The organism is Micromonospora sp. WMMD1082 (assembly GCF_029626175.1).
Classification (GTDB): Bacteria; Actinomycetota; Actinomycetes; order Mycobacteriales; family Micromonosporaceae; genus Micromonospora.
In genome coordinates this window covers 3,297,513-3,758,885 of sequence record NZ_JARUBM010000002.1, presented here as the reverse complement: position 1 = coordinate 3,758,885, position 461,373 = coordinate 3,297,513, and the positions used below count along the sequence as shown (strand labels likewise).

The 461,373-nt window shown below is 70.4% G+C and carries 426 protein-coding genes, 2 tRNA genes, 7 pseudogenes and 4 riboswitches (2 of these 439 running past the window's edge); of the genes and pseudogenes, 177 read left to right on the top strand and 258 right to left on the bottom strand.

Features of this window, described 5'->3' with window-relative positions; all coding sequences use genetic code 11:
- The 3 genes in view from O7615_RS17395 to O7615_RS17385 are tightly spaced (at most 47 nt apart) and all read right to left on the bottom strand, a layout consistent with a single transcriptional unit that may run on beyond the window.
- Positions 1-534 carry the 5' portion of a bifunctional 2-methylcitrate synthase/citrate synthase gene (locus tag O7615_RS17395; protein ID WP_278178724.1) on the bottom strand. 588 nt of this gene lie to the left of the window's left edge, so only the first 534 of its 1,122 coding nucleotides appear in the window; the start codon lies at positions 532-534; its stop codon lies beyond the left edge, outside the window.
- 47 nt (positions 535-581) lie between these two features.
- Positions 582-1,493, bottom strand: coding sequence for a methylisocitrate lyase (gene prpB / locus O7615_RS17390; protein ID WP_278178722.1), 912 nt, complete (start codon positions 1,491-1,493; stop codon positions 582-584).
- A complete protein-coding gene (locus O7615_RS17385) occupies positions 1,490-3,049 on the bottom strand; it encodes an MmgE/PrpD family protein (RefSeq protein ID WP_278178721.1) in 1,560 nt (519 codons plus the stop codon). The genes prpB and O7615_RS17385 overlap by 4 nt, the downstream gene beginning before the upstream one ends.
- A gap of 142 nt (positions 3,050-3,191) precedes the next feature.
- On the opposite strand from O7615_RS17385, the gene O7615_RS17380 reads away from it, so the two are divergent.
- A complete protein-coding gene (locus O7615_RS17380) occupies positions 3,192-4,601 on the top strand; it encodes a short-chain fatty acyl-CoA regulator family protein (RefSeq protein WP_278178720.1) in 1,410 nt (469 codons plus the stop codon).
- A 55-nt stretch (positions 4,602-4,656) separates the two neighbouring features.
- Here O7615_RS17380 and O7615_RS17375 read toward each other — a convergent pair whose 3' ends face one another.
- On the bottom strand, positions 4,657-5,301 hold the full coding sequence (locus O7615_RS17375) for a TetR/AcrR family transcriptional regulator (protein WP_278178719.1): 645 nt from the start codon (positions 5,299-5,301) through the stop codon (positions 4,657-4,659).
- Positions 5,302-5,384: 83 nt separating this feature from the next.
- Between O7615_RS17375 and O7615_RS17370 the strand changes: the two genes are divergently transcribed.
- The 8 genes from O7615_RS17370 (at position 5,385) to O7615_RS17335 (ending at position 13,271) form a co-directional block, all read left to right on the top strand.
- Entirely contained in the window at positions 5,385-6,134 is a 750-nt protein-coding gene (locus O7615_RS17370) for an enoyl-CoA hydratase/isomerase family protein (protein WP_278178718.1), read from the top strand.
- On the top strand, positions 6,124-7,554 hold the full coding sequence (locus O7615_RS17365; RefSeq protein ID WP_278178717.1) for an AMP-binding protein: 1,431 nt from the start codon (positions 6,124-6,126) through the stop codon (positions 7,552-7,554). Before O7615_RS17370 ends, O7615_RS17365 begins: the two co-directional genes overlap by 11 nt.
- Positions 7,551-7,955: a thioesterase family protein gene (locus O7615_RS17360; protein ID WP_278178716.1), complete on the top strand. Its 405-nt coding sequence runs from the start codon at positions 7,551-7,553 to the stop codon at positions 7,953-7,955. The genes O7615_RS17365 and O7615_RS17360 overlap by 4 nt, the downstream gene beginning before the upstream one ends.
- Positions 7,952-9,550 carry an amidohydrolase gene (locus O7615_RS17355; protein ID WP_278178714.1) on the top strand — a complete coding sequence of 533 codons (1,599 nt, stop codon included), beginning with the start codon at positions 7,952-7,954 and terminating at the stop codon, positions 9,548-9,550. Before O7615_RS17360 ends, O7615_RS17355 begins: the two co-directional genes overlap by 4 nt.
- Positions 9,541-10,206: a GNAT family N-acetyltransferase gene (locus tag O7615_RS17350; protein WP_278178713.1), complete on the top strand. Its 666-nt coding sequence runs from the start codon at positions 9,541-9,543 to the stop codon at positions 10,204-10,206. The genes O7615_RS17355 and O7615_RS17350 overlap by 10 nt, the downstream gene beginning before the upstream one ends.
- A 46-nt stretch (positions 10,207-10,252) precedes the next feature.
- Positions 10,253-10,471, top strand: a riboswitch (cobalamin riboswitch).
- Between the two features lie 125 nt (positions 10,472-10,596).
- Positions 10,597-11,913 carry a tRNA uracil 4-sulfurtransferase ThiI gene (gene thiI / locus O7615_RS17345; RefSeq protein WP_278178712.1) on the top strand — a complete coding sequence of 439 codons (1,317 nt, stop codon included), beginning with the start codon at positions 10,597-10,599 and terminating at the stop codon, positions 11,911-11,913.
- Positions 11,910-12,212 (top strand): hypothetical protein, encoded by a 303-nt coding sequence (locus tag O7615_RS17340; protein ID WP_278178710.1) that lies wholly within the window; start codon positions 11,910-11,912, stop codon positions 12,210-12,212. The genes thiI and O7615_RS17340 overlap by 4 nt, the downstream gene beginning before the upstream one ends.
- Positions 12,213-12,302: 90 nt before the next feature.
- On the top strand, positions 12,303-13,271 hold the full coding sequence (locus O7615_RS17335) for a MerR family transcriptional regulator (protein ID WP_278178708.1): 969 nt from the start codon (positions 12,303-12,305) through the stop codon (positions 13,269-13,271).
- A gap of 123 nt (positions 13,272-13,394) precedes the next feature.
- Here O7615_RS17335 and O7615_RS17330 read toward each other — a convergent pair whose 3' ends face one another.
- The 7 genes from O7615_RS17330 to O7615_RS17300 form a co-directional block, all read right to left on the bottom strand.
- The gene (locus O7615_RS17330; protein ID WP_278178707.1) at positions 13,395-14,306 is read right to left on the bottom strand and encodes an ECF transporter S component; all 912 of its coding nucleotides are present in this window, start codon (positions 14,304-14,306) and stop codon (positions 13,395-13,397) included.
- Positions 14,303-15,928 (bottom strand): ABC transporter ATP-binding protein, encoded by a 1,626-nt coding sequence (locus tag O7615_RS17325; protein WP_278178706.1) that lies wholly within the window; start codon positions 15,926-15,928, stop codon positions 14,303-14,305. The genes O7615_RS17330 and O7615_RS17325 overlap by 4 nt, the downstream gene beginning before the upstream one ends.
- Positions 15,925-17,178 (bottom strand): CbiQ family ECF transporter T component, encoded by a 1,254-nt coding sequence (locus O7615_RS17320; RefSeq protein WP_278178705.1) that lies wholly within the window; start codon positions 17,176-17,178, stop codon positions 15,925-15,927. The genes O7615_RS17325 and O7615_RS17320 overlap by 4 nt, the downstream gene beginning before the upstream one ends.
- Positions 17,171-18,115, bottom strand: a complete 945-nt coding sequence (locus tag O7615_RS17315) for a hypothetical protein (RefSeq protein ID WP_278178704.1) — start codon at positions 18,113-18,115, stop codon at positions 17,171-17,173. Before O7615_RS17315 ends, O7615_RS17320 begins: the two co-directional genes overlap by 8 nt.
- A complete protein-coding gene (locus tag O7615_RS17310) occupies positions 18,112-19,572 on the bottom strand; it encodes a prenyltransferase/squalene oxidase repeat-containing protein (RefSeq protein ID WP_278178703.1) in 1,461 nt (486 codons plus the stop codon). The genes O7615_RS17315 and O7615_RS17310 overlap by 4 nt, the downstream gene beginning before the upstream one ends.
- Before the next feature lie 146 nt (positions 19,573-19,718).
- A riboswitch (cobalamin riboswitch) is annotated at positions 19,719-19,788 on the bottom strand.
- A gap of 130 nt (positions 19,789-19,918) precedes the next feature.
- On the bottom strand, positions 19,919-20,407 hold the full coding sequence (locus tag O7615_RS17305) for a hypothetical protein (RefSeq protein WP_278178701.1): 489 nt from the start codon (positions 20,405-20,407) through the stop codon (positions 19,919-19,921).
- Between the two features lie 36 nt (positions 20,408-20,443).
- Positions 20,444-21,487: a peptidase gene (locus O7615_RS17300; protein WP_278178700.1), complete on the bottom strand. Its 1,044-nt coding sequence runs from the start codon at positions 21,485-21,487 to the stop codon at positions 20,444-20,446.
- Between the two features lie 98 nt (positions 21,488-21,585).
- Positions 21,586-21,721: riboswitch (cobalamin riboswitch) on the bottom strand.
- Positions 21,722-22,300: 579 nt separating this feature from the next.
- On the opposite strand from O7615_RS17300, the gene O7615_RS17295 reads away from it, so the two are divergent.
- Complete coding sequence (locus O7615_RS17295) at positions 22,301-22,705, top strand: hypothetical protein (RefSeq protein WP_278178698.1); 405 nt, start codon at positions 22,301-22,303, stop codon at positions 22,703-22,705.
- Between the two features lie 7 nt (positions 22,706-22,712).
- On the opposite strand, the pseudogene O7615_RS17290 reads toward O7615_RS17295, so the two are convergent.
- The 12 genes and pseudogenes from O7615_RS17290 to O7615_RS17235 all read right to left on the bottom strand — a co-directional run.
- A pseudogene (locus O7615_RS17290) lies at positions 22,713-23,407 on the bottom strand (transposase family protein); the annotation flags it as partial.
- Between the two features lie 203 nt (positions 23,408-23,610).
- On the bottom strand, positions 23,611-24,549 hold the full coding sequence (locus tag O7615_RS17285) for an anchored repeat-type ABC transporter permease subunit (RefSeq protein WP_278178696.1): 939 nt from the start codon (positions 24,547-24,549) through the stop codon (positions 23,611-23,613).
- Positions 24,549-25,292: an anchored repeat-type ABC transporter ATP-binding subunit gene (locus O7615_RS17280; RefSeq protein ID WP_278178695.1), complete on the bottom strand. Its 744-nt coding sequence runs from the start codon at positions 25,290-25,292 to the stop codon at positions 24,549-24,551. The genes O7615_RS17285 and O7615_RS17280 overlap by 1 nt, the downstream gene beginning before the upstream one ends.
- A complete protein-coding gene (locus O7615_RS17275; protein ID WP_278178694.1) occupies positions 25,289-26,281 on the bottom strand; it encodes a choice-of-anchor M domain-containing protein in 993 nt (330 codons plus the stop codon). The genes O7615_RS17280 and O7615_RS17275 overlap by 4 nt, the downstream gene beginning before the upstream one ends.
- Positions 26,281-27,864 (bottom strand): anchored repeat ABC transporter, substrate-binding protein, encoded by a 1,584-nt coding sequence (locus O7615_RS17270; RefSeq protein WP_278178693.1) that lies wholly within the window; start codon positions 27,862-27,864, stop codon positions 26,281-26,283. Before O7615_RS17270 ends, O7615_RS17275 begins: the two co-directional genes overlap by 1 nt.
- A gap of 38 nt (positions 27,865-27,902) precedes the next feature.
- Positions 27,903-29,441 carry a TIGR03773 family transporter-associated surface protein gene (locus O7615_RS17265; RefSeq protein WP_278182127.1) on the bottom strand — a complete coding sequence of 513 codons (1,539 nt, stop codon included), beginning with the start codon at positions 29,439-29,441 and terminating at the stop codon, positions 27,903-27,905.
- A 29-nt stretch (positions 29,442-29,470) separates the two neighbouring features.
- Entirely contained in the window at positions 29,471-30,685 is a 1,215-nt protein-coding gene (locus O7615_RS17260) for a DUF916 domain-containing protein (protein ID WP_278178692.1), read from the bottom strand.
- A gap of 131 nt (positions 30,686-30,816) precedes the next feature.
- Positions 30,817-32,289: a choice-of-anchor M domain-containing protein gene (locus O7615_RS17255; RefSeq protein ID WP_278178691.1), complete on the bottom strand. Its 1,473-nt coding sequence runs from the start codon at positions 32,287-32,289 to the stop codon at positions 30,817-30,819.
- Between the two features lie 112 nt (positions 32,290-32,401).
- Positions 32,402-32,707, bottom strand: coding sequence for a 30S ribosomal protein S14 (rpsN, locus tag O7615_RS17250; protein WP_278178689.1), 306 nt, complete (start codon positions 32,705-32,707; stop codon positions 32,402-32,404).
- Position 32,708: 1 nt separating this feature from the next.
- A complete protein-coding gene (gene rpmG / locus O7615_RS17245) occupies positions 32,709-32,876 on the bottom strand; it encodes a 50S ribosomal protein L33 (protein ID WP_278178688.1) in 168 nt (55 codons plus the stop codon).
- Positions 32,876-33,112 carry a 50S ribosomal protein L28 gene (rpmB, locus tag O7615_RS17240; RefSeq protein WP_278178686.1) on the bottom strand — a complete coding sequence of 79 codons (237 nt, stop codon included), beginning with the start codon at positions 33,110-33,112 and terminating at the stop codon, positions 32,876-32,878. The genes rpmG and rpmB overlap by 1 nt, the downstream gene beginning before the upstream one ends.
- A 75-nt stretch (positions 33,113-33,187) precedes the next feature.
- Entirely contained in the window at positions 33,188-33,673 is a 486-nt protein-coding gene (locus O7615_RS17235) for a winged helix-turn-helix domain-containing protein (protein ID WP_278178684.1), read from the bottom strand.
- 46 nt (positions 33,674-33,719) lie between these two features.
- Here O7615_RS17235 and O7615_RS17230 point away from each other — a divergent pair, with 46 nt between their 5' ends.
- The 4 genes from O7615_RS17230 to O7615_RS17215 are packed head-to-tail and all read left to right on the top strand — an operon-like array spanning position 33,720 to position 36,573.
- Positions 33,720-35,012, top strand: coding sequence for a GTP-binding protein (locus O7615_RS17230; protein WP_278178683.1), 1,293 nt, complete (start codon positions 33,720-33,722; stop codon positions 35,010-35,012).
- On the top strand, positions 35,009-35,272 hold the full coding sequence (locus O7615_RS17225) for a type B 50S ribosomal protein L31 (protein WP_278178682.1): 264 nt from the start codon (positions 35,009-35,011) through the stop codon (positions 35,270-35,272). The genes O7615_RS17230 and O7615_RS17225 overlap by 4 nt, the downstream gene beginning before the upstream one ends.
- The gene (locus O7615_RS17220; protein WP_278178681.1) at positions 35,269-36,132 is read left to right on the top strand and encodes a class I SAM-dependent methyltransferase; all 864 of its coding nucleotides are present in this window, start codon (positions 35,269-35,271) and stop codon (positions 36,130-36,132) included. The genes O7615_RS17225 and O7615_RS17220 overlap by 4 nt, the downstream gene beginning before the upstream one ends.
- Positions 36,133-36,138: 6 nt before the next feature.
- A complete protein-coding gene (locus O7615_RS17215; protein WP_278178680.1) occupies positions 36,139-36,573 on the top strand; it encodes a Fur family transcriptional regulator in 435 nt (144 codons plus the stop codon).
- Between the two features lie 32 nt (positions 36,574-36,605).
- Here O7615_RS17215 and O7615_RS17210 read toward each other — a convergent pair whose 3' ends face one another.
- The 4 genes and pseudogenes from O7615_RS17210 to aztA form a co-directional block, all read right to left on the bottom strand.
- Positions 36,606-37,013, bottom strand: a complete 408-nt coding sequence (locus O7615_RS17210; RefSeq protein ID WP_278178679.1) for a Fur family transcriptional regulator — start codon at positions 37,011-37,013, stop codon at positions 36,606-36,608.
- A 435-nt stretch (positions 37,014-37,448) separates the two neighbouring features.
- On the bottom strand, positions 37,449-38,174 hold the full coding sequence (locus tag O7615_RS17205) for a class I SAM-dependent methyltransferase (RefSeq protein WP_278178678.1): 726 nt from the start codon (positions 38,172-38,174) through the stop codon (positions 37,449-37,451).
- Positions 38,175-38,185: 11 nt separating this feature from the next.
- A pseudogene (locus O7615_RS17200) lies at positions 38,186-38,347 on the bottom strand (GTP-binding protein); the annotation flags it as partial.
- Between the two features lie 125 nt (positions 38,348-38,472).
- Positions 38,473-39,123: a zinc ABC transporter ATP-binding protein AztA gene (gene aztA, locus O7615_RS17195; RefSeq protein ID WP_278178677.1), complete on the bottom strand. Its 651-nt coding sequence runs from the start codon at positions 39,121-39,123 to the stop codon at positions 38,473-38,475.
- 11 nt (positions 39,124-39,134) lie between these two features.
- Here aztA and aztB point away from each other — a divergent pair, with 11 nt between their 5' ends.
- The 4 genes from aztB (at position 39,135) to aztD (ending at position 43,414) form a co-directional block, all read left to right on the top strand.
- Positions 39,135-40,052, top strand: coding sequence for a zinc ABC transporter permease AztB (aztB, locus tag O7615_RS17190; RefSeq protein WP_278178676.1), 918 nt, complete (start codon positions 39,135-39,137; stop codon positions 40,050-40,052).
- Entirely contained in the window at positions 40,049-41,242 is a 1,194-nt protein-coding gene (locus O7615_RS17185; protein WP_278178675.1) for a hypothetical protein, read from the top strand. The genes aztB and O7615_RS17185 overlap by 4 nt, the downstream gene beginning before the upstream one ends.
- Positions 41,239-42,150: a zinc ABC transporter substrate-binding protein AztC gene (gene aztC, locus O7615_RS17180; RefSeq protein WP_278178674.1), complete on the top strand. Its 912-nt coding sequence runs from the start codon at positions 41,239-41,241 to the stop codon at positions 42,148-42,150. Before O7615_RS17185 ends, aztC begins: the two co-directional genes overlap by 4 nt.
- Positions 42,151-42,232: 82 nt before the next feature.
- Positions 42,233-43,414 carry a zinc metallochaperone AztD gene (gene aztD, locus O7615_RS17175; protein ID WP_278178673.1) on the top strand — a complete coding sequence of 394 codons (1,182 nt, stop codon included), beginning with the start codon at positions 42,233-42,235 and terminating at the stop codon, positions 43,412-43,414.
- 600 nt (positions 43,415-44,014) lie between these two features.
- Here the strand turns inward: aztD and O7615_RS17170 are convergent.
- Positions 44,015-47,713, bottom strand: a complete 3,699-nt coding sequence (locus O7615_RS17170) for a choice-of-anchor M domain-containing protein (RefSeq protein WP_278178672.1) — start codon at positions 47,711-47,713, stop codon at positions 44,015-44,017.
- A gap of 87 nt (positions 47,714-47,800) precedes the next feature.
- Positions 47,801-48,451 carry a hypothetical protein gene (locus O7615_RS17165; RefSeq protein WP_278178671.1) on the bottom strand — a complete coding sequence of 217 codons (651 nt, stop codon included), beginning with the start codon at positions 48,449-48,451 and terminating at the stop codon, positions 47,801-47,803.
- A 707-nt stretch (positions 48,452-49,158) separates the two neighbouring features.
- Between O7615_RS17165 and O7615_RS17160 the strand changes: the two are divergent.
- Positions 49,159-49,341: pseudogene (locus tag O7615_RS17160) on the top strand (IS5/IS1182 family transposase); the annotation flags it as partial.
- A gap of 89 nt (positions 49,342-49,430) precedes the next feature.
- Here the strand turns inward: O7615_RS17160 and O7615_RS17155 are convergent.
- A complete protein-coding gene (locus O7615_RS17155; protein ID WP_278178669.1) occupies positions 49,431-49,562 on the bottom strand; it encodes a hypothetical protein in 132 nt (43 codons plus the stop codon).
- 120 nt (positions 49,563-49,682) lie between these two features.
- Between O7615_RS17155 and O7615_RS17150 the strand changes: the two genes are divergently transcribed.
- From O7615_RS17150 to O7615_RS17105, 10 genes are all read left to right on the top strand, one after another.
- Positions 49,683-50,408: a class I SAM-dependent methyltransferase gene (locus O7615_RS17150; protein WP_278178668.1), complete on the top strand. Its 726-nt coding sequence runs from the start codon at positions 49,683-49,685 to the stop codon at positions 50,406-50,408.
- Between the two features lie 417 nt (positions 50,409-50,825).
- Positions 50,826-52,247 carry an MFS transporter gene (locus O7615_RS17145; RefSeq protein WP_278178667.1) on the top strand — a complete coding sequence of 474 codons (1,422 nt, stop codon included), beginning with the start codon at positions 50,826-50,828 and terminating at the stop codon, positions 52,245-52,247.
- Between the two features lie 264 nt (positions 52,248-52,511).
- Positions 52,512-53,576, top strand: a complete 1,065-nt coding sequence (locus O7615_RS17140; RefSeq protein WP_278178666.1) for an ornithine cyclodeaminase family protein — start codon at positions 52,512-52,514, stop codon at positions 53,574-53,576.
- 199 nt (positions 53,577-53,775) lie between these two features.
- Positions 53,776-55,041 (top strand): ATP-grasp domain-containing protein, encoded by a 1,266-nt coding sequence (locus O7615_RS17135; protein ID WP_278178665.1) that lies wholly within the window; start codon positions 53,776-53,778, stop codon positions 55,039-55,041.
- Positions 55,042-55,119: 78 nt separating this feature from the next.
- Complete coding sequence (locus O7615_RS17130; RefSeq protein WP_278178664.1) at positions 55,120-55,818, top strand: hypothetical protein; 699 nt, start codon at positions 55,120-55,122, stop codon at positions 55,816-55,818.
- Between the two features lie 116 nt (positions 55,819-55,934).
- Positions 55,935-57,062 (top strand): class I SAM-dependent methyltransferase, encoded by a 1,128-nt coding sequence (locus tag O7615_RS17125; protein ID WP_278178663.1) that lies wholly within the window; start codon positions 55,935-55,937, stop codon positions 57,060-57,062.
- Between the two features lie 23 nt (positions 57,063-57,085).
- Positions 57,086-65,704, top strand: coding sequence for a type I polyketide synthase (locus O7615_RS17120; protein WP_278178662.1), 8,619 nt, complete (start codon positions 57,086-57,088; stop codon positions 65,702-65,704).
- Positions 65,705-65,717: 13 nt separating this feature from the next.
- Positions 65,718-67,256 carry an ABC transporter substrate-binding protein gene (locus tag O7615_RS17115; protein ID WP_278178661.1) on the top strand — a complete coding sequence of 513 codons (1,539 nt, stop codon included), beginning with the start codon at positions 65,718-65,720 and terminating at the stop codon, positions 67,254-67,256.
- A 7-nt stretch (positions 67,257-67,263) separates the two neighbouring features.
- Positions 67,264-68,226 (top strand): ABC transporter permease, encoded by a 963-nt coding sequence (locus tag O7615_RS17110; protein ID WP_278178660.1) that lies wholly within the window; start codon positions 67,264-67,266, stop codon positions 68,224-68,226.
- Positions 68,223-70,523: an ATP-binding cassette domain-containing protein gene (locus O7615_RS17105; protein ID WP_278178659.1), complete on the top strand. Its 2,301-nt coding sequence runs from the start codon at positions 68,223-68,225 to the stop codon at positions 70,521-70,523. Before O7615_RS17110 ends, O7615_RS17105 begins: the two co-directional genes overlap by 4 nt.
- A gap of 46 nt (positions 70,524-70,569) precedes the next feature.
- Here the strand turns inward: O7615_RS17105 and O7615_RS17100 are convergent, their stop codons facing one another.
- Positions 70,570-71,514, bottom strand: a complete 945-nt coding sequence (locus tag O7615_RS17100) for an NAD(P)/FAD-dependent oxidoreductase (RefSeq protein WP_278178658.1) — start codon at positions 71,512-71,514, stop codon at positions 70,570-70,572.
- A gap of 619 nt (positions 71,515-72,133) precedes the next feature.
- Here O7615_RS17100 and O7615_RS17095 point away from each other — a divergent pair.
- Positions 72,134-77,878: a non-ribosomal peptide synthetase gene (locus tag O7615_RS17095; RefSeq protein WP_278178657.1), complete on the top strand. Its 5,745-nt coding sequence runs from the start codon at positions 72,134-72,136 to the stop codon at positions 77,876-77,878.
- Between the two features lie 41 nt (positions 77,879-77,919).
- Here the strand turns inward: O7615_RS17095 and O7615_RS17090 are convergent, their stop codons facing one another.
- Positions 77,920-79,653, bottom strand: a complete 1,734-nt coding sequence (locus O7615_RS17090) for a bifunctional NAD(P)/FAD-dependent oxidoreductase/class I SAM-dependent methyltransferase (protein ID WP_278178656.1) — start codon at positions 79,651-79,653, stop codon at positions 77,920-77,922.
- Between O7615_RS17090 and O7615_RS17085 the strand changes: the two genes are divergently transcribed.
- On the top strand, positions 79,616-80,173 hold the full coding sequence (locus O7615_RS17085) for an XRE family transcriptional regulator (RefSeq protein ID WP_278178655.1): 558 nt from the start codon (positions 79,616-79,618) through the stop codon (positions 80,171-80,173). The two genes, O7615_RS17090 and O7615_RS17085, sit on opposite strands and share 38 nt — an antisense overlap.
- A gap of 257 nt (positions 80,174-80,430) precedes the next feature.
- Here O7615_RS17085 and O7615_RS17080 read toward each other — a convergent pair whose 3' ends face one another.
- From O7615_RS17080 to rpmF, 6 genes are all read right to left on the bottom strand, one after another.
- A complete protein-coding gene (locus tag O7615_RS17080) occupies positions 80,431-81,294 on the bottom strand; it encodes a class I SAM-dependent methyltransferase (protein WP_278178654.1) in 864 nt (287 codons plus the stop codon).
- 293 nt (positions 81,295-81,587) lie between these two features.
- Positions 81,588-83,330: an ABC transporter ATP-binding protein gene (locus O7615_RS17075; RefSeq protein WP_278178653.1), complete on the bottom strand. Its 1,743-nt coding sequence runs from the start codon at positions 83,328-83,330 to the stop codon at positions 81,588-81,590.
- Complete coding sequence (locus O7615_RS17070) at positions 83,327-85,141, bottom strand: ABC transporter ATP-binding protein (RefSeq protein WP_278178652.1); 1,815 nt, start codon at positions 85,139-85,141, stop codon at positions 83,327-83,329. The genes O7615_RS17075 and O7615_RS17070 overlap by 4 nt, the downstream gene beginning before the upstream one ends.
- A gap of 231 nt (positions 85,142-85,372) precedes the next feature.
- Positions 85,373-85,840 (bottom strand): hypothetical protein, encoded by a 468-nt coding sequence (locus O7615_RS17065; protein WP_278178651.1) that lies wholly within the window; start codon positions 85,838-85,840, stop codon positions 85,373-85,375.
- 86 nt (positions 85,841-85,926) lie between these two features.
- Positions 85,927-87,153, bottom strand: a complete 1,227-nt coding sequence (locus O7615_RS17060) for a GTP-binding protein (protein WP_278178650.1) — start codon at positions 87,151-87,153, stop codon at positions 85,927-85,929.
- Entirely contained in the window at positions 87,150-87,329 is a 180-nt protein-coding gene (gene rpmF / locus O7615_RS17055) for a 50S ribosomal protein L32 (RefSeq protein ID WP_278178649.1), read from the bottom strand. Before rpmF ends, O7615_RS17060 begins: the two co-directional genes overlap by 4 nt.
- Positions 87,330-87,617: 288 nt before the next feature.
- On the opposite strand from rpmF, the gene O7615_RS17050 reads away from it, so the two are divergent.
- The 6 genes from O7615_RS17050 to O7615_RS17025 all read left to right on the top strand — a co-directional run bounded on the left by O7615_RS17050 (position 87,618) and on the right by O7615_RS17025 (position 93,956).
- Complete coding sequence (locus O7615_RS17050) at positions 87,618-88,070, top strand: hypothetical protein (RefSeq protein ID WP_278178648.1); 453 nt, start codon at positions 87,618-87,620, stop codon at positions 88,068-88,070.
- 253 nt (positions 88,071-88,323) lie between these two features.
- A complete protein-coding gene (locus tag O7615_RS17045) occupies positions 88,324-89,160 on the top strand; it encodes a class I SAM-dependent methyltransferase (RefSeq protein WP_278178647.1) in 837 nt (278 codons plus the stop codon).
- 680 nt (positions 89,161-89,840) lie between these two features.
- Positions 89,841-90,863 (top strand): iron ABC transporter permease, encoded by a 1,023-nt coding sequence (locus tag O7615_RS17040; RefSeq protein ID WP_278178646.1) that lies wholly within the window; start codon positions 89,841-89,843, stop codon positions 90,861-90,863.
- Between the two features lie 2 nt (positions 90,864-90,865).
- Positions 90,866-91,684 (top strand): ABC transporter ATP-binding protein, encoded by an 819-nt coding sequence (locus O7615_RS17035; protein WP_278178645.1) that lies wholly within the window; start codon positions 90,866-90,868, stop codon positions 91,682-91,684.
- On the top strand, positions 91,681-92,682 hold the full coding sequence (locus O7615_RS17030) for an ABC transporter substrate-binding protein (RefSeq protein WP_278178643.1): 1,002 nt from the start codon (positions 91,681-91,683) through the stop codon (positions 92,680-92,682). Before O7615_RS17035 ends, O7615_RS17030 begins: the two co-directional genes overlap by 4 nt.
- A 5-nt stretch (positions 92,683-92,687) precedes the next feature.
- Positions 92,688-93,956, top strand: a complete 1,269-nt coding sequence (locus O7615_RS17025; RefSeq protein WP_278178642.1) for an MFS transporter — start codon at positions 92,688-92,690, stop codon at positions 93,954-93,956.
- 249 nt (positions 93,957-94,205) lie between these two features.
- Here O7615_RS17025 and O7615_RS17020 read toward each other — a convergent pair whose 3' ends face one another.
- Genes O7615_RS17020 through O7615_RS17010 form a run of 3 tightly spaced genes read right to left on the bottom strand, consistent with a single transcriptional unit; the run spans position 94,206 to position 95,973 of the window.
- The gene (locus O7615_RS17020; RefSeq protein WP_278178641.1) at positions 94,206-94,535 is read right to left on the bottom strand and encodes a hypothetical protein; all 330 of its coding nucleotides are present in this window, start codon (positions 94,533-94,535) and stop codon (positions 94,206-94,208) included.
- On the bottom strand, positions 94,532-95,554 hold the full coding sequence (locus tag O7615_RS17015; RefSeq protein WP_278178640.1) for a site-specific integrase: 1,023 nt from the start codon (positions 95,552-95,554) through the stop codon (positions 94,532-94,534). Before O7615_RS17015 ends, O7615_RS17020 begins: the two co-directional genes overlap by 4 nt.
- Complete coding sequence (locus O7615_RS17010; protein WP_278178639.1) at positions 95,551-95,973, bottom strand: hypothetical protein; 423 nt, start codon at positions 95,971-95,973, stop codon at positions 95,551-95,553. The genes O7615_RS17015 and O7615_RS17010 overlap by 4 nt, the downstream gene beginning before the upstream one ends.
- Before the next feature lie 549 nt (positions 95,974-96,522).
- Here O7615_RS17010 and O7615_RS17005 point away from each other — a divergent pair.
- Both O7615_RS17005 and O7615_RS17000 read left to right on the top strand, forming a co-directional pair.
- Positions 96,523-96,798: a hypothetical protein gene (locus tag O7615_RS17005; RefSeq protein WP_278178638.1), complete on the top strand. Its 276-nt coding sequence runs from the start codon at positions 96,523-96,525 to the stop codon at positions 96,796-96,798.
- Entirely contained in the window at positions 96,795-97,145 is a 351-nt protein-coding gene (locus tag O7615_RS17000) for a hypothetical protein (RefSeq protein ID WP_278178637.1), read from the top strand. Before O7615_RS17005 ends, O7615_RS17000 begins: the two co-directional genes overlap by 4 nt.
- Before the next feature lie 325 nt (positions 97,146-97,470).
- On the opposite strand, the gene O7615_RS16995 is transcribed toward O7615_RS17000, so the two are convergent.
- Entirely contained in the window at positions 97,471-97,899 is a 429-nt protein-coding gene (locus O7615_RS16995; protein ID WP_278178636.1) for a VOC family protein, read from the bottom strand.
- 306 nt (positions 97,900-98,205) lie between these two features.
- Here O7615_RS16995 and O7615_RS16990 point away from each other — a divergent pair, with 306 nt between their 5' ends.
- Positions 98,206-99,087 (top strand): LysR family transcriptional regulator, encoded by an 882-nt coding sequence (locus O7615_RS16990; RefSeq protein ID WP_278178634.1) that lies wholly within the window; start codon positions 98,206-98,208, stop codon positions 99,085-99,087.
- Between the two features lie 11 nt (positions 99,088-99,098).
- Here O7615_RS16990 and O7615_RS16985 read toward each other — a convergent pair whose 3' ends face one another.
- The 11 genes from O7615_RS16985 to O7615_RS16935 are packed head-to-tail and all read right to left on the bottom strand — an operon-like array spanning position 99,099 to position 108,496.
- Entirely contained in the window at positions 99,099-100,667 is a 1,569-nt protein-coding gene (locus O7615_RS16985; protein WP_278178633.1) for an AMP-binding protein, read from the bottom strand.
- 31 nt (positions 100,668-100,698) lie between these two features.
- Entirely contained in the window at positions 100,699-101,223 is a 525-nt protein-coding gene (locus tag O7615_RS16980; protein ID WP_278178632.1) for a flavin reductase family protein, read from the bottom strand.
- Positions 101,220-102,077 carry a hypothetical protein gene (locus O7615_RS16975; RefSeq protein WP_278178630.1) on the bottom strand — a complete coding sequence of 286 codons (858 nt, stop codon included), beginning with the start codon at positions 102,075-102,077 and terminating at the stop codon, positions 101,220-101,222. The genes O7615_RS16980 and O7615_RS16975 overlap by 4 nt, the downstream gene beginning before the upstream one ends.
- Positions 102,074-102,679 carry a 4'-phosphopantetheinyl transferase superfamily protein gene (locus O7615_RS16970; protein ID WP_278178629.1) on the bottom strand — a complete coding sequence of 202 codons (606 nt, stop codon included), beginning with the start codon at positions 102,677-102,679 and terminating at the stop codon, positions 102,074-102,076. Before O7615_RS16970 ends, O7615_RS16975 begins: the two co-directional genes overlap by 4 nt.
- On the bottom strand, positions 102,676-103,791 hold the full coding sequence (locus O7615_RS16965) for an acyl-CoA dehydrogenase (RefSeq protein WP_278178628.1): 1,116 nt from the start codon (positions 103,789-103,791) through the stop codon (positions 102,676-102,678). The genes O7615_RS16970 and O7615_RS16965 overlap by 4 nt, the downstream gene beginning before the upstream one ends.
- Positions 103,791-104,048: a phosphopantetheine-binding protein gene (locus tag O7615_RS16960; RefSeq protein WP_278178627.1), complete on the bottom strand. Its 258-nt coding sequence runs from the start codon at positions 104,046-104,048 to the stop codon at positions 103,791-103,793. Before O7615_RS16960 ends, O7615_RS16965 begins: the two co-directional genes overlap by 1 nt.
- On the bottom strand, positions 104,045-104,905 hold the full coding sequence (locus O7615_RS16955; RefSeq protein ID WP_278178626.1) for a hypothetical protein: 861 nt from the start codon (positions 104,903-104,905) through the stop codon (positions 104,045-104,047). Before O7615_RS16955 ends, O7615_RS16960 begins: the two co-directional genes overlap by 4 nt.
- Positions 104,902-106,218 (bottom strand): TrpB-like pyridoxal phosphate-dependent enzyme, encoded by a 1,317-nt coding sequence (locus O7615_RS16950; RefSeq protein ID WP_278178625.1) that lies wholly within the window; start codon positions 106,216-106,218, stop codon positions 104,902-104,904. The genes O7615_RS16955 and O7615_RS16950 overlap by 4 nt, the downstream gene beginning before the upstream one ends.
- On the bottom strand, positions 106,215-106,496 hold the full coding sequence (locus O7615_RS16945; RefSeq protein ID WP_278178624.1) for an acyl carrier protein: 282 nt from the start codon (positions 106,494-106,496) through the stop codon (positions 106,215-106,217). Before O7615_RS16945 ends, O7615_RS16950 begins: the two co-directional genes overlap by 4 nt.
- A gap of 37 nt (positions 106,497-106,533) precedes the next feature.
- Positions 106,534-107,784: a glutamate-5-semialdehyde dehydrogenase gene (locus tag O7615_RS16940; protein WP_278178623.1), complete on the bottom strand. Its 1,251-nt coding sequence runs from the start codon at positions 107,782-107,784 to the stop codon at positions 106,534-106,536.
- Positions 107,777-108,496 (bottom strand): alpha/beta fold hydrolase, encoded by a 720-nt coding sequence (locus tag O7615_RS16935; RefSeq protein WP_278178622.1) that lies wholly within the window; start codon positions 108,494-108,496, stop codon positions 107,777-107,779. Before O7615_RS16935 ends, O7615_RS16940 begins: the two co-directional genes overlap by 8 nt.
- 345 nt (positions 108,497-108,841) lie before the next feature.
- Between O7615_RS16935 and O7615_RS16930 the strand changes: the two genes are divergently transcribed.
- The 9 genes from O7615_RS16930 to O7615_RS16890 all read left to right on the top strand — a co-directional run bounded on the left by O7615_RS16930 (position 108,842) and on the right by O7615_RS16890 (position 119,559).
- Complete coding sequence (locus O7615_RS16930) at positions 108,842-110,158, top strand: lysine 2,3-aminomutase (RefSeq protein ID WP_278178621.1); 1,317 nt, start codon at positions 108,842-108,844, stop codon at positions 110,156-110,158.
- The gene (locus O7615_RS16925; protein WP_278178620.1) at positions 110,155-111,405 is read left to right on the top strand and encodes a pyridoxal phosphate-dependent aminotransferase; all 1,251 of its coding nucleotides are present in this window, start codon (positions 110,155-110,157) and stop codon (positions 111,403-111,405) included. The genes O7615_RS16930 and O7615_RS16925 overlap by 4 nt, the downstream gene beginning before the upstream one ends.
- A gap of 23 nt (positions 111,406-111,428) precedes the next feature.
- Entirely contained in the window at positions 111,429-111,695 is a 267-nt protein-coding gene (locus O7615_RS16920; RefSeq protein ID WP_278178619.1) for a phosphopantetheine-binding protein, read from the top strand.
- Positions 111,692-112,870: an acyl-CoA dehydrogenase family protein gene (locus tag O7615_RS16915; protein ID WP_278178618.1), complete on the top strand. Its 1,179-nt coding sequence runs from the start codon at positions 111,692-111,694 to the stop codon at positions 112,868-112,870. Before O7615_RS16920 ends, O7615_RS16915 begins: the two co-directional genes overlap by 4 nt.
- A complete protein-coding gene (locus tag O7615_RS16910; protein ID WP_278178617.1) occupies positions 112,863-114,383 on the top strand; it encodes an amino acid adenylation domain-containing protein in 1,521 nt (506 codons plus the stop codon). Before O7615_RS16915 ends, O7615_RS16910 begins: the two co-directional genes overlap by 8 nt.
- The gene (locus tag O7615_RS16905) at positions 114,377-115,657 is read left to right on the top strand and encodes an aminotransferase class III-fold pyridoxal phosphate-dependent enzyme (RefSeq protein ID WP_278178616.1); all 1,281 of its coding nucleotides are present in this window, start codon (positions 114,377-114,379) and stop codon (positions 115,655-115,657) included. Before O7615_RS16910 ends, O7615_RS16905 begins: the two co-directional genes overlap by 7 nt.
- A complete protein-coding gene (locus tag O7615_RS16900; RefSeq protein WP_278178614.1) occupies positions 115,654-116,988 on the top strand; it encodes an ATP-grasp domain-containing protein in 1,335 nt (444 codons plus the stop codon). The genes O7615_RS16905 and O7615_RS16900 overlap by 4 nt, the downstream gene beginning before the upstream one ends.
- The gene (locus tag O7615_RS16895; RefSeq protein WP_278178613.1) at positions 116,981-118,234 is read left to right on the top strand and encodes an ATP-grasp domain-containing protein; all 1,254 of its coding nucleotides are present in this window, start codon (positions 116,981-116,983) and stop codon (positions 118,232-118,234) included. The genes O7615_RS16900 and O7615_RS16895 overlap by 8 nt, the downstream gene beginning before the upstream one ends.
- 71 nt (positions 118,235-118,305) lie before the next feature.
- Positions 118,306-119,559, top strand: a complete 1,254-nt coding sequence (locus O7615_RS16890; RefSeq protein WP_278178612.1) for an MFS transporter — start codon at positions 118,306-118,308, stop codon at positions 119,557-119,559.
- A 58-nt stretch (positions 119,560-119,617) separates the two neighbouring features.
- Here the strand turns inward: O7615_RS16890 and O7615_RS16885 are convergent, their stop codons facing one another.
- Positions 119,618-120,850, bottom strand: a complete 1,233-nt coding sequence (locus O7615_RS16885; protein WP_278178611.1) for an ATP-grasp domain-containing protein — start codon at positions 120,848-120,850, stop codon at positions 119,618-119,620.
- A gap of 612 nt (positions 120,851-121,462) precedes the next feature.
- On the opposite strand from O7615_RS16885, the gene O7615_RS16880 reads away from it, so the two are divergent.
- On the top strand, positions 121,463-122,320 hold the full coding sequence (locus O7615_RS16880; RefSeq protein ID WP_278178610.1) for an ISAs1 family transposase: 858 nt from the start codon (positions 121,463-121,465) through the stop codon (positions 122,318-122,320).
- A 394-nt stretch (positions 122,321-122,714) separates the two neighbouring features.
- Positions 122,715-122,972 (top strand): transposase domain-containing protein, encoded by a 258-nt coding sequence (locus tag O7615_RS16875; RefSeq protein WP_278182126.1) that lies wholly within the window; start codon positions 122,715-122,717, stop codon positions 122,970-122,972.
- Between the two features lie 73 nt (positions 122,973-123,045).
- On the opposite strand, the gene O7615_RS16870 is transcribed toward O7615_RS16875, so the two are convergent.
- Positions 123,046-123,732, bottom strand: coding sequence for a helix-turn-helix domain-containing protein (locus tag O7615_RS16870; RefSeq protein ID WP_278178609.1), 687 nt, complete (start codon positions 123,730-123,732; stop codon positions 123,046-123,048).
- A 412-nt stretch (positions 123,733-124,144) separates the two neighbouring features.
- Between O7615_RS16870 and O7615_RS16865 the strand changes: the two genes are divergently transcribed.
- Positions 124,145-124,942: an inositol monophosphatase family protein gene (locus O7615_RS16865; protein WP_278178608.1), complete on the top strand. Its 798-nt coding sequence runs from the start codon at positions 124,145-124,147 to the stop codon at positions 124,940-124,942.
- Positions 124,943-124,978: 36 nt separating this feature from the next.
- Here O7615_RS16865 and O7615_RS16860 read toward each other — a convergent pair whose 3' ends face one another.
- Complete coding sequence (locus O7615_RS16860) at positions 124,979-125,833, bottom strand: sulfotransferase domain-containing protein (RefSeq protein ID WP_278178607.1); 855 nt, start codon at positions 125,831-125,833, stop codon at positions 124,979-124,981.
- A gap of 374 nt (positions 125,834-126,207) precedes the next feature.
- On the opposite strand from O7615_RS16860, the gene O7615_RS16855 reads away from it, so the two are divergent.
- Genes O7615_RS16855 through O7615_RS16820 form a run of 8 tightly spaced genes read left to right on the top strand, consistent with a single transcriptional unit; the run spans position 126,208 to position 134,088 of the window.
- Positions 126,208-127,116: an isocitrate lyase/phosphoenolpyruvate mutase family protein gene (locus O7615_RS16855; RefSeq protein WP_278178606.1), complete on the top strand. Its 909-nt coding sequence runs from the start codon at positions 126,208-126,210 to the stop codon at positions 127,114-127,116.
- On the top strand, positions 127,113-128,213 hold the full coding sequence (gene aepY, locus O7615_RS16850; RefSeq protein WP_278178605.1) for a phosphonopyruvate decarboxylase: 1,101 nt from the start codon (positions 127,113-127,115) through the stop codon (positions 128,211-128,213). Before O7615_RS16855 ends, aepY begins: the two co-directional genes overlap by 4 nt.
- The gene (locus O7615_RS16845) at positions 128,210-129,328 is read left to right on the top strand and encodes a phosphonoacetaldehyde reductase (protein WP_278178604.1); all 1,119 of its coding nucleotides are present in this window, start codon (positions 128,210-128,212) and stop codon (positions 129,326-129,328) included. The genes aepY and O7615_RS16845 overlap by 4 nt, the downstream gene beginning before the upstream one ends.
- A gap of 46 nt (positions 129,329-129,374) precedes the next feature.
- Positions 129,375-130,106 (top strand): phosphocholine cytidylyltransferase family protein, encoded by a 732-nt coding sequence (locus O7615_RS16840; RefSeq protein WP_278178603.1) that lies wholly within the window; start codon positions 129,375-129,377, stop codon positions 130,104-130,106.
- Positions 130,103-131,938: an MFS transporter gene (locus O7615_RS16835; protein WP_278178602.1), complete on the top strand. Its 1,836-nt coding sequence runs from the start codon at positions 130,103-130,105 to the stop codon at positions 131,936-131,938. Before O7615_RS16840 ends, O7615_RS16835 begins: the two co-directional genes overlap by 4 nt.
- Positions 131,935-132,498: an adenylyl-sulfate kinase gene (locus tag O7615_RS16830; protein ID WP_278178601.1), complete on the top strand. Its 564-nt coding sequence runs from the start codon at positions 131,935-131,937 to the stop codon at positions 132,496-132,498. The genes O7615_RS16835 and O7615_RS16830 overlap by 4 nt, the downstream gene beginning before the upstream one ends.
- On the top strand, positions 132,495-133,271 hold the full coding sequence (locus O7615_RS16825; protein ID WP_278178600.1) for a class I SAM-dependent methyltransferase: 777 nt from the start codon (positions 132,495-132,497) through the stop codon (positions 133,269-133,271). Before O7615_RS16830 ends, O7615_RS16825 begins: the two co-directional genes overlap by 4 nt.
- A gap of 16 nt (positions 133,272-133,287) precedes the next feature.
- Positions 133,288-134,088: a TauD/TfdA family dioxygenase gene (locus O7615_RS16820; RefSeq protein ID WP_278178598.1), complete on the top strand. Its 801-nt coding sequence runs from the start codon at positions 133,288-133,290 to the stop codon at positions 134,086-134,088.
- A gap of 31 nt (positions 134,089-134,119) precedes the next feature.
- Here O7615_RS16820 and O7615_RS16815 read toward each other — a convergent pair whose 3' ends face one another.
- Complete coding sequence (locus O7615_RS16815) at positions 134,120-134,971, bottom strand: endonuclease/exonuclease/phosphatase family protein (protein WP_278178597.1); 852 nt, start codon at positions 134,969-134,971, stop codon at positions 134,120-134,122.
- 70 nt (positions 134,972-135,041) lie between these two features.
- Between O7615_RS16815 and O7615_RS16810 the strand changes: the two genes are divergently transcribed.
- The 3 genes from O7615_RS16810 to O7615_RS16800 all read left to right on the top strand — a co-directional run bounded on the left by O7615_RS16810 (position 135,042) and on the right by O7615_RS16800 (position 137,625).
- On the top strand, positions 135,042-135,164 hold the full coding sequence (locus O7615_RS16810) for a hypothetical protein (RefSeq protein WP_278178595.1): 123 nt from the start codon (positions 135,042-135,044) through the stop codon (positions 135,162-135,164).
- A 565-nt stretch (positions 135,165-135,729) separates the two neighbouring features.
- Positions 135,730-136,974: a SpoIIE family protein phosphatase gene (locus O7615_RS16805; protein WP_278178594.1), complete on the top strand. Its 1,245-nt coding sequence runs from the start codon at positions 135,730-135,732 to the stop codon at positions 136,972-136,974.
- A gap of 222 nt (positions 136,975-137,196) precedes the next feature.
- Positions 137,197-137,625: an ATP-binding protein gene (locus O7615_RS16800; protein WP_278178592.1), complete on the top strand. Its 429-nt coding sequence runs from the start codon at positions 137,197-137,199 to the stop codon at positions 137,623-137,625.
- 450 nt (positions 137,626-138,075) lie between these two features.
- On the opposite strand, the gene O7615_RS16795 is transcribed toward O7615_RS16800, so the two are convergent.
- Positions 138,076-138,795, bottom strand: coding sequence for a SigB/SigF/SigG family RNA polymerase sigma factor (locus O7615_RS16795; protein WP_278178591.1), 720 nt, complete (start codon positions 138,793-138,795; stop codon positions 138,076-138,078).
- 630 nt (positions 138,796-139,425) lie between these two features.
- Between O7615_RS16795 and O7615_RS16790 the strand changes: the two genes are divergently transcribed.
- A complete protein-coding gene (locus O7615_RS16790) occupies positions 139,426-140,067 on the top strand; it encodes a transposase (protein ID WP_347405089.1) in 642 nt (213 codons plus the stop codon).
- A gap of 70 nt (positions 140,068-140,137) precedes the next feature.
- A complete protein-coding gene (locus O7615_RS16785) occupies positions 140,138-140,920 on the top strand; it encodes a transposase family protein (protein WP_278182125.1) in 783 nt (260 codons plus the stop codon).
- Between the two features lie 145 nt (positions 140,921-141,065).
- On the opposite strand, the gene O7615_RS16780 is transcribed toward O7615_RS16785, so the two are convergent.
- Positions 141,066-141,590, bottom strand: coding sequence for a MarR family transcriptional regulator (locus tag O7615_RS16780; protein WP_278178589.1), 525 nt, complete (start codon positions 141,588-141,590; stop codon positions 141,066-141,068).
- 44 nt (positions 141,591-141,634) lie between these two features.
- Here O7615_RS16780 and O7615_RS16775 point away from each other — a divergent pair, with 44 nt between their 5' ends.
- From O7615_RS16775 to O7615_RS16760, 4 genes and pseudogenes are all read left to right on the top strand, one after another.
- Positions 141,635-142,795 carry an MFS transporter gene (locus O7615_RS16775; RefSeq protein ID WP_278178588.1) on the top strand — a complete coding sequence of 387 codons (1,161 nt, stop codon included), beginning with the start codon at positions 141,635-141,637 and terminating at the stop codon, positions 142,793-142,795.
- A gap of 267 nt (positions 142,796-143,062) precedes the next feature.
- Positions 143,063-143,287 (top strand): annotated as a pseudogene (locus tag O7615_RS16770) (hypothetical protein); the annotation flags it as partial.
- A 261-nt stretch (positions 143,288-143,548) separates the two neighbouring features.
- Complete coding sequence (locus O7615_RS16765) at positions 143,549-144,049, top strand: hypothetical protein (RefSeq protein ID WP_278178587.1); 501 nt, start codon at positions 143,549-143,551, stop codon at positions 144,047-144,049.
- An 87-nt stretch (positions 144,050-144,136) separates the two neighbouring features.
- A complete protein-coding gene (locus O7615_RS16760) occupies positions 144,137-144,937 on the top strand; it encodes a hypothetical protein (RefSeq protein ID WP_278178586.1) in 801 nt (266 codons plus the stop codon).
- A 176-nt stretch (positions 144,938-145,113) separates the two neighbouring features.
- On the opposite strand, the gene O7615_RS16755 is transcribed toward O7615_RS16760, so the two are convergent.
- From O7615_RS16755 to O7615_RS16710, 10 genes are all read right to left on the bottom strand, one after another.
- Positions 145,114-145,431: a hypothetical protein gene (locus tag O7615_RS16755; RefSeq protein ID WP_278178585.1), complete on the bottom strand. Its 318-nt coding sequence runs from the start codon at positions 145,429-145,431 to the stop codon at positions 145,114-145,116.
- 52 nt (positions 145,432-145,483) lie between these two features.
- Positions 145,484-146,038, bottom strand: coding sequence for a helicase associated domain-containing protein (locus tag O7615_RS16750; RefSeq protein WP_278178584.1), 555 nt, complete (start codon positions 146,036-146,038; stop codon positions 145,484-145,486).
- 24 nt (positions 146,039-146,062) lie between these two features.
- Positions 146,063-146,932, bottom strand: a complete 870-nt coding sequence (locus O7615_RS16745; RefSeq protein WP_278178583.1) for a hypothetical protein — start codon at positions 146,930-146,932, stop codon at positions 146,063-146,065.
- A gap of 304 nt (positions 146,933-147,236) precedes the next feature.
- Entirely contained in the window at positions 147,237-148,151 is a 915-nt protein-coding gene (locus O7615_RS16740) for a trypsin-like serine protease (RefSeq protein ID WP_278178582.1), read from the bottom strand.
- A 98-nt stretch (positions 148,152-148,249) separates the two neighbouring features.
- Entirely contained in the window at positions 148,250-148,390 is a 141-nt protein-coding gene (locus O7615_RS16735) for a hypothetical protein (protein WP_278178581.1), read from the bottom strand.
- Positions 148,391-148,534: 144 nt separating this feature from the next.
- Positions 148,535-149,419, bottom strand: a complete 885-nt coding sequence (locus O7615_RS16730; protein ID WP_278178580.1) for an endonuclease/exonuclease/phosphatase family protein — start codon at positions 149,417-149,419, stop codon at positions 148,535-148,537.
- A complete protein-coding gene (locus tag O7615_RS16725; protein ID WP_278178579.1) occupies positions 149,416-150,168 on the bottom strand; it encodes a tetratricopeptide repeat protein in 753 nt (250 codons plus the stop codon). Before O7615_RS16725 ends, O7615_RS16730 begins: the two co-directional genes overlap by 4 nt.
- A gap of 807 nt (positions 150,169-150,975) precedes the next feature.
- Complete coding sequence (locus tag O7615_RS16720; protein ID WP_278178578.1) at positions 150,976-151,647, bottom strand: hypothetical protein; 672 nt, start codon at positions 151,645-151,647, stop codon at positions 150,976-150,978.
- Positions 151,632-152,090: a hypothetical protein gene (locus O7615_RS16715; protein ID WP_278178577.1), complete on the bottom strand. Its 459-nt coding sequence runs from the start codon at positions 152,088-152,090 to the stop codon at positions 151,632-151,634. The genes O7615_RS16720 and O7615_RS16715 overlap by 16 nt, the downstream gene beginning before the upstream one ends.
- A 165-nt stretch (positions 152,091-152,255) precedes the next feature.
- Positions 152,256-153,053 (bottom strand): class I SAM-dependent methyltransferase, encoded by a 798-nt coding sequence (locus tag O7615_RS16710; RefSeq protein WP_278178576.1) that lies wholly within the window; start codon positions 153,051-153,053, stop codon positions 152,256-152,258.
- Between the two features lie 224 nt (positions 153,054-153,277).
- On the opposite strand from O7615_RS16710, the gene O7615_RS16705 reads away from it, so the two are divergent.
- Positions 153,278-154,474, top strand: coding sequence for an IS110 family transposase (locus O7615_RS16705; protein WP_210941659.1), 1,197 nt, complete (start codon positions 153,278-153,280; stop codon positions 154,472-154,474).
- A gap of 719 nt (positions 154,475-155,193) precedes the next feature.
- On the opposite strand, the gene O7615_RS16700 is transcribed toward O7615_RS16705, so the two are convergent.
- The 8 genes from O7615_RS16700 to O7615_RS16665 are packed head-to-tail and all read right to left on the bottom strand — an operon-like array spanning position 155,194 to position 163,135.
- Complete coding sequence (locus tag O7615_RS16700) at positions 155,194-155,922, bottom strand: ATP-binding cassette domain-containing protein (RefSeq protein WP_278178574.1); 729 nt, start codon at positions 155,920-155,922, stop codon at positions 155,194-155,196.
- Positions 155,906-156,706, bottom strand: coding sequence for an ATP-binding cassette domain-containing protein (locus O7615_RS16695; protein WP_278178572.1), 801 nt, complete (start codon positions 156,704-156,706; stop codon positions 155,906-155,908). Before O7615_RS16695 ends, O7615_RS16700 begins: the two co-directional genes overlap by 17 nt.
- Positions 156,703-157,746 carry a branched-chain amino acid ABC transporter permease gene (locus O7615_RS16690; protein ID WP_278178570.1) on the bottom strand — a complete coding sequence of 348 codons (1,044 nt, stop codon included), beginning with the start codon at positions 157,744-157,746 and terminating at the stop codon, positions 156,703-156,705. Before O7615_RS16690 ends, O7615_RS16695 begins: the two co-directional genes overlap by 4 nt.
- Positions 157,746-158,606, bottom strand: a complete 861-nt coding sequence (locus O7615_RS16685) for a branched-chain amino acid ABC transporter permease (RefSeq protein WP_278178569.1) — start codon at positions 158,604-158,606, stop codon at positions 157,746-157,748. The genes O7615_RS16690 and O7615_RS16685 overlap by 1 nt, the downstream gene beginning before the upstream one ends.
- A gap of 34 nt (positions 158,607-158,640) precedes the next feature.
- Complete coding sequence (locus tag O7615_RS16680) at positions 158,641-159,846, bottom strand: ABC transporter substrate-binding protein (protein ID WP_278178568.1); 1,206 nt, start codon at positions 159,844-159,846, stop codon at positions 158,641-158,643.
- A gap of 33 nt (positions 159,847-159,879) precedes the next feature.
- On the bottom strand, positions 159,880-160,467 hold the full coding sequence (locus O7615_RS16675; protein ID WP_278178567.1) for an ATP/GTP-binding protein: 588 nt from the start codon (positions 160,465-160,467) through the stop codon (positions 159,880-159,882).
- On the bottom strand, positions 160,464-160,877 hold the full coding sequence (locus O7615_RS16670) for a roadblock/LC7 domain-containing protein (RefSeq protein WP_278178565.1): 414 nt from the start codon (positions 160,875-160,877) through the stop codon (positions 160,464-160,466). Before O7615_RS16670 ends, O7615_RS16675 begins: the two co-directional genes overlap by 4 nt.
- The gene (locus O7615_RS16665; RefSeq protein WP_278178563.1) at positions 160,874-163,135 is read right to left on the bottom strand and encodes a nitrate- and nitrite sensing domain-containing protein; all 2,262 of its coding nucleotides are present in this window, start codon (positions 163,133-163,135) and stop codon (positions 160,874-160,876) included. Before O7615_RS16665 ends, O7615_RS16670 begins: the two co-directional genes overlap by 4 nt.
- Before the next feature lie 459 nt (positions 163,136-163,594).
- On the opposite strand from O7615_RS16665, the gene O7615_RS16660 reads away from it, so the two are divergent.
- The 5 genes from O7615_RS16660 (at position 163,595) to O7615_RS16640 (ending at position 167,850) form a co-directional block, all read left to right on the top strand.
- Positions 163,595-164,482, top strand: a complete 888-nt coding sequence (locus O7615_RS16660) for a helix-turn-helix transcriptional regulator (RefSeq protein ID WP_278178562.1) — start codon at positions 163,595-163,597, stop codon at positions 164,480-164,482.
- Positions 164,479-164,679: a DUF397 domain-containing protein gene (locus tag O7615_RS16655; protein WP_278178561.1), complete on the top strand. Its 201-nt coding sequence runs from the start codon at positions 164,479-164,481 to the stop codon at positions 164,677-164,679. The genes O7615_RS16660 and O7615_RS16655 overlap by 4 nt, the downstream gene beginning before the upstream one ends.
- A 311-nt stretch (positions 164,680-164,990) precedes the next feature.
- On the top strand, positions 164,991-166,595 hold the full coding sequence (locus O7615_RS16650; RefSeq protein ID WP_278178560.1) for a hypothetical protein: 1,605 nt from the start codon (positions 164,991-164,993) through the stop codon (positions 166,593-166,595).
- 2 nt (positions 166,596-166,597) lie between these two features.
- Complete coding sequence (locus O7615_RS16645; protein WP_278182124.1) at positions 166,598-167,179, top strand: flavin reductase family protein; 582 nt, start codon at positions 166,598-166,600, stop codon at positions 167,177-167,179.
- A gap of 35 nt (positions 167,180-167,214) precedes the next feature.
- Complete coding sequence (locus O7615_RS16640) at positions 167,215-167,850, top strand: HAD family phosphatase (protein WP_278178558.1); 636 nt, start codon at positions 167,215-167,217, stop codon at positions 167,848-167,850.
- A 196-nt stretch (positions 167,851-168,046) separates the two neighbouring features.
- On the opposite strand, the pseudogene O7615_RS16635 reads toward O7615_RS16640, so the two are convergent.
- From O7615_RS16635 to O7615_RS16590, 10 genes and pseudogenes are all read right to left on the bottom strand, one after another.
- Positions 168,047-169,584 (bottom strand): annotated as a pseudogene (locus O7615_RS16635) (IS1634 family transposase).
- A gap of 281 nt (positions 169,585-169,865) precedes the next feature.
- The gene (locus tag O7615_RS16630) at positions 169,866-170,849 is read right to left on the bottom strand and encodes an aminoglycoside phosphotransferase family protein (protein ID WP_278178557.1); all 984 of its coding nucleotides are present in this window, start codon (positions 170,847-170,849) and stop codon (positions 169,866-169,868) included.
- A gap of 62 nt (positions 170,850-170,911) precedes the next feature.
- Complete coding sequence (gene hisS / locus O7615_RS16625) at positions 170,912-172,204, bottom strand: histidine--tRNA ligase (protein ID WP_278178556.1); 1,293 nt, start codon at positions 172,202-172,204, stop codon at positions 170,912-170,914.
- A gap of 58 nt (positions 172,205-172,262) precedes the next feature.
- Positions 172,263-172,793 carry an ATP-binding protein gene (locus tag O7615_RS16620; protein ID WP_278178554.1) on the bottom strand — a complete coding sequence of 177 codons (531 nt, stop codon included), beginning with the start codon at positions 172,791-172,793 and terminating at the stop codon, positions 172,263-172,265.
- Positions 172,794-172,940: 147 nt separating this feature from the next.
- Positions 172,941-173,924 (bottom strand): Gfo/Idh/MocA family oxidoreductase, encoded by a 984-nt coding sequence (locus O7615_RS16615; RefSeq protein ID WP_278178553.1) that lies wholly within the window; start codon positions 173,922-173,924, stop codon positions 172,941-172,943.
- Entirely contained in the window at positions 173,921-175,306 is a 1,386-nt protein-coding gene (locus tag O7615_RS16610; RefSeq protein ID WP_278178552.1) for a radical SAM protein, read from the bottom strand. The genes O7615_RS16615 and O7615_RS16610 overlap by 4 nt, the downstream gene beginning before the upstream one ends.
- Positions 175,303-176,463: a radical SAM protein gene (locus tag O7615_RS16605; protein WP_278178551.1), complete on the bottom strand. Its 1,161-nt coding sequence runs from the start codon at positions 176,461-176,463 to the stop codon at positions 175,303-175,305. Before O7615_RS16605 ends, O7615_RS16610 begins: the two co-directional genes overlap by 4 nt.
- 4 nt (positions 176,464-176,467) lie before the next feature.
- The gene (locus O7615_RS16600) at positions 176,468-176,740 is read right to left on the bottom strand and encodes an HPr-rel-A system PqqD family peptide chaperone (protein ID WP_278178549.1); all 273 of its coding nucleotides are present in this window, start codon (positions 176,738-176,740) and stop codon (positions 176,468-176,470) included.
- A gap of 46 nt (positions 176,741-176,786) precedes the next feature.
- On the bottom strand, positions 176,787-177,413 hold the full coding sequence (locus tag O7615_RS16595; RefSeq protein ID WP_278178547.1) for a 2OG-Fe(II) oxygenase: 627 nt from the start codon (positions 177,411-177,413) through the stop codon (positions 176,787-176,789).
- A 960-nt stretch (positions 177,414-178,373) separates the two neighbouring features.
- Complete coding sequence (locus O7615_RS16590; RefSeq protein WP_278176367.1) at positions 178,374-179,618, bottom strand: IS256 family transposase; 1,245 nt, start codon at positions 179,616-179,618, stop codon at positions 178,374-178,376.
- A 491-nt stretch (positions 179,619-180,109) separates the two neighbouring features.
- On the opposite strand from O7615_RS16590, the gene O7615_RS16585 reads away from it, so the two are divergent.
- The 4 genes from O7615_RS16585 (at position 180,110) to O7615_RS16570 (ending at position 181,863) form a co-directional block, all read left to right on the top strand.
- Positions 180,110-180,964, top strand: a complete 855-nt coding sequence (locus O7615_RS16585; protein WP_278178546.1) for a helix-turn-helix transcriptional regulator — start codon at positions 180,110-180,112, stop codon at positions 180,962-180,964.
- Between the two features lie 21 nt (positions 180,965-180,985).
- On the top strand, positions 180,986-181,189 hold the full coding sequence (locus O7615_RS16580) for a DUF397 domain-containing protein (protein ID WP_278178545.1): 204 nt from the start codon (positions 180,986-180,988) through the stop codon (positions 181,187-181,189).
- Between the two features lie 43 nt (positions 181,190-181,232).
- Positions 181,233-181,562 (top strand): hypothetical protein, encoded by a 330-nt coding sequence (locus tag O7615_RS16575; protein ID WP_278178543.1) that lies wholly within the window; start codon positions 181,233-181,235, stop codon positions 181,560-181,562.
- Positions 181,563-181,677: 115 nt separating this feature from the next.
- Positions 181,678-181,863, top strand: coding sequence for a hypothetical protein (locus O7615_RS16570; protein WP_278178542.1), 186 nt, complete (start codon positions 181,678-181,680; stop codon positions 181,861-181,863).
- Between the two features lie 167 nt (positions 181,864-182,030).
- Here the strand turns inward: O7615_RS16570 and O7615_RS16565 are convergent, their stop codons facing one another.
- On the bottom strand, positions 182,031-182,612 hold the full coding sequence (locus O7615_RS16565) for a TetR/AcrR family transcriptional regulator (protein WP_278178540.1): 582 nt from the start codon (positions 182,610-182,612) through the stop codon (positions 182,031-182,033).
- A 67-nt stretch (positions 182,613-182,679) separates the two neighbouring features.
- Between O7615_RS16565 and O7615_RS16560 the strand changes: the two genes are divergently transcribed.
- Positions 182,680-183,717 (top strand): hypothetical protein, encoded by a 1,038-nt coding sequence (locus tag O7615_RS16560; protein ID WP_278178539.1) that lies wholly within the window; start codon positions 182,680-182,682, stop codon positions 183,715-183,717.
- Between the two features lie 144 nt (positions 183,718-183,861).
- Here O7615_RS16560 and O7615_RS16555 read toward each other — a convergent pair whose 3' ends face one another.
- The 5 genes from O7615_RS16555 to O7615_RS16535 form a co-directional block, all read right to left on the bottom strand.
- Complete coding sequence (locus tag O7615_RS16555) at positions 183,862-184,491, bottom strand: nucleotidyltransferase family protein (protein WP_278178538.1); 630 nt, start codon at positions 184,489-184,491, stop codon at positions 183,862-183,864.
- Positions 184,492-184,552: 61 nt separating this feature from the next.
- On the bottom strand, positions 184,553-184,852 hold the full coding sequence (locus O7615_RS16550) for a hypothetical protein (RefSeq protein WP_278178537.1): 300 nt from the start codon (positions 184,850-184,852) through the stop codon (positions 184,553-184,555).
- Positions 184,849-185,520: an AAA family ATPase gene (locus O7615_RS16545; RefSeq protein ID WP_278178536.1), complete on the bottom strand. Its 672-nt coding sequence runs from the start codon at positions 185,518-185,520 to the stop codon at positions 184,849-184,851. Before O7615_RS16545 ends, O7615_RS16550 begins: the two co-directional genes overlap by 4 nt.
- Positions 185,517-187,514 carry an ATP-binding cassette domain-containing protein gene (locus O7615_RS16540; protein WP_278178535.1) on the bottom strand — a complete coding sequence of 666 codons (1,998 nt, stop codon included), beginning with the start codon at positions 187,512-187,514 and terminating at the stop codon, positions 185,517-185,519. The genes O7615_RS16545 and O7615_RS16540 overlap by 4 nt, the downstream gene beginning before the upstream one ends.
- Before the next feature lie 119 nt (positions 187,515-187,633).
- A complete protein-coding gene (locus tag O7615_RS16535) occupies positions 187,634-188,107 on the bottom strand; it encodes an NUDIX hydrolase (RefSeq protein ID WP_278178534.1) in 474 nt (157 codons plus the stop codon).
- A 249-nt stretch (positions 188,108-188,356) separates the two neighbouring features.
- Between O7615_RS16535 and O7615_RS34335 the strand changes: the two are divergent.
- Together O7615_RS34335 and O7615_RS16525 are read left to right on the top strand one after the other, a co-directional pair.
- Positions 188,357-189,013 (top strand): annotated as a pseudogene (locus tag O7615_RS34335) (helix-turn-helix transcriptional regulator); the annotation flags it as partial.
- Between the two features lie 629 nt (positions 189,014-189,642).
- Complete coding sequence (locus O7615_RS16525) at positions 189,643-190,305, top strand: 2'-5' RNA ligase family protein (protein WP_278178532.1); 663 nt, start codon at positions 189,643-189,645, stop codon at positions 190,303-190,305.
- 248 nt (positions 190,306-190,553) lie between these two features.
- Here O7615_RS16525 and O7615_RS16520 read toward each other — a convergent pair whose 3' ends face one another.
- Positions 190,554-191,432, bottom strand: coding sequence for a phosphotransferase (locus O7615_RS16520; protein WP_278178531.1), 879 nt, complete (start codon positions 191,430-191,432; stop codon positions 190,554-190,556).
- Between the two features lie 481 nt (positions 191,433-191,913).
- Here O7615_RS16520 and O7615_RS16515 point away from each other — a divergent pair, with 481 nt between their 5' ends.
- The 5 genes from O7615_RS16515 to O7615_RS16495 all read left to right on the top strand — a co-directional run bounded on the left by O7615_RS16515 (position 191,914) and on the right by O7615_RS16495 (position 194,951).
- Positions 191,914-192,225, top strand: a complete 312-nt coding sequence (locus tag O7615_RS16515; RefSeq protein WP_278178530.1) for a hypothetical protein — start codon at positions 191,914-191,916, stop codon at positions 192,223-192,225.
- Positions 192,222-193,592: a caspase family protein gene (locus tag O7615_RS16510; protein ID WP_278178529.1), complete on the top strand. Its 1,371-nt coding sequence runs from the start codon at positions 192,222-192,224 to the stop codon at positions 193,590-193,592. The genes O7615_RS16515 and O7615_RS16510 overlap by 4 nt, the downstream gene beginning before the upstream one ends.
- 418 nt (positions 193,593-194,010) lie before the next feature.
- Complete coding sequence (locus O7615_RS16505) at positions 194,011-194,340, top strand: hypothetical protein (RefSeq protein WP_278178528.1); 330 nt, start codon at positions 194,011-194,013, stop codon at positions 194,338-194,340.
- 24 nt (positions 194,341-194,364) lie between these two features.
- Positions 194,365-194,589: a hypothetical protein gene (locus tag O7615_RS16500; RefSeq protein ID WP_278178527.1), complete on the top strand. Its 225-nt coding sequence runs from the start codon at positions 194,365-194,367 to the stop codon at positions 194,587-194,589.
- Positions 194,590-194,678: 89 nt separating this feature from the next.
- Positions 194,679-194,951, top strand: coding sequence for a hypothetical protein (locus O7615_RS16495; protein ID WP_278178526.1), 273 nt, complete (start codon positions 194,679-194,681; stop codon positions 194,949-194,951).
- A 135-nt stretch (positions 194,952-195,086) separates the two neighbouring features.
- On the opposite strand, the gene O7615_RS16490 is transcribed toward O7615_RS16495, so the two are convergent.
- Complete coding sequence (locus O7615_RS16490; RefSeq protein ID WP_278178525.1) at positions 195,087-195,650, bottom strand: hypothetical protein; 564 nt, start codon at positions 195,648-195,650, stop codon at positions 195,087-195,089.
- A 374-nt stretch (positions 195,651-196,024) separates the two neighbouring features.
- Between O7615_RS16490 and O7615_RS16485 the strand changes: the two genes are divergently transcribed.
- Positions 196,025-196,531, top strand: coding sequence for a hypothetical protein (locus O7615_RS16485; protein ID WP_278178524.1), 507 nt, complete (start codon positions 196,025-196,027; stop codon positions 196,529-196,531).
- A gap of 720 nt (positions 196,532-197,251) precedes the next feature.
- On the opposite strand, the gene O7615_RS16480 is transcribed toward O7615_RS16485, so the two are convergent.
- Positions 197,252-200,416 carry an NACHT domain-containing protein gene (locus tag O7615_RS16480; RefSeq protein ID WP_278178523.1) on the bottom strand — a complete coding sequence of 1,055 codons (3,165 nt, stop codon included), beginning with the start codon at positions 200,414-200,416 and terminating at the stop codon, positions 197,252-197,254.
- Positions 200,417-200,810: 394 nt separating this feature from the next.
- Between O7615_RS16480 and O7615_RS16475 the strand changes: the two genes are divergently transcribed.
- Positions 200,811-201,167, top strand: coding sequence for a hypothetical protein (locus O7615_RS16475; protein WP_278178521.1), 357 nt, complete (start codon positions 200,811-200,813; stop codon positions 201,165-201,167).
- On the opposite strand, the gene O7615_RS16470 is transcribed toward O7615_RS16475, so the two are convergent.
- Entirely contained in the window at positions 201,149-202,795 is a 1,647-nt protein-coding gene (locus O7615_RS16470) for an IS1634 family transposase (protein WP_278176203.1), read from the bottom strand. The two genes, O7615_RS16475 and O7615_RS16470, sit on opposite strands and share 19 nt — an antisense overlap.
- Before the next feature lie 244 nt (positions 202,796-203,039).
- Between O7615_RS16470 and O7615_RS16465 the strand changes: the two genes are divergently transcribed.
- Positions 203,040-203,546, top strand: a complete 507-nt coding sequence (locus O7615_RS16465; RefSeq protein ID WP_278178520.1) for a hypothetical protein — start codon at positions 203,040-203,042, stop codon at positions 203,544-203,546.
- Here O7615_RS16465 and O7615_RS16460 read toward each other — a convergent pair.
- Positions 203,527-206,172, bottom strand: coding sequence for an NACHT domain-containing protein (locus O7615_RS16460; protein ID WP_278178519.1), 2,646 nt, complete (start codon positions 206,170-206,172; stop codon positions 203,527-203,529). The two genes, O7615_RS16465 and O7615_RS16460, sit on opposite strands and share 20 nt — an antisense overlap.
- Positions 206,173-207,240: 1,068 nt before the next feature.
- On the opposite strand from O7615_RS16460, the pseudogene O7615_RS16455 reads away from it, so the two are divergent.
- Positions 207,241-208,156, top strand: a pseudogene (locus O7615_RS16455) (IS5 family transposase).
- Between the two features lie 206 nt (positions 208,157-208,362).
- On the opposite strand, the gene O7615_RS16450 reads toward O7615_RS16455, so the two are convergent.
- Positions 208,363-209,121 carry an SUMF1/EgtB/PvdO family nonheme iron enzyme gene (locus O7615_RS16450; RefSeq protein ID WP_278178518.1) on the bottom strand — a complete coding sequence of 253 codons (759 nt, stop codon included), beginning with the start codon at positions 209,119-209,121 and terminating at the stop codon, positions 208,363-208,365.
- A gap of 196 nt (positions 209,122-209,317) precedes the next feature.
- Between O7615_RS16450 and O7615_RS16445 the strand changes: the two genes are divergently transcribed.
- A complete protein-coding gene (locus O7615_RS16445; protein ID WP_278178517.1) occupies positions 209,318-209,818 on the top strand; it encodes a DUF4265 domain-containing protein in 501 nt (166 codons plus the stop codon).
- A gap of 386 nt (positions 209,819-210,204) precedes the next feature.
- Here O7615_RS16445 and O7615_RS16440 read toward each other — a convergent pair whose 3' ends face one another.
- The 3 genes from O7615_RS16440 to O7615_RS16430 form a co-directional block, all read right to left on the bottom strand.
- Complete coding sequence (locus O7615_RS16440) at positions 210,205-210,669, bottom strand: DIP1984 family protein (protein WP_278178516.1); 465 nt, start codon at positions 210,667-210,669, stop codon at positions 210,205-210,207.
- Positions 210,670-210,803: 134 nt separating this feature from the next.
- On the bottom strand, positions 210,804-211,364 hold the full coding sequence (locus tag O7615_RS16435; protein WP_278178515.1) for a hypothetical protein: 561 nt from the start codon (positions 211,362-211,364) through the stop codon (positions 210,804-210,806).
- Between the two features lie 118 nt (positions 211,365-211,482).
- The gene (locus O7615_RS16430) at positions 211,483-212,196 is read right to left on the bottom strand and encodes a hypothetical protein (RefSeq protein ID WP_278178514.1); all 714 of its coding nucleotides are present in this window, start codon (positions 212,194-212,196) and stop codon (positions 211,483-211,485) included.
- A gap of 142 nt (positions 212,197-212,338) precedes the next feature.
- On the opposite strand from O7615_RS16430, the gene O7615_RS16425 reads away from it, so the two are divergent.
- Together O7615_RS16425 and O7615_RS16420 are read left to right on the top strand one after the other, a co-directional pair.
- Entirely contained in the window at positions 212,339-212,659 is a 321-nt protein-coding gene (locus tag O7615_RS16425) for a hypothetical protein (RefSeq protein ID WP_278178513.1), read from the top strand.
- Between the two features lie 53 nt (positions 212,660-212,712).
- Positions 212,713-213,111, top strand: coding sequence for a CPCC family cysteine-rich protein (locus tag O7615_RS16420; RefSeq protein WP_347405088.1), 399 nt, complete (start codon positions 212,713-212,715; stop codon positions 213,109-213,111).
- A 418-nt stretch (positions 213,112-213,529) separates the two neighbouring features.
- On the opposite strand, the gene O7615_RS16415 is transcribed toward O7615_RS16420, so the two are convergent.
- The 5 genes from O7615_RS16415 to O7615_RS16395 all read right to left on the bottom strand — a co-directional run bounded on the left by O7615_RS16415 (position 213,530) and on the right by O7615_RS16395 (position 222,040).
- Positions 213,530-216,361: a hypothetical protein gene (locus tag O7615_RS16415; protein ID WP_278178512.1), complete on the bottom strand. Its 2,832-nt coding sequence runs from the start codon at positions 216,359-216,361 to the stop codon at positions 213,530-213,532.
- 277 nt (positions 216,362-216,638) lie between these two features.
- Entirely contained in the window at positions 216,639-218,804 is a 2,166-nt protein-coding gene (locus tag O7615_RS16410) for a hypothetical protein (RefSeq protein WP_278178511.1), read from the bottom strand.
- Positions 218,801-220,705, bottom strand: coding sequence for a hypothetical protein (locus O7615_RS16405; RefSeq protein ID WP_278178510.1), 1,905 nt, complete (start codon positions 220,703-220,705; stop codon positions 218,801-218,803). The genes O7615_RS16410 and O7615_RS16405 overlap by 4 nt, the downstream gene beginning before the upstream one ends.
- Before the next feature lie 102 nt (positions 220,706-220,807).
- Positions 220,808-221,371 carry a hypothetical protein gene (locus tag O7615_RS16400; protein ID WP_278178509.1) on the bottom strand — a complete coding sequence of 188 codons (564 nt, stop codon included), beginning with the start codon at positions 221,369-221,371 and terminating at the stop codon, positions 220,808-220,810.
- 237 nt (positions 221,372-221,608) lie between these two features.
- Positions 221,609-222,040 carry a site-specific integrase gene (locus O7615_RS16395; protein ID WP_278178508.1) on the bottom strand — a complete coding sequence of 144 codons (432 nt, stop codon included), beginning with the start codon at positions 222,038-222,040 and terminating at the stop codon, positions 221,609-221,611.
- Positions 222,041-222,176: 136 nt separating this feature from the next.
- On the opposite strand from O7615_RS16395, the gene O7615_RS16390 reads away from it, so the two are divergent.
- From O7615_RS16390 to O7615_RS16380, 3 genes are all read left to right on the top strand, one after another.
- Positions 222,177-222,710 carry an MFS transporter gene (locus O7615_RS16390; RefSeq protein WP_278178507.1) on the top strand — a complete coding sequence of 178 codons (534 nt, stop codon included), beginning with the start codon at positions 222,177-222,179 and terminating at the stop codon, positions 222,708-222,710.
- Positions 222,711-223,203: 493 nt separating this feature from the next.
- Positions 223,204-223,563, top strand: a complete 360-nt coding sequence (locus O7615_RS16385; RefSeq protein ID WP_278178506.1) for an Lsr2 family protein — start codon at positions 223,204-223,206, stop codon at positions 223,561-223,563.
- A 126-nt stretch (positions 223,564-223,689) separates the two neighbouring features.
- The gene (locus O7615_RS16380) at positions 223,690-223,911 is read left to right on the top strand and encodes a hypothetical protein (RefSeq protein WP_278178505.1); all 222 of its coding nucleotides are present in this window, start codon (positions 223,690-223,692) and stop codon (positions 223,909-223,911) included.
- A 260-nt stretch (positions 223,912-224,171) separates the two neighbouring features.
- Here O7615_RS16380 and O7615_RS16375 read toward each other — a convergent pair whose 3' ends face one another.
- The 4 genes from O7615_RS16375 to O7615_RS16360 form a co-directional block, all read right to left on the bottom strand.
- Positions 224,172-224,957: an HD domain-containing protein gene (locus tag O7615_RS16375; RefSeq protein WP_278178504.1), complete on the bottom strand. Its 786-nt coding sequence runs from the start codon at positions 224,955-224,957 to the stop codon at positions 224,172-224,174.
- On the bottom strand, positions 224,954-225,250 hold the full coding sequence (locus tag O7615_RS16370) for a hypothetical protein (protein ID WP_278178502.1): 297 nt from the start codon (positions 225,248-225,250) through the stop codon (positions 224,954-224,956). The genes O7615_RS16375 and O7615_RS16370 overlap by 4 nt, the downstream gene beginning before the upstream one ends.
- Positions 225,251-225,687: 437 nt before the next feature.
- Complete coding sequence (locus O7615_RS16365) at positions 225,688-226,359, bottom strand: DUF6308 family protein (protein ID WP_278178501.1); 672 nt, start codon at positions 226,357-226,359, stop codon at positions 225,688-225,690.
- A gap of 342 nt (positions 226,360-226,701) precedes the next feature.
- Positions 226,702-227,091 (bottom strand): hypothetical protein, encoded by a 390-nt coding sequence (locus O7615_RS16360; RefSeq protein ID WP_278178499.1) that lies wholly within the window; start codon positions 227,089-227,091, stop codon positions 226,702-226,704.
- Between the two features lie 690 nt (positions 227,092-227,781).
- Here O7615_RS16360 and O7615_RS16355 point away from each other — a divergent pair.
- The 13 genes from O7615_RS16355 (at position 227,782) to O7615_RS16295 (ending at position 239,046) form a co-directional block, all read left to right on the top strand.
- Positions 227,782-228,408, top strand: a complete 627-nt coding sequence (locus O7615_RS16355) for a hypothetical protein (RefSeq protein WP_278178498.1) — start codon at positions 227,782-227,784, stop codon at positions 228,406-228,408.
- On the top strand, positions 228,402-229,298 hold the full coding sequence (locus O7615_RS16350) for a hypothetical protein (protein WP_278178497.1): 897 nt from the start codon (positions 228,402-228,404) through the stop codon (positions 229,296-229,298). The genes O7615_RS16355 and O7615_RS16350 overlap by 7 nt, the downstream gene beginning before the upstream one ends.
- Before the next feature lie 162 nt (positions 229,299-229,460).
- A complete protein-coding gene (locus O7615_RS16345) occupies positions 229,461-230,120 on the top strand; it encodes an SAF domain-containing protein (protein WP_278178496.1) in 660 nt (219 codons plus the stop codon).
- Positions 230,121-230,125: 5 nt separating this feature from the next.
- Entirely contained in the window at positions 230,126-230,863 is a 738-nt protein-coding gene (locus O7615_RS16340; RefSeq protein WP_278178494.1) for a hypothetical protein, read from the top strand.
- Positions 230,860-232,155, top strand: coding sequence for an ATPase, T2SS/T4P/T4SS family (locus tag O7615_RS16335; RefSeq protein ID WP_278178493.1), 1,296 nt, complete (start codon positions 230,860-230,862; stop codon positions 232,153-232,155). Before O7615_RS16340 ends, O7615_RS16335 begins: the two co-directional genes overlap by 4 nt.
- Positions 232,152-233,003 carry a type II secretion system F family protein gene (locus tag O7615_RS16330; protein WP_278178492.1) on the top strand — a complete coding sequence of 284 codons (852 nt, stop codon included), beginning with the start codon at positions 232,152-232,154 and terminating at the stop codon, positions 233,001-233,003. The genes O7615_RS16335 and O7615_RS16330 overlap by 4 nt, the downstream gene beginning before the upstream one ends.
- The gene (locus O7615_RS16325) at positions 233,000-233,884 is read left to right on the top strand and encodes a type II secretion protein F (RefSeq protein WP_278178491.1); all 885 of its coding nucleotides are present in this window, start codon (positions 233,000-233,002) and stop codon (positions 233,882-233,884) included. Before O7615_RS16330 ends, O7615_RS16325 begins: the two co-directional genes overlap by 4 nt.
- 11 nt (positions 233,885-233,895) lie before the next feature.
- The gene (locus tag O7615_RS16320; RefSeq protein WP_278178490.1) at positions 233,896-234,093 is read left to right on the top strand and encodes a hypothetical protein; all 198 of its coding nucleotides are present in this window, start codon (positions 233,896-233,898) and stop codon (positions 234,091-234,093) included.
- Positions 234,093-234,500 (top strand): TadE family protein, encoded by a 408-nt coding sequence (locus O7615_RS16315; RefSeq protein ID WP_278178489.1) that lies wholly within the window; start codon positions 234,093-234,095, stop codon positions 234,498-234,500. The genes O7615_RS16320 and O7615_RS16315 overlap by 1 nt, the downstream gene beginning before the upstream one ends.
- Positions 234,501-234,531: 31 nt before the next feature.
- Positions 234,532-234,987, top strand: coding sequence for a TadE family protein (locus tag O7615_RS16310; RefSeq protein WP_278178488.1), 456 nt, complete (start codon positions 234,532-234,534; stop codon positions 234,985-234,987).
- 62 nt (positions 234,988-235,049) lie between these two features.
- Positions 235,050-235,406 carry a hypothetical protein gene (locus O7615_RS16305; protein ID WP_278178487.1) on the top strand — a complete coding sequence of 119 codons (357 nt, stop codon included), beginning with the start codon at positions 235,050-235,052 and terminating at the stop codon, positions 235,404-235,406.
- A 17-nt stretch (positions 235,407-235,423) separates the two neighbouring features.
- Positions 235,424-238,261 carry a BTAD domain-containing putative transcriptional regulator gene (locus O7615_RS16300; protein WP_278178486.1) on the top strand — a complete coding sequence of 946 codons (2,838 nt, stop codon included), beginning with the start codon at positions 235,424-235,426 and terminating at the stop codon, positions 238,259-238,261.
- Between the two features lie 41 nt (positions 238,262-238,302).
- On the top strand, positions 238,303-239,046 hold the full coding sequence (locus tag O7615_RS16295; protein ID WP_278178485.1) for an A24 family peptidase: 744 nt from the start codon (positions 238,303-238,305) through the stop codon (positions 239,044-239,046).
- 785 nt (positions 239,047-239,831) lie between these two features.
- Here O7615_RS16295 and O7615_RS16290 read toward each other — a convergent pair.
- The 4 genes from O7615_RS16290 to O7615_RS16275 form a co-directional block, all read right to left on the bottom strand.
- Positions 239,832-241,205 carry an SDR family NAD(P)-dependent oxidoreductase gene (locus tag O7615_RS16290; protein WP_278178484.1) on the bottom strand — a complete coding sequence of 458 codons (1,374 nt, stop codon included), beginning with the start codon at positions 241,203-241,205 and terminating at the stop codon, positions 239,832-239,834.
- A gap of 106 nt (positions 241,206-241,311) precedes the next feature.
- A tRNA-Glu gene (locus O7615_RS16285) sits at positions 241,312-241,384 on the bottom strand.
- Positions 241,385-241,619: 235 nt separating this feature from the next.
- Positions 241,620-242,213 (bottom strand): hypothetical protein, encoded by a 594-nt coding sequence (locus tag O7615_RS16280; RefSeq protein ID WP_278178483.1) that lies wholly within the window; start codon positions 242,211-242,213, stop codon positions 241,620-241,622.
- Positions 242,214-242,570: 357 nt separating this feature from the next.
- Positions 242,571-242,933 (bottom strand): hypothetical protein, encoded by a 363-nt coding sequence (locus tag O7615_RS16275; protein WP_278178482.1) that lies wholly within the window; start codon positions 242,931-242,933, stop codon positions 242,571-242,573.
- A gap of 307 nt (positions 242,934-243,240) precedes the next feature.
- Between O7615_RS16275 and O7615_RS16270 the strand changes: the two genes are divergently transcribed.
- The 3 genes from O7615_RS16270 (at position 243,241) to O7615_RS16260 (ending at position 245,459) form a co-directional block, all read left to right on the top strand.
- Positions 243,241-244,083 carry an ATP-binding cassette domain-containing protein gene (locus tag O7615_RS16270; RefSeq protein WP_347405087.1) on the top strand — a complete coding sequence of 281 codons (843 nt, stop codon included), beginning with the start codon at positions 243,241-243,243 and terminating at the stop codon, positions 244,081-244,083.
- Entirely contained in the window at positions 244,080-244,865 is a 786-nt protein-coding gene (locus O7615_RS16265) for a hypothetical protein (protein WP_278178481.1), read from the top strand. The genes O7615_RS16270 and O7615_RS16265 overlap by 4 nt, the downstream gene beginning before the upstream one ends.
- Positions 244,866-244,955: 90 nt before the next feature.
- A complete protein-coding gene (locus tag O7615_RS16260; RefSeq protein WP_278178480.1) occupies positions 244,956-245,459 on the top strand; it encodes a hypothetical protein in 504 nt (167 codons plus the stop codon).
- 250 nt (positions 245,460-245,709) lie between these two features.
- On the opposite strand, the gene O7615_RS16255 is transcribed toward O7615_RS16260, so the two are convergent.
- The 6 genes from O7615_RS16255 to O7615_RS16230 all read right to left on the bottom strand — a co-directional run bounded on the left by O7615_RS16255 (position 245,710) and on the right by O7615_RS16230 (position 249,840).
- The gene (locus O7615_RS16255; protein ID WP_278178479.1) at positions 245,710-245,874 is read right to left on the bottom strand and encodes a hypothetical protein; all 165 of its coding nucleotides are present in this window, start codon (positions 245,872-245,874) and stop codon (positions 245,710-245,712) included.
- Positions 245,875-245,956: 82 nt separating this feature from the next.
- Positions 245,957-247,057, bottom strand: coding sequence for an ArdC family protein (locus O7615_RS16250; RefSeq protein WP_278178477.1), 1,101 nt, complete (start codon positions 247,055-247,057; stop codon positions 245,957-245,959).
- 425 nt (positions 247,058-247,482) lie between these two features.
- Complete coding sequence (locus O7615_RS16245; RefSeq protein WP_278178476.1) at positions 247,483-247,956, bottom strand: hypothetical protein; 474 nt, start codon at positions 247,954-247,956, stop codon at positions 247,483-247,485.
- A 146-nt stretch (positions 247,957-248,102) separates the two neighbouring features.
- Positions 248,103-248,378, bottom strand: a complete 276-nt coding sequence (locus tag O7615_RS16240; protein WP_278178475.1) for a hypothetical protein — start codon at positions 248,376-248,378, stop codon at positions 248,103-248,105.
- Between the two features lie 79 nt (positions 248,379-248,457).
- The gene (locus tag O7615_RS16235; RefSeq protein WP_278178474.1) at positions 248,458-249,171 is read right to left on the bottom strand and encodes a hypothetical protein; all 714 of its coding nucleotides are present in this window, start codon (positions 249,169-249,171) and stop codon (positions 248,458-248,460) included.
- Positions 249,172-249,369: 198 nt separating this feature from the next.
- Positions 249,370-249,840, bottom strand: coding sequence for a hypothetical protein (locus O7615_RS16230; RefSeq protein WP_278178473.1), 471 nt, complete (start codon positions 249,838-249,840; stop codon positions 249,370-249,372).
- Between the two features lie 373 nt (positions 249,841-250,213).
- On the opposite strand from O7615_RS16230, the gene O7615_RS16225 reads away from it, so the two are divergent.
- Both O7615_RS16225 and O7615_RS16220 read left to right on the top strand, forming a co-directional pair.
- Positions 250,214-250,387, top strand: a complete 174-nt coding sequence (locus O7615_RS16225) for a hypothetical protein (RefSeq protein WP_278178472.1) — start codon at positions 250,214-250,216, stop codon at positions 250,385-250,387.
- A gap of 200 nt (positions 250,388-250,587) precedes the next feature.
- Positions 250,588-252,156: an ISL3 family transposase gene (locus O7615_RS16220; protein ID WP_278178471.1), complete on the top strand. Its 1,569-nt coding sequence runs from the start codon at positions 250,588-250,590 to the stop codon at positions 252,154-252,156.
- A 1,087-nt stretch (positions 252,157-253,243) separates the two neighbouring features.
- Here O7615_RS16220 and O7615_RS16215 read toward each other — a convergent pair.
- From O7615_RS16215 to O7615_RS16135, 17 genes are all read right to left on the bottom strand, one after another.
- Entirely contained in the window at positions 253,244-254,281 is a 1,038-nt protein-coding gene (locus O7615_RS16215; RefSeq protein WP_278178470.1) for an NlpC/P60 family protein, read from the bottom strand.
- Positions 254,282-254,432: 151 nt separating this feature from the next.
- Positions 254,433-255,518 (bottom strand): hypothetical protein, encoded by a 1,086-nt coding sequence (locus tag O7615_RS16210; RefSeq protein ID WP_278178469.1) that lies wholly within the window; start codon positions 255,516-255,518, stop codon positions 254,433-254,435.
- 140 nt (positions 255,519-255,658) lie between these two features.
- Positions 255,659-255,883, bottom strand: a complete 225-nt coding sequence (locus O7615_RS16205) for a hypothetical protein (RefSeq protein ID WP_278178468.1) — start codon at positions 255,881-255,883, stop codon at positions 255,659-255,661.
- 52 nt (positions 255,884-255,935) lie between these two features.
- The gene (locus O7615_RS16200) at positions 255,936-256,310 is read right to left on the bottom strand and encodes a hypothetical protein (protein ID WP_278178467.1); all 375 of its coding nucleotides are present in this window, start codon (positions 256,308-256,310) and stop codon (positions 255,936-255,938) included.
- A 2-nt stretch (positions 256,311-256,312) separates the two neighbouring features.
- Positions 256,313-257,029: a hypothetical protein gene (locus O7615_RS16195; RefSeq protein ID WP_278178466.1), complete on the bottom strand. Its 717-nt coding sequence runs from the start codon at positions 257,027-257,029 to the stop codon at positions 256,313-256,315.
- Positions 257,030-257,190: 161 nt separating this feature from the next.
- Complete coding sequence (locus O7615_RS16190; protein ID WP_278178465.1) at positions 257,191-257,427, bottom strand: hypothetical protein; 237 nt, start codon at positions 257,425-257,427, stop codon at positions 257,191-257,193.
- A 268-nt stretch (positions 257,428-257,695) separates the two neighbouring features.
- Positions 257,696-259,042 (bottom strand): hypothetical protein, encoded by a 1,347-nt coding sequence (locus O7615_RS16185; protein WP_278178464.1) that lies wholly within the window; start codon positions 259,040-259,042, stop codon positions 257,696-257,698.
- A 307-nt stretch (positions 259,043-259,349) separates the two neighbouring features.
- A complete protein-coding gene (locus O7615_RS16180) occupies positions 259,350-259,688 on the bottom strand; it encodes a hypothetical protein (RefSeq protein ID WP_278178463.1) in 339 nt (112 codons plus the stop codon).
- Positions 259,685-260,347 (bottom strand): GGDEF domain-containing protein, encoded by a 663-nt coding sequence (locus O7615_RS16175; protein WP_278178462.1) that lies wholly within the window; start codon positions 260,345-260,347, stop codon positions 259,685-259,687. Before O7615_RS16175 ends, O7615_RS16180 begins: the two co-directional genes overlap by 4 nt.
- 149 nt (positions 260,348-260,496) lie before the next feature.
- The gene (locus O7615_RS16170) at positions 260,497-261,504 is read right to left on the bottom strand and encodes a DUF4192 domain-containing protein (protein ID WP_278178461.1); all 1,008 of its coding nucleotides are present in this window, start codon (positions 261,502-261,504) and stop codon (positions 260,497-260,499) included.
- Between the two features lie 51 nt (positions 261,505-261,555).
- Positions 261,556-261,909, bottom strand: coding sequence for a hypothetical protein (locus tag O7615_RS16165; protein WP_278178460.1), 354 nt, complete (start codon positions 261,907-261,909; stop codon positions 261,556-261,558).
- Between the two features lie 206 nt (positions 261,910-262,115).
- Positions 262,116-262,847: a hypothetical protein gene (locus tag O7615_RS16160; protein ID WP_278178459.1), complete on the bottom strand. Its 732-nt coding sequence runs from the start codon at positions 262,845-262,847 to the stop codon at positions 262,116-262,118.
- A gap of 83 nt (positions 262,848-262,930) precedes the next feature.
- Positions 262,931-263,362: a hypothetical protein gene (locus O7615_RS16155; RefSeq protein ID WP_278178458.1), complete on the bottom strand. Its 432-nt coding sequence runs from the start codon at positions 263,360-263,362 to the stop codon at positions 262,931-262,933.
- Between the two features lie 151 nt (positions 263,363-263,513).
- Complete coding sequence (locus O7615_RS16150) at positions 263,514-263,939, bottom strand: hypothetical protein (RefSeq protein ID WP_278178457.1); 426 nt, start codon at positions 263,937-263,939, stop codon at positions 263,514-263,516.
- A gap of 237 nt (positions 263,940-264,176) precedes the next feature.
- Positions 264,177-264,677, bottom strand: coding sequence for a hypothetical protein (locus tag O7615_RS16145; protein WP_278178456.1), 501 nt, complete (start codon positions 264,675-264,677; stop codon positions 264,177-264,179).
- 96 nt (positions 264,678-264,773) lie between these two features.
- Entirely contained in the window at positions 264,774-265,562 is a 789-nt protein-coding gene (locus O7615_RS16140) for a GGDEF domain-containing protein (protein WP_278178454.1), read from the bottom strand.
- A 210-nt stretch (positions 265,563-265,772) separates the two neighbouring features.
- Positions 265,773-266,441, bottom strand: a complete 669-nt coding sequence (locus O7615_RS16135) for a hypothetical protein (protein WP_278178453.1) — start codon at positions 266,439-266,441, stop codon at positions 265,773-265,775.
- 1,093 nt (positions 266,442-267,534) lie between these two features.
- Between O7615_RS16135 and O7615_RS16130 the strand changes: the two genes are divergently transcribed.
- The 9 genes from O7615_RS16130 to O7615_RS16090 all read left to right on the top strand — a co-directional run bounded on the left by O7615_RS16130 (position 267,535) and on the right by O7615_RS16090 (position 272,584).
- Entirely contained in the window at positions 267,535-267,933 is a 399-nt protein-coding gene (locus tag O7615_RS16130; protein WP_278178452.1) for a hypothetical protein, read from the top strand.
- 19 nt (positions 267,934-267,952) lie between these two features.
- Positions 267,953-268,693: a hypothetical protein gene (locus O7615_RS16125; protein WP_278178450.1), complete on the top strand. Its 741-nt coding sequence runs from the start codon at positions 267,953-267,955 to the stop codon at positions 268,691-268,693.
- 444 nt (positions 268,694-269,137) lie between these two features.
- The gene (locus O7615_RS16120; protein WP_278182121.1) at positions 269,138-269,440 is read left to right on the top strand and encodes a glycosyltransferase; all 303 of its coding nucleotides are present in this window, start codon (positions 269,138-269,140) and stop codon (positions 269,438-269,440) included.
- Entirely contained in the window at positions 269,440-269,598 is a 159-nt protein-coding gene (locus tag O7615_RS16115; RefSeq protein ID WP_278178449.1) for a hypothetical protein, read from the top strand. Before O7615_RS16120 ends, O7615_RS16115 begins: the two co-directional genes overlap by 1 nt.
- Positions 269,599-269,922: 324 nt before the next feature.
- Positions 269,923-270,147 carry a hypothetical protein gene (locus O7615_RS16110; protein ID WP_278178448.1) on the top strand — a complete coding sequence of 75 codons (225 nt, stop codon included), beginning with the start codon at positions 269,923-269,925 and terminating at the stop codon, positions 270,145-270,147.
- Positions 270,148-270,185: 38 nt separating this feature from the next.
- Positions 270,186-271,124, top strand: coding sequence for a hypothetical protein (locus O7615_RS16105; protein ID WP_278178447.1), 939 nt, complete (start codon positions 270,186-270,188; stop codon positions 271,122-271,124).
- Positions 271,125-271,234: 110 nt separating this feature from the next.
- A complete protein-coding gene (locus tag O7615_RS16100) occupies positions 271,235-271,429 on the top strand; it encodes a hypothetical protein (RefSeq protein ID WP_278178445.1) in 195 nt (64 codons plus the stop codon).
- A 490-nt stretch (positions 271,430-271,919) separates the two neighbouring features.
- Complete coding sequence (locus O7615_RS16095; RefSeq protein WP_278178443.1) at positions 271,920-272,345, top strand: hypothetical protein; 426 nt, start codon at positions 271,920-271,922, stop codon at positions 272,343-272,345.
- A gap of 14 nt (positions 272,346-272,359) precedes the next feature.
- The gene (locus O7615_RS16090) at positions 272,360-272,584 is read left to right on the top strand and encodes a hypothetical protein (RefSeq protein WP_278178442.1); all 225 of its coding nucleotides are present in this window, start codon (positions 272,360-272,362) and stop codon (positions 272,582-272,584) included.
- Positions 272,585-272,602: 18 nt separating this feature from the next.
- Here O7615_RS16090 and O7615_RS16085 read toward each other — a convergent pair whose 3' ends face one another.
- The 9 genes from O7615_RS16085 to O7615_RS16045 form a co-directional block, all read right to left on the bottom strand.
- A complete protein-coding gene (locus tag O7615_RS16085) occupies positions 272,603-273,181 on the bottom strand; it encodes a hypothetical protein (RefSeq protein WP_278178441.1) in 579 nt (192 codons plus the stop codon).
- 25 nt (positions 273,182-273,206) lie between these two features.
- The gene (locus tag O7615_RS16080; RefSeq protein WP_278178440.1) at positions 273,207-274,142 is read right to left on the bottom strand and encodes a replication-relaxation family protein; all 936 of its coding nucleotides are present in this window, start codon (positions 274,140-274,142) and stop codon (positions 273,207-273,209) included.
- Between the two features lie 385 nt (positions 274,143-274,527).
- Entirely contained in the window at positions 274,528-277,083 is a 2,556-nt protein-coding gene (locus tag O7615_RS16075) for a DUF87 domain-containing protein (protein WP_278178439.1), read from the bottom strand.
- 63 nt (positions 277,084-277,146) lie between these two features.
- Positions 277,147-278,919 (bottom strand): DUF87 domain-containing protein, encoded by a 1,773-nt coding sequence (locus tag O7615_RS16070; protein WP_278178438.1) that lies wholly within the window; start codon positions 278,917-278,919, stop codon positions 277,147-277,149.
- A gap of 8 nt (positions 278,920-278,927) precedes the next feature.
- Positions 278,928-279,869 carry a PrgI family protein gene (locus tag O7615_RS16065; protein ID WP_278178437.1) on the bottom strand — a complete coding sequence of 314 codons (942 nt, stop codon included), beginning with the start codon at positions 279,867-279,869 and terminating at the stop codon, positions 278,928-278,930.
- Positions 279,859-280,080, bottom strand: coding sequence for a hypothetical protein (locus O7615_RS16060; RefSeq protein ID WP_278178436.1), 222 nt, complete (start codon positions 280,078-280,080; stop codon positions 279,859-279,861). The genes O7615_RS16065 and O7615_RS16060 overlap by 11 nt, the downstream gene beginning before the upstream one ends.
- A complete protein-coding gene (locus O7615_RS16055; RefSeq protein WP_278178435.1) occupies positions 280,080-281,342 on the bottom strand; it encodes a hypothetical protein in 1,263 nt (420 codons plus the stop codon). The genes O7615_RS16060 and O7615_RS16055 overlap by 1 nt, the downstream gene beginning before the upstream one ends.
- Position 281,343: 1 nt before the next feature.
- On the bottom strand, positions 281,344-281,682 hold the full coding sequence (locus tag O7615_RS16050) for a pilin (RefSeq protein ID WP_278178434.1): 339 nt from the start codon (positions 281,680-281,682) through the stop codon (positions 281,344-281,346).
- 125 nt (positions 281,683-281,807) lie between these two features.
- Positions 281,808-282,716: a hypothetical protein gene (locus O7615_RS16045; RefSeq protein ID WP_278178433.1), complete on the bottom strand. Its 909-nt coding sequence runs from the start codon at positions 282,714-282,716 to the stop codon at positions 281,808-281,810.
- Positions 282,717-282,949: 233 nt separating this feature from the next.
- On the opposite strand from O7615_RS16045, the gene O7615_RS16040 reads away from it, so the two are divergent.
- The 4 genes from O7615_RS16040 to O7615_RS16025 all read left to right on the top strand — a co-directional run bounded on the left by O7615_RS16040 (position 282,950) and on the right by O7615_RS16025 (position 286,013).
- Complete coding sequence (locus O7615_RS16040; RefSeq protein WP_278178432.1) at positions 282,950-283,318, top strand: hypothetical protein; 369 nt, start codon at positions 282,950-282,952, stop codon at positions 283,316-283,318.
- 235 nt (positions 283,319-283,553) lie between these two features.
- A complete protein-coding gene (locus tag O7615_RS16035; protein ID WP_278178430.1) occupies positions 283,554-284,273 on the top strand; it encodes a hypothetical protein in 720 nt (239 codons plus the stop codon).
- Between the two features lie 309 nt (positions 284,274-284,582).
- The gene (locus tag O7615_RS16030; RefSeq protein WP_278178429.1) at positions 284,583-284,792 is read left to right on the top strand and encodes a helix-turn-helix domain-containing protein; all 210 of its coding nucleotides are present in this window, start codon (positions 284,583-284,585) and stop codon (positions 284,790-284,792) included.
- Between the two features lie 3 nt (positions 284,793-284,795).
- Positions 284,796-286,013, top strand: a complete 1,218-nt coding sequence (locus O7615_RS16025; protein WP_278178428.1) for a site-specific integrase — start codon at positions 284,796-284,798, stop codon at positions 286,011-286,013.
- A gap of 138 nt (positions 286,014-286,151) precedes the next feature.
- On the opposite strand, the gene O7615_RS16020 is transcribed toward O7615_RS16025, so the two are convergent.
- A tRNA-Thr gene (locus O7615_RS16020) sits at positions 286,152-286,225 on the bottom strand.
- Between the two features lie 145 nt (positions 286,226-286,370).
- On the opposite strand from O7615_RS16020, the gene O7615_RS16015 reads away from it, so the two are divergent.
- On the top strand, positions 286,371-288,185 hold the full coding sequence (locus O7615_RS16015) for a metallophosphoesterase (RefSeq protein WP_278178427.1): 1,815 nt from the start codon (positions 286,371-286,373) through the stop codon (positions 288,183-288,185).
- Here O7615_RS16015 and ricT read toward each other — a convergent pair.
- The 6 genes from ricT to tmk all read right to left on the bottom strand — a co-directional run bounded on the left by ricT (position 288,182) and on the right by tmk (position 294,113).
- Positions 288,182-289,021, bottom strand: a complete 840-nt coding sequence (gene ricT / locus O7615_RS16010; protein ID WP_278178426.1) for a regulatory iron-sulfur-containing complex subunit RicT — start codon at positions 289,019-289,021, stop codon at positions 288,182-288,184. The two genes, O7615_RS16015 and ricT, sit on opposite strands and share 4 nt — an antisense overlap.
- A 284-nt stretch (positions 289,022-289,305) precedes the next feature.
- Positions 289,306-290,010, bottom strand: coding sequence for a hypothetical protein (locus O7615_RS16005; protein ID WP_278178425.1), 705 nt, complete (start codon positions 290,008-290,010; stop codon positions 289,306-289,308).
- A complete protein-coding gene (locus tag O7615_RS16000) occupies positions 290,010-290,315 on the bottom strand; it encodes a hypothetical protein (RefSeq protein ID WP_278178424.1) in 306 nt (101 codons plus the stop codon). The genes O7615_RS16005 and O7615_RS16000 overlap by 1 nt, the downstream gene beginning before the upstream one ends.
- Before the next feature lies 1 nt (position 290,316).
- A complete protein-coding gene (locus O7615_RS15995; RefSeq protein WP_278178423.1) occupies positions 290,317-290,646 on the bottom strand; it encodes a YbaB/EbfC family nucleoid-associated protein in 330 nt (109 codons plus the stop codon).
- Between the two features lie 156 nt (positions 290,647-290,802).
- Positions 290,803-292,017: a DNA polymerase III subunit delta' gene (locus tag O7615_RS15990; RefSeq protein ID WP_278178422.1), complete on the bottom strand. Its 1,215-nt coding sequence runs from the start codon at positions 292,015-292,017 to the stop codon at positions 290,803-290,805.
- Positions 292,017-294,113, bottom strand: coding sequence for a dTMP kinase (tmk, locus tag O7615_RS15985; protein WP_278182120.1), 2,097 nt, complete (start codon positions 294,111-294,113; stop codon positions 292,017-292,019). The genes O7615_RS15990 and tmk overlap by 1 nt, the downstream gene beginning before the upstream one ends.
- Positions 294,114-294,503: 390 nt before the next feature.
- On the opposite strand from tmk, the gene O7615_RS15980 reads away from it, so the two are divergent.
- Complete coding sequence (locus O7615_RS15980) at positions 294,504-295,712, top strand: amino acid deaminase/aldolase (protein WP_278178421.1); 1,209 nt, start codon at positions 294,504-294,506, stop codon at positions 295,710-295,712.
- Positions 295,713-295,806: 94 nt separating this feature from the next.
- Here O7615_RS15980 and O7615_RS15975 read toward each other — a convergent pair whose 3' ends face one another.
- Positions 295,807-296,457: a TetR family transcriptional regulator gene (locus tag O7615_RS15975; protein ID WP_278182119.1), complete on the bottom strand. Its 651-nt coding sequence runs from the start codon at positions 296,455-296,457 to the stop codon at positions 295,807-295,809.
- Between the two features lie 224 nt (positions 296,458-296,681).
- On the opposite strand from O7615_RS15975, the gene O7615_RS15970 reads away from it, so the two are divergent.
- Entirely contained in the window at positions 296,682-297,998 is a 1,317-nt protein-coding gene (locus tag O7615_RS15970; RefSeq protein WP_278178420.1) for a D-arabinono-1,4-lactone oxidase, read from the top strand.
- Between the two features lie 40 nt (positions 297,999-298,038).
- Here the strand turns inward: O7615_RS15970 and topA are convergent, their stop codons facing one another.
- The 6 genes from topA to O7615_RS15940 all read right to left on the bottom strand — a co-directional run bounded on the left by topA (position 298,039) and on the right by O7615_RS15940 (position 306,203).
- On the bottom strand, positions 298,039-300,834 hold the full coding sequence (topA, locus tag O7615_RS15965) for a type I DNA topoisomerase (RefSeq protein WP_278178418.1): 2,796 nt from the start codon (positions 300,832-300,834) through the stop codon (positions 298,039-298,041).
- Between the two features lie 356 nt (positions 300,835-301,190).
- Entirely contained in the window at positions 301,191-302,000 is an 810-nt protein-coding gene (locus O7615_RS15960; RefSeq protein ID WP_278178417.1) for a hypothetical protein, read from the bottom strand.
- Entirely contained in the window at positions 301,991-302,536 is a 546-nt protein-coding gene (locus O7615_RS15955; protein ID WP_278178416.1) for a hypothetical protein, read from the bottom strand. Before O7615_RS15955 ends, O7615_RS15960 begins: the two co-directional genes overlap by 10 nt.
- Positions 302,537-302,652: 116 nt before the next feature.
- Positions 302,653-305,031 carry a sodium-translocating pyrophosphatase gene (locus tag O7615_RS15950; RefSeq protein WP_278178414.1) on the bottom strand — a complete coding sequence of 793 codons (2,379 nt, stop codon included), beginning with the start codon at positions 305,029-305,031 and terminating at the stop codon, positions 302,653-302,655.
- A gap of 396 nt (positions 305,032-305,427) precedes the next feature.
- The gene (locus tag O7615_RS15945; protein ID WP_278178413.1) at positions 305,428-305,862 is read right to left on the bottom strand and encodes an ATP-binding protein; all 435 of its coding nucleotides are present in this window, start codon (positions 305,860-305,862) and stop codon (positions 305,428-305,430) included.
- On the bottom strand, positions 305,862-306,203 hold the full coding sequence (locus tag O7615_RS15940) for an STAS domain-containing protein (RefSeq protein ID WP_278178412.1): 342 nt from the start codon (positions 306,201-306,203) through the stop codon (positions 305,862-305,864). The genes O7615_RS15945 and O7615_RS15940 overlap by 1 nt, the downstream gene beginning before the upstream one ends.
- Positions 306,204-306,343: 140 nt before the next feature.
- Between O7615_RS15940 and O7615_RS15935 the strand changes: the two genes are divergently transcribed.
- The 3 genes from O7615_RS15935 (at position 306,344) to O7615_RS15925 (ending at position 309,913) form a co-directional block, all read left to right on the top strand.
- Positions 306,344-308,935, top strand: a complete 2,592-nt coding sequence (locus tag O7615_RS15935; protein WP_278178411.1) for a DEAD/DEAH box helicase — start codon at positions 306,344-306,346, stop codon at positions 308,933-308,935.
- A gap of 102 nt (positions 308,936-309,037) precedes the next feature.
- Positions 309,038-309,244: a hypothetical protein gene (locus O7615_RS15930; RefSeq protein ID WP_278178410.1), complete on the top strand. Its 207-nt coding sequence runs from the start codon at positions 309,038-309,040 to the stop codon at positions 309,242-309,244.
- A gap of 90 nt (positions 309,245-309,334) precedes the next feature.
- Positions 309,335-309,913, top strand: a complete 579-nt coding sequence (locus tag O7615_RS15925) for a hypothetical protein (protein WP_278178409.1) — start codon at positions 309,335-309,337, stop codon at positions 309,911-309,913.
- Positions 309,914-310,077: 164 nt separating this feature from the next.
- Here the strand turns inward: O7615_RS15925 and O7615_RS15920 are convergent, their stop codons facing one another.
- The 7 genes from O7615_RS15920 to ssd form a co-directional block, all read right to left on the bottom strand.
- Positions 310,078-310,449, bottom strand: coding sequence for an Rv3654c family TadE-like protein (locus tag O7615_RS15920; protein ID WP_278182118.1), 372 nt, complete (start codon positions 310,447-310,449; stop codon positions 310,078-310,080).
- A 143-nt stretch (positions 310,450-310,592) separates the two neighbouring features.
- Positions 310,593-310,961, bottom strand: a complete 369-nt coding sequence (locus O7615_RS15915) for a TadE family type IV pilus minor pilin (protein WP_278178408.1) — start codon at positions 310,959-310,961, stop codon at positions 310,593-310,595.
- Positions 310,958-311,086, bottom strand: coding sequence for a DUF4244 domain-containing protein (locus O7615_RS15910; RefSeq protein ID WP_205808979.1), 129 nt, complete (start codon positions 311,084-311,086; stop codon positions 310,958-310,960). Before O7615_RS15910 ends, O7615_RS15915 begins: the two co-directional genes overlap by 4 nt.
- Before the next feature lie 63 nt (positions 311,087-311,149).
- On the bottom strand, positions 311,150-311,713 hold the full coding sequence (locus O7615_RS15905; protein WP_278182117.1) for a type II secretion system F family protein: 564 nt from the start codon (positions 311,711-311,713) through the stop codon (positions 311,150-311,152).
- A gap of 281 nt (positions 311,714-311,994) precedes the next feature.
- A complete protein-coding gene (locus O7615_RS15900; protein ID WP_278178407.1) occupies positions 311,995-313,002 on the bottom strand; it encodes a hypothetical protein in 1,008 nt (335 codons plus the stop codon).
- A gap of 519 nt (positions 313,003-313,521) precedes the next feature.
- Positions 313,522-314,721, bottom strand: a complete 1,200-nt coding sequence (locus O7615_RS15895) for a TadA family conjugal transfer-associated ATPase (RefSeq protein WP_278178406.1) — start codon at positions 314,719-314,721, stop codon at positions 313,522-313,524.
- Positions 314,718-315,821, bottom strand: coding sequence for a septum site-determining protein Ssd (gene ssd, locus O7615_RS15890; RefSeq protein WP_278178405.1), 1,104 nt, complete (start codon positions 315,819-315,821; stop codon positions 314,718-314,720). The genes O7615_RS15895 and ssd overlap by 4 nt, the downstream gene beginning before the upstream one ends.
- 529 nt (positions 315,822-316,350) lie before the next feature.
- On the opposite strand from ssd, the gene O7615_RS15885 reads away from it, so the two are divergent.
- On the top strand, positions 316,351-317,055 hold the full coding sequence (locus tag O7615_RS15885) for a hypothetical protein (protein ID WP_278178404.1): 705 nt from the start codon (positions 316,351-316,353) through the stop codon (positions 317,053-317,055).
- A 376-nt stretch (positions 317,056-317,431) separates the two neighbouring features.
- Positions 317,432-318,238, top strand: a complete 807-nt coding sequence (locus O7615_RS15880) for an HAD-IB family hydrolase (protein WP_278178403.1) — start codon at positions 317,432-317,434, stop codon at positions 318,236-318,238.
- Positions 318,239-318,327: 89 nt separating this feature from the next.
- Here the strand turns inward: O7615_RS15880 and O7615_RS15875 are convergent, their stop codons facing one another.
- Positions 318,328-319,071, bottom strand: coding sequence for an oxidoreductase (locus tag O7615_RS15875; protein ID WP_278178402.1), 744 nt, complete (start codon positions 319,069-319,071; stop codon positions 318,328-318,330).
- A gap of 310 nt (positions 319,072-319,381) precedes the next feature.
- On the opposite strand from O7615_RS15875, the gene acs reads away from it, so the two are divergent.
- The 4 genes from acs to O7615_RS15855 all read left to right on the top strand — a co-directional run bounded on the left by acs (position 319,382) and on the right by O7615_RS15855 (position 325,643).
- Positions 319,382-321,376, top strand: a complete 1,995-nt coding sequence (acs, locus tag O7615_RS15870) for an acetate--CoA ligase (RefSeq protein ID WP_278178401.1) — start codon at positions 319,382-319,384, stop codon at positions 321,374-321,376.
- A 266-nt stretch (positions 321,377-321,642) separates the two neighbouring features.
- Positions 321,643-324,048 carry an immune inhibitor A domain-containing protein gene (locus O7615_RS15865; protein WP_278182116.1) on the top strand — a complete coding sequence of 802 codons (2,406 nt, stop codon included), beginning with the start codon at positions 321,643-321,645 and terminating at the stop codon, positions 324,046-324,048.
- A 101-nt stretch (positions 324,049-324,149) separates the two neighbouring features.
- Entirely contained in the window at positions 324,150-324,656 is a 507-nt protein-coding gene (locus O7615_RS15860) for a DUF5818 domain-containing protein (protein WP_278178400.1), read from the top strand.
- Positions 324,657-324,710: 54 nt separating this feature from the next.
- A complete protein-coding gene (locus O7615_RS15855) occupies positions 324,711-325,643 on the top strand; it encodes an alpha/beta hydrolase (RefSeq protein ID WP_278178399.1) in 933 nt (310 codons plus the stop codon).
- A gap of 15 nt (positions 325,644-325,658) precedes the next feature.
- On the opposite strand, the gene O7615_RS15850 is transcribed toward O7615_RS15855, so the two are convergent.
- Together O7615_RS15850 and O7615_RS15845 are read right to left on the bottom strand one after the other, a co-directional pair.
- Positions 325,659-326,024 (bottom strand): hypothetical protein, encoded by a 366-nt coding sequence (locus O7615_RS15850; RefSeq protein WP_278178398.1) that lies wholly within the window; start codon positions 326,022-326,024, stop codon positions 325,659-325,661.
- Positions 326,021-329,074, bottom strand: a complete 3,054-nt coding sequence (locus O7615_RS15845; protein ID WP_278178397.1) for an SseB family protein — start codon at positions 329,072-329,074, stop codon at positions 326,021-326,023. Before O7615_RS15845 ends, O7615_RS15850 begins: the two co-directional genes overlap by 4 nt.
- A 151-nt stretch (positions 329,075-329,225) precedes the next feature.
- Here O7615_RS15845 and mycP point away from each other — a divergent pair, with 151 nt between their 5' ends.
- Positions 329,226-330,440: a type VII secretion-associated serine protease mycosin gene (mycP, locus tag O7615_RS15840; protein ID WP_278178394.1), complete on the top strand. Its 1,215-nt coding sequence runs from the start codon at positions 329,226-329,228 to the stop codon at positions 330,438-330,440.
- Positions 330,441-330,513: 73 nt separating this feature from the next.
- Here mycP and O7615_RS15835 read toward each other — a convergent pair whose 3' ends face one another.
- Both O7615_RS15835 and O7615_RS15830 read right to left on the bottom strand, forming a co-directional pair.
- A complete protein-coding gene (locus O7615_RS15835; RefSeq protein WP_278178393.1) occupies positions 330,514-330,807 on the bottom strand; it encodes a WXG100 family type VII secretion target in 294 nt (97 codons plus the stop codon).
- Between the two features lie 25 nt (positions 330,808-330,832).
- A complete protein-coding gene (locus O7615_RS15830) occupies positions 330,833-331,153 on the bottom strand; it encodes a WXG100 family type VII secretion target (protein WP_278182115.1) in 321 nt (106 codons plus the stop codon).
- A gap of 260 nt (positions 331,154-331,413) precedes the next feature.
- On the opposite strand from O7615_RS15830, the gene O7615_RS15825 reads away from it, so the two are divergent.
- The 3 genes from O7615_RS15825 (at position 331,414) to rarD (ending at position 333,362) form a co-directional block, all read left to right on the top strand.
- Positions 331,414-331,800, top strand: coding sequence for a phage holin family protein (locus O7615_RS15825; protein WP_278178392.1), 387 nt, complete (start codon positions 331,414-331,416; stop codon positions 331,798-331,800).
- A gap of 132 nt (positions 331,801-331,932) precedes the next feature.
- Entirely contained in the window at positions 331,933-332,409 is a 477-nt protein-coding gene (locus O7615_RS15820; protein ID WP_278178391.1) for a GNAT family N-acetyltransferase, read from the top strand.
- 17 nt (positions 332,410-332,426) lie between these two features.
- Positions 332,427-333,362: an EamA family transporter RarD gene (rarD, locus tag O7615_RS15815; RefSeq protein ID WP_278178390.1), complete on the top strand. Its 936-nt coding sequence runs from the start codon at positions 332,427-332,429 to the stop codon at positions 333,360-333,362.
- Positions 333,363-333,411: 49 nt separating this feature from the next.
- On the opposite strand, the gene O7615_RS15810 is transcribed toward rarD, so the two are convergent.
- Both O7615_RS15810 and O7615_RS15805 read right to left on the bottom strand, forming a co-directional pair.
- Positions 333,412-334,104, bottom strand: coding sequence for a zf-HC2 domain-containing protein (locus O7615_RS15810; RefSeq protein ID WP_278178389.1), 693 nt, complete (start codon positions 334,102-334,104; stop codon positions 333,412-333,414).
- Complete coding sequence (locus tag O7615_RS15805) at positions 334,101-334,595, bottom strand: sigma-70 family RNA polymerase sigma factor (protein WP_278182114.1); 495 nt, start codon at positions 334,593-334,595, stop codon at positions 334,101-334,103. Before O7615_RS15805 ends, O7615_RS15810 begins: the two co-directional genes overlap by 4 nt.
- A 246-nt stretch (positions 334,596-334,841) precedes the next feature.
- On the opposite strand from O7615_RS15805, the gene O7615_RS15800 reads away from it, so the two are divergent.
- Positions 334,842-336,956 carry a PhoX family phosphatase gene (locus O7615_RS15800; protein WP_278178388.1) on the top strand — a complete coding sequence of 705 codons (2,115 nt, stop codon included), beginning with the start codon at positions 334,842-334,844 and terminating at the stop codon, positions 336,954-336,956.
- A gap of 92 nt (positions 336,957-337,048) precedes the next feature.
- Here the strand turns inward: O7615_RS15800 and O7615_RS15795 are convergent, their stop codons facing one another.
- The gene (locus tag O7615_RS15795) at positions 337,049-337,831 is read right to left on the bottom strand and encodes an IclR family transcriptional regulator C-terminal domain-containing protein (RefSeq protein ID WP_278178387.1); all 783 of its coding nucleotides are present in this window, start codon (positions 337,829-337,831) and stop codon (positions 337,049-337,051) included.
- A gap of 154 nt (positions 337,832-337,985) precedes the next feature.
- Between O7615_RS15795 and O7615_RS15790 the strand changes: the two genes are divergently transcribed.
- Entirely contained in the window at positions 337,986-339,206 is a 1,221-nt protein-coding gene (locus tag O7615_RS15790) for an MFS transporter (protein WP_278178386.1), read from the top strand.
- Positions 339,207-339,301: 95 nt separating this feature from the next.
- Here O7615_RS15790 and O7615_RS15785 read toward each other — a convergent pair whose 3' ends face one another.
- The 23 genes from O7615_RS15785 to O7615_RS15675 form a co-directional block, all read right to left on the bottom strand.
- Entirely contained in the window at positions 339,302-340,375 is a 1,074-nt protein-coding gene (locus O7615_RS15785) for a polyprenyl synthetase family protein (protein ID WP_278178385.1), read from the bottom strand.
- A 103-nt stretch (positions 340,376-340,478) separates the two neighbouring features.
- Positions 340,479-342,029, bottom strand: a complete 1,551-nt coding sequence (gene nuoN, locus O7615_RS15780; protein ID WP_278178384.1) for an NADH-quinone oxidoreductase subunit NuoN — start codon at positions 342,027-342,029, stop codon at positions 340,479-340,481.
- Between the two features lie 52 nt (positions 342,030-342,081).
- Positions 342,082-343,614 carry an NADH-quinone oxidoreductase subunit M gene (locus O7615_RS15775; protein ID WP_278178383.1) on the bottom strand — a complete coding sequence of 511 codons (1,533 nt, stop codon included), beginning with the start codon at positions 343,612-343,614 and terminating at the stop codon, positions 342,082-342,084.
- Between the two features lie 79 nt (positions 343,615-343,693).
- A complete protein-coding gene (nuoL, locus tag O7615_RS15770) occupies positions 343,694-345,652 on the bottom strand; it encodes an NADH-quinone oxidoreductase subunit L (RefSeq protein ID WP_278178382.1) in 1,959 nt (652 codons plus the stop codon).
- Between the two features lie 12 nt (positions 345,653-345,664).
- Entirely contained in the window at positions 345,665-345,982 is a 318-nt protein-coding gene (gene nuoK, locus O7615_RS15765; RefSeq protein WP_092381049.1) for an NADH-quinone oxidoreductase subunit NuoK, read from the bottom strand.
- Positions 345,979-346,749 (bottom strand): NADH-quinone oxidoreductase subunit J, encoded by a 771-nt coding sequence (locus O7615_RS15760; protein ID WP_278178379.1) that lies wholly within the window; start codon positions 346,747-346,749, stop codon positions 345,979-345,981. Before O7615_RS15760 ends, nuoK begins: the two co-directional genes overlap by 4 nt.
- Positions 346,746-347,387: an NADH-quinone oxidoreductase subunit NuoI gene (nuoI, locus tag O7615_RS15755; RefSeq protein WP_278178377.1), complete on the bottom strand. Its 642-nt coding sequence runs from the start codon at positions 347,385-347,387 to the stop codon at positions 346,746-346,748. Before nuoI ends, O7615_RS15760 begins: the two co-directional genes overlap by 4 nt.
- A gap of 1 nt (position 347,388) precedes the next feature.
- A complete protein-coding gene (nuoH, locus tag O7615_RS15750; protein ID WP_278178376.1) occupies positions 347,389-348,735 on the bottom strand; it encodes an NADH-quinone oxidoreductase subunit NuoH in 1,347 nt (448 codons plus the stop codon).
- A complete protein-coding gene (locus tag O7615_RS15745; protein ID WP_278178375.1) occupies positions 348,732-351,227 on the bottom strand; it encodes an NADH-quinone oxidoreductase subunit G in 2,496 nt (831 codons plus the stop codon). The genes nuoH and O7615_RS15745 overlap by 4 nt, the downstream gene beginning before the upstream one ends.
- Positions 351,228-351,285: 58 nt before the next feature.
- Positions 351,286-352,602: an NADH-quinone oxidoreductase subunit NuoF gene (gene nuoF, locus O7615_RS15740; protein ID WP_278178374.1), complete on the bottom strand. Its 1,317-nt coding sequence runs from the start codon at positions 352,600-352,602 to the stop codon at positions 351,286-351,288.
- Positions 352,599-353,639, bottom strand: a complete 1,041-nt coding sequence (nuoE, locus tag O7615_RS15735; RefSeq protein ID WP_278178373.1) for an NADH-quinone oxidoreductase subunit NuoE — start codon at positions 353,637-353,639, stop codon at positions 352,599-352,601. The genes nuoF and nuoE overlap by 4 nt, the downstream gene beginning before the upstream one ends.
- Complete coding sequence (locus tag O7615_RS15730) at positions 353,636-354,961, bottom strand: NADH-quinone oxidoreductase subunit D (RefSeq protein WP_278178372.1); 1,326 nt, start codon at positions 354,959-354,961, stop codon at positions 353,636-353,638. Before O7615_RS15730 ends, nuoE begins: the two co-directional genes overlap by 4 nt.
- Positions 354,962-355,016: 55 nt before the next feature.
- Positions 355,017-355,748 carry an NADH-quinone oxidoreductase subunit C gene (locus tag O7615_RS15725; protein ID WP_278178371.1) on the bottom strand — a complete coding sequence of 244 codons (732 nt, stop codon included), beginning with the start codon at positions 355,746-355,748 and terminating at the stop codon, positions 355,017-355,019.
- Positions 355,745-356,422 carry an NADH-quinone oxidoreductase subunit B gene (locus O7615_RS15720; protein ID WP_278178370.1) on the bottom strand — a complete coding sequence of 226 codons (678 nt, stop codon included), beginning with the start codon at positions 356,420-356,422 and terminating at the stop codon, positions 355,745-355,747. The genes O7615_RS15725 and O7615_RS15720 overlap by 4 nt, the downstream gene beginning before the upstream one ends.
- A 13-nt stretch (positions 356,423-356,435) precedes the next feature.
- The gene (locus O7615_RS15715) at positions 356,436-356,801 is read right to left on the bottom strand and encodes an NADH-quinone oxidoreductase subunit A (RefSeq protein WP_278178368.1); all 366 of its coding nucleotides are present in this window, start codon (positions 356,799-356,801) and stop codon (positions 356,436-356,438) included.
- A 108-nt stretch (positions 356,802-356,909) separates the two neighbouring features.
- Complete coding sequence (locus tag O7615_RS15710) at positions 356,910-358,184, bottom strand: geranylgeranyl reductase family protein (protein ID WP_278178367.1); 1,275 nt, start codon at positions 358,182-358,184, stop codon at positions 356,910-356,912.
- Positions 358,185-358,331: 147 nt separating this feature from the next.
- Positions 358,332-358,541 carry a hypothetical protein gene (locus O7615_RS15705; RefSeq protein WP_278178366.1) on the bottom strand — a complete coding sequence of 70 codons (210 nt, stop codon included), beginning with the start codon at positions 358,539-358,541 and terminating at the stop codon, positions 358,332-358,334.
- Between the two features lie 46 nt (positions 358,542-358,587).
- Positions 358,588-359,310, bottom strand: coding sequence for a demethylmenaquinone methyltransferase (locus tag O7615_RS15700; protein WP_278178365.1), 723 nt, complete (start codon positions 359,308-359,310; stop codon positions 358,588-358,590).
- A gap of 136 nt (positions 359,311-359,446) precedes the next feature.
- Positions 359,447-360,631, bottom strand: a complete 1,185-nt coding sequence (locus tag O7615_RS15695) for a hypothetical protein (protein WP_278178364.1) — start codon at positions 360,629-360,631, stop codon at positions 359,447-359,449.
- A 311-nt stretch (positions 360,632-360,942) separates the two neighbouring features.
- The gene (gene mqnC / locus O7615_RS15690; protein ID WP_278178363.1) at positions 360,943-362,133 is read right to left on the bottom strand and encodes a cyclic dehypoxanthinyl futalosine synthase; all 1,191 of its coding nucleotides are present in this window, start codon (positions 362,131-362,133) and stop codon (positions 360,943-360,945) included.
- Between the two features lie 320 nt (positions 362,134-362,453).
- Entirely contained in the window at positions 362,454-362,693 is a 240-nt protein-coding gene (locus O7615_RS15685; protein ID WP_278178362.1) for a hypothetical protein, read from the bottom strand.
- A 405-nt stretch (positions 362,694-363,098) separates the two neighbouring features.
- Positions 363,099-363,344: a DUF397 domain-containing protein gene (locus O7615_RS15680; protein WP_278182113.1), complete on the bottom strand. Its 246-nt coding sequence runs from the start codon at positions 363,342-363,344 to the stop codon at positions 363,099-363,101.
- A gap of 30 nt (positions 363,345-363,374) precedes the next feature.
- Positions 363,375-364,193, bottom strand: coding sequence for a helix-turn-helix transcriptional regulator (locus O7615_RS15675; protein WP_278178361.1), 819 nt, complete (start codon positions 364,191-364,193; stop codon positions 363,375-363,377).
- Positions 364,194-364,328: 135 nt separating this feature from the next.
- Between O7615_RS15675 and O7615_RS15670 the strand changes: the two genes are divergently transcribed.
- Positions 364,329-364,709, top strand: coding sequence for a hypothetical protein (locus tag O7615_RS15670; RefSeq protein ID WP_278178359.1), 381 nt, complete (start codon positions 364,329-364,331; stop codon positions 364,707-364,709).
- A 73-nt stretch (positions 364,710-364,782) separates the two neighbouring features.
- On the opposite strand, the gene paaE is transcribed toward O7615_RS15670, so the two are convergent.
- From paaE to paaA, 5 genes are read right to left on the bottom strand one after another with little or no spacing between them, the layout of a single operon-like run.
- Complete coding sequence (gene paaE, locus O7615_RS15665) at positions 364,783-365,910, bottom strand: 1,2-phenylacetyl-CoA epoxidase subunit PaaE (protein ID WP_278178358.1); 1,128 nt, start codon at positions 365,908-365,910, stop codon at positions 364,783-364,785.
- Complete coding sequence (gene paaD / locus O7615_RS15660) at positions 365,907-366,383, bottom strand: 1,2-phenylacetyl-CoA epoxidase subunit PaaD (RefSeq protein WP_278178357.1); 477 nt, start codon at positions 366,381-366,383, stop codon at positions 365,907-365,909. The genes paaE and paaD overlap by 4 nt, the downstream gene beginning before the upstream one ends.
- Before the next feature lie 4 nt (positions 366,384-366,387).
- Positions 366,388-367,113, bottom strand: coding sequence for a 1,2-phenylacetyl-CoA epoxidase subunit PaaC (gene paaC, locus O7615_RS15655; protein WP_278178356.1), 726 nt, complete (start codon positions 367,111-367,113; stop codon positions 366,388-366,390).
- A complete protein-coding gene (gene paaB / locus O7615_RS15650; RefSeq protein ID WP_278178355.1) occupies positions 367,110-367,397 on the bottom strand; it encodes a 1,2-phenylacetyl-CoA epoxidase subunit PaaB in 288 nt (95 codons plus the stop codon). The genes paaC and paaB overlap by 4 nt, the downstream gene beginning before the upstream one ends.
- On the bottom strand, positions 367,394-368,449 hold the full coding sequence (gene paaA / locus O7615_RS15645) for a 1,2-phenylacetyl-CoA epoxidase subunit PaaA (RefSeq protein WP_278178354.1): 1,056 nt from the start codon (positions 368,447-368,449) through the stop codon (positions 367,394-367,396). Before paaA ends, paaB begins: the two co-directional genes overlap by 4 nt.
- 361 nt (positions 368,450-368,810) lie before the next feature.
- Between paaA and O7615_RS15640 the strand changes: the two genes are divergently transcribed.
- Positions 368,811-369,788, top strand: a complete 978-nt coding sequence (locus tag O7615_RS15640) for a hypothetical protein (RefSeq protein ID WP_278178353.1) — start codon at positions 368,811-368,813, stop codon at positions 369,786-369,788.
- The gene (locus O7615_RS15635; RefSeq protein ID WP_278178352.1) at positions 369,788-370,723 is read left to right on the top strand and encodes a serine hydrolase; all 936 of its coding nucleotides are present in this window, start codon (positions 369,788-369,790) and stop codon (positions 370,721-370,723) included. Before O7615_RS15640 ends, O7615_RS15635 begins: the two co-directional genes overlap by 1 nt.
- Here the strand turns inward: O7615_RS15635 and O7615_RS15630 are convergent.
- The 3 genes from O7615_RS15630 to O7615_RS15620 are packed head-to-tail and all read right to left on the bottom strand — an operon-like array spanning position 370,720 to position 373,528.
- Positions 370,720-371,571, bottom strand: coding sequence for a menaquinone biosynthesis protein (locus O7615_RS15630; RefSeq protein ID WP_278178351.1), 852 nt, complete (start codon positions 371,569-371,571; stop codon positions 370,720-370,722). The genes O7615_RS15635 and O7615_RS15630 overlap by 4 nt on opposite strands.
- A 33-nt stretch (positions 371,572-371,604) precedes the next feature.
- Positions 371,605-372,900 (bottom strand): MFS transporter, encoded by a 1,296-nt coding sequence (locus O7615_RS15625; protein WP_278178350.1) that lies wholly within the window; start codon positions 372,898-372,900, stop codon positions 371,605-371,607.
- A gap of 46 nt (positions 372,901-372,946) precedes the next feature.
- Positions 372,947-373,528, bottom strand: coding sequence for a helix-turn-helix domain-containing protein (locus O7615_RS15620; protein WP_278178349.1), 582 nt, complete (start codon positions 373,526-373,528; stop codon positions 372,947-372,949).
- 225 nt (positions 373,529-373,753) lie between these two features.
- On the opposite strand from O7615_RS15620, the gene O7615_RS15615 reads away from it, so the two are divergent.
- Positions 373,754-375,796, top strand: coding sequence for an AAA family ATPase (locus tag O7615_RS15615; protein ID WP_278178347.1), 2,043 nt, complete (start codon positions 373,754-373,756; stop codon positions 375,794-375,796).
- 95 nt (positions 375,797-375,891) lie between these two features.
- Positions 375,892-376,656, top strand: coding sequence for a VOC family protein (locus O7615_RS15610; RefSeq protein WP_278178346.1), 765 nt, complete (start codon positions 375,892-375,894; stop codon positions 376,654-376,656).
- Here the strand turns inward: O7615_RS15610 and O7615_RS15605 are convergent.
- The 20 genes from O7615_RS15605 to mqnE form a co-directional block, all read right to left on the bottom strand.
- A complete protein-coding gene (locus O7615_RS15605) occupies positions 376,645-377,415 on the bottom strand; it encodes an ABC transporter ATP-binding protein (protein ID WP_278182112.1) in 771 nt (256 codons plus the stop codon). The two genes, O7615_RS15610 and O7615_RS15605, sit on opposite strands and share 12 nt — an antisense overlap.
- A gap of 14 nt (positions 377,416-377,429) precedes the next feature.
- Positions 377,430-378,524 carry an iron ABC transporter permease gene (locus tag O7615_RS15600; RefSeq protein ID WP_278178345.1) on the bottom strand — a complete coding sequence of 365 codons (1,095 nt, stop codon included), beginning with the start codon at positions 378,522-378,524 and terminating at the stop codon, positions 377,430-377,432.
- Between the two features lie 53 nt (positions 378,525-378,577).
- A complete protein-coding gene (locus O7615_RS15595) occupies positions 378,578-379,513 on the bottom strand; it encodes an ABC transporter substrate-binding protein (RefSeq protein ID WP_278178344.1) in 936 nt (311 codons plus the stop codon).
- A 110-nt stretch (positions 379,514-379,623) separates the two neighbouring features.
- Positions 379,624-379,684, bottom strand: a riboswitch (cobalamin riboswitch).
- A gap of 108 nt (positions 379,685-379,792) precedes the next feature.
- Entirely contained in the window at positions 379,793-381,673 is a 1,881-nt protein-coding gene (locus O7615_RS15590) for a M14 family zinc carboxypeptidase (RefSeq protein WP_278178342.1), read from the bottom strand.
- A 128-nt stretch (positions 381,674-381,801) separates the two neighbouring features.
- Entirely contained in the window at positions 381,802-382,173 is a 372-nt protein-coding gene (locus tag O7615_RS15585) for a DUF4229 domain-containing protein (RefSeq protein ID WP_278178340.1), read from the bottom strand.
- 89 nt (positions 382,174-382,262) lie between these two features.
- Positions 382,263-382,688, bottom strand: a complete 426-nt coding sequence (locus tag O7615_RS15580) for a hypothetical protein (protein WP_278178339.1) — start codon at positions 382,686-382,688, stop codon at positions 382,263-382,265.
- A gap of 35 nt (positions 382,689-382,723) precedes the next feature.
- Positions 382,724-383,173, bottom strand: a complete 450-nt coding sequence (locus tag O7615_RS15575) for a hypothetical protein (RefSeq protein ID WP_278178337.1) — start codon at positions 383,171-383,173, stop codon at positions 382,724-382,726.
- Positions 383,170-384,216 (bottom strand): DUF916 domain-containing protein, encoded by a 1,047-nt coding sequence (locus O7615_RS15570; RefSeq protein WP_278178336.1) that lies wholly within the window; start codon positions 384,214-384,216, stop codon positions 383,170-383,172. The genes O7615_RS15575 and O7615_RS15570 overlap by 4 nt, the downstream gene beginning before the upstream one ends.
- A 97-nt stretch (positions 384,217-384,313) precedes the next feature.
- Entirely contained in the window at positions 384,314-385,537 is a 1,224-nt protein-coding gene (locus O7615_RS15565; protein WP_278178333.1) for an Ig-like domain repeat protein, read from the bottom strand.
- A gap of 169 nt (positions 385,538-385,706) precedes the next feature.
- Positions 385,707-386,471 (bottom strand): phosphate ABC transporter ATP-binding protein PstB, encoded by a 765-nt coding sequence (gene pstB, locus O7615_RS15560; protein ID WP_278182111.1) that lies wholly within the window; start codon positions 386,469-386,471, stop codon positions 385,707-385,709.
- 183 nt (positions 386,472-386,654) lie between these two features.
- The gene (locus O7615_RS15555) at positions 386,655-387,635 is read right to left on the bottom strand and encodes a sortase (protein ID WP_278178332.1); all 981 of its coding nucleotides are present in this window, start codon (positions 387,633-387,635) and stop codon (positions 386,655-386,657) included.
- A gap of 80 nt (positions 387,636-387,715) precedes the next feature.
- On the bottom strand, positions 387,716-389,428 hold the full coding sequence (locus tag O7615_RS15550) for an Ig-like domain-containing protein (protein WP_278178331.1): 1,713 nt from the start codon (positions 389,426-389,428) through the stop codon (positions 387,716-387,718).
- A 110-nt stretch (positions 389,429-389,538) separates the two neighbouring features.
- The gene (locus O7615_RS15545; protein ID WP_278178330.1) at positions 389,539-390,708 is read right to left on the bottom strand and encodes a hypothetical protein; all 1,170 of its coding nucleotides are present in this window, start codon (positions 390,706-390,708) and stop codon (positions 389,539-389,541) included.
- A gap of 187 nt (positions 390,709-390,895) precedes the next feature.
- Positions 390,896-393,640, bottom strand: coding sequence for a hypothetical protein (locus O7615_RS15540; protein ID WP_278178329.1), 2,745 nt, complete (start codon positions 393,638-393,640; stop codon positions 390,896-390,898).
- Complete coding sequence (locus O7615_RS15535; RefSeq protein ID WP_278178328.1) at positions 393,637-395,400, bottom strand: phosphate ABC transporter substrate-binding protein PstS; 1,764 nt, start codon at positions 395,398-395,400, stop codon at positions 393,637-393,639. Before O7615_RS15535 ends, O7615_RS15540 begins: the two co-directional genes overlap by 4 nt.
- Positions 395,394-396,761 carry a phosphate ABC transporter permease PstA gene (gene pstA / locus O7615_RS15530; protein ID WP_278178327.1) on the bottom strand — a complete coding sequence of 456 codons (1,368 nt, stop codon included), beginning with the start codon at positions 396,759-396,761 and terminating at the stop codon, positions 395,394-395,396. Before pstA ends, O7615_RS15535 begins: the two co-directional genes overlap by 7 nt.
- A 10-nt stretch (positions 396,762-396,771) precedes the next feature.
- Positions 396,772-397,812, bottom strand: a complete 1,041-nt coding sequence (gene pstC, locus O7615_RS15525) for a phosphate ABC transporter permease subunit PstC (protein ID WP_278178326.1) — start codon at positions 397,810-397,812, stop codon at positions 396,772-396,774.
- 28 nt (positions 397,813-397,840) lie between these two features.
- A complete protein-coding gene (locus O7615_RS15520; RefSeq protein WP_278178324.1) occupies positions 397,841-398,308 on the bottom strand; it encodes a hypothetical protein in 468 nt (155 codons plus the stop codon).
- 196 nt (positions 398,309-398,504) lie between these two features.
- Complete coding sequence (locus tag O7615_RS15515; protein WP_278178323.1) at positions 398,505-399,269, bottom strand: hypothetical protein; 765 nt, start codon at positions 399,267-399,269, stop codon at positions 398,505-398,507.
- Between the two features lie 113 nt (positions 399,270-399,382).
- On the bottom strand, positions 399,383-400,552 hold the full coding sequence (gene mqnE / locus O7615_RS15510) for an aminofutalosine synthase MqnE (RefSeq protein ID WP_278178322.1): 1,170 nt from the start codon (positions 400,550-400,552) through the stop codon (positions 399,383-399,385).
- A 257-nt stretch (positions 400,553-400,809) separates the two neighbouring features.
- Here mqnE and O7615_RS15505 point away from each other — a divergent pair, with 257 nt between their 5' ends.
- From O7615_RS15505 to O7615_RS15490, 4 genes are all read left to right on the top strand, one after another.
- Positions 400,810-402,414, top strand: a complete 1,605-nt coding sequence (locus O7615_RS15505) for a C40 family peptidase (RefSeq protein ID WP_278178321.1) — start codon at positions 400,810-400,812, stop codon at positions 402,412-402,414.
- Between the two features lie 271 nt (positions 402,415-402,685).
- Positions 402,686-403,756, top strand: a complete 1,071-nt coding sequence (locus tag O7615_RS15500; protein ID WP_278178320.1) for a hypothetical protein — start codon at positions 402,686-402,688, stop codon at positions 403,754-403,756.
- Between the two features lie 221 nt (positions 403,757-403,977).
- Positions 403,978-405,459 carry a DEAD/DEAH box helicase gene (locus O7615_RS15495; RefSeq protein WP_278182110.1) on the top strand — a complete coding sequence of 494 codons (1,482 nt, stop codon included), beginning with the start codon at positions 403,978-403,980 and terminating at the stop codon, positions 405,457-405,459.
- A gap of 59 nt (positions 405,460-405,518) precedes the next feature.
- Positions 405,519-406,148, top strand: coding sequence for a putative glycolipid-binding domain-containing protein (locus O7615_RS15490; RefSeq protein WP_278178318.1), 630 nt, complete (start codon positions 405,519-405,521; stop codon positions 406,146-406,148).
- A 16-nt stretch (positions 406,149-406,164) separates the two neighbouring features.
- On the opposite strand, the gene O7615_RS15485 is transcribed toward O7615_RS15490, so the two are convergent.
- Together O7615_RS15485 and O7615_RS15480 are read right to left on the bottom strand one after the other, a co-directional pair.
- Positions 406,165-407,256 (bottom strand): PLP-dependent cysteine synthase family protein, encoded by a 1,092-nt coding sequence (locus O7615_RS15485; RefSeq protein ID WP_278178317.1) that lies wholly within the window; start codon positions 407,254-407,256, stop codon positions 406,165-406,167.
- Between the two features lie 45 nt (positions 407,257-407,301).
- Positions 407,302-407,760: an Lrp/AsnC family transcriptional regulator gene (locus tag O7615_RS15480; protein WP_278178316.1), complete on the bottom strand. Its 459-nt coding sequence runs from the start codon at positions 407,758-407,760 to the stop codon at positions 407,302-407,304.
- Between the two features lie 269 nt (positions 407,761-408,029).
- Here O7615_RS15480 and O7615_RS15475 point away from each other — a divergent pair, with 269 nt between their 5' ends.
- On the top strand, positions 408,030-408,296 hold the full coding sequence (locus O7615_RS15475) for a BldC family transcriptional regulator (RefSeq protein WP_278178315.1): 267 nt from the start codon (positions 408,030-408,032) through the stop codon (positions 408,294-408,296).
- A gap of 28 nt (positions 408,297-408,324) precedes the next feature.
- Here O7615_RS15475 and O7615_RS15470 read toward each other — a convergent pair whose 3' ends face one another.
- Positions 408,325-408,954 carry a UbiX family flavin prenyltransferase gene (locus tag O7615_RS15470; RefSeq protein ID WP_278178314.1) on the bottom strand — a complete coding sequence of 210 codons (630 nt, stop codon included), beginning with the start codon at positions 408,952-408,954 and terminating at the stop codon, positions 408,325-408,327.
- 213 nt (positions 408,955-409,167) lie between these two features.
- Between O7615_RS15470 and O7615_RS15465 the strand changes: the two genes are divergently transcribed.
- Positions 409,168-410,190, top strand: coding sequence for a terpene synthase (locus O7615_RS15465; RefSeq protein WP_278178313.1), 1,023 nt, complete (start codon positions 409,168-409,170; stop codon positions 410,188-410,190).
- On the opposite strand, the gene mqnP is transcribed toward O7615_RS15465, so the two are convergent.
- Together mqnP and O7615_RS15455 are read right to left on the bottom strand one after the other, a co-directional pair.
- Positions 410,165-411,082 (bottom strand): menaquinone biosynthesis prenyltransferase MqnP, encoded by a 918-nt coding sequence (mqnP, locus tag O7615_RS15460; RefSeq protein WP_278178312.1) that lies wholly within the window; start codon positions 411,080-411,082, stop codon positions 410,165-410,167. The genes O7615_RS15465 and mqnP overlap by 26 nt on opposite strands.
- Entirely contained in the window at positions 411,082-412,542 is a 1,461-nt protein-coding gene (locus tag O7615_RS15455; protein ID WP_278178311.1) for a menaquinone biosynthesis decarboxylase, read from the bottom strand. The genes mqnP and O7615_RS15455 overlap by 1 nt, the downstream gene beginning before the upstream one ends.
- A gap of 314 nt (positions 412,543-412,856) precedes the next feature.
- Here O7615_RS15455 and O7615_RS15450 point away from each other — a divergent pair, with 314 nt between their 5' ends.
- Positions 412,857-413,084: a hypothetical protein gene (locus O7615_RS15450; protein ID WP_278178309.1), complete on the top strand. Its 228-nt coding sequence runs from the start codon at positions 412,857-412,859 to the stop codon at positions 413,082-413,084.
- Here O7615_RS15450 and O7615_RS15445 read toward each other — a convergent pair.
- The 7 genes from O7615_RS15445 to hemL all read right to left on the bottom strand — a co-directional run bounded on the left by O7615_RS15445 (position 413,069) and on the right by hemL (position 420,881).
- Entirely contained in the window at positions 413,069-414,550 is a 1,482-nt protein-coding gene (locus O7615_RS15445; RefSeq protein WP_278178307.1) for an ATP-binding protein, read from the bottom strand. The genes O7615_RS15450 and O7615_RS15445 overlap by 16 nt on opposite strands.
- 65 nt (positions 414,551-414,615) lie before the next feature.
- Positions 414,616-415,659 (bottom strand): c-type cytochrome biogenesis protein CcsB, encoded by a 1,044-nt coding sequence (gene ccsB / locus O7615_RS15440; protein WP_278178306.1) that lies wholly within the window; start codon positions 415,657-415,659, stop codon positions 414,616-414,618.
- On the bottom strand, positions 415,659-417,308 hold the full coding sequence (locus O7615_RS15435) for a cytochrome c biogenesis protein ResB (RefSeq protein WP_278178305.1): 1,650 nt from the start codon (positions 417,306-417,308) through the stop codon (positions 415,659-415,661). Before O7615_RS15435 ends, ccsB begins: the two co-directional genes overlap by 1 nt.
- Positions 417,308-418,192, bottom strand: a complete 885-nt coding sequence (locus tag O7615_RS15430) for a cytochrome c biogenesis protein CcdA (protein WP_278178304.1) — start codon at positions 418,190-418,192, stop codon at positions 417,308-417,310. Before O7615_RS15430 ends, O7615_RS15435 begins: the two co-directional genes overlap by 1 nt.
- Positions 418,192-418,770 (bottom strand): TlpA disulfide reductase family protein, encoded by a 579-nt coding sequence (locus O7615_RS15425; RefSeq protein WP_278178303.1) that lies wholly within the window; start codon positions 418,768-418,770, stop codon positions 418,192-418,194. The genes O7615_RS15430 and O7615_RS15425 overlap by 1 nt, the downstream gene beginning before the upstream one ends.
- A 1-nt stretch (position 418,771) precedes the next feature.
- Positions 418,772-419,419: a histidine phosphatase family protein gene (locus tag O7615_RS15420; protein WP_278178302.1), complete on the bottom strand. Its 648-nt coding sequence runs from the start codon at positions 419,417-419,419 to the stop codon at positions 418,772-418,774.
- Positions 419,420-419,543: 124 nt separating this feature from the next.
- Positions 419,544-420,881, bottom strand: a complete 1,338-nt coding sequence (hemL, locus tag O7615_RS15415) for a glutamate-1-semialdehyde 2,1-aminomutase (protein ID WP_278178301.1) — start codon at positions 420,879-420,881, stop codon at positions 419,544-419,546.
- Positions 420,882-421,020: 139 nt separating this feature from the next.
- Here hemL and O7615_RS15410 point away from each other — a divergent pair, with 139 nt between their 5' ends.
- Positions 421,021-421,356 (top strand): STAS domain-containing protein, encoded by a 336-nt coding sequence (locus O7615_RS15410; RefSeq protein ID WP_278178300.1) that lies wholly within the window; start codon positions 421,021-421,023, stop codon positions 421,354-421,356.
- A gap of 126 nt (positions 421,357-421,482) precedes the next feature.
- Here the strand turns inward: O7615_RS15410 and O7615_RS15405 are convergent, their stop codons facing one another.
- Together O7615_RS15405 and O7615_RS15400 are read right to left on the bottom strand one after the other, a co-directional pair.
- Positions 421,483-422,043 (bottom strand): response regulator, encoded by a 561-nt coding sequence (locus O7615_RS15405; protein WP_278178299.1) that lies wholly within the window; start codon positions 422,041-422,043, stop codon positions 421,483-421,485.
- Positions 422,040-426,410, bottom strand: coding sequence for a HAMP domain-containing protein (locus O7615_RS15400; protein WP_278178298.1), 4,371 nt, complete (start codon positions 426,408-426,410; stop codon positions 422,040-422,042). The genes O7615_RS15405 and O7615_RS15400 overlap by 4 nt, the downstream gene beginning before the upstream one ends.
- 154 nt (positions 426,411-426,564) lie before the next feature.
- On the opposite strand from O7615_RS15400, the gene O7615_RS15395 reads away from it, so the two are divergent.
- A complete protein-coding gene (locus O7615_RS15395; protein ID WP_278178297.1) occupies positions 426,565-428,649 on the top strand; it encodes a SpoIIE family protein phosphatase in 2,085 nt (694 codons plus the stop codon).
- Between the two features lie 32 nt (positions 428,650-428,681).
- On the opposite strand, the gene O7615_RS15390 is transcribed toward O7615_RS15395, so the two are convergent.
- Positions 428,682-430,028 carry an FAD-binding oxidoreductase gene (locus tag O7615_RS15390; RefSeq protein ID WP_278178296.1) on the bottom strand — a complete coding sequence of 449 codons (1,347 nt, stop codon included), beginning with the start codon at positions 430,026-430,028 and terminating at the stop codon, positions 428,682-428,684.
- Between the two features lie 82 nt (positions 430,029-430,110).
- On the opposite strand from O7615_RS15390, the gene O7615_RS15385 reads away from it, so the two are divergent.
- Positions 430,111-432,207, top strand: coding sequence for a S9 family peptidase (locus tag O7615_RS15385; protein WP_278178295.1), 2,097 nt, complete (start codon positions 430,111-430,113; stop codon positions 432,205-432,207).
- Between the two features lie 73 nt (positions 432,208-432,280).
- Here O7615_RS15385 and O7615_RS15380 read toward each other — a convergent pair whose 3' ends face one another.
- The gene (locus tag O7615_RS15380; RefSeq protein ID WP_278178294.1) at positions 432,281-432,925 is read right to left on the bottom strand and encodes a DUF998 domain-containing protein; all 645 of its coding nucleotides are present in this window, start codon (positions 432,923-432,925) and stop codon (positions 432,281-432,283) included.
- 132 nt (positions 432,926-433,057) lie between these two features.
- Here O7615_RS15380 and O7615_RS15375 point away from each other — a divergent pair, with 132 nt between their 5' ends.
- Positions 433,058-434,347 carry a histidine kinase gene (locus tag O7615_RS15375; RefSeq protein WP_278178293.1) on the top strand — a complete coding sequence of 430 codons (1,290 nt, stop codon included), beginning with the start codon at positions 433,058-433,060 and terminating at the stop codon, positions 434,345-434,347.
- Positions 434,335-434,997 (top strand): response regulator transcription factor, encoded by a 663-nt coding sequence (locus O7615_RS15370; RefSeq protein WP_278178292.1) that lies wholly within the window; start codon positions 434,335-434,337, stop codon positions 434,995-434,997. The genes O7615_RS15375 and O7615_RS15370 overlap by 13 nt, the downstream gene beginning before the upstream one ends.
- Before the next feature lie 13 nt (positions 434,998-435,010).
- Here O7615_RS15370 and O7615_RS15365 read toward each other — a convergent pair whose 3' ends face one another.
- From O7615_RS15365 to O7615_RS15325, 9 genes are all read right to left on the bottom strand, one after another.
- Positions 435,011-436,534 carry an FtsX-like permease family protein gene (locus O7615_RS15365; RefSeq protein ID WP_278178291.1) on the bottom strand — a complete coding sequence of 508 codons (1,524 nt, stop codon included), beginning with the start codon at positions 436,532-436,534 and terminating at the stop codon, positions 435,011-435,013.
- Complete coding sequence (locus O7615_RS15360; RefSeq protein WP_278178290.1) at positions 436,531-437,232, bottom strand: ABC transporter ATP-binding protein; 702 nt, start codon at positions 437,230-437,232, stop codon at positions 436,531-436,533. The genes O7615_RS15365 and O7615_RS15360 overlap by 4 nt, the downstream gene beginning before the upstream one ends.
- Positions 437,229-437,765 carry a PadR family transcriptional regulator gene (locus tag O7615_RS15355; RefSeq protein WP_278178289.1) on the bottom strand — a complete coding sequence of 179 codons (537 nt, stop codon included), beginning with the start codon at positions 437,763-437,765 and terminating at the stop codon, positions 437,229-437,231. Before O7615_RS15355 ends, O7615_RS15360 begins: the two co-directional genes overlap by 4 nt.
- Before the next feature lie 63 nt (positions 437,766-437,828).
- Positions 437,829-439,364, bottom strand: a complete 1,536-nt coding sequence (locus tag O7615_RS15350; RefSeq protein WP_278178288.1) for a SpoIIE family protein phosphatase — start codon at positions 439,362-439,364, stop codon at positions 437,829-437,831.
- A 1-nt stretch (position 439,365) separates the two neighbouring features.
- Positions 439,366-440,694 carry a sensor histidine kinase gene (locus O7615_RS15345; protein WP_278182109.1) on the bottom strand — a complete coding sequence of 443 codons (1,329 nt, stop codon included), beginning with the start codon at positions 440,692-440,694 and terminating at the stop codon, positions 439,366-439,368.
- A 20-nt stretch (positions 440,695-440,714) separates the two neighbouring features.
- Entirely contained in the window at positions 440,715-441,728 is a 1,014-nt protein-coding gene (locus O7615_RS15340) for a SpoIIE family protein phosphatase (protein ID WP_278178287.1), read from the bottom strand.
- Positions 441,716-442,135 (bottom strand): ATP-binding protein, encoded by a 420-nt coding sequence (locus O7615_RS15335; protein WP_278178286.1) that lies wholly within the window; start codon positions 442,133-442,135, stop codon positions 441,716-441,718. The genes O7615_RS15340 and O7615_RS15335 overlap by 13 nt, the downstream gene beginning before the upstream one ends.
- Positions 442,132-442,545 carry an STAS domain-containing protein gene (locus O7615_RS15330; RefSeq protein ID WP_278178284.1) on the bottom strand — a complete coding sequence of 138 codons (414 nt, stop codon included), beginning with the start codon at positions 442,543-442,545 and terminating at the stop codon, positions 442,132-442,134. The genes O7615_RS15335 and O7615_RS15330 overlap by 4 nt, the downstream gene beginning before the upstream one ends.
- A complete protein-coding gene (locus O7615_RS15325) occupies positions 442,545-443,405 on the bottom strand; it encodes an STAS domain-containing protein (protein WP_278178282.1) in 861 nt (286 codons plus the stop codon). Before O7615_RS15325 ends, O7615_RS15330 begins: the two co-directional genes overlap by 1 nt.
- 164 nt (positions 443,406-443,569) lie before the next feature.
- Between O7615_RS15325 and O7615_RS15320 the strand changes: the two genes are divergently transcribed.
- Positions 443,570-443,926 carry an STAS domain-containing protein gene (locus tag O7615_RS15320; protein WP_278178281.1) on the top strand — a complete coding sequence of 119 codons (357 nt, stop codon included), beginning with the start codon at positions 443,570-443,572 and terminating at the stop codon, positions 443,924-443,926.
- A gap of 10 nt (positions 443,927-443,936) precedes the next feature.
- Here O7615_RS15320 and O7615_RS15315 read toward each other — a convergent pair whose 3' ends face one another.
- A complete protein-coding gene (locus O7615_RS15315; RefSeq protein WP_278178279.1) occupies positions 443,937-445,214 on the bottom strand; it encodes an MFS transporter in 1,278 nt (425 codons plus the stop codon).
- Positions 445,215-445,264: 50 nt separating this feature from the next.
- On the opposite strand from O7615_RS15315, the gene O7615_RS15310 reads away from it, so the two are divergent.
- The 4 genes from O7615_RS15310 (at position 445,265) to O7615_RS15295 (ending at position 447,213) form a co-directional block, all read left to right on the top strand.
- The gene (locus O7615_RS15310; RefSeq protein WP_278178277.1) at positions 445,265-445,948 is read left to right on the top strand and encodes an FCD domain-containing protein; all 684 of its coding nucleotides are present in this window, start codon (positions 445,265-445,267) and stop codon (positions 445,946-445,948) included.
- 39 nt (positions 445,949-445,987) lie between these two features.
- Positions 445,988-446,449 (top strand): large conductance mechanosensitive channel protein MscL, encoded by a 462-nt coding sequence (gene mscL / locus O7615_RS15305; RefSeq protein WP_278178275.1) that lies wholly within the window; start codon positions 445,988-445,990, stop codon positions 446,447-446,449.
- 81 nt (positions 446,450-446,530) lie between these two features.
- Positions 446,531-446,755, top strand: coding sequence for a hypothetical protein (locus tag O7615_RS15300; RefSeq protein WP_278178274.1), 225 nt, complete (start codon positions 446,531-446,533; stop codon positions 446,753-446,755).
- Between the two features lie 98 nt (positions 446,756-446,853).
- Positions 446,854-447,213, top strand: coding sequence for a hypothetical protein (locus O7615_RS15295; protein ID WP_278182108.1), 360 nt, complete (start codon positions 446,854-446,856; stop codon positions 447,211-447,213).
- 99 nt (positions 447,214-447,312) lie between these two features.
- On the opposite strand, the gene O7615_RS15290 is transcribed toward O7615_RS15295, so the two are convergent.
- On the bottom strand, positions 447,313-448,431 hold the full coding sequence (locus tag O7615_RS15290; protein ID WP_278178273.1) for a LuxR C-terminal-related transcriptional regulator: 1,119 nt from the start codon (positions 448,429-448,431) through the stop codon (positions 447,313-447,315).
- 63 nt (positions 448,432-448,494) lie between these two features.
- On the opposite strand from O7615_RS15290, the gene O7615_RS15285 reads away from it, so the two are divergent.
- The 5 genes from O7615_RS15285 (at position 448,495) to O7615_RS15265 (ending at position 452,432) form a co-directional block, all read left to right on the top strand.
- Positions 448,495-449,214, top strand: coding sequence for a protein phosphatase 2C domain-containing protein (locus tag O7615_RS15285; RefSeq protein ID WP_278178271.1), 720 nt, complete (start codon positions 448,495-448,497; stop codon positions 449,212-449,214).
- A 111-nt stretch (positions 449,215-449,325) separates the two neighbouring features.
- Positions 449,326-449,664, top strand: a complete 339-nt coding sequence (locus O7615_RS15280; protein WP_278178270.1) for a PadR family transcriptional regulator — start codon at positions 449,326-449,328, stop codon at positions 449,662-449,664.
- On the top strand, positions 449,661-450,479 hold the full coding sequence (locus O7615_RS15275) for an ATP-binding cassette domain-containing protein (RefSeq protein WP_278178268.1): 819 nt from the start codon (positions 449,661-449,663) through the stop codon (positions 450,477-450,479). The genes O7615_RS15280 and O7615_RS15275 overlap by 4 nt, the downstream gene beginning before the upstream one ends.
- Positions 450,476-451,168, top strand: coding sequence for an ABC transporter permease (locus O7615_RS15270; RefSeq protein WP_278178266.1), 693 nt, complete (start codon positions 450,476-450,478; stop codon positions 451,166-451,168). The genes O7615_RS15275 and O7615_RS15270 overlap by 4 nt, the downstream gene beginning before the upstream one ends.
- 49 nt (positions 451,169-451,217) lie before the next feature.
- Positions 451,218-452,432: a hypothetical protein gene (locus tag O7615_RS15265; protein ID WP_278178264.1), complete on the top strand. Its 1,215-nt coding sequence runs from the start codon at positions 451,218-451,220 to the stop codon at positions 452,430-452,432.
- A 108-nt stretch (positions 452,433-452,540) separates the two neighbouring features.
- On the opposite strand, the gene O7615_RS15260 is transcribed toward O7615_RS15265, so the two are convergent.
- Together O7615_RS15260 and O7615_RS15255 are read right to left on the bottom strand one after the other, a co-directional pair.
- Positions 452,541-453,623 carry an NAD-dependent epimerase/dehydratase family protein gene (locus O7615_RS15260; RefSeq protein ID WP_278182107.1) on the bottom strand — a complete coding sequence of 361 codons (1,083 nt, stop codon included), beginning with the start codon at positions 453,621-453,623 and terminating at the stop codon, positions 452,541-452,543.
- Positions 453,624-453,749: 126 nt separating this feature from the next.
- Complete coding sequence (locus tag O7615_RS15255) at positions 453,750-454,235, bottom strand: anthrone oxygenase family protein (protein WP_278178263.1); 486 nt, start codon at positions 454,233-454,235, stop codon at positions 453,750-453,752.
- A 381-nt stretch (positions 454,236-454,616) separates the two neighbouring features.
- Between O7615_RS15255 and lexA the strand changes: the two genes are divergently transcribed.
- Complete coding sequence (gene lexA, locus O7615_RS15250; protein ID WP_278178261.1) at positions 454,617-455,270, top strand: transcriptional repressor LexA; 654 nt, start codon at positions 454,617-454,619, stop codon at positions 455,268-455,270.
- A 440-nt stretch (positions 455,271-455,710) separates the two neighbouring features.
- On the opposite strand, the gene O7615_RS15245 is transcribed toward lexA, so the two are convergent.
- Positions 455,711-456,265 (bottom strand): hypothetical protein, encoded by a 555-nt coding sequence (locus O7615_RS15245; RefSeq protein WP_278178260.1) that lies wholly within the window; start codon positions 456,263-456,265, stop codon positions 455,711-455,713.
- 915 nt (positions 456,266-457,180) lie between these two features.
- Here O7615_RS15245 and O7615_RS15240 point away from each other — a divergent pair.
- Positions 457,181-458,236, top strand: coding sequence for a hypothetical protein (locus O7615_RS15240; protein ID WP_278178258.1), 1,056 nt, complete (start codon positions 457,181-457,183; stop codon positions 458,234-458,236).
- Between the two features lie 133 nt (positions 458,237-458,369).
- Here the strand turns inward: O7615_RS15240 and O7615_RS15235 are convergent, their stop codons facing one another.
- Complete coding sequence (locus O7615_RS15235; protein ID WP_278178257.1) at positions 458,370-459,863, bottom strand: hypothetical protein; 1,494 nt, start codon at positions 459,861-459,863, stop codon at positions 458,370-458,372.
- A gap of 928 nt (positions 459,864-460,791) precedes the next feature.
- Between O7615_RS15235 and O7615_RS15230 the strand changes: the two genes are divergently transcribed.
- Positions 460,792-461,169, top strand: a complete 378-nt coding sequence (locus O7615_RS15230; RefSeq protein ID WP_278178256.1) for a hypothetical protein — start codon at positions 460,792-460,794, stop codon at positions 461,167-461,169.
- Positions 461,166-461,373, top strand: partial view of a nucleoside 2-deoxyribosyltransferase domain-containing protein gene (locus O7615_RS15225; protein ID WP_278178254.1) — the beginning only. The gene runs 257 nt beyond the window's last position; 208 of the gene's 465 nt are visible here — the first part of the coding sequence; its start codon is at positions 461,166-461,168; the stop codon falls past the right edge of the window. Before O7615_RS15230 ends, O7615_RS15225 begins: the two co-directional genes overlap by 4 nt.

Below are 461,373 nucleotides of genomic sequence, written 5' to 3'. Positions count from 1 at the left end.
GGTCTCGAAGGCGCGCACCATGTCGGCCGATGGCACCTCGCCGAAGCACATCCGGAAGAAGGTCTCCGCGTAACCGAGGGTCGGGTCGGGCGGGATCGGGTCCTGCCCACGGCGACGACGCAGGTCGAGGGCGACGACGGTGGGCAGCTTGGCGAACAGCGACAGCGCCTTGGCGTAGTTGGCCGCCGGGTCGGACCGGTCCTCGGTCGGGTCCTGGGCGCCGAGGTAGGAAACCGCGGTGCGGAGCACGTCCATCGGGTGGCAGGTCTCGGGAAGCTTGCGCAACAGTTCCTGTCCGGTGCGGTCCAGTGACCGCTGGGCGGCCTCGGCGGCGCGGAAGTCGGCCAGTTGGGTGGCGTCGGGCAGGTCGCCGTGCCACAGCAGGTAGGCCACCTCCTCCCAGGTACGGGAGGCGGCCAGGTCCTGCACGGCGTAGCCGCCGTAGGTCAGCGAGTTGGTCTCGCTGATCACGGCGGAGATGGCGGTGGTGTCGACCACGACGCCGGCCAGGCCGCGATGGATGTTGGTGCTCACGGTGTCGTCCTCCGTGCTTCGGGGTGAGTCGTGGGCGTGCGCGAACGTCAGGCGTCGGGCGGCAGGGTGAACCCGGCGATGTCGGCGTCGAGGCGGCTGTACTCGTCGTAGTCGATGACCTCGTAGAGCCGGGAACGGGTCATCATCGCCCCGAGCAGTCCGGTGGCGGTGCCGTCGGCGGCGAGCCGGCGCAGGCCGGCCTCGACCGCGCCCATCGCCAGACGCAGTGTGGTGACGGGGTAGATGACCAGGTTGTAGCCGAGGTTGCGGAGCTGGTCGACGTCGAGGGTCGGGCCCTTGCCGAACTCTGTCATGTTGGCCAGCAGCGGCACGTCGACGGCGGACCGGAAGGCGGCGAACTCCGCTTCGTCGGCGAGCGCCTCCGGGAAGATCGCGTCCGCCCCGGCGTCGACGTACGCCTTCGCCCGCTCGATCGCACCGTCCAGGCCCTCGACACCCCGGGCGTCGGTCCGCGCCATGATCAGGTAGTCGGGGTCGCGGCGCGCGGCTACGGCGCCGCGCAGCCGGTGCACCATGTCCTGCGTCGGGATGAGCGCCTTGCCGTCGAGGTGTCCGCAGCGTTTCGGGTTGACCTGGTCCTCCAGGTGGCAGCCGGCCAGCCCGGCGTCCTCCAACCGCTGGATGGTGCGGGCCACGTTCAGTGGTTCACCGAAACCGGTGTCGGCGTCGACCAACGCCGGCAGATCGGTGCTCGCGGCGATATCCGCAGCCCAGCCGGTGACCTCGCTCAGCGTGGTCAACCCGATGTCCGGCAGCCCGGCGGCTGCGGACAACGCACCACCGGAGACGTACACCCCCTCGAACCCGGTCTGCTGGACCAGCCGAGCGGTCAGCGGATTGAACGCACCGGGCAGCCGAAGCAACTCGCCGCTGGCGAGACCGGCGCGCAGTGCCGCGCGTTTGGTGGTCACGCTGGTACGGGCGTAAAGGTAGGTCATCGGAAGATCCCTCCCGGCAGGGCGGCGTCGGCGCGCGCGATCGTCGTGTGGTCGACCGTGGGGAACAACGCCGGCAGTTCCCGTGGGGTGAGCTCGGCGAGGCGGGTGGCGGCGTCCAGGAACTCCTGCTGGGCGTCGGCGGAGACGACGCCGTCGGCGAGAGTGGTGAACTTACGCGCGTACGCCGGACGGTCGAAGGGCCGTGCACCGTCCGGGTGGGCGTCGGCCAGGGCGAGGGAGTCCTCCAGCACGGTGCCGTCGGTGAGGGTGATCACCAGTCGGCCACCGAACGCCTTCTCCGCCGGATCCGGGCTGTGGTAGCGGCGGGTCCACTCCGGGTCCTCGACCGTGGTGATCTTGCCCCACAGGGCGACGGTGTCGGGTCGGCCGGCTCGCTGCGGATCGTAGGAGCGGACGTGATGCCAGGCGCCGTCCTGCAACGCCACGGCCAGGATGTAGGGGATGGAGTGGTCCAGCGTCTCCCGGCTGGCGGTCGGGTCGTACTTCTGCGGGTCGTTGGCCCCGGAACCGATCACGTGGTGGGTGTGGTGGCTGGTGTGCAACACGACCGAACCGATCCGGTCCACGCCCGCGGCGGTGTCGATGCCGGGCAGCTTGTCCCGCATCGCGCGGGCGAGGTCGATCAGTGCCTGGGCCTGGTACTCGGCGGAGTGTTCCTTGGTGTAGGTGCGCAGGATGCCGCGCAGCGGCTCGCCGGGTGCCGGCAGCGGCACCGTGTACGCCGCATCGGGCCCGTCCAGCAGCCAGGCGATGACGCCGTCCTCACCCTCGTAGATGGGCGCCGGCGCACCCTCACCCCGCATCGCGCGGTCGACGGCCTCGATCGCCGCCTTACCGGCGAACGCGGGGGCGAACGCCTTCCACGAGGAGATCTCGCCCTTGCGGGACTGCCGGGTGGCCGTGGTGGTGTGCACGGCCTGGCCGATGGCCTGGTAGACCACCTCGGTGGGCAGGCGCAGCAGTGCGCCCAGGCCGCAGGCGGTCGCCGCGCTCAGGTGCGCCACGTGGTCGATCTTGTGCTTGTGCAGGCAGATGCCGGTCACCAGGGCCACGTGCACCTCGTAGGCGACCAGCAGGCCCCGCAGCAGGTCCGCGCCGCTGGCGCCGGTGTGCTGGGCGACCGCGAGCAGCGGCGGGATGTTGTCTCCCGGGTGGGAGTAGTCGGCCGCCAGGTAGGTGTCGTGGAAGTCCAGCTCACGTACGGCTGTGCCGTTGGCCCAGGCCGCCCACTCCGGCGACACCCGAACGGTGGGGTCAGCGCCGAAGATCGAGGCGCCGGGCGCCGCGGTGTGTGGTCGGGCCTGTGCGCGGGCCACCGACACCGGACGCCGCGACAGCGAGGCCATCGCCACCGCGGCGTTGTCGATCACCCGGTTGGCGACCATCGCCGCCGCGTCGGCGTCGAGGGGGGCACTCGCGGTGGCCAGTTCGGCCAACGCCCAGGCGAGTTGCCGGTCGCGGGGCAGTCGCTGCGCGCTGGGCGATACGCGTACGAGGTGATCGATCAACGGGGACTCCTCGGGCTCGGCGGTCACCCCGTCAGGCTCACGCGCCCGGATGGTCCACGTCGAGGCCCGGAAGATGCGTACTTTCCACCCCGGCACCAGCAGAACTGCAAATGTTGCAAACTTTGCAAGTGTTATATTCGCATCGAGTGTGGCGGGCGGGAGGCAGCGGGTGGCCAGCGGGAAGAAGCTCTACGCGCACGCCAAGCTGCGCCGGCTGCGCCGCGAGCACGGCCTCACCCAGGCCGACCTCGCCCGCCGCCTGGACATCTCCACCAGCTACCTGAACCAGATCGAGAACAACCAGCGCACCCTCACCGCCACGATCCTGTTGCGCCTAGCCCAGGTACTCGGCGTCGACCCGGAATACTTCGCCGACACCGACGCGGAGCGACTCAGCGCCGACGTGCGTACCGCCCTGGCCGACGAAGCCAGCGGCACGCCGGTCGACGCGACGGAGGTTCTCGAACTCGTCCGCGACTATCCGGCCGTCGCCCGCGCCCTGGTCGCCCTGCACCAGCGTTACCAGGACGCCGCCGGGCGCGTCGCTGCCCTCGCCGGGCCGACCGACGTCCCACCGGTGCTCGGTGAACCACACGACGCCGTACGGGACTTCTTCTACGCGCACTACAACCACTTCGATCCGCTGGACACCGCCGCCGAACTGCTCGCCAACCACCTGCGGCTGACGCCCGCCCGAACGGCCGAGGCGCTCAGCGAATACCTGCTCGATCAGCACGGCGTCCGGGTGGTCGTCACGGCTCCCCCCGCCACCGGCGAATCACGCCGGTTCGACCCGGCCAGCCGGGTGCTCTACCTGGCTGCCAACTACACCGACGGCCAACGCGCGTTCCAGCTGGCCACCCAGCTGGCGTTCCTCGAACACGGGCACCTGATCAGCGAACTGGCCGCCGATCTCGGGCCGCCGCCGGCCGCCGCCCTGGCGCGCATCGGCCTCGGCAACTACTACGCCGGCGCGCTGCTCATGCCCTACGGCGACTTCCACGCCCGGGCAGAGGAACTGCGCTACGACGTCGAACTGCTCGCCGGGCACTACGGCGTCAGCTTCGAGACCGCCTGCCACCGGCTCAGCACACTGCAACGGCCCACACTGCGTGGCGTACCGTTCTCCTTCCTACGCGTCGACCGCGCCGGCAACATCTCCAAACGGCAGTCCGCCACCGACTTCCACTTCTCCCGCCTCGGCGGCACCTGCCCACTGTGGATCATCTACGAGGCGTTCGCCGCGCCCGGGCGGATCCTCACCCAGGTCGCCGAGATGCCGGACGGCAAACGCTACTTCTGGCTGGCCCGTACCGTCACCCACGGCGGGCGCGGTCACCGCAGCCCGCGCAGCACCTTCGCCGTCGCCCTCGGCTGCGAACTCCGCCACGCCCACCGGCTCGTCTACAGCGACGGCCTCGCACTGGACGATCCCCGCACCGCCACCCCGATCGGCCTGGGCTGCCGCATCTGCGAACGCCGCGACTGCGCCCAACGCGCCCGGCCACCCGCCGCCGGCCGCCTGCTCATCGACGAGAACCGACGCACGGTGATCCCGTACGCGGTGGATCGCCGATAGCGAACGAGCCGGCCGCTCCAGCACCACAAACCGCGAAATCTCCCCCGGCGGCGCGCTATCCGGCGGGCTCCGGCCACAACTCGGCAACGAGCCGGTGCGCGTCCCGGGCGATGGCCATATCGAGGTCGGGGGCCGGCCCGGACACACCGAGCAGGTTGAGCGCCAGCTCGGCGTACCGCGCGGCCATCTCCTCGACGGCGAGCGACCCCTCCGGGTGATACCACCGGGCGACACCGCTGCACATCTCCAGCAGAGCCCGGCGCGCCACGTCCGGGGCCCGGAGGTGGAAGACACCGTCAGCCACACCAGCGGCGATCGCCGCCTGCCACAGCCGTTCGTAGCGGTCCCGCAACGCGATGATCTCGGCCCGCAGCGGCACGGAGAGGGCACGGAGTTCGTCGTCGACGACCCGGGTGTGCAACGGCCGGGCCGCGTGGGCCAGCACGTGGACATGGACCAGCCGGGTTACCCGCTCGACCGCACCGCCATCGACACCGACCCGGGTAGCCGCCTGCAGAAGCAGGTCCATGCTGGTCCGCATAATCTCGGCGAGCAGCTCTTCCTTCGTGCCCATGTAGTGGTAAAGCGTCGCGGTGGAAAGGCCGGCGCGTTGTGCGAGGTCGCGGATGCCGGTGCCGTGGAAGCCACGTTCGGCGAACAACTCCAGCGCGGCGGCTCGGACCCTGCGCCCCGCATCCATGCCCGCCCCCTTCTCGACGTGGGCAGACCCTACCGCACCCACTCCCGATCGACCGATCGATCGGTAGTGGTTAGAGTGGCGGTGTGGTGGTGGATTACGAGTACGCGGACCCGATCGCCCGGATCTGGCTGAACCGACCCGGTCGACTGAACGCGGTGGTGCCCGGGCTGGTTGACGGGATCCTGGCCACGCTGCATCGGGCCGAGGTGGATGGCGCGCGCACGGTTGTGCTCGCCGGGCGAGGCCGCGCCTTCTGCTCCGGTCACGACCTGAAGGAGCCACCGGACGGCGGAGACCTGTCGCAGGTCCGCGCACGGATCGACCGCATCCAGGAAGTGACCCGCCGGATCCGGGGGTACCCGGGCGCCGTCATCGCCGCCGTCCATGGCTACGCGCTCGGTGCCGGCTGCGAGTTCGCCCTCGCCTGCGACGTGGTCGTCGCCAGCGAGGACGCCGAGTTCGGATTCCCGGAGATCGGCGTCGGGCTCAGCGTGACCGGTGGGGTGTCCCGACTGCTGCCGCAGCTCGTCGGGCTGGCGAAGGCCCGCGAGCTGCTGCTGTTCGGCGAGCGGGTCAGCGCCACCGAGGCGCTGACCATCGGGTTGATCGGCCGGCTGGCGCCGGCCGGCGGGCACGAACGGCTCGCCGGCGAACTCGCCGCCGTCCTGGCGGGTCGGCCACCGATGGCGCTGCAACTGGCCCGACGCGCCCTTGACCTCGGCCTCGACGGGACGTTGGCGCAGGCGCTGACCGTCGAGGCCGACCACGCGCTGCTGACCACCTGCAGCGGAGAACACGCCGGTCCCCGTGCGGAGTTCGCGGATGGCCACTGAACCGCCTGGTGACCTGGTGGCGCTGATCCGCCGCGCCGCCCGGTGGTGGCCCGACCGGATCGCCTGGCGATTCGACCTGGCCCCCGCAGCCGTCACCTTCGCCGACGTGGAGAGGCTCACCGCCGGGTATGCCCAGGCACTACGCTCCCGCGGCGTCCGCGCCGGCGACCGGGTAGCGGTGATGCTGCCCAACGGACCGCAGTTTCCGCTGGTGTGGCTGGCGCTGGTGCGCCTCGGCGCGGCGATCGTTCCGATGAACGTCCGGTACCGCAGCGCTGATGCCGCGCACGTCCTGGCCGACTCCGCAGCGAGTACCGTCATCACCACCGGCCAGCACCGCCCGCTGTTCGAGGCTCTGCCCGACCCGCCGTCGGTCCAGCTCGTCGAGGCGCTGACCCCGGAAGACGGCTTCGCGCAGCAGCCGATCGATCCCGCCGCCCCGGTCAACGTGCAATACACCTCCGGTACGACGGGCCCGCCCAAGGGCTGCCTGCTGTCGCACCGGTACTGGCTGACCCTCGCGACCAGCCTGGTCGAGGAGTTCCCCCACCTCACCGACCAGGATGTGATGCTCACGGCGCAGCCGTTCAGCTACGTCGACCCGCAGTGGAACGTCGTGACCGCGCTGCTGGCCGGCGCCGAGTTGGTGATACTCGACGGCTTCCATCCGAGCCGGTTCTGGTCAGATGTCCGCCGCTACCGCACGACGTACTTCTACTGTCTGGGGGCGATGCCGACGCTGCTGCTGGCCATGCCCACGGGTCCCCGTGATCATGACCACCGGGTCCGTGTCGTGCAGTGCTCGGCGATCCCCCCGAACCGGCACGCGGAGTTGGAGCAGCGGTGGGGCGTGAAGTGGTACGAGGCGTTCGGCATGACCGAAACCGGAGCCGACATCCGGGTCGGTCCGCAGGAGCACGACGAACTTCGCGGTACGGGCTGTCTGGGTCGGCCGGCGACCCACCGGGAGGTCATGATCTCCGCCGACGGGGAGCTGCTGCTGCGCGGTCCCGGCATGTTCGACGGCTACCTCGGGCATCCACCACCGTGGCGAAACGGGTGGTTCCCCACCGGCGACCTGGCCCGCCTCGACGAGCACGGCAGGGTGTACCACGTCGGCCGGCTCAAGGACATGATCCGTCGTGGTGGGGAGAACATCGCCGCCGCCGAGGTGGAGCAGGTCCTGATGGACCACCCCCAAGTCCGGCTTGCCGCCGTCGTGGGCGTGCCCGATGACCTGCGCGGCGAGGAGGTCAAAGCCTATGTGGTGGGCACCGCCACCGTTGAGGAGTTGCGCGGGTGGTGCGGGCAGCGACTGGCCACGTTCAAGGTGCCGCGCTACTGGACGTTCTGCGACGACCTGCCCCGTACCCCGTCTGAGCGGGTTGCGAAGGCACAGCTCGACCGGAGCGCGCCATGACCTTCACCTTCGACAGTGACGTCTTCTTCGACGAGTTCGATCCGAACGGGCATCTGCACAACGCCCGTTTCCCAATCCACGTCGAGCGCGCGCAGTCGGCTCTGTTCGAACAGCTGGGCTTTACCGCCGATCGACCGGCAGAACGAGCCGCCGACCTCTGCTACGTCGTGCGGGAGCTGCACCTGGAGTTCCTCGCCCCGGTGACCGTGCCCGGCACCATGACGGTCGCCCTGACCGGCACCCGGCTCGGCACCACCAGCGCCGCCTACGCCTTCCGCTGCGGCACCGACCCGGTCTACGCCCACGGCCACCGGGTGATCGTGAAGGTGGATCCCGACACGAGACGGCCAGCACCGTGGAGTGACCGATTCCGCAGCGCCTTTCTGGGGACCCCGCGATGAGCGTGGCGGACCTCCTGCTCACCAACGCCCGCGTCATCACCGTCGACGGTCCGGACGCCACCGCGGTGGCGATCAGGGATGACCGGATCGTCGCTCTCGACGTGGTTCCCGCCCGACAGGTGATCGACCTGGCCGGGGCCACCGTGGTCCCCGGATTCCACGACGCGCACAACCACATGGCCTGGTACGGGCTCACCCTCGACGAGATCGACCTGCGGGTGCCCACCCTCCAGGCCCTGCTCGCCGCCGTCGCCGAACGCGCGGCGCACGCACCCGCCGGTACCTGGCTGATCGGCAGCGGCTACGACGAGAACAAGCTCGGCCGGCATCCGCACCGCGACGACCTGGACGCCGTCGCGGGCGAGCACCACGTGCTGCTCAAACACGTGTCCGGGCACATGTGCGTGGTCAACTCCCCGGTGCTGCACCGCCTCGGCCTGCACCAACGGGCGCGCGTGGTAACCGGCGGGAGCGTGGTCACCGACCGCGCGGGCAGACCCACCGGCCTGCTGCAGGAGCAGGCGCAGAACCTGGCCCACGAACTGGTCCTGCCCTACCCCATCGATGCGGTGACCACCGCCATCGACCGGGCCAGCCAACAGTTTCTGCGGGAGGGCATCACCAGCGTGGTCGAGGCCGGCATCGGCGGCGGCTGGATCGGTAAGAGTCCCATCGAGCTGGCCGCCTACCAGAACGCCCGGGAGCAGGGCCGGCTGCACGTACGGACCGAACTGATGGTCGCGGCCGACGCGCTGCATCCGCTCGCCGGTCACCCGGACGACGACATCAGCCTCGGTCTGGACCTCGGCATCCGTACCGGCTTCGGCGACGACAATCTGCGCCTGGGTCCGATGAAGATCTTCCTCGACGGCTCCCTGATCGGCCGCACCGCGGCCCTGACCCAGGCATACACCGACCTGCCCGGCCAGACCGGGTACCTCCAACAGGACGAGGCCCGGTTACGCGCGACCATCCTGGCCGCACATCGCAGCGGCTGGCGGATCGCCGCCCACGCCATCGGCGACGCGGCGATCGACCTCGCACTGGAGGCCTACGCCGAAGCTCAACGACAGCAGCACCGCCCGGACGTACGTCACCGCATCGAGCACTTCGGCGTGGCACGGCCGGACCAGCTACGCCGTGCCGCCGCCTTGGGGGTGGTGCCCGTACCCCAGGCGCGCTTCGTGACCGAGATCGGTGACGGGATGCGGCAGGCACTCGGAGCCGATCGGGTGCCCTGGGCCTACCGGCTGCGGTCTCTGCTCGACGCCGGGATGGTCCTGCCTGGCAGCTCCGACCGACCGGTGGTCACGGGCGCACCACTGCGCGGCATCCAGTCGATGGTCACCCGCCGTACCGCGTCAGGAGTACCGTTCGCAGCCGAGGAAGAGATCACGGTACGGCAGGCGCTGCGCGCCTACACCCTCGGTTCCGCGTACGCATCCCGCCAGGAACACCGCACCGGTTCCCTCACCGTCGGCAAGCTTGCCGACCTGACCGTACTCGGCGACGACCCTACGGCGGTCTCGCCCGATCGCATCGCGGACATCCCGGTGCTCCGTACGATGATCGGCGGCACGTTCCGATGGACCTGATCCCGGCCGACAGCCTCGACGGCGTCACCCTCGCAGACGTCGAGGCCCTCTACACCAGCAGCTTCCCGGACAGGTTGCGGGCACCGTTTCCCGACTTGCTCCGCGACGACGTGACCGTGGCGGTCATCAACGGCACACTGGCCGGGTTCGCCGTTTCCCGCGACCTCGCGCACACTCCGTGGGTGTTCCTGCGCTACTTCACCGTCGCGGCCCGCGGCCGTGGGCTCGGCACACAGCTGTGGCGACGGCTGTGCCGCAGGTGGGCTGCGCATGGCCGCAGCTGGGTGCTGCTGGACGTCGAGGATCCCGACGAGCCCGGAATCGACCACACCGACCAGACCCTGCGGCACCGGCGCGTCGCCTTCTACCGCCGACTGGGCGTCCAGGTGCTGCCGATTCGGGACTACGCGCCACCGCATCAGACGGCAGCGCATCCGCTGCGGCTGCTCGCTGCCGACACCCGCGCGGCGGCAACTGCGCCGCTGCACACTGCGCACCTTCGTGACGTCGTGCTCACCGTGTACCGGCACCGATACGGTCTGCCGGCAGACGATCCGATCGTGCACCGCACGTTGCGCTCCAGCGGTCTGCTCGACACTCCGCATCCTCAGCCGAACGGCGACATCGCAGACCGGGCCCGTCGAACCGGCCCGTGACGGCGATACCGTTCCAGTGGCGGTCGGTCCGCCCGGTCCGACACGATATCCTTGCCTCGCAGCCGGTCCGCGGTGGCATCCAGTCATGGCGGCGCAAGAGGGAACCCGGTGTGAGTCCGGGACTGCCCCGCAGCGGTGAGTGGGAACGACCGCCGTCGAAGACACTGGGCCCGATCCGGGTCTGGGAAGTGACGGCCAATAGGAACACCGGGTCCCCCGGTCACGCCCACGAGTCCGAAGACCTGCCCGCTGCCCACATGCACGAGGCATGTGGCGGACTCGGTGACCTTCGAGGGCGGGTCGACCATCAGCGTCAGCACGCTATCCGTGCTGCGCTCGATCGCGCCCCCTCCCCTGCCGAGTCCCTGCGGCTCGCAGAAGGAGACCACGGTGCATGCGTCATCGATCCGAGAACACACCCCGCCCGGCAACGGCCCGGCGACCAGCGCTAGCGGACAGCACTGTCTGCTGCTCAAGCACGGGGAGATGTTCCTCAAAGGCCGCAACCGGAAGCGATTCGAAGATCGCCTCGATGCGAACCTGCGCGACGCGCTACGCGACATCCCCGCTCCGGTGCGGATACGCACCAGACCCGGCGTCACCGTGGTGCGAGGAGCCGTCAACCAGCCACAGCTACTCGACCGGGTGCGACGCGTCATGGGCATCAGAAACATCCACCCCGCTATCGAAGTACCCGCGGAATGGGACGACGTCGCCAACGCCGCCGTCGCGCTCCTGCGACCGCTTCGGGTCACCGCCCCAGCACTTACCATCGCAGTTCGCGCACACCGGCGGGACAAGACGTTCCCGATGACCTCCAGCGAGATCGCGGGGACGCTCGGGCACCACCTCTGCCGCACCACCGGCGCCACCGTCGACCTCACCACACCAGATGTGCAACTCACGGTAGAGGTAGCCGAACGGCGCTGCTTCCTGTCGATCCGACGCCAGCGCGGGCAGGGCGGTCTGCCCGTCGGCACCAGCGGACGCGCACTCGTGCTGCTCTCCGGCGGCTACGACTCACCCGTCGCTGCCCACCGCGCCATGCGCCGTGGCCTGCGCTGCGACTTCGTGCACTTCACCGGCGCGCCCTACACCGGCCCGTCCTCCGCCTACAAGGCCTACGCGTTGGCTCGGGAACTCAACCGCTACCAGCCGCCGGGCCGACTGCACATCATTCCCATCGGCTCCGCGCAGAAGATGCTCGCCCTCGCCGGTACTGGCCGCTTCCGCACCATCGCCTACCGGCGACTCATGCTGCGGGTCGCCGACGCCCTGGCCAGCAACACGCCGGCACAGGCTCTCGTCACCGGCGACAGCCTCGGCCAGGTGGCCAGCCAGACGGTGACGAACCTCGCCACCGTCGACGAGGCGATTCGCAGGCCCGTGCTACGGCCGCTCATCGGCTGGGACAAGGAAGAGATCATCCAACAGGCCCGCACCATCGGCACTGCGGACATCTCCTGCCTACCCGACGAAGACTGCTGCCAACTTCTGGCCCCGATCTGGCCCGCCACCTCATCACACCCGGACGACCTGCGCCGGGCCGAATCCCGCCTCGACATGCAGTCCGTGGTCGAGAAGCTGATCGCCGACGACCACTGCGTACGCCCACAGCCGTACGGGCCCGCCGCCCATCCTCCGGGGATCCGGGCCACGCAGACGCCCGGCACCCCTGTTCCGCCCGACGAGCGGAGCACCCGATGAGCAAGCCCCTCCGACCCCGGCGCGCGACGATCGATGGCGAAGACCTCATCGTGCTGCCGGTGGCCGACTATGAACGTCTCGCCACCGCGCGACGGCAACTCGGGGCACGCGAAGCCCGATTCCGTGGCCTGACCGGCCAGGTCCGGGCCCTGACCAGCCTGCTCGCCGACATCCAGCAGATCCTTGTCGACACACCGGCCTGCTGCGAGACCCACCGCGATATCGACAGTCAGATCGGCGACCTGCTGCGCTCGCAGCGATTCCCACAACCGGCGCCCACCCCCGAACCGAAACGATGAGTCCGTCCACATCCATACCTGTCCGACCACCGAGACTGCCACTCCCGTCAGCTACGGGACCTGGTCAGTGACCATGTGGCGGGGGCGCAGGTGAACGACGACCAGCCTCGTCAGCCCACGCCGGCAACCGGCCGGCAGGACACCCCGGCGCCCCACGATCCTGACGTCCGGATCGAATCGGGACTACCCGCCGGGGCACTGGCCCGTCGGCTCGGTGTGGCACCCACCACCCTACGCTCCTGGCACCAGCGGTACGGGCTCGGACCTACCGGCCACCGAGCCGGCCAGCACCGCCGCTACACCCCACACGACGTAGCCATGCTCACGGTGATGGCCCAGCTGACCGCGCGTGGCCTGTCCGCCGCCGAAGCCGCCCACCGGGCCCGCCGGCAGACGACACTGCCACCGGCCGACCACCCTGCCGGCGACCCCCGCACCCAGGCCGCCGCCCGCGGTGTCGCCCGCGCCGCTCGCCGCCTGGACGTGCTCACCCTGCGCGAGACGTTGACAGCCGCGGTCACCACACACGGAGTGGTGCACACCTGGCACACCCTGGCCGGCCCCGCCTTCACACACATCAGCCGAGCCCGATACGGCGAGCCACGCAGAGCGCTCACCCGCCGCGTGCTTGCCCGCTGTCTGAGCGAGGTCTTCGCCGCCGTACCCCGGCCTCCCGCCGGGTCGCCGGTGCGGGTCCTGCTCGTCGCCGTCGACGACCGCCGCGACACCGTCGCCCTGGACGCCCTCGCCGCTGCGCTCGCCGAGGGCAAGATCGCCTCGATCTACCTGGGAGCCGGGCTACGCCCCGCGACGCTCACCGACGCGGTCGGCCGCAGCCGACCTGCCGCCGTCGTGGTGTGGAGTCACGCCCGGCATCCGCGCGCACCCGAGATACTCAGCACGCTCACCGGCATGCCGGGCTGGCGGCCCACCCTTGTGACCGCCGGGCAGGGTTGGCCACCGCAAGCCAACCCGCCCGCCGGGATAGTGGGTCCCTGCCTCAGCCTCGCCGACGCGGTGGCAGCCGTTGCCGGTCTGACCGGAAGCGGCGCGGGCTGAAAATCGGGAAAGGACGAGCGCATGACCGCGTTCGTCGTTCACCCCTATCGTCCGATCGACGAGCAGCAAGTTCTCGCCACGGGCCGCTCCGGTCTCCTGCCGCTGGCGTCCATCGCTGTGTCGCTATTGCGCGGGCGGCTTGGGCGGCGGGTTGGCGTCGATTGCCGCAGCCGGCTGGTCCCCGATCCGCGGGCCGGAATCGACATCCGGCGCGGGCGGGAGCGCGGCGGGCGCCGGTGTCGTGGCGAAGGTGACTGGTGCGTTGAACGCGGCCCGGCGGGCGGCGCGGCGGAGTGCGGCCAGGACGGCGGGTCCGACCAGGGTGATGGCGGCGGCGGTGGTGATGGCGCGGCCGGTGTCCCAGCCGAAGGTGGAGGTGATAGCGGTGAACAGGGCGAAGCGGTGCAGGTTCTCCAGGACTGGCGCGCCGGCGACGTAGGAGAGTTGGGTGTCCGCGCCGATACTGAACGGCCAGAACCAGAGGTTCATCAGCAGCCCGTAGCCGTAGGCGGCGACGGTGCCGTAGCCGGCCAGCATGGCGATCTCGGCCCGGCCGCGTGGCCGTGCGGGTAACAGGCCGGCGCCGAGGCCGACCCAGGCGGCGGCCAGCATCTGGAACGGCAGCCACGGCCCGACGCCGGCGGTGAGCAGGGCGGAGGCGAACAGCGAGGTGGCGCCGAGCAGGAATCCGAAGCCTGCTCCGAAGACCCGGCCGGCGAGGACGAGGAGGAAGAACACCGTTTCGATGCCGGCGGTGCCGGGGCCGAGCGGGCGTAGGGCGGCGTTGACGGCGGCCAGCACGCCGAGCATCGCCAGGGCCTTGCTGTCAATGCCACCGGAGCTGAGTTCGGCCAGTACGAGGGCCAGCAGGACCGGGAGTACGACGATGAAGACCAGTGGCGCCTCGGTGGTGCGGGCCATGGTCTCGGGTTGGGCGGGTACGAAGAACGGCCAGGTGAAGGTGGCCAGCGCGGCAGCGGAGGCGAGGATCAGGATGACGGCGGTGCGCGGGGCGACCCGCAGGGCGGTCGTCATCCCCGTGCCCCGAGGCGGTTCAGCGCGGCGGTGACCTGGTCCACGGTGAGCCAGGGTTGGGGGGCCAGGACCTTGGCGGCCTGGGGAGCGAAGGCGGGTGAGGCGAGCATGACCTCGGCGGCGGTGCCGTCGGCCACGATCTCACCCTGAGCCATCACGACGATCCGGTCGGCGAGGCCAGCGACGAGTTCGACGTCGTGGGTGGCGACCATGACCGCTCGGCCCTCGGTGGCCAAACGCTGGACGATGGCGGTGAACTGTCGTTTGGCGAGGTAGTCCAGCCCTCGGGTCGGCTCGTCGAGCAGGACGACCGGTGGGGCGGCGGTGAGCTGGACCGCGAGCGCGAGGGCCAGGCGTTGCCCTTCGGACAGGTCGCGTGGGTGCTGGTCGGCGGGCAGCCCCGGGGTGAGGTCGTCGAGCAGCGCCCGGCAGGTGCCGGCGGGGGCGTCGGCCTCGCGGTCGGCCTGCGTGCACTCGGCGTTGACCGTTTCGAGGTAGAGCAGGTCGGCCGGGGTTTGCGGAACCAGCCCCACCTGGCGGCGGGCACGGCCGGCGGGGAGTGTCTTCGGGTCGGTGGCACCGTCGGGGCCGGTGACCGTGCCGCCCTGTCGGGGTCCGCTGCCCTGCAGCGCCCAGAGCAGGCTGGATTTTCCGGAACCGTTGCGTCCCATCAGGGCGACGATCTGGCCTGGGTGCAGATCGAGGTCGACGCCGGCCACGGCGACGGTGCCCGGGTAGCGGACCACGACCCGGCGGGCGGTCAGCACCGGGGCGCCATCCGGGTGCGGCTTTACCGGGGGTGGCGCGGTGTCGGCGAGCCGCTGCCGGAGATCCGTCGCGTGGCGGCGGGCGTCGCGTACGGACAGGGGTAGGGGTATCCAGCCGGCGACCCGGCCCAGTTCCACCAGCGGTGGGGCGATGTCGACATCGGCGAGGACCGCGGCCGGTTGCCCGTCGATGACGGTGCCGTCGCCGGGCAGGTACAGCAGCCGGTCGGCGTACTGCACGACGCGTTCGAGGCGGTGTTCGGCCACGACGACGGTGACGCCGAGGTCGTGGACCAGGCGGGTGACGGCGGCCAGGACGTCCTCGGCGGCGGTGGGATCCAACGCGGAGGTCGGTTCGTCGAGGACGAGCACCTGCGGGTGGCTGGTGAGGACCGCGCCGATGGCGGCCCGCTGCTGCTGCCCGCCGGAGAGGGTCCGCAGCGGGCGGTCGCGCAGGTCGGCGATGCCGAGCAGGTCGAGGGTCTCCTCGACGCGTTTGCGCATGACCGCCGTGGGAAGGGCGAGTTGTTCCATGCCGTAGGCGAGTTCCTCTTCGACGGTGTCGGTGACGAAGCCGGCGAGGGGGTCCTGTCCGACGACACCGACGACGTCGGCGAGATCGCGTGGCGGGTGCTGGCGGGTGTCCCGTCCGTGCACGGTCACGGTGCCGTGCAGGGTGCCGCCGGTGAAGTGCGGTACCAGCCCGTTGATGGCCCGCAGCAGGGTCGACTTGCCGGCACCGGTGCGCCCGGCGACCAGGCACAGTTCTCCCTCCGGGATGTGCAGGCTCACGTCGCGCAGCATCGGTTCGCGGGTCTCGGCGTAGTGGACGGTGACACGGTCAAACTCGATCATGGCTGCACCTCCGGCTGCGTGGTGGCGCGGCTCGGCGCGCTGCGGGTCGAACCGTCCGGCGGCGGGGCGAGCGGCGGTCGCGGAGCGGAGTGCGCCGCGGATGTCGGCGGCGGTGCCAGCCAGGCCGGCGCCACGGCGGCCACCACGGCGAGCACCATCAGCGGGGTCAGCTCCGGCCAGGTGAGCGGGCTGACCGGCGGGTAGAGCCGCGCCGGGTCCACCGATCCGGCCGTCATCATCAGCGCCGCGGTGACCAGGCCGCAGCCGGCGACCGCGAGTTCCGCGACCCGCCAGCGGTCCGGCCGGTAACGGCTGCGCCGCACCTGACGGCCGGCCAGCAGCATCCCGACCACTGCCGTCGCCAGTCCGGCGAACAGCATCGGCAGGCCGAGGTAGCCGGGCGCGGTGCCGTCGAGCAACCCGTACGTGCCGACGCAGACGCCGACCAGGCCGGCGAGCACCAGTCCGCCGGTGAGTGCGCGCTGGCCGGCCGGGATCGCGGCGGTGCGGCCGTAGCCGCGCGAGTCCATCGCCGCCGCCAAGGCGAGCGATCGGTCCAGGGCGTCGGCCAGCACGGGCAGGGCGATGCCGCGTAGCGACCGCAGCCCGTGGCCGGTCGCGCCGCGCAGTCGCCGGGCCCGGCGTACCCGCAGCACGCTCTCGACCAGCTGCGGGGCGACCGACAGAGCGACCACCACCGCCGTGCTGACCGCGTACAGGGCACCGGGGACGGCCTTGAGGAGGCGCTTCGGGTTGGCCAGGGCGTTCGCGGCGCCGAGGCAGACGAGCATCGTCGCCAGGCGTAGTCCATCGTAGAACCCGCCGAGGAGTTGTTCGGCGGCGACCGGCCCGAACAGTCGGATGCCGGCCGTCCAGGCCGGCAGCGGTATCTCCGGCAGGTGCAGCAGGACGTGGTCGCCCTGTCCGCCGCCGAGGACGAACCGGAACACGACCCGCATGGCCACGATCACCGCGCCGAGTACCAGGTACATCCGGAACGCGAACGCCCAGGGGGCGTCGCCACGGCGGCGGACGACCACCAGCGCGGCGGCGGCGATGAGCATCGCCAGGGGCAACGGGTTCGTGGTGTAACTGGCCGCGGTCGCCAGACCGAGCGCCCACAGCCACCAGGCGCCCGGATGCAGTGCCCGGGGCAGCCGTCCGGCCGCCACCGTGGCGAGCGGGGTGGCTGGCGGTGCCGCCGGTGCCCGCGGGGGCACGCCGTTGCCGGTGGTGGCCTGGTCAGTCATCCGGTTCGGCGGTCCGCCGGCGACGTGCCGCGACGATCCCGCCGCCGGCGAGGGCGACCAGCAGGAGCAGTCCGGCCAGGGTGCCGAGCGGGAGTCCGCCGCTATCCCGGGTGGCGGTGACCTCGGTCGCCGGGAACGACTCCGTCGGCCCGGCCGATGACGCGGCGGCCGGGGCGCCGAGCGGTGGGGCAGTCTCCACCGGCCTTGACGCACCGGTCGGCGGGGCAGGTGGGCTACCGACCGGGGCCGAACCAGCTGGGTCGGCGGACGGCGGCACCGTCACGCCAGCCGGCGTGGTGGCAACCGGTGCGGCGGGTGCGCCGACAGTCGGTGGCCGGGAGGCCGGCGACGATGGACGGGGTGGGGGCGCCGGTGCCGAGGTGCGGGGCGGCGGTGCCGGCGCGGACGTCGGTGGCGGCGGGGCGGACGTACGGGGCGGCGGTGGCGCTGGCCGGTTCGGTGCCACCGCTGGCCGAGGTGCGTTGTCGGCACTGCGGTTGAGGGAGAACGACCAGCCTTCGAAGCTGCCCGCCGGTGGCTTGCGGTTGAGGACACCCCTGTCGCTGTACGCCCAGGTGCCGCCGTTGGGCGCGTGCCAGTACGACCAGTAGGCGCTGGCCGGTGGCGTGTCAACGCATTTCTCCGCGCTGGCCGTGGGTTTGCCCTCGATCCGGCAGATGAACCCCTCGCCCCAGCGCAGCGTGCCGGCGATCTGGAAGCCGGCGTTCTTCAGCGCCGCCAGGCCGGTGGCCTGGTCGCCGGGGGCGCATCGGACGACCGTGCCGCCGCCGAGTTCCTTGAAGTCCACGACGACGGTGACGCCGTTGGCGTCCGGGCAGTAGCCGGCGCTGCCAGCGGCGGCCGGTCCTGGTCCGACGAGAATCCCGGCGGCGGCGAGGACGAGCACGAGCACGCCCCGGGTAGCCCGGGCAATCATGTGGCTCGCCGCCGTCCGAGGAGCAGCAGTACCGCTCCCCCGCCGACGAGCAGCAGCGCGGTGAGCGCGTACGCGCCGATCGCCGCGCCGGTGGTCGGCAGGCGGCCCGGCCCGCCTGCGGCGGGGCTGGTGGCGGAGGGGGTGGGAGTCGGCGTCGTGGCGGTGGGCGAGGGCGGTGGGTCGCTTGGGGAGGCGCTCGGCGTCGGGCTGTCGGTGGGCGAGGCGGTCGGCGTGGGCGAGGCGGTCGGGGTCGGTGAGCCGGTGGGCGTGGCTGACCCGGTCGGCGTCGGCGACGCGGTGGTCGACGGGGTGGGTTCGCCCGAGGGTGGTGGGTCGAGGCCGATGCGGCCCAGCGGCACCTGGGCCAGCCCGAGCAGCGCCTGCGCGGTGGCGCGGCGCCACTGGTCCCGGAGGTGTTCGGCGATCCCCGTGCTGACCGCCTCGGTCAGCGCCTCGGTGTTGTACGCGATGGCGCCGGCGTCGGCCGCTGCGGCGCCCCCGTTGCCGGCGGTGAGCTGAAGCGCCGCCAGGGCCTCGGCGGCCCGTGCGGCCTCGGTGTCGCGGCCGGCCGCGGCGAGGGCCTGCCCGGCGAGGCCGGTGCTGTTGGAATTCGCGCCGCTGGTCGGCCCCGAACCGCCGAACGACCCATCGACGCTTTGTTGCGCCACCAACCAGTCGGCGCCGCGCCGGGCCGCGTCGTCCGCGCCGGTGGCGCCGCTTGCCAGCAGCGCTTGGACGGCCATCGCGGTCGAGTCGACGTCGAGCGTGGCGTTGGTCTGGGCATCGCAGGACGGCGATGGTGCCCCGTCGGCGTCGGGGTAGAGCCGGAAGCCGCCGGCGGTGCATTGCTGTCGGACGAGGAAGTCGACAGTCTCCTGCGGCACGCCGCCGCTGCGGGCCAGACCCAGCACCGCGAAGGACTGGTCGAAGGTGTTGCTGGGGTCCGGCCCCGTCGCCTCGCTGGTCCGGCTGGTGATCCGGCCGTGCTGGTGACCGGTGTCCGCCCCGGCGATCAGCGCCAGGGTCTCCGCGCGCAGGTCCCAGCCGCCGAAGTCGGTGGGATCCGCGTTGGCGGCGGAGGCGGCGTAGAGCAGTTTCGCGGTGGCACCACCGTCGGTAAAGCCCTCGATGCCCCAGTCGTCGTAGCTGTTGTAGGACCGCACGTGCGCGGCTATCTGCGCGGTCGCCGCCCGCTGGGTCGGTGCGGCCACGCCGGTGGCGGCGAGGGCGAGCAGGCCGTCGATGCTCAACCCCCAGTCCTGGGCAGCGAACGGCCCGGGCAGTGCGCCGTCGGCGTACTCGCCGGCGAGCCAGGACGCGGCGTCACGCGCGGCGGCGGCGTGGGCCGGGGAGGATGCGGCCGCCCCGCCGAGGGGTGTGGCGGCGACGAGGGCGAGCACCGTGGTGGTGGCGACGCCGAGACCGGCGCCGACGCGCCGGAGCGGGAACCTGGGCATGAGGGGTGCCTTTCGCAGAGCGGTCGGTGAAAGCTCCGAAAGGCACCGGTGACGGCATCCGCTCGCGTGACCGCGACGGCCGCCGACCCCGGATGTCCGGACTCCACCCTGTAAACCTCGACAGTGGAAGCCGCTCGTCCTGTCCGGGGCATTCCGGCTCGCGAGACACGTCTCGCTCACGGTTGCGGGTCAGCGCCGGCTTCTACCGACTTCCCCCCACACAGGACGTATCCAGTTGTTCACCCGACGCACCGGGTGTCGACACCGTACCGCCCGGTCGCCTCACGACACCAGCGCGGCGGTCGACACCCGGCACACATCACGGCTCACGCAGGTTACACGCAGGTCAGGGCGCGGTGATGCTGGGTGCCGCGCCAGCGCCGAAGGACCAGCCCTCGACCGTACCCGGCGCCGGGTTGTAGCTGGTCGCCCCCAACGTGCTGTACGTCCACGCGGCACCGCTGCCGGAGGCGTGCCAGTACGACCAGTACGCGCTGGCCGGTGGCGTGTTGATGCAGGGTTCCGTCGCGGCGGTCGGCTGTCCGTTGATCCGGCAGATGAAGGCCAACCCCCACCGTTGCGTACCGGTCACCGCGAAGCCGGCACCCTGCAGGGCAGCCAGCCCGGTCGCCGGGTCACCGGGAGCACACGCCACCTGGACACCCCCGCCGAGCGGGCCGTAGTCGACCACCACGGTGACCCCGGAGGTACCGGGGCACGCGGCAGCCTGCGCAGCCCGGGGAGACGGCTCGACAGCGATCAGCCCTACGGCGACGACGGCGGCCGCCACCAGGCCGGCGAGCCACCGGCGGACGGGATGCTGGACACGGGACATGGACACTCCTTCGGTGGGACGGATTCTTTCGGGTGGTCAGCGGCAGGGCAGGATGGGCGCGCCGGGAGTCGCGGTGGCGGCGGAAAGCCGGGCGTATCCGGTGCCGGTCAGGCCGAGGACGGCCTGGGCGGTGGCGCGGGTGGCGGTGTCCGGGTCGAAGGCGCCGCCGTCGAAGTCGACCGCGCCCCGGTCGGCCACCGGCGCGGCGCAACCGACCTGCAGACCGGCCAGGAAGACGCGGGCCCGCAACCAGGCCAGTGGCCTACCGCCGTCGCGCAGCGCCTGTGCCGCCAGCCCGGTGCTGTTGGCGTTCGCGATCCCGCCGGCGTTGGCGAACCCGCCGTCGACGTGCTGCACGGACACCAGCCAGCGCAGGCCCGCGGCGGCGTCGGCCCACCGGCCCGCGGCCCGCAACGCCTGCACCACGACGGCGGTGGCGTCCACATCGGAGACGCAGACCGGCTGCGCCGGCAGCAGCGGATAGCCGCCGTCCGGGCACCGGGTACCGGCCAGCCACCCGGCGGCGACCGCCGGTACGCCCTGGGCGGTGCGGTCCAGCGCGAGGAGCGCGAACGACTGGCTGAACGCGTTGCTGAAGTCGCCCCACGCTGACCGGTCAGTGAACCGGCCGCTGGGCGTCTGCAGCGACAGCAACCGGGCGACGAGATCCACACCGCCGACGTCGGTCGGGTCGCCACCGCGTACCGCCACGGCGAGGGCCAGCTTGGCGGTCGCACCCGCGTACGCCTCCGGGGCGCTGTCGCCGACATACCCGTCCCGGACCTCCGGTCGGCTGACCCAGGCCAGAGCCCGCGCCCCGAAGTCGTCGGCGACACCGGCAGCGGCGAACGCGAGAACCGCGTCGAGAGTCAGCCCCTGGTCCGGATACGCGACGCCGTCGAAGACGGCCTCGAAACGTTCCCCGTCGACCAACTGGCGAGCCAACCAGCCAGCAGCCGCGTCCGACCGAACCGCACCGACCTGAACGGGTGCGGCGATCGCCGGGGTGGTGAGAGTGAGAGCGGTGAGCACACCGCAGAACAGGGCGAGCAGGCGGTACCGGCTCAGGCGGACGACCATCGGAAGCGCCCTTTCCGGCCCGGCGGTCGTCAGAAACCCGGCCCACCCGGACGGGTACGACGGGCCGGCCTCCGACCCGTGGGCCACGACGGGTGAGAAGCAGGACTCGCGGGCACGGCAGGTATTCGGGCTCGCCACCAGGGATACCCCCGGCGGCCCACCGTTGCGGGCCAGCGCCGGACTTCGACCGGACTTCCCCCACACGCACACGCGGCTGTTCAGTTGTCGCGCCAGTCTCGTCCGCCTCCAGAGCCGCTGTCAATCCGCGACCGGACGCGTACAACATGCAAGGCGAACCAGACGTCCGGTCGCCTCGACCAAGGTCGTCCTGTTTTCCGAACCCGAAGCTGTGGCCCGGTCATGAACTCGACCGGCCCCGGCTGCCGTGAGCCGCGAGCGTGGCTGGATCCTCGGGTTCCTCGATTTTTGGTGGCCGCGACACTCAGGCCGAACCCGGGCGCCGAACGAACTCGCGGCCCTTCAGGCAATCTCCCGCGTGTTCCTCGGATCCGGCGCCGTCGAGCGCTGAAACCCCGGGATGCAGCCCAGCGTGCGAGCGTGGGCGCCGCCTCGGGCTCGGCGCACCGTGGGCAACGTGCACGAGATCGCCCAGCGGCAGGCAGCGCGTCCCGGACCGGGTGACGGCGGCCAACCTGAGGCGGCGCTACACCGGTGCCCACCGCGCCGGGTTCGGCCCGGCGTCCGGCCACTGGCCCACGTCAATGACGCTGTGCGACGAACTGAGGCTGAGACCAGCTCGTCCTTGGTGTGCGGCGCCGATAAGCGGATGCCACAAGGATGATCGTTGGAGTGATGTTTCATCACGATCAGTACGGTGTGGTGGTGACGGGCAACCGGGTCGTTAGCCAAGGTAAGCGCCTCGCGTGGGGTGCCGGGCTTCTCGTGCTGGGTGTGGTGCTGTACGGGCTGGCCCGGTCCTTGCATTCCAACGATGTGCTGGACGGGCTTGACAAGATCTTCGGCGTCGTCGGGGGCGCGGCCGGCTTCCTCGGGCTCGTCCTGACCGTCCGGGCGATACGGCCTGATGGTGGCCCTGCCGACACTCGTGGCGGGCGTGCGGAGCCAGCGGCGTTGGACGGGCTCGCCGCCGCGGTGGAGCAGGTGTGGCGCCCGGAGCTGCGCCGTCGCCGGCTCGCCAACCCGCACCCGTTGCCCGTCGCCTGGACCACGATCGGCCCGCTGATCGCCGATCACTGAGCCATTTTCATCCTGGGTAGCGATTGGTTTCGACGTCGTGCAGGACCAGGATGTCTTGGACGATCGCGGTGGCTCGGCGTGGGCAGCAGCGTAGCCTGACCAGGACTTTCCAGGTCTTGAGCGTGGCGATCGCGCGTTCGCCGCGGGCGCGGATCTTCGCGTGGGCCCGGTTCACGGCCTTCTGCCGGCGTGACAGCTTCGGCCGGAAGCGGCGCCGCTTGAACGGCGTGCGCACGCTGCCGTGGGCGCCCTGGTAGCCCTTGTCGGCGAAGGTCATCACGTCCGCGCTGGTCAGGGCCTCAAGGATGCCGTGATGGCGGGCGGCGGTCAGGTCGTGGGTCGAGCCGGGTAGTGCCGGTGATGCCCACACGAGCCGGCCGGAGGCGTCCGCGATGACCTGCACGTTCACACCGTGGCGTTTGTGCTTGCCGCTGTAGTAGGGCTTCTGCTCGGCGACCCGGTCGATGGGAATCAGCGTGCCGTCCAGGATCGCGTACGCCAACAGCCGGATGCGTCGCATCGCGGTGTCCAGGTCGTCGGCTGCCGCGCTGAGCAGGTTTATCACCTCTTGGACGTAGCGCCAGGCGGTGGCGACGCCGACCTCGAAGCCGGCCGCGAGTCGGGTGTATGTATCGCCGATAGCAGATGCGCCAGAGCGAGCAGCGCCTGCCGGCCCGGGTCGAGGCGCCGCCACCGGGATCGCCCGTGCCCACGGCGCGGCACCACCGGCACCGCCTCGAAGGGGATCCGCTCGTTGCCGGCGACGGTCGGTGCGCCGGACAGCCACCGGTCCAGCAGTTCTCCGGCATCCGGGAGTCCGGTGTGGAAGCGGTCCAGCCCGGTGCCAAACGCCTCCAGGTCCACCCGGGGGCCGCCCCGGCCGACATCGAGACGAACCCGACCGGCTACTGCATAGCCGGTGAGGAACCCTGCGGGTGAGCGAGGTCGGGCAGCGGCGAGGGTCGGGTGACATCATCGGGTTTCTGCGCATGGGGACGACGCCACCGTTTGGTCAACAGGCCGTGCCGGGGGGCGCACAGCCAGGCGGCGAGGAAGATGACGGTGGCGACCAGGACGATGGTGCCGCCGACGGGGGTGTCGTAGCTCCAGGACAGGTAAAGTCCGACGAGCGCCGAGGTGCCGCCGATCAGCGGGGCGAGCAGCATCATCACGCCGAGCCGGTCGGTGAGCAGGCGGGCCGCCGCGGCCGGAGTGATCAGCAGCGCGAGGACGAGGATGTTGCCGATAGTCTGCAACGAGATCACCACGGCCAGAGTGACCAGGACGTAGAGGGCGATGTCGAGCCAGAAGACCGGCAGCCCCATGGAGCGGGACATTTCCCGGTCCAGGCAGACGGAGACGAATTCCTTGTGTAGCGCAAGCACCAGCCCGAGGATGACCAGGCCGGTGCCGCCGACGACGTAGAGGTCCCGGTCGGGGATGCCGGTGATCGAGCCGAACAGGAACTGTTGCAGTGATCCGGCGTAGCCGGGGGCCTGCGAGATGATGACGATGCCGAGGGCGAAGGCGCCGACCAGGAAGACGCCGATGATCGAGTCTTCCTTGACGCGTCTGTTTTGCGCGAAGATCGCGATCAGCAGTGCGGTGGCGACGCCGGCGACGGCGCCGCCGAGGACCAGGCTGCTCTGCAGGACGAAGGCGATCGCGATGCCCGGGAAGACGGCGTGGGCCACGGCGTCGCCGATGAAGGCCATCCCTCGGAGGACGACGTAGCAGCCGACGACGCCGCAGACGATGCTGGACATGACCGCGATCGCCAGCGCCTTGGGCAGGAACGCGAGGTCGGGGTTGAGCAGGTCGGTGAGGAAGTCGGTGATTGACATCAGGTCGCCCTCACAAGTTTCAGCAATGGGGAGGTTTCGCTCACGCCGAAGGTCTTCGTCCACAGGTCGGCGTCCTGCAAGTCCGCCGGGTGCCCATCGGCGATGATCCGGCCGTTGAGCAGGACCAGACGGGTGCAGGTGTCCACCGCGGCGACGAGGTCGTGGGTGGTCATCAGCACCGCGTGCCCCTCGGCGGCCAGGCTGGTGAACAGCTGACCCAGCAGTTCCTGGGTGGGCATGTCGAGTCCGGTGAACGGTTCGTCGAGCAGCAGGATGCGCGGCGCGAGCGCGAGGGCCCGGGCGACCAGGACGCGTTGACGCTGTCCACCGGACAGCTCACCGACCGGTCGCCGGCGCAGGTTGGTGAGCTGTACGCGGTCAAGCGCGTCGCCGACGGCCCGCCAGTCGGGTACGCCGGGGCGCCGGAGCAGACCGATCCGGCCGGTCCGGCCGCTCATCACGGCCTGCTCCACAGAGATCGGGAAATCCCAGGTGAACTCGTGGCGTTGGGGAACGTAGCCGATGTCGGACCGGCCGGGACGCGTCGACCTGCCCTCCACCAGCACCTGACCGGCGCGGGTGCCGGTCAGTGCCAGGATCGCGCGCAGCAGGGTGGTCTTCCCCGCGCCGTTGGGTCCGAGCAGCCCGACCAGCTCGCCCCGATCCAGGCGCAGGCGGATGTCCCGCAGGACGGGCCGGCCACCGAGGTCCACGTCCAGACCGTCGATCTCCAGTGCTCTCACCGCTGACCCTCCGGTGACGCGATCGCGCGTTCCCGCTCGGCCCGCCGTCTGGCGCCGCGTCCGTGTAGCAGGAGAACGACCAGGCCGATGGCGAGCACGACGGCCGTTCCGGCCAGCGCCGTGATCAGGAGCGTCTGGGAACCACCGGCCCAATCATCGGCTTCGGTCGGGTCCTCGCTCGGCGGCACCTGGCTAGCGGGTGCGGGGACGTCCGCGGTGGCGGCGAAGGCCTCGTCGGCGCTGGCGGCATCCCCGACCGCGAAGCGCAGCGTACGGGTCGCCGAGACCTTTTCGCCATTGACCAGGTCGGCCGACACCTGCACCGCCACCAGGTAGACACCCGGTGCCGAGAAGACCCAGTTGGCGTGGGTGTGGGTGTTGACCTCGACCCAGAAGGGCTGGGCCGTCGATTCGGCGGACCGCCAGAGTGGCTGCGGTGGCGCGAAGTTGCCCGACTGAAGGTAGGTCGTGAGCGTCCCCGGACCGCGCACGCCGAGCAGGGTCAGGGTGGCGCCCCGGTCGATGGTCTGCATTACTCGGGGATCCTGGGTGTTCCAGCCCAGCCAGACGACATCCGGGTCCTGGACCTGCGGGACCACGTACGCCTGCTCACCGGCCTCAATGCCGAGGAAGGCGTACGCGGGGTCGTCCGGAACGGTCTGTTGCGCGGCGTCGGACACCCGCAGCAGTGTGTCGTCGGGGTCACGCCACACCGGTTGCGCCTGCGTGCCGTCGTGGATCAGCAGCGTCCACCGGTCGTCAACGTAGCGGGGGCCGATGTCGATGTGTCCGGCGGACAGCTCCACCCGGCCGGTGGCGAGGGGCTGGTCGGCCGCGATCGACTGGCTGAGGTCCGGCGCCGGTTGGGCTGCCCGCACCGGGGTTGGTGCCGTCGCCAGCACCAGCAGCGTCGCGAGCGCGCCTCGCAGGATGACTGTGGTCGCGCGGGTGCGGCGACGCGCCCGTCCTGCCGTCACTGGTTCCTCCATCACTTGTTCGTGGTCAGGCAGTCGCGCAGCGATTCGGCGTTGAACCGCATCATCTCCGCGTAGGTGGTGACGTCGCGGTCGAACGCGTCGCCGTAGATCGGGCATACCCGCAGGTCCTCCTCCCGGGCAACCTCGGTTAGCGTGGCGGACCGGGCCGCCAGGTTCGGCTCCAGGAACACGGCGGGAATCCGCAGGTTGCGGATCGTCTCGGTGAGCCGGCGGCGGTCGGCCAGGCTGGGCTCGGCGGCCGGATTGGGCGTGACGAAGCCAGAGATCTGCACCCCGTACGCCTGGCCCAGATAGCCGAACGCGTCGTGCGTGGTGACCAGGTGACGCCGCGACGGTGGGATCTGCGCGATGGTGTCCCGGACATAGGTGTCAAGCTCCTCCAGCTGCCGGGTGTAGACCGAAGCGTTCGTCCGGTAGTCGGCCGCGCCCCCGGGGTCCACTCCGATCAGGGTGTCCCGGATCAGCTGCACGTAGGCGATGGCATTGCGGACGTTCTGCCACAGATGCGGGTCGATCTCGCCGTGGACGTGCTTGCCGAGGACGGCCTGCGGCAGCTGGTAGACCTGGGTGCCGGGCCGGCCGAGGAACCGGAACCGCCGGTCGCCGGGCACCTCCAGCAGCGCCTTGTTCGGCACCTCGATGACGGTGCGCGCCGGGTCGTACACCCGTTGGGTGGCATCGCCGCCGCCCTCCGGGTCGGCGAACAGATAGAGCTGCCGCTGGTCGAGGTCCACGGTGAGGTCGGCGTGCCCGCCGTTGAGCACCTCCGGCATCCCCGGCAGCGAGTACGGGTCCACCCCGACGGCGAAGGTGAAGGTCTGCTCGCCCATGGGAAGGGGTGCTGTCTGCGGGTCGACGGCCAGCCGCGCCCGCATCTTCAGCTTGTAGATGCCCGGCTCGGTGAACGCCCAGCTCATGTGAGTGTGTGCGTCCGGCGGCAGCGTCGCGGTGTCGTCCCGGTAGCCGTTGGCGGGGTCGAACCCGTCGCCGGAGTCAACGTAGAACGACGGATTGCCAAACGATTCGGTCAGATACGCGAACATCCGACCCGGCCCGTCCGCGCCGGTCGCGCTGAGGAGCACCTCCGAGGACCGGTTCGCCCCCAGCGTCGCGCCGGTGCCGCGCACCCGCATGCCCAGCCAGATGGTGTCCAGCGACACGTCCTCGACCAGCGGGATGATCTCCGCCGCGTACTTCACCGCCCCCTCGGCCAGCGAGATGTTCGGTGCCCCCTCACGTAGGTTGGCGTCCAGCGCCTTGATGACGGCCTGCTCCTCGAGGAGCAGGTAGTTGCTGAACGCCACGTCGGCGTAGACGACGTCGCGGATGTCCCGCAGCGACGGCTCGTAGCTGTGCGGGTCGGCCCCGTCCGGCACCATTGAGGTGACGGTCACCCGGTCGCCGCCGACGTTACGCGCCAGATCCCGCAGGATCCCGGTAGTCGTGATCACCTGCAGACGATCGTCGTTCGCGCTCAAGGCCACCTCCGAGTGGCAGCCGCCGCCGGCGAGCAACGCGGCCAACAGCGGCAGCATCAACCGCCGTGACTTGATCCACGTGTCGGCAGGTGGCATGGACCGCGTTATGAGCGACGTCGCCCGAAGCACCGCCCTCACCTGTTCCCGAGGGCGACGCGACGGCGGGCCAGCAGCAACAGCACGGCTCCGACCGCTACCAGGACGACGCCGAGCAGTCCGGCCGTCAGCACCCAACCGGCGCCCGTACGCGGCAGCGGCCCACCGCCACCCTGATCTGAACCGTCGTCACCGTTGCCACCACCGTCGGAGCCGGGGCCGAAGCCGGCGTTTGGATCGGTGCTGTCGCCGACGGCGATCGTGAGCGTCTTCGTGTCAGTGACCGCCTTGCCGGCCGTGGTGGTGCCGCTCATCTGCACTGCGAGACGGTACAGACCGGGCTTGCTGAACGCCCAGTTGCCGTGTGTGTGGGTGTTGAGTGGGATGTCCAGCTTCTGCGGAAACGGCTTGGCGGAGTCGAACAGCACGTCGGCGTTGCCGAACGAGCCGGTCAGGAACAGGGCGAACTGGCCGGGCCCGTTGACCCCCTTCAGCGTCCACGTGACGCTGCCCTTGACGCCCGACACGACGGACGCGTGCTGGGTGTTCCAGCCCGGCCAGACCAGACCCGCCTGCTGGGTCTGCGGCAGCAGCCACACGGTGTCGCCCGGCTTGCCGAGGAAGTCGGCTCCGTCGGGCACCGTGATCTTCGCCTTGTCCTTGGCGTGCAGGACCACGTCGGCGGTCTCCCGCCAGACCGGAGGGCTGGTCCGGTCGTCCTTGATCCGGATTGTCCAGCTGTCCCCGGACAGGTTCGGGCCCATGTCGACGTGCCCGTCGGCGATTACCTGGCGTGCACCGGCGGCGGTTTTCACCGCCTTCGGCACGGCCGCCACCTTTGGCGCGGCAGCCGGCTTCGGCGCGGCGAATGCCTCGGCTGGCTCGGCGTGCGGTTGCGTCGCCCGCGCCTGCGGAGCGGGCAACGCCGCCTGCGCCGGCTCGATCGCCGGGACGCGGACCCGGTACGACGCCTCGGCGCGTACCGTCGCACCGGAGCGCAGAGCGGCCGAGCCGGTCAGGGTGAGCCGGTACTCTCCCGCCGCGTCGAAGGCCCAGACCACGCCGCCGGTACGCGTGCCCGCCGGCAGGTGCGTCGACCGCTGCACGCCGGCACCGCTGCCGAATAGCGGGGTCGCCGCGCCGAGGCCGGACAGGGTGTACGCGGTGAATGTCCCCGGCCCTTCGACCGAGTCCAGCGTCAAGGTCACCCGGTCGTCGTCGACGACGCCGGGGCGTATCCCCGTGGTGTCCAGGGACGGGAACCCGATGTCACCGGCGGACAGTGCCCACACGGCGTGGCCTGGCCGTCCGAGGAAGGCGAGGGTCGGTCCGGCCGGTACCCGGCCGGCCAGGCCGCCGTCCGGGCCGAGCACAACCTCGGCAGGATCGCGACCGGCCACGCCGCCGGCCACCTGCGCGGCGTCCCGGAAGCGCAGCGACATCGTGCCTCCGTCGAGCGCGACGGAAACCAGGTCGGCGCCGGCCGAGGTGGCGGCGGCCGGTTCCGCGGAGGCTGGCGTTGCCACGGGGGCCAATGCCAGCATGACGGCGGCGAGGCTCGCGGCGCCGGCGCGCATACTTCTCGTGCTCATTTGTCGCTCCAGAGTCACTTCTCGTCCTTCCCCGTGTCTTCTATGGTGGGATGCCGGTTGTCGTGGCCCGGACCGGGACGATCGGCGTCCGACATCGGATGGTCGTCGGGTGCTGCTCTGCCGGCGGTGGCCGAGGGCTGCCGGCCGGCGGCTACTGGGATGTCCTGGCCTGCCTGCGCGCGGCCCTCCTCCCTGGCGGCGGCCACCGCTCGCGCGAGCTGTGCCGCCCGGCGGCGGCGGGCCGCGATCAGTGCCCAGCCGACGAGCGCAAGCAGGATGAGCAGGGCCAGCTGGGGCCAGGGCACGGCCCAGACGGTGGCCTGCGCCGGCTCGCCTCGCGGTGGCGGGTCGAGGATCTGGTCGCCCACGGCGGCCGGTGTGACGGTCGCGTTCGCGGTCAGTCGGAACAGCGGCGGGACACCCGACATGCGTACGGTGGTGGTCAGCTCGCCGCCGGGCAGGATCTCCGGCAGGGCTGCCCCGTCTACGGACTGCCGGGCCAGGCCGAACGGTCCGGCCACGCCGAGCACGGGTTGCCCGGCGAGCCGTACGTTGCCGGTGTTGCGGACGGTGAACGTGGCGGTGACCGTGCCACCGGCCAGCGGGTTGACCGAGCCGGAATGCCGCACTCGCAGGTTCTCGACGGTCAGTGTCGGCTGTAGCTCACCGGCCACGCGCAGGTAGATGCGCGCGCCGACCCGGTGATCGACGGCGACCCGGTTACCCTGCGCATCGACGGCCGCGCCGGCCAGCGAGGCGACGATCCCTCCGGCGTGGTCCCCGGGCGTGGCGTTGCGCGGGACGGTAAGCGTGAACGGTATGTCCAGCCGGGACGTCGACGGGATGGTCACCGTGCGGCGCGGGAGGCGGACCCAGGAGCCCACGTCGGTGGGCTCCTGGTCAGCAGCCAGCAGGTCGAACCCGCCCTGCGTGGTGGTGACCGCATCGCTGGCGTAGAGGCTCAGAGTGAGCGGGCGTGTGGAGTGGTTCGTGACGCCGATGTAGTCAGTCAGGGTGGCACCTGGATCGAGCTTGTAGCTGAACGCCGGCCGGCCGTTCGGCCCGCGCGCGCTCGACGGCGCCACCCCCCACGTCGCGGCGGCGGACGGCGGTGCCGGCGACGGCTCTTGCTGCGCCGGCGGGGTGGGGGCGGCCAGCGCGGAGGCAGGTGGCGCGGGGACCACGCCGAGCAGGGCGATGCCGGCGGCGATGGTGGCGAGCAGGCGCATTGCGGGGACGGGTCCGTTCCTAAGGTACGAGGGGAGGTGCGGGGCGTGCGGTCGCGGCGAACGACACGCTCGCCCCGCGCGATCGTCCGGTGGCCAGGCTCAACGCCCGGCCACCGGACGGGTTGGCGCGATCAGATCGCGGTAAGGGTCAGGGTCGCGGTGTAGGTCCCTGCCGCCGTCTCGGTGGGCAGGCTCAGCCGCAGGCCTGCGCCCAGTTGCGCGGTACCCCGCCCGGCGCCGTCCGACGCCGATCCCAGCACTGCGCTGTTGCCGAGGCCGCCGCCGACCCCGACGACGTACGGAGCCACCTCCGGACCAGCAACCACGCCCTGCCCGTTTGCCTGAGCCAGGACACGCGGCGTCCAGCCGAGATAGCCGGCGCTGAACGTCGCTCCGTCCGGTCCGGCGAAGTCCGCCGGGATCTGCCCGGACGCGCTCCACCCTGGCTGGCCGGCACGGGTGTCGGTCACCGCGACCGGCCGGAGTTCGCCGGTGCTCTCCCACCGGTCACCGGCGGCGTTGAGCTGTGCGGGCGGCAGCACCACGGCCCGGTCGTCCGGGTTGACGCTGATCACCAGCGAGCCCTGCGTCTCGTCGATCGACGCGGTGATCGTCTGCGAGGTGCCCGGCTCCTGCGGTGGGAACGCCACCCACAGGGTCACCGGCTCACTGGTCGCGATGACCTGGTGGTCGTCGTCGTAGAGCTTGGCCAGGTACTCGCAGGCGTTCAGCTCCCGGGTCGCGGTGAACGAGTAGCTCGCGCCACCCTCACCAGGAACGACGCTCCAGTCCGCCGCGCCCGGGCACTTGCTGAACCAGTGGTAATGGTCCAGCTCGGTCTGCGGCGTCTGCACCGCGTTGAGCGTCACAGTGTCGTTGGGCTGGTACTCGTCGGCCATCCCGCTGACCGACAGGCTGACCTCGGGGCCGCCGCCGGACAACTCGCCCACCACGAACGAGTAGTCGACCGGCCCCGTGCTGAGCGTGGTGCCGTTGGCCAGCGTCGCGTCGGCCTGGAACTTCAGCGTGTAGCTGCCCAGCGCACTGAACGCCCAGTTCGAGTGCGCGTGCGTGTGCACCGGGACGTCGATCGCATCGGGAAGCCCGTCATCGGAGCGGAACTTGATGATCGGACCGCCGAATGAGTCCTGCGTGAACAGCGTGACGTTGCCCGGCCCCTGGACGTCGACCAGGCTCAGCCGCACCTTGTTCCCCTCGAACACCCCGGTCTTCAGGGTCGTGGTGTTCCAACCCGGCCAGAGCAGATCCGGGTCCTGGGTCATCGGCAGCAGCCAGATCTGGCTGCCCGCCGGCCCGAGGAACGCGAACCGGGGATCGTCCGGAACGGCCATCGCCGCCTCCGGCAGGACCTGGAACGTCACGTCCGCCGGGTCCCGGGCCACGGCCGGGCTGACCGTGTCGTCATGCACCTTCAGCGACAGCGTCCCGTCGCTGTAGTGCACGTCCACCGCATCGGTGTGTCCCTTGGACAGCACCACCTTCTCCGCCGCAGACGCGGCCGTGGGCGCCAGCACCGTGCCGGCGACCACCACCGCCCCGGCGACCAGGGCCGCGAAACCGCGAGCCCTCACCGTCGCATTCATGCCTCCCCTTTCCACGCCACGCGCACCTGCGCGCGGTGGTACATGTGGCCCCCTGAGCGGGCGGCAGCCGGCCAAGGCCGGTGGACCGCGCCCGACCGGTGCCGGACAACCGTCACCAGGACGCCTTGCGGATGCCTGGCAGCTCGCCGCGCAGCGCCATCTCCCGGAACCGGACCCGGGACAACCCGAAGCGGGTCAGCACGCCGCGTGGGCGGCCGTCGATCACATCCCGGTTGCGCAGCCGTACCCGGCTCGAGTCGCGAGGCAGGCGGGACAACCGGCGCACGGCGTCGTCGCGTACGGCCGGGTCGGTGTCCGGGTGAACGATCAGCCGCTTCAGCTCCGCCCGGCGGTCGGCATGCCGGGCGACCAGGTCCTCTCGACGGGCCTGCCGATTACTCAAGCTCTTGCGGGCCATGTCAGCGCGCCTCGCGGAACTCGACGTGCCGCCGCACGATCGGGTCGTACTTGCGTAGCACCAGTCGGTCCGGGTCGTTGCGGCGGTTCTTGCGGGTCACGTACGTGTAGCCGGTGCCGGCGCTGCTACGCAGCCGCACGATCGGACGGACATCGGTCTGGCGGGCCATCAGAGCCTCACTCCCCGGGCGCGCAGCTCGGCGACGACCCGCTCAATGCCCTTGCGGTCCACCGTCTTCAGCGCCTTCGCCGTCAGGGTCAGCCGCACCCAGCGCTGCTCCGACGGCAGCCAGTAGCGGTGGTTCTGCAGGTTGGGGTTCCACCGGCGGCGGGTGCGCCGGTGGGAGTGGGACACGGCGTTGCCGAAGCTCGGCTCCGCGCCGGTGACGTCACAGCGTCGGGACACGACTCACTCCTCCAGTTCAAGGTTGACAGTAACGAGAACCGTTTTCGTTTTTACATCAGCCGTTCGGACAAGCCCTCACCCGGGGTCGTCCACCACCTCGACCGACACGGCGGAGCCGAGCCGGTACCCGACCCCACGCACCGTGGAGATCACCGGCAGGTCGGCACCGAGCTTCACCCGTAAGCGCCGCACGTGGACATCGACGCTGCGGGCACCGGTGAAGGGATGCCCCCACACTCGATCGAGCAGCTGAGCACGGGTGAACACTCGCCGCGGATGGTCGGCGAGGTGTCGCAGCAGGTCGAACTCGCGTCGGGTGAGAGCAATCTCGCGACCGTCGCAGTAGACCGTGCGCGCGTGCGGGACGACTCGTAAAAGGTGCACGTCCCGCGCGGCAGGAGGCTCGACACCGCCATCGACCTGACGGGCGGCGATGCGACCCACCAGCCGCAGCAGGCGGGTCGCATCGGCGTCGAGCAGTCCCGCCGCACCCGGCAACCGGATGGTGACCACCACGCCACCGTCGTTTTCCACCGACACCCCCACCCGCCCGTCGCCCACCACATGCCTATAATGACAACCGTTTTCAGTTTGTGTCGAGAGGAAAGTGATGTCGACGTCACCGCTCGCACCCGCCGACCGCGGCGCTACGGCGGCCGACACCCGCCCGTCGTTGACCGTGCTCAGCGGCTTCTGGCCGTCCGCGACGTACGCCGTCGCCCGCACGCTGCTGGCGGCGGACCCGGCGCTACTGCTGGTCCGGCACGATCTCGCCGACCTGGCCGCAGGCACCGTGCACCGGATCGTCCGCGACGGTGCCGGCGTGCTCGAGGACGAGCGAATCACCTTGGCCCACGGCTGTGTCTCCTGCACGCTGCGGGAGGACGTGCTGCCCACCCTCGCTCGGCTGGCCCGTGCCCAGCCACACCGCGACCTGGTGCTGATGCTGCCCGAGGTGGTCGAACCCGAGGCGGTCGCCGCCGCCTGCGCCCATTGCCTCGTCAACGGCGCACCGATCACCGACCTGATCCGGGTCGACTCCTACGTCACCGTGGTCGACGCCGAGCACCTGCTCGACGGCCTGGCCAGCACTGACGACCTGAAGACTCTCGGCATCGCAGCCGCCGACAACGACGACCGGGCACTGGCCGACGTCGTCGTCCGGCAGATCGAGTACGCCGACACCCTCGTCCTGTGGGGCGAGTCCCGCGAGGGCGCGTACGACACCAGCCGTCTGTCGGTGCTGCTCGAACGGATGGCCCCGTGGACGACGCAGGTCCGCGTCCACGAAGACGTCGTTGACGCCAGTACGCTGACCAGGCAGCTTCGCCACACCCACCGGCACCGGCCCGAGACCCCCGGGATCTTCGCCCGCAGTCTGCAGGGCTACACCCTCGGCGCGCACGAGCCGGAGTCCGACTGCGGAGTTGTCTCCGCCGTCTTCCGTGCCCGCCGGCCATTCCACCCGCGGCGCCTGCACGACGTCCTCGAAGAGGTCAACGCCGAGATGATCCGCTCGCGCGGGCACTTCTGGCTGGCCAGCCAACCCGACACCGTCATCGCCTGGGAGTTCGCCGGCGGCGCCCTGGCCATGGGCTCCCTCGGACACTGGCTGGTGAGCTTGCCGGAGCAGAGGTGGGAGCATGTCGAGGACCAGCGCCGCCTCGCCGCCGCCCTCGACTGGGACCCCTACTACGGCGATCGGCACCAGCACCTGGTCTTCATCGGCCTTGACATCGACTCCGTCGACTTGCACCGCACCCTTGTCGGCTGCCTGCTCACCGATGCCGAACTCGCCGACGGCGAACAGACCTGGCGCACCTACGACGACCCGTTCGCCGGCTACTTCCCCCTCGGGGCGGAGGAACTGGCTGACACCGAAGGAGTACGACCCGCATGAAGCCGAACATCCACCCCGAGTACCGCCCCGTCGTCTACCGCGACAAGGGCGCCAACTTCGCCTTCCTCACCCGCTCCACCGCCACCAGCAGCCAGACCATCGAATGGACCGACGGCAACACCTACCCCGTCATCGACGTCCAGATTTCCTCGGCCAGCCACCCCTTCTGGACCGGCAAGCAGCGCCTGCTCGACACCGAAGGCCGGGTCGAGAAGTTCCGTAACAAGTACGCCCGCCGCGGATCCCAGCAACCCCGATGACCGAGGCACGCATCGACTGGGCGGCCCACGCGCCCCGCCTCGTCGACGCCGCCACGGCAGACCGGGCCTGGTACCACGCCGTCGCCCGCGAGCTGGTTGCCCCCGGCGACCGGCTCGCGGTCGACATCGGCTGCGGCGGCGCCGGCATGGCCCTCGCCCTGGCCCGGCACATGACCTGCGGCCGGATCCTCGCTGTCGACGCCGAACCGGCGATCGTGGAGGCGGCCCGAGCGCGGATTCGCACCGAGTGGGCCGACCCACGCATTCGCATCGACGTCGAGCTCGTCGACATCGCCGATACCGGCAGCCTGCGGCGAACGGTCTGCGGGCACGCAGACCTCGTGTGGGCCTCAGCCATGGTGCACCACCTCGGTGACCAGCAACGCGCCGTCGACGCCCTCGCCGCCCTGCTGGCTCGCGGCGGGCGGCTGGCGCTGGCCGAGGGTGGCCTTCCCGCCCGTCACCTGCCCTGGGACCTCGGAGTCGGCGACCCCGGGCTGGAGCTGCGCCTGCACACCGCCGAGGATCGCTGGTTCGCCCGCATACGCGCCGCGCTGCCCGGCAGCCGACCCATGCCGTACGGCTGGGACGAGGCACTGCGCCGTGCCGGCCTGGATCCGGCCACCACCGTGACCACCCTCTCCGAGCTACCCCCGCCGCTTCCGCCGCCCCAGCAGCGCGCTGTCGTGAACCGCCTCGCCAATCGCATCGGCCGGCTCCGCGACACCGGCCTGCTCACCCCCGCCGATCTGCACACCTGGGACCGACTCCTCGATCCGAGCGATCTTGTCTGGCTCGGCAACCGCCGCGACGTGTTCCTTCTCGAGGCGCGCAGTGTTCACGTCGGCCGGCGCGGTTGACCGGCCATGACTGAGACCGCACCTTCCGCCGACGCGCCCCTGCGGGCAACCGGCGTACGCACCACCCGGCAACGGCAGGCCATTCTCGCCGCGCTGACCGGCCGGACCCACCCGATGACCGCCCAGGCCGTGCACACCGCGCTAACCGGTGCCGGTCACCGGATCGGCCTCAGCACCGTGTACCGCGCGCTGCACCGGCTCGCCGAGGTCGGACTGCTGCACTCCTTCGAAGTGGGCGGCGAACGCGCCTACCGACGCTGCCCGGCCACCCCGCACCAACACCTGCTTTGCGACGACTGCGGCCTGATCACCGAGTGCCCGCCGCACCTAGTGGAAGCCTGGCTCACCGAACTACGTGCGACAACCGGCTTCATTCCGCACGCCGACCGGATCGACCTGCACGGGCACTGCGCCGACTGCACTGCGGTCCCGGCACCGTAGCTCCTGTACAACGGCTTGCCCTAAGCAGGCAGCTACCGGGTGACGCAGGCGGCGCAGGTGCCCATGATCTCCAGGGTGTGGTTGACGTCGGTGAACCCGTGCTGGCTGGCCATCCGGCGGGCCCACGTCTCGACGGCGGGACCGGTGATCTCGACAGTGCGGCCACAGTGCCGGCACACCAAATGGTGGTGGTGGGTACGGCTGCACCGCCGGAACAGTTGCTCACCGGTGGACAGGCGCAAGATGTCCACCTCACCCGCGTCGGCCAGTGCCTGCAGAGTGCGGTAGACGGTGGTGAGGCCCACCGCGGCTCCCCCCTCGCGCAGCTCCGCGTGCAGGCGCTGCGCGCTGCGGAACTCGTCCGAGCGGGCGAGCAGCTCGACCACTTCCGCCCGCTGTCGGGTGTTGCGGACGGCACCGGGGATCGGATTTGTCGGCATCGGCTGTCACCTCCCTCATCCTTGCTCTGCCGGGCCATGTATTCCGAGCACCGCGACGGTGATGCTAACCGACAAGGTCGCCATGCCGGTCGAGCATCGCGCCGACGCAGGTCAGCGGGGCGGCAGGTCGGCCTCTCGGATGAGGTCTAGCACAGCCTGCCGGTGGTGCGGTGTCCCGATCGGCCCCGATCAGCGCCAGCCGCCCGCCGCGCCGCGCCGCGCCGGTGAACAGGAGCAGAGCGAGCGCCCGATGGCAGGCACCGAGGCAGCCCGCCCGGATCAGGACCCGCGTTCCGGCTGTACCGCACCGCTTCGCGGAGGGCACCGACGTAGTCCGCCGAGCCTCCAGACCGCCCGGTCAGCTCCACTGGCGTAGCGCTTGGCAGCAATGGCCGTCGCAGTAGATGACGGTGAACCCAGGGGGTGCGCTGGCGCTCATCGGCCGCCCGGCGGGCGACGGAAAGCCATCAGGGCGTGGTCCGCCCGCCGGTGGAGCACCGTCGCGTCCGAAAAGCCGGCTCGCCAGGCGGCATCCCGGTGCCAGTCGACCGGCGCGGCGAACTCCGCGCAGGCGAGGCCTGCCAGGGCGGCTGCCCGCTCGCGCAGCAGCGGCGCCATCGCTGGCTCGCCGGCCAGTACGGTCCACCACGAGGTCCAGGGATCGGCCCCTGCGTCTGCCGGCGGCGCCGGCACCACGGACGGAGCGTCCCGCATCGCGTCAGCGACGAGTAGTAGCCCGCCTGGCCGCAGCAACTGCCGGGCCTCGGCGTACCAGTCGCGGACCCGGTCTTCGGGCAGATAGTGCACGGTCATCAGCGCCAGCACCACGTCGTACGGGCCACCAGCCGACCCGAGCCACTGTGCGGTACCGATATCAGCCCGGACCGTGCGCACGTGCGGCAACGCGGTGTCGGTCAACGCCAGCAAAGCCGGGTCGATGTCCAGCACGGTGACGTCGGCACCGGGCCACCGCCGCAGCATCGCCTCGGCGATGGTGCCCGGACCACCACCGACATCGAGCACCCGCTCCGGGGGCCGTCCGTGCACCTCCTCGACCGCGGCCAGGCAGGCGGCGAGGAGCTCGTCCCGTCCCGGCGGGTAGTACCGCATCACTGTCTCCCAGTCCCGCCGCCACCGGGCCACGTCAGCGGGAGCAAGCATGGTCGACATGTTCAGACCCGGACCGGCTCGGCGTGGTCGTGTTCGTGCAGGTCGCCCAGCTCCCACTCGGGGAACGGATCGGGCAGGGCTCGCCACGCCGGCTCCCCCGCGGCGACCTCCGAGTCGGTGAGCAGGCAGGCGGTCAGGGCGGCCCGCAGCCCGTCGCTGTCCAGACCTTCGTTTCGCCCCGATCGGGAGCCGTGGTAACCCAGGCGACGGTCCGGGCCGCGGCTGCTCCGTTGCCACGACACCAGTGATGGGCGGTAGACGGCCCGCCCCGGCGACCGGCCGCCCATGATCAGTGCTCCGCAGGGATGCCGGTGATGGAGTGTTCCACCGCACCCGCAAGTCGCACTGTGCGATCAGCGAGGGCCACATCGGCGGGATCGTGGCTGGCATAAACCACCGCCGCGCCGGCGCGGACCCGTTCGGCGAGCAGATCGCGCACGTGCCGCCGGCTCCCCACGTCGAGAGCGACCGTGGGTTCGTCCAGCACGTAGATGTCGGCGACTTGGACGAGAGCCTGGGCGATGAGAGCGCGCTGACGCTGCCCGCCGGACAGCTCACGCAGCCTCCGCCGGGCCAGGTGGGCGAGGTCGAGCCGTTCCATGATTGTGCTCACGGCGGCACGGTCGTCGCGGCTCAGGCGTCGGCGTGGCCGGAACCGGCCGATCTGCACGCACTCGGCGACGGTCAGCGGGAGGGCGTCAATGCCGCTAGTGCGCTGCGGAAGCAGCGCCAGCCGGCAGCCGGCCCGGCGACGGACGCTGCCCTCGGCCGGCTCCTCGACACCGGCCAGTAGGTGCAGCAGAGTGCTCTTGCCGGAGCCGTTCGCCCCGGTCACCGCGACCGTGGAGGCGGCCTCCACGCGCAGGTTCACGTCCCGCAGGACCGGGACGCCGGCGTACCGGAAGGCCACGTGCTCGACGGTCAGGATCTCGGCGCCCAACGCCCCCCCAAATGATATTGATTATCAGTTGCACTATAGTCAACCCGGTGGTGGCGTCACTCCTCGAACCGTTCACCGTGTCCTTCGTCGTCCGCTCACTGATCGGCGGCATCCTGCTGGCCGCGGTGTGCGCCCTGGTCGGCGTGTGGGTGATCGCCCGCGGCATGACCTTCCTCGGCGAGGCAATGAGCCACGGCATGCTGCCCGGTGTCGCCATCGCGTCGATCGTCGGCGGCAACCTCGTCGTCGGGGCCGCCGCCAGCGCGTTCGCCATGGCGGTCGGCGTCAACGCCCTGCGGCACAGCCGCGAGTTCGGGCGCGACACCAGCATCGGGCTGCTGTTCGTGGGGATGCTCTCGGTCGGGGTGATCGTCGTCTCGCACTCGCGGTCGTTCGCGACCGACCTGACCGCCTTCCTGTTCGGCGACGTACTGGCCATCCGGTGGACCGACCTGCTGCTGCTCGCCGCCGCGGTCGCCGCGGTCGCGGTGACCTCCGCCATCTGCTACCGACCGTTTCTGGCGCTCACCTTCGACCCGCGCAAGGCCCGGACCCTCGGCCTGCGCCCCGAGATCGCCAACGCCGCCATGCTGGCCCTCCTCACCATCACGATGGCGGTCGCCTTCAGCGTCGTCGGCACACTGCTCGCCTTCGGAATGCTGATCGCGCCCTCGGCTGCGGCGATGCTCGTCGCGCGCCGGCTCCCGGCGGTGATGCTCACCAGCTTCGGCATCGGCTCGGCCGCGACCGTGATCGGCCTGTGGATCTCCTGGTACGCGGCGACCGCCGCCGGCGCCACCATCGCCGCCGTCGCCGTACTGATGTTCTTCGGGATTCTCGGCGTGCGCCGGATCACGACCGCGGCGCGACGCCATCGGTCGTCGGCCCCCACACCCACCCCCATACCCCCACCGGAAGGACGTTTGTGATCACCAGCACTACCGGAAGGCTGCTCGGCGTGGCCGCCCTGGGCCTCACGCTCGCGATCTCCGCGTGCGGCTCGACCAAACAACAACCACAGAACGTCGAGGAGACGCCGCACGGCTACGTCGAGGGCGCCGAGGAACTGGCCGAGGCGCAATCGACCATCGCGTACGCGGCCCGCGGCGCCCAGTGGTTGCGCCTGCTCGACCTGGGCACCAGGTCGGAAAAGGAGATCGGGCTGTCGGTCGGCGCCGAACGGCTCACCGAGGACGGCCGCTTCGTCTACGTCGACGGCGGCGACCGCACCCTCGAGATCGTCGACGCCGGAGTGTGGACGGTCGACCATGTCGACCACGTCCACTACTACCGGGCACCCTCCCGGTCGGTTGGCACGCTCTCGCTCGACGCGCCGGTCCAGACGATCGCCGGCTTCGAGGCACACACCACGGTCGGCACCACCGACGGGAAGGTGACGGTCCTCGACCGACGCGAACTCGAGGCCGGCACGGTCGCCAAACTGGCCACGATCGAGTCGAACAGTTCCACGCCGCTGGCCGTACCGTACGCGGAGCAGCTCCTCGTCGCCGTGGGCGACGATCGCCAGCAGCCGGCCGACCGGATCGTCGCCATGGACGCAAAGGGCCAGCCGACCGGCAACTTCGAGGTGCCCTGCGCGGCGCCCCGCGGGTGGGCCGTCCTGCGGGGCGGCGCGGTCATCGCCTGTGAGGACAGTTTCGTACGGGTCAAGCTAGAGGGCGACAAGCTCACCGCCAAGACGCTGGCCTCCCCGCGCACGCCAGTCGCACCGGGCGGGTTCGGCTACCGCCCGCGCAGCAACGAGGCCGCGGTGGCCGACCGCGCCGGCATCTGGTCGGTGAACGCCGCCAAGGCCACCCTGCGGTACGTGCCGGCCACCGACCGCGAACTGGCGGCCGCCGCGTCACCGGCGGACGGCAGTACGGTGCTCGCCCTCGACGCGTCCGGCAGGCTGATCAGCTGCGACCTCGAGACCGGCAAGATCCTCGCTGAGAAGCCGCTGCGCGCCGGCAGCCTGACGCTGGACATCGACCGCGCCTACCTGGCCGACCCGCAGGCCCGGGTCATCCACGAGATCGACTACCGCGACGGACTGCGCACCGCCCGCACGCTGAAGGTCGCCGAACGACCAGATCTCACCGTGGAGGTCGGCCGATGAGAGCACGGAAGCTCTTCACGATGCTCATCGTCGGCGCCCTGCTGACCGGCAATACCGCCTGCACCTCGCGCGACGACTCTCGCATCGTGGTCACCACGAACATCCTCGGCAACGTCGTCAACGAGATCGTCGGCGACGACGCCGAGGTCAGCGTGCTGATGAAACCGAACGCCGATCCGCACTCGTTCGCCATCTCGGCCCGGGAGGCGCACACCATGCAGACGGCCGACCTAGTCGTCTACAACGGCCTGGGCCTCGAGGAGGGCGTCCTGCGCCACGTCGAGGCGGCGAAGGCCGAGGGCGTCCACACCGTCGAGGTGGGGGCCAGGATCGACTCGATGGAGTACCAGGCCGGCGACGCCGCCGGTCTGCCGGATCCGCACTTCTGGACGGATCCAGCACGGGTGGTCACGGCGGTGAGGCTGCTCGCCGACGAGATCATCGAGCACGTCGACGGGGTGGACGCCCGCACGGTGCGGGAGCGCGCGGACGCGTACGCGACGAAAGTCGGCGAGCTGGACGCGGACCTCGCGCGGCGGTTCGCCGCCATCCCGCCGGAGCGCCGCGTCCTGGTCACCAACCACCACGTGTTCGGCTATCTCGCCGATCGCTACGACTTTAAGGTCATCGGCGCGATCATCCCGAGCGGCACAACGCTCGCGTCGCCGAGTTCATCGGATCTCGCCTCGCTGGTCACCGCCATCCGGGCCCACCAGGTGCCGGCGATCTTCGTCGACACCTCACAGCCGGCCCGACTGGCCGAGGTGCTCGTCTCGGAGGCCGGCATCAGGGTGAAGGTGATCGCCCTGTACTCGGAGTCGCTCAGTGATGCCGACGGTGGCGCCCCCACCTACCTGGAGATGATGCGCTTCAACACCGAGGCGATCATCGGCGGCCTCTCCGGTTGAGACACGCCCCGTCGGGCCGGGAAGAAGCACCCCGTGTAGGGTTAATGGAAATGATTGTCAGTTGCAATTGAGGGAGAAGTTCGTGAGGCATCGTAGAATCAGCGGCGCGGCCGCCCTAGTGGCGGCCACGCTGGCGCTCGCCGCGTGCGCGTCCGACTCGGACGAGGGCAACGCACCGTCGGCCGGATCGTCCGCTGCGGCCTCGGTGAAGGAGCCGGTGGCAATCACCTACGACGGCGGCATCTACGTGCTCGACGGCGAAGCGCTGGAGGTGGCGCACAACGTCGCCCTACCCGGCTTCAACCGGCTCAACCCAGCCGGCAACGACACCAGCGTCTTCGTCTCCACCGAGTCCGGGTTCCAGGTCCTCGACGCGGCCGCCGGCCGGATGACCGACATCAGCTACCCGGGTGCCAAGCCCGGCCACGTCGTGCTGCACGGTAACCGCACCGTCCTGTTCACCGACGGCACCGGCGAGGTGAACAGCTTCGACCCGAAGACGCTCGTCGACGGCAAGCCCGAGGGACGCCAGTACAAGACCGCGCAGCCGCACCATGGCGTGGCCGTGGAACTCGCCGACGGCACCCTGGTGGTGACCCTCGGCACGGAGGAGTCGCGCCCGGGAGCGATCGCGCTGGACAAGGACGGCAAGGATATCGCCCACAGCGAGGAGTGCCCCGGCGTGCACGGCGAGGCGGTCGCCCAAGGCGAGGTCGTGGGCCTCGGTTGCAAGGACGGCGTACTGCTGTTCAAGAACGGCGCCTTCGTGAAGGTCAAGAGCGCGGGTGCGTACGGCGCCATCGCCACCCAGGCCGGCAGCGAGAAGTCTCCCGTCCTACTCGGCGACTACAAGGTCGAGCCGGACGCGGAGCGCGAGTTCCCCGAGCAGTTCGCACTCATCGACACGGCGGCCCAGAAGATCCAGGTCGTGCCGATGCCCGAGGGCGTCAGCTACAGCTTCCGCTCGCTGGCCCGTGGCCCACAGGGCGAGGGCCTGATCCTCGGCACCGACGGCAAGCTGCACGTGGTCGACCCCGCCTCCGGCAAGCTAGCCAACTCGTGGCCCGTGGTCGGCCCGTGGAAGGAGCCGATGCAGTGGCAGGAGCCGCGCCCAGCCCTGTTCGTCCGCGGTGACGACGCCTACATCACCGAGCCCGCCACCAAGAAGGTGCACCGGATCGACCTCAGCACCGGCAAGGTCGTCGGATCGGTGACGCTCGACGCGGTCCCGAACGAAATCAGCGGCACGCTGTCGGCGCACTGACGTCCCGGTCACCGGTGGTGGAGGCGAACCTCGTCTCCACCGCCGGTCGCATCCAACGAGAACGATCACGATCCTCCGCCTCGTCCGCAGCCGGCCCTCCCCGCGCTGCCGAGACACTCCGGTGGTGGACGGCCCCGCCACGGCGGCCGACCCATACAGACAGTCTGCTGCGCCGGGCCGTCTCCGGCTCGCGACGTTCGCCTTCAGTCCGGACGCTGCTCGGCGCCGTCCTGCTCACCGGCGTGAACCTCGCTCTCGGCGGTCGGCTCGACGCAGCCCCGAGCACCGTTCCCGCCGATGTGATCGGCTGGTGGGTCGCAGGGCCGGCGGTCGCAGTGCGTCGACGCACCGGACCTGATCGATCGGGACCTCGCTCCCGGCGGCCGGCCGGCTGGGCCATCGCCGACCACACGCGTACCGAACTGTTCTGGGCTCCCTGGCCGCCGCGCAGCCCACCAGTGGCAGCCTGAACGCGGCGATCTTGTGCACCGAACACGGGTCGCCCTGTCCGGATGAGATCACCTCGTTCTTGGTCTGGCGGATGCCGCAGTAGCCTGCGACATCCGCCAACGACTCGTCGTGGCCCGGCTCCGGGCCGGGTCAGATCGCGGTGAGGGTGAGGGTGGCGGCGTAGGTGCCGGGAGCGGTGTCCGTGGGCAGATCCAGCTGGAGAACGGCATCCAGACGGGCGGTTCCGCGGCCGGCGCCGGCCGGCGCCGATCCGAGGACACAGCCGGTCGTCAGGCCGGTGCCGCCGGAAAGGCTGCTCGGCACTGTAGGCCCCGGCGTGACCCCCTGTGCCGGGGCCTGCCCTAGGACGTTCGGCTCCCAGCCGAGGAATGCGCCACTGACCGAGCCGTTGCCGGAGGTAAAGTCGCTGACCTGGGCGGAGACGTTCCAGCCGGGTGCCGCGGCGCGGGTGTCGGTGACGGTGACCGGCCGCAGTCGACCGGTTGTCTGCCACCGGTCGCCCGAGGCCGCCAAGACGGCGTCCGGCAATACCACCTCACGGTCGTCGGGGTCGACGGTCACCACCAGCGCACCGTCCACCGGATCCAGGGCGACGACGATCTGCTGGCTGACGGCGGCTCCAATGACGACCGGCGGCGACGGTGGGGAGGATTTCGAGGGGCCGATCGCGTTGACCGCGATGACGGTGGCGGTGTAGGTGCCCGCGGCAAGACGGGTGAAGGTTGCCGCGGTTGCCCCGGTAACGTTCTGGACGAGCGGGGCGGCGCCGCCGTCGAGCCGGACGGTGTAGCCGGTGATGGGTGACCCACCGTCCGCCGGCGCGTTCCAGGTGACGGTGACGGTGTCGCCGCGTACGTCGGCGGCCGGGGCGGCCGGCGGCTGCGGCGCGGTGTGGCCCGGCCTGGTCGGGGTGCAGTGGGACGGATCGATGAGGCGCGGGTCCGTCTCTCCGACGGCGACCGCCAGGGTGAAGGCGTGCGCCTGTGCGGGCTCCCCGTTGCCCGCCGAGCGCGCGAAGTCGAGGCAGTAGACGCCTTCGGCGGTGAACGCCCAGTTGCCGTGCGCGTGGGTCGCCGGCGGGATCATGTGATGATCGGGGGTTCCGTCCGCGGCGTTGAAGATCTGGGTGAGCGGGCTGGTCCCGCCGCCGACGAAGAGGATGAAGTTGCCCGGGCCGCGCGCCCCGGTAAGCGTCCACCGAATCCCATCGGGATAGGCGGCCTGCTCGAGGTGCTCGGTCGACCAGCCCGGCCACAGCAATCCGGCCTGCTGGGTCTGCGAGACCTGCCAGACGGAGCTGCCGGCGGCCCCGAGGAAAGCATACCGTGGGTCATTCGGAACCGAGATCTTCGACTCCGGCAGCAGTTGCAGCACCACGTCGTCCGGGTCGTGCCAGTAGGCCGGCTCGCCCGCGGGCTTGTTGGCCAAGCCCTCCACAGTGGTGTCCTTCACCGTCGTGGTGAGTACGGCGTCACGACGAACCGAGGCGATGTCGACGTGCCCGTCGTTGAGGATCACCGCGCCGCTGTTCGTCCTGGACCAGTTCGGCACGTTCCACGGGGTCTCGGCCGGCGGGCCACCGGGGGCGGGCACCTCCTCCGGCTTGGTCGCGGCTGCGCCCTGTCCGCAGGTCAAGGTCAGGGTGTGCGCGTCGTGCCGGAACGCCGGGCCGGGGTAGTTTCCGGAGGAGTCCCGGGGCGCCATGGGATCCAGCGGACCGTCCACGACGAAGGTCAGCGTCTTTGTGTCAGAGACCGTACCGCCGCCATCCGGCAGGTCGGCCTGCCAGTTCAGCGTGACGCAGTATTTGCCGGGGCGGGAGAAGGACCAGGCCATCGCGCTGTTGACGGCGCCGCCGGCGGAGCCCGCCCACAGGGCGTAGGGGTCGCGGTCTCCGGTGGCGGTGTTGAACAGGTACGGTCCGCGTTGGGTCTCGCCCGCGGAGAGCGCGACGTCACCGGGACCGGCAAGGTCGGCGAGGGACCAGCGGACGTCGCCGGCGAGCTGATGCGGGAGCAGCCCGGTCAGATCCCATCGAATGGCCGGCAGCGACCATCCGTAGACCCCTGCGGCGAAACCTGGCACGTTGACCCCCGCAGCGGCCACCGCCGGACGGTGGAAGATCACGTCCTCGGGGTTCCGGGTGACCCCCCATCCAGCGGTGGCCGCGTCGTAAACCCGGAGCTGGGTGTCCAGACCGTTCTGGCCGAGGAAGCTCACCACGTTGGCGGTCCCGCCGTTCAGCACGAGCGCGTCGTGGCCGGGTACCGGAGCCGGGTTGCCGGGCGTAGGCTCGGGGTACGGCTGGGTCCGCCCGCACGGGGTGACCGTCGTGGCGTCAGTCGTGTCGCCGACGGCGATCGTGAGCTGCTCGGAGTCGGTCAGACGCCGCCCGTCTTCGGTCTCGGCCCGAAGGCTCATTGCCACGCAGTAGACGCCGGGTGCGGTGAAGGCCCAGTTGTAGTGCGCGTGCCGATGCTGCGGAACCCACTGCGCGGCGGGTAGACCGAGCCGGGTGCTGGCCTCGGGCAGATCCTGCCGGTCGATGGCCAGCTGCCCGCGCTGCGGCTCGCCCTGCCAGAGCGCGAACTCGCCAGGCGCGACGGTGCCGCCGGGACCGGTGACCGCGTCGACCCGCCACAGCAGACTGTTGGTCCCGAACGCGGATAGGGTATCCGACTCCGTGCTGAGCCCCGCCCAGGGCATGCCTGGCTCCTGGCCGAGCGGAAGATTCCAGTACGTGGTGCCGGGAGGCGCGATGAAACTCCAGTCGTTGTCGGAGGTGTAGGCCGCCGGTGTCGTCTTTCTCGCGATGTCCGCTGTGACCAGCACCAGGTCGTCGTACTCGATCCACGCCTGCCGCGACTCGCGGGGGACGTCGTACTTCGCCCGCAGGGACAGCCCGTCGCTGTCGACCTGGGCGGAGACGGCGTCGATGTGGCCTTCGCGGACCACCCAATCGGCGACACTGGGATCGGGGGATTCACTGGGGCTGGGGGATCCGGTCGGGCTGGGAGATCCGGTCGGGTTGCCCGGGTCGGTGGGTGCGGCGGAACCGCACTCGGCCCCGGCCGGTGTCGTGTCGCCGACGGCGAAACGGATCGGCATCGAACGCTCCGTCGTCTCGCCGTCGACCAGCGGCACCCGCGTGCTGAGCGTGAGGCAGTACATCCCGGCCGCGCCGAACCGAAATCGGGTGGGATGGGAGCTCCACGCCGTCAGCTCGGCCGGAACTGTCGCCTGCGGCGTCCCGTCCCGCTGGGTCCCCGTGCCGAAGCGGTACCCGATCGGGGCGTTCGTGTCCGGCGCAAACGGGAGCGTGGCCGTTGCGTAGTAGGCAAAGTCTCCCGGCCCGACGACGTCGGTCGCCGTGAACGAGAACTGGGCGTCCGCCGCGATGAGGTGGTCGTAGTAGTAGCCGTCCGGGGCGATCGTGCCCAGTGACAGCACGAGACCGTCGGATATGTCTTCGAAGGGTCCTCGGGTGGTGAAGCCGGTCGTACCCGCCTCACCCAGCCAGGCGTACGAGTCCCCGGCCGGCACGTCGGTGACCGAGCTCGAGGGGACACGGAAGGCCAGGCCGTCGGGGTTCACCGAGACGAATTCGAAGGCCTGCTCGTTCATCAGCCCGATCGCCATTGCTCCGGTCTCGTCGGGATACGCGGCGATCTGGTACATGCCCGCCGGCGTCTCGGACGGGATGGGATCGGACGCGGCGGCGAGTATCGGTAACGCGACGAGCCCGGCCAAGCCGACCGCGACCACGACTGTCAGCGCGGTGGCGTTGGCTGCGGGCCGGATCGGTCCGAAGCGAACGGTGGGGAACATGGCAACCTCTGGGCTCTCATGGGCTGTCGAGAAGGAGCGGTGCCCGGAGATGTCGACGACTCCGGGCACCGCTGGCAGCTACTGGCGTCAGGGAACGATGACGAACTTGGCTTGGAGGTAGTTCTGCGTGCTCAGCGGCGCTCCGTTGTCGTTGCCGTAACCGAAGTACAGCTGGTACGTCGCAGCCGCCGTCGGCTTCGACGAGGCGTAGAACCGCCACTGGAAGTGCGTGTGCTGGCCGGAGGCCAAGGCGTACTCCAGACTGGGCAGCGCGGTGTTCAGAATCACCGAGCCGCCGGAGTTGCGCAGCTCCACCCGGCCGGGGTTGGCACTGCTCGCCGAGCTGAGCCACACGTCGCCGCTACCAGCGCAGCTGCCGTTGAAGTTGAACCCGACCCAAGGCGCCGTATACATGGTCGAGGACGAGATGTCGACCAGCCAGTAACCGGCGCTACCCGCGGTCGGGACCCAGGAGACGTACGAGCTGGAGGCGTCCTGATACACGAAGGCGTAGTTGTGCAGGTCGGTTGGATTGATCGGCGTACCCGAGTCAAGCTTCGTCGTCAGGGCAAGCGAGGGACTCGACGGGCACTCGATGTTGACGATGTCGATGTGACCGGAGGTGATGTCGTTCGTGGCGTAGACGCCGGCGGAAGCCGGCGCCGAAGCGGCCAGTGCCAGCACGAGGCCGGCAAGGCCGGCGAACATCGAGCGTCTCGCGCGTCGGGTCTTTAGCATTCGAGCTCCTGCCTCACGGAAATTGACAACCGGCCTGGCGGCCGCCGCGCGGCGGCACGTCGACGGCGGTGCACGGCACTCGCTTCACCGATAGAAGAAGACGATAATCATTTTCACTTCCGGCGTCAATCGGTAGCTTCGCCGTCGCCCGGCGGTACGCGGCGTCCTATGCGTACAGCGACGCGGTCCCGCTGACGCCAGGTGGAATGCTGCCCCGCGGCGCCTAGATGAGGGCGTGGTCCGGGCGGTCCTGCATGTGCTCGCCAGCTGGGGCTACGCGAAGGTCGATGAGCACGATGTGTCCAGCACCGAACCTCATGGCGTGGACTGCCACGAGCGAGCGGCGTTGGCTCAGCACGGCAAGTGGATCCGGCCCTGGGCCACCTTGATGCGGCGCCGCGCCGACCCCGACCGCCGCGGTGGATCGGATCAGACAGGCGAGCGACACGATTGCCGTGAGCGGGTTCGACCACCACGTCGGCAGGAGCCGGGCGAGCACCCACGTCGCCGCGACTGCGGACTTCAGGGCGAGGCGCGGCGCCGCACGCCTTCCCGAAACGCGAGGCCCATGGCGAGCAGCAGCCGGCAGTACGAAACGCAGTCCCCGGGGCCCCGGGCACGACCGCACTGATGAGGACGACGAGCAGGATCTTCGTACGTGGATCCAGCCGTGCCGGCCGGAGCGCGCCCGCCGGAGCGGACACCGCGGCCGGCCACCGTCCTTCGACCCCGAGGACTACCGGCAGCGCCACGTCGTCGAGTGCGGCACCAACCGACTCGAACGCCACCACAGCCTGGCCACCCGATACGACTCGCCGTCCGCGATAAGGCCACCATCCACATCACCGCCATCAACGGGGTGGCTACACGCGCTTCGAGGCACTGCCTAATCCGGGTTGCGCCCGGTGCCTTGCACTCGCTGGACCGGACCGACCACAGTCTGCTGCGCCGGGCCGTCCCCGGCTCGTGGCGTTCGCCTTCAGTTCGGGCGCTGTTCGGTGCCGTCCTGCTCGCCGTCGCGCACCTCGCTCTCGGCGGGCGGCTCGACGCAACCACCCCAGTCGCGGGGCTGGTGCTGGCCGTACACCGAAGCGAGCCGGAGTGAGCGCATCGACGGCATCGTGAACCCGGTAACCTTCCGCCAGTGTCGAAAATGATTACCATCTAGCTATACGGCTCCGATCCGGCCGCGCCGTGGGTCGGTCGACGGCAACCCGACGAGAGGGCACGGATGAACGACGATGAATACCACGAGTCAGGCGAGTTCCTCGATCTGCTCAGCCTCGACGCGTGGCAGGCGCTGCGTGATCCCGTACTGACCGCACTGGCCGACGCCGCACCGCAGGCGGGCCCGATCGTGGACCTCGGGGCGGGCAGCGGGCTCGGCACCCTGCTCATCGCCGAGGTGTTGCCGGCCGCGCGGATCCTGGCGATCGAGCCGTCGGCGGTCCAGCGCGCGGCCCTGCTCTGCCGGCTCGGCCCCGTCCCGAGGCTGCGGGAGCGGGTCACGGTGGTGGCCGCCGGAGCGCAGAACGTCCCCCTGCCGGACCGGATCGGCGGCGTGGTCGCGATGAACATGATAGGGCACCTGGCACCGCACGACCGTCGCGAGTTGTGGGGGCGGCTGCGCGACCGGCTCGCCGGCGGTGCGCCACTGGTGGTCAACGCGCAACCGCCAGCAGAGCCAATGGAGATTCCGGAGGCGGAGTTCGTGAGGGTGCAGGTGGGTGACCACACCTATGTGGGCAGCGGAGCGGCACAGCCCGACGGGCCGGACACTCTCCGGTGGCGGATGCGCTACCAGGTGCTCGACCACAGCGGCCAATCGGTACGCGAGGTCACAACCGCCTACCGGTGGTACGTCGTGTCACCGCAGGCGATCGTCGCCGAGCTGTCCACGGCCGGTCTCGACGCGGTCGCCGGCCCCATGGACATCGTGCGAGCAATGGTCCGCTGACCTCGGTCGGAACGTCTCGGTTCTGCGTCAGTGGTGGTGCTGGCGGTTTGTGCTCTCGTCGGTGAAGACCCGAGGCGGTCTGCGCGGGTACCCCCCCCCGGAGGTGATGCGGATGCCTGTGCTGGTCGCCGTCGATGGCCCACGCGACAGCGCGGCGCTCGACGCCCTGGCCGAGGACAAAACCGTCTCGATGCCTGCGCCGGGCGCTGAGTTCATGGCAGGCGCCGGGCGAGGGCTTGCCAGGTGGACGTGTGAGCGGGGGCATCGATCGGTCGGGCCGGATGGCTCACCCGACCCCGAACCTAGAACAGGCTCAGGTCAAACACGCAGCAGGGGCTGTAATGCTGCGTTAACTCACCCACGGATGCCCCCCGTTCGTAGTAATGACGTACATCAATACCTTCGGGAGAGTGGACGATGAGCGAGCACACCGGCGCCGGTTCCGTGTTGCTGCGAGGGCCCCTGCGCCCGTTCCGCAGCGGGCAGTACCGACTACTCGCCGGCGCTATCGTGATGGCTCTGCTCGCCGCCGGGGTGTGGTTGATCGCCGTCGTCTGGCAGGTGATCGAGATGGGCGGTGGGCCGGGTGCCGTGTCCCTGGTGGCCACCGCCTCCGCAGTCGGCATGCTCGGCAGCACCCTGTTGGGCGGGGTGCTCGCCGACCGGATGCCGCAGCGGCGGATCCTGCTGGCGGTGGCCGGCGCCCGGGCCGCCGCGATGGCGGTGGTCGCGGCACTGGCTTTACTCGACCGGGTCGACCTGTGGGCATTGGCTGCCGGATCGCTGGTGTTCGGAGTGAGCAACGGCTTCACCTACCCGGCCTACTCCGCTTTACTGCCGTCGATACTGCCGGCCAAGGATCTGCTTGCGGCCAACGGGATCGAGGGCACCCTACGCCCGACTGTCATGCAGGCGGCCGGCCCGGCGGCGGCCAGCGCCCTGATCGCGGCCGCCTCGCCGGGGCTGGCGATCGCCGCGGTGGCGGTGCTGGAGTTGGCCGGTATGGGTCTCCTGTTGGCGTTGCGCCCCGTGCCGCTGGCTCGCGACACCACGGCTGGCGCGGCGGCGCACCCGATCGGCGGTGTGCTGTCCGACCTGCGCGCCGGATTCGTCTACGTGTCACGGACGCCTTGGCTGCTCGCCACGCTGCTCTTCGCCTCCGCACTGATTCTGTTGATGATGGGGCCGATCGAGGTGCTGATGCCCTTCGTCATCAAGGACCGCGCAAACGGTGGCCCCGGCGACCACGCCCTGGTGATGGCGGCGTTCGGCATCGGCGGGGCGCTCGGATCCATGGGCATGGCGTCGCTCCCCCGGATGCCCCGGCGGTACCTGACGGTCATGAACCTGCTGTGGGGCCTATCCTGTGCGCCGCTGCTGCTGCTCGGCTTCGCCAGGGACGTGTGGGTGATTGCTGTGGCGGTGTTCGTGACCGGGATCCTCTTCTCCGCTCCCATGGTCATCTGGGGCACGTTGTTGCAGCGACGAGTGCCGTCACACCTGCTCGGCCGGGTGTCCAGTCTCGACTTTTTCGCCTCGCTGACGTTCATGCCGGTGTCGATGGCGCTGGCCGCTCCGGTCAGCGCGGTGGTCGGGCTCGGCGCTTCATTCGTCCTCGTTGGTTTGCTGCCCGGGGTGCTGGCGGTGCTCGCGGTAGTCCTGGCCAAACTACCGAAGGACGAGATCGCCCACCCGCTGGACGGGCCGGGGACCGAGGATCCACCCGGCGTCGGAGCAGCGGCACCACAGGTCTCCCCCGTGGTCGCCGCCAATCCTCCACGGGAAATGCCGGCCGACGCAGAGCGCGAGGCTTCGGCCACCCCGACCGTCGGCCCCTGAGCCGTCTCAAGTGCACGGCCGAGGCCGGTGCCACGCGGAGTCTGCTCATCAGACAGGGCACCTTAGCGAGCCCCGCTAGCACGGTACCGCTCAGAACTCAACGTTGAGTGTGGGGTCATCGCGGGGCTACCCTCTCCATGTGAAAATGGGTTTCAGTTTCGATAGCTGTGCCGTCGCCACTGCGCCTCGGTCACGCATCACAAACGCCTGTGCCCGCTCGTTCGCCGCAGAGGCGGCAATCGCGACCACCGGAGCTAACACGCCGTGACCCAGAAGACTCTTGTCATCAGGCAAGCGGACATGGCTGCCCTCATCGACGCCCACGGCCGCGACGCGTTGATGGACCGGATGATCGAGCGTCTCGCCGAGGCGCTTCGCGAGGCCGTCCTCAGCAACGGACACACCCCAGCGCGCGAGGGATTTCGACGCTGTCAAGGGAGCTCGGGCGTCCTTGAGTGGATGCCGCACCATGAGCCAGGCCGCTCCGTCACCATCAAGACGGTCGCCTACACACCGAGCAACCCCGGTTCGCTGGGACTGCCCACGATCCTCGGGACGGTTGCCCGGTTCGACGACATCACTGGCCACCTGGTCGCCATAGCCGACGGCGTTCTTCTCACCGCGGTCCGGACCGGCGCGGCGTCTGCCGTGGCGAGCCGACTGCTCGCGACTCCGGAGAGTCGTGTCATCGGCCTGGTCGGGGCGGGAGCACAGGCGGTCACCCAGCTGCACGCGTTGAGTCGGGTCTTCGCGTTCGACCGGGTCCTGGTCCACGACACCGAGCCACAGCACGCCGCTTCGTTCGCCGATCGAGTGGCATTCATAGGTCTGCCCGTCGAGGTCGCTGGGGTGCCTGAGATCGAGGCCGAATCCGACATTATCTGCACCGCCACGACAGTCCCGGTTGGGGCGGGACCGGTCCTGCCCAGCAGACACCTGCGTCCCCACGTGCACGTCAATGCCGTCGGCGCGGACCTGCCCGGCAAGGTGGAGCTACCGGTGCATCTGCTCCGTACCGCTCTGGTGTGCCCTGACCATCTGGGTCAGGCCCGCCGAGAAGGCGAATGCCAACAACTCGCCGATCACGAGATCGGTCCGGAACTGACCATCCTCAGCGCCGATCCGGAACTCGCGCGTCCCCACCAACGAAGGACCACGGTCTTCGATTCCACGGGCTTCGCGCTGGAGGATCACGTCGCCCTCGACGTCGTGCTCGAGTTGGCCGTCGAGGCGGGCTTGGGCCACCACGTCGAATTGGAGTCCATCTCCGGCGACGCCCTCGACCCGTACCCCTTGCCCCGACACGTCACCGCACCGGTTACCGCCTGACTGCGGTAGCAGCAGGTGGCACACCCCGACGGAGGCTGGGCAGTGGATCGCTGATGCCCGGCGTGCGTCAGGCGGCGTGAGAGTTCTTCCCGGTGCCGGGCTTCCGCCTGATGACCGAGAGCGAGCGGCCAGGTCGCGGCAATCAATCATCAATATCTAGTTTCGCGGAGTGCCAGTGACTGAAGGACTAGCGTCCGCGGTGATCGGTGGGGAGTCTCCGATGTCCGGTAATCGTACAATCCTGCTGCTCAGCGCTACCGAGAGCTTCATTACCAAGGCTCGCAACCTCGGGCTGGACGTGGTGCATGTCGAGGCGCCGACAATCGCCAATCCAGCCCTACGCGACCTGTGCGTCGAGTCGCTGACCGGCGACGTACTTGACGTACCCGCCATGGTAGAAGTGGGCCGATCGCTGCACGAACGGTACGGCTTCGTCGGGGCGATCAGCAACCACGAGCCCGCCTGCGCCGCGGCGGAGGCGATCGCCCTCGATCTGGGTCTGCCCGCCGCCGGCGTCGGGGTGACGGCGCTACTGAAGGACAAGATCGCTACGCGAGCCCGGCTCGCGGGACATCCGGTGCTTGACACCCCGTGGGCGGAGATCGCCGACGAGGAGGACCTGCCGGCGGCGGTTGAGCGCCTCGGCTACCCGTTGATCGTCAAGCCCAGCGCGGCGGCCTCGAGCATGGGGGTCGTCCGGCTGGCCGGTCCGGACGATCTCACCGCCGCCGTGGCGGAGATTCGCCAGCTGCTGCGCAACGAGCATCCGTACGCCGATCTACTGCCGGTAGACCGGTTCATTGCGGAACCGTTCATCGCCGGCAACGAATACAGCGTCGACACGTTCACCCGCAACGGCAAGCACACGATCCTCGCGATCATCCTCAAGGTCAACGAGCCGGGCACGTGCGTGGAGACCGGTCATCTCATTCCAGCGCCGCTGGACGCGGATGTGCAGATGGCGATCGGCTCCCTCGTCATCGAGTTCCTCGACCGGGTGGGCCTGCGCGAAGGGCCGGCGCACACCGAGGTGATCACCGGGTCGGACGGGCCGTACCTGATGGAATCGCACGCGCGCACCTCGGGCGACGAGCTCCCCGAGCTCACCTGGCTGATCGGGGGGCGCAACGCGGAGGTGGACATGCTCGCCCACTTCGCCAACCTCGATCCGCCCGCAGCCGTGCCACCAGCGGCGCCCGCCGCCGCCCGGATCTACGTTCCGCCGCCGGGGGCTGGCCGCATCCGGGCGATAGAGGGCGAAGCCGAAGCACGTGCCGTCGCTGGCGTACGGTCGCTGGAACTGTACGTCAAGCCCGGCGACGAGACCCCCGGGCTGACCGCGAGCTGGAACCGCTGCGCCGCACTCGTGACCACAGCCGACACCGCGGCACAGGCGTGGGAGATCGCCCAACGCGCCGCCAGCCTGATCAGAATTCACATGGACGACGGGTCGACCGCGTGCTAGCTTCAGTCACACGGTAAACGAATACGGTTTTCATTAGCAGATCGATCTCATTTGATAGGTCCGACTGATTGGGGTGGCGTGTCTACCGTGACCCGGGCCGCCGGACGACCCGCCCAGTTTGGCGTCGACGACATCCTGCGTGTCGGTCGAGACCTCGGCATGGGCGGCTTGACCATGAAAGCGGTCTCGGCCGGTCTCGGGGTCACCTCGCCGGCGCTGTACCGCTACGTCGATGGGCGGCGGGGACTGGAACGGCTGGTGGGCGAGAGCATCCTGGCCGAGCTACGGGTGCGCGACGAACCCACCCACGGCACCGAGCGGCATCTGCTGTCCTTCGCGCTGCAGCTACGCGCCTTCATCCACGCGCACCCAGGGATGGCGAGATACCTGCAGGTCCGGTTCCCGCGCGGCGCCGCCGGCCGCCGCGTGATCGCCGACAGGGTCGAGGCGCTAGCACGGCGGGGATACACCGCGGATGCGGCGACCATCGTGAGCGGCGCGGTCGCCTCGATGGCCATCGCACTCGCGGCCTCGGAGGAGACGAGCGTGGCGGCCGGGGAGGAAGACACTGGCGGGTACCGCCGAGCCGGACCCAGGCACTCCACTCGAGGCGAGCGTGCGGGTCTGTCTGAGGTCGCGCCGAAGCGGGTGGGCGACCGTGAGTACGTCGGGTTACTCCTGGCCGGCACGATCCGCGGTCTCCTCCAGGTCGCCCCGCCCGGTCGACCGGTTGCTCAGGTCGTCGCGGACCTCGCTGCCGCCGAGGCGGAGCTGTAAGTGCCGGAGCGCCGGCCACCACGTATCCATCATGGATCGGCGGTGCCGACATCGAATAGTCACCTGGAGGCGGGTTGTCGGCGGACAGCACCGGAACAATTGACCTGCGTGCTCTGATGCGACGGGCGTCAACGGCGGGCGAGTCGGCCATCCGCGGCGTCGACCTTCCCGTGGTGCTCGCGCTCGCCGAGCGCCTCGACGAGGTGGCGCTACAGGCAATGGCATACACATTGGGGCGAACCAAACTGTTCGACCTGCCGGAGCAGCCACACCCGGTCGACGAGATCTATGCAGCAGTCCGAGTGGCTCCCCGACATCGACGCATCCTACGGCGATGGCTGTGGGCGCTCACCCAGGCCGGCATGCTGACCGCGGGTCCGGCCGGCTACAACGGGCTGCACCTGGTCTCAGCCGCCGAGCTGGAAAGGGCCACAATCGACCTGGAGGATGTCGTCGACCGGCTCGAGTATGGGCCGGCGATGAGCCACTTCCTGCTCAGCTCGGTGGCGTACCTGCCGGAGTTGCTTCGCGACGAGATCAGCCTCCAGACCCTGCTGTTCAGTGAGGACGACCTAAGCGTCGCCGAAGCGGTCTACCGGAAGAACATCGGCAGCCGGTACATCAACCGGGTCGCGGCGACGCTGCTGCGCGGCATCGCCGGGTCCCGACGGGCGCCGCTGCGGGTGCTGGAAGTCGGCGCCGGCGTCGGCGGTACGACGCAGGACGTACTCGCCGCGCTCACAGACGTCCCGACCGACTACCTGTTCACTGACGTGAGCCGGTTTTTCTTCACCGCCGCACGGCAGCGGTTCTCCCACCCCGGCCTGCGGTACGGCCTGTTCGACATCAACCACGACTTCGCCGGGCAGGGCTACCAGCCCGGCTGCGCCGACGTCGTGCTCGCCGCGAACGTGCTGCACAACGCCGTTCACGCCGGCCGGGTGCTGAACGGGCTGCGGCAGATCGTCGGACCGGACGGCTGGGTGGTCTTCATCGACACCAGCCGGGACCATCTCCAGCTCATGACATCGATGGAGTTCCTGATGTCTCCCCCGGCCAACGATCCCCACGCCGACTTCACCGACTTCCGCCGTGGCACCGACCGCATTTTCCCCCACCGGAGCGAGTGGATCGAGACGATGCAGTCGGCCGGCCTCGCCCCCGTGGCAGCGCTACCCGGGCCGTCCGAGCCCATCGCCCGGTTCGCCCAGTTCGTCTATATAGGACGCGCGACAGCCCACTGACGAGCACCCCCCGAGGAGACGCCTTGAACGAGCCTGTAGCCGTCGTCGGTCTTGCGTGCCGCTTCCCGGGCGCCCCGGACGCGGACGCCCTGTGGCGACTGCTCATCGAGGAGCGCGATGGCCTCACCCACTTCTCCGACGATGAGCTGATCCGCGCCGGGGTGCCCGCGCAGCTGCGACGCAACCGCCACTACGTACCGGTCGGTGGCCTGCTGTCCGAACAGGACCACTTCGACCCGGCCCCCTTCGGCATCGGCGCGCGGGAGGCCGAGATCCTCGACCCGCAACAGCGGCTGTTCCTGGAGTCCGCGTGGCACGCGCTCGAGGACGCCGGCCACGGCGGCACCCGAAACGCGGGCGTGGCCGGCGTCTTCGCCGGGTCGGCACTGTCGGCCTACCTCATCACCAACCTGGCTGGCCGCTTCGACCCCAGTGGAGGCGCCGACCCCGCCGACAGCCTGGAACTGCACGGCGCGAACGTCGCCGACTACCTGCCGCTGCGGACGGCATACCGGCTCGGCGCGACCGGGCCGGCGGTGAGCGTCGGGGCCACCTGCGCCACCTCCCTGGCCGCAGTTCACCTGGCCGTCCAGGCGCTGCTCAACGAGGAGTGCGACACCGCCATCGCCGGCGGCGTCTCACTGCGGGTGCCGCAGGGGCGCGGCTACCTCTACGTGCCGGACGGCCCCTTCTCCCGCGACGGCCACACCCGCCCGTACGCCGCTGACGCCAGCGGCACGGTGTTCACGCAGGGTGTGGGTGCCGTGGTCCTGAGGAGGCTCTCCGACGCGCAGCGCGACGGGGATCCGATCCGCGCGGTGATTCTCGGCTCCGCCCTGGGCAACGACGGCGCGGAGCGAGTCGGTTTCACCGCCCCCTCCGTCACCGGCCAGGCCCGCACCATCGCCGAGGCGCTCGGCGTCGCCGACGTCGACGCCACGGACATCTCCTACCTGGAGGGTCACGGCACCGCGACGCCGCTCGGTGACCCGATCGAGGTCAGCGCACTGCGTCGGGTCTTTGGCGCGGCTGTCCGGCCCTGGTGCGGCCTGGGCTCGGTGAAGGGTAACCTCGGCCACGCCGACTCGGCCGCCGGCATCGCCGGGCTGATCAAGACGATACTTGCTCTACAGCACCGCACGCTCCCCGCCTCCCGCTTCGCCCGGCAGCCCAACCCCGATCTGGAACTGTCCGGCTCCGCGTTCCGCCTGGTTGCCGAAACCGAGCCGTGGGAGCCGGTCAACGGCGGGCGCCGGGCAGGGGTCAGCTCGTTCGGCATCGGCGGCGTGGACTGCCACGTGGTGCTCGGCGAGGCGCCCGTCGCTGCCACCCGCGGCAGCGATGGCCGGGCCCAACTGCTGCTGGTCTCGGCCGCCACGGATCAGGCGTGCCGGGCCACCGCGCAACGCCTGGCCGACCGGCTCGCCGAAAGCCGCCCGGGCGACCACCTGGCCGACGTCGCCCACACCCTCGCCACAGGCCGTGCGGAGTTGCCGGTGCGCGTGGCCGTGACCGTTCGTCCCGACCAGGGGGCGGCCGAGGCGCTCCGGCAGGCGACTCCGGTCGCCCGGAACCCGGGATTCGACACCCGGGTGGTCTTCGCGTTCCCTGGCGGCGACGCCCAGTACGCGGGCATGGGGCGCGGCCTCTACGCCGAGGAACCGGTCTTCGCCGCCGCGGTGGACGAGATCTCGGCGACCCTGTACCGGCTGACTGGCGACGACCCGCGCCAGGTGGTGCTGGCAGATCCGACTGATCCGTCCGCCCGTGCCGCCGCCCGCTCGCCGCGCACCGGCTTGCCGGCGTCGTTCACCACCTCCGTCGCCATGGCGACCCTGTTGGAGCATTACCACGTACGGCCGGACATGGTGTTGGGGCACAGCGTCGGCGAGTACGCGGCTGCCGTGGTGGCGGGAGTGCTCTCGGCGAGCCAGACGGCCGAGCTGGTCGCCGAGCGGTCCGTCCGCCTCGCGGTGCTCCCCGCCGGCGCCATGCTGGCCGCCGAGATCACCGAGTCGGACGCGCTAGCGCTCCTCGCCGAACACCCCGACCTCGACCTCGCCGCCGTCAACGCGCCCGATGCCTGCGTCCTGTCGGGGCCGCGTGCCGCCGTCGACGCGGTGGCCGGCCGGCTGGCGGCGGCCGGGAAGCAGTCCCGCCTGCTGTCGATAGATACGCCTGCCCACTCCCGCCTGGTGGAGCCGATCATGCCACCGCTCCGGACGGTCGCCAGCCGGCTCACGCCTAAGCCACCAATGGTTCCTCTGGTCACCACGATCACGGGAGAGGTGGCGACCGCCGAAGACCTCGCCGACCCCGACCGCTGGGCGCGACACCTGCGATCCACGGTCCGGTTCGCCGCGGCGCTGCGTACGGCGCTGGCCGACGGCCCCGCGATAGTGCTCCAGGTCGGACCGGGGGCAGGCATCGCCTCCCTGGCCGCCCGTGCCGGGCGCGACGCGGTGCCCGCAGCGCTGACCACCGTCACGGATCCGCGCGAGGTGGCGGAGACCTCCGGCGCGGGTGCGACCCGCGACGCGTTCCTGGCCGCCCTCGGCCAGCTGTGGTGCCACGGCGTGCCCCTCGACACCGAGGCGCTGGGCCGCGGCGAGCGCCGTCGGCTCTCCTTGCCCGGGTACGCCTTCCAGCGGGAACGGTTCTGGATTGAGCCCCCGGCGCGGAGACGGACCGGGGGCGTGCTCGGGCCGGATACCGCCGAACCCGACGCGACCGAACCCTTGCAGGTGCCGACGTGGCGGCAGCTCCCGCCGTTGCGCGCCGACCTCGGCGGCCTCGCCGGCACCCGCTGGCTGGTCTGGGGGGAACGGGTGCCCGAGTTCGAGACCGCGCTCCATGAAGTGGGCGCCGACATAGTGGCACCGGAGTCGCATGTCCCGGCGGACCGCCTCGACGGCGTGCTGTGGACGGTCCCGCCGCTCGCCGAGCCGAGTTCTGGCGGGGAGGCGGCTCTCGCGACGCGGGTGCGGGCGGACGTGCTGGCCGCTGGGCGGTTGGCCAGTCTGATCGCGACGGATGCGACGTCCGCTCCGGTGATACTCCAGGTCACCGCGGCCGGCGAGCAGGTTACCGGGACCGAGCGGATCGACCCGGTGGCGAGCGCCGCGCGCGGTCTGGTCCGGGTCCTCGCGCAAGAGGTACCGGACGTCCGATGGCGCGTTCTCGATCTCCCCGCCTGGCCCGGTGTCGTCGATGACGGCGCCGACGGCGTGGGGACGGTCCGGGCCGAGGCAGCGGACCTGCTGGCCGGCGGGTCCGGCTGGGAACTCGCCTCGCGGGGTGGGCGGCGCTGGATCCGGGAGTGGGAGCCCTGGCGTCCCGTGCCGGGTGGCGCCGAGCCACTACGCGAGCCGGTCGTGATGATCACTGGCGGCCTGGGCAACGTCGGGCTGGCGCTCGCCCGGCGGCTGATCACCGATCACAGCGCCCGAGTGGTGCTGGCCGGGCGGTCCGGTGAGCCCGATCCAGGTGCGACCGAGCCACGACTGGTGCGCCGCCGCGAGGCACTGCGGGAGCTGCGCGCCGGCGGCGGACAGGTGCGGGTCGAGGTACTGGACACTACCGATCCCGAGGCCGTGAGATCTTTGCTGAGCCGGGTCACCGCCGAGTGGGACCGGATCGACCTGTTCGTTCACGCCCCGGTGGTGATCGAGCTGACCCCCCTCTCCGACCTGGATGAGTCGAGCCTGGACGAGGTGCTGGCACCCAAGGTCAGCGGAACTCTCGCGTTGCGGGTAGCGGTTGACGGCATGGCGGCGACGGAGCGTCCCCGGGTGGTGCTGTTGATGTCCTCAGCCGCCGGGACGGTGGGCGGTTTCGGTCTGAGCCCGTACGTGGCAGCAAGCAGGTTCATGGACGCTGTGGCGATCACGGCGACGGGCGGGAACGACGCCCGGTGGCTGGCGCTGGATTCCGACCGATGGCGGTTCGACACCGCCGACGAACGCGAGTCGGTCTCCGAAATCACCATGCGCAACGCGCTCGACGCCGACGACGCGGTGACCGCCCTGCTGCGCCTCGCCGGCCTCGCCGCGACCGGCGTCTGCCCGCCTCAGGTGGCCGTGTCGCCGGGCGACCTCAACGCGCGTTCGCTGACGCTGGGCACCCGCACGGTCCGCGCTGAGACCGGGATGGACGGCAGCCTCGTCACCGACGCCGAGCGTACGGTCGCGGCGCTCTGGAGCGAGGTGCTCGGGCGCCCGGTGATCGACAGCGGGGACGACTTCTTCGCCCTTGGCGGCCACTCATTGCTGGCCACCCGGGTGCTGGCCGCGCTGCGCGACCGTCACGGGCTGCAGATCTCCCTGCGCGAGCTGCTCGCCCACAGCACGGTCGCCGCGCTCGCCAGTTTGGTCGCGGCGCGGCAGCCCCATCACGTTCCGGCCGCGCCGGCACCGGTGGCGGTGGCGATGACCAGCGACCCGTTCCCACTGACCCGCGTCCAGCATGCCTACTGGATCGGCCGGACCGGCGCCTTCACGCTGGGCGAGGTAGGTTGCCACTTCTACTACGAGCATGACACCACGGATCTCGATGTCGATCGGTATGAGCGAGCCTGGAACCGCCTGATCGCGCGGCACGAGATGCTGCGCGCGGTGGTTACCGATGAGGGGCAGAACCTGGTCCTGGACCGGGTTCCCACTTACCGGATCCCGGTGGTGGACTGCCGAGAGGCCACCCCGCAACGGCAGGCAGAGGCGCTGCGCGAGCTGCGTGAACGTCTCTCCCACCGGGTCGCGGCACCGGGCCGGTGGCCCCTGGTGGAGGTTCATGTCGTGCTGCTGCCGGAGGGCGCGGCGCGGGTGGCGCTCTCGGTCGATGTGCTGATGTGCGACTCCGCCAGCTACATGATCATAGACCGCGAGCTGGCCACCCTCTACCGGAATCCCGACGCGGAACTGCCGCCGATCGGAGTGACGTTCGCCGACTGTGTCGCCGCGCTCAACGAGCGGACGCGTAGCGACAGTTATCGCCGCGCGTCCGCGTACTGGCTCGGCCGATTGGACACACTACCGGGCGCCCCGGCGCTGCCCGCCCGAGAACCGTCCGGCGCACCGCGGTTCGGGCGCCGCCGGGCGGAACTGCCGCCGGACCGGTGGCGGCGGCTACGGCAGCGAGCCGCCGCGAGCGGGGTCTCCCCGACGGCCGTGCTGCTCAGTGCGTACGCGGACACGCTGGCGGAATGGTCAGGCGACGAGAGGTTCAGCGTCACCGTGACAGTCTTCGACCGCCCCGAGATCCATCCGAACGTCAACCGGGTGGTCGGGGAGTTCTCTTCGCTGCTGTTGCTGGAAGCCGCCCCGGATCGCGGCGAGAGCTTCGCCGGTCGGGTGCGGTCGGTGCAGCGGCAACTCTTCGCCGACCTGGACCACCGGGAGTACTCCGGCCTGGAACTGCTCGCCGAGCGGGCCCGCCGCAGCGGAGAGCAGGTCAACATACCCGTGGTGTTCACCGGCATGTTGGGGCTGGATCGCCTCGACGGCGCCGCGTCCCACGAGCACGACTGGCTCGGCCCGGTCGTGTATGGGGTGAGCCAGACCCCACAGGTGTGGCTCGACCACCAGGCATTCGAACTTCGCGATTCGCTGGTCCTCCAGTGGGACGTGAACGAACAGGTCCTCGATCCGGCGCTGGCGGATGCCGCGTTCGACGGCTACGTACGCCGACTGACACTCGCAGCCGACTCCGACGCAGCCTGGCAGAGTCCCCCGAATGTCGACAGCGAGTCAGGCTCCGGCGAGAAACCGGGATCCGGCGCCACGGAGGCGGCACTGGCCGAGGTCTGGGGCGAGTTGCTCGGCGTCGAGCCGGCCAGCATCCCTCCGGAGGCGAGCTTCCTCAATCTCGGCGGCGACTCCCTCCTCGCGGTCCGGATGGCGGCCCGCATCCGCCAGCGCCTCGGGGTGGGCCTGCCGCTGCCGCAGATCCGGCCGACGCTGACCATTCGCGAGCTGGCCGGCCTGGTCCGGGCGCAGCCGACGGGAGCGGCCGTACGCACGGGAACCGACATCCGGCTACGGCGTCGGATCGACCGGGAGTCGCCATTCCCGCTGCTGCCGTTGCAATCGGCCTACTTCGTGGGTCAGCACGGCGGGTGGGAGCTGTCGTACCCATCGGTGCACGTATACACGGACATCCGCCTGTCCGAGGTGGATGCCGAACGGGCTGTCGGCGCGCTCGACGACGCCCTGCGCCGGGTCGTGGCACACCAGCCCATGCTGCGCGCCCGGCTACTCCCCGACGGCACGCAGCGGATCCTGGATGTCGAGGATCCGTCGCTGTACCGACCGGTGCAGGCCCTCGACCTGCGGTCCGCCGCTCCGGAAGAGGTGGACCGGGCGGTGACGGCACTGCGGGCCGAGATGAGCCGCACCGGCCCCAACCCGACGAGCGGACCCGGTTACGAGGCGCGCCTGACGTTCCTGCCCGAACGTCGCGGCCTGCTGCACCTCTCACTGAGCCTGCTGACCTGTGACGGTTGGGGTGGCGCGGTCCTGCACCGCGAAATGTTCACCTACGTCGCCGACCCCAACACCGTGCTGCCGCCGTTGCTCGTCGACTTCGGCGACTACGTCACCGCGATGGCCCAGATCCGCCGTACCTCCGAGTCGGAGGCCGACCGGGACTGGTGGTGGCACCGACTGCCTGGCCTGCCCGCCGCACCGTCGATCCCCACCGTCGTCGACCCGTACCAGGTCGACCCGCCGCTGATGGGGGTCCGCGAGTCCCGACTGGACGGCGGCCGGTGGGCACGGCTGCGGGAGCTGTGCGCCCAGTACAACGTCACCCCGGCGACGGCCCTACTCACCGCGTTCGGGGTCGCGCTGTCGCGGCTCACCGGCGAACGGCGCTTCCTGCTCAACACCCTCCAGTTCAACCGCATGCCGTTACACCCGGACGTGGACCGGATGGTGGGGCCATTCTCCACCACGACCCTCGTGGTGGTGGATCTCACCCGGGGGACGACGTTCACCGAGTTGGCGGCGGCCACGCAGGCAGAGGTCAGCGAGTCACTTGCGCACAATCTCGTCACCGGCGTCGAGGTGGTGCGGGAACTCGGCCGGCTGCGCGGGACCAAGCGCGCGGTCGCCCCGGTGGTGTTCCAGAGCACGCTTGGTCTGGACAACGCCGTCGGCGGGGAACTGCCGCTGCGGGCCGGCCCACTCGGCGAACTGCACATCGGCGACTACTACCAGCAGGTCAGGACGCCGCAGATCTGGCTCGAGTGCCGGGTGTTCGAGCTGCGCTCCGAACTGGTCATCAACTTCGCCCTGGTGGACGAGCTGTTCGCGCCGGGCGTGGTCGACGGACTCGTCGCCGACGTGACGGCGCTGACCCACTCGCTGCTGGCTGACGAGGGCTGGAACCGGCCGGTCGACCTACCCGCCGAGGTCGCGGTCGTCGAGGGTCGTCTCGCGGAACACGGCGCCGCTACGGTGGAAGCGAGCGGTCCTCCCACTGACGACCTCGAACGCGAGCTGGCCGACGTGTGGTCCGAGGTGCTCGGTTCAGATGCCTGCGACGCAGTTGCCGTGGATCGCGCGGCGGACTTCTTCTCGTTGGGTGGCGACTCGCTGCTCGCCGTACGGATGCTCGGCCGGGTCGCCGCCCGGTTTGGCGGCCCGATGCCCCCGCGCGATTTCCTCCGCGCCCCAACGCTCGCCGGCCTGGCCCGGATTCTCCGCAGCCGCGAGACCACCACCCCGGCCGACACCGTCCCGACCGACGTCGCCTCGGAGGCGGCAACCAGCATCGGTCACCGGGCGGCGACAACTCGCCCGATGCTCGCCGACATCGCGGTCCCGCTGCGGGACGGAACCGGTACGCCGCTGTTCCTCCTTCATCCCTCCGGCGGAGACGTCATCTGTTACGCGGAGCTGGCCCGAGCGCTTTCCGTCGACAACCCCGTCATCGCATTGACCGACCCGGTGCTGGCCGATCCGGCACTGCCCGGCCCACCGGACATCCCGACCGTGGTGCGCCAGTACATCGACGTGATCCAGGCCTGGCAGCCGGTCGGGCCGTACCTGCTGGGCGGCTGGTCGATGGGCGGGACCGTGGCCCACGAGATGGCTGTCGAGCTGCGGCGTCGGGGGGAGCCGATCACCCAGCTCGTCATGATCGATTCGAACAGCCCGAACCGGATCATCGCCCAGGAGGGGCTCGACCGACCGCGCGCCCGCGCCGAACTGTGGCGGCGTTACCTCCGGTCAGTGGCCGCGTTCCTGGGCACCGACCTGCCCGACGACGTCGGAGACCTGGAAACGTTGCTGCGCCAGCACGGTGTGCTCGGCCGCGACGAGCCCACGATCGCGCGGCGGTTCGAGGTGTTCACGCGGCACCTGGACGCACTCGCCGGCCACACGGCGCACCCCCTCGACGACACGGTGCCGGTCCTCCTGCTGCGTGCCGGACGCACTGCGCCCAGCAACACCCGGGTCGGCATGGGAGTGGACGACGCCTTCGACGAGGTCGACCTCGGCTGGGGGCCGTTCGTGGCCGGCCCCATGGCCATCAAGGTTGTCGATGCCCACCACTACTCGATGTTGCGGTCGCCCGCTCTCAGCGCAGTGGCCCGCCACATCGACACCACCCTGGCCCGGGTCAGGGATTCCGCCGCATAAGACAAGGAGAACCATGCACCAGATATCGCGTCGCGCAGCGCTACAGGCACTGATCGCCGGGCTGGCGGCCGGGCCGCTCGTGGCCGCCTGTGGAGCCGACGATGGTGATTCCGCCGGCACCCAGCCGCAGGCCGGCGGAACGCTGCGCGTCGGCACAATCAGTTCCGGCGCCGCAGTGACGAGCGATCCCCACGGCATGATTCCTGGCGAGTCGGACTGGCTCCGGATGAGCGCGCTCTACGACGTACTCGTCGCGGCCGGTCCCGATGGCGCCGTGCTGCCGGCCCTGGCGACCGACTGGACGGTCGAGAACGGCGCAACCCGGCACCGGTTCCAGCTCCGCACCGACGCGGTCTTCAGCGACGGGCGACCGGTCCGTGCCGTCGACGTGCTCTTCTCGCTGCGCCGGACGGCGGACAAGAGTATGGAGAACGGTGGTCGCATTGGCTCCATCGATCTCGCCGAATCCCGCGCCGAGGGCGACCACGTGGTGATCCTCGAGACAAGCACGCCGGAGGCCGACATGGCGCGCACCCTCGCCGGTCAGCTCTACATCGTGCCGGATGGTACGACAACCTTCGACAAGCCGATCGGCTCCGGCCCGTTTCTACTGTCCGCCTTGGACGGTGGCGCTGCCACGTTGACCCGCAACGAGAGGTGGCGTGGTCCGAAGGCGAAGGTGGACACCCTGGAGATCCGCGGGTTCGCCGACGGACAGGCGCTTTCCACCGCGGTGACGTCAGGCGAGATCGACCTAGCCGCCAACGTGGGCTATCCGACGGCACGGAGCGCCGAGGCGACGGGCCGACTGACGGTGGTTCGGCACCCCGCCGCCGCCAGCTACCCGCTGGTGATGAACATGACGCACGCCCCGTTCGACCGGATCGAGGTGCGCCGGGCGGTCAAGCTGGCGGTCGACCGACAGGCGTTGGTGGACACCGTGCTGCTGGGCTACGGCACGGTCGCCAACGACGCCCCGTTTTTCAACGACGCCTCGTACCCAAAGGATCTTCCCGCGCCGGCGCGCGACTTGGACGAGGTCCGCCGCCTGCTGTCCCAGGCCGGCCAGGGGGGAGGCTTCGACGCCGTCATCCACGTAACCACGGCCTACCCCAGTATGATCAGCGCCGCCACGCTACTCGTGCAGCAACTCGCTGAGGTCAACATCCGGGCCACGATCGAGGAGCATCCACCGGAGACCTACTGGTCCCAGATCTACACCAAGGTCCCGCTGTACATGGGATACACCACCGATGCCCTGTCGATCCAGCACTGGGCCCGCGCCGTGTTGCTCAGCAACGCCCCGGTGAACGAGACCGGCTGGCGGGACGCCGCGTTCGACGCGGAATTCTCCGCCGCGCTCGCCACCGTGGACGCGGAGCAGCGCCGGCTGGCGCTCGACAAGCTCCAGCGGCGGCTCGCCGACGAGGCCGGCTGGGTGATGTGGGGCATCGGTGAGGGCGTTGACGTGGCCGCCAAGCACGTCCGCGACCTACCGACCGGCTCCGGGTTCGCGCGCTACGCGCTGACCGACGTCTGGCTTGAAAAGTGACCACCAGATGATCGAGCGGTGGCGGCGTGCCGTGACGGCTGTCCTGCTGGTCGGGCGGGCACTCGGCACACTGTTCGGAATCTGCGTGACGGTGTTCCTGCTCACCGAGGTGCTGCCGGGCAACGCCGCCACCGTGCTGGCCGGCACCCGGGCCGACGCCGAACGGGTCGCGGCCCTGGAGGCGCGTGCGGGCCTGAACGCCGGGCTCTGGGAACGGTTCTGGCAGTGGTGCGGCGGCCTGGTGACCGGCGACTTCGGCCGGTCTTTGATCGATGGCCGATCGGTGGGCGAACTGCTCGTCGACAGGATGGCGGCCACGCTCTGGATCGCCGCACCTGCGTGGCTGCTCGCGGTCGTCGGGGGCACGGTGATTGCCCTGTCGCTGGCTTGGCACGCCGGCAGCCGCGCCGAGCGGGTGGGCTCCGGCCTAGTGGCCGCCGTCTGCGGGTTTCCCGAGGTCGTGCTGGTCACCCTCCTGGTGGTCGGCTTGGCGATCACGCTTGACCTGCTGCCGGCGGTGTCATTGATCCCGGTGGGTGGTACGCCCGCCGACCGGCCGGAGATTCTCGTCCTGCCCGTGCTGGCCATCGCGCTGCCGGCGATGGCGTGGTGCGGACGGTTACTCCGCGGTCCCGCCGTGGACGCGCTACGGCGGCCATTCGTGACCGACGCGCTGCTGCGGGGCGTCGCGCCATGGCGGGTGACGGTTCGTCACGGGCTTCGCCACCTGGCCGCTCCCCTGGCCCAGATCGCGACCGTCATGGCGGCGGCCACCCTCGCCAACACCGCCGTGGTGGAGATGCTGCTGGCGTACCAGGGGCTGGGGCAGCTCCTGGCCGGCTCGATCGCGAGTCGGGACGTTCCGGTGGTGCAGGGTGTCGCTGTGCTCCTCGCCGTGTTCGTGCTCGTCGCATTCATGTCCAGTGATGCGCTGGCAGCGGCGATGGCCCGCCGGGGTGGTGCCCGATGAGGCGACTCTCCCTGGCGTTCGCCGGAGCCGGGGTGGCGGCCGTCCTCGGTACTGCCCTGCTCGGCGGGCGGTGGCCGCCGCACGATCCGCAGCGGATCGTGGGCGTGCCGTGGTCCGGCCCGGGTCCGGGGATGCCGCTCGGCACCGACGTGCTCGGCCGTGACCTGCTGTCTCGGCTGCTGGCCGGCGGTGCCGATTTGGTGATGATCGCGCTGCTGATCGGCGGCGGCGCCGCCGTGCTCGGCGCCGCTGGCGGCCTCCTGGCCGCCTGGACACCGGGGGCGGAACGGGTCGTACGGCACCTGGGTGCCGGGCTGCTGGCGATCCCCGGCGCACTGGTCGTGCTGGTGTGCGCGGTGGCGATGCCGGGATGGATGGCGGTCCTCGCCGGGATGCTCCTGCTCGGCACACCGCTCTCCGCCCGCGTCGTGTACGCCGCCGCCGCACCACTACGGGCCAGTGGATTCATCCAGGCCGCCGTCGCCCGGGGCGAGTCCACCGCCGCGATCCTGGGCCGCGAGCTGCTGCCCGCCGTCTCCGGGACCGTCCTCGCTGACGCTGGGCTGAGGATGGTCGCGGCGCTGCAACTGGCCGTCGCGGTGCACGTGCTCGGGTTCGGTCCCACACCACCGGCGGCCGACTGGGGTCTAATGATCCGGGAGAACCTTCCCGGCATCGACCTCAACCCGGCGTCCGTACTCGCTCCGGCGATCGCCATCGCGGTGGTGGCGGTCGTCCTCACCGCGGGGCTCGACGTGCTCGCGGGCGGGCTGGTCCCCGCGATGACCGTGCCGGCCCCGACCCGTGTCGCCCGGTCCGCCCGGCAGTCCGCCGCCCTGGCCCCGGAAACCGATCCGCCCGAGGTCCGGCTCTCCGGCGTACGGCTCAGCGATGGCGACTTCACCTTCCGGTGCGAGTACCTCGCCGTTCGGGCCGGCGAGGTGCTGGGTCTGGTCGGCGGCTCCGGCAGCGGCAAGAGCACCGTGCTGCGGCTGCTGCTGGGCGACCTCCGGCCGGGGCTGCGCCTCGACCGAGGCGAGCTGCTGGTCCGGGGCCGACCCGTGGTCCCCGCGTCGGCGGCGAGCCGGCGCTGGCGGCGGATCTCCGTCGGGCTGCTCGCACAGGATCCGGCGACCACGTTGGATCCGCTACGCTCGGTCGGCGCTGCGGTCGGGGACGGGCTCACTGGGGTGCGGCGCGCCGAACGGAGCACCCGGATCACCGCCATCCTGGACCGGTTGGGGCTGCCAGCCGGGGTGGAGCACCGGTATCCCGCCACCCTCTCGGGCGGCCAGGCGGCCCGGGTGGCGCTCGCCCGTGCCGTGATCGGCGAACCGGCGTTGCTGCTCGCCGACGAGCCGACCAGCGGGCTTGACGCTGCGACGGCCGACCTGGTCCGGGCGGAGATCGACCGTCGGCGGCAGCTCGGCCTCACCACGGTGCTGGTGAGCCACGACCGGCGATGGGTGCATCGGGTGGCCGACCGCGTCCTGGAGGCAGCCGACGGTGACCTGCGCCCGGCGACCGCACCCGTCGAGGTGCCGGCGCACGCTTCCCGCCCCGCAGGACCGGCAGTGCTGCGGATCCGCGACCTCGCCGTGGCTCAGCCACCGACGAGCGCGCCGCTGTTCCGCGATTTCGACCTGGATCTGCACCGGGGTGAGTTGGTGGCCATACTCGGGCCGTCCGGCGTCGGCAAGAGCACGCTGCTGCGGGCCCTGTGCGGGCTGCACACTCTCGCGGCCGGACACATCGAGCTGCAGCTGGACGGCTCCTGGCGAGCGCTGCCCCCCGGCCTACGGCGGACCGCGCGGCAGCGGCGGGCGGTGGCGATGCTCGGCCAGAACCCGGCGGGCGAGCTCAACCCCGCCCATCGCCTGGTGACCGCCGTGGCCCGGCCCGCGCGGGTGCTGCGCGGGCTGCCGAGAGGCCGCGCTCACGAGGAGGCGGTACGGCTGCTCGCCGATGTGGGGCTCGACGCCTCGTTCGCGCGCCGCCGGCCGGACGGATGCTCCGGCGGCCAGCGCCAGCGGGCCGCCATGGCTCGGGCGCTGGGCGGCGGTCCGGAGGTGCTGCTCGCCGACGAGCCCACCTCGGCGTTGGACGCGGTGACCGCGCACGCCCTGCTCGACCTGCTCGACGAGCACCGGGCGCGCGGTCTCGCCATCCTGCTGGTGACCCACGACGACGAGATCGCCGACCGCGCGGACCGGGTGCTGACGTTGACCGCCGGCGCGCAGGACGAACTCGTGCCGAGCGATCGGCGTGCCCGCGCCCGGCCCGGCGGCCGCCGTTGAGTCGGTCGGCCCACCGGCGTGCCCCGGGGCCGGGGCCGATCAGCCGCTACTCACGTGGCCGGGCGCCGAAGACGGTGGGATGGTTGGCGAGGAACAGATCACCGTCCAGCGTGACCCCGGCGATCTGGCCGCTGGCCGCCCCGGTCAGCACGAACGTGTGCAGGAACGGCACCGCCTCCTCGCGCGCCATGTCGCCCGCCGCGTACACGCCGGGGACCGAAGTCCGCTGCTGGGCGTCGACCTTCACCCACCCGTCGGACAGGATCTCGCATCCGAGCGCGGCGGCAAGACCATTGCGGACCCGCTCGGGCGGACGGTGAAACACCGCCTGACATTCGATCGGCTCACCACTGGCGAAACGTACGGTCAGTGCGTCCAACTCACCGTCGATCGCGGTGACCGGCTCTCGGCGTACCGGGATGCCCAACTCCTTGAGCGCCATGTCCTGCGCGCTGGACAGCTCGGCCGAGCCGTGGGTCAGCAGCACGACATTCTTGGTGAACCTGTCCCGGAGGTAGAGCGCCTGACCGAACCCCATCGGGTTGCAGCCACTGACCACCGCGATCGCCTTGCCCCGCACCTCGTTGCCGTGGCAGTAGGGACAATGAAAGATACTGACCCCAAACCGCTCGGCAAAGCCACCGATCTCCGGCATCTCGTCGACCAGACCGGTGGCCAGCAGGAGCCGCCGGGTGGTGTGCTGTTCCCCACCAGCAAGGTCCACCTCGAACCGGTCGCCGTCGCGGCGTACCTCAGTCACCTCGCTATCGACGACGCGCACCGCCGGATATGCCGCCAGCTCGGCGCGGGCGAGGCTGCGCAGGTCCGTCGGAGGCAGCCCATCCCGCGAGGGAAACATGTGCAGGGCGCCAGCCGGAGCATTGCGCGGCTGTCCACTATCGATCACCAAGGTCACGCGTCCCTGCCGGCCCAGCACCTGGGCCGCAGTCAGCCCGGCCGGTCCGGCTCCAACTACGATCACATCCAGCATTGGCGCTCCCTTCGGTAGAGCGGCTATTCCGCCGCATTTGACGTGATGCGCAAGCCCCAAGCACCGGCCCGGCCGATCCAGAAGCGATCACTGCTACCGGAACGAGCTCGTAGCCGTGATATTCAATCATGCGGATAACGGCATCGCCCGCCAACAGACCGCCACTCTCGAGCCGAGACATACCAGAGCAACCAGCGTTGACATAAGATTAACGGCCAGTTGGCAGAAGTTGAAGACCGACGGAGTGATTTACTGTCGTCGCCAGATCGGGAAGGACGTGCACAGCAAGTGGTGCCGCTTGCCGGCGTAGTCGCCGGCCGCACGTCCGACGAGCCGCCGGATCGCAGGCCCAGCAACGCCACGGCGATCAGAGGCACGGCGGCGACCAGGGCTGCGACCCAAAAGAAGTTTGCGCACGCCACACAATTAGTTACCCCCGTTCTCCGGAGCGTCCACCGTTATTCTACCTTGATTCCAAGGGCCGCGAACAGTAGTGTTCGGGTCGGCAGCACCCACCGTAAGTTCAGAGCGTCACCTCACACTAGCCCCGCATGCCGCCGCGGCTGGCCGGGGAGGCATGTAGAGCGTTCTACAGCGATTCGAGAATGGCTACGGTGCAATGAACAACGATCGCGTCAGCGATTTCCGTGATTACTGGTATGATTTCATTTGCTCTTTCCTGGCGGCCACCGGTGGCCTGCCTGAGAATGACTTCGATCCCGATCGACACTTCGCCGAGCTGGGTCTGGACTCATTCGGGGCACAGCGGCTGCGCCGGCTGATCTCTCAACAGAGCGGGGCACAACTCCCGCTGACCAGCTTCCTCGGCGCGCAGGCTCCCCGAGGTGTGGCCGAGGCACTGCGTGACAGGGCTCCGTTGGCCCCGGCCGGGGCCGAGTCAGCGGTCCCGATCCGGCCCGGCACACCGGAGAGCGCCGGTCTGACGCCAGTTCAAGCCGCCTACTGGGTGGGACGTCGCAGCGACTTTCCACTTGGTGGAGTCGCCACGTTCTGGTACCAGGAGTACGAGCGCGAGCCGATCGCAGCGACGGTCGAGTCCGACGTGGACTCGTTGGAGGTCGCCTGGAACCGCCTGATCGACCACCACCCCATGCTCCGTGCCACGGTCGGTCGCGACGGCCGGCAGCGATGCGCGCCCACCGTCGCGCGGTATGCGATCGCGCGCACCGACCTGCGCCAGTTCTCCGCGCCGGCCGCCGCGGAACGCCTCGCCCGGCTCCGTCACGACCGGTCCCACCAGGTGCGCGATCCGCAGTCCTGGCCGCTGTTCGACATCCACGCGGTCTACCTGCCGGACGGCATGGTCCGCATGCTGGTGGGCTTCGACGTGCTGATGCTCGACTTCGCGAGTTGGCGACTGCTCATGAGCCAGTGGGGCGAGCTGATGAGCGAGCCGGAGACCACCCTGCCCGCACCATCGATCGGTTTTCTCGACATCGTGGCGCACCGCCAGACGGACGGCACGGAGCGCGCCCGGCGCGAGCGCGCCCGGCAGTACTGGCTGGACCGCCTGGACACGATCCCGTCCGGCCCGCGGCTGCCCCTGCGGCGCGCTGTCGACGAGATCACCGCTCCCCGATTCGCGCGCTCCGAGCGCCGGCTGCCGGCCGTGCAGTGGGAGCGGCTGCGGTCCCGCTGTGCCGAGTACGGCGTCAGCCCCACCGCCGTCCTGCTGGCTGCCTTCGGGCTCACTTTGCACCGCTGGGGTGCGACCGAGCGGTTCGCCCTCAACGCCACCCTCTTCGATCGGCCGGACAACGTGCCGGGCGTGGACCAGTTGGTTGGCGACTTCACCACCACCGCGCTGGTGAGCCTGCCGCAGATCGAGATGCTGCGCTGGCCAGGCTTTGCCGCGTTCGCACGGCAGGTCAACCACGACCTGTGGGAGGCGATCGATCACCGCGCATACTCCGCCGTCGAACTGATGCGGGACCTGTCCGGCGGCATCGGCAGCGCTGACGCGGGCAGCACCGTGACCCATCCGGTGGTGTTCACGTCCGGGCTGGGGGTTGGGGACGAGACCGCCCCGGGCCGCTGGCTCGGCCCGGAGGTGTTCGGCCTGTCGCAGACCCCTCAGGTGCTGATCGATCACCTGGTCTGGCAGGAGGACGGCGACCTGCGGATCATCTTCGACACGGTCATCGACGCGTTTCCCGAGGGCTACGTGGACGGTCTCGTCGAGGCACAGCACCGGCTGCTTCGACTGCTGAGCGCCGACCCGCTGGCGTGGAGCGTGGCCGACCTGGGCTGGGCGCCCGACTACGCCCGGCAGGAGCCGCTGGACGCCCTCCCGTTTCCCGGGGCCGGGCCACTGATCGACGACCCACGACGGGAACACGTCCTCCGGCGTCCCGGGCTGCCGGCCATCCTCACGTCGGCCGGCAGCCTCAGCCACGGCGAGCTGGACGAGCGCGCTCAAGCCGTCGCCGGTCTCCTCGGCCAACTGGGTGTCGGCACCGGTGACCTGGTCCTGGTCGCCGTGCCGAAATGCCCGGCCCAGATCATCGCGGTGCTCGGCATCGAGCTGGCCGGCGCGGGATACGTACCGGTGAACACCGACTGGCCAGCCGTGCGGGTCGCCGCCGTGTGCGAGCGGGCGGGCATCCGCCACGCCCTGCTGCTCGACGGGGCCCCGGTAAAGCTTCCCGCTGGTGTCGTCGCCGGTACCCTCGACGCCGACGGGCGCCCGCCTGCCGGCACACCGGTGGCGCCGGCCGCCGGCGCCGCCGCGCCCGACGACCTCGCCTACGCAATCTTCACGTCCGGTTCCACCGGCGTGCCGAAGGGCGTCGCCATCGAGCACCGCCAGGCCCGGACGACGATCGACGACATCACCGACCGCTTCGGCATCACGTCCGACGACCGGTTGCTCGGCCTCTCCGCCCTGAGCTTCGACCTGTCCGTCTACGACGTCTTCGGTCTGCTCGGCGCGGGCGGCACTCTCGTGCTCCCGGACACTGCCCGGCAGCGCGATCCGCAGCACTGGTGTGAGCTGATCGGCCAGTTCGGGGTGACCGTCTGGAACACCGCTCCGGCGCTGTTGGAGATCCTCGTCGAATACGCGGAGTCTGATTCTGTGGCCGCGCGGAACCTCGCGAGCCTCCGGCTGGTCATGCTCTCCGGCGACTGGATTCCCGTGACGCTGCCAGATCGGCTGCGTGAACTCGCGCCCGGCGTTCGCATCGACAGCCTCGGCGGCGCCACCGAGGCGTCGATCTGGTCCATCACCTACCCCGTGGGGAAGGTCCATCCGGACTGGCCGAGCATTCCCTACGGCCGACCGCTGCGCGCGCAGTTCTTCCACGTCCTCGACGAGGCCGGCCGGCCTTGCCCGGTCGGCGAGGTCGGAGAGCTGTTCATTGGGGGCGACGGCGTAGCGCGAGGCTACCTCGGCGACCCCGTCCAGACCTGGGAACGCTTCATCACCCATCCAGTGCTGGGTGAGCGGCTCTACCGCACCGGGGACCTCGGCCGCTGGCGGTACGACGGCAACATCCAGTTCATGGGTCGGTCAGATCGCCAGGTCAAGGTGAACGGTCACCGGATCGAGCTGGGTGAGGTGGAGGTGGTGCTGAGCCGGCTGGCCGACGTCCGACAGGTGGTGGCCTCGGCGCTGGCTGGGCCGGACGGACGTCCGCGCCTGGTGGCACACGTCGCCACCAGCGCCGCGACCGACGAACGCGCCCTGGCCGCCGCGGCCCGCGAGCACCTCCCCGAGTACATGGTCCCGAGCCGGATCATGCTGCTCGACGACATGCCGGTCACCGACAACGGCAAGGTCGACTACCGGAGCCTGCCCAACCCGTTCCGAGGTGGCCGCGCCGCCGCATCCGCTCCCGACAATCCCCTTCCGGAAGGATCTGCGCCCGCTGGTCCGCCGGCTGGCGACACCGCTCCGCCGGCACCCGATCCGATCCCATCTGCACCGATCACGCCCGTCGAGCACCCGCGGAAGCACGGTGCCCCCCCGTGGCCGGCTCTTGGTGACGCTGTTCGCGACATCCTGGGCAATGCCGTGGATGTCGACGCGGGGCTGGTCGCAGCTGGCGCCACCTCGCTCGACGTGGTGCGGCTCGCGAACGTGATCGAGGATCTGACCGGCGACCGACCGTCCCTTCCGGACCTGCACGCGTTTACCTCCCTCCGCACACTCATCGCGGCGTACACGCCGGCACAGATCGCGCATCCGGCACCAGCGCCTGTACCGGTGCTGGTGCCGCCGACCGAGGCCGCCCGCGAACTGCGGCTCGACGTGCCGCGGGGCATGGATCTGGCGATACGCATCAAGCTGCCGCCGGACCGTCCGCTGGCCGACACGCTACTCGAGGCGGGTCGCTGGCTGCGCGAAGTGCAGGGCCTGCTGGTAGGCACCGGCTACCAGGTCAGGGAGCGGCTGTCTCCAGGTGACGGTGACATCCTTGAACTCCACCTCGAAAGCCCGGCCGCTGCCGGGCCCGACCCGGGCACGTCCCTAGCCGAGCCGCCCGTGCCGGTCGTAGCGGCGCCGACCGCACCGGCACCGGTCACGTCGGTGCCAGCCCCGCCGCCCGTGCCGGTTGAGCCTGGTGAGCCATTCGCCTTGACGGAGATGCAACTCGCCTACTACCTCGGACGGGCCGACACCTGGCTCGGCAGCGCGGTCGCGCCGCACTACTACACCGAGGTCGATGTCCTTGACCTGGACCAGGATCGGTTCGCCGCCGCGCTGCGCACCGTCGTCGCGCGGCACCCGATGCTCCGGGCAACCCTCACCCAGGACACCCGTCAGATCATCCGGGAGCACGTACCCGACGCCCCGACGACGGTGGTCGACCTGCGTCACGTGACCCCGGCGGAGCAGCGGGAGCGGCTGTCACGCATCCGCGAGGAACACTCGCACCGGGTGCACGACCCGACGACCTGGCCACTTTTCGCGATCGTCGTCACCCTGCTCGACAAGCGCACCTCACGGGTACACTTCGGACTCGACCTGCTGTTCTGCGACGCGAAGAGCGCGGTGACCGTCGCCGAGGAGCTGTTCCTGGCCTATACCCGACCCGAGGCCATGCCGCCGGCACCGGCGATCTCCTTCACCGACTGGGTGGCGGAGGTGCGGTCCGCACAACGCGGGGAGCGCCGCCGGCGCGCTCTAGACTACTGGCAGCGGGCCGCCGACGAGATGCGCGACGGGCCGGCGCTGCCGCTGCGGGTGCCGACCCAGGCACGCTATCACCGGCACCGCGCGGTCCTGCCGCCAGTCGTGTGGGACCGGCTCCGGCTCGTGGCCCAGCAGGCCGAGGTCACGCCCGCCGCCCTGTTGCTCACCGCGTTCGGCGACGTGCTGCGGATGGCCGGCGGTGGGGACCGGTTCACCCTGGTGATCACCACGTTCGACCGGCCCACCGCTCACCGCGGAGTGGTGGGCGACTACACCTCGACGGTGCTGCTGGACGTCGATCATCGCGAACAATCGTCCTTCGGGGAGCGGGCTGCCGCGCTGCAACGGCGGCTGTGGGCCGACCTCGAGCACTCGACCGGACCGCACGGTGTGCACGGGAACGAGGTCCTTCGCGAACTCAACGCCCGCCGCCGCCGGCAGGTGCCACTGCCTGTGGTGTTCTCCAGCGGACTGGGCAGCACCACGACGGCCGACGGCCAAGGCGCCGACGCCTCGGAGCTGCTGGGCGCGTTCGGAACGACCACTTACGCGATCAGCCAGACCCCTCGGGTGGCGCTCGACAACCAGATCTTCGAGCACGGCGGGGAGCTGCGGATCAACTGGGACGCGGTCGACGCGGCGTTCCCACCGGCATACGTCGACGCGCTGATCGCCGCGTACGTCCAGCTCCTGCACGCCGTCGCGGAGCCCGCCCGGTGGCGGGAGGCGGATCCGGCGGAGTTGGCGGGCGCGCTGGCCGCTGCAGGGCAGACACCCGACGGCTGGGACTCGGCCGCTCCCACCGCCCTGTGGTCGGCCGGAGGCGGCACGGCCACCGGCGACCACCGCTCGGCCAGCTCCCTCTCCCGCACGGTGGCGGAGGCGCTCGCCGGCGAGCTGGCCGCCGAGCCGGGAAGCCTGGCCCAGGACAGCTCATTCTTCGACCTCGGCGCCACGTCACTGACTCTCGTCAAGGTGCACCGCAGGCTACGCGATCTGCTGGGCGACCGGGTGACGGTCCTGGACCTGTTCGCGTACCCATCGATCCGCGCACTGGCGGCATACCTGGACAGGCCCGCACCGGACGCCTCGACCTCGCCGATCGCCAACACATCCGCGGACTTCGACCTCGACCCGGTCGTGGCCGCAGCCCGCCGACGCGGCGCGGCCCGCCGGGAGCGGCTCGCCGCCCGAGCCGGCTCGTGACGGGATGGCTAGCTTGGCCTTCAACCCCTTCGGCGTGGCCTTCACTCCATGCGGCGGCCCAATCGGACGGCGCGCAGCACGACGTCGTTGACGTGGTGTGTGCTCATCGCCCCTGGGGGGCGCGGGCGGGTCTCGTTCACGTCGATGCGCCAGTCGCCTGAAGCCGTGATCGCGGCGGCGATCTCGTCGATGCCGACGTACGCCTCCGGGTCATACATGCGGGTCTGCTCGCCGGGGTCCGACGGCTGCTGTAGTGAGGTCAGGTCGTGACCGACGACGAGCAGCGTCCCGCCGACGGTCACGGCGTCGAGCAGGTTGCGTAGGCCGCGTTGCTCGGGGGTGCGCTGGAACGAACCGTACTGCAGGGAGACGAGGTCGTAGGTCTCGTCTGCGTATGCGGCGGGGTCGTTGGCGTCACAGTGCAGCGTGCGCACGTCGAGCCCGCGACGTTCCGCTTCGGACCGGATGCGGTCGAGTGCCCTACTGGAGACGTCGGAGGCGGTCACCTGCCAGCCTCGTTCGGCCAGCCAGAGCGCGTCGGCTCCTTCACCCGCGCCGACGTCGAGCGCCCGCCCGGGGGACAGGTCCGTCGCCTCCGTCATGAGTGTGCCGTTCGGGTTGGCACTCCACATGCGTTCCTGTTCCCCGTAGCGACTGTCCCACTCAATCGCGACGCCGGAAGGGCGGACGCCCGCCGTGGTGTCCTCGGCGGCGAGGCTGAAGGCGATCTGGGCGCCGATCCAGCTGCCGTTCGCCGCAGCCTGCAGGACCTGGGCGCTCGGATCCGTGAGGTTCCCGGCGGCGAAGACGCCCTCCACGTTGGTACGTCCGGTGGAGTCAACCGCGACGAGGTCACCGAGTCCGCTGGGGTGGGCCGTGGTGACGATGCCGAGCCCGGCGAGCGTCTCGACCCGGGGGCGGAACCGAGCCCCGGTGAGGATCGCGTCGGTTGGCAGGCTGCGGCCGTCGGCGAGCTCGACGACAAGTGACCCGTCCGGGCCAGCATCGGCTACCCGGCGCACAGCACTCTCGACCACCGGGACCCCGGAAGTGACGAGGGTCTGCACTGCGGCCGGGTCGATCCCCGTCGCGTCATGCAGCACCACGGTCAACTGGTCGGTCAGATGCCGCATCAGCGGGGTCGGGTGCAGTCCGATCGCTGTCGTGACGATCTGCACGACCCGCAGGTCGCGGACCTCCCAGCCATGACAGAACGGACAGTTGATCACCTGGCGGCCCCAACGCTCGGCGAGGCCCTCGATGTCGGGGAGCTCATCAGCGATGCCGGTCGCGGCCAGTATCCGGCGTGCGACGAGGCCGTGGCCGCCCGAGAGTGCGAGGTGGAACCCGTCGTCCTCCGTCCGCACCGCCAGGACACGGCCGGTGAGGACGTTGCCACCATAGCTATGGACCTCCTCGCGCCCGATGGTCCGCATCGCCTCGGGCGGGGTGCCCTCGCGTCCGAGGTAGCCGTGCATGTGCGCGGCCGGCGCATTCCGCGGCGTGCCGTCCTCAACGACGATGACCGAGCGTCGCTGACGAACGAGCTGCAGCGCGGCGGCCAGACCGGCCGCCGATCCGCCGATGACGGCAACGTCGCATCTGCGGACGATGCTCTGGTGCGGTAGGTGTTCGGAGGTTCCGTGGGCACGGTCTGTCATGCGTCTAGCGTAGGAACGCCTAGCGGTATGTGAAAGACAGATTGCGAGATTCGCAAAGCGTCTCCATGCTGGGGAGATGAACGACCGCCGTGAAGTGGAACGTCTGGCACGCACCCGGCTGCGAAGCATCCGCACCACGCTCGGCTACTCCCTGGACGAACTCGCCGAGCGCACCAACCTCAGCCCGTCGACGATCAGCCGGGTCGAGACTGGCAAACGGACGCTCAGCCTCGATGTGCTCGTGCCCTTGGCCGACGCGCTACAGGTCAGCCTCGACGTACTTTTCGAGGCAACCAGCGACGAGGACGTGGTGATCCGTCCCGTGCAGCACCGTTCGGGTTCGCGCACAACATGGCCGCTGAGCCGCGTCGATGGGCGCACCATGGCGATGAAGGTCCGGTTGGAGCCCGAGGCGACGATGCCGGACCAGCGGGTCCATCCGGGGTACGACTGGTTCCTGGTGCTCGAGGGCAGGGTGCTGCTGTGGCTCGGCGAGCGGCAGATCGAAGTCAATAAGGGCGAGGCAGCCGAGTTTTCGACGATGACGCCACACTCGATGACAGCGCTTGACGAGCCGGCCGAACTGATCATGGTCTTCGACCGCGAGGGCCAGCGCGCACATCTGCACCAGTAGGTGTCGGGTACTCGTTGGAGTGCAGAGAGCTGCGCACGGCTGATCTTGCATACATTGCTGTTCAAGATCGAGGATGCGGCACACGCAGTGCCTGCCTGTCGTAGCCACGCCACCCGGAAGGGCTCTACCGCGCCGCCTCTCCTCCTCGCCGCTGCGCGGCTGGGGTGCGGGTCGACTTGGTCCCGATTTGCCGCAGCACGCTCACCAGCACTCAAGCGGATCAGGAGAGCCGGTTAGGACGAGGCCCCATCACGTGCTCACCTACTCGCCGACTCCGGTCGAGGTTCCGTCACGTCTTCGACGAAACGGAACAGGTTCAGCCGGTAACTGCGTACTCGACGGCGGAACACGGCGCCCATGACGAGTGATAGCGCCCGGAGCCGTAGCGGCATCCGGGCGCGCAGCTCTGGTGGGGGCTCGAGGAACGTACGCGATTCGAGTAGTCGCACGCCGAGGCATTCCACCTCGGCGGGATCCTCGCACATCCAGGTCATCCGTGCTCCCATCGAGCGCAGGACGTCATTGCGGTTCACCGAATCGGCCATCGCCCGCCCACCGGTCTCCGCCGCCAGCAACGCGCCGGGAAAGTTCGCTCCGATGAGGTGGAGCGCATCTTCCACTTGGTGCGGCTCAAAGTACAGCAGGACAGCCTCGGCCACGAACAGGTATGGGCCCGGACCGGTCTGCACCGTCGGCACCCATGCCTGGTCAAGTACCGAGGCGGGCAGCATCTGGCGTCGATCGGTGTCGTCGAAGAACCGGCGGCGCAAGGCAATCACGTTGGGAAGGTCGAGGTCGAACCACGTGACCCGGCCGTTGTCCAGCCGATCGAACCGAGTGTTGAGGCCAGTGCCGATCTCCACAACCGTTCCGTCGGGGTGCTCGGCCAGAAATCGGCGCACCCACACATCGAACATGACCGTCCGCAAGACGGCACCCGTGGCGCCGCTGGCGGACGCCTTCATTCGCGTGAAGTCGTAGTCGAGGGACTCGACGATCTGCACCGCGCGGGGATCGCTCAGCAGCGGCCTGCGCTTGCGGGTCTCCACCGCACGCCCGTACAGCGGGATCATCAACGTCTGCTCGACCGCTCCCAGCTGCACACCAGCGCCGTCACTCATGATCATTCCTCCGTCCTGCGTTAGGCCAGGTCTGGGGCATCATCTCGCCCTATGGAAATGACTTCCATAGCAAAGCGAATCGTTGTCGATGATGTCGGCCGTCTGCCCGCCGCGGCCGGTGGGCCTGCGCCTGCGCGCCTCGAAGACGAGGGTCTGCCACGCCCGTCTCGCCGTGTGGCCAGTTCGGCGAGGGCCGGGATGTCGACATCCTGGTTCCATCGCCATGGCGCGATGGAACCGCGTCAGCGCTGGCGATGAGGGTCGTCTCTGCCATGGACGACTCCTTTCGACAATTAGCGAGGAGTGTCCTGGGAGGCGAGCTGCCAGCCTGCGGCGTCAATGCGCTCGCGCCAGTAGCTGGCGTAGGCGCCGCCGGCCGCGAGCAGCTCGGCGTGGGTGCCAGACTCTCGGATGCCGCCCTGGCCGTCGAGCATGACGATCTGATCGGCAGTCATGACTGTCTGCAGCCGGTGCGCGATGACGATCAGCGTCCGGTCGGCGCGGGCCTGGTCAATGGCCTCGCCGATGGCGATCTCGTTGCCGATGTCGAGCGCTGAGGTGGCTTCGTCGAGCAGCACGATCGGGGCGTCCTTGAGTAGCGCGCGAGCGATGGAGACGCGCTGGCGTTCGCCTCCGGAGAGGTTCGAGCCGCCCTCGCCGACCCGGGCGTCCCATCCGCCGGGTAGCCGGTCGACGATCTCGTCAACGCGGGCACGGGTGGCAGCGGCGACGACCTCTTCGCGGGTCAGCTCGGGATTGCCGATCCAGACGTTGTTGAGGATCGTGTCGTCGAAGAGGTAGACGTCTTGGAACACCGGGGCGACAGCGGCCTCGACCACGCTGGTGCCGAGCGCCGGGATGGGGGTGCCGCCGATGGTCACCATGCCGTCCTCGGGGTCGTAGAAGCGGGCCATGAGCTTGGTGATCGTCGTCTTGCCGGAGCCCGAGGGACCGACGATTGCCGTCATACGGTTTGACGGGGCGATGAACGACAGGTGGCGCAGCACGGGTGCTCCTCCGTAGCCGAAGGTGACGTCGTGAAAGCCGATGGACCAATCTGCCGGCGTGTGCGGCGCCTCCGGCTCGGGCAACGCTGGGAGATCGGCGAACTCGTCGAGTTGGTCGAGCGTGGTCCGGGCGATGGAGATGCCGCCGCCGAGGTCGCCTGCAGCGACGATCGGCTCGTTGAAGCGCACGCCGAGCACGAGCAGGGCGATGAGGGTCGCCGGGTCGACGGAGCCGCCGACCGCGAGGTAGGCGCCCAGCACCAGGATGACCGTGAGGGAGAGTTGCACGATGCCGGCGAACGTCGCGATCGCCGCGCCACCGGTGAGTAGCACCCCCCGATAGACGCGATGCTGACGCTGCAGCGCCTCCTCGACAAGCCGGCTGGCGACCGAGCCGTCGCCGGCGGTGCGCAGCGCGGACTGGGCGCGGGTGAACTCGATCACGCGGTTGGAGGCGTCGGCGATCGCCCGGGAGTGGGCCGCGTCCCCTCGGGCGATCCCATTGCGCAGCCACCGGTATCCCAGCACCATCACCGGAACCGCCGCCGTCATCGCCAGTGCGAGGCGCCAGTCGAAGAAGTACATACCGATGAGGACGGTGCCGGGGGTGATGAAGCCGGTGAGGATGAGGCGGAGGATTGCGTACGGGGTGGTGGAGACGAACATCGCACCCTGGGTGGCGATGCCGGTGACCAGCCCGGAGCGGTCGGTGTCGAACCAGGTGACCGGCAGTTGCACGAGCCGGTCGCCGAGGCGGGTCAGCAGCGAGTCGAGCACTGCGGTGCTGGCCTTCATGCCGATCTGGCTGGCGAACCAGAACGCCACCGCGTAGGCGAGGCCGACTCCGGCGAGGGCGGTGAGCCACGCTCCGGCAGTCACCACGTCGCCGCGGAACAGGGCACGTAGCAGCGGCACGAGCATGAGAAACGCGACGCCCTGAAGCACCGCAGTGGCGACGATGAACGCCAGCTCGGCGATGACGAGGCGACGTGCCTGGGGGGACGAGTAGTGCAGCAGACGCCGGATCATCCTCGAGCTCCTTCCGGGAGTGAGCGCGCATGGTTGGCCTGGTAGGCGGACCACATCTGCGCGAAGCGCCCACCGGCGGAGACCAGCTCGGCATGGGTGCCGCGCTCGATGACGCGCCCGCCGTCAAGGACGAGGACCTTGTCGACGCCGACGATCGTGTGCAGCCGGTGCGCGATCACGAGCACCGTGCGATCCGCGGCCAGCGCGCTGAGCGCGGTCTGGATTGCCGCCTCCGAGTCGGGGTCGGCGAACGCAGTCGCCTCGTCGAGCACGAGGATCGGCGCGTCCGTGAGTAGAGCGCGGGCGATCGTGACGCGCTGTGCCTCGCCGCCGGAAAGGTTCGCATCCTCGCCCACGACCGAGTCGTAGCCGCGCGGGAAGCGCAGGATGCGGTCGTGGATCTGCGCCGCGCGGGCCACCTGCTCTATCTCCCCGTCGGTGGCGTTCGGGCGGGCAAGGCGGATGTTGTCGCGCAGGCTCGCGCGCAGCAGCCGCACGTCCTGGAACACGAAGCCGACCTGTCGGTACAGCTCGTGGGAGGCGATCTCGCGCACGTCCACGCCGCCGAGTGCCACCCGGCCCTGCGTGACGTCGTAGAAGCGGGGCACCAGCTTGGCCAGCGTGGACTTGCCGGAGCCCGAAGCCCCTACCAGAGCGGTGACGGTGCCGGGCGAACAGTTCGTCGCGATCTCGTGCAGCACACGATGCTCACCGTCGTAGCTGAACGAGACATCCTGGAAGTCGACGGTGCTCCCCTCCGGGGTGCGCGGCCATGACGGCTGCGGCACCGCCGGCAGCGCGAAGAACGCAGCGAGGGACTGCCGGGCCTTCGTCGCGTTGCGCAGGAACTGCGCCGACGAGCCGAGCTTCATCAGCGGGCTCGTCAGCCCGAGACCGAGCAACAGCCCCGGCAGCACGTCAATCGGGTCAACGGTCCCCGCGTTCACGAGCCACACGCCGACGGCCAGCAGCCACACGAGCATGACGACCGGGGAGGTGATGATCTCGATCACCGTGAACATCGCGGCGGTCTCTCGCGTCCACTGCCCGACGAACTCCACATAGGTCTTCGTCGCGTCGCGGTAGCGGCGGTGGCTGCGGCCCAGCTGACCAAAGCGTTTAACAACGGCGATGCCGTGTACGAACTCGACCGTCGCCCCCGACAACCGGCCCGCCGCCTCGTCATACTGTCGATACTTCTCCGCCCCGCCGCGCATCAAGATCGGATACAGAGTGGCTGTGATCACCAACGGCACGAGTGCGGCCAGGGCGAGCTGCCACTGGACCGCGAAGAGGTAGACAATGCTGATGACCGGAACGGCGACCGCGGTGATGACGTCCTGGATCGCGTGGGCGACGAGCTGATGAAGCGCGACGACATCGTTCTCCACCAGCTTGCGCACCCTCCCCGAGCTGCGCGTGTCGAACCAACCCAGCGGCAGGCGCTGCAAATGCCGGATGATCCGCTGCCGTAGCGACAGCTGCAGCTCCGCGTCGGCCAGGTGGCTGACCATCCCGGACGCGAACGCCGTGCCGAAGCTCACGAACAAGGCGAGCACGGCGACCAGCACGATCACCCACACACGCTCGGGATCAACCTGACCGCCGGACAGCGCCGGCAGCAGGGCGCGGGCCAGCTCAACGATCGCAATGAACGGCACCACGCCGCTGACCGCGCCCAGGACGCTCAGCCCGATGATCGCGGCCAGGCTGCCTTTCACGGGAGCGAAGAAGGCTTCCGCCGTGTCGGGCCGGGAGGTGGTGTCCGACGGGCTGCCTGGCCGCTCGTCCCTGTCGGAGGTTTGCGTCATGCGTGAACTCCGTCCCGTATCTCCGGAATGACAACCATTATCAGGTGGTTGATGGACAGTGTTCTAGCTTGATCTGAACGCGTCAACCCAACGACGTGGGCAGGTGACCCGGACCGATCCCGCCTGAACCCCCGGAGGCTGCCAGTTCCCCGGCGGTAGGGCGGCAAGGACCACCTCTGCCGCCGGGGGTTTCCTGGAGCTCAGTGGGCTGACAACGTTCCGCTGATCTCGTTACGAATCGCGGTCAGTCCACCGAGCCGACGAGCTTGCCAGCAGCGAGGTCGAGCTGGTGCACCTCCTTTGATGGCAGGCTCGGTGACGTAGGCGGTGTCGCCGCGGACGAACAGGGCCGGTCGAGGTTCCTGCCAGTTCATCGGTTCCTTCCATGCAGCGACCAGAGGCCATGCGTTGGTGAACGTGCCGATGGCGGGTCCACCACGTGTAGCTTTCGTCGGTGCCGAGGATCGGGCCCTCACCCTTCGCGCCGCAGGCCCGGACGGTACGCACCTGCGACAGGGCAGTATCGGCCAGGGCAAGCAGGGCCAGGTCGACGTCCAGCACGGTGACGTGCGTGTCGGGCCACCGATGAAGCATCGCCTCGGCGGTGGTGTCCGGCCCGCCCCCGATGTCGAGCACCTGCATGTGTGCATACCCGTGGATCTGCTCAACGGCGGCGAGGCCAGCGGCAAGCAGGTCCACGCGCCCGGCTGTTTACTGGCGCATCATGATCTCTCCGTCGCGCCGCCACCGGGCGATGGCGTCCGGGACCACCGTGCTCGGCATCGTCACACCGAGACCGGGTTCGCGTGGTCGTGCAGGTCGCCAAGATCCCATTCCGGAAACGGGTCCGGCAGCGCCCGCCACGCGTCCTGTCCGGCCGCGATCTCGGTATCGGTGAGCAAGCAGGCGGCCACAGCAACCCGCAGACCCTCGCCGTCCAGATCGACACCGATGAAGACGAGCTCCTGCTGCCGGTCACCGAACACCGGATGCCAGCGGGACTCCAGCTCGGCCCGCTCGCCGGTATCCTCCGGCCACTGCCCGGACACCGCGACCGGCACACCGACCGGGTCGCAGCGTCCCGACGGGCCGGCGTGTGACCAGAGGGCCAGCACGTCTGGCCGGCTGGCCAGCCACAAGAACCCCTTCGAGCGCACCACACCGAAGGCGTCCAGGCCGCCGCCAAGCAGGTCCCACAGCCGCCGTGGGTGGAACGGCCGATGATCGCGGAACACCATGCTGGAGATGCCGTACTCCTCGGTCTCCGGCACGTGCCCGCCGTTGAGCTCGGCGACCCATCCGGGCGCGGTCTCCGCCCGTTCCAGGTCAAACCGACCGGTGTGCAGGATTTCCGCCGGGGCGATCCGCCCGTGAACAGCGCGGATCTGTCGGGCCGTCGGATTGAGACGGCTCAGCAGCGCCTCCACCACCGCCAGATCGCCCGGTGCGACCAGATCGGTCTTGTTGACTACCAGCACGTCGGCGAACTCGATCTGGTCGACCAGCAGGTCGGCGACACCCCGGTCGTCCCCCTCGTATGCCGCCAGCCCGCGCGCCTCCAAGCTCTCCCCAGACTGGATCCTGCTCCGCAGACCCGCCGCGTCGACGACGGTGACGGTGGTGTCCAGCCGGGCCAGGTCGTCGAGCACCTGCCCGTCCTCCACGCCGAAGGCGAACGTAGCGGCCACCGGCATCGGCTCGGAGATGCCGCTGGATTCGATCAGCAGGTAGTCGAAGCGGCCCAGCCGCGCCAGCCGGGCCACCTCGTCGAGCAGATCGTCGCGCAGCGTGCAACAGATGCATCCGTTGGTCAACTCGACCAGCCGCTCCTCGGTCCGCGACAGCGCTCCACCGTCTCGGACCAACGCGGCGTCGATGTTGACCTCGCTCATGTCGTTGACAATCACCGCGACTCGCAGCCCGTCACGGTTGGCCAGGACGTGGTTGAGCAGGCTGGTCTTCCCGGCACCCAGGAAGCCCGACAGCACGGTCACCGGCAGACGCCCACTCACGGCTGATCCACCACCTGACGCCCCCTGTACAGGCCGCAGTGGGCACAGGCCCGGTGCGGCACCACCATCTCCTTCCGCGGGCACGCACACGGCACCAGCCGAGGCACGCTCGCCTTCCACTGCGCGCGCCGGTGTCGGGTGTTCGACCGCGACATCTTCCGCTTCGGTACGGCCACAGGGATCTCCTTCACGAGAGGACGTCCAGCTTAACGGTATTGGTTTTCGTTTCCTTCTTCGCCCTCGCGTTCGGCCCGCCACCACTGGTCGCGCGAGGAGCATTCGGCCCACTTTCGGCGGGCGTCGCCGCCGCCTTGACGACGTCGACGCGAGCTCGCGCAGTGATGGCGAAGCCGCCGCCCTCACCCTCCGCCACTTCAGGGCGACGACAGCATGTTCTCGACCGCCGGACAGATGCGTCTTCGCGCATATATTGTCGAGGCGCAAGCCATCTTCGGGAGGACCGCATGAGCACCAGCACCAGCCACCGCATCCACACCGTCGAGCATCGCCACACCCACGGGCCGGACTGCGGACACGCAAGCGTGCAGCATCTCGGACACGTGGACTTCGTGCACGACGGGCACCTACACCACGCACACGATGGGCACTACGACGAATGCAGCACCGAGGGGCACCATCCCGCCGAGGAGCACGTTCACCGTCACGGTGACGGGTGCGGGCACGTGTCGGTCGTGCACGACGGACACACCGACTACCTCCATGACGGGCACGTACACCGAGCACACGACGACCACTACGACGAGTGCGTGTCGGGTGAGCACGTGGTCGCCGAGGATCACGACCATGTCCACGGGGATGGCTGTGGCCACTCCCCGGTGCTGCACGGCGACCACCTCGACTACATTCACCATGATCACCGACACGCCGCACACGGCGGCCATTACGACGAGCACTGACACGTCTACGGGACGCCACTCGTCCGCCCGGCGCCGAGTCCGAGCACGGCCACGCATAGGGCGCGTCGCACAGGACCACAACGACCGTGCAACTCGTCCCCTGATGCAGGGCGGCACACGTCGATCTGGTGAGCCAGGGGTCGACGCATCGGCGCACCTTGTTGCGTTTGAAAGTCATGTTCGGAATGATGGTGCCCGTCCTCCGGAGGCACGACTGCGGCGCCTTCGGCCGGTTCGTGACATCAGAGGCGGCATGACCGAGGAGACGCGGCGCAAGGCAGCTCTGGTCGGGGCGTTCGAGCGTGGGGCAGCAACCTATGAACAGCTCGGAGTCGACTTCTTCGGCCCTCCTGGGGTGGAACTGGTACACCGCGCCGGTGTTCGCAGCGGCCAGCGAGTTCTCGATGTCGGTTGCGGGCGGGGTGCCGTGCTGGTGCCGGCGGCCCGCGCCGTGGGCGCGACCGGCCGGGTCGTCGGTATCGATCTGGCACCGACGATGGTCGAGCTGACCCGGGCCGAGGTCCGCGCGGCCGGACTGTCGCAGGTCCAGGTCGAACTGGGCGATGCCGAGTCGCCCGCGCTGCCGCCGGGGGAGTTCGACGTGGTGCTCGGTGGGTTCGTGGTGTTTCTCCTGTCCGACCCAGCCGCCGCGCTGCGTGGATATCGCCGGTTGCTGTGCCCGGACGGCCGGATCGGCATGACCACTTTCGCCAGCCAGGACCCGAGGTTCACCGAGGCGATGCAAATGTTGGTCGGTTACCTGCCAGCCGATCGCCGGCGGTCGCCGACCTCGGAACACGATGCACTGTTCGCTACGGCGGAGTCGACCGCGGTGCTGCTACGCGAGACGGGTTACCGAGACGTGCACGTCACCGACGCCGCGTTCGAGAGCCGGTTCCGCGACGTTGAGCATTGGTCGGCCTGGATCTGGTCCCACGGTGCACGCAGCCTGCTGGAGCAGATCCCAGCGCGGCGGTTACCGGAGGCGCTCGCCGAGGTGACCCCGGTGGTGGAGCGCGCGCGAGCGGTGGCGGGCGACCTCGTGTTTACGACCACGGTCCGGTTCGCGGTAGCGGTCTCGCCGGGGTGACCGGATCGCCGGCATCAATGGCTGTTTCCCACGTCCGTGCTGGCCCGGCAGACGCCCTGGAGCACATCGGGTCCACGTTCGAGGATCCACGGCCAACCGTCCGTCTTGGTCAACTGCGACCAGCCCGGCTACGCCCCGGGACACAGCTTCGCCGAGCGTGGCACGGGAACGACCATGAGGTGTGCCGGTAGCCGGGTCGGGGCACCACCGTCGCGCGGGCCGAACACGGTTTCCAGCAGATCCGGGTGAGGACCTCTGCTGGCGCGCCGTGGCGACGATTCGGCTGTCCTTCATTGCGACGAGCACGTCGCGTAGCGGGCGGCAAGGCTCAGGTCGTGCAGGACCATCACGACATGCGGCCCACCTCCTGGTGTTCGCGTGACCACTGACGAAACCAGCGCTGGTGGGATGGCGGCCGCGCATCACCAGGTCCGCGACCGTCAGGCCCTCGGGTGCCGTCGGTGACTGCGGCAGGACACCGGTACCTCCCAGGTCGGCGCAATCCGCGACGGGCGCACCACCTGCTAGGGTTCGCACAATGAAAATCAGTTTCATCTCGGGGGCATGGCGTGGTCGGCCGTCCACACGCTGAACCGGCCGTCCTGGCACCCGGCACCGAGCGCGCGGACGCGGCCACGCCCCGTAGGCAGGTGGCGGCACCCGGCGAGCAGGCTGCCCGGGTGACGCCGATCGTCGGGCTGCTCGTCCTCGCCCTGATCGCCTCCGTGCTGGTGGTGATCGGTCTGGGAGCGGCGGTCGTGCCACCGGAAGCCACCGCCCGCTACCTGTGGGCAGGCATCACCGGCGGAATCGTCTCCGCCGACGAGGCAACCCGGTACCAGATCATCTGGCAGATCCGTACGCCCCGGGTGCTGCTGGCGGCGTGCGTGGGTGCCGGGCTCGGCGCCGTCGGGGTGGCCGTCCAGGCCCTGGTGCGCAACGCGCTCGCCGACCCGTTCGTGCTGGGCGTCTCCTCCGGCGCGTCGGTCGGCGCGGTCGCGGTCACCGTCTCCGGCGGTCTGGCCGCGGCCGGTGTGTACGCCGTGTCCGCGGGTGCCTTCCTCGGCGCGATGCTGGCCACCGCGCTGGTGTTCCTGGCGGCCTGGAGTCGGGTGGGGCTCACCCCGCTGCGGTTGGTGCTGACCGGCGTGGTGATGTCGTTCGGCTTCCAGTCCGTGATGGCGATGATCGTGTACTTCTCGCCCGACAGCGAGGCCACCAGCACGTTGCTGTTCTGGTCGATGGGCGGTTTCGGGGCGGCCACCTGGGGCTCGCTGCCACCGGTGGCGGCCGTGGTGTTCGCGGGCGTCGTCCTGCTGCGTCGGCAGAGTCGCACGCTGGACGTGCTGACGTTCGGCGACGAGACCGCGGCCAGCCTCGGGGTGGACAGTACGCGGACACGGTCTCTGCTGTTCGTCGTCACGTCCTTGATCACTGGTGCGACGGTGGCCGTGAGCGGGGCGATCGCCTTCGTCGGCCTGGTGCTGCCACACGTGGTACGGATCGTGGTGGGCGCGACGCACGCCCGGGTCATGCTGGTGACACCCCTGGTCGGCGCGGTCTTCATGGTGTGGGTGGACCTCTTCTCCCGTACCGTGGTCGCCCCTCGGGAGTTGCCGCTGGGAGTGATCACGGCGCTGGTCGGGGTGCCGGTCTTCATCGCGCTGATGCGTCGCCGCGGCTACCTCTTCGGCGGGCGCTGACGATGGACCTGGAGTTCGACGCCGTCACCGTGGCCACCGACGGCCACCTGCTGGTACGGGACCTGTCGCTGGCCGTCGGCCGGGGACAGGTCGTCGGTCTGGTCGGCCCGAACGGCTCCGGCAAGTCCACCGCGCTGCGCTGCGTCTACCGGGCGTTACGCCCGACGGGCGGGGTGGTCCGCGTCGGCGGGGACGACCTCGCCACCCTGGCGCCGCGCGACAGCGCCCGGTCGGTCGCTGCGCTGACCCAGGACAGTGGCTCCGACCTCGACTTCACCGTCGCGGAGGTGGTCGCCCTCGGCCGTGCCCCGCACCTGCGGGGCAACCGGGCGCTGAGCCGTCGTGAGCGGGAACTCTGCGAACGGGCGATGGCTCGGCTGCACCTCACCCACCTCGCCCGACGCGGTGTCCTCAGCCTCTCCGGTGGGGAACGGCAGCGCGTCATGGTGGCCCGCGCACTGGTGCAGGAGCCCGAGATCCTGATCCTGGACGAGCCCACCAACCACCTGGACATCCGGCACCAGATCCACCTGTTGTCCCTGCTGCGGGGATCGGGTCTGACCGTGCTCGTGGTCCTGCACGACCTGAACCTCGCCGCCGCGACCTGCGACCGCATCGGCGTGCTCGCCGACGGCGCCCTGGTGGCCGCCGGCACTCCCTGGCAGGTGCTGACCACCGACCTCATACGTGAGGTGTTCGGTGTCTCGGCCACCGTGGTCGCGCATCCGCTCACCGGCGACCCGCAACTGCTCTACGCCCTGCACCCACCCGCCGAGTACGCCCGACAACCATCCGTCGAAGAGGAAGCACCCCGTACATGATGACCAGGTTCCATCCCGCCACCGGACCGCTGCGCGCCACCGCCGCCGGCCTGACCGCCGCTCTGCTGCTGTCGGCCTGCGGCGCCGACGTGCAGACCTCCGCCGACGCCCGCACGGTCACCGTGCCGCGGTGCGGCGAGGAGGTCGAATACAGCACGCCGCAGCGGGCCGTGATGTATGAGGGCGGCAGCGCCGACAAGATGTTCGTCCTCGGCCTCACCGACCACGTGCACGGCTACGTGATGCCGCCGGCCAACCCGCCGGTCACCGAGTCGCCCTGGGCGTCGGAGTACGCCAAGGTCGAGTTCCTCAGTGACGACCTGCTCAACCGGGAACTGGTCGTCGACGCCGGCGCCGACTTCGTGGTGGCGGGGTGGAATTCCGGTTTCAGCGACGCGCGGGGCATCACCCCGCAGATCCTCGATGGGCTCGGCATTCAGAGCTTCATGCACAGCGAGTCGTGCTTCAACTATCCCGGTTTCCCGCAGCGGATCACGCCGTTCGAGGGTCTCTACACGGATCTGGAGCGACTGGGCAGCATCTTTGGCGTCGAGGCGAAGGCTGCCGAGGTCGTCGGCGGCATGCGGGAGCGCGTCGACGCGGCGCGGGCGGCGGCACCCGCCGAGCGGCTGCCGGTCTTCCTCTACGACTCGGGTACCGACCAGCCGTTCACCGCCGGCCGGCAGGTGCCGCCCACCGACATCATCACGTTCGCCGGGGGGCGCAACATCTTCGGTGAGATGGACGCCCGCTGGACGCAGGTCAGCTGGGAGGCCGTGGTCGAGGGTCGACCGGAGGTGATCATCATTCTCGACTACGCCGACAAGCCCGCGCAGGAGAAGATCGACTTTCTGAAGAACTTCCCCGCCACGAAGAGCCTGCCGGCCGTGGTCAACGACCGGTTCTTCGTGCTCGACTACAACGAAGGCATTTCCGGCCCGCGCAACATCGACGGGTTGGAGAAGTTCGCCGAATACCTGCGCGGCGTCCGTTCCTGACCCCGATGCCCGTCACCCTCCGACCCGATACGGCGCCGACCGGTGGCCGGACGCTGCTGCGCGATTCCGCGTTCCTGCGCCTGTGGTGCGGCACCACCGCGTCCGGCCTGGCCACCTGGGCGATGCCGTTCATCCTCGGGTTGGCGGTGCTCGATCGCAGCCTCGACCCGACGGGCCTGGGGATCGTGCTGGCCACCCGTACCGTCGGCTTCCTGGTCGCAGTGCCGGTCGGTGGTGTGCTCGCCGACCGGCACTCGCGACGGGCCGTGGTGTTCTGGTCCGGCGTGGCCGCCGCCCTAGCCACCCCGCTGATCGCGGCCGGCCTGGGCCGGTCGGTGGCGCTGATGGCCGTCGCCGCGGCCGTTGTCGGGGCCGGTCAGGGCGCGTGCCGGCCGGCGTTCCAGGCGCTCACCGCCGAGGTCGTCGACGCCGGGCGGCGCCAGCCCGCGAACGCCGCCATCACCTTCGCCGTACGCGGCACCACCCTGCTCGCGCCCGCGCTGACGGTGTTGCTGGCGGTCGTGGCCACCATTCCGGTTCTGCTGCTGGGTACGGCGGCGCTCTGGGCCGTCGCCGCCCTGTCACCCCCCGCCGGCACGCACCGCACAGTTCCCGCCGCCACCAACACCCGCCGCTTCCGGGCAGAGTTCGTCGACGGCATCCGGGAGGCCCGCCGGCATCCCTGGTTCCTCGCCGGCCTGGCTGCCCTCACCGCCGTGATCGCCACCGGCTACTCGGCCACCGGAGTGGCTCTTCCGGTGATCAGCCGAGACCGCTACGGCACGGAGATCGTGCTGGCCGCCGCCACCACCGCCTACACCGTCGGCGCGCTCGCCGGCGCCCTGACGCTCGCCCGCTGGCAGCCCCACCGGCCTGGCTGGACCGCCCTCGCCGGACTGGCGTGCTACGGCTTCGCTCCGCTGAGCCTGCTGCTGCCGGCGCACCAGTTCGCGGTCGTCGCCGCCTACACACTGGCCGGCATCGGCATCGAATTGTTCAACGTGCCCTGGTTCACCGCCATCCAGCGGGAGATGGACCCCCGCGCACTGGCCCGGGTGTCGTCCCTGGACTTCCTCGTCTCCTACGGCCTGGCACCTGCCGGCCTCGCGCTCATCGCCCCGGCCATCGCCGCATTCGGCCCAACGCCCGTGCTGGCCACCTGCGCCGCGGTCTGCTTCCTGGCGCCGACCCTCGCCGCTCTCACCCACGGCGCCGCACACTTCACCCGCCCTCCGCGGGCCGTACGCCACGACAGCGGGACTGAGCAGCTCTAGTGCAGAGGTGAAGCAGGATCGATGAGACGATCGCGGGCAAGCTGAGCAAAACGGGGAAACACTTCAAGTCGTTGCTGCACGGCGGCGTGTGGGGCTGGTAGAGGGCCAGCGGGGCGGGTGGCGCTCGCTAGTGGCCGTGAGCGGGATGTCGCTGGTGGCCCCAGGGGTGGCCGGCGGCAGCGGACGGGGGCCGCTGCCGCCGGCCGTGACCGGCCGCTTCCCTCCCCAGATCGGCGACCGGTCAGCTCGTTACCGGTTCGCGGCTCCCGGTGGCTGCGTGCGGTCGGCGGTGCTGGCGTGACCGCATCCGAGGATGAGGACGTAGGAGAACAGGCCCGGCCGGAAGCCGCTGGTGATCCTCTCGGTCGCGGCCAGCAGCTCCCCCGTGCTCTGGTCGATGACGACCGTCGAGGTGGAGCCGCCGGCGACGACGTCGAAGGCCAGGCCGAGCCGCCCCACGATATCGGTGTGCGGCCCGCGGTAGGTGATGGCCGGCATGGTGGCCAGGACTCGCAGGGTCGTGGCCCGCTGCTGCTGGTCCAGGTACTGGCTGCTCGCGTTGAAGGGCTGATCGGTCAACTGACGGCCGGTGCGGACGTGGCAAGTGGATGGGGTCGACCGGTAAGGGCGGCCAGCGCGGTGGCGACGGCGTGTAGGTCGGCTTTGATGTAGGTGGTGGTGGCGGGCCCGCGCCTGTCGGTGTGTCCGGCGTAGGCGCGGGCGATGCCGTAGCCGAAGTGCCGTTCGACCCATGTGAGGGTGGTGTGGCGTAGCCAGTGGGTGGAGACACCCTGCGTGGCGACCCACGGTAGCTGTCGGCCGATGCGGGCCCAGAGCAGGTCGTAGCGGCGGTAGGTGGCGGGCTGGCTGTTGCGGTAGCGCAGCAGCGCGTCGGTCGGTGCGGCGGCGCCGCGGGCTTGGGCGTGGTCGCTCAGCCGGCTGGCGAGCATCGGGGTGATGGGCTGCCAGCGTTGGGTGCCGCCCTTCTCGGACAGCCGGATCAGCGCGTGCTCGGTGTCGAGGTCGATCAGGCGCAGCGCGAGGGCGCCGCCGCGTCGGCAGGCGGTTTCGGTGTGCAAGCGCAGTAGCAGTGCGTCGAGGATGATGTCGTTGCCGCCGCTACGCGCGGCGGAGTTGATGTCGGACAGTTCGTCCGGGGTGAGGGCGCGGCGGGTGTTGGGCAGCCGGCGGGGTTTGCGGATCCGGTGGGCGGGGCTGTCTCCGGCGGTGAGGTAGCCGTCGGCGATGGCCCGGTTGTAGAAGGCGCGGGCGGCGGCGATGAGGTGCTCGCCGGCATGGCGGCCGCCGCGGGAGTTGCGGTGCGGCCGGGCGCTGGTGATGGCTTGTCGCATGAGGGCTTCGAGGTCGCTGGTGCGCACCGCGTCGATGCGTCGGTCGCCGAGTGCGGCGGCCAGCCGTCGCCAGGAGCTTCCGTAGGTACATCGGGTACCTGGGCTCGCTGCGGCTACAACAGCAGGCAGATAGTCGGCGACTGTCGGCACGGTAAACACGCCGGGGCTGGTGAGGTCGGCGGCGCTCAGGCCAAGGTGCGCGAGTAGCGCCCGGGCGGTGGCGACACGGTCGGGTTTTGTGGTCATGGGGACTCTCCGAGGATGCGGGCGTGCAGGTCGGCCAGGACCGCGGCGATGGTGTGTGAGGGGTGCACGACGATGCGGTTCTGGCCTGGCAGGGCGGCCAAGAGCACGGGTTCGCCGGTGACGATGCCGCACAGGCGTCGGGCGGCGGCGGGTAGGGGCAGTTCCTCGCGGGTGCCCACGCCGTGCGTGCCATCGGGTGCTGGGATGATGAGGACCGCGCCGTTCACGACGTCGACGTGCAGCGTGAGTCCGGGTGTCCAACCGAGGGCGCGCAGCAGCGGACGGGCAGTGATCCGGCCGGCGGCGTCCGCGTGGGCCACGTCGAATAGCACGCCACCGTCAGGCCGGCGGGCCGCCGGCGGCGGCAGCACCGGCAGGGGTGCCGGCTCCGGCGGCGCGACCGGCCGCGGGGTGGGCACGAGCGCCTCGACAAGCTCCTCGTCGTGCCCCCGAGGACGCGGGCTGCCGCGCCTCACCGCTGCCCCCGCCGACGCGGAAGCGGTGACGTCAGCGCAGGTGGAGCAACTCCCGGCGGATAGTGTGGGCGCAAACGCCGCAGGGGTACGCAACTCTTACTCGCTCAGGGCGGGGAAGACCGCTGCCGGTGCGGGCTGATTGCCGCGGTGGTGCTCCCGGTGGCCGGCGATCGGCCGCGGCATCGGGTGCCGGTGCCCGTCTTGGTTGCCGGCCTGGCGCGGACAGACCGCCAGGTTCGCCGCACTGTCGGGCACGAACATGGTGGCGCCGTCGATAGCGCACGCCATCTGTCCCCGCCATCGGGACCGCCCTCGCGGGCGGACCTGCCAGAAGCCGGACGACGCCATCAAAGGATGGGGCGCAACGTTCTCGTCGTGATCGGCGGACGAGCGGGCCTGCTCCCCCTGCGCGGTGGCCGCTCAGCGGTGGTCGAGGCTTGTTCGCAGCGGCGCGCCTAGCTGCTAGAATACATGTGTATTACACTACGTCCTGTGCCGTACGAGTGGGAAGAGTGGGCGTTGCAGGCCCTGGCGGATATTCAGCCCTACGAAGTCCGTCAAGTCCTGGAGGCAAAGCAGCGGTGGCCGCGCCCCGGCGCTGATGCCACTGGGTTGCGGGTGCTGACGGTGTGGGCGCGCACCCGCAACGGCCGGCCCCTGATCGTGGCTGTACACCACGTTGACGGCTTCACCTGGAAAATCATCGGCGCACGAGACATGAGCGACGCCGAACGTGCCGACTTCACCCGATGGGAGCAGACGCGATGAACGACAACCAGCAGCACCTGCCGCGCACCCCTGAAGAGGCCGCCGCGCTGATGAACGACCTCACCTTCGACCCAGCGCCAGCCACCGCGGAACAGGAGGCCGAACTACTTGCCTCCCTCCCACCAGAAGGCGCCGAGGTCATGGTCGTGCGGTCCCTACGCATGCCAACCGACCTCGATGACGCCGTCACCATGGCCGCCAAGGACGCCGGCATCACCAAAACCGCCTGGATCCGCCAGGCCATCGAGATCGCGCTGACCATACAATCCGACGACGACCAACCCATCTCCCGCGCCGACGCCCTTCGAGCACTCACCCTGCTTCGCCCGGTACGCCGCGCCGCCTAATCAGCGTGAGCGGGCCGACCGGCACCGGGAGTAAGGACGGGCGAGCCGACCAGCACCACCTGTCTTGGCCCACAATAAGCATCGCCGAATGAATCCTCCCCCATGCAACCCACCCACGGCCACCTCCACCCACTGGTACCCCTGGACCGGGGCGATGGCCGGCCTCCGATGACTGGTGGACGGGGCATCTCGTGGATCCGCAGCAACTCAGTGACGCGAAGCGGGCGCTTGGGCAAAGGCTCGCCACGTGGCGAAGAGCCCCCTCGGAACAGCACCGTCGAGGCGTACCCCGACCGGCGACCGGGCGGTACGGCCCCGACTCCTCTCAGGCGACGAAGATGCAGAAAGGATGTCCGGCCGGGTCCGCGTAGACCCGGAAGGGTTCGTCGGGGCCGTTCTTCTGGTCGGACAACAGCCGACCGCCGAGAGCCAGCACCCGTTCGTGCTGCGCCTTCAGCTCCTCGATCGAGGTCACGCTGAGATCCAGGTGCAACTGCTGCGGCACCGAACCGTCCGGCCAGGTCGGTGCCGCCAACTGGTCCACCTGCTGAAAGGCCAGTTGTGGGGTGCCGTCGGCGGTCCTCAGCACGAGCCAGTCGTCGCCACGCTCGTCCGCCCGCCCCCGCTCCGGCGGCTTGTCCCCGGGACCGTACAGCAGGCCCAACAACGAGCGATAGAACTCCGCGAGCGACCTGGCGTCGGTGCAGTCGAGCACCACCTGACACAGTTTTGGGACGTTTTGACGTTCAGCCACATCGATCACCTCCGACGGCTATTTTGCACCTGAATGGTCGAGGGGGCACGGCAGACACTCCGGCCCGACCACAGGCGACGCGCGCTAGGCCGTATCCAATTTTCCGCCGCTTAAACATCCAATCTGGCGCTTGCACCCCCTGAAACGCAGGTGTTACGGTCGGTCGCAAAAGATTCACACATGGCAATTGTTTGGCGCACGAACCACTGTGCTGAGAAGCCACTCACCAAAGTCGGCGGACTCACAGCGGTTTTCGGGTCCGAGCCCGGCCACATCCGGGGACGCTTCGTGCTACGGGAGAATGCTGTGGAAATTCGTCAACTTCGGGCGCTCCTGACCACGGTGGACGCCGGAAGCTTCACCGGGGCGGCGGTCCGGTTGAAGGTGAGCCAACCCACGATCACCCATCGGATCAAGACTCTGGAGCGGTCGCTGGAGGCGATCCTCCTGGAGCGGATGCCCGGCCGGGTCCGGCCCACCACGAGCGGTCGGACATTTCTTCCCTACGCCCGCGAGATCGTCCGATTGTCGGAGGAGGCAGAACTAGCGGTCGCCGTCCCAAGCGAGCCCCACGGCCGGGTGAGCGTGGGATCACCGGAGATCCTGACCAGCCATCGGCTGCTGCCGCTGATCGAGTACCTGTGCGTCCGCTATCCGAAGATTGATTTCTCACTGCATCCGCTCGAACCGCAGGACGCCCTCAGTCGCCTTCGCGACGGGCAGTTGGACTGTGCCTTCCTGATCGGGGTCGAGCAGTCGCACGAGGATCTGGAATTCAGCATCCTCCGGCCAGAACCATTGGCGTTGGTGGTCGCGCCGGAGAACGGTCCCGGCCGGCCCGCCGACGCTGAGGAGATCTTCAGCACGATGCTGGTCTGTTCCGACATCGACGCCCGACACTGCCTGACCTTCCCGCTCCAGGGCAAGCCCTTCCCGGCCCCACCCCGTCGGATGCTCAAGTTGAATTCGTTGGAAGCGGTCAAGCGCAGCGTCGCAAACGGAGTGGGTGCCGGACTGCTGCCCGAGGTGGCGGTCTCCCGGGACATCACGGCGGGTGTCCTGCGCAAGGTGCCCTGGCGACCGCCGATGCAGACGTACACCCAGGCGGTGTGGCGACGCGGCAGCATCCGCCACACCGCCCTGGAGGTCGTGCTCGCCGCCGCCGAACAGGTGATCCGGGAGGACTGACGCCGCCCTCGTCACTCCCCGGCGAGCGCGGCGAGCAGCTTGCGCTGATCGGTCTTGCCGTGCTGATTGATCGGCAGGGCGTCGGCCACCCGCATCCGGCTCGGCGCCATGTAGGACGGCATCGACCTCAGGCAGAAGGCCAAGATGTCGCGCTCCTCGACAGGTGGGGCGTCGGTGGCGAGGACCACGAACGCGGCGAGTTCCGGATCCCGATCCGGTGGTGTCACCACGACTGCCGCGGCCTCGGCCACCCCGGGGAACTCCAGCAGCCGCCGCTGTACCTCGGCCAACTCCACCCGGTTGCCGCGGATCTGCACCTGCGAATCCACCCGTCCGCAGAACCGTAGCTCGCCGTCCTCTCCCCGGTAGGCCAGGTCACCGGTGCGGAACACCCGGTCACCGGAGCGCGGTTCGACCGGGTCTGGCACGAGGGCGGCGGCGGTCGCCTCGGCGTCGTCCCAGTAGCCGGAGAAGAGCGCTGGACTACGCAGGTACATCTCGCCGACGGTGCCGGTCTCCTCGACCACCGCGCCTTCCCGCACGAGCAGCAACTCGGCCCCGATGTGGCCGGAGCCGATCGACAGCCGGTCCAGTTCCCCGGGCAGCGGGTTCGGCACGTCGGCGAAGCTGGCCGCCATCGACTCTGTCGCGCCGTAGCAGTTGACCAGCCGGGCCGTCGGACGCAACCGCTGGAGCAGTCGCAGCTCGGGCAGCGGGAAGTCCTCGCCACAGAACAGCACGCCGCGCAGATCGGTCAGCTCGGCGACCTGATCGGGCACGTGCCGCAGCGCCTGCCGCCAGATCGACGGAACGCCGTTGACCTGGGTCGCTCGGGTGGTACGCAGCACCTTGAGAAAGCGAGTGGGCCAGCGCAGCAGCGTCCGCGGCACCGGTACGACCGCCGCGCCACTGCCCAGGGCCAGGCCGATGTCGAGCAACGAGAAGTCGAACTGGAGCGGTGCGGTCGAGGCCACCCGGTCGTCGACCCCGACGATGCGCTCGGCGAGCATGCCCCGGTAGAAGGAGACCACCGCCCGGTGGCTCATCACCACGCCCTTCGGTCGCCCGGTGGTCCCGGAGGTGAAGATGATGTAGGCCGGGTCAGTCGGCGTCACCGTCCGGCGCCGGCGCGGCCGGGGCTCCGGCGGGGCCGACACGTGGATGCCGTCGGGTCCGAACCAGCCCTCGCCGGCAGCGGTGTTGGCCTGCGGGGCGGCGAACAGGCACAGCGCGGGTTCGGCGAGGGCCGCGATCGCGGCCCGCCGCTCGGCCGGCGTCTCCGGGCTCACCGGCACGAACGGCAGCCCCCGCGACGCGCAGGCCATCAGGAGCGCGATGGCCTCCGCCGAGGTGTCCGAGACCACCATCACCCGATCGCCGACGTCAAGGCCGTACTGTTCCAGTGCGGCGACGTAGCGCTCGGCGGCGGCGGCCAGCTCGCCGAAGGTGGTGTGCCGGGTGCCGCCATCGACGTACTCCACGACGGCCGGGCTCTCCGGCAGTGTACGCGCCGCGGCGAGGAGAAACTCGTCGAACCGTTCGTCGGACCGGTGCGGAACCCAGGCTCGATCCGGGGACATGGGGACCTCCTGTTGAGAATTGTCGGCGGCTTCAGCAGTTGCCGGCGGGGAGCAGCGGGGCGGGGGTCTCGGGCACGGCGCGGTGTGGTCTCCCACCGACGAGTACCAGCGGCTCGTCCGGGCCGGTCCGCAGCTCGCACACGGTGCCGACGACCAGTGTGTGATCCACGGCGGTGAGGGACTCGCGTAGCTGGCAGACCATCGTGACGGCGACGCCCCGCAGCAGCGGCACGCCGTGGTGCAGGCGGTACGCCACCGCACTGAAGCGGTCTCGGGCGTTGCCGGCGGCGAAGCGGTGGACCAGCTCGTTCTGGTCGCGGGAGAGCACGTTGACCGCGAAGCGGCCGGCCGCGAGCAGGTCGGCGAGGGTACGGCCACCGGTCCGGAAGGCCAGCAGCACACTCGGCGGTGCTACCGACAGCGACATGAGCGAGGTGGTGGTGCATCCCACCGGACCGGCCGGGCCGAGCGCGGTCGTGATCGCGACACACTTGCCCAGCCGGGACATGGCGGCGCGGAAGGTCCTCTCGTCGACGGCCGTCTCAAGGCTGATCATCGATACCCCTCTGTCCTGGTCGTCAGCTCGATGAGCCGGTCGAACGCTTCGGTGAGCACCCCGGGCCGGGGGCGACCGCGCCGAGCGGAGTCGGCGGCGAAGCGCAGCGCCTTGGGAAGCTGGGCCCAGGTGGCGGCCAGCGTGAGGTCGCCGCGCCGGGTCAGCCGGTGACCGTGGTGCCGGGCGGCCGCCCACAGGTCGTCGGCGTGTCGATGCAGGGCCCGCTCGTCGGTGAGAAACCGGTCGCGCAGCGCGGCCAGCGCCGCGGCCGGCTCCCGCAGCCACTCGCCCGGCCAGGCGATTTCCCCACCGCCGCCGGGTCGGAGCCACCGGTACTGGTCGGGGTCGCCCACCTCGACGGGTACGCCCAACGCGTAGACGTCCCGGTTGTGCTGGTGGGCGGCACACCGGCCGAGAGGCGTCAGCGCGGTGCGCAGTGCGGCGTCGTCGAGCCACCCGGTGAAGGGTCGCTGTTCACCGGCGGGCAGCAGCGCGGCGAACCGGTCACCCACCCGCCACCGGCGGCCCCGGTGTTCCCGCAGGACGAACCAGTGGGCGACCGAGTGCGACCGGTGCTGCGGCGACCAGGGCAGGTGGTAGGTGTTGCCCACGACGATCACCGAGCCGTGCTCGGCGAGCTGCTCGGCGAGTGCCGCGCGGGCGGTCACCCAATCGCTGGTGGACGCGTACGCCAGCGTGCCGCCGTCGACGCGGTCGTGGTGGGAGAAGGCCAGCGCGCCTCCCGGGGCGTCGAGGCGGACCCAGAGACGCACCGAGTCGGCGAGCCGGTCCGCAGCGGCCGGTCCGAGGTGGTCGACGAGGGCGCTCGTGTAGCAGGACAGCTCCGGCGTCACCGGTTACCACCGTCCCACGCGCACGCCACGGGCGGGCCCGCGAGGTCGCGTACCTTGCGCCAGCGCAGCCCGCGCCAGTCGCCCTCGTCCTGGTCCGGTGGCACGTCGATGCGCCATGGACGACCGCCGATGCCCGAGCCGTCGACCTTGACGCAGGCCTCCTGGACGGCCCAGATCTCGGTGAAGACCTGGTTTCGCCGGCGCGGCGGCAGCGCGGCCAACTCGTCTAGGTAACGGCGGGCACACCGGCGCAGCATCGACTCCGGGACCGGGTCCGGCGGCGTCTGCACGTCGACACCGACCCGACGGCCGGTGGCCACGCAGACCGCCACCTGCTCCTCGTCGTGCGAGATGCTGACGCCCACCCCGGGCCAGCCGACCAGCACCGGCTTGCCGTTCGGGCCGGGCACCAGGTCCGCCCCCGCGGCTGGCGGCACCACCTCGGCGAGCAGCGACCTCAGCAGGGCCCGCCCGCCGAGGAACTGCCGGGCCCGCCAGGGTGCCATCTCGCCGGCCACGGCGCGGTCCGCCCACGTCGTGCCGTCGGTCGTAACGCCGCCGGCCGCCGCCCACACCCCCGGGTCGACCTCACGTGCCCTCATCGGTCCAGCCCCGCGAGGATGTCGGTGGCGGCACCGCCAATCACCGACAACACGACCTCGGTCGTGCCGCCGCCGATACCGAACAGGGCGGCCTGGGCGCGTAGGTGCTGCGGCCCACCGGTCCGGAAGCCGTACGCGCCCTGGAGGTGCGCGCACTCGTCGAGGACTCGTTCGAGGGTGCCGGCGGCGCTGGCCTTGAGCATCGCCGCGGCGGGCGCGTCCCGGCCGGACGCCACGGTCCCGGCCAGACTGTCGGTGAGCGCCCGGTGCTGTCGGGCGGACAGCAGCGCGGCGGCGTACCGCTGGCGGACGCCCTCCAGGTGCCAGAGGGTGCCGTCGCCGTACCGGCGGTCCTGGAGGTACCGCAGGGTGTCCGCCAGGACCCGCCGGCAGAGCGCTACCGCCCACAACGCCCCGGCGAGCCGTTCGACGGCGATGTGGGCGGCGAATCCACTCATGCCCCGGCCGACCCCACCGACCACGTGGTCGCGACCGAGCCGGACCCGGTCGAAGGAGAGATGCCCGGTGCCCGAGCCGTCGAAGAGGTCGGTCTCGGCCGCCTCGGCGCGTACGCCGGGAGCGGTGGCGGGTACCAGCAGCCAGGTGAAGTTGGTGAAGTGCGGGCCGGGCCGGTGCCGGGCGAGGACCAGCAGCGCGTCGCACCGGGTGGCGTTGGTGATCCAGCGCTTGGTCCCGGTGAGCTCCACGTGGTCCTCGTGCAGCGTCACGGTCGTGCCCAGCGAGGCCAGGTCGCAACCGGCGACATCGTCGGTGGCGGCCAGGGCCACGACGGCGTCGCCACGCAGCGCGTCCGCCAGCGTCCGGGCGGCCGGACCGGCCACGCCGGCCAGCAGCGGCAGGCAGGTGGCCAACGGCACGCAGACCGCGAGCGTGGTCCCCACCGGGCAGCGCTCGTCGACGGCGGTCAGCAGCGCGCCGAGCGCGGCCGGGTCCACCCCCTGCCGGGGATCACCGTCGCGGTACACCTGCGCGAGCAGGCCCGCGGCGCCCAGTGCCCGCCACGCGTCCGGCCCGGTCGCGCCGGGACCGAGGGCGTCGAGGACCCGGGGTGCGTCCGCCGCCGGATCGTCCAGCACCGTCGGGAGCGTCATCAGACGACCACCTTCGTGTGCTGGCCGGCACCGGCCCGCTCCACCGCGCGCCACAGGCTGCCGGCGGTCGCGAAGGTCGAGTCGTTGAGATCCTCGTCGGGCAGCGACACACCGAGTTCGTCCTCGATGGTGAAGAGCAGGTCGATGGCCTTCATCGAGTTGAGGCCGAGGTCGTGCAGGCGGCTCTCCTCGGTGACCGGTCGACCGTTGAGGTACGGCAGGTAGGGCACGAGCAGGTCCTGAAAGGTCTGGTTCACGGCTTCTCCAGGTGGTCGGGCCGGGTCGCGAAGACGTCCCGGTCGGCGGCGAGGGCTGCGGCCAGGTCGGTCAGCAGCGTGCCGGGTGCGGGCCGACCCCGCTCCACCCGGCGCAGGGCGATGAAGGCGGTGGCGGTGAGCTGGTCCCAGCGGCGCAGGTGCGCCTCCGCGTCCAGGCTCTCCCCCCGGTGCAGGCGGTACGCGGCGTGCAGCTTGCGGGCCCGGCTCATCAGCCACGTCTCGGCGGTGAGCCGCCGGGCCGCGGCGACCGGGTCACCGCACCGCGCGTACGCCTCCAGGTAGGCGGCCGGGTCGTCCAGGCGTACCGAGAGGGCGGGCGCTCGGTACTCGTCCGTGACGGTGTAGACCACGGCCAGATCGGTGACGGGCAGCCGCGCCCACGGCAGCGTCCAGCTGCCGGGGCGCGCGGGACCCCAGGCGGTCTCGTTGTCGTAGGCATCGCCGATCAGCGCCTCTTCGCCGTGCAGGGCGACGAGGTAGCTGTGCTCCATGTGGCTGTGGCCGGCGTACGGGAGCCACGGCATGTGGTAGCTGTCGCCGACGGCGTACACCACTGCGGCCCGTTCCGCCAGCGCGCGCAGGCCGGCCGGGTCGAGGTGGCGGTGCTCGCGCTGGGCGACCAGGCCGACGTGCCCCGTCAGCTCGGCCAGGTGCTGGCGCACCGGCGGGTCGACGGTGGGTAGCCCGTCGGGACCGAGACGCGGCTGAAAGCGCAGCGTCGCGCCGAGGGCGAGGTGGCGCCCCGGTTCGCCCCACCGGTCGGCGAGGACGGCGAGGTTGGCCTGGATGCAGTCGAGCAGTTCGGTACGGACCCCGGTGGCGACGGCGGCGGTCACGACGGTGCTCCCACCGGTCGCAGACCGGCCACCGCGCGGGCCAGTGCCTCATCGGGCGGGGACTGGTCCTCCACACCGCCGGCGAGGAAGTGCTCGTACGCGGCCAGATCCAGGTAGCCGTGCCCGCTCACGCAGACCAGCACGCCCTGGTGGGTCTCGCCGGAGGCGGCGATCCGGGCAGCCGCGGCCAGGGCGTGCCCGGACTCGGGCGCGGGCAGGAGGCTCTCGTGCCGGGTGAGCAGTCGTCCCGCGTCGAGGGCGTCGGCCTGGCTGACCGCCACCGCGTCCACGTCACCGGTGTGCCGCATCGCGGAGATGAGCTTCGCGGCCCCGTGGAAACGCAGGCCGGCGGTGTGCGCGTCGGGGATCTGGTAGTCGCTGCCGATGGTGTACATCGCCTCCATCGGGCCGCTGCCCGTCGCGTCGGTCTTGTCGTACGCGTAGACGCCCCGGGTGAGTTTCGGGGTGCTGCTGGACTCGGCGGCCACCAGCCGGGGCCCCTCGGCTCCGGCGGCCCGGGCGGCGGCGTGGAACGGCAGCGCGATGCCGCCGAAGTTGGAACCGGCACCGACGCAGCCGACCACCGTGTCGATCCGCGCGTCGAGCTCGGCGAGCTGGTCGGCCGCCTCCAACCCGATCACCGACTGGTGCAGGATGCTGTAGGTCTCGCCACTGCCGATGCAGAACGCGACGCCGTCGTGGTCGGCGGCGTACTCGACCGCCTCGCCGATGGCGAGGGAGAGACTGTTGCCGGCGGCGAGTTCCTCGCTGGCGGAGACCTTGGTCAGGCCGCTGGGGCTGGCGTGCACCTCGGCGCCGAGCATCCGCATCAGCACCCCCCGATACGGCTTGCGACGCAGGCTGGACTCCACCATGAAGACCCGGCAGCGGAGCCCGAACAGGGCGCACGCGGCGGCCATCGCGGTGCCCCACTGGCCGGCGCCGGTGCCGGTGACCAGTTCCTCGACGCCGGCCTGACGGTAGTAGTGGGCCTGGGCGAGGGCGGTGTTGAGCTTGTGGCTGCCGGAGATGTTGACGCCCTCGTTCTTGACGTAGATCGGCACCCGCGCGCCGACGGCCTCCTCGAAGCCGCGGGCGCGCCACAGCGGGGTCGGCCGGTATTGCCGGTACCGCTGCACGACGGGGGCGGGGATGTCCCAGTACTCCCTTGTGGAGACGCTGTGCCGGACCAGCTCGACGGGAATATTGATCTTGACTTCGCCGCCCTCGCGTCGCGGCGTGACGTCCGGCGGCAGCGGCTCGGCCAGGTACGGCAGGACGCTGCGCCAGCGGGTGGGCACCTCGGTGGTCACGGCTGCACCTCCGCGGCGGTCACGACGTCGATCAGGTCGCCGACGGTGCGGAAGCTGCGGCCCACGAAGAGGTCGTCCGGCAGCGTCGCGTCCAACTCGTCCTCGATCCGCACGAGCATGCCGACGAAGCCGAGTGAGTTGACGTGCAGCAGGTCGCCGACGAGCGGTTCGTCGTCGGCGATGGCGTCGGGCGGAACGGACAGGCGTGACTCGGCGACGACGATCTTCTTGACGACGGTGGCGACGGCCGACCGGTCGATTGACAGGTACGCAGGCATGATCTCCCTCTCCAGGGACGAACGGACAGGACACGGGTCAGCCGCGCAGCGCCCCCGCAGCGTCGGTGACATAGCTGTAGGTGACGAGCGCGGCGAGGGTCACCGGACCCCGGACGTGCAGCCGACCGGTGGCGATGGCGATCTCGGCGCCCAGGCCGAGGGTGGGACCGTCGTGCAGCCGCAGCGAGCCGTTGACGACCACCATGGCGGCGTCGACACCGCGCCGGAACGTGTCGGTGACCTCCGGATCGCGGGCGAGGACTCCTTCGGTGTGTCCGGAGCCGTGCGCACGGATGTGCTCCAGGGCCGTGGCCGGACCGTCGACGCCGACCAGTGCGACCACCGGTTCGAGGAATTCCCGGCCGATGTCGTACGGTCCTAGCGGTTCGGTCCGCAGCCCGGGTGCCACCGGGACGCCGACCCCGGGGTCCACCCGGAGGGTCAGCGTCGCCTCGACCTCCTTGAGCCGCCGGGCCAGCGCCTCCAGGTATGCCTCGGCGACGGCCCGGTCGACCAGCACCGTCTCCACCGAGGTACAGCCGGCGGGCTCGGGAAGCTTGCTGTCCAGCGTCACCCGGGCCGCCAGGTCGAGGTCGGCGCTGCGGTGCACGTACAGGTGGTTGACCCCGCCACCGCTGGCGATGAGCGGAATGGCGCTGGTCCGGCAGGCGTCGACCAGCGCCGGGCTGCCACGTGGGATCACCACGTCCACCTGGTCGGGCCGTTTCAGCAGGGCGCGCAGCAGCCGCCGGTGCGGGTCGTCGAGGACGGTGACCAGCCCGGTCGGCAGCCCGGCCTCGGCCAACGCGGCGTGTGCGGTCCGCTCCAGCGCGGCGTTGGTGGCGGCATTCTCCCGCCCGCCGCGCAGCAGGACGGCGTTGCCCACCATGACCGGCAGCAGCGCCCCGTCGACGGTGACCGTCGGCCGGGCCTCGTAGACCATCAGCACGACGCCGAGCGGGCGGGGCACCCGGTGCACCGTCCGCGCCGCACCGGTGACCGGGACCTCGACCTCGACCACCGTTTCGACTTCCCGCCGGGCCTGTCCGGTCAGCGCCACCATGCGGTCCCGGTGGTCGTCGGTCAGCCGGAGCCGGTTCACCAGGGTGGGGGCCATGCCGGCCCGTTCGGCCTCGGCGACGTCGTCGTCGTTGGCCGCCACGATCAGTGGCCAGTCGGCGACGAGCCGCCGGGCGAACGCCCGGCAGTAACGGTGGTAGGCGGAGTCGCCCACCGGCGGCGCGGCGGCGTACGCCGCCCGCGCGGTGGCCAGCAGTTCGTCAGGCACGGGTCACCTCCGTCGCGGTGAGGAACGCGTCGAGGTGACCGAGAAGCAGCGGCAGCCGTTCGCGGTCGAAGGCGGTGAAGTGCCCACCGGGCAGCGGACACACCGTCAGCTGTGACGTCGCTGATCGCCACGCCGCAAGATGAGCGGCATTCTCCTCCTGCGCACAGGGCAGCAGCAGGGTCGGGCAGTCGTGCCGGCCCGCCACCCGGTAGGCGGTGACCGCGTCCAGGTGGGCCTCGACCGTCCGGGCGACCCGGTCGGCGGGAAATCCGCCGTTCTCGGTAAGGGACGCGCGGACCCGCTCGCGCCAGCGCCGCGCGGCCGACGGGTCGCGGTCGATGCCGGCCGAGGGGCTGTCGACCATGACGACCCGGGGTCGCCGGCCCGACGAGGAACGCAGCCGCGACGCCAGTTCCCACGCCACGACGCCGCCCAGCGACCAACCGAACAGCAGGTCCGGCGGGTCGGGCAGGCTGTCCAGCAGGTTCAGGTACCGGTCGGTCATCGCGGCGACGGTGGTGTCCGGCGTCTCGCCCGGCGCGAGCCCGTGGCCGCGGATGCCGAACACCGGCCCACGGCGGCCCAGCTTCAGCACCACGCCCGCGTACGCACCGAGGCCGCCGCCGGCTGGGTGGATCAGGACGCTAGACATGCCGGACCGGGGCCGGCCCATCGGCAGCAGCATCGGCTGCGTGCCGTCCAGGCCGTTCACTGCTTCCACCCGCAACCAGTGGCGAGATTCATGGGCGACGCACTCCTTAGGGGTGTTGGACCTGACGTTGGTCTATTTCCGTGCTTACCGCAGCCATAAACAATGCCGCCCTTCTGATCGATCGAATATCTTGATGACCGACTCAGACAAAGTTATCGGCCCTGCTACCAGACGAGCCATCGAGACCTTTTATCGCGTCATGAGAGAGGTTGATCGGGAGATTCCGTCATACCGGTTAGCGCACTCGTGTGGGGGTAGTTGGCGGTGGACGCCGCGACCGCCACCCGACGCAATTGGTCAGCGTCAACTGGGCATTCCGCCAAAGTCCTGAACGAAGGAATTCGTATGACACTGATGCTCGATCATCCCGTGGCCGTCACCCGTTTCCGGGCCTTCGGTCCGCGCCAAATCGACGACATCGCCGGCCGGTACGGCTTGCGCCCCGACCTGCGCGAAGAAATCGCCCTGCTGGCGCACGTCTTTCCGTTCCGGGTCAACGAATACGTCCTCGACCACCTGATCGACTGGACGCGGCCCGAGGAGGACCCGATGTTCCGGTTGGTCTTCCCCCAGCGCGGCATGCTCTCCGCCGAAGACGAGCAGGCGCTGGCCGCCGTGGTGCACTCGGGATCCGCCGCCCGGGAGGTCGCCGCCGTGGTCGCCCGCATCCGCGCCGGCCTGAACCCGCACCCGTCCGGCCAGCGGGAGTACAACGTGCCGATGCACCGGGGCGAGCGTCTACCCGGCCTGCAGCACAAGTACCGGGAGACCGTGCTCTACTTCCCGACCCAGGGCCAGTCCTGCCACTCATACTGCACTTACTGCTTCCGCTGGGCACAGTTCGTCGGCGATCCCGCGCTGCGCTTCGCCACCCCCGGTCCCGACCGGCTGGTGGACTACCTGCGGGACCACCCCGAAGTCAGTGACGTGCTGGTCACCGGCGGCGACCCGATGATCATGAGCACCGAGCGGCTGCGCGGCCATCTCGAACCGCTGCTCGACGTGCCGACGGTCCAGACCGTCCGGATCGGCACCAAGTCGCTGGCCTACTGGCCGCAGCGGTACGTCAGCGACGCGGACAGCGACGAGTTGCTGCGCCTGTTCGGGCGGATCATCGCGGCCGGCAAGCAGGTCGCGGTGATGGCGCACTTCACCCATCCGTGTGAACTGCGCACGCCCCTGGTGGCGACCGCGCTGCGCCGGATCCGGTCCACCGGAGCGGTGATCTACTGCCAGGCCCCAATGGTCTCGCACGTGAACGACCAGGCCGACGTCTGGGCGGAGTTGTGGCGGGCCGAGCTGGCCGCCGGAGCGGTGCCGTACTACATGTTCGTCGAGCGCGACACCGGCCCATACGACTACTTCAAGGTGCCGCTGGCTCGGGCGGTGGAGATTTTCCACGCCGCGTACCGCACGCTGCCGGGACTCGCCCGGACCGTCCGTGGGCCGGTCATGTCGACCACCTCCGGCAAGGTGGTCGTGGACGGCGTCGAGAGCCACCCGGACGGCCGCTGCTTCCAGCTGCGGATGCTACAGGCCCGCAACCCCGCGCTGGTCGGCCGCCCGTTCCGGGCCCAATACCACACCGGCGCGGCCTGGCTCAGCGAGCTGGAACTCGCCGCCGACGTGCCCGACGACATCCGAACGGCGGTGCGGTCATGAGTTCCATGTCACCGAATCTCGCGCTCAACGAGCGGGTCGCGCGCCTGCGCGCCGAGGGTCGATCCATTATCCACCTGGGTTTCGGCGAGTCCCGCCTGCCCGCCTTCGGGCCGCTGGTGGAGCAGCTGTGCGCGGGTGCGCGCCGCAACGCGTACGGACCGGTCGCCGGGGCACCGGACGCCCGGGCGGCGGTGGCCGGCTACTTCCGGCGGCGGCGCCTGCCCACCGGCCCGGAGCAGGTGATCCTCGGGCCCGGCAGCAAGCCGCTGCTGATGGCGCTGAACCTGGTCCTGCCCGGCGATGTGCTGTTGCCCCGCCCCTGCTGGAACTCCTACGCCCCCCAGGCGCGGATGGCCGGCAAGCGGGTCTGGGGCGTGCCGATCCCGGATAGCTGCGGCGGCGTCCCCGAGCCCACCGCACTGCGGGAGACGATCTCGGCGGCCCGCCGCGACGGCGGTGACCCGCGGATCGTCGTGCTCACCCTGCCGGACAACCCGACCGGTACGCTCGCCGGCGCGGAGCTGATCGGCGAGGTGTGCGCGATCGCCGAGGCCGAGGGGCTGACGATCGTCTCGGACGAGATCTACCGCGACGTGCTGCACCGGCCGGAGACGCCATTCGTGAGTCCCGCCGAGCTGGTCCCGCACCGGACCGTGGTGACGACCGGCCTGTCCAAGTCGCTGGCGCTTGGCGGTTGGCGGATCGGGGCGCTGCGGGTGCCGCCGGACGCCGCCGGACGCCGGTTGCGAGACGGGCTGATCAGCGTGGCGAGTGACCTATGGTCCACCCTGGCCGGTCCAACGCAGCAGGTCGCGGCGTACGCCTTCGACGAGCCGCCGGAGATCCGGCAGCGGCTGGCGGCCAGCGCCCGGCTGCACGGCGCGGTGGCCCGCGCGGTGCACGGCGCGGCCGTGGCGGCCGGGGCCACCTGCCGACCGCCCACCGGCGCCTTCTACGTCTACCCCGACTTCGCGCCGCTGCGGGAGACGTTGCACCTGCGCGGCGTGACCGACTCGGCGTCGCTGGCCCGCCACCTGCTCGACGAACTCGGCCTGGCGGTGCTCGCCGGCCACCTGCTCGGCGACGATCCGGACGCGCTGCGCTTCAAGGCCGCCACCAGCATGTTGTACGGCGACACCGATGAGGAGCAGGAGGCCGCCCTCGCCGCCGAGGAGCCGCTCGCCCTGCCGCACGTCGCCGACAACCTGACCCGCGTCGAAGAGGGCTTCGCCAAGCTCGGCGCCTGACCGCACCCCGGGGAGAAGACACCATGGATCGAACCGCCGTCCGCACCGCCGTCACCGAGGTCACCGCCGAGGTCCTCGGCGTCGACCCGGCCATCCTGCACGCCACGCCCACCCTGACCGATCTGCCGACCTTCAACTCGTTCCGGATCGTGGAGGTGGTCGAACGCGTCGAGGAACGCCTCGACGTCGAGGTCGACCCCGCCGAACTGACTCCGGACAACCTGACCCGGATGGACAACCTGACCGCCCTGTTCGAGCGGACCGCGATGGGAAGCGGGACCCCGGCATGACCGTCACCGTGACCCGCCCGACCGGGTGGGGTGCCGCCGAACTCGACCGCGCGGTCGCCGAGGTCGTCGAGGTCGCCGCCAGACACGCCACCGAATGCGACCGCGACGCCCGGTTCCCGGTGGAAGCCCTGGCGGCCATGCGCGCCACCGGGCTGCTTGGCCTGATGGTGCCCGCCGAGCACGGCGGGGCGGGCGGCGACCTGGCCGACCTGGTCGCGGTCAGCGGTCGACTCTCGCGTACCTGCATGTCAGTCGGAATGATCTTCACGATGCACTGCCAGCAGGTGGCCGCCATCGTCGGTGACAGCGGCGCGCTGCGGGAGCGGTTGCTGCCCCGGATCGCCCGCGGCGAGCTTTACCTGGCCTCGGTGACCACCGAGGCGGCCACCGGCGGTCATCTGCTCTCCTCCGGCACGGCGCTGCCCGGGGACGGCGTGGTGCTGCACGTGGACCGGTTCGCCCCGGTCGTCACCGGCGGCCAGTACGCCGACGCGTTCCTCGTCACGATGCAGGCCCCCGACGCCACCTCCCCCACCCAGCTGTCGCTGCTCTACGCCGAGCGGGACCAGTTGCGGATCACTGTCAAGGGCGGCTGGAACCCGATGGGCATGCGGGCCACGCACAGCGCGCCGCTGCACCTGCGCGGCGACCTTCCGGTCGGGCAGGTGATCGGCGAGCACGGCGGGTTCCGGGACATCGCCGTACGGACCTTCGCCCCGATGGCTCACCTGGGTTGGGCCGCGTGTTGGCTGGGCACGGCCGACGGCGCGCTCAGTCGCGTGGTGACCCTGCTGCGGGCCGAGCGCAGCCGCCGCAACCTCGACTCCGAGCTGCTGCTGCACCGGCTGTCCCGGGTCCGGCAGCGGTTGGACACCGTGCACGCCCTGGTGAGTCACACCGTCGCGGTCCTGAACGCCACCGCCGATCCGACATCCGTCGGGGTGCAGCTGCTGGCCAACACGGTCAAGCTGACCGCCTCCGAGCAGTGCCCGGCGGCGGTCGACGACCTCGTCGAGCTGCTCGGCATGCGACACGGCTACCTCCGCGACTCGGACCTCGCGCTGGAGCGGGCCCTGCGGGACCTGCGATCGGCGCCGTTGAACTACAGCAACGACCGGTTGCACGCGGCCGACGGTGCCCTGGTGCTCATGGATCGCGAGGTGCGCCATGTCTGACACCATGTACGACTGGTTCGCCGCGACGGTCCGTCGGCACCCGGGCCAGCCGGCCTTGCTGGTCGGCGACGTCACCTTCACCTACCGCGAGCTGGCCGCGCTCGTCGACCGCCTCGCCGCCGATCTCGGCCCGCTGCCGGCCGGGGCGCGGGTCGGGCTGCTCGCCGCCCGCAGCCCGCTCGCGTACGCCGGCTACCTGGCGATTCTGCGGGCCGGCGGGACGGTCGTACCGCTGAATCCGATCTTTCCCCGGGACCGCAACGCGACGATCGCGACCCGGGCCGGGCTCTGGACCGTTCTCGTGGACACCACGATGAGCGCGTCACTGGCGCCGGTGCGCGCCCCGCTGGTGCACGCCGCGCCGAGCGGACACGTGACGGGCCGGCAGGGCCGTCCGGCCAGTGCCGACGACGGGCCGGGGTCGGCCGACGACGCGACCGCCTACATCCTCTTCACGTCAGGTTCGACGGGTGTGCCGAAGGGTTTGCCGATCCGGCACGACAACGTCCGGCCGTACGTCGAGCACCACGTCGCCCGCTACAACGTGGGGCCGGGTAGCCGGCTCAGCCAGACGTTCGACCTCACCTTCGATCCGTCGGTGTTCGACATGTTCGTCACCTGGACCGGTGGCGGCGCCCTGGTGGTGCCCCGCCGCGAGGAGCTGGCCGATCCGGCGGCCTTCGTCAACCGGCACGGGGTGACCCACTGGTTCTCCGTACCGTCGGTGGTCTCGCTCGCCCGCCGAATGCGGCGCCTGCCGGCCGGCTGCATGCCGGACCTGCGCTGGGGGTTGTTCGCCGGGGAGCAGCTCACCTGCGACCAGGCGGCGGCCTGGCACCGGGCAGCACCCGACGCGGTGATCGAGAACCTGTACGGGCCCACCGAGCTGACCGTGACCTGCACCGTTCACCGGCAGCCGGCCGATCCGGCGGACTGGCCGCGGACCCGCAACGGCACCGTCCCCATCGGCCGCTGCCTGCCGCACCTGGAGTACGTGGTCCTGGACGAGCAGGGTCATCCGGCCCGCGAGGGCGAGCTGTGCGTACGCGGACCGCAGCGCTTCGCCGGTTATCTCGACCCCGCCAACAACGCCGGCCGGTTCCTGAGCTGGTCTCCCGGTCGGACCGCCATGACCCACCCCGGATCCGATCCACCGTCGGAGCGGCTGTGGTACCGCACCGGTGACCGGGTCGTCGACGACGATGGCGAGCTGACCCACCTCGGCCGGCTCGACTCGCAGGTCCAGGTGCACGGCTACCGCGTCGAGCTGGGCGAGATCGAGGCGGTGCTCCGCCGGCACCCTGAGGTCGAGGACGCGGCCGTCTTCTTCGACGGCGTCGACCTGCGAGCCCTGTACGTGGGCGGCACCCTGCCGGCCGAGCACCTGGCCCGGTGGGTGGCCACCCGGTTGCCCGGGTACATGGTGCCGGCCCGGATCGCGTCCGTAGAGCTGTTCCCTCGCAACGACAACGGCAAGCTCGACCGTAGGAAGCTGGAGGCCCTGGCGTGTTGAGAGATCCCCACGACGCCCTCTGGTACAACTCCGTCACCCGTCCGGCCATCGACGACGGCAGCATTGCCCGCAGCGCCGTCACGCAGGGCAAGGGGTGCTGGGTGCAGGACGCCGCCGGCACCTGGTACCTGGACGCACGCGCCGCCATGTGGAACGCCACGCTCGGCTACCAGGCCCAACGGGTGGTGGAGGCGATGTGCGACCAACTGCGCCGGCTGCCCGTGGCTCAGGTGATCCGCTACGAAGAACCGCCGGAGGTGGCGCTGGAGTACGCCCGCCGCCTCGTCGGCGCGCTGCCCGACCCGCTCAACCACGTCCGCTTCGGCAGCACCGGCTCGCAGATGACCAGCGCCGCCGTCCTGCTGTCGCGGTTCGTCCGCAAGGTTCGCGGCGAGACGCACCGGACGAAGGTCATCGCGTTCACCAACGGGTACCACGGCACCGGGGGCATCGCCAGCGCGCTCACCGGCGAGCGGCAGATGCACGCGTTGCAGGCGCCGCTGGCCCCGGACGTCCACCACGTTAAGCCGTGGAACCTCGAAGCGCTGGCGCGGATGGTCGACCGGCACGGTCCGGAGCAGGTCACGGCCATCATCGTCGAACCGATCATGGGTACCGACGTGCTCGCCGCCCCGGACGGTGCGTTGCGGCAGATCCGCGACCTGTGCGACCGGTACGACATCCACCTGATCGCCGACGAGGTGACCACGGGCTTCGGTCGGACCGGCGTGATGTCGGTGATGGTCGACCGGCAGGTGCTGCCCGACCTGCTGATCCTCGGCAAGGGCATCACCTCCGGCTATTTCCCGCTGGCGGCCCTGGTCAGCACCGACGCGATCTTCGACGAGGCGATCTCCCGACCCGGTTACGTCTTCCCGCACGGCTGCACGGCCGACGGCCATCCGGTGGGAATGGCCGCCGGGCTGGCGGTGCTCGACGAGTTGGCCGACGGATCGCTCTTCGCCCAGGTGCGACGAGTCGGCGAACGTCTCCGGGAGCGACTGCGGGACCAGGCGGCCAGCACCGGCCTGGTCCACGACGTACGCGGGGCGGGCCTGATGATCGGCGTCGAGCTGCGCGACGGCGACGAGCGGCCGGGGGCGGCCGCCATGACGGCGGTCCGCCGCGCCTGTCAAAAGGCGGGGCTGCTGCTCACCACCACGAACAACACTCTGGTCCTGATGCCGCCGCTGGTGCTGACCGAGGCCGATGCGGACGAGATCGTGACCCGGCTGGTCCGGGCCCTCGGCACCACCACCGCGGGCCGACCGTGAGCGACCGACGCACGATCAGCGTGCACGACCGACCAACCACCGCCGGGCACGACCGGCCCGCGGCCGCAGTGACCGACCGGCCCACGGTGGCCGTGGTCGACGGCTTCGGCTCGGCCAGCCGGCTGGCGCAGGGCTTCCGGGACGCCGGGCACGACTGCGTCCGGGTGCAGAGCACCGTCGACATCCCCGAGCACTACCGCCGCGAGCTGGACCTGAGCCGCTACACGGCGAACATCGTCCACCACGGGAACGTGTCGGCGACGGTCGGCCTGCTGGCGGCGTACCGGCCGCTGGCCGTGATCGCGGGCGCCGAGCAGGGCGTCGAACTCGCCGACGCGCTCGCCGAGGCGGCTGGGCTGCCCGGCAACGGCACGACGCTGAGCTACGCGCGGCGGACCAAGGACGCCCAGATCGCCGCGATCGCCGCAGCGGGTCTGCCGGCCGCGCGCCAGCTGCCGGTGCGGGACGCGGAGCAGCTGACGGCCTGGCACCGAAAGGTCGGCGGGCGGGTGGTGGTGAAGCCGATCCGCAGCGCCCGCAACGACGGCGTGCACATCTGTGACACGCCGACGGAGTCGGTCGCCGCTTACCGACAGATCCGGTCGGCGGTCAACGACTTCGGCCACCGTAACGAGGGTGTCGTCGCCCAGGAGTACCTGACCGGCACCGAGTTCGTGGTGAACACGGTCAGCTGGCGCGGCCGGCACCGGGTGACCGACACCTGGCGCTATCACAAGATCGACGTCAACGGGGTACGGGACCGCATCAACGGCATCCGCTCCGTGCCGCCCACCGATCCACGCTGGACGTCGTTACGCCGGTACGCCTCCGCCGTACTCGACGCGCTCGGCATCCGGTACGGGCCCGCCCACCTGGAGGTCATCCTCACCGTCACCGGCCCCCGACTGGTCGAGGTGGGCGCACGACTGTGCGGATCGGACGTCGCCCGATACGCCGTACACGCCACCGGCGAGTCCCAGATCGACCGGACCGTGCAGGCATACCTGGACGGCGAACGGTTCCTCGCCGAGATCGACGCGCCCTACCGGTGTGACGGCCACGCCGCCATGGCCTTCCTCGTCTCACCCGTCGAGGGCCGGCTCAAGGGGTACCCGCTGCTCGACCAGGTCGAGCGATTGGCCAGCTACCAGGGTCGGTCGGTGCGGGTACACCCCGGCGAACTGCTGCGCCGCACCATCGACGACAGCTCCGAACCGCTCGCGGTGGGTCTGGCACACACCGACGCGGCGACCCTGGAGAAGGACTTCCAGACCATCTGCTACCTCGACGGACCTGGGTTCTACAAACTGGAGGAGGCCCACCATGGGTAACGGGCGCACGATCGCACTCGTCGACCCGTACGGCGCGGTCAACAAGCTGGCGGCGGCCTTCACCGAGGCCGGACTGGAGTGCGTACGGGTCCAGTCCACGCCGCAGCCGCCGCCCTCCTACGGCGAGGCCGACCTGAGCGGCTACACCGACAACATCGTCCACGACCGGGACTTCGACCACCTGGTGGCCAGGCTGGCGGCGTTGCGGCCGGTGGCCGTCGTGGTGGGCAGCGAGGTGGGGGTGGAGTTCACCGACCGGCTCAACGAGGTACTCGGCCTGCCCGGCAACGGCACCGCGTTGAGCGAGGCCCGGCGCGACAAGTTCGTCCAGGTCGAGACGCTGCGGGCGGCAGGGCTACCGACCACGCGGCAACTACGGGTCACCGACCCGGACCAGTTGGCGGACTGGCACCGTCAGATGGGCGGGCGAATCGTGGTCAAGCCGGTACGCAGCGCGCGCAACGACGGGGTCGCCTTCTGCGACACGCCCGAGCAGTCACAGGCCGCCTACCACCACATCATGTCCCGCGACAGCGTCTTCGACGTGCCCAACGAGGGTGTGGTGGCCCAGGAGTACCTGCGGGGTGTCGAGTTCGTAGTGAACACCGTGAGCTGCCAGGGCCGCCACCGGATCACCGACACGTGGCGCTACCAGAAGATCACCGTCAACGGCATCCTGGACCGGATCAACGGCATGACCTCCACGTCACCGACCGACCCCGACTGGGAGTCGGTCGCCGAGTACTCCTACCAGGTGCTCGACGCGCTGGGGATCCAGTACGGTCCGGTGCATCTGGAGGTGATGCTGACCGCCGACGGACCACGGCTGGTCGAGGCGGGGGCGCGACTGTGCGGTGCCGATGTCGCCCGCTACGCCGTACTGCTGACCGGCGAGTCGCAGATCGACCGCACCGCGCAGGCGTACGCTGACCCGGACCGCTTCATCGCCGAGCACCGCAAGCCGTACGCCCTGGACAACCACGGTGCCATGGCGTTCTTCGCCTCCCCGGTCGAGGGCCTGCTTCGCGGCTACCCGCACGTGCACCTGATCGAGGAGTTGGCGAGCTGCCAGGGGGTCACCCTGCGGTTCAAGGTGGGCGAGCGGCTCGTCCGGACGGTCGACGACGAGAGCGAGCCAGTGACGGTGGGGCTGATCCATCCGGACCGGTCCGTCGTACTCCAGGACTTCGCCACGGTCTGCTACCTGGACGGGTTCGGTTTCTATGACATCGATCCTGGGCAGTGAGCGGTCACGTGCCGTGGCGCCACGGCCACGGTGGCGGCGGCCCAGGTGGCCCGAACGGTCGAGGAGGCAGCGTGGCGGGGGGTTGGCGCCGGGACTTCCGGTTCTTCTGGGCAGGAGAGAGCGCCTCCTTCGTCGGTACCCAGGTGTTCCAGCTCGCCATGCCGCTGACCGCGGTACTGACCCTGGACGCCACCCCCGCGCAACTCGGCCTGCTCGGCGCGGTCACCTTCGCCCCGTACCTGGTCTTCGGCATACCGGCCGGCCTGCTGGTCGACCGCTGGCAGCGACGTGGCGTACTGATCATGTCGAGCCTCGCCCAGGGGGCGGCTATCGGCGCCATTCCGCTGCTCGCGGCGCTGGACCGGCTGACCTTCTCGTGGCTCCTGACGATGGCCTGCCTCGCCGGTATCGGTCGGGTCTTCTTCACCATCGCCTACCGGTCCTACCTGCCGACGATCGTGCCGCCCGAACACCTCACCGGCGCCAACTCCCGCCTGACCGCCAGCGAGTCGGTGGCGGAGATTGGCGGTCCCGGCCTCGGTGGCCTGCTGGTGCAGATCGTCGGCGCGCCGTTCGCGCTGCTCGTCAACGCCGTGACCTACCTGGCGTCGGCTGCCGGCGTCACCGCCGTACGCGCCCGGGAGAAGCCGGTCGAGGTTGATCGGACCCCGCTGCGGTCGCAGATCGCGGAGGGTTTCCGGTTCACCTTCCGCAACCCGTATCTGCGGGCGTTCCTCGGCGAGGCGGCCAGCTACAACATCTGCTGGCAGATCGTGCAGACCGTGTTGGTGATCTTCGCCGTACGAGAGCTGGGCATGAGCCCCGGCACGCTGGGCTTCATGCTCTCCATCGGGGCGTTCGGCGCCCTGCTGGGCGCGGCGGTCACCGAACGCGTCGCGGGTCGGGTCGGCCTCGGGCGTACGCTGCTGGCCGCCGCGGTCATCGGCGACCTCGCGCCACTGCTGCTGCCGGCGACCCAGCGGGGCACCTGGGCGGCTCCGATGTTCGCAATCGCGTTCTTCATCCAGGGCTTCGGGATCACCGCGTGCAACGTGCACACCATGAGCGTGCGGCAGGCCATCACGCCGCAGCAGCTACTCGGCCGCACGAACGCCGCATACCTCTTCGTGGCGCTCGGCATCAAGCCAGTCGGCTCGCTGCTCGGTGGCTGGCTGGGCACGGTGGCCGGACCCCGCAGCGCCCTGCTGATCGGCACGGTGGGGTTGCTGGGCACCAGCCTGTTCCTCATCCTCTCCCCGCTGCGCCACGTCCGTACCCTGCGCAGCATTCTGCCCGACAAGCGAACACCGGTGCGCGCCGCGTGAGCGGCAGGATGAGCGCTGCGGACGCCCGGTGACGCCGGATCACCTGTCCCGGACCCGCTCAGGCGGTGCCGACCCGCAGCACCCGTCCGGCCGTGTCCAACGCGGCGCGGCACTCGTCGGCGTCGGCGCCTAGTGCGATCGCGTACGCGACCCGCCCGTCCATCAGCCCGCGCGGCGGCGGTGACCTCACCTCACCCGGCTGCGCCAGCGGCCCGTGCCTGACGATCGCGGCGGGCAGCGAAATCCGGTCGAAGGCGATCTCGGCGATCCGGCTGTCGTCGTGGGGCGGGTAGTAAAAGCGGATCGCCGCGACCCGACGGCGCGGCGCGACCCGCACCTGCGGCCGGCGCCCGCAGGCCACGGCCGCCGCAGCCCCGCCCACGTCTGCGCCACCACCCAACAGGTTGAGATACGGAATCAGCCCGCCACCGATCCGGGCGTTGACCTCGATCACCTTCGGTCCCCGTGACGTAAGCCGAATCTCGGTGTGCGTCACCCCATCCGAGAAGCCCAGGGCGGCGTGCGTCCGCTCAACCGCCGCGCACAGCGCGGCGTCCTGCCACAACGGGTCCATCGGATCGACCACGTGCCCGGTCTCCTCGAAATACGGCGCGAAGCCCACCTCCTTGCGGGCGATACAGAGCGGAATCACCTCGCCCCGATGCACCGCCGAGTCGACACTGATCTCCGGGCCGTCGGCGTACTCCTCCACCAGGATGTTGCGCTCGTGCACGGGCAACTCCGGGGCCATCCGGCCGCTGGCGGCGGTGAACCCGACGAACCGGCGTACCGCCGCCGCATCGTCCGCCTTCACCACGCCGAAGCTGCCGGCCAGCGCACGGGGCTTGAGCACCACCGGAAAGCCAATCGTCCGGGCCACCGCCACGGCCTCGTTGCCGCCGCCCACCAGGCACGACTGAGGCTGCGGCACCTGGTGGGCGTCGAGCGCGGCTCGGGTGCGGTGCTTGTCCCGGCAACGCTCGATCGCCGCCGGATCCCCAGGCAGGCCGAGCGCCGCGGCCATGTGCGCGGCCTGCACGATCCACGTCTCGTCCCAGCAGACCACCCCGTCGACCGGATCCCGCTCGGCGAGCCCTTTGGCGACCCGCACCAGTTCCCCCACGTCGGCGAGATCGGCGACGACCGTCCAACCGTCCAGATATCCGCGTTCCCACGTCGGCGGGTCAGTCACCACCAGATGCACCCGGTACGCACGACTGATCGACTGGAGCAGATACTCCCGGTACTCACGGATTCCGGGGGTCACGACGAGGAGATGCGGCGAGCCCATGCCTGCAACTTACCGATATCCCTCGATGCCCGCCCGTCCAGCGATCCGACGGCGCGGGCATGGAGGTCTGTCCTCTACCCGCCTTTGAGCACCCTCGGGGGGCAGGTCCATCGCCTACACCAAGCGCAGCACGTCGGCCATCGCCTGGGAAGAGTCTCTTACCCGGGGACGGCGATCGCCGCCTCGGCCAGGGCCGTTGCGTCCTCGCTCGGCGAGTCTGTGAGCTGGGATTACGGTGGGCGACCGGCCTGTATGGAGGCGGATGAAGCGGGTGAAGCCCTCAAGGTGATCATGGAGTTTCTCTAGGACTTCACGACACCGAGGACTCCACCCGCCGATGGCATCATCCCTGATCTCCGTACTGACCGTGACAACCCCCGGTGCCGACACGCCGCCAGAGCCGATCACCGACGGTGAACATCGTGGGCTCCTGGACGCTGTCAGCGTGATCCCAGACCCGCGTAACCCTCACGGCGTGCGGCACCCCCTCGCTGCGTTGCTGGCTGTCGCGGTCTGCGCGTCCTGGCCGGCGCGACCTCGTTCGCCGCGATCACCGACTGGCTGTACGACCTGGACGAATCAGACCAGCAGCGGCTCGGGTTCACCCGCGGCGTGCCCGCCGGCACCACGGTATGGCGGCTGCTGACCCGCCTCGACGCAACCCTGATCAGCAGCGTTCTGGCCGGCTGGCTACGGACCCGGACACCACCGGTGACCACCCTCCCGCGCCGCTACCGGACTGTGATCGCCGTGGACGGCAAGACACTCAGGGGCGCCCGCCTGCCCGACGGCCGCCAGATGCATCTGCTGTCCGCGCTGGACACCAGCACCGGCATCGTCCTGGCCCAGGTCACCGTCGATACGATCGTCGCCGACGCCCTGCACACCCAGACCCGCCACGCCGAGCAGATCACCAGCCGCGGAGCCCACCTGTTACTACAGGCCAAGGGCAACCAGCCCACCCTGTTCGCCCAGCGAAAAGCCGTTCCCTGGGCGCAGATCCCGGTAGGCGGCCGCACCCGCGACCGTGGCCACGGACGCAAAGAGACCCGCACCGTCAAAGCCGTCACCCTGCACACCCCGGGCGAGATCGCGTTCTCGCACGCCCAGCAGGCCATCCGGATCATCCGCACCCGCACCACCGGCGGCAAGACCAGCCGCGAGACCGTCTACCTGGTCACGTCCCTGCCCGTCGCCGACGCCCAGCCATCTGACCTGCAGAAGTGGGCAAGAGCGGAATGGCTGATCGAAAACCAGGTCCACAACGTACGAGACGTAACTTTCCGTGAAGATCTTCACCAAGCTCGCACCGGAACCGGCCCCGCCGTCATGGCCACCCTGCGTAACGCCGCGATCGGCTGGCACCGCATCCACGGCGAACCCAACATCGCCCGCGCCAACCGACGCGCCGACCGCCGATCACACGACCTCATCACCGCCGTGACCAGCAGTTACCCCAGAACGCAATAGCCCTGCGGGCGCGGTTACGTGCGCAATGCTGGAGATTTCAATGCAAGCAGTGGCGATCTTGGCGTCAGTTCATAAGCTGCGGCAGGGGCAAGTCGTACTTCGGGAGCGCAATCCGCGACTGGAGCCTCGCCCATCCGACGTCGAGCATGCGGACATCGATGCTGATGCCCGCAGCCTCGGGCTGATCTCAGCAGCAATAGGCGAAGTCCTCGTTCAAACGAGCGCGGCAAACGTGGGAGTTCACGGCACGGGCTAGGGGCAATGCCGCTTAGCGTAAGTTGATCATGGTGGTGGTCTCGGGTTCGTCAGGCCGTGCGGTGTGGCGGCGTGGCTGCGCTGTCCCGGTCTGGTGTGATCGCTGTTCGTGTCTGGTGTGGATGTTCGACCGGGTCAGATGTCAGTCGGGGTGCTGGTGAGTTCGGTGCCGCGGGACGCGATTGATCATGCGGTGGCGCGGTGTGGGGTGGGCGTGAAGCGCTCGGACGGGAAGCTGCCTCCGCATGTGACGGCGTATCTGACGATGGGGCTGTGGCTGTTTCCCGATGATGACTACACCGAGGTGGCGGCCAAGGTGACCGGGTCGTTGGACCGGTTCGGTTGTTGGGATGCCTCGTGGAGCGCGCCTGAGTTCGGTCATTTGGTTAGTGCCTGAGGTCCGCTCGGCGTGAGGGTGTTGATGATGGCTTGCCGGTTGGGGTCGGGCCGAAGACGTGAGCCGGTGTCGGTCACCGAGTGCCTCCCGACGTGACAGCGAGGGCAAGGCGATCAACCCGGTCGGCCAGGTCCGCGAAGGCCGCCTCGAACGCCCCGTCAGTGTCCACCCGGACCGGATCCGGCACCGACCAATGCAACCGCGGGCGCACCGGCCCGGTGAGGTCTTCGTGGGCGTTGTCGCAGACAGCGATGACCAGGTCATCGTCGCGGACGACGTCGCGGACGTGCGCGGTCTTCGCCGGACCGAGGTCGAGGTCGTGGCGGTGAGCCACGCTCACCGCTCGTGGATGCACCCGCGCCGCAGGCTTCATCCCCGCCGAGGCGACAGCACCCCGGGTACGGCGTTTCCACAGGGCGGCGGCCAACTGCGAGCGGGCCGAGTTGTGCGTACAGACGAACACCACCCGCTCCACGCCAGGAAGCGGCGGTGGGGTAAGAGCAGCCAGAGCCGCCGGCCGGAGCCGGAGATAGGTCCGCCGCCGGTCCCCCTCCGACCGGCCCCGCATGACGAGGCCGGCTTCGCTGAGCACCTTGACGTGGTGAGCGACCAAGTTGGTCGGCATGTCCAGGACCTGGGCGATCTCTCCAGGGGAAGCGTCACCCAGGGCGAGCGCGTCCACGATCGTCAGGCGCGCGGGATCGCCCAAGGCGGCGTAGATCCGCGCCCGCCTAGCCAGAGAGGAAAGTTCAGTATTCATTGAGTCAAGAATGCCTGAGCTATACCAGAGTTGTCAACGGGCCGGGAGCAGGGTCGAGGGCGTCTATGACGCTCTCGTGGGCGGTGATACCCACATCGGCTCGGCGACTGAATCGGAGGTACCGACTCGGTCTCAGGGGCGCCGACCAGCGTGTTCAACCCACCACGGATCTTGTTCCACCGAGCAGCCTGCACGACGCACCCTTCGCGGGCTGGTACCTCGGACACGATGTGCGAGGACCCGAATCGATGTACGGTCCAAGCAGCGTTGCAAGACGCCGGGGACTGGCTCAGATTTGCCCGCAGTTGTCCGGGTAGGGATCGGAGAGCGCTGCCTATCCCGACCCACCCGGCGGATATCGATCGCCGGCAGGGCATCTCCGCCATGGCCCCGTTGCTTCTACGGAGGTGTCGTGACCGACGATCTCTTGTCCGTGGCGCTTGAGGCTGCGGAGGCCGGCGCGGAGGCCGCCGTGGGCTGGCAACGTCGCATCGGTGAGCTCCGGATCGAGGAAAAGGGCGGTCCGTACGACCTGGTGAGTCAGGCGGACCAAGCGGCGGAGGCGGCGATCCGGAAGGTACTGGCCCAGGTGCGTCCCGATGATCAGGTCCTCGGGGAAGAGGGCGGGCTCAACGACGCCGTCGGCGACGTGCGATGGGTTGTGGATCCGATTGACGGCACCACCAACTTCCTTTATGGACGGCCCGATTGGGCCGTCAGTGTCGCGGCCTGCCGGGCAGACAGCGGAGAACTGCTCGCGGGCGCCGTCGTGGAGCCGGTGTCCGGACGACGTACCTGGGCAGGCGCCGGGATTGGCGCCTGGTCGAACGGAGCTCGGTTGCGGCCATACGCGCTAAACGATCTGCAACGGGCGCTAGTCGAGGTGCACCTGGGTCGAGGCGCTTGGCGAGCGCGCGCGGGCGAGGTGATTGACGCGCTGCTGCCGAACGTACGCGACGTGCGGCGCACTGGCAGCGTCGCCTGCGCTTTGGCTTGCTGCGCCACCGGTCGGGCCGAGGCGGCGTGGCTGCCGAGCGTTCAGCCGTGGGATGTCGCCGCCGGGGTGCTGATCGTTCGAGAGTCCGGGTGGCTGGTGGGCGACCTCACCGGCTTCACACCAGACGGTCTCCCGTGCACGGGAGAGATACTGGCCGCTCCAGCTCCGCTGTGGGAGCCGCTACGGGATCTACTCGTCGCGGCGTACGAGTAGCCAAAGCGCCGAGTGGTGGTGCTCCGCTACGAATGATCAGGCCAGCGAGTAGCCGAATTGGGCGGCCACCCGGTCCATTTGCGGATTCGCGAAGGCCGCCGACAGCTCCGGAGTGATCCAGCCCCGCCAGCCGGCCACTCTGCCACTGTTCATGATCCGAGGCATAGCGTCGGCTCCGCCGTGACTAGAGACCACGCCGTCCTCGTGGGCGCGCATCGCCTCGTACGAACTGCGCCCGACGGCCTTGGCCAGGGCACCGTCGTCCACGCTCACGTTGGCGGCGGTGAGCGCGCCGGACACTACCTCGTGCGGGTGCTGTTTGAGGTCCTCGAAATGCATCACCTGGCGGACGAGCCGCTTCTGCGCGGCGCGGAGCCAGCCCGAGTAGAAGTCTGCCCAATCCTGCACGGGGGTTGCCCCACCGTAGTCGGGGCGGGTCAGGAACTCCTCGAAGGTGCCTTCGACTTGGTCCCATTCCTCCTCAGCGAACCCGCGTCGCCAGTTGTACCAGGAGAACAGCGCATCTCGCGGATCGCGCACCAAGACCCATACACCGCGCAGCGGGGCGTCCGCGAAGTGCCGGGCGGGCACGTGGCTCTTGACGAACCGGGGCCACCGCAGGCGTCGGTCCGTTTCGGCGCGTGCAGTGGCGGCGAGCCTGCTGCGGTATGCGGAGTGTGCCGCTACATCGACGGCCCGCCCGTCCGGCAACAGACGTTCGGTGTACGCGTCGACATAGTTGAGTCCCAACTCGAGCAGGATGTTGCCGATGATGGCCTGACCGGCACCGCCATAGCTCGCGATCACGATGTCGTCGCCAGTCAACTGGTCGATGTTGTGCCGGTAGAGATCACTGACCCGGTCCCGCTTCGGGTCGTGCTGGTCAGGCATGTGCGCTCCAAGAGATAGCCGTCGATGACCTCGGATGCTATCGCCGGCGAGGCCACAGCGCACGGTGAGCAGGCAGGCACGAAAAGTTTCATCGTCATGTTTGAGTGCCCGCACAGAGGGCACCAAGGCTGCTGCCCTCTGTGCGGACCACGTCGCCTCACGCCGCACCGACCCTCGCTCCGGCGGCCCGCGCGGGCCGCCGGAACAGCCGCGCCATGAGCATCGAGAGCATTAAAAATTAATCATGATCGTAAATGTGAATCTCTTGCCCTCGGGGTTCATCTCATGTTTACGTGGGAGTCGCTGGCATTGATGGACAAGCTTCGTGGACTCTCCTCCCACGGCTGGTTTCCTAATCTTTAATGGGGGATGTGATGACTATTTCTTCGGGCGAGTCGACCCTGCCGGTCGGAGCGAATCCTGGCCGCCCCGCAGGTTCACCGTCGCTCGCCGAGGCGCTGCGGTCCGGGCGACTGGTCCGCGCGGCCGGCGCCCACAGCGCACTCACCGCATCCCTGGTGGAGCAGGCAGGGATGGATGCCGTCTGGGCCTCGAGCTTCGAGATCTCGGCCGCCCGGTGCCTGCCCGACGCGAGTCTGCTGACCATGACGGAGTACCTCACCGTAGCGGCGGAGATGCAGAAATGCTGCTCCATTCCTGTCGTCGCCGACGTGGACACGGGCTTCGGCGGCACCATGAACGTGGCCCATATGGTCCGCGAATACGAGAGCCGCGGCATAACTGCGGTCTGCATGGAGGACAAACTCTTCCCAAAGATGAACAGTTTCGTCGCTGCCCCGCACTGCCTCCTCCCGACGGAAGAATTCTGCCGGAAGTTGGAAGTTGCCAAGGCGGTGCAGCGGGAAAAGGACTTCCACTTGATCGCGCGCACCGAGGCGCTCATCTCCGGCCAACCGGTGACCGAGGCGTTGGAACGCTGTCGCCGCTATGCGGACGCCGGGGCCGACTCGGTCCTGGTTCACTCCAAGGACCGCACCAACCGGCAGGTGTTGGAGTTCCTCGCCGGCTGGGACGAGCGGGTGCCAGTGGTGATCGTTCCGACCACATACCCCGACTGGCACGCTGACGACGCGCGGCGTGCCGGCATATCTATGGTCATCTATGCTAACCACGGGCTGCGCGCCATGATCCGTTCGACCCTCGACGTGCTTCGCACGATCCGCGAAGAGGGGAGCACCGTGCCGGTCGAGGACGAGATCGCCTCCATCAACGACGTCTTCCGACTGCAACACCTAGACCAGTGGCGCAAGGTGTCGGAATGATCGGCGCACAGGAGTTCGTCGACCTGCTCGCCGAGCACGGCGTCGATTTCTTCACAGGGGTGCCCTGTTCCTACCTGGCAGGTCCCATAGCCGTGCTCGGTGAGGCTTACCTGCCGGCCGCCAACGAGGGCATCGCGCTGGCGGTGGCAGCTGGCGCCGCTTCCGGCGGCGCCCGGCCGGCCATGCTCGCCCAGAACAGTGGCTTCGGGAACCTGATCAATCCGCTGACCTCCCTGCTGATGCCGTACCGGATCCCGGCACTACTTGTGATGACCTTGCGGGGCTGGCCCGATCCGAACGCCGACGAACCGCAGCATCGGGTCATGGGTAAGCGCACCCACCAGCTGCTGGATACGCTCGGCATCGCTCACCGCACCGTCACCGCCGACGACGATCCAGAGCCGGCGGTCAAGGACCTGATGGCGCAACTCGACGAGGGACTTCCAGCCGCGTTGCTGGTCGCCAAAGGCGCAGTCGCCGGTCCGCCCGAGGGTCGGGACAGCGCTCCAACTGCCGGCATGGGGCGCGACGAGGTCATCGACGCAGTGGTCGAGCTGCTTCCCGATGCGCTGTTGGTCTCGACCACCGGGTACGCCTCCCGCGCATTGTTCGCCCGGGCAGATTCGCCCGCATGCTTCTACATGCAGGGCTCGATGGGACATGCTTCGGCCTTCGGTCTCGGCGTGGTGCTGACGGGCCATCACGATCGTCGCGTGGTTGTCCTCGACGGCGACGGCGCGGCACTGATGCACCTCGGTGCGATGGCGACCGTTGGCGCCGCAGCACCGGCCCACCTGGTGCACATCGTGTTGGACAACGGCAGCTATGAATCGACCGGCGGTCAACCCACCCGCTCGAAGTCAGCCTCATTTGCCTCGACCGCGGAAGCGCTGGGTTACCGGCGCTGGTGGAGCTGCCGTGATCTGACCGAGGTACGGGACGCCCTACGGATCAGCAGCAGGACCGTCGGGCCCTGCCTCATCACCGTCCGTACCGCAGTCGGGGCGGGTTCCGCACCGCCCCGGGCCACCTCGGCGATCTCGGCACCAGACATCTTCCGGCGTTTCAGCAAGACCGTCACCGAGGATCGGCGATGAGCATGGCCACGCAGATCACCATCGCGCACGCCGCCAGTCGACGTCTGCCCGCGGTCCTGGCCGCGTGGCAGGCGTGCCGTGTGCTTGTCGTGGCGAGCCCTCGCGGTGCGCGAAGGTCCGGTGTCCGCGACCTCTTGACACCCTTCGATGTGCATTTCTTCAGTGGTTTTCGGCCTAATCCGACACTGGGGCAGGCGGTCGCCGCAGCGGAGCACCTGGCGCGCTACCGGCCCGATGCCATTATCGCTATCGGCGGTGGCAGCGCGATCGACATCGCGAAGCTTGCCCGGGCCCTCCCAGCCGACACTGTTGCGGCCCGCCAGGTCCTCGTCGGCGCAGCATCCCTCGGGCGGAACGACCGCATCCCGCTTGTCGCGGTGCCGACCACGGCAGGCAGTGGCAGCGAGGTGACTCGCTTCGCGACCGTGTACCTGAACGGGGTCAAGCACTCGCTGGACCATCCGTCAGTTCTGCCAGACCACGCCCTGATTGATCCAGATTTGATCGTCACCTGCCCGCCGCAGTTGCGCTACGCGTGCGCCTTCGATGCGCTGAGTCACAGCGTCGAGTCGTATTGGAGCGTGCGGGCCGACGACACCTCCCAGACACTGGCGATGAGTGCGCTGCGTGAGCTTCTCTCGCTGCTGGACGGTGGATTGAACCGGCTTGACGACGATGCCGCCTTACGGCTCGCTACGGCGGCGACCACCGCCGGCCGGGCCATTGACCGCACCCGAACCACAGCCGCCCACGCCTTCTCGTACCACCTCACCGCCCGACACGGGGTACCGCACGGGGTGGCCTGCCTGCTCAACCTGGTCTGGCTGGCCGACCACAATCGCGAGGCCGTGGGGGCAGAGGCCACACCGGCCGGCCTGGCGGTACGGGCCGTAGTCGAGACGATCGTCGGATTCGGACCAGGCCACGACCCGGGAGCGGCTCTGCGACGGCAGTTGGAACGCGGCGGCTACTCCAGTCGGCTGCGCGACTACGGCATTCACCACCACGACCTGCCCGAGATTATGCGAGCCGGCCTCGAGTCGGCCAGGGCGGGCAACAATCCCTGCGCGCTCGTCCCTGACGAGATCCGAAAACGCCTGGAGGCGCTGCTGTGAGCTCGTCGCTACACGAACACAAGAGGGTCTTGAGGAGCCAGCGCCCATGCAAGTGATCATTCCCGCCGCCGGGCTTGGCAGCCGGCTACGGCCACACACTGATGACCGCCCGAAGTGCATGGTGCCGGTCGGCGGAAAGCCGATCATCGAACAGACCTTGGCCCAGCTCCGCGACCTCGGCTGCGAACACGTGGTCTGCGTGGTCGGATACCGGGCTGACCTGCTCGAAGAGTTCGTCGGTGGCCTAAAGCGGCGACCTCCTGTCACCTTCGTCCGCAATGAGCAGTACGCGACCACCAACAGTATGGCCTCACTTCAGGTCTCCTTTTCCCAGTGGGACGCCCCCACCGCCATTGTCGACTCTGACATTCTCGTCAGCGACCGGCTGCTGAAGCTGCTCCTCGGCGGTACCGGAGACGCAATGGTGATCGACCCGGAGCGCGCCCGAGATGAGATCGACATGGCGGCCGAGGTGCGCGACGGGCGAATTTGGCACCTGGACAAGCAATTGCCGGAGGACCGGACCAGTGGGGAGTTCTTCGGTCTGTCGCGTTGGAGCGCACGGGGTGCCGCACGGTTGCAGGACACCGTCGAAGCACTGGTTCGCGCCGGCGGTGCGATCGACTGGTACCAGTTCGCTATTCGGCGACTTGCGAAGACCTTTCCCATCGAGGTACTCGCCGCTCGTCGACATGAATGGGTTGAGATCGACACTGCCGCAGACCTGGCGGTGGCGGAGAAGGCCCGCGTGCAAGGAGCCGACTGGGGACGGCCGTGACAGTCGCTGAGCCGGCCGAGATCCTCGGGCCGCGCGTCGGTGCTGTGGTCGCGCGCCCCCTTCTGGTGGCGTGCGTCCTCGGGTCAGCCATATTTCTCGTCGTATTCGACAGCCTCTCGATCGCCACCGCCCTGCCGCCCATCGCTAGGGACCTCGGGCTGGACAACACGGCCCTGCCATGGGTCGTCAACGCCTACTCACTGTTCATCGCGGGTTTCCTGCTGGTCGGCGGCCGGGCCGCTGACTTGTTCGGTCGGCGTCGGCTGCTGGTGGGCAGCATGGCTCTCCTGCTGGTAGGCACCCTGGTCAGCGCCGTCGCACCGGGGCTACCGATCTTGTTGTTGGGGCGCTCGCTGCAGGGCATCGCCGCCGCACTGGCGCTGCCGGCAGCCCTCGGGCTCACCGGGAGCCTTTTCCCCACCGACCCACTGCGCAGCCGCGCCTTCGCCATCATGTCAATCACCGGAGGCGTTGCCGGTGTCGCCGGCGCGGTCATCGGCGGCCTGCTGGCCGGGGCTTTCGGATGGCGATGGGTTTTCTTCGGCGTCCTGCCCCTGAACGTGCTCGCGGTCGTGCTGCTGCTGTTGGTCGTTCCTCAGGACGGCCCGCCCCTGGCCAGGCGGCAGCGGCTCGACCTGCCCGGCGCGGCCCTCGTCACCATGGGGTTGATCGCGCTTGTCCTCGCCTTCAGCCGCGTCGAGCACTCCGGACTCTTGGCACCGGACGTCATCGCATCCGCTGGTGCCGCCGTGGTGCTACTGGTCGCCTTCGCCATGCGGGAACGCCGGACGGAGCACGCACTAATCCGGCCGGGACTGCTCAGATCCCGTCGCCTGCTGGGCAGCTGCGCCGGCATTGCCGCGGCCTCTGCCATCCACAGCGCCGTCGTGGTCCTCGGCAGTCTCCACCTTCAACAGGTGTACGGTTTCAGCCCCGGCCAGGCCGGTCTGGCGCTCGCTCCCGCGCTACTCGCCACCAGCCTGGGCAGCGTCATCGCGGGGCGACTCGTCCCGCGATTCGGCTCCCGCCTGGTCGCGGCGGTCTGCCTGCCCGTCGCCGCCCTGGCGCTCGGACTGCTGGCAGCCGGAGCGCAATCGCCGGCCTACGCGACCGCCGTGCTTCCGTGGCTGCTGCTGCAGGGCCTGGTCAACAGCGCCAACTACGTCGCGCTGACCAGAGAATCGGTCGGCGATGCGGCGGAGGAGGCGACCGAGAGGGCGGTGGACCATGCGATCACCGAGGCGGTCGACGAGGCCCTCGAGAACCCGGCCCTCGAACTTGAACCCGAAGCGGCTCACGACGTGGTCGCCACCGTCACCAGCGCTGTCGACGAGGCAGTGAACCCACATCTGGAGGACGGATCCGCATCACTTTCCGAGAGCACCGTCGAGCAGGCCGTGGAACAGGCCGTGGAACAGGCCGTCACCTCTCCTGAGGTGACGCAAAAGGTGGCCGACATGGCCGCCGTGCCGCTTCTGGTGGACACTGCGGAGAAGGCCATGGAGGAGGCCGGCGACGAGGTGGACCACGGTGCCGCTGCCGGCGTTTTCGAAGCGTCGACGCACGTCGGCGGCGCCGTGGCGGTAGCCGTCCTCATCACCGTCGCTGGCTCCGGTCTCGGCTTCCCCGGCGCGTACACGGCCGGGGCGGTACTGGCCATCGCCGGTTGGCTGGCTCTGTTGCTCCTCATTCCCGGGCCCCGCCGATCCGGTCACCGACGCCGGCTGTGGTCGGTGGGAGGCCGCCGTCGCCGGGTCGTGGTCACCTCGGCCGTCCGCCGATCCCTGAACCCCCGTACTCGCCGCACAACCCCCTGGAGCCGACGGAAATGACCGCCTTACCCGCACCCGTCAGCCGTAGTGCCCACCGGACGACCGGGTCCGTCATCTGGATCACGGGCCTTTCCGGCGCCGGCAAGTCGACGGTCGCCGCCCACCTGGTCCCACGACTCGCAGCCGCCGGCCTGCACTCGGTCCTCCTCGACGGCGACGAACTGCGGGCCGCCCTCGGCATGGTGGGCACCTACGACCCGCAGAGTCGGCACCGCCTCGCCTTCGTCTATGCGCGGCTGTGCCACCTGCTCGCCCGCCAAGGACACACCGTGGTCATCGCCACCATCGCCCTGTACCACGACGTGCAGGCATGGAACCGCACCAACCTGCCCAACTACCTGGAGGTGCTTCTGGAGGTGCCCCTCACCGAACTGCGCCGCCGCAACTCGAAAGGGGTGTACGGGCCGGACACCGTCACGCCAGTGGTCGGCGTCGGCATCGCCCCCGAATTCCCGATTCAACCCGACCTAACGGTCTCCAACCTCGGCCCGGTCACCCCCGACGTGGTGGCCGAGCAGATCTTTCACCTGCACGAGACAAGGAGAGGCGACATCCGATGAACAGTTCGCCCTACACCCTGGAGTGGGACTACACCAAGCTGGCGTCCACCTACTCGTTGCGCCCCGAGTACGCCCCGGCAGCCATCGACCGGATCGTCGGCGCCTGCGGTGACCACAGCCCGGTGACCGCCGCCGACATCGGTGCCGGGACCGGCCACCTGACGCTGGACCTGCTTGCCCGCGGCTGCCTGGTCGATGCAGTCGAGCCGAACGACGCCATGCGGGCGATCGGGATCGAGCGGACAGCGGACCATGCGGGAGTCACCTGGTCCGTCGGTATCGGCGAGGAAACCGGCCTACCGAGCCGGCGCTACCACCTTGTCACCTACGGCTCGTCGTTCAGCAACACCGACCAGCCGAAGGCGTTACACGAAACCGCTCGCATCCTGGCCAGCGGCGGCTGGTTCGCCTGCATCTGGAACCACCGAGAACTGGACGATCCGATCCAGGCGGAGGTGGAAGAGCTGATCCACCAACGCGTGCCGCAGTACGCGTACGGCCGCCGCCGCCAGGATCACGCGCCGGTCATCCGTGACAGTCGTCTCTTCGGTTCGGTCGAAAAAATCGAGGAGCCTGTGCAGCACCGCGTGAGTATCACCGACTGGATCATCGCCTGGCGTTCTCACGCGACTCTACAACGGCAAGCTGGCGACGACTTCCACCCGATCGTCGACGACATCGAGCGTCTGGTGCGTAGCCGGGTCGACGGCGAGCACTTGGACGTCCCGTATCTGACCGTCGGCTGGCTTGCGCAGCTGCGCGACGAGCAGTGAGGCGACGATGACGACCATGACGCCGACCGCTGTCCGGTGGATGACCGAGGCGACGGACGAGCCGGCCCGGCAGCGGCTGGCCGAACTGGCCCTGGCCCACCTCGACGAAGGGCCGGGTTACCTGCTGCTGAACGGCCCGCCGCTGAATTCCACCGAGGATGCCCGGCGATTCACCCTGACCATCAGCTCCCTGCTGGGTGACCTGCTGCCTCAGGATGGTCAGGGCACCCTGCTGCGGGAGGTGACAGATCGTGGCCTGCGGCTGGGAGAGGGCCGTGCGGGCAGGTACTCCGACTCCCGGCAGGGCGGAAGTCTGCACACCGACGCCCCGCACGCTCCTCCGCCAACCCCCGACTGCTTCGCCCTGTACTGCGTCCGCCAGGCCCCGGCCGGCGGCGACCTGTGCCTGGTCGGGGTCACTGACGTACTCCGGCTCTTACCGAAGTGGGCCGTCGCGGAGTTACGAGGGGAATTCCACTTCGACCGTCGCGACCCGACGGCGAAGGATGCGACCGTCCTGCGGCCGGTGATCGAGACCGGGCCGGCTGGCGATCGGATGTATTACCTTCGGGAGTACATCGAGATCGGGCATCAGCATCCGCACGTTCCGCCGTTGACCGAACGGCAGGTGGACGCCCTGAACGCGCTGGACGCCCTGCTCGACAACCCGCGACGCCAGACTCGGCTACGGCTCGAACCCGGGCAGATGATTTTCATCAACAACCGGACGCTGCTGCACGGGCGTACCGAGTTCACCGATGCGCCCGACGGTAAACGCCTGATGCTACGGACGTGGATCCTCCGCAGCCGCACATGACCTCGCCGCGCCGCACCCGTGCCGGGTCCGGTCAGCCCCGGTCCCGGCACGGGTGCAGCGCGAGGTCAGCCAACACGCCGAAATGGTCGCTAGCCCACACCGAACCGACCGGTTCGGCGAACGCAAGCTGACAGTCGGCGATCCGCAAGGTGGGACCGTGATCGACAGCGCGTACGAGGACATAGTCGATCCGCCGGCCCAACTCCAGTGGCATGTCACCGTTGGTAACCAGCGGATTGCTGGGGCTGAAGGTATGCCCCTCCTCAGTACCGTGGACCGCCTCCCAAGCGTCTCGGTACATGACACTGCACTGCCGCAACGACTGCCGACCGGTCCAGAACCGCACGCTCGCCGCATCTGGAACCGCGTCAAAGTCTCCAGCCACCACTACATGCACATCGTCGTCCTGCGCCAGCTTCTCGATCTCTTGCGCCGTCGCTACGGCCTGCAACTCCCGCTCATATTCGTAGCCGCGCTGCCAGGTGGGCTTCTGATTGACGAACAGTAATGATCCAATCGGCGCCGGAGCTTCGATGCGGGCGATCAGCGCCGCACCCGGAAAGCCAGCGGCTCTTTCGGTGACAGCAAGATTGATTTCCCGCACCTCCCGCACCGGCCATCGACTGACCAGCGATATGCCGGTGCCATCGTCAGCCCGGCCGCTCTGGTGCCACACCGAATACCCTGGACCTAGTAGATCCTCAACCTGGTCGTAGTCGTCCGTGACGATGGTTTCCTCAAGCGCCAGAAGGTCCGGGTTCAGCTCCCGCAGACCATTGCGGAGCGCCTCGCGTCGCTCCGGCCATGGAGCACTGCGGCCGAACACGTTCAACTGAAGCACCCGAAGTCGGTCGCCCTGAATCGATCCGCCATGCGATGACATGCTTCCTCCACAGCTACGCACCGGAACTAACGAACCAAGCGGGTGTCCCGGTACCCAGCATCGCCCGACCATGAACGCCACCGGCTCGACCGACGAACCCTGGCCACGTCGGACCTCCAAGGTCACCTACACCCGGTACAGCGACGGCCTCGCCTTCCGCGAGTACCTGAACCCGCCGAGGGCGCCCGTGTAACGCCGGCTCCTTGCCAAGTTCCTCGGGCCATCCCGTCAAGAACGCCCTTCCCGTTGTCTCGGCTGCTGGGAGCTGCGTCGATAGTGGCCGATTGAACGGCGGTCACGCTGGACGTTTAACAGGACGACGACCAGCAGCAGCAGCACTCTTTCGCCCCCGTCCAGCGGGATACCGCCGCCCGCCCAGCATCTGCGCCAGACCGGCGGTGAAGTTCGCAATCGCCCTCGTGGAGGTGGCGTACGGTAACAGCGTCGGCCGCGGCATGTCGCAACTGACCGCAGCACGTGTAACCGGGTGTTTGCCAAGCTCAGCTATGACAACCAAGTCCAGGCCGCCATGCTCGCCCAACGTGCCGGTCTGCTGGAAGCTCCACCCCTACAACTGGCCGGTAAACCTCAAGCACGCGGGATGCCCGAAACCGGGCGCGTCCGGGGCCTCGCTGCCGTCGCGTCCGCCTTCGGTCGCGGGACAGGTGATAATCGACAGGGTCGAGGAGGCGGACGGATCATGCATCCTGGTGGGGTCGGCCTCCCTGTCGTGGCGGTGGCCGGAGGAGGGAACCGCCGTGATCGGTGACGGCGAACTGCGGACAGCGCTGTCGCCCATGGTGCCGCCAGCTCTGCCGAGACCCGCGACGGCCTCGATGCGCGCGGACCTCACCGTTCTGCTCATCGAGGACGATCCCGGCGATGTAACGCTCACACGGGAGTTTCTGGAAGAAAGCAGTATCAGTAGCCGATTCGAACAGGCCGCAAGCCTGACTGAAGCGGAAGCCTCGCCGACGACCCCTGATTGCGTCCTGCTCGACCTGCACCTACCCGACGGGCGCGGGCTGCAGGCGCTACGCCGGGTGCTGGACCGGTGGCCGGACATGGCCGTGGTGGTGCTGACAGGTTTGGATGACGCCGCTGTCGGGACGGCGGCTGTCGCCGCCGGTGCCCAGGATTACCTTGTCAAGGGGCACCTCGACGCGGTTCTGCTCGGCCGCACGGTGCAGTACGCGATCCAGCGTCAACGCGCCCTGGTTACCGAGCGGCAGCTACGGGAGAGCCGGATGCAGGCACGCGAGAACGTCCGCTTGCAACGCGGCCTGCTGCCTACACCGCTGATCACCGACCCAGCGCTGACGGTGGCCAGCAGGTACGTGCCCGGGCGTGGGCGGTCGCTGCTCGGCGGTGACTTCTTCGACATCGTGCAGGACGAAGACGGCACGATCCACGCCGTGGTCGGCGATGTCTGCGGCAACGGCCCGGACGAGGCCGCGATCGGGGTCGGCCTGCGCGTCGGATGGCGCACCCTGACGCTGGCCGGCGTGGACAAGACGTCCCGGATGCGGCTACTCGAACAGGTGCTGGTCGCCGAACGGCCACACGAGGCGATGTTCGCCACCGCCTGCACGATCCGCGTCGACCCGGATCGGTCCAAGGCGGTCATCGTCAGTGCCGGCCACCCTCCGCCACTGGTGATCACTCCCGGAGCCGTCCACGCCGCACCAATCCGCCACGATCTGGGACTGGGTATGTTTCCAGGCCGCGGCCGCTGGCAGGAATCCGTCGTCACGCTGCCAGCGGGTGCGGGTCTGCTGCTCTACACCGACGGCGTCTACGAAGGCTTCAGCGACGACGGCACCCGCCTCGGCGAAGAACGCTTCGTCGAACTCGCCGCCAAGCTGAGCACCATCACCGACCCGACCGACTACCTCACCGCCTTGCTTGCCGACATTCAGCGCATCGACGCAGGTCGCCATAGCGACGACACCGCTCTGCTTTACCTGGCCTGGCCGTCGTCGCCCACCGCAGAGCAGCCTTGATCGCTGTTCCTGCGCTTGTTTGCCTCGACCCGCAGCCGTATACCAGGTTCGGCGGCAACAGCGGCGAGCAATGACGCGTCACGCGCAGTAGTGGCGGGCTTGTCCGCGCCAGCCGTGGCCCCGTGGCCCCTGGTCGTGTCCGGACGAATCTGCCGCTCATGTCGCCGTCGATCGCGGGCGCAGACGTCGTAACCTGGCATGATGCCGGGGCAGTGACGGGCTATGCGGGAGGACAGCAGGACGGTGGAGGTCCTACGGCGCCGATTCCGCAACGGGGATCCCGCCTCGCCGCTTCGGCACAGCGCCCGCGCCGCACTACTACCGTCAGCCTGCGACGATCCCGATGCGGAATGGATCGACGACGTCCTGATCGTGATCAGCGAGCTGGTGCAGAATGTCAGCCAGCACACCCGTGGCGACGGTGAACTCGTCGTCACCGTCGCACCCGGCACCGTCCTGGTCGAAGTGGGCGACACCAGCACCACCACTCCGCAGGCTCGCCGCCCCGATAGTGACCACGCCGGCGGGCGAGGACTGGTGCTGATCGAGGCGATTTCCCAAAAGTGGGGCGTACGCAGCTGCCGCAACGGGAAGGCCGTCTGGGCCAAGTTGTGCGCGATCACTACCCTCGCCAGCTCCAGCAGAACGTGATCGGCTCACCGGCACCGACCCGCTGCGCCGGACTGTCGTGAAACGAGTCGACAGAGTGGCTGGCTCCCGGCTCGGGTTGAGATCACACGGGACGGGATGACGGGGCTCCAACTCGCCCGATCTCACCACAGGGACACGGTCGGGCAGACGGGTCACGGATGACCCGTCAACCGAACGTGACGGCGGGAGCATCGCCGTCGGCGCACTGATCCTCAAACTCCTCGCCGTCCTGAGCCATCGCCTTCGCCGCTGGCCTCACCACCTTCCTCAACAACGAGAACGCGGTGAACCGATTCGAACACCAGGTCGAGGACCTACGCGACAAACTGCCCCCGCTGACCGCCGCTCACGGCTCCCTCACAGTCCGGGTAGGAGACGCGGCCCGCTGTTGGTCTCGTGTCGGTCAAGATTCGCGGCAGAGGAGGCGAGAGCCTCAGGCCCGTACCCGGATCAACCCGCGTCGTCGAGCTGCCCCCGCAGCTTCGTCAGCGCCCGGGCCAGCAGCCGGGACACATGCATCTGCGACACGCCGATCTGCTCGGCGATCTGCGACTGGGTCAGGTTGCCGTAGAACCGCAGCGTCAGGATCTTCTGCTCGCGCTCGTCCAGAGTGGCCAGCGCCGGGCCCAGCGCCACCCGCAGCTCGGCCAGCTCGAACTCGCTGTCCTCGCCGCCGAGCATGTCGCCCAGCTCGGTCGCGCGGTCTCCATCGCCGGTCGGCGTGGACAGCGACACCGCGTTGTACGCGCGGGCGCCCTCCAGGCCCTCCAGCACCTCCTCCTCGGTGATCTTGAGGTGGGTTGCGATGTCGGTCACCGTCGGCGAGCGACCCAGGGTCTGCAGCAGCGTGCTGTTCGCGTCGGAGATCGCCAGCCGCAGCTCCTGCAGCCGCCGGGGGACGCGGATGTCCCAGGTCCGGTCGCGGAAGTGCCGCTTCAGCTCACCGATGATGGTGGGGATGGCGTAGCCGGCGAAGTCGACACCACGGGAGGGGTCGAACTTGTCGATGGCCTTGATCAGGCCGACCGCCGCGGTCTGGGCGAGATCGTCGGTGGGCTCACCGCGACCGCTGTAGCGGTGGGCCAGGTGGTTGGCCAGCGGCAGCCACGCCTCGATCGCCCGGTCCCGCAGCGCGGCCCGGGACGGGTGGCCGGACGGCAACGCGACCATCGAGGTGAGGAGCTGATGAGCGACCGGGTCAGACGCAGCGCGGTCAGTACCAGTACTGGCCGAAGACCGATACGCTGTGGTGATCATCCAGGCTCCTCTGCTGGTGGCGGAGGGCAGATCCGAGTCGGCCAACCGGCGATCGTTGAATAGACCCTAGCCGAGAGGACTCCACAAGTCGACCCGAACAGGCATTGATAGTAGTGCGGACCCGTGGTATTGCAACGAGTGGCTGTCGCCGTGGCTCCGCGACAAGCACGGCGCGACTAGCCCGCCACCGGTCGACGCTCTCCGTGAAGCCACGCCGTCGCCGACCGGACACGAGCGTCGCGCCTCCCTTACTTCAGCAGGTCCGTGTGCCCGCCCGGCAGCTTTCGCCACTTACCTACCGAGTTCGCCTTCGCGCTCAGCTCGATCCACCGACGTGGTTGATGTCGGTGGTCCGGCCGGGCGGTCCGCCCATCGGCAGTTCGGGAGTCGGCCAAACTGAAGTCCAGCCACGCAGCGTGACGGAAGCAGCCGGCAGGTAGCGCGCCCGATCGGCGGCATGTCCGTGCGAGCACCCCTTCCACCGTGGCTTCGAGGTCTGAACCGTCCCGGATCTTGTAGAGGCTTTGATGTTCCCCGGGTTCGGTGGAGCCGGGTTGGTTGACTCGTCAGGCTCGTCACTCGTTGAGGAGAGACGTGCCGAGGAGATATCCACCCGAGTTTCGTCGTAAGGTCCTTGAACTGCTCAAGGCTGGCCGGTCGGTCGCTGAACTGGTCCGGGACTTGGAGATCAGTGATCAGACGATCTACAACTGGCGCCGTCAAGAGCTGATCGACACCGGCCGGATGCCGGGTGTCGCCTCCAGCGACCAGGCGGAGCTGGTCGCGGCTCGGCGGCGGATCCCTGAGCTGGAAACCGAGTTGGCGGTGCATCGCCGCGCGGCTGAACTGCTCAAGGAGGTGGTGCCTCCGGGCACTGGACCATCGCGGCCGGCAACCGCTGCGCAGCCTGTCCGGGGACGCCGCCGCGGTGTCCGACCTGTTGGCCTCGATCGACGGCCCGATTGTGCTGGTCGGGCAGTCGTACGGCGGCATGGTGGCCTCGAACGCCGCGGTCGGCAACGACAACGTGAAGGCCCTCGTCTACGTGGCTGCCCTGGCACCGGAGAAGGGCGAGAACACGCCCGACCTGCTCGGCAACCTCCCTGGCGCCACGCTGGGCGAGCACCTGTACAAGGAGCCTTCCATCGTGATGGTGCTGGTCACGGTGGATCCGGGAGGGTCTGAGTCGGAGGGAGGTGAGGCTCCCGGTAAGACAGCAGTCGACGAAGATTCGATGTCCCAACCGGGAGCCTCGTTGCTGTCTTACCCTGCCACGATTCCACTTTCCACTCGTACCCTGAACCGTCTGGCTAACCTGATCCGCGCCCACCGCGCTCAACGTCGATGCCGGTGGCGGCGTCTGGATCCCGGGCGGCAAGCGCTATTGGTCCTCGCTCACCTGCGCAACGGCGACACCTACGCCCGTCTCGGCGCTGGATTCGCGATCGGCACGACCACCGCTTGGCGCTACGTGCACGAAGCGATCGATCTGCTCGCGGCTATCGCCGACGATCTGAACGCCTGCGCGGGACGAGCCGTGCGGCTGGCGTACGCGATTCTCGATGGCACCCTCATCCCGATCGACCGGGTCGCTGACCAACGGCCGTACTACTCGGGAAAACATCGCCGACATGGGGTGAACGTGCAGGTCGTAGCGGACCCCGCCGGCCGACTTGTCTGGGCCTCGCCCGCCCTGCCCGGCGCCACGCACGACCTGACCGCCGCGCGGACTGTCGGCCTGATCGACGCGTTGACCTGCTGCAACGTGATGACGTTCGCGGACAAGGCGTATCAAGGCGCCGGCGGCACGGTTCGGACCCCGTTCAAGCGCCACCGACACCGGCCACGGCTGTCACGATGGCAGAAGGCGGTCAACCGTTCCCACGCCCGCATCCGCGCGCTCGGCGAACGCGCCGTCGCCACCCTCAAGACCTGGAAGATCCTGGTCAAACTGCGCTGCTGCCCACGCCGCTCCACCGCGATCGTGCAGGCCATCCTCGTCCTCCAAGGGATCGAAACCGACCGCTACGCGGGTTGAAGGAGCTCGATGATGCCGCGATGGCGCGCCGGCTGCGGGGGGCCTCACCACAGGTCCCCACGGCCGTGCACGGGAGACTGGCGCCCGCGCGAATCGAGGACCACCCCGCTGGCTGAGTTCACGATTCTCGGTAGTCACCTCGCTCTCAATGATCGGTCTGGTGATCGAGATAGCCAGCATGTACCGGACACTCTTGGCAACACGAGCGGTCGCATAGTCGGCACAGCCGGGCCAGGGCCTCACCATCGCGAGCCTGGGGGCGCAGGAGGGTCTTGGCAATGTCCACGAGGTGTTCGCGCTGCAGAGTGGAGAGCGACTCCACCACGTCTGCCAGTACCTGATGGCGCGCCTGCAGAATCTCCTCAGCGACGTTCGTGCCCAACGAGGTGAGGTGTAGTGACCGGCTCCGTGCGTCAGCGCCGGCGCGTCTCTCTACCCAGCCCAGATGAAGAAGGCGACGAACCAGGTGGGCGGCGCCTGGCTGGGAGAGCTCCAGCACCCGGCCCAGCCAGTCTGCGGTCACACCTGGCTGATCCTTGATCACGATGACCGCGTCGGCCAACGCACCACCGGCACCAGCCCGGTCCGTGACCGCGGCCCGCAGCCTGCCGTTGACGAACACGGTCAGCGCCCCCAGCAGGTTTGGACCCACCTCGACAGGTAAATTCATAACTTGTGAATCTACCTTGTCGAGCGACGGCCGTCATCATCACCATGAACCTCGCGCAGCTTCCCGTGGCGATGCGACAACTACTCATCGTTCTGCTCGGGCATCACAACACCGGTAGCTTCACCATTTCGGGCACCGCCAGCGCCGCCTGCGGTATCGGCCTCGCGCTGACCGCGCCGCTGTCGGGTCGCCTCCTGGGACGCATCGGCGACCGGCCCGTGCTGCTTGCCTTCGGGCTGGCGCACCTCGTCACGTTGGTCGGACTCACTTTCGCGGCCAGCCCGTTCGCCTTCGTGGCGCTGGCAGCAGCTGCCGGACTTGCCACTCCTCCAGTACTCAGCAGCGGACGCGCACTGCTGCCAACCCTGGTGAAATCCTCGGCCCTGACCCGTGCGTACGCGGTCAACGCCGTTGGACAGGAACTCCTCTACGTCGGCGGCCCGCTCCTGGTCACCGCAAGCCTCGCCACCGCAGGACCGGGCGGCACACTTCTGACGTTCGCCGCGATCGGCACGATCGCTCTCATCATCAACGCCATCGTCATCCCCCGTCGTAGCCACGCCGAACACCCGATGAGAATGCGACAGCCGGCGTCCGAGCGACGCGCGATCCGCACGCTGCTCGGCATCCATCTCGGATACATGACCTGCATGGGTGCAATGTGGGTTTTGATCCCAGCGTTCGCCGCCAACGTCGGGCATCCCAACCAGGCGGCACTGCTGGTCACGGTTTGGTCGGCGGGCAGCCTGGTCGGTGGGCTGCTGTTGGCCATCCGGGGCCGCCGCGCAAGCATCAGTCGCACCTACCTTGTCCTTCTCGCGGTACTCAGCGTCAGCTCCATGACTCTGCTCTTGCCCCGCACCGTGCCTCAGATGGCCGTCGCCGTCGTAATCTTCGGGCTTGCACTCGCACCATGGCTCGCGGTGGCAGACGAACTTGTGGCCCGCGCCGCACCCGCGCCACACACCGCGCAGGCCTACGGCTGGCTCCAGACCGCCGGCCAACTCGGCATCGCGGCGGGCTCCTTCACCAGCGGCGTGATCAATGACCACTCGGGCACCACGACCGCGTTCCTCCTCGTCTCCGTGGCACTGACAGCCGCCCTCGGCCTAGCGCTCCTACGTCGCCACATCCTCCGAGCCACTACCACCACGGCGGCGCCGCCAGCCACTCGAATCAGCGACAACCGGCGAGTGACTACGTAGCAACAGCGGGACAGCATTAGATCAACGCAGGGAAGCCAGCGGTTCACCGCGAACCCAAGGGGTCGTCACCGCGTACTTACGCTGACGGGCCCTCAGGTTCCGCTTGAGGATCCTTAAGTTGGGCTGAACCCACGGGCCTCCGGACCTGACGAAGTATTGCCACTTGTCCCCGACGCACCACCGCACTCGCCCGGGGCATCCGCGTCCTGCACTGCGTCGCAACCGACTGTCACCTAGGATGAAAAGGCTGATTGTGCTCCTCCGGCGGCGGCCCGGCTCGCCGGCTGGCATGGCCTCGAACGGCTGCCGCTGTTCCCGGGTAGCCCGGAGTTCTTCCCGACCGCCCAGATCGGCGACCGGATCATCCACCTCGCCGACCAGCGGGGCTGTACCGCCCTGGTGATGGCCGAGGGGCCCACCGCCGAAGTCGGCCTGTATCACTCGCTGGCCGCCGCCGGCACCGTCACCCACGACATGCGACCGCTGGGCTGACTACCGACTACCCTGGACAGGAGCCTCACGAGCACGTACGGACCGGAGACCTACAGTGAGCGCAACGCCGACGTCTACGACGAACGGCACGCCAACCTCGACCCGACCGACGCCGTGCACTACCCGGCCGACCTGATCGCACAGGTGCCGACAGGGCCGGTCCTGGAACTCGCCGTCGGCCCAGGCCGGGTCACCATTCCCTCGCCAAGCGCGGTGTCGACCTGCGAGGCATCGACGCCTCCGGAGGCGATAGTGGCCCGCATGCGGGCCAAACTCGGCGGAGACCAGATCCCCGTCACCATCGCCAACCCCGACCCCGACGACCGGTTCGCCATGATCTTCGTGGTTCATCACCTTCTTCCTGATGACCCAGGAAGAAGAAGTACGCTGCTTCGCCAACGTCGCCCGACGCTTTCTACTCGGCGAACGGTTCGTCCTGGAGTGCCTGGTCCCGACCTCGCCCGCTACCAGCGCCAGCAGATCGTCGACGCCCACCGCGTGGACCACGACCACGTCCGCCTCGCCGCGGTGCGGCACGATCCGATCGACCAACGCTTCGACGGACAACACATCCTCATCAGCAACAAGGTCGTCCGCTTGCCCCCGGTGTCGATGCGCTACGCCTGGCCCTCCGAACTCGACCTGATGGCCCGCCTCAACTGCCTGCACCGCCGCCACCGCTGGGGCGGCTGGCGCCGCGAGTCCTACCTCGGCACCGTCCGTGATCATCGAGGGTCTGACGGCGGACCTAACCACACATGATCGTGCCCCTGCCAGTCGTCGGTGGTCCCCCTTCCCCGTTACATACGATTCGCGTTCGGGCTCGCGTCTGGGCTCACGTTCGGGCTCATGGCTGGGCTTGCGTCCGGGCTCGCATCCGGGCTCTGGGGCGATCTCGCGTTCGGGCCCGCGGACGGGATCAAGGTCGGGCTCACGGTCGGGCTCCTGCTCGGGCTAGGGCTCGGGCTCATGCTCATGCTCGGTCACCCGGCTCCGTCTCGGCTGCAGAGACGCCGACAACGGCCTCGCTGGTCGTTGATCCGTCGCATTAGATTCGGGCTCGAGGCCGGGCTCGTGTTCGGGCTCACGGTCGGGTTCGCAGCCGGAATCGTGTTCGGGCAGGCACTAGGACTCGCCGTCGGGCTCACAGTCGGACTCACGTTCGGGTTCGTCGGGGAGTTCACCACCTTGTTCTCCCCCGGCGGTGCCGACATCGCGGCTTCCGACCCGCTCGCGCTCCTGCGCGACGACCAGCATCGAGCGCTGGCAAACGCGCTCGCGGTCGGCCTCGCGTTCGGGCTCGCGCTCTCGCTCTCGCTCATGTTCGGGTTCACAGTCGGGCTCACGCGCGGGCTCACGGTCGGGCTCGTGCTCACGGTCACGCTCGGTCCCACATTCGGGCTCGCAGCTGGGCTCGCGTTCGGGCTCGGGGCGAGTTCGTGGGGTGTGTTTCAGTACGCACGACTGTGGTGGTGCATTCGAGGTGATTTGCCCTGGCGGGTCATGGCGTTCCTTGCCGACGCCCACCGGCGAGGCGTGCTACGCCAAGCCGGCGGCGTCTACCAGTTCCGACACGGCCTGCTTCGCGACCGGCTCACCCAACACGACGGCGAGCCGCACGGATCTGGCCGCGATCCAGCGTGCGCCTGACTGACCTCGCCGTGAGGGGCTGTTGTCGACGAAGACGGCGGTCGCGCGACAGGGCTGCTTGCTCGACGAACGTAGGTGATCCTCCTGGTACGTCGGGCTCTGTCTGGCTCGGCACCGTCACGGCGCCGGGCGTGGTGGGTCGATCGTGTCGCGGCAGAGCCGGTTGCGGAGCGTCTTCACCACGGCCTCCCAGGCATGCCCGGCCAGATGCCGGTTGACCGCCCTGTCGAGCGGCTCGTTGACCCCGGCGGCGAACGCGGCGTCGGCACGGCGCTCACCGCGAAGGCGCACCGCAGCTCGGCCGCGGCGAGGTCCATGACAAGCAAGTCGAGACGCACGAAGCCGCGCTCCGGCGGCACGACCGGCGAACCGTCCGCGTTCGTCGCGAACGGGCTGTAGGCGAAGGCGGGGACCGGGTCGCCGTACTCCGTCGGCCGCACCACGATGACGTACCGCAGGTGGTCAAAGAGCAGCAGCTGCTCGCCGAGCGTCAACGCCCGGGTGCCAGCGACAGTCTCACCCCGCAGGGTGTCGAACGGGAGTGCGCTAGCGGCTCCGATCCGGCTTGTGGGTGGTGCGTGGCCGAGGAGCGCATACCCGCCACTCGAAGCCGAGACTGTCGAGGACGTCGATGCGCCACTGTGGAACACGTCCATGTTTACGATCATTCCGGGTGTTGTGCGTGAGGTGGCCGAGCTTGATGCCGTTCTCGCGATGCCTGCGGGGGACTCGGAGATGCCCCTCTCGCCGCGCGAAGGCAGTGAAGGCCGGAATGTAGACCTCAGCCCAACGTGTGTTGCCGACCCGCCAGACCATGCCGAGGGCGTTCAGGATTCGGATCTGTTCATCGTCGATTTCCCGGCGGTAGAAACGGCCGCGGAAACAGTGGATGAACTCGCCCAGGCCGTAGCCGGATTCGATGTGGAAGCGGGGTACGACAAGGTGGCCATCACGATCACTGAAGGCGAGGGCGGCCTCGATCCCCCTCCCCCAGGGGAGGTAGCGGGCACCCGAGGCCAGGTGCGCGACGACCAGTTCCCGTTGTGTACGGCGTCGGGGTGCGATGGTGGCGGCGTAGCTGGGTGGCGTGTAGATCGGCATCAGTGTCCTTCGCGGTGCAGGCGATCAAGGCGTCCCGGCTCGGCCGGGCGGCTGGTGCCGGCGACGCAGGCGGGCGGGTAGGCCGGCCACGCCATCGGGCAGCGCCCACACGGCGACCCCGAGGAGCAGGCCGAGCAGCAGCGGCGCGTGCCCAGGTGCGGTAGCGGTGACCACGGCACCCGTGACGACCACGATGACCACGCCGACAGCGGCGCCAGGCAGGGAGCGGGCGCCGCCGATGGCGACAGCGAGCACGACCACCGCGGCAGCGCCGATCCCGACATCGCGGGGTGTGCTCGACCGCTGGGTGTGGATTAGCAACGCGCCGGCGATGCCCGCGACCGCGCCCGCCCCGGTGTGCGCGATCCACCGGTAGGCGGGCAGCAGTGCCTGCCGGCTGCCGGCCAGCAGCCACATCGCGGCGGCGGTCACCGTCGCCACGACGACACCGCCGTAGAGCAGCACCGCCCGGTCGGCGAGCAAGGGCGGCAGACCGGGCGCCAGGCGGGCAGCGGGAATACCGGCCAGGCGCCACCACTGTGTGATGGACTCGGTCGATGCGGCGACCATCATGCTCACCAGGAGCACGACCACGCCGCGGCAGCGGACCAGCACTACACCGGTGATACCCGCGCACACCGCACCCAGCACGGCCGCAGCGAGCAGGTGCACCATGGCGAGGTCCACGGCGCCGAGCGCGAGACGGGCAGTGACGTAAGCGCCAGCGGCATAGGGCGCGACCTGGGCGAAGGGAGGCAGCCCGGCATGCACGGTGACCACCGCGGCGCTGACCGCCAGCAGGGCCAAGGGCATGATGGTCACCGGCGCGTACGCATCCGGTGGCACCGCCACCCCAAAAAAGATCATCAGCAGCGACCAGCTGCGAGGCCCCATCGCCGGCTGTTCCTGAAGCTGTCCAACGAATCGGCGGGCGAACAGGCGCATGCGCCCTGGCCGGCCCATCACCTCACCCGACCCGGCACAGAGGTGGCGCAGGCCAGCGGGCCGGCGCGTCGAGTCACCGGCGGTACGCCGGCGGACACCGGGTCATGACCCGGCACGCCAGCGGGGGCCTGACGGTCGATCACGTGTTCTCCATACTGAGGATGAGAGCTGATGGTGAAGGGGGAAGCCGGCCCGGCCTGTGCTGGCGGCGCGCCGCTGGCGGGGGTGTGGCCGGGCCGGGCCCGCTAGGGAGTTACTGGCTGATGTCGAGCTTGAGGCGGTTCATCAGCGCCGTGGTCGTGGTCGTGTCCGTAAGGATGAGCGGTGGACAGGCGCACGGCTGCACCGTGCGGGTGCGGATCGTGTCGTGGACCCACGCACGGTGGTGGGGATCCGTCGTGTCGGTGTAGACCGTCGGTGCGCCGCAGGGGCTGTCCTCACTGGTTTCCCGGCTGGCCGCGCCGACCGATGCCCATGCCGGGCGGGCACCGATCCGGTGGCCGGGAACTTTGCGCAGCAGTGGGCTGCCGGAGTCACCAAAGCACGCACCGGCGCTGACGCAGACCTCGCCGAGCCCGATGAATCCGCCCGCGCAGGCCGTGTTGGGCAGCCGGGTGATGTCCCGCTGGTGCAGCAGCGCCGGCGGCGTGGCGTCCGGGGCGGGTGGAAACTCGGTGAGGCCCCACCCGACCGCGCGGACCCATCCGCCGACGGGCGCCTGCCGCATCGCGGTCGGTAGCAGGCTCGCCCGAACCGGACGGGCCAGCTCGACGGGGGCGTAGTCGGAGACCGGCTCGGCGGGGTAGTTGACGCCCCACATCCACTGGGGGTGCAGGTATACCCGGGTGCCGGTGACGACCTGACCGCCGCTGGTGCGGTCGAGGCTGCCGACGCGCATGGTGACGTGATCGCCGGGCACCGCGACCGGGGTGGGTGCGACATCCTGGCGGCTGACGCAGTGCGCCGCGGTCCGGATCCACCGCCGGTGGACCAGGTCACCGCCGCACAGCGCGGTGCCGAGTCCGGGGTGCAGGATCTGGACGGAGACCACGCCGTCGTGCGGCGTGGCGGCCCGTCCGCCGACGACCGCGGCGGCGGGGACAGCGGTGCCGGCGAGGACACCGGCCAGCGCGACCGCCACGATGATCGACCGTTTGAGTAGTTTCATGGGTACCTTTCGTTGATCGGTGGTGCGGGCCCGGCACCGTGATGTGCCGGGTTGTCTGAGGTCCGGCGGCTGGCGTCGCCGGCAGCCGGCCGGCGCCCTCACGTCGGCGCGTCGTGGGCCATCTCCTCGATGGCGGGCTCGCCGATGTCGGGGTGGTCGTGGCCCTTGGTGGCGCAGTCGGCGCGGATCCGGGCGGAGTGCAGCTTCATCGCGGTGGCCGGCCGGCGGTCGCGGTGCACGGCGCGGTGGGTGGCGGCGTGTCGTCGAGCAGGGCGCGGGCTGTCTGGCAGTGGCCGAGGCGGTGCAGCACCAGTGCGATCTGCCCCAGTCCCAGAGCTGACGGCCTACTGGCGCAGACCGGTGGCCCAGGGTTCCCCCGCCCATCAGGGCCACCGCGCGTCCCCGATGCGCCGGAGGTCGAGGGTGAAGATCGTCGGCAGGTGATCTGAGGTTGCCCTGGCCGCTGGGGTATCCACCACCTGGTGATCCACCAGGGCCTCCACCAGCGCCGGCGTCACCAGCCCTTCGTCGATTAGCCGCGCGCCATAGTCGGTGCCCCGCATCGACGGCGGAGGTTCGTGGCCGGTGCTGGTCTGGGTCAGCGGTCGGCGCAGGGCCGCCCCCACCGACGCCAGTCCGGCGTCCACCAGCACCTGCCCGGGAGCACGGCTCAGCGCCAGCCGCGCCTGCGCCGCGGTGAGACCATCGGGCATCACCGGGTCGGGATGCCAGTACCCACCATCGGCCGCCCGGTCTGCGGGCAGCCAATTCCAGTCCCCACACACCACCGCACACCGGTCGTCGCCGCCGGCCACATGCGCGGCCACCAGGTGCGCCTCGCTCACCCGCTCCGCTTCGACGATGGTCTCGTCTCGGCCCACCCGCGGCGGCCCGTGGTACACCCAGCACCCGATGGCCCGGCCACCGACACGCAGGGTGGCCCCGTGCAGGGCGTGCCAGAACCTGTCCGACCTCGCTCGCCGGGCCGAGCCCCGCCGCATCACCACCGGGCTCCGCCAGCCGATGCACGTGGCGAGCTGAGCGTGGTTGCCCTCCACCCCCACCGCCGCATCCATACCGGCGGCGCGCACCATCCGGGCCGCCACCGCCTGCGCCGGCTCGCCGGCCGGTACGAACAGCTCCTGCGCGAACAGGATGTGCGGCCGGTACTGCCGCACGATGTCCACCGCGGCCCGGTGCCGGGCCGCCTCGGCCGGGCGTTTGCCCCAGTCGCCCAGGTTGTACGTCATGACGCGCAGCAGCATCATCTGCCTCCACAGTGGTCAGCTGGTGGGGTGGTGCGCGACGCGACTCGCCCGCCGCTGTCCGGTCGGTGTCGGAGGGGACAGCCATCGGCGGCGATGTGCGCGTTGACCTGCCAGCCGCTGCCGGCCTCATCGGTACTCGTGGGGTGTTGGCTCGGCGCGGGCGGCCGGCCGGCGGGCCGGGGGCGGCGGTGGGTGCAGATCCTGCGGTGCCGGTCGCAGGGCGCTCGTGCGGCGACGGCGCGCACCTGCTCGGCGAGGCCCACGGCGCGGGCGAGGGCGACCGCCTCCAGGAAGCACTCCGCGGCGCGGGCATCGGCGCAGTCGCGGTACATGCGGGCCTGCCGCGTGAGCAGCTTGACCATGGCGAAGTCCGTGACGTGACCCATGCCGGCCTGCTGTGCCTGCACAATCGCGGCGAGCTCGGCATGGGCTGTGTCGCAGTCGCCGCTGGCGTGCAGCATCACCGCGAGGTCCGCGCGGGCCGCCAGCGTCCGCGGCGCGTCAGGACCGTCGAGGCCGGCGAGCACCACGGCGAGTTCCCGGTAGTGGGCGGCGGCGGCCCGGAGCCGACCAGTCGCGTGCAGGGACGCCGCGAGGACGCCGAGGGTCCGCACCGCCACCGGGTCGTCCGGTCCACGCCCGTGCCGGGGGCGTGCCCACATCGCCCAGGCAAGCCCGGCCTCAGGATGTCCCGTGCTGGTGAGGACATGGGCGTAGAGGACAGCCGCGTCGACCGCCGCAGACGACACAGCAGTGCCACCCACGCCAGCGAGGACCGACCGCAGGCACCCGGCGGCCCTCGATAGGTCACCCGCGGCGACCAGCGCTTCCGCCCGTTCGACCGCCTCCGACAGGGTCGGCACGCTGGTCGGCACGTCATCCGAGCCGGCCTGAGCGCCGATCGACGACGCAGGAACAGGGTTCTGGGTCGACTGGCCGGCAGGCCTCGCACCGGCGGGCACCTGGTCATGACCCGGCGCCTCGCCACCTGGACCTACACAATCACCCGGCAGCCGACGCACGGGACCCAGGGTCACGGCACGTCCCCGATGCGCCGAGGGTCGGAGGTGAAGTCACCGGAAGGCGATCCGGGGTGACCCTGATTTCCGCAACGCCGCGCGCCCAGTGCTCCACCAGGTTGTCTGTCATGACGCGGAGCAGCATCATCGACCTCCACAACGGTCAGCTGGCGGTGTGGTGCGCGGTGCTCCGGTGACCCGGGCGCCGCTGTCGGGTCCGTCTCGGAACGCCACGCCGGTATCCGCTCGGCCTTCGCTGACACGGGATGCAGAGGGGCGATCCACCCGATCAGCCGCATCGCTGTGGTCCGGACCGGGCGGATGCACGCCTTGGGGGCGAGGTGTCGCCGGGGCTTGCGAGAAGTCTTTCGATGCTCCGGTCGAACATGTCGTGCAGCGGCCCTGGTCGGGCGGGCAGTGAGGTCGTTGTTGTCATGGTGTCTCCGGGGTGTCGGTGCCGGCGGTGCTGCTCTGCTCGGTGATCGAGCAGAAATGTCGGGCCCGCGACCACGCTGGCGTGCGGGTGCGCTGTGGTGGTCATGGGATTTCGGTTACGCGCTGGCGGTGGCTGTCGGTGGTGTGGTGGCGGGGGTTGCCGCGCCGTAGCGGGGCCTGGGTGGGGGTGGTGTGGCCGGCCAGGCGGGCGAGGGCGGTGAGCGCGGCGTGGGTGGTGGGTGTCGGGATGTGGTGCAGCTGCCGGGTGATGTAGGCGGCGAGGCGGGTGGCCTCGGTGGTGTGGTGGGCCCAGGTGAGGCAGGCGGCGACGGTCAGGGGATGGTGGTAGCCGAAAGCCTGGATCAGGTCCGGGACCTGCTGCCGGGCGAGGTCGTCGATCCGATGGGTCATGCCGAACAGATGCAAGATCGAGTACCAGTCGAGGGTGTCCCAGTGCGGCCGGAGGTGGGGGGTGCTGCCGTCGGCGGCCACGGCCCGGTAGAACACGGCCGCGAGGGCATCGCTGGCGGGCGCCAGGCGACGGCCGACGGCCAGTGCCTCGTGCAGGGTCCGCCGGTCGTGCGGGCCGTAGTGGCGTCGCGCGGCGTCGAGGTTGTTCAGCGCTGCGGCGGTGGCGGGTGCCCAGGCGGGGTCCAGCGGCGCGGCGATGACGGTCGCGGCGGCGCGGACAGCGGACACCAGCGGGTCCGGGAATCGGGTGGGGCGCTGCGCCGCCCACGCGGTGACCGCCCGGTCGATCAACGGATGGGGCACGGTGTCTCCGTCCCCGAGCGCCTGGGTGCGGCGTGGGACTGGTGCCTGCACACGCCGACGTGGATGGTGTCGCCGGGTGGACAGGCGAGGGCGGCGAGTTGCGCGCGCAGTGTGTCGGCGGGTGGGAGGTAGCGGGTCGCCGCGGTCAGGGCGGTGCCGTGGCAGCGGCGGGCCAGATCGTGCCAGCCGCACAGCGCGTAGAGGTAGCCGAGGTGAGCCAGGATGATCATGCTTTCCCGGCTGCCGTGGCCGTACGCGCGGGTGGCGTCGGTGTGGACGGTGGCCAGGGCGCGCAGGGCGTCGTCGCAGGCGCCGGCCGCGTGCTCGGCGTGCGCCTGGGCCACCGCCTCGTCGATGCCACGGTTCCCGCAGCGCAGCACCACGTCCGCCCTGGTGTCGGGCAGACGGGTAGCGGGCGCGGGCGGTGCGGCGATTCCGGTCATGATCATCCATGGGGTGTTGAAGGGGGGTGGCCGGCGACGGCGGCTTACGGGGGATGCGCCGCCGCCGGCCGTGGGTTGCCGCCGATCGGGTGTCGCGGGCGGCTACCCGGTGTGGGCGCGCGGCGGGCGGAGGACCTCACGTCCGGCCTGCCGGGCGTCCGAGGTCTACGGCCCGGGCTGCTGGGCGATGGTGGAGGTGTACTGGTAGCCGCGCAGGGCCAGGGTGGGGTCGGCCATCAGCTCGCCGAACCGTCGCAGGTCGGCCTCGTTCATGCCGGTGTCGGCGGCCAGGAGCCGGTCGTGCAGTTGGCGGGCGTTGTCGGCCAGCAGCTGGCAGCCGGGGCCGCCGCCGGTCCACGTGTCGGCGCGGGTGTGGCTGTAGACGTGGGTCAGGCCGGCGTCGAGCAAATGGCCGTGGACGTGGTTGCCCCACTCCAGGTCAGTGCCCCCGGAGTGCAGGGTGTCGAGGATGGCGTGCCAGACGCGGGCGATCAGCTCTTCGTCGTTGGCGGTGGGCGCGCGGTGGATCAAGGCGCGGCTGTAGACGATCTCGCCGAGTACCAGCCACCCACCCGGGCGCAGCAGGGCGATCAAAGCCGGCAGGAGGTCGACCCGGTTGCCCAGGTGCTCCAGGACGCACCGGGCGTGGACGAGGTCCACGCTGCCCGGCTCGATCGGCAGGTCGAGCCCTCCTCGGCGCAGGTCACACTCGTACACGTCGATGACATCAGTCGGGTCGAGCAGGCGGGTGTCGATATCGACGGCGATGACCGTGCCGGTAGGGCCGACCCGCTTGGCGAGGTGGCGGGCGACGGATCCCGCGCCGGCGCCGACGTCCAGGACCCGCTGCCCCGCCCAGACACCCACGGTGTCCAGGTCACGGATGGTGTACGGGTCGAGCACCGCCTGCAGCGGGGTCAACTGACGCGTGTCATTGTCGAACTGGTAGGTCGTGCTGGTCATCGGGTCCTACCTTCTTGATCGTGATGACCGCCCAGTTCGTAGGGTTGGCTCATCCGGGGGTGCTGGGTGTGGCTTTCATCGGGTTGCCGTTGATGGCTCAGGAGACCTGGCCGCCCAGCACCCCGCGACGACTCGGCCGCCGATTGGGAGTTGCGAGTAGATCGCTGTGTAGGACCATGCCGGCGAGGTCGTCTGCGGACCGACTCACCAACGAACTTGTGGAGGTGACCGTGCCCAAGGTGTGGGCCGGCGTAGATATCGGCAAGGCGCATCACCACTGTGTGGTGGTCGACCAGAACGGCGACCGGCTGCTGTCGCGGCGAGTGGCCAACGAGGAAGCGGAGTTGCTGACGCTGCTGGCCGATGTGCTGGCACTGAGCGACGAGGTCACGTGGGCGGTCGACGTGGCCGACGGCGGCGCGGCTCTGCTGATCGCCTTGCTGATCAACCATGAGCAGCGGCTGGTCTATATCTCTGGTCTCGCGGTGAACCGGGCCGCCGCCGGTTACCGCGGAACCGGCAAGACCGATGCCCGCGACGCCGCAGTGATCGCCGACCAGGCACGTATGCGCCGTGACCTCAACCCGGTGCGCCCGGGAGACGAGGCGGCCGTCGAGTTGAAGATCCTCACCGCCCGCCGGAGCGACCTGGTCGCCGACCGGACCCGCACCATCAACCGACTGCGCGAGCAGTTGCTGAACATCTTCCCCGCGCTGGAACGTGCCCTCGACCTGACCAACCACGGCCCGCTGGTGCTGCTGACCGGCTATCAGACCCCCGCAGCTCTTCGCCGTGTCGGCGTCGCGCGGTTGCAGACCTGGCTGCGTAACCGCAAAGTCCGCTCGGCCGGCACCATCGCCGCCGCCGCTGTCGAGGCCGCCGACCGGCAACGCACCACGCTGCCCGGCGAGAAGCTCACCGCCCAGATGGTTCACACCCTCGCCAAGGAGGTGATCGCCCTCAACGAGAAGGTCAGCGAGATCGACAAGCTCATCGAGGGCCGGTTTCATGAGCACGAACTCGCCGAAGTGATCTCCAGCATGCCCGGCATCGGCGCGCTGCTCGGCGCTGAGTTCCTGGCCGCCACCGGCGGCGACCTCGACGCCTTCGGCACCCCGGACCGGCTGGCCGGCTTCGCCGGCCTGGCTCCCTCGCCCCGCGATTCCGGACGCGTCAGCGGCAACCTGCACCGCCCACGCCGCTACCACCGGGGCCTCCAGCGCGTCTTCTACACCTCCGCGCTGATCAGCATCCAACGATGCACCGAGTCGCGGCGCTTCTACGACCGCAAACGCGGCGAGGGCAAACGGCACACTCAGGCCGTACTCGCACTCGCCCGCCGCCGAATCAACGTCCTGTGGGCACTCCTGCGTGACAGACGGTGCTACCAACCCGTACCGCCTGCCGCTATCGCGGCTTGACAACGTCATTGGGAGGTCTCCCTTGCTGGTGAGTGTGCGGCAGGGGGTGTCCGGCCTGATCCAGGTCACGCCGGGCCCTTTCGGATGCGCAGGCGGGCGGGGTGGGTCGGCGGGCGTGTCCGGAGGTTCCCACCAGCGGGCGTTCACGCGGCTGGTGCTCAGCCACAGCCGATAGAAGGTGGACCGCCACCGGCCGGACACGCCACCGTGGGCCGTTTCGTAGGCCAGCACGTCGCCGGTGACCGGGTGCAGGATCAGCAGGTGGCGGTGACCGTCGTCGATGGTGGCGACGCCGACGCCGGGCCGGCCGGCGCGGTCGGCCACCTGCGGGTAGTAGACGAGCCGGTCGTAGCGGGCGAGCACGGTCAGGACGGCCGCGCGTTCGTGACGGCGCAGGCGGTGCCGGTCGCAGGGATCGTCGGCGATGGCGGCGGCCAACTCCCGCACGGCGGTGCGGGCGGGTCGTGGATGGGCCACGCGGGCGGCGGGCATCCGGTCGTGGTGCCCGGCGGCCGTGAGGTCGGTTCGTGGTGCCGCATCGGTCGGACACGACAGCGGTCCGGCCACCGGTGCGCGCGGCGGCGCGGTGGCCACGGCCGTGGCGGCGGCCAGCAGCAGCACCGCCACCGCTGCCGCCGTCCACCGGGCGGCGGTACCGGGGCGGTCGATGCCCGGTGTCGGCGTGTGGACGGCGGCGGCGAGGGCCGCCTGGGCGGGGATCATGGCGCGGGCTCCGTGGGCTCGGCATCGGTGAGGGTGAGGTGCCGGCGCAGCGTGTCGGTGACCGTGTCGGCGGTGTCGGCGGACTCCCGTAGCCGGCCGGCGGTGAGCAGGTGCACGGTGGCGGCGCGCGCCGCGCCGGCGGCGTGGGGCAGGGCCACGACGACGGTGACGCCCCGGGCGGGCAGATCGGTCAGGACGGTCATGATGTGCGCGGCGAGGGCGGGGGCGAGTCCTTCGGTGGGTTCGTCGGCGAGCAGCAGCCGGGGTGCGGTGTGCAGTGCGCGGGCGATGGTGAGCATCTGCTGCTCACCGCCGGAGAGCTGGTCCGCGCGGTGGCCCAGCCGGGCGGCCAGCGCCGGGAACATCTCCAGCAGCGCCTCGACCGACCACCTGTCGTCGTCGCGGACGGTGGTGCGGACGGTGGCGAAGTGCTCGCCGACGGTCAGTGACTTCCACAGTCGGCGGCCCTGCGGGGCGAGCGCGACACCGGCGCGGGCAGCGGTGGTGGGGTGCCAGCCGGTGACGTCCTGCCCGTCGAGGTGGATGCTGCCGCTGGCCGGCCGCAGCTGGCCGGCGAGGGTGTGCAGCAGGGTGGTCTTGCCCGCACCGTTGGGGCCGATGATCGCGTGCAGTCCGGGGCCGGGCAGGGTGAGGGTGAGGGTGACCGCGTGCAGCACGGGGCCGCTGGTCGGGTAGCCGACGGCGAGGTCACGCACGCGCAGCATCGCCCCCACCTCCTCCTCCGAGGTAGAGGGCGGCGACGTGCGGGTCGGCGCGTACGGTGTCGGCGGGGCCGTCGGTGTAGCGGCGGCCGTGGTGCAGCACGGTGATCCAGCCGGCTGCCGCGGCGACGACGTGCATGTGGTGCTCGACCAGCACCACCGCCATCCAGGCCGGCAGCCCGTGCAGGATGTCGAGCAGCCGGGCGGTGTCGGTGTCGGTGAGCCCCGCCGCGGGTTCGTCGAGCAGCAGCACGCGGGGCTCGCCGGCGAGGGCGACGGCCAGGTCGAGCATCCGCCGGTGCCCGTGCGACAGCGCACCGGCGGGCTGGTCGGCGTGGTCGGCCAGGCCGACCAGGTCCAGCACCTCCAGCGAGGTGCGGTCGGGGTGGTGGCGGTGGTGCCAGCCGCCGACGCGCACGCAGTCGAGGCAGGTCAGGTCGGGCCAGACGGTGGGGTGTTGGACGGTGCGGCCGATCCCGGCCCGCGCCCGCCCCGCCGGCCCCTGGCCGGTGATGTCCCGGCCGTTGTAGGTGACGTGACCGGTCTGCGGGGTGATGGCGCCGGCGAGCACACCCAGCAGGGTCGACTTGCCGGCGCCGTTGGGGCCAATGACCGCGTGCCGGTCCCCCGGCGCGACAGCGAAGCGGTCCAGGTCCAGCACGGTGAGCCGGCCGTAGGCGTGCCGCAGGCCGGTGGCGACCAGACCGCTGCCCTGGGCGTGGTCGGCGTCGCGGCGGCTGGACACCGCGGGCACCTTGTCGGGGTCGACGCGGTGGACGATCCTCACGGCGTACTCCTGACACTGGTGGCGGCCGCGGACGCCGCCGGCCCGTCCGGCCGTCGGACTGGTGGTGGCCGGCGGCGCAGGCGGGCCGGGAGGGCGGCCAGGCCACCCGGCAGCACGTAGACGGCGGCCACGAACAGGCCGCCGAGCAGCAGCGGTGCGTGGCCGGGGAAGTCGGCGGCGACCACGTCGCGGACGGCGAGCACGATGACCACGCCGAGGGCGGCGCCGGGCAGGGAGCGGGCGCCGCCGATGACGACGGCGAGCAGGACCAGCGCGGCGGTGGTGAAGCCGACGTCGCGGGGGGTGGCCCACCGGTGGGTGTGGATCCACAACGCGCCGGCGATACCGGCGAGGGCGCCCGCGCCGGTGTGCACCGCCCACAGGTAGGCGGTCACCGGATGCCCGCTGGCCCGGGCCCGGTGCGGGTTGTCGCGGGCGGCTGTCAGCAGCATCCGCCTGTCCCCGGCCAGCAGCCACATCGCGGCGGCGGTCGCCGTCACCGCGACGGCGGCGGCGTAGAGCAGTACCGCCCGGTCGGCGAGCAGGGGCGGCAGGCCCGGTGCGAGCCGGGCGGAGGGGATCCCGGCCAGGCCGTCGGTGCCGCCGGACACGGCCCGCCACTGCGCGGCGGTGATCTCGGTCAGCTCGGCCACCGCCAAACTCAGCATCAGGAACACGGTGCCGCGGTAGCGGACCAGCACCAGCCCGAGCAGCCCGGCAACGGCCGCGCCCAGCACCGCCGCGGTGGCCAGGTGCACCACGGCCAGGTCGACGCCGGCCAGAGCCAGCCGGGCGGTCGCGTAGAGGCCCACGGCGTGGGGGGCGACCTGCGCGAGGGTGGGCAGCCCGGCGTGCCCGGTGACCACCGCGACACTGACCGCCAACAGCGCCAGCGGCAGCATCCGGGCGACGGTGGCGTGCAGGTACGGATCCGGTGACACCACCACGGCGACAACCGCCACGACAGCCAGAGCCGCGGGCATGGCCGTCGACAGTGGCCGAAGCCGGGCGAGCGCCGCGGCGTGGCCGATCGCGCTCATCACGCCACCTGACCAGGCACCGTGCTGCGGCGGGCGAGCAACGCCACGGCCATCGCGGCGACCAGCAGGTACGGCGCCGCCGCCGGCAGGGTGACCACGCCGACGGTCTGCACCACCCCCACGCCGATCGCGGCGGCCACCGCCCCCGGCACCGAACCGAGCCCGCCACACACCACGATGATCAGGCTGAGTAGCAGTGTCGTGTGGGCCGTGGCCGGGCCGACACCGAGCACCGGTGTGATCAACGCCCCGGCCAGGCCGGCCAGGGCACCGGAGGCCACCAGGACAGCGGCGTCCACAACGCGGGGGTCCACGCCGATCCCGGCGACCATCGCCCGGTCATCCACCGTCGCTCTCACCAGCCGGCCCGCGCGGGCGCGGTGCAACACCTGATAGCCGGCCACGGCGACCAGCACCGCGACCGCCAGCACCGCGAGCCGGTCGACCGGATACCGATACCCCGCCACCACCACCGTGCCCTCCAACACCGCCGGCAGGTCAGGCCTCAGGTGGTCCGGCCCGAACACGGTGATCAGGAGGTTCCCGCCGATGAGCGCGATCCCGAAGGTCAACAACGCCTGGTCCAGATGGCCCCGCCCGCGCAGCGCGCCGGTCGCCGCCGCGAGGACTCCCCCGCCGGCCGCTCCCACCGCCGTCGCCAGCATCAGGGCGGCGGCGAGGCTGCCCCACGTGCCCGCGGTGGTGGTGGCCGCGACGTAGCCGCCGGCCGCGATCAGGGTGCCGTGCGCGAGGTTCAGAATCCCGCCGACGCCGAACGCGACGGTCAGCCCGGCCGCGGCGACCGCCAGGATCATCCCGTAGACGACCCCATCGGCCGCGATGATGACAAACACGCGCACGACACCCCTTCTCGTTACCGGCTGGCCGTGGTGGTCAGGACGCGGGCAACGTGGCCAGGTCCTGCAGCAGGACGTTGGTCAGCACCGGCCCGTCCGGGCGGACCTCCCGCAGGTACCAGCGCTGCACCGGCCGGTGCTCGCTCGGGTGGAACTGCCAGTCCCCGCGCGGGCTCTCGATCCGCCCCACCTGCCCGATCGCCGTATTGAGCTTCTCGCTGGTGACCTCACCGTCCACACCGGCCAGAGCCCGGTCCAGGACCGCCGCGGCGTCGTAGGAGGCCATCGCGAACGTCGTCGGCTGCCCCGGGAACCCCGCCGCCGACCACGCGGCCACGAACTGCTGGTTCGCCGCGTTCGGCAACGTCGGCGAATAGTTCAAGACATTCCGGATACCGGTGGCCGCCGTGCCCTGCTCATCGAGCACGGTGCCCTCGGTCAGAAACCCGGCCGCGTACAGCGGCACATACTTCAGCGCCGAGTTCTGGTATCCCTTCACGAACGCAACGGCCTGTTCACCGGCGTAGAAGGTGTAGACGGCCTCCGGATTCGTCGCCGCCGCCTGATTCAGAAACGACAGGAAGTTCACCGTGCCCGGGAAAGGGGTGAACGTCGCTTTCCCATCCGGGTTCGCCAGCCGGCCACCCAGCTTGGTGAACGTGTCCACGAACCCCCGCAGTTCGTCATGACCGCCCTGGTAGTCCGGGCCGATCGCGTACACCGCCCCGTCACCCACCTGCGCCTTGACGTACTCGGCGATCGCGACGCCCGGCTCATCACTGTTGTAGGAGGTGTGCCAGGTGTAGGACAGATCCCGCGACGCGGGCCACCCGGGACGGGCATTCGCCCCAACCAGCGGCACCTTCCGCTCGTGGGTGAGCATTTGGACCTTGTCCACGGTGTTGCCGGCGACCAGCCCGGTCAGCGCCACCACCCGGTCCCGCTCCAGCAGCTTCTGCGCCGCCGGCACGGCGGTGTCCGGGCCCTCGCCCTCGTCAGCCACCACCAGGTCGACCTCACGGCCACCGAGACGGCCGCCGTGGGTGTCCAGATACAGCTCGAACCCGTTGTGCATGTCCTTGCCAACGGTGGTGTAGATGCCCGACAACGACACCAACAGCCCGATCCGCACCCGATCGGTGTCCGCGCTGCTACTGGTACACGCCGCACCCGTGGCCAGCAGGACAGTGGCGGTGATGGCGGCGGCGAGTCCGCGTCGCAGCCGTATCGAGAAATGACGCATGATGCTCCTTATCGAGGGGTGGGACAGAACAGGTCAGGAGGCGACGCTGGCCGGGGTTGGTGTGGCGGCGATGACGTGCTCGACCAGAGCGATGAGCAGCCGGCGGACGCTGTCGCGGTCCCGGGCGTCGACCTCCACGACCGGCACCTCCCCCGCGAGGACGAGCGCCTCACGGACCTCATCGGCGGTGTAGATGCGCGCGTCCGGGAACCGATTGACCGCCACCACGAACGGCAACCGGCGGTGCTCGATGTAGTCGAGGTGCCGGAACGAGTCCTGCAGTCGGCGGGTGTCGGCCAGCACCACCGCACCCACCGCGCCGCGGACGATGGCGTTCCAGGTGAACCAGAACCGTTCCTGCCCCGGCGTACCGAACACGTACACGGTCACGCCCTTGATGGCGAGGCGACCGAAGTCCATCGCCACCGTCGTGGTCACCTTCCCCGGACTGTGCGACGTGTCGTCGCCGCCGGCCGACATCCGGGCCTCGGTGGTCAACGGTGCGATGTCCGACACCGCCGCGACCAGCGTGGTCTTACCCACCCCCAACGGCCCGGTCAGCACGATCTTCAACCCCGGCCCGGCTGTCGGCGACCGGGCGAGAACAGCCGGTGCGGTCATCGCGGGCCTGCCGTAGCCACGGGCGACAAGCGCGCGGACGCGAACGACGGACCGAGCTGGTTACGGACTGTTTCGGCGAAGCGGCCGAGTTCTTCGACGACGTACGCCAGGTCCGCCCTCGGATGCGCCAGTACCAGCAGCGAGGCGCCGTGGTTCATCTCGGTCAGGACCAGGAAGCCGTTCTCGGCGTTGGTGACGTTGCCCTGGACTCGTCCGGCTTCCATATCGTGGGCGGCGCCCTTGAGCAGGCTGCACAGCCCGGCCGTGACCGCGGCGAGACGCTCGGCGGCCTCCCGATTCAGGCCCTCGGTCCAGGCCAACAGCATCCCATCGGCCGACACCGCCACGCCGTGACTGACCCCGGGCACCTGGCTCAGATTGTTCATCATCAGGAAACTCAAATCGTTCATCGTTGACCTTCTCTCAGCTGATGGGGGCGGCGGCCGAGGCCGCGCTGGTAGGCCGCCGCGGTCCTGGACAGGCCCGCCGTATCCACCTCCGCGTTGGGTGCCGTCTCGGCTGGGGCAGGCAAGACCGGCGGCGGGATCGTCGTCTGCGGCTGGCGCCTCGGTAGCCCGTTCTCGGTCGTCGCGTCGCCCGACGGCGGTACGGCGGTCGTGGCGGGCATCTGGACGGTGCCGCCCGGCTCGAACCACCCGGACGCGCCGTGGTCGCGGACCGCCTGCTTGAAGATCGGCGGCGGCTCCTGCCGCTGCGCGGACCGTGGCCTCGGGATCTGCGGCAACGGCTGCGTGGCCGCGTCGGCCGCCCGCACCGGCGGCCACGCCCCGCCCGCCACCGGGCCCGCCGGGCCAGCGGCAGGACCCACCGGCAGCGACAAGGCAGAAGCGGGCGTGCCACCCGGCGCGCGTCGCCCGGCAATCGGGCCAGCCCCCGCCGGCTGCGTCTTCTGCTCAGGAACCCGGATGGTCAGTCGGTCGGCGGGAATCTCGACCTCGGCCACCGTGCCATGCGGTGACGCCGGCAGCAGCCGCACCCGCAACCCGTGCACCGCGGCCAACAACGCCACCGTCGCCACGCCCTGCCGGCGGATGTGGTCCACCCCGATCCTCGGCGACGCCGCCAGCTCGCCGTTGAGCTGGTTCAGCAACTCCGGATCGATGCCCTGCCCGGAGTCGGTGACCTGCACCAGCACCCGATCGCCGAGCAGATGGCCAGTGATCAACACCGTGCCGGGAGTGAAGCGGGTCGCGTTGTCCAACAGCGACGCCAACAGATGCACCAGATCATCGATCAGTGCCGTCGGTACCAACACCCGGCCGTCGACCGCCCCGATCTCGACCCGCTGGTACTGCTGAATCCGGCTCTGCGCCCCCTGCACCACCGTCACCAGCTCCGCCGGCGTGTCGTGCACCGCACCGAGCGTGCGGCCCGACAACACCAGCAAGCTCTGCGTACCGTGCTGCAACTGCGCCGCCAGGTTGTCCAACCGAAACAACATCTCCAGCGTCGCGGAATCCCGCTCATTTCGCTCCGCCGCGTCCAGCTCGGCGAGCAGCCGCTGCGTGATCCCCTGGCACCGGCGACCCACCGCCTCCAGTGCACCCACCACCACCTGCCGCTGCCGCGCCAAGTCACTGGAGGTCCGGTAGACGGTCAACCCCAGGCTGTCGAACGCGGCGGTCACCTCATCCACCTCGTCACGCGCCTCCGCCGGCGCCAACACCCTCGGAGGCGCCGGAACAGAACCCGGATCAGCCGGATCCGCCGCCTCCACCCGCCGCACCAGCTCAGGCAACTCATCCGTCGCCATCCGGGTGACCGCATCACGGACCCCACGCAGCCGCTGCACCAACCGGCGGCCCTGCCGCCACGCGAACACCGCCGCCGCCACCAGCAGCACCACCGCGACCACGGTCAACCCACCCGTGATCCACCACTGCTCGCTCCGCTGCCGGCCGACCTCCGCCACAATGTCGCCGTCGATACGGGACTGCACCTCATGCAGCCGGTCCCGCCGCTCACCACTGGCCGCCAGCCACCGACCGGTACTCACCCGCAGCCGCTGGCCGACCTGGACCCGCGCGACCTCATCATCGATGCGCTGCGCGGCCAACACCTGCTCACCGCTCAACGCCTGATCCAGCCACCCCCGCCACACCGCCGGCGACCGCTGCGACACCACCAACAACGCCTCATCAAACCCAGCCCGCGTCGCGGCCAGCTCCCGCTGCACCGCCTGCGACACCACCTCGCCGCTACCCGCCACCACCGCGGCCCGCTGGACACCGGCGTACTCCGACGCCTGCGACAACGCCGCCGCCACCCGCAACTGATCAGCCAGCACACCGTCCGCGCCGCCGACCTGCCCCACGGACTCCCGCACCGCCAACCCACGGCCGATCGCCGCCCGATACCGCACCAACACCGCCGTCAACGACGACTGACGCGCCTTCACCTGCTCCCGAAACGCCGGCAACAACCCCAACTGCTCATCAAGCGGCCCCACCAACCGCGCCACCCCCGGCAGCGACACATCCAACTCGCCCCGACGCTGCCGGTAAACCGCGATCGCGGCATCCGACGCCGCGCCCTGCTCCAGGAACTCGTTCAACCCGCTCCCGGCAACAGACACCACCGACGCCGCGACCTGACGCTCCCGATCCAGCTGATACACCACCTCACCAACAGCGGACGACACCGCCACCAGCGACTCCAAACGATCAGCACCAACGGCCTGCCGGGCTGTCGACGTCACACCCCAAGCTGCGAAGATGAAGGTCGCCAACAACGGGATGGCCAGCAGTAACGCCAGCCTTTTGGCAACACGCACAACAAGCCCTTCAATCGCGCGATCAAGAACCTATGCCAGCGGGACAAGAATTCACAACGGCGCGCACAGCAGGACAGACGTGTCGACAGATCCACCTGGCGATCACACGTCGGCTGACGCAAGTCCACAATCACGCACAACTGCATGTTTGGGAATGCCGACTTACTGTCCATTTTGCGGTCCATACTACGTTCCAACCCGCCTCCCAGCTGCGCAAACGTCATTCGGCAGCCGCAAGTGCAAGCCGAGTCGGCGTCCGCATGCGCTACAGTCAGCCACGCATACGGCGGACACTGCGTGCCACCGGAACGGTGCGAGCGATAAGGGGGGTAGGTGAGCGGCCCAAGCCCGTACGTCCGCCGCCGGTGGCTCGGAAAAGAGATCCGGCGCCTCCGCGACGAGCACGGCTACAGCAGCGAACAACTGGCCCGTGCCGTGGGATTTGCTCGCCAGCAGTTAAGCGCACTCGAAAATGGAAAACGCGGCCCGGACATCGACTTGATCGAGGGCATCTGCGTGTACCTGCAGGTAAGTGCGAAGCGTCGCGGGGCCATCATGGCTGCCGCGACTGATGGTTGGGCGACCGGCTGGTGGATGGCTGACGAGGCACGCATCGGCCACCGTCAGGCGCGTTACGCCGACCTGGAAAGCGGCACTAAAGCGATTAGCGAGTATCGTCTCGCGCTAGTCCCGGGTCTACTGCAAACCGCGGACTACGCCGACGCGAGGATGCGAAGCGATCCTGCCCGACAGTCCGAGGCCTTCGATCCTGTCGCCGCTGTCGCCGCCCGCACCCGCCGCCAGAAGCTGCTCCTGAGTGACGCCGGACCAGCGTACGATTTAGTCCTCGATGAGTCGGCGGTTCGGTATCGAGCGGCTGAGCCTTCGGTCGTCGCGGACCAGTTGCGTCACATCGTCGACCTGTGCGTCGCTCACGCGGGGAGGATAAGCGTACGAATCCTGCCAAGCCATCCCAATATCATTAGCTACAGCGCGCCCCGCTCGGCCTACTCCATCTACCGCTATGCTGACCAGCAGGCGACACAAGCCGTTGCGGTCGAGACACTGACGATGGATCTTGTACTCACCGAACCAGATGACGTCGAGGCTTACCGTCAGCTCCATAGTCGCCTCAGGGCCGCGTCGCTCGAACCGGCCGAAAGCGTACGCATACTAACTGCCGTAGCAGAGCAAATCAGTCCGAGTAAGGGAGCGCGATGAGCCGCATCAGCTACGACGACTGGCGGACTTCCAGCCGCAGCGATGGCGGCGGCAACTGCGTCGAGGTCAGTACGGCGGTCGCTGGCCACGCTGCCGTCCGCGACTCTAAAGACCGCGAGGGTGGCATCCTTGAATTCGACCGGAGTGCGTGGCGACGATTCATCGGCGGAATCCGCGAGGGTCGCATCAGCATGTAGCTCGTAGCAGCTGGGTTGACGGGGCAGTCCCGACCCAGCCAGCGACCATCGCAGAGCGCACACGGCACCCGCGGGTGCTGGCAGTCGGCGGACCGCCATAGTTGCACAACGCCCTTCGCTACCCGACAATTGGGCGACGACGTTCTCGGTTCACCCTTCGCTTCGGCAACGGGGATCTGCGGCGGAGTGCTAGGGGGTGGTTCTCGATGCCACGTCGAGCCGCAGCAGCGGGGACCGACGACGACAAGCATAACAAGAAGCTGGTAGAGCTGCGTAGTCGGCGCTCGTCGCCGCGCTGGCCGGACACATGCATGACCCGGTCAGAGGTCGCCGAAGGCGTGAACGCCAAGCTCCACGAGCTGCACCCCGACCGTAAGGACCTGCAGTACCACACCGTCGACTCCCGGTGGGTAGGCAAGCTCGAACGCGGGGACACCCGCTGGTGCAGCGACCTGCGCCGAGCCGCACTACGCGCCTTCTACGGCGTCACCACCGACGCTGACCTCGACCTCTACCCCCACCGCCGCACCGATACCCCCAGCCCGGCCAACGGCAACCCCGACCAGGAAGCAGCAACAGCACCGCCACAACAGGCCAGTAAGACCATCCCACTCGACACCGCCGCCCTTCCATACGACCCCAGCCGCTCTGCTGCAGACCCGGACCGCCACACCACACGGCAGGCAGAGGTCGCCAGGTTTCTCGACGGCGACAGACCCACGGACTCGGGCGACGATGTCCTAGCTGGGCGGCCTGGGCAGCCACACACGAATCCGATTTCGACGGATGGCTTGGGTTCCTTTGAAGTGACAGGATGGCCCGCTGCGCCGTTGGCAGGAAGTGGTATCGGCTCAGCCACTTTCGGAAGTCCGGTCACGGCAGCAACAGCTAGCCTATCGAAGACGTACCTGTGGGGTCTCGCTTCCGAATCCGTCGAGTTGGTTAGCGAACTCGACACAGGTAGCGCGCGTAGCACACTCGCGTTGGCGAGGGCATACTTCCGCGAAGCGGCGGCTGATTACGTCACAACCTCCGATTTGCCCGCTGCTCTTCGGGCAGCCCTCGCCGTACAAAAGATTCTGGCGCATATCCGAGGGAGCGGCGGACTTTCCGTCAGCCACACTCGGGAACTATACGTGCTCCAGGCTGCATCATTCCTCTTGCTGGCGTCGGCCTCACACGACTTCGGAGAGCCTGCTGCAGGGATGATGCATGCTGAAACTGCGGCCGTGTTTGCGGATCGCGCCGAGCACCCGGAATTGATCGGTTGGGTGAACTGCACCAAAGCCATGATCGACTTATGGCGAGACCGACCTGAGGCGGTCCTGGAGCACGCAAGACACGACTCAGGCAATCGAAGCGACTCGCATCGACTCCGAGGGCTGCGCGTCCGCGCTCTCGCCCAACTCGGAAGACACACCGAAGCCATCGAGCAGCAACTCATGCTTGAAAGCGACAGGTGCGCCGCCATCTCCGCCTCGGAGCTTGAAGACCTCGGCGCAATATTCACATTCCCTGCGGGCCGACGGAACTACTATTCAGCGGTTACCTATTCACTCCTGGGAGATTGCACAACCGCAGAAGCGTACGTGCGGGAACTCGGCTACGGCGATACACCCCCGACGGGGACGCACGCATGGCCCATCAGTTGGGCACTGAGTAGAAGCTACCTCGCACTTGCGCGCATCGGATCCCCCGCTGACGACGGTGGCCCAGAGGCTGCGGCAGCCGCGCTCGCTCCCGTCCTTGCCCTTACGGAGGGCCAGCGCATAAGCCAGCTTGCTCAAGTCTTTGCCGCATTAGCGAATCGCCTGAGCGATTCCCGATTCCGGGGCAACCCCGCCGCTACCGACTTGAGAGAGCAGACTCGCAACTTCCTAGGCACCACCGTCCAGCGAAAGGCGATGCTTTCGTGACCATGCTTCCCGGTAGGTTGACAAGAGCGCACCGCCTCTTAGCACCACGAATCAGTTACCTGATAGGAACTCGGAGTCTGCATGGCCAGCCGAACCTGATTCCGGTATCCAACGTGACATCGATCTCGACAAGCCCGCAGTTAATCATCGTGGCCGTCTTCACGAAATGGACGACTTACGCCAACCTCATCGCCACGGAGAGGTTTACCATCTCAGTTCCCAAGGCCGAGCAGCTCGATGGGGTTTGGAAACTAGGCGCCCGGTACTCACGGTTCGACTACCCGGATACCGACGCTAAGCTGGCCGACAGCGGACTTGAAATCAACTATGCCCCCGATCTCCCAGCGCCTACCCTGACAGATGGGCTCGGGTACCTTACCTGCCGAAAGATTCAAGAGGTTGACACCGGCGGAGATCATGGCGTGTTCGTCGGAGAGATCACGAACGTAACGTTCAGTAGAGACTACTTCGATGAGGACGGCACTCCGATTGGCGACCTCCACCCTCTGATGCAAGTCACCGGCAATAGATTCACCACCTCGGGCGTCACGCGCTCCGTGCCGTATGGAGAGTCTGCGCCTTGACGTCATCGCTTCTAGCCTGCAAAGAGGTTGAAGCCGTGGTATTCGACTGCGATGGTGTACTGGTAGACTCCGAAACGATAAACAACGAGGTGTTCGCCCAGCTGGCCACTCTCGCCGGAGTCGACACTTCGTTCACGGATAGCGTGCGCCTCTACATGGGTCGGGCCACAGACGAATGCGTGGCGGAACTTGAAGACCAGCTTGGCACTCCCATCTCTTTCGACTTCGCAGCCGAATACGAGAGGCAAGTGCTGGATCAACAGCAGAACCTACACCCCATTGAAGGTGTAGTGACTCTACTCAGATGGCTTGTCGACAACAAATATCCGATATGCGTTGCGTCTAGTGGCACGCCAACCGAGATTCGTCAGAAGCTGACCACAAGTCGACTCATCAATCATTTCGGCGAGCATCTATACAGTGCGTCAATGGTAGCCCGCGGAAAACCGGCGCCCGACCTTTTCTTGCTGGCCGCGCAACGCCTCGGCATCCCGCCTGAGTCGTGTCTTGTGGTCGAAGACAGTCCTTTTGGCGTTCGCGGCGCAAAAACCGCCGGCATGCGGGTTGCCGGATTCGCATCACTAGCATCATCACAGTTATTGAAGGACGCAGGCGCCGACTTTACCGTGGAAACGATGGCCGAACTACACCGACACCTCGCTGGGGCTTGAGCCCGACGCGCACGTATGCTGGCCCCCTCGACCTGATGGTGAGGCGCAAGGTCGAGGAAGCCGAGCCGGCGTCGGCATCGCTGGGCGCCAAGCCTGGCTGGCACCAGGCCCCACGGCCTCTCGGCGCCAAGTTTCAGTCGGAGAGGCGTCTGAGTCCGTCGCCGTTGCTGTACGACATCGACCCGACTTGGGCCAATTAGTGCGTGCCGTCGATGGCGTCCAGGGCGGCGCGGAGGTCGTCGGGTAGGGGGTCGGCTGCGGTGATCGTGTGTTCCCCGGCCTGGATCTGGATGGTGCGGTAGCGGCGGGCGGTGGTGACGAAGCGTTTGATGCTCCAGTCGGTGGTGTTCTCGATCCAGCGGGACACGGCCAGGGCGGCGAACACGATGGTCAGGTGCGCTTCGATCGACTCGCGGTTGTGGTGGTAGATCGGTCGGGCGGCCAGATCTGTCTTGCTCATCCGGAAGCTCTTCTCGACCTGTAGCAGCCGGCTGTAGGCGCCGATGACCTGCTGCGGGTCAGGGTTGGGCAGGTTGGTGGTGTAGCCCTTGATCCCGGCCAGGGCCCGGTTCTTCGCTTCCAGGGTCCGGTTCACGGTCTTGGTCGCGCCGGTCAGGCGTACATACCGGTTCCGCTTGACCGCTGTCCGGCCGGCGACGGCGTTCTCGGCCTTGGCGATCTGGGTGTCGATACCCCGAAGGGTGCGTCGGGCCCGATCCGCCTTGTACTGGTAGAAGATCGTGTGGTCGCGGCGTTTGTCACCGGGGCCGGCGGGCCAGGGCTGGATGAACACGTGCCCGTCGGGGATCTCGGCGTCGGGGTGGGCATCCCGCCACGCCGCCACGACGTAGGGCACGTCGGGGACGCGGGCGCCGAGGATGAACGACAGCCCGGCGGCTTCGATCGCGCGTTTGTTCGCCTCAGACACCATCCCGGCGTCGGCCACGACCGTGACATCAGACAGGCGGTGCGCGTCCAGGAAGGCCCGCAGGACCGGCACCATCGTGGTGGTCTCGGCCCGGTTGCCCTCGAACGCGTGCACCATCAGCGGGAACCCCGCCCCGTCGGTGAGCAGACCGACGGTGATCTGCGGCTCCAGCCGGCGTTCCTTCGAGAATCCCGGCTCGCGGAACCCGTCCCCTTCGTCGGCCTCGAAGTACAGCGTCGTCACGTCGTACAGCAGCAACGTCGCCGGACCCAAGCGCACATGCTCGGCGCAGGCACGCGCCAACTGTGCCCGCCACCTGCCACCAGCGGGATCGATGTCGGCCGGCTGCTCAGGCCCGGCGTCATCCCGGCCCTGACCGGGATCGTCCCGGCTCTGATCGGCGCCGGCGTAGACCCGCAGCCGCCGCTTCACCGTCCGGTAGGACGGCGGGTCCATGCCGGCCTCGGCAAGGACCCGCAGCGAGTCCAGCTTGCTGGTCGGCTCGATGATCCTGGCCAACACCAGCGCCTTGAACACCTCGTCCCGCCCGGTCGCGGCCCCGAACCCCAACGCGTCGTAGCCACGGCCCAACGCGTCCAGCAGATGCCCCATCCGCGACGACGTGATCGGCAACGCCGCGCCCTGGTCGGCCGGACTACCCGGCAGGCGCAGGTCCAACTCGCCCTGCCCCGCGGCCAGCCGCTGCCGCGCCACCGCCTTAACAGCTCCAGGTCCGCATCGGTGTGCGCCGACCCGATGTGCTCGATATCCCGCGCCCCCCGCCGCTGGGAGTGCACGATCTGCACCGCCCGCGCCCCGGACGCCGTCTTCACCGTCCGCACATACGCCACGACCGACCACGATAGAACCGACCCGTTTAGTGCGTGCCTACCGACCCAACACCCCAGCTCACAGCCCTACCAACCCCGAAATCGGCCAACCGTGGCCCAAGTCGGGTTTCAGTCGGAGAGGCGTCTGAGTCCGTCGCCGTTGCTGTACGACATCGACCTGCGCGCCTGGTGCTGCCCCGGGCCTCGTTCGTCGCCGAGTTGCACGCCGCGCAGCACCAACCCAGGGATCGGACGGATCAGGTCAGGGCGGCAAGGGTCACGGCGAGGTCGTCGTAGGTGTCGCGGACACCGGTGGTGTTGCCCAGGCGGTCCCGCTCCAGCCGGATCGCGCCGATGTGCCGGGCCTCGTAGATCAGGGCCCGCAGCGCGGCGGCCGTCGAGGTGTCCCGGGTGCCATAGGTGTCCCAGAACGCCACCCGCTCATCGTCCTTACGGCCCGCCATTCGGATCGTCCAGTCCGCCGCCGGGTCTCCCCACCAGGTGCGGTCCATATCCAGCACCCCGGTAATCGTCGGCTCCGGCGCGTCGGCGGCGAGCATCACGTTCACCGTCCACAGGTCACCAGTCAGCATCCGCGGCTCGGTGATCTCGTCCAAGACGCCGCGGTGCGCGCCGGCGGCGTCGGCCGCCTTGCGCAGGTCGGCCGCGTCCAGGCCGACGCTGTCGACGTCGGCGGCGATGTCGGTCAGCGACGCGATGACCGATGCGCTCCAGCTGTCGTATCCGGGGCCGATGACCGGCCCGAAGTGGGGACCGCGAACGGCGTGCACATCCCGGGCGATCGACCCGAGCTGACGGTAAAGCACCGGCCACGCAGACCGGGGGTAGACACCGAGACCTTCCGGGCCCGGCACACCGTCGAGCAGTGTCTGCACCAGATAGTCCCGACCGATCACCTCGTGCGACCAGTCGGCCACGAGGACGTGCGGCAGCAACGGCGCGATCGGAGCCAGCCACGGCACACTCGCATACTCGTTGCGCATCAGCGCCCGCTCGGAACGGAACTGCCGGCCCGGCTCCGGCGCCACCCGCAGGATCACCGGCCGGCGGCCGGCCAGCTCCACCCGGTAGGTGCTGTTGTACATCCCGCCACCCAGCTCGGTCGCCGAGACGACGTCCACGCCAACGCCGAAGACACGCCGCACGATTGCCTGGACATCGCCGGCGGTGACCGAGCGCTGGAAGGCGCCGGCGGGTCGCGGCAACGGGCGAAACTCCATGACAAACCCCCAGGTTCGACGCCGTGTCGGCGGACGGATGGCCGGCGCTGGCTTGCCGGTGTTCAGGGGGTCATCAGGTCGGATACTAGGCTGGTCACGGCTGATGCTTCGATCGTCTGTTGGTCGCTAGTGGCGAGGTTCCGTACGGCGATCTTGCCGGCTGCCCAGTCTTCTGGGCCGATGATGATGACCGTGCGAGCGCCGGTCTTGTCGGCGCGCCCGATTTCCTTGCCGAGTTTACGGGGTTCGAGGGGTACGGTCGTACGCCAGCCGGCTTGGCGGAGTTGGCGAGCCACTGTGCGGGCGGCGTCGTGGAGTGTGTCCTGGGTGGGGATGACGATGATGTCGGCTTCGGCGCGGGGTGCTGGGAGCAGGTGGTGGGTGTCCAGGAAGTCGAACAGGGTGACGTCGCCCATGCCGAACCCGAAGCCGGGGATGCGTCGGTCGGAGAAGAGGCCGACGAGGTCGCTGTAGCGGCCTCCGCCGAACAGGGAGCGGTTGTTGGCCGGGTCGCGGTCGAAGACCTCGAACACGGTGGACGTGTAGTACTCGAACGCGCGCACGATCAGGGGATCGTAGGTGACCAGGTCGTTGGCGGGGCCGGCGAGGACCTTGGCCAGTTGTGACCGCTCGATGATCTCGGCTGGCAACTCGGCGAGGATGGCCTCGCCGGCCTTGAGGGCGTCCTCTAGCCGACCGAATTGGGTATCGGAGAGGCCCAGTTGTGTGGCGTCGGCAAGTAGTTGCTCTCGGGGGTACTTCTCCCACCGGTCGATGAGTGACGACACGTCCCTGATGCGCTCGGTGGGTACGCCGACGATGTGGGTGAGGATGCCTTCGAGGAGAACTCGGTCGTTGGCGCGGAGGACGTACATGTCGCGGTTGGCGCCGACGGCGGCCATCATGTCGTGGATGAGCTCGAAGATTTCCACTTCGCAGTTCGGGCTGTCGGAGCCGAACACGTCGACGTTGATCTGCCAGTGTTCCCGGACCCGGCCCCGCTGGGGGCGTTCGTAGCGGTGGCAGTTGACGTGGCAGTACCAGCGGACCGGGAACTGTAGGGAGTTGGCGTTGCCGGCAATCATTCGGGCGACCGAAGGGGTCATTTCCGGGCGCAGCGCCAAACGGCGACCACCGCGATCGGTGAGGGTGTACAACTGGAGGTCGGCGATCTCGCGGCCGGACTTGGCTTCGTAAATTTCCGCTGCTTCCAGGATCGGGCCGTCGTAGCGGGCGTAGCCGTATCGTTCGATCACCTCGTAGAGGCGATGGAACACCTGCTGCCTGACCGACATCTCCCCTGGCAGGAAGTCTCGGGTGCCTCGGTAGGGCGCGGTCGGCAGGTGTTGGCTCACGGCTCGGTTCCTTCTTGGGCGCGGTGTTTCACGTGCGGCGGTATGGTGCGGGCACCGGCTAGCCTAGCGGACCGCCGTTGACGGTATTCAGGATGAACCGGGCGCGTTCGTGGCAGCGGCCGTAGGGGACGCGAATGATGGGTATCGCTGCGGCCTGGTAGACCTCTTCGATGGCGGCCACCAGGCGTTGGGAGAACCGCGCCTCCACTCGGTCGAGTGTCGGGACACCATCCGGCGGCGCGTCAACCAGGAACGCCGCGTCGTAGTGGGAGGCCCGGCACGCGGCGATCTCGTCCTGGTGCAACGGCCACCGCCCTACGTGCGAGTAGGCCAGGTGGTCGAGGGCACCGCGGTCGAGGAAGACCCGAGCGGTGGAGGGCGGCACCAGCCGTTCCCGTTGCAGGTGCAGGGCCAGTGCTTCGGACTCGAACGTGGGACGGTCCTCGGCGAAGGGTATGCCGTGCGCCCGTGCGAGCGCCCGGACGCTTGAGGCCGCCTCGAACACGACGTGCTCGCCTGCCTGCTCAAGGGCGAGGATGATCGAGGACTTGCCGACCCCGTGCCCTCCGGTCAACACGAAACGCCTCACCCGACGCCTCCAGGACTGGCGGCGCCCCCCTGCGCGGGTCGGACGAGACCGCTTCTACGGGCGGTTGGCGTCAACGTGCCTCCAGTCGTTCAGGGGTCTTGCCGACCGGCTCGCCTTTACCCGTCCCGAACGAGCCGTCGATCTCGATCAACATGCTCCGTTGAGTCGGCCGAGGGCTTTCGCCCTGGGCCGAATCCAAACACGCCGTACCGTCGCGCGTTGACGGATCTGGTCGATGACCTCCAGTACCGCGATGGCTTCCTCCCACGTCGCGCCGTGTCCGCGTCGGCCGTTGGTGATGTCGAGAAGGTCCTCGACGGGTCGGCGGGCGTCAGTGGCGGCAACGGACATGTGCTGGTTCCAGCAGGTGGCTGTGAGCTGTTTGCGTGTCAGGTTGAGGTGGCCGCTGCGGCCGTGAATGGCGATATTCCACTCGTCTTGCTCGTCGTCCTGGTTCTGGATCCGCACCGAGACGGGAATGTGAGGTCCGGTCCATCTCAGTGTGATCGCCGCTGCCACGTCAGCGCCGTTGTCGTTGGGGACGAGCCGGGCCTTGTCCACGGCGAGTGGCGTGACGCCGAGGTATATGAGTGTGTCGATGATGTGGCTGGCGGTGTCCAGGACAACGCCGTTTCCCCAGCCGACGTGTTGTCGGTATGTCTCGGGTGAGGAGTACCGGCGGTCGAAGGGGGCGCTCCAGGTGCAGCGGACGGCGGTGATCGGGCCGAGTGCGCCGTCGGTGATGAGTTGGCGGGCACGGTGGACGTGGGTCTGGTAGCGGCGGTTGTATGTCACGGTCGTGTGCGCGCCAGCTGCCAGGTTGACGAGGGTGGCGGCGTCAACGGCGGCGGGTTTGTCGATGAGGATCGCCAAGCCGGCGGCCAGCGCCGGCCGCAGCACGGCCGCGATGATGTCGGGAGGGGTGGCGAGCACCACCGCATCCAGGTCGACATCCCGGATCATGGTTGCCGCGTTGTCGTAGGCACGCGGCGCTCCGAACCGGGCGGCGGCGTCCGTGGCGCGGTGTAGGCGTCGTGCGCATACCGCTTCGATGCGGAAGCGTGCATCGCTGGCCAGGTCGAACAGGTGGGAGGAGCCGGCGACTCCCACACCGATGACCCCGACTCTCATGCGAGCACCGGCGCGGCGAGACCGCTGCGTCGCCATTCGTCTTCGATTTCTGCCAGCCGGGCCAGCTTGTCCGGTGCCCGGAAGTCCGGGCTGCAGAACTCCAGGTAGCACCGGTCGACCCAGTCTCGTATCTGTTCCTGGCTGAGGTGCTCGTTTCGGCAGACGGGCAGGTCCAGCCAGGAACTCGACTCATACCAGTGCGGGTCTGGGATGGTGATGCCGTACCGCTGCGGGTTATGGAAGACATCGGTGCCGGGGCGGGGCTCCATGACGTTGAAGGTCGCTACTGTCGGGTTGAGCAGGCGGATGTAGTCCAGGGTGGCCGCGAGGGTCTCGTCGGTGTCGCCCGGGGCGCCGACGATGAAGGAGGCGTGCAGCTCCAACCCCGCGTCCATGACCAGCCGCGCTTTCTCCACCATCCGCTCGGGCGTGGCGCCTTTCTTGACCAGCCGCAGGGTGTCCTTCTGGATGGACTCGAAGCCCATGAACACGCGGTAGGCTCCGGCCTCGCGCATGGCGTCGAGGACCGGCGGGCGGGCGTCTTGTGCCCGCATGTTGCTGGTCCACGGGATGGCGATCCTGCGGGCCTTGATCTCGTCGCAGATCGCGACCGCGCGCTTGGGGTCGCCGGAGAAGGTGTCATCACCGAAGAACACCGATCGGAAGCCGTGGCCGACCACCTCCTGCAGCTCGTCGCAGACGTGAGCCGGGCTGTTCCACCGGGCCCGGCGGCCGGCGATGGTGGTGGAGCAGAACGTGCAGCGGCTCGGACAGCCACGTGCCGTCATCACCACGGTCTCGTAGTCGTAGCGGAGGTAGGACGTGAGGTCGAAGATCGACCGGTCCGGCAGGCCGAGTTCGTCCAGCTCCATCAGCGGCGGCGCCGGCGCGGTCACCCCGATTGTCCCGTCCTGGGTCCGGTAGGACAGCCCCGACACCCGGCGGATGTTCTCGTCCCCGCCGCCTGCCGCGAGCGCGTCGCAGAGTTCCACGATCGAGTGTTCGGCATCGTAGAGAAGCACGTAGTCCACCGCGGGGTGTCGACGAAGACACTCGGCGGCGATGAAGGTGACGTGCGGGCCGCCGAACACGACTGGCGACGCCCACCTGCTCTGCTTCACCAACTGCGCCAGTTCCAGGGCTTGGCGGTAGGACTGCGCGACCGAGGTGACGCCCACCAGGTCGGGCCGGTACTCGTCCAGCACAGGAGCCAGCGCGGCGGGGTCGTTGCCGAGGAAGGGCAGGTCGACGTGCCGCACGTCGTGACCGGCCGCCTTGAGGTGTCGCGCCATGTAGCCGTAGCACAGCGGCGGATGCAGCAGCAGCGTGTGTGGATCGTGAGGGTAGTGCGGGTTGACGAAGAGCACCTTCAGCGGACTCACCCCCGTTCACCTGACGCCAGCCGGCTTGACAGCCGGGGTAGCCCGAGGAACACCCCGGGCGCCCGGTCCGGGACAACGGTCTGCACCGACGCGACCGGCAAACCGTGCTGGGCGGACTCGCCGAACCGGGTCTGTCCGCACCGCTCGTCGTACTTTCCGACGTAGTGGTACGCCTTGCAGCCACCCATACACGAGGCAAGGGCGCCGCATCCCGTGCAGGCACCGGTGGGCGGCTCGCGCTCGTCGGAGTACCGCGTGACGAGCCGCTCCCAGATCTCGGCGAAGGACTCGTCCCGCACGTTGCCGACGGCCTCGGGAATGAAGTTGCAGCCGGTCACGTTGCCCACCGGATCGATGGACACCATGCTGGTACCGACGTTGCACAGGTTGGAGCCGATGAAGGCGGCCCGCGCCTGCTCGTCGCTCAGACGGTGGTCGAGCAGGGTCAACATGAAGGGGTCGTGCGTATAGATGTCCAGCCGGCCCCGGTAACGCAGCATCAGCTCGTAGATGTCGCGGCAGACCTGCTCATACCTCCGCCACAGGGCGCGGTCGAACACGTCACGCAGGTTGTAGCGGTTCTGCATGAAGCTCACCGCGTGCACCCCGGTGCGCAATGCCAGGGCGATGATATCGGGAATGGTGTCGTAGTTGTGCCGGTCGATCGTGCAGGAGAAACCCACCGTGTCCACATCGCTGGCCAAGAGCAGTTCCACTGCGTTCATCGCTCGCCCGTAGGCGCCCTCACGGCCACGGACACGATCGTGCACCGTCGGATCGACGCTGTCGACGGAGATCATGGTGCGGTTAATGCCCGCCTCCGTGAGCCGTTGGGCATCGGCTGAGCCACGAACGTAGTAGCCGTTGAGCATCAACGTCTGATAAAAGTCGAGGTCACGAAAGACGGCCGCCGCCTCGTGGAAGTCCTTACGAATCATGTTCTCGCCATGCGAGTACACCACGGCGGCACTGCCCGCGTCGTACAGTTCCCGCGCCAGTTTCCCGATCTCGGCGAGCGTGAACTCATCCCGCTCACGCCGATAAAGGGCGTAGCAGTGGCTGCACTTGAGATTGCACCGATACGTGAGGCCAAGTTGGACCAGGATGGGAATCTTTACGGCCGGCAGCTGAAAGTCTTCCGGCATGGTCTGTCTCATTTCGCTACTCCTGGACAACCAAGCCCGCCTTAACGAAGTCAGCCAACATCTGATCGACGTCCGCGCGGATCTCCTCAACCGGGGCGTCGAACTCCTCCGACAGCGATGCGCTGAGTTCCTCAGCGGTCGACGGCTGCTGCCCGAGCAGTTCGACGGCCGCCGACGCGGATTCGTTCAGCTCGTACATCACTCCCTTGACACGATCGAACAGCATCCGCAGCTCGCTGTTGGTTTCGCGACAGACCGCGTTTTCCGCCAATCGAAACTTCTCGGACATGATCACGTCTCCCCAGAAAAGCCGACACAGGGCAGGCGACGGCTTGTCAGGACAGCCGCCGGCCGTAGATGCCCACGAGCGCGAGGCGGGCGTGATCCACCCTGACCTCGTCGACACCGTGTGCGTACCGCTCGTCCAACCGCATGACGAGCAAAGAGTTGAACTCGGGCACAAACCGCCGCTCATGGACGATGCGCCACTGCCGCAGCTCGATCGGTGAATCGACGGGCGTCTCCAACGCGGTCACGCCGGCCACCTCGCCGAACAGCGTCGCCCCTCCCCACTCGGCACGCCACCCCCGGCTCAGGTTGTAGGCCACCGAGACGGCGTGATCCGGGTCCGACATGTCGTCATGCAGGCACAGCCGGTCGGACCTGGTCATGCGGTACGCCGTCACCGGTCGCCGGAAGCTCAGTTCCTCCCCGGCCACCTCGGACAACCAGTCCAGGAAGGTGGCCGACTCGAACCACTCCAGCGCCGCAACAACCGAGGCAGGGGTCTGCCACCCTGGCCGCCGCAGCATCGACCCGAAGTAGACGTCACCCAGCGGACGCCGCGCCCGCCACTGCCGAGTGATGTCGCCCAACTCGACGCGTTCGTATTCCAGGCCGTGCAGCAGTTCCCGGCGCAGATCACCAGCAACGTCGCGGGGAAGGAAATCAGGCACTCGCATACACGGCGTCCGGCGCAGGACCGCGGGTCCGAGCGGAAATGGCCTGAAGCCATCAATGCCGAACCCGCGGCTCTGCGGCTCCGCCGAAATCGGCGACAACGGTCGCTCAGCAGTGCGTACGGACGTTGCGGGCACGCCACTGGGGCCGACGCCACACCTTCTTGACCTTTGCCTTCGTCTTTGCCTGATCGGACATTGAACCCTCCATTCAATTGATCAACCTATATTTACCTTCCGCACTCACGGTAGTCGCGCCAGTCCGGGCTGTCTAGGTCAAGCCTTTCCTCAACCCTGGGACAAACTCCGACTCATGTTCGTCTCGGCGGCTCTCCCCCGTAGGCGACGGGTGGCAACACCGCGGCACCGATGTTTGACTGTCGAGTTTCACCCGCGCCATTCCAGCCCACGACCTCGCACTCGACCGCCAGGGTTGGGTGGCCAACTATGTGAAACGTTGTGCATTCCACAGGCCAGGTGAACCGCCTCGGTCCGGTGGCGAGTGATCAGCATCTGGGCCTCACCCGCCCTGAACTGGCGCGACCTCCGGGCGCGGTGCCATCCGTACCCCCTGCCACGGCAGGCAACAGCGGGTAGGGATCGAAGGTGTAGACCGGCCCGGTCGGCGCGGACGTGGTAGGTCGCCAAGAAAGCGGCGTTCTCCGCGACCTACCACGCCGGGTCCGGCTACGAGGCGTGGGGCAGCCCTCGACCGGACACGAGCCCGCCTCGGGTAGCGGCGGGCATGGGCAGCCGCCTTTTGGCGGCCTGTCGTCGAGGCTCTGTTCGGCAAGGCCCTCTCGACCCGGGAGGGATCAACCCCAGCCGCTTCGATGACCGTCGCCGCATCATTCCGACTGCGACAACCCGACCGTCCGTAAACGCACCGTCCGCCATCGGCCGGGCGGGTCACGTCCGCGCTGGTGGTGTAAGAGACGGCCATCGCGGGATCCCGGTCTGATGTTATGCGGCGATCGGTGCTGTTTCGGTCTGGTCGGTGTCGTGTTGGCTGGCGTCGATCGTGATCAAGCGGGCCTTGGCCAGTATTTCCAGGCCCATGTAGCGGCGGCCTTCGGTCCACTCGTCGGTCTGTTCGGCCAGGACCGCGCCGACGAGGCGGACGATCGCTGGCCGGTTGGGGAAGATCCCGACGACGTCGGTGCGGCGGCGGATCTCCTTGTTCAGCCGTTCCTGTGGGTTGTTCGACCAGATCTGGCGCCAGATCTCGCGGGGGAAGCCGGTGAAGGCCAGGAGGTCGTCGCGGGCGGCGTCGAGGTGCTCGGCCGCGGTCGGGAACTTCGCTTCGATCGTGGCCACGACCCGAGCGAACTGGGCTCGGACGGCGTCGGTGTCGGGCTGGTCGAAGATCGTGCGCACGAGGGTGGCGATCCACGGCTGCGCCGACTTGGGGACCTTCGTCAGCAGATTGCGCAGGTAGTGGGTCCGGCACCGTTGCCACGCAGCCCCGGGCAGGGCCGCGCCGATCGCGCCCACGAGCCCGCGGTGGGCGTCGGAGATGACCAGACGAACGCCGGACAGACCTCGGGCGGTCAGGCTGCGCAGAAACGCCAGCCAGCCGGCCCCATCCTCGTCGGAGGCCACGTCCAGGCCCAGCACCTCGCGCCCTCCGTCGGCGTTGACCCCGACGGCGATCAGCGCGTGAACGTTGACGGTCCGGCCGTGCTCACGGACCTTCATCGTCAACGCGTCCATCCACACGAACGTGTAGTGGGCGGCGTCCAGAGGGCGGCTACGAAACGCCTGCACCTGCGCGTCCAGATGCTGCGCCATCTCCGAGACCTGCGACTTCGACAGTTGCCGGATCCCGAGCTGCTCGACCAGCTTCTCCACCCGCCGCGTCGACACCCCCAGCAGATACGAGGTCGCCACGACCGACACCAGGGCCTGCTCCGCCCGCCGCCGGTGCGTCAACAGCCAGTCCGGGAAGTACGAACCCTGGCGCAGCTTGGGAATGGCCAAGTCAATCGTCCCGGCTCGGGTGTCCCACTCGCGCTGCCGGTAACCGTTGCGAGAGTTCACCCGCTCCTCGCTGCGCTGCCCGTAACCAGCACCGCAGACCGCGTCCGCTTCAGCGGACATCACCGCCTGCGCGAACGCCCTGATCATCGCCTGCAACACATCCGGCGACGCGCTCTCGATCTGCTCGCGCAGCAGGTCAACACGGTCCACACTCTCTGAAGCGGCCATCGCGTCCTCTCATCCTTCTCTGACTTGGTCGTCTTGAAGGATCGACGCGATGGCCGTCTCTCATCTACGCAACACGCCCATCACGGGCAAGTCGTACACCACTCCCATGGACGCAACCGCCGGGCGATGGCGCTGATTCATCCGCACCGCGAGCGCGAACCTCAGCGACGACCGCAGGCCCGACCCCACGGTGTCGGTAGCGGTGAGGCGACGTGCGGGCGAGCCGGTAGCGGCCAACGACCAGATCATTTGCTCCCCTCCACCCCCTGCCAGGACCCACGAATGCCCTCACTTCGGCATTGACCGGCGCCGTGGCAGATCAACACGCTGGCCCAGCCAGTCGCTATCAGTGGCGTCGATGCCACTCAGCATGAACGGCATCTGACCGTTTGGCAAGATGCTGTTTCGTAAGTGCCGAAGGGCTTCTTGCCACCGGGTCTCGGCGCACGGCAAACTCACAAGTCCAGCCATCCTCGGGAGGGATTGTCCTCATGGCCGCGTCCACGAGTCCCACGCTGCGGCGACGGCGCCTCGCCAGCGAACTGCGACGCCTGCGCGAGCAGGCCAGGCTCACCTGCGACGAGGTCGGAGAGCGGCTCGGTTGCACCGGCAGCCGCATCAGCCGGATCGAGAAGGGCCGTCTCGGCATCCGTCCCGGCGACGTCCACGAACTCCTCGACGTCTACGGAGTCACCGAGCCGCTGCGCGGCCAGCTGCTCCAACTCGCCCGCGACGCACGCAAGCGCGGATGGTGGCAGGTGTACAATGACGTGCTGACCGACGAGATGAAGACCTTCGTCGGCCTCGAAACCGACGCGACATCGATCATGAACTACGAGGCCCACTACATCCCCGGGCTGCTACAGACCGAGGCGTACGCCCGGGAACTGTTCCTCGCCTGGCGGCCCAGTGTCACCACTGAGACGGTGGAGAAGCTGACCAAGGTCCGGATGGCCCGGCAAACGGTTCTCAGCAGCGCCGACCGACCCACGTTGTGGGCGGTGCTTGATGAGGCCGTACTTCAGCGAACGGTCGGCGGACCGGGCGTCATGCGCGAACAACTCCATCACCTGCTCACGCTGAGTGAACACGGCATGGTCACGATCCAGATCGTTCCGTTCCGCTCCGGCGCCTACCACCCGCTGGGAAGCAGCTTCATCCTGTTCGAGTTCCCCGACCCGCGGGACCAGCCCGTCGTCTACATGGAGAACCTTGCCGGCGGGCTGTATTTGGAGCAACCCGCCGAAGTAGCGCAATGTATCGTTGGATTCAACCACCTCCGCGCGAACGCACTACCCGACCACGACTCGGCCGCGCTCATCGCGCAGGTGGCCAAGAGCCTGTAGCGAACGAGAGGAAGGCGCGGGATGAGCCCCGACCTGACCAGCGCCATCTGGCGAAAGAGCACCAAGAGTAACGGCCAGAACGCCTGCGTCGAGGTCACCACAGTCGACCGCGCCGTAGCTGTCCGCGACTCCAAAGACCCCACCGGTCCAGTCCTCCTCTTCAACCACCCGGACTGGGCCCGCTTCATCGCCACCACCACGCAGCGCCACACCGACTTCGCCTGACGGCAACCCGGCACCGATACGGCTCCTCCTGCAGGAACTCGCCGTGATCGCCGCGAACCCCACCGACGGCGCACCCCAACCGCTGCTCGACCGGGCCGCCACGATCGCCGACCTCTACCACCGGCACCTGCCGCTGACGAGCGCCGAACGGCGGGCGCTGCCTGCCTACACCGGTGCCGCAGCCGCCATGGAACTCCCCGGCACGCTGTACGCCCGGCACATCGACGGCGACGACCGCGACGAAACCACATACCTGATCGAGCTCGGCACCGCCGTGACGCGCCGGCCTGACCCTCTACAGAGTCATCCGCGAGCTGCAACAACTCCTCGCGACCTTGACCGGCGCCTGCCCTCACCTGCCAGCAACCCGTGAAACCACTACACCGCAACAAACGCTATCGAACCTGACAAACACTAATAGGGCGGTTGCGTGTCCGGGTGTCGGCCGAGGTTGGATTGATGGCCAGCGGGTACCCCGGTGGGTGCACGTGTGGATCACGCCGCCCGACCGGGAGGGGCGCCGCTGGCGGCTGGAGATCTGGCCGGACGCTCGAGTCCGCGTCTACGCGCTGTCCGGCCGATGGGTGTCCTCCGCGCCCCAGCGTGAGCCCCGAGATATCGGCGCCTGGATGCTGAACCGGAACATCGACCCCGACCACCTGCAACCCGGATGACCACAGGTCGGCCGCCGACCGGCCAGCGGCACCATGCTGTCTCACGGCTTTGCCGATGTCAGGGCGGTTGATCTTGGCTCTGGCGGGCGGACGCAAGGGCCGGATCGCGCGGAACATGTTTCCGCCGGGCGTCGAGTGGCGGGTGGTCGCGTTCGGCGTGGGGGTGTTCAGGCGTGGCCGCGGACGAGCGGCATGAAGACCTCGTCGACGATTTCGATCAGTACGTCGTCGGGGACCGAGGGGATGCCGCGCATCGCGTACTCGGCTCGTAGCAGCATCATCGGCGTCGTTGCGACGCGTGGATGGGCGGCCGTCGGTGGGGCCTCGCCGCGTGCTACGGCGTGTTCGAGGATGGTCAGCCAGGCGCGGTCCATGGTGTCCGCGCCCGACCGTTCGTGCATGAGGGCGAGCAGCGCCGGGTCATCCGCCGCGGCCGCCAGCAGGCCGCGTAGGACCGCTCCGTGCGGCGAGGACCACGTCTCGTTCGCTCGCCGCAGCATCTCGATCGCGTCGCCCCGCAGCGTGCCCGTGTCGGGGTTGGGCATCACGGCGTCGGAGAGGTGGCGGTACGCCGCGATGCCCAGCGCCGCCCGGTGCGGCCACCGGCGGTAGATGGCGTTCTTGTTGGTCCCGGCGCGGGCGGCGACCCGATCCATGGTCATCGACGCGTAGCCGGACTCGCGTAGTTCCTCCGCCGCCGCGCGCAGGATCGCCCGTTCCAGCTCCTCGCCTCGGCGTCTGGTGCCCATGTCCTATAGGGTACTGCACGTACCCTATAGGGTACGTGCAGTACCCTACGGATGAGGAGAGCTTCCCATGCGCGTATTTGGCATGAACTACGACACCGGCTTCGTGAGCGCCGGTTCCACCACGCACGAGCCGTTCGACCCCGAGACCGTGCGGCGCGACCTGCGCGTCATCCGTGACGAGCTGCACTGCGACGCGGTGCGCATCACCGGCGGTGTCCAGGACCGGCTGGAGCTGGCCGCAGGGCTGGCCGCCGAGGCCGGCCTTGAGGTGTGGTATTGCCCGTTCACCAACGGCCTGGACCGCGACGGGCTCATGGCGTTCGTGCTCGACGGCGCCGAGCGGGCCGAGCGTCTACGGCGCAGCGGCGCCTCGGTCGTGTACCTCACGGGCTCCGAGATCTCCATGTTCACCGACGGCTTCCTGCCCGGACGTGACCTGGCAGAGCGGATGGCGCTGCTCACCGATCCGATGCGGATGCGGGAGGCGGTGCCGGCCGCGCGCGCCGCGGTACGCGACTTCTTCGCCGAGGCGGTGCCCGCGGTGCGAGAACGGTTCGGTGGGCCCGTCGGCTACGCGTCGATCCCGCTGGAGGATGTCGACTGGGCGCTGTTCGACATCATCGCCAGCGACGCCGGCTACCGCGACGCGACCAACGCCGCAGCGTTCCCGCAAACCCTCGCGGTGGCGGTGGGGCAGGGCAAGCCGTACGCCGCGACTGAGTTCGGCTGCTGCACGTTCCGCGGCGCGGCCGACGTCGCGGGAGGGGCGGAGCCGGTGACGTACGACGAGCACGGCCGCGCCGCGAAACTCACCGCGAAGCTGGAACGTGACGAGCAGGGCCAGGCCCGCTACGTCATGGACCTGCTGCGCGACTACGAGACCGGAGGGGCGGAGGCGGCGTTCGTATACACGTTCGCGAACCGGCACCTACCGACCACCGGTGACCCGGAGCACGACTACGACCTGGCCGCGCGCGGGATCGTGCGGGTGCTGCCAGACGGCTCGTGGACGCCGAAGGCCGCGTTCCACGCCCTGGCCGAATACGGCCGCACGCGCACTCAGACCCTCGCGGAGCAGTCGCGCGATCTCACCGGCACCGCTTGATCACGCTCCTGCTCATGCCGCATACAACGTGCCCGCTCTCGACGGCTCGTCACGACGCGTAAGCCGTCGGCGCCAGTAACAGTTCGGAATCGGGGAGAGAACCATCGCGTTGAAGAACAGGGCGGTCAGGCCGCGGTGGCCCGGTCACCGGCCCTGGCCGCTCGTGCCGGGGGTGGTGATGATGCGGACGCCGGGCCACCGCTGCGCCGGGTGGTGCCGGGCGAGGCGCTGCTGGGAGATCTGCTCGCTGACCCGGGCCGGGTTGCGCCGCCACACACCGTCGAGGAGATCGTCCAGGCCGTGCGGGGCGCACACCGCGATGTGCTGGTCGGGGTCGAGGCGGATCGCGACGGCGGTGGCGTACTCCGGCCAGGTCGCGACCGCCTCGGCGATGCTGCGCAACGCGGTGACGGGTGGGCCGCCGAACCGCTGGGGATACCAGGTGTGGACGGCGGCCTGGTTTTTCGCCTCCCACGGCAGGTCGGCGTCCAGTGCGGTCAGGCGGGCGGTGGCCCGCTGGTCGTTGTCGCGGCTGAGGTCGGCCGGGTCGAAGAACGCCACGTCGATGTCCCGTACTGCCTGCAGGTCGAACCCTCGGCCGTAGCGGTGTCCCCAGACCAGGTCGCGTAGGACACCGGCGCCGATCCACGCGTCCGGTAGCCGCGAGGTGCGCACCACGGCCAGCGCCCGCATCAGCCATGGACTGGAGCGCACCACCTCGCGGAGCTCGTCGCGGCGCCCGGGTGCCGCCCTGCCACCGGGTGGGGCCGTCATGACCGGTCCCTGACGGTGCGCTGGTGGTGTAGCTGCTGGGCGAGGCAGTCGCTCAGCGAGGTCACGTGCGGCACGCCCGGATTGCCGGTAGCACAGCCGGCACGGCGCGGGTGGCGTAGCGCGTCGATGAACACTGCTGCGGGCACACCGGCGTGCAGGCCGGTGGTGATCGCGGTGGACGGGGCGTCGGTAGCCCGGCGAGCATAGCGCCGTGCATGCCGGCTCGCAGGTCGACGTAGGTGAGCCGGCCGCCGGGTTCGGCGGCGGTCGCCAGCCGCCCCGAGACGCCGGTGAGCATGAACTGACTGGTCACCCCGGTGGCGCGTCGCGTCGTCGGTGGACGTGGCGGTGACGGGCTCATCGGGCTGCTCCTCCTTCGCGCCGTACGCCTGGGTTTGTGGCCAGGGGATCCACTGGCACTGTCACCGCAGTCGCGATTGTCTGGTCGGACTCGCGGGCGCAGTGTCGGCAGCGCCGTGGGCAGGGCGTCCGCGGTGTCGCGGTGGTGAGGCCGCTGGCGTGCAGGATCGTGGTGACGGTCTGGGCGAAGGTGCTGGTCTCGGCGATGACCGTTTCACCGGGGACGCCGAGCAGGTCGCGGTGTGCGTACCACCGGCGCATCTCCTGCGGGGTGACGGCAACGGGTTCGGCCCGGGTGTGGTGGCGGCGGACGGTCTCGTCGAAGGTGACGTCGAGGTAGAACACGGCGACCGGGCCGGCGTGGTGGTTGATGAGTTGGTGTAGCACGGTGGCGTAGCGTTCGGTGTGCAGGATGCCTTCGCAGATGACGTGGTAGCCGAGGTCGAGGGCGGTGCGGGCGGTTGCGGTGATGAACGCCGGGGCCACGGGGTCGATGTCGGCGCTGTCGTGTTCCCTGAGGAGGGTCCTGCGCAGGTAGTCCTGCTCCAGCAGGGCCGCCCCGCGCCCGAAGCGGCGCCGTACCTCGCGGGCGGCGGTCGTCTTCCCGCTGCCGGAGTTGCCCCGAATGATCACCAACGTAGGGGAGTCCGGGGTGTGCGATGTCGTCATGGCGTGTTCTTTCCAGCGGTGGCGGTGGCGGTGGCGCTCTGGCGGGGCTGCGGTGCGGCGGGCAAACTGCTTGCGTACCCGGCGGCCTGGAGGGAGAACAGGTCGGCGTAGCGGCCACCTGCGGCCATGAGCTGGTCGTGGGTGCCCTGCTCGACGAGGTGGCCGTGGTGCAGGACGTAGATGCGGTCGGCGTGGCGGACGTTGGCCAGCCGGTGGGTGATGAGGATGGTGATGCGCTGTCCCTGCCGGTCGCGGATGGCCTGGAAGAGGGCGTCTTCGGCGCGGGGGTCGAGGGCGGAGGACGGTTCGTCCATGATGAGCACGTCGGCGTCGCGCAGGAAACCGCGGGCGGCGGTGATGCGTTGCCACTGGCCGCCGGAGAGGTCCTGGCCGCCGGCGAAGGTGCGGTCGAGCAGCGTCTCGTATCCGTGCGGCAGCCCGCTGATCATGTCGTTGGCGACGGCCCGGCTGGCGGCCGCCTCGATCCGGTCCTGGGCGGGTGTGGTGGTGATGTCGCCGATGGCGATGTTCGTGGCGGCGGTGAACGGCCACTTGTGGTACTCCTGCGTGACCACGGCGATGCGCTCCCGCAGCGCGTCGATGTCCCAGTCGTCTGTGGGCCGGCCGTTGAAGCGGATGACACCGTCGGTGGGGGTGCGCAGGGTGGCGATCATGGCGGCGAGGGTGGACTTGCCGGAGCCGTTCTCCCCGACGAACGCCACCGTCTGCCCCGCTCCGATGGTCAGGGTGACGTGGTCGACGGCGGCGCTGTCGCGGTCGGGATAGCGGAGGCTGACGCTGTCGACGGTGATGGTTCGTAGCCGCTGCGGCTCGGTGCTGTGCGCGGCGAGGGTGCGGGGTGGCGGGAGGTAGTCGGCGGCGCGGGTCATGAAGCCGGTGTAGTCGCGGAAGTGTTGCCCTTCGGTGTAGACGCGATCGATCTGGAAAGTCACCACGGACAGGGACCGCTGCGCGGCCTGCACGGCGATGACGCAGGTCGCGGCGGCGGCGAGGGGGATCTGCCCGTTGATGAGCAGCAGGCCGAGCAGGACGTAGACGACGGCGGTGGCGATCCCGCCGATCATCGCGCCGACGGTGGTGGTCGTGGTGACCCGGCGGGCGAGGGCGAGTTGGATGCCGGTCTCGACGCCCATGACGCGGTCGTACTGGTCGAGCAGGAAGCGACGCAGGCCGTAGGAGCGCAGTTCGGGGGCGGAGTCGCGCTCGGCCATCAGCCGGTGCAGCAGCCACAACCGGCGGCGCCGTACGCTTCCGGCGGCGTAGGTCTGGTAGCGCAGGTGCCCGGCGCGCAGCGACGCCCACCCGTTCGGCACGGTCGCCACCAGCAGGGCGAGCAGCAGCAGTGGGTGAACCACGACAACGGCGATGGCGACGGCGAGGACGCCGGTGACGCCGGCGAGCAGGTTCATCGACGCCTGTACCAGCGCGGTGGTGGAGTCCGCGCCACGGGACGCGCGTTCCATGTCGTCGGCGAACGCGTCGGCGTCGAACGCCTCCAACCGTACGGCGGTGGTCACCTCGAACAGGCCGCGTTCGACCTCCCGGTCCACCTTCGGGGTGAGCCCGTTCTGCGCGTAGCCCATCGCAGCGGTCATGCCGGCGCGCAGCGCGGTCACCGCCGCCAACGCTGCCAGGGCGGGCAACGCGGCGATCACCTTGTCGGAGGTCGGGCCGCCGGCGAACAGCTCGACCAGCACCCGTTGCGCGGCGAGGAGCCCGAACGCCGCCATGACTCCCGCGCCGACCGTGGTGCCCGCCACCACCGACGTGCGGGTCCGGTCGGCACGCCAGCTGACCACGAGCGCGGCCCACACCAGTCGCGGCAACTCGGTGAACACCGCGAACAGGCCGGCCTGCGCCCGGGCCCGCACGCCAGTCTCCCACCACATCTCCCGCAACTCCGGCAACACCGAATCCCCGTGCGATACGGCGGACCGCTTCTGTTCCGGATCGAGGCGCTCGGCTGTGGGCATGGTGGTACCTCCCGAAGGTGCGCAGGGTTCAGTGCGGGGTGTCGATGGCAGACGGCAGGGGCGGGCAGGTCTCGCCCCGCGGTAACGCCGGCTGAGTGCCGGCGGCTATCGGGACAGCGTCAGGTGAGCCGGACGCCGTTCTCGAGGTAGTAGGTGGATCCGGTGGCGCGGGCGTGCCGCGCCTGGGTGATCCGGCGGGCCAGCAGCGGCGGTAGCCGCTGGGCGGTCTGAGCCGTGTCCGACCAGGCCCAGCCCGTCAACTCCGCCGGTGGCACCACGATCTCCGTGTCGGTGCCGAGGGTGCCGCCGTCGTAGATGACCATGACACCGTCGCTGCGGCCGTCGGTGGCGGGTACCCAGTCCACGACGAGCAGCCGCCCCGGTGTCAGCTCCAGCCCGAGTTCCTCCCGGACCTCGCGGATCGCGGCCCGATACGGCGACTCGTCGGCCTCGACGCACCCACCGGGGACCTCCCAGCCCACCTTGTAGGCGGGTTCGACGAGCAGGACCCGCTGGTCGGGGTCGGTGATCAGCAGCCCGGCGGCCACCCGTTTGTGGGGCAGGCCGGCGGCATCGTGTCGTCCGGGAGGCATGCGCAGACGGTAGGACGCCGGCCGTCCGACACGCCCGCCGCGACGCGCGCCAACAATGTTGGCAATCGCTGCCGACATCACGCCGACCGCGACAACCGGCTCCTTCCCGACCACCGGCAGTGGCGCGGTGACCTGGGCGTTCACCACACCGGATGGCCGGGCGGGTTGTCGGCGGCGGCCGGAAAGTTGTCGCAGCGGTCGGCTACGGTGTCCGCTCATCGTGACCGCAGCGACCCGGGGATGGCAGCGATGGGCGACCGTGACGAGATCCCCACCGCTCGCCGCGAACTGGGCCGCCACCTCGCCCACCTCCGCAACGCCGCGGGCCACACCCAACACAGCCTCGCCCGGCTCGTGCGGTACTCGCGCAGCTCGATCGCGAACATCGAGACCGGCCGGCAACACCCCGGGCGGCCGTTCTGGGTCTCCTGCGACCAGGCGCTGCGCACCGGTGGTGTGCTGACCGCCGAGTACGACCGCCTCGCCGACCTGGACCACCACCACCGGCCCGCCCGCACCGGCCACGCCCCGGACGCCGCAGCCGTGTGGTGGGAGGACGAGGATCGCATCACCGCCCGGCGCCTCGCCCTCACCACCGTGGACGACGACGCGCAGCTGGTACACCTGGAGCACGAGGTGCAGCGGGCGATCGCGGACAACGAGCGCTGCCCGCCGGCTGTCCTGGTGGCCCGGCTGCGTCCGCTGCGGGTGTGTGTCGACCAGCTGATGGGCGCCCGGCAGCACCCGCCGCACCGCGCCCGCCTCTACACCGCCGCCGCGCACCTGGCCGGACTCCTCGCCGCCCTCGCCGTGGACCTGCGCGCCTTTCCGCTGGCGCACGCCTACGCCGCCGAAGCCTTCGACCTCGCCGACGCCGTCGGGCAACCCGACACGCAGGCCTGGGCCCGCGCCACGCAGAGCCTCGTGGCGTTCTACGCTGGCGACCACCGCGACGCGCTCGCCTACGCCGAGGACGGTCTGCGCCGCGCCGGTACCAGCCCGCACCGCATCCGCCTCACCGTCAACGGGCAGGCTCGGGCCGCCGCCCGCCTCGGCGACCGGTACACCGTCGACCGCGCCGTCGACCGCGCGTGCCGCCTGCTGGCCGAGCACCCGTCGGACGGGCAGGTCAGCACCAGCCTCACCCTCGGCCCGTACTGCCCCACCCGGACACGGGCCAACGCCGCGACCGCCTACCTGGCGCTCGGTCGCCCCGCCGCGGTCACCGAGCATCTCGCTACCGCCATCGCCGTATTCGACGCGGAGGGGCTACGCGGGCCGCAGGCACTGAGCCGCCTCGACCTGGCCACCGCACACCTGCACGCCGGTGACCCCGACCGCGCCGCCGAGCTGGCGTTGCGGGCGCTGCGCCTCACCGCCGAGCACCGCTTCGCATCGGTGTACCAGCGCACCCGCGAGTTCCTCACCGCCGCCCGACCCTTCGGCCGCCACCCGGGGTTGCGGGACGTCGCGGACCTGCTCGCCGACCGCACGCCACCGGGCTCGCGCACCGTGCCGGGCCTACCATCGTCGACATGAGCCGGGAACAGCAGAGCCTGCGTCAGCGCTGGACCGCCTACCAGGACCTGCCCGTACTCACCGAGCACTGGTACTGGCGCCCCGGTTGGCACGCCGGCCGCCGCCACTACACCTGGCACCTCACCTTCGACCACCAGCGGCACCTGCATCACCTCGTGACCGGCCTTCAGCAGCATCTCGCCCTGCCCGGGCTGGACCTGGTACCCGTCGACGGCCTGCACCTGACCATGCAAGGACTGGGCTTCACCGACGACGTCAGCGACGACGACGTTGACGCGATCGTCGCCGAAGCCCAGCGGCGATGCGCCGGCCTGCCGCCGCTGGAGTTGACCCTGGGCCCGGTCGACCCCGACGCCGAAGGCATCGGTCTGCTCGTCGCGCCCTGGGAACCCGTCGAACAGGCCCGGGCCGCGATCCGGGACGCGATCGCCGCGGTGTGGCCCACCGTCCCCGAACCCGCCACCGGGTTCCGGCCGCACGTCACCATCGCCTACAGCGGCGCACCCGCACCCACCGCACCCATCCGCGCCCGCCTCGCCGACCTGCGCCACCTACCCCCGGCAAGAGCGACGATCAGCGCGGCGACCCTGATCGCACTACGCCGAGAGCACCGCGTCTACGGCTGGACGACGGTGGCGACAGCGCCCCTGCATGGATGAGGCGACCGGCCACTGCCGAACGGGCTTCCCACGCTCGCGGGACAGGCACGCCGCAGCAGAGATGGCACTGCCGTAGGGCCCGACGATGAGGGCTGGCCGCCCGTCACCCGGTGACCTGGCCCGCAGGCGCGTCGAATGTCCGCGCCAGCGAGGCTCGGCTACCGTCCGCGACGGGGCACACCCGCTGCCCACGCGCTCGGTGCTCCTTCAACGCGCCCGTTCGGCGGCATGTGAGTGCGCCGCCGCTGTTACGGATTGACGGTGTTCTGCCCATTGCTATCGCGGGTTGCGCAGCGGTGTCGTAGCCACTGGGTTGCGGCTGTTGCGAGGCGGAGTTTCTCCTCAGCGATGGCTTGCAGCCCGGTGGGCATCGGTGCCAGTGCGCCCGCCATGAGGAAGCCGGCATGCGCAGTGAGGATCGCGTCGAAGCAAGCCGGCGGGCAGTTCAGAGCCGGCAAGGCTGCGTGAAGGTACGGTTGGGGATCGATGCCGTCGGCTGCCACGCCGGTCAGCAGCGCGATGAGGTCGATGACGGGGGCACCGAGCCGGGAGTGCGGCCAGTCGACGAACATCACGCGGTCACCGCTGAGCAGGACGTTGTGTGGGTACAGGTCGCAGTGCACGAGTGAGTTGCCCTGTGCCGCGTGCAGCCCTTGCTGCTCGATCGCGGTCAGTCGATCGAGGTGGTGCGACGCCCAAGTCGAGACGGTGTGCAGCCGGGCGATGCTGGACGGATCGAGGGCGAGGTCAGCCCAGCCGCCGAGCCGCGGATGGTCGCGCGGTAGCGCGATCGGTGACGGTGTGGCCGCCTGCGCGAAGGCGACTGCCTGCGTAACGACGCGCCGGATCTGCTCCGCCGTCCAGGGTCGCCCCGGTGCAACACCGTCCACATGCTCGAAAACCAGAATGACCCACCGGCCGTCGTCGTGCGTGTTCAGGAGTCGCGGTACGGGCAGGCCCGCTGGTAGCCGCCCGGCCACTCCAGCCTCGGCGCGGTAATGCGACGCCTCGACCGGCCACAGCTGTGCGTCCACTGCCTTGACGAAGGCTCGGTGACCACCGCGCAGGGTGAGCCGGGAGGCGAAGCCGGGCGAGAAGCCGCCGGCACAACTCTCGGTGAACGCCACAGCGCCACCCAGCAGACCTTCGATACACCCTCGGACCGACGCCGGCAGTTCGGCCCAGCGGGGTCGTTTCCTACTCGCGAACAAGGCCGTACTCCTCAACTGTGAGCAAAGGAACTCATCACCGGCCGAGACGAACCTCCGGCCAACAACCGGGTAGACACCAACGCGTTCAGCGTCGGCCACGTCAACGCCCGGGCAACGCCTGGCGACTGCCGAAGACAACGATGCTCCGTAGCAAGCAGTTCGCGGCATGACAGCGAGCAGGTAGGCGGAGATCATTGCGATATCCCTTTGTCGAGAGGGCATATTCACGCTTGACGTTCGGACTCAGCTTTCCTCCGAGTGGCTGAGGCGCTTGCCGCTCCGGATCGCTAGTGTCGCGGTTGCCCCGCGTCCTCGCTGGTTGACCGAATTGAGGCTCTTGATGGCTCAGGTGAAGATGTCTCTCTCGGTGGCTTGCCCTGGCCTGGACGCTGCCGGCGTGGCGTCGCTGGCCACTGAGTTGCGACGAGAGGTTCTTGACGCTGACGTTGACGGCGCTGAACCGGCGACGGCTGGTAAGGCTCCGGCTGGCGCCAAGTCCGATGCCTTGGTCGCCATCGGTGTGCTGGCCGTCACGCTGGCGCCCACGGTGCTGGAGAGCTTGATGGTTGTCATCGCATCATGGCTGAGTCGCCAGCCGGACGACGTGGTGATTGAGATCGACGGCAGCCGTTTCCAGGGTCGCGTGTCCAAGGAACAGCGCGACAAGCTTGTAACCGCATATCTGCGTCGGGTGGACAACGCATCGTGACAGAAGCGCTTCGGCGACGCAGAGCGTTGCTGGTTGGCTGCGGCACCTTCACCGACTCCTCCCTGGCGCAGCTCCGGTCGCCGCGTCGTGATGTCGAGGAGCTGGGCCGGGTCTTGCAGGAGGTTGGGTACAGCCAGGTATCAGCAGAGATCGACTGCAACGCTCGTGACGCGCAGCGGGCTGTGGAGGCATTTCTTTCGCAGGCCCGCGTCGATGATGCAATGAATATTATTTACTTTTCTTCCCATGGTCTGCCGGATAGGCGGGGCAAGCTTTACTTCGCTTTTTCCGATACTGAGAAGCAGTATCTGAGTGCGACTGCTGTGGCGGCAGAATGGGTACGTGACCGGATCTACGAGAGCCGTTCGAAGTCTACTGTTGTGCTAGTTGACTGTTGCTTCAGTGGTGGCTTCATTGCGGGAATGCAGGCGCGATCGAGTGCCGAGGCCGATGTTGAAGTGCTCGTCCGGGGTTTACCGGAGGGCAGCGGGGTTGCGGTACTGACCGCTTCCGGCGAGCGGGAAACCAGCTTCGAGGACGTCGACTCGTCGGTGGTACGACCGTCTTACTTCACTGAGGCGGTGGTGGTCGGCATCGGGACCGGTGCTGCGGATCTGAATCGCGATAGCCGGATCACGGTTGATGAGTTGTACGAGTACGTCTACCACCACGTGGTCAGCGGGCCGTCGCCACAACGTCCACGCAAACTCGGGATGGGCGAGGGATCGATGGTCGTGGCCGAAAGGACCATCCTCCCTGTGCCAGTCGCGCAGGCAGAGTTGCCGCTCGAAGCCTGCGCTCCGGTGCTTCAGGCGCGAGGCGTCCTCGGCTACGCGGCGTTCGATGGCCAGTGGGTCGTCATCGGAAAGGACGGAATCGGCCATGTGCTCAAGGGCGAACGGCGATTGCACGTCAGTCAACTCGCCGGAGTGGCGTTCAAGCCGGCAACGACCTTGAACTACGGTTACCTGCAGGTAATCCAGAAGGGCGTTCAGCCGATACCTATCAGCCGATTCGGGCCGAACGCCGGACGACCGCCGATGGACGACGGCGCCTCGGTCTCTTTCGCCAGAGCTGTGAACGATGAGATGCAACAGATCCGGGAGGCGATCGAGGCGGCCATCGGCGGCCCGCAGGGCGGCGTGCGGACACCACCGCACAAGAAGCCTGCTTGGGCGTCGCTCGGTCGTGGCCTGCTCTGGGCCCTGGGGTTCGTGGCCGCGCTTCTTGAAGTGATTGTGGTGGCCGCAACGGTCACAGAAAGTTGGGACAGTCAAAGTGCCGGGACGGCTATTGCGGCGAACCTACTTTCTGGCTTCGCCGTCTTCGCGGTCGGCCGGGTGCTCTACGTCAACCACCGTCGGTAAGACGTCATCGCCCATCGGGCCTAAGCACTGCGGCCGGACGGTCCACAATGTCGTTGAGCCCATGCGTATCTCAGCGGCGAACCGCTGGGTGGCGTCGGCCAGTCCCATTCCATCGCCCTGGCCGGTGGTTTCAAGCCTGGTGGTCCCCCGCGCGGGTTGCGCTCGCGGCCACCTTCGCCGGCCTGAGGCTTGACTGACCGCCGTCCCCCTCGGTCCAGCTTCCGCTCATCGGCTACGTGCTGAAGTTGACGACCAACACCACCGTCACCGACAGTGACGATCGATTCGCGGCATGAGCGAGCATCCAATAGCTGGATACCATGCGCATGTGTTGGGGTTGCGTCAGCCGCCGACGGGTTTGAGTAGACGGGCCCGCTCGTTCGTCAGCGTTCTTGGAGTTTGGCTCGACGTGGCGCCGGTGAGTCAGTTTCGAGGCGCGTGGCAGGAGGCGCAGATTCCTGACGAGGTCATCGACCGCGCCGAGGGATATCGGGCACGGTGTGGTGGCCTTGTCCTGCCGTCCGCGCCGGGCATGCCCGAGGATGCCGCGGGCCCGAGGATGCTCAGCGTGGACACGCCGGAGTGGGAAGACACGTTTGCTCCCCCGGGGTGGTTTTTCGAGGCCGGGCCGCAACGCACCGCTGTGCCGTATGCGTTCCTGATCGGTCCGGACGGCACGTTCGGTATCGCCGGGGGCGACGATGGGCAGTGGGTCCCGTTGCATCGCAGCATCGAAGGCTGGGTTTAGGCGCTGGCTTTGGCGTATGCGGCGATGGACGTCGCGGACACGGTCACCAGGCTGACCGGTTCGGCCGTCGACCAACTCGACCTGACCGCCATGCAACCGATCGCAGAGGTTGGTGGCATCACGAACGGCTGGTGGTACCGGCCGGGCCTGCTCGCTGCCGTGTACTCGGGCGAGGCGGAGCTGTTCGCGCGGCCGTCCTACCGCACCGCCTACCTGTACGCCGGCAACATCGATGAGCAGTGGTTGTAACGCCTCTACCACATCGGCACGTGGGTGGGGATCGGGTGAGCACCATCAGCGGCATGTCAGCGTGGCCCGCCGTTCCTACGATCCACGGTGTGGAAGACACGTCGTGGATCGCAGGAACGGCTGCGGCGCTGGTCCTTGCCGCCCTTGTGCTGGCCGCACTGCTTCTACGGCGGCGGGCGTTACGGCGGACGAGCAGCCGGGGCGAATCCGACACGATGCGCGCAGCTCGGCGCGCCATTCGCCAGAGCGTCGACAACCGGCGTCGTCGAGGTCGCGGCAGCATCCGCGGCCAGGGGTACGGCGGGGACGACAACCGGGCCTACGACGCCGGCGTCACGAGCGACACCGGCGGCATGCCATAACCCTGCTGCGCTGACCGCCCCGGCCACGGCTGGAACGAGACGAGCTGCGTCCCTAGATGCGGCAAATCCGTGCGTTGTTGCGGTGATCGACTGGGCGAGGCGTCCTCGATGTCGAGTCGAATGACTCGTCGCGTCTCAGGCGTTGGCGGGGTGGTACTCCAAGCCGTCGGCGCGGGGCATCAGGACCGCGGCATACCGCTGATCGCCGCTGATACCGCGGTCCTCATCGACTTCGAAACCGATGAGTGCGCGGTGGAACGGCACCGTGTCGTATACGGCGATCGCGACGTCGGCCAGCCACCGGTCGAGCGTGCTACGCCACGTCAACGATTCCACGCCGCTGGATTCGTCGAAGGGGTAGCCGCCGATGCGGCGGTCGACTCGGGCCAACGCGCCCAGCGGTAGGTAAAGCTCCAAGGTATCCAGGCCCTCGTACCGGGACAGGAAACCACCGCAGACGACGCGCGCGCCCGAGGGCAGCGTCAGCGTCCCGCGCAAGTGACCATGTGCGTGGAGGGCAGCCACGCCAAGCTCGACCGCCGCGAACCCGGACCCGTCGGCCCGACGCACATGGCAGCCCTGAACGCCGACAGCGCGCCAGAGGGACCGTAGGGCCCGGTCGACGTTGTCATCGTCAGCTGCGCCGAGAACCAGGCAGAGTTCGTAGAAGCCGCCCGTCCAGTTCTCGTCGTCGTTCATGTCGTCCGCGCTCCTCACCGCAACACGATCGCCGATTCAGCCGCAGACGTCACCCTGGTTCCTGCCGCACGCGTCGCGGCAGATCCGGGCGCCAGGAGGCGATGTGACCGGCTGACTCGGTATGGGAGGGACCAGCCGATGTCCATGGATGACGAGCTGGCGGAGGCCCGGGATGATCGTGTTCGCGGTCGCGTCAGTGCCGTTTCGTGGGGACCCCTGTCTCTCAGGGCCCCTCGGTAGCGACCAGCGTCACGATGTTAGGACCTGACCGGGCAATGAATCCCCCATCGGAGGGCCGGGGTCCGTCGTGCCTGGCAAAGTCCTGAGTACGCGGACGGATGCACGGTGGCGGGCACCGATGTTTCTCTGAGGCCATGCCACGAGACACCGATGCCACCCGACGGACCTTCGCTTCGGATCGAGGCACGGCGACAGTCGGGCTGCTGGCCTGCCTCGCTGTGCTGTCATCGGCTGGTTGCGCTTCCGCCCATAACCGTGCCCGTGAGCAGGTGCTGCAGCGGGCGAGGCAGATCGCCCACGAGACCGAGCCGTGGGCCACCGACTCGCACAACTTAGAGGGCTGGAAGAGCAACGAATCGGTACTCAGCCGGTTGGTCCTCCAGACAGGTGGCACGCAGCTCACGTCCGTGGTTCACAACTCCGATGAGCACGGGGTTGGTCTACTGGCCACGGTCGAGGTCGTGATGACGGGCGCGGCCTCTGGCGGTTGGTTGAGTGGGCAAGACGTCCACTACAACATCTGCGTGCGTTTCGTGATCAGCCGGGAGATCACCGGGCCGCGCGAGATCACTCCGACCACGATCCAGTGCCCACCCACGGTGTCCGCTACTGCGTCACCCGGTGACGCCTACGACAACTGACACCGCGAACTCAGGTGAGGAAGCCGAGACCGAGCCCGACGACCGACCGGTACGTCGCCAGAGACAGGGCGTTGCAGCGAGGTACGCCCGGCCAGCGGCAAGCACACGGCTTGCGAACTCGCGCCAGACCCGTGATGAGGCTGCCCGGAGCTTCAACAAACGGCGTAGACAAGGCGTCCATGTCACCACAGCGCCCAACGCAGTGCCCCGCGCTCGATCTGCGGCATGTGCGGACACCCATTACGCGCTTGGAAGCCGGCCTGCCCAACGCGCGGCGTCGGTACCGCGTGTCGCGGACCCCCAGGGGGGCAGCACCGTTTGAGTCGGCCCCCCGGCCTCCCCCGAACGGGAAGGCCACTGATGTTGAGTGGGCTTTCGAACCGGGCCGGCCGGGCCCACCGGTCCACTCCAGTCGAGCCGGGTCTCGGCAGATCCCGGATACTGGCTGGCGGGTGGAACGCGGGCTGAGCGAAGCTCAGGTGTGATCGTTATTCAGGGGGTTCGTGTGCGGTGGCCGGCTCCTGCACGGGGCGCTGGCGCGAATGCGCGTCGTGGCCTCGACTAAGCGGTTACATAGTCGTAGAGCCTCTGCCGTTCGACGACGAAGACGAAGATCCTGAGTACGGCCGGTTGGACGGCCGAAGCCGGTGCCACCCCGCGCCGGCGTCGCACGCATGCCGCCACACACCCGGGTAGCAGGGGGTTCCTGGGAGGGCGTGGTCACTCCTTGATCGTGACCTCGCCGACGCTACCCAGATGGTCTTGGCTGGAATCTCGCTGCCTGTTCAGTGCGGGCTGGGCATGTTTGGTATTCAATGCCAGTTCGCTGCGCTCGCTGATCAGCCGCGCGAGTTCATCGAGAGTCTCTTCCGACATGTAGCCTGTTGATGGTCGGGCCCATCGGTTCCATCGCAGATTGGTGAGCTGGCGATGCCAGAAAGGCAGTGAAGTGGCTTCGGTTCGGCGGCGTGCGGCAAGCAGGATTAGCTCATCGAAGATAAGCATACTTTCGGCCGTACAGTCGATGCGTTGTCGACGGATCATGTCCACCAGGAGCCGCAGACCTCTGTCGGAGCGCAACCGTGCAATCATCTGGTCCAACGTTTGAGCGTCTATAACGCTTTGGGGAGGAGTGGCCAAGAGATATCGCCGGTCGCCCCGCTCGCGAATCATATAGATGGTGATGATCATCGCCCCCAGTACGCCTGTCAGGCAATATAAGATCCAAGTTACAACGATGGCGGCACGAGGATGAGAAGTTTCCAGCCACAACGAAGCCTTGAGGCTTAAGGTCAAGCCGGCAACCATCGCCACCACCCGCCCGATCGTTTCAATCCGCTGGCGCCATCCGATCCGAGGAGACGTCATTACTGCGGCCGGCATAAACGCCAGCGGCAGGAAGGGCCAGAAGAAGATTCGGGCGTCGATTCCCCAGGCAACTGCTGCGACCGCAGTTAGAGGCCAGACCACTGCATAAAATGACGCGACCAAAAATAGCAGCCCCCAGATCCAGGGTCCTTCCCCCGACTTAGGTGTTCCCGATGGCGTGTCGAGGGCTATCCCGATCCCAAGGAGCACCGCCACCAGTCTGACTGCACTCTGAAAGAGTGCATCACCGGCCCAAGTATTCGCTGGCGCGGTCCTCGCGTAAGCTCTCTCCAGTCCAATGCCGGCGCCCCAGAAAGCGCCGACAATGCTGATGCTGGTCAACCATCCGGTCGCCCAGCCGATCCGTCCACCGGAGCCCTGGAAGATCGCGCCGGAGACGAAGACGAGGGTGACGAGTAGGCCGGTCACCACCGGGTTCCATCGAAGCAGGCGTGCTGCGCGTAGCTCCGAGAGGGGCTCGTTCAGCCGAGACAACTGTGCGCGGACAGTGGGCCAGTCGAACAGCAGGTGCCCTTGCGCGGCCTGGTTGATCATCGCCATTCGCATGTGGCGACCGAGTCTTGGCGGCAGGGTCGGCAGCCGCCCGGCATACCGGTAGGCCGCACCCCGCAGCAGCGCGCTCTTCGACGCGAATGACTCTTCGAGGATCTCCTCGGCCGCCGAAGGTTCGGCGAGAAGTGTAGCCTGCACGGTCCACAGTTGGTAGTGGCGACGACGAGTGGCCCAAGCGGCACGTAGCAGAGTCGTGACTGTCGCCCGCAGTGAATCAGGCACATTTTCCGGCCGTCCGGCGAGACCGGTGTCGAGGAGATCCAGCAAGTGGAGGCTGTTGGGCGGCCACTCGGAGGTCGGTGGCTCGTTGGGACTTGTTGTCACAGGGCTGCTCGCTGCTCCAGCCGTCTCGGCCCTGCGTGTCAGTATTCGGCCGGCTGCGGACACCATCACCGCCACCGCCTCGCCTGCTTGGGTTTGCAGCATGGCGACGGCGGTTTCGCGCCAGCGGCCGTCAAGAAGCAACGTCTCGATGGGTATCCGGTCCGGCTCCCGGATGACCACGCAGGTAGCAAAGTACTCCTGGAATCGGCGGTGGGCAAAGGTGAAGGGACGCCGGTAGTCCGAGCGCGAACCCTCTGGAGCTTGGGCAAGCTTGACGTATTCCAACGCGTCGAGCAGCCGGTCCAGCCGCACCGGGTTGATTAGCTGGCCGGCGATATGCCTGCCGTCCAGTAGTCTGGCCACCTCCGCCCGTGATGGGCTCAGTCCGATGCCGGACTCAGCGGTAAGGTGAAACGCGATCTCCTCGGCGACCAGTCGCAATTCGTTCGGATCAACCGCGTAGCGCCGCAGAAGCCGTTCCTGGTCCCGTTCGAGCCGATTTTGGACAAAGGTCTCGAAGATGGTGTGAGACGCGGTGGGAAAGGAGCCCGTTGTCCTGACGTGCTCGCACAACAGGCCGAGGAGCATCGGGTTTCCGGACAATCGTGTCACCATCGGGTCGGCGCTGGCTAGCGCCCCGTGCACTTGGGCCTCGGCGGCCGCCGCCAGGTCAGCCTTGCGAATCAGCTCCCGCTTCTGCCGTTCCGTGAGGCGCTGGACAGTGAATCGAGGCCAGCCGAACCGACGTGGTCCCTTAAACTCGCGAGAGGCGACTACACCCGCGCTGATATTCATCCCATGCAGGAAGTCGTATAGGGCATCCGCATACAGGCCCACCGTCGCGTCAAGTTCCGTGGCAGTAAGGACCTCCGGGATCTCATCGAAAGAATCGAAGAGGAACAACCATGTGCCGTCGCGCATACCTGGGGTGAACTCGTCGGAGAGGAACTGCTCGACATCACGGCTGTTGGCCTTGTTAAGCTGATCCAGCACATAAGTTCGGATAGTCCCGGCGTCCAGCCTACTGTCGATGGGTCGCAGTTCCTTCAGGTTCACATACAAGGGGATTCGGCTGTCTAGTCTCGGCCGGCGCATCGCCCGCGTGGCCAGCGCCCTAGCAGCATTGCGTAGCGCCACACTCTTCCCCGACCCGGGCTCACCTTGCAGAATGACCAGCCGCTCATTACTGCGTTGCAGGGCGCGGGACAACGACTTCTCCCGTCTGAGGTCGTTGCGCCTGCTGTAAGCCCAGCGAGGCAGGAAACGACTCCGACCGCCCTCCATCTCCACTTCGGCCTCAAGCCGAGCGAAGCGATGGTCGCGCCACTCCTCCTTTTCGTCCAGCCGACGCAACTGGCTCTCAATGTGATCGGCAAACAGTGCACGCCGACGCGCCCGCCGGGGATCACGGCGACGGTCGAGCCATCCCTTGGCGTAGCGGACGGCGGCAGTCGCCCCCCGCACTATCGGTGCCAACGAAAGGAGCATCCCCGCGACGATCAACGCGGCGAACAGCCACGGAGCCCACGCCGGATGCTCCAGTCCCATCCAGGACAGAAAAGTTAGGAAATACTGGTAAAGGTTGGCAGAACCACCGGGATCGGGACCGGTCTGACCCATATCTTCGGAACCTTTCGGCGACAAGCGATGCTCACGCTACCGGTTCGACGATGACGTGGGAGAGTCGGCAAGTAGACACACGACCGCGAGATTGTAGGATCACCGCGCCAGGTTTAGCTCCCGACTGCCCAGCCACTTCCCAAGACACGCTCGCAAGAGTGCCGAGCGAGGCGCTGACACATCCGCAGCGAAGGGCGCCGCGCGACTGACACGAACGGATGGGCTAGATCGTCGACGCGGGCGACCAGCGCAGTTTGCTCGAAGCCGAGCATGATCCAGCGCCCTCAACTCGGCAGGACCGGACACTGCATGCCGTCACGCACCGTGACGCCCGGTCTGCGGCAGATCCGGATATCGGGTGGTGTGCCGAGCGGCTGATGAGTGATGGTGAGGCGTGATCACCATCCAGCGGGTTCGTGTTCGGTGGAGCGCGGCCGGGCGTGGGGCGCTACAGGCGAATGCTCGCCGTGGTTTGGACCGCCCGGTCGTGCTGGCTGCGGCGCTGCCGGCAGGCGACCTGGTCATCCATGTGGTGCTGGCTGATGAGGCGGGCGGCTACATGCGGCACGACGAGATACGCGCCGGCAGCGCCGGGCTGGCCCGTGACTGCGGCTTGTGGCTCAGCCTCGACGATGCGGCGATGATCGTCGAGCGGTTGCCGGGCTGGGGCGGCATTCCCGCGTCAGCCTGGACCTGCCCGCTCAGCCCTGCGGTCTCCTGTCCTGAGTTTGGTCATTTCGTTAGTGCCTGAGGTCCGCTCGGCGTGAGGGCGTTGATGATGGCTTGCTGGTCGGGGTCGATTTGGGGTGGGAACGTCTGGGTGGCGTTGTTGATCGCGAGGGTCGCGGATCGTAGTGGGCGTAGTTGACGGAGGACGTTGCGGATCGCGAGTCCGGTGCGGTTCTGGACTTCGCGGGTGACGGCCAGGGCGGTGAAGACGATGGTCAGGTGTGCCTCGATGGCGTCTTTGGTGTGGTGGAACATGGGTCGGGCGGCGAGGTCGGTTTTGGACATGCGGAAGGACTGCTCGACGTGCCACAGGTCGTGGTAGTTGGAGATCACGTTGCTGGGGCTCATCACGTGGTGGCCGATGTTGGTGACGTAGCCCTTGAGCCCGACGAGTTTGCGTGCTCTGGCCAGTGACGCTTCGTCGAGGGTGCGGGTGTTGCCGTTGATGGTGACGAACCTCGGGGTTCGGGTCGTCTTCTCTCCGGCGATGACGGCTCGTGCCTTTGCCTCTTGGGCGTTGAGGGTCTTGTTGTCCCGGACAGCGCGGGTGGCTGAGTAGGCCCACACCGCCCGCCACGAGGATGTATGGGTTCGTGGGTTCCACACCGGTTCGGCTTTGAGGGCGGGGTCGTTGTCGCGGTTGGTGCCGGTGCGGGGGGTGATCGTGTCGATGATCTGCCCGTCGGTGAAGTAGTCCCCGTGCCAGCGGTAGTGGGACTCCAGGTCGATCGGCGCTTTGGTGGTGCGGGAGCCGACGATGAAGCCGAGGCCGGCCTCGTCGAGTTCGCGTAGGTTGGTCGCCGAGAGCATGCCGGCGTCGGCGACGATGACCATGCCGGTGATCTGGTGGCGGGCCTGGAACTGGCGGATGACCGGCAGCAACGTCAGCGTCTCGGCCTTGTTGCCGGCGAAGCAGCCGATCTCCAACGGGAACCCGTGCCGGTCGACGAGCAGCCCGACGACGATCTGCGGGTCTACGCGTCGTTCCTTGGAGTATCCGACCTTGCGCAGGTCGTCCTCCTTGTCGGCCTCGAAGTACAACGTGGTCACGTCGTACAGGCACAGGCTGACATCGCCGCTGCTCATGGCGTGGGCGAAGCACAACTGCGCGATCTGGTCGCGGTATGCGCCTGTGTGGGCGCGGGTCAGGGTGCGGCGCATCGTCTTCTCGCTGGCCGGCTTACAACCCAGGTCGGTCAGCACCCGGCCGGTGTCTCGGATCGAGGTCGGCTCCACGATCCGCGCGATCACCAGGTCCCGGAAGACCCTGTCACCCACCGCGTCGAACCCCAGGGCTGTGAACACCGAGGCCAGCACGTCGTACAGCACCCGCGACGCCGTCGACACCACCCGCGGCGCGGCGACCGCCGCTGGCCCACGCTCCGGTGAACCGTCGGCGTCCAACAGCGCCGCGTCACCGGCCGGGCCGACCAACGTCGCCCTCGGCGCGACCGGCTCGATACCGAGCTCGAACTCACCCTGCCCGGGATCGGCGAGAAGCTCGCGGGCCCGCGACAACAGCAGCCCCAACTCAGCCTCGGTACGCGCCGAGCCCACATGAGCAACGATCCGCCGACGCCCGCCAACGGACTCGGCGATCTGCACCGCCGTCGCGCCCGAAGCCGTCCGCACCCGCCGAATCCACGCCACGAACCCGAGCGTAAGACACCAATTAGTGCCTCAGAAACATCCCACCAGCACCCAACACCCCAGGTCAGAGCGCTACACCCCGTCGCGCCGCGAGGCGGTGACCAAACTCAGGAGCCGAGCATGATCCAGCGCCCTCAACTCGGCAGGACCGGACACTGCATGCCGTCACGCACCGTGACGCCCGGTCTGCGGCAGATCCGGATATCGGGTGGTGTGCCGAGCGGCTGATGAGTGATGGTGAGGCGTGATCACCATCCAGCGGGTTCGTGTTCGGTGGAGCGCGGCCGGGCGTGGGGCGCTACAGGCGAATGCTCGCCGTGGTTTGGACCGCCCGGTCGTGCTGGCTGCGGCGCTGCCGGCAGGCGACCTGGTCATCCATGTGGTGCTGGCTGATGAGGCGGGCGGCTACATGCGGCACGACGAGATACGCGCCGGCAGCGCCGGGCTGGCCCGTGACTGCGGCTTGTGGCTCAGCCTCGACGATGCGGCGATGATCGTCGAGCGGTTGCCGGGCTGGGGCGGCATTCCCGCGTCAGCCTGGACCTGCCCGCTCAGCCCTGCGGTCTCCTGTGCAGCAGCTTCCGCGTGCCGCCAACGCCGTGGAAGTGCGGCTCGCCAACTGACGTTCAGCTGCTTGAGCGGCTCGCTGGGAGAGAGCCATCACGCCTTGGAGGATGGAACCTGCCTGGACGTCCTAGAGCCCAACCCGGGTCTGGTGAAGTGGCCGACCACTAAACCGCCGACCCGTTGATCGACAATTCGATCTTCGCACCGCGAAGAAGGTTCGACCGGATTTCTTGGGCGATTGTCGGGAAGCTTTCAGCGCGGACGTATCGGATTCGATTGTGCCGGACAGGTGAGTAAAGAGAAGCTGTTGAGTCTGCGGTGAGGATCCCGATCTCAAGCCGCTTCAGCCCTCTTAGTGTGCGGATTGTCCGTATCGCGCCCGAGCTGACCGTCGGGTAGTTGTATTCATGTCCGCCTGACAGAATAGCTTCACGCAAGTGATCCTCTGCCACCACAACTCGAAGTACTTCAAGTTGGGGCAATTTGCGCAGCAGCTCAACTTCCGTTCCGGATGGCCATCCAGAGATGGATACTTCCTTCAATGTGAAGAGATTGTCAATCTTTGCGAGGCTCGGGCGATGCCAATCCAGAGCGGTCCGGCCTGAACCGATGCATGACCATGTCGGCGCGCGGTGTGCATAGTCAACCGCCGACGCCATCCAATGCTGGGCTAGAAAATCTATTCGTTCAAGGGTAGAGTTGTTCGGTAGATCGAGGCCACTCCTCGGAATTGCGCTGGCGTCTATTGTCAAGCGCCGAAGATCAGGAAGCGAACCTATCGCGTCGACGTAACCCTCAATGGATGCGCTATCCGGAATGCCGAGCAGTGCCAATTCTCGCAATCGGGTGCCGTGGAGGCTCCGAAGGCCCGAGCAAATAAAAGAACTGTGAATTATCAAGGTGTGCAGTTCAGGGCAAGTCGCCACATCTTCCAGGTCGATGACGGCTACCTTGTCGAGGATAAGAGTGCGAAGGTTTCGGTGTCCCTTGAGGGGCAGAAGTCGATCGAAGGCCATGATTTCGGGACCGGGCACCTCTTGCACCACGAGTGTGTTTAATGCCTCCAGCCTTGCTGCTGCTTGGAGCTGTCGCAGACCGTTAGCCCGGACGGATACATCATCAAGACGCATATCGCCGAGAACAGCGCTGGCGTAGGATTCCACTGCGGATTCAGGCCAGTGGGCGGCAAGCTTGCCCCTCACGGCCCGGCTTTGCGATTTAGCGATCCGAGCCAGTACGGGGAGCGCATCCTCGATATCGAAGCGATTTACGGTGTCGATGAGTAGGGTGCCCTCTATATCCGTCAGCTGAGTAGGGTCCGGAATTACGTCCAGCACCACCTCGCCGGCGGCGGCAATTAGGTCAACCTGTCGCCATTCCTCCGGCACAACGAGTCGGGAAGCCTTTTCTCGTACTTCCGATACGAGTGTCGGATCGAGGGCGCCAGGGTGCTCCAGGCACGAGACCGCCAGCAGATAAAGTCGCCGCTTAACGTCCTCATCTTCCTCTCCGCGCTCCACTAGTCCTCGTATAATCCGCTCTCGCTCGTCCCTACGGCTGTGTCCGACGGCCATCACTACGACTTCACGCCAGTGATCCTCGTGGGCTTGCTTGATCATGGCGTCGATATCGCCGTCGTCAAGGATGGCCTGCGCAGCCAGATACTCTTGAAACGTCTTGTGCAGAAAGTCGATTCTTCCGACGACCGGCTCCCTCAATGTTCCGGACCGAAGAAGGAGGAAGTTCAGAATCTCAGATGGTCGAGACTCGACATATGGCATTGACTTCATGTAACGCGACAGCCGAATAGTCGCGTCCCGCCTGTCGCAATCCGACCAACCGTTACGCACGAGCCAATACGCCAGTTGGCCAAGCAACGCCTCTTGGTCCTGCTGAGACAGGTTGACTCTATCTGCGTTGATGCCCCGCGACTCGTCGCGGCGCACGAGCAGCATTTCAAGAGCGGCTCGATACAACCCCATCCGGTCCTGTGGCAATTGCCGGTATCGCTCAAGGTGTAGAGCGCAAATCAGAGCGCAAAGTAGCGGGTTAGTGGCTAGCCTACGCAGGTCCCGGCGCCGTGCGAGCTTGTCCAGGAGTTCTGACTCGTAAGTCGCCAATGCATGCCCAGAATCATGCCGAACCTGTCGAATTGCCTTGTGCCATTGGCCAACGAATGCTCGAACATCAGACGCCCCCATTGGTAGAAGCATAAAAGTATCGAACTTGCTCGGTACAAGAACCTTGCCGTCGACGGCAGGTGGACGAGACGTAATCACGTAGCTGGAGTTGGGGTAGGTCTTCACTAGGTCATTGAGCCATATCCAGACATCTCCTCGCCGGTTTTGGGGCAGTTCGTCCACACCATCGATTAGAACGAGAGCTCGCCCCGATTTCAGAACCGACGCCGCCCACTTCGGAGGTGCCTCGGACGACAGGGCGGGAGCGATTTCCCGCGGAAAGAGGTCGGGCGTCGGCAGGTCTTGTAGCGCGTACCGGCGGAGCGGAAGCAGGAAAGGAACGCCCGCCGACCATCCTTCCGGAAGGCTCTCGGGAGACTGTACCGAGTTAACTGCCAGCCATTGCAGTAACGTCGTCTTTCCTGAACCAGCTTCTCCTCGTATTAGAACCCGTTTGGCGTCAGCTAAAGCTTCATGGACTCTCAACCGGTCCGCGCCAGCACGCCCGCTATGTCGCTTCGCCTGCTCGGGGGATGCGTTAAGACTGAGATAGGCAGTACTCAAAGAGTAAGCATCGCTGTGCCGTAGAGTAACACCGAATAGTTGCAGGCTGTCGAGCTTGTCGAGCACCAACTCCAAGTATCTTCTCTCGAAGTCGAGGAGGTCGTGAGACTCTGAGTCTTCCGAGAGTCTTTCGAGCGAGTTAGCCATTTCTCCCGTGCGACGTACGAGCTCCACCTGTACGCGACGCGTGAACTCTGGCTGCCGTGTAATGAACTCAACGATCTGCCAGCAGCACTCTCGCAGCACGCGCTCATATGCGATCGTTGCCTCGGCGCTCAACGCTGCTTTTGCGGGTCGATCGGAATCGCTCCTGCGGATTTGTGTATATAGGCGATCTGGGTCCAAGTCGATCGCCAGGAGACTTGAGGCCGTGAACGTTGGAATTTTCCCGAGGGTGTCGCATGCGGCAATGACTACGCAGTCCCAGTCGTCTTCTCCAAGGGAGCCAAACTCGATCTCGCGAAGCCCAGAGAGCGCTGCGCCGACTTGGACCGCCAACTTTCCGCTGAGTGAGCGGGTTAGACCGTTCAGTCGACGGCCCGGAAGCTTGACTCGGCCTTCGGGATAAACTGGACTTCTCGTAAGTCCTGCGCCTATGGGCCGTTCGATGGCAACTCGAACGAGTGTTCCGATGGCCGGTCCCAGTAGTTTGGCGAGATCCACTGCCCAGCCTCCATGAGTCTTGGCTCACCATTGTGCACCGGTTGAAGCCTGGCGTCACTCGCCAGTCAGTGGACGTCGGTCAGGCAGGACGCTGAGTCATGAATCCGACAGGCGTGCGCTGTTGCCTGCATGGTGGTTCGGCAGGTCAGGTTCTCGATGGCCTCTGGTTGATCTCCTCACTGTGTGAGAACTTTCTGTACGAGATCAAGGCGGCCGGCTTCGCAGGCCGCTCGCGCCGCCGACCAGGGCCGGACGCAAGGTCCGCCGCCGACGCCTGCCGCTTCCCTCACGGCACCGGGGGTAGAGCCCGCCGGCGGCGCGTCATACGGAGAAGCCCCCGGCCGCTGATAACAGCGGTTCTAGGCCGTGTTTCGTAGGGGGTCGTGGTCGGGGCGTGGCGGTGGTCGCTAATTGAAGAGGTCTCCGGTAGTTGGTTCAGCGACCAAGCTTGAACGTCACACCGGAGACCTCGTGCCGAGCGTAGCGGCAGCGAGGCGGCATGACCTGACCGATGTGCAGTGGGCGGTGCTGGAGCCGTTGCTGCCTGCAGGGAACGGGTCATGCTCGACCGCGTAGATGGACCATGAGACTGATCATCGACGGCATCCGGTGGCGGGTCCGGACCGGATCGCCGTGGCGCGACGTGCCCGCGCAGTACCCGCCGTGGCAGACCTTGTATCGGTGGTTTCGGCGCTGGCAGCGTGACGGGGTCTGGGCGCGGCTGCTCGCCTCGTTGCAGGCGCGGGCGGATGCGGCGGGGATGATCGGCTGGACGGTGAGCGTGGACTCGACCATCAGCCGCGCCCATCAACACGCGGCGGGAGCCCGCCGTGACGGCGACGCGCAGAAGGAGTCGCCTGGTGGTGTGCATTCCGAGCTGGCAGATCACGGGCTCGGCCGATCGAGGGGCTGCTGGACCACCAAGACCCATCTGGCCTGCGAGCAAGGCCGCAAACTGATGGCCCTGGTGGTGACCGCCGGACAGCGCGGCGACAGCCCGCAGTTCATCCCCGTGTTGGCCCGGATCCGCGTTACCCGAACCGGTGGTGGCCGGCCACGGACCCGGCCGGACACGGTCCTGGCCGACAAGGCGTACACGTCCAAGGCCAACCGCGACCACCTGCGATCCCGTGGCATCCGCGCCTGCATCCCGAGCAAGGCCGACCAGGACGCACACCGCAAGGCGAAAGGGTCCAAAAGCGGACGTCCGCCCGCCTTTGACCCCGAGGTCTACCGCCTGCGTCACGCCGTGGAGTGCGGTATCAACCAGCTCAAACAACACCGCGCCATGGCCACCAGGTACGACAAACTCGCCGTACGCTACGAAGCCACCCTCACCATCGCCGCCATCAACCAATGGCTCCGAGCCCTACGAAACACGGCCTAGGGCTTTTGAATGCGTAGTGTGTCCGGTGGAGTTCCTCCTCGGATTCCGCTACCAGGACCACGACCTTGCGTCGCGAGCACCAAGATCGGACGCACGCTTCTCGGCAGAGCCGTGAGCCGGAGGACCCAGCACGTCACGACGACGTTCGTGGCGAGCGCTGATCCCTCTGCGCGTTGAGGCGCATCTGTCTCGTCCGGCGGCGGGAGCTACTGGCGGGGTGGCAGTGGTGCGACCGGGCGGACAGCGGTGAACTGGGCATGCTCGTACCGGGTGGTGGCAAGCAGTAGCAGCCATTCGTCGCAGCCCTGCCACGGGTAGACGTCGGCGGCACCGCCGCGTACCGCTCTGGGACCGTCGCCGGTGCGTGGGCGGGCATCCGCCGGGGCGCCCGCGAACCCCGGAATCCACACGTCGGCGCAGATCTCGTTCGCCGAGCCCATCGCGGCCAGCCCGAACGCGTTCTCGGCGGCGGCTGTCCGCTGCTCATCACCGAAGTCGTCGAGCACCTGGTCTTCGCCCGGTTTCCCGTCGCCGCGGAAGGTCAAGGTGGTGGTGCCGGCTCGGGCTGCGTACTCCCACTCCGCCTCGCTCGGCAGCCGGAACGGCAGCACGTCGAGCAGGTCATCCAGGTCATCCTCAAGCCGGGCCGTGCCGGACTCCACGTCGGCGTAGTCGTCCTCGTACTCCGGCAACCAATGCCGAACCTGCGCGACCGTCAACGGATGCCGAGCGATCAGGAACGGCTCGACCCGCACCTCACGTACCGGCTGGGCATCCCCCGCACCGGCGAAAAACGGCCCCAGAGTGTCCGCGACTCCTCCACCGCGCTCGATTACGCGTACCGCCACCAGCTCCGCCTCGGACAGACCCATCCGGAAGGTCCCACCCAGCACCTCCCGAAACACCACACCGGACGCGACGTGCCGCCAAGCCAGCCGCCCCGCCACCATCTCCTCGGCCCACATGGTGCCGAACGCTAGCAGCCACCAACCGCAACGCCCGGCCGAGCATTCGGGAAGCACGCGCGCTCACCGGCCACGACCGGGCGTTCGGTCGCCCGAGCTCAACGTGACTCTGGGTAGCGAGCGATTCGCGGTATGAGAGTGAAGCCGGTCTTGTTCGTCTTACGCCGCTGGCCGTGTTGTGCGGCAAACTTGAGCGATGCCCTCGACGGGAGACGCCGGGGTCACCCCGGCAGCAGCGGAACGGGTGCGGGTTTGGTTCCCGATGTCAGGTGGGCCGGCCTCAGCCCTCGGGATGGGCGCCGAGGCGCTCTCGCCGGACCGAGTCCGGCTGCCGTTTGCACCGTGGGCCGCGCTGAATGCCGCCAAGGGTGACGTCTTTCGCGTTGAGCGGGAAGAGGACGGGCAGCTCTGGGTGCGAGAGAAACTCGAGGCATCCGGTTACTGCGCGATCCGAGTGATACTTGCCTCCGACAGTCCGCTCGGTCCACTCGATGTTGGTACCGAGGCCATCCTGGAGAAATTCGGCGCTTTGGGCGTCAGTGGCACCGGCATGTTCGGGATGACTGCAATCGACGTTCCACCCGACGCTGACCTCCGGCTTGTGCGCAACTTGCTCGACTCAGGCAAGCGCGATGGATGGTGGGATTACGACGAGCTGTGTATCACCGAGGCGTGGCAGACCTCGGTGACACAGTAGAGGCTCATCCCATGACGAGCGGGCCACCGCGGCACGCCATGCGGCTCGCTCGCGAGACTGTCGGACGGACGGATCTAGGCCCCGCGACAAGCGGCCCAGCGGTGCGCACCCGGCGGCATGACAGTGCGGGCATCGAACGTTGTAGGGAACGAGCTGCATCTGTATGGGTTGCGGTTGGCCCCTGTCCCACCCTCGCCGTCGTGGATCTGCACCCGGTAGTGTGCCGTGCCCTGTGCGCCGTTACCTGTGTGCTGTGCTGGGCCTGCGTTGTGTACTGGGGAGTCGAACCCCTGCGCCTGCCCTCGGCGCGCCAGGAGTGAACCGGATTACCCGCCGGCTCTCGGGTTCGTGCACGCCTCCACGTCGGCTACCTGCTCCGCAACTCCTCAGTCCAGCAGGTCGACCTCCCAGTTCGTTCGCTGGATCACCGTGTCGACCTCGCGAAGTTGCCGGGCGAGATCGTCGGCCTGGCTACGCAGCTGCGCCACCGGCAGCGCCGGGATCATCTTCAGCTCCGACCGCAACTGCCGAAACCCGCGCTGGCCCTCCCCGGCTGCGGCGTCCGCGGCAGACGTGACCACGCTGTGCCGCAGGCGCAGCACGTCGCGGCGGGCAAGCGCGTCGGTGAGTGTGCCACCCTGAACCAGGGTGGCGGCGTTCGTGCGGTTGATCCGCCGAATCAGCGACTCCAGTTCCCCGAGCACCTCGCCCGCCTCCACCAGAAGTGCCGCGGCGTCCTCAGCAGGCGTCTCACCCTCCTGGTGTCGAGCGCTGGCGACGATGCGGGCGCGGAGTTGTTCGGCGCGACGCGCCGCATCCGCGCGCAGCGCAAGAGCCTCAGCAAGCTTCATGGACACCAGTATGGCCAGCGAAGATCAGTGCCGCCTTCCAATTTCGGACCACGGCACGACCGAGCAGCAAGGACGGCGCGCCGGTTGCGGCAGATCAGTGCACTCCAGGGAGACTGTTACCCGCTGGTGATCGTTCAGTCGCCGAGGCGCCGAACGATGCCGTGTAGCAGGTCGATCTCGATGAGGTCGGGGAAGCGTAGGGCCGCCCAGAACGGGACCGGGTCGGGTTCGAGGCGGTGTCTGCTGGCCAGCCAGATTGTTGACGCCAGCCCGTGGGTGCCGACCACCAGCGTTGCGCCCAGGGCGGCTGCGGCCGCCGCATGGCGGATGACGGCCTCGTGGAAACGGTGGACGACCTGATCGTGGGGTTCCCATCCCTCGGGGCAGACTCCCTGAATGTAGGAGCGGGCGGTGGCGCGGTAGGTGGAGGTGTCCGACCACTGGCGGGGGCGGCGTACCTCGCCCAGCGCGGCGTCGGTGACGACGTGGCGGTGTCTGGCGATCTCCTGCACGGTCTGCACGGCCTTCGGTTCGCTGCTGGCCACGTAGTAGGCCGGCCCGGGCACGAGTCGTCGGACCGCGCGGGCGGCAGCCCGACCGGCCGGGCCGAGTTGCCAACGTTCGGCCGGCACCGCCGGATCGACCACCGGTATCGCGTGCCGCACCAACACCAGCCGGACTCCTTCGATCACCACCGGGCGAACATAACCGGGTCGCCGATCCAGACCTGTGCCCGGCTACGACGGACCGCCGCTTGAGCACGCCGACGGCGACCGATCTGCGGCAGATGCGGATGATGTCGACCGGTCGCGGTCATCGCTCGGGCACGACCTGGATCTCCACACGATGCCGGAGGTAGTCGTCGTTCGAGGTGCGAGCGATCTGCACGGCCTGAGCAACTTGGTCGCGCATGTGGTTCGGGTACATCTGTGGGCCCAGGGTGAGGCCTGGCAGTATGCATCGACGCAGGTCCAGGTCGTCGTCATCCAGGAACCGGCGTAGTGCGGTAAGGCGGTACCGCTCGCGCAGGTCGCTGACCGCCTCGTATTCGGCGGCGCTTTCCGGGGTCATGGTCGTCGTTCCTGGTAGGTACCTGACTCCTATCGAGGTCCAGTACCAGGCGCGTGCCGCGCCTGCCGCGTCGGCGGGGGCACCGGTGTCGAGATAGTCCAGCAGCGCAACCTGGACGCGACGGCGGCCGAACGCAGCGATGGCGGGTTCGACCAGTTGCCGGTTGAAGCTCGGGTCCGGCTCGTACACTGCGGCTCGGATCAGCGGTTCGAACCATTCGTCGGGCATGCCGCGAGCACCGGTCGGGTGCTTGGCCCGGCGTGCGACGGTCTCACCGATCATCCGCCGGGCACGATGACGCCAGAACAGACGGTCGTCGGGCTCGTCGACGTCCGGGGGTTCGGCGCCGACGAGGTCGAGGAGTTCCTGTAGCGAGGCGTGATAGACCGCCGAGCGATCAACCGTACGCCCAGTTAACGGCTGGAACGTAGCGGGTATCTCGTTCGTCGATGCCATGGGCGACCATGGTAGCCGGCGCTCCTCAGCCCGACCTCGCTCAGGTCTCCCAGCTCTTGGCCAGCTGATTGCCGTTACGCAGAGCGACGCTCGGAAGGCGACAGATGAGCGCGTCTCACCCGTCGTCGTGGATCATCGGTGGATGGGCATTCAAGTCGAGCTGCATTCGGCCGGCCAGCGGCTGGAAGCATTGCCAGACCCCGACGGCGGGTCCTTCGACGCAGCCGGTGACTTTGACCGGTTGATCCCTCGTGACGACCCGGCCTTTCCGCTGCTAGGCCAGGTCGACCCGTACGGCGAGACTCATCTCGGCCCTACTGATATGGGTTCCCTCATAACGGAAGTCGACCGACTGCTCAGGCGCGCGAAGCCTGGCCCGGAGTACCGCGGGCTGATGCGATTGCGGACGATGGCACTTTACTGCGCCACCGAGCAACAGCAGCTCGTGTTCATCGGCGACTGACACCTGCCGCCCCATCGTGAACTAGGCACAACCTGCCGCACCGTGTGCGGCAGATGCATATGTCGAGACGGCATCACTCCTGGCACCCTAAGCCGGTGGACAGCTCACCCGTGCAGCGTCATCCGAACGATGATCCCTCTCTGTCAGACGATGAGCTGGTTCGTCGGCGAGTCGCATGGTTCGACGCCTACACGGCACAGAAGAACGTCCTGGCCCCGGCTGGAGAGTCTCTCTACACCTGTCCGTGCTGCGGACACCTCACCTTGTTCGAGCGCGGCGGGTACGAGATCTGCGATGAGTGCGGTTGGGAAGACGACGGGCAAGATGATCACGACAGTGCTGTCGTGAGGGGTGGACCAAACGGGAGACTCAGCCTCGACGCCGCACGCGCTGGTTACATCGACGGTGGCGGGATTCGGCAGATTCACCGACCACCCCGTGAGCCGGTATAACGCCAACGGAACATGTGCGCCCAGGCGGAGACGCGTGGGGTCGCCCTTCCGGCACGACCGCTCAGCGGCATGTGCGGGCGCCTACCGACTGCTGGCGTACAGCGGTCGGTAGGTTGATGTCCGTTCTCGCGCCGCAGATCGCGTTTGCAGATCCGCGATCTGCGCTGCAGAAAGAGAACACGCCGATAAGACCGATCACGATCCGGGAGCCGGTCAGCGCCGAAGGCGGCCGAACCACCACCATGGCGGCTAGGGCAGCGACAAGGAACGATCTCGTGATCTTCTCTCGGGACGGTATCGGCTCGGGTGCGTGCCGGCGTGTAGCTGCAATACCGCTGCGGACGCCAGTATCCCGCATGTAGAACTATGCATCCAATCCTGTTTACACTCCCCTCGAATCGACTCGTCAGGGCAACATCTATGTCAGTGCGACGACCGATGGTGCGGTCACCGGCTGCCGGGCATACCAGTGCAGCACTGCTTGCTGAAGCTCCGCTCCGTTTGGCCATTCTTCGACGTCGAGTTCACCGGCGATTGCCGCCAGCTGCTCTTGCCGACTTGGATCACTCAGCTCGGAGAGATCGCTCGTTCCTTTCACCAACCGCCGGACGATCGCAACCAGTTCCTCTTGCTCGCGGCGAGGTAGACTGCCTGCCTGCAGTTTCCGCTTGATTACCTCGGTGGTTGGCTCCGAATCTGGTCGCTCAACAGCACGCCCATCGAACCATACCGGCCGAGGGCTGAAGCGTTGCAGATGTTCGAGACCTGCGTTAAGGGCAGCGGGGGGAGCAGTTCTGAGTCGCGTTATCCGATGCTTCGCCTTAATCGGTACGGGGCCGGAGAGAGCGGCCCAGGCAGCCAGAAGATCGACCGCTGTTAACGCCGACCGTCCACCATTTCCGATCTTAGCCTCGATGATCTGGTGGGCAACGGGATCTATTTGCCTGTCGGTGGTTGATGCGTCGTTGAGGACCGTAGCGAGCCGGGTCATGACCTCCCCCGGAAACGCGTCGAGGAGCCGCAGTGCGTGCACAATCAGAAGCTTGTTGTATCGGGGTTGACCGGCAGTGATGTCCTCATCGAGCATCTCCATTGCCAGTCGCGCGCCCGGCATAGCGTACGTGGCGAGCGCTCCGTCGCTGTCAATCTCGTCGAGCAGCGTGATGATGGCGTCGCGCAGGTGTTCCTGTCGGGCGAATAGCCGGCTCGCGGCGAACAACCAGGTGTTACGCCAGTGTGCCGAGGGTGCCAGTTCTCTGATTCGCTGGAGGAGGTCGTGGTCGCCGCCGGCGGACAGGGCTCGGGCGGCCATCACCTCCTGGAGGCTGCGGACCTCAAAGCCGATGTTGCCGGGGTCTCGACCGACCAGCATCACCAGGCGGTCTGTCGCGGCATGGACGAGGTCTGCAGCGAGGCGGGTCGCTTCCTCGCGGCTGTACTCCTCGGCGATCAGGCGCTCGCGGGCCAGCCGGTGCAGTTCGTCTTCGGGCAGTTGCGACTCGGCCTCGCCGGCGTGTTCGGCTCGGATTTGCAAGAGCAGGCCCACTCGCTCGTGCAGGTGATCAATGTTGCGTCGCTGGTCGTCGAGGAGCCGCGAGACCGTGGTGTTCTTGCCTATTTCGCGCTCGAAGAGGGTGTTGTAGTACGACTCGAAGAGCCCATAGCGGTCCTGTGGTGCCCGAGCGCGGCGCTCTAGAAGCAGCGACATGATCGTGACCTGCAGTGGTGTCCGCATCAGCCGTGCCGTCACTGGTTCAGCAGCCGCCACTCGGAGCCGTTTCTCCACTTGGGCCTTGAGGTCCGGGTCCTGGTCGTACCGCACTTTCGCCAGGTGCCCGGCGTAGTCGAGGGCGTGGCCTGGGTCCATGGGCTGCAACGTGAGCCGGTCGAAGAAGCGATCGGAGAACTCGTTGCGGTAGCCCTGAGGTCGTGTCGTGGCTACCACCAGGAGATCGGCTTCGAGGTTAGCGGCATCGACGTAGAACTCAGAGATTGCACCAAGCATCCGCTGCCGGATATCCAGGGATGCCACCTCGTCGAGTCCGTCGAGGACGACAAGCCACGGCCACTCCCGTAGCCATTCGCGCAGCATGACGCTGTTGATCGGGCTGCGAGCCTTGATCCGTTCGCTCATGTAGCGCAGCAACGACAAGCTGCCGTCGTCGGCCAGGGCGTCGGCGTATTCGTTCAGAGGAACGTTGATCGGCCAGCGCCGGCACGTGGGCGTTGGTATCCGCAGCCGCTGCAGGTGACGGTTGTACTGGGCCAGCAGGTCCGGCACCTCGGGCCCGAGAGTGTGCGCGGGACGGTCGTTGAGCAGGGCGACTCGGTAGACTTGACAGAGCATCTGAGTGAGGGTGGTCTTACCTTGTCCGGGGCCACCGAGGATTGCTAAGTGGGGCCACGTGGGATATTCGGGTCGAGGACGGCGGATCGCGTCGCCTTCCTTGATCACGTGGGCGATAACGCCTGAGATTATCGGGTTCCGGAATCCTCGGTGGGGACGTGTGAACTGGCCGTGGGCTGGAAGGTCGATGGCGACGTCACTTAGCATCAGCTTGCGGTTAGTGGGATCGCCGGATTGACCAAGCCGGACCCATTGCTGGGCCATGAGCTCCTTGGCGGCGTGAGTGGTGAGCAGGGCAGAGAAGTCGGTTTCCGGCCTCTGGTCGGCCGAGAGCCTCGACAGGGCACGCTGTGCTTCGGCCAGAACGTCGCCGACGACGGTCAGCCCGCCATACGTACGTCGGACGCCATCGTGGACCGCGAGGTAGGTGCAAATTTGATCCCGATGCCAGACGGCCCAGCCCTTCAGTCCGATCTTGCCTCGGTAGCTGCGGATGAGCTCGTCGATGCGATCGATGCCACCGCGACCGGGGTCGGGCGACAGAGTGACATTCGTCGTGAACACGAGGTAGTCAGGGCGACCCCGCCCGCGCTTAACCCGCTTTGCGTCGTCGTCAGCCCACTTCTTAAGCTCATCGCGCACCTGACCGAGGAACCAACCGGTGTCCGCCGTCGTCGCGGTCACCTGCGCCTTGTACTTGGCTTGGAGGATGCCGTAGCCGTCCCATGCCCCGGTCGGCGGCAGGGGATCCGGGTACTGCATCCGTCCCTCGAAGGTCGCTTCACGGCCGCCGTCCCGGCCTTCCCCGAAGACGGAGACTGCGCCGCCCAGCACCGCCACAGCCAAGGCTTGAGACAGTTCCTCAAACTCTTTCGAGCCCAGCGGGGTCAAGTCGAAGCGCACGCTGTCTCCCCTACGACGTGGACGGCCCACGCCGGTGGTTTCGCGTCGCGGGCACGGTTGCACGCGACCCTAACGTGAGCCCGCCCCGTTGTCGCGGGCGGCGCGCTGGGAGTTCTGCCTTGCGTCGCCGCCAGCCGGCTTCCTTGTTGGAGAACTGAGAGGTTGCCGGTGAAGTGGAGGGGTGTCCCGGCGAGGAGGCGGTCCGCTGCGTCGAGGATCGCCGTGCGTTGCGGGTCGGTTTCCGTGGTGGTCCAGGAGTCGGTAGCGGTGGACATGCTCATTTCCCATGGTCGTGGCGGCGGATGATGGCGGTGAGCCGGTCGAGCTCGGCTCGTTCACGGTGGTGACGTATCGGGGGTGCGAGGTAGTCGCTGGCGATGTTGTGTAGCTGTGCGGCGCGGTGCCGGACGGCTGCGATGTCCCGATCGGTGTGGGCGATGTTGCGGCAGGTGGGGCGGCAGTCGTCGTGATCGGGGGTGCGGCGGATGTCGTCTTCGGCGGGGTGGAGTTGGCAGAGCGCTTTGGCGGGGTCGAATACGCAGGTCATGCCGCGGCCGGGGAAGATTTGTAGGAGCGGGTTGGTGACCAGGTCGCGGGCGTGTCGAGGACTGGTCAGGACCCGGCCGGCGAACGCGTGTTGGGCGGCGGTGATGCGGTTGCGGTAGTTGTCCGCGGCGGGGCCGCTGACGGCTTCGCCTTCGGTGAGCCGCCGGTGGTTGTCGGCCAGGGTGTCGAGGCGTAGGAGCCAGTCTTCGTAGGCGTGTTCGTCGGGGAAGCCGGAGTCGTAGGTCCCGGCGTATCCGAGGGTGAGTTGGACGTGCAGGTGGCCGTACTGGATCGCGCCGGCGATGAGCCCGCGGGGGCGGCGGACGATGTGCCAGGCGAGAGTGCGTCGGAACCGGGTAAGGGTGATCGCGCCGTGCGGGTCGGGTGGGATCTGTTCGGCGTGCAGGTCGTGGTGGCGGGCGTAGGTGTTGATCCAGCCGGTCAGGGCGGTGAGGTCGTGGGTGAGTTCCGCAGTGGTGCGGCCCTTTCCGAGGCGGGTGACCCGCCGCTGGCGGGGCACAGCGCTGGGTTCGTGGTAACTGTGGACGGGGTGCATGTGTGCGGTGAACAGCAGCGTGTGCGGGTGCAGCCGTTCGAGTAGCGCGATGGCGTGCGCCACCGGCTCGATGGTGGTCCACGGGTCGGGCCGCTGCTGCCCCTGAGCGATCTTGTTTCCGTGGTGGTCGCGGGCGGATTTCCAGTGTTTGCCGCTGATCGACCACAGCCCGGTTGCGGGTTCGCACCGGATACAGCCGCGTTCGAGGTTGAGGACCTCGCCGGGTCGCATCCCGGTCAAGTAGGCGATGACGACGGTGGCGGCGGTGCAGAGCAGCCGTGCGAGTTCGCCGGCCTGGCCGTAGCGAATCGGTGTGCTGAGCCAGGGGCGGCCGTGCAGTTTCCCGCTGATCGGGGTGTCGAGCAGCGCCGGGCCGCCGAGCGGCAGGCCCGCGGCGTCAACGATCCTGCGCAGCGGCCGTCCGGTCCGGAAAGCATCCGCGCTGACGTCGAAGAGCTGACAGAGGTGGGGCCAGTCGACCTGCAGCTCGCCGTGATGCGGTTGCCGGCTCGGTAACCCGCGACCGGCCTGTTTGAGGTGGCATAGCCAGGCGCGAACCGCTGCCTTGGCCTGCTGTGGGCTGGTGAAGTCTCCGGTGTAGCCGGCTGACCGGTGCCGAAGGGATGCCGAGCGTCCGCGCAGGCGCAGGTATTCGTGGTAGGCGGTGATGATGTCGTCGGCGAAGTCCTCGACGAAACGCAGCGCCCACATCAGCAGCGGCTCCATGGTCGCGGCCCCGATCCGGGCGGTGCTGTTCTCACGTGGCCGTTTGGCGCCGCCGAGCAGTTCGGAGGGCGGGTCACCGTTCCAGGGCGGCGGCTGGGGAAGCTGGACGTCCTCGGGCAGCAGGAGCCGGTAGGCCCACAGCCGCCGCACTTCGAGCAGCAGCCCGGCGCGGGTGTTCGCGCTGGCCTCCAACTTCGCCACGTCGGTGGCGTAGTCGTCCAAGTCGGCGTCGGTGACGTCCGCGATACGAGCGACGTTTCGAGAGTCGAGCCAGTGCAGGAAGGTAGCCAGGCGCGGCATGCCTTGCGCGATGCTACGCAGGGCGAGGCGGCGTCGGCGGGTGCCGTGGCCTGGGTGGTCGCGGTTGATCAGCTGCCAGACGTAGTGCTTCGCGGCGGGCCGGAACCGGTCCGGGACCGTGGAGAAGTTGAGCCTCACGTCGCTGATGTGGGCCTCGAACATGCCCTGGCTCAGGTCCCACCAGTCGTCGCCGAACACCGACACGGGTCGGCGCGACTGCGGGTCGAGCGGGCGGTCCAGCAGCACCAGCGTGTCCGCGACCGGGACCACGCCGGGCTCTGACCGCAGCGCAACCGACGCGGGGTTCGGTGTCATCTCAGGTCCAGCTCTCGGCCGAGGAAACGGTCGACCAGGGCTCGCTCGGCATCGGTGATCGCCGCGCGGGCGTCGGCGACCGCGACCGCTCCGGCCCGGTCGAGGAGGTCGACGAGCTGGGTATGGGCAAGGGCGAAGCGGTGCGCCCACCGCAGGGGCGTCATCGCCCGGCGGCGAGCGGCGAGTTCGTCGTGGACGAGGACCTGGACGGGCAGGTGGTGCGGCATCGCCCGGGCGCACGGGCAGCTCAGGCAGAGCATGAACGAGGCCCGGCAGGGCGTGCCCGGATCGTGCGGACCGCTGGTGTTGTCGACGCATCCGCCGAGCACGGTGTCCAGCTGACCGGCCAGCAGCCGTTGCAGGGTCGCCGGCTCCATGCCATACCGGGCCGCGACTCGGGCCGGCTGGTCGCGGGCCTCGATGACGTCCGCAGCCGACAGTATGCGGATCTTGCCGAGGGTCTTGGCCTTAGCCGCCTCCTGGTCCAGCGCCGCGGCGACGACCTGCTGGTACTCGGCGAGGTTGCCACGGTTGCGAGCCAGGTACTCGTTCGCCAACGTCCGTTCTGTGTGAGCGACCGGCCGTTGCTGGAGTTCGTTGAACGTCAGCCGCAGCCGCCGCAGCGTCAGACCCAGCGCCGGGGCCGGGCCTCCGCCGGTCAGCGGGTCGGCCCGCAGATCGTGCAGACGGGCCCAGTCGGCGACCTGGTGTGCTGTCAGGCCGTCGCGGAAACCCCCGGCGGTCCCCCCGATCCGTGCCGACCACCAGGCGATGAGCTTGTCTGAGCCCATTCGTTGACGAGCTGGGCCGGCCAGGTCGTGCAACAGCATGTAGACGCCGAACGGCGTCCGCAGATCCATCGGCAAGCCCGCTCCCACGTCGGAGTCGGAGTTCGCGTGGGGCTGGGAGGGGGCGGGTGCCCAGAGCGGGACGTCGACCAGGGCGACGTCCATGTGCCGGTGCCGGCCGCGGCGGGGCTTGTCCAGCTCGACAACCGCAGTGGCCGGGCCGCCGGCATATCCGTCCGCGCGGTGATGGCCGGCTGGGGCGTTGATGATCGTGGACCGGTTCTGGCCGGTCAACCCGACGAGCAGGACCACGAACGCCGCGATGTCGGTGCTGGTCAGATACAGCATCGCGAAGTGCGCTTCGAGCGAGCCGAGCGCCCTGACCCAGGAGACAGCGAACCCGCGGGCGCCCGAACGCGGCACGTCGCCATCACGATCGATGCAATCCAACAACCGGCCCCGGCGCCGGACCTTCTCGGCCCCGCCGCCGGGATCGCCGTCGAGGTCGCCGGCGCGCCACCGTTGCAGCAGCGCACGTCCGGCCTGGATCCGCTCGGCCGCCCGGCGCACGTCACCGCGGGCGGCGTCGAGAGTGCGGACCATTTCGGTGCGGCTATAGCTGGTCTTCGGCGACGGGCGCCGTGGCGGCTCGCTCAGACACGCCGTGAACTCGGCGGTGATCCCGGGAACCCGCCGTAGGCATGCCTTGAGAACGGCCAGCTCACCGGTCAACGCGGCATGGTCTCGGCGGGCCATCGCCCAGCCCTTCACGTGCGCCGGGGCCAAGTCTGCCGGCGTCTGCGGTGGCCGGTTGCCGGCAGCCAGGTGGACAGCAAAGGAGCGCATGATCCGGAAGGACTGGTTCGCCGAGCCGGTCGCGCGGATCGATCCGCCGGCCCGTGTCCGGAACGCGAACGCGCGAGCGAACGCCAGCTGCAGCTCCGTGGATACCGGCAAGGCGGAGAAGTCGAACACCCGCGCCGGGCCGCGTGTCTTGTCCCGCGTCTCCGGGCTGAACGTCACCTGCGGCCGCTGCTCGTCGGCCAGCCGGGGTGTGGGCCGGTAGCCGGCGCCAGGTAGGGCCGCGAGCCGCGACCTGTCGCGGGCGCTCACCGCAGCCCCTGCAACGGGTCGGTGCGCACCAGCGGGTGATCGGCAAGGTAGCCGGTCAGGAACCCGTCGACGGCCGCCTCCTGGGCGTGATGCAACAGCAGGTCAAGCTCCAGCGTCCGAAACGGCTCCAGATAGTGCTGCCGGGTCGTCTCCGGACTGGACCCGGAAGTCCCGCTGCTCCTGCTCATCCAGATGCGCGAACCGCCGCTCGTAGGCCAGCCGGCCCACCGCGTACCAGCGCAGCGCGCAGCTGTGTCGCAACATGTGCGGCGTGCCCCGGAAGCCCTGCAGGCCCAACTGGGCGATCCGCGCGTTCGCCGTAGCGAAGGTGTGCTGCCAGCCGTGCCCCGCCCGCGGCAACCCATCCTCGTTCAGCCACAACGCCAACGGCTCCAACCCGGCCGACGTCGACCGGAACAGCCGCGCCCAGACCCGAGGCCTGACCGCGTTCACCGCTGGCGAGGTCTGTCGGCCGTCGGATCCCCGCACATGCAGCCGCCCACCCTGATGGCCGAGCAGCAGCCGCCGGTGCGTGAGACGCTCGTACACACCGGTGCGCTGTGCGCGGCGTACAGCGAAAGCCCGCGCGCCCTCCACGTAGGAGAGGACGCCGACCAGCGCGGTGCGCGGCGCCAGTACCTGCGGCCGTACCCACCCTTCGCGCACACATCAGCCAGGACCGAGGTCGTGTAGCCGCGGGCCGGGTCGTCCTCCGGCAATTCCATCAGCAGGACGCTGGCCCACTCGGCCAGCCGTAGCCCCGACCCGTAGAGCCCATCGGCAAACGCGGCGTCACGTTGATCGTTACGGCCACCCCACCGCGGGTCTGGGCGCCCATCGAGACCGTGACCGCGCAACCCCACGTCACGCCAGCGTCGATATATCCGGCCGGATCGAGCCACTTCACATCCCGCTCATGGACCCCGCGGGGACGCAGGTCGAAATCGTCCGTACCCGCCACCGGATCGGCGACCTGATACATCCGCGCGCCCACCGGTAGAAGCTGCGCAAGGCCGCCAGATCACCGGCGAACGTCGACCGCTCCACCGGCCGGGGATTCGCCTCGTCCGTCAGCCGCCACTCCTTGAAGTACTCCGCGTCCTCCGCCGTCGCGGCATCCCACGTCCGGCCTGCCGCACGCAGGAAGTTCAACCACAGCCCCAACGCGTACGCGTACTTCCGCCACGTCAGCGGCGACCGAGCCCGCATCCGCGGCGAGGCAAAGAACGCGTTGATCCGCACGTCCGGCCGCCCGTCCGGGCCGAGCAGAAATGGCTGCCCCTCGCGCCGGTCCCGCACATGCCGGCCGTCCAACAGCTCCATGTGGGCTCTCACCACGTCATCCGTCGCTCGCGGTGTCCCTTCACCGTCGTACCGGAAGACGATCCAACGCCCAGGTAGATACGCATCACGCACCGGCAGACCGTACGAGCCGCCGACCGATCAACAACAACAGCGCGGGTAGAGACCGATGGTCTTCGGCGGCTGCATCACCGCCGCCTCCCCGCTGCTGACCGTGTTCATGCTCCGCGATCTCGGCTTCGCTCCGTGGCAGTACGGGTTGGTTCTCGGCGTCTCCGCGCTCGCCGGCGTCGCCGGGGCCCTCCTGGCACGACCCCTCACCGGCCGCCTCGGCCCACACACCGTGCTGCTGGCTGCCGGCGTCGGCCGCTGCGTGTGGCTCGGACTCATCCCGCTCGCCCCCGCCACCGTCGCCGGCTTGACCCTGATCGCCGTGGCCGAGTTCGGGCTGCTGCTGTTCGTCGGTCTGTTCAACCCCACGTTCGCGACCTATCGGATGAACGCCACCGCCGACGAGTACCTGTCCCGCGTCGTCATGGCCTGGTCGATCACCTCCCGGACCGTCCAGCCGATCTTCATCGCCGCGGCCGGTGTACTCGCCGCCGCCACCACCGCCAGAACCGTCCTCCTCGTCCTCGCGGCGATCCTGCTCACCGCCATCGCTCTACTCCCCTGGCGCGACCAGGAACGGCAGCGAAGCTAACCCTCCCGCGTCCGAACCCCAGCCCGGCAGGACCGAGGCGAGTCATCCGGCCTTCGGCTGACTCCTGGCGGCGACCCGCGTCCTCCGAGGATCGCGCACGCCGGCAGCCCGCAACCCGGCGAGCGCTGCCGCCCGAACAGGTCGGCCCTGAATGAGCCGGCGGCACAGCGACGCGTCCCCGTGTGCCCCCCAAACTTGGTCACGGAACTCGCATGGCGTGTCACGGATTGACGCCGAAATTGCCGCCGTTATCCGTCGCGTCAGATTCCCCGGGCCCACATCGGCGCGGATCGGCCTCTCCCGCCAACACAGCGTCGCCATTCGCCTACCAGGCAGCGGAATACGTGCGTCAGGGCGGCGGGCGGTCCGCGGCGGGATCGGGTCGGTCAATGCCAAGATGTTCAGCGACTCCTGTTGACGTATCGAGTGCCGCACAAGCTAAGGTGTTTACACCCGTCGTGGGTAACACCGTATTGGGAAGGAATGTGCCACCGTGGCGAAGCAGATCATTCATAAGCTGGTCGATGACCTAGACGGCGGAGACGCCGACGAGACCGTGAAGTTCGCGCTCGACGGTGTGCAGTACGAGATCGACCTCTCCGCACTCAACGCCGAGAAACTGCGGGATGTTTTCACTCCCTACGTCACCCATGGCACAAAGGTAGGTCGCGGAGGCGTTGTCGTCGGTGGCCGTACCCCTCGTGGCGGTCAGGCCAGGAACACTGCCTCCGCCGACCGTGAACAGAATAAGGCCATCCGGGCGTGGGCCCGGAAAGCCGGCAAAGACATCTCCGACCGGGGCCGAATTCCGCAGGAGATCGTGGACGAGTACCACACGAAGGCAGGCCGCTGACCGCCGCCGGCCCAGCTCAACCGCGTCCCGGGCGAACTGAATCCGGGGCTCGACGGGCGCACTGTTCGATCAGGGCTTTCGTACACCTCGGTTCGGCGATCCCACCGACAGCGACCCGCAGGCAGGGTGGGGAACCTCGACGTGATCGACCCGGCCGCCCTGGAGCCCGGGCAGGACTGGCCGGAGCTGTTCGGCAGCTACCGGGAGATGCTCGCTGCTGTCGGCCCGGACGCGGCGCTGCCACCGGGAGCAGCGTGGGCGCCGCGACCCGACCCGCCCTCCAGCGCGGGTGGCGACAGCATCCGCCACGCTCCCCACTCGTCCGGCGCGGTCGACGGGCACGACTAACGCGACCCGCGTCTGCCCGCCACGGAGGACGGTCGCGGCGCTCACGGCGCCACTTCTGGCCGGCTTCGTCATCGACGGCGGCGTCGGGCTCCCGTTTCGCGGGACCACCGGACGCACGGCCTGCCGCAGGAGTCGATCACCCGGCTGGCCAGCCCCGCCCGGCCGGCCCTGCACGGGCGCACGGGCACAGGCCGGTTGACCGCCCTCGCCGAGCGCTCTCCGCGGCGCGGCGGGCGGGTGGTCGCCGATCGTCGCGGGCCCTACGTCGGTTGACGGGTGGTGCCGGCGAGCCGGCGTTCGGTGCGCTGCACCGCGGCGACGATCTCCGGCTCTGCTCGGACGATGAATCGGGTCACCACGTGCCCCGCCCCGTATCGCGAGCGGATCTCCGCCAACCGCGCGTGGACCTCGAAGTCCTGCCCGTCCGGCCCGGTCGTCAAGTCGCAGAAGCAGAGCGCATCGGTTACCGGTGTGTCCTCGCGAGCGAACTCGGCGGTCAGGACCTTGTCGAGTCCACGTTCCTCGGCTTCCAGCCACGCGCAGGAGTGGTGGGCTACCAGCGCGGCGACCCGGTCGTCGTGGTGCGCCCGCCGCAGCCAGCGGCCACCATCCAGAGGGTGGAAGCCGGTGTCGACCAGGTCGGGGCTGTAGCCGATATCGTGCAGCCACGCCGAGGCCACCAGTACCTGACGATCGTCGACCGGTACCGCCGCGCTGATCCGCTCCGCCTTGGCGGCGACGGCCTGGACGTGTCGCCACCTGCGGGGCAGCTGCGTCTCCAGCAGCTGTCGGGCGGTGTCGCGGTCCGGGCCTGTGGTCGCGGCCCAACCCATGGCCACGGCGTCGCCGCCGGTGGCGGTCATCGCCCGCACCGAGTTCTCGAACCGAGGCGCGTTGACCCGGGCTCTGTGGGCGACGTGCGCGCGCCGCACACCGGTGGGAAACGGTGCCTGGCGCGCCATCGGCGCCAACTCGCCGCACGTCGCGCGCAGCAGTGTGCCCCGGGGCCGGGTGCTGCCGTGACCGCCGCGGGCGGCGGCGGTCACGCCGAAGCGGTCTCCAGATACGCCTCACCGCACCGGGCACAGATCATGCCCTCGCCCGGTTTCGCCTGCCGGGTGATAGCCAGCAGCTCCCGCACGGCGTGTGCGGTCACCGGCGGCTCCGTGTCCCAGCCCCGGCTCACGTCCAGGCCGCACAGCGCCCGGCACCCCGACGGAATGCCGCCGTGCGGGAACACCGCACCAGCGCTGTCCGGCCGCCGCAGGTGCGACCGGGTACCGGTCTGGGACACCGGCTCGCAGAACACGTACTCCGGCGACTGCGACGCATTCTTCACCCTGCGACCGTACCGAAGACACCGCCGCGGCTCATCCTTCACTTTCCGGCACCGCGCACCCGCCGGGGCGAACGTTGCGGGCCGCCAGCCGACGCGAGCCGATTGTGGACTGCCGTACCGCTTCGCGGGCATCGCCGCGTCTTCTGCTGGCGCGCCACGAACAGCACGGGGCGGGGCCACCCCACCCCGCTCGCGCATCACCCCGGGCAGGTGGGTCAGCCCGACGAGCAGCTCGTCCACGCGCTGGTCGACGCCGTGGCGGTGCGGCGGCGTCCCGGCGGATCGGCCCCGAGGAACCGGCGACCTCCTGCCCAGACGCACTCACCGCTACCGGCGGGCCGCCGTCCGAGGCGGCGGCCCGCCAGCTGGTCGCGGTACCGGCCTACGCGCTGCCCGTGCCCCTCAACGGATCCGGTCGGGATCGCGCGGCACGTCGATCACAGGGCCACGCCACCACGCTGCGGACAGGTCGTCGGCCTGTCCCGCCGGTGCTGGTCGACGTGCCGTCCCCACAGGACGATGTCGAGCACCCGCAGGACACTCACGTGGTCGTTCACGCCCACGGTCGCGCGCACTGCGGCGAGCGCGGTCCGCAGCTCACCGTCGTTGTCGGCGAGCTGGTCGTGCAGTCTCGTCCACACGTGCTTCGGCGCGCCGAACTGGCAGCGGACGATCGAGTCGTAGACGGGGATCAGCTTCGGCCGCTTGCGGGCCAACAGCTTGCCGGCGATCACCCAGCCGATACCGGTCGTCTCGCTCCGGTTGTTCAGCAGCCGCCATGCCCGGTCGGCGTGCGCACCATCGGCGACCAGCTCACGGGCACCGGGGCTACCGAGCTCGGCGGCAGCGGGGATCTCTCGCAGGTGGGTGCTGATGTCCCTGCCGAGCTGACCGTCGAGCAGTTCTATGCCGACGGCGAACGGAACCTGGACGTTGAGCGCCTCCACCGCGTAGAGATCGTCCACCGTGATCTGATCGCGGCTCTCGAACCGGTCGCCGCCACCTGCGAAGGTCTCGAACCACTGCCCGCTGTACGCCCCTGGCCTGAAGTAGGCCCGAAGATGCGTGACGCCCTCACGACGAACGATGGCGATCAACGTCTCCGGCATCGGCAGATGCTACCCGGGGCCACCAGCATCTATCGGCGAGCCGAGGCTCGTCCGCCGAGCCCGGTGGAGGGTCGTCGCCCGCAACGGCGACAGCGAGACCGGCTAACGTCGGCCCCCTCTGGGACTTGGCCAACCCCATAGGGACACCCCCCGGCCGTGGGGTGGCACGTCGTTGGCCTGGCCGCGCCGCTGCATCGCGGGTCAGCAGCTCGTCCGCGCGCTGGTCGACGCCGTAGCGGCACGGCGCCGTCCACAATGGGTTGCGCTGAGTGAGCGACGATGGGTGGGGCGGGTAAGACGCGAGGCACACCCCGGGCTGCGCCACATTGGCCCGACGCTCCGCTACGCCGTTCGAGGCGGGAACCCGCCGTCTGCTGACGCGTCCTTGCCATCGACACGTTCGCGATCATCATCACGCTCGATATCGCTCACTCCATTCACTGCTTCGGTCAACGCTCGGATAAATCGCGCCTGCGTTTCCCCGGCGCCCGTCAATGAATACGTGGGGTGTCCGTCGTCGTGCGCACCCTGCACTACCAGGCCAGCACGAATGAGTCGGTCCTTCACTCGATTGAGCGTCGAGTCCGCAATACGCGTCCGGGAATGTTCGCTCACCACGTGCGCCAACTGACTGAATCGTAAGGGCTTCTGCTCGCTCAGGCATGCGACGACAAAGACGTCCCAACGGCGCGCGAACATTTTCTCGATGTCTCGAAGAATGGCAAAGTCCACGTTTCTCCCCGTCAGGCACGTGGCCGTCCTCGATCGAGGTTCTTCAAGTCTCGCCGCAGGGGATCGAGAGCAGAACTACTGAGCTGTAGCCCCAACCTGACGGAGAGTCGCATCGAGTGTCAAGCGGTAATCGGCAACTATCGAAGCCAGTTGACCGTTTTACAAACATTTAACCTGAAATGCGGGTGGGCTTGAGTCGTCGCCCAGCGACCGCAGAGGAGCCTGGCTTGATCATCATTGAGTCGATCGCAGCCCGGCCTTCGAAAGCTTCCTGGATGGGCACGAGCCGACGGCCGTGCGGAACGGGGGAACTGGCGAGCATTTCCGATACTGGTCAAGGTGGGCGTACGCCTGAATCGGTTCCACCGGCCACAAGCACCTTATGAGGTGGCGTGCCCGCAACACTGTCGGCTAGCTGACCGCACCGAAGATCAATGGCAACTTCTCCGGCACTTCATGCGCCATCGGAGCGTGGACAGAGATTTCGCCCGGCAGGTGCAGTCTTCTGGGCCACAAGCGATCTGCACGCAGGCAGTTCGGTGCCCCCGGCGGCGGTTGTTGACAAGGTGGGTGGCGCCCTTGCGGACCAGCAAGTACCGAATGGAAGGCACCAGATGGCAGGCTGCGCTTGCTATGCGCAAGTGCAGCCTGCACGTACCGAGGGTACTTGCCAAGATTCAGTAGCGGAGGATGAACATGTCCATGAATCTTTCACGTAGACATCGCATCCGGATCGAGGGAGAGTACACCGTGCGCGTGTCTGTGCCGAGGCTGCGCACTGCGTGCCTGGTGGTGGTACTGCTCGCGGCGGGGTGCAGCAGCGAGGGCGAAGCGCCGGCGACGCCATCGGCCCCGGCCACGTCGCAGGCGTCCTCTCCGAGCTCGTCCGCAACGCCGTCGACGGCGGCCGACGGGGCGCGGACCGCGATGGATGCTTATCGCGGCATGTGGAAGGCGTACGTCGAGGCGATCCGTGTTCCCGACCCCAAGTATCCCGGCCTTGCCCGCTACTCGCAGGGTGACGCGCTCGACGTCTGGGTGACGGGCCTGACGTCCGTCGCCGAGCAAGGGCTCGTCGGGGAGGGCGAGGTGACGTTGAAGCCGGCGGTCAGGTCCGCCAACCCCAACGCGACGCCACCGACGGTCGAGATCAGAGACTGCGTCGACAGCTCCAAGTCCCGCCTGGTGAAGCAGGACGGCTCGCCATACCAGGACACACCGGGTGGCAAGCGTGCGACCACCGCGACCGTCGCCCGGATCAGCGAGGGGGTGTGGAAGGTGACCCAGATTGCGATCGACGGGGTAGGTACATGCTGACGTCGATGCGATGGTCCGGCATCACGGCCGGCGTGGCGAGCCTGCTCGCCGTCGCGCTGGCGGTGCCGGCCCGCGCCGACATTACTGACCCTGTCAACTGCATCACCAACCCGACGATTCCGGCGTGCGTGATCACCGTCGAGCAACCGAACGACTCTGTCGGCGGCGGTGGTGGGGGCAGCTCGGGTTGCCGCGACCGGCAGGGTCAGACGATCCCGTGCAACATCCCGGGTAAGGGCTGGTACGGCGGCGATGGCTGTTGGTACCAGCGCGCGGAGGGGGTCGATCTCGGGGCGGCCGAGGCGCTCGGTGGCAAGGTTGCGCCGCCGGATGCCTGGTACGTCGGTTCCTGCGGCGACCCGATCACCAACTTTTGGCCGGCCAGCTTCGTCCGGTACGCGGTGTTCGGCGCTGACCTGGGTGTCGAGTTGCTGGCGCAGGAGGCGGTGAGGCATCTCAGGCTGCCCGCCCCGCAGATCCGTCTCAGCCCCGACGCCGGTGCCCCGCAGGTCGTGTATGTCCCGACGTGGATGTGGGTTGACGAGGCGGTGTGGTCCCCGCGCAGCGCGACAGCGAGCCTGTCCGGGCTGTCGGTGACCGCGGTCGGTACGCCGCTCACGGTGGCCTGGTCCACCGGCGATGGACGGTCCCTGCAGTGCGGAAAGGGTACGCCGTGGACGGCGAGCAGGGATCCGGCGAGCGCGTCACCTGACTGCGGTCACACCTACACGACGCCGTCACGCGCCGGCACGTACACGGTGACGGCCACGATCACGTGGCGGGTCACCTGGTCAGGCGGCGGCGTAGCCGGGACGGAACCGGATGTCACGTCGACCGCGAGCGTTCCGGTCCAGGTGGTCGAGGCCTCGGCCGTCAACACCACATCGTGAGGAGCCCGGGTTGAGCACCACGTCGTCCAGCAGGTCCGCGAGCGGCAGGGCGCCGCTGCGGACTCGATCCGTGGTGGATCCGCCCGCGGTGACGTCCACGGCCCCGGTGCAGGTGGTCGTGGCGGCATCGTCCGTGATCAACACGCAGTAGGGAGACAGGCCATGCCCACTGCCACCCCGATGGATGCCCGTCAGCGCCTCGACAACGCCACGACCACTGCGGCGCTGACCACCGTCATTGCCTCGCGCCGCCGGTCACCGCTGAGGATCATCGGCGGGCTGCTCGTGATCGCGCTCGGGTTCGTGATCGGTGCGGTCGTGCTGGGCAGCGTCTCGAAGGCCGTTGACGTGCTCGCCGTGGCTCGGCCGGTTGCGGCCGGCGCGGTGTTGACCGACGCCGACGTGACGACGGTGAGTATCGTGCCCGCCGACACGTTGCGGGTCATCCCGGCCGGTCACCGTGCTCAGGTCGTCGGCCAGACGGCGGCGGTGCCGTTGGCTGCCGGGTCCCTGCTGGTGATGGACCAGGTCGGCGCGGTCACCGATCCGGCACCCGGGCAGTCGGTCCTGGCCGTGGGGGTCAAGACCGGCCACGCTCCAGCGGGCCTGTCCGCGGGCGCCACCGTTGTCGTGCTCGTCGTACCGGCCAGCGCGGGATCGGGCAGTGCGCGCGAGGTCGTGCAGGCACCGGCTCTTGTGCGGGCCGTGGAGGCGCCCGATGCGGCTGGCCTGACCGTTGTCACCGTGCAACTCGCCTCGGAGGCCGCGCTGCGGGTCGCGTCGGCGGCCGGTGAGGTCACGATCATCGTACGGGGGCGGTAGCGGCTATGTTGATCGTTCTGGGTAGCGTCAAGGGATCACCTGGTGTCACCACGCTGTCGGTGGCGTTGGCTTGCCGCTGGCCGGCACCCGGCATGCCGCTGGTGGTCGAGCTCGATCCGGCTGGTGGTGATCTGGGCAGCCGATGGCACCTGCACGACGAGCCGGGGCTGCGCAACATGGTGGCCACCGCCCGGTACGGGCCGCTCACGCAGCCGGCCGAGTGGTCGCAGCGCCTACCTATCGGGGTCGATGTGGTCGTGGCCCCGGCTGGTCAGACCGCGGCCTACACCGTGGCCGCGTTCGGTGCGGCCGGCCCCGCCGCGGTGCGGCGCTTGGCCGCGACCCGACCTGTCTTGGCGGATGTCGGCCGGCTCGATCCGGGCTCGCCGGCGGCGGCGTTTTTGGACAAGGCCGATCTGCTGTTGATGCTCACCCGTCCCCAGTTGGAGGACGTGCGTCACCTGATGGTCGTCCTTCCGGCGCTGGCCGAGCGGTGCCCGAGCGTGCAGCTGGTGGTCAGTGGCGCCGGCCCATACGACGCGGTGGAGATCGCCGGTTACCTGGAGACGGAGGTCGCCGGCACGATCAGTCACGATCCGACCGGCGCGGATGTCCTGGCCGGGCGTCGCCGGCCCGTGATGGGCTGGACGAGGCGGAGACTGCTCACCGCAGCCCGCACCTTGGCCGTCGCCCTGGCCTCCGCCGCCACCGAACCGGCTTCTGCGGTGCAGGTCCGGGCATGACCAGCGCGTTCCCTGTCGGGCACACCGATCGTGATGCGCTGCGCGCCGAGGTGTCGCGGCGTCTGCAGCAGGAGGCGATCGACGGCAGCGACGCCGGTCGGGACGACGTCGTTGACAGGCTGATCACGGACGTGCTGCGGGAGCGCGACCTCGCGGAGCTGGCGGCGCGCCGTCCACCGCTGTCTGCGCAGGTCGAGCAGTCGCTACGTCAGTCGCTGCGCGATAGTTTCCTCGGCCTGGGTGGTCTGCAGCCCTACATCGACGACCCTGACGTGGAGAACATCGACGTCAACGGCGCCAACACGGTGTTCGTCAGCTACGCCGGTGAGCTGCCGGTCCAGGTCCCCCCGATCGCGTCCTCCGACGACGAGTTGATCGACATGCTGCAGACCCTGGCCCGGCGCAGCGGCGCGCAGGAACGCCGCTTCGACCCCGGGATGCCGCGCCTGGACCTGCAGCTTCCCGACGGATCCCGGCTGTTCGCCACCATGGCAGTCACGGAGCGGGTGTGCGTGTCGATCCGCCGGCACCGGTTCCCGCGGCTGAGCCTGTCGGATCTGGCCGAGCTGGGCACCATCAGCCGGGAGATGGTCGACCTGTTCGGCGCGCTGGTCGCCGCGCGGTGCAACATCGTCGTCTCCGGCGGGATGGACACCGGCAAGACGACGATGGCGCGGGCGCTGTGCCGGGAGTTCGAGCCGTGGGAGCGCATCATCACCATCGAGGACCCGTACGAGCTGGGCCTGCACCGGGACACGAAGGCCCACCCGAACGTGGTCGCGATGCAGCCGCGCGAGCCGAACATCGAGGGCCAGGGCGGCATCGACATGACCACCCTGGTCCGGTGGGCGACCCGGATGCGCCCGGACCACGTGGTGGTCGGCGAGGTACGCGGCGGTGAGGTCATTCCGTTGCTCAACGCCTTCAACCAGGGCACCGATGGCTCCCTTACGACCATCCACGCCTCCTCCACCCGGGATGCGTGGATGAAGATCGCCAGCTACGCGCGGCAGGCCCCGGAGCAGTTGCCGTTCGACGTGACGTTCCAGTTGATCGGCGGCGGCGTCGACATCGTCGTGCAGGTGGGCAAGAGCACCGACGGGCGACGGTTCGTCACCGGTATCCGTGAGGTGGTCGACGCCGACGCGACCCAGGTGCGCAGCAACGAGATCTACCGGCCGGGCCCGCACCGCAACGCGGTGCTGACCGGCCGTTTCTCCGACACGATGGTGGATCGGCTGTTCGAGGTCGGCTACGACCCGCAGTCCCTCGACGTCCGGAGGCCGGCATGACCGGGCTCGCCGGTATCGCGGGGATGCTGATCGCCTTCGGCGGGTGGCTGGCCCTCGCCGGCGCACGTCGGGCCGAGCGACCGAAATCGGGCACCGCCGCCCAGGCCCGGCCGGTTCGGTGGGCGGCAGCCGGCCGGCGACGTATCGCGGTCGCGGCCGGGATCGCCGTGGTCGTGGGAATCGTGACCCGTTGGCCGGTTGCCGGACTGCTGGCCGGCCTGGCCAGCTACGCCGCGCCGGCGCTGCTGATGATGGGCGGCGCGGAGATGCGCGCGCAGGCGAAGCTCGAAGCCATCGCGAGCTGGGTGGAGGTGATGCGTGGCGAGATCCGCGCCTACGCCGGTGTGGAGCAGGCCATCCGGGGCACGGCGGGTATGGCCAAGGCGCCGATCGCCGTCCAGGTGCGCGACCTGGCCGATGCGCTGGAGGGGGGCGTGCGGCTGCGGGTCGCGATCACCGCGTTCCGTCGTGACGTGGACCACCCGGCGGCCGACCTCGTCGGGATCTCGCTGGTGAAAGCCGCGACCACCCACACCGGTAACCTCGCCGACCAGCTCGGCGATCTCGTGCAGACCGTCCGCGACGATGTCGCCGCCCGGGAGCGGATCCAGATCTCCCAGACCGAGGCTCGCACCTCCGCGCGGTTGGTCATCCTCATCGTCGCCGCGGTCGGCGTGGGCCTGTATCTGTTCAACCGCAGCATGCTCCCGCTGGGCACGGTCACCGGGCAGCTGGTGCTGGCGGTGGTCAGCGGCATGTGGGCCGCTGCCGGGTTGTGGCTGCACCGCCTGGCGACCACGCCGCCCGCGCCCCGGGTGTTCAAGACCCCGGACGAGGTGGCGCCGTGAGTAGCAGCCTGACCTGGATGATGCTCGGCGGCGGCGCCGTCGGTGCCGGCGTCACCCTGGTCGTCTCCGGGCTGTCTCCCCCTCGGCCGGCGCTGGCGCTGGTCATCGACGCCCTGTCCAGGCCTGCCCCACCCGCTCGCACGCGCAGCCGCCGCGTCGACCTGACCCTGGCCACGCCGATGATGCGGCTCGGGCTGCCCCGCCGCAGCACGATCCAGGATCTGGCCATCCGCGAACGGGATCCGGCGCAGTATCTGGCGCAGACGTTCGTCCTCGCCGTCGCCGCCCTGGCCGGTGGCGGCATGCTGCCCTTACTGCTCGGCCTGGGCGGGCAGCTGCCGTTGTGGGTGGGCTTGATCGGGGCGTTGCTGGCCGTGCAGGTCGCCCAGTCCCGGCTGCGCGCCGAAGCCGAGCGTCGGCGCGCGCAGATGCGCACCACCATCGCGGCGATGCTCGACCTGGTCAGCGGTAGCCTCGCTGGCGGCGCCGGGATCGAGCAGGCCCTGGACGAAACCCTCGACGAGCTCACCGGCTGGTCTGCGGTGCGCATCCGCCGGGAGTTGAACTCCGCTGCCCACACTCGCGGCCACGCTCGCGTGCACAGCTGGACCGTGCTGCGGGATCTGGGCCGCAGTATCGGTGTGGACGAACTCGGCGAGCTGGCCACCGGTATCGAACAAGCCTCCGGCGGCGCCCCGGTCGCCGAAACCATGGCGCACATCTCGCGCACCATGCGGTCGCGGACGGTCGCGGCTATGGAACGAGACGGCCGGTCCCGCAGCGCGAAGATGGCGCTACCCATCGTGATCTTCGGCTTCGGCTATCTGATCCTGCTGCTGTACGGGGCGTTGACGGCCATCAGCACCGGATTGAACCAGTAGAAGGAGGAACAGTGATCTATAGAGTGCAGGCCGCGCTGCTCGCACGGATGCGGGAGGCGGCCCGGCGGCCCGACCGCGGCCTGGAAACCCTGGAGTACGTGGCCATGGCCGCCGGGATCATCGTCGTCATCGGCGGGATGCTCGTCCTCGTGCGGGGCTCGCTGCAAGATTTTTGGAACAGCATCGATTTCGCCAGTGTCCTGCCCTGATGAGCCGGCCGACAACACCTGACCGGCGTGGCCGCCGTCGGCGGCACCGCGACCGGGGCATGGCCACCATCGAGGCCACCGGCGGCCTCGTGATGATGTTCGTCCTGCTGACGTTGGGGGTGCAACTGGTCGTGTGGGGCATCGCCGCCTACGGGGGCCGGCTCGCCGCGGACCACGCCGCGCAGGCCGCCCGGGTCCACGGCGCCACGGCGGCGGCCGGGCACGCCGAGGCGGACCTGATCCTCTCCGGCACCGTCGGCCGCAAGCTCCGCGACCCGCACGTCACCGTGACCCGTACGACAACCACCGTGACCGTGCGCGTCGTCGGTCACGCCCAATCCGTCATCCCCGGGTTCGCGCCGGTCGTCGGCGTCACCGTCAGCGTCCCCGTCGAACCCGACGCCTGACCCTCCCCGATGCCGACCGGAGGTGCACCTCATGCGCAGGTGGACATGCCGACTGCGCCGCGCCCTGCGGGTGCGGCGTGACCGAGGCTCCACCTCGGTGGAGATGGTCGGGTTCGCCATCCCGGGCACCGTGATGGCCATCGTGCTGGCCTACTCGGCGTTCAACCTCGGCCTGTCCAGCCTCGACGTCACGACCGCCGCCGCTGCCGCCGCCCGCGCGGCCTCCCTGCAACGCACCGCGTCGGCCGCTGCCGTCGCCGCGCAGAACGCCGCCGCGGATACCCTGGCCACCGGATCAGCGACGTGCGCGGACCTCGACGTCGAAACCGACACCAGCAGGTGGGGTCGCGGCGGCACGGTCACCGTCACCGTCCGCTGCACCGTTCTGCTGCGCCGGATGTCCGGCCTCGATTTCATTCCCGGCTCGCTGACCACCAGCGCCCGCGCGACGGCGCCGCTGGAAACCTACCGCACCGTGGACACCTGATGCGCCGCGCTCCCTCTCACGCAGCCCCGCCGTGCGATCGCGGATCGGGCACGTTGCTCGGCATGGGCATCATCATCGTCATCCTGGTGCTCGCCGCGACCCTGCTGGAGGCCGGCAACAGCATGCGGGCCGGCGCCCACGCGACCGCCGTCGCGCAGCAGGCCGCCCGCGCCGGCGCCGACCAGCTCGACCTCGCCGCCCTCCGCGCCGACGCGACGGTCCGCGTCGACCCGACGGCCGCGCAGACCGCCGCCCAGGGATACCTGGCGCAGGTCGGCGAGGCCGGCACCGTGCAGGCGACACCGACAGAGGTCACCGTGACCGTCACCATCACCCGCGAGCGGGTGCTGCTGCCCCTGGTCGGCATCCGCACCCTCACCGTCACGTCCATGGCCAACGCCGTGCCCCTACTGCAGTAGAGCCGCCGGGAGGACCGATGTTGACCCTGCTCGGGCGAGCCGTGACCCGCACCGCCAGCGCCCTCGCCCTGATCGCGCTGACCGTCGGCCTGCCCGCCGGTCTGCTGCACTACGTCGGCGACCCGCTGCCGTCCCGGCTGCCGGACCCCGGCGACATCATCGACGTGGTCACCAACCCGATGTCGGACGACCTGCTCATCCAGGGCATGGCCGCCCTCGTGTGGCTGCTGTGGCTCATGCTCCTCGGCTCGGTGGCCGTCGAGGCGGTCGCCGCCATCCGCGGCGTGACCGCACCCCGGCCCCGGCTTCTGCGCCCCACCCAGACACTGGCCGCGACCCTGGTAGCCGGGCTCACCGCCGGGATCTTCGCCCCCGCCATGGTCGCCCCGTTGAGCCCGGCGGTGAGCGCCTCCGCAGTGGCCCCGACCACCACGCTGCTCACCACGCCCACCACCACGCCCCTGGTCGAGCTGACCGTTGCTGCGTCCGCACGGCCACAGAGCATCCCCGCCCAGGCCGCCGGCACGGTCACGCTCGTCATCCGCGACTGCGGCTACCAGTACACGGTGGTCAAGCGGGACAACCTGTCCCGCATCGCCGCCACCTGCCTCGGCAATCCCGATCGGTGGCCGGAGATCTTCGAGTTGAACAAAGGTCGGTACTGGGAGGTCATCAGCGGTACCACGAAGCTGACCGACCCGAATCTGATCTTTCCGGGTTGGGTGCTGCACCTACCCGACGACGCCGTCGCGCCACCGGACGCCCGGCCCGTCGATCCGCCTCCGGCAGGCACCGACCCGGCACCGGCCACTCCCACCCCGTCGACCACTACACCTGCCCCACCCCCGCCGCCGGTCAGCATCACCCCCTCGGTGACGCCGCCGACCGCCGGCGCCGGTGCCGCGACGGCAGTCCCCAGCCCGACCACCGTCACCGCGAGCCCGGCACCGCAGGAGCCCACCCCGGACCGTACGGCCCCGGCCGATCCGCGGCACGACCCGGCTGAGGGGTCCAGCTTCGTCGCGGTGGTGGGCGGATTCATCACCGCCGGGCTCGCCGCCGGACTGCTGTTCGCCGCGGCGATGGTGTGGCGGCGCCGCCGCCACCGCTACCGGCCGACCCTCATCGACAACGCGAGCCTGGACGACGCGGATCTCACGCCGCCGCTGTCCGGTCTCACCCACCTGCGCCAGGCGCTGCGCCGGCAACGGCCCGACCTGCTGCAGGAGCCGAAGCCCGGCCCCACCGTGCGCGACTACACCACCGCCAACACCGACACGCTCCCCACACCGCCCGTCGGGCCGACCGGCGCCGAGCTGGCCGGGCTCGCCGACCTGCCGGTATCCGCCGGACTGGGCCTCGACGGGCCAGGAGCACTCGACGCCGCACGCGGACTCCTCGTGGCCTGCCTGACCGCCGGCGGCCCCGACGACCCCGACGCGCAGGGCCACCTCGTCGTTCCCGCCTCGACCCTGGCGACCCTGCTCGGGGTATCCGTCATCGACCTCCCCCGCATGCGCCGGCTCACCGTCACCGCCACCGCCGGCGACGCGATCACCCACATCGAAGAGGAGATCATCCGCCGAACGCGGATCATGGCCGACCACGACGTCGACACCATCCCCGAACTCCGTGCGGCGCACCCGCTGGCCGAGCCGGTGCCCCAACTGCTGCTCATCGCCGACATCCCCGAACAACGCCACCAGCGTCTGGCCAACGCCATCCACCTCGGCGAGAAGGTCGACATCGGCGCCGCCCTGATCGGCGCCTGGCCCCTCGGCACCACGCTGACCATCGCCGCCGACGGCACCGCCACCGGAGACCCGGACATCGACCAGGTCGCCGTCCTGGACACCGACGCCGCGACCACCACGCTCACCATGCTCGCCGAAGCCCACGCCGACACCCCCACCACCCCGGCCGCCGAGCAGCCGGACCCGCCAGCACCACCGGCAGACCCACCCACCGAACCCGCCGCACCGACGCCGGCCCCGCCCACCGAACCAACCCCGCCGCCATCGGCCAGCGCGACCGACCAACGAGTGCAGGTGCGCGTCCTCGGCGAACCCGCCATCCTCGGCCCCGACGGCGTACCCATGAAGGGCCTGCGCGCCAAGGCCGTCGAGCTCCTCGTCTACCTGGCGGTCCACCGCGACGGCGCCACCCTGTCCGCGATCATGGAAGCGCTCTGGCCCGACGCGACGATGCGCCGCGCCGGCGAGCGACTGTCAACCTGCGTCGGCAACCTGCGCACCACCCTGCGTACCGTCCACCCCGGCGACACCAACGACGCCGTCAGCGACGACAACACCCGCGACAACGGCGCCGCAGGCCGCAAGGCGCCCGATCCGATCCCCAACACCGGCAGCCACTACCACCTCGACCCCGCCTTCGTGCACGTCGACCTGTGGACCGTGCTGGACCAGTACACGCAGGTCGCCACCGCCGACACCGACGACCAACGGCGGCGACACCTCGACACCGCGATCGCCGCGATCAGCGGCCCCCTCGCTGCCGGCCGAGACTACGACTGGATCGACACCGACCGCGAACACGTCCGCCGCCGCCTGATCAAGCTCTACACCCACGCCGCCCACCTGCACACCGACGAACCACAGCAGGTCCGCCACCTGTACGAGACCGCCTGCGACCTCGACCCCCTCAACGACGACCTGGCCCGCCGCGCCATGCACGCCAGCGCCGCCCTCGACGACGCCAACGCCATCCGCACCCGACTGACCGCACTGCGCCACGCCGTCGAGGACAACGGCCTGGACATGGACGAAGGCACCGAGCAACTCGCCCAAGACCTGCTCCGCACCCTGGCCGCGCCGCCCCGCCGAGACGACCAGTAGCCCGCCATGCCACCCCGCCACCTCAGCAAGACCACACCACCATGACCGCCACCACCCTCGTCCTGGCCGCGGCGGCAGCCGGCGCCGCGGCCGGGCCGTGGCTGCGCGCCCGGGTCTTCACCAACAGCGTCGCGTACGGGCGACCCCTGCGCCGCCGCTGCCCACGATGCCAACGGCCACTGGTCACATCGGTCTGGGCGATGCTGCCCGCCACCGGCCGATGCCCCGGATGCGCCCGCCGCATCGGACCCACCACCGCCACCATCGAGGCGACCGCCGCGCTCGTGGCCGCGTTCATCACTTGGCGCAGCCCCGACCTCGCCACGTTCACCCTGATGGCCTGGGTCGCCGCGTTCGGCATCGTCCTGTCCTTCGTGGACACCACGGTTCACCGCCTCCCGGACCGCATCACGCTGCCCGCCACCGCCGGCACGGTCGCCATCCTGGCCGTCACCGCCATCGCGACGACCACCTACCACCACCTTCACACCGCGCTCGCGGGCGCGGCGCTGCTCGCCGGGATCTACCTCGTCATGCTGCTCGCCAGACCCACCGCGATCGGCCTCGGCGACGCGAAACTGGCCGCCCTGACCGGTCTCCTCCCCGGCTCGATCAGCCTCTCCACCGCGTTCGCCGGCCTGATCGCCGCGACCCTCATCGGCGCCGTCGCCGGCCTGTTCCTGCTCGTCACCCGGCGGATCCACCTGCGCCAAGGCATCGCACACGGCCCCGCCATGATGCTCGGCGCCCTCCTCGCCTTCGCGCTCGCGTCACTGCCCCAGTGACCCGTCCCCACACACCAACCTCCACAGCCCTTACCTCATACGGCGCTGCCCTTCGAGCGGGCCCACAGGCGATAGGGGCCAGGGTCAGGTGATCAGGGACGGGTGCGTCGCGTGACCCACGATTACCGCACGGGGCGTGCGCGGGCGAATCGCGGCTCCAAGGCACCGCAGGCGGGACTGGATCTCGGGCTCTTCACGATCGTCATAAGCACTGATATGTTCCGAGCCGGACGGCGACGTCGGATGCTAAGAGTCAGGTTCAGGCGAAATGGCGAAATGGGTGCCGGGATGCGACTCCACCGCGTAAGCGGACGGGACGATCCCGGACGCTCACCCGACCACGGGTGCGCGAAGTTACCAAACAGCGACTTAGAGTAATCGCCGTGGATGCAGAAAAAGGGGTACGGCCTGCGCTGTCCGGGCGCGTCGACGAGGTGGTCGACCGGCATTTGTCCGGCCGTCGCAGAAGACAAGCGGCGGCCCGCCAAGGCTACGAGGGATCAATCCCGAGACGGCATTCAGATCGCGAATGTGACACGACGCCCTGCGGGGGGATGCCGCGGCCCGCGCTCCCCCGGGTTAAGCCCTGGGCCAACGCTGCTGCGGTCAGGGTTCGTTGTCGTTCGGTGGGAGAAGTCCGGGCCTATGCCATCCGGACGTGACAGCGGGCCACTGGTGGATAGTGCGATGATCCATTCAGCACCCGTCGCCCACACCCCACCTGCCCGCTCGGCGATTGACGTGTCGTGTGGACACATGGCGTCCCTCAGCTGCGGGCGGTTTCGCTACCAGGGGACGACCGCGTAGTTCTTGAGGAGCACGCCGTACAGCGGTGTGCCGGTTTCGCCGCAGATGATGGGGTGGTAGATCCGCGCCGCTGCGTCGATGACGTCCAAGGGTGGCCGCCAGCCGACGGCGGCGCGCCGCGCTTTGATCGTGGCGGGGTTTTCGTCGGTGATCCAGCCGGTATCGACGCCACACATGTACACGTGGTGCTGCGCGAGGTCGGTGGCGCCAACGCGGGTCAGCATGTTCAGGGCAGCCTTACTGACCGACGTGTGGGGGTGCCGGCTGGGACCGTTGCTGTCCTCCGAGAACCAGCCTTCCCGGCCCGTCACGTTCACCACGTACCGGCTGCCGGGGCCGGGTGCGGTCAGGGCCGGACGGAGCCGGTCGAGGAGAAGAAACGGCGCCACCACGTTGACGAGTTGCACCTCCAGCAGCTCGACGGGGTCAACCTGGCCGACCTTCGCGGTCCAGGAGTTTTCGGCGCCTGTGACGACCAGCGCGCCGGTGGCGTCGATGATGGACGCCAGCTCCTGGCTGAATGCCTTGCCAGCGGCTGGGAGGCGAACGCTCCAATCGGGCGCGGCACCTGGTCGGAACCCGCCCGCCGACTCGACGGCGACATCCTCGGGAGCGGCCTGCAGTTCCGCTGCAATCAGCGGCTGGTAAGCCCACATCGGCCGACGCACCGTCTGTGCCGCGTTGTTGATGAGGATGTCCAGTCGGAGTCCGTCTGCGGCCAACCGTTCCGCAACGTCGAGCACCTGGCGAGGGTCCCGCAGGTCCGCGCCGATGACGCGCAGTGACGTCAACCAGGTGGGGGAATCCGGCTCTCGCGCGTACCGGCGGGCGGCGTCAGCCGGAAATCGCGTCACCACCGTGACGGCAGCGCCGTCGCGGAGCAACTTCAACGCCACCTGAAAGCCAATCTTCACCCGGCCCCCGGTGACCACCGCACGCCGGCCAGCCAGATCGGTGCCGGCGTGCCGATGCCGGCGGTGCAACTGCGCACACGCAGGACACAACGCGTGGTAGAAGGCATCAACAGTACGGAACCGATCGCGGCAGGCATAACAGCAGCGGTCTCGCCGAGTCCGTCCGGCACCGGCCGCACCGGCCGCATCGACCACGTCGCGCGGAACTGACACCGGAACACCCTCGACCCGATCCTCAGCACCAGTGGCCGCACCCGCGACAACGGCCCGATCGGCCGCTGCCGTCTTGCGCCGGCGATCAGCACGCCGCTGACGCTGCGCATCCTTCAGTAACCCATCGACCGCGCGCTGCACTCGTTGACGTACCGGATCATCGACGGGCAACGTGCGGATCTCGGCGAGCACCCGAAGGGCCGCCTCCACCTCTGCCCCGTTCATCGTTCCCACCCAACCGGTCTGCGCGGAAGCACCGGATTCGACCCAGCACCCGTCGCACGAGTAATGCGGCGCGTCGGCCTCCGCGCCACCGGGCACGCAATGGGGTGGGGCCCGACCGGACTCGAACCGGCATCCTCCGCCATGAAAGGGCGGCGCGACTACCTCTGCGCTACGAGCCCCACCACGAGGCATCGTAGCGATGCCGATCGACATGCCGCCAACGGAAAAGCCCGGTGCGGACCTCACGGCCGTACGTCGGGCCCGATGCTGGTACGACGCGATTGATCCTCGGCGTAGATCCGGTGCCGTTGCTGCGAGCGCGCTGCGTCGCGAGCAACCGCGAAGGTCGAGGACCCCGCCCCACCGTCACGGGTCGCCCAAAGGGGCGGTCTAGGGTCGAGATGGAGTGCCGACTTACTCCTGAGCGATGGCTCTGATCTCGGCGATGGCATCGCGCCAGTGCATGGACTGGCGGTCGGCGCCGAGGTCAAGGTGTTCGGCACAGAACCAGAAGACGTTCTCCGGGTGGCCGACCCACCCTGCGGCTGCGCGCGCCGCGAGAGCTGCTTTCTCCTGGTCGTTCACCCCAAAACTCACCGCTGTGAACTGCTCCGCCTCGTCCGATGATCCACAGACGAGGCAATGCGGGGGCTTCACAGGGAAATGATGGCCCAGCCTGAGCGTGGGCGACAGCACCTTGCCCAGGCGCCATCGCGACGCGACGACGCCGCGAACGCCATCCTGAGCCGCAAGGTCGAACGCACGGGCACAGAACCAGCTTTCCTGGTGGAATGTACGGATTCGTAGGTGACGAATTCGTACCCGGGCAGGTGAGCGAGGATCTCGCAATCTTGCCTTGGTCAATATCGTCGATGACGCCGACTTGGTCTCTCCCGTGCCCGACCTCTTGATCCGATGCCTGCTCGCGCCGGCAGTGGACGCTGTGGTGGGCTGGCTGACGGTGCTGAGGTACGGTGGGAACACGCGCGACTTGGAGATGACTGGCATGCTGGGTTGGCTGCGCGAGTTGGACCACCACTTGCCGTTGCTGTGCCCGACACCAGATGCCACTAATTGCCCCAGTGCCGGAAGCCCCGGCGAACTGATGGGACTGACGTGGGGTAGTTGATTCACGTCGGTCGCGGCTTTGTCGGTCGCGGTTCATCGATCATGGCGTTAATGTCGTGTGGCGTGGGCGTCGGTCGAATTTGTCAAATGAGCGGTCGCCGGTCAGGCTTGCCGATTGGCGGATTCGGATTGATCGGAGGGAGCGTCGGGCGGGTGTGACTGCTTCCGCCCGCCCGACTCGGCGGCAGTGTGGATTGATGTCGGATTCTGGCTGGTGAGCCCGCGGCTCCCGCTGGTTCAGCAGTGCATCTCGCGTCCGGAGCTTTGCGCGGGAGTTTCGTTGTTGATCTGGGCCTCGATGTAGATCATGTCGCCATTCTGGCACGTGGAGGTGCTTACGGTGGAGCTGTTGCTGTGGGTGAAGGTGATTGACTCGGTGTCGTGTACGACGTCGGGAAGGTTGTTGCGGTCCTCCTTGATGCGTCCGTAGAGGGTCGCGCTGGGCACCGTCTGCGTGCACGACACCGAGTAGCTTCCAGAGATGTTGGAGCCGCTGAATACTGGCAGCCCTGCGTAGCGCTCGCAGTGCGGGTATGCCAGGGCGGGTACTGCGCCAGCGACAACTGCTCCACCGACCGCGAGTGCGGCCGTTGCTGTCACATGAACGATTAGCCTTCGCATCATCGACCTCCCGTACCGATGGGAATGACTTTGCCGCTGGAAGTGATGCGTTGATCAAACGCATCGCCTGATCATCCGGCAGCTTCAGGGCCATTGGAGTTTAGGGCCATTCAGCTGTGCAGAGTTCTCATGGAGGCGTGAATTTCCTGAGAGGCCAAGAGAGGCAATTCGGGCGCTTTTGTCGATGGTGGACAGTGCAAACAGGTGCCAATGGCGGGAATTCCATCTCTGCGATTGTCGACCTGTAGGTCTTTCTCGATCCGTTGTTTGATCGTCGGGTGAATGCATGAAAGGGATTCGCCTGCACGAAGAAATGTCGATCACGGAGCGTCGATGCTTCGGAGTGCTATGGTCAGTTGGCCAGACGGGAGGGATGGTCGGGGTGAGCGTGCCGGTAGTTGAGGCTGAGAGGGTTGCGGTTCGCATCCGTCGCCGTGCCGTGGTTCACTCGGCTGACTTGGTTTCGTCGGTAGGAGTCACTGGTCTTGTTGGTCCGAACGGGGCCGGGAAGACGACGTTGCTGCGGGCGTTGGCGACAGCTCTTCCGGTCGGCGGTGGCCGTTTGCGGATCTTTGGGGCCGATACGCAGACCGTGCGGGACCTGTCGGAGGTCCGTCGCAGGATCGGCTACGCACCCCAGCATCCGATGGTCCTGCGACATCTGCGAGTAGCGGAGCAGGTCGCCTATCTGGGCTGGATGAAAGGGCTGTCGACCAAGGAGGCGATGCAGCGGGCGAGGGCGGTGCTGGAGCGGGTGGATCTGGCGGATCGGGCCGAGTCGAGGACCCGCTCGCTATCCGGTGGGATGCTGCGCCGGCTCGCTATCGCCATGGCCTTGGTCAACGACCCGCATCTGCTTCTGTTGGACGAGCCTACCGCCGGGCTCGACCCCGACCAGCGTGAACAGTTCCGTGTGCTGGTGACCGAGCTGGGTCGTGAGCGGGCCGTGCTGTTGAGTACGCATCTGCTCGATGATGTCGCCTCCGTGTGTTCCCAGGTCGTGGTTCTGGTCGGCGGCCGGACAGTGTTCCACGGCACTGTTGACGCGCTCGCGGCTGCCGCGCCGAACGGCAGCGCGACTCCGACGGTGTATGACGGCTATGCGGCACTGACCGGAGCGCAACGATGACGGCCCTGCGCTTCCATCTCGACAAGGGGTGGACGGCGCTGATCGTTGTCGGCTTGGTGGTCTTCCTCAGCTATGACCTGGCCGACTACCTGCTCCGGATGGCCGAGCCACCCCGCGATCTCCAAGCGTTGGCAGGACGTCAACTCGAATCGGTGATCCTCGCCGGTGCCGTCGGCGCCGCGATGGCCGCCGCCGTCACGGCTCGCCACCACCACCGCTCCGGCCGCGACTACGCGGTCGCCTCTGCTCGGCCGCCTCTGGGGCGGGTGGGTGCGCAGTTCGTCGCCACCGCAGTGCCGTTGTCGGTGGCGTGGCTGCTGTTCGTGGTGATTTCAGGCGTTCGCTCTGGTCTCGTTGCCGCGGCGGCGCCGGCCGCCGCCGTGATCATCGTGTCCGTCGCGGCCTTGTGCGTCAGTGCCGCGATGGGGCAACTCGTCGGCACGCTCCTGCGCCCCCTGCTCGCGATACCCGTCGCGTTCCTGGCCAGCTATGCGTACGCCGCAACGTTCGCCATCCTCGGGGATAACTCGTGGCTCCAGTGGCTGGGTACGGGATTCGGCGACAGCCTGTCCCAGCCCGTGAAGACCACCTGGATCCTCGGGGAACTGCTCTGGTTCACCGGACTGACCCTCGCCATCATCGGCGCCTGCGCATTCGCCACCAGTCAGCCACATCGACTGCCCCGGACCTGGCTGATCAGCGTGCCCATCCTCCTGACCGCAGGCATCATCCTTCTTTATCTCACCGGTGCCGACGCAACCCACAACCCCTCCGGCACGTAGATGACGCTTCTCCTGCGCGCACACCGCGCCGGACCAACTGCCCTCCTCCTTGGCGTAGGGTCCTGCTTGGCCCTGATCTTCGCTGCTGTCGTGCCACCGCAGGCCCGGTACGCCTTCGTTCCGAACCTCGGACCCACGATCCTGACACTCAGCGCCACCGCCTGCGTCACCACCGCCCTGCTGATCCTCGGTCGCCGCGACGCCGCCGAACTCACCGCTGCACGCATCCTCTGGCCCTACCACCTTGTACTTATCGCCACCGTGACCGCTGCGGTCTTCACCGTCGCAGCGGTCGCATGCCGGATCATCGGCACCTGGTGGTTCTTCCTACCCACCGCCCGCGCCGCCCTGCTCTGCACCGCCCTAGCCCTCGCTGCCGCGACTGTCATGCCAGCACGCTTCACCGCCGTCGCACCACTGCTCTATCTCCTCTTCTGCTACTACATCGGACGCGGCGACACCTGGTGGGATCTGATCCTCGCGCACCCCAGCCCGACCAACTTCACGGCTAGCGCGCTCCTCGCGCTCCTCGCGATCCTGCTGTTCATCACACTCGGACCACGACGCCTCCATCCATACGACGAACCCGAGTGAGCATCGCAGACCAGGGCCGCGAGGTAGTGGCGTGTATCCACGCCACTACCGCTCCCGAACCCTCGGGCTTCTGCACTCCAAACCGTACCGGCGACCTGTTCGTTGGGGATCCACAGCACGTCGCCGTCGTGGTTGTCGGGCCGGAACTGGGTGTGGTCGTAGGCGGTGCCGCTGTCGGGGAAGGTGTGTACCCGCAGCCCGTCGATGATGCGGGGTCGGGGCCAGAGGTCGGCGGGGGCGTCAGGGCGGGTCACGGTGACCGGGCCGGTGCGAGGGGCAGGCCGGACGCGGCGGTGATGGCGTCGGCTTGGGTGCGGGCGACCTGCTCGGCCTGGGCCGCGTTGGTGGCGTCGACCCAGAACACGGCGGGCTCGCCGTGGTCGTCCGGGGTCCGGCTGATGAGGACTTTCCACATGGTGTTGGTTCCCTTTACGACAGGTGGGGCCCCGGGCGCGGGTGCGCCCGGGGCAGGTCCGGTCGGTGTTGATGGCGGCTGGTCAGGCGGCGCGGCGGGGTGCGGGACGGGCCTTCTTGGCGCCTCTGCTCCGGCGGCGGCGAGCACCGCGCGCCGGCCCGGCGGCGGCGCTGGCGTGCGCGCCCGGTACCGGCTGCGTCGCCTCCGCTGCGTCTGGGGTGCCGGCGAGGTCGGTAAGGATCTGCTTGGCGATCCGCAGCACGATCTCGGCGCACTGTGCGATGAGCGTGAGGTCCCCGTCGGCCCAGCCGAGGACGTAGGCGTCGGAGTACGCCTGGGTGTCCAGGCCGAGCGCCCGGCACACCAGGTGGGCGACGCTTTCGGCTTCGGTCTCGCGTCGGCCGCGGTGCAGCAGTTCCTGCGGTTCAAGGTTGTCGAGGTGTCCGCACCGGATGTGCGCCAGCTCGTGCAGGCTGGTCTTGACGCGCTGGGCGCCGCTGACGTCGTCGCGTACCCGGACCGCCTGGGTGCCGGGTTCCTTGACGGTGACGCCGTTCGCGCTGCCCAGGTGCGGGCTGCCCGGGGACACGAGCGCGAAGTCGTACCCGGCCTGCGTGATCAGCCCGACGACGTCGTCGTAGGCGCCGGTGGGGTCATCGCCGGTGAGCAGCTGCGCGGTCCGCCCGCCGGCGACTTTGATCTGGCGGCGGCGCTGCACGGTGGGCACCTCGAAGGGTTCGCCGTCGGTCTGGCTGATGTCGAAGGTGGTCGTGGGTCGGAATCCGACGACCTGGATCGCGGGGCGGCCGTCCGGGTCGCGGCGGACGGTGCGGCCGGCGGCTTCCCACTCGCGGGCCTGCTCCTCGGTGGGGCGGCGTTTCACCGGTGCCCAGATGAGGAATGCGGTTTCGCCCTGGCGGACGTGCCGGTTGACGGCCTTCCAGCCGGAGGTGCCCTGCTTGTTGCCGTAGGGCAGGAAGTAGCGCGGTGTCATGTTCCGCTCGGCGGCTTGGAGCATGAGCAGGAACTGGTTGTGCAGGCTGTAGTGGGCGCCGAAGATGGCCGCTTCCTCGATGAAGGTGACCCACTCGCTGGGGTCGGCGGCGATGCGCGCCAGCCGGGCGTCGAACTCGGCTTTGGTCCGTTCGAGGAACGCCTCGCGTTCCTCGGCGGTCATGGCCATGGTGGCCCTCCCTGTCTCCGCCACGTGGCGGCGGACAGGCTGGGACCGCGGTCCCAGCCGGCCCGTAGGCACGAGGTGGGACTGCGGTCCGGGGCCACGGATGGCCCTCGGGCCGGTGAGGGACGGGTTTAGGGGTGGTCGGCTCACGCCGACCGGGTCAGGCAGGGTGGCTACGCCGCGGTGTCCGGCACGACGGTGTCCGGTGGTGCCAGCGGGCTGGCCGCCGCAGACGGTTTTGTGGTGCGGCGGGATCGTCTGCCGGGGCGTCGGTCAGCCTCGGCCGGTGCCGCGGCGAACCGGCAGGTGACAAGCTCGCCGTGGTGTCTGCCGGAGCAGTCGATGTCGATCAGTCGCCGGTGCGGGTCCGTGAACGTGCGGCGCACGACCTGTTCGAGTTCATCCATGCGGGACCCGTGCAGCTTCTCTTAGTGCACCTGTTGATCGGTCAGCTCTGCGGTGTGCGGATGGTCGGGGAACGCGGTACGCCACAGGCGGAAGTACAGCCCGGCCGCAGTGCCGTGCATGGGTGCGAGTTGGCTCGTCTCCGCGCAGACCAGGCACAACTCCGCCGCCGTCGCCGCTGTCGTGTCGGCGCCGGCGGCGACGCGTTGTAGGAGTTCGGCGGCGTGTGACCGGTACACGAACTCGCTGGGCATCTCCAGCCCGAAATGACCGGGACGGATAAGGCTGAACGCGTGGCAGATGGCGTCGGCCTGGTCGGGATGCCGGTGTGTGGCTTTCGCGATTTCGTTCTCGGCCCAGTCCATCATGTCGAAGACCCCCGCGACCTCTGCGGTGACCGAGGCGACCAGCGTCGCCATCGCGTCGGTGTCGGCATGCCGCGCAGGTGTGGGTGGTGCGGCGGCCGTGGGTTGGGGCTGCTGTGCTGCGGTGACCACTGGTGTTCTCCATCCTCGGTGGATGGGCGTGGCGTCGGCTGCGCGCCCCCGCACGGGCCGCCAGCGGTGCCAGCGCCCGTGAAGGGGTTCAGGTGGTGTCTGCGGTAGTGGGGGTCAGCCCCCGCCGCGTCGGTTCGTGGCCGTTGTCAACGGTCGTGACGGTGTGGCACTGCCTTGGCCTTGACCGCTGCTCGGGGAAGGCCGTGTTGGGTGACCATGGATTCGGTCAGCTGGGTGGCGTGTTCGCGGCTGTCCCAGGTGACGTGGCAGATGGCGCCGCCGATGCTCGCCGCTACCTCGCGGATCCGGCCGGTGCCGTGGTGGGCGATGAGCAGCCACGCCCACCAGTCGGCGCGGTGGCCGGTGGCGATCACCAAGGCGTCGTCGACCTCGACGACGTGGCGGGCCGGGCGGCGGGCCATCAGGCGCCTCTCCGCGCGGCGCTCTCGTCAGGTGTCACTACCCGGCGATGCTGGTCGCCCGGATCGCTCGCCCGGGGCATCATGCTGCCGCCTCGACCCAACCCAACACGGTCGGGTAGTCCTCGCTGTACATGGCCGCGACGACGTCGTGAAGGTCCGCGGCCTGGCCGGTCAGGTACGACATGGTGGCGTTAACGGTCAGGTTGATGCCGTCGCGCAAGCCCTCCGGGCCGGCCTTGACGGCGGCGAAGATGTCGTCGGCCGCCGCGATCAGGGCCTCGGACACCTGCCGCTCGCTGAACACGGGCGCCTGCGGTGGTGGCGTCGGCGTACCGGCGGTCGTGGCATCCGCCGCGTGCGCGGATTGCCGAGTTTCGGAGCGGGCGTAGATGTCCACCAGGTACTGTACCTGGTGGGTGATGTGGGTCAACGCGGAGAGCACGGCGTCGATGCCGTGCTGGTCGCGGTCGGCGAAGTCCTTGACGTCCTGGTGCAGGCTGGCCAACCGGACACCGGTGGCCAGGTCAACGGTGATGATCGCTCCCTGGTCCAGGACCTCGCCGTCGGGGATGAGCCAGAGCAGGATGTCGGTGACGTCCTGGCGGCGATGCAGTCCGTCCGGGCGTGCGGCCAGGACATCGCTCACGGTCGCCAGGAAGCCCTCCCGGCCCCGGCGGAACATCTCGTCGTCCACGCCGAGTGCTTGCGCGCGGGTCAGACCGTCGCCGGCGGGCTGGTGCAACCAGGCCCGCGCCGCGGCAGGGGCGAAGGTCAACGCTGGGGTGTGGGGCACGGGATTCCTCCTGTGATCTGGACTCAGGATCCCGTCGACCTGCCGGACCTGCGGGGTCGACCCGCGAGGCGGCAGGCAGCCGAGCAGGTCCCGGGTTCGGATGTGCCGGGCCCGGAGAGACCGGGCCGAATTGGCGGACACGGGGTTGCGGCGCGCGGCGATCCGCGCGGGAACGGCGCGGGTGGGCGTCGCGGCGGGTCAGCCGGTGGTGGGCGTGTAGGGGAAGACGCGGCGGGTGACGCGGCAGGCCCACCCGTCCGGGCTGGCCCACATCGGCTGTTCGCAGCAGAATGGTGGCGGCTGCTCAAGCGGAGGTGTCAGCGTCTTTTCCGGGTGGTGGTAGTGCCGTCCCGGGCTGCCGCCGAGGATCTCGGCGGCCGTGAGCGTGCTGTAGAGCTGGGCGGCGCGCATGTCACCGGCGGCCATGCGCTGGCGCAGTTGCGCCCACCACCGGGCGGGATCCTCACGCAGCAACGCGGGCCGGTCGTCGCGGTACCGCTGCCCGGACAGGGTCACGTGGGCCCAGTCGTTGATCCGGGGGCCCGCTCGGACCAGCCGTAGCTCCTCGCCGCAGCGGCAGACGTACCGCTGCTCGGGCAGTGGGCGCAGGTCGCCACGCGGCTGGCATTCCGGTTGCTGTTGTGCGGGCCGGACTCGGCGTTTGGACATCGCGATCTCTCCTTTTCTGGACCGACGTGAACGGCCGGCCCGAACTCCTCGTCGAGGGAGCAGGAGCCGGCCGGCAATGCGGTGGTGGCCGAATTGGCTGGATGCGTTGCTGTCAGAAGGGGTCGGGGCGCGGCAGCACGTCGGCTGACGCGGGCCGGACGCGGCGGGCTGTCGTGCGGGCTACCGCTGTCCGGACCTGGGCGCCGAGCGGCACCTCGTCGGCATGACGGCCAGCAACCCGTCTCGGCGCACGCGGTGTGTGTCGCCGGCGGCGCGAGAGCGTGGGACGATGCAGCCCTCCGACATCGATGATCGATGAGGGTGCCGTTGGGTGTGGCGGGTCAGGCACGGTGGCGGGTGAAGGAGTGACAGCGTGGGGCACAACGACCTGCCCGAGGTTCGGCAGCGGCACGCGGCGGCCGTCCAGGAGATGGCCACCGCATCCGCCCAGCAGCTTGGGCTGGTCTACACACCACTGGCCCTTGCCGACATTCCCGGGCTCACCAACGAAATCGGCGCAGGGAACAGAGGGCTCGCTCAGGGCTAGCACCGCGGCTCCCCGCGGCAGGGCTATGAGCAAGACCACGCATCTGTGGGGTCCAAGACGTGATTGAGGCTGCCGGCTGCTGCGGTGTGCGTCTGCTGCTCGCTCGGGCGGCGCGGTGAGGCTGTCAACGCCGGCTGAACTTTGGCTCTGGCACACATTTTGTGAGTCGCGCTCGGCGGTAGTTCGGGTTGGGTGCCGAGGTGGAGATCATTCCGGCGTTGTTGCCACACCTGACGGGCCTGCGGTTGGAAGCGGTGGTGGTTCGGGGCATCACGGTCAGGATCGACGCGGCGACGCAGACGGTGCGGGCGTCGTGCGGGGTCTGCGGCGCCTGGTCGACCATGGTGCATGGTCGCTATGTGCGGCGGCTGGGTGATGTCAGGTTGGGTGGCCACGAGGTGCTGGTCGCGTTGACGGTCCGCCGATTCGCCTGCGTGAACGCCGAATGCGGACGGCGGACGTTCGTCGAGCAGGTGCCAGGGTTAACCCGAAGGCATGCCCGCCACACGGTCCTCGCGACGGGTGATCTGCAAGCCGTCGCGGCGGCGTTGGGAGGTCGACCGGGCAGCCGGTTGGCGCATCGGTTGGCCGTGTCGGTGTCCCGCTCCACGTTGATCCGGATGATCCGCCGTATGCCCGATTCGTCGCCGGTGACGCCGACGGTGCTGGGCGTCGACGACTTCGCCCGCCGCCGTGGGCACCGATACGCGACGGTGCTGCTCGATATGCACACCCGCCGGCCGATCGACGTTCTGCCCGATCGCACCGCCGACACCCTCGCCGCCTGGCTGTGCGAGCATCCTGGTGTTCAGATCATCTGCCGTGACCGAGGCGGCAGCTACGCCGAGGGCGCCCGCAAGGGAGCACCTGACGCGACCCAGGTCGCCGACCGGTGGCACCTGCTGAAGAACCTCAGCGACACCGTCGAAAAAGTCATCCGTGGACACCGCCGCTGCCTACGCACCCACGACGAACCGACATCTGCCCTGGTCGCCCCGGCCGACGAGCCGGTCAGGACGGGACGGCGGGCGGCGAACACCCGCCAACGCCACGCGGCCGTGCACGCCCTGCAAGCCGAAGGACTGTCGATCAGCGCGACCGCCCGCCGGCTCGACATGAACGTCAGAACCGCCCGCAAGTACGCCCACGCCACCACCGCCGAGGCGTTGATCGGCCCGAACGCCAGCAGCCGACCCAGCATCCTCGCCCCGTTCCACCCATACCTGCGGCAACGCGTCACCGACGGCGTCCACCAGACAGCCGTGCTGCACGCCGAGATCGTGGCCCGCGGCTACCGGGGCAGCTTGCGGGTACTGCGGGACTGGCTCGCCATCAACCGCACCCGCCCTACCCCTTCGACCGCAGTACGGGTGCCGTCGGCCCGGCGGATCACCGCCTGGATCATGCGACCCGGCCACAAACTCACCGACGACGATCGCGCTGATCTCGCCGACGCCCGCCGCCGCTGCCCGGACCTCGACACCGTCGCCGGCCTCGCCCGCGGGTTCGCCGCGCTGGTCCGCCACCGGGGCACCGGGCAACACCTCGACGCCTGGATCAACCGCGCCCGCCATGCCGGATACCCCGAGATCCGCGGCTTCGCCGCCGGCCTGGCCAGCGACCGTGACGCCGTCGTCGCCGGCCTCACCCAGCCCTGGAGCTCAGGCCCGATCGAGGGCCAGGTCAACCGCATCAAGACGATCAAGCGACAGATGTATGGCCGCGCGAACCTCGACCTCCTCCGCAAACGCGTCCTGATCACCCCGTGAGCCATCAACAAGATCAATCACAGAATGTGTGCCAGAGCCAGTTTTCAGGCGGAGCCGACAGAGGCGGCGGAGTTGGTGCGTGGCACCAGGGTTGCACCAGCTCGCCATGCTGGTGGAGCACGAGGCGGCCCGCTACCTGGCCAAGCGAACTACCATACGGCTGGTAGGCGGCGGTACGGAGGGCGATCGTGGACGCGAGTTGGGTTGTTGTTGCCGCCCTGGTGGGGGGTGCTGTTGGCGGCCTGCTGGCGTACCAGGCAATCAGGGTGCGAAGGAGGCCATCAGATCCAAATGTCACTACGGCGGCCTCTGGCCCGGCTAGCGCGGCCTCGGCGACACGACGGATGGCATCCGGCGGCGCTGATGAGGCGTTCGCGAGGGGTGATGCGCTGGTCCGGGCCGGTAGGGAGCCCGAAGCCCTTACTTGGTTGGCGGAGGCAGCTCGACGCGGTCACCCTGATGCCTACGAGTACCAGCAGAGCTCGCCCAGAGGATCATTGTTAGGCGGCGAAAGGCGAGCGGTCCGGCGACTCGCCCAGGTGACGCAGGTGGTCCGGTCGACACGACCGTGCCCGGCGGCGATGCGCGTCCAGCCATCAACGAAATCTGGTATGCCTATTTTCCGTTCGACGGAGGTGAGGGGGGTAAGGAACGCTTCTGTCTGGTAGAAGCAATCAACGGTGACGTGTTCTATGCAGCCAAGATCACCACGGACAAGCAAGGGCGACGACGGAACCGACCCGGCTGCAAACCGATCAGACTACCCGGAGAGGCGCAAGTCAGCTGGCTCGACCGGAGCGACATGAAGCCTCTTCCGTTGTCTGCGTTCAGGCGCCGGAAGTGTAGCTATTGGGACGTCACTCCTGTTGATATACCTCGATCGGGTTGACGCTGTCCCCGTGGGGTTCACCAGTCGACGTGGCCAGTAAAGCTCAGGAAGGTCCGCAGCCGTAGAGCTGTGGTGAGCGCGTAGTCGGTCAACTCGGCGACACGCCGAAGCGGTTTTCAGGAAATTGTCCCATGGGACAGATCGTGGACATCTCTTCTGAGAATGGGACATCTCTTTTGAGAACCTACATCCCGTCCGTCAGGAAACGATGCGGCGGATAGTGGCAATCTGGTTCGCCCAGGCGGATACCTTGGTCAGTTTCACCACGTCTCCGGTGTGCGGGGCCTGTATGACGAGACCGTGTCCGATGTAGAGGCCGACGTGGCCGGGGTCGCTCATGGTGCCGTTGCTTCCGGGGATGAAGATCATGTCGCCGGGGCGTGCCTGGGTGAGGCTGGCGATGGGTGTGCCGGCGTGTTGTTGGTCGTCGGTGACGCGCGGCAGGCTGACTCCGCCGTACCGATACGCCTGTTGGATGAGGCTGGAGCAGTCGCATTGGTGGGCGGGGTTGCCGGAGTGCGCGTCGGTGCAGTCGCCCCCGAACGCGTACGGGGTGCCGAGTTGTTGCCGCGCCCACCAGATCGCGATGGCGACGGGCAGTGGGGTGTTGGGTGGGAGGGTGAAGTCGTCGGGCAGGGGTTCGCTGCCGCCGGACATGCCGTCGCCGGCGGTGCAGCCGCCGTAGAGGCCGGCGGAGAGCGCGACGAGCGCGGTGGCGTCCGGCTCCCACTTGGCGTAGGCGTGGGGGAAGGCGCTGCGCTGGACCGACTGGGCGGCCTGGGTCAGTGGCATCTGCTCCCACCCGGTGACGGTGAGGAGCTTGCTGTAGAAGGCGTTGGCCGCGTAGACCGGGTCCATGATCTGGTCCGGGGCTCCCCATCCCTGGCTGGGGCGTTGCTGGAACAGGCCGAGTGAGTCGTGGTCGTTGGCCGCGCCGAGGTGGCCGAGGTTGCGCAGGGACGATTCCTGCAGCGCGACGGCGACGGCGACGATGAGGCCTCGTTCGGGGATGCCTCGGCCGGCGCCGACGGAGACGATGATGGTGGCGTTGGTGAGTTGCTCGGCGTTGTAGCTGTTGACGAGTGCGGGAGGCGGCGCGGCGGCCGTGGCGGTCGACGGGTCGATGCGGGGTACGCAGGCGGTGGCGCTGCCGGTGAGTCCGATGAGCCCTCCGACGCAGACAAGGGCGACGCCGATGACGGCGGTGACCAGCACGGTCGCGGCACGGGGCGTCATGGCCGGCCCCGGTGTGGGGCGGGTGTCGTGGTGTTCATGGCCGGTTTCCCTTCGAGGCGGATGGCTGGATGTCCCCTGCGGGGTGGTGCGGTGCCGCCTCGATGCCGGTCAGGCCCGGGGCTTACGGCTTCCGGGCCTGAGCGGCGGTGGGTTACGAGGCGGGCGAGTCGTCGTGCGGGCGGTGGCCGTTGATGGTGGCCAGGCGCGCGAGCCGCACGGCGGGTGGGATCGGGGAGTTCAGCAGCCCGGTGGCGCCGACACTGCGGATCCACTGGGCCTGTCGCACGGAGATGTCGTGCCGGTCCGCGAACGCGGACAGGTCGACGTCGGGGTCGGTGGACAGCTCGGCCCACAGGTCGCGCCACCGGTCGTAGGCGTCCTGGCTGGTGGGCACCCGCCGCAGGACGTCGGTGGGCGGCATCGGCACGCCGCCGATGTCCGGAGCGTCGCCGTCGCTGTCGGTCGTGCCGGCTGCGGGTGGTTGTGGGGGACGCAGGTCCGCCCCGATGGCCGTCGCCCAGCCGGCGACGTCGGAGTGGGCGGTCAGTTCGACGGCGATGGCGTCGATGTCCAGGGTGGTGGCGGCGATGGCAGCCCGCACCGGGTCCTCGTGCCGGGCCCGGATCAGGGTTTCCACATGGGTGGCCAGCGCAGCCCGGCGCCGCTCGTCACGCAGCTGGTGCCGGGCGACGACGAGGGACTCGTGCAGGCTGTAGCCGTGTTCGACGGCCAGGAGTTCGGCGCGTCGGGTGACCTCGGGTTCGCGGCGCCGCTGGGCGCGCGAGTAGCTCGGCGCCGTGTCGGCGAGTTTCCCGGCGGCGCGTAGGGCGTCACGGCGGCGGTCGGCAGCGTGAAGCAGCCAGACGGTGTAGGCGAACACGCCCAGGCCGCCGAAGACGGCGGCGAGGTAGGGCACATCGCCGTGGCCGATGAGGTTGATGCAGACCCCGGTGGTGACCGAGCCGATGGACAAGATCCGCCACCCGTAGGCGGTCTCGCCCCGTCGGCGGCGGGTGTCGGCGAACGCCGAGGTCACGACGCCACCGAGGTCGATGACGGCGGCGAACGGCGCGACCAGCAGGGCGCGCCACCACCAGTCGATGGCGGCGGGCCAGGGCGGGACGGTCACGCCGACCCAGATCTGGCCGATGATGGACCCGATCGCGGCGATGGCGTAGAACGCCCAGGCGGTGCGTTCGGCCGCCCGGCCGCGCTCGGGGTCAGTGGTCAAGATCATGCCACACCTGCCTGATGGCGGTGCCGGCGAACGGTTGTGGTCATGAGGGCTGCTCCTCCTGCGAGTCACGCAGGCGCAGCGACCCGGTGCGGGACGCTGCGCCTGCATAGGCGTGGGCGTCCCGCGGTTGCGGGCTGGGGTCAGGTGGTGATCTGGAACCGGGCGGGTGTCTGCCTCGTGCGTCGGACCTGGCCGGTCTCGGCGAGTCGCAGCAGGTGCCGGCGGGCGGTGCCGTGGGACAGCCGCAGCGCCTGGGCCAGCTCGTACGGGCTGAAGTCCACCTCGGGGTGAGCGCGCAGATGCGTCACGAGCAACTGCGCGACCTGCCCGTCAGCGCGGCGACGTCGGTTCATCGACGACGACACGGCCGCCTCCTGACGAGGTGGTGGGGCCGTACGGTCACGGGCGGCGGGTCGGTCATGGTGATCCTCCAGGGGTTGATTCGACAGACGGTCCGGCGCAGCCAGGCGGGCGCAGCGGTGACGGGACGGCGGCCTCAGCGCGAAAGAGGGTCGCGGCGACGGTCCGCGAGTCGCCGCCGCCTCCCCACGACATGGCCGAAGGCTTGGCCAGGTCACGGCGACGCAGGGCGAGTCGCGAGCACGTCGCGGCGGTATGGGGTTCGACACGCACACGCGAGTGCGCGGTGGTGGCGGCCAGGTCGTGCGCCGTGCGCAGCGCCGCGGCGAGCGCGTCGCGGTCGGCGCTGAACGTGGTCGTGACGTCGGCGAGCACGTCTTCGCGGATGTTCTCCAGATCGGGGAGGGCATTCGGGCCCGTGACGGCGCTCACCGTCACTGGCTGGTGTGCCAGGTGACGGTCGCGTCGTCGGTGTGGACGAGGAACCTGCCCGGTCGGGTCGAGGGCGCGCAGCAGTCGTACGGCGCGGCGGGCCGCGTCGACGGGCATGCACGCGTCGACAGGTTCGCCGGCCGGCTCGCTCCAGGTGCCGCGATGGACGCGGTGGCGGTCGGTGGCCTCCACCATGAGCACGACCTGCGGATGGTCGCGGCGCGGCCGGCCGGCCGAGAGATCGGGGCGGGCCAGGTCGCGGCCGGCCGCGGTGGCGACGCCGGCGACCAGGTCGCACCAGCCGGCGACCGGGCCGACTGTGACCAGCTTTCCGTGCGCCAGTGCGACCGTCGGCGGGTCCGCGGCCGGATCGTCGGTGTCGAGTCCGACGCCGAACCGGTGTCGAGGTCTAGGTGGAGCTGTCCGTCGGCGGCGGGCACCCTGACGGTTGCGGCGCGGGCCGCCCTCCCGCCCGGCTTGATCGCCGTCAACGCCCGGATCAGGGTGTCGCGCGCCACCGCGCAGGTGCCGTCGGCGACCGCGCCGGGAACTGCCACGTGGGCCGTCTCGTCGCCGGTCGTGGCGGACAGGGTGAGGATGTCGCTGTCGGTACGCAGGTACAGCAGCCGGTTGCGGGTGTGCGAGCGCTGCGGTGTCGTGTAGGGCTTGAGCGCGCGTGCCGCGGCCAGCAGCGACGTGAACGCGGCCTCTGCCTTCATCGAGATGTGCTCCGCTCGGAAGCGGTGGTCGTGTGCGGCAGCACCCACTCGTTGGCGGGTGCTGCCGCACACGGGAGCGTGGGGTTACGGTCGGCGCGACGTCCGGGTCTGGACGAACCGCGTGCGGTCCGCTTCGGGCCCGGATCGGCGGTGGCGGCTACCTACGTCTCAGAGTCGTCACCGACCCAGTGCAGTCCGGCCGCCTCGGCGATCTTGTCGCCGACGTAGTAGGCGTACGAGAGCAGCCGGGTACCACGCTCGACGACGTCGTGGTGATCGGTGAGCAGTTCGGTGAGCCGCGCGTCGGACAGCGGAGTGCCGTCCGGCTCGGTGTAGTTCTCCGTGAGGAAGCGGCGGACCCGATCGGGGGTGGCGTCTTCCTGGCCGAGGTAAGGCATGAAGGTCTCCTGTGGATAGATGAATGGTTGCCTTTGTGGCGGCACCAGGGCGGCCTCATGCGGGGCGCAGCCGGATGGGTCAGTCCCCCGGATGCCTGCGATCGCCCGCGGGGTACGGCGGCGTGGCCGGGAAGGCCGGTCACGGCTGTGATCGCACGATGGCCGCGCCCCCGGTCGGCTGGTCGCTATGCCGGGGTGACGGGCTGCCCGGCCGCGGCGCGATCCGCGGTAGGCATTGGTGTCGCTGAGCCCGACGGATGTGCGTGCGTCAGCTGCGCCTCGGTGCGGGAAGGGTCGCGGCCAGCGCGGCGGTCTTGGGTGCGGTCCGGAACATGGAGACGGCGTTGGGGGCGATGTCCGCGACGCCGTCGGCGCGCTCGGTGGCGGTGAACGGAAGCCTGGCGTGTGGGCCGACGCGGAACGCGGGCAGGGTGTCATGGGTACGGGCGATGGCGTTGCCGTCGGGGGTTCGGTAGTCGTCGAATGAGGCGAGTTCGAGTCCGTCGATGGGTGTCTCGCGGTTGCCGGTGCAGACGATGACGAGGTCGTAGGTGCGCCCGTCGATGAGGCCGGCGGCGGGTAGCGCGATGGGACGCACCCGGCGGCTCAGCACGGTGAGTCGCTGGACGCCGCGCCGGTCCGGTCGCAGGTAGCGGCCGGCGCCCTGGTACCTGCCGCGCATGTCGGTCTGCCACTGTTCGCAGGTCGTCGGCAGGTCCTCGGCGTACCAGTCGATGCGGTCGACCTGGTCGAGTGCGGCGGAGGCCATGAACGGTGGCGGCGCGAGGCCCAGGAGCGATTCGACGGCGCACTTGGCAGAGTCACCACCACCGACGACCGCGACGCGACGCAGTCCGCGTAGTGGCCACATGCCGGCCATCCGCTGCATGAACTGTCCGAAGGTGAGGATCGTGGTGCCGTTGGCGCCGTCGGGTTTCGGGTCACCCACGCCGCGCGCATCGATGACCCGACCGGCCAGGAGCGGGGCCCTGCCGTCGATTTCGATTGTGGCGCCGGTGCCGGCGGCGCCGACGGATGAGACGTTGGCGTTGGTCAGCACGTCGGCGTACTGGGCCAGGGCGAGGCGGATCACGAACGCCATGTCCGTGTTCGGCTGATATTCGATCATGGACAGGTCCGCTGCCTGGATCGGTGCTCCGGGCAGGTAGTTCAGGCTTGCCCCTTGGTCGCCGGCGGTTCCGGCGCCGCCGGCGCGGTTGCGGGAGTTGAGCCAGAACGTCGGCCGTGCGGTCAGGGCGAAGGTGCCGCCGACGCGCTGGTGGCGTTCCAGCACCAGCGGCTTCGGGTAGCCGCTGAGAACGCGGACCGCGGCGTAGGTGGCGGCGTGGAATCCGCTGCCGATGACGACTTCACGCTCGGTGCTGCTGGCACGGGCGATGTCGTGTTGCCGCTGTTCGTCGGACCAGTAGGTGTCCAGGAACTGGTCGGCGGACTCGCGGCCGTACGGGTCCAGGGCGATCCCGGTGAGTTGCGCCTGCGTCGTGCTGGGGAACTCGGACTGGCGTTGCATTATCGCCCGCATTCCCTCGGCGGCGGCTGGCCGCAGAGCCACGGCGGCGAGCAGGGCCTGGATTTGCGCGGATGGCTCGATCATGGGTCTCCGTGTCCTTTCGTTCGGAGTCCAGGCACCGCGCCGGGCCGCGTACCACCCCGGATGCCCCCGGGGTTGCGGCACACAGGCCGGCGCGATCCCCGGGACGGGGTCAAACTGGGATGGGTTGCGGGGACTGGCGACGGCCAGCCCCTCGGTGGGTACGTCGCCGACGTGGTCGGCGTGCACCGTCAGCCGGTCGCCGGCCCCACATGCAGCGGATACCCGGCTGCCCGTGCCCGCGGGTGGTGCCGGAGCCCGGGTGACGGGCGGAGGCTGGTGGCGGTGGCGCAGCTGCCGTGATGGGCGGTCACCGGGCGATCACCACCTCGTCGTCGAGGATGGCGAACCAGGGGATGGCCGTCGCCCGGCGCAGCCGGGTCAGCCAGTCGTCGATGGCGGTGATCGGGCCGTCGGCATCGGGCAGCGGATACCGATCGGTGAAGTCCGGGGCGTCCTCGGCCAGGCTGCCCGTCTCGGCGAGGGTGCGGGCGAAGATCCGGATCGCTTCCCGCGTCACTGCCTCGACGCTGCTGCCGACGATCAGGATCGGTGCGTCGTCCCAGTCGATCAGCCCGTACACGTCTCCGCCGACAACCGCAGCGCCACGCGCCCGACGGCGGCAGATGACCGGTCTGCGGGTCTTCATCGAAGCGGCCCACCATCGGTGGTCCCGCGCATGGCGGCGGGGTTAAACACCGTCGTGTGCCCGCGGCCGGTCTGCTTTGCCGCCCGCAAGGCACGATCGGCGTGGGCGAGCGCCAGCAGCCGCTCGGCGTCCACGTGTGGCGCGAGGACGGCGACGCCGGCGCAGGCGGTGACGGTGACGGTGACGGTGACCGTGACAGGCGGGCCGGTGAGATGAATGTCGGTCGGCTCGGCGACGGCAGCGACCCACCGCGCGGCGAGGCCGGCGGCGTCGGCGCGGTCGTCGACGACTACCGCGAACTCGTCGCGGCGCAGACGGAACACCTGCCCGCCCGCGGCGGACGCGGCGTGCCGGAGCCGGCCGGCGGTCAGGACGAGCAGCTGGTCGAACGCGCGGTCGCCGAAGCGCGCCGCGAACATCCGGGAGCGGTCAAGGTTGATCAGGATCACCGCGACGGGTCGTCCGGCGACGGCGAGGGCGGCGTGGAAGCCGGCCCGGTTGCCGAGACCGGTCAGGTCGTCATGGTGGGCGGTGTGCAGCGCGGCGGCGACGGCCGCCCGATGGCGGGCGGCGGTACGCCGCCGGGTCAGGTGGGAGGTGGCGGCGGCGGTGATCATCATCGCCGCGACGAGTGCGGTGACCTGCGCAAGGGTGGACATGGTGCCCATACCTCCAATCCAGCGTGGGGAGGTGTCGAGGGCAGCCGGGTGCCACCGGCTGCCCTCACCTCGAACGGTGTGCGGACCTTCGCTCGCGAAGATCCGCGCAGGATGCCGGCGGCGCCCGGGACGGGCACCGAAGCGACGGCCTACTCGGTGGTGCCGGTGGTGGCGGCCCGCCATCGCTGCGACGGCACGCCGGAGCGCAGGGCGTGGCCGAGCAGGTGCGCCAGGTGGTAGTCCGGGTCGGCGTGCAAGGCCCGGTCCACGGCGATGTTCGCTAGGGCGCCGTCACCACCGAGGTAGGCGGTGATGGCCAGCAGGCAGGCCGGGGCGGCGCTGGTGGCGGGCATCGCCCGTCGGGTCACGTCGATCCACAGCCCCCGCTGCGTGTCGCTGCCGTCGCAGGTGATCCACGCGTGATCGCGGATCTCGGGGACCATGAGGACGACCGTCAGCCACGCCACAGCGCCGTCGGAGAGGGTCTCGCCGCGGGCAGCGGAGTCGTACGCCTGCTGCACCGCCTCGATGCCCTCGCGCACCACGTGTTCCGGTGGTACTGGCTGTTCGTCGTCGGTGATCGAGACAACGGCCTCGGACAGCGTGAGGTGTAGCCGGAACAGCGCGGTGTATGTCGCAGTGCGCATCCGGGTACGCTCCGGCCCGGTCACCGGCGCGATCAGCTGTTCGAGTGCGGCCCGGTCCCGCATTGGTGCGACACCGCGGTAGACGGCTTCCGCCGGGATCCTGCTGGCGGCAGGGTCGTGAGCCACGCCGTCAGCGCAGGCAGCGGTGCCGCACAGGCACCAGTAGCGCTCATCGTCGACCCGCAGAGCTCCTTGGACGTCTACGCCGGTATCGGTCAGCGCGGTGGTGAGCAACGCGACGGCGGATGCGACCCGGTCGGCCGGGCCGTACCCGACGAGGAACGCCGCCGAGCCGTACCGGGCGATTATCGTGGCGTTCTGCGCGGCCTCCGCCGCCAGCTCCGCCAGATCGGACAGTTGGGGTAGGTCGAGGCGGACGGCGAGGCGGACTTGTGTGCCGTCCAGGACCACAATGACCAGGCTGTCGGTCGGGGTGAAACCGACGAGGTAGGGCACCGCAGCGACAAGATCATCGTTGGTGGTGAGAATCAGCTTTCCGGGTGCATCCACAGGTTGGTACTCCTTCACGAGACCATCGGCGGCCCGCGCCGCCGATGCAGGTCAGCGGCAGTGGGCGAGCGCGGCGAGTACCGCGTCGATCTGGTTGGTGGTGAGGCTTGTGGCCGCGCAGGCGTGGCGACCGGTGAGCACGATCGGTCCGACCAGCGGCAGTTCGCCGCCGCCGAGACGCGCCACGAGCAGGCGGGCGACAGGGTTCGGGGACAGGGCTTTCCGGTGGCCGTCCTCGTCGCCCCAGACGTGCAGGTCCGGGACTCCGATCGGGATCGGTGCCGGCACCCCGCCGACCGCGCGGCGCAGCAGCGATGCGACGTCGCCGTCGCGCTGCCTGGTGTGGTGTTCGTGGCTCGTGCCGTCGGTGGCGACCACGATGTATCGGAAGGTTTCACGGGCCATGGAGACTCCTGTGCGTGAAGTCGCCGGGCATGGCCGTCTGGCCATGCCCGGCGCGGAAAAGGGGGGTGGCCGGGCATCGGCCATGACAAGGTTGTGTGCAGGTACGCCCGCCGCTGGCGGCGCGGGCCCGTAGCGGGTGGGATGTCGGGACCGGGAGGATGTCCTGGGTGGTCACTCCGCGTCGGGCGGTCGCCGCGATGCGCGCCTCAGTCGCCGAGGTCTTCCACGTCGGCCGTGACATCGATCGTCACGGTGTCGTCGTCGACGTTGTCGACCTGATCGGCATTGATCCGCAGGTAGTTGCGGACGTCGGACTCGGTGTCGTCGGTGTCGCGGTCGGCGTCGGGCATCACGTCGAAGCTGCCGCTGATGGTGAACCGGACTCGGTGGCGCGGCTGGTAGGGATCGAGATCGAGCCGGGACAGGAGGCTGTCGAGCCCGTCTCGGGTGATGTCCTCGTCGCGGTACTGGTCGATGGCGTAGGACCGGATCTCGGTGAGTTGGCTGGCCTGGCGTCGCCGATCCTCGTCGCGTTGCTCGACCAGGCTGTGGGCGCGTTCGACGGCGCTGTCCTGTTCGGCCAGCGCCCACGCCACGGCTTGCCGGGTCAACGCCAGCGCGGTGGCCGGATCCGTGACCGCCACTGCGGGGATGTCGGCGCGCAGGCCACGGACCACCTGGCCGTCGACCAGGACACGGACCATGCTCGTCCCCGCGGCCGGGGACAACACGACGGCGTCGTAGCGGGAGCTGGCGTCCACAATGGTGACGGCTTGGCCGGGAGAGGCGGCGTACGCGGTCAGCGGACGAGGTGGCGGCGGCGTGGCGACAGCGATCGGGGTGTCGCCACGTTCGGAGGTCAGTGCGTCGGTCATGGCGATGCCTTTCAGATATAAGCCCGGCAGGACACCGGGACGCGGAGTGGATTCGCGCGCCACCGCGCGCAAGGGGAATCGGTAGACCGGCCACACAAGCACGCGGTGCAGGCGCCGGTACGGCAGCTGCGTGTCCGGCTACCGGATCAGTCGGGTGGGCCGGCGAGGACGTCGATCAGGGGGTCGCCGGCGAGTGCGGGATCATCGAGCCAGCCGCTGTGCGTGAACGCGTGTGCCAGGGTGGTCACCTGGAAGGTGCCGCTGCTGGTGTCGCGGTCCAGCCAACGCAGCCGGACCAACCGGTGCAGGGCCGCCTTCACCGACCCGGCCGACATGCTGGTCAGGTCGACAAGGTCGTGCGGCTGGCAGCCCAAGTAGACGCCACCGGTCGCGGTGACGCAGTCGGCGTGGTGGTGCACGGCGGCGCACACCAGCCGCTGGGCCGGCGTCAGGTCGTCCGGGTGCAGGCCACGGCCAGCCCGCCCGCCGGCCAGCAGCCACCAGCCGTATGCGGTGTAGGTACGCAGCCTGCTGGTGGCAGCGGCCCACACGCCCAGCCGTGCCGAGCGGCCGGTCACCGGCCGACCTGTCCGTGGTGGTGGATGATCTGCGCGGGACAGCTGTCGGGCAGGCCGCGAATCCATACGCGGCGGTTGGCGGGAGCATCGGGGTCGGCGGTGTTCTGCGCCGACGCGCGACGATGACGGGTGCATCCGGGATTCGGCTGCGTCACAGGGGGACGCCGTTGACGGTGACCGTCGGCGTCGGATCGGCCAGCCGCAGGATCGCCTTTGAGGGCACGGTGGCGCGCTCGCCATTGGTGTAGTCGATGACCCACCAGCGGTCGCGGCCCGGCCACGCCCCGGCGACCGTAAACGTCGTGCCGTCGAAGGCGACCACGTCGTCGCCGACACGCAGTTCGTGCACTGGCCGCAGGTGGACCCCGTCGGCGGGGCGGACCACCCACGGCGCGACCGCGTCGGCCAGCGGGCCACCGGCCTGACGCGGGGCGCCGTAGGCGACACCGATGCGGGTGTGCGTGATCGACGCGACGGTGGCCGATAGCCACGCCGCACGGGCATTGACGTGCACGGCCTGCCCCAGATGCAGACCAGCGGGCACGACGGTGCTTCGGGCAGCGAACAGTCCGGTCATGCCAGACCCCTTCCGAGATAGGTGGGGAGTCCGGGCACGGCGATAGGGCCGTGCCCGGAAGGCGCCATCGGGCGCGGGTAAGGCCGGGCGACGGCCTGTGGAAACAGGTGTGGACAGCGGTGGGACCTCGGGTGTGCCCGGTCCCGCGCCGTGCCCGGGGTGGGCGGGGATGCGCGGGCGCGGCCGGGCGATTACGGCTGCACGGTGCGGGTGTAGCCGTGCGTTGCCGTGCCGGTGTCAGGCCCAGGCGCGGAAGGTGGCGATGGTGACGGCCGGGCCGGTGCCCCAGGGGTGCAGCAGCCCGGCGGCGGCCCCGATCTGGTCGGGCCAGGTATGCGGCAGCCGGCCGGTGTCGAAGACGATGTCCCACGCCTCGGAGGCGTCGGTGGGGTGGTTGCCCCAGCTGAGCCCGCCGGTGTGGTAGGCGTCGATGCCCTCGTCATCGTTGTCGAAGCGGTACCGGATGACGTCGCGGTGTCCCAGCGAGCGCGCGAACCGGTCGACCATCTGGAGAAGTGCGGCTTCGGCGGCCTGGCGGAGGGTGGCGGCGCGGGCGGTCAGTGCCTCGTCGTTCCAGGTGTCCTCGGAGTAGGGCACCTCGTCGTCCAGCCATCCGTGATCGATCAGGACCCGCAGGTCGTCGGCGGTGGCCTGGCGGCACAGTCGGCGGATCGTGTCGGTGACGGTGCTGTGGTTGATGGTGTGCCCGGCGGGCAGGTACAGGCTGCGTAGGGTCATATCGGCACCCACAGGGTTCGCCTCCCTCATGGTGTGGCTGCGGGTTCGGGGTGATGGACAGCGCCGGCCACGTCGGATGCCGGCACGGTGGCGAGGTCAAGAGTTGTCGGTGCTGGGCCGGGTGGCGGGGCCGTCGCGCCGCCGAACAGCCGGACGTACGCCAGGCTGCTGTGGCGCGCCGTCGCGCTCAGGGTCGTAGTGTTCGATGCCGCTGCGGCGCCGCTTCGCGGCGTACATGGCCCGATCGGCGCGGCCGAGGCCGCCGTGCACGTCACCGCCGGCGGTGCGGCAGATGCCGATGCTGAGCTGCAGCGGGAGGCGGGCGCCGTTGATCGTGACGGGCTCCCGCACAGCGTCGGCAAGGACGGCGGCGAGGTGCTGCGGGGCGCGGGCGGTGATGAGGACGAACTCGTCCCCGCCGAGCCGAGCGGCGATATCGCCGTCGGTGGCGACCCCGAGCAGGCGGTCGGCGACCCCGGCGAGGTAGGCGTCGCCGACCTGATGGTCGTGACTGTTGTTGATCTCGTGCATGCCGTCGACGTCGATGACCGCCACGGTCAGCTGCATTCCGGTGGAGGCGGCGAGGTGCTGTTCGGCGAGCCGTCGCACGGGTAGTCCGGTGACGGGGTCGGTGTTGGCCTCGACCAGGTCGGCTTCCAGGTCGGCGATGCGGCCGGTGGCGGTGTCCCGCTCGGCGCGGGCGCGGGTCGTGCGGCCGTCGGCCCTGGCGATGAGCAACGCCAGCAAGGCGGTGCCGAACAGGCCGGCGATCGCCGCCGCGTATGGCCGGGCGGTGACGATCAACGCGAGGACGGTGGCGTGCGCAGCGCCGAGGGCAAGCAGCGACGGGCGACGAACCACCGCGCGCAAGTACGTGAGGAACATGGGCAGGCTCCCTCCCGAGGGTGTGGAACGCGAGAACGAGACGGACCGGCAAGCGGGTCCGCCCTGGCAGCTGTGGGATGGCGTGGGTGAGGCGGCGCTTATTGCGGCCGGGCGCGGACGGCTACCGCGTCGGGACTACCGGCGAGCAGGCGGCGGATGAGCGGGAAGGAGAACCGGGCTACCGGTTCGCCTTCTCGCTGTGCCCCGGGCCTATGCGGTGGCAACCGCCACGAGGTGATCGCGGGAGCTGAGGGTGTTCAGGTGCTGTTGTGCGGATTCGAGGTAGGACAGGCAGTCGGCGAGCCGGTCGGAGGCCGGGGCCAGGTGGTGGCCGTCGAGGGTGATGAGGCCGTCGCGTGGGACCGCGGTGAGCAGCCCGAGGTAGGCGTAGGCGTTGCCGTCGTCGCTGGCCTGGAACGCTTCGAGCTGGTTGGTCGGCAACGCGCCGATCTTGTTGCGGAGGGCGTTGTAGATGCGCATCGCGGCGATCCTGGGCTGAGCCAGGTAGTGCTGCTGCGCCTTGGCCAGGCTGTACTTGTGTGGTTCGGCGCGGTGCCGGTCGACGAAGTGCCAGTACGGCAGGGCGGGCCGCGTACCGGCGACGACGCGATGCCAGATGTCCCAGCGGCGCCAGGAGGCGTCCCAGGCGGTGGCGCGCATCGCATCGAGGTCGAGCAGGTGCAGCGGACCACCGGCGGCGGTGTCGTGCCAGGGCTGCACGAGGCGTCCGCGGCGCCAGCGGGTGGTGATCGGGAAGTGTCCGGCGGGGCCGGCACTGGTCCAGGGGCTCGACGCGAGCCGGGCAACGGCGGTGGCGACCAATTGGTCGGTGGGCGTGTCCGCAGGAAGGCACACAACGACCACGAAGGTCTTGGGCATGGTTGTCCTCCTCGTTGTTGAGGTGTGGAAGTGCGCGAGGTGGCCTCCGCGCGAAGGCGTGTGGGGATGAGAAGACGACCGAAAGGTCGGTCAGGGCCGGCGCGGGGCAGGGCCGCAGGGCTGCGGCGGGCACGGCGCGGGGCCGGAGATGGTGCGAGGTGGTGCGGGTGGGCGGGGCGCCGACGGGCGGGGCAGGCCGACCGGCCGAAGCGGGTGGGCGGTTGCGACCGCGGTCGTGGGCGACTGCGCCGGTGGGTGATGCATGGGGGGTTTCAATAAGTTGAGGCTTCACCGTAGCCCGGCAACCCAACAGCAGTTCTCCCGGCCGATCGAACGATCACGGCTCTGACCTGCGGTGTTGGGTAACGGGTCCGCCGAATCGGCTGAGCGCGTGTGCCCTGTTGGGCCAGGCGGCGAGCTGTTGGGTGCACAGCCCTGCGGTTCCGTGCCTGTTCGGTAATGCTCGGTAGCCGTTGCGGTGGTGGGATCGTCCGCCGCTGGGATTACAGGTCCCTGCGGGCCGCGGCATGCCCCGGCGGGGAAGAGGATTTGGTCAGGCTGGCTCTGACTGGCGGGGTCGGGACTCGGTGCCAGCCTCGGCGGCAGGGCGGGTGCGTCGACGGCCCGCCCGCGCGATCGGTGTCGGCCTGCCAGGGCGCTAAACCGGCGACCGGAGAGCCATCGGAGGAACGCGGGAATCCGGTTGGCCGGAATACCGACCCGCGGTGGCCCGAGCACGGCGAGCAGGTCCGAGGCGTCCTGCGACGACCATCCGGCCTCGGTGATGGCCCGCTCGTCGGGGAACACTTCCGCGACACGGTCCGTCCTCGGGTCGTTCTCACAAACACATGATCGTCAGGCGGCTGCGTCCACTTCGCACCGCCCACCACCACATCCCGCCAGGCCAGACCACCAATGGCGGCTGCCCGATTACCTGGATGCAGAAGCGTCAGATCGACGCACAATCCGACTATCGCGTTCATCGGTGACATTTCAATCGACTTCGTAACCAACGATGTTCCGATCATAGACCGCATCAACTAGTATCAGTCCGGCGCGACGGGAATGCTCAACTAGAGCCACGGAGGACGTCATGCGCAAGACACCGAAAGTATTCGTCCTGTCCGCAGTAGTGCTGTTTCTCAGCCTACTGTGGCAGCCAGGCATCGCAGCACAGGCCGCACCAAGTCACGATATCGCATCCGCCTCCACTCAGGAGGCACTTCTTGCGAACTGGGTGCCGTGGGACGGCAACCACATCACGACCCAGCAGAAATGCCTCAACCGTCGAAGCTACATCGCGACCACCTATGGAATTTCCTACAGTGCGCTCCGATGCGATCAGCGTAACGACGGATTGCCGCCCTGCCAGACCTACTGGATCCTCATGGTCGACCTGGACCGCACGCTACGCGCAACTGGATCCAGCCCCGCCCGCACCGTCACCGACCTGGCACCAGTCAAGACCACCGCGGAGGCAGCCTGCGCCTAGGCGCGGATACCATGACTCCATGAACCAGGCCGACAGATGGCTGCCCCTCGTCGTCAACGAGGGGCAGCCGGTGCGCGGAGAGGGCTTCGTGCTTCGAGTCGGAGAGACGCACTGCCTGCTCGCTGTCGGCGGAACTGCCCTAACGTCCGACGGTACGATCGTTTCCGCCGCACCAACCGCCATGCTTCACCCCGCAACATTCGTCGATCTAGACCGCTTCGAGGGCCGCCACACTGTCATCGATGGGCGCCTGGAAAACAGCGCGGTGCGCGTCCTCGGCGTAAATGCTGTTGAGCCACAAGCGGACGTCCACTACGTGAACGCTGCCACTCGCCCTGACCATAGGACGATTCGAGTCCGGTCGCAGGCGGAACGCCAGCTGATGACAGAGGGGCTATTGCTCGATCTCTGGCATCCAGCAGATACGGAACCAAGCCGACCTGTCGCGTTGGCAACGGACCCTGAGCCCGTTCGCGAGGCTCTGATCGGCGACTACGGAAAACACCTGACAGTTGTTAAGAGCCGTTGGACCGAGGCCACACTGCGACACATCGAAGAAGAACTCAACAGAGACGGCCTAGTGCGTTCAGTGGGCAGACGAATCGGACCGAACCTACAGATGCAGGTCGACGCGACCCTGCTCCACATCCCGGCATCCCTGCCCCTCCGGCTGGCGCGCTTCCCTGCCGACGCCATCCACATCCACCCAATCCTCACTCCCAGAGCCCCGGCGGCAAAGTCGTTAGGTGATGCCGAGTAGGGCCCAGTGGGCGGGTGCTGTCGCGAGCGTGATGTCGGTTGGCGGCGGCGATGTTGGTGATGCCGGCGGTGTGGAGTGCGCCGATGGCAGTGTTGCGTAGGGCGGCTATGACTTGGGGCCCGGCGCTGGCGCGGATCTGGGATCGGCCTTCGTCGTAGGTGACGTCTCGTAGCCAGTGGACCTTATTCTCCATGGACCAGTGATCACGGGTCTTGCCAGCCAGCTGCGCCGGTGTGGCTTGATGGACCTGTAGGTCGATGATCGCGTACACGGTTTCGGTCGTGAAGCGATATCGAACGGCCCATCGAGGTCGCGGCCGATGCCCCGTTCGAGCTGGCAACCGGCAGCCAGAATCAGCTACGCGACAGGTGCAAAGCGCTGGCAACCGAGAAGTCCGCCGTGATCCTGCTACCCGGCCTCGCCTGGCACAAGATCTGACCCTGGCTGGCCGGCGCCAGCGTCGTGATCGTGCCGTCCCGCGCCGGAACGTTCGGCCTCGTCGCGCTGGAAGCCATGGCCGCCGGTACCCCGGTCGTCGCCTACGACGTCGGGAACCTGCCCCACCTGATCGCCGACGGCGGGTTCAACGTGCCGCACCGGTCCCGCCCCGATAGCCTGTGGCGCGCCGCCCAACGCCTGCTAGCCGACCCGATAAGCTACGCCGCAGCATCACGGGCCGCGTACCACCGCTCGCGGGACTATTGGCCCGCCCTTGTCGCTAATCAACTCTTGAAGGTGGTGAGCTGATGGGTGGCTCCGTCCTGCCATCCGCACCCGAACCCTGCCCGCTCCTGCTCGTCGACGGACACAACCCAGCTCTGGGGTGCCACCACGTCGCCCAGCACCTGCCGCCGACCGACACCGTCAACACGCTCACCCGGATCCGCTCGGCCATCCCGCCATGAGCGGCCACGCCGCCACCCGCACCACCCAGTTCCTCGACCGCCTCAACGGGCGATCCGCCGACAGCTCCGCATCGGCGCCGGCCTGGTGCACCTCGCCGGAGCCGAATGCCCGGCCTGCCGCGACCGCCTCGTCTCCGCCTACACCGCCACCCAGGCCACCGTGATCTGCCGCTGCGACCACTGCCGCTGCACCAGACCCGGCTGCCGATGCGGACTGCCCGGGGCGGTGGCGGGGGCGCCGCACGTCTGGGTGCGTATCGGCGCAGTCGCTGGGGCCACTTGATCGATTGGCCTCGCCCCCAGTCGGGGTGGATGATGCTTCTCGTGTCCCTGGCCAGCCAGATCTTGCATGGCGATCACGAGATTGACTGTCCGGAGTGCGGCTACCAGGTATGGATCCGCCTCTCTGAGGTCATCGCGCAGTGCACCGTGACGTGTCCGTGCTGCCGGCTTCAGCTTCGTCTCTTGGACGTAGGCGGCAAGATGCAGACCTTGGGTGACACCCTGGATCGGCAGATCAACCGAGCGGTGAAGGGCATCTTCGGATGAGGCATCAGCAGGACCTCCAGGTAGCGCTCCGTGAACGCATGCGTCGGATTCTGACCCAGCACTACGGTTTCGCCGGTCACGAGGTACGGCTGGTCGTCGACTGGGTTAAGAAGCAGCCGGCGCTTCGTGCCGCTCTCGCCGAGGCCGAGCAGATCGAGCCGGGCTTGGACTTCGCCGCCTTCCTTTCCCGCCTACAGCAACGCGATCTCTCCTGGAAGAGCACCACCGAAGGGGGCCGGGCCGTGCTCGCATGGCGCCTCATGAAGCACATCGCCGAAGGCGACATCAAGCATGGCGACAAATCGACCATCGTGCGGCAAATGGCCTTTGCGTCCGGCGAGCGCAACATCAACGACGGGTGGCGGAAATTCGTAGAGCTGGCGCTCGCACCCTTCTTTGACTACATGGGTGAGCGAGTGGGCGCGGAGAGCAGTGTGCTCTACACCTTGGAGCGGTATGTCCGTCGAGTTGAGTGGTTCGATCGGGAAGAGCTTTACGCCCGGTTCCAGCAGGACACGCGCAACGGCGAGGAGGTCTACAACCTGGACCTTCAGCGGTTCTTGTACCTAGAGGGGAACTACGTCACCCACGCCAAGCCCCGCTCGGCGTCCGGCGAGGCGGACATCATCGGGGAGGTCGATTCGGACGACGCCCTGATTTGCGACGGCAAGATCTTCGATGCCGGATCACGCGGCAAGAACTACCTGGCCAAGGGGTACAACCAAGTCATCCAATACGCCCAGGACTACCAGAAGAGCGTGGCCTACCTGGTTATCTTCAACATCTCCGGCCGCCCGCTTCAGTTTCCGGCTGACGAGTCCAAGGGCGTCTCGTTCCCGTACGTCGATATGGCGGGGGTCCGGGTTTACCTGGTTGGCGTTCGGGCGTTGCCGCCTCGCACGACGGCAAGCAAGCAGGGAAAGGCAAGCCCCGTCGTGGTGACGGTGGAGGACTTGGTCAACCCGGACAACTCCTGACCTCGCTCTGGCCACGTGCCAATTTGCCCCTTCGGGGCGCCAGGGGACTCGCTGACACCAGCAGAAGTGTCGACCTCGACTGTGTGTCCCCTTGCGGCACGATTGAGCGCATGAGTCCCCAGAAGATCTACACCAGCGCGGAGAAGCGCTACCACGAGCCCGATGACTGCTCCGAGTGCGGAGAGCAGATGGAAACGCAGGATTGGGCCCCGGACGACCGGCTCTCTTCCGGTCCAGATCGGTGGTCGCCGATCGATGCATGCACCAACCCAGAGTGCCCACGCGGCCAGCGCGCCAGCCGCTGACGAGGCAACGGGCCCGAGACCTGCAGCCTGCCCGTCTCGGGCCTCTAAGCCTTACGAAGGGAGGGGACCGCCACAGCCTCGCTCTGCCCATCCCAGGTGAGGAACAACTGGTCGGGGCATCCGCGTACGCCTGTATGACCGTGAACGCGACATCACCTCCCGGCAGGACCCGACCAACGTCCCTCGGGAAGCGGATGAATCCCTCGTTCTCGGCGCCAGCCGGGATCCACTGCAAACCCTTCGCTGGCTTCGTGCCGGTGTTACTCAGCACGTAGCGCCCCTTGTTTCGGCGTTGGACAACCCAGGCCACATCCTTCGGCGGCGGCAGCGCGGCCTCGGCTGCCACCGCCTGTCGCTCCGCCGACCGAGAGGATGCCCGCGCGAACCACGCACTCCAGCCCGACACAATTAGGGCGAGCACTGCGATGGTGCTCGTGATGATGTCGCTGATTCCCATGGTGGCGAACTTAGCGACCGGCCGATCATCGAGATGGCCGGCACCAAACGCTGCCGATATTCCGTCGGCGCTGGTGAGCTGTGCCTGTTCGGCCGACGCATCTACACCGCCGGAGCCAACGGCATCAAGGCCGGGAAGAAAATTCAGGACCTGACCCTCGCCGGGGCGCACGGCCATGAAATCGCCAACTGGCCCGAGGACCTCTGGCGCATGCTCGGCACCCGCAACAGCGTCCCCGGCGCCCAGGTGTTCGGTACCTGCAGCCGCGCCGGCCCCTACCACTGGCTCAAGCGGCAACGCCGGCTCACGAACCTGGAGTACGCCACCAGCCTCCAACGCTGGCCCCGCGACGACCTGAAACTCACGCCGGAGTGGTGGTGGTCGACCCGTCCGCCGCAGGACTGCGGGAGGACCTGCTCCGCCTCGGCATCGTCGCCGCCGCCAACAACAACGTGTTAGACGGGATCCGGCTGATGACGTCGCTGTTCTCGGCCGGGCTGATGGATGTGCATGAGTCGTACGATGGGTTCATCACCGAGGTTCCGGGCTACACATGGGACCCGAAGGCACAGCTGGTCGGCGAGGACGAGCCGATCAAGGAGCGGGATTACTACCTCGACGGAGGTAGGTACGGCGTGAAAACCCCTGAGGTTCTGTGGCGGCCGATGTTGCGGTCCGCTCACGCCCTCGCCGCATAACCAAAAGACCCAGAGGTGTCAGAAGTCGAAGACCCGAGACGGCTGCTGTCCGAGACCTGGCCGCACCATCCAGCGAACGCCGTTAACGTCCGTGAACGCCACTTCGCAGTGAAATAGATTCGGCAGATCGTGATGGTCGAGATCGGGTGGCCATACCACGTTGTAGCCGTCCACCTTCCAGCTTAGGTGCTGCATGTCGCCGGCCTTCAGAACTGGGAGAGGCTGTGGGCCGCCGGCGGTCAGATCCTGCTGTGTCTCGCGGTGGGTCAGCGTGGTCCTGATGTTGGTGATGGGGTGCACCCCGTAGTTGCCGAGCGTGACGCCGTAATCGCGGACCGAGACCCGCTGGTTTCCGCCACATCCCGGATTGTGCAGAACGATTGTCCGGGCCTGGGCGTCCTGCGCATCTCGCTGGTCGGCCTCCAGACGCTTAACTTCCTCCCGCCGCGTCTCGCGCTCCCGACTAAGAGCACGCGCCTGCCAAACGAAGGTACCGACCGTGCCAACGGCGGCCAGCAGGCCCGCCCACGCGGCAAGCCAGTCGGCTCGGGTGGGCCCCTGATCGGCAGCCGCAGCGAGCATCTGTACGAGTTCCATGTCAACCGACAGTAGGCCCACCCGGTCAACTCGGCGGGCCGGGGTTGAGGGGGCCGGGTTGTCCATGGCTGCTGGGTAGGTCGGCCAGGGTGAGCCGGTGGCGGCCGTTGCCGGCGATCCGCCACACCGGGCCGGCCGGGTTCGCTCCGGCCTCGGGTGCGGTAGTCGCGATGGTCAGGCTCGGCTCGGGTCGTTCGGCGAGCTTGCGGTGCAGGTTCTGCTCGCGGGCGCGGTTGGGGAGTACGAACAGCACCGGGTAGGCGGGTCCTCCTTCGGCGTGCAACCGCCGGTGCGAGGCCAGACGGTCGGTCAGGCGCCGCAGCGGTTCGGTGCCCCGGTCCAGTTCGAGGTGGAAACCGGTGCTGCGCTGCCCATCGACCCAAATGCCGTGACCGTCGGGGTGGATACGCCGTCCAAACGCCGCCGTGGTGCTGCGTTCGCCCCACCAGCGGACCAGGCCGGTGCCGGGGTGTTGGCGGGCGTGGGCGAGCAGGTCGACGAAGAACTGGTTCGCCGCGAGCAGGTGTTCCAGCATCGGGGTGGCGTAGATGCGGTCTTGGCGTTCCCGTAGCGCCTTCGCGGTCGGGGGATTCTCTCCGGTGGCGAGGGCCATGTAGCGGGCCGACAGCAGCCCGGGGACCCAGCAGACCGGGTTGGGGGCGCCGGGTCGGGTGCGGACGAACCGGTCGACGAAGGCGAGCTTGCGCAGGGCGTGCAGGCGGTGCCGGCAGGTGGTCGGGTTGGTGAAGAGGATCGCGGTGAGCTGGTCGGTAGTCAGGGTGGTGTGTTCGTGCAGGAGCGAGGCGATGGCGTAGTCGCGGGGACGCAGCCGGTGGGAGATGTCGATCAGGGTCTGCGCGGAGGTGCGGGTGGCTGAGGTCGTGCGGAGCACGACCAGCGGCCGGCTCCCCGGTGCAGGGTTCCCCTGGGGGAACTGTCGGGCGTCGTCGGCGGCGGGCATGGTGCCTCCTAGCTGGGGTGTTGGGTGGGCAGGCCCGGCCTGGGGCCGGCCGTGCAGCGCCGACGCCGGGCCGGGTCGTGGTCCGGCCCGAGGGCCGTGCTGAGGCCGAACGTGATCGCCGCTGGCCGTCCACCGGGTGCGGTCGATGACCGGCGCCGGGGTACGCCCGTTGACGAGTGGCTGTGGCGGCCCCGCCTGGGGGCAGGCGAGACGCTCCGGACGCAGGCCGAGGCTGGTGTCTGGTGTCTGGCGACGGTGGCGCGAGGCAGGGGCGCCGGGGTGGACGGGGGTCGGCCCGAGCGGACCAGCGTCTGGCGCTGTCGGACGATGGTGTCGCTGCCGGGGTAGCCGCAGTCGGCAGGTGAGACGTGCCGTACCTGTTGGGTTACGTAGTGGTGCTGTCGTCGTCTGTTGGGTCCTCGGCCGGGGCTGTTGGGCCTGGTCCGTGCGCTGTTGGGTTGGTGTTGATGCCGGCGAGTTGGGCGATCGCCGCCTGCGTGCCGCTGTTGCCGGCGACGGCTGCGGCGGCGGCCTGCCGGACCGCGGTCGCCTCGCCGACCAGCGGCCGGAGCGGGTTGGTGTGCAGCGTGAACGCCGGGGTTTCTCGGCCGTCTACGACGAGGCGGCACGCGGCCCGGTAGGCGTCCATGTGGCTGAGGTCGTGCTCGTCCAGCTCGGGTCGGGTGTGTCGGGCGAGGTGGTGCGCGTCCTCGGGCGCGCAGGTGAAGAAGATCTTGTTGCGGGCGTTGGCGCTGATCGCGAGTTGGGTGTCGCGGGGCATCTGGGCGAGGTTCTGGTGCGCGAGGACCATGCCGAAGTGGTAGCCGCGGGCTTCGGCGAGCATGTCGCCCACCGAGCCGGGCAGGGTCAGGAAGTTGTGTGCTTCGTCGATGTAGCAGACGGCGTCACGGCGTTGCGGCTCGGGTAGCCGGACTCGGCCGGTGGCGGCCTGCCAGGCCGAGGCGAGGACGAACGAGCCCATCAGCCGGGCGGTTTCCTCACCGATCTGCCCTTTGGGGAGCCGGGCGAGCAGGATGCCGCCGTCGAGGACCCGGCGCATGTCGAACGAGCTGGCCGGGGCGCCGAAGGTGCGGCGTGGGAAGTCGCGCAGCAGCACCGAGCGCAGCCGGGACAGCAGCGGCGCGATGACCTGGGACCGCAGCGGCGCCGGCGCCGACTCGTACCACTCCCAGAACCCCCGCAGGCCCTCGGGATCGTCGAGGTCGGCGGTGAAGTTGTACCGGAACTTGCGGTCTTGCAGCAGCGACGGGATCAGCGTCAGCGTCGCGTTCGCCTTGCGCAGCAGGGTCAAACAGGCTACCCGCAGCACGTCGTCCATCCGCGGGCCCCAGTGCTTGGCGAAGATCTTGCCGAAGATGCTGACGACGTTGTCGACGAGCAGGTCGTGGTCGGTGCCTTCGAGAGGGTTGAGGGTGACGCCGGCCGGCTGGTCGGGGTCGATGAGGACGAGCCGGTTGGCCAGCTTCGCCGGGATCCGGTCGAGCAGGTCGATGATGAGGTCGCCTTTGGGGTCGATGACGATCGTGCCGCGGCGGGCGTGGATGTCATCCAGGATCATGTTCAGCAGCAGCGTGGACTTGCCGCTGCCGGTGGAGCCGAGCACGTGCAGGTGCTGGCGGGCGTCGGGCACCTTCACCGCGACGCTGTGTCCACCGATCTCCGCCCGGCCGAGGACCTTGGTGCCTCGGCCGCCGAACGGCACGGCGACCGGCGCCGGCATGGGCTTCGCTCTGGCGCGGTCCAGACCGGGCACGGCGATGTCCTGCGGCAGCGCGGCGATGCTGGCCAGCTCGTCGGTGTTGAGCAGGAAGCCCCGGCGCAGCACCCGGGCGGCCAGCACCCGCGCGGGCTGGGTGAGCCGGAGGCGACGCAGCCGGTTGCGGCCGGTCCACGCCCCGAACGCCGACGCTATCGCGTGGGCGAGGGTGACCAGCCGAGGCTTCAGGTCCTCGGGCCTACGTCCGCGGGGGTTGCGGTGCGCGACGGCGTAGCGGATTGCCACCTCCCACTGGGTGCCGGCCAGTTTGTCGATGCCGGCGCGGCCGTCGCGGTCGCGCTGCGGGTCAGCGCCGGGCAGCATCGTCGTGCGGCCCGGCGGGTCGGTGGTGCGGCGGGTGGGGCCGAACAGGTCCGCCACCAGGTCGAGGGCGGCCCGGAGCCAGGTGGCCGGGTCGAGCACGGCGCCCGGCGTACGGCCGGTGCGCAGCGCCTGCACGCCGCGGCGCAGCCCGCGGACCTGCCGCGCGGTGGCGGGCCGGGCCAGAACCTGCACGCACGCGGATTCGGCCGCGTGCAGGCCGGACGCGGCGGCGATCAGGGTCCGCATCGGGTCGGCGTCGTGGTCGGTGGCCAGCGGAAACCACGGCGGAAGGATCGGCGTCAGCGCGCCGCCGACGCTCACCGCGCCGCCCGGCAGCGGCGGGGCCGCGTCGAGCACGGTGCACGCGGCGCCGGGCCAGGCGCCCCGCACGGCCGCGTGGATGGGCCCGGTCTGCAGGGTGCCGGGCACCCACACCATGATGGACAGTTCCCGTCCGGTCCACCGGTACTCGACGGTGATGTGAGCGCGGCCGTCGCGCAGCCGGCGACGCCATCCGGCGTGCAGGATCTCGGCCATCGTCGCCCAGAACGCGGCGGTGCCGGACGGGTCGACCTCCGGCGGCGGGGTGATGACCAGGCACGTGGCGTGACGGGTCATCATCTGCTGCCGCCACCGTGCGTGGGCCACCCGAGCCGCGACAGCGACAGCCAGGGCAACGGCGGCGACGCCCAACAGCCATGGCCGCGGCGCGCACCAGGCCACGACCGCGCTGGCGGTGTCGAGGAGCCACTGCGACGGGGCCGGCAGGTCCGGCGGCACCGGCGACGGCGGCGGCGTGACCGCGAAAGGCGACGAGAAAGGGATGGTTGGCGGGTTCATGGGATTGCCTCCCTGAAACGAAAAGGGGATGGCTGATGAAGAATCTGGATGTTGGCCGGTGTGTCAGTCGTCGTCGGTGAGCTCCAGATCACCGATGCAGAGACGGTGCTCTTTCCGGGACGCCACCGCCTGGAAGCTGACCCGGTGCGTACCCGACAGCAGGAGTCCTTCACCGCGTCGGGCGCCGAGCAGCAGCCGCGCCTCGCCGGCGGTCAACCCGAACACGTCAGCGACGACATCGGCCGAGGCCTGCCGCAGCAGGATCTGGGTGGCCGCGTTGGCGATCACCACCTGGCCGAGGTCGGAGCCGAGCAGGTCACCCACGTCCTGGGTGATGACGGCCAACCCCGCCCGGCGTTTCCGGGCGCTTTTGGCCAGCCGGGACAGGAACTTCGCACCCTCCCCGTCCCGAAGCAGAGTCCAGGCCTCGTCGACGAAGACGAGCCGGCGGGGCGGGTTCGCCGACCACACGGCGGGGGCGTCGACGTCGCGCCAGATCGCGTCGAGCGCGAGCAGCATGCCGGGAGCGCGCAGTTCGTCGGCGAGGTGCCGGGTGGACCAGGTGATCAGCTGCCCGGACGGCACGCTGGTGGTCGGGCCGTCGAACATCTCCTTGAACGACCCCGTGGTCCATGGGGTGAGCCGGGCGGCGAGGGTTTCCGCCGCCTCGGTGCCCTGGTCGACCAGGGCCGCGGCCACGTCGCGCAGCAGCGGCGCCTGCCGGCGCCAGGTGGCCGGGTCGTTGGTGATTCCGGCGGCGTCGTACGCGGTGTTGATCGCCTTGTCGAGCGCGGCCCGCTCCGACGGCGGTGGCTGCTGCCCGAGTAGCACCGCGATCAGGGTGTGTAGGAACAGCGCCCCGTAGGTGCGGGCCTGTGGGCGGCGGTCGGCGGGTGGGATGTCGAGTGGGTTGAGGCGTACCCCGCCGGCGCCCAGGGCGATGGTGACCCCGCCGACCGCCTCGGTGAGCCGGATGTATTCGTTGTCCGGGTCGATGACTGCGCAGCACACGCCGTCGGCCAGCGACCGCAGCACTTCGAGCTTGACGAAGTAGGACTTGCCGGCCCCGGACCGGGCGAGCACGACGCTGTTGGCGTTGTGTTGGCTCCAGCGGTCCCACCACACGACGCCGTTGGAGTCGGGGTTGAGCCCGTACAACATGCCCCCGGCCGGCCCGGATTCCCCGGGTAGTGGTGCGGGCAGGTCCGCCGACGCCAGCGGAAAGGCGGTCGCGATGGCGTCGGTGTCCATTACCCGCCGCATGCCGAGGGTGTCGGTGGCCAGCGGCAGGCTGGTCAGCCAGCCCTGCAGTTGCCGCCAGGTCGCCGGCTGCGTGTCCAGCAGTACCGACGCCGCGGTGGCCCGCACGTGCGCGACCGCCTCGTCCAACTCGTCCCGACTCGGGGCGTGCACGCACAGGTACAGGCCGACGCGGAACAGCCTCGACTGGCCGCGGGCGATCCGGTCGGCCAACTCGGCCGCGTCCTCCGTGGCCGCCTCGGTGATCGGATCGGCGAGGCGGCCCTTCTCGGCGTCGTCGCGCCGGTTGGACTCCAACCGCGCCCGCTGCCGTCGCAGCCGCGCGGCGGCCACCTGCGGGGCGAGGGGGTCGATGTAGACGACGACGTCGAGGCGGCCCGGCCACGCCAGCAGCGGATCCAGCCAGGCGCCACCGACCTCGGCCGGGTAGCCGGTGACGATCAACGTGGCGGCGTATCCGTCGCCGACCGCAATGTATCGGGGGGTGTTCTCGACCGCGTCCGGTCCCAGAACCGACGCGAGCCCGGCCGTGTCGGCCGGGCTCGCGGGGGTGGCGCTGGCGGATCGCCTTCTCATCATTAGCGTCATGCCGGGTCTCCTGGTCCGGTGATGACGGCGTCGGGCCTGGCGCGGGGCCAGGTGACGTCGGTGGGTGTGTAGGGGTCGACCGCGCAGGTCAGCACGGCGGTGGCGCGGGCGCCGTCGAGCACGGCGGTCTGCGCGCCGAGCGCGGACAGGGCGGAGGCGGCGTGCTCGGCCCGGCGCAGCACCTCGGTGTCACGGCCTTTCTCGCCTCGGGCGGTGACCGCGATCGTGACCGTGCGCCACAGTGGGTCACGTCGTGCGGCGAGATCGTCGAGGAACTCCGCGTAGTCCACAGCGGCTTCGGCCAGCGCCGGGTTGGCCAGGGTGTCGGCGGTATCGGCGATGCGTTGGGCGTGGCTGGACAGGTCCACCCGCTGGGCGGAGATGACGATCTGCACCGGCGACGACAGGCTGTTGAGCCAACGCCCGTACGCACTGATCAGGGCGTTCTGCTCGTCGCCGGTCCGCAGCCCGATGTTGACGGTGGTGCAGGCGACCAGGGCGACGGCCTGCGGCCCGGTGTCGATGACACCGGCGTCGCTGATCGCCGTGGCCGGCAGCCGCAGCAGCGGCACCGCCGCTGGTGCGTCGGTGTCCGGCGCCCAGCCCGGCACCGCGGAGGGACGGGCGGACGGGGCCGGCGCGAGCCGCTTCGGGTCGCGGGTGTGCCGTATCGCGGCCAGCAGCCAGGCGTCCATCGGCAGGCCGTCGCGGCGGCCCAGCGCCAGCACGACCGCCGCCCCTGCCAGGGGGGTGAGGACGGCGAACAGGACCGGCTGCGACAGCAGCGTGCCGGCCGCCCGGATGATGCCGTAGCCGATTACACCGGCCACGACCAGGATCGCCAACTGCCGCGCCGTCAACCCGTAGACGATCTTGTCGGGGGTGTCGATGTCGGCGGGAATTCGGGCGCGCGGGGGCGCGTCGTCGCTATCGCGCATCGCGAGCCTCCTGCCCCACTGCGCGAGTGACGCCGGTCTTCATGGCGCGGGTGTAGAGGTCCACGCCTTCGGCGAGTTCCTCGATGGTGTAGGAGCGGATGGGCCGGCCGGTGGGCCAGGCGACGGCGATGATGTCGGGGGCCTCGTCCGGACCATCGGAAAGCGTGGTCGTCTTCTCGTGCGCAGGTGAAGGTGGTTGGTGGGTTCTCATCAGGGTGCCTCTCGTGAGGAGGTGCCAGAGCGGGATTTCACGGCGCGGGTGTAGAGGTCGACGCCTGCGGCGATTTCGTCTCTGGTGTATGGCCGTGCCGGTCGGCCGGACGGGAACGTCACGCCGGCCCGGCCGCGGCCTGCCCCCGCTGGCCGGGTCACCGCGCCACGAGGCCGGGGCGTGGCGCCAGCGAGCCGAGCGGTGCGCGATATCGCAGGCGGCGATACGGCATGGGAACTGGGGCCACCTGATCTCACCGGCCAGGGCGGGTCGACGGTGGTGCCGCCCGCGTCTGGCCGACTTCGGCGTCTGGCGGCGGCGCGGCCGGTGTGGCGGCCACGGCCCAGCCCGCGACTGAGCCCTTGGGTGATCTGTTGGATCAGCACGACCCGCAGGATCATCCCGAGGGGGTTGGGCCTGGTTTGGGTGATGTATCGGCTCATCAGGCCGGGGATCTTGACGACGCCCCACAGCAGGCACACGACGATGAGCAGGTTCATCACCGCGCCGGGATCACCGCCGTGAACCGGCAGTCCCAAGACCGGGAGGTTGTTGTCCGGGTTGAGGAAGATGGTCAAGGTCGTGTGCAGGGCGACCGCCTGGATGACCACCGTGCCGAGCGTGCCCAGGAGCAGTCGCCACCACAGCTTCGCCGCTGCCTCTGTCTGCGGCGTGCCGTGCAGCGCCAGGGCGATGGGCGACAAACCGACCGCCACCACCAGCACTCCCAACCGGATGATCCACTGCACGATGAGGATGTTGGCGAGCACCGCGATCAGCAGGGCAATGAGCAGCAGCAGGAAGCTGGCGGCGTTCGCCCCGGTCTGACCTTCGACCGCGGTGACCGTGGCGGCATGCAGCTGCTGCATCGAGCCGGGTGCGGTGATGTCCTGACTGGTTATCGCGGCCGTTAACGCGTTCGCCAGCGCGATGACCGTCGAACACAGAGGGACGGCGAAGTTGGCGCCGATCAGCCCGATGATCAGACGGGGAATCAACTCACCCGGCCCGTACTGCGCCTGGATGGTGTCACGACCCACCACCAGGACCGCCATCCACAGGAACGCCAGCACATAGCAGGAATTAACAATGCCCAGCGACGTGCTGGCGAACGCGGTGACCTGTGGCAGCTGTGTAACATCCGGGCTGACGAACACCGTCGCCGACAACAGCTCCCACAAAACTTCCAGCACCCCCACAACCGTTTTGGCGAACCATTTAAGGACGCCGCTGATGGTGTGGTCGACGATCCAGCCGTACACGTCAGCCTCCAATCCAGCTCCGGACGATTCCGAGTAAGATCGGCGCCAGCACGGCGAGGGCGTAACCGAGGACCGCGGATTTGAGTGCGGACTTGGCCTTCTCCACTTCGGTAGGATCGCCGCCTGCGGCGAGATAACGGATCCCTCCGATGGTGAGGAACAGCGTCGCTACCCCCACCAGCAGGCCAGTGATCCAATTCGTGATGTTGGTGATGATCGTGGGCAGAGGGTAGGGCGCCGGGGTCGGCGGCTCGGCCGCAAATGCGGGACTCGCCCCGGCGAGCACCGCCACCGTGGCAACGGCCACGATGACGACGCGGATAATGGTGCGGCGGAACATGGTGGGCACCTCCCACCCCGGAACCCGGGGCTCGATAGGGATTGAGGTGCGCCACCGGGAACCGGGGCGGGCCGTGGGAGCAACGCTCCTTTCAGCCGTTCGTGGATCGGTGCGAACGCGGCCACTCAGGCCGGCACCGCCCCGATCCCGGGGGCGCCGACACCGGCCGCTTCTCGGTCCGATGTCTTGCCCCCAAAGGCCCGCTGTTGGGTGGCCAACAACGCGCCCGCGCCGCGGTCGGCACCCAACAGCCGCCCAACAGCCCGACCGCGGGACACGCGATCGTGGGCGGGCCGTGGCCGCAGCGGGATGAAGGCGAGTTCCCCGGCCGCGATCGCCTCCGCCAGACGCCGCTCCGCCTTCGCCCGCCAGGCGCTGGCCGTGCTCGGCGCGATCCCGAGCTTCTTGGCGGCCTGCGCCACGGTGGTGGTGTCCATCCGGGTCGCCGCGATCAGGTTGGCCTCGTCGGCGTCGACGACGCCGGCAGCGACCGCCCGCGCGAGCACCAGATCGGGGTGATCCCACGGCTGGACCGGGGCGATCGGCCCGGTCGCGTCGGTGTGAATGATCTGGGCGTCGGAGTCGGCGTCGCGGGCTTTGCGGGCGGCCCGCAGGCCGGCGTCGACCAGCCGGCCGCAGACACGCGGCACGTCCAGGTCGATCGTCGTGAGCCGGGCGACGAACCCGACGAGCAACTCGGCGTCCAGATCGTCGGTGTCACCACGCCACCCGGCCGTGAGCATGCCGGCGACCCGACGCAGGCGGGGCATCGCCATCCCCACCGCGGCGACCACCCACGCGGGCCCGTCGCGGCGGGCACGCACGACCAACTCCCGCCACACCGCGTCGCGAACCTCCACCGACGTCGTGGAAGACAGCAACAGGGCACGCAGCACGTCCAGCGGCACGATCGCGTCGGGCAGACCGTCAACGCCGCGTCCGTCGAAACCGACATGGCTCGGCGGCTGAACGAGAAGATCGAAAGCACGTTCGGCCGCGTCCAGCGGGGACGACGGCCAAGAAGATGCAGACATGGGAACCTCGCGCGGGGATCGGGCGCCGCGCTACTGCGGCGCGAGACCCCTATCCGCGCACGTCCACCCAACAGACCCGTACCGCATGGTCGGCAGGAACGTCGCGTTAGCGCAGGTCACCGCCGCGCACACCCAACAACCCCGGCCAGCCAGGTTCGAGCGGCAGGCACCCAACAGTGCACGTCAACGTGTTGTTGGGCGCTGTTGGGTGCCGAGGTCGCGGGATCTCGGCGATGGTGTGGTGCGGCTGCGGTGAGGCACTGGCGGGCATAGCGCCCCGGGTCTACCACCCCGACCACACCGCGCACATCCGTCGACGACTCGTCGACAGGACGGTGTATGGCGTCGTCGCCCTGGCCGCGGCCGTCGCGAACGCCGGCATCCTGACGGTCCTCGACGCCGTCATCGGCGACTCGGCGTCGACCATGATGACGCTCGTCTGGATCCTCAACGCGGCCTGGGCTGCCGTCGCCGTCATCTATCTGCTGCTCGTGGCGGTGGAGTGGCTGCTATACCGGCGGCGGCGCGCTCACCTCGACGCCGTGGGCGCCGAGGTCGTCTGGGAGATCCTGACGAAGATGGCCTACCACCGCGACAGCTAGCCCGGCACCGCACATCCTCAAGCCCGGACAACGGGGTTGCCTACCCAACAGCCGACCCCGTTGTACCTGTTCGGTAGGCCAGCGCTGCCTGTTGGGCGTGACTCGCCCACCACCGTCGGCCCGGGTGTTGGGCGCTGTTGGGTAACCCGCCCTCCGCCAGCGCAGCGATGCGGTCCGCTGTTGGGCATTTGGTGAATGCGAACACGGCCAACCGGGCACGGGGGCCACCTGCCCCATGACTGCTCATCCACATCGTGACCCGCAACCACTCGACCGCCGTCCCACCGACACCCCGACCACGATCCCCGACGACTCACCCCGAGTCGCCGGCGACGTCCCCATCGCCGTGTGGCGACTCGACAACCACACCGACGACCCCCAGACGACCGACCCCGACGCCAGCTTCGCGTCGCGGCTAGCCCGGCGACTCGTGCTCATCTACACCCGACACGGCGACACCGTCGTCGCCCTCGACGACGACCCTCACCTCCAGACCGCCGCCACCGAAACCGGTCGCACCTACCTGCCCATCACCGAACCCGCCCACCTCGCCGACCTCGACCAGACCAGCCAGCCAGTCACCCTGGTCACCCTGCGCTGGCCCCGCGACGACCAGCAACCTGCCGCAGACCGCATCGCCGACCTGTTCACCGCCTGCCGACTCATGATGGTCGGCGACACATGCATAATCGCCGCCGTCCGCCCCCGCACTTCCGGCGCGACATTCGCCGACCACGAACACATGCTGCGCACCGCCGCACACGACATCGGAATCACCCACATCCTGCACATCGTCGCCATCAGCACTGCGGGAAAAGGCGACCAGTACACCTTCTACGCCACCGATACCGACGCCGCCGACCTAAGCCGCCAGACCATGTCCGCGCCAGGTGGCCAGGTTCTACACATCGACCTAATGGTCTTCACCGCCCCGGTGGTGAGTCGGCATGGCTGAATCCGACCCGACGCGAATCGATCGCGACTCGCGGCGACCCACAAGGCCACGCCTCACCCCTTCCCTCGGCTTGACACGAATCGCGGAAAGTGTTGACACCACACGATCGACCAATGGCGGTGAGTCACGCTACGGTGCCGCCGCGCCAGCAGGAGTTACCAGCCGCAGCGACCTCGATAAATCCCTATTCGAGGTACGCGTTGAAAGGACACCCGTTCCATGCCCGCCCTACGCACACCCCGCCTCAGTGTCGGTGCCGCACGGCGAGCCTCTTCCGCAGCTTGCCTCGTCAGACACAGCAGGCCGGCGATGAGCGCCCTACCCGCCGCCGAGTGGCGGCCCGACCCGCTCTTGACCATCGATGACGTTGCGCTTTGGTTGGGTAAGCCGAAGAACACCCTCTACGCCTGGCACAGCCGAGGCAAGGGACCACGTGCCATCCGCGTCGGCAACACCCTGCGCTACCGGCGCAGCGAGGTCGAACGCTGGCTCGACGCCCACACCGACCCGGAGCGCTGAGTCATGGCCCGACCCCCACTACCCATCGGCACCTGGGGCGCGATCCGCACCAAGAAGCTCGGACCCAACCGGCACTGCGCCCGAACCCGATTCCGTGATCACGACGGCAGGACCCGCGACGTCGAGGCCACCGACACCACCGGCCCCGCCGCCATCCGGGCTTTGAAGGTCAAACTTCGCGACCGAGTCACCCCGAACGACGACGAGATCACCAGGGACACCCACGTCAGGGTCCTCGCCAAGCTCTGGTTGGACGAGATCACCGCGGAGGAACGTGTCACGCCGCAGACGATCAGTAGGTACGAGATCAGCGTGCGTGTTTCGATCGAGCCCGCCCTCGGCGAGCTGCGTATCCGAGAGGCCACCGCGGGCCGCCTCGACAGATTTCTGCGCAAGGTCGCTGAGGACCGGCCGTCAGCCGCCAAAGGCGCGAAGGTCGTCCTCGGCCAGATGTTCGCCTTGGCTGTACGCCGAGGCGCACTCACGGCCAACCCCGTACGCGACACGGGTCGACTGCGTAACCCGCGCCGCAAGGTGGTGGCCCTGGAGTTGACGCAACTGAACGAGGTTCGCGAGGCGATCCGAAGGTGGCAACAACCCGCCCCCGGCAAGTCGGGACCTCGGCCGACCGGCGACCTGGCCGACATCGTCGACCTCATGCTCGCCACCGGCGCCCGCATCGGCGAAATTCTGGCGCTGCGCTGGAAGGATCTCGATCTTGTCGCTGAACGCCCGACGCTCACCATCTGCGGCACGATCGTCTACCTCAAGGGCAAGGGCTTCTTCCGGCAGGAGTGGACGAAGACCGACGCCGGTTTCCGAACAATCGTCCTACCTCGGTTCGCGGTCGGGATGCTGATGGCTCGCAAACTCCACGCCGCCGACAACCCCCACGACGCGATCTTCGCCTCCCGACGCGGCACCTGGCTGTCACCGCAAAACGTGCGCCGTCAGTGGCGTCAAGCCCGCGCCGACACCGGCCTCGAATGGGTCACCCCGCACACCTTCCGCAAGACCGTCGCCACCCTCATCGACAAGGAGGCCGACACCAAGAGAGCCGCCGCCCAACTTGGCCACGCCACCGAGCAGGTCACCAACAAGCACTACATCGTCAAGCCCGCCCTCGCCCCGGACAGCTCCGACATCCTCGAACAGCTTGGGGCAGGTCCAGAGACAACCGGCCCTGCGCCTCAAGATCGTGGGAAGCGCCGGACCAAGTAGACCCTGCACCCCGCTGGCAGACACGCGAAACCTGATCGCCGGTAGGCGTTTGTGGGGGGTTTTCGGGGGGCGATTCAAAACTACATCGATGAAAATGAGGCCCTGACCAGCGAACCTGCTGGTCAGGGCCTCTCTCCGAGCCGCCTGACGGAATCGAACCGTCGACCTACGCATTACGAGTGCGTCGCTCTAGCCGACTGAGCTAAGGCGGCAACGGTGGTCAAGTGTACGGCACGGGTCGGCCCCCGGCCGCGCGGGATTCCCCGAGCCGACGAACCGGCACCGGGTCGACGAACCGGGCACCCGGTCGTTTCCCGGTCGTCGCGCGCCGGAGCGGGCGGCACTACGCTGCGGCGGATGACCGACGATCACATCCCTCGCGACGAACCAGTCGATGTCGAGCCGGTCGATGTCGAGCCGCCGGCGGCCGGCGCGACCGGCCGGGCCGTGCCGCTGGGCCCGTACGCCGAGGAGGCGGCGGGTGGGCGGGCGGCCCGGCGGCCGCGCAGCACCGATCCGCTGGAGCTGGGCTTCACGCCGCGCAAGCCGGTGCCCTGGCTGGCGCCGTTCCTGCTGATCAGCACCGGCCTGCGTACGCTGCTGGCGATGCTGTTCGGCGCGTACCTGGACAAGCGGGAACTCCAGAAGGCGCTGGACGCGGAGATCGCCAAGCAGGTGGGGCCGGACGGCGGGCTCTGGCTCGACTACGTGGCCGACCTGGGTGACGGCTTCAACGCCACCTATTCCGTCGCGTATCTACTCGCCCAGCGGGAACTGGTGGTGGACGGGCACCGGCTGCCCCGGGCGCAGACCCTGGTGATGGGCGGTGACCAGGTCTACCCGTCGGCGGAGTACGAGGCGTACGAGGACCGCTGCAAGGGGCCGTACCAGGCGGCGCTGCCGGCCACCGAGCCGGCGGAGCAGCCGACGATCTTCGCGGTTCCCGGCAACCACGACTGGTACGACGGGTTGACCGCGTTCCTGCGGTTGTTCGTCCGCACCCGGGACCGGCACTTCGGCGGCTGGCGCACCGGCCAGTCCCGCTCGTACTTCGCCGCCGAACTGCCGGCCGACTGGTGGCTGCTCGGCCTCGACGACCAGTCCGGCTCGTACGTCGACGATCCGCAGCTCACCTACTTCGACGCGGTGGCCAAGAAGCTGGGCCCGCAGAGCAAGGTGATCCTGGCGGTGCCGGCTCCGGCCTGGGTCAAGGCCGTCGACCAGCCCACGGCGTACGACTCGATCGACTACTTCATCCGGACCATCGTCGCGCCCACCGGCGCCCGGGTGCGGCTGCTGATCTCCGGCGACCTGCACCACTACTCCCGCTACACCGGGCCGGACGGCCGGCAGCTGGTCACCTCCGGCACCGGCGGGGCGTACCTGACCCCGACGCACAAACTGCCCGAGCAGATCGAGGTGCCGCCCCGGGACACCCTGGCCCGCCGGTCCAGCCCGTCCCGGACGTACGACCTGGCCGGCCGCTACCCCGACGCGGCCCGCTCCCGCCGGTACGGCTGGGGGATCTTCGCCCGGCTGCCGCGCCGCAACCCGGGCTTCTCGACGCTGCTGGGCATCCTGCACACCCTGCTGATGCTCTCCATGGCCGGCGTGACCGACTTCCGGTCGGAGGCCTCCGAGCAGCGACTGTTCAGCGTGCCGTTGGTGATGATGGTGCTGGTGACGGTGCTCGCGGCGGCCATGTTCGCCAAGCCGCCCAGCTCCAGCGGCAAGCGGCACGCGCGGCACTGGATCCTCGGCGTCGGGCACGGTCTGGCCCACGTCGGGTTGGCCGCCGCCGGCACCTGGGCCTGGCTCGCCCTACCGTTCCACGACTGGCCCTGGCCGCTGCCGGCGGTCGCCGCGGCAGTGGTCTACCTGCCGGTGATCGGGCTGGTGGCCAGCCAACTGGTGGCCGCGTACCTGCTGATCGCGAGCGCCTTCGGGGTGAACGTCAACGAACTCTTCGCCGGACAGGGCATCGAGGACGCGAAGGGCTTCGTACGCATGCGCATCGACCCCGACGGCACGCTCACCCTCTATCCGATCGTCATCGACCGCGTCGCCCGCACCTGGCAGGTCAACCCCGACCAGTCCCCCCACTCCTCCTGGCTAACCCCCAAAACCCCCCTGACCCCCCACCTAGCCGAACCCCCCACCACCCTCACCTAGGGGGTGTAGTGCTGGTCGTGGGCTTGGCGGGGGGCGCAGACGGAGGCGCGGGAGCAGGAGCAGCGGGAGCCGTCGGCGTCGAGGCGGACCGTGACGGCATCGCGGGGGACGCTGTGACCGACCACGCGGCCGTCACCCTTCGGGGTGGTGACGCGGCTGCCGACCTCCGGGGCCGACTCCTGGAACCTTTGGTACAGCGGATGCTCGTACTTCAGGCAGCACATCAGGCGACCGCAGGCGCCGGAGATGCGCAGCGGGTTGAGCGGAAGGTCCTGGTCCTTGGCCATCCGGATGGTGACCGGTTCGAAGTCGTTCAGGAAGGTGGCACAGCACAGGTCGCGCCCGCAGGAGCCGATGCCGCCCTGCACCCGGGCCGAATCCCGGGCGGAGAGCTGACGCAGTTCCACCCGGCAGTGCAGGGTGGCACCGAGGTCGCGGACCAGGGAGCGGAAGTCCACCCGGTGCGGGGCGGTGAAGTAGATGGTGCTGCGCTCACCGCCGCCCTCGCCGTTGCCGAACACGTGGTCGACCGCGACCACCTTCATCGGCAGGCCATGCTCGCGGATCAGCCGCTTCGCCGCGACCTTCGCCTCGGCCTTGCGCTGCCGCAGCGCCTCGTCGCGACGCAGATCCTCCTCCTGCGCCAGCCCGGCCAGCCGGGGAAATCCCTCGGTCTCCTCCGTGACCCACTGCGCCGCCCAGACGCACTCCGCCACCTCGGGACCGTCGTCGGTGGGGACCAGCACCTTGTCGCCCACCTGGGGTTGCAGGTCGCCCGGGTCGAGGTAGTAGAGCCGCCCGTACCGCTGGAAGCTGACCGCGCAGAGCATGCCCATCCCCTCACCCTACGTCGCGCGGACGCCGGGTGCGCCCGGCCGGCACAGGGGGTGCCTACGCCGTGCAGCCATCCACGGCTGTCGACTTGACCGACCCCCATCCCGGCTACCGGTACGACGATGCCGGCCCGGACGGCTGAAACCTGCGCCACGAGCGGGACAAAACGAGGCCGACGGCGTTGAGTGGGTGCAGACCTGCGGGGGGTGCAGGGAAGGTCACGGCGCCGCCGACGGGCCGCCCACCGGGTGCCCGCGAGCGGCGCCGTGCGCCCGTTGCGGAGGCGTCACCAGCCAACCCGGGTCGTCCGGCCGTCCGCCAGGCCACCACCGGCGTCCGGGCGGAAGCGGGCGCCGGCCGGCCGCCACGGGGACTCGGCCAGGCTCGGGGACCACTGCCGCAGCAGCGTCTCCGCCCCGTCGTACGCGACACAGAGCACCGCCAGCACCCGAACGGCGATCTCGGCGGCGGCGGTCCCACCCGACGAGGACGGCCCGGCATCCGTCGCCATCCTGCCGGTCGAGGTGGCCGCGACGACGGCCACCGCCTCGGCCGAGCCGACCACCTCGGCCAGTGCCCGGGCCACGGCCAGCCGGCTGCCCTCCACCCAGTCGGCGAGCGCGTCGGCGTAGCCGGCGGTGGCCTCCAGCCGCCCGACCAGGCTCTCGGGCCCCTCGTCCAGATGGCGCAGCAGCGCCGACCGGGACTGCCCGTACGCCGAGGCCGCCGACCCGGACCAGAGCACCGGGTCGGTCAGCGCGGCACAGGCGTGGTCGTACCCGTGCACGTGCCGGCGCACCGCGTGCCCGGCGGTGGCCAGCGGCGCCGGTCGCAGGTCCAGGAAACTGCCCAGCGCGTCGCCGGGCAGCACCTGCATCCGGCGCAGCAGCGGCCAGACCCGGTGCCCCTCGGGAGCGCCGGCGGCGAGCAGGGTGTCGACCCGGCGCAGCAGGTCGAGGCCGGGCTCGGCGAGCCGGTCCAGGGCGTCCATCACGCCTCACCGGTCAGCCGGCGGGAGACGGCGGTGTCGGTGTCCGAGTAACGGTCGGCGGCCTCCCGCAGCGCGGCGGCCACCGAGGCCACCTGGGCGGCGGCCGCGTGCGCCTCCCGGGCCCGGTCACCGGTGGCGGTCACCCACTGCCGGTGCAGTGCCCGCCCGACCTCGCCCGGCCGCCCCGGTGCGTCGGCGCCGAAGGCCACCTGCGCCGGATCGGCGGCGGTGACCGAACGGGAGAGCGCGGTCAGCGTGGCGCTCGACTCGTCGAGGCGGCCGGCCAGAGCGCGGAGGCTGTCCATCTCAGGCCCCCGTCAGCGGTCGGTAGGCGGTGAACGTCTCGTTGTGTAGCTTCTCCCTCGCCCACTGGGCCGCGTCGGCGGCGGCGGTGACGGCGGCCCGTACGGAGTCGGCCACGTCGCGCGGCGCCCGGGCGTGCAAGGGGCCGAGGAAGCGCACGTCGGTGATCCGGCCACCGGCGGTGACCACCACCTCCACCAGGCCGTCCGGCGATCGGACGGTGACCTCGACCGTGGCCACGGCCTGGTCGAACTCGGCCTGGAGGGACTCGATCCGGCGGTAGCGCCGGACCGCTTCCTCGATCCACGCCTCGTCGATCTCACCCCGCGGCATCGCCGGACTCCTCCCGAACCACATCACTGTGCGTGCTGCCACCGTCACCACGGCACACGGACCGTACCGCACGTGAATTGCGCCTGTCGATGGCTGTGGATAACGGTCCGGGCTGCGGGACGGCTGCCGCCCTCGGCCGGACCGACGCGACGGTGGTCAGCCCTTCCAGAGGGCGAGCATCATCGCCTCGACGGCGATCCGGGGCTTGACGTTGGCCTCGATCGCCGTCCGACAGGCCAGCACCGCCTCCAGGCGCCGCAGCGCCCCCTCGGCCTGCCAACGGCTGGCGCCGGCCCCGGCCTGCTCCGCGGTGTCGGTGTGCACCGGCGCCACCGACGCACCCAGCGCCATGGTCAGCGCGTCCCGGTAGAAGCCGGCCAGGTCCACCAGGGCCCGGTCCAGCGCGTCCCGCTGGGCCCGGGTCGCCCGCGACTTCTGGCGCCGCTCCAGGTCCTTCAGCTGCCCGGCGACCCCCCGGGCCGCGCCGGCCGCCCCCCGGCCGGTCCCGCCCGCGCCGAGCGCGGTCTCCAGCGCCGCGCGCTCCGCGGCGTCGATCTCCACGACCGACGCCTCGGCCTCCGCCTCGGCCGCCTCGATCAGCGCCGATGCGGCGTCGAAGGCGGCACCCACCCCGGTCAACCGGCGCGGCACCGCGAGGACCGCCTCCCGCCGGGCCCGGGCCTGCGGATCGCGGGCCAGCCGCCGGGCCCGCCCCACGTGGCCCTGGGTGGCCGCCGCCGTCCACCGGGCCACGTCCGGAGCGATGCCGTCCCGGCGGACCAGCACCTCGGCCACCGCGTCGGCGGATGGCTGTCGCAGCGGTACGACCCGGCACCGCGACCGGATGGTCACCGAGATGTCGTCCGGGTGGGTGGAGGGCGCGCAGAGCAGGAAGACCGTACGCGGTGGCGGTTCCTCCACCGCCTTGAGCAGCGCGTTGCCGGCCGCCTCGGTCAGCCGGTCGGCGTCTTCGATGATCACGACCTGCCAGCGCCCGCCGGACGGGGTGCTGGCCGCCCGGAGCACCAGGGCCCGCATCTCGTTCACGCCGATGGAGAGCCCTTCGGGGACCACCAGCCGTACGTCGGCGTGGGTACCGGCGAGCGTGGTGTGGCAGCCCGGACACTGGCCACAGCCGATGCCCTGCCCGCACTGGAGCGCGGCGGCGAAGGCGCGTGCCGCGACCGACCGGCCCGAGCCGGGCGGGCCGGTGAAGATCCACGCGTGGGTCATCCCCCCACCCGGGTCACTGCCGCCCCCCGCCTCCGGCTCACCGGCGGCGCGCAGCACGGCGGCGGCAGCCGCGGCCGCCCGGCGCAGCGTGTCCACCGCCTCGTCCTGCCCGACCAGGTCGGCGAAGGCGTCCGGCATCAGGTCCGCTCCGTCGTCACCAGCTCCGACGGGGATAACTCGGGCTGCACCGAGGTGTCCGGACCGTGCGCCGGGCCCGGGTGCTCGATCCCACCGGGGCTGCCGAGCAACTCCTCCACCCGGCGGGTGACCTGCTCGGCGATCTCCTCGACCGGGCTGGCGGCGTCGAGCACCAGGTAGCGCTTCGGGTCGGCGGCGGCGAGGTCGAGGAAGGCGTAGCGGACGCGCTCGTGGAAGGCGACCGACTCGGCCTCCAGCCGGTCGACGGTCTCGCTCCGCGCGGCGACCCGGGACAGCCCGGTGCGCGGGTCGATGTCGAGCAGCACCACCAGGTCGGGCTTGAGCCCACCGGTGGCCCAGGAGGAGAGCCAGGAGACCTCGTCGACCGGCAGCGTCCGACCGGCGCCCTGGTACGCCAGGGACGAGTCGACGTACCGGTCGCTGATCACCACGGCACCCCGGACCAGGGCGGGCCGGACCACGGTGGCCACGTGATGCGCCCGGTCGGCGGCGTAGAGCAGCGCCTCGGCACGTGGCGAGGGTGCCTCCCCGGCGGTGGTGTCCAGCACCAGCGACCTGATCCGGGCACCGATGCCGGTCGCGCCCGGCTCCCGGGTGACCACGACGTCGCGCCCCTGGCTCCGCAGCCGCTCGGCGAGTTCGCCGAGCTGGGTCGACTTGCCTGCGCCCTCGCCGCCCTCGAAGACCACGAAGAGCCCGGCCGAGACGAACGGCTCGGCCGGCATCAGCGGACGGCCCCGGATCGACCCCCACAGGTCGGCCAGGACCGGAACGCCCTTCTTGTCGTCCATCTGGCCGAAGGCGCTGATCCCGGCAAAGATCCCGGCCGCGCCGGCGGCGAGCAGCAGCAGTCGGGTGGAGGAGACGGAGATGCCGAGGTCGGCGATGGTCAGCGTGCGGGATCCACCGACGCCGGCGAGCAGACTGCCCAGCGCGATCGCCAGGATCAGCACCATCCGGGTGCCGATCTGCACCACGGCGAAGACCCGGCCGCGTACCTCGTCGGCGACCTCGCCGCCGAGCAGGGTGGTGCCGGAGAGGAAGGCCATCCCGGCGCCGGCCCCGACCAGGATCGCGCCGACCAGCGCCATGGACAGGTGGATGGCGAACGCCAGCGTCATCACCGAGGCGCTGGCCAGCACGATGCTCATGCCGAACCAGCGGCGCCGGGACATGTCGCGGACGATCATCGGTCCGAGCCCGATGCCGATCGACAGGCCGACGAAGATCGCACCGAACAGCAGGTAGAACGCGGCGTCACCGGCGCCGAGCGAGTCGGCGAAGAACCGGGCGGTGCCGATGACGACGCCGCCACCGGCGAAGGCGCCGAGGATGCCGAAGACCAGCCCCCGGACCAGCGGGGTCTGCCCGATGAACCGCCAGCCCTCGGTGAACTGGCGCAGCATGCTCTGCTCGGTGCGCTCCCGTTCGTCGGTCTGACCCTGGCTGATCTCCTTGATGCCGAAGGCCACCACCACGGCCGTGGCGAGCCGGGAGAACGCGTTGAACCAGAGCGCGAGCTGGGCCGGTTGGGCCCAGCTGGGGACCTCGCCGCCGGTGGCGCCCCGGACGATGCCGTCGAGCGACGAGAGCACGATCGCGGCGAAGACCGGGGTCAGGCCGTACGTGGTGATCAGGGTGAGCTGGTTCGCCGACTCCAGCCGGGCCCGCGGGATGAGGTTCGGTACCGCGGCTTCCTTGGCCGGGATCCAGAGCAGGGTGACCGTCTCGATCAGGAAGGTGGCGATCGCCGCCCAGCTGACCACCCGGGCACCGCTGGCGCCGGTCAGCGCGTACAGAGGGATGGACGCGAACAGCACGAAGCGCAGCACGTCACAGATGACCATCGTCCAGCGCCGGTCGAACCGGTCGGCGAGCACCCCGGCGACCGGGCCGAGCAGCAGCGCGGGCAGCAGCCGGACGGCGATCACACCACCGAAGGCCGCACCCTTGGCGGTGCTCCCCTCGACCTGGGCGGCGGCGAAGACGCTGGTGGCGAGCAGGCCGAGCCAGTCGCCGAAGGACGCCGCGCCGAGCACGATCCAGAGCCGGCGGAACGGCCGGATGCGCAACACCGAGCGGATCGCGCCGTATCCGGTCAGGTCGCGTTGGCCACCGGGCCCGCCCGACGGGCTCTGCGCCTCCGCCGTGCCGGGCTGACCCGCCGGCTCGCCGGGCTGATTCGCCGTCGGCCCGGGCCGGCCGGATGTGCCGGAAGCGTCGGCTGTCTGGTCCGCGGCCGGCGACACGCCGGACGACTCGCCGTTGAACTGGCTTTCGATGGCCGTACCTCCACGTGCCGGCCCATCGCTGGGCACCCCCGGTGGAACACTCTAGACCCGACAGGGACGTCTTCCCGTCGTGCACCGCCTGCTCGCCGAGCCTAGGCCGCCGTGGCCAGCCCGGCCCGCACGGGCAGACGCGAGGGCATTTCGCATTAACCGTTTCACAGTTAGCGTGCACACGTGGCCACCGACAGCGAAAAACTGCGCCACCGGCTGGACCGGGCGACCGCGCACCTCGACCCCCCGTACGCGGTGGTCGACCTCACCGCCTTCGACGCCAACGCCGCCGCGCTCGTCGACCGGGTCGGCGGCAAGCCGCTACGGGTCGCCAGCAAGTCGCTGCGCAGCCGCGATCTGATCGCCCGCGCGCTGGCCCGCCCCGGCTGGCACGCGGTGATGGCATTCACCCTGCCCGAGGCGATCTGGCTGGTAGGCACCGGGATCAGCGCCGACGTGCTGGTGGCGTACCCCACGGTCGATCGGGCCGCGCTGGCCAAACTGGGCGCCGACCCGGCGCTGGCCGAGGCGGTCACCCTGATGGTCGACGACCCGGATCAGCTGGACTTCTGCGACACGGTCGCGCCACCGGGTAACCGGTCCGAACTCCGGGTCTGCCTCGACCTGGACGCCTCCTGGCGGCTGCTGGGCGGGCGGGTGCACCTCGGCGTGCGCCGCTCACCGGTGCACAGCGCGCGGGCGGTCGGCCGGCTGGCCGCCACCGTCGCCGGCCGGCCCGGCTTCCGGCTGGTCGGGCTGATGTCGTACGAGGCGCAGATAGCCGGCTTCGGCGACGCACCGCCCGGGCGGGCGGCGCTCGGCACCGCGATCCGGCTGGCCCAGCGCGGGTCGTACCGCGAGCTGCTGGCCCGCCGGAGCGCGGCGGTGGCCGCCGTACGCGAGCACGCCGACCTGGAGTTCGTCAACGGCGGCGGCACCGGCAGTGTGGCCGCGACCGGCGCCGATCCCGCGGTAACCGAGGTCACCGCGGGATCAGGGCTGTACGGCCCGACGCTGTTCGACGCGTACCGCGCCTGGCGGCCGACCCCGGCAGCCTTCTTCGCCTGCGGCGTGGTCCGACGACCGGCACCCGACCTGGCCACCGTGCTCGGTGGTGGCTGGATCGCCTCCGGCTCGGCCGACCGCAGCCGGCTGCCCCGGCCGTGGTTGCCCGCCGGCCTCAAGCTGCTCGGCGCGGAGGGGGCCGGCGAGGTGCAGACGCCGCTGACCGGTACGCCGGCCGCCGCCCTGCGCGTCGGTGACCGGGTCTGGTTCCGCCACGCCAAGTCGGGCGAGCTGTGCGAACGGGTCAACGAGCTGCACCTGGTGGACGGCGACCACGTCGTGGCCACCGTGCCAACCTACCGGGGCGAGGGCCGCGCCTTCCTCTGACCGACTGAGCCTGCTCGCCGGCTGGGCCGTCTGACCGGTGCCAGGCGGGCTGCGCCGCCGGTCGGTGTCAGGCGGGCTGCGCTGCCGGTCGGTGTCAGGCGGGCTGCGCCGCCGGTTGGGCCTGCTCGGCGTCGGTGATCTGGTCGTCGGCCGGCTTCGCCGGCTGCACCACCGACCGGCGGCCGGCGTCGCCCCGCGCGTTCACCTGACGGTGCAGGTACTCGCGGATCAGCGCCTTCGCCTCGGTCAGCACCCGATCGTCGCCGTCCGGCTTGCGCCGGAACGCGAGCTTGATCAGGGCGTCGGCCGCCTCGACCGCGATCTCCAGGTGGAAGCGCAGGTCGGGCACGCCCGCCAGCCCGAACCGCTCGGAAAGCACCCGGGCAAGCTGGTCGGCGATCACGCCGTTGTTGTCGCGCTGCTCATCGAGCAGATGCAGGTCGACCACGTCGCCGAAGTGCAGGGTACGGAACCCGGGAACGGTGCGGTGCATCGTGATGTATTCATCGATCCCCGCGTCGACCCCGTCCCACCAGTGGGTCAGGTCGTCCGAGGCGAAGCGTTCATCGAGCCGCTGGAGGTAGGACTCCATCGTGCGCAGCGTCAACGCCTGCACGATCGCCCGCTTGTCCGGAAAGAACTGGTAGACCGACCCGATCGCCACCTCGGCCCGCTCGGCGAGCAGGGTGGTGGTCAGCCCCTCGTACCCCACCTCGTCGACGAGCTCGGCGCAGGCGTCCAGCATCCGCTGGACACGCGCGACACTACGACCCTGCACTGGCACACGACGCAGTGGCCCGGTCGTGGCGGCTGAAGTGGACACTCGCCACCCCCTCTCGACGGATGAACATATCTGCACGTCACGAGACCGTGACTACCGGTACAACGAGCGGACCTCGATTGCGGTGTTTACCAGGGACAACGTTCCTGATATGACTTCGGTTCATATTCGTGTAGAGGAGTGTGCCGATGGTCGCAGGCACCGCCGCCGAGGCAGCCGGCTGGTCCAACTGGGCCGGCAACCAGCACAGCGTGGCCACCGCCGTGCTGCGCCCGTCCTCGGTCGACGAGGCCGCCGACCAAGTCCGCCGCGCGGTCGAGGCCGGTGAGCGGATCCGCCCGGTCGGCAGCGGCCACTCCTTCACCCCCGTCGCGGTCGCCGACGGACAGCGGATGGACCTGACCCGACTCGCCATCGACGTACGCGTGGACGTCGATCGGCGTCTCGTCACGGTACCGGCGGGAATGACGCTCCGGGAGCTGAACGCCCTGCTCGCCGGTCACCGACTGGCGTTACCCAACCTCGGCGACATCGACGCACAGACTGTGGCCGGGGCGATCTCCACCGGCACCCACGGCACCGGGGCGGCACACGGCGGCCTGGCCACCTTCGTCGAGGCGTTGACCCTGGTCACCGGGGCCGGTGAGGTGCTGCGCTGCTCCGCCGAGAAGCACCCCGACGTGTTCGACGCGGCCCGCGTCTCGCTCGGCGCGCTCGGCGTGCTGGTCGAGGTGACGCTGCGGTGCGTGGACGCCTTCGTCCTGCGGGCACACGAGCGCCCGGCGTCGCTGGACTCCGTACTGGCGGAGCTGCCCGGCCTGGTCGACGCGCACGACCACGTCGAGTTCTTCTGGTTCCCGGGCACCAGCCGGGTGCAGCTCAAGACGAACGACCGGGTGGCCGTCGACGACCTGCCGCTGCCCCGCTGGCGCGGCTGGCTGGACGACGACTTCCTGGCCAACACGGTCTTCGCCGGGGCCTGCCGGCTCGGCCGTGCGGTGCCGGCCCTGGCGCCGGGGATCAGCGCGTTCTCCGCGCGGGCACTCGGCGAGCGTCGCTACACCGGCCGCTCCGACGCCGTCTTCTGCAGCCCGCGCCGGGTCCGTTTCCTGGAGATGGAGTACGCGCTGCCGCGCGAAGCCCTGGTCGACGCGCTCGACGCGCTGCGCCGGATCGTCCACGGGCTGCCGTTCGCGGTGCTCTTCCCGGTCGAGGTGCGGTTCAGCGCCGCCGACGGGATCTGGCTGTCGCCCGCCCACGGGCGCGAGTCGGCGTACGTCGCCGTGCACCAGTACGTCGGCATGCCGTACGAGCCGTACTTCCGGGCCTTCGAGGAGGTGGCGATGGGGCTGGGCGGCCGGCCGCACTGGGGCAAGCTGCACTGGCGCGATGCCGGGTCACTCGCCCCCGCCTACCCCCGCTGGCACGACTTCCAAGCCCTCCGCACCCACCTGGACCCGCACCACACCCTCACCACCCCCTACCTATCCACCCTCCTCGGCTGACGCCCCGCGCCCGCGCCCCGCCGTACCAAGATCGGGAGGGTCAGTCGGTGGTGGGGGCGGTGGTGGTCTTCTTGGCCGGGGTGGACTTGGCGGCGGCCGTCTTCTTCGTTGCCTTCGTCGCCTTGGCCGGGGTCTTCTTGGCGGCGGCTTTCTTCGCGGGGGCCTTCTTGGCGGGGGCCTTCTTCGGTGCCGGGCCCTTTGCCCGCTTCTCGGCGAGCATCTCCGAGGCTTCCTCCAGGGTCAGCGCCTCGGGCGTCTGGCCGCGTCGCAGGGAGGCGTTGGTCTCCCCGTCGGTGACGTACGGGCCGAACCGGCCATCCTTGATGACCAGGGGCTTCTCCGTCAGCGGGTCGGCGCCCATCTCCCGCAGCGGCGGGGCGGCGGCCCGGCGCTGGCGGGTCTTCGGGGCGGCCAGCAGCGCCAGCGCCTCGTCCAGCGTGACGGTGAACATCTTGTCTTCCGAGTCCAGCGAACGGAACTCGTCACCACGCTTGACGTAGGGGCCGTAGCGGCCGTTGTTGGCGAACACCTCGGCGCCGTCCGGGCCCACCCCCACCAGCCGGGGCAGGCTGAGCAGCTTGAGCGCCTGGTCGAGGGTGAGCGAGTCCGGCGACTGCGAGCGCAGCAGCGAGGACTTGCGCTCGCCGCTGGCCACGTACGGGCCGAATCGGCCGGACTTGAGCAGGATCGGCTCCCCGGTCGCCGGGTCGTCGCCCAGCTTGCGTTCGCCCGCGCCGCCGAGGAACAGCTCGCGTACCTTCTCCGGGGTCAGCTCGTCCGGTGCCAACCCCTCCGGGATCGGCGCCCGGTCGCCCGGGGTGGCACCCTCCTCGCCCTCCGCGGCGGGTGCCTGCTCCTCGCCGGGCACCCCGCGTTGCAGGTACGGCCCGTACCGGCCGACCCGCACCACCACCTCACGCCCCTCGTCGTCGGTGTGCAGCGGGATCGAGTTGACGCTGCGCGCGTCGATGTCGCTGAGGTTCTCGGTGACCAGCTTCTTCAGCCCGCCGGAACGGGCGATGTCCTGGTCGCCGGCACCGTTGGTGGTGCCGAAGTAGAAGGCGGTGAGGAAGTCGACCGCCGCGTGGTCGCCGCCGGCGATCTCGTCCAGCTCGTTCTCCATGCTGGCGGTGAAGTCGTAGTCGATCAGGCGCGGGTAGTGCCGCTCCATCAGCCCGATCACCGCGAACGCCAGGAACGACGGGATCATCGCCTGGCCGCGCTTGAAGACGTACCCCCGGTCCTGGATGGTCTGCATGATCGACGCGTACGTGGAGGGACGGCCGATGCCCAGCTCCTCCAGCGCCTTGACCAGCGACGCCTCCGTGTAGCGGGCCGGCGGCTGGGTGTGGTGGCCCTGGGCCGCCAGTTCCTCGGCGGTCAGCGGCTGGTCCTTCACCAGGTTCGGCAGCCGGCGCTCGGCGTCCTCGGCCTCGGCGTTCTCGTCGTCGCTGGACTCGACGTACGCGCGCAGGAAGCCCGGGTCGGTGATGGTCTTGCCGGTGGCGCCGAAGTCGGCCTCCTCCCCGGCGGTGGTGGTCGCCCGGATCCGCACCGAGACGCTGGAGCCGACCGCGTCGGTCATCTGCGAGGCGATGGTGCGCCGCCAGATCAGCTCGTAGAGCTTGAACTCCTCGGCGGACAGCTCCTTGGCCACCTCACCCGGGGTGCGGAAGTTGTCCCCCGCCGGGCGGATCGCCTCGTGCGCCTCCTGCGCGTTCTTCACCTTGCCGGTGTAGCGGCGCGGCTCCGGCGGCACGCTGCGCTCGCCGTACAGCTCGACGATCTGCCGGCGGGCCGCGGCGATGGCGGTCTCCGACAGGTTCACCGAGTCGGTACGCATGTAGGTGATGTAGCCGTTCTCGTAGAGCCGCTGCGCGGTGCGCATCGTCTGCTGCGACGAGAACCGCAGCTTGCGGGCCGCCTCCTGCTGGAGCGTGGAGGTGATGAACGGCGCGTACGGGCGACGCCGGTAGGGCTTCTCCTCGACCCGGGTGACGGTGAACGGCCGCCCCTCCAGCCGGGCGGCGAGCCCCCGCGCGCCGCCCTCGTCGAGGTGCACCACGCCCGCCCCGGCGCGCACGCGACCGGTGGTCGGCTCGAAGTCCTTGCCGGTGGCGATCCGGTCGCCGTTCAGCGCGACCAGGGTGGCGTTGACGTTGCGCGGCCCCTCGCCCTGGTTCGTCACGGCGAGGGTGGCGAGGATGTCCCAGTACTCGGCGGTGCGGAAGGCCATCCGCTGCCGCTCCCGCTCGACCACGATCCGGGTCGCCACGGACTGCACCCGGCCCGCCGAGAGCCTCGGCATGACCTTCTTCCACAGCACCGGGGAGACCTCGTAGCCGTAGAGCCGGTCGAGGATGCGCCGCGCCTCCTGGGCGTCGACCAGGTCGCGGTCGATCTCCCGCGGGTTGGCCACCGCCGCCTGGATCGCCGGCTTGGTGATCTCGTGGAAGACCATCCGCCGGATCGGCACCTTCGGCTTGAGCGTCTCCACCAGGTGCCAGGCGATCGCCTCGCCCTCGCGGTCCTCGTCCGTGGCCAGGAAGATCTCGTCGACCTCCTTGGCGAGCTTGGTCAGCTTGCTGATCTGCTGCTTGCGGTCGGCGGAGACGACGTAGAGGGCGTGGAAGCCGTTGTCGACGTCGACACCGAGCCGCGCCCACGGTTCGCCCTTGTAGCGGGCGGGCACGTCGGCGGCGTTGCGGGGCAGGTCGCGGACGTGCCCGAAGCTGGCCTCCACGACGTACCCCGGGCCGAGGTAGCCTGAGATCGTCTTGGCCTTCGCCGGAGACTCGACGATGACCAGACGGGTGGTTCCAGCGTTGCTCGGCACGTCTGTTTCGACCCCACTCCCACTCAATGGCCGCATCTGGCCGCCTCCGGGCGCACTCGACCCACCGGTACCCGGCGTTCCGGATGTCCAACGTAACGCGCCGTCCGTGTTTCGGGTTTCGCGGGCGGCAATCCGCCCGGGACGAGCGGTGGTCACGCCGGACGGCGTCACCGTACACCCTGGGTAGGGTGTCAAGCGGGCCGCTGTGACCACGACAGCCCCTCGGTGTAGGTGGAACAGGGCCGATTCCCCGTGTGTTCCCCGACACCCGAGTGTCCCTGATCGGACAATGGGGCGGCCGCGTCGACCGGGGCGTCAGCGGCCCGGACCGGACGTCAGCGCGGCGTCAGCCGCGATCAACGCCGGACCGGCCAGGCCGCGGGCGGGGCCGCCGACGGGCGCTCACCGACCAGTTCGGCCAGCCGCATCGTCCGGCGGCGTCCCGCGATCCGGTACGCGGGTCCGCCGGAGCCGGGCTCGACCAGCTCGCCGGCCAGCCCGACCGCGGCCAGGGCGGCACCCACCGCCGCCCACCGCTGCGGATCGCTGCCGCCGAGGTGGAGCAGGAAGTCCGGTGGATCGCCCACCCCGGCTGCTCCGCCCGCGCCGGCCCCCCCGGCCGCTGCGAGCCAGAGACGCAGCCGCCGGCCGTCGAGTTGGAACCCGGGGGGCGGGTGCTGCGTCGGGCCGCGCAGCCAGGCCGCCGCGAGCGGCACGATCGTCCGGGTGTACGCGGTGCGCACCGCGTACCGCTGGGCCTCGGTGGCCGCCCAGGTGGCCCGGACACCCCGCTGGGCCAGCTCGCCGATGAGCACGTGCACCCGCCACGCGGCGTCCACCACCACCGTCAACCGGGCGGTGCCGCCCATCCGGTGGACCTCGCCCGGCCCGGCGAGCAGCCCGGCGAGGTCGGCCACGGAGGGGTCACCGGTCTCCGCACCGAAGAAGACCAGTTGCCGGTCGGCGGTAGCCGGGTCGGTCGGCCCCGCCGTGGGCTGCGCCGCAGGATCGTCGCCGGACACCGTCCCGGTCTCCGGGTCGGCGGCGGTGCTCCGTCGACCGGTCCCGCCGCGCCGGCGGGTCGCCGGTGCGGCCGCGGCGGGCGGCGGGAAGGCCACCGGCAGCGGTTGCACCGCCGGTGTCTCGCCGGAACCGCTCAGCGGCATTCGGGTACCTCGTCGAAGGCGCGCTTCAGTTCCTCGGAGTTGAGCTGGCTGGTGTCCAGCGCGCTCGCGTCGTACTCCTGCTGGAGGGTCTCCACCGCGGCCCGTACGCCGTCGTAGAAGGCGGTGGCCTCGCCGGTGCCCAGCCCGTCGATGGTGGTCCGCGCCCGGCCGTAGGCGTCCCGCATCGAGGCGAGCGAGGCCCGGAAGCCGGCGGAGACCTCCTCGCCGTGCTCGACCTCCGGCACCCCCGCCTGCTCCACCTTCCGCCGGGCGGTCTCGCTGGCCTCCTCGGCCCCACCGAAGAGCCGGACCAGGTTCTCCTTGGCCTGCGCCGGGGTGGTCTGCGCGGTCATCTGCTGGTCGGTGCTGCTGGTCAGCTTGCTGATCTCGGCCCGCCACGGGGTCAGCGCCGAGCACACCGACGCGGCCCAGGCCCGCGGGCTGGGGCCGCTGGACCCGCACGCGGCGGCCAGCAGGATCAGCGTGGCCAGGAGCACCGTGAGCTTTCCGGCGGCTGCCGCCCGGCACGTACGCATGCGTTGCAGCGTACGGCTTCTCCTGCTGGTCGGCACCGGCCGTGAGTGCCGGCTCCGGACAGGCGACCGGTCCCCGGCCAGCGGATCGCCGACCGGGGACCGGGGTGCCGTACGGGTCAGGCCTTGATCTCCTCCGGCCGCGGGTCCGCAGTGCCGGAGCCGCTGTCGGCGTCGTCGCCCATCGCGATGCTCTTGCGCTTGCTGAACACCACCGCCGCGACGACGATCAGCGTGGCCACCACCGCGATGGTGATCCGCAGGCCGACGTTGCGGTCCTCGCCCACGCTCCACGCCACCACGGCCGGCGCGATCAGCAGCGCCACCAGGTTCATCACCTTGAGCAGCGGGTTGATCGCCGGACCGGCGGTGTCCTTGAACGGGTCGCCGACCGTGTCGCCGATGACGGTCGCCGCATGCGCCTCGGAGCCCTTGCCGCCGTAGGCGCCGTCCTCGACCATCTTCTTGCTGTTGTCCCAGGCACCGCCGGAGTTGGCCAGGAAGACCGCCATCAGCGTGCCCGCCCCGATCGCGCCGGCCAGGTACGACGCCAGCGCGCCGGGCCCGAGGCCGAACCCGACCGCGATCGGCGCCAGGATCGCCAGCAGGCCGGGGGTCAGCAGCTCACGCTGCGCGTCCCGGGTGCAGATGTCGACGACCTTGCCGTACTCCGGCCGCTGGGTGCCGTCCATGATCCCGGGCAGCTCGCGGAACTGCCGGCGGACCTCCATCACCACGGCGCCCGCCGAGCGGGAGACCGCGTTGATCGCCAGGCCGGAGAAGAGGAACACCACCGCCGCGCCGATGATCAGGCCGACCAGGTTCTGCGGGTTGGCCACGTTCAGCGCGTTGAGGATCTCGCCACCGACGTCGGTCACCCCCGCGTCGGCGTACGCGAGGCGCAGCGTGTCGGTGTACGAGCCGAACAGCGCGGTCGCGGCCAGCACCGCCGTGGCGATCGCGATGCCCTTGGTGATCGCCTTGGTGGTGTTGCCCACCGCGTCCAGCTCGGTGAGGGTACGGGCGCCGTGCTCGTCGACGTCGCCGGACATCTCGGCCACGCCCTGGGCGTTGTCCGAAATCGGGCCGAAGGTGTCCATCGCGACGATCACGCCGACGGTGGTGAGCAGGCCGGTACCGGCCAGCGCCACGGCGAACAGCGAGAGGGTGATCGAGCCGCCGCCCAGCAGGAAGGCGCCGAAGACGCCGGCACCGATGAGCAGCGCCGAGTAGACCGCCGACTCGAGGCCGACGCTGATGCCGGCGAGGATGACGGTGGCCGGGCCGGTCTGGGAACTCTTGCCGATGTCCTGCACCGGCCGGCGGTTGGTCTCGGTGAAGTAGCCGGTCAGCGCCTGGATGGCGGCGGCCAGCACGATGCCGATGACGACCGCGCCGATGACCACGCCACGCGGGCCGAAGAGCGGATCCCCGCCGGTCACGTTGAGGGTGTCCCGCCAGTCGTCGCCGAGCTGCGCCGCCCAGGACGGCTGGAGGTAGGCGAAGGTGGCCACCGCGACCAGCACCGCCGAGATCAACGCGGAGAGGTAGAACGCCCGGTTGATCGCGGTCAGCCCGTTGCGGTCGGAGGCGCGCAGCCGGGTGATGAAGACGCCGATGATCGCGACCAGCACACCGATCGTGGAGATGATCAGCGGCAGCACCAGGCCGTCGGTGCCGAACGCGGCCCGGCCCAGGATCAGCGCCGCGACCAGGGTGACCGCGTACGACTCGAAGAGGTCGGCGGCCATGCCGGCGCAGTCGCCGACGTTGTCACCGACGTTGTCGGCGATGGTGGCGGCGTTGCGCGGGTCGTCCTCGGGGATGCCCTGCTCGACCTTGCCGACCAGGTCGGCGCCGACGTCCGCGGCCTTGGTGAAGATGCCGCCGCCGACCCGCATGAACATGGCCAGCAGCGCGGCGCCGAAGCCGAAGCCCTCCAGCACCGTCGGCGCGTCACCCCGGAAGATCAGCACCACCAGCGCGGCGCCGAAGAGGCCGAGACCGACGGTGAGGAAGCCGACCACCCCACCGGTACGGAAGGCGATCTTCATGGCCGACTCCCGGCCGCCTTCGCGTTCCCGGGCGGCGGCCGCCACCCGCAGGTTGGCCCGGGTGGCCAGCCACATGCCCGCGCCACCGATGAAGGCGCTGAACAGCGCGCCGACCACGAAGAAGAGCGAACGACCGATCTTCACCGCGGTCTCGCTGCCGTCGGTGTTGTGCACCGGAAGCAGGAACAGCAGCACCACGGCGATCACCACGAAGATCGCCAGGGTCCGGAACTGCCGGAACAGGTAGGCGGAGGCGCCCTCCTGCACGGCCCCGGAGATCTCCTGCATGTTGGTGGTGCCCTTGCCGGCGGCCAGCACCGTCTTCGTCAACGCGGCGGCGAAGGCGAGCGCGACCAGCGCGATCACCGCGGCGATGACGACGTACGTGACATTGGCTCCGGTGAGGGAGATCCCGCCGCCCTCGGCGGCCAAGGTGTCGGACATCTGTGTCCTCCTGTGCCGAACAACGCGCCGGCCGGTGGAGACGCACCGACCGGCGCCTGGATGCGAATTCGCAAGCGCGCGCCGACCCACCGTGGCGAACCGGTGACGGACGACCATCTGCGCTGGCTGCCCGGTGGATCACTTGCTGACAACCCGCGTACTCTAGCCCTCCGCCGTGTTCGAGGTCACACCGAGGTGGCGCCAGGTCTCGATGATCTTCGTCGCTGTGTTATGAACCGAAATCTGATATAGGGCCTGATCCATTCCGAAAGTCGCCGCATTCCCGGCCGGGGAATGCGGCGACGAAGGCCCGATCTCGGTTGTCGCGGCTCGGGTTGCCGCGCGGCCGGCGAGGCTCAGCGGGCCGGGCGCTCAACGGGCCGGGCCGGGCCGGGCTCAGCGGGCGACCGGCCAGACCATTCGCACCTCGGTGCCGATGCCGTCCTCGACGGGCCGGACCTGGAGATCTTCGACGAAGCCGGCGAGCAGGGCGAACCCGACACCGGTGGTCAGGTCGTCCTCGTTCAGCGACTCGTTGGCCAGTTGGTCGGCGTCGAGCGCGGCGAGCCCGATGCCCGCCTCGATCGGCGCCCGGTCCACCACCCGCACCGCGTACGCCCCGGAGTCGGACATCTCCACCAGCACCGGCTCGGCCAGGCCGTACTGGCGGTGCAGGGCGACCGCGCGGGTGCACGCCTCACCGATGGCCAGCCGCACCTCGTCGAGCAGATCCTCGCGGACCCCCGCGCGCCGGGCCACCGCGACGCCGACCAGGCGGGCGGTGCGCACGTGCACCGGAGCGGGCGAGAAGGAGAGCCGGACCGTGGCCATCACTGGCCGGCGCCGGTCGCCGCTTCGACCGTCGGATGCAGCGGAAAGACCTGGTCCAGCGCGGTGATCCGGAAGATCTTGAGCAGCGGCTCCTTGTCGCAGACCAGCGCGAAGGTGCCGTCGGCGGTGCGCAGCCGCTTGAGCGCGCCGACCAGCACGCCCAGCCCGGTCGAGTCGAGGAAGTCCACCCGGCCGAGGTCGACCACCACGTGGCGGGCCCCGCCGTCGATCAGTTCGAGGAGCCGCTCGCGCAGCCGGGGGGCGGTGTAGACGTCCACCTCACCGCCGACCTCGAGCACCGTGTGCTCGCCCACGGTACGGGTCGCCAGCGACAGCTCCATCGGTCCTCCTCGCACAGCCGTAAACTCTCTGGGCATCTAACCACTACCCCACGGTCCGGCTGACGACTCACCGGGACAGCTCCATCCGCACCCGGCACGTCGATTTCCCATTTCCGAACACCAGTGCGAGAGTGCAGGACGTGACCTCGGCAGCCAGCGTATCCACCGGCCGTGACGCCGAGCCGCCACCGGGCACCGCCCCAGCCGCCATCGCCCCGGCCGCCGTCACCGCGACGGGCGCCACCATCTCCCCGGGCGATCTGCTGCGCCGGCTGCGGCAACGGCACGCCGCCGACCCGATCACCCACGTCGAGCGGGTGCCGCCCCGCGCCGGGGTGCCGGCGCCGTGGCCACACTGGGCTCCGGAGGAGCTACGCGCGGCGTACGCCCGGCGCGGGGTGACGGCGCCGTGGCGGCACCAGACCGAGGCGGCCAACCTGGCGTACGACCACCGGCACGTGGTGGTGGCCACCGGCACCGCGTCCGGCAAGTCCCTGGCGTACCAACTTCCCGCGCTGGCCACGCTGCTCGCCGACCCCCGCGCCACGGTGCTCTATCTGGCGCCGACCAAGGCGCTCGCCGCCGACCAGTTGCGCGCCCTCGCCGCCCTGGAGATCGAGGGCGTACGCCCGGCCTGCTACGACGGCGACACTCCGCGCGCCGAACGGGAGTGGATCCGGCGGTACTCCCGGTTCGTGCTGACCAATCCCGACATGCTGCACCACGGCATCCTGCCCGGCCATGCCCAGTGGTCCGGTTTCCTGCGCCGGCTGGCGTACGTGGTGATCGACGAGTGCCACGTCTACCGGGGTGTGTTCGGCTCCCACGTCGCCCACGTGCTCCGCCGGCTGCGGCGGCAGTGCGCGCGGTACGGACGCGACGTTGGCCCGACGTTCGTGCTGGCCTCGGCGACCTCGGGCGACCCGGCCGCGGCGGCCGGCCGGCTGACCGGCCTGCCGGTGGCCGCCGTCACCGAGGACACCTCGCCACGGGCCGGGGTGACCTTCGCGCTGTGGGAGCCACCGCTGCTGCCCCCCGATGCCGCCGCACCCTCCCCGACCCGCTCGTCCGCCCCCTCGCCGGCTCCCGAAACCCCGGCTTCCGGCGCCCCGACCCCCGGCAGCCCAACCTCCGATGGCCCCGCTTCCAGTGGTCCGACCTCCGGCGGCCCGGTTTCCGGCGGTTCGGCCTCCGGTGGTCCGACCGCTGGTGGCCCGGTTGCCGGTAAGCCGGCGGACGGGGCTGATCTCACCCAGGTCCGCCGGTCGGCGCTGCGGGAGACCGCCGACCTGCTCGCCGACACCGTCGCCGCCGGCATACGCACGCTGGCCTTCGTCCGCTCCCGGCGCGGCGCCGAGGTGGTGGCGACCAGCGCCCGGCGCAGCCTCGACGAGGCGGTACCCGGGCTCGGCGGCCGGGTCGCCGCCTACCGGGGCGGCTACCTGCGCGAGGAACGCCGCGAGCTGGAACGCGCGCTGCTGCACGGCGACCTGCTGGGGCTGGCCTCGACCAACGCCCTGGAGCTGGGGGTCGACCTGATCGGCCTGGACGCGGTCGTGATCTGCGGGTACCCGGGCACCCGGGCGTCGTTGTGGCAGCAGGCCGGTCGCGCCGGGCGGTCCGGCCAGGAGGCTCTCGCGGTGCTGGTGGCCCGGGACGACCCCCTGGACACCTACCTGGTGCACCATCCGGAGGCGGTCTTCGGGGCACCGGTGGAGGCGACCGTGCTCGACCCGGCCAACGCGTACGTGCTCGGTCCGCAGCTGGCCTGCGCGGCGGCCGAGGCGCCGCTGACCGCAGCCGACCTGGAACTCTTCGGTGCCGGCGCCAAGGAGGCCGTCCAGGCGCTGGTCGAGGCGGGTGCGTTGCGGCAGCGGCCGACCGGCTGGTACTGGCGGCACCGGGAACGGCCCGAGGTCGACCTGCGCGGCGAGGGTGGTGCCCCGGTCTGTGTGGTGGAGGCGGCGACCGGCCGGCTGCTCGGCACGGTCGACGGCGGTTCGTCGCACTTCCTGCTGCACACCGGCGCGGTCTACCTGCACCAGGGAGTGTCGTACGTGGTCGACTCGCTCGATCTCGACGACGGGTGCGCGCTGGTACGCCCCGAGGAGCCGGACTGGTCCACCCATGCCCGAGACGTCACCTCGCTGTCGGTGGTGTCGGTGCGGTCGTACGTCGACGCCGGCCCGGTCGGGCTCTTCCTGGGCGAGGTGGACGTGACCAGCCAGGTGGTGTCCTACCAGCGGCGGCGGATCGCCACCGGCGAGGTGATCGACACCCGCCCGCTGGACCTGCCGGCGCGCGACCTGCGTACCGTCGCGGTCTGGTTCACCCTCTCCCCCGAGTCACTGGCCGCTGCCGGGGTGGATCCGGCCGACGTGCCGGGTGCGCTGCACGCCGCCGAACACGCCGCGATCGGCCTGCTGCCGCTGGTCGCCACCTGCGACCGGTGGGACATCGGCGGCCTGTCCACGGCGGTGCATCAGGACACCGAGGCGCCGACCGTGTTCGTCTACGACGGCCACCCCGGCGGTGCCGGCTTCGCGGAGCGGGCGTACGGCATGGCGGCGTCCTGGCTGCGCGCCACCCGCGATGCGATCGCCGAGTGTGGCTGCGAGGGCGGCTGCCCGTCCTGCGTGCAGTCGCCCAAGTGCGGTAACGGCAACAATCCACTGTCCAAGCCGGACGCGATCCGGGTGCTCGACGTGGTACTCACCAACCTGCCGGAATGATCCATGGGGGTGTGTAATCCATGGCTCTCGGGCAATGATGGTGGGAGCGCTTCCATCGAGCGCCATGCCTGCCGTCCGTTGTCTGCAGTTGGAGGAGAGGCCGTGGCCGACACGATCGCCGAGACCGTCGACCTGCTCTACACCATCGACCAGGAGAAGCTCGACGTCGATCAGCTGATCGCCCTGGGTACGGCGCTCGCCACCCTGGCCCAGGCCGAGCGGCTGGAGCAGATCAACGAACGGTTGCGCACCATCCAGCAGATGCTCACCACGATGGCGCACCGATCGATCGTCGACGGCCCTCGCTGAGTCGCGACGGCGGCGCTGCGCCGCCGACGGCGGCGCTGCGTCGTTGCCGGGCTGTGCGACACTCCGGCCCACCACAGTTGAGGAGATCTCATGCAGCTCGACAGTTTGCAGACGCAGCACCAGTTCCACATCCGCCAGCGGTTGCGGTTCATGGTCAACCAGTACGAGGTCCACAGTGTCGCGCCGGACGGCTCCGAGGGCGGGTTGCTGGCGTTCGCCCAGCAGAAGCGGCTCGCCTTCAAGGAGCAGGTAACGATCTACACCGACGACTCCAAGCAGCAGCCGCTGCTCGGGTTCAAGGCACGCCAGCGCCTCGACCTCGGCGCCACGTACGACGTCACCGACCACGCCGGCAACCCGATCGGCCTGTTCCGCAAGAACTTCGCACAGTCCCTGCTCCGCTCGACCTGGCACGTCGAGCAGGCCGGCCTGCCCGAGATCATCGGCCAGGAGCGGAGTCTGCCGGTGGCGGTGCTGCGCCGCTTCATCGAGTCGCTGTCCTGGCTGCCGTACCACTTCGACTTCGTCGCGGACGGCCAGCCCGTCTTCTCGGTGGTCAAGAAGTGGGGCCTGCGCGACCGGTACGTCGTCGAGATCCAGTACCCGCAGATCGACCGCCGCCTGGTGATCGCCATGGCCGTCGCCCTCGACGCCCTCCAGGGCCGCTGAGGCCAGACTCGGCGTCACCTGTCGCCCACCCAGGACCCGGCCCCCGCCCGGCAGGGGCCGGCCCACGTGTCGTCATGACGTCTCTCCCGGCCGGCGGTGACGTCTCTCCCGGCTAGCGGTGACGTTTCTCCCGGCCAGCGGCCCTGGTTGGCCGCCGGCGCCGGTCAGCCACGCAGCGGGCCGGCCCGGGTGGTGGCCCGGGCAGTTCCGGTCAGGCCGGGCAGCGGGTCGACGGTCACCTCCGCGGTGACCAGCACGTCCAGCCCGTCGAGCCGGCACCAGACCAACCGGGCGCCGTTCGCGGCGACCAGCTCCCCCGCCCGGGCACACGCCGTCGGCTCATCCTGCAGTGCCCGCGCCGCGCCGGCCAGGGCACCGAAGTCGGCGGCGACCCGGGCCTGCTGACGCGCCACCCGTGCGGCGCCCACCCCGGCGCCGAAGACACCGGCCACGACGAAGAGCAGCCCCACCGCGAGCAGGCAGATCGTCGCCCCACCGCGATCTCTTTTTGGATCTTGGTACCGAATCGCCCTCAGGAGGGCCGTCCCGCACCAAGATCTCTTTGGGTAACGGTGGGGACGCCGGCCGCGGCACCGACTGGGGCGATGGGCGAGGAGGGCCAGCCAACGGGTGGGCAGATCGGGGCGGGTCGCCACGGCCCTCATGGTTGCGGCTCGCCTCATGGTTGCGGCTCGGGTACGCCCGGCTCGACCGCGGCGACGGCCGTGGCCACGACGGTGACAGCGGGCAGGTCGGCACCGAGGGCGCGAACGGGAGCACGGACCGTCGCCCGGACCCGATCACCCTCCCGGACGACGGTCACCTCCGCGCCCATCGGAGCGTGCTCACGGCCGGCTGCGGCGCCCTGCTCGCCCCGGGAGGCGGCCAGTGCCGCCTCCCGGGCCGCGTCCAGGCAGGCCGCCCTGGTGCTGACCGCGTTGACCGTGGTCAGCCCGGCGAGCAGGAGCAGCACCAGCGCCGGCAGGCCGGCCGCCATCTCGGCGGTGAAGGACCCCCGGTCACGACCGGCCGGCCGGCGCCCGGTCACTTCAGCGCCCGGTCGATGACGGCGGTCAACGCGGACTGCACACCGTCGGAGGTCAGCACCTTGAGAAGGACACCGCCGAAGGCCACCGCGGCCAGCGTTCCGACGGCGTACTCTGCGGTGTTCATCCCGGCGTCCCCGCGAAGGCGGGCGAGGATTCTGCGCACGTGTTCGTCCCTTCTCGATGGGTTTCACAGCACGTCGCCGAGCACGGCGACGATCACCGGCACCAGACCGGCGAGAATGAAGGCGGGCAGGAAGCAGAGGCCCAGGGGGAGCACGATCAGCACACCCGACCGGCGGGCGGCCGCCTCGAGTGCGGTGGCCCGGTCGGCCCTCAGGTCGTCGGCCAGGCGGGTGAGCGCCCCCGCCAGAGCTGCCCCGCTGCTCGCCGAGCGGATCGCGGCGGTGGCGATGCGGTGCGCTCCCGGCACCGTCGCGAGATGCGCCCACGCCTCCGACGGGTCGCCGCCGAGTTGCAGCGTCCGACCGGCCCGGCCGAGCTGGCCCGCCAGCGGACCGCCGAGCGCGTCGGCCACGGCGAGCACCGAGCGTTCCACGGGCGCCCCTGCCTTGAGGGCGGCCGCCAGCAGGTCGGCGGCGAGCGGGAGGTCGGCCGCGGCGCGCAGCCGACGGCGCCGGACGGCCGGCGGCTCGATCCGCCGGAGCAGCCGGTCGAGCAACACGACCGTCGGCAGCGCCACCACCAGGCCGACCCAGCCCTCGACCAGCACCGCCACCGCGATTCCCGACATCCCTGCGGCGAGTCGGACAGGGTCAGCCCGCCAGACGGCAGAGGCTGCCGACTGACCGCGGCGGCCGTCCTGGTCACCCTGCCGGCAGGCGATCCAGTGGTGCAGGGCCGACCGCCTCGGCCACGCGGCACCTCCGTCGCGGCTCTCCTGCCGGGTGCCGGCCGGTGCTGCCCCGCCGGCCAGCCGTCGCAGTCGACGACGGGGGCGGTACCGGCCGACAACGACCACGGCGATCAGGGTGATGGCGGCCAGGCAGCCCACGATCAGGGTCATGCCGGACATCAGCTGCCCCCGCTCGGGCTGACCGCGAGACGGTCCGCCCAGAGCAACCCGATTACCTGGAGGCCCACGGCAACGATCGCGCAGCCGCCTCCGATCGGGGTGTAGAGCAGGACCTGGAGGGGATCGACCCCGATGCCATAGCCGAGACCGATACCGCCCAGCGGTAGGGCGGCCAGCAGCCAGGCGGTGGCCCGTGCCCCGGCCGCCTGGGCGGCGGCTGCGGCCAGCCCTCGGTCCGTCGATCGGGCGTCGGCCTCTATCCGCTCGACCAGTTCCGCCAGCGGAGCTCCCGTACGATCGGCGAGCCGTATCGCGGCGTGGGCCAGCCGCCCGGGGCGGTCCGGCCGGGACGCATCACCGGGTGACATCCCGCCCATACCCTCCTGGTCGGCGCCGCCAGGCCGGTCGGTTTCCGCGGCGGCCTCGCCGATCGGGACTCGCCACCCCAGCTCGGGGGCGATCCGGGCGGCCGGGCTGCTCAGCACCTGCGCGGCCACCGCCACCGGCAGGCCGGCCCGGAGATCCGCGGCGAGAGCGCACAGCTGGTCCAGCCGCTCCCGGCGGTCCCGGGCCGCCCGACCCGCCGTAGCGCGACGGAGTAACGCCCGCGCGCCCAGCGCGCCGTACCCGGCCAGGGCCGCCGCCGCCACCGGACCGGCGAAGAGCCCGCCGATCCCCGCGCCGAGCACGATCGTCAACAGCAGCGTCCGCCGTTGTCTCGCCGCCCACCTCCCTGCCTGACTCGTGGGCAGGGGGCGACGATCCGGTCGGGTGCCGTGGCCGTTCTCCGCTGGGCTCGGTGCCGCCCTATCCTCGGTCGCCCTCGGCTCCGTTTCGCCCGTTACGCGGGCGACCGGCACCAGGACGGCGGGCGCCGCCGTCGACACGACTCCGCCGGGTGCGGTGGCGGGCCCGAGCGGGCGACGGCTCCCGCGCCTTCCCGGCGGGCGGGACGCCACGGGTGCGGTCAGCGGGGTGGACACCGCCGGCCCCACCGGATGACGCACCGTGCAAGCAGACCCACCGCCCCCGACCGGCCCGGTGTGCCTGGCCGCTCCGGCTGACCCACTGGCCACTCCGGCCGACCCAGTAGCCCCGACCGACCCGGTTCCGATCGGAACGGATGCTGCGGTCACCGCCGGCCACCCCACACCGGTCGAGGTCCGTCCGTTCCGGCGCGCGTCACTCCGGTCCTCGCCGTCGGCCCGGTTCCCCGCCTCACGTAGTGCGACGACCCAGGCGACCAGTGGATCGTCGGCCTCCGCCCGGCCGGATGTCCCCCGGCGCGGAACAAGCCGGGTGCGAATCGGGCGAACTACCACGCCCGCCAGCACCAGCAGTGTCATCGCCAGCCACCACGCGTCGCTCATGACGGCACTCCGCTACGCTCCGTGCCGCCCTGAGGCACCACCGCACCGAACCTGATGATTCGCTCGCCACGCTCGCTCATGACGGCACTCCGCTACGCTCCGTGCCGCCCTGAGGCACCACCACGCTGTATTGATGATTCGCTCGCCGACGGTCGCTCATGACGGCGCTGCCGATCCGGGCCAGGGCTCGCACAGGATCGGTGGCACGGGCACGTCGCGGCTGCGGATCAGGGTGCCGAGTGCGCGGGCCGCCAGGCCGAGCCCTCGATCCCGGATCCACGCGGGAACCGCGGTGACCAGGCGATCGGACCCCTCCGGCAGCAGCAGGCAGATCGACTCCAGCATGCGCCCCTGGGGCGTACGGCGGATCTGCAGCACCACCTGGAGCGCCGCGGCAACCTGGGCGTGCAGCGCCAGGCGCGGCAGCCCGCCGAGCAGACCGAGCGCCTCCAGCCGGGCCGGTACGTCCGACGGGGCGTTGGCGTGCAGCGTCCCCGCCCCACCGTCGTGACCCGTGTTGAGAGCGGCGAGGAGATCGACCACCTCCCCACCCCGGCACTCGCCGACCACCAGCCGATCCGGCCGCATCCGCAACGCCTGCCGGACCAGCTCGCTCAGGCCGACCGCACCCGATCCCTCCACATTGGCCGTACGCGCCTGCAGGCCCACCACGTGCGGATGCACCGGCCGCAGCTCGGCGGCATCCTCGACCAGCACGATCCGCTCGGTGGACGGCACCAGGCCGAGCAGCGTGTTCAACAGGGTCGTCTTGCCCGAGCCGGTGCCGCCGATCACCAGGTAGGCGAGCCGGGCCTCGACCACCGCGGCGAGCACCGGCGCCACCGGCCGCGCCACCGCACCCTGAGTCACCAGTTCGTCCAGGGTGAACGGCCGCTGCCGGAAGGTACGCAGCGACAGATACGGTCCGTCGGTCGCCACCGGCGGCAGCACCGCGTGCAGCCGCGTACCGTCTGACAGCCGTGCGTCCACGCACGGCGAACCGTCGTCCAGCCGACGGCCGGCACCGGCGGCGAGCCGCTGCGCGAGTCTCCGCACGTCGTCGGCGGTGCCCACCGGCACCGCGACCTGGTGCAGCCCCTGCCCCCGGTCGACCCACACGCGCGCCCCGTTGACCAGGACGTCCGTCACCTCTGGGTCGGCCAGCAGGGGAGCGAGCGGACCGGCACCCACCAGGTCCTCCCGCACCCGGTCGGCAATCCGCAGCAGAGCGTTGTCGCCGAGCACGGCGGCGTCGGGTTCGGCGCGTACCGCGGAGACGATCGCGGCCGGGGTGACCGGCGTGGTGGCGGCGGCGATCCGCTGCCGCACGCGGGCCGCCAGGTTCTCCCCGGTCATGCCGCACCTGCCGCGGACCGGCCGGTGAGCTCGGTGACGATCCGCTGGCAGAGCTCCGCCAGCGGACCACGGCCACCGGCCGCCGGAGCCTCGCCCCGCTCAAGCCCTCGGCAGAGGCCGGGCTCGGGCCGCAGGGTGCCGGCCAGCGGCAGGCCGAGTGCTCTGGCCACCTCGGCTGCGCGCAACCGACCGGGAGCGGGGCCTCGGACGATGACCGACAGGTCTTGACAGTGTGGGGCCGCCGCCGCGACCACCCGGGCCGCCGCGGCGGTCGCCCGCAGTTCCGCCGGCACCACCACGAACACCCGATCGGCCGCCTGGAGGGCAGTCACGGCCGCGTCGTCGAGTTGGCGGGGCAGATCCACGACCACGAAGTCCCGACCCCGGCGGGCGGCGTCCAGCGTGGCCGCCATCGCCTCGGCCGGTACGGCGATCAGGTCACCACGATCCCAGGAGAGCACCACCAGATCACCCCGGCTGGGCAGCGCCCGCACCAGGGCAGGGGCGTCGACCCGCCCGTCGGCACCCGTCAGTGCCGGCCAGCGCAGCCCTTCCATCTGCTCCCAGCCGAGCACCAGGTCGAGACCGCCGCCGAGCGGATCGGCATCGAGCAGCAGGGTCCGCAGCCGCGCCCGGGCGGCGGTGACGGCGATCCCGCCGGCCAGGATGCTGGCACCGGCGCCGCCCCGGCCGCCGACCACGGCGACCAGCCGTGTCCCGGCCGTGGCCGGGCCTTCGGACCCACACTCGGCGAACCGGTCGACAAGCCACGGCTCGGCCGCCGGCAACACCGCGACGTGTTCGGCGCCGAGCAGATCGGCCACCTGCCAGCCGGACTCGACGTCGCCGGCCCGGCCCACCAGGATCAGCCCGGAACGCCGGGGCAACCGCGCCCGTAGACAGGGTTGCGCCTGGTCACTGCCGACGAAGACCAGCGGGGCGGGCCGCCAGCGGGTGCGGGCGGTGGCCGGATCGGCGGCGACCTCCACCTCGACCCCGCCGGCGGCGGCGAGCCGGAGCAGGTCGTCGAGCAGGTCACCGTCGGAGGTGACGACCAGCGGCAGGCGCCGGTGCGGCGGGACGGCGGTACGGGGTGGCATCGCGGCCTCCAACGGTCGGCGCGGGTTCGCTGGGTCGAACCCTGCCCCCGCCACCACCCCGAACGCCGCCCCAACCGGCCGGCCTGTGGACAACCAGGTCCCCTGTGGACAACGCCCGCAACCGCCGTTGATCTGCTATGTGCGCCGGCCGCGCACCGCGCCCATTTCCACCCCCAGCGACCATGGCGGGACGTGACGCGCACCACGCATAATCGACGTCCTGTGCCGTCGACGGAACGGCGTTCCTCGCCGGAACGAGGTCATGAAGCAGCCACCGGATCACGAACACACCCGCGTCGAGCCGAGGCTCCGGGTCGGCCCCTGGCTGTTCGACCCGCGTTCCCGCGCCATACCGCCGACAGAACGGGAAGCGCCAGCACCGCCGGAAGGCTCGGCACCGCCGGGAGCACAGACGCGGCCGGCACCGCCGGCCCTCCCCGCGCGTCCGGTTCCGCCCGCGCTCCCGCCGCTACCGGACGTCCGCAGCAGCGAGCCGTCAACGGCACCCCCACCCGACGCTGTCTTCCTCGTGCCCGCGTACGCCCGCGGCGGCAGGTCACACCGGCTCGTGCTGACGGGCCTCGCCGCCGCCGTGCTCGGCGTCATGCTCACCGTGCTCTGGCCAACGACCGAACCGCCGCCGGCCACCGGCCCCGACGTACCGTTCAGCTGGGTCGCTCCGCCGCCGGTCACGACGGATGCGACCGCGTCCACCGAACCGCTGTCGCCGTCCGCCCCGGCGGCCTCGTCGTCCGTCGCGGGCGTCTCCTCCTCCCGCCCGGTGCAGCCCAGCCAGACGTCGGCACCGAGCCCATCGCCCACCCGGGCCGGCACTACGCGCGATCCGGGCACCCCACCGGCCCGCCCAAGTTCACCAACCAGCCAGCCGGCAAGTCCGTCGCCGACGAGTCGACCGACGAACCCGCCCCCGACCACCCGCCCGCCCGAGCCGCAGGAGCTGAGGCCGCTGCCGGCGTCACGAGAGCGCGGGCTGCGCTCGGTCAGCGGCGGCGCCGAGACCAGCGTCGAGTTCGTCAACCTCAGCTCACGACCACTGATCCTGTACTGGCTGGACCACCAGGGTCGGCGGCGGCACTATGCGGTGCTGCAACCGTCCGCGTCGTACCGACAGCACACGTACGTCGGCCACCCCTGGGTGGTGACCGACCGCCGGGGTCGCGCCCTGGCCTGCTTCGAGCCGACCCGCACCCCAGCCCGCGCCGTGATCCGTTAGCCCGGTGTACGGCTGAGCCGAGATCACACGCGAAGCATCGACGGCGCAAAGGGACGACCCCCGTCGGGGGGAGACGGGGGTCGTCGGAGGTTCGGCTCCGGGGGGGTCGAGCCGAACCTGCTCAGCGGTCACGGGGGGTGCAACCGCCGAGGGTCTGCCGGTTGTCCGGGATATGAATGCTCGTGCTGTGAAACAAGTCTGCCTGAGCGGACTGTGTACGTCGAGTGGTGCGGCCTCCACTCCCTGCGAAATCCTGTTCGCAGAGTGTGACGGCGGTCACTGTTCGCAGACGCCGGGAGGCCGATCCGCAGGTCCGAGCGCTCTTCGGCCCCCGGGCACCCGCCGACGATAGACCATCGAGCTAGACTTTCGCGCCGTGGGCCGAAGTGCCGCTTTCTTCGATCTGGACAAGACCGTCATCGCCAAGTCGAGCGCTCTGGCGTTCGGCAGGCCGTTCTACCGGGACGGCCTGATCACCCGGCGTGACGTGGTCAAGTCGGCGTACGCGCAGCTGATGTTCCGGCTGGGCGGCACCGACGAGCAGACCATGGCTCGGACCCGCGACTACCTCGCCACTCTCTGCAAGGGGTGGCCGGTGGAACAGGTCCGCCAGATCGTCGCGGAGACGCTGCACGAGCTGATCAACCCTTACGTGTACGCCGAGGCGGCCGCCCTGATCGAGGAGCACCAGGCCGCCGGCCGGGACGTGGTCCTGGTCTCCGCCTCGGGTGAGGAGATGGTGCGTCCCATCGGCGTGCTGCTCGGGGTCACCGACGTGATCGCCACTCGGATGGGTGTGGTGGACGGCCGGTACAGCGGCGAGGTGGAGTTCTACGCCGCCGGCCCGAGCAAGGTCGAGGCGGTCAGCGAACTCGCCACCGAGCGCGGCTACGACCTCACCGACTCGTACGCCTACTCCGACTCGTACAGCGATCGGCCTCTGCTGGAATGCGTCGGTCACCCGACGGCGGTCAATCCGGACCGGCAGTTGCGCCGGCTGGCCGTCGAGAACGCCTGGCCGGTGCTGGAGTTCCGGCATCCGATCCCGCTGGGCCGGCGGCTGCGGGAGCGGCCGGCCGTGCCGGTCGCCGCGGCCGCGCTCGGCGTGGGTGTCGGCGTGGCGATCGGCATCGCCTGGTACGGCCGGCACCGCCGCACCCGGGCCGGCGCCTCCCCGGCCTGAACCCGCACCCCGCCGGCATCCTCGACGACGCCGCACCCAACGGCGCACCCGCGGCCGCCGGGCCGCTGCCGGCCCGGGTGGGGAGAGATTCAGGCGGCCAGCATCTCGTCGCCGATCGCGGTGAGCTGGTCGGCGCCCACCTCGACGGCCGACATGTAGTGGCGGAGCCAGGACCGCAGCCCGTCGGGGGTGCCGGTGGCGAAGGCGCCGGCCGCCCCGACGTACTCGGGTTCGCGCTCGCGGTGGCCGACGTTGACCGCGAGCAGGCCGCGCGGGTCGAACCCGCTGGAGAGCAGCACGAGACGGGCCGCGCCCCGGGCCACCACGCCGGACGGGCCGGCGAAGGGCCGCAGGTTCAGCAGTTCCCCGTGTACGACGGCGGCCAGCACCAGCGGGGGGACCTTGGTGCCGCCGGCCGCCAGCCCGGCCAGGCCGTCCAGCCGGGTGGCGACCACCGGGTCGTCGATTGGTCGACCCAGTTCCGCCTCGGGGACCATCTTGCGGGCGGCGAGCACGTGCAGCTTCGCCAGCGCCTGCCGGGGCGCCCTGGGCCAGAGTTCGCTCAGCCCGGGCAGCGCTCCGGCCACCCGCAGTGCGCCCTGGAGCACCGGTTCGGTGACGGTTCCGGCGCGGACCGCCTCCCGCTCGTGGGCCCGGCCCTCCAGCGCGGCGCTGGCCACCGCGGACCGCAGGCTCACCTCGGCCGCCACCTGACCACCGTGGCGGCGCAGGGCACGGTGGCCGAGCGCCTGGTCGAAGCGGGTACGGGCCCGCTCGACGGCGTCGGCGACGTCGGCGAGCGCGAGCAGCGGCGCGAGCGGGTCGGCGGTCACCCCGTCACGCTAGCGACCCGGCGTGCCACGCCGGGCACGAGTCGCCGGCAACGCGACGCGCGCCACCGGGCGACGCCCACCCCTGGGTCGGCAAGGCCCGTCCGTGCACCTCGGCGCGTGATACGGGCCGTTGGGCGACGGGGGCGCGGGGGATCGGTCGCCTCGGTCGTCCGCCCGGACTAACCTGCCCGGAGAGACGCAGGTCACCCCGAGCGACGAGGAGTCACGGCATGAGCGACCGGCAGCGAGCGAATCATCAACCCGGCGCGCCGGTGCCTCATGACGGCACGAAGCGGAGCGGAGTGTCGGCATGAGTGAGGCGTTGGCCAATCTGCTGAATGAGACGCGTCAGTTCCCGCCGCCGGCCGAACTCGCCGCTGACGCCAACGTCACCGCCGAGGCGTACGCCGAGGCCGAGGCCGACCGGCTCGCCTTCTGGGAGCGCCAGGCCGCGCGGCTGAGCTGGGCTAAGCCGTGGGACCAGGTGCTGGACTGGTCCACGCCGCCGTTCGCCAAGTGGTTCGTCGGTGGGCAGCTGAACGTGGCGTACAACTGTCTCGACCGGCACGTCGAGGCCGGCCGGGGCGACAAGGTGGCGATCCACTGGGAGGGCGAGCCCGGCGACACCCGCACCATCACCTACGCCGAGCTGCAGAAGATGACCAGCCAGGCGGCGAACGCGCTCACCGATCTCGGGGTGACCGCCGGTGACCGGGTGGCGATCTACCTGCCGATGGTCCCGGAGGCGGCGGTCGCGATGCTGGCCTGCGCCCGCATCGGCGCCACCCACAGCGTGGTCTTCGGCGGCTTCTCCGCCGAGTCGCTGACCAACCGGATCCAGGACGCCACGGCCAAGGTCGTGATCACCGCCGACGGCGGCTACCGGCGCGGCAAGCCGTCGGCGCTCAAGCCGACCGTGGACGAGGCGGTGGCGAACTGCCCGTCGGTCGAGCACGTCCTGGTGGTCCGCCGCACCGGCGAGGAGGTGGCCTGGTCGGCCAAGGACCACTGGTGGCACGAGACGGTGGAGCAGGCGTCCACCGAACACCAGGCGCAGCCGTTCGACGCCGAGCACCCGCTGTTCATCCTCTACACCAGCGGCACCACCGCCCGCCCGAAGGGCATCCTGCACACCACCGGCGGCTACCTGACCCAGGCGTCGTACACCTCGCACGCGGTCTTCGACCTGAAGCCGGAGTCCGACGTCTACTGGTGCACGGCGGACATCGGCTGGGTGACCGGTCACTCCTACATCGTGTACGGCCCACTCTCCAACGGCGTGAGCCAGGTGATGTACGAGGGCACCCCGGACACCCCGCACAAGGGACGGTTCTGGGAGATCGTCGACAAGTACCGGGTCACGATCCTTTACACCGCGCCGACGCTGATCCGCACCATGATGAAGTGGGGCGAGGACATCCCGGCCGGGTATGACCTGTCGTCGCTGCGGCTGCTCGGCAGCGTCGGCGAGCCGATCAACCCCGAGGCGTGGATGTGGTACAGGCAGTACGTCGGGCGGGGCGAACTGCCCGTCGTGGACACCTGGTGGCAGACCGAGACCGGCGCCATGATGATCTCGCCGCTGCCCGGCGTGACGGCCGCCAAGCCGGGCTCGGCGATGACCGCGCTGCCGGGCGTCGTCGCCGACGTGGTGGACGACCAGGGCCAGTCCGTGCCCAACGGCGGCGGTGGTTACCTCGTCCTGCGTGAGCCGTGGCCGTCGATGCTGCGCACCATCTGGGGCGACGACAACCGGTTCATCGAGACGTACTGGTCGCGGTTTGGCGCGGGCGCGGGTGGCGATCCCGACGGCCCGTGGATCTACTTCGCCGGTGACGGCGCGAAGAAGGACGACGACGGGCACATCTGGCTGCTCGGCCGCGTCGACGACGTGATGCTGGTGTCCGGGCACAACATCTCGACCACGGAGGTGGAGTCGGCGCTGGTGTCGCATCCGGCGGTGGCGGAGGCGGCGGTGGTCGGCGCCACCGACCCGACCACCGGGCAGGCGATCGTCGCGTTCGCCATTCCCCGCGGCAGCACCGAGACCGGCGGCGAGGCGGGCGAGCAGCTCATCGCCGACCTGCGCAACCACGTGGCGAAGACGCTCGGCCCGATCGCCAAGCCCCGGCAGATCATGCTGGTGCCGGAGCTGCCGAAGACCCGGTCCGGCAAGATCATGCGCCGGCTGCTGCGGGACGTGGCGGAGCACCGCTCGCTGGGCGACGTGACGACGCTGCAGGACTCGTCCGTGATGGACCTGATCGCCTCCGGCATGAGCGGGAGCAAGTCCGACGAGGACTGACGGCAGGCGTACGACTCGATGGGTGGTGGTCCGGCGCGGACCGCCACCCATCGTCGTGTCGGCGGGGCTCGGCGAGCGGCCGACGTGTGACAGTGAAAACGCCTCCCAACAATTATCTGCAACAAATCGGCGTGGAACTCTTCCCACCAGCCCCAGCAGTGCCTAAGTTCACCATTGGCCCCATTCACGGGGGCCGTTTTCTCCGGCCCACAACCCCCGACGGGCCGGTTCCCTCAATCCGGAGGTACCACGTGCGGAAAGTCGCAGTGGGTCTGCTCGGGCTCTCGTTGACGGCGACAGGGCTGACGGTCGGCGCATCCGCCACCGCCGCGCCGTCGACGGAGACCCCGGCGGCCGCCCAGTCGGCCGCGGAGCCCGCCCACGCCGAACACGACCTGCCGAACCCACTGGAGGAGAAGCGTCGCGCCCTGCGTCAGGAGGGCCTGAGCGAGGTGCTCTCGGGCCGGGCCACCGCGGAGCGGATCAACGGCAGCACGGTGGTCAAGGTCGGCGACCGGGCCATCCGTGGCGGTAAGGCCGGCCGCGACGCCAAGACCACCAAGCGCGGCAAGGGACCGACTGAGAAGCAGTACGTCGAGCTGTCCCGGGAGAAGACCGACCGGATCTTCGTGATCCTCGCGGAGTTCGGCAACGAGCGGCACCCGGACTACCCCGACCAGGACACCGACCCGGACACTGCCGGCCCGATCCGGTTCGACGGGCCGCTGCACAACGAGATCCCCGAGCCGGACCGCGCGGTGGACAACTCCACCGTCTGGCAGCCGGACTACGACGCCGACCACTTCCGGCAGCTCTACTTCGGCACCGGCCCCGGTGACGAGTCGGTGAAGCAGTACTACGAGGCCCAGTCCTCGGGCCGCTACAGCGTCGACGGCGTGGTCACCGACTGGGTCAAGGTGAACTACAACCAGGCCCGCTACGGCCGCTCCAGCGGCTACCCGTGCGGCTCGATCGTCTGCTCCAACGTCTGGGCGTTGGTGCGCGACGCGGCCAACCAGTGGGTGGCCGACCAGAAGGCCGCCGGCCGGTCCGACGAGGAGATCGCCGCCGACGTCCGGGCGATGGACCAGTGGGACCGCTACGACCACGACGGTGACGGCAACTTCAACGAGCCCGACGGCTACATCGACCACTTCCAGATCGTGCACGCCGGTGGCGACATGGCCGACGGCGACCCGATCTACGGCGAGGACGCCATCTGGAGCCACCGCTGGTACGCGTACGCGTCCGACCAGGGCCGCACCGGCCCGCCGAACTTCCTGGCCGGCGGCACCCAGATCGGCGACACCGGCATCTGGATCGGCGACTACACCATCCAGCCGGAGAACGGCGGTCGCAGCGTCTTCTACCACGAGTACGCCCACGACCTCGGCCTGCCGGACGACTACAACGTCCTCAGTGGCGGCGACAACAACAACGAGCACTGGACGCTGATGGCGCAGAGCCGGCTCGGCGCCAAGAACGACGGCGGCATCGGCGAGCGCGGCGGTGACCTGGGCGCCTGGAACAAGCTCCAGCTCGGCTGGCTCGACTACGAGGTGATCGTGGCCGGGCAGCAACGGACGCTGGTCCTCGGCCCGCAGGAGTACAACACCAACGAGGCCCAGGCCGCCGTGGTGGTGCTGCCCGAGCGGGAGTACACCTTCGACAACGGCACGCCGTACGAGGGCACCAAGCAGTTCTTCTCCGGCAACGGTGACGACCTCAACAGCACCCTGACCCGGACGTTCGACCTGACCGGGAACTCCTCGGCCACGTTGTCGCTGAAGGGCCGCTACAGCATCGAGGAGGACTACGACTACCTCTTCTTCGAGACCTCCACCGACGGCGGGCAGACGTGGACGCCGCAGCCCGGCACGGTCGACGGTCAGCCGTTGAAGGAGGTCTCCCCCGGCCGGTTCGCGCTGGACGGCAGCTCGGACGACGAGTGGGTCGACATCGAGATCCCGCTGGACGCGGTGGTCGGCAACACCGTCGGGTTCCGCCTGCGCTACCAGACCGACGGCGCCGTCTCCGAGGGCGGCTTCTTCGGTGACGCGGTCACCCTGACCGCCGACGGCGAGACGGTCTTCACCGACGGTGCCGAGGACGGCGCGACCGGGTGGACGCTGGCCGGCGGGTTCGAGGTGGTCGAGGAGACGTATACCCGGAAGTTCGCGAACTACTACATCGCGGGCACCCGGCAGTACATCTCCTACGACAAGTACCTCAAGACCGGCCCGTACTTCTTCGGGTACGCCAACACCAGGCCGGACTACGTGGACCACTACGCGTACCAGGAGGGTCTGCTGATCTCGTACTGGAACACCCGGTGGGCGGACAACGACACGTTCGCGCACCCGGGCGAGGGCCGGAACCTGATCATCGATGCCCACCCGCGGCCGATCTACAACCTGACCGGGCAGCCCTGGCGGGCCCGGATCCAGGTCTACGACGCGCCGTTCAGCCTGAAGAAGGCGGACTCGTTCACGCTGCACCTCAACAGCCAGCCGCAGTACATCCGCGGCCAGGCGGCGCAGCCACTGTTCGACGACACCAAGCAGTACTGGTACGCGGAGCTGCCGAACCACGGCGTCAAGCTCCCGGCCACCGGCACCAAGATCAGGGTGTTGGAGCAGGACGGCATCTACACCAGGGTCCGTTTCTCCTGACCCACTGAGGTAGCCACGTGATGCCCCGGGCAGTTCATCTGCCCGGGGCATCACCGTCGCACCACGGGGAACCGGCGCGACGGTGCGCACGTCGTACCGTCGTGCCCACCACCCTTCGCGCCCGCGTGCCGACGGCCTGCCTCGCCGCTCTGCTGGTGCTGGCCGGGTGCGGCGACCCGAACGGAGGCACCGTGACCGCCGAGCAGAGCCCCACCGGCGCGGGCAGCCCGCCGGCCGAGGAGAACGCCGGCCCCGGCCCGACCGGCGACGCCACCGGCGGCACGACCGGCCAGCCGCCCGACGGGCGCACCGGTGCCACGCGCTCACCCACCGAGCCGCCCCTGATCGGCACCCCGACGGCACCACCGAGCCAGCCGACCGAGCTGCGCCGGGCCAACGTGCTGGCCGGCCGGCTCAGCCACGGCGGCAGCGGCCCGTGCTACACCCTGGTCACCGACGACGGCCGGGAGTACGCGCTGCACGGCACCGGCAAGGGCACCTTCGCCACCGGCACCTGGGTACGGGTGACCACCGGCCCCGCACCGGACGGCGTGGACTGCGGCCCGGGGATCCCGCGCAGCATCCTGAAGATCAGCCCGGTCGGTTGACCGCTCACCGGCGCCGCGCCGAGCGACCGGCACCGGGGTCATAGGCTGTCGGTCATGACCGAGCAGCGTGGCGATGCCGTCGACGAGTCCTGCGTCCTCACCGAGGGGCCGTGGACGCACCGGTTCGTCGGCGCCAACGGCAGCCGGTTCCACGTCGTCGAGGCGGGCACCGGCCCGATGGTGCTCTTCCTGCACGGCTTCCCCGAGCACTGGTGGGCCTGGCAGCAGATGCTGCCCGCGGTCGCCGACGCAGGCTTCCGCGCCGTCGCCATGGATCTGCGCGGCTACGGCGCCAGCGACAAACCACCTCGGGGGTACGACGGTTACACCCTCGCGGCCGACGTCGCCGGGCTGATCCGTGCCCTGGGCGAGCGCTCGGCGACGGTGGTCGGCACCGGCGCCGGCGGGATGATCGCCTGGACGGTGGCGTCCTTCCACCCCAACCTGGTCCGCCGGCTGGTGGTGCTCGGCGCCCCGCACCCGCTGCGGCTGCGCGCCGCCATCTTCGCCGATCCGCGTGGTCAGTTCGCCGCGTCGACTCCCGCGTTGAAGTTCCAGCTGCCCCGCTACGAGCATCTGCTCACCCGCGACGACGGGCGGGCCGTGGAGGAGATCCTGCGCCGCTGGGGCGGTGACCGCTGGGTCTCCGGCTCGGACTTTGCCGGCTACGCCCGGCGCTATCGGGAGGCGATGCGGATCCCGCAGGCCGCGTTCTGCGCGCTGGAGGGCTACCGGTGGGCGTTCCGGTCGGTGCTGCGGCTGCATGGCTACCGGTTCGTCAAGTTGATGCAGCGCCCGCTGGCCGCGCCCACCCTGCAGCTGCACGGCGCGCTGGACCTGGCCTCGTTGCCGCGTACCGCCCAGGGCTCGGGCCGCTACGTCAGCGCACCGTACGAGTGGCGACTGCTCGACGGGGTCGGGCACTTCCCGCACCTGGAGACACCGGAACTGGTGCTGGGCGAGATCCTCCGCTGGGCGAAGTCGTGACCGGTCGGGTGGGCCTCAGACCCGCTGCTCGCGTACGTCGGTGACCTCGCCGGCGGGTGCCCATCCCTGGTAGACGCCGAAGTCGAAGGCCTCCAGCCGCATCGCCTGCGCGACCGGCCAGCGCCCGCCGGTGTACTCGACCCGCAGCCATCCCTCGTGCTCGGCCAGCACGATGAACGGCTGCCCCTTCCAGGTGCAGGTCGTCCGCACGTACGCCAGCTCCTCGACCTCGGCGGCCGGGACGACCCGGACGTGCCGCCCGGGACGCACCTCGGCGAAGCCGTCGCCCGCCTCCGGCTGGTAGAGCCGGATCTCGCCGCCGTCCGGGCTGGCCTGGTACTCCCGCCCACGCCAGCGGGCCACGTAGCCGTCCCGCATCATCGCTCACCGACCTCACGCCACGAGAGCGTGTCCGCGTCGAGGACGGCGACCAGTCGCTCGGTGCCGGCCGCGTCGAGGCAGAGCAGTTGCGCGCCGTGCGGCAGCCGGACGCTGTCCACCTTGAACTCGGCGAGCACGTCGCTGCTCTCCCCGGGTGCGAAGCCGTTGCCCCGGAACGGTGGTCGTTCGATGACCCAGCCCTCCATGGCCCGCATGGCCGCCTCGCTCTGCCCCCCGTACGGGATCCGGTAGAGGCTCGGCCGGTACGCCGGCCACCTGAGCACGTAGATCTGCTCGGCGTCCGGTGCGAAGGGCGACTGCGGGTGGCTGAGGCCGAGCGCCTGGTACAGCGTGGCCGGCGTGGTGAGATGCGCCAGCTCGCTGGCCCGGTGGACGAACCCGGAGACCCGGTCGTAGCCCCGTTCCAGGTAGTAGCCGAGCTGGCTGGGTGCGATCGCCTTCTGCATCACGATCGGCCGCGCCGGGTCGGCCGCCGGTCCCGCCTTCCGTGGGCTGCTCGCCGGTGCGGTCGCCTCGGCCGGCGGCTCGGGTTCGCCCTCGGTCTCGTCGCCGAGGCCGAGTTCGGCCGCCCAGTTGGCCAGCCCGACAATCTGCTCGCCGGGCAGCTTCGCCCCGACGGGGGTGCCGGGGTTCACGGCGAACCACCACGAGGTGTCCGGCCAGCGGCGGATCAGCTGGACGAACCGGACCTGAACCGTCTCGGCGGCCGGATCGGTGTGGTCGGCGAGACGCTGCGGTGAGGTGAAGACCACCACGAAGGTCTGGCCGTCCAGGTCGACGGTCGGCCAGACGAACCCCGGGTCGCCGGGCCGGCTGCCCGGGGCGGAGTCCGCCGCGACCGGCATGAGGACCCGGGCCAGCAGCAACGTGGAGAGGAAGGTGTCCGTGTTCCCGGCGTCCGCCGCGCCGAGCAGGTCCTCCTCCACGCCGTTGGCGGGTTCGAAGGGCGGGGCGGCGGCCGGGGCGGCGGTTGCCGCGCTGGACGGCGCGCGCCCGGACGACACCGGCGCCGAGGGCAGGGGAGCCTCCGGCGCCCCGGCGGTGGGCGGCGTGGTCGTCCCGGCCGGCGCGGGGGCTGCCGTCGGCGTGGTTGGCTCGGCCGACGCGGAAGGTGCCGTCGGCGTGGTTGCCTCGGCCGTTCCGGCCGGCGGGACGCCGGAGGGGGCGCCGGGGGCGGTCGCCGGTTCCGCCGTCACCGTCCGGACCGCGACGGTGGGCTCGGGCGCTGCGGCCCGGAGCGGGATCGTCGGCTCCGGTGCCGCGGTCGCGACCGGAACGGTGGGCTCAGGTATCGCGGTCGGGAACGGGACGGTCGGCTCGGCTCGGGCCGTCCGCGCTGCCACCGACGGCTCAGCCGTCCGCGCTGCCACCGACGGCGCGGCCGTCTGCGCCGCCACGGTCGGTGCGGACTCGGCCGTGGGCGCGGATCCGGCCGTCGGGATCCGTACCGTCGGCTCCGACGTCGGCCCGGGTGCCGGCTCGACGCGCGGGTCGGCGGCGGCCCCGGTGCCCTCCGGCGCCGGATGCAGCGGAGGTACACCCGCCCGCGTGGCGGTGCCGCCGGGCCCGTGGGCCGTCGTCTCCCCGCCCGGTTGCTGCGGGCGCTGTGCGGCGCCGTTGGCCAGGGTGAGGTCACGGGCCTCGATGATGGTGCCCTCGATGACGATCGGCGTGAAGCCACGGCGCGGCGTGGGAGGTTCGGAGAGTGTTTCCGCCACCGACGGCGACGGTTCCTCCTCCGCACCGTCCGTCGGCCGGCGAACCGGCAGCCCCGGGGCCGCCTCGCCGCCCCCGGCCGTGGGGTTACCGCCGTCGGGCGCCGCCCAACCGGCGGGAGTGCTCACCCGCAGTGGCCGGGCCGACCCGTCGGGTGGCGGCAGCGGCGGGTGCGCCTCCGCACCCGGCTCCGGTCGGGCCGTGGACTGGTCGTTCTCGGTGAAGACGAAGGCGCGGGGCTGACCCTCGGACGCCGGCCCGCCCGCCGACCCTCGTCGGGGAAACGGCTGACCGCCCGGAAACCGGGACGGCGGCGCGGCCCGCTCGGCGGAACGGTCCGCACCACGGGCGGACCGACCGGCCGCCGGTTCGAAGAAGGACCGATGGCCCGTCTGCTCGCCGCCGGATTCAGCGGGACGACCGTTGGCGGGCGGACGGGACCGCTCCGGCGTCATCGGCCACCCCTGACCGGGAGCGGGTGGTTCGTCGCCTCGCCCCGGCACCGGGCGCCGGGGCGGCAGACCGCCACGACCGGCCGGCCGGCCGACGTCGGCGCCAGGCCGACTCCCATCGCTGCTCGGCACGCTGTCCGGGACCGCGGGGGCGGGGTGACCGGGTGCCCGGCTGAGGGGCGGCTGCCGGTGCGGTCCGCCGACCGCACCCGGCGTCACCGCCGGCACCTCGGGAAGATGGAAGGCAGCAGGCACCACCGGTGGCGCCGGCGCGGGCGCGGCCGGTCGGCCCGGACGGAGACCGGGCGGTCTCGGCTCGGGCGCCACGGTGGCCGCCGGGACGGGCGGAACCGGCGGCGGTGCGGCGGGCGGGGTCGGCGCGGCGGGCGGCGGCACGCCCAGGCCCACCTCGCGCGACCGGTTCAACGCCTCGACGCGTTCCAGCCGGGCGCGGGCGCCCGCGGTGCGCCCCGGTAGCCGGACGTCGCCACGGGACAGTTGGGAGACGTACCAGGCGGGTAGGTAGCCCTCGACGGGCAGGCCCGGGTTGACCGCCAGCCACCACTCGTGGTTCGGCCAGCCCGCGGCCAGCTCCGCGTAGCCGGTGCGCCGGCTGGGCCCGGCGTGCTCGCCGAGACAGGCACGCATCGCCTCGGCGGAGGTGAATGCCAACACATGCGTGCGACCGCCGGTGGTCCAGGTGCCCCAGCCGACCGGTGCCCGCCCCGCCGCCGCCTGCGCGGAGACGGGCAGCAGCAGCTCGATGCTGGCGAGGATCCGGAAGTAAAGCTGCTGGTCGCTGCCGCGCAGCGCGTCCCGCAGCGCCGCCTCGGCCTCGGTGGCCGGCTCCCAGTCGGTCACGGCCACCCCTCCTCCCGGCACAGGCCATCGGTATCGCCTACAACCTACAAGGTGACCACAGGATCACAATGCCAGGCGGGCGGTGGTCCGCCCGGTGCGTCGCGAAGCGATAACATCCCGTTCCGGTGTCGACACGATACGGAGGCGGTCGATGTTCCGGTGCGCCCCGCGTCCTGTTCTCGCGACCCTCGGGCCGGTGGTCGCGGCCCTGCTGGCCGAGCCGACGGCGGCGGTGTTCGCCGCGCCGGCCGGGGCCGCGCCGACCTGCGCGTCACCACCGGTACCGGTCCGGTCGGTGTCCGCCGCCCCCTGGCCGCAGCAGCGGTACGCGCCGGAACGACTCGCGCCGCTGGCCTCCGGGGCGGGGGTGACCGTGGCGGTGGTCGACTCGGGCGTGGACCCGCGCCACCCCCAGCTCGCCGGCCGGGTGCTCGCCGGCACCGATCTGCTCGACCCGGGCGGTGACGGCAGGCTCGACTGCGTCGGCCACGGCACCGGCGTGGCGAGCATCATCGCCGCGGCACCGCGCGACGGCATCGCCTTCCGTGGGCTGGCGCCGAAGGCTCGGATCCTGCCGGTCCGGGTCAGCGAGCAGCAGGTCGTGGACGGTCGTGGGACGGAACGCTCGGTCCCGCCGGAGGACTTCGGCCGGGCGATCCGGTGGGCGGTCGACCATGGCGCCGCCGTGGTCAACCTCTCCGTCGTGCTGTACGCCGACCATCCGGCGGTCCGTGCGGCGGTCGCCTACGCGCTCAGTCGGGACGTGGTCGTGGTGGCGGCCGCCGGCAACCTGCACGGCAACGGCAACCCGCTCCCCTACCCTGCGGCGTACGACGGGGTGCTCGGGGTCGGCGCGATCGGCGCGGACGGGGTGCGGGCCGACTTCTCCCAGACCGGCGCCCACGTGGACCTGGTCGCGCCCGGCACCGATGTGCTGATCGCCGCGCCCGGGCAGGGCCACCATCGGGCCGAGGGGACCAGTTACGCCGTGCCCTTCGTCGCCGCCACCGCCGTCCTGCTCCGCCAGTACCGCCCCGACCTCACCGCGGCCGAGGTGGCCCGGCGGATCGTCAGCACCGCCGACCCGGCCCCCGGCGGTGGACACGGTGCGGGGGTGCTCAACCCGTACCGGGCCGTCACCGAGGCCGGCGGCGGTCCGTCGCGGCGCTCGCAACCGGTGACCGCGCTGGCGGATGACCGGCCCGATCCGGCGCTGCTGGCGCGCCAGGACCGCCGGGCCACCGCCCGGGAACGCGCACTGCTGCTGGCCACCGTCGGGCTGCTGGTGGTGGCCGCCGTCGCGGTGACGGCGTTGGTCGTGCCCCGTGGGGCCCGACGCCGCTGGCGCCCAGCCGATTCGGATTGAGCACCGCGAGTGCGTGACGCCGGCCCCGGTAGGACCGGCGTCACCCCTGGTCGGGAGACCCGCCGAGAAGGGTTCACCGGAAGAGGCCGGCGTTCCGCTTCTCCGTGTCGAGATAGTCGGCCGCGGACTCGTCCACCGCGAGCTTGATGTCTCGCAGCATCGCCTGGAGATCCCGCGAGGCGTTCCGCCACCGCGCCTGGCGTTGCTCGTAAGCCTGCTGGGCCTCGCCGGACCAGCTGGCGACCAACGGCGCCGCATCGCGCTCCAACTGGCCGAGCTGTGAGTCGAGCGTGTTCAACGCCCGCTGGATGTCCGCGCTGGCCTGTTGCAACGCGGCGAAGTTGACGACCAGCACACCGTGCTCCATCGGATTCTTCCCCCTGGGTCGTGGCCTAGAGCGGCAGCTGGATCCCGCCGCGGTTGGTGGCGGCCATCCGGCCGGCCGCCTCCGTGTCCGACGCGTCGTACTGCGTGCCCGCGGTGCGGATCGCGCCCGCCGTCTCCCGCAGCGCCTGCTGAAGACTCGCCTGATCCTGCGCCCACTGCTGTTTGACCTGCTCGAACGAGCGCCCGCCAGCCCCACGCCAGGCCTGTTGAAGGACCTCCAGTTGGGCCAACAACCCGCTCAGCATCGACTGCAACGACTGGTCCGTCTGCTCGAACTTCGCCGCGGTCTGCTGCATCACCGCGGCCTCTGCCTGGGTCTGGGACACCCCGGACGTCACCTCGTCTCCTCGATCGTGGCTGACCCTGCGGTGAACGCACCACCCGCGACGCCGGAGGGCGAGCACGACGCGGGACGGGCCAATGAGAACTCGTCGCTGACAGTAGCGACACGATCGCGGTTCTGCTACCCCTCCCCACTCTCCTGTGGACAATGCGGGCAACTGTGGGTCACTGCGGTGGGGTGACGGCCAGGTCGTGCCGGATGATCGGGTTCCGCCCACGCGTCCGGCGTGGCAGCATGCCCGCCATGGGTTTTCTGAAGGGTCTCCTGATCAGGGTGGGCGCCACGGCGGTGGCCTTCTGGCTCGCCACGCTGGTCATCCCCGGCATCTCTCTCGACGCGGACTCGGTCACCGAGACGGTGCTGACGCTGCTCCTCGTGGCGGTCATCTTCGGCGTGGTCAACGCGGTGCTCCAGCCGATCATCAAGACCGTCGGCTGTGCCTTCTACCTGCTCACCCTCGGGCTGATCGCGCTGGTGGTGAACGGCCTGCTGTTCCTGCTCACCGGCTGGATCGCGGACCAGGTGGGGCTGCCCTTCGACGTCGACGGCTTCTGGCCGGCCGCGGTGCTGGGCGCGCTCTTCGTCGGCATCGTCACCTGGATCCTCGGCGCCATCCTCGACCGCGACTGACCACCGGCACCTCCCCACCGCCGCCGCGACCCCGGGCGTCACCGCACATCGGCGACCGCCCGGGGTCCGCAGGTCACGCAGCGCCGGCACATCCCGGGAGACGGACCCTGCGGCCGCGCTAGTGTCACCGGGATGTTCACCCTGACCCGCGACGACGGTTACACGATCAGTACGGACGCCGCTCGGCTCGATCTGGACCTGGTGCACACCTGGCTCTCCACGGACGCGTACTGGGCCCTCGGGCGTGACCGCGACACGGTCGCGCGCGGGTTCGCCGGTTCGATCGGGTTCGGCGCGTACCGGCCGACGGACGGCCGGCAGGTCGCCGTCGCCCGGGTGATCACCGACCGGGCAACCTTCGGCTATCTCTGCGACGTCTATGTCGACCGCGCCGAGCGAGGTCGTGGGCTGGGCACCTGGCTGGCGGCTGCGGTCCGCGACCACCTGGCCGAGCTGGGCGTACGCCGCATCCTGCTGGCCACCAACGACGCCCACGCGCTGTACGCGAAGATCGGCTTCGCCGGCGTGCTCGCCGACCGGTGGATGGAACTCGACCGCCGTGACCTGGCCGTGAGCCCGCTCACCAGCAAGGAGCAACAGGCGCGTTAGCCCCTTACGGTGAAGGCGTGACGCCACTGCGCCTCGGATATCTGTACGGACTCGGCGCGTACCTGCTGTGGGGCTTCTTTCCGCTCTACTTCAAGCTGCTGCGCCCGGCCGGCCCGCTGGAGATCCTTGCCCACCGGGTGGTCTGGTCCGTCGCGTTCGTCGCCCTGCTGCTCGCCGCGATGCGCAACATCGGCCTCCTGCGGGCCCTGCTGCGCCGGCCGCGGGCACTGGCGGGGATCGGCGCCGCCGCCGCGCTGATCGCGGTCAACTGGTTCACCTATATCTACGGCGTCAACTCCGACCGGGTGGTGGAGACCGCCCTCGGGTACTTCATCAACCCGCTGGTGGTGGTGCTGCTCGGGGTGCTGGTGCTCCGCGAGCGGCTGCGCCCGGCGCAGTGGGCCGCGCTGGGCGTGGGCGCGCTGGCGGTGGCCGTGCTCACCGTCGACTACGGCCGGCCGCCGTACCTCGCACTGGTCCTGGCGTTCACCTTCGGCGGCTACAGCCTGGCGAAGAAGCGCCTCGCCCTGCCCGCTGCGGAGGGTCTGTTCGTCGAGTCGGCCGTGCTGTCGCTGCCCGCGCTGGTCTTCCTCGGCTGGCTCGGCGCCACCGGTGGCGCCACGTTCGGCCACGTCTCGACCGGGCACACGGCGCTGCTGGTGCTCGCGGGCGCGTTGACCGCCATCCCGCTGCTGCTCTTCGCCGGTGCCGCCAACCGGCTGCCGCTGACCGCGCTGGGCATGCTCCAGTACGTCGCGCCGATCCTCCAGCTCGGCTGCGGCGTGCTGATCTTCCACGAGCCGATGCCACCGGCCCGCCTGGCCGGTTTCGCCCTGGTCTGGCTCGCTCTGATCGTCTTCACCGCCGACGCGCTCCGCCACGCCCGGCAGGCCCGCCGGCCGCGCCTGGACGCTGCCGTCGGATCACCGGGCGCCGTGCCCGCCCCGCGTTGACACCGGACCGTGCCGCGTCGGCTCACCGGCGACCGGCCTTCCGGGCGGGTCAGCGGACCTCGTAGGCGAGGACGGGGGTGCCGTCGGCGCGGATCAGTTCCAGCCGGACCAGCTCGGCGTTGGTGAACCGGGTCGCGCCGCTGATCCGCAGATCGTCGCCGGGAGCGGCCAGCCAGGAACCGATCTGCTCCGCCGAGCCGTCGCCGGCGTACGCCACCAGCCGGAAGGTGTTCGCCTTGCCGTACCCGGCCCGCTCGTCGTAGCCGCAGTGCATGGTCACCTCGGTGCCCCAGTTGGTGCCCTTCAGCCCGATCTCGGCATGCACCGGCACCGACCCGGCCACCGGCTGCATCTCGACCATCCGCACCTGGGCCACCGGCGCGCCCGGCACCTGCCCCGGCAGCATGGTGGCCACGCCGAAGCCGACCACCAGGGCGAACGCGGCCGCGGCCAGGCCGGTGACCGCGTACCGCAATCGGTTGGCCTGCCGCTCGCGGCGCCGGCGGTCCCGCGCGGCGCCGAGCAGCTCGGGCACCCGTGGGTTCTCCGGCGGTGGCAGGAACTGCTCCAGGCTGGCCGGGTCCAACCGGCCGAGCAGGCCGGGCAGGACGGCTATCTCCGAGACGGACTGCTGGCAGGCGGGACAGTCGACGAGGTGCCGTTCGTAGGCCGCGCGGTCGGTCGGGGAGAGCGCGCCCAGCACGTACGCGCCGTCGTCGTACGCGAACTCGCAGCGGTTCACCTGGTCACCCCCATCTCGGCCAGGACCAGCCGTAGGGAGCGCAACGCGTAGTGGGTGCGGGACTTCACCGTGCCCGGCGGCACCCCGAGCCGGGAGGCCGCCTCGGAGACCGATCGCCCCTGGTAGAAGCATTCGACCAGCACGTCCCGGTGCGAGGGACTGAGCCGGTTGAGCGCCTCCGCGACCGTCCACGCCTCGACCGCGCGTTCGGTCTCGTCGACGACCTCCGGCGGCTCGGGGATCTCGTCGGTGTAGACCTCGCCGACCCGGGTGGACCGTCGCCGCCAGGCGTCGATGGCGAGGTTGCGTGCCGTGGTGAACAGCCAGGCGCGCACCGAACCGCGCCGCGGGTCGAGCGACTCCGGGTGCCGCCAGGCCCGGAGCAGCGTCTCCTGAACCAGGTCCTCGGCACGCTGCCGGTCGCCGTTGACCAGCCGCAACGCGTGCGCGTACAGCGCCTCGGCATGCTCGTCGTGCAGAGCGCGCAGCAGGTGGGCGTCGTGGTCGCTGATGGTCCTCTCCTCGCTCTCGGTACGAGCGGGCGCGGCGTTACGACCTGAGATACGTGCGGTCACCCCGATCGGTTCATCCCCAGCTCAAACCCGGGATTCCCAGCACGGAGTTCATCGCTGATTCACATCGACGCTGACCCACGCTCACCGCGCCGCCCTAGCGTCCGGCGGGTACGCGTCGGTGAGCTGCACCGACGTGCACCGACCCTGAGGAGGATCCTCCCCATGAGCGACCGTCCCCGGCTGCTCCCGCTGCTGGGCACTCCCCGCCACGGCAGCCGCGACGCCATGACCTGTCTGTACCGCTGCGGCAATGCCTGTGACCACCCGGTACCCAACAGCTCCGACAACGCGTACTTCGGTGACGTGGTGAACGCCGAGGTCACCCGCCGCGGTGTGGTCCGCGCCGGGGCGGTCGGTGCGCTGGTGCTCGGCTTCAGCGGCGCCGCGGCCGGTGCGCTCGCCGGTGCCGCTCCCGCCGCTGCGGCCCCGGCCGCCGTCCCGCAGCCGGCGCCCGCCGCCGGTCGTCGCCCAGGTAGCGGGGCGCTGGACTTCAAGCCGATCCCGCCGAACACCCTGGACACGTTCGTCGTGCCCAACGGCTACGACCACGCCGTGGTCATCCGCTGGGGCGACCCGGTGGTGCCCGGCGCACCGGCGTTCAACGTACGCCGGCAGACCGCCGCCGCGCAGGCCAAGCAGTTCGGCTACAACAACGACTTCGTCGGCGTGCTGCCGCTGGACAAGGGCGGCAAGCGGGCGCTGCTCGTGGTCAACCACGAGTACACCAACGAGGACCTGATGTTCCCCGGCTTCACCAGCCAGGACGCGCTCACCGTCGAGCAGGTCAAGGTGGCGATCGCCGCGCACGGCATGTCCGTGGTGGAGATCGAGCGGGTGGCCGGCACCGGGCAGTGGCGACCGGTCAGCTCGGGCCGCCGCCCGTACAACCGGCGGGTCGACGCGCTGAGCAGCCTCTTCGAGCTGACCGGCCCGGTCGCCGGCTCGGCCTTCGTGAAGACCGCCGCCGACCCGAAGGGCCGCACGGTCGTCGGCACGCTGAACAACTGCGCCGGTGGCGTGACCCCGTGGGGCACGGTGCTCTCCGGCGAGGAGAACTTCAACCAGTACTTCGTCGGCGGCGACGCCGTATCGGAGGCGGAGAAGGCCCGGCTGGCGCGCTACGGCATCAGCACCACCGAGCGCTACCCCAGCGGCAGCCGCAAGTGGGACCGGGCCGCCGCCCGCTTCGACCTCGCGAAGCACCCGAACGAGGCCAACCGGCACGGCTGGATCGTGGAGATCGACCCGTTCGACCCGGAGAGCCGCCCGCGCAAGCACACCGCGCTGGGCCGGTTCAAGCACGAGGGCGCGAACGTCATCGTCGCCCGCACCGGGCACGTGGTCGCGTACATGGGCGACGACGAGCGCTTCGACTACCTCTACAAGTTCGTCTCGGACAAGAAGTTCATGAAGGGCGACTCCTGGGTCGCCCGCAAGCACAACCTGACCCTGTTGGAGTCCGGCACCCTCTACGTGGCCCGGCTCGACCAGACCAGCGCCGACGAGATCGACGGCTCCGGCGCACTGCCCAGCGACGGCGCCTTCAACGGCAAGGGCCGCTGGATCAAGCTGGTCAGCGGCAACCGGTCGTACGTGGCCGGTATGACCGCCGCCGAGGTGCTCACCTTCACCCGGTTCGCCGGAGACAAGGTCGGCGCGACCAAGATGGACCGGCCGGAGGACGTCGAGCCGAGCCTGCTCACCGGCAAGGTGTACGTGGCCCTGACCAACAACACCAACCGGGGGGTCGGCAGCAACCCGGCGGCGGACGAGGCGAACCCGCGGAACGCCAACCGGCACGGGCACATCCTGGAACTGGTCGAGGACCGGGGGGACAACACCGCCGAGACGTTCACCTGGTCGCTGCCGATCGTCTGCGGCGACCCGGCGGACCCGTCCACCTACTTCTCCGGGTACGACAAGACCAAGGTCTCGCCGATCTCCTGCCCGGACAACGTGGCCTTCGACGCCACCGGCAACCTCTGGATCTCCACCGACGGCAACGCCCTGGGCAGCAACGACGGCCTCTTCGCCACCGCGATCGAGGGGCCGGAGCGGGGCCACCTGAAGCAGTTCCTGACCGTGCCGTACGGCGCGGAGACCTGCGGCCCGTTCATCACCGGCGACAACCGGTCGCTCTTCGTCGCGGTGCAGCACCCGGGCGAGATCACCGGCGCCTCGGTCGAGAACCCGGCCTCCACCTGGCCCGACGGCGACTATGCCAAGCCGGGTGTGGTGGTGACCTGGCGGCTGGACGGCGGACCGGTCGGTAGCTGACCCCGCCCCGGCGCCCGCGCCGGCCGCTCCGCGACGGCCCTCTCCCCACCAGGGAGAGGGCCGTTCCGGTAGACGGCTGGCCCGTCGCCGGGTCAGGTGTCGGCGGCGAGGCCGTCGGCGATCGTCCGGGCCGCGGCGAGCAGTTTCGTCCGGACCACCCGGGCGGAGGTCATCATCTCGCTGGCCGGCAGGGCGCAGGCCAGCACCGTCCGCCGCTCCATGTCCTTCTCCGGGCTGACGAGGACGGCGGCGCACGCCACCCCCTGCCGGAACTGGCCCAGTTCCAACTGCATCCCGCGCCGCTCCCCGGCCGCCAGGTCGACCTCGAATGCCTCCGGCGTGGTGAGGGTGGCGTTGGTGAACGGGCGCATGCCGTACTCGCGCAGGTAGCGGTGGCGCTGCTCGGCGGTGAGCGTGGCGAGCAGTGCCTTGCCGAGCGCGGTCGCGTGCGCCCCCTCGTCGAACCCGGGCACGAGATCCTCAAGGTACGGCGAGCGGTTCCCCTCCGCGACGGCGGTGATCGCCACCTGACCGCCCACGAACCGGCCGAGGTAATGGCTCCAGCCGGTCTCCAGCGCGGCCCGGCGCAGACTCTCCCCGATCACCGGGGAGCCGCGGAACGCGGCGACCAGTTCGCGGTAGCGGTCGGCCACCTCCAGGCCCACGATGTACGTGCCGTCCTCCCGACGGATCACGTAACCCTCGTATGCGAGCGTGCGGACCAGATGGTATGTCGTGGCCACGGTCAGTTCGCAGCGGCGGGCGATCTGTTTCACCGTCAGACCACGCGGGGCACGACCGACCGACTCGAGCACTCGAAGCGCGCGGGAGACACTCCGGATCAGGTCCGAAGGTTCCGCCAGGGGGTCACGCACAACCACCTCCGCCGCCGGGGACTTACACCATATGAAAAAGTGGCCCGCCGCGAAACGCCTGATCGGGTGGAGAATCCAAGGTCATCTCAGCCGTGATGTGAGGTCGAACGCACTTTCAGTCGTCAAGATGCGGCTGGCGTAGGTTGGCCCCACCATGACCCACATCGCCCCTCTTCCTGCCCGGGAGACAGCCGCACGGCCCGTCCGGGCGAGCGCCGTCGCGGTCGCCGTCACGATCGCCTGCGTCCTACCGGTCTTCCTGGTCGGCGGCCTCGCCGTGCAGATGCGGGAGGAGTTGGGCTTCTCCCCCGCCGGGCTGGGACTCGTCGTGGCGGTCTACTTCGGGATCGGCGCGCTCGCCTCCGTCCCCTCCGGAGCGCTGGTCGAACGCTGGGGCGGCGCCGTGGCCGCCCGGGCCGGCATCCTGGTCGCCGCGGGCTGCCTGCTCGCCGTGGCGGCGCTGGCCCGGTCGTACCCGGTGCTGGTCGCCCTGCTGGCGGTGGCCGGCACCGCGAACGCGCTGGGTCAGCTCTCCAGCAACGTCCTCCTCGCCCGGCACGTGCCACCACGCCGGCAGGGTCTGTCGTTCGGCGTCAAGCAGGCGGCCATCCCCGTCTCCACACTGCTGGCCGGCGCGGCGGTGCCCGCCGTCGCGCTCACCGTCGGCTGGCGATGGGCGTTCGTGGCCGCCGCCGTCGCCGCACTGGCCACGCTGCCGGCCGTACCCTCGCAGGGCCCGCAGCCGGCCCGCCGGCCCGCCGGCAGTACCGGCGGTGCGAGCATGGCGCTGATCGTCGTCGGGGTGGCCGCGACGCTGGCCGCAGGTTCGGCGAACGCGCTGGGCACCTTCCTGGTCGACGCCTCGGCCGACCGAGGTCTCGGTCCGGGGATGGCCGGGCTCACCCTGACCCTCGGCAGCGCCGTCTGCGTCGTGGCCCGGGTCGGGGGCGGCTGGCTGGCCGACCGCCGTCCCGGTGGGCACATCTCCGTGATCGCCGGCATGCTTCTCGTCGGGGCGCTCGGGCTCGGGCTGCTCGCGCTCGCCGGGCCCGGTCCGCTCGTGGCCGGCGTGCTGCTCGGCTTCGGTCTGGGCTGGTCGTGGCCAGGGCTGATGAACTTCGCGGTGGTCCAGCTACATCCGCAGGCACCGGCCGCCGCCACCTCGATCACCCAGACCGGGGTGTACGCCGGCGGCTGCCTCGGCCCGCTGACGCTCGGCCCGCTGGCCGCCGTGGCGGGTTATCAGGTCATGTGGCTCACGGCCGCGACCGCCATGCTCGCCGCCGCCGCCCTCATGCTCACCGCCACCCGCCTCCTCCCAGCGACCCCCACCCCCCACCCCGCTCCCCGCATCCCTCCACCCACTCCAGGTTGATCATGAAGTTAGCGGGCGGTTTGATCTCCAAACCGCCCGCTAACCTCATGATCAACTCGGCGATCGGGGGTGGGGGTGAGAGAGAGAGGGGGGGGTTAGCTGGTGCGGTCGGCTATGTGGTCGCAGAGGGATTCGAGGGCGCGGCGGGCCGGGTTCGCCGGCAGGGGGTCCAGCTGGGACCTCGCGTCCTCGGCGTAGCTGCGGACGGTCTCGCGGGCGCGCTTGAGCGCGGGGCTCTCGCGGAGCAGGCCGAGAGCCTCGGCGTGCAGGGCGTCGTCGGTCAGCGGACCGCTGGACAGGATCTCCCGCAGCCGCGTGGAGGAGGCATCCGCGTCGTCCGAGGCGAGGGCGTAGAGCACCGGCAGGGTCGGCACGCCCTCCCGCAGATCGGTGCCGGGCGTCTTGCCCGACTCCGTCGACTCGCTGGCGATGTCGAGCAGGTCGTCGGAGAGCTGAAACGCCACACCGATGGTCTCGCCGTACCCGGCCAGCGCCGCCACGTGCTCCGCAGCGGCCCCGCTGAACAGCGCACCGAAGTGGGCACTGGTGGCGATCAGCGAGCCGGTCTTCTCCGCGACCACCCCCAGGTAGTGCGCCACCGGATCGTCGCCGGCCCGGGGACCGACGGTCTCGGCGATCTGGCCGTGCACCAGCCGGGCGAAGGTGCGCGCCTGCAGGCGTACCGCCTCGGGGCCCAACTCGGCCGCGACGTCCGCGGCCCGGGCGAAGAGGTAGTCGCCGACCAGGATGGCGACGGAGTTGGTCCACCGGGAGTTGGCGCTGGGCGCGCCCCGGCGCACCGGCGCCTCGTCCATCACGTCGTCGTGGTACAGCGTGGCCAGGTGGGTCAGCTCCACCACCACGGCCGCCGATACGACCTCGGGCCGGGCCGGCTCGCCGAACTGGGCGCCCAGGGCCACCAGCAGCGGCCGGAACCGCTTGCCGCCGGCCTCCACCAGGTGCCCGGCGGCCTCGGTGACGAACGGGTCCGCGCTCGCCACGTTGGCCCGCAGCTCCGCCTCGACCGCCTCCAGCACGCCGCGCACGGACTCCTCGGTGCACGGGTCGGCGAGATAGAGGCCGAGCGCGCCGAACTGAGCCGCGCCGGCCCGGCTCCGGTGTCCACCAGAGCCGGTGACACCTGAACCCTCGCCACCCCTAATCACCACGCCTCCACCATGCCACACACGTTCTACCTGCACCGGACCGGGGATACGCGGCGAGGGCCGGCCCACAGGTTGCGGGCCGGCCCCCGATCGTCAGGGCTTGCGGCTACCGGACGAAGTCCGCGGCCGAGGTGGCCAGGTCGAGCAGCGGTGCCGGCGCGACGCCGAGGACGAGGGTGGCGATCACCCCGATCACCAGTGCCGCCGAGGTAAGCGCACCGGGAACGGCCACCGTCGGCGTGGTGTCGCCGGGCTCGGAGAGCCACATCAGCACCACGACCCGCAGGTACGGGAAGGCCAGCACCATGCTGGTCAGCACGCCGGCGATCACCAGCCACACCTGCCCGCCCTCCAGGGCCGGGCCGAAGACCGCGAACTTGCTGGTGAAGCCGCTGGTCATCGGGATACCCGCGAAGGCGAGCAGGATGAAGGTGAAGACCGAGGCGTAGGCCGGCGACCGCCGGCCCAACCCGGCCCAGCGGGACAGGTGGGTGGCCTCCCCGTCGGCGTCGCGCACCAGCGTCACCACCGCGAACGCCGCCAGCACCGTGAAGCCGTACGCGACCAGGTAGAACATCGTGCCGGAGAGCCCCTCGCTGCCCGGCGCGAGCACGCCGACCAGCAGGTAGCCGGCGTTGGCGATGGAGGAGTACGCGAGCAGCCGCTTGATGTCGGTCTGGGTCACCGCGAACAGGGCGCCGACCAGCATGGTGAGCACCGCCACCGCGCCGAGCACCGGGGTGAAGTCCCACCGCGCCCCCTCGAAGGCGACGTGGAACACCCGCAGCAGGGCGCCAAACGCGGCGACCTTGGTGCAGGCCGCCATGAATCCGGTCAGCGGCGTCGGTGCGCCCTGGTAGACGTCCGGCGTCCAGACGTGGAACGGCGCCGCGGCCGCCTTGAACAGCAGACCGATGGCGACCAGGGCCATACCGGCGAAGAGGAGCACCGGGCTGGCCGTCGAGTTCGCCACGGCCGCGTTGACGGTGGCGAAGTCGACGCCCGCGGCCCGGTCACCCAGGCCGGCCGTGAAGCCGTAGATCAGGGCCAGTCCGAACAGGAAGAAGGCCGAGGCGTACGCGCCGAGCAGGAAGTACTTCATCGCCGCCTCCTGGCTCAGCAGCCGCCGGCGGCGGGCCAGCGCACAGAGCAGGTAGAGCGGCAGCGAGAAGACCTCAAGCGCGATGAACATGGTCAGCAGGTCGTTCGCCGACACGAAGATCAGCATGCCGGCGATGGCGAAGGTGGTCAGCGGGTACACCTCGCCCGCGCCACCGGCGTTCTCCGCCTGCCGCCGGTCGTCCGGCGAGTCGGCGGTCACCGCGGCCTGGGCGACGAACGCCCCGCCCCGCTCGACCGCCCGCTCGCCGAGCAGCAGCAGCGCCACCGCCGACAGGGCGAGGATCGCACCCTGGAGGAACAGCGTCGGCCCGTCGATGGCGATCACCCCGATGGTGATCAGCCGCTTGTCGGCGCTGACCACCACCATGGTCAGCGCCGCGAGCACCGCCAGCAGCGCCAGCGGCAGCTGCACGGGGTGCCGCCACCGCCGGGGCACAAACGCCTCGACCAGCACCCCGAGCACCGCCGCGCCCAGCATGATCAGGATCGGCGCGATCGCCACATAGTCGATCGGCGGCAGTACGAAGTCGTTCATCGTGCCAACCTCTCGTTCGCGACTGCGGGGCTCGCAAGCTCACTCCTCGCGCTCACCGGCTCGCCTCCTGGACGGTGTCTACCGACGGGGCCGGATCGGTCCGGCCGACGTCCTCCATGGTCGCCTGGATGGCGGGGTTGATCACGTCGGTCACCGGCTTCGGGTAGAAGCCGAGCACCACGATCAGCGCGATCAGCGGCGCGACCACGAACTTCTCGCGCAGGTTGAGGTCGCGCTTCATGCCGTCGATTTCGGTCAGCGCCGGGTTCAGGGTGCCCTGCGTGGTGCGCTGCACCATCCAGAGCACGTACGCCGCCGCCAGGATGATGCCCAGCGTGGCGATCACCGCGACCGGCTTGTTGACCGTGAACGTCCCGATCAGCACCAGGAACTCGGAGACGAACGGCGCGGTGCCGGGCAGCGCCAGCGAGGCGAGACCGGCGAAGAAGAGCACCCCGGCCAGCACCGGGACCAGCTTGCCAGCGCCACCGAAGTCGCTGACCAGCGCCGAGCCCCGGCGCGCGATCAGCATGCCGACCACCAGGAAGAGCAGGCCGGTGGCGAGGCCGTGGTTGACCATGTAGAGCACGGCGCCGGTGCCCGCCTGCGTGGTGAACGCGAAGATGCCCACGCCGATGAAGCCGAAGTGGGCGATCGACGTGTACGCCACCAGCCGCTTCAGGTCGTTCTGCCCGACCGCCAGCAACGCGGCGTAGATGATGCCGATCACCGCCAGGGCCAGCGCCCACGGCGCGAACCACTGGGCCGCGTCCGGGAACAGCGGCAGGCAGTAGCGCAGGATGCCGAAGGTGCCGACCTTGTCCAGCACGCCGACCAGCAGCGCGGCGGCACCGGCCGGTGCCGCGCCACCGGCGTCCGGCAGCCAGGTGTGGAACGGGAAGAACGGCGCCTTGATCGCGAAGGCGATGAAGAATCCGAGGAAGAGCCAACGCTCCGCGCCGGTGGAGATGTCCACCTCGGACAGCGCCACCCAGTCGAAGGTCTTCCCGCCGACCACCCACAGGCCGATCACCGCGGCGAGCATGAACAGGCCGCCGACCAGCGAGTAGAGGAAGAACTTCACGGCCGCGTACTGCCGCTGGTGGCCGCCGTAGCTGCCGATCAGGAAGTACATCGGGACCAGCATGACCTCGAAGAACACGTAGAAGAGGAAGACGTCGGCGGCGGCGAAGACGCCGAGCATCGTGCATTCGAGGACGAGCAGCAGCGCGAAGTAGACCGGCACCGACCGCTTCGAGGACTCCGCGTCGTGCCAGGAGGCGAGGATCACCAGCGGCACCAGCACCGCGATCAGCATCAGCATGACCAGCGCGATGCCGTCGGCGGCGAAGGTGAAGTTGACGCCCCAGTTGGGGATCCACGGGTACGACTCGCGGAACTGGAAGCGCTGCCCGTCGATCTGCCAGGTCAGCCACATGACCACCGACAACGCCAGCACCAGCAGCGACCAGCCGAACGCGACCTGCTTCGCCAGCGTCGGCCGGCTGCGCGGCAGGAGGGCGACCACCACGGCGCCGACCAGCGGCGCCACGGTGAGCACCGAGAGGAACGGGAAGTCGGACATTATGCGGCCTTACCTCCGTCGTCACTGTGCGGTCCGTCGGCGACGGCCGCCTGAGAGGCTGTCGGCCTCTTGAGGTCGATCACGCCAACCACCCCGCCTGTACGGCCAGGAAGGCGGCCACCACCAGCAGCGCGCCGGTCAGGATCGAGGTGGCGTACGACCGGACGAAGCCGGTCTGCAGCCGCCGGAGCCGGCCCGATCCACCGCCTACCCCCGCGGCGAGCCCGTTGACCAGCCCGTCGATGCCCCGGTTGTCCAGGTAGACCAGTGCCCGGGTGAGGAAGATGCCCGGCTTCTCGAAGACCGCCTCGTTCACCGCGTCGGTGTAGAGGTTCTTGCGGGCGGCGGTGACCAGCACCCCGGCCGGCTGCGGCGCGGTCGCCGTGCCGTTGCGGAACAACAGCCAGCCCAGCGCGGCACCGAGGACCGTGACGCCCAGCGACAACACCACGATCGCCCAGTGCGGCAGCACCGCCTCGTGGTGCGCCTCCGCCGCGCCGAGCCCGGCGGTGGCGGTCAGCCAGTCCGGGACGGAGGTGGCCAGCAGCCAGCCGGCGCCCAGCGAGCCGACGCCGAGCAGGATCAGCGGAACGGTCATCAGCGGCGGGGACTCGTGCGGGTGCTCGATGTCCGTGGTCCAGCGCTTGGGGCCGTGGAAGGTGAGCACGAACAGCCGGGTCATGTAGAACGCGGTCAGCGCGGCACCGAGCACCGCCGCCCCGCCGAACAACCAGGCCGTCCACCCCTCCCGCTCGAAGGCCGCGGCGATGATCGGCTCCTTGGAGAAGTAGCCGGAGAAGGGGAACATGCCGATGATGGCCAGCCAGCCGGCGCCGAAGGTCAGCCAGGTGATCTTCATGTACCGGGACAGGCCACCGAAGCGGCGGATGTCCACCTGGTCGTTCATGCCGTGCATCACCGAGCCGGCGCCGAGGAACATGTTGGCCTTGAAGAAGCCGTGCGCCAGCAGGTGCACGATGGCCAGCGCGTACGCCGCGCCGCCCAGGCCGACGCCGAGGAACATGTAGCCGATCTGGCTCACCGTCGACCAGGCCAGTACCCGCTTGATGTCGTCCTTGGCGCAACCGATGATCGCGCCGATCAGCAGGGTCAGCGCGCCGACGCTGACCACCACCAGTTGCAGGGTGGAGTTGGCCGAGAAGATCGGGTTCGACCGGGCGATCAGGTAGACGCCGGCGGTGACCATCGTCGCGGCGTGGATGAGCGCCGACACCGGGGTCGGGCCCTCCATCGCATCCGGCAACCAGGCCTGGAGCGGGAACTGGCCGGACTTGCCGGCCGCGCCGAGCAGCAGGAGCAGGCCGAGCACCAGCACGGTGCCGCCGGCCAGCGCCCCAACCCCGCTGAACACCTCGTCGTACTGGGTGGTGCCCAGGGTGGCGAACATGATGAAGATGCCGATGGCGAGGCCGGCGTCGCCGACCCGGTTCATCAGGAACGCCTTCTTGCCGGCGGTCGCGGCGGCCGGCTTGGTGTACCAGAAGGAGATCAGCAGGTACGACGCCAGACCGACGCCCTCCCAGCCGAAGTAGAGCATCACGTAGTTGTTGCCGAGGACCAGCAGCAGCATGGCCGCGACGAAGAGGTTGAAGTAGGCGAAGAACCGCCGCCGGCCCTCGTCGTGCGCCATGTACTCGACCGCGTACAAATGGATCAGGAAGCCCACGCCGGTGATCAGCAGGACGAAGACCCCGGCCAGCGGGTCGAAGAGCAGCCCGAAGTCGACGTGCAGCCCGCCGACCACGATGAAGTCCCAGAGGCTCAGCTCGACGGACTTGTTCTCCAGGCCGCGCAGGCCGAGGAAGTAGCTCAGGCCGAGCAGGAACGCGGCACCGACCGAGGCCACCCCGAGCCAGTGCCCCCAGCGGTCGGCCCGCCGCCCGAGCAGCAGCAGGACGGCCGCGCTGACCAGCGGGATCGCCACCAGCAGCCAGACACTGCTCAGCAGCCCGTCGGCCGTCGCGTACGAGACGGTCTCGGCCGGAGCGGCCTGGGCGTACGTCACGATTTCGTCCACCGGTGGGCCCCTCTAGTACTTCAGCAGGTTGGCGTCGTCGACGCTGGCGGAGCGTCGGGTGCGGAAGATCGCCATGATGATGGCCAGCCCGACCACGACCTCGGCCGCCGCCACCACCATCACGAAGAACGCCATGATCTGACCGTTGAGGTCACCGTTCATCCGGCTGAAGGTGACCAGTGCCAGGTTGGCCGCGTTGAGCATCAGCTCGACGCACATGAACAGCACGATCGCATTGCGCCGGACCAGCACCCCGGCCGCGCCGATGGTGAACAGCACCGCCGAGAGGACCAGGTAGTAGTTCGGCTCGACCGAGAAGAAGTCACTCATTTCTCAGTGCCCTTCAGAGTGGTCTCCTCGGCGGTCAGCTCGCGGACCGGCAGGATGTCCGGCGTGCTCCGGTCGCTCAGCCGCCCGTCCGGCAGGCGGGCCGGGGTGGCCACCGACGAGGAGGTGGCGAAGACGCCCGGGCCGGGCTTCGGGCCGGGGTAGTTGCCGGGCGCGAAGCGGGCCTTCATGGTCGCCACCTGGTCGTGCCTGTCCTCCTTGCGACGCTCCACGCGCGCGAGGATCATGCCGCCGATGGTCGCGGTGATCAACAGTGCGGCGGTGAGCTCGAACGCGAAGACGTAGTCGGTGTAGAGCAACCGGGCGATGCTCTGCACGTTGCCGCCGGCGTTGGCCTGCTCCAGCCCGACCGGGGTGACGCCCTGCGTGGCCCGGTAGATCCCGCTGCCGAGCAGGCCGGCGAAGCCGAGGCCCAACCCGATCGCCGCGATCCGCTGGCCGCGCAGCACCTCGATCAGTGAGTCCGACGCCTCGCGGCCGACCAGCATCAGCACGAAGAGGAAGAGCATCATGATCGCGCCGGTGTAGACGATGATCTGCACCATGCCGATGAACGGCCCGGCCTGGAGCACGTAGAACACGCCCAGGCTGAGCATGGTCAGCACCAGCCAGAGGGCCGAGTGCACCGCGTTGCGGGCCGCGACCATGCCGATCGCGCCGGCCAGCGCGAGCGGGGCCAGGATCCAGAAGGTCACCGCCTCGCCGCCGGAGACCGCACCGGAGGCGGCGAGCAGCGTCGACGTGGTCATGCCGTCTCTCCCTTCTCCGCCTCGGCGCGCTGGGCGGCCTGCTCGGCACCGGGGAAGGTGACGCCGGGATGCTCGTCGATCTGGTAGCGGCCCGGACCCATCGGGGAGCGCTCCGCCCCGGCGGAGGTGCCCGGGTTGGTGAGGCTGCCGATGTAGTAGTCCTTCTCGCTCTCGCCCAGGCGCATCGGGTGCGGCGGCTGCTCCATCCCCGGCAGCAGCGGCGCCAGCAGCTGCTCCTTGGTAAAGATCAGGTCCTGCCGGTTGTCCCGGGCCAGCTCGTACTCGTTGCTCATGGTCAACGAGCGGGTCGGGCAGGCCTCGATGCAGAGCCCGCAGAAGATGCACCGGGCGTAGTTGATCTGGTAGACGCTGGCGTACCGCTCACCCGGCGAGAAGCGCTGCTCGTCGGTGTTGTCGCCGCCCTCGACGTAGATCGCGTCCGCCGGGCAGGCCCAGGCGCACAGCTCGCAGCCGATGCACTTCTCCAGCCCGTCCGGGTGCCGGTTGAGGATGTGCCGCCCGTGGTAGCGCGGCGCCGGCTTCGGCGGGGTGAACGGATAGTCGGTGGTGACGACCTTCCTGAACATGTGCGAGAAGGTGACCCCGAAGCCCTTGAACGTTCCGGTGATCGCGCCCACGTCACACCTCCTCAGAGTCCTGGCCGGCGGGAGCGTTGGCCGGCTCCCGCTCGGCGACCATGCGCCGGGTGCGCGGGCTCGGTGGTACCTGGAGATCCAGCGGGGGCAGCGGGAAGCTGCCCTGCGGCCGGTTGTCGACCTGCTCGGCGAGGGTCGGCTTCGGCTGCGGCTTGCGGCTCGGCCAGAACAGCGAGGCGATCAGCAGCACGCCGCCGACGACCCCGAACAGGACCAGCCGGTCGTTGCGCTCCCAGTTCTGCACCTTGAGCCAGCTGGCGAGGAACACGATCCAGACCAGGCTGACCGGGATCAGCACCTTCCAGCCGAGGCGCATGAGCTGGTCGTACCGCAGCCGGGGCAGCGTGCCCCGCAGCCAGACGAAGACGAAGACCAGCGCGATCACCTTGGCGAAGAACCAGAGCAGCGGCCACCAGCCGGAGTTGGCCCCCGACCAGGCGCTGATCGGCCACGGCGCGTACCAGCCGCCGAGGAAGAGCGTCACGGTGAAGGCCGACATGGTCACCATCGCGACGTACTCGCTGAGCATGATCAGCGCGAACTTCAACGAGCTGTACTCCGTCATGAAGCCGGCCACCAGCTCCGACTCCGCCTCCGGCAGGTCGAACGGCGGCCGGTTGGTCTCGCCGACGATGGAGATGAAGAAGACGACGAAGCTGGGGAAGAGCAGCAGCGCGTACCAGCCGGGGCCGTCGATGTTGAAGCCGAAGACGTTCAGCTCGATGCCGTTGCCCTGCGCGGCCACGATCTCGCTGGTGGACATCGTGCCGGCGAGCATGAACACCGCCACGATGGACAGCCCCAGCGCCACCTCGTAGGAGATCAGCTGGGCGCTGGAGCGCAGACCGCCGAGCAGCGGGTACGTCGAGCCGGAGGCCCAGCCGGCGAGCACGATGCCGTAGACCGCCATCGACGAGAGCGCGAGCACCACCAGCACCGCCACCGGCACGTCGGTGACCTGCAACGGCGTCTGGTGACCGAAGATGCTCACCATCGGGCCGAACGGGATCACCGACAGCGCGGTGACCGCACAGATCACCGAGATGGCCGGGGCGAAGAAGTAGATGACCTTGTCCGACGAGCGCGGGAGGATGTCCTCCTTGAAGGCCATCTTCAGGCCGTCGGCGAGCGTCTGCAGCAGACCGAACGGGCCGAGCTGGTTGGGGCCGGGGCGCACCTGCATGAAGCCGACGACCCGGCGCTCGAACCAGACGCCGAGCAGCGTGCCGAGCAGGGCGACCAGGAAGGCGAAGACGATCTTGCCGAGGATCAGCCACCACGGGTCGTGGCCGAAGTCGCTCAGCGACGGCGCCTGGGCGAGGTAGTTCATGCCGTACCCCCGGAGGAGTTGAGTATCGGGCCCGGCCGGCCGGCCGCGTCGGCGGCGACCGGCCCGGTCGCGCCGGGTGCGGAGACCCGCACCACCGCGCCGGAGCTCGCGCCCAGGCTGCGGCGCACGGTCGCGCCGGGCGAGTTGGTGGGCAGCCAGACCACGCCGTCCGGCATCTCGGTGATCGCCGCCGGGAGGGTCAGCGCCCCCCGGTCGGTGCCCACCGTCACCGGGTCACCGTCGGCCACACCGAGCGCCTCCGCGCTGCCCTTACCCAGCCGGACCACCGGCGGGCGGGCGGTGCCGCCCAGGTGCTCGTCGCCGTCGGTGAGGCTGCCCAGGTCGATCAGCTGGTGCCAGGTCGCCAGGACCGCCTCGCCGGCGCCCGGCTGCGGCACCGGTGCCGGCGCGACCGACGGGGCGGCGGGCGGCGCCACCCGGGTCGCCGGCAGGCCACCCAGCTCGCGCCGGACGGTCAGCACGTCCCCGGTGCCCAGCCGCACGTCCAGCTGGGCCGCGAGCGCGTCGAGCACCCGGCCGTCGGTCATCGCGGCCGTGTCCAGCACCGCGTCGAAGGGACGCAGCCGACCCTCCCAGTCCAGGAAGCTGCCGGCCTTCTCGACCACCGGGGCGACCGGCAGGACCACGTTCGCCCGGCGGGTCACCGCGCTGGCCCGCAGCTCCAGGCTGACCAGGAACGGCACCGCGTCCAGGGCCTGCTCGGCCAGCCGCGGGTCGGCCAGGTCCGCCGGGTCGACCCCGGCCACCACCAGCGCGCCGAGCTGGCCCGCGGCGGCGGCGGCGAGGATGCCGTCGGTGTCCCGACCGGCCTGGCTCGGGATCACCCCGGCCGGGATGTCCCACGCCTCACCCAGCTCGGCGCGGGCGGCCGGCTCGGTGACCAGGCGCCCGCCGGGCAGCAGGTTGGGCAGGCAGCCGGTGTCGACGGCACCCCGGTCACCGGCGCGGCGCGGCACCCACGCCAGCTTCGCCCCGGTACGCGCGGCCACCTCGGCGGCGGCGGAGAGGCCGCCCGGCACGGTGGCCAGCCGCTCGCCGACGATCAGGATCGCGCCCTCGGTGCCGAGCGCCTCGGCGACCGTGGCGTGCTCGGCGAGCACCCCGGCCTCCTCGCCCGGCACCACCCGGGCCAGCTTGGCACCGAGCTTCTCCAGACCCCGGGTGGCGAACGGCGCGATCGCGTACACCTTGAGCTTGTTCTTCAGGTACGCCTTGCGCAGCCGCAGGAAGAGGATCGGGCACTCCTCCTCCGGCTCCAACCCGACCAGCACCACGGCCGGGGCGTTCTCGACGTCGGTGTAGGTGACGTCGGTGCTGCCGGCGACGGTGCTGGCCAGGAAGTCGGCCTCCTCGCGGGAGACCGGGCGGGCCCGGAAGTCGATGTCGTTGGTGTGCAGTGCGACCCGGGCGAACTTGGCGTACGCGTACGCGTCCTCGACGGTCAGCCGACCGCCGGTGAGCACCCCGGCACCCTGGCCCGCGTCCCGGGCCGCGCGCAGCCCCTCGGCCGCGACGCTGAGCGCCTCGCTCCAGGACGCCTCCCGCAGCTCGCCGGTGCGCTCGTCGCGGACCAGCGGGGTGGTGAGCCGGTCGGCGGCGCGAGCGTACTGGAAGCCCCACCGCCCCTTGTCGCAGTTCCACTCCTCGTTGACCTGCGGGTCGTCGCCGGCCAGCCGGCGCAGCACCTTGCCCCGGCGCCAGTCGGTGCGCTGGGCGCAGCCGGCCGAGCAGTGCTCGCAGACGCTCGGGCTGGAGACCAGGTCGAAGGGGCGGGCGCGGAACCGGTACTGGGTGCCGGTCAGCGCGCCGACCGGGCAGATCTGCACGGTGTTGCCGGAGAAGTACGAGTTGAAGGGGACGTCCCCTTCCTCGCCCTCGGCGCCGTACTCCTCGTCCCGGTAGATGTTGATCTCTTCGGCGGAGGAGCGGTTCATCAGGTCGATGAACTTGTCGCCGGCGATCTCCTCGGTGAACCGGGTGCAGCGCTGGCAGAGCACGCACCGTTCGCGGTCGAGCAGCACCTGGGTGCTGATCGGCAGCGGCTTCGGGTACTCCCGCTTGTGCTCGTGGAAGCGGGAGTCGCTGCGACCGGTCGACATGGCCTGGTTCTGCAGCGGGCACTCGCCGCCCTTGTCGCACATCGGGCAGTCGAGCGGGTGGTTCACCAGCAGCAGCTCCATGATCCCCTCCTGCGCCTTCTTGGCGACCGGGGAGGTGAGCTGGGTACGGACCACCATGCCGTCGGCGACCGTCTGGGTGCAGGAGGCGACGGGCTTGCGCTGCCCCTCCACCTCCACCAGGCACTGCCGGCAGGCGCCGGCCGGCGCCAGCAGCGGGTGGTCGCAGAACCGGGGGATCTCGGTGCCCATCTGTTCGGCGACACGGATCAGCAGCGCCCCCTTCGGGGCGGTGACCTCGACGCCGTCGATGGTGAGCGTGACCGTGTCGGTCGACTTGGCAACGTCCGTCACTGTGCTCGCCTTTCGCTCGCGGCTGCGGGGCTCGCTCCGCTCACTCCTCGCACTCGCATCAGTGGGCTCCCACCAACTGCTTGTCGGACAACTTCGGCGCGGTCCGTCCCTCGATGTAGTCGAGGTAGTCCTGCTTGAAGTACTGCAGCGACGAGGTCACCGAGCTGGTGGCGCCGTCACCGAGGCCGCAGAACGAGCGGCCGAGAATGTTGTCGCAGGTGTCGAGCAGGGTGTCCAGGTCGTCGTGGGTGCCGGTGCCGGAGAGGATGCGCCGGTAGACCCGGACCATCCAGTAGTTGCCCTCCCGGCACGGGGTGCACTTGCCGCACGACTCGTGGTGGTAGAACTCCAGCCACCGGTAGGTCGCGTAGACCGGGCAGTCCTGGTCGGAGAAGATCTGGGTGGCCGTGGTGCCGAGGATCGAGCCGGCGGCAGCCACCCCCTCGAAGTCCAGCGGGACGTCCAGGTGCTCGGCGGTGAGCAGCGGCGTGGACGACCCGCCCGGGGTCCAGAACTTCAGGTTGTGGCCGGGCTGCATCCCGCCGGCCAGCTCCAGCAGCTCGCGCAGGGTGACACCCAGCGAGCACTCGTACTGGCCGGGGTGGACGATCCGACCGGAGAGCGAGTAGATCATCGGCCCGGAGGACTTCTCCGTGCCCATGGTCTTCCACCAGTCCGCGCCACCGAGCACGATGTACGGCACGCTGGCGATGGTGCCGACGTTGTTGACCACGGTGGGGCTGGCGTACAGGCCGTGGGTGGCGGGGAACGGCGGGCGCAGCCGGGGCTGCCCCCGGAAGCCCTCCAGGGAGTCGAGCAGCGCCGTCTCCTCCCCGCAGATGTACGCACCGGCACCGGAGTGGACCACCAGCTCCAGGTCGAAGCCCGAGCCGAGGATGTTCCGCCCGAGGTAGCCCTTGGCGTACGCCTCGTTCACCGCGTTGCGCAGCCGGCGGGCCGCGTGCACGGCCTCGCCGCGGATGTAGATGTAGGCCCGGTTGGCCCGGATCGCGTACGACGCGATGATCACGCCCTCGACCAGCGAGTGCGGGTCGTGGGTCATCAGCGGCAGGTCCTTGCAGGTGCCCGGCTCGCCCTCGTCGGCGTTGACCACGAGGTAGTGCGGCTTGCCGTCGCCCTGCGGGATGAACCCCCACTTCAGGCCGGTGGGGAAGCCGGCACCGCCGCGTCCGCGCAGCCCGGAGTCCTTGATCAGCTGGATCAGGTCGTCCGGGTGCGCCTTGATCGCCTTACGCAGCGCCGCGTAGCCGTCGAGCCTCTCGTAGGTGCCGATCCGCCAGGCGTCGGGCGACAGCCAGCGCTTGGTGAGCACCGGCGTCAGCTTGGCCAGGGTCTGCGGCGCGGGCGTGGTCACTTCTGAGCCCCCTTGTCGTTCGCGGAGCCCTGGCCTCGGCCGGTCGACTCCGCCTCCCTGAGGTTGCGCTCCTGCGCCTCGGCGTCGTCGCCGGCGGGCTTGGCGTCACCGGCCGGCCGGTTGGCCGCCGCCCCGGCGGCCTCCGCCGCCTGGGCGTCGCGCGGTCCGGGCGGCGTCCCGTCGACCGGGACCTTGGTGCCGGGGGCGTCCGGCACGGCGGTCTTCGCGTCCGGCTGCCGGGTCTCCGCGGTACGCACCTGCGGCGACTTGCGGTCCGGTGCCGGCACGTCGGGCGCGGTGCTGCCGGTCGGGGCCGCCTTGGCCGGGGTGGCCGGTGCGGGCTTGTCACCGGCCTGGCCGCTGCGGATCGGGGTGCTGGGGTCGAAGCCCGGCGCCGAGATGCCGTGCTGCTGGGCCAGCCGCAGGCCGCGCAGGCTCGGCTCGCCCGGCACCCCGTCGGCGACCGCGCCCTCGCGTGGGTCGGCGAAGCCGGCGAGCTGGATCGCCATCTCCTTGAGCGTGCAGAGGCGGGCGCCCCGGCTCGGCGTGGGCCGGCCACCGGCGCGCAGCTCGTCGACCACCCCGACCGCGGCCTGCGGGTCGACGCCGTCGAAGAAGTCGTAGTTGACGGTCATCACCGGGCCGTAGTCGCAGGCGGCCAGGCACTCGGCGTGCTCCAGCGTGACCTTGCCGTCGGCGGTGGTCTCGTCGTGCCCGACGCCCAGGTGCTCGGCGAGGGTGTCGTAGACCTCCTGGCCACCGAGCACGTTGCACATGGTGTTGGTGCAGACGCTGACCAGCCAGTCGCCGGTGGGCCGGCGCTTGTACATCGTGTAGAAGCTGGCGACCGCGCCGACCTGGGCCTTGTTCAGGCCGAGCACCTCGGCGCAGAACGCCACGCCGGCCGGGGAGACGTAACCCTCCTCGGACTGCACGAGGTGCAGCAGGGGCAGCAGGGCCGAGCGGGACCGGTCCGCCGGGTAGCGGGCGATGATCTCCCGTGCCCTGGTCCGCGTCTCGTCAGTGAAGACAGTCACCGGTCACAACCTCCCATGACGGGGTCCAGCGAGGCGCCGCCGGCGATCACGTCGGCGATCAGGCCGCCCTCGGCCATCGCGGGCAGGGCCTGGAGGTTGACGAAGCTCGGCTCCCGGTAGTGCACCCGGTACGGCCGGGTCCCGCCGTCGGAGACCGCGTGCACGCCCAGCTCGCCGCGGGGCGACTCGATGCCGACGTAGACCTGGCCCGGCGGCACCCGGAAGCCCTCCGTCACCAGCTTGAAGTGGTGGATCAGGGACTCCATCGACTGGCCCATGATCTTGGCGACGTGCTCCAGCGAGTTGCCCATGCCGTCGACGCCGATGGCCAGCTGCGCCGGCCAGGCGATCTTCTTGTCGGCCACCATCACCGGGCCCGGCCTGAGCCGGTCCAGCGCCTGCTCGACCAGCTTGAGCGACTCCCGCATCTCGGCCATCCGGACCAGGTACCGGCCCCAGACGTCGCCGTCGGTGTGCGTCGGCACGTCGAACTCGTACGTCTCGTAGCCGCAGTACGGCATCGTCTTGCGCAGGTCCCAGGCCAGGCCCGCCGAGCGGAGCACCGGCCCGGTGACGCCGAGCGCCACGCAGCCGGTCACGTCGAGCACCGCGACGTTACGCGTCCGCTCCAACCAGATCGGCTGGCCGGAGAGGAGATCCTCGTACTCCTTGAGCCGCTTCGGCATGACCTTCAGGAACTCGCGGATCTTGACGATCGCCTCGTCCGGCACGTCCTGGGCGACCCCGCCCGGCCGGACGTACGCGTGGTTCATCCGCAGGCCGGTGATCAGCTCGAAGATCTCCAGGATGTACTCGCGCTCCCGGAAGCCGTAGAGCATGATCGAGATGGCGCCCAGCTCCATGCCCGTGGTGGCCAGCCACACCAGGTGCGAGGAGATCCGGTTCAGCTCCATCATGAGCACCCGGATGGTGTTGGCCCGCTCGGTCACGTCGTCGGTGATGCCGAGCAGCTTCTCCACCGCGAGGGAGTACGCCGTCTCGTTGAAGATCGGGGAGAGGTAGTCCATCCGGGTCACGAAGGTCGAACCCTGTACCCAGTTGCGGTACTCCAGGTTCTTCTCGATGCCGGTGTGCAGGTAGCCGACGACCGAGCGGGCCTCCCGGACCGTCTCGCCCTCCAGCTCCAGAATCAACCGGAGCACGCCGTGCGTGGACGGGTGCTGCGGACCCATGTTGACGACGATCCGACCCTCGTTGATCGGGTCGACGCCCGAGACGACGTCGTCCCAGTCCCCACCGGTGACGTTGAAGACCCGACCCTCGCTGGTCTCGCGCTCGGTGGCGTAGTTCGAGGTGCTCACGGTGCCGGCCTTTCGTTCGCGACTGCGGGGCTCCGCTGCGCTGCACTCCTCGCGCTCACTGGTACGACCTCCGCTTGTCGGGCGGCGGGATCTCGGCGCCCTTGTACTCCACGGGCACGCCGCCGAGGGGGTAGTCCTTGCGCTGCGGGTGGCCCTCCCAGTCGTCCGGCATGAGGATGCGGGTCAGCGCCGGGTGACCGTCGAAGATGACCCCGAACATGTCGTACGTCTCCCGCTCCTGCCAGTCGGCCGTCGGGTAGACGGCCGTCACGCTGGGCAGGTGCGGCTCCTCGGCGGAGACGGCCGCCTCCAGCCGGATCAGCCGCCGGTAGGTCATCGAGGTCAGCTGGTAGACGACGTGCAGCCGGCGCTCGTCGGCGCCCAGATAGTCCACCCCGGACAGCGAGGAGAGCAGCTCGAAGCGGAGCGCCGGATCGTCCCGCATCACCTGGCAGACCTCGGCGATCCGCTCCGGGCGGATGTGCAGGGTCAGCTCGCCCCGGTCGACCACCACGTGCTCGATCGCCTCGCCGAAGGCCGGGTACGCCTCCTCCAGCGCGTCGTGGACCTCGTCGAAGTAGCCGCCGTACGGGCGCGGCGTGTCCTCGATCGCCCGGTGCTGCCGGACCAGGCCACCGAATCCGGAGACGTCGCCGCTGCCCTGGTTGCCGAACATGCCCCGGCCGGCCGGTGCGGCCGGCGGAAACTCGGCGGGTGCGCCGCTGGTCGCCCCGGCCGGCGTCACCGGAATCGGTACGCCGCCGGTGGTCGGCTTCTCGTCAGTCACTTGATCCCCCCGTACGGGTGGAGGTGGTTCTGGGCCTTCATCCAGTTCTCGATCCGCAGCTGCTCCTCGCGGCCCTCGCGGACGGCCTTCGTCCACTCGGCCCGCCGGGCCTTGTCGCTGCGGTACGACGACGGCATCGAGCCGTACGGCACCACCGGCACGTCACCGCGCGCCTCGCGGGCCGCCTGCATCTTGCGGCCGTTCGGGCCGAGCGGCTCGTGGCCGATCTTCTCGCGGAGCTTGAGGATCGCGTCGATGAGCATCTCCGGCCGGGGCGGGCAGCCCGGGAGGTACATGTCGACCGGCACGACGTGGTCGACGCCCTGCACGATGGCGTAGTTGTTGAACATGCCGCCGCTGCTGGCGCAGACGCCCATGGAGAGCACCCAGCGGGGCTCGGCCATCTGGTCGTAGATCTGGCGCAGCACCGGGGCCATCTTCTGACTCACCCGGCCGGCCACGATCATCAGGTCGGCCTGCCGGGGCGAGGCCCGGAAGACTTCCATGCCCCAGCGACCCATGTCGTAGTGCGGACCACCGGCGGCCATCATCTCGATCGCGCAGCAGGCCAGGCCGAAGGTGGCGCCCCAGACCGACGACTTGCGCGACCAGTTGACCAGCTTCTCCACCGAGGTGAGCAGGACGCCGGCGGGAAGTTTCTCCTCGATACCCATTGCCGTTCCTCCCTCAGTCCCAGTCCAGGCCGCCGCGTCGCCATTCGTAGGCGTACGCGACGAAGACGGCACCGATGAACACCAACATGGCCACGAACCCGAAGACCGGCAGGATGTCGAAGGAGACCGCCCACGGGTAAAGGAAGATCATTTCCACGTCGAAGACGATGAATAGCATCGCCGTCAGGTAGAACTTGACCGGGAACCGGCTTCCGCCGATCGGTTGCGGGCTAGGCTCGATCCCACACTCGTAGGCTTCGAGCTTGGCCTTGTTGTAGCGGCGAGGTCCGGCGAACCGGGCGGCGGCTATCGAGAACAGCGCGAAACCCGCGGCGAGGGCGAACAGCCCGATGATGGGTACGTACGGCGAGAGCGACATATTCTTCTCCTGCTCGTCCTTCCCTGCCCTCGTTGTTGGCGAATTTCACACTATTCACATCCCACCCGGCGACCGTCGGCGGGGGGTCGACCTGCCTGGTCAGCGCCCCTACACGGCGGGCGCTACCCGGGTCATCGCATTGATCACCCGGTCCATCGCGTCACCGCCGCGCGGATCGGTGAGGTTGGCCAGTAGCTTGAGCACGAAGCGCATCAGCGTCGGGTGGGGCATGCCGTGCTTGGTCGCCACGCGCATGACCTCCGGCCGGCCGATCAGCTTCACGAAGATCCCGCCCAGCCGGTAGTAGCCACCGAACCGGGTCTTCAGCTCCTGCGGGTACGCCATCAGCGCCCGCTCCCGCTCGATCCCGGCCGGCCGGGCCAGCGCCTGGACCGCGACCTCCGCGGCCAGTTCGCCGGACTCCATCGCGTACGCGATGCCCTCGCCGTTGAACGGGTTGACCATGCCGCCGGAGTCGCCGACCAGCATGACCCCCCGGGTGTAGTGCGGCACCCGGTTGAAGCCCATCGGCAGCGCCGCACCCAGGATCGACCCCTCGGCGTTCGTCTCGTCGGTCATGCCCCACTCCGGCGGCGTGTTGGCCAGCCAGTCGGTGAGCAGCCGCCGGTAGTTGGTCTTGCCGAAGGCCGAGGACGAGTTGAGGATGCCGAGCCCGACGTTGACCCGGCCGTCACCGAGGCCGAAGATCCAGCCGTACCCGGGCAGCAGCTCGTTGGTGCCCTTGGCCCGCAACTCCAGCCAGGACTCCAGGTAGTCGTCGTCATGCCGGGCCTCGGAACGGTAGTAGCGCCGCACGGCCACGCCGATCGGGCGGTCCTCCCGCTTGGCCAGCCCCAGGGCGAGCGGGAAGCGGCCCGAGACGCCGTCTGCGGCGACCACCAGCGGTGCGTGGAAGGTGGCGGGTGCGGCGTCCGGGCCGTCCTCGGCCTGCACCCCGATCACCCGGCCGTCGCCGTCGAGCACCGGCCCGATGACATTGACGCTGGTGCGCAGCTTGGCGCCGGCGGCCACGGCCCGCTGGGCGAGCAGGTCGTCGAAGTCGAGCCGGGTGCGCACCAGCCCGTAGTTCGGGAAGCTGGCCAGATCCGGCCAGTCCAGTTCGAGCCGGACGCCGCCGCCGATCACCCGCAGGCCCCGGTTGTGCAGCCAGCCCGCCTCGGGCGAGGTGTCCACACCCATGCGGATCAGCTGCCGGACCGCGCGCGGGGTCAGCCCGTCACCGCAGACCTTCTCCCGGGGAAACTCGGTCTTCTCCAGCAGCAGCACGCGTACGCCGTGCCGGGCCAGGTGGTACGCGGTCGCCGAGCCACCGGGACCGGCGCCCACGACGATCACGTCGGCGTCGTTCTCCACCGCGGTCATCTCCGCGCCTCCTCCCCGCCATGCTCGTGAAATGCTTCACAAGCCAAGCCGGGACGAGTCTATGACCGGCGCCGTACGCTCGCCTTGTTAGGGCGCCCTAACCTGCTGGAAACCAGACCGGGCGCGGCGTGCGGAGGCCGGCGGCGCTCAGAGCCGGGCCGGGTCGGCGCTGTCGAGGCCCGCGCGGATGGTCTCGGGCAGTTGCTCGCGCAGCGCGCCGCCGGCGGCCCGGTCCAGGGCCGCGAGCACCTCGGACACCACCTGGCGTACGTCGGCGGGATCCGCGCCGGCCAGATCCCTGAGCTGTTCGACCAGCTCCGCGGCATCGCCGATGGCCACATCCTTCGGATCCGTCATGCCGGCCAGCCTAAGGGCTCAAATCGGACCAATCCGTCAGATTCCCCTAATCAGGGGAATCTGCCTGCCGGATGCCGCGGTGCAGGGCCACCACCCCGCCGGTCAGGTTGCGCCACGCCACCCGGCCCCAACCGGCCGCCGCCACCCGCGCCGCCAGCGCCGACTGGTCGGGCCAGGCCCGGATCGACTCGGCCAGGTAGACGTACGCGTCGGGATTGCTGGCAACCCGCCGCGCCACCGCCGGCAGCGAGCGCATCAGGTACGACAGATAGACGGTACGGAAGGCGGGGTTGACCGGGGTGCTGAACTCGCAGACCACCAGCCGGCCACCCGGGCGGGTCACCCGGGCCAGTTCGCGCAGCGCGGCGTCGGTGTCGTTGACGTTGCGCAGGGCGAAGGAGATGGTCACCGCGTCGAAGCTGGCGTCGGCGAAGGGCAGCCGCAGGGCGTCCCCGGCCAGCAGCGGCACCTGTGGACGGCGGTGCTTGCCCGCGTACAGCATGCCGAGGGAGAGGTCGGCACCGACCGCGTACGCCCCGGAGTGGGCGAGTTCCTCGGTGGAGACACCGGTGCCCGCGCCCACGTCGAGCACCCGGTCCCCCGGGCGCAGGTCGAGCGCGGCCCGGGTGGCGCGCCGCCAGGAGCGGTCCTGCCCGAAGGAGAGGACCGTGTTGGTCAGGTCGTAGCGGGCCGCCACGCCGTCGAACATTGCGGCGACCTCGTGCGGCTGCTTGTCCAGGCTGGCGCGCTGGCCCTGCGGGATACTCACCCCCTCACTCTGCCAGCCCGGTCCGTGACTGCCCCGGTGCGGGTCACCGACACAGTCAGGGCGGGATGGTCACCCATCCCGCCCTGACTGCCGTGCGTTATGTGAACGGCCCGCGCGGGCCGATTGAGGACGAACCTCAGGCGTCCGTCTTCTCGTCACCCGGGGCCACCAGGACCACCCGGCGACGGCGGGACACCAGGAACATCGCCACGCCGGCGAGCAGCACGCCCGCGCCGATGCCACCGATCAGGCCGGCCTGCACACCGGTGACCGGCAGACCACCGCCACCACCGCCACCACCGGTGTTGGCGACGACGACCACGGCGAAGTCGTCCTTGTTGTCGGTCGGGTCGAGGTCGGCAAACTCCGAGTCCTCGGCGGCACGCACCTCGGCCTTACCGAAGGCCGGCTTGGTGGCCTGCTGGCTGACCCGGGCGTCGGCCGGCAGCACGCCGAAGGCCGTGGCCTCCAGCGAGCCGTTCTTCAGGGTGACCGGCGCCTCGACAGCCTCGTCCACCTCGACGGCCAGCGGGACGACGAGCACCGTGGCCGGCTCAAGCAGGAAGGTCTCGTCCTCGCAGACCGCCCCGCGCTTGTCGGAGCTGATCTCGCAGCCCTCGACCGGCAGGAAGGTGACACCCTCGGGCAGCTGATAGGTCAGCTTGATGCCCTGGGCGGTCAGGTCGCCCTGGTTGGCGACCTCACTCCAGACGAGGGCGGTGTCACCCGGTCGCACCGGGCCGCGCTCCTCGAAGGTGTCCAGGTTGACGCGGGTCTTCACGTCGGGGACGAGGACTCCCAGGTCGACGCCGCTCTCCGGGGTCAGCTCGACATCGACATCGACGCTGTTGTTGCTCTCGTCGGTGTCGTCCGGCGACTCGATGCTGATCGTCACCGGGGCGGTGTAGGGGCCGGTGACGTCCTCAGTGGCCTTGAACAGGACGATCGGCACCTCGGTCGTCTCACCCGGGCCGGGGATCTCGTCCCCGCTAAGCTCGCAGACCCACAGCTCGGGTTTGGTGTCACCGGTGACGTCGCACCCACCATCGGTGAACGCGCCCATCAGGAGCTTGTTGTCGTCCACCTTGGACGTGTCGACCTTGACGAGCACCTTGGTCGGCGTGCCCTCGCCCAGGTTGGCAATCTTGGCCCAGGCGATCTTGCCCTCGACACCGTCGGTGGCCCGGGTGCCGGCGGCGGTGATCGCCAGATCGGTCTCGGTCCCGGCGGCGTGGGCCGGTGCGCCGAACGCGGCAACGGTGCCCGAGGCGAGCAGCGTGGCCGCGGCCAGGCTGACGGCCCGGCGGGTTCGGAAGATCATGAAGTGGTCGCCCCCGTGGGATGAAGGAAAACGTACGGGCGGGGACGTTAGCGGTCGACGATCACCCGCGCCACCCCGGGAACACACCCGTCACAAGCTGCTCAGCTAATGGCCACTTAAGGATTGTCCGGATTGATGGGCCTTGTTGCCGGTCACGCTCCGCACCGGCCTGCGGCGGGGTGCCGCTTCGGGCCGGACGGATGGGTGCATGCGAGCCGTTCGGCTGACGGTCGAACGAACCGCATCACTGACTCACTGCCAGGACGGTGGTGACGCACCGTAGCCACCCGCCATCGCGTGTTGCGCGTCCGTCAGTTCGCCTCGACCAGCGGCAGCGACCGGCCGGCTCCGCCACCGGGCAGTGCGATGGAGGAGAAGTGCGAGACCACCCGGTCGTCGCTCGGGTCGTCGGCGGGCGTGTGGTGCACGGCCAGCCGATGGTAGAGCGTGTCCCGCTGGGCGGGGATCCGGTCGGCAGAGCGGATCATCCCGATCAGCTCGTGCAGGTTGGAGCGGTGCCGGGCACCAGCCGAGGAGATGACGTTCTCCTCCAGCATGATCGACCCGAGGTCGTCGACGCCCATGTGCAACGCCAGCTGACCGACGTCCTTGCCGGTGGTCAGCCAGGACGCCTGCAGGTGCGGCACGGTCTCGAAGAAGAGCCGGGCCACCGCCACCAGCCGCAGGTACTCCAGGGTCGTCGCCTGGGTGCGCCCCTTGAGATGGTTGTTCTCCGGCTGGTACGTCCACGGGATGAAGGCCCGGAAGCCGCGCGTACGATCCTGCACGTCGCGGATCATCCGCAGGTGCTCGATCCGCTCCGCGGCCGTCTCGCCGGTGCCCATCATCATCGTCGCGGTCGACTCGACGCCCTGCCGGTGCGCCAGCTCCATGACCTCCAGCCAGCGCTCACCCGACTCCTTCAGCGGCGCGATCGCCTTGCGCGGCCGCTGCGGCAGCATCTCGGCGCCGGCACCGGCGATCGAGTCCAGGCCGGCGGCCTTGATCCGGGCGATCGCCTCGTCCAGGCTCACCCCGGACACCTTGGCCATGTGCAGGATCTCGCTCGGCCCGATCGAGTGGATGGCCAGCTGCGGGTACGCCCGCTTGACCGAGGAGAACAGCTCCTCGTAGTACTCCACGCCGTAGTCCGGGTGGTGGCCGCCCTGGAGCATGACCTGGGTGGCGCCCAGCTCGACCGCCTCGCCGCAGCGGCGCAGGATCTCCTCGGTCGGGTGGGTCCACCCCTCCTTGTGCTTCGGCGCCCGATAGAAGGCACAGAACTTGCACGCCGTCACGCAGACGTTGGTGTAGTTGATGTTGCGGTCGATCAGGTACGTCACGACGTTGTCCGGGTACCGCCGCCGGCGCACCGCGTCCGCCGCCTCGCCGAGGGCATGGAAGGGCGCATCGGTGTAGAGCAGTAGGGCCTCCTCGGGCGTGATCCGCCCGCCGTCCGCGCCACGCTGCAGGATGTCGTCGATCTCCCGGCTCACCGTCACGCCCCCGAGCCTACGCCGAGCCCCATCAGCGACCACCGTGCCCTGCTGGGACCTGGACCACACAGCGAGCACCTCAAACAAGATCGACCGCCCGCCCAGGTCGCCCGAGTCAGCTCGATCATCTCCACGAACAGCGCATGGAGATATTTGACAGTTTGTCGGATAGTTCACGATTATGTGCTGACGGCTCGTTGGCTGGCAGCGGAACTGGCCAGCACCCCGCCCCCGGACACGCGCCCATCGAGACCTAACCGACGCGACCCCCTGCGAGTTACGAGATGACTGCCCACGTGTTCGTGGACGAAAGCAAGAACCGAGGATTACTCGTTACTGCCGCCGTACTTCCAGAGACCCACCTTGCACCGGCCCGCAAGGTCATTCGAGGTCTGATCCTCCCTGGGCAGCGCCGAATTCACTTCCACAAGGAACGGAATGACAGACGCCGACAGATCATTGGCGCAATCGCCGATGTTGGCATCCAAGCAGTGGTCTTCGATGCGAGCGGTCACCGCAGCATGAAGTCCGGCCGCGACGCATGCCTGGCTAGGCTGGTCGGTCACGTGGCGAAGATCGGCGCTACTCGGTTGGTCCTCGAACTCGATGACTCCACGTTAAAGGCCGACCGACGGGTGCTCTACGAGGAGTCGCACCGAGCTGGCCTGTCCGACAGCCTCCGCTACGACCACCTACGGGCACACGAGGAGTGTCTGTTGGCCATCCCCGACGCACTGGCATGGTGCTGGGCCAGCCGAGGAAGGTGGCGGACGGCCATCCAACGGATGGTCGAGGAGTCACACACGGTCTAAGGAAGCGCGAAACCCGGCCCACCCACCGTCCGGAGGGCTGCCGGGTCCACTTCCAGAGGCTAGTGCCCCTGACAGTTCAGAGGCTAACTCCCAGGTTCTGGCAAAACAAGGCTTTTACCAGAAGCGGAGATAAAGAGCCACCGCCCGCAGGTGACACGTTCACGCCTGATGCAGCCGCCCGCTGCCAGCGACAAACGCCGACCAGGACAGGCGGTCGAAGGCGAGCACCGGACCGGTCGGGTCCTTGGAGTCGCGTACGGCGACCGCCCGGGTCAGTTCGGCCACCTCCACGCAGTTCGTGTCCGTGCCGCTGCGGCTGGACTTGCGCCAGGCCGTCGCGGGCACCTCGGCCACCTCGACGCAGTCAGTGTCGGTACCGCTGTGGCTGGACTTGTGCCAGGTCACAGCGGATAGATCCGAGATGATCACGACGACTCACTCTCGCTCATACTCCGCCGCCACCCGCGCGACGAAGTCGGTCGACTTAGCGGGGCTCAGGGCCACCTCGGCAAGCCTATCGACCTCACCGCGATAGACCTCGATCTGGCTCGCCTCCTCAAGGAAGGCGCTGGACAGCTTGTGCTCAAGGTGAACGATCGAGGGAGCCCGGTCGAAGTCGAGCAACACGAACGACCCGTCGAGTCCGGTGTGCGCGCCCAGAGCAAGCGGTGTGATCTGCATGGTCACGTTCGGCCGTTCGGCGACCTCGATCAGGTGCCGAAGCTGACGACCCATCAGCTGGCGACCACCGAGCACGCGACGGAACACCATCTCGTCGATGATCGCGTGAAGTCGCGGCGGGCTGTCTCGGGCGAGGATGGCCTGCCTGCTCAACCGTGCCGCAACCCGCAGCTCGGCGTCCGCTATGCCACATGCCCGCATCAGCGCCGTCGTATAGTCCGGCAGTTGCAACAGTCCCGGCACCAGCAAGGGCTCCCAGTTCGTGATGGCGACGGCGTCGGCTTCGAGCCTCAGGAACGTCCGGGACCACGGGGACAGGTCGGCGGCATGGGTTTCCCACCAACCACGTTCCCTGGACCGCTCGGCCATGCCGATGAGGCGTCGGCGCTCCACACCAGTCACCTCATAGATGACCAGCAGCGCGCCTACCTCTTCGGGCCGGATCCCCTGCTGACCGGTCTCCATCCGGGACAGCTTCGACGGCTGCCAGTCGAGGCGGCCAGCCACCGCCGTTGCGGCCAGCCCCTTGGCCTTCCGCAGCCGCCGCAACTCGGCACCCAGGCCCCGGTTCACCACCGTCGGCTGGTTGCGTCCCGACACGACAACCTCCCCACCGAATGGTATTGACACGATCACTCTGTGCGGCCAACCTTAATCGCAAATTGCGATTCAGCGCTAGCTCTTGCACTCAGGCCACAGGAGGTCGCCGTGGAGCCGCAGATCCGAAAGCCTCTCCAGCCAACCTGGCTCCGGCCGTACGATCCGGCAGACTCGCCGGGGCCGATCCCGTCGGTGATCGAGCAGTTCCGCCGGCAGCCCGACCCCGAGCAGCCGCAGCCCTCCGAGGCGGAGATCGAGGCGGCCCGCTACACGGTGGTGCTGATGTCACCGGAGGCGGCGGAGGCGTTCGGCGACGACCGGGGCGAGGCCGGCCTGCACCTGTTCCGCGACCGCGACTGGGACCACTATCCGGCCCACCTGGACGACGCGGTCAAGGTGATCGAGGAAGCCTGCGGCGAGCGCGTGACCCTCACCGAGCACCGCTCCGACCTGACCTACTGGACCGCCCGCGTCAGGCCCGGCGTCTGAATGGGTGCATCTGTTGCTGCTATAGCGACAAGAGATGCACCCAAAGACGGATCGAGCGTGATCAAGGCCGGTCCTACGCGTCGTAGTCGATGGTGAGGGTGTCGGTGAGCGGGCTGGACTGGCAGGTGAGGACGTAACCGGCGGCCACCTCGTCGGGCTCCAGGGCGTAGTTGCGGGCCATCTGGACCTCGCCGGAGACCACCTTCGCCCGGCAGGTCGAGCAGACCCCGCCCTTGCAGGCGTACGGCAGTTCGCCGCGTACCTTCAGCGCGGAGTCCAGCACCCGCTCGTCCCGGCGCATGCTGAAGCGCGACGAGCGGCCGTCGAGCAGGATGGTCACCTCGGTACCGGATGAGCCGTCGGGCGACTCGTCGGGGCGGCGTACCGGCTCGGGCGGCGCGTCGACGTGGAACAGCTCGGTGTGCACCGCGGACTCGGCAACGCCGCGCCCGGTGAGCACCGCCTTGGCCTCCACCACCAGGCCGTACGGGCCGCAGAGGAACCACTCCTCGATCGCGTCGCCGGGGACGATGGTGTCCAGCAGCCGACCCAGCCGCTCCGCGTCGATCCGGCCCGACAGCAGCGGCGACTCGCCCTGCTCGCGGGAGAGCACGTGCACCAGGTGCAGTCGCGTTGGGTAGCGGTCCTTCAGGTCGGCCAACTCCTCGGCGAACATCACGCTGTTGGCCGTGCGGTTGGCGTACACCAGGGTGAAGGTGCTGGCCGGCTCGACGGCCAGGGCGGTGGCGACCAGCGACAGCACCGGGGTGATGCCGGATCCGGCGACGACCGCGCCGTAGCGGCGGGCGCGGTCCGGCCGGTACGTCGTGGTGAAGTGGCCCAGCGGCGGCAGCACCTCGACGGTGTCGCCATGCCGCAACGCACCGCAGGCATACGACGAGAAGGCCCCGCCGGGGATCTCCCGCACGCCGATCCGCAACCGCCCGTGCCGCTCCAGCTCGTCGGGCGTGGAACAGATGGAGTACGACCGACGCACGTCCCCGTCGTCCGCAGGGCCGGCGGCGGCCGGCAAACGTACGGTCAGGTGCTGGCCGGCGCGGAACGCGAACGTCGCGCGCAACTCCTCGGGCACCGCGAAGGTGATCGCGACGGCGTCGGCGGTGAGCCGGTCCACGGCGATGACGGGCAGCGGGTGGAACACCGGCCGGCGGCGGACCGGGCGGGTGATGGTGACAGTCACAGGGCCTTCACATGGTCGAAGGGTTCGGTGCAGGTGCGGCAGCGCCACAGTGCCTTGCAGGCGGTGGAGCCGAAGCGGCTCAGCTGCTCGGTCTCCGGCGACCCGCAGCGCGGGCAGCGGACGGCCAGCGTCAGCGGTACGACACCGTCGCGCCGGACCGGAGCCGGTGGGGCGATGCCGGCGGCGGCCAGTTTGGCTCGCCCGGCGTCGCTGATCCAGTCGGTGCTCCAGGCCGGGCTGTGCACCGTACGCACGTCGACGTCCGGGTGCCCGGCGGCGGCCAGCGCGCGGCGGATGTCGGCCCGGATCACGTCCATCGCGGGGCAGCCGGTGTAGGTGGGGGTGATGGTCACGACGACCCGACCGGTGGCCGGATCCTCCTCCACCGACCGCAGGATGCCGAGGTCGTCGATGGTGACCACCCGGATCTCCGGGTCCACCACCGCCGCCGCGACTTCCCGGACGCCGCTCACGCGCTCACCAGCGCGCCCCGGGATGGGCGCGGTGCAGCACCTGCATCTCCGCGAGCAGGTACGACAGGTGTTCGGTGTGCACCCCGTCCCGCCCGCCGGCCGGCGTCCAGCCGGACTCCGGCGCGGTGAGCGTCGCCTCGGCGAGGACCCCGGCCACGACCGCGTCGAACTCGGCCCGCAGGGTCGCCGGGTCGACCGGCGCGTCCGGCTGCGCGGCGAACAGCTCGTGGGCGTACGGCCAGACCTGGTCGAGGCCGGCCTGCATCCGCCGGTGCGACTCCTCGGTGCCGTCGCCCAGCCGCTTCACCCAGAGACAGGCGTGGTCCAGGTGGTACGCGGACTCCTTGCGCGCCTTGCCGCCGATGGCGGCCAGCCGATCGTCGGCGCAGCCGGCCAACGCGGTGTAGAGCGGCAGCTGGTACGCCGACAGGACGAGCAGTTTCGCCATGGTCATCGCGAAGTCGCCGTTCGGCAGCTCGACCAGCAGGCAGTTGCGGAACTCCCGGTCGTCGCGCAGGTAGGCCAGCGCGTCCTCGTCCCGGCCGGCGCCCTCCAGCTCGCCCGCGTACGACAGCAGCAGCCGCGCCGCGCCGAGCTGGTCCAGGGCGATGTTGGCCAGCGCGATGTCCTCCTCCATCTCCGGCGCCCGGGTGGTCCACTCGGCCAGCCGCTGCGCCGCGATCAACGCGTCGTCGCCGAGGGCGAGGGTGAAGGCGAAGGGACCGCTCACAGGTGGGCCACTCCTTCTGGTACCTCGTAGAAGGTGGGATGGCGGTAGACCTTGTCGGCGGCCGGGTCGAAGAAGGCGTCCTTCTCGTCGGGGCTGGAGGCGGTGATCGCGCTCGCCGGCACCACCCAGATCGAGACCCCCTCCTGGCGGCGGGTGTAGAGGTCCCGGGCGTTGCGCAAGGCAAGCTCGGCGTCGGGCGCGTGCAGGCTGCCGACGTGGGTGTGCGACAGACCGCGCCGGGCCCGGACGAAGACCTCCCACAGCGGTGCGGATTCCCGGTTCACGCCGCAACCTTCTCCCTGTTCCGCCGCTTCGCCGCGTACGCCGTGGCGGCCTCACGCACCCAGGCGCCCTCGCTGTGGGCGCGGCGCCGGTGCGCCATCCGCTCCCGGTTGCACGGGCCCGCACCGGAGATCACCCGCATCAGCTCGTCGTAGTCGGGCTGGGTGAAGTCGTACGCCTGGCGCTCGTCGTTCCAGCGCAGGTCCGGGTCGGGAATGGTCAGCCCGAGCGCCTCGGCCTGGCCGACGCACATGTCCACGAAGCGCTGGCGCAGTTCGTCGTTGGAGAAGCGCTTGATCTTCCAGGCCATCGACTGCGCCGAGTGGGTCGAGTCGCCGTCCGGCGGGCCGAACATGGCCAGCGACGGATACCACCAGCGGTCCACCGAATCCTGGGCCATCGCCTGCTGCGCCGGGGTGCCGTGCGCGAGGGTGTGCAGGATCTCGTAGCCCTGGCGCTGGTGGAACGACTCCTCCTTGCAGACCCGGATCATGGCGCGGGCGTACGGGCCGTAGGAGCAGCGGCACAGCGGGACCTGGTTCACGATCGCGGCGCCGTCCACCAGCCAGCCGATCGCGCCGACGTCGGCCCAGCTGAGGGTGGGGTAGTTGAAGATGGAACTGTACTTCTGCCGGCCGTTCAGCAGCAGGTCGACCAGTTCGTCCCGGCTCACCCCGAGGGTCTCGGCGGCGGCGTAGAGGTACAGGCCGTGGCCGGCCTCGTCCTGCACCTTGGCCAGCAGGATCGCCTTGCGCTTGAGCGACGGGGCCCGGCTGATCCAGTTGCCCTCCGGCTGCATGCCGATGATCTCGGAGTGGGCGTGCTGGGCAATCTGCCGGATCAACGTCCGCCGGTACGCCTCCGGCATCCAGTCGCGCGGCTCGATCTTCTGGTCGGCGTCAACGACCTGCGCGAAGTAGGCGGCCAGATCCGCACCCGGCTCGGCGGCACCACGATCCCGCTCGGCGGCCGCGCGCAGCGCCGCCTCCGCCGCCTCGACCTCACCGAGCAGGCCGCCGGGCGCGTCCTCGCCCGGGAAGTCATTGCCATACATGCACCAAGTGTTACAGCTTGCGATCGGATACACCAGAGCGTGTCACACAAATCCGAGACTTCCCACGGTTACCACCCGATCGCCTCCCGTATCTCCCGTGACTATGAGTTAGGTCACCGGGCATCGACAAATCCGACCAATAGCCATGGATTAGGTTGATACCCCTCCTTCGCGGCGCGTCGCCGGGTGTCGAGTCCTGGCATTCCGCCGATCCGCACGTAGACTTCCCCCGTCACACCGATCGGCCGAAGACGATCGCCAGCCCGCAGGGCCGCTTCCCCCGGCCCGGGCGCGATCCGCACCGGTCAGTCCTGGCAACAAGCCGGTCCCCCCGGCCCCGACATCTGGAGTTCACCCGCTCATGCGATCTCGCGTGATCATGGTGCTCGCCGTCACGGCGGTGCTGCTCGGCGGCGTCATGCTGGTGCCGGCCGCGTACGCCCGGCTCTCGGCCGGCGAGGCGAACGCCGGTCAGGAGAGCGTCGCCGCGCCCACGCCCGCCCCGCCACCGCCGCCCACCCTGGCCGCGGGCAAGGTCTCGGTGAACTTCAAGGGCGAGTTCTTCTCGTGGGCCCTGCTGGACCGGGAGACCGACGAGATCTCCGGCTCCAAGAACATGGCCGCGACCAGCTCGACCGAGTCGATGCTCAAGGCCTGGATCGTCGCCGACTACCTGCGTCAACTGGGCGAGAAGGAACCGCCCGCGGCGATGAAGAAGGCGGCCAGCCTGGCCATCCGGGACAGCGACGACGACGCGGCCAACACCGTCTACCGGGCCGCCGGCGGATCGTACGCGGTGCCGGCCGGCGGCCAACCTGGCCCGGTGATCAAGCGGGCGATCAGCATGTGCGACCTCACCGACACCAAGCGGGGCAACGTCACCGGCTACGAGGGTTGGTGGAGCTTCACCCGGATGTCCCCCCGCGACGCCGTCCGGCTCGGCGACTGCATCGCCGACGGCACCGCCGCCGGGCCGAAGTGGACCAAGTGGGTGCTCGCGGAGATGAGCAAGGTTCGGGGCAGCACCGCCGCCAAGGACCAGAAGCCCCGCTCCGGCGGTGGCAAGTGGGGCATCGTCGACGGGCTGCCGGAGTCGATCACCAGCCAGGGTCCGATCAGCATCAAGAACGGCTGGACCCCCCTCAACTACGACGGCAACTGGCACGTCAACTGCCTCGCCGTCACGGAGAAGTGGAGCCTCGCGGTGATGCTGCGTTACCCACAGAGCAGCGGGCTCGACTACGGATCGGACGTCTGCGCCAGCGTCGCCTCCCAGTTGGTGACCCCCCAGCCTGGCGGCGCCCTCAAGGTGCCGCAGCAGCCGGTCGGGAAGCTCTGATGGCCGCCCGCGACCGCAGCGGCGAAACATCGCCGCTGCGACTGATCGCCATCGCGGCCGTGCTGGTCGGGCTGGTCCTGGTGTCGTTGCGCCTGCTGCCCGGTTCGCCCTTCGAGTCCACCGCCGCCGCGCAGTGGGGCCGGGGCGAGTCACCGGCGGCGCGCGGCGACACCCTCACCGACCGCAGCGTCCGACCGCTCTCGCCGTCGCCCAGCCCTTCGCCGGAGCCGGAGCCGCTGCCGTTCGAGGCGAAGAACCTCAACCTGAAGATCGACGGCTGGTACGCGTGGAGCGTGCTGGACCGCCGCTCGGGCGAGATCATCGGCTCGGACGACATGGCCGAGACCAGCACCACCGCCTCCCTGATCAAGTCCTGGGTCGTCGCCGACTACCTGCGCCGTACCGCCGATGCCGGGCAGACCCCCAGCGACGCGAAGCTGGACGACCTGACCAGGATCATCCGCGACAGCGACAACACCCGCACCGAGCAGCTCTACACCCAGATCGGCCGGTCCGCCTCGATCAAGCGGCTGCTGTCGCTTTGCGAGCTGACCGACAGCAAGGTGTCCACCGATCTCGGCTGGAGCCGTACCGAACTGTCGCCCCGCGACACCGCCCGCCTCGGCAACTGCATCGCGGACGGCACGGCCGCCGGCCCGAAGTGGACCAAGTGGCTCCTCGACGAGATGCGCCAGGTGCGTGGTGCCGGCGACTTCGGCATCCGCAAGGCCTTCCCGGCCGCCGAGGCCAAGAAGATCGCCATCAAGAACGGCTGGGTGGACCGGACCCGCGAGCAGGAGATCCACGTCAACTGCCTCGCGATCGGTGACACCTGGACGATGGGCGTGATGCTCCAGTACCCCATCAACAAGGGCTACGAGTACGGCATGGACAACTGCCAGAAGATCGCGGAAGCCCTCCGCACCTCCACCTAGCGGGTGAAGAAGGTGGGGCCTTCGGGGGGGAGTGGGGGGGCCTCGCCGAGGGCGGCGGCGCGCCGGGCGAACTCGCGGATGCCGGCGACCTGGCGTTCGCCGAGTGAGAAGTCCAGGGTGCGGAAGTACTCCGCGAGGGTCGCCGCGTCGAAGGGCTCCCAGCGGGCCGCCGACTCGGCGACCTGATCCAGTTCGGCCAGGCACAGGTCCCGCGAGCGCAGGAACGCCTCGTGCACCTCCTTGACCAGACCGGGATGGGCGGCGGCGAAGTCGCGGCGGACCGCCCAGACGGCGAAGACCATCGGCAGGCCGGTCCACTCCCGCCAGGCCTGCCCCAGGTCGGTCACGGTCAGCCCCTGCCGGGGTGCCTCGTACATCGCGCGCAGGGCCACGTCGCCGATGAGCACCGCCGCGTCGGCCTCCAGCAGCATCTGGGTCAGGTCCGGCGGGCAGCGGAAGTATTCCGGGCGGACCCCGTACCGCTCGCGCAGCAGCAGTTGGGCGAGGAGCACCCCGGTCCGCGAGGTGGAGCCCAGCGCGACGCGGGCGCCGTCGAGGTCGGCCAGCGGCCGGGTGCTGACCAGGTTGACCGAGAGCACCGGCCCGTCGCTGCCGACCGCCAGGTCGGGCAGGAGCAGCAGGTCGTCGGCGTGCCGCAGGTACTCGACGAAGGTGATCGGCCCGATGTCCAGGTCACCGGCGACGAGTTGGGCACTGAGCCGGTCCGGCGAGTCCTTGCGCAGGTCGACGTCGAGCAGTGCGCCTGAGCGCATCAGCCCCCAGTAGATCGGCAGGCAGTTGAGGAACTGGATGTGCCCCACGCGGGGGCGGGCGAGGCGCTCGACCATGCCCTGACCGTATCCCCGCCCTGCGTGGCCCGCTCAGCCGGCCGCCACCGAAGTGGTCAACCCCGCACCCGCCGCGACCTGCCGGACGCGGGCCCGCTCGGCCAGGACGGCCCGGCGGACGGGCACGACGAACCCGAGCAGCACCAGCAGCCCGGCCACCCCGCAGCCGACGATGAGTGGGCGCGGCGCGGTCACCTCCAGCAGCAGACCACCGATCAGGTAGCCGACCATCGCCGCCCCCTGGACGGCGGCACCGACGGCGGCGAAGGCACGCCCGCGTGCCGCCTCCGGCACCCGCCGGGCCAGCACCACGGTGTGGAAGACGTTGTCACCGCCGTTGCAGATGCCGCCGAGGAGCCAGATCGGCACCAGCAGCAGCGCCGCGGGCACCGTCACCGAGGCCAGCACCATCAGGCAGCAGCCGCCGAGCAGGAGCAGGCCGCCCTGGACCAGGGTGCCGTCGTCGGTGAACCGCCGGGCCAACCGGGCGAAGATCCAGGCACCGCAGAGTACGCCGAGCGTCCACGCACCGGTGACCAGGCCGTAGACGGAGGCCGAGGCGCCGAGGGTCTCCCGTACGTAGAAGACCTCGATCACGTTGATCGCGCCGATTGCCGCGATCACTCCGGCCAGGGTCGCCACCATCGCCACCAGCAACGGATCCCGCCGCAACCGCCACTGCTCGCCCGCCGACCCACCAACGCCCGCCGACTCGACCGCCGCTACGCCCTCGCCGATCGCCACCGAGCGCCGTGCGCCGCCTCTGCGGGTACGCAGCAGGAGGCCGGCGAGGACGAGCGCGAGGTAGCCGACCGCGCCGACCAGCAGCGGTACCCGGGTGCCGAACCCACCCACCAGGAACCCGGCGAGGGCCGGCCCGGTGAGTATGCCGAGCGTGCCGGCGGTCTGGTTGAGTGCGGTGGCCCTCGGCAGGTCGACGGCGCGCACCATCGAGGGAACCAGGGCCGACAGCACCGGCTGGGTCACCGCGAGGCCGGAGGCGAGTAGCGCGACCAGGCAGACGACCAGCAGCGGGTGACCGGCGTACGCCAGGCCGAGGCAGAGCACCGACTGGGCAAGCCCGGCGCCGACCAGCAGCGTTCGGCTGTCCACCCGATCGGCGAGCCGCCCGGTCAGCGGGGCGAGCACGACGAGCGGCAGGGTCGCCGCCAGCAGCACGCCGGCGACGGCGCGGCCCCCGGCCCCGGAGGACTGGAGGCTCAGCGTCAGCGTGGTGGCGGCGAGGTACTCTCCGCAGGTGGCGATGCCCCGGGCGGAGGTGGCGAGGCCGACGTCGAGCCAGCGCGACCCACCAGTTGTGAAGGACATACTTCGAAAGTAATGCTTCACATCTGGTTGCCGCAAGCCCGAGTGTTCAGTCCAGTGGCAGCGCCTTGTACTGGATGGCCACTCGGCGGGCACCCGGTGGCGGATCGGTCCGGGTACGCCTGCGGTAGGGACGCAGCAGGGCCAGCACGGCCCTGTTCAGCTCCGCCAGCTCGTCGGCGGTGAGGAGGAGCAGCGACTCGTTGAGGATGGCGCTTCCGTACCACTCCTCCGGCTCGTCCGGCGCCCGGCGCAGCCAGTCGCGGCTACGCTCCAACTCGCGAGCCAGGAACACCTCGACCAGGGTCTGCTCGGCCTCGCGTACGGACGGGTCGGCGTCCCGGCCGGCGTCGACGGCCCAGGACTGGACCGCGCTCCGCCACAGCCGTTCCCGGGCGTCGCCCCGACTCGGCGCCTGCTCCACCAGCCCGAACCGGGCCAACGCCCGGAGGTGGTAGCTGGTCGCGCTCGGGGACAGACCGACCACCTCGGCACACTCGGTCGCGGTCACCGCCGCCTCGGTCGACGCCAGGTGTTCCATGATCGCGAGCCGGGCCGGGTGGGCGAGTGCCCGCAGCGTCTGCGGGTCGCTGATCGTCACCCGGGGCAGCTCGGCGTACGCCTCCGTCATCCCCTCATGATCCTGCACAAGCCGCCCGATCACGACGTCCCGTGCCCGGTCCGCACCGGACACCTGCCCCGCCGGAATACAGGTGCTGGCTTCGCCGAGCGCGGGTATTGTTGATGGCCGCTTGACGGCCGTGGTGTTGCACCGCAGCGGACGTCCCCGCGCCGGGGCCGGCGAACCGTCCCCGGATACGCGAGCTGCCGGACCGACGCCGCTGAGGGATGACGCATGCCAACATCCGATCTCGACACCGACCTCGCCGCCGAGCGCGCGCACCTGACCGCCTCCCGAGCTGCCCTGCGCCGGATGCGGGAACGCGCCGAGGCGCTCTTCGCCACCGGCGACAAGGTCGCCGGGGACGCGTACACCGCCGAGCAGCTCGGCCGGCACCTCTCCCGGCGGGTGGCCGAGCTGGCCGACGACCCCAGCACGCCGCTCTTCTTCGGCCGCCTCGACTTCGGCGAGGCGGACAACGATCACCCCGGCCGGCGGTATCACGTGGGCCGCCGGCACGTCACCGACGACCTGGGCGAGCCCCTCGTGCTCGACTGGCGGGCGCCGGTGTCCCGGTCGTTCTACCGCGCCAGCGCCCGCGACCCGCAGGGCGTGGCCGTGCGGCGACGGTTCGGCTTCAGCCACGGCGCGCTCACCAGCTTCGAGGACGAGCACCTGGACCGGGGCGAGGAGTTGGGCACGGCCAGCCGGATCCTCACCGCCGAGATCGAGCGCCCGCGCGTCGGGCCGATGCGCGACATCGTCGCCACCATCCAGCCCGAGCAGGACGAGTTGGTCCGCGCCGACCTGGCCGACTCCATCTGTGTGCAGGGCGCCCCGGGCACCGGAAAGACGGCGGTCGGCCTGCACCGGGCCGCCTACCTGCTCTACCTGCACCGGGAGCGGTTGCGGCGCTCCGGCGTGCTGATCGTCGGGCCGAACCGGGCGTTCCTGTCGTACATCGCGGCGGTGCTGCCGGCCCTCGGCGAGGTGGAGGTCGAACAGGCCACCGTGGCGGACCTGGTCGGCCGGGTCCCGGTACGGGCGGTGGACCCGCCGGCCGGGGCAGCGGTCAAGCACGACGCGCGGATGGCCGAGGTGCTGCGCCGGGCGATCGACGCGTACGTCGGCGAGCCGGCCGAGCCGATCGTCGTCTCCGACGGCTCGTACCGTTGGCGGATCGGGTTGGAGCCGCTGCACCGGTTGGTGCAGCAGACCCGCGCCGAGGGCCTGCCCTACGCCGTCGGCCGGGACCGCGTCCGGGCCCGGGTGGTGAGCCTGCTCCAACGGCAGGCCGAGGCCCGCCGGGCGGAGTCACCGAGCGACGCCTGGCTGCGCCGGATGGGCCGCGCGACGCCGGTCACCGGATTCCTGGACGCGGTCTGGCCGGCGCTCACCCCGGAGGGTCTGCTGCACGCGCTCTACGCCGACCCGGACCGGCTCGCCACCGCCGCCGACGGCCTGCTCACCCCGCACGAACAGTCCCTACTCATCCCGTCCTCCCCCGGAGTCGGGACCAGGGTGGGGCGGACCGCGAAGGCGAGCCGGTGGACCGCCGCCGATGCCGTTCTGATCGACGAGGCGGCCGGGCTGATCGAGCGGCCGGCCGGCTACGGGCACGTCGTGGTGGACGAGGCACAGGATCTCTCCCCGATGCAGTGCCGGGCCATCGCCCGACGCAGCGAGCACGGTTCGCTCACCCTCCTCGGTGACCTGGCGCAGGCGACCGCCCCGTGGGCCGCCAGCGACTGGCGGGAGATCCTGCACCACCTGGGCAAGCCGGACGCCCCGGTGGTGCCGCTGACCATCGGCTTCCGGGTGCCCGCCGCCGTGCTCGCCTTCGCCAACCGGCTGCTGCCGGCGCTCGCCGTCGACGTACCGCCGGCCGAGTCCCTCCGCGGTGACGGCGCGCTTGAGGTGCGTACGGTGGCCGATCTTTCCGGGGCGACGGTGGCCGAGGTGCGCGCGGCGCTCGCGCACGAGGGGTCGGTCGCGGTGATCACCGCGGACGACGCGGTGGACCGGCTGCGGGCGGCGCTGGTCGCGGCGGGGATCGAGACCGCGACCGCCGACGACCCGGCGGGTGGGGCGCGCGTCACGGTGATGCCCGCGACCCTGGTCAAGGGCCTGGAGTACGACCACGTCGTGGTCGTCGAACCGGCCGCCATCGTCGCGGCCGAGCCACGCGGACTGCACCGGCTCTACGTCGTGCTCACCCGGGCCGTGTCCCGGCTGTCCGTGCTGCACGCCGCACCGCTGCCCGCCCCACTGCGGTGAACCACGCCCGTTTCCGCCCCGGGCGACGGCCGGGTGATGCCACGATGCCGGAAGGGCGGCCGGGCGGCGGTCACCCCGGGTCGAAGGGGGTAGCCGTGGCCAGCGTCCCGCCGGGTACGCCCTGCTGGGCTGACCTGGCGACACCGGGACTCGACGCGGCCCGGCGGTTCTATCCGGAGCTGTTCGGGTGGACCGGTCGGGTGGATCCCGAGCCGGAGGCGGGTGGGTACACGGTCTTCCTGCTGGGCGGCCGGGCGGTCGCCGGGGCGGGCCAGCCGGCCGTGCCGGACCAGGTGCCGATCTGGTCGACGTACGTCGCCACCGACGACGCCGACCTCGTCGCCGGCCGGGTGGAGCGGGCCGGCGGGCAGGTGGTGGTGCCGCCGTTCGAGGTCTTCGACCGGGGCCGGATGGCGGTCTTCGCCGACCCGGCGGGCGCCACGTTCAGCGTCTGGCAGCCGGTGGCGTTTCCCGGCGCCGAGGTCTTCGACATCCCCGGTGCGATGAGCTGGACCGAACTGGTCACACCCGACCCCGACGGGGCGAGGGTCTTCTACGAGCTGGTCTTCGGGTGGCAGCCCGAGGAGGAGCCGATGGGGCAGATCGCCTACACCGGATGGCGACTCGGCGACCGCATGGTGGCGGGAATGATGCCGGCGCTGGGCGCGGAGTTCCCGGCGGATACGCCGGCCTACTGGACGGTCTACTTCTCGGTCGCCGACGCCGACGCCACGGCGGCACGCGCCGCCGAACTGGGCGGCTCGATCCTGGTCCCGCCCTGGGACATCCCCGCCGGCCGCGCCGCCGCCCTCCGCGACCCGCACGGCGCCCTCTTCTCCATCATCCGCCTAACCGGATGACGGGCGGGTGGGGAGAACCAGGGGGCCGTGCGGGCCGGGGATGACTCGGACGTGGGCGCGGTAGTGGTGGGCGAGGAGTTCCTCGGTGAGGACCTCCTCGGGGGTGCCGGTGGCGGCGACCCGGCCACCGGCGAGCAGCACCATGCGATCGGCGTACTCGCCGGCGATCGACAGGTCGTGCATCGTCGCCAGCACGGTGAGGCCGTGCGTGCGGCGCAGCTGGTCGACGAGTTCGAGGACCTCCTGCTGGTGGCCGATGTCGAGCGCGCTGGTGGGCTCGTCGAGCAGCAGCAGGGTGGCGCCCTGGGCCAGCGCCCGGGCCAGGAAGACCCGCTGCCGCTCGCCGCCGGAGAGGGTGGCCAGCTCGCGGGCCTCGAAGCCGGCGAGGTCCAGCCGGTCGAGCACCTCGTGCACGACGGCCAGGTCGGCGGCGGACTCCCGGCCCAGCGGCGGGATGTACGGGTTGCGGCCGAGCAGCACGTAGTCCAGCACCGCCATGCCCGGCGGTACGACCGGGGACTGGGCGACCGTGGCCACCACCCGGGCCCGTTCCCGGCGGCGTAGCGCGCCCAGCGGCGTACCGAAGAGTCGGACGGCGTCCGGCGCGGGGAGCAGGCCGCCGACGGCGCGCAGCAGCGTCGACTTGCCGGCGCCGTTGGGGCCGATCACGGTGACCCACTCGCCGGTGTGCACCGTCAGGTCGATGCCGGTGAGGATCGGCACCCCGCCCAGGCTGATCCGCAGGTCCCGGACCGCCACCGCGGGCGGCGCGGTCACGTCAGCACCCGCCGGGCGGACCGCAGCACCAGGACGAAGAAGGGGCCGCCGAGCAGCGCGGTGACCACCCCGATCGGGATCTCCTGCGGCGCGGCGGCGGTCCGCGCCACCACGTCGGTCAACGCCAGGAAGGCGCCCCCGAACAGCAGCGACAGCGGCAGGATGACCCGGTAGCTCGACCCGGCGAGCAGCCGTACGGTGTGCGGCACGATGATGCCGACGAAGCCGATCAGCCCGGAGGCGGAGACCGCGGCGGCGGTACCCAGCGAGGCCGCGGCGATCAGCAGGTAGCGGGACCGCTGCGGGTGCAGGCCGAGGCTGGCCGCCTCGTCGTCACCGACCGACAGCACGTCCAGCTCGCGCCGGTGCAGCAGGATGACCAGGCTGGTCAGCAGGAAGTACGGCAGGATCAGCCGGACATCCTGCCAGCCGGCGGTGGCCAACCGCCCGAGCAGCCAGGAGTACACCTGTTGGATGCTCTCGGCGTGCCGTTGCAACAGGTACGTCTGCCCGGCGCTGAGGAACGCGGAGACGGCCACCCCGGCGAGGATCAGCGTGGCCGGCGAGCGGCTGCGCCCGCCGGCGGCGCCGAGCAGGTACGTCATCGTGACCGCCCCGAGCGAGCCGGCGAAGGCGGCCAGCGGGATGGTGACCGGTAGCCCGCTCAGCGCCCCGCCCGACCCCACGCCGAGGGTCAGCACGACGGTGACCGCCAGCCCCGCCCCGGCGGCGACGCCGAGCAGGTACGGGTCGGCCAGCGGGTTGCGGAAGACTCCCTGGTAGGCGCCGCCGGCCAGGGCGAGCAGCCCGCCGACCAGCAGGCCCAGCACCACCCGGGGGAGCCGCAGCTCGGTGACGATGGCGATCTCGCGCTCGGTCAGCCCGCTCTCCAGGCGTACCCCGGGCAGCAGGTTGAGCAGCTCGATCGCGACGCTGCCGGGCGGCAGGCTGACCGGGCCGAGCGAGACGCCGGCCACCAGGGCGACGAGCACGGCCAGCCCACCGACGGCGAGCCAGCGTTTCCGCAACCCCACCGGCCGGGGCGGCGCGCCCGGCGGGACGGAGGTGCCCCTTCCTAACGCCTGGTGCATGGAAAGGGCCCCTGGTTAACAGCCGCCATCCCGGGCGCGACAGCCGCCGTCCGTCACTCGGACGCCTTGGCGGTGGCCTCCACGATGGTCCGCAGCAGGTCCACCACGCGCGGCCCCCAGCGGGAGGCGATGTCGTCGTCGAGTTCCACGATCTGGTCGTTGCGCACCGCGTCGATGCCGGACCACCCGCTGCGCGCCTTGACCGTCGCGGCACTCTGCTGACAGCAGTTCACGTCGGAGAGGAAGACGAAGTCCGGGTTGGCCTGGACGATCACTTCCTGGGACAGCTGCGGGTAGCCGCCACTGCGACCGTCGGCGTCCGCCGCGTCGGCGATGTTCTCCAGCCCGGCGAGGGTGTAGATCGAGCCGATGAAGGTCTTGCTGGTCGCGGTGTACAGCTCCGGGCCCAACTCGTGGAAGTAGGTGGGTGCCTGCACCCGCTGCGGCACCTCGGCCGCGATCTTCGCGATGTCGTCCTTCATCCGCTGGACCACGTCGGCCGCCGCAGCTCGGTTGCCGGTGAGCGTGCCCAGCTCGGTGATCTGCCGGTACGAGTCGTCCAGCGTCTGCGCCGCCGGGGTCTGGTAGACCGGGATCTTGAGCGTGGTGAGCTGATCGACGATCTTGTTGCGGTCGTCGCTGAGCACCACCAGGTCGGGGTTCTTCGCGGCGACCGCCTCGGCGTTCGGCTGATAGCCGGAGAGGTCCGTCTTCGGTGCGTCGGCCGGGAAGTTGGACTGGTCGTCGACGGCGGTGACCTGCGGGCCGGCGCCGATCGCGAAGAGCATCTCGGTGGCCGTCGCCGACAGCGAGACGATCTTCTCCGGGCGCTGTTCCAGGGTCAGCGACCCGACGGTGACGGGAAAGGCGGCGGCGGTCGGGCTGCCGCTGGCGGCGGGTGTCTCGGTGGCCCGGTCGGCGCAGGCGCCGAGGGAGAGCGCGGCCACCGCGAGGGCGGCGGCGAAGACCCGGGGGGTACGGCTGGACATCGGTCCTCCTGTCGGTCGAGGAGTGTGCTGCTTCGCCGACAGGGAGCCGGGGCGCCCGTCCGCGAGGCGCCCTTCCTCGAGAGCGCGGTTCGCGACCGCGCCGCAGGCGACCTGGCTCGTCCCCGGGTACGGGGCATCACAGTTGCGGGACAGCGCCGGTGTCGCACCGGCTTCGCTGCGGCGGGTCGGTAAGACCGTAGCGCACGCGGTGCCCGTACCCCGCTGAGCGGGTCTCTGAGGTGGGGGCCCCGCGAGGGGGTTGGCGGGGCCCCCACCGACTCAGGAGGAGGTGATGGTGACGTTGTCCACAGCCGCTTCCACCAGGCTGGCGGTCGAGGCGTCGGCCGCCTCCACCAGGATCCGGATCGACTGGCCGGCGTACGGGGTGAGGTTGAGGTTCGACACCGCCCAGGAACCGTTGCGGTTGCTGGCCGCCCCGGCCTGGGTGAGCAGCGCCGTGGTGCCGCCGCTGTGCACCACGCTGACCCGGAAGTAGTCCGCCGAGGACGAGTTCGAGCCGTGCGCCAGGTACCAGGCCAGCGACAGGGTCAACGTGCCGCTCGACGGCAACGTGATGGCCGGCGACCGGGCGCTGGTCACGCCGCCGTCGACGTCGTGGTCACCCGCGCCGCTGCCGGCGAGCCGGCCGGTCACCAGGTCGTTGCTGCCCGCGTACGGGGTGAGCTGCTTGGCCCCGCTGGAGTTGGTGGCCTGCGCGGCGCCCCGCTCCCACTGGCCCGAGGTGGCGGTGTCGGTGCCGTTGGGGTTGAGCGTCCAGCCGGTCGAGGTCTCGAAGGTGTCGGACCAGACTGTGGTCCCGCCGCCACCGCCGCCGCAGTACTCCGCCTGCTTGCCGATCGCCCGGTACGGGCAGTCGGCGTACTCGGTGAGGATGAGCACCGCCTCGCGGTTGCGCGAGGTCTGCGCGGGGATCACCTCGTCGGGCGGGTAGAAGCCGCCGCCGGAGGCCGAGCCCGGATACAGCTCGAAGGTGTACGCCCAGATGCCGTGCGTCGCCCACATCCAGTCGATGCTGCTGCCGTCGGTGATGTACAGGTCGCTGGACTGCTGCGGGGTGAAGCCGTTGGTCGCGGCCATCTGCTGGCCGATGGTGGCGAAGGTGTTGTACTGGTCGGCGTTCATCCCGGGAGCGGTGTTGTTGTAGGTGTAGCCGTACGGCCAGAGCACCAGCTGCGAGTAGGTGTGGAAGTCGATGTTGGCCTTGATCTGCTGCACGCCGCCGACCACCCGGCTGTTGACGAAGTTGCGCAGCGCCTGCGTCTCCGGAGCGGAGAACGCCGACGGGCCCCGGTAGGTCTCCGAGGAGGTGGAGCTGGAGGAGCCACCGCAGCAGCCCCAGTTGTAGCTCCAGTTCCGGTTCAGGTCGGTACCGACGTTCGACGATCCGCTGTTGGGCTGGCGGTTCTTGCGCCACGAGCGGTAGGAGCCGGTGGCGATGTCGTACTCGCTGCCGTCCGGGTTGACGGACGGCACGATCCAGATCTCCCGGTTGTTGACCAGGTTGGTGATCCGGGAGTCCGATCCGTAGTTGTCGGTGAAGAGGTCGAGCAGGTAGAGCGCCATCTCGACGGTCAGGTGCTCGCGGGCGTGCTGCTGCGCGTTGAACAGGATCTCCGGCTCGTTCTCGTCCGTGGCCACGTTGTCGGAGATCTTCACAGCGACCAGGTCACGGCCCTCGTACGAGCTGCCGATGCTGATCTTCCGTGCGATCGTCGGGTGGTCGGCGACCACCTTGTTGACCGCCGCGATCATCTCCGGGTAGTCGTGGTAGTTGGAGTCCGCCGGCGGGAAGCCGAGGATCCCGACGTCGCCCTCGGCCTGTCCCCGGTCGGTCGGCAGCGCGGCGATCGCCTCCAGCCGGAACCCGAGCTTGGTGATGGCGGCCGCCTCGGCGCGGGTCGCCGAGACGTGCAGCACCCCGTGCTCGGAGTAGTCGATCGCGGCGCCCGTACGGGCCACCGCGGTGCGGTCGGCGAGCGTCTTCGGGCCGAGTACCCGGTAGGGCACGGCGGCCGGTTGTTCGTCCCGGTGGGGTGCCGGGTCGGCGGAGACCGGTGGCGCGGAGATGGTCAGCAGGCCGAGCCCGGCGGCGACGATGAGCGCCAGGGCACGACGGAGGGGGATGGTAGGGAAGGCCATGGACAACCTCCTGGAGGCGCGGGGGTTCCCCGCTCGGTAGCGGACAGCCCACCACCGGTCACATGGTCATATCAATATCGATCGTTCTTTGGTCCATCCCAGCCGGATCCTCCCACCGGCACGATGTCTCAGGCGGTCGGGCCACGATCCGGCCCGGCGGGCGGGCGGGGCTGGTCGCCGGGCGCCCCGTCGCCCGTGGCGCCGTCGGCCGTAACGCCGTCGCCCGTGGCGCCGTCGCCCGTGGCGCCGTCGGCCTGGTCCTCGCCGGCCAGGGCGGCCCGCAGGCGCTCCTTCTCCGAACGGCGGCGCTCGGCGGCGGCGGCCATCTCCTCGGCCATCTCGTCACGCCACCCCTTGAGCAGGAAGAACGAGACAGCGGCGGAGAAGAGCAGCGCCAGGATCAACTTCAGGAAGATGTCCATGTCGACCGGCCAGAGGGCCGCCACCACGACCACGAACAGGCCGATCCGGCCGAGCGTGTACTTGACCGCCGCACTCACGTTCGTTCGCTCCGCTCGCTCACGTCGCCACTCCGTTTCCCTCGCCGCCGCGTTCCCGCCGCCGTGTTCCGACCGCCCGTGTTCCCGCCTCAGCCCGTCCGGTTGGTCAGCCAGCGGACGCCGGGGAACCAGACCATCGCGTACACCACGGTGAACGCCGTCGCGGCGAGCGCGCCGGACAGCAGCGGCGGCAGCGTGGTTGCCACGCCGGCCAGCAGCAGCCCGGAGACCACCGCCACCGCGACGGCCACCAACGCGGCCACCACCCGGGGCGCGCCAGACTCCCAGGCCCGGAAATCCTCCCAGAACAGCCACGCGGGCAGGATCACGGCCAGCCAGCCGTTGGCCTGACCGAAGTCACCGGCGCCGAACCAGGCGAACGCCCCGTCGAAGAGCACCAGCACCAACAGCCCGATGACCACCCCGGCCAGGCCGGTCCCGACGAGGTCGCCCAGGGTCCGGATGCGGCCCTCGGCGTCCCGGCGGGGAAAGGCGCTCTGCTGCTGCTCGGTCATCGCTGACGAGGGTACGCGACGCCCGGCCTGCCGGATCACTCCCGGCGCCGCCGCGCCACCATCCGCAGCGCCGCGCCCACACCGACCAGCGCCGCCCCGGCGAGCACCAGGGAGCCGATGGCGACACCCGTGCGGGGCAGGCCGCCACCACCGGGCGACGGCGAGCCGGTGACCGTAGGCGAGGCCGTAGGTGTCGGTGTCGGTGTCGGTGTCGGTGTCGGTGTCGGTGTCGGTGTCGGGCTGATGCTGCCCGACGGGGTCGGCTTCGGCGCGATCGAGACCGATATCCGGACGGGCCTACCCGGCTCGCCGCCCTGGCCCGGCGACGGCGCCGTCGATGCCATTGCCATCCCGGCCACGGGGAAGACGGCCGCCGCGGGATCGGCGGCGCGCGCCGACCCGACCAGCAGTGCCGGGGCCGCCGCGACCACCAGCAGCGCGGCCACCGCACCGGCCGCTCTCCGGCGGCGCGCGCCCCCGGTCAACGCGCCACCCGTTCGGTGGGCAGAACCCTCGGGACCGGGTCGAGCGCCAGGACGGCCAGGCGGCGGGCCCGACGCAGATACCAGCGGTACATCAGCAGCCCGACGAGAGAGATCAGCAGCCCGACGAGCGCCCATGGCACGGACACCGTCGAGCCGGAGCCGGCCAGGGAGGGGAGCGCGTCGCGTGACGTCCGGACGTTGGCCGCCACGGTCGCGGTCAGCGGGCCGGCCGGCACGACGTGTGGGAACTCCTGTCGCAGCCGGAGTTCCGAGTCAGGCAGCAACTCCGGGATGTCGACCATGTCACCGGTCGCCAGGCGTACGCCCAGGGGGCCGGTGACCTGGACCCGGACGGTGCCGGACAGCCGGACGTTGCCGGTGTTGGCGATCCGGTAGGTCACCTCCATCTTTCCGCCCGGCAGCGGCACCACCGGGTTGTCGTGGTCGACCCCGACCGCGGTGACGGTGGCGGCCGGCTCCAGCGGACCGGCCACCCGCAGGTAGACCCGGGCGGCGATTCGCCGCTCCACGGTCACCTGCTGACCGTCCGCGCCTACCTGCTGCTCCGTCACCGCGGCGATGATGCCGCCAGCGTGATCACCCGGTGCGGCGCCGGCCGGCACCGCCAGCCGGAACGGCATGTCGGACCGCTTACCCGGGGCCAGCGTCGTCGATGGCTTGGGCAGCCGGATCCACGACCCGACGCCGCTGGGCTCCTGGCTGCGGGGCAGCAGGGCGAAGCCACCGTCGGCGGTGGTGAACGCATCGGTCGGGTAGAGGTCGACCGTGATCGGGCGGTCGCCGAGATTGCTCACCGAGAACCAGTCGGTGATCTCCTCCGTCGGCGCCAGCTCGTAGTCGAACTGCTTGCGCCCCTTGGGGCCGGTCGGGCTCGACGGCACCACCGTCCAGGTGGGGTCGTCCGGCGCGCCGGCCATGGTGGCCGTGGCGGGCGGCGGAACGGCGAACACGCCGGTCGCCACGACGGTGGCGGCCAGCGCGGCGGCGAGACGGCGGACACCGGCCCGGGTCTTCTCGATCATCTGCGGCTCCGGAGGGGCGGGCGGGAAAGCCGGGTGCGGCGGAGGGGTCGCGCGGGGTGGCGCACGACTCCTCCGCCGCTGGTCGAGCGGCCGGCGATCAGGCCAGGGTCAGGGTCAGGGTCGCGGTGTACTCACCCGGCGGGACGTTGTCCGGGATCGTCAGGCTCAGGCCGGCGTCGCAGGTGAACTCGCCGGCGCTGGAGCCCGAGACGGCCGAGCAGAGCGTCCGAGCCTCGCCGAGGTCGGCCGCGGCACCGGCGGTCACGGCACCCGAGCCACCGGTCTTGGCGGCGGCCGGGGTCCAGCTCAGGTTGCTGTTCGGGATGGTGTCGGTGCCCAGCGTGAAGTCCTCCAGTTGGCCGGTCACGTCCCAACCGACGTTGGTGCCGCGCAGGTCGGTGACGGTCGCGGTCGGCAGGCTGCCGGCCGCGGTGCCGCCGACCGTGCCGCCGGCCAGCTCGGCCGCCGGGCTGGCGACGACGAGCGTGAACGCGCCCGGGGCCACGTCGGCGATGATCTCCACGGGCGCGGTGATGGCGCCCGCGGTGGCGGTGACCTGGTACGAGACCGCCGTCGAGGTGGACGCCTTGAAGGCGGTCGCGTCGGCCGGCACGAAGGCGGCCGACAGGCCGAACGTGCCGACCGGCAGGGCGGTGGTCGAGAAGGTGGCGGTGCCGTCGGTGACCGGCGCGGTGCCGAGGACGGAGGCGCCACGGCGGAACTCGACCGTGCCGGCGATGGCCGACGCCGGCGAGGTCTCCGCGGCGACGGTGGCGGTCAGGGTGACCTCGGTGCCCTGCTCCACCGGGCTGGCCGGGTTCACGGCGAGCGAGGTGGTGGTGTTCTCGGCGATCGGGATCCGCCAGGTGTTGCCGCTCACCACGATGGAGGTCCGGAACTCGTCGGTGTGCCGGCCCTCGGTCAGGCTGTAGCACTCCATGACCACCCACCACTCACCGTTACCGGGAGCAGCACCAAGAGCCGTCTGGAACGACCGGTTCGGGTTCACCGTGATCTTCCCATCCGGCAACTCACCCGGATCGTCAAAACCACCACCACCAAGAACAGGAGCCAGATTCGAGTACGGACCACCCGGACGACCCACCCGCAGGTTGGCGTTCTCCCCGTACCCCTGCGGACACGGCGCGCTAGACCCACTGGCAAAGATCGGAGTATCCGTCACCAGACCACTGGACTGACTGATCTCCACCTCGCCCAGCGACGCCGCCTGCGCCGGAGCGGCGATGCCGACCAGGACACCGGTCGACAACGCCAGGGCGCCGAGAAGGCTCCCCGCGCGGGCGAGCACACGCTTGTTCATGAATCACTTCCTCTCGTGAGGGTGAAGCCCGGCCCGTCCCGGTGGACCGGCCGCGATCAGGCTCGGCCCTGGCCATGAAACCGCCGGCAGGCCAATGTCTCCGCCGAACGTGCGCGAGACGAATTCTGGGTGCCCGCCCCTCCGCCGAACGGATATCGCGGCAGCCGGATCAGCCGAAGCGGCCATTGACGTAATCGTGTGTGCGCTGATCCTGCGGATCGCCGAACATCGCCGCGGTCGGCCCGTATTCGACAATGACGCCGGGTGTCCCGTGCGAGGCGAGAAAGAACGCGCACTGATCGGAGACGCGGGCGGCCTGCTGCATATTGTGGGTGACGATCACGATCGTCACCTCGGCCCGTAACTCCGCGATGGTCTCCTCGATCCGTCGGGTCGAGGTCGGGTCGAGCGCCGAGCACGGCTCATCCATGAGCAGCACCCGGGGGCGTACGGCGAGCGACCGGGCGATGCACAGCCGTTGCTGCTGGCCACCGGAGAGGGCACCACCGGGCTGGCGGAGCCGGTCCCGTACCTCCTTCCAGAGGCCGGCCTTTGTCAGCGTCTCCTCGACCAGTGCATCGCGCGCGCTCCGGGACAGCCGGGTGCCGGTCAGCCTCAGGCCGGCCAACACGTTGTCGTAGATGGACATGGCGGGGAACGGATTCGGCTTCTGGAACACCATCCCGACCTGGCGACGGGCGTCGGTGAGCCGGCGCTCCGAGTCGTAGAGGTCGCGCCCGTCGAGCAGGACCTCACCGGCGAGCGACGCGCCGGGCACGAGTTCGTGCATCCGGTTGAGCGTCCGCAGGAAGGTGGACTTTCCGCAGCCGGACGGGCCGATGAGGGCGGTGACCTGGCCGGCCGGCATGGTGAGGGAGACGCGGTCGAGCACCTTGTGGTCGCCGAACCAGGCCGAGATGGCCCGAGCCTGCAGGGCGGCGAGCGACCGGGCGGATCGCCCGTATCGACGGTCGTCCGGCGCGGGGTCGGCCGGCACCGACCCGCCAATCGGGAGGTCGACCAGCGTCGCCGGGCCGTCGGCCGCCGGCGCCTGGCCGGGCACGAAGCCGGCCGCCGGGGCGGGGTTGTCGATGCGGTGGTTCACAGGGTCCTCCGGCTAGAGCAGGTTGGGCAACAGTCGGATGGCCTGGTCACAGGCGGCGAAGCCCGTCGCGGCGAGCACCGGTACGCCGACGATCCACGCCTGCCAGCCGCCCCAGCGCGTCCGCAGGTAGGTGACGGCCAGCACGACGAGCAGGAGGGCCTGCCCCCAGAGCATCAGCGGCGTCCACGCGTCCGGATCGGTTGCCAGCGCCTTCTCGGCGGATGGCAGCGCGGCCGCGGTGAACCGGCGTGCCGGCGTGGGTTGGACGTCGGTCGTGAGGTCGGCGTCCACCCACATGAGATCCGTCGGCATGAACTCCGTGCCGAGGGCGGTGACCATGGTGAGGCGGCCCCGGTCCGGCGGGGGCACGGCGGGTAGTGGATCGCCCGGGCGGCGCAGCCCGGTCACCACGTACTCGTGCCTGCTCTCGCTCTGCCCGGTGGTGACCTGGATGACGTCGCCGGGCAGGAGCAGTTCGAGGTCGCGGAAGGGCCCGCCGTACGCCGCCTGCCGGCCCATGATCACGCTGGTGCCGCGCTGCCCGGGCAGGACGGTGTCGCGGCGATGGCCGGGCCCGGACCGCAGCACGTCACCGCTGGTGCCCTCGAAGACCACCGCCTCCAGACCGATCCGGGGGACGTGCAGCACCGCGACCGGCGAGCCGGGCGCGACCAGCGTCTCCCGCCCGTCGGGATCCTCGGTGTAGTCGATCCGGTACTGGCCCACCGGTGCGGTGCCCTGGGCCAGCTCACCACGGAAGTCGGCGTACGCCGTCTGCTGGTTGCGCTGATACTGCAACTGGCTGATGACGGTCAGTTGCAGCACCATGCCCAGTGCCAGCACGGCGAGGATGCTCAGGGCGGTGCCGGGCACGTGCAGCGCGAGGTTCACCGACCGGCGCAGTGCCGGCGGCGATCCGGGTGGCGGTGTGGCCACCCCTGGCGGGTCTGCCGGAGGCGGCGGCGCCACCGGGCTCGTCGTGGCCGTCGACATGCCTTCTCTCCTCGCGACCGGGTCTGCTGTCGCGGGCCGCCCGGCGGTGGTCGCCGGGCGGCCCGCGCGGCGGGTGCAGGTCAGCTCTGCCCGCCGGTTTCGGCACCGCCGGGCCCGCCGCCAGATGTGTCGTCGTCGGACGGGTCGTCGTCGAGCCACCGCACCGGATCCGACTCACCGTCGCGACGACGCCCGACGACCATCGCGGTGCCACCGACGCCGACCAGGGCGATGCCGGTCAGGCCGATGGCGATCAGCGGCGCACCGGTCTTCGCCAGGCCGCCACCACCGCCGCCGGTGCCCGGGTCGGTCGGATCGTCGCTCGGGTCATCGGTCGGGTCGTCGGTCGGATCGGTCGGGTCATCGGTCGGGTCGGTCGGGTCCGGGCTCGGCGAGGCCGCCCCCACCTGGACCGTCACCTCATTGGACGTGGACGGAGCGAAGAGGGCGGCGTCGGTCGGAGTGAAGACCGCGGTCAGGGTGTGCCGACCCACGCCCAACGCCGTGGTCCGGTGGGTGGCGCTGTTGTCGATGACCGTGGCCGGGTCGCCCAGGGGGGCCGTGCCGTTCAGGAACCGGACGGTGCCGGCCGCGCCGACGGGCGTGATCGTCGCGGTCAGCGTGAGTTCCGCACCCGGTGCCAGCGAACCCGCCGGGGAGACGCTCAGGGCGGTCTGGGTCGCGGTCTGCCCGATCTGGAAGACCTGCCGGAACGACACGCTGCCCTGGCCCTCCGGGTCGACGGGCACGAAGCGCGCCTGGAAATCGTACCGGCCCGGGGGCAGGTCCGTCACGGTGATCGACGCCGTGCCCGCCGACGTCGGCGCGGAACCCAGTTCGGTCCTGGCCGTCGACCCGATGTCGTACCGGTCGAAGTAGACCGTTCCCGGCTCCGGCGGCTCGATCGTCGCGGTCAGCGTGAGCGGCGTCCCGACCGGCTGGGGACTGGTCTTGTCAAAGGTCAACGTGACCGTCGTCGTGCCGGGCTCCACCACGAGCAGTTGCTGGCGCGCCGAGGACGACACCTGGTAGGCGTCCTCGTCCGCCGGCTGGAACACGACGAAGATCTCGTGCAGGTTGACCGGCAGGTCTGACGTGGTGAGGACCGCCATGCCGCTCTCCACCGGCACCGTCGCGATGTCGAACGTCCCGGCGTTGCCGCCGTCGGTCGGGGTCACCCTCCGGAAGATCGCCACTCCGGGGGCCGCGGGCTCCACCTGGGCCGTCAGCGTCACCTCCGCGCCACGCTCCACCCGTTCGGCCGACACAGCGAGCGTGGTGGTGGTCGTCGTCGCGGTCGAGCAGCTCGTACCCACCCGCCAGGTGTTGGCGCAGACGAAGATCGCCGTCCGGAACTCGTCGGTGTGCCGGCCCTCGGTCAGGCTGTAGCACTCCATGACCACCCACCACTCACCGTTACCGGGAGCAGCACCAAGAGCCGTCTGGAACGACCGGTTCGGGTTCACCGTGATCTTCCCATCCGGCAACTCACCCGGATCGTCAAAACCACCACCACCAAGAACAGGAGCCAGATTCGAGTACGGACCACCCGGACGACCCACCCGCAGGTTGGCGTTCTCCCCGTACCCCTGCGGACACGGCGCGCTAGACCCACTGGCAAAGATCGGAGTATCCGTCACCAGACCACTGGACTGACTGATCTCCACCTCGCCCAACGACGCCGCCTGCGCCGGGCCGGCGAACGTGACCAACACGCCGGTGGTCAGCGACGCGAGGGAGAGCGCGAGGGTGGCTCCCAGCGCGCTCAGCCGGGCAATCCCACGCCTGCTCATATGTGGTACCTCCGCTGTCGGATGGTCGTCGTGCCGGTTCGGGTGGACGGGTCGGGCGCTGATGCGGCGGTCCGGGCGGCTGCTGGCCGCCCGGACCCGTCTCGCACCGATCAGCTACCGAACCGCAGGTTGGTGTAGCCACAGTTCGCCTCGAGCGGAGAGGCGAAGGTCGTACGGATGCCGAAGCCGAAGAGTTGGGCGACATTGCGCTGGACGCCGGCGTCGTCGACAGTCGCGGTGCAGACCGCCGCGTTGGCACCGGTGAACGTGCTGGCGATCACCGGCGTGGTGAGCTTGGCGGTCGGCACGACGTTGTAGACGTCGCGGCGCAGCGGGAAGTTGATGTTCAGGACGCCGCCCGTGATCGGCTGCTGGACCGTGCCGCCGGTGGGCCGCATGCCGGTCAGGGCCGCCTCGCCCCGCCGGTCGGCGACCGTGACCCCGGTCAGGCTCAGGATCCTCGCGGCGTTGGTCTGGGCGATGTACTGCGCGGCGGAGAACGGCGCCACCCGGTTCGGGAAGCCGTTGAGCACGGTGCCGTCGTGCTCCTGCACCCGCGGGATCAGCGGGGTGGCCGGGGTGGCCGGGTTGCCGTCGGTGTCCGCGGCCAGACAGGGGTAGTCACCGAGGCTGATCTCCTGCTCGGTGATGCCGACCCGCTGCGACCAGAACTCCCACGTGCCCGAGCCGGCCTGGAGCATCACCGGCTCGACCCCGACGCCACCGATGCTCTGGTCAAGGCAGCGGTAGACCCGCTGGGCCTGGGCGAACGACACGTTCGACGGCAGGTCTCCGAGCGTGTTACGCGCCAGAGCCACCGCGTCCACCCCGAAGGGGATGTAGGTGTAGGCACCGGTCGCCGACGGCGTGGTGCCACCGCCGTAGCTGGACGAGCGGGCGAAGTCGACACAGCCGACCACGTTCACGTTCGACCAGAAGCCGGGGCCGCCCTGGCCGATGTCCTCGCCCTCCGACGCGAGCAGCGACCGCCGGCCGTTGCCCGATCCGTTGGGGCGGGGGAACTCACAGTTGCTCGACTTGGTCTTGATGTTGGCGGTGCCACGGGCGTCCCAGGAGGCGACGACCCTGTTTCCGCCCGAGGTGATGACGTTGCCCAGCCCGTTCATCACGTCCTGGGTGGTGTCCGACCCGGTGCCGGCCAGCACCCGGTAGTCGGTGTTCGGAATCGGGTCCGCAGCGGCCGGAGTGGCCACCATTCCGGCGGCGACGACGGCGGCGAAAACCGCCGCGCCCACCTTACCGAGGGATTTGACCTTCATGCGTGCTCCCTTTCTGCGGGGCATGACATTCGTGCTCGCCCGAAAGCGGACGGGCCGTATTCATGGTCGCCGCGGCTGAAGGCCGCTGAAACCGGCGGCAGACGAACGTTGTACGCCGCTGTCTCTCGCCAACACGTAGGCCGAATGAACGGCGATGGGCGAATTCGCCGCGCGCGCCGCCCCGTGGTCATTCGTCGGTTTCCGTCGGCAGATAGCGGACGCCGTAGCGGCGCAGGATCGGTCCGGCCACGCCGCCGATCAGTCCGATGGCGAGGATGCCGGCAAGCAAGTAGCGGATGGTGCCCAGCGGGCTGCCCTGGGAGGCGCGGACGGCCAGGTCGGTCGAGGGCGGCGGCGAGGGGGCGGTGTTTCCCGGGGACGGCACGGCACCCGGGCTCGGGACGCCGACCGGCAGCGGTGCGGCACCGGTGGTGGCCGCAGGCTGCGGCGGAATCACCGCCGGCGGCGGGTTCGCCACCGGTGGGGCCGTGGTCGCGCCGGGCGTCGGCGAGGCCGGTGGACGGGCCCGTTCGAGCTGGTCGGCCGCGGCTCTCGCCCGGGCGCGCAGCGCGTCGGAGAGCGCCACGTACCCCTCGGGCAGTTGCCCCCGCGCGAAGCCGGGTTGCTGACCCGGGCCGGCGATGTAGCGCAGCAGGGTGGCGTAGTCGCGCCGCGCGTCGGCCGGGTCGGTGGTGTCGGCCACCGCGTACGTCAGGACGGACAGCGGGTACGCGCCCGGCGTGGACCAGGCCCTCGCCGGATCGATCACCGGCGCGTCCCGGACCTCGCTCGGAGCGAGGCTCTCCGCGGCCGTCCGCATCCCCTCGGTGCTGGCGGCGCGGCAGTCCGATGCCGCGTACCGGTCCTCGGCGGTGTGGTACGTAGCCCGGCACAGCTGCGCGGTGAACAGTCCGTACCGGGCAGCGGAGGCCGAGTCGGTCACCGACATGGCGAAGCGCACGCCCAGCTGATCGCGGGGCACCCTGGTGAACTCCGGCACCCCCGACACCGGGATGTTCACCAGGTCCAGCGGGTACGCCCGCCCGGTGCTGTCCGCCCGCAGGGTCTGCTCCGCGCCCTTGCCGAGCCCGCCCGTGTACGGGCGATAGTCCAGCGTGCAGAGGCGGGCCTCGGCGTCGTTGCCGCTCCGGTCCTCGTAGGTCTGCGACATGCAGGTCGGGTCGACCTTGGGGAAGTAGTCCGGCTCCCCGCCGCGGATCACCTCCTCGTACTCCGGATTCAGCACCATGCCGTGCTCGTCCGGGGCGGGGTTGTCGGTGGTGCCCCGGAGCCAGGCGGCGGCGACCGGGTCGGCCAGCACCCACCGCCACAGCGTCCGCGCGGCAACCGAGCTGCCGTTGGGCATCATGAGGCCCTGCAGGGTGAACCCGGGGCGGATGTCCCAGGACCGGAAGACCGGGTTGAGGTCGAGGAACTCCGGGTCGTCCCGGAGGCTGCCCGGGTTCTGTGGAGGACCACCGTTGCCGGGCACGTCCCGCCGGTACGACTGGGTGAGCAGCTTGGCCACCAGCCGAGGCGTCAGTTTCACGTCGTCCAGGCCCAGACCGCGCAGTTTCTCGATCTCCGGATCGTGCCGGGTGAGTGGATCGAGGTTGACGTCGATGTTGATCGCGATCACGACGCCGCTCAGGGTCACCGGGGCATGGACGAGTGCGGGGTCCGCGTCGGTGGTCGGCACCGGCTCGGCGCTGTAGACCAGGCCGGGTGCGGTCTCCATCGGGGCGAGCACCTGGCGCGCGGCGTCGAAGTCACCGACCGGCGAGTAGCTGACCGACGGCCCGCCCGCCGCCGTACACAGGGCCGGCCGCCAGGACGTCGCCGCCTCGGCCACCAGCTCCGTACCGGCGGTGATCCGCTCCGCCCGGTCGAGCGGGCACACGTCGCCGATCGGCTCGAACCCGAGCGGCACCACGATCCGGTGCTGCCACAACGCGGGAGTCAGGGGTGAGCCGTGGACCCCGCCGACGACCGAGACGTCCGCGCCGGTGTACGGGTGGACATGCCCCCGCGGCACGATCACCAGCCAGCACGGGCGGGACGGCTGCTCGCGTCCGGCGGAGTCCTGATAGGAGGCACCGCAGCCGAGATCCGGGGCACGCGTCGCGTTCTGCACCTCGAAGGCGATCCGGCCGGTGCCGTCACCAGAGGTCAGAGCGTAGGGGTACTCGTTGGTGACGGCCGAGGTGAAGTGCCGGGCCAGCGTCTCCTCCGGATACGCCTCCCGCTGCCCGCCCGTCTTCGGGTCTCGGATGGTGGGCAGCGGGTTGGCCGGGCTGCCGTCCGGGGTCCGGGGCTGCCCGCAGTCGGGACGCACCGGCTGGCAGCTCACCGGCCAGAAGGGCACCATCCTGGCGCCCTCCGGCAGGGTCTCGCCCGGGTCGCGTGGGGGGTAACCGGCGACCTCCACCTGGATCTCGCGGGTGCCCGCGTTGATCGAGGTCAGGTCGCCGATGTTCTGGTTGGGCATGGCCGGCGCGCCGAGCTTCGTGCCGAACTGGCAGGTCTCGCGGAACCTCAGCCCGAGTGGGTCGTCGGCCGCCTCCGGATCTCCCCAACACTGCATGACCTGGAGGTAGTCGACGCCCAACTGACGCTGCCGGGGCGTCGGGGTGGCGCCCTCCCAGGTCACCACGACCGCCTGGTTGACCAGGTCCTTCGTCTGGCTGACGGTGACCTCCAGGGCGGAGAAGTCCGCCGGGGCGGTGCCGGGAACGACGTCGTCCGGGCCGAGGTTCCGGCCCCGCGCGGTCACCGCCGAGCCGCCGGCCGCGTCCTCGGCACGGGCGGGATCGGCGGCGACGCGGCTGCCGACGGGAGCCGGTTGCACCGTCGCCAGGGCGCCGACGAGGAGGGCCAGAAGGATGAACGAGAGGGCGCGGCGGGCCGCCACGCTGCGCCTGCGCCTGCTCATCGGTCGCTCCACCGGTCGTCGGTGCGGTGGCGGTTCTGCAACGCGTTGGCCAGCAGCGGCGGAGCTACCACCAGGCCGAGCAGCAGCAGGGCGGCCAGCAGCATCATCGTGTGCTGCAGTCGCCAGCCGCCCTCGCCCGCCAGCGACACCGGCACGGCGGCGGCCTGGTCGCCTCCGCCACCGCCGGCCGGGTCGTCGACGCCGATGACCTCGCCGGTGTCCGGGTCGACCACGGGCGGGGCCCCGGCGGTCGGCACCGCGCCCGGGCCGCCCGGACCCGAGCCGGGTCCGCCCGCGCCCGGCGCCGTCGTGCCCGGTGCGGCGGTGGCACCAGGGCTGGCGGTGCCACCGCCGGGACTCGCCGAACCGCCCGGGTTGACGCTGCCGCCACCGGTGGTGCAGGCCGCCGCCGCCAGCACCGGCGTCTGCTGCGTTGCGCCCGCCGTGCCGGCGGGGTTCTGGGTGGGCCCGCGCCGGTCACACGGTGACGGCTGCGGTGCGTTCCTGGCGAGAGCGTTGCCGCCGTCCGGCGACACCGTCGGGTTGTTGCAGGTCGCGATCTTCCGATCGATGTTCAGCTTCTCCGCGCCCGGTATCCGCTGCACCTGTTCCATGCCCCGCCGCACGAGGTTGACCGGCAGCGGCGAGTATCCGAGCACCTCGGCCTGCGGCTGCCCCTCACACAGGAAGTAGTAGGCGAACTTGCCGAGCGTCTCGCCGTGGTCGGCGGTGAACGCGTACTGCTCCTGCTCCGCTCCGGTCCCGACGGGCAGGACCATGTAGGAGTACGACGACAGCGGGTAGCTGCGGGGGTCGGTGTGCCGGTAGACGCTGTCCAGGATCTGGGTGAGGTAGTCGTCGGCCCGAGGATCGCCGGTCTCCTTGATCCGCGCCTCGGTCAGCGCGACCGCCACGTTCCGCGCGGTCGGTTCGACGTAGTACCCCGCCCGGTTGAGCATCCGGACCACCGGAAACCGCGCGTTGAGGGCGTACGAGTACTCGACGTAGGTGATCGCGCCCTCGGCGTTGTCCTGCCGGACCTTGCCGGAGACGCCGTCCGAGCCGGTGGCTCCGATCATGCCGGCGAGACGGGGATACGTGGAGGTGATGCCGCACGGCGCCGGCTTGTTCCAGTTCCGGCAGTACGTGTTCCAGATCGCCGGATGTTCCTTGCTCATCCAGAGGGTGAACTGGGCTGTCGTGCCGGAGCCGTCCTGCCGGACCACGGGCGTGATCGTGCGCGCCGGGAGGTTCAGACCGGGATTGTCGGCGCGGATGGCCGGGTCGTTCCACCGGGTGATGACACCCGTGAAGATCTTGGCGATGTTCTCGCCGGAGAGCCGGAGGTTGGTCACCCGCCGGCCGTTGATCTTCAGGTTGTACATGAAGGCCGTGCCCCCGGCGACGATCGGCATGTACCCGGAGGGCCGGGCTCCCTTGCTGTCCGTGCCGCCGAACGCGTCACTGAGGCCGTACGGGATCTCGGAGACGCCGAAGTGGGCCTTACCCTCCCGGAACTGCGTCCGCCCCTGGGTCGATCCCGCCGCCTCGTACTGCACCTCCAGGCCGTTGGCCTGCACGTTCGCGGCCCAGGCGGCGACGGCGTTGGCGCTCCATGTGGAGCCGATTCCGACGATCCGCACGTTCCGCTTCGCCGCCTGGGCGGACGGCGACGCCGGCGGCGCGACGGCGCCGAGGAGGGCGACCACCGCCGCCACGGCCAGCAGCCGCGCCGGCCGACGGATCCGCTGTCTCACCATGACCTACCTCGTTGTCGCTTCGGTGGGGGTGGCGGGCCGGATGGCCCGTCGGCGTCGTGCTGAGCCAGTTGGGACAGGCGCTCCCGCTCCCGCCGGAGGAAGCGCAGCGCGTCCCGACGGGAGGCGATCGCCCGGCGCCGCCGTTGACCCCGACTGAGCTGGCCGGGTGCCCGGCCGCCGAGCAGCCGCGCGAGCACGAAGAGCAGGAGCACCAGTGCCATCAGGACGGTCGCGGCGCCGAACCCACGGGCGATCATCAGCTCGTCCGGCCGGCGTACCGCGTCGAAGGTGAACAGTGGCAACGACACCTGCGGACCGTTGGTGGGGTCGAGGTTGGTGAACTGGGTGAAGCCGGCCGTGAGCAGCACCGGTGATGTCTCGCCGATGCCTCGCGCCGTGCCGAGGATGATCGCGGTCATCGCACCGGAGCGGGCGGTCGGCAGGACGACATGCCAGATCGTGCGCCACTGCGAGGCGCCCAGGGCGTACGACGCCTCGCGCAGCGTGCCGGGAACCAGCCGGAGGACGACGTCGGCCGCCCGGATGATGATCGGCAACATCATCACGCTGATGGCCAGGGCCGCGGCGAACCCGGACTTCTGACCGATCAACGGCAGGTCACCGTGGCGGCGTTCCAGTTCGCCGAGCGCCAGGATCAGCGTGGCGTAGATGAACAGCCCCGCCACGATCGACGGCAGTGCCGTCATCGCCTCCACGATGACCCGTACGAGCCGGCTGAACGGACCGGGCAGTTCGCTGAGGAACACCGCGCACAGCAGGCCCAGCGGGATCGTGATCGCGAGCGCGATGCCGATCTGCTGGAGCGTACCGATCATGGCGTGCCGGATGCCGCCGACCGACAGCGGCTCCAGCGGGCCGGCCTGCCGGGCGTCCTCGTAGTAGAAGTTCAGGTGGGACAGCGGCTCCCGCCCCTTGACGAGGGTGAAGCCGATCACCACGACCAGCGCGAGCAGCATCAGGAACGCCAGGCTGTGCACGACGGCGGCGACCAGCCGGTCCTGCACCGCCGGACCGGACTCGTCGAGCGAGACGAGCACGGCGTAGATGGCGAGAAAGATCAGATAGGCGACCACCACGAAGCCGAGCAGGCCGTCGAAGGGCGCCAGTTGGCCGAAGAGCAGGACGGTCAGGCTGACCGCCGCGGTCGCCGCGCCGAGCAGGGCCAGGACGTCGGTCCGCCGGGTCGTCGTCAGGTCGCGCCGCATCTCGTACGCCTTCGGGCGCGCAGGCGGCGGCAGGATGGTGGCGTCGGGCGGCCCGCCGCGGGAGTGGCCCGGTCCGGCCGGCACCGCCCGATCCGGTGCCGCCGTCTCGGCGATCGTCGTCTGGTCGGTGCTCACCAACGGCTCCTCACGCGTCGCTCGCCGCGCCGGACCGACTGCGGCTGATGACCAGGCCGGCCCCGAAGTTGACGATCAGCGTCATCGCGAACAGGACCAGGCCGGCGGCCATCAGACCGGCGATCCCGATCTCGTTGGACTCGGCGTACTTCAGTGCGATCAGCGAGGAGATCGAGCCACCACCGCTCTGCAGGATGTGCGGCTGGATGACGAACACGACCGAGATGACCAGGTAGACGCCGATGGTCTCGCCCAACGCCCGGCCCAGGCCGAGCATGGTCCCGCCGATCATCCCGCCGCGCCCGAAGGGCAGCACGACCGAGCGGATCATGCCCCACTTCGTCGCCCCCAGGGCGTACGCGCCCTCCCGCTCGCTCACCGGCGCCTGGGAGAAGACCTCCCGCATGACCGAGGCGATGATCGGGGTGACCATCATCGCCACGATGATTCCGGCGATGAACGTCGAGCTGGTGAACGCGCCGTCGCTGATGGGTTCCCGCGGGTCGTAGTCGTCCACCCGGAACAGCGGGATCCAGGCGAAGTACGTGGCCAGCCAGCGGGGCAGTCCCTCGTCCTGCTCGCCGACCACCAGCAGGCGCGGTTCGAGCAGGTAGAGACCCCAGATCCCGTACACGACGCTGGGTACCGCGGCCATCAGGTCGACCAGGTTGACCAGGATCGGGGCGATTCGGCGCGGCGCGTATTCGGTGATGTACAGCGCGGCGCCCACGGCCAACGGCACCGCGATGACGATCGCGACGGCGGCGATCAGCAGGGTGCCGACGAGGACGCCGGCCACCCCGAAGTTGGCCCCCACCGGATCCCATTCCTGGGTGGTGAGAAACCGCCAGCCCATGGTCTCCAGCGCAGGTAGCGCGCGCAGGGTCAGGAAGATGCCGACCAGCAGCATGATGGCGAGGACGACCACACCGGCCAACCGGAAGACGCCCCGGAAGAACCGGTCGGAGAGGCTGCGGCCCTGCCGTACCCGGCGTGGCGTCTCGGCCCCGGTGCCGGTCGGCGCGTCGGGGCCGGTGACGACGATGGTCATCGACTGACGTCCCGTGCCGGCCGGCCCGTCACAGCAGGGCCTCGCGATCGGGGTGGGTCCACCCCGACGGGTGGGACGGGCCGTTCACGCTACGCACCGGCGGAAGCGGCTCCGGCGACCGGCGACGCCGTACGCCGCGAGTCCCGGGGACCACGTCGGCGTGCGGCAGCGCCTCCAGGAACCGTTCGAGGTTGTACGTGCACTCGCGGGCGCGCAGGTAGGAGCGGCTGGACAGGGCCACCGGCACGCCGTCCAGCTCGATCCGCCAGTTCCACTGCCCGTTGGCCGGCACGGTGCCCTCCAGCGGCACCACACGGTCCACATTGGCCTGAAGGTCGAGCACCGAGTCCCGGCACCGGGCGTAGACCTCGTGGTAGGTCGCGCCGCGGCCCAACGGCCGGTTGTTCGACGAGACGAGCATCCAGACGATGCCGTCGGTCGCCTGCCCGTGGTACGGCGCGGCGAGGAACACAATGCGTGAGCGCTGCACCCTCATCCCCTTCTTCTCCGGCGTGCCCCCACGCACGCTGGCTGCCGCTCCCCAGGACTTCGCCGTTCAGCGTGGGGACCACGAGTAACCCCCTGCGCAGCCGTCCGCTCACGCCAGACATGCAACATGTGAACAGCGAGTACCGGAGCATCAACCGTTCGGATACGCGGTTGTTCCGGGCAGCGGATCAGCCGTCATCCCGTCAGCGGCGGCGGCCCTGCCGCCCGGGCTGGCTCGGGTCCGGTCGGCGGAGGAGCAACGAGGTCGCGCCGACCACGGTCAGGGCAGCGAGCAGGGCAAGGATCCACCAGAGGTTGGCGAGCGACGCGGCACCGCTACCCCCGTTGCCGGTGAGCCGGCGCTGCTGCTCGGCGTCCTCGGCAATGGCGGTGGTCGCCGTCGACGGGGTGGCGGCCGGCATCCCGGACGCCGTCCCCGGTGCGGGCGTCCGCGTCCCGCCGCCATCGGGCACCACCACCGCGCCGTCTGGACCGGGAGTGGCGGGTGCGGCACCCGCCGGTCGGCCCGAGCGCCACTGCCGCCCGGAGACCGTGATCGGCGTGACGAACCGCTCCGGATGGACGCCCTGCGTCTCGCTCAGGCACTCCACCACGACCCACCACTCACCGTCGACCGGCGCACCACCGAGCGCGGTGACGAAGGAACGGTTGGGTCGCGCGGTCACCGGAGCCCGGTCGTAGCCACCATCGGTCAGTGGCCGGGCAAGGTTGCTGAACGGCCCGCCGGGTGGACCCACCCGCAGCTGGGCATTACGCCCGAAGCCGGCCGGGCAGGGTGCCGAGGTGGTGGCGCTGGCGAAGATCGGCGTCGCGTCGACGATCCCACTGGTCACCGGCAGTCGCACCGAACCCAACGGTGCGGCGCCGGCCGGAGCGGGAGCGACGAGGCTGACAGTGGCCGTGAACAGGGCGGTGACGGTGGCGCGGGCGCGCAGGTATCGAGACACACCGAGGGTCTACGCGGCGCGGAGAAACACCGGGACAGGCGCATCGACGCGCGGGACACACAGCAGGTGAACGCCACCTGTCCGGGTGTCGCCCCGGACCGGCACGCCAGGGGTCAGGCCCAGACCTGCTGCGGTTCGGCGCGGCGCTCGGACAGCGTCGGCGCGGCATCGTACTCGCGGACCACCTCGTAGCGGGTGTTCCGCTCGACCGGCCGGAATCCCGCGTCCCAGATGAGGTGCAGCAGGTCGTCCCGGTGCATGGTGTTCGGCGTCCCGTACGAGTCGGCGTCGTGAGTGATCTTGTATTCCACGACCGAGCCGTCCAGGTCGTCCACGCCGAAGTTGAGCGACAGCTGGGCCACCGACAGCCCGTGCATCACCCAGAAGCACTTGACGTGGGGCACGTTGTCGAACAGCAGGCGGGAGACCGCGAAGGTCTTCAGCGACTCGGCCGGCGAGGCCATCGTCGTGCGAGCCTGGATCCGGTTACGGATCTTGCCGTCCGCCGAGTCGACGAAGTCGTGCTGGTAGCGCAGCGGGATGAAGACCGCGAACCCGCCGGTCTCGTCCTGCAACTCGCGCAGCCGCAGCACGTGGTCGACCCGGTGCCGGGGCTCCTCGATGTGGCCGTACAGCATGGTCGACGGGGTCTTCATGCCCTTGCTGTGCGCCAGCCGGTGGATCCGCGACCAGTCCTCCCAGTGGCAGGCATGGTCGACGATGTGCTGCCGGACCTCCCAGTCGAAGATCTCCGCGCCGCCGCCGGTCAGCGACTCCAGGCCGGCGTCCATCAGCTCGTCGAGGATCTCGTCGGCGCTCAACCCGCTGATCTTCTCGAACCACTGCACCTCGGTCGCGGTGAAGCACTTCAGCTTGACGTTCGGCAGTGCCGCCTTCAGCTCGCGCAGCACCTTCGGGTAGTAGCGCCAGGGCAGCGTCGGGTGCAGGCCGTTGACGATGTGCAGCTCGGTGAGCTGCTCGTCCTCCATCTCCTTGGCCTTGCGGACCGCCTCGTCGATGCGCATCGTGTACGCGTCCTTCTCACCCGGCTTGCGCTGGAAGGAGCAGTACGCGCAGCTCGCGCTGCAGACGTTGGTGAGGTTCAGGTGCCGGTTGACGTTGAACATCACCCGGTCGCCGTTCAGCTCGGTGCGCCGGTGGTGGGCCAGCCGACCCAACCAGGTCAGGTCGTCGCTGGAGTAGAGGGCGATCCCGTCCTCCCGGGTCAGTCGCTCTCCCGCGTACACCTTCGCTTCGAGCTCACGCTTGAGTCCGGCGTCCATCGAAAGCCCGTCCCCTTCCACCTGCGGTCGCAACCGGAGCTGGTCGCCACCCGAGCCTACGTCGGTCGCGGGCACCGCTCGCAGCGCGGTCCGCCGGAGTACCGGCCGGCAACGGACTCTCAGCCTCCTGTTACCCGCGCAGACATCGACACCACTGCGCCCCGTGAGGTAAGACAGGGTGGGGCACGACACACCCTGGTAGCGTCCCGAACCGCCACGCCGACCGGCGCGGCAGAGCAATCCGGACGGGGAGCCGAATGATCGACAGCGCGGACGGACGACGGCAGCGGCGACGGAGCCCGGTGGTCTCGCCGGTGCTACGGCCGGCGCTCTGGTCCGCACTGCTCGCCGCCGTCGCCAGCGCGGTCCTCGCCACACCCGCCTACGCCGAGCCGGGTGTGCCCGTCACCGTGCCCGACACCGGCTCCCGCCCGATCGTCACCGGCCCACTGCAGCTGCCCGGTGGCGCGCCCGCCGACGGCACCACGGGCCTGGTGACGCCGCCGCTCGGCACCCCGGGCGCCAGCGCGCTCGAGACGCAGATCAACGCCGCCGAGGCGCGCGTCGCCGAGCTGGGCACCCGGCTGCTCGAACTGGAGCAGCAGCGCACCGAGGTGGAGGCCCAGTTCCTGACCGCGGAGCGCGACCTGGAGTTCGCCCGGGCCGCGGTCCAGCAGGCGCAGCAGCGCGCCGACCAGGTCGCCGCGGAGGCGATCAAGGCCGCCGCCGCGCTGCCCCCCGGTGACTTCGCCACCGACCTGCGCGACCTGGAGCTGCTGCGCCGGGCGAACCGGGGCGAGAAGGTCGAGCACGCCACCGGGCCGGCGGCCGGCGAACTCGCCCGTACCCGCAGCGACGAGCAGGTGGCCACGCAGGCGTACACGGCCGCCCAGTCCCGGTTCCAGGGTGTCCAGGAGCAGTACGCCGCCACCCGGACGGCGCTACGCGACGAAGAGGCGAAGCTGCTCAAGCTGCGGGAGGACAACGCCGCGCAGCTGATCGAGCTGGCCCGCCAGCAGGAGGCCGCCGAGCAGCAGCTCGGCGCGGACTACGTCGACCAGTCGGCCGGCGGGCTGGTCGCCCACCCCACGGCGCTGGCCGCCGTCGCTTACGCCCGCAAGCAGCTCGGCGACCCGTACGTCTGGGCGGCCGAAGGACCGGACTCGTTCGACTGCTCGGGCCTGATGTGGGCGGCGTACCGGTCGGCAGGCCACTACCAGCTGCCGCGCATCTCTCGGGACCAGTACCGGGCGACCAGCTCGCGGAGCGTGCCCCGCACCGCGCTGCTCCCCGGCGACCTGCTCTTCTTCGCCTCCGGCAGCAGTTGGACGAGCATCCACCACGTGGGGATGTACATCGGCGGCGGCAAGATGATCCATGCGCCGACCACCGGTGACGTGGTCAAGATCTCCACCGTCCGCTGGTCCCGGCTCTACGCCGCGACCCGGGTGGTGGGCGCGATCCCGACGCCGACCTCCTCGCCCACCCCGTCGCAGCCGCCGGCGCCGAAGCCCACGCCGACGCCCACCAAGACGACGACGCCGAGGCCGACCCCCTCGCCGACGCCGTCGGGGTCCACGTCGCCGTCGCCGACGCCCTCCGGCTCCACCTCGCCGTCGCCGACACCGTCCGGCTCCACCTCACCCTCGCCGACGCCGACCGGCTCCACCTCGCCGTCGCCCACCCCGTCCGGCTCCAGCTCGCCAGCACCGGAGCCGTCGGACTCCGTTTCGCCGACCAACGATGCCGGCAGCGCCGCACCGACCACGGCAGCCGGCACCGCCGGTCCGACGACCGCCGCGAGCAGCTCCCACCCGGTGGACGACCTCTCGGCCACCCCCTCCGCGCCCGGCGGACGCTGACGCCGGCCGGCGGCCCCGCTCAGCCTGCCCACTGCGGGGACCTCCGAAGGGCCTGCGCGGTCCGCGCTCCGGGTGTGCCACGCGGGCGAAGTGTGGCACCGTGTCACTCAGGCACTTCCGGCCCGACGGCACGGGTCCGGTTGCGAACGTGGTGCGGAGGGCGACGATGACCGAGCGCGAGGTTCCAGCGGGGACGGTCGATCCTGGACCCGCTCCCCCTCCATCGGCTGGCGGCACCACGGGTGCGACTGGGCCGAGGGGAGTGGCCCGCATGCCCGGTCAGCGGGAGCCAGGGCCGCCGAAGCCGGTACGGGCCAGCGTCCGGATGCCGGGACTCAGCCGGGTGAGCGTGGACGAGGCGCAGTCCGCAGGGACCGGCGGCAAGGTGTCGGGCGTCTATCGGTCCGCGCCGGTCAACCCCGAGCCCGCCACGCCACCGGAGCCCGCCCGGCCACCGGAGCCGGCCGAACCACCGCCACCGCCGGTACCCGATCCGGAGCCGGCGCCTCACCCACCGGCGCCCGTACCGCCCCCGCCCGCCCCGGCACCGCCGCCAACACCCGGGCCGTATCCGCCGGGGCCAGCGCCCGCGCCGCCGCCCGGCCCCCGACCCGCACCCCCGGTGCCGGGACCGCCGACGCCGCCGCCCGGCCCACCCGTGCCGGCGCCTCCGCCGCCGCCCGGCCCGATGCCCGCGCCGCCGTTCCCGCCGCCACCCGCCTCCACCGCCACCGCGCCACCCGCCGCCACCGCGCCGCCCGCCACGGCCCGCGAACCCGGCGGTGTATCCGGTGCGGCACCAACGGTCGGGAGTCGCGCAGCGGCACCTACCGCAGCCGCCGGCCCGCCCGCTGCCGTGCCGGCACCGGCGCTGCCGGTCTGGCCACCGCCGACCAACCTGGTCGGGCGCCGGGACCAACCCTCCCCCGGCTCTCCGGGCGCGGCACCCCGGCCGTCGTCCCGGCCGGGCCTGCTTCCCGCAACGGGCCGGTCGACCGAGGCCGCAGCCCCGGGAAGCTCCCCGGGAACTGCCCCGGGAGGCGCCCCGGCAGGTTCCGAGCGGACGCACCGTCCCGGGGGATCCGATCTGAGCGCGTACTACGCCGGGGCGGAGAGTTCGGCCACCATCGCCTTTCCCGCCGGCGAGGAGAACTCCGGCTCGTTGACCGGGCACATCCTGGCCCAGGGATGGGCGGAATCGCCGGCCGAGAGGTCAAGGGGCACCCTCCGGGTCGTCATCGTGATGGCGGTCGCGCTGGGCCTGCTGGTGGCGATCAGCGTGCTGGTGGTGCTGTTCGCCAACGACGCGCTCAGTAGCGTGACCGGCGCCCTACCGGAGTGACGAACGGGGTGCGGATCGTGGTGAGTCCGCCCACTACCCGCGTTCGGCACGGGTGGCTTCGCGGCCGCCGCCGTACACTGGTCGGTGATCATTGACCCGGCGCGCACCCGCGCGCCCATGGGCGTTCTTGCGGAAGATCCGGCGGCGACTGCCGCGGCGGGACATCGCGAAGATGCGCCCCGCTCGAAAGGCATTTCTTGACCACCTCCGCTGACCCCGGCATGCTCCCGCTCTCCCTCGACCTCCCCGCTGAGCCGCAACCGGCCGGCACCACCACCCCCGACGCCTCGATCACCTTCGACTCGCTCGGACTTCCCCGGCCGCTGGTCCGTGCCCTCGACCGGCAGGGCATCACCACCCCGTTCGAGATCCAACGCGCCACCGTGCCGGACGCGCTCGCCGGACGCGACGTGCTGGGCCGGGGGCAGACCGGCTCCGGCAAGACCCTCGCCTTCGGGCTGCCGCTGCTGGCCCGGATCGCCGCTGGCGGACGAGCCCGGCCGCGACACCCACGGGCCCTCGTCCTGGTGCCCACCCGGGAACTCGCCATGCAGGTCAATGACGCGTTGCTGCCGCTGGGCAAGGCCGTCGGCGTGTTCCTGAAGACCGCCGTCGGCGGCGTACCGTACGACCGCCAGATCGATGCCCTGCGGCGCGGCGTGGAGGTCGTGGTGGCCACCCCGGGCCGGCTCGCGGACCTGATCGACCGGGGCGTCTGCCAGCTCGACGATGTCGAGATCACCGTGCTCGACGAGGCGGACCAGATGGCCGACATGGGCTTCCTGCCCGAGGTCACCGAGCTGTTGGCCAAGACGCCCACGGGCGCGCAGCGGCTGCTCTTCTCGGCCACACTGGACGGCGACGTGGACGCGCTGGTGCGGCGGTTCATGACCGACCCGGTCACCCACTCGACCGCGCCGCCGACCGCGGCGGTGTCCACCATGGATCACCACCTGCTGCTCATCCCCCCGCAGGACAAGTTCCCGGTGACGGCGTCGATCGCCGCGCGAGCGGGCCGGACCATCGTCTTCGCCCGCACCCAGCTGGGGGTGGACCGGCTGGTCGCGCAGCTCGCGGCCGTCGGCGTACGCGCCGGCGGGCTGCACGGGGGCAAGACCCAGGGGATGCGCACCCGCACGCTGGCGCAGTTCCGCGAGGGCCGGACCAACGTGCTGGTCGCCACCGACGTGGCGGCCCGGGGCATCCACGTCGACGGGGTCTCGCTCGTGCTGCACGTCGACCCGCCGAAGGACCCGAAGGACTACCTGCACCGCGCGGGGCGTACCGCCCGGGCCGGCGAGGCGGGCGCGGTGGCCACCCTGGTGCTGCCGAAGCAGCGTCGCACCACCCTGGCGATGCTGGAGAAGGCCGGCGTGGAGCCGGCCCAGACGCGGGTACGCGCCGGTGACCCCGCCCTGGCCGAGCTGACCGGGGCGCGGGAGCCGAGCGGGGTGCCGGTGCGCGACGAGCCGGAGCCGCCCCGCCGCAGCGGTCGCCCGGGCGGCTCCCGTCGCCACGGCGACCAGGGCGGCGAACGCCGCTATGGCGACCAGCCACGGGGCGAACGCCGCTACGGTGACCAGCCGCGCGGCGAGCGTCGCTACGGTGACCGGGCGCCGCGTCCGGACGGGTGGGGCCTGCACGACCGGCCGCGTGAGGACCGGCGCGGATCCGGTGGGCGGCCCCGCGCACGTACCCACTGACGAGTTCGCCTTCGGCGCATACGCCGCCCGGCTCGGCCGGGTGGCGTAACGTCCGGTTCATGCCGACGACGCCGAAGTCGCTGCTGTGGACCCGGACGGACACCGCCGGCGCCGAACATGCCCTGGTCGAAGGCGGCCAAGGTCTGACGGGGCACGGCACGCAGCTGGCCGTGGACCCGATCCCCTACACGTGTCGCTACCAGGTGGCCACCGACGCCGACTGGGTCAGCGTCCGCCTGGAGGTCGAGGTCGAGGGCGCCGGATGGCGGCGCAGCGTACGCCTGGAGCGGGCGACACAGCGGTGGCGGGTGACCGCCGCCGAGCAGGGTGACCTGGACGCGGCCCTGGCCGAGGCCGGGCACGCCCCGGCCGGGCTGCCCGGGGTCGACGATCCCGACCGGCTGGCCGACGCCCTCGACGTGGATCTGGGCGGCTCACCGCTGTTCAACACCCTGCCGCTGAACCGGCTCGGCCTGATCACCGCACGCCCCGACACCACCCACCGGATCAACGTGGCCTGGGTGCTGGTGCCGAGCCTGACGGTGCTGCCCACCGAGCAGCTCTACACCGGGCTGGGCCCGAACCGGTTCCGGTACGCCAGCGGCGACTTCAGCGCCGAGGTCGAGGTGGATCCGGACGGCTACGTCCTGCGCTACCCCGGCCTCGCGGAGCGCGCGGTGCGGAACTGAGCGCCGGTCGGGTGGCTCAGGTCGGCCAGCTGCCGTCGGCCAGGAAGCGCTCGACGGTGGCCAGGTGCGGGGCCAGATCGAGGGCCTGCCCCGCCAGCCACTCGTCGGCGTAGTACGTGTCGGCGTACCGGTCGCCCGCGTCACAGATCAGCGTGACCACCGAGCCCGTCCGGCCGGTGGCCAGCATCTCGGCGATCAGGCCGAAGGCGCCCCACAGGTTGGTGCCGGTCGACCCGCCCACCCGCCGGCCCAGCACCGCCGAGGCGGCCCGCATCGCCGCCAGTGAGGCGGCGTCGGGCACCTGCACCATCCGGTCCACCACCGAGGGCAGGAACGACGCCTCGACGCTCGGCCGGCCGATCCCCTCGATCCGGGAACCGCGCCCGGTGCGTACCGACCAGTCCGCCGCCTGCCAGGCGGGATAGAAGGCCGAGTTCTCCGGGTCGACCACGCAGAGCTTGGTGGGCAGCCGCCGGTAGCGGGCGTACCGGCCGATGGTGGCGCTGGTGCCGCCGGTGCCCGCGCCGACCACGATCCAGACCGGTACGGGGTGCCGCTCCAGCGACAGCTGCGCGTAGATCGACTCGGCGATGTTGTTGTTGCCCCGCCAGTCGGTGGCCCGCTCCGCGTAGGTGAACTGGTCCATGTAGTGCCCGCCGGAGTCCTCGGCGAGCCAGCGCGCCTCGATGACCACCTTCGCCGGGTCCTGGACGAGATGGCACCGGCCGCCCTGGAACTCGATCTGGGCGATCTTCTCGGGCGAGGTGGAGGCCGGCATCACCGCGATGAAGGGCAGCCCCAGCATCCGGGCGAAGTACGCCTCGGAGACCGCCGTGGAGCCCGACGACGCCTCGATGATCGTGCTCTCCGGCCCGATCCAGCCGTTGCAGAGCCCGTACAGGAACAGCGAGCGGGCCAGCCGGTGCTTCAGGGACCCGGTCGGGTGGACCGACTCGTCCTTGAGATAGAGGTCGATCCCCCATTCCCGGGGCAGCGGGAAGGGCAGCAGGTGGGTGTCGGCGGACCGGTTCGCGTCCGCCTCCACGGCCGCGATCGCCTCGGTCACCCACCGCCGGCTGGCCTCGTCACACCGGTCGAGATGAGTCACGCCCGGAAACGTAGCAAGCGGGGCCCGACCGGCCGGGCGCCGGCCTCAGGCCGAGGGCGGCGCCACCGGCTGCGGACGGTTCTCCCACTTCGTCGACAGCGCGATGCTGGTCCGGGTGGAGGCGACCCCGGGCGTCCGGTTCAGCCGTACGATCAGCTGCTCCAACTCGGCGATGGTGCCCACCCGGGCCTTGAGCAGGAACGACTCGACCCCGGCCATGAAGTAGCAGGACTCGATCTCCGGCATGACCCGGAACGCCTCCAGCACGTCGTCGGTGTCGGCCCCGGAGTCCTCCACGATGCCGATCAGGGCGGTCACCCCCAGCCCGATGGTCTCCGGCTCGACCTCCGCGCGGTACGCCCGGATGACGCCGCCGGATTCCAGCTTGCCGACCCGTTCGTGCACCGCCGGAGCGGAGAGGCCGACCTGGCGGGCCAGCTCGGCGTACGACAGGCGGGCGTTGCTCCGTAGCAGGTCCACGAGGTTGAGGTCGATGGCGTCCACGGACTGTAGACCCTAGTCGTCGGGCCGTAACACCCGGACTCCGGCATCCGTTTGACCTGGCAGCGGGTGACAGTTCGCATACCCGGGGTTCGGAGGGCGTGACGCCGGTACCATTTACTAACTTCCCACTCAGTGCGTTTTTCGCGTTTGGCGGACACGCCAGGTCGCTGGTGCTGTAATTGCCATACGTCCCTCATGACGGCTCTGGGCTCGCACCGGCCGGGGGCAGTGTGTTCAGCCGGGGGCTTCGTCGACGCGAGGAGGGGGCTGTGGACACTGGAGATCGCCTGCTGACACCGGGTGAAGTCGCCGCGCTGTTTCGGGTGGACCCGAAGACCGTGACGCGCTGGGCGGCGGCGGGCCGGATCGGCAGTATCCGGACTCCAGGTGGGCATCGCCGGTTTCGGGAATCCGAGGTGCGGGCCCTGCTGGAAGGGGAGGGCATGCTGGAAGAGGCGGACGAGATGGGTAGACCACGCAACGTGGGCCCGGCCGCCTCGACCGGCCCAGGACCGGCCAACGCCGGCATGTACTGAATGTGCGGATCGGGACGCGGACCGGTCATCAGGCCCGGTCCGCGTTCAACCTTCCGGCCCACCGCTGGAAGAGGGTGTGCGACACACCGAGGGCGTCGAGCACCTTGCCCGCCACGAAGTCCACGAGTTGCGCCGCGGAGGCGGCGGCTCCCGCGCCGTAGAAGCCGGGACTGGCCGGCAGCACCACCGCGCCGGCATCGTGCAGGCTGATCAGGTGTTCCAGGTGGCTCCGGGTCACCGGAGTCTCGCGGGGCACCACCACCACCCGCCGCCGCTCCTTGAGATTCACCTCGGCGGCGCGCTGCAACAGATCCTTCGACAGGCCGATGGCGATTCCGGCGCAGGCCGCCGTGCTCGCCGGCACCACCACCATTCCGCGGGCCGGGTAGGAACCGCTGCTCGGCCCGGCGGCCAGGTCACCGGCGGGCCAGTGGCGGACGTCCGCCTCCCCGAGGTCCCGTCCGATCCAGCCGGCCAGGTCAGCGCTCCAGTGCGCGTCGCGGAACGGCCGTCCGGTCTCGTCGAGCACGGTCAGCCGGGCAGCGCGGGAGACGATCAGGTCCACCGGCTCCCCGGCGTCGAGCAGCCCGCGGACGACCGCGGCCGCGTACGGCGTCCCGGACGCCCCGGACACGCCGACCACCCATGGTTCGCGCATACTCCCCAGCCTGCCTGGTCATCGCCGGCTCCGGTCGGGCACCCCCGGAAAGCCGGTCGGGGCACCCGGGTAGGCACGTCCCGAGTGCCCCGACTCCCGGTGGCTGCACCGTTACGCCACCGATGTCCGTCCGGGCCTGCGGGATCCAGGGTCGCCTGGCATGCTGCCGGAGGCAGCGCACGGCGCCGGGACGGCAGACGGGGGAGGTCCGGGATGGCCGACGAGATCATCCCGCCGTCGAGCAGCGCCGCCCGCCACGTCCTGCCGTCGCTCCGCGCCGCCTGCCCGATCCCGCCGGGGGTCTCCCCGCACGCCGACGAGGTGCAGGAATGGCTGGTGTCCTGGCTGCCGGAGGCCGGGCTGCCGTTGGACGAGCCGACCCGCGAGCGGCTGGGCCGGGCCGGCTTCGCCCGTTACGCGGGCCGGCTCTACCCGGACGCCACCGTGCCCGACCTGCGCGTGCTGACCGCCCTGTTCACCTGGTTCTTCCTGGTCGACGACGCCTGCGACAGTCCCGACCGGCTCGGCCTGGACGAGATCCGTGGCCTGCGCGACGGGGCCGTGGCACTGCTGAGCGGCAACCCCCGGCTGCGGCACGCGGGCCTCGGTGGCCCGCTGCGGCGGCTGCTGGTGAACGCGTGGCGCGAGCCACGGCGCCGGATGCCCGCCCGCTGGCGCCTGCGCTTCGCCGACGCGGTCGCCCACCACCTCGACGGCACCTGGCAGGAGGCGGTCAACAAGGCCACCGGTCACGCGCCCGGCGTCGACGAGTACGTCGAGCTGCGCCGGGCCACCTCGGCGGCGTACGTGTCGTATCCGCTGGTGGAGTTCGTCAGCGGCCGGCCACTACCCGACCCGGTCTATCACCACCCGCTGCTCGGCCAGCTCCGCGACATCGGCAATGACCTGCTCTCCTGGTACAACGACATCGCCTCGCTCGATCGGGACGCGGCCACCTCCGGCGGGCACAACCTGGTGCTGGCGCTGGCGGCCGACGCCCGCGTGCCGGTGCCCGCCGCCGTCGAGCTGGCCGCGCAGCGCTGGCACCAGTCGATGGGCCGGTTCGTCGCCCTGCGCGCCACGGTGCCGTCGTTCGGCCCGACGCTGGACAGTGCGGTCACCGCGCACCTCGACGGGGTGGCGCGGGCCGTTCGCGGCACCATCGACTGGACCCTGGAGAGCGCCCGCTACGCGGCCGACCGCCCGGCCGTCAGGGGCGGAGGCCGAGCCGGATGACCAGGTCGAGCACGGCGAAGGCGAACAGCGCGATGCCGACGAAGCCGTTGGCGGTGAAGAACGCCCGGTTGACCCGGCTCAGATCGGCCGGCGTCACCACCAGGTGCTGGTAGCCGAAGGCGAGCGCGGTCAGCGCCAGCCCGATCCACCAGAGCCAGCCGAAGCCGATCAGCACGCCGAACCACAGGAACAGCGCGAACGTCACCACGTGCGCGACCGTGGAGGCGTGCAGCGCGAAGCGCAGACCGTAGCGGGCCGGCACGCTGTGCACGCCGATCTGGCGGTCGACCTCGGCATCCTGGCAGGCGTAGATCAGGTCGAAGCCGCCGATCCACAGGCCGACGGCGGCGCCGAGCAGCCAGGCCGGCCCGGAGCCGGCGAAGGTGCCGGTCACCGCGAGCCAGGCGCCGATCGGGCCGACCGCCTGGGCGACCGCCAGGATGGCGTGCGGCCAGTTGGTGAACCGCTTGCCGTACGGGTAGACCACCAGCGGCACCACGGCGAGCGGCGCGAGCACCAGGCAGAGCGGATTGAGCAGGGCCGCGGCGGCCAGGAAGACCACCAGCGCGACGCCCGCGCCGGTCCAGGCCGTCCGCAGGCTCACCGCCCCGGTCACCAGCTCCCGGTTGGCGGTACGCGGGTTCCGCGCGTCGATCCGACGATCCAGGATCCGGTTGGCGGCCATCGCGAACGTCCGTGCCCCGACCATCGCCACGGTGATCAGCAGCAGGTCGAGCCAGCGCACCCGCCCGCCGTTGACCTGCATCGCGGTCAGCGCCGACAGGTACGCGAACGGCAGCGCGAACACCGAGTGCTCGATCGCGACGAGCTTGAGGAAGGACTTCACGCGTCCGGCGGTCGGGGCCGGCTGCACGGCAGCGGTGGTCGCCATCAGATGCCGTACTCCTTCCAGCGCTTGTCGACCAGCGACACGACCTCGGGCGACATGCTCATCTCCTCCGGCCAGCCCCGGGTGTAGCCCTCGCTGGGCAGCTTGCGGGTGGCGTCGATGCCGGCCTTGCCGCCCCAGAACTGCTGGTACGACGAGTGGTCGAGGTGATCCACCGGGCCCTCGGTGAGCAGCAGGTCCCGGGCGTAGTCGACGTTGCCGAAGGCCCGGAAGGCGACCTCGCGGTAGTCGTGCACGTCGCAGTCCTCGTCCACCACCACGATCAGCTTGGTCAGCGACATCATGTGGGCGCCCCAGATCGCGTTCATCACCTTCTGGGCGTGCTTCGGGTACCGCTTGCGGATCGACACGATCGCGCAGTTGTGGAAGACCCCGGCGGCCGGCAGGTCGTAGTCGACGATGTCCGGGATGAGGAACCGCAGCAACGGCGCGAAGATCCGCTCGGTGGCCTTGCCGAGGCCGTGGTCCTCCTGCGGTGGCTTTGAGGTGACGATCGAGTGGTACACCGGGTCGCGCTGCATGGTCATCGCCTCGACGTGCAGCACCGGGAACGGCTCGACCGGGGTGTAGAAGCCGGTGTGGTCGCCGAACGGCCCCTCCGGCAGCCGCTCGCCCGGCTCCAGGTAGCCCTCCAGCACCACCTGGGCGTGCGCCGGCACCTGCAACGGCACGGTCAGGCAGTCGACCATCTCCACCCGCTCGCCGCGCAGGAACCCGGCGAACAGGTACTCGTCGATGTCGGCGGGCAGCGGCGCGCTCGACGCGTAGCTGACCACCGGGTCGCAGCCGATGGCGATGGCGACCGGCAGCCGCTGGCCGAGCCGCTCGGCGACGGCGTGGTGCGCGGTGGAGTTCTTGTGGATCTGCCAGTGCATGCCGAGGGTGTTGTGGCTGTGCTGCTGGAGCCGGTACAGCCCGAGGTTCCGCTTGCCGGTCTCCGGGTGCTTGGTGTGGGTCAGCCCGAAGTTGTGGAAGATCCCGCCGTCACCCGGCCACACCTGGAGCCCCGGCAGCCGGTTCAGGTCGACGTCGGCACCCCGGTAGACCACCTGCTGGCAGGGCGCGGTCCTGACCTTCTTGGGCGGCATCGACTTGAGCTGCATCACCTTGCCGAGGCCGCCCATCATGCCGGCGAAGCCCACCGGCAGTTCCGGCTTGAGCATCTCGCCGATCCGGTTGCCGATCTCGTCCAGCGACTCGACGCCGAGCGCCAGCGCGGTGCGCTTCTCGGTGCCGAAGAGGTTGATCGCCACCGGCATCTCGCCCCGGGTGGGCCGCTCGAAGAGCAGCGCCGGCCCGTCCGCCCGGACCGTCCGGGTGACGATCTCGCTGATCTCCAGCGTGGGGTCGACCGGCACGCCGACGCGACGCAGTTCCCCCTCGCGCTCCAGCGCCGCGAGAAAGTCCAACAGATCGGTGTACGGGAACCCACGAGCCGCCATGCCAGCAAGTCTGTCCTACGCCCCGCCACCCCGCCCACGCCGGGTGCCAGCTCCCCGCTGTGGCCCATCCCACGCGCACGCCGCCCGCCGCCTTCCCGACCAGCCTCCGCCGTTGCGGCAGCCCGGCCCTTCTTGGCGGGTGCGGCGTGCGCGGTGTGCGGTGTACGGCCTGTCGAGCTGAGAGCGCAGCTGAATCACGGCGGGCGGTGCCCTGCCCTGCCAGCGGATCCGGGCACGGTCCAACGAAGGCGACGAGCAGCGGGATTTGTCACTGACGCTGGGCCGGCGGTCACCGGGACGGGCAGGCTTGGCGCATGTCGGACGCGTACGTCGTCGGCGACCCGGATGGGCTGTCGCCGCTACTCACTAGCCTGCGCGACGCGATCGCGCGCGAGCTGCACGCGCAGCTCGCGATGCGGGCCGAACAGATCGAGCTGGCCGACGTGCCGGAGGTCGCCTACCAGATCACCTTGCGCATCGACGAGACCCTGACCCAGCACCGCCCCGACCGGGGCCGGTACCCGGCTCAATCGCCGGAGTAGAGCCTGGCGGCATCGACCAGGATCACATCCGACCTGCTGGCGGAGAGCCGGTGCAGTTCGTCGGTGAACCCCGCCGCGCTGGCGAGCACCAGTCGCGTCTGCTCCAGGTCGAGACCAGGTCGCCCCTGCAACAGCTCGCGTGCCCGCACCAACCGGTCAAGATCCGAACGGCCGAGCGTACGACCCCACTTGACCTCTCCGAGGGCCAGTAGTGGCCGTGGGCCGTCGCCTGCCGGCAGTTCCCCGAGCGCCACCAGGTCGAGTTCCTGACTCCGCCGGCTCGCCGGGTCGGTCAGTACCGCTGCCTGCACTTCGGCGGCGATACCCCCCAACGTCTCGAAAGCAGCGAAACGCAGTGCCCACTGCCGGACCGTCTCCTCGAAGCCGGGGCCCAGCACCGCGCTCGCGTACCGCCGTTGGGATCGACGCCAGACATCCGCGCCACGCCGCTGCTCCAGCGCGGTCCACGCGGGCCGCATCAGTGCCTGGTAGAAGGTGATCAAGGGCTCGACAATCCGGTACCGGCTGCGCCCACTGCGCAGCGGGTCGGGCTCCCGCACCAGCAGTCCGGCGTCCTCCAGGACCGTCAACGGATGTTGCAGGTCGGTGGCCTTGCGGCCGATGAATCCGGCGATGCCGCCACGAGTGGCGTTGCCCTCGGCAACCGCTGACAGCACCGAGTGATAGAGCGCCGTGTCCCGCAGCTCTGGGTCCTCGGCGAGCAGATAGCGCGCCTCACGGAAGAGTGGCCGGGCCGGATTCAGCACGGCGCGCACCACCCAGTCGTCGAAGTCGTCGGGCCCCTCCGGTGCGTCGTCCTGGACGTACTCCCGCCGGTAGGCCGGCGTACCGCCCACGATGGCGAACACCTGGACGGCGAGTCGCGGATCGCCGATGCCCCAGAACTCCGCCGCCGCGCGGTAGTCCAGCGGCGCGATCGGCAGTTCGAGCCCGGCACGGCCGCGCAGCGGTGCGGACCCGGCCAGCAGGCCACCCATGAACGAGAGTGCCGATCCGCAGAGCAGAAGGCGGGTACGTGAGCCGGTGCGCTCGGGTCGTCCAGGAGTGAGTGCGTGCTGGATGACCGACGGGAGATCCCGGCTGGCCCTGGCCAGGTAGGGGAACTCGTCGATCACCACGGTGACGGCGCGGTCCTTACCCAACGCAAGTAGGGCATCGATGGCGTGCTGCCAGTCCACCAGGTGCACCGGGCCTGGACTGTCGACGTACCGGCCGAGGGCTTCGCCGAGCCGCCGTAGGGACTCGGCCGGCGTGGCCTCGGTCGCGCCGAAGTAGAACCCGCCCGTGGCCTTGGCCAGCTCGTACAGCAGGAGGGTCTTGCCCTGGCGACGGCGCCCGCTGACCACCCCGAGCGTCGCACCTGGGCGAGCGTCGGTCGCGAACCGGGTCAGCTCGGCCCATTCCGCGTCGCGGTCGAAGATCTCGGCAGGCTTCGCAAGCCTCATGAGCGTCTCACAAAATGTAGAACTACAGTTATAAGAAGTGTAGTTCTACATCCTGCGTCCTGTCCTCACAGACCGCCGTAGGAGTGCAGGCCCTCGAAGAAGATGTTCACGCCGAACAGGTTCATCAGGACGGTCAGGAAGCCGAGGATGGCCAGCCAGGTGGCCACGTTCCGCTTCACGCTCGGTGTGGCCCGGGCGTGCAGGTAGCCGGCGTACACCACCCAGGAGATGAACGCCCAGGTCTCCTTCGGATCCCAGCCCCACGGCCGACCCCAGGCCGCCTCGGCCCAGATCGCCCCGGCGATCACCGCGAAGGTGAAGATCGGGAACGAGAAGGCGTGCAACACGAAGGTGAGCCGTTCCAGGCCGGCCGCCGCGGGCAGCCGCTTCGCCAGGGTGTACGGGAAACTGCGCTTGCCGCTCTCGTACCCGGCCCGCATCAGGTACGCCACCGCCGGCACCACCCCGAGCAGGAACAGCCCCGAGGCGAAGACGATGGTCGACACGTGCACGATGAACCAGTACGAGTTGAGCGCCGGCACCAGCGGCACGATCGGGGTATAGAGGACCAGCTCGGCGGTGGCCACGAGCAGCACCATCACCAGGGTCAGGAAGAGCCCGAGGCGGCGCAGGAACGGCCACTTCACCAGCACCACCAGCCAGGCGGCCACCCCGATGAACGAGACCGTGAGCACGAACTCGTACATGTTGCCCCATGGCATCCGGTCGGCGGCGAGGCCGCGGGTGACCAGCGCCACCAGGTGCAGCGCGGCGGCCACGACGGTCAGCCCGACGGCGACCCGACCGGCCAGCTCCGCGCGGCGGGCGGAGCGCTCGGCCCGGCTCGGCGCCGGGGCGTCGACGACCTGGCCGCCACCGGCCACCACCCCGCCACCTCCCGTCGCCAGGCCGTGGGTGGCGGTCGCGGAGGCAGGCACGCCACCCGCCGCGCCACCGCCGCCGACCGCCGCGCCGACCAGTTCGCGGGCGGGCGCCGCGACGGTCCTGGCGCGGGAGTTGCCGACGGCGTACTCGACCGCGTGGCTGATCATCGCCAGTAGGTACACGAGGGTGGCGATGGAGACCACCTGATCGGAGAGTGCGGACATCACTCGACTCCTTCCCGCGCCCGGGCCTGCGTACCCGGGCCGGTGCCGGCGTCGCCGGGCCGCCCGCCGGCGCCGATCGCGGCGACCAGGTGGGCGAACTCGGCGGCGAACCCGGGGTGCTCGGTACGCGGCAGGCCAGCCACCTCGACCAAACTACTACCGCCCGTCGGAGAACCGCCGTCGGGGTCGGCGGGACCGGCCGGCAGCACGCGGACGAAGACCCGCCGCCGCCGGACGAAGAGCGAACCCATCAGCCCGAGCACCAGCCCGACGGAGCTGACCAGCAGCAGCGTCGTGCCCGGGTCGTGCCGCACGGACAGGGTGACGAAGGGCCGCGAGCCCAGGAACTCGACGGTCGTACCGTCGTCCAGCGTCCAGCTGTCGCCCATCCGCAGCTGCTTCGTGCCGATCTCGGTGAGCCGGCCGTTGCGGACCTGGCGCTGGTCGAGCTGGTAGACCGAGCCCGGGATGCCGCCGTCCAGGCCCAGGTTGCCCCGGTAGGCCACCAGGTCGAGCAGCGGGTTCTGCTCGCTCGGGTGCGCCGACCGCACGAACGGCGGCTGCTGCGGCGCGGTCGGCAGGTACAGCCCCGAGAAGGCCACCTGGAGTTCTGGATTCCGCTCGCCGGTCTCGGGATCGACGTTGGCGTCCGGGAAGGCGGCCAACCCTTCGCTGGTCAGCCCGATGTCCCCGGTGCTGAGGAACGGCACGGCGCTGGTCTGGCTGCGGCCGAACCGGTCGGTGTAGCGGATCACCGGCGCGTACCCGTGTCCGAGCAGGTAGACGTTCGCGCCGTGGAGGCGCAGCGGCGAGTTCACCGAGAACTCCGCTGGGCGCCGCACGCCGCCGTCCTCGTCGACGGTCACCTTCGCGTTGTAGAACGCGGGCTGACCGGTCTCCAGGAACCGGGCGTCGAACTCGTCCAGCTGCATGCAGAAGCGGGGCAGGGCGTCGACGCGCGGCCCGAGCTTCGCCTCGGCGTACTGCTGCCGGGTGTTGCAGAAGACCTGGTCCTCGCCGGCGACGAGCAGCCGGTTGCCGTGCCAGCCGTACCAGGAGCCGAGCGCGACGCCGATCAGCAGCACCACCATCGACGTGTGGAAGATCAGGTTGCCGGTCTCCTTGAGATAGCCCTTCTCGGCGGAGACCTCGTCACCCCGGACCACCACCCGCCACCGCCGGCGGCGCAGCGTCTCGGCGACCGCCGCCGCGCCGCCGTCCGGCGCGGGGATCACCGTGTGCTGCGGCAGCCGCGTCAGCCGGCTCGGTACGGCCGGCGGCCTCGCCCGAAGCGCCCGGACGTGGTCGCGCAGCCGGGGCGTGATGCAGCCGATCAGCGAGGTGAACAGCAACAGGTAGATCGCGGAGAACCAGACCGAGCTGAACGCCTCGAACGCACCCGCCCGGTCGAGCAGCGGGGCCAGGTCGGGGTGGACGGTGAAGAAGTCGCGTACGTCCTCCGGGTTGACCCCGCGCTGCGGCAGCACCGATCCCGGGATGGCGGCGACCGCGAGCAGGAAGAGCAACACCAGTGCGGTACGCATGCTGGTCAGCTGCCGCCACGAGTTGCGCAGCAGGGCGATCACCGGGTTGGGGCGGCGTCGGGGCGCCTCAGCCGGCACGGTGGGCCGGTCGTCCACGGCGGTCATCAGATGCTCACCTCGCCGACCCCGACGGTGGTCTGCAGCCAGATCACCACGTTCGTCCAGCCTCCGGTGACCAGCGCCAGGCCGATCAGGATCAGCAGGACGCCGCCGATCCGGGTGACCCAGCGGCTGTTGCGCCGCACAGCCTGGAAGACGCCGAGCAGGCGTTCGAAGCCGAGCCCGAAGACGACGAACGGGATCCCCAGCCCGAGGCAGTACGCCACGGCGAGCACCACCGCCCGATCGGTCTGACCGCTGGTGGTGGCCATCCCGAGCACCGCGGCCAGGGTGGGCCCGGTGCAGGGCACCCAGCTGAGCGCGAACACCGCACCGAGCACGGGCGCGCCGAGCAGGCCGGCGGCGGGCAGCCGGTTGATCCGGAACTCTCGCTGCAATCCGGGCAGCACCCCGAGGTAGCCCAGCCCGAGCACGACGATGAGCCCGCCGATGACGATCTCCAGCGTCCGCTCGTAGTCGAAGAAGACCCGGCCGATGCTGCTGAACAGGATCGCGGTGGCGGTGAAGACGACCGTGAAGCCGGCGATGAAGAGCAGCGTCCCGGCGAGTACCCGCCCCCGTGCCGCCGCGCTGACCGTGGGGCGTGCTGCCCGCACCGCCGTACGGACAGCGGCACCGCCGCCGCTGCCCGCCCCGGCCTGGCCGTTGACAGGGGGGCCTTCCGCTACCTGAGGTGTTGGTAGGGGGCCCTTCCTTTCGTCTCGGCCTTCGAGGTCGGTGCCGGCGAGGCCGGTGACGTACGAGAGGTAGCCGGGCATCAGCGGCAGCACGCACGGGGACAGGAAACTGACCAGGCCGGCCAGGGCCGCCGCGCCCATCGCCAGCAGCAGCGGGCCGGACTCGGCGAGTTGGCCGAACGTCTCGCCCATCAGCGTTGGCCGGGCGGCGCGGGAGCCTCCGCGGCGATCCGCTCGACGATGGGTTGCAGACCCTCCTGCCGGACCGCCGCCCGGATCACGGTGGCGATCCGGCCCTCCCGGTCGAGCACTACGGTGGCGGGAATGCTGTTCGGTGGGATGTCCATGGCGAGGGCGTGCCGGCTGCCCGGGTCGAAGATGCTCGGATAGCTGATGCCGAACGCCTCCTCGAAGGCGACGGCCTTGTCCCGGCTGTCCTGCACGTTGATGCCGAGGAAGGTCACCCCGGAGCCCTTGGTGGCCTGGTAGGTGTTCTCCAGGTCGTCGGCCTCGGCCCGGCACGGCGCGCACCAGGAACCCCAGAAGTTGACCACGACGACCTGGCCCCGCTGGCTGGCCACGTCGTACGACCCGCCCTTGAGCAGCTCGCCCGCGATGGCGGGGGCGCCGGACCGCTGATCCGGCGCACATTCCACGATGCCGCCGACGCTGTCACAGACCGACTCCCGGCCGCCGCCGGTGCAGCCGCTCAGCACCGCCGTGGCGGTCACGGCGGTGAGCACGCCGGCGGCCAGCCTCCGGGCGCCCATGTCAGGCTCCCTTGGCCGTCCGCGCGGTCGGCGACATCGCCACCAGATGCGCGGCGGGTTCGGAGTAGCCGATGCCGACGACCTTGGCGCCGTCGAAGTGGAAGGTGGTGAGCGAGGCCAGTGCGCACTGCCGGCGGCGCGGGTCGTGCCAGAGCCGCTTGCGCTCGACGTGCCGGCGCAGCGTCCAGATCGGCAGCTGGTGCGAGACCAGGACGGCCTCGCGCCCCTCGGCGGCGATCCGGGCGGCGTGCAGCGCGGCGAACATCCGCTCGGCGATCACCCGGTACGCCTCACCCCAGGAGGGGGTCACCGGATCGCGCAGCACCCACCAGTTGCGCGGGTCACGGAAGGAGCCGTCCCCGGGCGAGACCCGCTTGCCCTCGAACCAGTTGGCGCTCTCGATCAGCCGCTCGTCCACCCCGACGGGCAACCGGAACTGTGCGGCGATCGGCTCGGCGGTCTGCTGGGCGCGTTCCAGCGGGCTGGCCACCACGTGGACGATCTCGCGGTCGGCGAGCCCCTGCGCGGCGGCCTTGGCCATCTGCACACCCAGCTCGCTGAGGCGGAAACCGGGCAGCCGGCCGTAGAGGATGCCGTCCGGGTTGTGCACCTCACCGTGCCGAAGCACGTGGACCACCGTCTTACTCACCGTTGCACCCCCTTCGTTCGCGACTGCGGGGCTCGCAGGACCGGCTCACTCCTCGCGCTCACCGCCACCCCCTTCGTTCGCGACTGCGGGGCTCGCAAGACCGGCTCACTCCTCGCGCTCACCGCTACCCTCCTGTACCTGCCGCTGCTGCCGCGTTGGCCGCCGCCGGCAGGGCCGCGGCGATCTGTTCCAGGGCGGCGGCGTCGATCGCCGCCGAGACGAACCAGGATTCGAACGCGCTCGGCGGCAGGTAGACCCCGGCGGCGAGCATCGCGTGGAAGAACGCCTTGAACGCCGGCACCTGTTGGGTGCGGGCGCTGTCGTAGTCGACCACGTCGGCGTCGGTGAAGAAGATCGAGAACATGCTGCCCGCGTACGACAGCCGGTGCGGGACCCCGGCGGCGGTCAGCGCCTCGGTGGCGAGCTTGCCCACGACGGCGGCGGTGTCGTCCAGCCGGCGGTAGAGCGCCTCGTCGGCCAGCCGCAGGGTGGCCAGGCCGGCCGCGCAGGCGAGGGGGTTCCCGGAGAGGGTGCCGGCCTGGTAGACCGGGCCGGCGGGAGCCAGGCGCGACATGATCTCCGCGCGCCCGCCGAACGCCGCGGCGGGCAGGCCACCACCCATGACCTTGCCGTACGTCCACAGGTCCGCGTCGACCGGTTCGAGGCCGTGCCATCCGGAGCGGGAGACCCGGAACCCGGTCATCACCTCGTCGACGACGAGCAGCGCGCCGTGCGCGTGCGCGATCCGCGCCAGCTGCCCGTTGAAGCCGTCGCGCGGGGCGACCACGCCCATGTTCCCCGGAGCGGCCTCGGTGATCACCGCGGCGATGTGCGGCCCCTCGGCGGCGAACGCCTCCTCCACGGCGGCGACGTCGTTGTACGGCAGCACGATGGTGTCGCCGGCCGCCGCGCCGGTGACCCCGGGCGAGTCGGGCAGGCCGAGGGTGGCCACGCCGGAGCCGGCGGCGGCGAGCAGCGAGTCCACGTGACCGTGGTAGCAGCCGGCGAACTTGATGATCTTCGAACGGCCGGTGTAGCCACGGGCGAGACGGATCGCCGACATCGTCGCCTCGGTGCCCGAGTTGACCAGCCGGACCTGCTCGACCGGGGTACGCACGACGATCTCGGCGGCCAGGTCGACCTCGCCGGGGGTCGGCGTACCGAAGCTGGTGCCGTTCGCGGCGGCGGCCTGCACGGCCGCGACCACCTCGGGATGCGCGTGGCCGAGGATCAGCGGTCCCCAGGAGCAGACCAGGTCGACGTAGCGCCGGCCGTCGGCGTCGTGCAGCCACGGCCCCTCGCCCCGGACCATGAAGCGTGGTGTGCCGCCGACCGCCCGGAAGGCGCGCACAGGGGAGTTCACCCCGCCCGGCACGATGGCGCAGGCGCGGTCGAACAGGGCCGCTGAGGCCGGCGCGTCGACCGGGTAGCGGTCGGATCCGGCGGAAATCACCTCGGTCACGATGCGGCCATTGTGTCAGCGCCCGACGGCGGATCGGCAGGCACCCCGGCTCCGGGTTACCGGGCTCACCCCCGGCACGCTGGCCGGGGACGGCATGCCTCGACAGGCCAGGCGACCGAGATCGCGATAGGCTGACCCAGTGGATCGTGCCGAACTGTCCATCACCGTACACCGAACGGGCGACGAAGCAGTGCTGCGCCTTGCCGGTGAGATCGACATGCTCACGGCCGCCCAGCTGTCGACCATTGTCAATGAGGTCCTCACCGAACCGCCACCCCGGATCGTGCTCGATCTCGGCGGGGTCACCTTCTGCGACTCGCAGGGCTTGGGGACGCTGGTCGTCCTCAGCCGCAAGGCCAGCCACGCGCAGAGCCTGCTGGTCCTGACCAACGTCGGCGAGTTCCTGCTCCGCGTCCTGGACATCACCGGCCTACGCAGCGCCCTGATGATCCGCAACGACGCCCCCACCACCTAACCCCCCTCCCCCTCCCCCTCCCCCTCCCCCGACCGCAGCCCGGGTTGATCATGAAGTTGTTGTCGCGACACGCCGGGCGGGATGACAACAACTTCATGATCAACGGTGCGAGGGGTGGGGTGGGGGTTAGTCGGGGGTGGTGCCCCAGCGGGCCTGTTCGAGGGTGGTTACCGCGCGGGTGACGGACTCCGGGTCGTCGGCGTTGCGGAGCAGGGTGGTGGCCTCGTCGACGGCGTCGGTCAACAACCGCCACTGGGCGTCGCGCTCGCGCACCATCTCCGACTGCGCCGCCAACTGGCGGGTCTTGGTCCACAGGTCCACGAAGACGGAGACCTTGGCCCGCAGCACCCACGGGTCGAACGGCTTGGTGAGGTAGTCGACCGCGCCGACCGCGTAGCCGCGTAGGGCCAGCTGCGCGTCCCGGTCGGCGGCGGTCAGGAAGATGATCGGGACGTGCCGGGTACGCTCCCGCCGCTTGATGTGGCTGGCCGTCTCGAAGCCGTCCATGTCCGGCATCTGGGCGTCCAGCAGGATCACCGCGAAGTCGTCCACCAGCAGCTGCTTCAGCGCCGCCTCGCCACTCTCCACCGCGACCGACTGCACCGGCAGCCCCTGGAGGATCGCCTCCAGGGCCATCAGGTTCTCCCGGCGGTCATCGACCAGCAGCGCCTTCGCCACCTGCGTCACGAGCCCTCCTCGGTACGGCTGCCGCTGATCCAGGTGCCCATCAACTCGATCAACTGGTCCAGGTCGACGGGCTTGGTGATGTAGTCGCTGGCCCCGGCCGCGATCGCCGACTCCCGGTCACCCGGCATCGCCTTGGCGGTCAGGAAGACGATCGGCAGGTCGGCGAACCGGTGGTTGCGCCGGATCTGCCGGGTCGTCTCGTATCCGTCCTGATCGGGCATCATCGCATCCATCAGGACGATATCGACCTCCGGGTGCTCGGCCAACAGGCGCACCCCGTCGCTGCCGTTGTCGGCGTAGAGCACGGTCATGCCGTGCAGTTCGAGCGCACTGGTCAGGGCGAAGACGTTGCGCACGTCGTCATCGACGATCAGCACGGTGGAACCGTCCAACTGGCGGGTCTTCGGGGCCTCCGGAGCCTCCGGCAGCAGCTCCACCGGCGGCATCAGCAGCGACGACGGCAGCCCCGCCCGCTGCGGCGACGGCGGGGCCGGCGCCACCACCGCGTCCGGCGCCAGCACGTCGGGCAGGTAGAGGGTGAACGTCGAGCCCTGGCCGGGCGCCGAGGTGACGGTGATCGTGCCGCCGATCAGCCGGGCCAGGTCCCGGCTGATCGACAGGCCCAGCCCGGTGCCACCGTAGCGGCGGCTGGTGGTGCCGTCCGCCTGCTGGAACGCCTCGAAGATCAGCGAGAGCTTGTCGTCGGAGATGCCGATGCCGGTGTCGATCACCGTGAACGCGATCACGTGCCGGGCGTTGGTCAGCGCCGGTACGTCGAAGACCGCGTGCTCCGGAGCCCGGGAGATGCGCAACGTCACCGCACCGTTGTCGGTGAACTTGACGGCGTTGGACAGCAGGTTGCGCAGCACCTGCTGGAGTCGCTGCGCATCGGTCACCACCGCCAGCGGCAGGTCCTTGCCGATGCGTACCTGGAAGTCCAGGCCCTTGTCGTCGGCCTGCGGGGCGAATGCCTGCTCGACGTAGTTGCAGATCTCGGTGAAGCGGACCTCGGTCGGCTCCACGTCCATCCGCCCGGCCTCGATCTTGGACAGGTCGAGGATGTCGTCGATCAGGCGCAGCAGGTCCGACCCGGAGCCGTGGATCGTACGGGCGAACTCGATCTGCTTCGGCGTGAGGTTCTGCTCCGAGTTCTCCATGAGCAGCCGGGCCAGCAGCAGCAGGGAGTTCAGCGGCGTACGCAGCTCGTGGCTCATGTTAGCCAGGAACTCCGACTTGTACGCCGAGGCCCGGGTGAGCTGCTGCGCCTTGTCCTCCAGGCCGAGCCGGGCCAGTTCGATCTCCCGGTTCTGGGTCTCGATGTTCGCCTTCTGCTCGGACAGCAGCTTGGCCTTGTCCTCCAGCTCGGCGTTGGTCCGCTGCAACTCCGCCGACTGCTCCTGCAACTCGTGCGCCAGCCGCTGCGACTGGGCGAGCAGTTCCTCGGTACGCCGGTTCGCCTGGATGGTGTTGACCGCGATACCGATCGTGGAGACCAGCCGCTCCAGGAACGACAGGTGCAGCTCGGAGAAGGGCGTGACGGTGGCGAACTCGATCACGCCGAGCAGCTCGCCCTCGAAGAGGACGGGCAGCACGACCAGGTCGGCCGGGGGTGTGTCGGCCAGCCCGGAGCGCAACGTGATCCGGCCGTCCGGCACCGCACCGACCCGGATGGTGCGCCGCGACAGCGCCGCCTGACCGACCAGCCCTTCGCCCGGCCCGAAGGTCACGTCGTGCCCCCGCGAGACGTACCCGTACGAGGCGGTGAGCCGCAGCCGCATCACCCCCTCGGAGTTGTCCGCGAGGAAGAACGCGCCGAGCTGCGCGTCGACCAGCGGGGTCACCTCCTGCATGATCATGCGGCAGACCTCGCCGAGGTCACGTTGGCCCTGCAACAGCCCACCGATGCGGGCGAGGTTGGAGTCCAGCCAACCCTGCTCGGCGTTCTTGTGGGTCGTCTCCCGCAGGGTGACGATCATCTGGTTGATGTTGTCCTTCAGCTCGGCGACCTCGCCCTGCGCCTTCACCGCGATCCGTTGGGTGAGGTCGCCCCGGGTGACCGACGTCGAGACCTGGGCGATCGCGCGCAGCTGGGTGGTCAGCGTCGACGCCAGCTGGTTGACGTTCTCGGTGAGGTCCCGCCAGGTGCCGCTGACGCCCTTGACCTGGGCCTGACCGCCCAGCTTGCCCTCGGTGCCCACCTCCCGGGCCACCCGGGTCACCTCGTCGGCGAACGACGACAGCTGATCCACCATCGTGTTCACGGTGTTCTTCAGCTCCAGGATCTCGCCCTGCGCGTCGACCGTGATCTTCTGCGACAGGTCGCCGTTGGCCACGGCGGTGGTGACCGAGGCGATGTTCCGCACCTGGCTGGTCAGGTTCGACGCCATCGAGTTCACGTTGTCGGTCAGATCCCGCCACGTGCCCGAGACGCCCTTCACCTCGGCCTGGCCGCCCAGCTTGCCCTCGGTGCCCACCTCACGGGCCACCCGGGTCACCTCGTCGGCGAACGACGACAACTGATCCACCATCGTGTTCACCGTCGACTTCAGCTCCAGGATCTCGCCCTGCGCGTCGACCGTGATCTTCTGCGACAGGTCACCCTTCGCCACCGCGGTGGAGACCTGGGCGATGTTCCGCACCTGGGCGGTCAGGTTCGACGCCATCGAGTTCACGTTGTCGGTGAGGTCCCGCCAGGTGCCGGCGACCCCGCGTACCTGTGCCTGCCCGCCGAGGTTGCCCTCGGTGCCTACCTCGCGGGCCACCCGGGTCACCTCGTCGGCGAACGACGACAACTGATCCACCATCGTGTTCACCGTCGACTTCAGCTCCAGGATCTCGCCCCGGGCGTCGACGGTGATCTTCTGCGACAGGTCACCCTTCGCCACCGCCGTGGTGACCGAGGCGATGTTCCGCACCTGGCTGGTCAGGTTCGACGCCATCGAGTTCACGTTGTCGGTCAGATCCCGCCACGTGCCGGAGACGCCCTTGACCTGGGCCTGGCCGCCGAGGTTGCCCTCGGTGCCCACCTCACGGGCCACCCGGGTCACCTCGTCGGCGAACGACGACAACTGATCCACCATCGTGTTCACCGTCGACTTCAGCTCCAGGATCTCGCCCCGGGCGTCAACGGTGATCTTCTGCGACAGGTCACCCTTCGCCACCGCCGTGGAGACCTGGGAGATGTTGCGGACCTGGCTGGTCAGGTTCCCGGCGAGCTGGTTGACGTTCTCGGTGAGATCACGCCAGGTGCCGGAGACCCCGCGTACCTGGGCCTGGCCGCCGAGCTTGCCCTCGGTGCCTACCTCACGGGCCACCCGGGTCACCTCGTCGGCGAACGACGACAACTGATCCACCATCGTGTTCACGGTGTCCTTGAGTTCCAGGATCTCGCCCTGCGCAGCCACGGTGATCTTCTGGGACAGGTCGCCCCGGGCGACGGCCGTGGAGACCTGGGCGATGTTCCGCACCTGGGCGGTCAGGTTCGACGCCATCGAGTTGACGCTGTCGGTCAGGTCCTTCCAGGTGCCCGCGACGCCCGGCACCTCCGCCTGACCACCGAGCTTGCCCTCGGTGCCCACCTCCCGGGCCACCCGCGTCACCTGCTCGGCGAAGAGCCGCAGCGTGTCGGTGAGCGAGTTCATCGTGTCGGCCAGCTCGGCGACCTCGCCGCGGGCGCCGACCGTGATCTTCTGCGACAGATCGCCCTTCGCCACCGCGGTCGCCACCTGGGAGATCGACCGGACCTGGCCGGTCAGGTTCGACGCCATCGTGTTCACCGAGTCGGTGAGGTCCTTCCAGGTGCCGGCGACGCCGCGTACGTCGGCCTGGCCGCCGAGCTTGCCCTCGGTGCCCACCTCCCGGGCCACCCGGGTCACCTCGTTGGAGAAGGACGAGAGCTGGTCGACCATGGTGTTGACGGTGCGGCCGATGCGCAGGTACTCACCGCGCAACGGGCGGCCGTCGATCTCCAGTGCCATGTGCTGGGAAAGATCACCATCGGCGACCGCCACGATGACCCGGGCGATCTCGGTGGTGGGTCGACCCAGGTCGTCGATCAGGGAGTTGACGGCCCGCTGGCCCTCCGCCCAGGTGCCGTCCAGCCCCTCCTCGTCGAGACGCTCGGTCAGCCGGCCGTCCCGACCGACGATCCGGCTGATCCGGCGCAGATCCAGATGCTGCCGCTCCTGGAGCGACACCACGTCGTTGAAGGCGTCCGCCACCTCGCCGGCCGCGCCCGAACGCCGGGGCAGCCGCACCTTGAGATCGCCGCGACGGACCCGTCGCAGCGCCTCCGCCAGCTCGGTGAGGACCGCCTCGTGGTCGGCGGCGGGGGCCTCCGCGGTCACCGACTGTTTCGCCGTGGTCATCATTCCTCGCTCAACTCGGGGTCCACCGGCTCGCGCCGGCCACCCCATCATTGTCCCCGTGACCTCGAAACCGCCATGGCAGACCACCGTCGTTCGGCAAAGAGCGCACCATGATCAGCTTGGCACCGGACAGGTGTCGGTGGAGGATACGAGGGTGTCAGCGGAGGCGGGGCCCGCGACGAACGTCGGCCCAGACGAGCACCTGCGGCGCGTCCGGCTGCCCGCCGACCGCCGTACGCCCGCCGCCGCGCGCGCCGTCGTCCGGTCCGTGCTCGCCGAGGCGAACCTGGACGAGCTACTCAACGAGGCACTTCTGTTGACCACGGAGCTGTCCACGAACGCGGTCGAGCACGCCCGCACCGAACTGGACATCGAGGTCACCGCCGACCAGGCGGGGCTGACCGTGACGGTCTCCGACTTCGCCGCCGGCCCGGTCGACGAGCTGACCGTCGGCGTACGCAATGTGGCCACCGACATCTCCGAGGTCGCCGAACGGGGGCGCGGGCTGCTGCTGGTCGACCACTTTGCCAGCCGGTGGGGCACCACCTACCTCCCCACCGGCAAGGGCGTGTGGTTCCGGCTGGATCGTCCGGGTGGCGACGGGACGGGCTCGGACCGGGCGGGACCGGCCCCGTCGGCGCCACCGGTGGCCGGCGACTCGGACGGCGCCGGGCTGACCGCGGTACCGAGCGCCAGCGAGATGAGCGCGCTGACGCAGACCACCCCCGACCCGAACGCCGATGACCCGCTGCCGGACTTCGCCGCCGGCCTGCTGACCCGGGTGGCGGAGATGGTCGGCGCCGCCGGGGGCGTGGTGCGGCTGGACCGGGGCGACGGTCAGGGTCTCCAGGTGCTCGCCCGGTACGGGCGGCAGCCCCGGGCCGGCAACGACCTGCTCCGGGTGCCGTTGGCCGTGCACCGCCCGTACGCCGGGGAACTGGAACTGGATGCCGCGCCCACCGCGTACGCCCAGCCGCTGGCCGTGCTGACCGCCGAGCGGCTCTCGCTGCACCTGGAGAACGACCGGCTGCGCCGCGCCGACGTACGCCGGCAGGCGTGGCTGACCTTTCTCGCCGAGGCCAGCGAACTGCTCGCCCAGTCGCTGGACGTGGAACTGACCATGGCGCTCATCCCGCAGCTGGTGGTGCCCCGGCTCGGCCAGTGGTGCGCGGTGCACACCACCGACGAGTGGGGTCGGCTCCGGCTCGCGGCGGCCAGCCACGCGGACGAGTCGATGTTGCCGCAGCTGCACGCCATCCTCCGCGAGGCCGGCCCCGACTCGATCCAGGCCCGGCTGCGCGAGGCCAGCCGCCACGGCACCCGGACGCCGCTGGGCGCGCCGATGGAGGGCTTCGCCGTGCCGCTGATCGCCCGGGGTCAGCGCCTCGGCACGCTCGCCGTCGGGCGGCACCAGCGGCACCGGCAGGACCCGGACGAGATCGCAGTGCTGGAGGACGTGGCCCGGCGGGCGGCACTGGCGATCGAGAACGCCCGGATCCACGCCGAGCGCCGCCGGGTGGCGCAGACGCTGCAACAGTCCCTGTTGCCGCCGGTGCTGCCGGTGGTGGAGGGCATCGGGTTCGCCGCCGAGTACGTACCGACCGGCGGCGACGCCGACGTCGGTGGCGACTTCTACGACGTGGTGCCGCTGCCGGACGGACGCTGGCTGGTGGTGATCGGCGACGTCTCCGGCAAGGGGGTGCAGGCCGCGGCGGTCACCGGGCTGGTCCGGGACGTGATCCGGGTGCTGGCCGGTGACGGCAAGCCGCTGCCCGAGGTGCTGGGCCGGCTCAACGAGACGCTGGTCGAGCGGGGCGCCGGCCGCTACTGCACGCTCGCCCTGGCGGCGGTCGGGCCGGGCGAGGGCGGCCGGCTCGACGTCGGGCTGCACCTGGCCGGGCACGATCGGCCGGTGCTGCTGCGCTCGGGCGGCGGCCCGGCCGCCTTCGTCGGCACCGGCGGCACCGCGCTCGGCCTGCTCGACACGATCGCCTCGCCCACCTCGCAGATCGCCCTCGGCCCGGGTGACTGCCTGGTCTTCTACACCGATGGAGTGACCGAGCGTCGCCGGGGCCGGGAGTTGTTCGGCACGAGCCGGCTACGGGACGCCGCCGCGCCGCTGGCCGGCTACTCGGCCGACGTGGTGGCTGCCCGGCTACGGTCCACCGCGATCAACTTCTCGGTCGAGGCCCCCCGCGACGACATCGCCATCCTCGTCCTCCGCAACGACGCCGTCTGACCCACCCCCGCGCCCCGCGATCTGGGGGGCGGTTAGAGGCCGCCGGGGAGGCGGCCGGGGGCTAGGCGGTGGGTTGGGTCGAGGTGCTGCTTGGCGGCGCGTAGCCGGGCCAGGTCGGCCAGGTCGCCCCAGAGGTCGACGGCGCGCCGGACCGCGGGCGGCGCGGCGAGCACCACGCACCGGCCCTGCCGGGCGAGAAGGACGCCCCGCACCGCGGCCAGGATCGAGGTCACCCGGTCGGGTGACATCGTGCCGGGCAGGGCGGCGTGCACCACGCCGAGCCCGGCCGAGCCGCGTACCGGCAGTGGTTCTCCGGCCGCGTCGCGCAGCGCGTAGACGGCGGCGTGCAGGTCGGTGATCGGCACCTCCAGCCGCAGCGCGGTGTCGCCCGGGGCGAAGGGATAGCTGCGCCACCACGGCGGCGCCGACCGGGCGACCGTCGACCGGGAGCCGAGGAGGCTCACCAGTCGATCGGTGCGCTCCGCCACGTCGGACGGCCCGCCCTCCAGCAGCACCACCAGCGAGCCGGTGCCCGCCCGGCCGGTCGGCGCGCGGCCGGCCATCGACGGGTGCAGCGCCATCGACGCGGCGCGGCGGTCCCCGCGCGGCCGGGATCCCGTGCCGGCCGGCAGGTCGAGCTCGATCGCGGCCGGGTCGAGCCGGGCGGCGAGCACCGCCCGGATCAGATCGTGCACCTCCAGCGGGGTCCACACCGGCCGGGTCACCCAGACCCGCGCGGCCGGCGCGGCCTGCACCCGAAGGGTCGCGCTGACCAGCACGCCGAGCGCCCCCTCCGAGCCGCACAGCAGCCGCGCCTGGGCCAACCCGGCCGCCCCGCCGCCGGCCTCGGTCAGCTCGCCGTCGGCGGCCAGGTAGCGCAGGCCGACGAGCTGGTCACAGGCGGTCCCGTGGCGGTGCCGCAGCGGGCCGGCCTCGTCGGCGGCGAGCACCCCGCCGAGGGTGGCGCCGGGCGAGGGGGCGTCCAGCGCGAGCCGCTGCCCGGTGCGCTCCAGGGTGGCCTGCACCGCGCGCAGCGGCGTGCCGGCGCCGACCTCGGCCGTGCCCCGCCCCGGCGGCTGGTGGCCGATGCCCGCCAGCCGCCCGGTGTCGAGCATGATGTCGACCCGATCGGGTGGAGCACCCCAGTCGATCTTGGTGCCCGCTCCCCGGGGCACCACCGTCAGATCATGCCGCGCGGCCAGCCGCAACACCTGCGCCGCGGCGTGCGGGCCGCCCGGCACCGCCACCCAGCGGGCCGCGTGCCCGGCCACCTCGTCGGCCGGGCCGGCGAGACGGGCGAAGCGCGGACCGCAGATCTCGGTCAGCCGGCGGGCGATGTCGAGGACACCGGCCGCGCCGGTGGAAGAGGCTGGCACCATGACGGCGATCGTACATGTGTTCGAACGATCGGGAAGGGATTTGCTCCGCGCCGGAGGCCGCGAAGGCCGGTAACGTGGCGCCGTGACCACCGAGACCCCCGTTCCCGCAGCCAACCGGGTGCCCACCGAACGCGTCCACCACGACGACACCGTCGTCGACGAGTACGCCTGGCTGGCCACCAAGGACGATCCGGAAACGATCAACTATCTCCGCGCCGAGAACGCCTGGACCGAGGCACGGACGGCACACCTGGCCGGGCTGCGTACGGAGCTGTTCGAGGAGATCCGGCGGCGTACCCAGGAGACCGACCTGTCCGTGCCGACCCGCAAGGGCGAGCACTGGTACTACACCCGCACCGTCGAGGGCCAGCAGTACGGCGTCCACTGCCGCCGGGCGGTCCGCACCGGCGAGACCGCGCCGCCGATCAGCTCCGACGGTGCTCCGCTCGACGGGGAACACGTGCTGCTCGACGGCAACCTGCTCGCCGAGGGGCACGACTTCTTCGCCCTGGGGGCCTTCGACGTCAGCCCGGACGGGCGCTTCCTGGCCTACTCCACGGACTTCTCCGGCGACGAGCGGTTCACCCTGCGGATCAGGGACCTCGACACCGGCGAACTGCTGCCCGACGAGATCCCGGGGACGTTCTACGGCACCGCCTGGTCCGCCGACGCCTCGGTGCTGTTCTACGTCACCGTCGACGAGGCGTGGCGGCCCCACCGGGTCTGGCGGCACGTGATCGGCAGCGCCGCCACCGAGGACGTGGTGGTGCACGCCGAGGACGACGAGCGGTTCTGGGTCGGCGTCGAGCTGACCCGTTCGGAGCGGTTCATCCTCATCGACATCGCCAGCAAGCTCACCAGCGAGGTACGGGTCATCCCGGCCGGCAACCCGACCGGCGAGCCGGCGGTGATCGCACCGCGTCGGCAGGGCGTCGAATACTCGGTCGAGCACCACGGCCACCGGTTCCTGATCCTGCACAACGACGGCGCCGAGGACTTCGCGCTCGCGTACACCTCTGCGGATGCCCCGGGCGACTGGGTACCGCTGATCGAGCACTCCCCCGGCACCCGGCTGGAGTCGGTCGACGCCTTCGCCGACCACCTGGTCGTCACCGTACGCAGCAACGGCCTGACCGGGCTGCGGGTGCTGCCGGTCGGCGGCGGCGACGCCCACGACATCGAGTTCCCGGAGCCGCTGCACACCGTCGGCCTGGACGCCAACCCCGAGTACCGCACCGGGCGGCTGCGGCTGCGCTACACCTCGCTGGTCACCCCCGATTCGGTGTACGACTACGACCTGGTGACCCGCCAGATGACGCTGTTGCGCCGCCGGCCGGTGCTGCCCGGGCCGGACGGTCGGGAGTACCGGCCGGAGGACTACGAGCAGCATCGGGACTGGGCGCTGGCCGACGACGGCACGAAGGTGCCGATCTCGCTGGTCCACCGCCGGGGCGTGCCGCGCGACGGTTCCGCCCCCTGCGTCATCTACGGCTACGGCTCGTACGAGGCGAGCATGGATCCATGGTTCTCGGTCGGCCGGCTGTCCCTGCTGGACCGTGGGGTGATCTTCGCGGTGGCCCATGTGCGGGGCGGCGGCGAGCTGGGCCGCCGCTGGTACGACCAGGGCAAGATGCTCGCCAAGAAGAACACCTTCACCGACTTCGTCGCCTGCGCCCGGCACCTGGCGAAGGCGGGCTGGACGGCGCCGGACCGTCTGGTGGCCCGGGGCGGCTCGGCCGGCGGGCTGCTGATGGGCGCGGTGGCCAACCTCGCACCGGACGCCTTCGCCGGCATCGTCGCGCAGGTGCCGTTCGTGGACGCACTCAACACGATCCTCGACCCGTCGCTGCCGCTGACCGTCACCGAATGGGAGGAGTGGGGCAACCCGCTGGCAGACCCCGAGGTGTACGCGTACATGAAGTCGTACACGCCGTACGAGAACGTCGCGGCGCTGGACTACCCGGCGATCCTGGCGATGACCAGCCTCAACGACACGCGGGTGCTCTACCACGAGCCGGCGAAGTGGATCGCGCGCCTGCGGGCGACCGCTCCGCAGGGTGACTATCTGCTCAAGACCGAGATGGAGGCGGGTCACGGCGGACCGAGCGGACGCTACGACGCCTGGCGCGAGGAGGCGTTCGTCAACGCCTGGACCCTGGATCGCCTCGGCCTCACCTGACCACCCCACCCACCCGGCGGTTGATCATGAGGTTGGCGGCGCACTGGAGATCAGAATGCCGCCGACCTCATGATCAACGCATGGGATCGGCCGGGTCGGTGCTGAGCTGGGCACCGAGGACGACCGTCCAGAGCAGGAACGGAGCGACGGCCACCCGTTCCATGCCACCCACGCCGAAGCCGAGATCCACCTGAGCCAGGAAGAGGGCGGTCGCGGCGACACCGGTCAGGCCCAGCACGAGGGAGAGCCGGCGCGCCGGCCCGAGCACCGGCGACCGGCCGGCCAGCGACGCCAGCAGCATCGCCACGTTCCCGGCCACGAAGACGAGCAGCGCGCCCAGAACGTGCACGTTCTCGTCGACATCGGCCGGGTACGCCCCGGCCAGGACGTAACCGGCGGCGCCCGCCAGCGCCGACAGCTGCCCGGCCCGGACGGCCGCCCCGCGACCCAGTGCCGACCAGGCGAGCAGCAGACCGGCCACGACCAGGATTCCGGTGGCGATCATCGTGCCGTTCATCAACGGATGCCAGGGCGAGCAGACCGGTCGCGGCCGGCTGGTGTCCCAGATGCCGCAGGTGACGTTCCCGAGGTCGCTGATGTTGTGGGTACGCCAGCTGAACGGCGGCTGCCGCCAGCCGAGCGCGGTCACCATGTTGCCGGCGACGAAGAGCGGCGCGGCGAGCAGCAGGGCATAGGAACCGAGGCGGTACGCAGGCATGCCACCACTCCAGCCGGGCGGGCCGGCCGGCGCACTACCACTGCCCCGCCGGTCGAGGTAGGGCTGGACATACCCGCGAAGGTGGCGCCAGTCGGCTGGGGTCGACGCCGCGCCGTCACTAGCGTCAGCGGCATGACACCGGCCCCACCGACCCACCTCGCCCAGGCCCTGCGCCAGCCCCGCTACCTGCTGACCGCGTGGCCGTGGCGCGCGCTGGCCTACCTGCTGACCACCGTGCCGCTGGCCGGTGTGCTGTCGATCGGGCCACTGGTCGTGGTCGCGCCGCTGGTCGCCGCCGTTGCCGCCGTGCAGCGGCACGACCGGCCCGTCCCGCTGCCGCTCGCCGTCTTCCTCGCGTTCGGCGCGCTGACCGTGCTGGCGCTGGCACCGTTGCTGAGTGCCCCGGTGGCGGCGTTCGAGCGGTACCGCCTCGGTGTCGTCGACGAGCGGCCGCTGGCCCGGCAGCCGTGGCGCGGCGTCGCCGCCCGCTACGGGACGGCCGCGGCGTGGCGGGAGGCCGCGTACCTGTTCTGGCTCGGCGGCGCGATCCCCGTCGGGTACTGGCTGTTCCTCATGCTCGTGTTGTTGGACGGCGTGCTCATCGTCAGCCCGTTCATGGCCAGTGACGCCAACGAGGTGATCCTGATCTGGGCCACCGTGGACACACCCGCGCAGGCCGTACCGCACGCGATCGTCGGTCTCCTGCTCGCGCCGGTGCTCTGGTACGCGGCCGGCGTACTCGCGGCGGGGCAGGCCGCGGTGGCGCGGTGGCTGCTGCGCGGCGCGGACGGTGCCGCGCTGCGCGAGGTGACCCGGTCGCGGGCCCGGCTGGTCGACGCGTACGAGGCGGAACGCCGGCGCATCGAACGTGACCTGCACGACGGTGCGCAGCCCAAGCTGACCAGCCTCAGCCTGCAGATCGGCCTGGCCCGGCTGGACGTGCCCGAGGACTCGCCGGCCGCCCGGCCGCTCGCGGTGGCGCACGAGCAGGCGAAGAACCTGATGGCCCTGCTCCGGCAGATCGTGCGGGGCATCCGCCCGCAGAGCCTCACCGACCTGGGGTTGACCGGCGCGGTCCGGGAACTCGCCGACGAGTCACCCGTCCCGGTCGAGGTGCACGCCGAGCTACCGCGGCCACTGCCCGAGGCCGCCGAGACGACCGCGTACTTCGTGGTGTCCGAGGCGCTCGGCAACGTCGCGCGGCACGCGGCGGCCACCCGGGCGGCGGTCCGGCTCACCGACACCGGCGCCGGACTGGTGGTCGAGATCAGCGACGACGGCCGGGGCGGCGCGGACCCGGCGCGGGGCACCGGACTGACCGGGCTCGCCGACCGGGTCGCCGCGGCCGACGGGCGGCTGCTGCTGGCCAGTCCCCCGGGCGGCCCCACGCTCCTGCGGGTGGAACTACCGTGGTCGGCGTGACCCGGGTCGTGCTCGCCGAGGACGAGGTGCTGCTGCGGGAGGGCCTGGTGGCGCTGCTCGCCCGGTTCGGCTTCGACGTGGCCGACGCCGTCGGCTCGGCACCGGCGCTGGTGGCGGCGGTCCGGGCCCACCGGCCCGACCTGGTGGTGACCGACATCCGGATGCCACCGGGGCACCGCGACGACGGACTGCGGGCGGCGGTGGAGCTGCGCGCCGAGCAGCCCGGGCTGGCCGTGGTGGTGCTGAGCCAGCACGTGCAGCCCGAGTACGCCTCGGCGCTGCTCGACAGCGCCGACGGCCGGCGGGTCGGCTACCTGCTCAAGGACCGGGTCGCCGAGGTCACCGAGTTCGTCGACAACCTGCGTGCCGTCGTCGCGGGCGGCACGGTGGTCGATCCCGACGTGGTCCGCCGGCTGCTGCACCGCCCGCGCGACCCGCTCGCCGCCCTCTCCGCCCGGGAGCGGGAGGTGCTGGTGCTGGTCGCCGAGGGGCGCTCCAACGCCGCCATCGCCGCGGGCCTGCACGTCACCGAGGCGGCGGTCGGCAAGCACATCGGCAACATCCTGGCCAAGCTCGGCCTGCCGCCGGACGAGGACACCAACCGCAGGGTCGTGGCGACCCTGACCTACCTGCGCGCCAACGGCAGCTGAGCAGCGCGGCGGCTCAGCTGGCGCGCAGTTCCTCCAGCGCCGTGTTCGACCGCAGGAAGAGCACCCCCAACCCGACCGTGAGCAGCACCGCGGCCACCGCGCCGGCACCCAGCAGCGCCAACTGTTCCAGCGGTACGTCCGGCGTGTGGACCACCCGGTCGACCTCGATCAGCTCGACGTGCTCGGCGCGGGTGGCGGGATTCTGGCACAACTCCACCGTCGCCCGGCACACCTCCTGGGTGTAGCCGCCGCTGACCGAGTCGCCGGTGAAGAGCCGGCCGATGGCGTACCCGACGCCGAGCGCGACCAGCACGGCGGGCACCACGGGGGTCAGCACCTGCCAGAGGATCGAGGTGCCGATGGTGCTGCGCGGCACGCCGGTCGCCACGAGTGCGGCGTACGCCCGGCGGCGGGAGACGATCCCCTCGACCAGCGTCACCAGCAGGCCCGCGGTGGCGATGGCGACCGCCACGGCGACCGCCAGGTCGATCAGGTCGAGGGTGGTGAGATAGAAGGAGCTGTAGCTGCCGGCTTCGTCGGCGTAGCCGGTCTGCCGGTCCTGCTCCCACTGGAGCCGCCCGTTGAGCACGGCCGACGCCCGGAACGCCGCCGCACCGGCGCCGACGATCACCACGGCGAGCAGAGCGGCGAAGGTCCGGCTGCTGGCCCACGGGTCGTCGGCCAGCCGGCGGGCGGCGAGCAGGACGGCCGGACGGCGGGCGAAGCGGTGCAGCACCCGCCCGGCCAGGTACGAGAGCCAGCCGGCGCCGAGGATCACCCCCATCACGGCGGCGAAGAGGCCGATCAGGGCGACCATGGCCACCCAGTCGAGGCGCGTGCCCTGGAAGGCCTGCTGGATCGGCTCGACCATCGCCGCCGCCAGGATGCCGAACCCGATCAGCAGCGCCGGCCACGGGCGGGGGGATCCGCTGCGGCCGGCCCGGCGGAACACCCCGAGCGGCGTGGCGGTGACCCGGCGCAGCATCACAGCGGTCGCCGCCGCGGCGACCAGCGGCAATCCCAACACCACCGCCGCCATGCCCGGTACCCACGGCAGCACGTCGGTCGGCAGGGCCAGTTGACCGTTGGCGTCCGGGCGGTGCAGCAGCTCCCGCCCGACGAGGTAGGCGGCCAGGCCGACGAGGGTGCCGACCAGGCTGGCCAGGCCGGTCTCCAGCATCACGATCCGGGTCACCTGACCGGGGGTCGCGCCGGCCAGCCGCACCGCGGCGAGCCGGCGGTCCCGCGACGGCGCGCCCAGCCGGGCGCTCTGACCGGCCAGGGCCAGCACCGGGATGGCCAGCATCAGCAGCGCGAACGCGGTGCCGCCGCGCAGCCCCGGCTCCCGCAGCAGCGCGTTGACGTACTGCTCGGACTGCTGCCAGGCGTCGCCGGGTGGCTTCTGGATGGCCAGGACGGTCAGCGCCGCGAGCCCGGCCAGGGTGGCCAGCGCTGCGCTCAACGCGGTCAGAGCCACCCGGGCCGCGTCGGTGCGGTTGCCGGCCAGGGCCAGCCGGGTCAGCGTGCCGGGACTCACCGGGAACCGCCGGCCAGCGGCGCGTCGAGGCCAAGACCGGTGTGGTCGATCACGCCGTCCCGCAGGACGATCTCGCGGTCGGCGTACGCGGCGATCCGGGGCTCGTGGGTGACCAGCACGATCGTGGTGCCCTGTTCCCGGGCGAGCCGGGTCAGCTGGGTGAGCACCTGCTCGCCGGTGAGCGTGTCGAGCGCGCCGGTCGGCTCGTCGGCGAAGAGCACCCGCGGCTCGGTGACCAGCGCGCGGGCGGTGGCGCAGCGCTGCTGCTGGCCGCCGGACATCTCACCGGGCCGCACGTCGGCGCACTCCGCCACGCCCAGCCGCTCCAGCCAGCCCAGCGCCGCCGTCCGCGCCGCTCGCCGCCCCGTGCCGGCGAGCAACAGCGGAAGCGCGACGTTCTCCGCCGCGGTCAGTTCGGCGACGAGCTGGCCGAACTGGAACAGCACCCCGAACTCGGTGCACCGCAGCCGGGATCGCGTGGCCTCGGACCAGGTGTCGATCCGGTGCCCGCGCCAGCTCACCTCGCCGGCGTCCGGCCGCAGGATGCCGGCGAGGCAGTGCAGCAGGGTGGACTTGCCGCAGCCGCTCGGCCCGGTCACCGCGACGATCTCACCCTCGTTGATGTCGAGGGTGATCCCGCGCAGCGCGGGTGTGGGTCCGTACGACTTCACCAGACCTCGAGCCTGAAGTTGCGTCACGAGTGCACCTCCCGGTGCCAGTCGGCGACCCGGCCCAGCGTGGTCTGCAACCACCGCAGGTCGGCGTCGAGGTGGGCGATGGCGTAGTCGGCCGCGACGACGTCGTCGACGGTGGCCGACGGGGCCGCCTTCAGTGCGGTCAGCTCACGCAGCCGGTCGGTGTGCGCGTGGCGCTGGGCGATCAGGTAGTCGCGGGCCTTGTCCACGTTCGTCACCAGCAGCGCCACCACCACCTTCGTGAACAGCGGACTGTTGACGTACGGCATCGGCGGCTCGACGGTGCCCAGCCACTGATCCAGCGCGGCCCGCCCCTGCTCGGTCAGCACGTACGCCGTGCGGTCCGGGCCGGCGGACCGTTCCTGCCCGGCCGACGCCACCAGGCCGTCCCGCAGGAGCCGGCCCAACGTGGCGTAGACCTGCCCGAACGCCAGCGGGCGGGCCTGCGGAAGCCGCTCGTCGTGGGCCCGCTTCAGCTCGTATCCGTGCATGGTGCCGGTGGCGAGCAGCCCGAGCAGCACATGCGAGGTGGACATGGCGTCACTATTCACTCAGCGAATAGTTGCTGTCAAGCGTCACCCACATGTCACGCCGGATGATCAGCGGCGGCGGAGGGCGACGACCGCGACGTCGTCCTGGATCTCGTCGGGGGCCACCTCGACGAGCAGCCGCTCGCAGAACCGGTCGAGATCGTCGTCGACCCGGGCGGCACAGGCGGCCAGGGCCGCCAGGCCCACGTCGATGGTGACGTCCCGCCGTTCGATCAGCCCATCGGTGTAGAAGACCATCGTCGCCCCGGCCGGCAGCACGAACTCCAGGTCGGCGGGGCGGGGTGCGCGCACCCCGAGCAGCGGCGCGACGTGCTGCACGTACGACACCGTGCCGTCCTGGCTGATCAGGGAGGGCAGGTGGCCGGCGCTGGCCAGCCGGACCCGCCCGGTGGTCGGCTCCAGCAGCAGCACGCAGATCGTCGCCAGCTCGTTGGGGAGCAACGTGAGCATCAGCTCGTTGACCCGGTGCAGGATCTCGCCCGGTTGGTGCCCCTCGACCGCGTACGCCCGCAGCGCGTGCCGCAGCTCGGCCATCACCGTGGCGGCGTGCAGGGAGTGCCCGGCCACGTCGCCGATGGCGAGCAGCAGGTGACCGTCGAGCATCACCAGCTCGTAGAAGTCGCCACCCACTTCGGTGCGGGCGCTGGCCGGCTCGTAGCGCACGGCCAGGTCGAGACCGGCGATCTCCGGGATGCGGCGCGGCAGCAGGCTGCGCTGGAGGGTCACCGCGATCCGGTGTTCCTCGTCGAAGGAGCGTTGCGCCTCCACGGCGGCGGCCACCGCCTGGGCGAGCTGCACCAGCACCGGTGTCCGGGCGGTCTGCGTCGCGGTGGGCACCACGACGTAGAGCGGGGCGCGGTCCTCGCGCAGTCGGGCGGCGGCGACCGTCACCGTGTCACCGCCCGGCCAGTCGAGCAGCGCCCAGGCGGCCGGGTCCTGCACCCACACGGTCGACCCGGTCGGCACCCCGCTGTCGTCGACGATCCACGTCACCACCCGTGTCTCGACGCCCGGCCCGGCGCAGACCCCGGCCAGGCAGTCGCCGTCGAAGGTCTCGGCGATCACCGCGACGGGACTCTTGAAGATCTCCGCCGCGCCGGTCGCCGCCGCCGCCAGCAACCGGGGGAAGTCCGGCGCGGCGTGCACCGCGACGGTGGTGTCCGCCAGCCCGGTGAGCCGCTCGGCGAGCAGTTCGGCCCGCTGCCGGGCCTGGTAGTACCGGAGCACCGCGTGGGCGGTGGCGACCAGCTCCTCCGGCTCGATCGGCTCGGCCAGGTACGCGTCCGCCCCACGGGTCAACCCCTGCGTACGGTCCGTCACGTCGATGGCGTGCGCGGACACGTGGATCACCGGTAGGGCGGGGTGCGCGGACTTGATCCGCTCGCACACCTCGAAGCCGCTCAGATCCGGCAGCCGGACGTCGAGCACCACCAGGTCGATGGGGTCGACCCCGACCCGGCCCAGCGCCTCGCCACCCGTCTCCGCCTCCAGCACGGTGAACCCGGCACGGGTAAGCCAGTTCACCAGGAGGTAGCGCTTGGTCCGGCTGTCGTCGACCACCAGCACTGTCGCCACGTCGTCCACGTCACGTCCCGTCCGCCGGCAGCCAGACCGTGAAGGTGCTGCCCCGGCCCGGCTCGCTGGCCAGTTCGAGGGTGCCGCCGAGCAGGGTCACCAGCCGCCGGGCGTACGGCAGGCCGAGGCCGGTGCCGCCCACCCGGGCCGGGCCGGGCGCCTGGTAGAACTCCTCGAAGACCCGGTCGTGCAGCTCGGGCGGGATGCCCGGCCCGGTGTCAGAGACGGCGAGCCGCCAACGGTCACCGTGCCGCTCGGCCCGCAGCCGGACCTCGCCCCGGCTGGTGAACTTCAGGCCGTTGTGCAGCAGGTTGCGCAGCACCTGGGCGAGCAGCACCTCGTCGGAACGCACCGTGGCGGGCGTGGCCGGCTCCTCCACCACCAGCCCGACCTCACCGGCGGCGGGCAGCGCCCGCAGCGTGCCGCGCAGCTGGCCGAAGACCGCCCGCAGGTCCACCTCGGCCCACTCCGGCTCGATCCGGCCCGACTCCGCCTTGGCCAGGTCGAGCAGCTCGTTGACGAGCGTGAGCAGATCCGACGCCGAGGAACGGATCAGACCGACCTGGCGTTCCTGCTCGGCGGTGAGCGGATCCGACGCGGAGTCGGCCAGCAGCCGGGCCAGCCCGATGACCGCGGTCACCGGCGCCCGCAACTCGTGGCTGACGTTGGCCAGGAAGCGGGTCTTCGACTCGCTCGCCGCACGCAGCTGCGCCGACTTCTCGTCCAGCTCCGCGTAGAGGGCCACCACGCCCCGGTTGGTCGCCTCCAGCTCGTCGGTGAGCTGCTGGTAGAGCGCCATCACCCCACGGTTGGTCTGCTCCAGCTCCTCGTTGAGCCGGGCCAGTTCGTCACGCTGGCTGCGTACCTCGTCGAGGGCGTTGATCAACTGCGAGTTCTGGGTGGCGAGTTCCTCCTCGACGGTGCCCAGCGCGCTCTCGCCGAGCTGGGCGCGCAGCTCGACCAGACGCTCGGGGGTGAGCGCCCGGGCGGTGGCCGGGACACGCCGTGACATCCTCACGACCGTATCGCCCTGCACCGTCAGCACGCCCAACGTGTCCACCAGGCGTGCCACCGCACCGGACTCCGGCTCGTACCGCCCGCCGGGCAGCGGTGCCGCCGGTGCGAGGTCGACGAGCAGGTGGCGGCGCCCATCCACCGGGCCGGCGACGACGGCGAAGACCACGTCCGCCCCGCCGACGGCCCGCAGCAGGTCCCGGGCCACCTCACTCAACGCGGTGGCGATCCGGACCTGGTCCTGACGCTCCAGGCCGACCGCGGCGGCGACCTCCCGGCCACGCTGACGGACCACGAAGATGTCCTGCTCCACCCGCAGCGCCATCTGCAACAGCGGCGTGGTGGTCACGACCAGGACCTCGCCACCAGCACCCCGGCGTCGTCGCGCCGGATCCCCGCGTCGCGCAGCAGGGTGGCGGCCATCACCAGCGGCGATCGCCCGCTCAGACCGGGGTAGTCGGACAGCTGCCACCGGTCGGCCACGCCGTCGGTGTGCATGACCAGCAGGCTGCCGGCGTCGAAGGGGTAGTCGTACTGTCGGATCACCGGTCGCTGGTGGCCGGCGATGCCGGGCAGCGAGACCAGGCCGCGTCGACGGCCGTCGACGGTGGCCACGGCACCGGCGATGTTGCCCAGCCCGGCGTAGCGCAGCACCCCGGCGGCCGGGTCCGGCTCGGCCACGGCGAGGGCCGCGCCACGGGTGTGCGACATCGCCCGGTGCAGATGCCCGACCACCTCGGCCGGCGGCGCCGCCGGGGCGTCCCGGAACGCGGTGAGCGCGGCGTCGGTGGCCGCGGCGGCCAGTGGTCCGTGCCCCAGGCCGTCGGTGACCAGCACCTGGCGACGCTCGCCGACGATCCGGGCGGCGTGACCGTCCCCGCTGACCGTCTCCCCGCTCAGTGGCCGGGTGAGCCCACCGACCCAGGGAGGGTCGGTCTCCGCGTCGGCGAAGACCCGTACGGCGATCACGGTGCCCCGCCCCGGTCGCGAGTACGCGTCGAACCAGCTCGCCTGGCGGACGATCGCCCCCAGTCCGATGCCGAGAGTGCCGGCGGTGGAGTGCCCGTCGCGGGCGGAGTGGGTGAGGTCGACCATGCCCGGCCCGGTGTCGATCGCGACCATCTCCACGCCGGCGTCCAGCTCGCGGCGTACCGGCCGCAGCAGCAGCACCCCGTCGTCGGCGTGCTTGATCAGGTTGCTGGTCAGCTCGGCGGCGACGATGGCCAGGTCGGCGATCCGGGCGGTGGGCATGCCCAACTGGTCGCCCAGCCGCTCGGCGGCCCGCCGCACGGCGCTGCCGTCCTCCGCCCGGAACCAACTGCCCCGGGCGGAGACCTGCTCGCCGGTCACCGGGACCACTTGGTGATCGTGATCCGGGTGCCCTGGCCGGGTGCGGTCTGTACGTCGAACTCGTCGACCAGCCGCCGGGCACCACTGAGGCCGAGGCCGAGGCCACCGCCGGTGGTGTAGCCATCGGTCAGCGCGAGGTCCAGGTCGGCGATGCCGGGACCGGCGTCGGCGAAGACGATCCTGATGCCGGACCTGCGGCCGTTGTCGACGGCGGCCACCTCGACGGTGCCGCCACCGCCGTAGACGAGGGTGTTGCGGGCAAGCTCGCTGGCCGCGGTGACCACCTTGGTCTGGTCGACCAGGGAGAGCCGGACCGCCACCGCCACCGTACGCACCAGCTGGCGGACGCGGACCACGTCCTCGTCGCTGCCGACCGTCTGCTCCTGCGGCCGGTCGAGGTCGACCCCGCTGGTCACGGCGACGCCGTCGACTCTGGGTGCGGCTCGTCGGGGAGTTCGTGGTGGTCGTCGTACGCCCGGTCGACCGCGACGAGCTCCATCCCCCGCTCGACGTTCAGCGCGGTGCGGATGCCGTTGAGCGACAGCCCCAACTCGACCAGGGTGATGGCGACCGCCGGACGCATGCCCACGACGACCGTCTCCGCGTCGAGCACCCGGGAGATCGAGGCGATGGTGGAGAGCATCCGCCCGACGAAGGAGTCGACGATGTCCAGCGCCGTGATGTCGATGATCACGCCGTGGCAGCCGGTGGCGACGATCCGCTCGGCCAGGTCCTCCTGGAGCGCGACCGCCGTCTGGTCGGACATGTCGACCTGGATGGAGACCAGCAGGATGTCGCCGATCTTGAGGATCGGCACCCGCTCCATCACGCCTCCCGGCGCGGCTGGCGGCGGGTGGTCTCGACGCCGGTGAGCCGCAACACGTGCCGCAGCGCGTCGGCGAGACTGGCCTTGGTGGCGATGTCGCCGAACTCGATGCCGAGCGCGACGATGGTCTGGGCGATCTGCGGGCGGATGCCGGAGATGATGCAGTCGGCGCCCATCAGCCGGGCGGCCACCACGGTCTTCAGGATGTGCTGGGCGACCTGGGTGTCCACCGCCGGCACGCCGGTGATGTCGATGATCGCGTACGGCGAGCCGGTGTCGACCAGGGTCTGCAACAGTCGTTCCATCACCACCTGGGCGCGGGCCGAGTCGAGCGTGCCGACCAGCGGCACCGCCACCACACCCTCCCAGAGCTTGACCACCGGGGTGGAGAGTTCCAGCAACTGTTCCGCCTGGTCCGCGATCAGGCTCTCCCGGGTGCGGACGTAGCTCTCGAAGGTGAACAGACCCATCTGGTCGACCAGCGCGGAGAAGGCCACGTAGTCGCGCAGCGACGCGGCGTTCTGCTCGACCTCCATCGCGGCGAGCAGCGCGTCCTTGAGCGCGAACACGCCGGTGGCGGTCTCGGTGGCGGAGAAGCCCTCCCGGGCCTGCCCGCGGGACAGCTCGGTGAGCACGGCCCGCAGCTCGGTGGCCTCCTCGCTGGTCAGGTCGACCGCACCCTTGCCGAGCGCGCCGGTCAGGGCGCGGTGCAGTTCCTGCACCTGCCGGACCAGCTCGGCCTGGCTGAGCCGGCCGCGCAGTTGCCCGGCGACGACCTCGATCCACCGCTGGGTGATCTGCTCGGCACGGCTGGTCAGCAGGTCGCCCAGTCGACCGCTCTCGTCAGCGCTGAGCGCCATGGCAATACCCCCTAGACCTGGACCGGGCGGACTCTATCACCGGGGACTCACAAACTAATTGCCGCACAGCAAGGGAATGATCGGCGACACCTGATCCTGCTCCCGTTCTGCGTACTACGGCCCGGGTGGGATACCGTTCCACCGATAAACAGGAGGTCTGGCGAATGTCCTTGACGGTGCACACGGAGCAGCGCGGTGACGTGGTCGTCGTGTCGGTCGCAGGCGAGTTGGACATGGCCACCGCGCCGCAGTTGCAGGACCAGATCACCGACCTGCTCGACAAGGGGCGCAGCCGCCTCGTGTTCGACCTGTCGGACGTGTCGTTCTGCGACTCCACCGGCCTGTCGGTGTTCGTCCGCGCGAAGAACAGCTGCGACGAGGCCGGCGGCGTCGTCCGGCTGGCCGCGCCGCAGCGGGGCGTGCTGCGCATCCTGGAGGTGAGCGGCCTGGTCGAGGTGCTGCACACCTATCCCACCGTGGACCAGGCGGTCGCCGGCGACCCCACGCCCGCCTCCTCCTGACACCACCGACTCAGCGCTCGTCCTCGATGTAGCGGGGACGGGCGATCAGCACTCCCGCGCCGGTCTGCACCGCGAGCGCGGCCAGCAGGAAGCCGATCGGCGCCACCCATCCCCCGGTCGTCTCGTAGAGGATCCCGACGAGCAGCGGTCCCAGCGCCGCGATGACGTATCCCGTGCTCTGCGCGAAGGCCGACAGCGCGACCGTCCCGTCGGCGGTGCGGGCCCGCAGGCCGATGGTGGTCAGGATCAGCGGGAACGCGCCCTGCCCGAACGCCAGCAGCACCACCCACAGCACCGCCGCGCCGCGCGGCGCGAACGCCAGGCCCAGGTACGCCAGGCTGGAGGCGGTGGTGAGCCCGAAGATCAACGGACGCAGGCTACCCAGCCGGCCGGCCAGCGTCGGCATCAGCAGCGCGATCGGCACCCCGAGCGCGGTCACGCCGGCGAGCAGCAGCCCGGCGTCCTGCGGGCGGAAACCGGCGTCCCGGAACAGCTGGGCCAGCCAACCCATGATCGCGTACCCGCTCAGCGACTGCGCCCCGAAGTAGACGGCCATCGCCCAGCCGAGCCGGGTGCGTCCCGGCCGGATGCGGGTCCGGGACGCCGGCGCGCCCCCGGTCGCCCGCCGCGCGGCGGTGCGGTTGCGCAGCGCCGCCGGCAGCCACGGGAGTACGGCCACCGCCGCCAGCCCGGCCCAGACACCCAGCCCGGCCCGCCAGGAACCGAAGGCGTGCGCGACCGGCACCGCCGCGGCGGCGGCCACCGTCGTGCCCACGGTCAGCGCCATCGTGTACGCCCCGGTGACCAGCCCGGTGCGGTGCGGGAAGTGCTGCTTGACCAGCATCGGCAGGAGGATGTTCGCCACCGCGATCCCGGCCAGCGCGAGCGCGCTGGTGAGCAGGAAGACCACGGCGGAGCCGGTGACCACCCGCAGCACCTGCCCGGCGGCGAGGGCCAGCATCGCCAGCACCAGCAGCCGGGCCGGGGAGAGCCGGCGAACCAGCCACGGGGTGGCCGCCCCCAGGCCGGCGAACGCGATGGTGGGCAGGGTGGTGACGAAGCCGGCCATCGCGCCGGACAGGGCCAGCCCGAGGCGTACCTCGTCGAGCAGTGCGCCGAGACTGGTGACCGCGGCCCGCAGGTTGAGCGCCACCAGCAGCATCCCGGCCAGCACCAGCAGCCCGCCACGGGCACGCGGTGAGCCGGTGGCGTCGGGCGGATCGGCGAGTGCCGCGAGTGCCGCCTCGCCGGCGGCGGGCGCGGGGGTGCCGGCGGGTGGCGGCGTCATGACCGCCAACCTACAATCATGGGATGAATTCCGGCGAGGGGATGTAACCAGTGCCACCGCGGGTCGACGCCGCCCCCGTCCCGCCCCGAGGCCGGCGGGTCCGGGAGACCATCGCCCAGCTCCGTCAGCGGATCATGGACGGCGAGTGGCCGGTGGGCGGCCGGATCCCGACCGAGCCCCAGCTGGTCGAGGCGCTCGGCGTGGGGCGCAACACGGTGCGCGAGGCGGTCCGGGCCCTGGCCCACGCCGGAGTGCTGGAATGCCGGCAGGGATCGGGCACCTACGTGCTCTCCACCGACGAACTCGCCCCGGTGGTGGCCCGCCGGCTCACCGACGACCGGATGACCGAGGTGATCGAGGTACGCCGCGCCTTCGAGGTGGAGGCCGCACGGCTCGCCGCACGGCGGCGTACCCCCGAGGACCTGACCGCCCTCGACGTGGCGCTCGCCGCCCGCGAGGCGGCCTGGCGCGGCGGCCGGGTCGCCGAGTTCGTGGAGGCCGACGCCGCACTGCACACCGCGGTGGTCGCGGCGGCGCACAACGCCATGCTCGCCGAGCTGTACGCCTCCGTCGGCACCGCGCTGCGCAGCACCGTCGCCCAGGCCATGGGTGACGAGCTGGTGCCGGAACGCCACGTCGACCACGGCCGGCTGGTGGCCGCGATCCGGGCCGGTGACCCGGAGCTCGCCGCCCGGGAGGCCGGCGCTTTTCTGGAGCCCTCGCCCGGGGCATAGGTTGTCCCCGACGGAAAACCGGACACCTCGGGAGTACGGATGCTCAAGGGCTTCAAGGACTTCATCATGCGCGGCAACGTGGTCGACCTCGCGGTCGGCATCGTCATCGGCGCCGCGTTCACGGCGCTGGTGACGTCGTTCACCACGTCCTTCCTGGAACCGCTCATCAAACTGGTCGGTGCGACCGAGGCCGGGCCGGGCGCCCGCGTCGAGCTGGGGACCGACAACGCCATCGAGTGGGGTCAGTTCCTCAACGCCCTGGTCACCTTCATCCTCACCGCCGCGGTGCTCTACTTCCTGGTGGTGTTCCCGATGAACAAGCTGGCCGAGCGGCGCAAGCGCGGCGAGGAGCCGCCGCCGGCCGCGCCGAGCGAGGAGGTCAAGCTGCTCACCGAGATCCGGGACGCGCTCGTCGCCACCGGCCGGACCACCCCCGGCCAGCAGCGCGCCGCGCTGGACGACGTGCTCGGTCGCCGGGAGGAACCGCCCACCGCGCGCTGAATCCACCCACCGCACATCGGCCCCTGCGGGATTCCCGCAGGGGCCGCATTGGGTCGAACGGATGTTCGATAGAGTCCCGCCATGGAGCAGCGAAAGCACTGGTGGAACGGGAAATGGGGGCGGCTGGCCCGGCGGGATGTCTTCCTCCGGGCGGACGCCGACCGGTGGTTCGTCGAGCAGCGGGCCGGCGGCGCCGAGGGGATCTCCCGGTTCTTCGAGTACGACACCGTCGACGAGGCCGAAGAGACGGTACGCGCACTGCTCCACGGCCCCGACACCTGGCGCGAGCTCTCCCCCCGCCGGTGAGAAGATCCTGACCCTCCCGGGGGCCGTTTGGCACCAAGATCTGGCGGGGTTTAGGGAGAGCGGAGGGCGGGAACCGCGCAGGCATGGAGCAGCAGGGCATCGATCAGCAGGCGACCGTCTCGCGGGTCACCACCGGCATGCGGGTGGTCGATTCGGCCGGCATCGAGGTGGGCACGGTGGATCTCGTCCAGCGCGGCGACCCCAACGCGGTGACCGTGCAGGCACCGACCACCGATCCCGGCAGCAGCCTGGACGAGCTGATCGAATCCGCGACCGTGGAGGAGCCGGACGTGCCGGCGGACCTGGCCGCCCGGCTGCTGCGCACCGGCTACCTGAAGGTCTCCACCGACCTCGTCCCCACCGGCGCCGTCTACGTCCTGGCCGACCAGATAGCCACCGTCTCCGACGCCACAGTCCACCTGAACACCCTCACCACCACCCTCCCCCCCGAAGCCTGACCCCCCACCCCCACCCCACTCCCCTCTCCACCCCCACCTCCCCGTTGATCATGAAGTTGTTGTCACCCCGCCCGGCGTGTCGCGACAGCAACTTCATGATCAACCGGTCGGGTCGGCTGGGGCCGGGACGGTGGAGCGGTGTTTGATCGCCCAGAGTGCTGCCTCGGTACGTGAGGCGGAGCCGGTCTTGCGCAGCAGGTTGGACACGTGCACGGTGACCGTCCGCACCGAGATGCCGAGGGCGCGGGCCACCTGCTTGTTGGACATCCCCGCGACCAGGCACTCCAGCACCTCGACCTCCCGACCGGTCAACCCGGCCGGCGCGGTCCGGGCGGCCGGTACGGTGAGCAACGGCGGGCCGCCGCGCGGCCGACCGCCCGCCGAGGGCAGGGACACCGGTGCGGGCGAGGACGGGGGCACGGTCGGGGGCGGCGACCCGGCCGGGAAGGGCGGAGCGAGCAGCGCCTCCGGGTCGTGCCCGGCGTGCGCGGCGAGCAGTTCGGTGAGCGCGTACGGGTTGCCGCCGGTGCGCCGCCAGACCTCGTGCACCAGCCGGGCGGCGAGAGCGCGGCCCGCGTACACCTGGGTCAGCACCTCGGCGACCTCGGCGGGGCGCAGCGGCCCGAGATGCTGGCGCACCGCGCCGCGTACCCCGCAGAGGCGCGCCAGGGTGCGGCCCGCGAGTTCCGGCGCGACCGCGTGCGCGGCGGGCCTGGTCGCCACCACCAGCAGGGCCGGCAGCCCGGCGGCGGTGGCCAACTCGCCGACCAGGTTGAGGCTGGCCGGGTCGAGGGCGTGCAGGTCCTCCACCACGAGCACCGCCGGGCCGGCGCCGACCAGCATCCGGACGGTACGCACGGCGAGGCGGAGCAGGGTGCCGGGGGCGTAGCGCTCGCGTGGCGCGGTGGGCTGCTGGGCGAGCCAGGCCAGCGCGTCGGCCGGGAGGTCGAGCCGGGCGGTGTCGCGGCCGCTCAGCACGGCGGCCAACCAGTCGTACGGCGCGGGGCTGTGCAGCCGGGCGGCTCCGCTGAGCACCACCTCGGCTCGTGGGGCGAAGCCGTCCAGCGCGGCGGCGACCAGCAGGCTCTTGCCCACGCCCGCGCCGCCGGTGACCACCGCGACGGCCGGCGAGCGGCGGCGGCCGGCGGCCACGGTGGACCAGGCCCGGTGCAGCTCAGCCAGCTCACCGGCGCGTCCGACCATGGACACCGGCAACATTCCTCAACCCTACGCAGTAGTGCGTAGAGACGCGGGAAGGGTCTTCTTGGCAAGCTTGACCCCATGACGCTGATCCTCCGCTCGGCCATCCTCAACGACATCGGTCTGGTCCGGACCAACAACGAGGACTCCGCCCTCGCGGGCGAGCGCCTCGTCGCGGTGGCCGACGGCATGGGTGGGCTGCCCGCCGGTGAGGTGGCCAGCGAGATCGTCATCCGGATCCTCGACGAGTTGGTCCCGCCGACCGCACCGGACGCCGCCGCCGACGCCCTGCGTACCGTGGTGAGCACGGCCAACCAGCGCATCCACGCCGCGATCGCCGCCGACCCCGCCCGCGACGGCATGGGTACGACGCTGACCGCGGCCCTGCTCGCCGGGGACACGCTGGTGCTGGCCCAGGTCGGCGACTCCCGCTGCTACCTGCTCCAGGAGGGTCGGCTGCGCCAGCTGACCCGGGACGACACCTTCGTGCAGGCGCTGGTCGACCAGGGCGCCCTCTCCCCGGAGCAGGCCCGGCACCACCCGCAGCGCTCACTGGTGACCCGCGCGGTTCAGGGCGCGGACGCGCCGCCGACGATGGGCATGGTGACCGTCGCCGCCGGTGACCGGCTGCTGCTGTGCAGCGACGGGCTCTCCGACTACGTGGCCGACGACGCGATCGCGACCACGCTGGGGCTGCACGCCGACCGCCAGCAGTGCGGCGAGCAGCTGGTGAAGCTCGCCCACCAGGCCGGCGCGCCGGACAACGTGACCGTCGTGATCTCCGACGTAGTCGCCGGCTGAGCCGGCACGCGCCGGCACGTGAGGTCACGCGCAGTCGCCGGTCGGCGACGGATCGCACCATGCCTCGCTAGGTAGTTGTGCCATCTAGATAGCCCCACTAGGGTTCGGCGGGTGGATTCCGACCGTCGGGGGCAGTGGCTGCGTGGGGTGCTCGACCTCTGCGTGCTCGCCCTGCTGCGCGACGGCGAGTCCTACGGCTACCAGCTCGCCCAGTCCCTCGACGCCGCGGGCGTCGGGCCGATCCAGGGCGGCACGCTCTACCCGGTGCTGCTGCGGCTGCAACGCACCGGGCTGGTCACCGCGCAGTGGCGGGCGGGCGGTTCCGGTCCGGCCCGCAAGTACTACCAGCTCACCGACGACGGGCGGGCGGCGCTGCGGCACGGCGGCAACGCCTGGCTCGCGTTCGTGGCTCCGGTGACCGGCATCGTCACGAAGGGGGTCGACGGGTGAACGCCGACGAGTGGCTGCGGGCGTTCGCGGCCGAGCTGCACCAACGCCGGGTGGCGGTCGACACCGCCCGGCACGTGGTCGCCGAAACCGCCACGCACCTGCGCGAGGGGGGCGGCGATCCGTGGCTGGTCTTCGGGCCGCCGCAGGCGTACGCCGCCGCGATCGTGGAGAGCATCGGCACCGCGCCCGGCCCGCCTCCCGGCCCGGTCCGGCTGCACGCCGAAGGCATCACCAAGCGGTACGGGCGCCGTACGGTGCTACGCGACGCCACGCTCACCGTACGGGCCGGGCAGATCGCCGCCGTGGTCGGCGCGAACGGCTGCGGCAAGAGCACCTTCCTGCGGATCTGCGCCGGCCTGATCTCTCCCGACGCCGGCGAGGTGACCGTCTCCGGCCGGCTCGGCTACTGCCCGCAGCAGGGCGGCACGGCCGACTTCCTGCTGCCCGACGAACACTTCGTCCTGGTGGGGGCCGGTCAGGGCCTACCACGGGGGCCGGCCCGGCGGGCCGGCCGGGCGGCGGCCCGGCACCTCGGCTGGGACGCCGAGGGCGATGTGCTCGCCCGGCACCTCTCCGGCGGTACGCGGCAGAAGCTGAACCTCACCATGTCCACCCTGGCGGCGCCGGACGTGCTGCTGCTCGACGAGCCCTACCAGGGCTTCGACCAGGGCAGCTACGTCAACCTCTGGGACCAGCTGATCCGGCTGCGCGACGAGGGACGGGCCATCGTGGTGGTGACCCATCTGCTCAACCAACTCGACCGGGTCGACGTGGTGCTCGACCTGACCACCGCCCGGCAGGGAGGCCGATCGTGAACCGGTTGGTCACCGTGGCCGAGATGACGCTGCGGGAGCTGGCGCGCCGCCGGGGCGTACTCCTGCTCCTGCTGTTGATGCCGTTGACCTTCTGGCTGATCCGGCGGGATGCCTACGTCGGGCAGTCGGTGCGCGCGCTGCTGCTCGGCATCAGCTGGGCGGTCAGCACGGCCGCGCTCTTCGCCACCAGCGCCGCCCGCGAACTGGAACCCCGGCTCCGGCTCGCCGGCTACCGGCCGCACCACCTCTACGTCGGGCGGATGCTCGGCCTGTGGGTGCTCGGGCTGGCGATCTCCGTGCCGTTCTTCCTGCTCACCGTCTTCGACGCGACCAACCTGCGGTACGGCGGGATCGCCGTGGCGATGCTCTGCTGCGTGGCCGTGGCCGCGCCGTTCGGCATGCTGATCGGCGCCCTGCTCCCCCGCGAGCTGGAGGGCACGCTGCTGCTGCTCACCGTGGTGGCGACGCAGATGCTGCTCGACCCGGCCGACGCGGGGGCGAAGCTGACCCCGTTCTGGTCGAGCCGGGAGATCGGCACCTGGGCGGTGGACCACACCGACGACGGCTACCTGACCCGGGGTGTCCTGCACGGGCTGGTGGTCACCGCGCTGCTGATCGTGACGGTGGCGGGTGTCTTCGGCGTCCGGCTGCGCCGCCGACGGCACCTGCACCACGTACCGCTCGCCTAGACCCACCGCCGGACTCGCTCTGGCGGTCCACCGGCCCTAGCATCACGGGGTGCGCCTGAGATCCCTCGCCGCCGTGGCCGCGCTCGGCGTCGCCACCGTCGCCCTGACCGCCTGCGGCCCGTCCGTGCCGCGCGCCGATCCGCGCGGCGCCCAGCCGCCGGTGAGCGACGTCGACACCGCCTCGCCAACGATGGGGCAGGAAGCGGGCGCGCGGGCCAATCCGCCGGCCCGGACCGGCCTGGGCAGCCCCGGGACCAGCGCCAGCCCGACCCCACGCACCACGCCACCGGCCGGACGCGACACCGGCAACCCGGCCGGGCGGGTGGCCGTGCCGGCGGCGGCGCGGGCGGTCGACACGTCGAAGCCGACCCGTACCGTCGGCAACGGCACCGCCGCCAGTTGCACCTCCGCCGCCGTGGTCCGGGCGGTCGCGGCCGGGGGGATCATCACCTTCGACTGCGGCCCCGACCCGGTGACGATCCGGATGACCGCGACCGCCAAGGTACGCAACGCCAACGGACCGAAGGTGGTGCTCGACGGCGGCGGCAAGGTGACCCTCAGCGGGCAGGGCAAGCGGCGCATCCTCTACATGAACACCTGCGACCCGCTGCAGGGCTGGACCACCTCGCACTGCAACGACCAGGACCACCCGCAGCTGACCGTGCAGAACCTCACCTTCACCGGCGGCGACGCCACCGGCCAGCGCATCGACGGCGGCGGCGGTGGGGCGATCTTCGTCCGGGGTGGCCGGTTCAAGGTGGTCAACTCGCGCTTCGTCGACAACCGCTGCGACCGTACCGGCCCGGACCTGGGCGGCGCCGCCATCCGGGTGCTCGACCAGCACGACGACCAGCCGGTGTACGTCGTCAACAGCACGTTCACCGGTGGCTCCTGCGCCAACGGCGGCGCGCTGAGCAGCATCGGCGTCTCCTGGGTGGTGCTCAACAGCGTGCTGCGGGACAACGTGGCGGTCGGCAACGGCGCCAACCCGGCCCGCTCCGGCACACCCGGCGGCGGCAGCGGCGGCGCGATCTACTGCGACGGCAACACGTTCTCGGTACGCATCGCCGGCACGGTCATCGAGGGCAACGACGCCAAGGAGGGCGGCGGCGCGATCTTCTTCGTCAGCAACGACCGCACCGGCACCCTGCGGATCGAGAACTCGACGCTGCGCCGCAACCCCAGCCACGGTTTCCAGACCTTCCCCGGCATCTTCTACCTGGGCTCCGGCAAACCGACCTTCGCTTCCTCCACCATCCGCTGACCCTCGGTCCAGCCCCGGTGCAGCCTCTGGGCGCGGCCCCGGTGCAGCCTCCGGGCGCAGCCCCGGTGTGGCCCTGGCGTGGCCCGGTGCTGCCCCGGCGTGGACCGGTCAGTAGGGGTTGCCGTGGCCGGCGGGGCGGGCCCGGAGCAGGGCGGCGAGGCGGCCGGGCAGGTCGGGCGCGGCGGACATCGGCGGGCTGTCGGTGTGTGCGCGCTGCGCCATGCCGGCGAAGAGTTCCTCCAGCGCGGCGACCGAGTCGACGCGCGGCTGCCAGCCCAACTCCGTCTCGGCCCGCGCGCTGGACATCAGCGGCGCGTTCAGCGCCAGCGCGACCCAGCCGGCGTCGACCGGTTGCAGCCGGGCCCGCCAGGTCAGCGCGGCGGCGGCACGCAGCATCGGGGCGGGCACCGGCACCGTCCAGCCGTGGAAGTGCCGGGCCACCAGCTCCGGGGTCAGCACCGGGTCCGCGGCGAGGTTGAAGGCGCCGCGGGCGTCGCTCAGGATCGCCCGCGCGTACGCGTCGGCCACGTCGTCGGCGTGCACCGCCTGCATCCGCAGCCGCCGGTTGGTCGGCACCAACGGCAGCCGGCCGAAACGCAGCAGCCGCACCGGCACCAGCGGCCCGAGGAAGTACCGGCTGATCTCGGTGCCGGCCTCCCGCTGGAAGATCAACCCTGGGCGCATCCGCACCAGCCGCAGCGCGGGGTGGCTCCGCTCGGCCCCGTCGAGCATCTCCTCCACCTCCGCCTTGTGCCGGCTGTACGACGACTCGGCCACCCCGGTCGCCGGCCACCGCTCGCTGATCGGCAGATCCTTCGGACCGGGCGCGTACGTGCCGACCGACGAGGCGTACACCAGGGCCGACACCCCGGCGCGCAGCACCGCGTCGACCACCGCCTGGCTGCCGCCCACGTTGGTGCGGCGCAGCACATGCTGGTCGTGGCTGGGCTGGATCTGCCAGGCCAGGTGCACCACAGCGGCGGCACCGGCGAAGATCTGGACAAGCTCGTCCACCGCGCCGGGCAGACCGATGTCGCACGAGTGCCACCGCACCCCGTCGTACGGCTCACCGGCACCCTCAGGGGGCAGCCGCCGGGCCACCCCGACGATCTGCACGTCCCGCTCCCGCCGCAACCGGCGCAGCAGCGCGGTGCCGACGTTCCCGCTCGCCCCCACCACCACGATCCGCATGCCCGATCCGTACCCGTTCAGCCGCCCATCACGCATGCTGTCTACCCGGCGCTACCGGGCGCTACTGGCGCTACCCGCGTTACCGGCCTCCGCTGGTGCTACCGGCGTTACCGGGCTCTACTGGTGCTACTGGGCGAGCAGGGCGCCGATCAGGCAGGCGAAGGCGGCGACCGAACTGACCGTCCGGACCAGGTTCCAGCGCACCCAGGGTGCCTCGAACCACTGCCGTACCGCCGCCGGGTCGGTGATCCCGTCGACCGGCCCGGCGGCGTCCAACCGATTGTTGAGCGGCACATTGCACCGCCCCGTCACGCCGAGCGTGACCAGATGGCAGACCAGCGCGGCGACAAGCCAGCCGAACACCGCGCCGCGGGTGCCAAACTGCCCAACGACGGCCACCACCACGAGCAGCGGCCCGCCGAGAAACACCGACAGGAACCAACCGTTGATGATCTTCCGGTTGATCGACCGCATGGCACCGAGCAGGGTCCGACCGTCCGTCGCGGCCAGACCCGGCATCACCGAGCAGGCGTACGCGAAGAACAGCCCCGCCACCAGCCCGGTGGCCAGGGTCGCCCCGGCCAGGACGGCGACGCGGATCGGCTCCGACATGCGGGGACCTCCAGGGTGGTGTCGGCTCAGCCGATCCTGCCAGCCGACGTCCACCCCCTCGACCCCGTACGCCGCCCGGGTGCCGCCGGTTGCGCAGGCATCGACGGTGGGCCTGCCGCCGGTGTCCGGTAACCTGAGCGCGCGGGCCGCTAGCTCAATGGCAGAGCTGTGGACTTTTAATTCACAGGAGCTCACCATCGCTGTCAACCGCGATGGCCGTTGAGCAGCCAAAACACTGACGCCAGCTATCCACTATGGATCTGGGGTGCTCGGTGGGTGCTCGTCAGTTTCAAGGGCCGGCCACGTCTCGAAGACCCATGCAGAACCGCGCACACGCACCGAGTTAGCACATTCGTTCTAAGTTTGCGGTATCGTCCTGGGATGACCGCTCCTGATGTGCCGCCCGGTCCGGTGTCGTTGACTGACCGGCAGCGGCAGATCCTCGCCGTGATCCGTGCCTGGGTGCAGCGGCATGGCTACCCGCCGACGGTGCGGGAGATCGGCGCGGCCGTCGGACTGGGGTCCCCCTCGTCGGTGGCACATCACCTGAAGGCCCTCGCGCATCACGGCCTGATCCGGCGGGCTCCTGGCGGGCCGCGCGCGGTCGACGCCCGCCCTCTGGTCGACGACGATGACCCGTCGGTGAAGTCAGAAGCCCAGCGCGGGACGCGGGTGCCTCTGTTGGGAGCCATCGCCGCTGGCACGCCCATCCTTGCCGAGGAGCACGTCGAGGAGATGCTTGCCCTGCCCGCCGAGTTGGTCGGCCGGGGCACGCTGTTCGCGCTGCGGGTACGAGGCGACTCCATGATCGAAGCGGCCATCACCGACGGCGACTTCATCGTGGTCCGTCAACAGGCGGTCGCCGACAACGGCGACCTCGTCGCCGCCATGATCGACGGGGAAGCCACCGTCAAGCAGTACCGAACCCGCGACGGCGGCATCGACCTTGTGCCCCGCAACCCGCGCTACCCAGTACTGCCCGGCGATCACGCGACGATCCTCGGCAAGGTCGTCTGCATCCTGCACCGCCCGTGATCCCGACGACCACCGCTGTTCTCCTGCCGACCGGATGACGGAGGCACGAGTCTGCGGTTGATACTCAGCTAGGTCCGGACGCCACATCGTGATCTCGGCGTCGAGGTCGCCGCTGCGGATGTCGTTCAGGGCGGCCATGTGACCGACCTCGGTGGCGCAAGCACCTACCGGTGGGAGACAGTCGCCCCGCGTTCCCCTGGGCGCAGGAGCAGCCGTTGCGTAGCCTCGACGCGACGATGTGGTCACCGCCCGGTTCACAGCCCCACATCGAGATCCCCGCAACCGGCAAGCTCCACGCGCTGGCGGACGCCTACCTCGCCCAGACTCAGACGTGGTGGGCCGAGCAGGATGACAGCCGACCGTTCGAGGCGGTGTTCCGCCCCATCGCCACCGAGTTTCGCCACCTGACCGCGGCCTGGCGGACCTGTGACCTCCGTGAGTCAGACACCGACAAGGTCACCATGGGCTTGGGCCACCAGGCACGGCCACGGCTCTCGCGGGCAAACCAGGCATCTCCACTGCCAGCGCAGCTCGTCCCAGTGCGGCCTGTGGAATGCCGGCGGCAGCGCACGCCGCGCAGGTTCCTCCAGCGACGCGATCTTCACGATGTCGTGAACGGTGTAGCCGTCGGGTGGGGGCGGGCGGCCGGCGGCGCAATGCGGACAGCGCCGCGTCGGCTCACACCGAGTGGCCGGAACGAGCGGCCGAACTGGCCCCCCGTCCGGCGCTACCGCGGCGGTCGTTGGGATGGGAATGCGTCCTGCCAAGGCCATGAGGGCATCGTTGTAGTCGGCACCCGTCGCCTCGCAGAAGGCCCGAACCTTGGCCAGCTCCGGAGTCTTTTGCCAGCCGCCGCCGAGCCACCGGAAAACGGTGGAGCCGCCGATGTGGCCGCGGACCACGTCCCGAATGGCTTTCCCCTGGTCGGCGGCGGCGGCATCGACTGCGGCGCGGACGAATGCTGCGAATCTGGCCTGCGCGGTCTCCTGCCTCATGGGCGGCGGTCCAAGGGCGTCTGCGCTCACGTCCGGTCCCCCCTTGGCCTGCGGTGAGAAACAGTCACGCTACGGATCCCGCTGACGCCGCGGTAGGCACGCACGGCGCGGGATACCTGCTCGCGGGCGAGGCAGGGTCGCCCGATCGGTCGGCGCAGCCGGATCGCCGATAGTGGCTGACTCGATGCCAACAGCGCCGCTGTAGCCGTCGACGCCGACCGAGCCAACCTCGGCGCGGATCGCCCAGATCCATCTTTGATCGCCGGCACCGTCGGTCGACGGTACCGCGAGCCTGCGAACACCGAGGGCGTGCGCCTAGGGAAGTCCGCCGTCGGTGGCTGCCGAGGCCGTCCGGCAAGAGGGCACCGGACGCGCTGAGGGTCGGCAAGCGGCATGGTCTTCGCCGGGCGCCCGCGACACGCCCATGAGCCGCTCGATCGGACCACCGGTGAGGGAACTCGCCAGTGCTCAGCAGGTGCGGCCCACGGCTGGCCCTGACCTCGCTCGACGGCCACTGCGCGTTATTGATCACGGCTGGTCCGGCGTCCCCTCCGTCATGATGGACCCCGTGCGGCGGCCCCCGCGATAACCGGCCTGCCTGTCTAACCTGATGGGCGTGCTGGTCGACGCCTGCCGGGCTGGCGACACCGCCGGTCTGCGGCCCATGAACACGGCGTTCCTGGTGAGGAAGGCGGCCGTCGGGCGTTCAAGGGCAGACGCTCCGGGGAGGCCGCGATCAGCCAGCTCGGAAGCGCCAGAAGTGATGTTCGGTCGTCGCACCTCGTACGTGGCCGAGCTGGTGTCGCCTACCGCGCCGCCAGCCGTCGTACGCTTCGTCTCCAAGCGACGGTGGGTCGACGGTTCGCCGCCGGCAGCCTCGCCCGGTGGAAAGCCGGATGGCGAAAGGACGTTGCTGTGACGAACCGGTCTGACGACACCCTGCCGCAGGATCAGGCTGCGGCGTGGTCCGCGGCGCGGCTGCGACAACCTGTCTTCACCGTTGCCGAGGCGCAGATCCTCACCGGGCGTCCCGCCGTCGGCGATGACACTGTTCTGGCGGTGTCGGCTGTCGACGCGGGCCTCGTCACGGCCGCGCAGGTGGACGCCTACCAGCGGGCGCTGCACCAGGGGCTGCTCTACCGGCCATTGCCGATCTCGGCCAGCGAGGTGCTGCGCGTTCAGCAGACGGCCGGTCAGGCCACCGGTCTGCCCTGGGGCCTCCACACCCCGATCGGACCGCGCTGGCGAATCACGATCGACGCTGCGGCGGTGACGGTCGACGCCGAGCAGCCCGCTGGCGCCCCGCCTCTGCCGCCGGTCACCGTATGGCCGCCCGGGCCGCACACGGATCAGCTCCTCACGCACGCGGCGGCCGTGCACGAGTGGTGGCCGTGCCTACGCTGGGCCGACACCCTCACCGGCGCCGCCCGCGCCCTGGGCCGCGCCACCGAACCGGACCTGGCCACCCTGACCGAGCCGGATCAACTCGCCGTGATCGTGCTGGTCGCCGCGGCCATCCGCCGCGCGGTCCGCCGGATCTGGCTGGCCCGCCCCTCCACCATGACCAGTGACGCCGTCGAGTCCGGCGTTGTCGAGCTGATACCGATCCGCGACCAGCTCACCGGGCCGGCCGTCGCCGCCACCTTGGCTGTCGGTCCGCCCGCCGGGCTCGGCGACGCCGCCTGGATCCGATTGACCGGCGCCGACCCGACCCATCAGGACCGGCTTGTCACGCTGGCGCGGGCCGTCATCGAGGACTGGATCGACCGGGCGGCGCAGGATCTGGCCGACATGATCGTCTCCGGGCATCGGGTCGACATCGACACCCACTTCCTGGCCTCGGCGCCGGCCTGGGCCACCCGCAGACCCGCCCACGGTGTCTTCCTCACCACGCCTCCGACGCCGCGCGGTAGTACGACGGACGGTCCCCACGGCGCGGAAGCCATGCGACAGGCGCCCGGGGCAGGATGAGTCCGGCGTTCAGGCCCCGCTCCTCGGGGCATCCCCGGCGTGGTGCTGGCGTCACCGGCCACGTGTTGCTGCTGAAGCAGGGCAGTCGGGTGTCGACGCCGGGCGGGCCACCCGCGTCGGCGATCGGCGGGACTTATGCGGGGTCGCCGGGCGGGTCTTGATCGGTGGCGAGTATGCCCCCTGGAACGGTGTACCGCGGTGCGAGGTCGCGCAGCCGGACGATCGCGGCAGCGATGACCCGGTCGAGGTCAGCGTCCGTAGCGTCGTGCACCTCGCGCAGGATCCGCCGTACCGGGGTGCTGGTGTGCAGGGTGTAGCGCTGGCGGATCCGCGCGCGGCGTGGGGGGTCGTCTCGGTCGGACGGCCACTCCGAGGTGATCCGCGCGTAGATGTAGAGGTCTTGAGCTGCGCAGTAGGCTGCCTGGCTGACGGCTCGGGGATCATCGTCGTCGGCCAGCAGGATCCGGCCCTCGGCAAGGGGATAGTCGCTCGTGGCGTCGGTGGCGACCTCGAACCAGGTTTCCGGCCACGCATGCTGCGGGTGGCTGGCCGGTGGCCACGTCATGCCCGACACCGCCCGCACCTCCCCGGAGAAGACGGCACCGTCGGCGTCGTGGTCCGGCAGACACCGCACCCGATCACCCAGGCGGAGCCCGCCGGCGTCGATAAGCCGGCGCCGGTCCACCGCGGCACGCGCCCGCCCGGCTGCCCTGACCCAACCCAACTGCGGCCAGGCCAACGCCGGGAGGTCGCCGCGCGAGGCGCCGCGGATGGCGGCGGCGACGTCGGCGAGCCGGTCCACGACCGTGGTCGGCCCGATCATCAGCTCCAGCCACCGCGCAAGATCGAGATCCGGGTCAGCGAGCCGCCGCGCCACCGCCGCCAGCTCGACCTCACTCACCCCGTCCTGCCGACTCAACCCGACCATGACCAGGGCGATCAGGTCCGGATCGGCCGCCTGCCCGACCGGCGCCTGTGCGTTGTGGGCCTCGGCCAGGCTCCGCGCTCGGGCCGACGCCGACTCCCACAGGCCGGCCACCTCGATCAGGGCGGCGGCCGGCCGGGCCGGGGCACGGCGCTGGCGGAGGCGGTCCCGCACCAGGTCTCGGTCCTCATCGTCGACGGTTCCGGCCGCGACCATGCCACCGGCGCGCTGCGGCAGCGAGAAGCCTCGTCCTGAATCCGACGACAGACAGTCGATCGCGGGACAGGCCACCTCCAGCACCAGCCGGTCCTGCGCCGCCACCGCTGCCAGCCACGACGCGGGCAGCCCGTCGAAGGTGCACAACACCCGTCGCGGTGGCCGGCCCGGCGGCAGCACCCACATCCACCGCGACGGCGGCATCCACACCGTCATCGACGCACCAGACACCTGCGCGTACCAGCCGTCCAGCAGTCGCAGGTCGCCGACCGCGTCCGGAACCAGGTCCCGGTCGTCGAGCGGCATCGCCCCACGCACCTGCATCTCCTCGACCACCACACCGACCAGCCGCTCCTGCCCGATACCCAATGGGCCGCTGAAGTCGACGTCGACCTGGCAGATGGGCGGTGCGGGCGCCCACCGCAACATCGGCACCCCGGTCACCGTGATCGACGCCGTCCACGACCGCTGTACCTGATCGGTCAACGGCCTCGTTTCGGCCACGTCCGGCCCCTGCGACGGCCGCGCCCACGCCGGCACCTGCGACCACGGCAGCAGCGGCCCCGTGCGGCATGCCTCATGGACCCGGGCCAGCCACCACCGCACCACGGACATCTTAGGCCGCCGGAACCCTTCCATCGTCGACTCGCCGCTGTACCCACCCGCCATCGCCGTCCGGTGATACAGCACCGTCTCCGTGACATCCTCCCGGTCGCTGTCACCAACCTCGCCGCACAGCGGACACCGATAGCACGGATCCTGCCCCAGCGACCACGCGATCTCGTCCTCCCGATGCGGCCCCAGAAACGCCACAATCTGCTCATCGACGCGCGTCACCACTAGCCCGGCACCTGTCCATCCGTCGTCGCGCTCTGCTCCTGCCACGCCCCGGATCGGCAGGCCCGCCGCTACCGTTCGGGCGCACCGGGCCACCACGATCCCGACCACCGGCCGCAGTGCCGCTGGCCGGGAAACACCGCGTCGAGCACATCCGCCACGGTCTACCCGACACGCCGGTCCATCCCGCCCAACCGGCCGCGCACCAGGGCGTCATCCATCGCGTCAGCCTACCTAGCCCGCACCACACATCGAGAGTTGTTCCCCCTCCGAGGACCGCCACGCGCATGAGCCCATGGAAGCTCGCCCGACACCCAGCCGACCCGATCGCCGCGGAACATCAGGTCCGCACCGCCCCTGGCCCGTCCTGCCGGCCGGTGCCACCCCACCGCCGTTCACGCCCACTACCCGGGCAGGGCTGGAGTCGGGGACAATCGCGGTCATGCGGTGGCGCGAACTTCTTTCTCCGGGTCGATCCGATTCTCCAGACGCGGATCCTCCAGAGGCGGTCAAGTCATGGCTGCGGTGGGCCGGCCGCCCGGGCGGTGACGTGGCGTGGGATCACGGCGGCGGTGGCGTGACCGTGTGGGCTGAGACCGGACCGCAGGTCGAGGTGCGGCTCATCGATGCCTGGCAGGAGCTGCTGCGCCGCTACCCGATGCTGCCCACCGAAGACGACGCGGGGCGGGCCGTGGGACAGCTGACCAACATCGCGGCGGCGGTCGACACCCTCGTCGACCAATCCGGCAGCCACCTCGACTCGGCCGGCCCGGCTGGTCGGCGACTGAAATCCGACATGACAGACCTGGTACGCCAGTGCCGTGCGGCGGCCGACCGCTGCCGTGACGCCGACATCCGTGGCGAGGCCGACTCACACCACGACATCGTGCGGTCGGTACGCGAGGACCTCACGGCGGTGCTTCAGCGCTGCCGCCGCCGACAGGGCATCCGTTGACGCGCTACATAGAGTCGCCGACGGAGTACACCGGCGACGACACGGCGATCTTCCTCGCCGGCGGAATCTCCGGATGTCCCGACTGGCAGGCAGACGCGGTCACCCTGCTGCGGGACACACCGTGCACGGTGCTCAATCCCCGACGCGCGCGCTACCCGATGGACGATGCCGCCGCCGCCGCGCAGCAGGTCGCGTGGGAGCACC

Coding starts and splice junctions, on each gene's coding strand:
- O7615_RS15600 (WP_278178345.1), bottom strand. CDS start 378,524: ATGCACCAGGCGTTAGGAAGGGGCACCTCCGTCCCGCCGGGCGCGCCG.
- O7615_RS17045 (WP_278178647.1), top strand. CDS start 88,324: ATGACCGAGGAGACGCGGCGCAAGGCAGCTCTGGTCGGGGCGTTCGAG.
- O7615_RS16970 (WP_278178629.1), bottom strand. CDS start 102,679: ATGAGGGCACGTGAGGTCGACCCGGGGGTGTGGGCGGCGGCCGGCGGC.
- O7615_RS16775 (WP_278178588.1), top strand. CDS start 141,635: ATGAACCTCGCGCAGCTTCCCGTGGCGATGCGACAACTACTCATCGTT.
- O7615_RS16855 (WP_278178606.1), top strand. CDS start 126,208: ATGACTATTTCTTCGGGCGAGTCGACCCTGCCGGTCGGAGCGAATCCT.
- O7615_RS16025 (WP_278178428.1), top strand. CDS start 284,796: ATGGCCCGACCCCCACTACCCATCGGCACCTGGGGCGCGATCCGCACC.
- O7615_RS16480 (WP_278178523.1), bottom strand. CDS start 200,416: ATGGGTCAGACCGGTCCCGATCCCGGTGGTTCTGCCAACCTTTACCAG.
- O7615_RS15495 (WP_278182110.1), top strand. CDS start 403,978: ATGCTCCCGCTCTCCCTCGACCTCCCCGCTGAGCCGCAACCGGCCGGC.
- ccsB (WP_278178306.1), bottom strand. CDS start 415,659: ATGTCCGCACTCTCCGATCAGGTGGTCTCCATCGCCACCCTCGTGTAC.
- O7615_RS16335 (WP_278178493.1), top strand. CDS start 230,860: ATGACCAGCGCGTTCCCTGTCGGGCACACCGATCGTGATGCGCTGCGC.
- aztB (WP_278178676.1), top strand. CDS start 39,135: ATGATATTGATTATCAGTTGCACTATAGTCAACCCGGTGGTGGCGTCA.
- O7615_RS17075 (WP_278178653.1), bottom strand. CDS start 83,330: ATGATCCGGCGTCTGCTGCACTACTCGTCCCCCCAGGCACGTCGCCTC.
- O7615_RS16410 (WP_278178511.1), bottom strand. CDS start 218,804: ATGACACCGAACCCCGCGTCGGTTGCGCTGCGGTCAGAGCCCGGCGTG.
- O7615_RS17305 (WP_278178701.1), bottom strand. CDS start 20,407: ATGTCCCGTGTCCAGCATCCCGTCCGCCGGTGGCTCGCCGGCCTGGTG.
- O7615_RS16915 (WP_278178618.1), top strand. CDS start 111,692: ATGACCGTCACCGTGACCCGCCCGACCGGGTGGGGTGCCGCCGAACTC.
- O7615_RS15595 (WP_278178344.1), bottom strand. CDS start 379,513: ATGTCCAGCCGTACCCCCCGGGTCTTCGCCGCCGCCCTCGCGGTGGCC.
- O7615_RS17325 (WP_278178706.1), bottom strand. CDS start 15,928: ATGATCGAGTTTGACCGTGTCACCGTCCACTACGCCGAGACCCGCGAA.
- O7615_RS16980 (WP_278178632.1), bottom strand. CDS start 101,223: ATGATCAGCCTTGAGACGGCCGTCGACGAGAGGACCTTCCGCGCCGCC.
- O7615_RS16125 (WP_278178450.1), top strand. CDS start 267,953: ATGAACCAGGCCGACAGATGGCTGCCCCTCGTCGTCAACGAGGGGCAG.
- O7615_RS16265 (WP_278178481.1), top strand. CDS start 244,080: ATGACGGCCCTGCGCTTCCATCTCGACAAGGGGTGGACGGCGCTGATC.
- O7615_RS15630 (WP_278178351.1), bottom strand. CDS start 371,571: ATGGTCGAGCGCCTCGCCCGCCCCCGCGTGGGGCACATCCAGTTCCTC.
- O7615_RS16445 (WP_278178517.1), top strand. CDS start 209,318: ATGCCCTCGACGGGAGACGCCGGGGTCACCCCGGCAGCAGCGGAACGG.
- O7615_RS16295 (WP_278178485.1), top strand. CDS start 238,303: ATGACCGCCACCACCCTCGTCCTGGCCGCGGCGGCAGCCGGCGCCGCG.
- O7615_RS16745 (WP_278178583.1), bottom strand. CDS start 146,932: ATGGGGCCTCGCAGCTGGTCGCTGCTGATGATCTTTTTTGGGGTGGCG.
- O7615_RS15500 (WP_278178320.1), top strand. CDS start 402,686: ATGCCCGGTCAGCGGGAGCCAGGGCCGCCGAAGCCGGTACGGGCCAGC.
- O7615_RS17105 (WP_278178659.1), top strand. CDS start 68,223: ATGAGGCGACTCTCCCTGGCGTTCGCCGGAGCCGGGGTGGCGGCCGTC.
- O7615_RS16760 (WP_278178586.1), top strand. CDS start 144,137: ATGGCTGGGCTTGCGTCCGGGCTCGCATCCGGGCTCTGGGGCGATCTC.
- O7615_RS15285 (WP_278178271.1), top strand. CDS start 448,495: ATGACGCTGATCCTCCGCTCGGCCATCCTCAACGACATCGGTCTGGTC.
- O7615_RS16440 (WP_278178516.1), bottom strand. CDS start 210,669: ATGAAGCTTGCTGAGGCTCTTGCGCTGCGCGCGGATGCGGCGCGTCGC.
- O7615_RS15990 (WP_278178422.1), bottom strand. CDS start 292,017: ATGCCGGACGCCTTCGCCGACCTGGTCGGGCAGGACGAGGCGGTGGAC.
- O7615_RS16165 (WP_278178460.1), bottom strand. CDS start 261,909: ATGGCCCGTGAAACCTTCCGATACATCGTGGTCGCCACCGACGGCACG.
- O7615_RS15615 (WP_278178347.1), top strand. CDS start 373,754: ATGCCAACATCCGATCTCGACACCGACCTCGCCGCCGAGCGCGCGCAC.
- paaA (WP_278178354.1), bottom strand. CDS start 368,449: ATGTATGGCAATGACTTCCCGGGCGAGGACGCGCCCGGCGGCCTGCTC.
- O7615_RS16555 (WP_278178538.1), bottom strand. CDS start 184,491: ATGACGGCCCCACCCGGTGGCAGGGCGGCACCCGGGCGCCGCGACGAG.
- O7615_RS16190 (WP_278178465.1), bottom strand. CDS start 257,427: ATGCCTTACCTCGGCCAGGAAGACGCCACCCCCGATCGGGTCCGCCGC.
- O7615_RS17295 (WP_278178698.1), top strand. CDS start 22,301: ATGTTTCATCACGATCAGTACGGTGTGGTGGTGACGGGCAACCGGGTC.
- O7615_RS16600 (WP_278178549.1), bottom strand. CDS start 176,740: ATGTCCGAGAAGTTTCGATTGGCGGAAAACGCGGTCTGTCGCGAAACC.
- O7615_RS16175 (WP_278178462.1), bottom strand. CDS start 260,347: ATGTCCACCCTTGCGCAGGTCACCGCACTCGTCGCGGCGATGATGATC.
- O7615_RS17270 (WP_278178693.1), bottom strand. CDS start 27,864: ATGCCACCTGCCGACACGTGGATCAAGTCACGGCGGTTGATGCTGCCG.
- O7615_RS16365 (WP_278178501.1), bottom strand. CDS start 226,359: ATGCCGGAGACGTTGATCGCCATCGTTCGTCGTGAGGGCGTCACGCAT.
- O7615_RS15705 (WP_278178366.1), bottom strand. CDS start 358,541: ATGACGGATCCGAAGGATGTGGCCATCGGCGATGCCGCGGAGCTGGTC.
- O7615_RS15625 (WP_278178350.1), bottom strand. CDS start 372,900: ATGTCCTTCACAACTGGTGGGTCGCGCTGGCTCGACGTCGGCCTCGCC.
- O7615_RS16390 (WP_278178507.1), top strand. CDS start 222,177: ATGGTCTTCGGCGGCTGCATCACCGCCGCCTCCCCGCTGCTGACCGTG.
- O7615_RS16035 (WP_278178430.1), top strand. CDS start 283,554: ATGACTGCTCATCCACATCGTGACCCGCAACCACTCGACCGCCGTCCC.
- O7615_RS16185 (WP_278178464.1), bottom strand. CDS start 259,042: ATGATCGAGCCATCCGCGCAAATCCAGGCCCTGCTCGCCGCCGTGGCT.
- O7615_RS16230 (WP_278178473.1), bottom strand. CDS start 249,840: ATGTCCAAACGCCGAGTCCGGCCCGCACAACAGCAACCGGAATGCCAG.
- O7615_RS15320 (WP_278178281.1), top strand. CDS start 443,570: ATGTCCTTGACGGTGCACACGGAGCAGCGCGGTGACGTGGTCGTCGTG.
- O7615_RS17150 (WP_278178668.1), top strand. CDS start 49,683: ATGAACGACGATGAATACCACGAGTCAGGCGAGTTCCTCGATCTGCTC.
- O7615_RS16820 (WP_278178598.1), top strand. CDS start 133,288: ATGACGCCGACCGCTGTCCGGTGGATGACCGAGGCGACGGACGAGCCG.
- O7615_RS15390 (WP_278178296.1), bottom strand. CDS start 430,028: ATGGTGCCAGCCTCTTCCACCGGCGCGGCCGGTGTCCTCGACATCGCC.
- O7615_RS16895 (WP_278178613.1), top strand. CDS start 116,981: ATGGGTAACGGGCGCACGATCGCACTCGTCGACCCGTACGGCGCGGTC.
- O7615_RS16080 (WP_278178440.1), bottom strand. CDS start 274,142: ATGCCCGCCGCCGACGACGCCCGACAGTTCCCCCAGGGGAACCCTGCA.
- O7615_RS15995 (WP_278178423.1), bottom strand. CDS start 290,646: ATGCCGCGGGGTGAGATCGACGAGGCGTGGATCGAGGAAGCGGTCCGG.
- O7615_RS15435 (WP_278178305.1), bottom strand. CDS start 417,308: ATGACCGCCGTGGACGACCGGCCCACCGTGCCGGCTGAGGCGCCCCGA.
- O7615_RS15555 (WP_278178332.1), bottom strand. CDS start 387,635: ATGTCGACGGCCACGACGAGCCCGGTGGCGCCGCCGCCTCCGGCAGAC.
- O7615_RS15380 (WP_278178294.1), bottom strand. CDS start 432,925: ATGCCTGCGTACCGCCTCGGTTCCTATGCCCTGCTGCTCGCCGCGCCG.
- O7615_RS15720 (WP_278178370.1), bottom strand. CDS start 356,422: ATGGGTATCGAGGAGAAACTTCCCGCCGGCGTCCTGCTCACCTCGGTG.
- O7615_RS15290 (WP_278178273.1), bottom strand. CDS start 448,431: ATGTTGCCGGTGTCCATGGTCGGACGCGCCGGTGAGCTGGCTGAGCTG.
- O7615_RS16005 (WP_278178425.1), bottom strand. CDS start 290,010: ATGGACGCCCTGGACCGGCTCGCCGAGCCCGGCCTCGACCTGCTGCGC.
- O7615_RS15800 (WP_278178388.1), top strand. CDS start 334,842: ATGAGCGACCGTCCCCGGCTGCTCCCGCTGCTGGGCACTCCCCGCCAC.
- O7615_RS16690 (WP_278178570.1), bottom strand. CDS start 157,746: ATGAGCGCGATCGGCCACGCCGCGGCGCTCGCCCGGCTTCGGCCACTG.
- O7615_RS16590 (WP_278176367.1), bottom strand. CDS start 179,618: ATGGCCGCTTCAGAGAGTGTGGACCGTGTTGACCTGCTGCGCGAGCAG.
- O7615_RS16965 (WP_278178628.1), bottom strand. CDS start 103,791: ATGACGCTCCCGACGGTGCTGGACGATCCGGCGGCGGACGCACCCCGG.
- O7615_RS17050 (WP_278178648.1), top strand. CDS start 87,618: ATGAGCACCAGCACCAGCCACCGCATCCACACCGTCGAGCATCGCCAC.
- O7615_RS16060 (WP_278178436.1), bottom strand. CDS start 280,080: ATGAGAACCCACCAACCACCTTCACCTGCGCACGAGAAGACGACCACG.
- O7615_RS16545 (WP_278178536.1), bottom strand. CDS start 185,520: ATGACGACATCGCACACCCCGGACTCCCCTACGTTGGTGATCATTCGG.
- nuoH (WP_278178376.1), bottom strand. CDS start 348,735: ATGAACTACCTCGCCCAGGCGCCGTCGCTGAGCGACTTCGGCCACGAC.
- O7615_RS17255 (WP_278178691.1), bottom strand. CDS start 32,289: ATGAATGCGACGGTGAGGGCTCGCGGTTTCGCGGCCCTGGTCGCCGGG.
- O7615_RS15520 (WP_278178324.1), bottom strand. CDS start 398,308: ATGAGGGTGCAGCGCTCACGCATTGTGTTCCTCGCCGCGCCGTACCAC.
- O7615_RS16550 (WP_278178537.1), bottom strand. CDS start 184,852: ATGAGCCCGTCACCGCCACGTCCACCGACGACGCGACGCGCCACCGGG.
- O7615_RS16180 (WP_278178463.1), bottom strand. CDS start 259,688: ATGAAGACCCGCAGACCGGTCATCTGCCGCCGTCGGGCGCGTGGCGCT.
- O7615_RS16050 (WP_278178434.1), bottom strand. CDS start 281,682: ATGTTCCGCCGCACCATTATCCGCGTCGTCATCGTGGCCGTTGCCACG.
- O7615_RS16105 (WP_278178447.1), top strand. CDS start 270,186: ATGCGTCGGATTCTGACCCAGCACTACGGTTTCGCCGGTCACGAGGTA.
- O7615_RS16305 (WP_278178487.1), top strand. CDS start 235,050: ATGGGCATCATCATCGTCATCCTGGTGCTCGCCGCGACCCTGCTGGAG.
- O7615_RS16875 (WP_278182126.1), top strand. CDS start 122,715: ATGTCAGTCGGGGTGCTGGTGAGTTCGGTGCCGCGGGACGCGATTGAT.
- O7615_RS16525 (WP_278178532.1), top strand. CDS start 189,643: ATGAGCCGGGAACAGCAGAGCCTGCGTCAGCGCTGGACCGCCTACCAG.
- O7615_RS15505 (WP_278178321.1), top strand. CDS start 400,810: ATGATCGACAGCGCGGACGGACGACGGCAGCGGCGACGGAGCCCGGTG.
- O7615_RS16945 (WP_278178624.1), bottom strand. CDS start 106,496: ATGCCTGCGTACCTGTCAATCGACCGGTCGGCCGTCGCCACCGTCGTC.
- O7615_RS16540 (WP_278178535.1), bottom strand. CDS start 187,514: ATGCCCACAGCCGAGCGCCTCGATCCGGAACAGAAGCGGTCCGCCGTA.
- O7615_RS17375 (WP_278178719.1), bottom strand. CDS start 5,301: ATGGATGCGGGGCGCAGGGTCCGAGCCGCCGCGCTGGAGTTGTTCGCC.
- O7615_RS15955 (WP_278178416.1), bottom strand. CDS start 302,536: ATGCGTACGTGCCGGGCGGCAGCCGCCGGAAAGCTCACGGTGCTCCTG.
- O7615_RS15550 (WP_278178331.1), bottom strand. CDS start 389,428: ATGAGCAGGCGTGGGATTGCCCGGCTGAGCGCGCTGGGAGCCACCCTC.
- O7615_RS17225 (WP_278178682.1), top strand. CDS start 35,009: ATGAAGCCGAACATCCACCCCGAGTACCGCCCCGTCGTCTACCGCGAC.
- O7615_RS16910 (WP_278178617.1), top strand. CDS start 112,863: ATGTCTGACACCATGTACGACTGGTTCGCCGCGACGGTCCGTCGGCAC.
- O7615_RS16240 (WP_278178475.1), bottom strand. CDS start 248,378: ATGGCCCGCCGCCCGGCCCGCCACGTCGTCGAGGTCGACGACGCCTTG.
- O7615_RS17100 (WP_278178658.1), bottom strand. CDS start 71,514: ATGCTGGATGTGATCGTAGTTGGAGCCGGACCGGCCGGGCTGACTGCG.
- O7615_RS15260 (WP_278182107.1), bottom strand. CDS start 453,623: ATGCGGATCGTGGTGGTGGGGGCGAGCGGGAACGTCGGCACCGCGCTG.
- O7615_RS15245 (WP_278178260.1), bottom strand. CDS start 456,265: ATGAGGCAGGAGACCGCGCAGGCCAGATTCGCAGCATTCGTCCGCGCC.
- O7615_RS16615 (WP_278178553.1), bottom strand. CDS start 173,924: ATGAGAGTCGGGGTCATCGGTGTGGGAGTCGCCGGCTCCTCCCACCTG.
- O7615_RS15540 (WP_278178329.1), bottom strand. CDS start 393,640: ATGAGCAGGCGCAGGCGCAGCGTGGCGGCCCGCCGCGCCCTCTCGTTC.
- O7615_RS16860 (WP_278178607.1), bottom strand. CDS start 125,833: ATGCCTGACCAGCACGACCCGAAGCGGGACCGGGTCAGTGATCTCTAC.
- O7615_RS16630 (WP_278178557.1), bottom strand. CDS start 170,849: ATGGAGTTTCGCCCGTTGCCGCGACCCGCCGGCGCCTTCCAGCGCTCG.
- O7615_RS16085 (WP_278178441.1), bottom strand. CDS start 273,181: ATGGAACTCGTACAGATGCTCGCTGCGGCTGCCGATCAGGGGCCCACC.
- O7615_RS15425 (WP_278178303.1), bottom strand. CDS start 418,770: ATGGGCGCCCGGAGGCTGGCCGCCGGCGTGCTCACCGCCGTGACCGCC.
- O7615_RS17285 (WP_278178696.1), bottom strand. CDS start 24,549: ATGTCAATCACCGACTTCCTCACCGACCTGCTCAACCCCGACCTCGCG.
- O7615_RS16145 (WP_278178456.1), bottom strand. CDS start 264,677: ATGACCCTACGCAGCCTGTACCTGCCCGCCGGGCACACCATCAACCAC.
- ssd (WP_278178405.1), bottom strand. CDS start 315,821: ATGCCACCCCGTACCGCCGTCCCGCCGCACCGGCGCCTGCCGCTGGTC.
- rpsN (WP_278178689.1), bottom strand. CDS start 32,707: ATGGCCCGCAAGAGCTTGAGTAATCGGCAGGCCCGTCGAGAGGACCTG.
- O7615_RS15895 (WP_278178406.1), bottom strand. CDS start 314,721: ATGACCGGGGAGAACCTGGCGGCCCGCGTGCGGCAGCGGATCGCCGCC.
- O7615_RS16605 (WP_278178551.1), bottom strand. CDS start 176,463: ATGAGACAGACCATGCCGGAAGACTTTCAGCTGCCGGCCGTAAAGATT.
- O7615_RS15470 (WP_278178314.1), bottom strand. CDS start 408,954: ATGCGCGAACCATGGGTGGTCGGCGTGTCCGGGGCGTCCGGGACGCCG.
- O7615_RS15325 (WP_278178282.1), bottom strand. CDS start 443,405: ATGGCGCTCAGCGCTGACGAGAGCGGTCGACTGGGCGACCTGCTGACC.
- O7615_RS16810 (WP_278178595.1), top strand. CDS start 135,042: ATGAACGCCACCGGCTCGACCGACGAACCCTGGCCACGTCGGACCTCC.
- O7615_RS15940 (WP_278178412.1), bottom strand. CDS start 306,203: ATGGAGCTGTCGCTGGCGACCCGTACCGTGGGCGAGCACACGGTGCTC.
- O7615_RS16730 (WP_278178580.1), bottom strand. CDS start 149,419: ATGATGCTGCTGCGCGTCATGACGTACAACCTGGGCGACTGGGGCAAA.
- O7615_RS16795 (WP_278178591.1), bottom strand. CDS start 138,795: ATGGTCGCGTTGCCGTCCGGCCACCCGTCCCGGGCCGCGCTGCGGGAC.
- O7615_RS16870 (WP_278178609.1), bottom strand. CDS start 123,732: ATGAATACTGAACTTTCCTCTCTGGCTAGGCGGGCGCGGATCTACGCC.
- O7615_RS16310 (WP_278178488.1), top strand. CDS start 234,532: ATGCGCAGGTGGACATGCCGACTGCGCCGCGCCCTGCGGGTGCGGCGT.
- O7615_RS16675 (WP_278178567.1), bottom strand. CDS start 160,467: ATGACCGCACCGGCTGTTCTCGCCCGGTCGCCGACAGCCGGGCCGGGG.
- O7615_RS17310 (WP_278178703.1), bottom strand. CDS start 19,572: ATGCCCAGGTTCCCGCTCCGGCGCGTCGGCGCCGGTCTCGGCGTCGCC.
- O7615_RS16815 (WP_278178597.1), bottom strand. CDS start 134,971: ATGTCATCGCATGGCGGATCGATTCAGGGCGACCGACTTCGGGTGCTT.
- O7615_RS17275 (WP_278178694.1), bottom strand. CDS start 26,281: ATGGAGGAACCAGTGACGGCAGGACGGGCGCGTCGCCGCACCCGCGCG.
- aepY (WP_278178605.1), top strand. CDS start 127,113: ATGATCGGCGCACAGGAGTTCGTCGACCTGCTCGCCGAGCACGGCGTC.
- O7615_RS16140 (WP_278178454.1), bottom strand. CDS start 265,562: ATGTTCCTCACGTACTTGCGCGCGGTGGTTCGTCGCCCGTCGCTGCTT.
- O7615_RS16715 (WP_278178577.1), bottom strand. CDS start 152,090: ATGACCGGAATCGCCGCACCGCCCGCGCCCGCTACCCGTCTGCCCGAC.
- O7615_RS15835 (WP_278178393.1), bottom strand. CDS start 330,807: ATGGAGCACGGTGTGCTGGTCGTCAACTTCGCCGCGTTGCAACAGGCC.
- O7615_RS17145 (WP_278178667.1), top strand. CDS start 50,826: ATGAGCGAGCACACCGGCGCCGGTTCCGTGTTGCTGCGAGGGCCCCTG.
- O7615_RS16670 (WP_278178565.1), bottom strand. CDS start 160,877: ATGAACGATTTGAGTTTCCTGATGATGAACAATCTGAGCCAGGTGCCC.
- O7615_RS15345 (WP_278182109.1), bottom strand. CDS start 440,694: ATGGCGCTGCGGGTGGAGCAGGACATCTTCGTGGTCCGTCAGCGTGGC.
- O7615_RS16780 (WP_278178589.1), bottom strand. CDS start 141,590: ATGAATTTACCTGTCGAGGTGGGTCCAAACCTGCTGGGGGCGCTGACC.
- O7615_RS16195 (WP_278178466.1), bottom strand. CDS start 257,029: ATGAAGGCAGAGGCCGCGTTCACGTCGCTGCTGGCCGCGGCACGCGCG.
- O7615_RS17080 (WP_278178654.1), bottom strand. CDS start 81,294: ATGAGTGACGGCGCTGGTGTGCAGCTGGGAGCGGTCGAGCAGACGTTG.
- O7615_RS16920 (WP_278178619.1), top strand. CDS start 111,429: ATGGATCGAACCGCCGTCCGCACCGCCGTCACCGAGGTCACCGCCGAG.
- O7615_RS15945 (WP_278178413.1), bottom strand. CDS start 305,862: ATGGCCACGGTCCGGCTCTCCTTCTCGCCCGCTCCGGTGCACGTGCGC.
- mycP (WP_278178394.1), top strand. CDS start 329,226: ATGTTCCGGTGCGCCCCGCGTCCTGTTCTCGCGACCCTCGGGCCGGTG.
- O7615_RS15820 (WP_278178391.1), top strand. CDS start 331,933: ATGTTCACCCTGACCCGCGACGACGGTTACACGATCAGTACGGACGCC.
- O7615_RS15315 (WP_278178279.1), bottom strand. CDS start 445,214: ATGACGCCGCCACCCGCCGGCACCCCCGCGCCCGCCGCCGGCGAGGCG.
- O7615_RS15330 (WP_278178284.1), bottom strand. CDS start 442,545: ATGGAGCGGGTGCCGATCCTCAAGATCGGCGACATCCTGCTGGTCTCC.
- O7615_RS15850 (WP_278178398.1), bottom strand. CDS start 326,024: ATGATGCGGGACGGCTACGTGGCCCGCTGGCGTGGGCGGGAGTACCAG.
- O7615_RS15400 (WP_278178298.1), bottom strand. CDS start 426,410: ATGACCACGGCGAAACAGTCGGTGACCGCGGAGGCCCCCGCCGCCGAC.
- O7615_RS16135 (WP_278178453.1), bottom strand. CDS start 266,441: ATGCCCAAGACCTTCGTGGTCGTTGTGTGCCTTCCTGCGGACACGCCC.
- O7615_RS15710 (WP_278178367.1), bottom strand. CDS start 358,184: ATGACCGCGGTGGAGAACGACGCCGACGTGATCGTCGTGGGCGCCGGT.
- O7615_RS15760 (WP_278178379.1), bottom strand. CDS start 346,749: ATGACCACGTCGACGCTGCTCGCCGCCTCCGGTGCGGTCTCCGGCGGC.
- O7615_RS16485 (WP_278178524.1), top strand. CDS start 196,025: ATGCCACGAGACACCGATGCCACCCGACGGACCTTCGCTTCGGATCGA.
- O7615_RS17205 (WP_278178678.1), bottom strand. CDS start 38,174: ATGCTTGCTCCCGCTGACGTGGCCCGGTGGCGGCGGGACTGGGAGACA.
- O7615_RS16210 (WP_278178469.1), bottom strand. CDS start 255,518: ATGATCTTGACCACTGACCCCGAGCGCGGCCGGGCGGCCGAACGCACC.
- O7615_RS17070 (WP_278178652.1), bottom strand. CDS start 85,141: ATGACGCAAACCTCCGACAGGGACGAGCGGCCAGGCAGCCCGTCGGAC.
- O7615_RS16090 (WP_278178442.1), top strand. CDS start 272,360: ATGACGTCGCTGTTCTCGGCCGGGCTGATGGATGTGCATGAGTCGTAC.
- O7615_RS16150 (WP_278178457.1), bottom strand. CDS start 263,939: ATGACCGGACTGTTCGCTGCCCGAAGCACCGTCGTGCCCGCTGGTCTG.
- O7615_RS15950 (WP_278178414.1), bottom strand. CDS start 305,031: ATGTCCGACACCTTGGCCGCCGAGGGCGGCGGGATCTCCCTCACCGGA.
- O7615_RS16350 (WP_278178497.1), top strand. CDS start 228,402: ATGCTGACGTCGATGCGATGGTCCGGCATCACGGCCGGCGTGGCGAGC.
- O7615_RS15545 (WP_278178330.1), bottom strand. CDS start 390,708: ATGAAGGTCAAATCCCTCGGTAAGGTGGGCGCGGCGGTTTTCGCCGCC.
- O7615_RS15490 (WP_278178318.1), top strand. CDS start 405,519: ATGCCGACGACGCCGAAGTCGCTGCTGTGGACCCGGACGGACACCGCC.
- O7615_RS16490 (WP_278178525.1), bottom strand. CDS start 195,650: ATGAACGACGACGAGAACTGGACGGGCGGCTTCTACGAACTCTGCCTG.
- O7615_RS16095 (WP_278178443.1), top strand. CDS start 271,920: ATGGCCGGCACCAAACGCTGCCGATATTCCGTCGGCGCTGGTGAGCTG.
- O7615_RS17330 (WP_278178707.1), bottom strand. CDS start 14,306: ATGACGACCGCCCTGCGGGTCGCCCCGCGCACCGCCGTCATCCTGATC.
- O7615_RS16930 (WP_278178621.1), top strand. CDS start 108,842: ATGACACTGATGCTCGATCATCCCGTGGCCGTCACCCGTTTCCGGGCC.
- rpmG (WP_278178688.1), bottom strand. CDS start 32,876: ATGGCCCGCCAGACCGATGTCCGTCCGATCGTGCGGCTGCGTAGCAGC.
- O7615_RS17210 (WP_278178679.1), bottom strand. CDS start 37,013: ATGCCGACAAATCCGATCCCCGGTGCCGTCCGCAACACCCGACAGCGG.
- O7615_RS16030 (WP_278178429.1), top strand. CDS start 284,583: ATGAGCGCCCTACCCGCCGCCGAGTGGCGGCCCGACCCGCTCTTGACC.
- O7615_RS16500 (WP_278178527.1), top strand. CDS start 194,365: ATGGACGTCGCGGACACGGTCACCAGGCTGACCGGTTCGGCCGTCGAC.
- O7615_RS17360 (WP_278178716.1), top strand. CDS start 7,551: ATGACCTTCACCTTCGACAGTGACGTCTTCTTCGACGAGTTCGATCCG.
- O7615_RS17155 (WP_278178669.1), bottom strand. CDS start 49,562: ATGCGCTCACTCCGGCTCGCTTCGGTGTACGGCCAGCACCAGCCCCGC.
- O7615_RS16585 (WP_278178546.1), top strand. CDS start 180,110: ATGGCCGCGTCCACGAGTCCCACGCTGCGGCGACGGCGCCTCGCCAGC.
- O7615_RS16250 (WP_278178477.1), bottom strand. CDS start 247,057: ATGGCCATGACCGCCGAGGAACGCGAGGCGTTCCTCGAACGGACCAAA.
- O7615_RS16330 (WP_278178492.1), top strand. CDS start 232,152: ATGACCGGGCTCGCCGGTATCGCGGGGATGCTGATCGCCTTCGGCGGG.
- aztC (WP_278178674.1), top strand. CDS start 41,239: ATGAGAGCACGGAAGCTCTTCACGATGCTCATCGTCGGCGCCCTGCTG.
- O7615_RS15455 (WP_278178311.1), bottom strand. CDS start 412,542: ATGGCGGCTCGTGGGTTCCCGTACACCGATCTGTTGGACTTTCTCGCG.
- O7615_RS16845 (WP_278178604.1), top strand. CDS start 128,210: ATGAGCATGGCCACGCAGATCACCATCGCGCACGCCGCCAGTCGACGT.
- O7615_RS16595 (WP_278178547.1), bottom strand. CDS start 177,413: ATGCGAGTGCCTGATTTCCTTCCCCGCGACGTTGCTGGTGATCTGCGC.
- O7615_RS16270 (WP_347405087.1), top strand. CDS start 243,241: ATGAAAGGGATTCGCCTGCACGAAGAAATGTCGATCACGGAGCGTCGA.
- O7615_RS17260 (WP_278178692.1), bottom strand. CDS start 30,685: ATGCGCCTGCTCGCCACCATCGCCGCCGGCATCGCCCTGCTCGGCGTG.
- O7615_RS16425 (WP_278178513.1), top strand. CDS start 212,339: ATGGGCATTCAAGTCGAGCTGCATTCGGCCGGCCAGCGGCTGGAAGCA.
- O7615_RS15580 (WP_278178339.1), bottom strand. CDS start 382,688: ATGACCGAGCAGCAGCAGAGCGCCTTTCCCCGCCGGGACGCCGAGGGC.
- mqnP (WP_278178312.1), bottom strand. CDS start 411,082: ATGGCGACCACCGCTGCCGTGCAGCCGGCCCCGACCGCCGGACGCGTG.
- O7615_RS15695 (WP_278178364.1), bottom strand. CDS start 360,631: ATGATCTTCCGAACCCGCCGGGCCGTCAGCCTGGCCGCGGCCACGCTG.
- O7615_RS16650 (WP_278178560.1), top strand. CDS start 164,991: ATGACCCGGTCAGAGGTCGCCGAAGGCGTGAACGCCAAGCTCCACGAG.
- O7615_RS15450 (WP_278178309.1), top strand. CDS start 412,857: ATGTCGGACGCGTACGTCGTCGGCGACCCGGATGGGCTGTCGCCGCTA.
- O7615_RS15590 (WP_278178342.1), bottom strand. CDS start 381,673: ATGGCCTTCCCTACCATCCCCCTCCGTCGTGCCCTGGCGCTCATCGTC.
- O7615_RS17110 (WP_278178660.1), top strand. CDS start 67,264: ATGATCGAGCGGTGGCGGCGTGCCGTGACGGCTGTCCTGCTGGTCGGG.
- O7615_RS15715 (WP_278178368.1), bottom strand. CDS start 356,801: ATGTCGCTCTCGCCGTACGTACCCATCATCGGGCTGTTCGCCCTCGCC.
- O7615_RS17115 (WP_278178661.1), top strand. CDS start 65,718: ATGCACCAGATATCGCGTCGCGCAGCGCTACAGGCACTGATCGCCGGG.
- O7615_RS16040 (WP_278178432.1), top strand. CDS start 282,950: ATGGTGTGGTGCGGCTGCGGTGAGGCACTGGCGGGCATAGCGCCCCGG.
- O7615_RS16100 (WP_278178445.1), top strand. CDS start 271,235: ATGAGTCCCCAGAAGATCTACACCAGCGCGGAGAAGCGCTACCACGAG.
- acs (WP_278178401.1), top strand. CDS start 319,382: ATGAGTGAGGCGTTGGCCAATCTGCTGAATGAGACGCGTCAGTTCCCG.
- O7615_RS16430 (WP_278178514.1), bottom strand. CDS start 212,196: ATGGCATCGACGAACGAGATACCCGCTACGTTCCAGCCGTTAACTGGG.
- O7615_RS17340 (WP_278178710.1), top strand. CDS start 11,910: ATGAGCAAGCCCCTCCGACCCCGGCGCGCGACGATCGATGGCGAAGAC.
- O7615_RS16680 (WP_278178568.1), bottom strand. CDS start 159,846: ATGCGTCATTTCTCGATACGGCTGCGACGCGGACTCGCCGCCGCCATC.
- O7615_RS15910 (WP_205808979.1), bottom strand. CDS start 311,086: ATGAACACCGCAGAGTACGCCGTCGGAACGCTGGCCGCGGTGGCCTTC.
- O7615_RS15445 (WP_278178307.1), bottom strand. CDS start 414,550: ATGAGGCTTGCGAAGCCTGCCGAGATCTTCGACCGCGACGCGGAATGG.
- O7615_RS15975 (WP_278182119.1), bottom strand. CDS start 296,457: ATGCTGGACGCCTGCGCCGAGCTCGTCGACGAGGTGGGGTACGAGGGG.
- O7615_RS15790 (WP_278178386.1), top strand. CDS start 337,986: ATGACCCACATCGCCCCTCTTCCTGCCCGGGAGACAGCCGCACGGCCC.
- O7615_RS16065 (WP_278178437.1), bottom strand. CDS start 279,869: ATGCGCGATAGCGACGACGCGCCCCCGCGCGCCCGAATTCCCGCCGAC.
- O7615_RS17170 (WP_278178672.1), bottom strand. CDS start 47,713: ATGTTCCCCACCGTTCGCTTCGGACCGATCCGGCCCGCAGCCAACGCC.
- O7615_RS15635 (WP_278178352.1), top strand. CDS start 369,788: ATGGCCGCCCGCGACCGCAGCGGCGAAACATCGCCGCTGCGACTGATC.
- O7615_RS16355 (WP_278178498.1), top strand. CDS start 227,782: ATGAACATGTCCATGAATCTTTCACGTAGACATCGCATCCGGATCGAG.
- O7615_RS16710 (WP_278178576.1), bottom strand. CDS start 153,053: ATGACCAGCACGACCTACCAGTTCGACAATGACACGCGTCAGTTGACC.
- O7615_RS17125 (WP_278178663.1), top strand. CDS start 55,935: ATGCGACGGGCGTCAACGGCGGGCGAGTCGGCCATCCGCGGCGTCGAC.
- O7615_RS15905 (WP_278182117.1), bottom strand. CDS start 311,713: ATGTCGGGAATCGCGGTGGCGGTGCTGGTCGAGGGCTGGGTCGGCCTG.
- nuoK (WP_092381049.1), bottom strand. CDS start 345,982: ATGAGTGACTTCTTCTCGGTCGAGCCGAACTACTACCTGGTCCTCTCG.
- O7615_RS16045 (WP_278178433.1), bottom strand. CDS start 282,716: ATGTCTGCATCTTCTTGGCCGTCGTCCCCGCTGGACGCGGCCGAACGT.
- O7615_RS17015 (WP_278178640.1), bottom strand. CDS start 95,554: ATGACCACAAAACCCGACCGTGTCGCCACCGCCCGGGCGCTACTCGCG.
- O7615_RS16115 (WP_278178449.1), top strand. CDS start 269,440: ATGGGTGGCTCCGTCCTGCCATCCGCACCCGAACCCTGCCCGCTCCTG.
- O7615_RS16015 (WP_278178427.1), top strand. CDS start 286,371: ATGACCGACGATCACATCCCTCGCGACGAACCAGTCGATGTCGAGCCG.
- O7615_RS15570 (WP_278178336.1), bottom strand. CDS start 384,216: ATGATCGAGAAGACCCGGGCCGGTGTCCGCCGTCTCGCCGCCGCGCTG.
- O7615_RS16075 (WP_278178439.1), bottom strand. CDS start 277,083: ATGAACCCGCCAACCATCCCTTTCTCGTCGCCTTTCGCGGTCACGCCG.
- O7615_RS17000 (WP_278178637.1), top strand. CDS start 96,795: ATGAACGACAACCAGCAGCACCTGCCGCGCACCCCTGAAGAGGCCGCC.
- O7615_RS17355 (WP_278178714.1), top strand. CDS start 7,952: ATGAGCGTGGCGGACCTCCTGCTCACCAACGCCCGCGTCATCACCGTC.
- O7615_RS17320 (WP_278178705.1), bottom strand. CDS start 17,178: ATGACTGACCAGGCCACCACCGGCAACGGCGTGCCCCCGCGGGCACCG.
- prpB (WP_278178722.1), bottom strand. CDS start 1,493: ATGACCTACCTTTACGCCCGTACCAGCGTGACCACCAAACGCGCGGCA.
- O7615_RS16215 (WP_278178470.1), bottom strand. CDS start 254,281: ATGACGCCCCGTGCCGCGACCGTGCTGGTCACCGCCGTCATCGGCGTC.
- O7615_RS16985 (WP_278178633.1), bottom strand. CDS start 100,667: ATGTCCCCGGATCGAGCCTGGGTTCCGCACCGGTCCGACGAACGGTTC.
- O7615_RS16315 (WP_278178489.1), top strand. CDS start 234,093: ATGAGCCGGCCGACAACACCTGACCGGCGTGGCCGCCGTCGGCGGCAC.
- O7615_RS15375 (WP_278178293.1), top strand. CDS start 433,058: ATGACACCGGCCCCACCGACCCACCTCGCCCAGGCCCTGCGCCAGCCC.
- O7615_RS17215 (WP_278178680.1), top strand. CDS start 36,139: ATGACTGAGACCGCACCTTCCGCCGACGCGCCCCTGCGGGCAACCGGC.
- O7615_RS16830 (WP_278178601.1), top strand. CDS start 131,935: ATGACCGCCTTACCCGCACCCGTCAGCCGTAGTGCCCACCGGACGACC.
- ricT (WP_278178426.1), bottom strand. CDS start 289,021: ATGGGCATGCTCTGCGCGGTCAGCTTCCAGCGGTACGGGCGGCTCTAC.
- O7615_RS15355 (WP_278178289.1), bottom strand. CDS start 437,765: ATGTCCACCTCGCATGTGCTGCTCGGGCTGCTCGCCACCGGCACCATG.
- O7615_RS15855 (WP_278178399.1), top strand. CDS start 324,711: ATGACCGAGCAGCGTGGCGATGCCGTCGACGAGTCCTGCGTCCTCACC.
- O7615_RS16560 (WP_278178539.1), top strand. CDS start 182,680: ATGCGCGTATTTGGCATGAACTACGACACCGGCTTCGTGAGCGCCGGT.
- O7615_RS16580 (WP_278178545.1), top strand. CDS start 180,986: ATGAGCCCCGACCTGACCAGCGCCATCTGGCGAAAGAGCACCAAGAGT.
- O7615_RS16255 (WP_278178479.1), bottom strand. CDS start 245,874: ATGTGGAAAGTCCTCATCAGCCGGACCCCGGACGACCACGGCGAGCCC.
- O7615_RS16740 (WP_278178582.1), bottom strand. CDS start 148,151: ATGAAACTACTCAAACGGTCGATCATCGTGGCGGTCGCGCTGGCCGGT.
- nuoN (WP_278178384.1), bottom strand. CDS start 342,029: ATGAACGACTTCGTACTGCCGCCGATCGACTATGTGGCGATCGCGCCG.
- O7615_RS15775 (WP_278178383.1), bottom strand. CDS start 343,614: ATGTCCGACTTCCCGTTCCTCTCGGTGCTCACCGTGGCGCCGCTGGTC.
- O7615_RS16450 (WP_278178518.1), bottom strand. CDS start 209,121: ATGTGGGCCGAGGAGATGGTGGCGGGGCGGCTGGCTTGGCGGCACGTC.
- O7615_RS16655 (WP_278178561.1), top strand. CDS start 164,479: ATGAGCCGCATCAGCTACGACGACTGGCGGACTTCCAGCCGCAGCGAT.
- O7615_RS17025 (WP_278178642.1), top strand. CDS start 92,688: ATGCCCGTCACCCTCCGACCCGATACGGCGCCGACCGGTGGCCGGACG.
- O7615_RS15430 (WP_278178304.1), bottom strand. CDS start 418,192: ATGGGCGAGACGTTCGGCCAACTCGCCGAGTCCGGCCCGCTGCTGCTG.
- O7615_RS15255 (WP_278178263.1), bottom strand. CDS start 454,235: ATGTCGGAGCCGATCCGCGTCGCCGTCCTGGCCGGGGCGACCCTGGCC.
- O7615_RS15925 (WP_278178409.1), top strand. CDS start 309,335: ATGCAGCTCGACAGTTTGCAGACGCAGCACCAGTTCCACATCCGCCAG.
- O7615_RS17300 (WP_278178700.1), bottom strand. CDS start 21,487: ATGGTCGTCCGCCTGAGCCGGTACCGCCTGCTCGCCCTGTTCTGCGGT.
- O7615_RS16130 (WP_278178452.1), top strand. CDS start 267,535: ATGCGCAAGACACCGAAAGTATTCGTCCTGTCCGCAGTAGTGCTGTTT.
- O7615_RS16825 (WP_278178600.1), top strand. CDS start 132,495: ATGAACAGTTCGCCCTACACCCTGGAGTGGGACTACACCAAGCTGGCG.
- O7615_RS17220 (WP_278178681.1), top strand. CDS start 35,269: ATGACCGAGGCACGCATCGACTGGGCGGCCCACGCGCCCCGCCTCGTC.
- O7615_RS17265 (WP_278182127.1), bottom strand. CDS start 29,441: ATGCGCGCCGGCGCCGCGAGCCTCGCCGCCGTCATGCTGGCATTGGCC.
- O7615_RS16840 (WP_278178603.1), top strand. CDS start 129,375: ATGCAAGTGATCATTCCCGCCGCCGGGCTTGGCAGCCGGCTACGGCCA.
- O7615_RS16290 (WP_278178484.1), bottom strand. CDS start 241,205: ATGAACGGGGCAGAGGTGGAGGCGGCCCTTCGGGTGCTCGCCGAGATC.
- O7615_RS16345 (WP_278178496.1), top strand. CDS start 229,461: ATGCCCACTGCCACCCCGATGGATGCCCGTCAGCGCCTCGACAACGCC.
- O7615_RS15620 (WP_278178349.1), bottom strand. CDS start 373,528: ATGACGGAGGCGTACGCCGAGCTGCCCCGGGTGACGATCAGCGACCCG.
- O7615_RS16885 (WP_278178611.1), bottom strand. CDS start 120,850: ATGGGCTCGCCGCATCTCCTCGTCGTGACCCCCGGAATCCGTGAGTAC.
- O7615_RS16750 (WP_278178584.1), bottom strand. CDS start 146,038: ATGCCGATCTACACGCCACCCAGCTACGCCGCCACCATCGCACCCCGA.
- O7615_RS15970 (WP_278178420.1), top strand. CDS start 296,682: ATGGTCGCAGGCACCGCCGCCGAGGCAGCCGGCTGGTCCAACTGGGCC.
- O7615_RS15300 (WP_278178274.1), top strand. CDS start 446,531: ATGGAGCAGCGAAAGCACTGGTGGAACGGGAAATGGGGGCGGCTGGCC.
- O7615_RS15640 (WP_278178353.1), top strand. CDS start 368,811: ATGCGATCTCGCGTGATCATGGTGCTCGCCGTCACGGCGGTGCTGCTC.
- O7615_RS16535 (WP_278178534.1), bottom strand. CDS start 188,107: ATGCCTCCCGGACGACACGATGCCGCCGGCCTGCCCCACAAACGGGTG.
- O7615_RS17165 (WP_278178671.1), bottom strand. CDS start 48,451: ATGCTAAAGACCCGACGCGCGAGACGCTCGATGTTCGCCGGCCTTGCC.
- O7615_RS15565 (WP_278178333.1), bottom strand. CDS start 385,537: ATGAACAAGCGTGTGCTCGCCCGCGCGGGGAGCCTTCTCGGCGCCCTG.
- O7615_RS16925 (WP_278178620.1), top strand. CDS start 110,155: ATGAGTTCCATGTCACCGAATCTCGCGCTCAACGAGCGGGTCGCGCGC.
- mqnE (WP_278178322.1), bottom strand. CDS start 400,552: ATGGACGCCGGACTCAAGCGTGAGCTCGAAGCGAAGGTGTACGCGGGA.
- O7615_RS17350 (WP_278178713.1), top strand. CDS start 9,541: ATGGACCTGATCCCGGCCGACAGCCTCGACGGCGTCACCCTCGCAGAC.
- O7615_RS17095 (WP_278178657.1), top strand. CDS start 72,134: ATGAACAACGATCGCGTCAGCGATTTCCGTGATTACTGGTATGATTTC.
- O7615_RS16800 (WP_278178592.1), top strand. CDS start 137,197: ATGCGGGAGGACAGCAGGACGGTGGAGGTCCTACGGCGCCGATTCCGC.
- O7615_RS16280 (WP_278178483.1), bottom strand. CDS start 242,213: ATGCCAGTCATCTCCAAGTCGCGCGTGTTCCCACCGTACCTCAGCACC.
- O7615_RS17035 (WP_278178645.1), top strand. CDS start 90,866: ATGGACCTGGAGTTCGACGCCGTCACCGTGGCCACCGACGGCCACCTG.
- O7615_RS15535 (WP_278178328.1), bottom strand. CDS start 395,400: ATGGTGAGACAGCGGATCCGTCGGCCGGCGCGGCTGCTGGCCGTGGCG.
- pstC (WP_278178326.1), bottom strand. CDS start 397,812: ATGACCATCGTCGTCACCGGCCCCGACGCGCCGACCGGCACCGGGGCC.
- O7615_RS15465 (WP_278178313.1), top strand. CDS start 409,168: ATGGCCGACGAGATCATCCCGCCGTCGAGCAGCGCCGCCCGCCACGTC.
- O7615_RS16565 (WP_278178540.1), bottom strand. CDS start 182,612: ATGGGCACCAGACGCCGAGGCGAGGAGCTGGAACGGGCGATCCTGCGC.
- O7615_RS16645 (WP_278182124.1), top strand. CDS start 166,598: ATGCTTCCCGGTAGGTTGACAAGAGCGCACCGCCTCTTAGCACCACGA.
- O7615_RS17030 (WP_278178643.1), top strand. CDS start 91,681: ATGATGACCAGGTTCCATCCCGCCACCGGACCGCTGCGCGCCACCGCC.
- O7615_RS15960 (WP_278178417.1), bottom strand. CDS start 302,000: ATGCCGCTGAGCGGTTCCGGCGAGACACCGGCGGTGCAACCGCTGCCG.
- O7615_RS15825 (WP_278178392.1), top strand. CDS start 331,414: ATGGGTTTTCTGAAGGGTCTCCTGATCAGGGTGGGCGCCACGGCGGTG.
- O7615_RS16070 (WP_278178438.1), bottom strand. CDS start 278,919: ATGAGAAGGCGATCCGCCAGCGCCACCCCCGCGAGCCCGGCCGACACG.
- mscL (WP_278178275.1), top strand. CDS start 445,988: ATGCTCAAGGGCTTCAAGGACTTCATCATGCGCGGCAACGTGGTCGAC.
- O7615_RS16340 (WP_278178494.1), top strand. CDS start 230,126: ATGTTGATCGTTCTGGGTAGCGTCAAGGGATCACCTGGTGTCACCACG.
- O7615_RS16000 (WP_278178424.1), bottom strand. CDS start 290,315: ATGGACAGCCTCCGCGCTCTGGCCGGCCGCCTCGACGAGTCGAGCGCC.
- O7615_RS16420 (WP_347405088.1), top strand. CDS start 212,713: ATGCATATGTCGAGACGGCATCACTCCTGGCACCCTAAGCCGGTGGAC.
- O7615_RS16765 (WP_278178587.1), top strand. CDS start 143,549: ATGCGGGCCAAACTCGGCGGAGACCAGATCCCCGTCACCATCGCCAAC.
- O7615_RS17315 (WP_278178704.1), bottom strand. CDS start 18,115: ATGATTGCCCGGGCTACCCGGGGCGTGCTCGTGCTCGTCCTCGCCGCC.
- lexA (WP_278178261.1), top strand. CDS start 454,617: ATGACCGCTCCTGATGTGCCGCCCGGTCCGGTGTCGTTGACTGACCGG.
- O7615_RS17365 (WP_278178717.1), top strand. CDS start 6,124: ATGGCCACTGAACCGCCTGGTGACCTGGTGGCGCTGATCCGCCGCGCC.
- O7615_RS16300 (WP_278178486.1), top strand. CDS start 235,424: ATGTTGACCCTGCTCGGGCGAGCCGTGACCCGCACCGCCAGCGCCCTC.
- O7615_RS16700 (WP_278178574.1), bottom strand. CDS start 155,922: ATGCTGCGCGTGCGTGACCTCGCCGTCGGCTACCCGACCAGCGGCCCC.
- O7615_RS17085 (WP_278178655.1), top strand. CDS start 79,616: ATGAACGACCGCCGTGAAGTGGAACGTCTGGCACGCACCCGGCTGCGA.